The sequence below is a fragment of the Williamsia soli genome (assembly GCF_017377795.1).
Taxonomy (GTDB): domain Bacteria; phylum Actinomycetota; class Actinomycetes; order Mycobacteriales; family Mycobacteriaceae; genus Williamsia; species Williamsia soli.
Map to the genome: position 1 here is coordinate 56850 of NZ_JAFRDR010000005.1, position 387557 is coordinate 444406.

The window sequence follows — 387557 nt, forward strand, 5'->3', positions numbered from 1 at the left end:
CTTCGTTGCTCGGGCCGGAACAGGTCGCCGCGTACACCGAGGCCTATCGGCGACTTGCCGGGGAGCATGCCGAAGACGGAACCGACCTGACCGAACTCGACGACCGGGAGCGCACGCCATGACCGAGATCCTCGAGACCCCGGTACGAGCCGGCAAGCGGACCATGAACATCGGCCAGTTCCGCTTGACCCGAATCCAATTGGTCAACTGGGGCACGTTCGACGGTTACAAGGACTATCCGATCGACGAGCGCGGCGTGATGCTCACCGGACCGTCGGGGTCGGGCAAGTCATCGATGATGGACGGTCACTCGGTGGTCTTGCTGCCCACCTACGACCAGGTGTTCAACGCCTCCGCCGATCTGTCCGCGAAGGGCGCCAAGAAGGCCGCTCGTTCCATGGCTGATTACGTCCGTGGGGCGTGGGCCGAGAACGATGACCGCTACAACCAGTCGCAGGTGCAGTACCTGCGGGCCGACGGAGCGACGTGGTCGGCGATCGCCGCAACGTACGACAACGGTGCCGGATCGTCCACCACGGCGGTGGCCATCAAGTGGTTCCCGGGTTCGGGTACGGACGGCAGTTCGCTGCGCTCGTGGTATCAGCTGCACACCGGACATTTCGACCTGCTGTCGTTGAACGTCTGGGCGCAGAGCGGTTTCGACATCCGCCGGTACCGCGCGGCGAATCCTGCGGTGGAGTGCTTCGACGTGCAGAGTGCGTATCAGGAGGCCCTGCGCCGCCGGGTCGGTATCGGGCAGTCATCGGCCGCGCTGTCGTTGATGGGCAAGGCGAAGGCGATGAAGAACGTCGGCGACCTCAACCTGTTCATCCGCACCTACATGCTCGACCGGCCGGAGACGTACGCGAAAGCAGAACGGCTGGTGGAGAACTTCACCCAGCTCGACGAGGCCTACCAGGCGGCGGCCCGCGCCAACGCGCAGGAGCAGGTGCTGCGCCCGATCCCTGATGCGTGGGACACCTATTGCAGCGCAGAGGAATCGACGACCCGCGCCGGGACCCTGCTGGGTCCCCCGATGCGGGCGTTCATGCGCGAGCACCGGATGACGCTGCTGCAAGCGCGCCTGGACCAGATCGACACCGACCGTGAGCGTCTCGACAACGAGGTGGCCAAGTGGGAGAATCTCGCCGACGAGCGCGAGGAGCGCCACACGTCGTTGCGTGACCAACTGACCTCGGAGAAGGGCGAACTGACCACCCTCGAATCCGAGCTGAAGTCGTTCGAGCAGCAGGTCACCGCGCGAAACCGGGCGTACGAGCGGTACGCGACTCTGGTCGGTGGTCTCGGGGAACAGACCCCGGAGACGCAGGACGAGTTCGCGGCGCTGCGGTTGCGTGCCCCGGAAATCGCCCGTGCGGCAAGGGAATCTGCAGACAAGCTGGCCACCACGGCGCACAGCTTCTTCGCCGCGGAGACCGATGCCCGCCGTGAGTTCGAGGCCGCGGTCGAGGAACTCGCCAGCCTCAACACCCGACGATCCCTGTTGCCCCGCGAGGTGTTGGGCCAGCGGGATGGGATCGCCCAGGCCACGGGTGTGCCTGCCGATGAGCTGCCGTTCGCCGCGGAGCTGATCGACGTCGATCCGGCCGAAAAGGATCGGTGGGCGGGCGCCGCCGAGCGTGTGCTGCGGGGGTTGGGCATGACAATGCTCGTACCCGAGGCGCACCGGAAGACAATTGGTGATTTCGTGAACCGGACCAATCTGGGTGGGGTGCTCGAATACCGTGTCTATCAAGAATATTCATCCAGCGCCGCCGATCCGGTTCCGGGTTCGCTGGCGGAGAAGCTGCTGGTGGACGAACGCCATCCGGCAGGCGGCTGGCTTGCGGGTGTGGTGGCACGCAGCGCAGAACACATCTGTGTCGATCTTCCGGCGCAGCTCGACCAGCATCCGCTCGCCGTCACACCGCAGGGCCTGGTGAAGTCGGGTCGAGACCGATTCCGCAAGGACGATCGACGCTCGGTCTCCGATCGCACGCAATGGATTCTCGGGTCGAACACCGACGGCAAGCGGACCGCACTCGAGGAACTGCGCGATCACCGGGAAGCACTGTTCGCCGAGGCTCGTCAGGCGGCCCAGGACAAGCGAGATCTGTTGGAGGCCAATCGCGAACGCGCAAAGAACGCGGACGCGCTCGCGGCGTACGCCTCGTGGGCCGAGCTCAACTGGTGGTCCTCCCGTCGCGACGCCGACGAACTCAACGCTCGGATCGACCGCGTGCGGGAGAATCGTGTCGATCTCGCGGAACTCGAAGAGCAGGTCGAGATCGCCCGCGCCGACTGGAGAGAGGCCGTCGCCCGGGTCGGTGCGCTCGGTGACCAACTGGGCCACGTCGGTTCGGACTGGGACCGGTGGTTTGCCGAAGCCGAGCAGGTGAAGGCCGAGAGCACGAAACTCGACGATGCCGACCGGGAGTATCTCGCGGGTGTGCTGGCGGAAACCCTGTCGGCAGGCGGCAAGACCCTGACCCTCGACAACTACGGCGAGGTGCGGTCGGATCTGCGAAATGCCTTGGAAGCTGTGGTCGGAAAGGCCAACGCCGAACGTGACGGCGCGGAGAACCGGATCGTGCGAGCGGGCGAGGCGTTCCTGCGGGAGTGGCCGGAGGCGTCGGCGAACCTCAGTGCAAGTGTCGAATACGCGGCCGATCTGGTGTCCATCCACCAGAGTCTGGTCGAGCACGGACTGGCCTCGACGCAACAGCGGTTCCGGCAGCTGATCACCACCGACATCAGCCATTCGGTGTCCAACCTGTACAAGGAGATCGCGGACACCAACAAGCGGATCACCCGCGGTATCGCCGAGGTCAACATCGGCTTGCAGCGGGTCGACTTCAACGAGGACACCTACCTGCAGATCGCCCAACTGCACAATCCGACGGACGAGTCCCGGGAGTTCGCCAAGATCGTCGACTCGATGATCCGGGATGCTCCGGCGGCCAAGTCCGGTGACGGTGCCGTGCTGGCGCGGCAGTTCTACCGCATCCGCGGTCTCGTCGCCCGGCTCACCGGAACCGATGCGGAGAATCGCCGGTGGTGCGACAACGTGCTGGACGTTCGCAACAGCTACACCTTCTACGGTAAAGAACTCAGCTCCGGAGCCCCCGCCGATGACCCTCCGGTACACACCTACCGCAACACCGCCTCCAACTCCGGTGGTGAGCAGGAGAAGCTCGTCGCGTTCTGTCTTGCTGCGGCACTGAGCTTTTCTCTCTCGCACGGAGAAGACCACCGACCGGGCTTCGCTCCGTTGATGCTGGACGAGGCATTCAGCAAATCGGATGAGACCTTCAGCTCGCAGTCGCTGCGGGCATTCGAGCAGTTCGGTTTCCAGTTGATCATCGCGGCCCCGATCCGCATGGTCGGCATCGTCGAACCGTTCATCGGTCAGGTGATCCTGGTGGACAAGCAGACCGGAGAAGGTGGCGCTCGTTCGGATGCTCGCGCAGCGACCTTCGGTGAGCTCGCAGCAGCCCGGGCGACCGGCGGAAGAAAGTAGATCGTGGCCCGGCAGATCACGCTGCGACAGTGGAATCGGACGCTGCTGCAGCGCCAGCATCTACTCGAACGCGTCGACGAGGACATCCTGGAGGTGCTCGATCGCTGCGTCGGACTGCAGTCCCAGGATCCTCGCGCCGCGTTCTACGGACTGTGGTCCCGTATCACTGATTTCGATCCGCTCGACCTCGACGAACTGATGACGGACCGCGAAGTGATCCGGATGGCACTGCTGCGGAGCACCGTCTTCCTGATGGATGCCGAGGACGCCCGCTGGGTCCGTCCGCTCGCCCAGGCGAGTCTGATTGGTGAGTTGCGGTCCAACCACGCGAAAAGGATTGCCGGTGCCGATCTTGCCGAGGTCGCCGAGTATGGCCGACAATTGCTCTCGGGCACACAGCTTCCCGTCAAGTCGCTGAAGGACTCGTTGGGGGCTCGCTGGCCCGATGCCGACAGTTCATCCCTGGTCACCGTGGTCCGATGCCTGGTGCCACTGGTGCAGGTGCCGCCGCGGGGGACCTGGACGGGGTCGGCGACCACCACATACAGCCTCTACGACGAGTGGTGCGGCCCTGGGGAATCGTCTGTCACGGGCGAGGATGCGATCAAGGATCTGATCAGGCTGTACCTGCGCGGGTTCGGGCCGGCCAGCATCAAAGGTATCCAGACCTGGGCCGGCATGACCAGGCTGCGGCCGATCGTGGAGGCCATGGAAGCCGACTGGGAGCTGGGGAAGCTCGAAGGTCCGGACGGCGAAGAGCTGTTCGACATCGAGGGTGTTCCACTCGCCGACGAGGACGCCGCGGCGCCGGCCAGGCTGGTGGCCCCTTTCGACAACATCGTGCTGGCCCAGGGACCTGATCGCGGGCGGGTCGTCGACGACGACGTCTTCACGAAGCTCGCCACCCCGAACGGTCGCTCGCCTGGTTTCGTGCTGATCGATGGCCGCGTCGCAGGCATGTGGCACCCGAGAAAGAACGGCAAGGCCACCGCGATCGAGGTGGACGTCTTCTCGAAGATCTCCGCCGCCGATCGGCGGGCCGTTGAGGACGAGCGCGAGCAGCTCGTCGATTTCTGCAACACCTGAGGCGAAATTGGGCTGCCGGGCAACTCAGTCGTCGGGCAGATTGCCCGAGCGCGGGTTCCGGTGGGTGATGCAGTACCGGCGACCGATGGGATCTGCCATCACGGTCCAAAAGCGTTGCTGCTCGAGCACGGTCGCACCCCAGCCCTCGTGCCGGGCCACCTCTTCCTCCGGGTGTGTGCTCGCCAGGTCGAGATGACCCCCCACCTCGGGTGAGCCCACCCGTTGCAACAAGATGCGCAACGGCATGTCCTTAGGTCGCTGCAGGTTGCGGAACTCCGGCATCACCCCCTGGCGCCATGCCCAGTTCGTCAGGGTCGCCCAGAACGCGCATTCGGCGTCGAACGCGGCCGCGGGTACATCGATGCACAACTGGTCGATGATGCTGATGGTGTCCCCGGGCCAGCGAATGGGCCGCGAGCGTTCGTGCTCGCCCTGCCAGGGCACCAGGCAGAACGGGAAGCCGGCAGGTGAGCTCAGGACCACCACGCTCTTGCTCTCAGTGACCACTTTCGCGCCGAGTGCTTTCGCGTGGGCGGTGGACTCGCGTAGATCGTCGACGTGGATGTCGAGGTGAACGCCGCCGGGTCCTTCTTTGACGCGCTGCACCCTCAGGTGTGGATCGCCGTTGAAGGGTTCGAGCGATGCGAACTCCCGGTCCGCGCCACGGGCCGGTGAGACGGTGCTCCCGGCAATGGCGCGCCAGAACGTGACCTCGGGCCCGAAGCTGTCGGCAGGGAGGTCGAGGAAGGCGGTGAGCCATTTGATCGCCACGGGCGTCACCGGGCCTCGGTCTGCGCGTCGTGACTGCCCCTGACGCGCGATGCGGGGTGAGTGCGGCCGAGCGGCGGAACGATGACCATGACGGTCAGTCTTGCAGTATCGGTATTCCGCGCGGTCGGTACGGCGGCATCGGCAACGGCGATCCTGATCGGAGACCCGCATAGGCTGGCAGACATGGGTCCATTCAAGAAGATCGCAGAGAAGTTGGCGAAGGCACACGCCGACAAGGTCGCGGTGGTGCGTCTCGATGGCATCATCGGCGTGGGCGGTGCGGGTCGTGGCGGACTCACCGCCGACAATCTGGAATCCAACCTGAAGAAAGCGTTCGACACGGAGCGGCTCAAAGCGGTTGTCCTGGTGATCAACTCGCCGGGCGGATCGCCGGCCCAGTCGGAATACATCGCCGAGCGGATTCGGCAGCTGTCGTCGGAAAAGGGTGTTCGGGTCCTCGCATTCTGTGAAGATGTGGCTGCCTCCGGTGGCTACTGGATCGCGTGCGCCGCTGACGAGATCTATGCGGCACACACCTCGATCGTCGGTTCCATCGGTGTGGTGTCGTCTGGCTTCGGCCTCAAAGACCTGATCGGCAAGGCGGGTGTCGAACGGCGGGTCTACACCGCGGGGGCCAACAAAGCTCGACTCGACCCGTTCCTGGACGAGAAGCCCGAGGACGTGGAATGGCTTCGAGGGCTCCAGATGGATCTGCACGCAGCGTTCATCACCTGGGTGCGCCAGCGACGCGGCGCCAAACTCGTCGGCTCCGACGCGGAACTGTTCAGCGGCGACGTCTGGATCGGGCGCGGCGCCCTCGACGTCGGTCTCGTCGACGGGGTCGGGGTGTTGCGGTCCGTGCTGGCCGAGCGCTATCCCGATGCCGAGCTGGAGGTGATCGCGTCCCCCAAGCCTCTGTTGGCCCGCCTGACCGGAAGCGTCGCGTCTCCGGACGCAGCCCTGTCGTCGGTCGCCACCGACGCGGTCGACGGGATCGTCACGGGCGTCGTGGCCGCTCTGGAGCGTCGCGCCCACTGGACCCGCTACGGCCTGTAGTGGTTCGGCGCGTCGGCGCGGCGAGTCGGAGCTGTGGCGGCACTCGATGTCGGCGTCCACCCGCCGGCCACCTGTGAGTAGTCGCCAGGCCAAGTTCGGAAGTTATCCACAGGCTGCTCCTAACGTGCTGGTTCAGCGCGTGTTGACCAACACTCAACCTGTGGATGAGGCTGTGGAAACTGTGGAGAACTCGGCAACTTTCCAGCGGCTTTAGTGAAACGGGTCACAATTTGAGTTCACTCTGATCTAAAAGAATGTCAGATGATTAATTACCGCAGTTATGGTGTAAGAAAATTGAGCAGAACAAAGGCCTGTGGATAACCTGTTGAAAACTGCGGGGTGACGGCGCATTCTCCTGCTGCATGCCACCATGGTCAGGTGAATATGTCGGAGATTCCGTCGGTGCCCGTTTCCGAATTGCCGGACGATTTCACCGGAGAGACAAGCCGCCTCCTGCTCGATGTCCGAGAGCACGACGAGTGGGAGTCCGGCCACGTGGCCGGGGCGCTGCACATCCCGCTGGGCGACGTGCCCGCACGCATAGACGAGATCGACCCCGATTCCGAGCTGTTCGTGATCTGTCACGCGGGCGGTCGCTCGGAGCGAGTGCTCGGTTATCTGATCCAGCGCGGTTACGAGGGAACCAACGTCAGCGGAGGCATGGCCGCATGGGCAGGCGCAGGCCGGCCGATGCAGACCGGTCCGGGAGGGTCCCGGGGCGCTGCCCCGGATTCTGGGGCCTCCCTGTGAGTGGACCCCGGGACGGCACGCCCAGCGGGCCACCCGCCAGGGACTACTGCCCGCGGTGCCGGATCGCCGGCCCTCACGACATCGGCAGGCCGCAGTGCCCTCGGTGTGGTGGGCCGCTGACTCCGCTCGACGCCTACGGCAGGGTGGCCCAGCCGCTCGGGATGCAGGCCACTCCGATACCGCGGGCTCAGGCGAACAACATGTACGTTCCGGCGCGCACCTCGCCTGCACGGCCTGCGCCTCCGCGGCCTGCAGCCGCCCCTGCGCGTGGCGGCCGGGCGCGAGTGCGTTGGGTGGCGCTGCGACCGCAGTCTGCGCGGCCCCGGCCCCGCGTCGACGCTGACGCCACGACGAGCCCCACGCCGCGATACGAGCACAACCCGGGGTGGGGACTGCGCGACCTGCCACCGGTCGAGCCCGGGGAACCCCAGCGCAGTCCGATCGAACGGCTCCGGGACGGGTTGCCGAACCTCTTACGTGCAGCCGCGGTCGTTCTGGTGCTGGCCGCGGCGGCGGAGGCGTTGATCTACGCATTGCTCGTGGTGAACTTGGAAGACCCGATCAGCAGGCCGATGCAGATCGCCGCCGAGACCGCGGTCTGGATCACCGGTCTGGCCGCGGTCGCCCTCATGGTGGCATGCCTGGGCGGGGTCGCCGGCTGGCTGATCGACGAACGCAAGAACGCGTACGCCGATCACGGACAGGCCGACCCGAGGTCGCGCAGGCAGTTGATGCTCGGCCTGTGGGTACCTGTCCTCAATCTCTTCTGGCCGGTCGCGTTCTTCCGTGAACTGCTGGGCCGCCGCGACGATCTCCTGCCAGTCCACACCCGGAAGCGACTGTGGTGGCTGTGGTTCGGATGGCTGGGTGTCAACGGGCTGGTGGTCGTCGGGGTCTTGGTGCGGATATTTTCGCAATCGCTGGTCTGGCAGGCCAATGCCGTCGTCCTGGTCATCATCTCGAATCTCGTGAGCGCCGCGTTCGCAGGCGCTCTCTGGTGGACGATCACCCGGTTGTTCGCCCGCGAAGCCCCCGCGACTGCGCCGACGCGATGGCTGGCCGCGGTATGAGCGATACCCACCGGGTACTGCGACAGGACATGCCGGCTGTGGTCGCGCACCGCGGCGCGTCCGGGCACAAGCCCGAACACACCCTGGCGGCCTATGAGCTGGCGCTCGAGCAGGGCGCCGACGGCCTGGAGTGCGACGTGCGCCTGACTGCCGATCACGAACTGGTCTGTATCCACGACCGCACCATCGACCGGACGTCCGACGGATCGGGGGCCGTGAGCGAGTTGACCCTCGCACAGCTGCGTGAGTTCAACTTCGGTGGCTGGCACACCTCCGGTCTCGACGCCCGGGTGCTCACGCTGCGGGAGCTGCTCGAGCTGACGCTCGACTGGAAACGTCCGGTGCGGCTGTTCATCGAGACCAAGCACCCGGTTCGCTTCGGTGGGCTGGTCGAACAACTCCTGCTGGCCGAGTTGCAGCGGTTCGGGGTCGCGACCCCGGCATCGGCTGATCACAGCCGGGCAGTGGTCATCTCGTTCTCGACGGCAGGGGTCTGGCGCATTCGCCGCAACGCCCCGATGCTTCCGACGGTGTTGCTCGGCGACACCGCACGATTCCTTGGGGGCAGCGCAGCGACGGCAGTCGGCGCCACCGCGATCGGGCCGTCGATCACCACCCTGCGCGAGCATCCGGACGCTGTTGATCGAGCTGCTGCCGCCGGACGGGCAACGTACTGCTGGACCGTCGACGAGCGTCGGGACGCGACCTACTGCGCAGATCTGGGCGTGGGGTGGATCGCCACGAACTACCCCGACCGGGTGTTGGGCTGGCTCGCTGCCTGACGCAGTGACTCTTCACCCCGGGAGTCCGGGACTTCGGAACGCTGCGTACCGTTCTACCGTGGCCAAAAAGAGCAAACGCGGCAGTGGTCCGCGCCCCGGAAGTAACCGCGCCGAGCGGGTCGCCGCACGTAAAGAGCGTCAAGCACAAGAGATCGCGCCCGTCGAGCGCCCGTTCGCCGGTGTCGCCGCGGAATGCGATCTGGTGGCGCTGCGCTCGTTCGTCGCCTCGGCAACCGCAGATCTGACGCTGGTCGGCTCGTCCGCGAACACCGTTCGACTGGTCACGGTGCTCCCCGGCGCCGGCCCCGCACTCGTTCGTGAAGAGAACGGCACATCCGTGGCGCTGGTCGCCCTGCAGACCGAACCCGAGCCCGCAGACCCCGGTGACGCGTTGTCCGTCGCGATCGAGTGGGCGGCAGGCGCCGAGGCGGGCGAGACGCTCACCGAGGTCGACGCGTCCCAGGCCAAGGCGCTCCCCGACATCCTCGATCCGACGGCATCGCTGGACGTCACCGTGCAGAAGGACTTCAACTGGTGGATCGAAGGCCAGTCGGATCCGGCCCCGCAGATCGTCCAGATGATCGAGCAGGCCAACGCCGCCATCCGTCCGACGGCGCGGCTCGTCGGCGATTTCGTCGGTGCACCGTGGTGGGTCGACGCGGGCGAACGTGCACACGTGCGCTGGGTCCGTCCCGAAGACGAAGACGACGTGATGGCGGCACTTGCGCGAGTCCATGCCGCCGGCGGTCTGACGCTGGGCGAGGGTTCGCGGTTTGCGGGATCATTCCGCACCCATGGCCTGCTGGTGCCCGTGTTCGACCTGGACCGCGAAATGCACCATCAAGAGTGGACAGAGGGCGCAGAAAAGTTCAACGCCGCGCTCAACGAGGCGCTGGCCTCGGACGCCGAACTGACAAGTGCCGAGCGGAGGTCTCGCGACGGCATCCGTGGCCGTCAGGTCACTCTGCGTTAGCTACAAGCGCCGGACACAACAACGGGCGCCCCCGAGAAGGGGCGCCCGTTGTGGGCTGCAGAGTTGGTCTAGATCGAGCCACCGGCGGCGGCCGGTGCGGTGGCGTCGGTCGTGGTGGCGACACCGATCTCCCGCGAGACGAAGTTCTCGAGGTCGAACAGGTTCCCGTCGCACCGGTTTGCGACGGTCTGGAGAGTGCGCATCACGGCGACCTCCTCGACCTGCTCCTTCAGGAACCACTGCATGAACTGCTCGCCGAGGTAATCACCCTCGTCGCGGGCGACCTTGGCCAGCTGCACGATCTGGTCGGTGACCCGCTGCTCCTGCTCGAGCGCGAGTTTGATGGGCGCGCGGTAGTCCGCGAACGAGTTCTCTGGCTGCTCGATGCCGGGCAGCTCCACGGTGATGTCGCGATCGAGGAAGTACTGCACGATCATCATCGCGTGGTTGCGCTCTTCGACCGACTGACCGTAGAAGTGCTTGGCGAGCTGCGGGAGGTCCTCGTTGTCGTAGAAGGCGGCCACGGCGATGTACTGCTGTGACGACGAGAACTCGTGGCGGATCTGCTCCTGCAGCAGCGAGTGGAATTTGGTCATCTTGTTGCTCATGGAAACCACGGTAGTAGCAGGTCAAACCCATTGTCACCCAAGTTCATCCTTACTTAGGATGGCTTATCCAAAGGGTTCTGAGGGAAGGTTTACCTTGGAATGCAAAGGGTTTCGCCGGCGACCATGGCATCCGGACTCAGATGCAGAGCCTGGGGTTCACGCGGGACCGTCCAATCGACGCCGTGCGATACGGTCCGCCGCGATGCCATGCAGGATTGATTCCCGATCGGCAGTATCGAGTATGAAAGACATTGTGTCAAAGACCTTTTCGACACGCGAACGAACCTCTTCGGTACTCCGCCCACGTAGCTCACCCTCCACCTGGATCAGCCCGCCGGAGTTGGCCACATAGTCCGGGACCCACACGATTCCGCGGTCGCCGAGGGCCCTTTCGATGGATGGATCCAACAGTTGATTGTTTGCTGCGCCACAGACGATCGATGTGTCGAGCATCTCAATGGAGGTGGCGTTCAGGGTGGCCCCGAGTGCGCAAGGTGCATAGACATCGAGTCGTTCGGCCCGTACGTCTGCGGCGACCCGCACCTGAGGGAAAGCGGCCAGCGCACGGTCCAGTGACGGCTGATACGGGTCGGCCACGACGATGTTCGCGCCTGCGTCGGAGAGCAGCGCCATCAGCTCGAAGCCGACCTTGCCTGCGCCCTCGACGCCTACTGTCCTGCCCTGGAGTTCGCGATCGCCCCAGGCGCGCACCGCTGCTGCTCGCATGGCCTGGAAGACCCCGAGCGCGGTGTTGGGGCCGCTGTCCCCGGAGCCGCCGGCGATGACGTTGCGCCCGACCACGTGAGCGGTGGACTGGCCGATCAGGTCGAGATCGTCACTGTTGGTGCCGACGTCGCCCGCGGTGACATAACGGCCGCCGAGACGCTCGACGAAATCACCATAGGCGCGCAAGAGTTCCGGTGTCTTGATGGCGTGGGGGTCACCGATGATCACGGCCTTCCCGCCGCCCAGCTCCAGGCCTGCGGCCGCAGCCTTGTAGGTCATCCCGCGGGACAGTCGCAGAACATCTGTGAGAGCGGAACCTTCGTCTCGATAGGCGCGAAAGCGGGTGCCGCCCAGAGCCGGCCCGAGCGTGGTCGAGTGCAGCGCGATGATGGCGCGGAGTCCGGTGACACTGTCCTGACAGAACACCACCTGCTCGTGGGCACGTTCGTCGACAGGAAAGTCGATGCGGTCGAAGACGTGGCCCGTGGCCGAGCCGGCGCTCGGCGGGGTGGCAGTGACTGGCATGGAAACCTCCGGGTGGGTAGTCGGCGCCGTTCGGCGAGGATGTGCAAACAGCTGAGCGAATGCTGTCCCGACATACCAATATGTGCAACAGCAAGATCAAGAATTGCGCATTTTACCCAAATGATGCCTCTCGAATGGCGCACAATTGGTCATAATGGCCGACTCGGCGTCTGAGTTCAACGACTCCGGGCCAGTCGCTCGAGCAGCGGACGCGTGCGGTACGGGATCGCATCGCGCATCGCCACCGACATCGTCGTCCGTTCGATTCCGGGCACCGCCAGGACCAGGCCGGCGACCCGGTAGAGGTCGTCCGCGTCGACGGCGGCAACAGCGACGAGAAGATCGGCGTCACCGGAGATCCCGATGACCTCGATCACCTCGGGGATGTCGCCGAGGAGCGCGATGATGGGTTCCAGGCGGTGTTGGTCGACGACGGCGCTGATGTATGCGCGCAACGTGTATCCGAGGTCGCGGGTGGAGATCAGTCGATCCATCGGGGAGAGGACCCGCCGCTCCTCCCAGCGGGCAAGACGTGATTGAACGGTGTTGCGCGCCATCTGCAACGCTGCGGCCAACTGCACGCCAGTCGCCCGCGGGGTGTCGCACAGGGCGAGGAGCAAGCGGGCGTCGGATCGGTCGAACTGTGTCATAACGACAAGTGTTGCACGTCTCAGCAGGACAGAAGTGCGCATATTGCTCGAATTCTGGATCTACTCTTGTGCACTTTGGTGTCTGTTGATTGCCTTGCGCAAGCAATAGAACCCGTTGGCGGCACACGTCCGCCGAAAGCCTACTGAGTGGAGCTCCCCGGTGACCGACGACGATGACCTCGTCCAACTGATTACCCCGAACGGCAGGCGAGTCGAGCACCCCGAGTACTCCGGCCTGGTCGAAGACATCGACATCGCAGCGTTGGGTCGCCTGTATGAGGACCTGGTCGTGGTGCGGCGCATCGACACCGAGGCCACCGCTCTGCAGCGTCAGGGCGAACTCGGGCTCTGGGCGCCGCTCTTGGGACAGGAAGCCGCGCAGGTTGGTTCGGCGCGTGCCCTCGACCCGCAGGATTTCGTCTTCGCCAGCTACCGAGAGCACGCGGTCGCTTACTGCCGAGGTGTCGATCCCACGCAGATGCTCCGATTCTGGCGTGGGTCCACGCATTCGGGATGGAATCCGTTCGAGTACCGGATGACGACGCCGGCGATCATCGTCGGCGCGCAGGCGTTGCACGCCACCGGCTATGCGCTCGGCATGCAGTTCGACGGCGTCGACGGCGCGGCCATCACCTATTTCGGTGACGGCGCGACCAGTCAGGGCGACATTTCCGAGGCCTTCGGCTTCGCTGCGAGTTTCCACGCGCCGGTGGTGTTCTTCTGCCAGAACAATCAGTGGGCGATCTCCGAACCGGTGTCGTTGCAGACCCGGGTGACCATCGCCGAGCGGGGTCGTGGGTTCGGGGTACCGAGCGTTCGGGTCGACGGCAACGATGTGCTCGCGGTCATCGCGGTGACGAGAGCGGCGCTCGCTCGGGCCCGCGAAGGCAGTGGTCCGACGCTGATCGAGGCCGTCACCTACCGGATGGGGCCGCATACGACCTCCGACGATCCCACCCGCTACCGCCCGGCCGCACTGGACGACGAGTGGCGCGCCAAGGATCCACTCGACCGAATCAGACTGCTGCTCGAGGAGGCGGGCGCCCTCGGTGATGACGTGCGCGTTGCCATCGGGACGCAGGCCGATACGACCGCGGCTGCGCTGCGTCGCGGTTGTCTTGACACCGTCGAACCCGCGCCGTTGTCGATGTTCGACGAGGTATACGCCGAACCCCATCCCCTGATCGACGAGGAGCGACGCGAGTTCGCCTCGTACCTGCAAGGATTCGAAGGAGATGCCTCATGAGCACGGCAATCACCCCCGAGATCCTCCCGATCGGCAAAGCGATCAACTCAGGTCTGCGGGCAGCGATGGAGGATGACCCGAAAGTCGTACTGCTGGGCGAGGACATCGGCAAACTCGGAGGCGTCTTCCGTGTCACCGACGGTCTGCAGAAGGACTTCGGGCCGCAGCGTGTCATCGACACCCCGCTGGCCGAATCCGGGATCATCGGTACCGCAGTCGGTCTGGCGATGCGCGGTTACCGCCCGGTCTGCGAGATCCAATTCGACGGCTTCATCTACCCGGCCTTCGACCAGATCGTCTCCCAGGTCGCGAAGCTTCACTATCGCACCGGTGGCAACGTCAAGATGCCCATCACCATCCGGGTGCCCTACGGCGGCGGCATCGGGGCCATCGAGCACCACTCCGAGTCCCCCGAGGGCTATTTCGCCGCCACCGCCGGACTACGCGTCGTCACCTGCGGGACATCCGCCGATGCGTATCAGATGATCCAGCAGGCCATCGCCTCCGATGATCCGGTGATGTTCTTCGAGCCCAAACGGCGGTACTGGGAGAAGGGGCCCCTGGGTGACGGTGACCCATATCCGCTGCACAAGGCCCGAGTTGTCACTCCCGGCACCGACGTCACCTTGGTTGCGTACGGCCCGTTGGTGGCGACCGCAGCGCAGGCCGCGAAGATCGCCGCAGAGGAGGGCCGTTCCATCGAGGTCATCGATCTGCGGTCGATCTCGCCGCTCGACGTCGACACCGTCTCAGAGTCGGTCCGCCGTACCGGACGGCTTGTGATCACCCATGAGGCACCGGTCTTCCTGGGCATCGGGGCCGAGCTCGCCGCGCGGATCGGGGAGCGCTGCTTCTTTCATCTCGAGGCCCCGGTGGGGCGAGTCGGTGGATTCACGCTGCCGTATCCGCCGTCCAAGCTCGAAGAACACTTTCTCCCCGACGTCGACCGCATCCTCGATGCCGTCGACCGAACGTTCGCACTCTAGGAGCCGACCGAACCAATGCCGACCATTCACACGTTCCTCCTGCCCGATCTCGGTGAGGGCCTCACCGACGCCGAACTGCTGACCTGGCTCGTGGCGGTCGGGGACACAGTCGAACTGAATCAGAACATCGCCGATGTGGAGACGGCCAAGGCATCGGTCGAGTTGCCTTCCCCCTACGCCGGGACAGTGGTGGCTCTTCATGCCGAAGAAGGCACGACCGTCGAGGTCGGTAGTCCCTTCATCGACATCGAGGTGGCCGGTGCGCACGCACCTGACGCTCCTGAACCGACAGTCTCGGAACCGGCGCAGGAACGGACGCCGGTTCTGGTCGGGTACGGCGTGGCCGCTGAGAACACCGGTCGCAGACGCCGTCGCCCGGCACCCGCTGTCGCGGTGGCCCCTGCCCCACAACAGGAACGACCGCTGGCGGCGCCACCGGTGCGATTCGCGGCTCGGCGCGGCGGCGTCGACCTGAACGACGTGCAACCGTCCGGCCCCCGCGGTGAGGTGACCCGCGACGATCTCGAGCAGTACGTGTCGCGGACGGTGGCTGACAGGCCTACTGCCGGGCCCGAGCCGGACATCGCGGCCGCGAGCCCGTCTGGCGTCGTCGGTCTCGACGAAGAACGCACTCCGATCAAGGGGGTGCGTAAGCACACCGCGGCAGCGATGGTCCAGAGTGCATTCACCGCACCACATGTCACAGAGTTCATCACCGTCGACGTGACACCCATGATGGATCTCCTCGGAAAACTGAAGCAGTCCAAGCATTTCGAGGCGGTGCGGATCACCCCGCTGGCTCTCGTCGCGAAGGCGTTGCTCGTTGCGCTGCGCACGAACCCGTCCCTGAACTCGTCCTGGGACGAGGTGAATCAGGAGATCGTCACGAAGCGGTACGTGAACCTCGGTATCGCCGCCGCGACCCCGCGCGGCCTGATGGTTCCCAACATCAAGAACGCCCACACTCTCGGTCTGCGCGACCTGGCGGGCGCGCTGGTCGCGCTGACGACCACCGCGAAAGACGGACGGACCGGGCCAGAAGATCTCGCTGCCGGAACCATCACCATCACCAATGTCGGTGTCTTCGGTGTTGATTCGGGAACGCCGATCCTCAACCCCGGCGAGGCGGCGATCCTGTGCTTCGGGGCAGTTCGCCGGCAACCGTGGGAGTACGAAGGCGAGATCGTCCTGCGATCGATCACGACATTGAGCTTGTCGTTCGATCACCGACTCGTCGACGGCGAACAGGGCTCGCGGTTCCTCGCGACGATCGCCGACATCCTGTCCGACCCCATCAGCCTGATAGCGCTGAGCTAGCAACACCGAAATCACCACGAGGAGAACTGATGTCCGAGACCCCCGACGTGCTCATTCTGGGCGGTGGTTCGGGTGGCTACGCTGCTGCGTTCCGAGCCGCCCAACTCGGTAAGAGCGTGACCCTCATCGAAGAGGACAAGGTGGGCGGCACCTGCTTGCACCGCGGGTGCATCCCGACCAAAGCGCTGCTGCACGCCGCCGAGGTGGCCGACACCGTGAGGGCGGCGGCGAAGGTGGGTATCGGGGCAGAGCTGACCAAGGTCGACGTCCCTGGGATCCACGCCTACAAGAACTCGGTGGTGGACAGACTCCACCGCGGTCTGCAAGGGCTCGTCAAGGCGCACCGGGTCAAGATCGTTCACGGCACCGGGCGATACGTCGGCGGTTGCTCCGTACGGGTCGGCGAGGACACCTTCTCCGGCCGATCGCTGGTGCTGGCCACCGGCTCGTACGCGCGCCGTCTCCCGGGGGTCGACCGGGGTGGACGCATCCTGACCAGCGACGACGCGCTGGAACTGCCGAGTGTGCCCGAAAGGGTACTGGTGCTCGGGGGAGGTGTGATCGGCGTCGAATTCGCCAGTGTCTGGGCGTCGCTGGGGGCCGAGGTCACCGTGGTCGAGGCGCTGCCGCGGCTCATCGCGGGGGAAGACGAGTGGTCGTCGAAGCAGCTCGCCAGGGCGTTCAAGAAGCGCGGTATCACGGTCAAGACGGGTGTCCGCTGTGTGAGCGTCATCGAACACTCCGACGGTGTGACGACGACACTCGACGACGGCGACACGCTGGAAGCAGATGTTGTCCTGGTCGCCGTGGGTCGTGGACCTCGTACTGCCGACCTCGGTCTGCCGGAGGGTGGAATAGACCTCGACGAAAGGGGCTTCGTCACCGTCGACGCCACCTTGCAGACATCACGAGCAGGTGTGTATGCCGTCGGCGACATCGTTTCCGGTCCACAGCTGGCCCATCGCGGATTTGCGCAAGGAATCCGGGTGGCGGAGACGATCGCCGGGCAGGCCCCGGTGCCGCTCGACGACCATCTGATTCCTCGGGTCGCATACTGCAATCCCGAGGTCGCCTCTGTCGGACTCACCGAGGCGCGCGCACGCGAGCAGTTCGGTGACGTCTCGGTGCTGGTCTACGATCTCGCGGGCAATGGCAAGAGTCAGATCCTCGGCACCGCCGGTGGCGTGAAACTCATTCGCGCCGGGGTGGATTCAGGACCTGTAGTCGGCATCCACATGGTCGGGGAGCGCGTCGGTGAATTGATCGGTGAAGCTCAGCTGACTGTGGGCTGGGGCGCTTATCCGCAGGATGTCGCCGGGTTGATCCATGCTCACCCCACCCAGTCCGAAGCGTTGGGCGAAGCCCATCTGGCGATGGCCGGAATCCCGTTGCACGCCCACGCTTGATCTGCTCACACACGAAAACGCCCGCTCTCATCGATGCACCGATGAGAGCGGGCGTTTGTTCTTGTACGAACTCAGGTCAGCGGGCTGCGTCGACGGCGAATCTCTCATTTCGCGACCGCAGCTCCGATTCGGTGGCGGGCACCAGGAAGTCGCGCGCCTCCGACACGCCCTCCTGTGCGGTCACGACGCGGGGCCGCATCAGCTGCTCGTAGCGACCGAACGCCTCTGCGTGCTCGGACGGTGTCGCGGCCAGTTCGGTTGCCAGATGATGGGCGCCGATCATGGCCAGGGACGTACCGCGGCCGGAGAAGAGGGACGCGGCATGGGCGGCGTCACCGATCAGGACGACGCGGCCTTGCGACCATTGCGGCATGTGCACCTGACTCACCGAGTCGAAGTAGAGCCGGTCGGTTTCGGCGATCGAGCGCATCAGGAAGTCTGAACGCCAGCCACCCTCGCCGTCCAGGAGTGCGGCCAGCACGAGCTTCTGGTCGGCGAGGTCGCGATTGTCGTAGTCGACCTCGGGCGTTCTGACGGCCATGAACCCGATGGTGCGGTGCACGTAGTCGTTGATGCAGAACATCTTTCCGGGTGTGCTGAAGGTGATGCTCTCGCCGGATGTTCCCGAACCGAGAGGAAGGTCCACGAGCGCGGTGTAGGTGTCGAGGTGCCTGCGGAACTGGTGTTCGGGCCCGAAGACGGCTTCGCGCACAGTCGAATGGATTCCGTCCGCACCGACGACGTGGTCGTATCGATCCGATCGTCCGGAGGACAGCGCCACCTCGACCTCCCCGCCTGTGTCGACCACCGTGTCGATGGAGTCGTTGTAGACGAACTCGACGCCGGGGCCGATCGCTTCGTGCAGGATGGCTATCAGGTTGTCCCGGGCGATCTCGATGTCGTCCGGTGAATCGGCCGCGTACTCGTTGGGCAGCACTGCGATCGGTCCACCATGGGCGTCGACCCAGGTGGTGAAGGCATTGCGTCCCGAGGTTGCGACCCGCTGATCGTGCACTTTCTCCGCGATACCCATCGCGGATGCGACCTGCAGCGCGTCGCCGCGGATGTCGATCGGCGACCCGGAGACGCGAAGTGCCGGCGCGCGCTCGACCACGGTGACGTCGAATCCGAAGCGATCGAGCCAATACGCGACGGACAGGCCGGCGATGCTCGCTCCTGAAACCAGCACTGCCATGGGTTGCCTCCTGATGAGTTGTTGAGCCGGCATTCGATCGTATTCAATCGTATGGGATAGGATCCAATCTAGCAGGCCGGGGTGCTCGACGCACGGTGTGCGTTGAATCAACATGACGACGTTTCCCGGGGCGGCCGTCTGGCGAACGGTACGAGAGAGAAGCTGTGACATGCAGGACAAAGCAATCACCCTCGACGACGGTCGAACGGTGCAGTGCATATCGGAGGGCTCCGGCCAACCGTTGCTGCTCATCCACGGGATCGGCAGCGACCGTAGACAATTCGTCGATCTCGCCGGACGTCTTGCGCCGGGCATCGAAGCGGTCGCCTACGATCAGCGCGACACCGGCGAGCAGATCAGTGATCGCCAACGGTATTCGATGGAGGACTTGGCCGACGACGCGGCAGATCTGATGACCGCCCTTGGCTGGTCCTCTGCGCATGTACTGGGGACCTCGTTCGGCGGCGCGATCGCGCAGCACCTGGCCGTTCGGTACCCGGAGCGTGTGCGCACCCTGGTGTTGGTCTCGACGACGGCAACGCACGCCTCGACACGCACGTTCGCCGATGGCTCGACCGCGATGACAGCAGACGAGCGTGCCCTGGCGATGCTGGACGCAGCGGTGAGTCCGGCGGCCAGAGCATCTGATCCCTCGATCGTCGAGACGGTGCGCGCGGCGCTGGTGCGCAGGCCCGACGAACTCCATGCCCGGCGGCTCGCAGCGCTCGCAGGCCACGACACCACCGATGTGCTGGGCTCGATCCAGATGCCCACCCTGGTGGTGCACGGCACCGACGACACAGTGATCCCCTACGAGGCCGGATGCACTCTGGCCGAACAGATTCCGGACGCAGTGTTCTGGAGCATCAAAGGTGCCCGGCACGCCACCGCCTTCGAATGCGCGGACGAACTCGCGCGGCGGGTGTCGCAGCGTGTTCTTCAATTTTGAGCGACCCGTACATACCGCGGTGGGGGCGCCCAGGTCAGGGCGCCCCCACCTTCTTCTACTGTTCGCGCTCAGTCGGCGAGATGCTTCTCGAGATCATGGCCTCGCCCCCGCCGGTAGATGACCGCGCCGTAGATCGCTCCGATGACGGGGATCGCAGGCATGGCGGCGACAACCCACGACGAGCTGCCGGTGACGTCCTGGTAGTTGATGATCACGATGACGCCGATGGCGGCAAGGAGCAGACCTGCCACTGCCGGGGCGATCCTGGACGACCACATCGACTCGCCCTCGAGAAGTCCCCGGTACGACGCGACGACAACGCTGAGGCTGCAACCGATCATGAGACCGAGGATCGAGAGGGACGTGATGCCGGAGACTGCCGGGAACAGGTTGATGATCGGGTCCGACTTGGCGATCACGAACGGGATCAGCACGATGAGTGAGATGGCGATCTGGATCGCCCCGGACACCTGAGGGGTCCCGAACCGAGGATTGACGTCCGCACAACGATGGGGGAGAAGTCCGGAACGGCCGAGGGCGAACATGTACCGGGACGCCATGTTGTGGAACGCGACAGCGGCCGCAAGGAAGCTGAAGGCCACCAGCAGGCTCAGCATCTGTTCAGACCAGCCACCGAGATAGAGGTCGGCAGTTGCGAAGATCAACCCGCCCGGGTCCTGCGCGGCGACTGCTTGGACATCGGAGAACGCGGCGACGATGGACCAGGTCGATCCCATGAAGATCAGCACGAGAAGGGCCAGTGCGCAATACGTGGCGACCTTGATGCTGCGCCGCGCCGCCCGCGCCTCCTCGCCGTAGATCGCGGTGGCCTCGAAGCCCGCGAATGACAGCACGCAGAACACCAGCGACAGTGCGAGATTGCCCTCGAACATCCGATCCGGTGCGAAGACGTCGAGCGAGAACCCCTCGGGCCGTTGGACGAGGATGGCGACACCGAGCCAGATGATGATGACGAACTGGGCGATCGACACAAGGGACGTGACCCGTTTGGTGATCTCCACGCCGATGAAGCCGAGCGCGGCCGTCACCAGCAGGGCCAGAGCGCCGTATACATACCAGGGAAGATCGATGTCTGTCATCGAGCTGACCGCGATATCAGTGAAATAGCCTGTGGCGGCGATCATTCCCGCCGCAGCGAGGTTGTAGGCGATAGTGGCGACGAATGCCGATGCCGAACCCGACGCCTTACCGAGGCCGTAGCCGATGAAGGCATAGTAGGCGCCGGCGTTGATGACACGTCGACTCAGGACCACATAGCCTGCGGTGAACACTGCAAGGAGGATCCCGACGAGGAGCAGCAATCCGACAAGGCCTTCGCCGACCCCGAAGGCAAGTCCGATGGATAGGTTCGAGGCCATGGCGGTCAGGGGTGCGGTCGCCGCGACGACCATGAACACCATGCCGGCCACTCCGATCGTGTTCCGTTTGAGGTGGTCTGTTTCGGTGGTGCTGACGAGCTCGTCGTTCGGGACGGCCATTGCTATCTCCTGTGATGTGGGTGAATCAGGTGTGAGGGCATGGGGTAACCACGCAGGGGCCGCGTGATCTCTGGTCTTCAGGCGACCGGCGAGGAGGTGGGGCACCGACGGTGGTCGGCGTGGGAGCGCTGGGCCTAGGTGATGTCAGCGACCGTCGGAAGCGCTGAACGACCCGCGATCGTTGTGCTGCCAAGGCAGTTCGTCAGCGCTGGGTGAGGTCTCGAGCAGTTCGATCACGAAGTGAGTGACCTTTTCTGTGCCGAGGTTGCGAACACGGTGTGGGTGCAACGGCTGTGCGGATCCGACCGTCTTGTAGAGAACGAAGCCCGGTTCGGCGTGCTGCGAGATGCCCCACTCTGCGTCGCCGAGCTCTTGGCCCTGTACGTCGCCGGCGTCCGGCCAGAGGACCACGTGGTCGTGATGGTGCTGGTGGAAGTCGAAGATCCCGCCGGGTTCGAGGGTCATCGACCAGACCCGTACTCGATCGTTCTCGAAGAGAAGTGTGTCACCGGGCGTGGGAGGGATTGCCTCACCGGAAGGCGCAGGGATGTCTGTCATGAGTCGCTCCTTGGGTCTGAGTGCTGGGATCAGTCTCGCTGATGTAGTCGATTTGTGTAGTTGGATCCGAAAAAAATGATCGGGATTCAATCGAGACCTTGCCACCAGGTGACAGCCTCGTCAACCCGAGTAAGTAAAGAATGCGCAGCTAGAGGATGTTTCTGCAGTGTTAACGGAGGCTGATCGTGCAGTTTCGCCAACGCCCCCCGGCAAGCGCGAACGGGTGTTGCTCCCGCCAACTGTCAAGATTTCCGGTAGCTTTTGGACATAATCGGATCCAATAGTGAGTCTTCAACGAGGAGAACCATGTCGTTCGCTGCCCCGGCCGAGTTCCAGACGAGGCCCGACCTCACCGGCACGTTCGGTATGACCGCATCGACCCACTGGCTGGCGTCCGGAACGGCTCAATCAGTCCTCGAACGGGGTGGCAACGCATTTGACGCTGCGGTTGCTGCCGCCTTCGTCCTGCACGTCGTGGAACCGCACCTGAACGGCCCGGGTGGCGACCTGGTGGCGCTGGCGTCACCGGTGGGAAAGCCGCCGGTCGTGCTGATGGGCCAGGGCCCGGCGCCCGCGGCGGCCTCCATCACCCACATGAGGAGACTGGGACTGGACCTGGTGCCGGCCGCCGGGGCCCTGGCGGCGGCGGTGCCGGGAGCGGTGGATGCCTGGTTGTTGATGCTGCGCGACCACGGAACGTGGGAGCCCGCAGATGTTCTCGAGTATGCGATCGGCTATGCGGACAACGGCCACGTGCTCGCGGATCGGGTGGTCGCGGTGATCGACACCGTCGCAGATCTGTTCTTCGAGCATTGGCCGACATCGGCGGAGCTGTGGATGCCCGATGGTCGTGTCCCCAGATCCGGCAGCCTGTTCCGGAACCACGCGTATGCCGCAACGCTGCGGCGCCTGGTGAGCGCCGGACGCGGTCGTCGATCGCGCTACGAGCGCATCGATGCCGCCCGAGCGGAGTGGTGCGCGGGGTCGGTCGCCGAGCAGATCGATGCGTTCGTGCGCCGGCCACACAGACATTCGGACGGGCGGGACCACCGCGGGGTGCTCCGCGCGTCCGACATGGCCGCGTTCGAGGCATCCTGGGAGCAGCCGGTCCAGTTCGACTTTCGCGGGGTCACCATCCTCAAGTCCGGCCCCTGGGGGCAGGGACCGGTGTTGTTGCAGGCCCTCGCCATTCTCGACGAGTTTCCGGATTCCGAGATCGACCCATCGACAGCGGTCGGTGCCCACAATGTCCTGGAGGCACTCAAGCTCGCCCTGGCCGACCGGGACGCCTACTACGGCGACGGACAGGATCGCACGCATCTCGACGTGCTCCTGTCGCGGGAGTATGCGGCGGTCCGCCGGAAGGAGATCGGCGAACGTGCGTCCGCCGAGTTCCGGCCGGGTGTGTGCGCCGTCAACCCCTTCCTCCCACCCCTCATCGAGGCGGCATCCGGCGAAGCATCAGGTGCCACAGGCGAACCGACAGTCACGGTGACCGGTGAGACACGGGGCGACACCTGCCACATCGATGTCATCGACCGGTGGGGAAACGCGGTGTCCGCGACACCTTCTGGTGGCTGGCTGCAGTCGTCGCCGACAATTCCCGAACTGGGGTTCGCGCTCGGGACCCGGCTGCAGATGACCTGGCTCGACCCGGCCTCGCCGTCTGCACTGCGTCCGGGCATGAGGCCGCGGACCACACTGACGCCGACGATGCTCATGCGCGACGGGTGGGCTGTGGGCGCTCTGGGCACCCCAGGCGGTGATCAGCAGGACCAATGGCAGCTGAGCTATCTGCTGCGGACTCTGATCGGCGGCTACACGCCTCAGCAGGCGATCGACGCCCCGACGTTGCACACCACCTCGATGCCGGGTTCGTTCTGGCCGCGCGCCTGGGAACCGGCTGGAGCCGTGGTCGAGGACCGGCTGGGAGACAGGGTGATCGACGAGCTCGTCGCTCGCGGACACAAGGTGACCAGGGCGGGCGACTGGGCGCTCGGACGCTTGAGCGCAGTCACGCGCGATCCGGTGACCGGGGTCCTGGGCGCTGCGGCCAACCCGCGTGGCTCGCAGGGTTATGCGGTCGGCAGGTGACGGCGACGGCGCGGCGGTCAGGGCGCGAACGAGTCCTGCGATCGGCTGGTGATCAACTCCCGTGCCCGGCGGGAATGCTCGATCATCTCGGCCCGCGCAGTGTCGCCGTCCCGGCTGTCGATGGCCTTGGCGATGGCCTCGTGCGCGTCGGCGTTCTCGGCGAGCAGGCGGGGATCGGCGTCGAGGGCCGTCCACGTGAGGTTCCGTGGGATCCGGTGGTGGAGCGAGGAGACGGTGGCTCGCAGCTGGGTGTTGCCGCCTGCCTCGAGAATGGTGTCGTGGAACGTCGAATTGGCTTGTACCCACCGTCGCCGCAGTTCGGCGGTGTCGAGGTCCCCGGTGAGCGCGTCCGCGACGATCCCCCGGAAATCCTCGACCGCCGCGTAGAGCACCTGCATCTGCGCATGGGTGATCAGGCGGGCGGCCTCGTGCGCCGCGTGACCTTCGAGCAGGGCCCGCACCTCGAAGACCTCTGTCAGCTCTCGCAGCGATGGCTGCCGCGGACGCGCGCCGCGGTTCGGTACCATCTCGACGATCCCGAGCGCCTGCAGTTGACCGAGGGCCTCGCGGATGGGCATTCTGCTGACGCCGAGTTCTTTGGCGAGCGTCTCCTGTCGGATCCACGTGCCGAAGTTGTAATCACCGCGGCTGATCCGCTCCGCAATGGTGTCGGCGAGCTGCTGCACCAGCGGCGATGTGGTCCCGACCGGGTTGTTACCGCCCGTACCGCCGGCGCGGCGCCCATCGGGGCTGTCTGCCATCGAGTTCCTCCCACGGTACTGACAAAGATTGGATCCAGATGAATACTACTGAGAACGCCGCCGCCGTGTGGGGGATGGTCCCGACACCGTTCACCGAAGACGGGAGCGAAGTATGTCAGCGCTCGCTGCAGGCACTGACTAGGGAGATGCTCGCCAGGGGCTGCACGGGCACGATAGCGCTGGGTGTGATCGGCGAACCGGCGTCGCTGTCCTACGAGGAGAAGGTCTCAGTTCTCGAGGCGGTCCTCGACGCGTCGGGAGACGCGCCCGTCGTGGCGACGGTCATGGCAGTCGATGAGCAGGTTGCCCTCGCGGAGATCAATTCGCTCGCAGACGAGTTCGCGGGCTCGCTGACCGCGGTGATGATTCCTGTTTCCTCACCGCACCCGGCGGCGCTCCGCCGATCGATCATCGGGGCCCACGACAGCAGCGGGCTTCCCGTGCTGATTCAGGACTTGCCATCGGCAACCGGGGTCACCATCGGTATCGATGATCTGCTCTGCGCCCTGGAAGGTCTGGAGCATCTGGTGTGGGCAGTGAAATGCGAAGCAGCGCCGACTTTCTCGAGGATCCGACGGCTCCGCCGTGAGACACCGGTGACGCTCATGGCAGGCAATGGAGGCATCGGACTCGTCGATGATGACCTGGCCGGTGCCCAGTGGGCTGCCGCCGGGATCTCCCGTCCGGAGGCGATAGTCGAGGCCATGCGCTGGTTGAGGTCCGGGAATCCGGACCGTGCGCAGGAGATCATCGCCGCGGTCTCTGCGCTGATCGCGTTCGAGACCCAGGCCGGGACCAGCATCGGCATCCGGAAAGAACACTGGCGTAGACAGGGTGTGATCTACAGTTCCGCTGTCAGACCGCCGGCCGTGCCCTACGCGCCGCACCTCATCGCACACAGTGACCGCCTGGGATTCGAGGCAGCATGACGAAGCCGACCGACGAAACTGCCCTCGGCCGGCGTGTGGAAACACGGGGTCTGGTTCTGATGCTCGCGTTGACCTTCGTCACCGGAGTGGTCGATGCAGTCGGCTTCCTCGGGTTGGATCGGGTCTTCGTGGGGAACATGACCGGTAACATCGTCATCCTCGGAATGGGTGTTGCGGGTGCTGACGAACTGCCGGTCCTCGGGCCGGCGGTCGCACTGGGGACCTTTGTCGCGGGGGCCTTAATAGCGGGAATGGTGTTGCGCAGCAAAGTCAAAGGGTGGACGACCGCGGTGACGGGGTGTCTTGCCGCGGGGTCGGTCATTCTGGTCGGCGCAGCCCTCGCCGCCACGCTGACGGATGTGAAGGACGATCTCGGCGCACAGATCGCGGTTGCGGCGGCCACCGCCGCCGCGATGGGCGTGCAGGCCTGCGTCGCACGAAAGGTTGCGATCGCCGACATGACCACGGTGGTGGTCACCTCGACGCTGACTTCGCTGGCCGCCGAGACCTGGATCCGTGGTGGACGAGAGGCGTTGTGGAATCGGAGACTCGGAGCGATCGCCCTGATCTTTCTCGGCGCTGTGATCGGTGCGCTGATCCTCGCAGCCGCAGGGGTTGCCGTGGCGTTGACCCTTGCCGCGGTGCTGTCACTGGTCGTGACTTTCGCCGGCCACCGGTACGTGCGGACCGCAGCGACCGAGGCGTAGCCGGTCAACCGCCGGTCTGAATGAGCTCCGGCGGTACCTCGTCGCCGTCGGCAATGGCTTTGAAGAACTGAGTTGTGTTGTCTCCCCACGCAAGTGAGTCTCCGTCGTCGGTGAAGACCGGTCCTCCGTTGGGGGTGGTGACGGTGACGGGATCGCTGCGCAGCGCCCACGCGAGTCTGGCGAGGTGCCAGATGTGGTCGCCGTTGTCGACAGTGAGCGACCCCACAGTGCCACTGACCAACGGCCAGAAGCGAAAAGGGTTCAGGATGGTGGAGAAGCTGGTGGCCTTTTGCATGAGCGCGGCCATGAACTTGCGCTGATTCACCACGCGATCGAGGTCGGCATTTGCGAAGGCCCGGGTCCTGACGAAGCCAAGGGCCTCCTTGCCGTTGAGTGTTTGGCATCCGGCCTGCAGGTCGATGCCGGCGAGGGGGTCGTTGATGGGTGCGTCGAGGCACATCTCGATGCCGCCGACGGCGTCGACGAGTTTGTCGAAACCGCCGAAGCCGATCTCGGCATAGTGATCGATGTGCACCCCGGTGTTCGTCTCGATCGTCTGCACCAACAGCTCCGGGCCGCCGATGCTGAAGGCGGCGTTGATCTTGTGCGCGCCGTTGCCGGGGATGTCGACGAAGAGATCGCGGGGGATCGAGATGATCATCGGCTTGCCGCCCGACCCGAAATGAACCAGCATGATGGTGTCGGTCCGGGACCCCTCGCTGTCACCGGTGGCCAGCGCTGCTCGTTCTTCCTCGCTGAGGTCGGCCCGTGAATCGGAACCGACGAGGAGCCAGTTCGTCCCGGCCGTGCCTGCGACCCTGCCCTCGTAGTTGGACAGCGCGTCGACCCGGTTCAGTTTGGTGTCGAAGTACGCGAGCAGGCCGACGGTGCCCAGCACCATCACCAGCAGCAGGATGAGAATCGTGCGCAGGATCGGGATACGACGCTTGCGGCGCGTTCGGGACGGCGGCGGCGGCGCAAAACGATCTGCCGGTCGCGGTGGCCGATCCCGCGGTGGTTCGGGTGGGCGCGGCCGGTTGTAGGCGACGATCGGCGGTGGCGGACTCTGCCGCGGCGGCTGCCCCGGCGGTCGGCCGGTGCGGGTCTCCGGAGCCTCGGACTGTGACCAGGCCCGCGGGGACTGGTAGCCGGGTGGAGCCGGGGGTGGGCCCTTGCGGGTCATGGGCGGGGGAACGGGAGGAGCGCCCCGTGGGTTCGGATTGGGCCGCGGACGCTGCTGCGGGTTCGGCTGGGGTGGACGACCGTGTCGCGGCGGTCCCTGCTGGGGCGGCCCCTGCTGGGGCGGTCCCTGGCGGGGCCGGCGGATGAACGGCTCTTCCCGGTCGCTCATCGCATCTGGCCAGCTGTCATTGCACAGACTTTAGCGAAGCCAGCTGAGATGGTCCCTCAGGAGCGCGAAGCCGACGAAGGCGACGGTGTCGATGAGGGCGTGTCCGATGACCAGCGGCCATATCCGATCGGTGCGCTGGAACACCCTGCCGTAGACCAGGCCCATGACGATGTTGCCGAGGGCCGCGCCGAACCCCTGATACAGGTGGTAGCTGCCGCGCAGCACCGCCGAGAACAGCACGCTGCGATTCTCGTTCCACCCGAGCTGCCGCAATCGGGTGATGAGGTAGGCGACCACCACGAACTCCTCGGCCGCGGAGTTGGCGATCGCAGAGAACACGAGCATGGGAAGGCGCCAAAAAGTTTCGTCGAGGTTCGACGGCAACACCTGGACGTTGAGGTCGAGGGCTCGGGCCACCAGATAGAAGCCCAGTCCGGGGATGCCGATCAGCGCGGCGAGACCGGCACCCAGGCCCACGTCGAACCTGGCTTTGAGCTTTGGGAAACCGATGCGGGCCAGGGGAACCCCGGCGCGCCAGATCAGGTAGATCCCCAATGCCGCGACGGCGAAGAGTTTCGTGGCAGAGAGCAGCTGCCGGAAGAAGTCGATGAGACCGAGGTCGGACGAGCTGGAGTTCAGTGCGACGCTGGCGCCGCCGAGACCTTCCGTGGACAGCAGGTCCTCGATGATCGAGAGCAGCGAGGACGCGGCCGAGAGGCCGAACGTCAGGGTCAGGACGATCGCGATCTCGATGCCGATACCGCGGCGCGCAGTGGGATCGGTGACGACCTCGATCTGCGCCGGACGAGTCGGCTGTAACCAGGGGCGCAGGTTCACCCGGTAGAGATTACTGACGGAGTGTGTGAGGCGTTCTCAGCTGTGGCCGGGGAGGCTGTTGAGAAACGGGCAGCCGGCCAGCGTGCGCAGCGCCTTGGACAGCTCCATGACGTCGCCGACCGGGCGCGGGAACGGCAGCCGCACGTCGGAGTCGCCTTCCGCACCTTCGATGCGGAACCGGATACCGAAACGATCGATGCCCAGCGGCCGGACCCGGCCGTCACGGAGTTCGGTGGGGAGTCGGTTGCTGAGTGCGGTGATCAGGTCTTCGTGATCGGAATCCATGTGCGCGACCCAGTCGGCCTCGAACTCCCAGAAGGGATCGGGCACGGCCTGCGCGAGTTCGTCCGAACTGACCGAGGCGGCGCCACCGCTGTTCGCGAGGACCGCTGACGTCAGGCCGAGTCGGAGCAGTGAGTGGCCGTGGCCGATGTCGAGCAGGCCGGGGCAGGGGTGGTCTGTGGCGATCTCGCAGGCGAGGTCGCGCTCGAGGTCCGACGGGACCGAGTGCAGGGTGCCGTTGAGCCAGATCAGGGAGCGGACCTGCTCACGCAGGTCGATGGGCGCCACATCGGTGACCTCGACCATCGCGGGCAACCCGCTCGACCCGGCCTGCCACGCCAGCGCGCTGGCCGCGCTGTCGGTGGGCACGAGAACAAACGCCTGCGAGTCATACAGATGCACCATCGTGACCGGTGAGGGTTCGCTGCCTTCGATGGCGAGCATCGCATCGGTCACCCGCATGCAGGCGGTACGAACCGACTCGGCGTCGGACGGTCGATCGATCGCGGTTTTCTGCATCTCGGTCCTCGCGGGGTGTAGGTGAGCCGGTGTAGGTAACCCTAACCTAAACCCGCGGGCGGTGGGTTGGCAACCCTGGAGTCGACTCCAGACCTCTGCCGTAATCTCGGATGGTGCCTGCCATCGCCTTCTTCGGACCATCCGGGACGTTCACCGAGATGGCGCTCGACCAATTGCTCGCGCAGAATGCGTGGCTCACCGACCAGGGCCCCGCCGAGCGGATCAGTGCCGGCAGTCCCGCCGGAACCGTCACCCTTGTTCGCGAGGGGCGCGCCGACTTCGGCTGCGTACCGATCGAGAGCTCCATCGAAGGGTCGGTATCTGCGACTCTGGACGCCCTGATCAAGGGGTCGCGAGTACAGATCTTCGCCGAGACCGTGCTGGACATCGCGTTCACCCTCGCTGCCCGCGAACAGATCGACGCGGCAGACATCCGGACCATCGCGGCGTACCCGGTGGCGTCGGCGCAGGTCCGTGAGACGCTCGAACAGCGCTTCCCGGCCGCGCAAGTGGTGACCAGCGCCTCCAATGCTGCGGCCGCTCAGGATGTCGCGGCCGGCCGGGCCGATGCTGCCCTCACCACGGCGCTGGCGGCCCGTTTGAACCACCTGCTCGAGCTGGCAACGGGACTCGCCGATTCACCCGACGCCAACACCCGTTTCGTACTGGTCGGGAGACCGGGACCGGTGCCACCCCGTACGGGCCAGGACCGCACGTCGGTCACGCTCGACCTCCCGAACGTTCCGGGGTCGTTGATGTCGGCGATGTACGAATTCGCCTCGCGCAACATCGATCTGACGAGAATCGAATCCCGGCCCCGACGTACCGGCGGGTTCTTCTTCAACCTCGACGTCGTCGGGCACCTGGACGATCCGCCCATCGCGGAGGCGCTCGGTGCGCTGCACCGCCGCGCCACCGCGATGCACTTCCTGGGGTCATGGCCGTCGGCCCGATCGAACGGGACACCGCCGCCCCGTCACGACGAATCCGACAGATGGCTCGAATCGATCAGGCTGGGGAAGGACCGATGAGCACGCTGCACCTGGTCCGACATGGTGAGACCACGTCGAACGTGTTGCAACGTCTGGACACGGCGTTACCGGGGGCCGGACTCACCGACTTCGGCGCCCGCCAGGCCGCCCGTTACGCCCTCGAGCGTGCCGATGCCGGGGCGCCGATCCTGATCTCGTCGGAGGCCCGGCGTGCCCAGCAGACCGCCGAATTGATCGGATCGGTGTGGGGCGTCACGAACGAAGTCCGCGACGGACTGTTCGAGGTGCAGGTGGGCGATCTGGAGGACCAGACCTCCGAGGATGCGCACAAGGTGTTCGGGGCCACGGTCCGCAGCTGGTTCTCCGGCGACACCGCGACGCGGATCCCGGGCGGCGAGTCGCTCGACGACGTCTACGCCCGCTACCTACCGGTGATAGACGCGATCGCGGAAGAGTATCTGTCCGGGCCGGACTCTCGTGAGGTGCACCTCGTGAGTCACGGCGCCGCGATCAGGCTCATCGCGGCGCATCTGGTCGGCATGCCTGCCGAGTTCGCGCTGGCGCATCACCTGAAGAACACCGGGTCCATCGAGCTCACCCGCACGCCTGACGGCTGGACCTGCGAGCGCTGGGGCCAGGAACTGCCCCCATTCCACACCGACGACGAACCGGAGTTGGCCCCCGACCCGATGGGTTAGCGGGTCGTCGAGGTTCAGCCCCAGCCGTTGGCGTGCAGCCAGTCGTCGGAGATGCCGAAATGGTGCGCGATCTCGTGCACCACGGTGATCGCCACCTCTGAGACCACCTGTTCGTCGTCGTCGCACATGTCGAGAATCGGCTCGCGATAGATCGTGATGGTGTCGGGCAACGTGCCGCCGTAGTGGCTGTCGCGTTCGGTGAGAGCGATGCCGAAGTAGAGCCCGAGCAGATCGGGCTCTTCCTCGTTGTGCGGTTCCACCAGGATCACGACGTTGTTCATCGCCGCGGCGAGTTCTTCGGGGATGGTGTCGAGCGCGTCGGAGACCAGCTCGTCGAACGCTTTGTCCGACATGACAACCGGCATCGCTCAGCCTCCGCCGCCACCGGCGGGTGCCGGCGTCTCCACAGGGTTGGCCTCGACGCCGGGAGGCAGCGGAACCGGGGTCGGATTGAGTCGGCCCGGCGGCTCGGCCGGTGGTGGGGTGGGCACCGCTCCGTTGATCAGCAGGTTGCCCTTTGCATCTCCGACGAGCGTGGCGAATCCGCCCTGATCGGGTAGGCCGATGTAACACACGACTTTTCGGCTACCGGCCAACCAGCTGGTCTCGGTCAGGGTGGACCACTGCAGGTTGAGCGTGGTCTGGTCGAGTTTGTCGTTGCCGCCGAGGAATTGATCGGTGACCCCGGGGCAGGTCGACTGCAGGTAGGTGTTCTGCTCGTCGACGTTCGGCCAGGGTGAACCGGCCGGTCCGTATTTGAGGCCGAGGTCGATCACTGCGGTCACCTGGAACGAATGGGGTTCGGTGCAATCGACGGGATCGGTCGGCTTGCGAGTCTCCAGATCGATCCCGATACAGGTCCCCGACGGCCACTGCTGAGACTGATCCTGGTCGCGGACGTGACCGAGGAACGGCTTCAGCGTGCCGGTGGTGCCCGACAGCTGCAGACCGCATCGCAGGGTGCGTTCGCCCTCCGCCCACTGTTCGGCGGGCGGGTACATCAGCCCGATCGAGAAGCGTCCCGCCGGGTCGAGCTTGCCGCCGAGGTAGGTGTTGACCACCGTGGGGCAGTGTTCGTCGCGGATGGTGGTGAACTGCTCCGGGCCCGGCCATGGGGCGTCCTCGCCGAACTGGATACCCGGGTAAGCGGCGGTGTCGACGGCGCCGGCGACCTCGAACATGTGCTCCTGGGTGCAATCGACCAGCGACTGACTCGTCGGGAGTTCTTCGGGCCAGGTCAGGCAGTCGCCCGCCGTGGACTCTGTGAAAGGCGTGGATTTCGTCGACGCCTTGGCGTCGCCGATCTCGTCTCCTTTGACCGTGCCGGCGTCGTTGAACCCGCCTATCAGTGCGACCACGCCGGCGCAGATCACCGCGCCTGCCAGCACGGCGGCGAGCAGCACACGCACCGGATGCCGCGCTGCCGCCAGGGCCAGGCGTTGTCGCTGTCCTCCACTGTCAACCATCGGCATCCATAATGCCCTGGCGGCGCTCCCCGGCGGCGAAATGGGCCCTAGTGTCGGTCGGCGCTCGGCATTATCGTCTGACGCATGGCAGTCGACGGCACAGGCGAGGCACCAGGAAACGAGTCCCCCAGCGAGGACGTGGCAGAGCTCGCGGGCCGGATGTTCGAGATGGCCCGCGCGGGGGACGCGGCGCTCATCGACTACGTGAAGGCCGGTGTGCCGGTGAACCTGACCAACCAGGCGGGCGACACCATCTTGATGCTGTCGGCCTATCACGGTCACGCGCAGGTGGTGTCGGGGCTGATCGAGCTCGGTGCGGACGTCAACCGGCCCAACGACAAAGAACAGACCCCACTCGCCGGTGCGGTGTTCAAGTCGCACGACGAGGTGGTGGCAGCGCTTGTCGCGGGGGGCGCGGATCCCGACGCCGGCCACCCGACGGCGCGTGATGCGGCGTCGATGTTCGGGCGCGAGGACTACCTGGGTTTGCTCGACAAGTAGGGTTTCTTTCGTGATCGACCTGAAGATTTTGCGCGATAACCCTGATCTGGTCCGCGCGTCCCAGCGGACCCGCGGTGAAGACCCCGCGTTGGTGGATGTGCTGCTCGAAGCAGACGCCGCGCGGCGTGCCGCAATCGTCGAGGCCGATCAGTTGAGGTCCCAGCAGAAGGATCTCGGGAAACTGATCGGAAAGGCCCCCGCAGACGAGAAGCAGGCGCTGCTGGCGAAGGGCAAGGAGTTCTCCGAGCAGGTCAAGGCCGCGAACGCACGCGAGTCGGCAGCCGACGAGCAGATGAACGCCGCGCACCGGGCCATCAACAACATCGTCGCGCCGCAGGCGCCCGCCGGCGGCGAGCAGGACTTCAACCTGCTCGAGACGATCGGCGAACCGACCGTCATCGAGAATCCGAAGGATCATCTCGAGCTCGGCGAGAGCCTGGGACTGCTCGACATGGAGCGCGGCGCAAAGGTGTCGGGTTCGCGGTTCTACTTCCTCACCGGAGCCGGAGCCATGCTGCAACTCGGGCTCCTTCAGCTCGCGGCGCAGAAAGCCACCGCCAACGGATTCACGGTGATGATCCCGCCGGTGCTGGTGCGGCGAGAAGTGATGGAGGGCACCGGATTTCTGGGTGCGCATGCGGCAGAGGTCTATCACCTGCCGGACGACGACCTGTTCCTCGTGGGGACGTCCGAGGTGCCGATGGCCGGCTACCACATGAACGAGATCCTGGACCTGTCTGCGGGCCCCAAACGTTACGCGGGCTGGTCGAGCTGCTTCCGTCGAGAAGCCGGTAGCTATGGCAAGGACACCCGGGGGATCATCCGGGTCCACCAGTTCGACAAGGTCGAGGGGTTCATCTACTGCCGCCCGGAAGACGCCGAGGCCGAACACGACAAATTGCTCGGCTGGCAGAAAGAGATGCTGGCCGCGATCGACGTGCCCTACCGCGTGATCGATGTCGCCGGAGGCGATCTCGGCTCGTCGGCCGCGCGCAAGTTCGACTGCGAGGCCTGGGTTCCCACCCAGAACACCTACCGGGAGCTGACGTCCACGTCGAACTGCACCACTTACCAGGCTCGCCGTCTGCAGGTCCGGTACCGGGGTGAGAACGGAAAGCCACAGGTCGCGGCCACTCTCAACGGCACGCTGGCCACCACGCGGTGGATTGTGGCCATCCTGGAGAACCATCAGCAGCCCGACGGCAGTGTCCGGGTTCCGGCGGCGTTGGTGCCGTTCGTCGGCACAGATGTTCTGACACCGACATAATCCCCTCATGATCATCGGTATCCTCGCCGCGCTCTTTGCGTGTGTGGCGTACGGCGTCTCGTCAGTGATGCAGGCCTACGGCGCACGGAAGTCACGACAGGCCGCGGCCGACCGCGGCGAGGCCGGTTTCGAGACCGAGACCGGCGCGCCGACGATGAAGTCCACGATCGCTGCGGCGCTGACGGCCGCATTCATCATCGGCACGATCCTCGACGTGGTGGGATTCGCTGGGAGTGCTGTCTCGGCGCGGCTCATCCCGCTCTTCCTGTCGCAGACGATAGTCAGTGCGAACCTCATCATCACCGCGATCCTGGGGATCTTCGTCCTGGGCATCAACCTGCACCGCCGCGACTGGATCGCGATCGCAGTGGTGGTGATCGCGTTGTTCGCGCTGGGGATCTCGGCAGATTCGGAAGGCACCGGTCACGACGCCGAATGGTTCCACTGGGCACTGCTGCTGGTCACCCTGGGTTTGCTGGCCCTGTCGATCGGGCTCATCCAGTGGCTGGGCTCCCGGGCCGCGATCGCGGCCGGTCTGTGCGCCGGCGCGATGTTCGGCGCGGTCGCGATCTCGGTCCGGGTCATGCACGGGATCACCGATTTCGACATCGCCGAGATCCTCGCCGACCCGGCCGCGTACGCGCTGGTCGTCTCGGGAATCGGTGGGTTCTACCTCCATACCGTTGCGCTGCAACTGGGTTCGGTGAACGGCGCGACCGCCGCCCTGGTGGTCGGAGAGACGGTGGTGCCAGGTTTGGTCGGCATCATCTGGCTCGGTGACAACGCGTTGCCGGGTCGCACGTGGCTGGCCGTACTCGGCTTCGTCTTCGCGGTTGCAGGTGCGATCGCGGTGGCGTGGTCGGGCGCGGTCGAGGCCAGTGCGCAGGCAGAAGCAGGCGGTTCCGACGGGGCTGCCGCAGGCGGGGAGAAGCAGAAAGCATGAACACGCCGTTGTACGACCGGTCCACCAGGATGGTCCGCTTCAAGGAATTGTCGATGCCCATGACACAGGCGCTGGCCGAGCACGCCGAGAGCAGACAGTTGGTGCTCTCCGACGAGATGCCGGCCTGGTTGACGCACAGCGTTAACCTGCCGTCACAGTCGATACTGGGAAAACTGCTCGGGCACAAGGCCAATCGCACCGACCGTGACAAGGAGCACGACGTGCTCGTGGTGCTGCACACCACACACGTGATCATCGTGACCTCGGGAGCCAAACGTGGTACGTCGGCTCTCTCGCTGCCGATCGAACACGCGACGATCCGGGTGGGAAGTGCACTCGAGACGACCTTCTCGTCGGTCGAAGACGCCGGGTTCACCTTGGGCGGTTTCCCTGGTGATCACGGAAAGCCCGGCACCTTCTACATCGGGCTCGGCCCCGAGCCGGCGGGCGCCGAGTGCGCGGAAGCGATCAGAGCTGCGATCACCGATGCGAAGAACCCCTGATCCCTCTCGACGACACTGATCGATCAGCCGGTCAAGGACGCCCGCAAGTCCTCGTCCAACGAGGCACGCAGAAGGGCGGCAGCGAACTTCGCATTGGACGAGGGCGCGAGGTCGGCCAGTTTTCCCGCGTCCGCAGGGAGGTTCAGGTCCTGCGCCGCACCAAGGGACTTGGGGTCGTAGAACGGCGCGACCCACGGCCACACGTCCTGCACCTCGCGCAGGAAGATGTCGGCCCCCACCGGTCCGATGCCCCTGAACTCTTGCAGGAGCTCCTGCGCTTTCGTCACGTCGCCGTTGCATGCCGACGCGAGTTTTCGCAGATCACCGTCGTACGTGTCGATCAAAAGGTGTGAGCCCTCCGTGAGCCGGGTCGCCGTGCTCTCGTCGTAGCGGGCGTAGTGTCCGCGTCCGAGCGCTGCGATGATCGCCGAGCGGTCGGCGTCGATCACGGCTTTCGGGTTACGCAACCCTGCGTCGAAGAGTTCTCGCGCGGCGCTGACCGCGATCTCTGCGGAGATCCTGGCGCTCAGCAACATCGTCAACACGAGTAGTTCGAAGAGCGGTATCGGCGTGTCCTGCAACCTGATACCGGCCTCTTCGGCGTACGTCTGCCCCGCCCGCTTGTCGAGTTCGGCGGCTACCGATCTCTGTTCCTTCGTGCTCACGGGACTTCCTTTCGCCGACGATCTGCAGTGCGGGTTCGGTGCCCGGTGTACTCAACCGGGTAGGGTCTCACCGCCGATGGGCGCGAGGACTTCTCCGCTGTAGTACGACGACATGACGTCGGAAGCGAAGAACACGAACGACGGGGCGATCTCGTCGGGCTGTGCCGCTCGGCCGTAGGGCACCTGCTCGCCGAAGTCCTCGACCTTGTCCGCGGGCATGGTGGCAGGAATCAGAGGCGTCCAGACCGGCCCCGGCGCAACGCAGTTGACGCGGATCCCGCGATCGAGGAGGTTCTGGGCCAGCGAGTAGGTCAACGCGGTGACGGCGCCCTTCGTGGCCGAGTAGTCGATCAATGACTTGTTCCCGCGGAGTCCGTTGATGGAACCGGTGTTGATGATCGCCGCACCGCGTCCGAGGTACTTCAGCGCCGCATGGGTGACGTAGTAGAAACTGTCGATGTTCACACTGAACGTGCGCCGCCACTGCTCCGGGGTGATCTCGGCGAAGTCATCGACCGGTTGTTGGTAGGCAACATTGTTGACCAGCAACTCCAGACCGCCCAGGTCGGCCGCCGCCCGGTCGACGACATCCAGACAGTGTGCCGGATCTGCGAGATCGCCTTCGTAGGTGAAGCAGGTACGTCCCTGCTCCTGCACCAGCTTTTTGGTGTGCTCGGCATCATCGGATTCCGAGAGGTAGGCGATCGCCACATCCGCACCTTCTTTGGCGAACGCGACAGCCACCGCCCGGCCGATGCCCGAATCGCCACCGGTGATCAGGGCGCGCTTGCCGACGAGTAACTCACGCCCCTTGTACGACCGCATCTCGTCGTTCGGTTTCTCGGCCATATCGCCTGTGCGGCCTGGATACTCGATGTTCTCCGCGCGGTGTTCGCCCATGTGGATACCTCCATGTCGTTGTCACCGCAGGTACCCGCGGCGAGCCGACCACGAAACATCCGATTGCCACCGGAGGATTCGGGGTACCCAAGTGCGGTTGATGTGTCACCGAGCAGGAGGGAACACCATGCCCAAGACCAGCAAGTCAGGCGCACCGAAGAAGAGCGAGCTGCCGAGCACCCTGCTGAAGTCGAAGAAGAAGGCCCAACGCACCTTCACGAAGACCTACGACTCGGCGATGGACCAGTACAACGACACCAAGCGCGCCCATCGGGTGGCGTTCGACGCACTGAAGCACAGCTACGAGAAAGTCGGTGACCACTGGGAGGCCAAGAAAAAGCGCGGCCCGTCCGACGATCGAGCGAAGAGCGGTGGTCCCCACCCCAAGGGTAAGAGCGCCGAGGGTGTCGACGCCAATGCGAGTAAGAAGCACCTGCTCGAGATTGCCCGCCGCCTCGATGTCAAAGGCCGGTCGGACATGAAGAAGAAGGAACTGGTGTCCGCCATCAAGAAGGCGAATAGAAAGAAGACCGCCCGCAACCGGTGAAGGTACGGGCGGCCCGACGGCAGGTGATCCTCAGGGGTTCAAGAGAATCTTGACGGCGCCGTCCTGCTTCTTCTGAAAGATCTCGTAGGCGTGCGGAGCCTCTTCCAACGACAGTTCGTGGGTCGCGAAGCTGTCGACGCCGAGCGGATCGGCATCGGTCAGCAGCGGCATGATGTCGTCGGCCCAGCGCTTCACATTCGCCTGCCCCATCTTGAGGGTGACCTGCCTGTCGAACATCGAACCGAGCGGCAGCGGGTCCATGTCGCCTGCATACACCCCGATCAGGGATACGGTGCCGCCGCGACGGACCGTGTCGAGGGCGGTGTACACGGCGCTGAGGCGGTCGACGCCCGCAGATTTGAAGACCGGCTGAGCGACAGCGTCCGGCAGCAGTCCGGCCATGGTCTGGACGATCTTCGCGCCGGTGGATCCGTGCGCTTCGGTGCCGACTGCGTCGATGACCGAATCGGGCCCGCGGCCGTCGGTGCGGTCGCGCATGATCGCACCGATGTCGTCGTTCTCGGACAGGTCGATGGTGTCGATCCCGCGAGCGCGGGCGCGCTCCAGTCGTTCCGGGACCAGGTCGACTGCCGTGACGTGGTAACCCTTGTGCGCCGCGATCCGTGCCGCCATGTCGCCGATCGGACCGAGGCCGAGGACCGTCACCGAGCCGCCGTCCGGGATGTTGGCGTACTCCACGGATTGCCACGCGGTGGGAAGTACATCCGACAGGTAGACGAAGCGTGAATCCGGCGGTCCCTCGGGCACTTTGATGTGGGTGAAGTCGGCGTGCGGGACGCGTAAGAACTGGGCCTGCCCGCCGGGTACCGAACCATAGAGCTGCGAGAAGCCGAACAGGGCGGCGCCGCGTCCCTCTGAGGTGACCTGGGTGGTCTCGCACTGGGTGGGTAGCGCGTGATCACACATATAACAACTGCCGCAGGCGATCTGGAACGGGATGACAACCCGGTCCCCGACTGCCAGGTTCTTGATGGCCGAGCCGACCTCGACGACCCTGCCCATGGGCTCGTGGCCGAGGATGTCGCCAGGACTCATGAACGGGCCGAAGACCTCGTAGAGGTGTAGATCCGAACCACAGATGTTGGTGGTGGTGATCTCGATGATGGCATCGGTCGGGTTTTCGATCTTTGGATCGGGTACGGTCTCGACCCGTACGTCACGCTTTCCCTGCCAGGTCACTGCTCGCATGTTGCGCCCCTTTCACGTGGGTGAATGCTGCTGACCACATACCCACGGGCCCGCGGTGACAACCATCTGCGCATACGTGCATGAGACCGTGGCAAGCTGGTGTTTGAGATACACCCAGATCGGGGTACCCCATGCAGGCCACATTCACTACGCGCAGATAGGACCGTGTTGGAGCGAGCCAAACCCAGGTCACGGGTGTCTGACGACTACTCCGATGTGGTCGCGACGATCGGACGCCTGCGGGAGTTGCCGGCCGACAGCACGCAGAGCGAACGCTTGCGCGAACAGGTCATCACCAGGTGTCTGCCGCTGGCGGAGAACATCGCACGACGTTTCAGTGGCCGCGGAGAGAATCACGACGACCTCGTCCAGGTGGCTCGGCTAGGACTCGTCAATGCCGTCGATCGGTTCGATCCGGCGCACGGTTCCGAGTTCGTGTCGTTCGCCGTCCCGACGATCATGGGTGAGGTCCGGCGCCACTTCAGGGACGCCGCCTGGGCGACTCGGGTTCCGCGTCGCCTGAAAGAACTCCACAAGTCCATCAGCGATGCGTCCGAGAATCTATCGCAGAGGCTGGGCCGTTCACCATCGGCCAGCGAGATCGCCGCGGAGCTGGATCTCGATGTCGCCGAGGTGACCGAGGGTTTGCTGGCCCGTGGTGCGTACCAGGCGCTGTCGACCGACTCCGGCGCTGCCGACGACGAGATCGGCGCTCCGCTGCTCGAGACGCTGGGCGCGGAGGATCCCGAGTACGACCATGTCGAGAGCTACGTGGCGATCAGGCCGGCGTTGGCGAAGCTTGGTGAGCGGGAGCGACGAATCCTGGTGTTGCGCTTCTTCGGATCGCAGACGCAGACCGAGATCGCCAAGCAGATGGGCATCTCTCAGATGCACGTCTCTCGCATCCTCTCGAGCACCCTTGCGAAGCTTCGGGAGGAGTTGGGAAGCGATGTGGCGGGTGATGCCAATGTATTTCTGCAATGAGGCACCCGGGCTCGAGCGACTCCGCGTGCGGTGCTTAGAGCTCGGGGCAGCGGGGTACACGTCCGAAGACCGCACGACGAGAGGGTCGAGTGTATGTCGATCATGACCGATGAGCGGTGGATGCGGCAAGGTATTCTGCCCGCTGAAGGGGGACCGAAGTGGTGATGGGTGGTGTGATGCATATCGACGAGGCCGCAGAGGCACCGGTGAACATTCGTGTCCCGGCCGACAGGTCGCAGGTACCGATGATCCGGGCCATCGCCGAGACTCTCGCAGTCCTCGCGGACTTCTCCCTCGACGAGGTCGCCGACATCAAACTGGCGGTGGACGAGGCCGCGATGACGGTCATCGGAGGCGCATCTGCGGACGCTGAGCTGAAGGTTGCCTTGACCGCGGCGGATCAGAAGTTCCACGCGATCATCCAGTCCTGGTTTCCGGCGGACAACACGTTGGTGCAACAGGGTTTTGGCTGGCACGTCCTGCAAACGCTGACCTCTTCGGTCGCGGTGCACGAGGGCGAGACACAGCAGAACGGGCGACCGGTCGCCATCGAACTGTCGAAGTGAGAAGTGAACGCAGCTGAGATGGGCTGCGCGTCAGCCTGATCGGCCGGTCTCGCGAATCATTCAGGCCGGTGTAGCGATCGGGTGGTCGGGCCCTCGAGAAGGGCTCCGTCATAGTCGAAGCGGGAGCCGTGCAGCGGGCAATCCCAGCTCCTCTCGGCGTCGTTCCATTCCAGGATTCCGAAGAGGTGGGGGCAGATCGCCGAAACGCTGTGCTGCTCACCGTCGACCGTACAAACCCCCACCGGACGAGCGCCCTGCCGGCGGACCACCCCCTGTCCTTCTGCCGGTGCGTCGTTGCTGGGCAGCAGCGACTTGAGCGCAGTGCCCGCCCACCCCTTGGCCAGTTCGAATCCCACCTCGCTGTTGATGACCGCTGCAGTCGGCAGCCCGAGCAGCTGTTTCGGTCGCGAGGGGTCGAAGACCGGGGCCCACTGCGGCGCGCTTCCCAGGATGCGTCCGGACATCGACAGGGCCGCAGCGACACCATTGGTCATGCCCCATTTCGCAAAGCCGGTCGCCACCTGGATGTCGCCGTAACCGGGCGCGAGCTGACCCACGAAGGGGAGCTCGTCGATGGGCATGTAGTCCTGGGCGGACCAGCGAGCCCGCAACTGCGCCGTAGGGAAATGCGTTGTGGTCCAGTCGATGAGGTCGTCGACCAGCGCGCGTTCTGAACTCGCCCGGCCTACCGTGTGGCCCGCTCCGCCGGTGAGCAGGAGGGGACCGTTCTCGCCGGGTGCCGTCCGAATCGATCGCGACGGTTCGTCCACCGCCAGATACATGCCGTCCGCGAGGGGTTCCGAGACGTCGAAGGCCGCCGCATAGGAACGCTGAGGATGGAGTCTGGCGAAAAATGCGCCGCGATCGAGAATCGGCGTTCCTGTCGCCAGGACAACCGACTGTGCGCGCACATCACCCTGCGCGGTGTGGAGGATCTGGTCGCCGTGCTTACGCCGCACGGTGACCACCCGGGTGTTCTCGTAGATGTCGGCGCCATGGGCGGTGGCGTCAGCGATCAACGCGGCGAGCACGTCCATCGGATCGAACTGGGCTTGATCGTCCAGCGCCACCGCCGAACGTGCGGGGAACGGGACATCGAGCTGGGCGATGTGGCGTACGGGCAGGTCCACGCGGCGGGCCGCCCGAAGTTCCTCCTCGACGGTCTTGTCGCCGTCGTCGGACTGTGCGTACGTGTATGCCGTCTGGACCTGGTGCGCGACCCCCTGGTCGCGAAGAAAAGCGAGCAACCAGCGCTGCCCGTCGAGGTTGGCATCGACGTAGGCCCGAACGGTGTCCGTCGACTGCTTTCGGGAGATGGTCGACAGTCGGGTCCCCTGCAGCACACTGAGCTTTGCGGTCGTGTTGCCGGTTGCGGCGGCGCCGATATGGCGTGCTTCGAGCAGCGCGACCCGAAGTCCGGCCCGGGCCAGCAGCACCGCCGTTGTCGCTCCGGTGATGCCGCCCCCGACCACGACGCACTCGTAGCGGGACTCCTCCGCCGGTCGTGACGGCGCTTCAACAGGGACCCGGGCAGACCAGAGTGCAGACACGACCGGGCAATACCCTCGCGGACGGGCGCTCAAACGCGCAGCTCACCGAGGACGGTTCGATGGCTCCTCTACCCGCGGCCGATGATCCGGGACAGCAGTGGCTTCAGGACCAATCCGCCGAGGCGTTCATAAGCACCCCCGGTGAGCCGCCAGGTGAGGTCTATGAGCCGGCCGTCGAGACCGACCACGATCCGGCGGCGATCCTCGGCAACCCCGGAGAGAATGGCTCGCGCTGCGCCCTCCGGACTGGACGCAGGCAGGATGTCATCGAATGCCTTTGTCACCCAACGCTGTACCTGCGCGTCAGGGAAGACCGCGTCCCGGGCGACGGCGGTGTTGACCGCACCCGGGTACACCAGATGCGCGTGGACCCCGGAGCCGGAGATCGCGAGTTCGTGCTGCAAGGCCTCGGTGAATCCGCGCACCGCGAACTTCGACGCCGAATAAGAACTCTGCATCGGTGACGCTACGAGTCCGAAGGCGCTCGAGGTGTTGACGATGTGGCCGCGGTCGCTGCGACGCAGATAGGGCAGGAACGCCTTGGTGCCGTTCAGTACCCCGCCGAAGTTCACGTCGAAAACACGCTTGCCGACGTCGTGGGGTTCGGACGCGACATCGATCACCGCTGTCTGCCCCGCATTGTTGAAAACGGCGAAAGGAACACCCATTGTGGCCACCACATCGTCGGCGAAGGACGCGACCGCGTACCGATCGGCGACGTCGACGATCGTGGTGCTGACCCGTCGTGCTCGGGAACGGCAGGTGGCCGCGGTCTCCTCGAGGTCGCCCGAGTCGATGTCACAGAGAGCGAGCGCCGCACCGGACGAGGCCAACTGCTGCGCGAGGGATCGGCCCATCCCTGAACCCGCGCCGGTGACCACGACCGTCTGATCGTAGAACAGGGCGCGGGCGGAGTTCGGGGTGCGGCGAAGGAACATGGTGTGGAGGTACCCAGCGCTCGGTGTTTAAATGCCGCTCACCCGGCTACCCACGCAGGTATGACAACCTCTGACGCCGTGGTGATCGGTGCCGGGCACAACGGCCTGGTCGCCGCCACCAACCTGGCCGACGCAGGCTGGGACGTGACCGTCCTCGAAGCGCAGCCGCACGTCGGAGGAGCCGTTCGCAGCGCAGAGCTCTTTCCTGGATACACGAGCGATCTGTTCAGCGCGTTTCATCCCCTCGCTGTGACCTCGCCCGCATTTGGCGAACTCGACCTCGGGTCTCATGGTCTGCGGTGGAGTCACGCGCCCATTCCGTTCGGTCACCCGGCCGGTCCCGACGACAGGGACGCGGTGGTGGTCCACCACGACGCAACAACCACGGCAGCGCATTTCGCACAGTACGACAAGCGCGACGGCGAGACCTGGTTGCAGCTGGTGGAGCAGTGGGAGTCGGTCCGTTCGGCCGTCATCAACACGCTCTTCGGTCCGTTCCCGCCGGTGCGCGGCCCGGCGTCGCTGCTGCGTGCCCTCGGCGTCGGCGGTTCTCTGCGCTTCGCGCGTTTTCTGCTGCTGCCGGCGAACCGGATGGTCACGGAACTGTTCCACAGCGAACCGGCTCGCCTGGCGATCCTCGGCAACGCGATGCACGCGGACATCCCACTGGATGCGCCCGGCAGCGGCGTGATGGGTTACCTGCTCACGATGCTGGCTCAGGACACCGGTTTCCCGGTGCCCGTGGGTGGCGCCGGAGCCCTGACCGACGCGCTGGTCCGCAGATGTGAGGCCGGTGGCGTCCGGATCGTCACCGATTGCCGGGCTACCGGAATCGAAGTCCGTTCCGGGAAGGCAATCGGCGTCCGGACGGCAGACGGCCGACGATGGGGTGCGCGACACGCGGTGATCGCCGACGTGGCGGCGCCCACGCTGTACCGGGACCTGCTACCGGCCGACGCGGTGCCCGCTCAGGTGCTGACCGACCTCGAGAACTTCGAATGGGACGCTCCGGTCGTGAAGGTCAACTACGCCCTGGATGGCAAGATCCCCTGGAACTGCGCCGATCTCGGACGAACCGGCACGGTGCACCTCGGTGCCGACCGACGCGGGATGATCCAGTGGATGGCCGACCTCAACACCGGTGTCGTACCGCGGACGCCGTTTCTGCTCTTCGGTCAGATGACCACCTCCGATCCGAGCCGGTCCCCTGCCGGAACCGAAAGTGCCTGGGCCTACACGCATCTGCCTCGCGACGTCGCCGATCGGGAGTCTGCGGAAGTTCTCGCAGGTCGTGTCGATGCGGTACTGGAGGCTCATGCGCCTGGTTTCGGAGAACTGATCGTCGGACGGCATCTACAAACTCCGGCGGAGCTGCACGCTGCAGACCAGAACCTCTTCGCAGGTGCGGTCAACGGTGGTACCTCGCAGCTCTATCAACAGCTGGTCTTCCGTCCGTCACCCGGACTCGGGCGCGCCGAAACGCCTGTGGGCCAGCTTTTCCTGGGTGGGGCATCCGCGCATCCGGGCGGGGGTGTGCACGGGACCTGTGGCCGCAACGCGGCGCGGGCAGCGCTCGCCTCTACGGGCGTGCGCGGGATACCGCGCCGCTTCATCACCGGCAAGACAATCGATCTACTCAACAATTGACGAAGGGACACCTCATGATCGGCGTGACTCACGAGACCTCTGCGACCCCCGCCCAGGTGTGGTCGATTCTGTCCAACGGATGGCTGTACTCGTCCTGGGTGGTCGGCGCGTCACGCATCCGTGCCGTCGACAGCAATTGGCCGCAGGAAGGCTCGAAGATCCACCATTCGGTCGGGGTCTGGCCCGTGCTGCTCAACGACGAGACGGTCTCGCTCCAGTCCTCGGCGGGGCACCTCGAACTGTCCGCCCACGGCTGGCCCGCAGGTACTGCGCGAGTGAAAGTGCACGTGGAGAAGTCCGGCCAGGGTTCGCTGCTGACGATGGACGAGTTCGCCGAAACCGCGCCGGTGAAGTGGATCCCGACCAACGCGCAACGCGCGGCCACGTCCCCGCGTCTCAAGGAGTGCCTCCACCGACTGGCCCTGCTCGCCGAGAACGGCGCCGCCAGCTCGTAAACCCATGCGTTGCAGGCAAACCCATGTGCTGCAACACCTGGGTCTGCCTGGAGCCAGTGGGTTTGTCTCCGAGCTATTCGATCTTGGCGCTGCGGAGTTCATGACCCTTCGAGGTCAGACACCGGCCGCTGCTCAGATCCCATGACCAGCCATGCAGGTTGCACGTGAGCTTGTCGGCCTCGATGACCCCGAACTTGCTCAGATCGGCTTTGAGGTGCGGACACCGGCGCTGAATCTTCCAGCCATCCTTCTCGATCGACGACGAATCGTCGTGCGCTTCACTGAACCAACCGTCCGCGTACGCAATTCGTTCGTCGGTCAGGCACTTGAAGAAGGTGTAAAGGAACTCGTTGTACCCGCCGATGCGCCAGGTGGTGAAACGGGTCGAGAGGAAGATCGTGTTGACCCAGTCGGGCTCGTTGTCCCGCAACACGGTCCGCACCAGTTCGGGTGCGATCCGGAAGCCGTAGCGGTACTTGCCTTCCTTCTCCTTGGGCTCGCGGACGGTGCGGTTCGGGAAGTCGAGGACCACGGTCTCGTCGCCCATCACCAACCCGACGGGATATCCGATGCCGTCACAGATCAGATCGCTCTGGGCCATGATCGGCTCGAACAGCTCCTTCAGGGGCGCCAGCAGCGGGTCACCCTGCGCGGATGCCCAGGTCGCCTTCTGCGCGGCGATGACCGGCGCGAACTTCTGCGCCATCCTCTCCAAGTATGCGGCTTTGTTCTTCCCGAACACCTGCTCTGGCGGGTAGGGGTGTGAGATCTCGTTCAGCTGGGATCCGGTGAGGTCGACCGTCGACCCGGAGACCATCATCAGTCCGCGATGCTTCACGCCGTCGTCGGTGCCGTGTTCCTTCATCTGATCCAGGAACGTCTCCTGGTCGGGGAAGATGCAGGTGGGATCGTTCTCGATGTCGTTGAGGTAGCGCAATTCGTCGTCGAGGAACATCGGCGGGCCCGCCGATGGCACGACCCAGGTGGCGCCGACCTGCTCGATGTACGAGCGCGCGCGGTCCATGCCGCGCTGCCGCTTCTGCGCCGCGAAGTTGGCCTTCGACCGTTTCGGGATGTCGTAGACCATCGGATACCAGATGGCGCCCGAATACTGCAGCAGATGGATGTCGATATGGCCGAACTGGTCGGCGATGACGTCGAGGTCGACCGGTCGGGCATCGTTCATGTTGAAGACGGTGGTCTCGCCGTCGCTGACCACCAGACCGCTGTCACCGATCGGACCGTCGGCGGGCGCCCGGAGGGCGACGATCATGATCTCGAGACTGCCCTTGTCGTTCGTGACCGTCGTCTTGACCGAATCCTCCGTCTCGACGAACTTGTGGAACCCGAGCTCTTCCAGCGCGCGCTTGAGGTCGGGCACCGGGTAATCCGGCAGCAGGACGGTCGTGTCCTTGTTCACGTGATCGCGCAGGTTCTGCTCGTCGAAGTGGTCGCGGTGCAGGTGACTGACGTAGAGGTAGTCGCAGTTGCCCAGCGACGTCCAGTCGAGTTCGGTGTTGTCGGGAAATGGCACCCACGACGCGAAGTACGCAGGGTTCACCCACGGGTCGCACAGAATCGACCCTGCGGCTGTCTGGATGTGGAATCCCGCGTGCCCAACGCTCGTGACCTGCACGTGTTGCCTCCAAATTTGTGGTGCCTGGAACGTCCACCAGAGTATCGACCAGTTGATGGGAGTCGGGTGTCAGCCAACGCTAAGCTCGCTGCATGGAACCGGTCTACGACACTGTCATCGCCGTCGCACGTTCGCTGTGGGCGGCCGAAGGACTGAAATTCACGGTGTCCGGCGTCGAGAACGTACCGAAGACCGGAGGCGCGGTGATCGCGGTGAACCACACCGGATACCTCGACTTCACCTATGCCGGATTACCCGCGTTTCTGCAGGGCAAACGCAAGGTCCGGTTCATGGCGAAGAAAGAGGTCTTCGACAACAAGATCAGCGGTCCGATCATGCGCAGCCTCAAACACATCCCCGTCGATCGTGGCGCCGGGGCAGACAGCTACCGCGCCGCTGTCGAGTACCTGCAGCGCGGCGAGCTGGTGGGTGTTTATCCCGAGGCGACCATCAGTCGGAGCTTCGAGATCAAGGACTTCAAGTCCGGAGCCGCGAGGATGGCGCAGGAGGCGGGGGTCCCGATCATCCCGACCGTGATCTGGGGTGCGCAGCGGGTGTGGACGAAGGGCCACCCGAAGCGGCTGGGACGGACGAACACCCCGATCTCGATCGGGGTCGCGGCGCCGGTCGAGTCGACCGGTGATCCGGCCGAGGTGACGATGCGCTTACACCAGGTGATGAGTGAGCAATTGCGCACTTTGCAAGAAACGTACGGGCCCTATCCCCCTGGAGAATATTGGGTGCCCGCGCGCCTGGGCGGCGGAGCGCCGACCCTCGAAGAGGCCAATAAAATGGATGCGGACGAGCAAGCAGAAAAGGCAGCGAAGCGTGCTGCGGCAAAGAAGGACGAGCAGGCCGGCTGATTGCCCCGGCGAACCTGTCCTCAGTCCTCGACAGGCTGGGCGAGGTTCCATTCGAGGTTGACGATGGTGCCGTCCGGACCGGGCTTGATCCGGGGGTGGTCGGACAGTGCCTGCATCAACGGGATCCCGCGTCCGCGCAGTCTGCTGGTGGTCGGGGCCGGCTCCTGCCAGTGACCCTGGTCTTGCACAGTGACATGAAGTTGCTGATCAGCGGGATGATAAGTGGCGCGAAGCGTCATCGTTCCCGGCGAATCACGATCTGCGTACGCGTGCTCGACTGCGTTCGCCAAGGCTTCATAGGCGGCAAGCGTGATGGCATCGGCGCGGTCTCCGGCGCTGGGAACGTGTTGCGCGAGCCACTCCGCGAGAAGCTGGCGCAATTGTGTGGCCGCCATCGGGTCCGCACTCACGTCGGAATACGTGAGTTGCAGGCCCTCGGTCGGCGAGTTGGTCATGATTAGATCGGCACCCACGCACCACTGGTACCCATGAGCGGCTCCTTTTATGCGGAATACGGATCGTCACGTTCTTCGGCGAACTGAGCAGCAGCTTCGTCCACGGTCGAATACATGGTGATCGTTTCATCCAAACCGACCAGGCGCATGGGGCGCGCGGTGGCCGGGCCGTCGGCGACGACGCCGAACCGGCTCGTCGGCGCAATGTTCTCGTGCGCCGTGACCAGAGCGGCCATGCCGGCCGACGACAGGAAGTCGACCGCGGTGATGTCGATGATCAAACCCGCAGGAACCCCGCTCATGGCCTCTCGAACCGCGTCCGCCAACTGCGGAACGGTGAGTATGTCGATACTGCCGCGGACGGTCAGCACGACCACACCGCCGGTGCGGTCGGCGGCGATGGTCAAGCCATTGCCCGGAACGTCGTCGCTGTCGCGGACGAGTGGTGAGAGCCCGTCTATCGAATCCATCGAATCCCCCTGCTCGGCTGACGTAAGGCACACAGCACATCCACCGACGAGTCGGCGACGTATGCGGCTGCTAGTTGAACCGATGGACACCATATTTGCATACTTTGCGTCCCCGTCGACCAGATGGTGATGTTTGCCGTCGGAGGGAGCGGTGAGGGGCGGTTGTCGCGGGACCTCGCACACGTGGTGGTCCGTCGAACCTACTGTGCGAGTGAAGAACTGGTCAGAAAAAAGTTTGCCGAAGCTGTTGGCACTCGACGGCGTCGAGTGCTAAAAAAGTAATCGCACAGTGATTGGTCGCCCGCCACGGTGGCGGGCCCGAGTGAGGAGATGGAGGTGGGTTGCTGTGCTGCGTTTCGACCCGTTCAGTGATGTGGATTCCCTCGCCCGAGGTCTGCTGGCCGGTCAGCAGGTCGGTTCGACGAGGACGCCCCGTTTCATGCCGATGGATTTGTACAAGGTCGACGACCATTACGTCTTGACCGCTGATCTGCCCGGAGTCGACCCGGGTTCGGTCGACGTGAGCGTGGAGAACGGGACCATGACCCTGACCGCCCATCGGTCGTCGAGGTCGGAGGATTCGGTCGAGTGGCTCTCCAGCGAGCGTTTCTACGGCTCGTACCGTCGCCAACTCACCCTCGGCGACAACATCGACACCGCAGGCATCAGCGCCGGTTACGAGAACGGAGTGCTGACTGTGACCATCCCGGTCGCCGAACGGGCCAAGCCGCGACGGATCGAGATCGAACACGCGGACACGATGAGGTCCATCGATCAAGTATCGACCTCACCTGACTGATCTGAGCCCGAAATCTGTTAGTCCGCAGATGCATTGGAGCAGGGTAGGAGGTGAACGATTGGAAGAGAACTCAGCTGTGGTCTGGCCTGATCCGAGTCCCCTGCACGACTGGTGGACCGAGGTCATGTCCACCCGCTCGAAGTGAGAACGCGCGAAGACGGGTTCCGTGCTGCTGAACTAGGCTCGTCGGCATGGAACCCGTCTTCCGGGCATTGGAGATCACCGCCCACGCGCTGACCAGGGCGCAGGGCCTGAAGATCACCTTCATCGACGTCGAGAAGTTGCCGGCGACCGGCGGCGTCGTGCTGGCGATCAACCACACCGGATATCTGGACTTTCTCCCCGCAGCGCTCGGCGTGCAGCGACGGGGCCGGCGCGTGCGGTTCATGATCAAGGCCGAGATGCAGAAGATCGCGATCATGCGGTTCCTGATCAAACACACCCGCACCGTGCCGGTCGACCGCGCGGCCGGAGCGCAGGCCTACGTGCTCGCGGTCGAGACCCTCCGCAGTGGCGAAGTGGTCGGTGTCTATCCCGAAGCCACGATCAGCCGCAGCTTCGAGATCAAGGACTTCAAGACCGGTGCCGCACGGATGGCACTCGATGCCGAGGTCCCCATCGTCCCGGTCATCGTCTGGGGTGCCCAACGTATCGCCACCAAGGGCCAGCCCCGTCACCTGGGCCGCACCAAGACCCCGATCATCGTCCGGTTCGGCGATCCCATCCGGCCCCATGCCGGGGCAGGCGATGACGCCGTAGAGCTCACGAACCGCCTGCGAACCACGATGCAGCAGGTGCTGCTGGAGGTGCAGCAGCAGTATGGCGATCACCCGGCGGACGCCTTCTGGGTGCCGTCGCGTCTCGGTGGCGGGGCTCCGACCCTGGCCGAGGCCGACGCCCTCGACGTGGCCGATGCGGCCGCCCGGCGGGACAAACGGCAAGATGGTTGAAATGCCGCACCCAGAACTCGTCGGGCCACCAACGCTGATCGCCAGCGACGTGGACGGCACACTGATCGACGACAACAACGTCGTGCCCGAGTTGGTACGCACCATGATCAGCAGAGCAACTGACGCCGGCGCGACGTTCGTGATCGCAACCGGCCGCCCACCGCGGTGGATTGCGGAGATCACCGACCAGATCGACATCCAGCCGCTGGCGGTGTGTGCCAACGGGGCCATCGTCTACGACACGGCGAACGACACCATCCTGCATTCTGCGACCCTGGGGCCGCAGGTGCTGACCAAGCTCGCCGAGCTCGCGTACGAACAGATTCCCGGTTGCGGGCTGGCCGTCGAACGCGTGGGGCGCAGTGCCCACGACGCCGCGACCCCGCCGTTCGTCGCGACCGCGGGCTACCAACACGCCTGGCTCAATCCCGACCACATCGAGATGAACGAAGCTGATGTGTTGTCGGAGAACGCGGTGAAGATGCTGGTGCGTCGGCCGGACATGAGCAGTGACGAGATGGCGAGGCGACTGACCGCAGTGGTCGGCGACATAGCCGACGTCACGTTCTCGACCGACAACGGCCTGATCGAACTCTCGGCCCCCGGGGTCAGCAAAGCCCACGGCCTGACCACTCTTGCCGAACTGCGAGGCCTGCCCGTCGACGCGTCAGTCGCCTTCGGTGACATGCCCAACGACGTCGAGATGTTGCGTTGGGCGACCCGAGGTTTCGCGATGGCACACGGTCACCCCGCGGCGCTCGCCGCCGCCGACGAGGTCGCGCCCGGCAACAACGAGGGCGGCGTCGGTCAGGTCCTCTCCCGCTGGTTCTGAGCTCCCGGCAGTGCCACCGAGCGGTCAGCCGGCGGGTGCTGTGGTGGGTGCCGGCGCCGGGGTGCCGCGCTGTTCGTTGTAGCTGTTGGTGAACTCGTCGACGTAGGTCCGCAGCACCTGGACGATCCCGGTGATGAGGTTGAACAGCAGCGTCCCTCCCTGGAACGTCTGACTCACGCCTTCGGGACCCGTGGTCTCGGGCGAGGTCGGCAACCCTAGTGAGGAGTTCTCGAATCCCATTGCGCCCCAAGCTTTCGCGATGGCACCCTGGATGACCTGGGCGCCGGTCGCCTCGGACCAGTAGATCTTGCCGTTTTCGAAGTCGGCGTACTTCGCGGTGCCGTCGGGCGTGGTCTGCTCGACGGTCGTCGCGTTGCCCAGGGTGCCGGTGGGTCCACCGGTGGCGACCCACTGTTGTGCGATGGCACCCTGATCGGTGGTCGAGAGGACTTCCGGAGCGGGCGCCGGAGCGACAGGCAGAGCGCCGGCACCGGCTGCGATCGCACGGATCTGGGGCAGCGCCTCATATCCGTACTGCCCCGGGCAGGCCGTGCTGTAGAAGTCGCGGTGACCGCTGATGATCGGCAGGGTCGCGGTTTCACCCGCGGCATACAGACCGCCGTCGAAGCCGCGAGAGACCACCGAGCCCGTCCCGTTCGGGTCTTTGCCGGCCAGGCGCAGCCGCCAGCCCAGATAGGTGCCGGCCGAGTTGATCATCTCCGGCGTCGGAGCGATCTCGTCGAGGTTACCCATGAGCGACAGGCCCATCGTGTCGTCGTTGAATCCGCCGGTGTGGGTGCCCTGGACGTTCTTGTCCAGACCGCCAAAGGTGCCTTCGAAGATCTGGCCGTACTTGTCGACGAGCACGTTGTAGCCGATGTCGCACCAGCCCAACGTTTGTGCGTGGTACGCGTAGATGCCGCGCACGATCTCTGCGGACTGCTCGCGGGTGTAATCGTTGGTGCCCGCGGTGTGGTGCACCACGGTCTCCTTGAGCTCTGGGTCGTACGTCGGCTCGGAGCAGCGCATCGATTCGTCGGCACCCCACTGGGCGCGGGTGATGACCTGAGGTTCACCCGTCGGTGCCGGGATTCCCGGGAGTACCGGGGCCGCCGGTGCTTCGGGGGCAAGCGGTGCTGCCGGGTCCACGGGCGCAGCCGGGTCGGCAGGCGCCTGCGCGCCCTCGGCCGAACCTGTTCCGGGCGAGATCAGGGCTGCGCTGAGCGTCGACACCACCTGTTGCAGTGGGTCGGCGCCAGGAGCGCCGGTCGTGGTCAGCATCGGTTCCTGTTTGGGTGTGAAGGCCTGCGGCACAACTTCACCGGAGGTGACGGTTGAGGTGGGTACCGAGGTGTCGGTTCGCTTGGGTACCGGTGGCGTCGTGAAGGTCGTGGATGTCGACGATGTGAGGCCGGTCGACCCTGTCGGGCTCGAGGACTGCGCCGGGCCGGCGCTCGTCCCGCCCGGTATTGCGACACCGTTGTCGGTGACAGCGATCTGCACGAGATTGGTGCGACCGACCCATACGGGCTCGGTGCCCTGCTTGTTCGGATCCTTTTCGCTGACTCCGTCGGCCTTGTCGGCGGAGATCCACGGTCCCCAGGTGCCATCGGGCTTCTTCGCCCGGACATAGGCGGTGGTGTTCGCCACGCCCTCCCACGTCAGGCCCACCATGGAGAACGGATTGTCCTGGCTCACCTCTTTGACGATCGCGCCCTCCGGGGTACCTGCGGGTGCGTCGGTGCTCGGTGACGTTCCCGGCCCGGTGATGGCGGGGGGTGTGGTCGTGCCGCCGGGCGCGCCCGGGGCAGTGGTCGACGGGAGTGCGGGCAGGAACTCAGTCGGGATCAGGCCCGGCGGGATCTGCAGCGGGATGTCAGGGAGGTCGATGCCGGAGACATCGATCGGAGGAAGGGTGACCCCGGCGTCGGCGAGACCTGACTTCACCAGATTCAGGACGATTGTCGGTACGTCGTCCAGGCTGACCTGGCTGATCGTGGTCGGCGTCAGCGCCGCCGCGGCCGGTGGCTCGCTCGGGTCGACGGCGATTGTCGGCGCGCTGCCGCCGATCAGGACCGCGAGCGGGCTCGCGACCACAACGGCGGCAACCGTGCCAAGGATGATCGATGGCTTCGGTCGGCGGTAGCGCACGTGGTTCTCCTTGATATGTCGCACCTGGTGGTTCGTGGTCTTCACCGACATCGGCCGGGCACGCCGAAGGAGGCGTCCGGGCAGATGTCGACTTCCCCATCGACTTGTCAGACTTCGAAAGGGTGTCCGTTACGCGCCGTGAAGTCCACGACCCCGCCCGGCGTGGCGTGAAACTTGTGATGCTGTTGTTATCGGGTGGGACTTCTGTGACTCAATTCGAGCCACTACTGTCACTTGAGTCCCACTAGTCACATATCGCGGCTGTCGCGTGCGTCGACCGGGGCGAACTGAGAAGGGACACCCATGCCGCGTATTCCAGGGCTGTACACAACTCGACCCATCGGGGGCCGAGCTGCGTACGGTGCCCGGCTGCGCAGACCGGCTGCCGCCGGGGTGGCCCTGATCCTCGCCGCGGGAGCTGCAGTCTGGGCCGTACCCCAGGCAGTCGATTCGGATGTGTCTCTCACCGTTGGCGGTGAGGTCACCCTGATCGGGCATGGCAACGGGCATGGTCGCGGGATGGGCCAGTGGGGCGCGTTCGGCTATGCAAAACAGGGCTGGACCTCGACTCAGATATTGAGTCACTACTACGGCGGCACCACCGCGGGGAAGGTGGACAACGTCGACGTCTCGGTCATTCTCACAGGTGAGACGTCGGTCAATGTCTTCGCGGACGCCGGGTTGAAAGTTGGTGATGTGGTGGTGGCACCCGGGCAGGCCGTGAGTCTGTCGGGTTCCACCGCCACCATCACCACCGGATGCGGCGGCGGCGCCGTGCAGTCCGTGGAGGTACCGAGGCCCCTGGTCTCGCCGATCACCCCGGGGCCCGGACGGCCCGACCCCGAACTGATCAAGATGTGCGGTACCAACGCGACGTTCCGCGGCTCACTTGGTCTCGACGGAGGCCGCGTGATCAACGTGCTGCCCCTCGACGACTACGTCAAAGGCGTGCTGCCCAAGGAGATCTATCTGAATTGGGCAGACGAAGGGGGTGCCGAGGCGCTCAAGGCACAAGCCGTCGCTGCCCGCACCTACGCACTCGCCTCGATCGACATCAGCAAACCGATAGATGACACCCAGAACTCCCAGGTCTACGGCGGTTTCGGCGGTGAGGACCCACGCTCCAACGCGGCAGTCGATGCGACCGCGGGCATCGTCCTGAACAAGGCGGACGGTAAACCGGCCTTCACCGAGTTCTCCTCATCCACCGGCGGTGCCACCGACGGCCGCGACTTCCCGGCGGTCATCGACGACGGTGATGCGATCTCTCCGTTCCACGACTGGACGGCAGCGGTCTCCTCCGACAGCATTGCGTCCACCTTCGGTGTCGGCTCCCTCACGGGCTTCGAGGTGATCGAGGCCTATGGGATGGGCGCCGAGAACGGCCGCGCGGCCAAGGTCCGCATCAGTGGCACCGGCGGGACCGTCGAGGTCCCTGCGCAGGAGGTGCGCACGAAACTTCAACTGCGATCGTCGTTCTTCTCCGTGCAGGGCCAGGAATCCAAGCCGGCCATCGTCGCGCCGCCGTCCGGCGTCGGGGGCAACGCCCCCGCTGTGCCGGTTCCTGGCGTCGTGCCGGGAGTCCCTCCGGTGACCCCGTCGGCGCCGGGCGCCACCGGCGACACCCTGAGTCAGTTGCTCGCACTCGCGGAGGCGGCGATCGGCGGCAAGTTCTCTGAGTTGGGCGGTAGCTCGGGCCTGCTGGGGGCGGTCCTCGGACCGGTCGAGGTGACGCCGTCGGGAACGGGTGCGGTACAGCAGTTCCAGAACGGATCGGTCTTCTTCAGTCCCGAGAGCGGAGCGCATGCGCTCGGTGGATTGTCGTTGCTCAACTTCGCGTTGCAGGGCGGGGAAAGTGTGCTCGGCCTTCCGCTCGAGGACTCGCTGAGCACGCTCGCCGGACCTCTCACCCAGATCTTCCAGAGTCGTTTCGAGAACGGCATCCTCGAGGTCGATCCGACCACCGGACTCGCTACTCGACGGTAGTCCGCACCACATTCAGCCCCCTGTGCAGGCATCGAGGGCAATGTTCCCTCGGCGGCAGTGTGAGGGGATGAATGTGGTGGTCGAATCCATCGTGGCGAACCACCGCTCAGGACGCATCAGCAGAGGCAGAGACCGGCTGACTTGAGCCACTCGGCGAAGGCCGCCTGGTCGATGCTGTCGGTCATCCACCAGGTGACGGTGCCGTTGCCCGGCGAGTACACGATGTACGCGACCGTGCCGTCGTCGAACGTGTCGAAGTACGCGTACGTCGTATCGCCGTCGATCACCCGCGAGTACAGCTCAGAGGTGTTGCTCGCGGCATGCTCCTCTTCCGCGAGGGCTTTGATGTCGGTGTCGGCGACGACCTCGATCAGCCCGATCGCGCTGGCGGGATCGCCGACCGTGCCCTGACCGACAACCGCCGGAGTCGGTTCACAGAAGATGCTCGCAAGTGCGTAATCGATGCTGTCGATGGACACGCACGTGTCGGTGTCGACGAGGTCGACGTTGGCGTCCGCCAGCGCTTGTTCATCAGAGTTCAACGACGCGTTGGCAGTTGAGGTGTCGGTGGTCGGCTCGACCCGTTCGGTGGTCGTAGCGGATGTCGACGTCGACGGCGCAGACGACTCGGTGGGGGAGGCCTTCGGGTCATCTCCGCCAGAACTCGCGAGAGCCACTCCCAGGATGCCGGCCACGATCAACACCACGACCGCGCCGATCGCAATGATCGCGATGTTGCGATTGCGGTTCGGGTTGCGCTGGTTCTGGGGCCCGCCGGCGGCGTACTGGGGCTGTGGTCCCGATGCGTACGACGGCTGCTGGCCGTACCCGCCAGGCGGAGGCATCGGGGGCGGGGTGTTCGGAGTGTTCGGCCCGCCGCCCCATGCCGGTGCACTCGGTGTGGGCGTCGGCGGTGGTGTCGGCGCCCCCCAGGGGGCCGGTGGCGGCGCTGCAGGCTTCGACAGCGGCACCGGGACGACGGGTGGTGCCGAAGGCGTCGGTGCACCTGCGGCGCCGTCTTCGGTGACGATTGCCTCGAGCGCGCCGAGTGCAACAACGGTTTTCGGATTGTCGAGGGTGGCAACGGTGCCGAGTTCCCCGAGTCTGCGGTGCACCAGTGGCACCCGTGACGAACCGCCGGTCAGGTAGAGCTGCACGTCTTTGCCTGCACCCGCCCGCGCCAGGGTGCGGGTGGTCAGATCGACCACGGAGTCGACGTTGTGCGCGATCAGTTCTTCGAACTCACCGCGAGTGAGCTCGAGGATCGCCTCGTGGCCACCGGCGCTGATGTTGATCACCGCGCGTGGCGACTCCGACAGCAGCTCCTTGGCCCGCCGGATGTTGTCGTCGACGGCGCGCTTGGTGGTCAGGTTGGCGCCGGTGCGCAGGTATTCGAGGAGTTCCGGTGCCCGCGAGGTGAGTTGCTTGTCGACCCACCGCCGGATCATGGCGTCGAGATTCTTTCCGCCGAGTCCGTTGTTGCCGTCGTGGGCGATCAGATCGATGGGACCGCCGTCGCCGGAAGCGGCGCTGCCGGAACCGATCTTGACGACAGCGACGTCGCACGTGCCGCCGCCGTAGTCGACCACGGCGACCGTTTGCCCGGGCTTTGACTCGATGGTCGAGCCTGAGTCCGCGGTCATGCGCGTGTAGTGGGCGATGGCGGCACGTGGTTCGGAGATCAACGTGACCGCACTGCGATCGAAACCGATCAGTTCGGCGGCGCGGGTCAGGACGTCGATCTCCTCCGGTGACCAGGCGACCGGATGGGTCAGGATCAGCCGCGCAGGCCGCGTGCCACCGCGCCGCTCGGCGGCCCGGTTCAGGGCCGAATTCAGCACGGCAGCAACGAGATTCTCGAGCGGCAGGTCGAGGTTCCCGACGGGCACCGTGCCGGCGGCGATATGGCGTTTGGGGTGGGTGATGAAGGCAGCCGGGTTGTTGGTCGCCTGGTTCACCGCCGCCTCCCCGACCACGATGTTGCGGTAGGAATCGGCATACACCGAGGAGGACATGATGTCGCTGGTGTGGGACAGCGGCACCACCTGCGGGGCGCCCGAGCCCGGCTCGTAGGAGGCGGCGGCAGTGTTGGACGTGCCGAAGTCGATCGCCAGCCACCAGTGCATCGACATCGGTGTAGGTCCTTTCGTCTTGTGTGGAGTCGTTCGAATCGAGTTGATCACGAGATGGGACTCGGCCCCCGTCAACGTAGTTCATGCCCGGTGCTGACGGCAGCCGACGTGTCCTGCGACCGGACGACGTCCGGCCGGACGGTTTCTAGAGCATCTGGAACCCGTCAGGGATGCCGTTCTGGTCGATGTCGGAGATCGCGAAGTCGTGGGACCCGTCCTGGTCGATGTCTGCGAAGACCGTGTCTGCGGTGCCGTCCTGGTCGAGGTCGGACATGCTCGTCTCGCTGAAACCGTCGCTGTCGGCGTCGTAGGCGATGGTCTCGACCTCGCCGTCCTCGGTGAAGTCCTGGACGATCGTGTCGCCGAGGCCGTCACCGTCGGTGTCGAGCAGCACGGACTCGTTGTAGCCGTTGCCGTCGTAGTCTGCGTACTCGACGACTGTCGGGCCTGCGGTCTCGGTCGGCCCCGACGTGTCGGTGGTGTCGGACGTCTCGGTGGTGTCCGGCGTCTCGGTCGTCGAGGGGTCGGACTTGATGGAATCGGACATGGTCGGTGCTCCTCGGTTGCTCTGCTGCGATGGATTCTGCGTGTCGTCAGTAGGAGAGCCGCCGGGCCCGAAATGTTCCGGATGCGTATGACGTCGGTCGGTCAGACGACGCTGGTGTCGCCGGAGCCGGGATCGACCTCGGTCCACTCGCCCGTGCCCGGATCGTTGACGTAGGCATTGTCGATGTCGCCGTCCTGGTCGACGTCCACGAATGCGACATCGGCGTTGCCGTCGGCGTCCTCGTCCACCAAGACGGTGTCGGCGTTTCCGTCGCCGTCGGTGTCCACGGCTGCCGTCTCGAAGTAGTTGTCACCGTCGGTGTCGTAGGAGAGGGTGTCGATGGCGCCGTCCTGGTCGGCATCGGAGGCCACGACGTCGCCGACGCCGTCACCGTCGACATCAACCAGGGCCGAGTCGACGACCCCGTCACCGTCGTTGTCGAACACCTCGAGTATCGCGGCGTCGGTGGGCTCGGGATTGTTGGGATCTGTCATTCCAGGCTCCTTGAACTCGGGTGCCACCACCGTCGTGGCGCAGCTTGCTGACAGCACACTCCGGTTTCGCGGCCTGTGCGAGGGAATCGGAGAAAAGTTTTGCAGAAGTTCTCCCGGCGCGCGTCGACCCCAGCTGCAGGTATTGCGCGCACCAGCGGCCGACGACGACAACCAGACCGCGCCGGCACCCGGGGGTGTCGACACGGTCTGGGTCTGGGAGCGGGGCTCTTACAGGGCGCTGGTATCGGGGGTCTCGACGCTGGCAGGGTCGATCTCGGTCCATTCGCCGGTGCCGTCGTTGACGTAGGCGCTGTCGATCTCGCCGTCTTCGTTGTCATCGACGAAAGCGATGTCGTGGGTGCCGTCTGCGTTCTCGTCGAAGTAGACGGTGTCCGCCTCGCCATTCTGGTCGGTGTCGGAGATTGCGGTCTCGTAATGGTTGTCGCCGTCGGTGTCGAAGGCGATGGATTCGGCTTCGCCGTCCTGGTCGTAGTCCTGAACCATGACGTCACCTTTGCCGTCGGCGTCGATGTCGACGAGTGCGGACTCTTCGGTGCCGTCGCCGTCCACGTCGAGGATGTCGAGGACGGTGGCGTCTTCAGAGATCTCGGGCATCGTGTTGTCGGACATGGTTTCTCCTTGTTTGTTGTGGATTGGCCGCAAGCTGTTGTGGCCGGGTTGTTGTTGATAGGAGGGGCGCCGACCACGCAAAGTTCCCGGGGGTCGAAAAATCTTTGAAAAAGTTTTGACGAATAGCATGAGTGCCGGGGCAAGCAGGAAGCGGACTGAGATGACATCGAACGACATCACCGACCCAGTGGCGGGCGAGTTCACGTTTGCTCCGCTGTCGCCTGCGGTCTTCCTCGCCCGGGCAGCCCAGGCCTTTGCCGACCGCATCGCGATAGTCGACGGCGAGCACTTCTTCACCTACGCAGAGCACCACCGGCGCGTACTGGCGCTGACCGGAGCGCTGGGCGCGGCAGGCGTTCGGGCCGGCGATCGGGTGGCGGCGTTGTGTGCGAACAGCCACGTGATGCTCGAGTTGCACGGCGCGATCCCGTTGCACGGGTCGGTCCTGGTGCCGTTGAACATCCGGCTCTCGGTCCCGGAGATCAGCTACATCCTGGAGCACAGCGGTGCGACGATCTTGTTCGCGACCGAAGAGTTCGCCGAGACCGCGGCCTGAGGTGGCGGATGCTGCCGGTATCGATGTGGTGCTCGACGGAGCCGGGGGTGGCTACGAGAAACTGCTCGCGGACTCGCCAGGGCCGGTGCTGCGGGATCCTCATGAGCGCGGGCTCCTCGCGATCAACTACACGTCAGGAACCACCGGGCGGCCCAAAGGGGTGATGTATCACCACCGTGGGGCCTACCTGTAGGCCGTGGCGATGGCTTACCACTCCCGGCTGGAGCCTGGGTCGAAGTATCTGTGGACGTTGCCGATGTTCCATTGCGACGGCTGGTGTTTCACCTGGGCGGTCACCGCCGCCGGCGGCACCCATGTGTGTCTACGGTCCATCGACACCGCCGAGATCTGGCGGCTGCTGCGCGAAAGCGGTGTCACTCACTTCAGTGCGGCGCCGACAGTGCTGACGATGATCGCCGAACATCTGGCTGCGACGCCACTCGAGCGCGCGGTGGCTGTGGGTACCGGGGGAGCTCCACCTTCACCCGCGCTGCTGTCCCGGATGTCTCGACTGGGCATGGAGGTCACCCACCTGTACGGGATGACCGAGACGTTCGGGCCGATCATGGTCAATCAGTGGCAGCCGGAATGGGATGAGTTGGACCGGGACGAGGTCTCGGAACTCAAGGCCCGCAAGGGATCGGCAACATCGTCGCCAGACCCGCACGGGTGGTGACGCCCGAAGGCATCGACGTCCCTGATGACGGAAACACCATGGGAGAGTTGGTGATCAGCGGAAATGACGTGATGCTCGGCTACTACCGGGACCCGGATGCCACCGCTGCGGCCACCATCGACGGGCATCTGCGGACCGGTGATCTCGCCGTGATGCACCCCGACGGATACGTCGAACTCAGGGACCGCAGCAAGGACGTCATCATTTCCGGCGGTGAGAACATAGCGTCCGTCGAGGTCGAGCGGGTCCTCGATGCCCATCCCGATGTCGTCGAATCGGCGGTCATCGGACGCCCCGACGATCGCTGGGGTGAGGTGCCGGTCGGCTACATCACGATCGGGGCGGGCCGGGATCTGAGTGCGGAGGAGCTGATCGACTTCGCGAGAACACGTCTCGCGCGTTTCAAGGTCCCGAAGGAGATCGTGTTCACCGAACTCCCGAAGACATCGACCGGGAAGATCCAGAAGAACGTCCTGCGCTCGGGACTGCGCTGAGTCGTTGCGCTCCTCCGGGCAGTCGGACCGGAGCAATTCTGGCCTGAAACCTCACGGCGGGGCCGCAGGTCACGTAGATTTACTCCCGCCACGAACTCCGCCTTCCAGCTCTTCGACAGCTTCGTAGAAGTGCCGCCAGACATCGGGTTCGGCAAGACGCCGGCCCGTCCGTGCCGTGGCACCTGCTGCCGAGGGAGGCAACTCCATGGACATCAACACGATCACGGAAGTGGTCCGGCATCCGTCCGACCGGCCGGGGCAAGACTGGCGCGACGGTGACGCGTGGCTGGCCGGGGGAACCTGGCTGTTCTCCGACGAGCAACCGCATCTGCGCCGGTTGGTCGATCTCACCGCGCTCGGATGGGACTCGCTGACCGCTGGTCCCGACGGACTCCAGATCGGAGCCACCTGTACCGTCCGTGAGCTCTACGCGTTTGCGGCCCCAGATGATTGGACCGTCGGGCCGCTACTGCGCACCAGCTGCGAGGCGTTTCTGGCCTCGTTCAAGGTCTGGAACGCGGCAACGGTCGGTGGCAACATCGTGATGTCTCTGCCCGCGGGCCCGATGATCACGATGACGGTCGCGCTGGAGGCGACCTACACCTTGTGGTCTGCCGATGGCAGCGAACGGACAGTCGACGCAGTCGATTTCGTGACGGCGAACAACAGAAATGTGCTAGCGCCGGGGGAGATCCTGCGCCGCATCGACATCCCGTCCTCCGCGCTCCGCAAGCGCTACACCCATCGCCGGTTCACCCTCACCAAGATGGGACGGTCGACGCTGTTCATGATCGCGACGCAGACGCCGGGCAGCGACGATCTGCTGCTGACCATCACCGCAGGCACGACGCATCCGATCCGGTTGGCCTTCAGCACCATGCCGGACGCCGACACCTTGACCGGCGCCGTCGATGCGATACCCGCCGACGCCTGGTTCGACGATCCCAACGGAAAACCGGCTCACCGGCACCACCTGGCGAGGCACTTCGCCGAAGAAATTCGCAGCGAACTGGCAGGCGGTGTGTCATGACGTACACGGTGAACGGCAAGACCTTCTCCGCCGAACCCGACCCCGGACAGTGCCTGCGGACCTTCGTGCGCTCACTCGGCCACCACGGGGTCAAGAAAGGTTGTGACGGTGGCGATTGCGGTGCCTGCACGGTCTGGCTCGACGGTGATCCCGTCCACAGCTGCATCACTCCGGCCTTCCGTGCGGACGGACGCGAGGTCACCACCATCGAGGGGCTCGGTACACCTGACGATCTGCATCCGATGCAGAAGAACTTCTGTGCCGCACCCGGATTCCAGTGCGGATTCTGTACGGCAGGCATGATCATGACCGCCGCGACATTAACCGACGAGCAGAAGCAAGATCTGCCGCGCGCCCTCAAAGGCAACCTGTGCCGTTGCACCGGCTACCGCGCCGTCGAAGACGCGGTGAACGGGGTCGCAGAGATCGAGGAGGCGAAACCCGGGCAGGCCGTCGGCACGAGTGTCGGTGCGCCGGCAGCCCTCGACGTCGTCACCGGCCGGGCCGAATACACGATGGATGTCGAGATGGACGGAATGCTCCATCTGAAACTGCTGCATTCCCCGCACGCGCATGCGCGCATCGTGTCGATCGACACGACCGCAGCGCTCGCGGTACCCGGGGTGCAGCGCGTGTACACCTGGGAAGACGTGCCCCGGAAGCTCTACACCACGGCCATTCACACCGACCACCTCGTCGACCCCGACGACACCTACATGCTCGACAACGTCGTCAGATTTGTCGGCCAACGGGTGGTCGCCGTGCTCGCCGACACGATCGGGGCGGCCGAGGAAGGCTGCAGGCGCGTTGTCGTGGAGTACGAGCCACTGCCTGCTGTGTTCGACCCCGTCGAGGCGATGAAAGACGGTGCCCCAGCGCTGCACGGCTCGGACGATCCCTTCGTCCAGGACCCCGAACACAACATCTTGCTCGAGATCCACGGACACGTCGGCGACGTCGACGCGGGTTTCGCCGAGGCCGACGTCATCCACGAGGGCACGTATTCTTCACCGCGCGTGCAGCATGCGCATCTGGAGACCCATGGGGCGGTCGCGTGGATGGAGAACGGCAGGCTCAATGTCCGGACCAGTTCGCAATCGCCGTCCATCGCCAAGATCAAGCTCGCGCACCTGTTCGATCTGCGTCCGGATCAGCTCCGCGTCTTCTGCAAGCGGGTCGGCGGCGGATTCGGTGGCAAGCAGGAGGTGATCGTCGAGGACCTGGTGTCGTTGGCGACCCTCGACACCGGCAGACCGGTCAGTCTCGAATTCACCCGCACCGAGGAGTTCACCACCGCCTCACCGCGGCATCCCATGACGTTGACCATCAAGCTCGGCGCCAAGGCAGATGGCACCCTCACGGCGTTCGCGGTGCACAACATCTCCAACACCGGTGCCTACGGTAACCACGGCGGCGAGACACTGTTCGCGGGCGGTGCGGCGGTGGCGATCTACCGATGTGCCAACAAGAAGTACGACGCGTACTCGGTGTACACGAACACCGTGCCGAGTGGCGCTCTACGCGGTTACGGCATGACCCAGCCGTCGTTCGCGGTCGAATCCGCCATGCACGAGCTGGCGGTCGCACTGGACATGGATCCGCTCGAGTTGCGTCGTCGCAACATCGTGCGCCCCGGTGACCCGCTGGTCGCGCTCGAAGACGGGCCCGACGACGTGATGTTCAGTGAAGACGGACTCGGGCATTGTCTCGATCTGGCGGACGCGGCGTTGGCGCGCAACACCATCGAAGGGCCCGACGGGGACGAATGGTCGGTCGGCGTGGGAACCGCCAGCTCGGTGCACGAGACCGCGCCCCCGACAGAACACATCTCCGAGGCCTGGGCGACACTCGGTGACGATCTCGTGTACGAACTAGCCGTCGGAACCGTGGAGTTCGGTGAGGGAACCTCGACCGCACATGTGCAGATCTGCGCGAATCAGCTCGGCACCACACCGTCCCGAGTGCGCTTGATCCAATCAGACACCGACAAGACAGGTTTCGACACCGGTGCCTTCGCCAGCGCCGGGCTCTTCGTGGCGGGCAACGCTGTTCTCAATGCGTCGAACGCTCTTCGGAACCGCATCCTGGCGTTTGCGGCGTCGCATGCGAAGGTGCCTTTGGCCGACTGCTCGATGGACGATGACGGGGTCCTGTGCGGCGACACCAGACTGACGCTGGCCGAGGTGGTCGCGGCGGGCAAGGCCCGTGGGATCAGGTTCACCGAGGCCCGCAAAGCCTATGGGTCGCCGCGCAGCGTCACATCGAATACGCACGGGTTCCGGATCGCGGTCAACCGGATGACCGGCGAGATCCGCGTCCTCTACAGCGTCCAGGCCGCCGATCCGGGGGTTGTCATCAACCCGGCACAGGTACGCGGACAGATCGAAGGTGGTGTCGCACAGGGCCTCGGCTTCGTTCTCACCGAGGATCACCACGTCGATCACACCGGGACGATGATCAATCCGAACCTGCGGAACTATCGGATCCCCACCTATGCGGACGTGCCGCGGACCGAGGTGATCCTGGTGGAGTCCGAGGATTCGGTGGGCCCGATGCGTTCCAAGGGTATGGCGGAGTGCTGCATCAATCCGGTCGCCGGGGCGATGGCCAACGCCCTCTTCGACGCGACGGGAGTCCGCATTCGTGAGCTACCGCTCACCCCGGACCGTATATTCAACACGCTGCTCGAGCACCAGAAAACGGTTGTCTCAGCGGTAGGAACCGCCTGAGAACACACGTTTCGCAACCAGTAGGAGATGGCGATGAGCGCCGACACGACGACCACCAACAACGCCGCGACGGTGATCATCGGGCAGAAGGTCAGGCCTGGGGCAGAGGCCGCATTCGCCATCTGGCAGGACAACATGAATGCCGCCGCCGCGGAGTACCCCGGATTCATCGCTGCCGAGACGGCACAGCCCACCAACGTCCAGCCCGACTGGGTGGTCGTCTACCGCTTCGATTCGATCTCCAATGTGCAGGCCTGGATCAACAGTTCGACCCGCCAGGAGCATCTCGACCTCGGCCGCGACTACTTCGACGGCCCCGCCACCCAGCAGGTGATCAGCGGTGGGTCGAGGCCCACCGACCCGCTGGTGACGGTGGTCGTGACCCATCGGGTCAATCCTGAACACGTCGATGACTTCCTCGCCTGGCAGGGGCGCCTGCGGGAGGCCGAGACCTCGTTTCCGGGTTTCCGGGGGACCGAGTTGTTCCGCCCGATCGAGGGCTTGCAGGACGAGTGGACGGCGCTGTACCGGTACGACACCGCCGCCGATCTCGATGCCTGGCTGACGTCGCCGAAGCGCACCGCGCTGCTCGAAGAGGGAAAAAAGTTCGACGACTTCGAACTGCGCACCATCGACAACTCGTTCGGCAGTTGGTTCGCCTTCGACGACAAGGGACACGAGGCCACACCGCCGTCGGACTTCAAGACCTCGGTCGCGGTCTGGGTGGGTCTGTACCCGACCGTCGTGCTGCTGACGCTTGCGCTGTCGCCGCTGGAGATGCCGCTGTGGCTGGGCCTGCTGATCGGCAACTTGATCTCGAGCTTCGTGATGAGCTATTTCACGATGCCCTACTACGTCAACAAGCTCCTCAAGATCTGGCTGTGGCCGCGGCACGACCGCACGGTGTCGTGGACCAACGGCTGGGGCTGGGCGATCATCGTCGGCGTCAACGTCTTCTGGGTCGCGGTGTTCTTCCTCTGCACGACAGTGTTCTGGAGCCTGCCGTAAAGGTCAGAAGCCGGTGCGGTCGAGCCAGGTGTCCCAGACCGAACGGTCTCCGATGATCTCGACTCCGGCGTCATCGGTCGGACGTCTCCGGGTCAACGCGAGCAACAGATCGACCGCCCGCCCGCGTACTGCCGTCGTGGCCTTGGCGTGACTGTGCTCGACAACGAGTCCGTCGCCGTCGCGACGGATGAACCATTCGCCTGCTGAGCCGAGATCCTTCTCGGCCGCGTGCAGGTGCAAGGTGTAGCCGTCGTCGAGTGGGGGAGTTCGTCGCCCGGCGGGCTCTGCTGCGAATATCTCGAACCATTCGGAGATGCAGTCAGCGGACAACTCAGGCGACAGCGTGTACTCGCCTCCCGCCGCGAGCTCTGCGTCTGCGCGATGGACCGTGGTCTCATGCAGACGACGGCGGATCCACCAGGCGGCGGGACGTGGACCGACGAAGGTCCATACCGGGGTGTCGGGACCGGTCGCCGCGACTGCGTCGAGCAGCGTGCGGACACCACCGTGGTACCACTCGATCGCACCATCGATGTCCGACGGCGGCTTACCGTCGGGGACCTGCCGAGGGTCTCGGGGACCGTCGGCCTTCTCGGCGACGATCTGAGCGGCCCAGCGATCACCTCGGCCGATGTGGCGGAACAGCTGCTGGATCGTCCACTCCGGACAGGTCGGTACAGGCGCGCCGTGGTCCGCGCCCCGGAAGATCTCACCGAGCAATCGGTTCTGTTCGACGAGCGCTGCTGTGTAATCCATGGCCGAACGATACCGCCCGAGCAATCCCCGACCGTGCCGGAACCGACGGGTGCTGCGGCTTCAGATCGAGCGGCGCATCATCGAATAGGTGTGGAGCAGGACCGCGACGGCTTGTTCTTCGGCAGCGGACCCACCGAGTAGTCCCGCCTCGTGGACGCGGCGCAACCGGTTGTCGAGTTCTGCGGCCATCGCGCCACGATCGGCGCCCACGGGCAGACCGATCCGGCCGGCTATCCCGGACCCGACGAGCACCTGCCTGAGTTCGCCGACCCAGGGCGACTCCGGGTCGGTGCGGGTCAGCGAATGCATCGCCTTGAACTCCTCCATCGTGTGTGCCTGGGGAGTCTGCCGAACCTGCCGCAGTATCGATCTGATCCGGCCGCCGGCGGGATGCGTCAGCGCCAGATGTTCGATCTGCGTGCAGGTCGCGACTGCCCTGGTGATCAACACCGATCGGGTCAGGTTGACGTCGATGTTCTCCCGCAGTTCATCTACGCCGGAACGTCGTTGGAGCCAGGCGTTCACCGCGTGGGCGCCCTGCGGCGCCACCGCGCGAGCGTGCCGGAGTCCGTATTCGCCCAGCAGATCGAGCAGTCGATCACGCCCCGCCTGCGTACCTGGTGCGGGCGTTTCCGACTCGAGCCAGAGTTCCAGTTGCATGTCGGACAGCCCGGCCAGGGCGGAGAGGGCATCGGCGTCGGCTTCGGTGAATTGTCCGGTCTGGGCAGTCTGCGCCAACAAACCGGCGACCGGCTGAACGGTCAGGAGTGCCGCCGACATCGACCGGGCGATCTTCTCGGACTGTGTACGCGCCGCAATGATCGGGTCGTCGTCGCCAAATGCGCCCTCTCCGAGGGTGTCGGCCTTCGCCAAGGCGCCGATGGTGTTCACCGCGGAGAATCCGAGGTCATGGAGGAACTCCACCTCGTCGGCTCTGGGGGTGGCATCGAACAGGAAGATCGCGGCGTCGGCGCCCACCGACGCGTCGCGGGTCTGGCCGTACCCGTCGATGAGAGCGCGTCTCGTCGCCTGTTCGTTGCCCGTGGTGATGGTCGCGAGGCCGGGGGTGTCGATGAGCACCATGCTTCGGAGGAGCCGACTGGGCAGGAAGCGGTCGAGGTAGGCGACTTCGTCTGTGGGGCAGTTGAGCTCGGTGGGGCGGCCGTCGGTCAGCCGGACACTGTGCCTGGCGCCGCCGACCTTGACGACCTCTGCCCGTGACGGGGCGCCGTCCTGGTACACGGCAACGACTTTCGTGCACTCGGTGGCAGCCGTGTCGGCTACCCGATCCCCGATGAGGGCATTGACCAGCGTCGATTTCCCAGCTTTGACGCGGCCGACCACCACGACGCGGGGCGGGGCCCACAGGGCGTCGCGGATCTGGGCGGTGGAGCGGGCGAGTGAGCGGTCGATCCGGGCGATCTCGGCGAGCGCGGCGGTGAGCTGATCTCGTAAGGCGTGGGGTCGGGTGCGCCGGATGGGTTGATCTGGGGTGGGTTGTCTCACTGAGCGGTCTCCGCGACGTCGGCGTCCAGGACAGGGTCCTTGCCCAGCGCGACGGGGCCCTTCGTCCGGGCCTCCGCCTTGAGACCATCGATCGCCGCGTCGAGTTGCTCGATGAGAGAGACGATCTCGGTCAGTCGCCGACTCAGACCCCGAACCCTTTTGTCGCGGGTCGCCTTGTCTTCCTTCGCAGCCTCGGCGCCGGCGTTGATCTGATCGGTGATCACGTCGGTCTGGGCCCGAAGGTGACGGCGATACGCCACGACGATCTCGGGTCGCGCCGTGGCGACGGTGCGATCGATGACACGCAAGGTCGATTTGTTGGCCAGCGTCAAGGTCTCACGCAACCAGGTGATCAGGTGCTGCCTGCCGTTGCGCATCGCTCGATACCCGAGGTTCACCGAGAGCCAGACCCCGCCGGCGACGAGCCCGATCGGTAGTACGGCCGCCATCGCGAGGCTCCCGAAGATGGCCCCGCCGACCATGCCCCCAGTCAGCAGATTCGCGCCCATGAACCCCATCATCAAAGCGCTGGGATCCACGACGTCCTTCCATTTGCGTTGGACCTCAGGGGAATTGATGTCCTCGGCGACCATCGCGCCTGCCACCTCATCCATGATGTCCTCCCAGTGCTCGTCGTCACCGAAGAGCGTGGAGACGATCTGGTGCAAGGACTCGGAAAAGTTCTCGAAGGCGCGTGCCGTCGCCGCCTGGAGATCGGACATGATCGCCGCGGTGAACACCTGCGGCTGCTTGCGCAGGATCCGCCAGCCCTCCCCGTTGATCCGCTCGCTCCAGCCCTCCTTGATCTTGTTCAGGTCGGAGTCGAGCAACCCGACGGCGCGCTGGCGGGCCAGGGTGATGTCCCGGGAGAGGTGTTGATCCCATTCGGTGCCGTGCTCACGCAGCGCTTTGAGGGCCGCCTTCTTCTCGGCCAGATCATCGAGAGCCGACGAGTCGCCTTGCACGACCGCGATTTCGGTGTCCAGACGGACCTTCATGCGGTGCATACCGCTACGGCACACCTGCAGGCCGTCGAGCATCGGGGCGATCTCTGCGTCCTCCAGGAGTGCGTCGATGGCGGCGCGAAGGGCGGGGATTCCGGAGGCGGTGAGGATTTCCTCGCGCATGTCCGCGGGTTGCTCGAGCGCGGTCAACGCCCGGACGCCGGACACCCCGATCACCTCGACCGAGCGGCCCAGCCGACTTCGCACGATCGACCGGTTCTCCTCGGCGATCGTGCGCCAGTTCCGCCTGTTCTTGTCGATCTTCGTCATGGCCACCACCACCGACCCCGACGTCTCGGTGGCGGTCCGCAGGAACTCGATCTCGGGTGCTGTGAGCGGGGCGGCGCTGTCGCACACCATCACGATCGCGCCCGCCCGGCGTGCCGCGGTCAAGGCGAGCCGGGCATGGCGCGGATCGAGCCCGCCGGCGCCGGGGGTGTCCACCAGCGTGAGACCAGGTAGATGGAGGGCATCGACAGCGACGACCGCCTCGGTCGGTAGGGCCTCGACCGTCTGATCCTGCACGTGTCGACCGTCCATCGTGACCCAGTCGGGTAGCTCGCCTGCGTCGATCACCTGCGTCGAGTCCGCGAACACCAGGCGGGCGGACCCCGCGGGCAGGGTGTCGTCCGGTGGTGCGAACCAGACGCTCGCGCTGGTGGTGATGTCGACACCCACCGGTGCCAGATCCGGGTGCCCGATGAGTGCATTGACCAACGTGCTCTTGCCCCGCTTCACCTCTCCGACGAAAACGATGGCACCGGCGGTGTCGGCGGCATGGAAGCGCGCGTGCGCGAGCTCGGCCGCCTTTGCCTGTCCGAACTTGCGGAGGGTTGCGGACGCGGTGGCGAGCGCATCGGCCGCCTCAGCCGTGGCACCTGCGGTCACAGTGACTCCCGGGTCAGTCGTTGGAACGGTTTCGCTGCCGATTACTCTGCCGCATCCCCAGCTATCTGCGACATTTATCAAGTGACTGACATGAGCGAGCGGGAACTCGTGCTGCGGAGCCAGGACGGCGACCAAGCGGCATTCGGGGAGCTCGTCACCCGCAACCGCGATCAGATCTGGGCCATCTGTCTGCGGATCACGGCCAACAAGTACGACGCAGAGGACGCGTTGCAGGACGCGCTGATCGCCGGCTGGCAGAACATCGGCAAGTTCCGCGGTGATTCGAAGTTCACCAGTTGGATGTACCGCATTGCCTCCAACGCCGCGCTCGCCGTCATCCGCAAGCGGCTGGACACCTCGGCCGACGGACCGCCCGAGTTCGAGTCGAACGCGCCGCGGATCGATTCCCAGGTCACCGATGTGGCCCGGGTCCGGGCCGCGCTGAGCGCATTGCCCATCGAGTTCCGGGAAGCAATCGTGTTGCGAGAGTTCGGCGATCTCTCGTATCAGGAAATCGCAGACCAGCAGGGGGTGGGCGTGCAGACTGTGAAGAGCCGGATCAACCGGGCCCGCGCCAAACTGCTGGAGATTCTGCACGATGCCTGACGCAATCCCCGTCCCGCTCGATGTCATCCCCGCCTCCACCGACCCCGCCGATGCACTGATCCGCTTCGCCTTCGGCCTCGACGCCGGCGACAAGGAGATCCTCGAATCGGCGTTCACCGAGGACGTCTTGTTCGACGTCAGTCAGGTGGGGGACGAGCGCAGTGGCTTCCCGGCGATCGAAGGCCGCGACTCCGTCGTCGGAATGCTGCTGATGTCGATGGGCCCGCTCGACACGATGCACGCCCTGTCCAACTTTCGCGTCCACGTCGACGGCGATACCGCCCGGCTGAATTGTTACGCGATGGCGCAGCACTACCGGCCCGGTGAAGGGCGTCCCAGAGACAAGACCGATCAGGTGATGATGGGTAACAAGTACGACGCCGAGCTCGTCCGCGACGGCGCGAGCTGGCGGATCAGACGCCTGACCATCGTCACCGTCTGGTCCCAGGGCAACCCCGACGTCCTGATCGACCACCTCCGCTGACCCACCCGGGCGCCCCCGACCCCCGGAAATGGGTCGTTTTGGCGAACAAAACCCCTGGTGGGCTCCGCCAAAACAACCCATTATCGGAAGTCCCGGGGGTCAGATGTCGAGGTCGTCGGCGGGTGCGTAGTCGTCGCCGGTGTGGTCGGTGAAGTCCGTGGTGTCCGACTCGCCGGTCTCGGTGTCCCCGCCGTCGGTGTCTCCGGAGGTGTCGAAGGCGTCCTCGAAATCGCCGCCGAGAAGGTCATCTCCGTCACCATCGGAGTCGGTGGCGTTGTCGGTGTCGTCCGGGATCAACTCGTCGAGGCCGCTGCCTGCGTGGTCGAATGCGGCTTCGAGGGTCTGTTCGAAGACCGCCGGATCGACCTGGTCCTCGGCGCCGATCTGCGAAAAGATCGAGTCGAGCTGGTCATCTGGGCTGGTCACGGTGCTTCTCCTCCGGTCGGGGTACGTCGGCACACCGGGTGCGACGAGGGTTTGTCAGTCATTGGAGTCTCCGGCACCCCAGAATGTTCCCTCGTGGCCCGGCTTTGTTCGCTGGTGGGTCGGGCCCGGCTTCCGGGTCCGTTACCCTGAACACCCGTGACCCCCGACATCTCCGCCCCCGGTGCTTCTCGGTACGACCTCATCGTCGTCGGCTCCGGCTTCTATGGCCTCACGATCGCAGAACGAGCAGCCAATGAGCTCGGCAAGCGGGTCCTGGTCATCGACCGGCGCAGCCATCTCGGCGGCAACGCGTACTCCGAAGCCGAGCCCACCACGGGGATCGAGATCCACAAGTACGGGGCGCACCTCTTCCACACGTCCAACAAGAAGGTGTGGGACTACGTCAACAAGTTCACCGAGTTCACCGGGTACCAGCACCGGGTGTTCGCGATGTACCAGGGCCAGGCCTACCAGTTCCCGATGGGCCTCGGACTGGTCTCGCAGTTCTTCGGACGCTACTTCACCCCGGACGAGGCCCGCGCCCTCATCGCCGAGCAGGCCAGTGAGATCGACACCGACGCCGCGTCGAATCTGGAAGAGAAGGCGATCAGCCTGATCGGGCGCCCGTTGTATGAGGCGTTCGTCAAGCATTACACCGCCAAGCAGTGGCAGACCGATCCCACCGAGCTGCCTGCCGCGAACATCGCGCGACTGCCGGTGCGCTACAACTTCGACAACCGCTATTTCAACGACACCTACGAGGGTCTGCCGAAAGACGGTTACACCGCGTGGCTCGAGAACATGGCGAAGAGTGACCTGATCGAGGTACGCCTCGACACCGACTGGTTCGACGTCCGTGACGACCTGCGTGCGCAGAGCCCGGACGCCCCGGTGGTCTACACCGGCCCCCTCGATCGCTACTTCGGCTACGTCGACGGTGAACTCGGTTGGCGCACGCTCGATTTCGAGACGGAGGTGCTCGAGACCGGCGACTTCCAGGGTACCCCGGTGATGAACTACAACGACGCCGATGTGCCGTACACCCGGATCCACGAGTTCCGGCACTTTCACCCCGAGCGCACGTACCCGGCCGACAAGACCGTCATCATGCGGGAGTTCAGCCGGTTCGCGGAGAGTGGCGACGAGCCGTACTACCCGATCAACACCCCGGAGGATAGGGCGAAGCTGAGCGCCTACCGGGCACGTGCGAAGGCCGAGACTGCCTCGCAGAAGGTGATATTCGGTGGCCGGCTGGGTACATACCAGTATCTCGACATGCACATGGCGATCGCCAGCGCGCTCACCACCTACGAGAACACGCTTGCGCCGCACCTGCAGTCCGGTGTGCCGCTGGCGACAGAGAGTGAACAGTGACGGTATCGACGGCGGCGGAGCAGTCGCAGAACCCCCAAACCTACGATGCGGCGAAGACCTTGCTGCAGCGGGTGATCCTGCCGCGGCAGGGTGAGCCGCTCGATGTGCGTTCGCTCTACCTGGTGGAGTCCGAGTCCAATTCGCGACGTGCCCACGCCCCGTCGCGGACCTCGGTGCTCCTCGGCGCCGAGTCCGAAGTCAGCTTCCTGACCTACTTCAACGCGTTCGCTGCGTCCTATTGGCGGCGCTGGTCGATCCTGAAGTCTGTTGTGCTTCGTATCGAAGTGATCGGCGCGTGCCGTGTCGACGTGTATCGGTCGAAGATCGACGGGTCCCGTATCGCGGTGGACGGCAACCTCGTCCCGACCGACGAAAGTGGTAGGGGTGTCATCGAATTCGAGGTGGGCCTGGAGCCGTTCGAGGACGGTGGCTGGATCTGGTTCGACATCACGACCGACACCGACGTCGAGGTCGTCTCCGCCGGTTGGTTCGCCCCCATCGATGCGCCGAGCGGTCCCGACACCAAGCGTGTGACGGTCGGGATCCCGACCTTCAACCGTCCCACCGACGCGGTGAATGCTCTGCACGCGTTGACGTCCGATCCGCTGGTCGACGAGGTCATCGACGCCGTGATGATGCCAGACCAGGGCACCCGGCTGGTCACCGACGAGCCCGGCTTCACCGAAGCCGCTGCGGCACTGGGTGATCGCCTCCACATGTTCAAGCAGGGCAACCTCGGCGGATCCGGTGGCTATTCACGGATCATGTACGAGGCGCTGAAGCAGACCGACAGTCCATACGTCCTCTACATGGACGACGACATCAGCATCGAGCCGGACTCGATCCTGCGTGCGCTCGCGATGTCGCGATTTGCCAAGTCTCCCATGCTCGTCGGCGGGCAGATGCTCAACCTGCAAGACCGCAGTCACCTGCACTGCATGGGTGAGGTGATCGACCACCGCAACTTCATGTGGACGGCCGCGCCGTTCGTGGAATACGACCACGACTTCGCCGAGTACCCGCTGCGCGACCGCGAGAACTCGAAGAACCTGCACCGGCGGATCGATGTCGAGGGCAACGGCTGGTGGATGTGCATGATCCCGCGCGTGGCCGCGGAACAGATCGGCCTGCCGCTGCCACTGTTCATCAAGTGGGACGACTGGGAGTACGCGCTGCGGGCGGCCAAGGCCGGCTACCCGACAGCCACCATCCCAGGCATAGCGATCTGGCACATGGCCTGGAGTGACAAGGACGACGCGATCGATTGGCAGGCCTACTTCCACCTGCGCAACCGGTTGGTGGTCGCCTCGCTTCATCACGACGGCCCGCTCGGCCCGATCCTGCAGTCGATAGCCAAGGCGACAGCGAAACACCTACTCTGCCTTGAATACTCGACTGTGGCCATCCAGAACGAGGCCATCAGGGACTTCCTGGCCGGACCCGACCACATTCGCGACCTCCTGCCGACGGCACTGCCCAAGATCGCGGCGATGCGCAAGCAGTACCCGGACGCGGTCGTGCTGCCGTCCGCGACCGAACTGCCCCGGACATCCGGAGAGGCAACCCATCTCGGGGTGAACGTGCCGACGAACCCCGTGAAGAAGGTCCGAGCACTCGGGGCGGCAGTCGTGAACAATCTGCGGCCCGCCGATCCGCGCCACCACGAGGTGCCGCAGGCGAACTACCCGCCCATCGAGGCCCGCTGGTTCAGTCTCGGCCGCGTCGACGGGGTGACCGTGACGACCGCCGACGGCAGGGGTGTGGTGTACCGGCAGCGCGACCGTGACAAGATGATCGCCCTGGCGAAGGAATCTGCCGCGCTCGTGAAAGAACTGCGGACTCGTTTTCCCGAACTCCGTGAAACGTATCGGTCCGCACATGCTGAGCTGACCAGTAAAGAAAGCTGGGAGCGTGTCTTCGGAATCGATTGAGGTCCCCCAGAGTTTCATCGGACCGCTCAGCGGTGAAGTCAAGATCCTGGTCGGCGTGCAGAAGTCGTTGTCCGACCGTCCCGGCGTCCTGGCGACGGCCCGCGGACTGTCGCACTTCGGTGAGCACTCCCTGGGCTGGCTCGGGTTGGCGGCCACCGGTGCTGCCGCAGCACAGGCCCGCGGGGACAAGGCAAACCGCAATCAGTGGGTCGCCGCCGGTGTCGGTGCGTTCGGGGCGCACGCCGCGTCAGTGGTCATCAAGCGGATCGTGCGCCGACGCCGACCACACGATCCCCGGATCGCGATCGGTGTGGGCACGCCCAGCAAGCTGAGCTTCCCGTCGAGCCATGCAACCTCCACCACCGCTGCAGCGATTCTCATCGGTCGCGCTGCGGGATTACCGCCCGGTGCGCTGCCCGCGGCACTGGTGCCGCCGATGTTGCTGTCCCGGCTCGTGCTGGGTGTGCACTACCCGTCCGACGTGATCGGTGGGGCCCTGATCGGAGCCACCTGTGCAGTCGCGGTCGCTGCGGGTGAAAGACTGACGAGAACTGAGAACCGAGGAGTGCAGTGAGCGAGGAGCCGATCGAGCACGAGGTCGTGCGCGGCCCGCCCAAGAACCTGGCAACGGGTTTGGTGAAGGCGGTCAGGCCCCGGCAGTGGGTCAAGAACCTGTTGGTGCTGGCGGCACCCCTGGCGGCGGGCGCCGTCGACGAGCCGGATGTGCTCTGGCGCACAGGCGTCGCCTTCGTCGCGTTCTGTCTCATCGCGTCCTGTATCTATCTGGTCAACGATGCGCTCGACGTCGAGGCCGACCGTAATCACCCCACCAAACGGTTCCGCCCGATCGCTGCAGGCGTGGTGCCGGTCCCGCTGGCCTTCGCTCTCGCCGCGGTGCTCGGTGTCGCCTCGCTGGGCATCTCGTTCCTCGCGAACTGGCAGCTCGCCGTCGTCATCGCGGTCTACCTGGCCATCCAGCTCGGCTACTGTTTCGGTCTCAAGCACGAACCGGTCATCGACATCTGCATCGTCTCGTCCGGGTTCCTGCTGCGCGCGATCGCCGGTGGCGTAGCAGCTGAACTGCCCGACGGACTCTCGAAGTGGTTCCTGCTCGTGATGACCTTCGGGTCCCTGTTCATGGCAGCGGGCAAGCGTTACGCGGAGCTACAACTCGCCGAACGCACCGGCGCCAAGATCCGCAAGAGCCTCGAGTACTACACGACGACCTACCTGCGTTTCGTCTGGACGCTGTCCGCGACAGCCGTCGTGCTCTGTTACGGGATGTGGGCGTTCGACACAGACGGTGGACACAACGAGAACGTCTGGTACGCCCTGTCGATGGTGCCGTTCACCATCGCAATCCTTCGCTACGCCGTCGACGTCGACGGTGGTCAGGCCGGCGAACCCGAAGAAATCGCGCTCGGTGACCGTGTTCTCCAACTGCTCGCCATCGCCTGGTTAGTATGCGTTGGTGTCGCGGTCTATGCCATCAACTGACAAGGGCCGGCCATCAGCTGACAAGGGCGGGCCACCAGCTGACAAGGGCGGGCCACCAGCACAACCACGGCTACTCGGCCGCACGATCAACTCGGCCACCATCTCCCTGTGGATCAGCGCGGTCGTCGTCGGTGCCATCTTCGGGTACGGCGCCTGGCAGCGTCGCTGGATCGCCGACGACGGTCTGATCGTGCTCCGCACGGTCCGAAACCTGCTGGCAGGCAACGGTCCGGTGTTCAACAAGGGCGAGCGCGTCGAGGCGAACACCTCGACGCTCTGGACCTATCTGATCTGGTTCTGGAGTTGGGTGACCGATGCCCAGACCGAATACGTGGTGCTCTGGATCGCCCTGGTGTTGTCGATAGCGGCTGTCCCCCTGGCGATGTATGGCACGGGCCGGCTCTACCGCATCGGCAGGGGACAGGGCCCGATCAATCCCGGTTGGATGCTGCTGCTCCCGCTCGGTGCACTCGTCTACATCGCGCTGCCGCCGGCGCGGGACTTCGCGACCAGCGGTCTCGAGACGTCACTTTGTATCTTCTGGGCCGCACTGCTGTGGTGTCAGCTGATCGCGTGGAGTCAGCGCTCGACCGACCCGGCCGCCTGGGGACGCAAGCAGGTTGTGACGACGTTGTTGCTGGGCTTCACCGCCGGACTGTCGCCGTTGATTCGTCCCGAGTTGACCCTGGTCGGCGGCCTGGCCCTGCTCCTTGTCTTCTGCAGCCCGATGAGCTGGAAGATGCGCTGTGCCTTCGCGGCCGTCGCAGCGTTCGTGCCCGTGGCCTACCAGATCTTCCGCATGGGTTACTACGCCCTGCTGGTGCCCAATACGGCTGTCGCGAAAGACGCATCGGGGTCGAAGTTCGATCAAGGTCTGACGTACCTCGGCAACATGTTCAGCCCCTACTTCCTGATCCTCCCGCTGATCATCGCCGTGCTCGCCGCCGGGCTCACCTGGTACTTGCGCAGCCGTGCGGTGGATTCGTCCACCGATCGCCCCGTGGATCTCGTGAAACACGACGACGCTCCGACGACCTGGCGCACGCGCGGGGGCTCGATCAGTCGCAGGTTGCAGAGTCCCGCCGCGGTGGTGACGTTGATGTTCGTCTGCGGCTTCCTCGAGTCGTTCTATTGGGTGCGCCAGGGCGGCGACTTCATGCACGCCCGTGTCCTTCTGGTCCCGCTGTTCCTGCTGATGCTGCCGGTGATGGTGATCCCTGTCGCTCTTCCCGCCGGGTTCGGGCAGCGCCGGCGCGAGGCCGACGGCGCGCGGAATGTGCGACCACAGGTGGTCGGCTGGGCGGGAACCGTGGTCATGGCCGGGTTGTGGATCACGACCGTCGTATGGGCCATCTCGACCTCACACGTGGCCGGCATGAAGAACGGCACGGAGATCGGCCGCGGTGGCATCGTCGACGAGCGCCGCTATTACATCCAGAACATCGGCATCGAGCACCCGATCACCGCCGAGGACTACCTCAACTACCCGCGGATCCGGGCGATGGTCGCCTCGATCAACAAACATCAGAACACCGGTGGGGTGTTGTTGCCCTCCCCGAACTATGACGAGTGGTACTTCGATCCGCTGCCGGTACCGCCTCCGCCGGGCGTGGACAAACAGATCACCGTCTTCTATCTGAACCTCGGGATGACGAGCATGAATGCATCACTCGATGTGCGGGTCATCGATCAGATGGGATTGGCGTACCCGATCGCGGCCCATTCGGATCGGCTCCCTGACGGACGGATCGGGCACGACAAAGACCTCGACGCCGAATGGGTGGTGGCGGAGTCGGGTGCCTACGCGCGGTACCCGGTGCTTCCGCCCTTCGTCAGTGCCGACGGGGTGCGCCAGGCGCAGGTGGCGCTGACCTGCAAGCCGACCGAGGACTTGATCGCGTCGTATTCGGCCCCCTGGACGTTCGCGCGCTTCAAGCACAACCTGCGGCAGGCGGCGGGGTTCACGTCATATCGCATCAACCGGGTGCCCGAGTACGAGTTGGAGCGATGCAAGTTGCCCATTCCTGCTCCGGTCTATCCGAACTAGGCACCTGCGGCTGCGACGTCAGGATGTGACGTGAGCGTCACGCTCAGTCACCTGAGCACACGCGCATGGTTTCCTGAGAAAAACCTGATAACTTCAGGCTGTAGTGCAGGTCCGCTCGACCCGGAATGGGGTCGGCAACACGCAAGGTCTCAAATGTGTAACGCGGCGTTTTGCAGGCGCGATACGTATGGGGAAGAACGATTTGGGCAGGTCACGAGGGCGTCGTGGAGCGCAGTGTGACCGATCACAGGGTTTGTCAGACCGGTGCCTATCTAATAGGCTCCGAGCGTTGCCAACGGGCGGCACCCTGCGTCCGTGAGGCTGTGTGACACCTGAGCATCGGTGTCCTCGTGGCCAGAGTTGTTTGCAGAACTGCAGTCCGGGCCGTTGCCGCTGGATAGAGAGAGAGTTGTATTCGATGCGCGTACGCACACCGTTTGGGCGAGTGGGGTTCGGAAAGCGGTTAGTCGCTTCCGTCGCCGCACTGGCGACCATTGCCGGTATCGGCGTTGTTGCCGGTACAGGTACCGCCAGCGCCTGGGGCACCGGAAACGGGTTCCAGCAGTTCCGCGTGGACGGCTGCGGGATGCCGGGCGGGGTCAAGGTCCGGTCGTGGAGCAAGCCCGGCAACTACAAGACCGTCGTGATGCTCGACGGCCTGCGTGCGACGAACGACGTCAGCGGCTGGGAGCACGAGACCAACGTGCAGAACATGGTCGACCGCGGCGTCAACGTCGTGATGCCTGTCGGTGGAGCCGCGAGCTTCTACAGCGACTGGAATGCGCCGAGCAACTTCAACGGCCAGACCTACACCTACAAGTGGAACTGCGTCATCGCGAACACGCTTCCACAGGCGCTGTACGCCCGGAACATGGTTCCGAGCGGCAAGCTGGCGATCGCCGGTATCTCGATGGGCGGCAACGCCGCGCTCGTGGTGGCCGCGAACAACAAGCGCTACTACTCCCACGCCTTCTCGATGTCGGGCTACCTGAACCTCTCGGCCCCGGGCATGAAGTCGGCCATCCGTGTCGCTCTGCTCGACGCCGACGGCGGCCCGTGGAACTCCGACAGCATGTGGGGCCCGCCGTGGAGCACCCGCTGGTACGACAATGATCCGTTCGTGCAGATCACCAAGATGCACGATCTGAAGGTTCGGGTGGCATCGGGCAGCGGTATCCCCGGCGGCTACAACCAGAACGACAACGCCGTCAGCATCGTCCAGGGCGTGCCGCTCGAGATGCTGTCGCTGGCACAGACCCGCGCCTTCGAGGTGCAGGCCTTCGTCAACCGCGTCCAGCTGACCACCGACTACCCGTTCGCGGGTACTCACAAGTGGGGCTACTGGCAGGACATGATGTGGCGCGCACTCCAGCAGGGCTGGTTCCGCTGATCTGTCCCCCGTGACCCTCTAGTCACAAAATTCACACCTGTCACAGGTGTGGCAACCTCAAAACAGAACGCTCTACGTGTAGACAACACGTAGAGCGTTCTGTTTTTGGTTCGGTCCCCAGAGAGTCTGCTGGGTGTGACTTGGAGGAGTAGATCTACATGCGGAAGCAATTTGTGCGCGGTGCGCTCGGACTGATGGCCGGCGCGGTATCGGTGTGCACGGTGCTCGGCGTGACGACGCCCGCCATGGCCGCGCCGGTGGTACCCGCCCCGCAGGCCCCCGCGGTCAGCGCCCCGGTCGCCGTGCCGGGGGTCAAGATCACCAACACCTTCTGGTATTCCGACCGTCGGGTCGCGATGTGGGTCTACTCGCCCGCGATGGGCACCAACATCCAGGTGCAGGTGTTGCTGGCCCGCGATTGGAACTACCGTCCGGCGAACAAGTTCCCGCAGATGTACATGCTCGACGGTCTGCGCGCCCAGGATGATCAGAACGGCTGGATCCTCAACACCAACGTCGAGGACTTCTACAAGGACAAGAACGTCAACGTCGTCCTCCCCGTCGGCGGCGAGTCGAGTTTCTACACGGACTGGGCCGAACCCGACAACGGTAAGAACTATCAGTGGGAGACGTTCCTGACCAAGGAACTTCCGCCCCTGATGGAGAGCCAGTGGCGATCGACCGACGTGCGCGGTGTCGAGGGATTGTCGATGGGCGGCAGCGCAGCGATGATGCTCGCGGCCCGCAATCCCGGTTTCTTCAAGTTCGCCGCGTCGTTCTCGGGCATTCTGCAGCTGAGCTCGTTCGGGATGCCGCAGGCGATCCAGTTCGCGCAGAACGACGCGGGCGGATATGACTCGGCGAAGATGTTCGGTCCGCCGACCGCACCGGCGTGGAAAGAACATGATCCCTACGTACTCGCTGACAAGCTGCGCGGGACGAGCCTCTACGTGTCCTCGGGCAACGGTCTGGTCGGTCAGTACGACACCCCGTCCACCATTCCGGGTCTCGCCACCAACTACGCGGGCGTCGGCCTCGAGGTTCTCTCACGGGTGACCTCGCAGCAGTTCGCGAGCAGGCTGAACCAACTCGGGGTGCGGGCGCAGGCCGTCTATCGCGCCTCCGGCACGCACACGTGGCCGTACTGGCAGTTCGAGATGGAGCAGGCGTGGCCGCAGGCGGCCGGGGCCCTCGGGCTCGCGACAGACAAGCCGGCCTGTGCCACGAGCGGCGCGATCGCGCCCGTGTACAAGGCGAACAAGTCGCTCGGCGAGTGCCTCACCCCGGAGTACGACGTGCCGGGTGGTCGCGCGCAGGACTTCCGTAACGGACGCATCATCTGGTCGGCCAAGACCGGCGCACAGGTTGTCGGTGGCGGCATCGGCGGCGCGTACGTCGCCGCAGGTGGCCCCGGCGGTTGGCTCGGATTCCCGACCAGCGGTGAGCTCGCGACCCCTGACAAGGTCGGCCGCTTCAACAGGTTCCAGAACGGCAACATCTATTGGACCCGGACGACGGGTGCGCACCCGGTCGGTGGCGCGATCTTCGCTGATTGGGGCAAGAGCGGTTACGAGCGTGGCCCGCTGAAGTACCCGACCGGCGACGAGCACAACACCCCAGGCGACAAGGGGCGCGTGCAGGACTTCCAGGTCGGCTCGTACTACTGGAATCCCGCGAATGGCGCACATTCGGTGCAGGGCAAGATTTTCGAGAAGTACGCGACCCTCGGATACGAGGGTGGCTGGCTCGGATTCCCGAAGACCAACGAGATCGGTCTGGCCCGGGGTGGCAAGCTCACGGCCTTCGACGGCGGAAACATCTACTGGACTGCGGCGAAGGGTGCTTACGCCATCGCACCCGGTCCGATCTTCGACGCCTGGGGCAAGGCCGGGTACGAGAACGGCAAGCTGGGCTACCCGATCAGTGACGCACAGGAGATCACCGGCGGGACGCGGGTCCTCTTCGAACGCGGTGTGATCGAGGTCGTGAACGGCGTCGCCGTCGTCAAGTAAATCCTCAGGTCGCTTCGGTAGCCTTGCTGGCATTCGAGAACTACGGGTTCGGGGCCGGGCGGCTCCACCCTGCCAACCTTCTCCTGACGACGTGAGAAAAGGACGTGACATGACAGGCTCGACCATCCGGATTCTCACCGCCGGAGCGGCGCTGCTGATGACGGCGGCGCTGGCCACCGGCTGCGGTGACGACTCGACGGCATCCGCGCCCACCGATGCGGTCAGTTCCACGACGAGCGCGCCGAGCCGCACCAGCGCCACGAGCAGCGAAGCCGCCCCGTCGAGCAGCGCCGCGACCTCGACCGAGGCCAGCAGCGACGGCCAGCCCGACGACACCGAAGGCCTGCCCGCGACCGGGCCTGCTCCGGCCGACGTTCCCGAAGGTGTCGAGGCGGACAACAAGACCGAGGCGTACCTCGCAGAGCTGAAGAAGCAGGGCGTGAGCGTTCCCAACGACCCCGACAACGCGATCGCACTGAGCGCAGCCCAGGCCGTCTGCAACGGCAAGGAGCAGGGCGCGAGCACCGACGACATCAAGATCTTCGTGGTGCCGCTGGTGGGGTCGGGAACCACCGATGAGGCCAAAGCCAATGCCGACGCCGACAAGGTGATCAAGGCCGCCGAGTCGAAGTTCTGCTGATACCCCCGAGATGAGCGCCAAGAAAAGAAGTAAGGGCCGGTTGCTGCTGCTGGCGATCCTCGGTCTGGGGATCCTGAGCATCATCGCGATCATCCTCGTGGTGATCTTGATCATCAATCTGTTCAAGCCGGAACCGGCCGGTCCCACCGGGCCGAGCGATTCTTCTACAAGCTCGGCTCCGCGGCCGACCGCCCAGCCGGCGGACTGCCCCGACGTGCAGGTGATCGTGGTACCCGGTACGTGGGAGTCGGCGAGCGACGACGACCCCTACAACCCGACGTCGAATCCGAACTCGTTGATGCTCAAGGTGTCCGCGCCGCTGGCGAACGAATTCGATACCTCCCGCGCCGACGTCTACACGGTCCCGTATGTGGCGCAGTTCAAGAACCCGACGAACTTGGCCGATCGACAGGTCGACTACAACACCTCGCGCGCCGAGGGGACCAACGCGACGCGAGCGAAGATCGCCGAGGTCAACCAACGGTGCCCGCTGACCAGTTTCGTACTGACAGGGTTCTCGCAGGGTGCGGTCATCGCCGGCGACATCGCAGGTGAGATCGGTAACGGTCGGGGCCCGGTGTCGCAGGATCTGGTCATCGGGGTGGGGCTGATCGCCGACGGTCGCCGGCAGCCGAACCAGGTCGGCAACGCCGGACCGAACCCGCCGGGGGTCGGGGCGGAGATCGCCCTCGACATCCTGCCGATACCGGGGATCGATCTCACGGGGCCGCGGCCGGGTGGTTTCGGAGAACTCACCGACCGGACCTATTCACTGTGCGCGCCAGGCGATCTGATCTGCGATGCGCCGACGATCGCGAATCCGGTCGAGGGTCTGACGAAGCTCATGGGCGCGATCAACAATCCGGTGCACGCGATGTACAACACCACGCGTTACTGGAGTGACAACGGAGAGCCCGCCACCGTCTGGATGACCGACTGGGCCCGAGGCGTCATCGACAAGGCACCGTTCCCGAAGCACGAATGATCGCATTTTGCCGGGCCCGGGTCCGGAAGTAACGTTGTCCCGGCCAACCCCTGGCTGACCGGGACATCGGGCGGACCGGGCCCCGATCCGGCCCGCGATGATGCCGGGTGATTTTGTGAAACAGGAGACCTGAGATGACGTCAGCGAATGCCGAGTCGGGCCTGCGTAAGTTCCGGTTCGGGGCGGGTGGCGAAGGCAACCGCGACGAAGGTGGTGCCCGCAAGTTCGTCAAACTCGCGCAGACCGCCGAAGAGTACGGTTTCGACACCTTCGCGGTGCCCGACCACCTCGGCAATCAGGTCGGCCCACTCGCCGCGCTCGGCGCGCTGAGCCAGGCCACGGACAAGATCCGGCTGGCCACCTCCGTCCTCGCGAACGGATACCGCCACCCGGCCCTGCTGGCCAAAGAGGCCACGACCATCGATGTGCTGTCCAAGGGCCGCCTCGAGCTCGGCATCGGCGCGGGCTGGATGAAAGAAGAGTTCGACAAGGCCGGGATCGAGTTCGAGTCCCCGGGTGCGCGGATCCGGCGGCTCGACGAATCGCTGACCATTCTCGATGGTCTGCTGCGCGGCGAAGAGGTCAACTTCGACGGTGAGTTCTACACCATCAAGGGCCTCGTCGGCAGTCCACGACCGCGGCAGGGACCTCGGCCGCCGATCGCGGTGGGCGGCGGCGGACCCAAGATGCTGGCGCTGGCCGCAAAGCATGCCGACATCATCTCTGTGGCCACGGGCACCACGGCCGAGGGCAAGCTGCGCTTGTCGGACATGACCATGGAGAAGACCATCGAGCGGGTCGATCGCATCCGGCAGGCCGCCGGTGACCGGTTCGACGAGATCGAGCTGAACTGGACGATCGCGACCATCGTCGTCACCGACGACCGGGAGGCGACCGCCGAGATGGCGCTGGCCGCTCTCGACCAGGGCTACCCCCCGAACATCGCGATGGACGTCAAGCTCTCCGTCGAGGACATCCTGCAGTCGCCGTACCTGGCGTTCGGATCGTTCGAGCAGATCGCCGAGCAGATCCGCGAGGTCCGGCGCAGGACCACGATGTCGTACGTGGGAATTTTCCCGACTCAGATGGATGCGTTCGCACCGGTCATCCCGCTGCTCAAGGGTGAGTAGCCATGATCTTCGCCATGGTGGCGTAGGTTGACCCTCGGCGTTGGTCCCCCTCAGGGTGACCACCTGGCAAAAAGAGAGTTACTGACCGGTAGTATGTTGGCGATTTGGCTCGGGCCTGGACGCGGCTGCGAGTCTTGTTTGGCTTGACAAGAAGAATAAGGAACGCTGAGAGGTCGAGGCGTCTACAGAACCGGTGACCACACGTATTTCGGCAGGTGTCGGAGTCGCTATCAGGAGTGCGAATGAACAACGAGTTTGACCAGTTTTTGGATGAGGACGGCAATCTGTTCTTCACCGAAGACGCAACCCTGGTCGACTACGTCGAGCGCAACGTCGCGGAGCAGGCCGACACCCTGGCGTACCGGTTCATGGACTACAGCCGCGAACGTGACGGCGAGGCCATCGACCTGACGTGGTCCCAGTTCGGCAAGCGGCTGCGTGCGATCGCCGCCCGTCTGCAGCAGGTCACCGAACCGGGCGACCGGGTGGCGATCTTGGCCCCGCAGTCGCTCGAGTACGTCATCGGCTTCTTCGCCTCGCTGTACGCGGGCAACATCGCCGTGCCGCTGTTCTCCCCGGACGAACCCGGCCACACCGACCGGCTGACCGCGGTGCTCGCCGACTGCAAACCGAGCGCGATCCTGACGTCGACCAAGTCGGCAGAGGCCGTACGCGACTTCTTCAAGCCGCTGCCCGCCAAGGAACGCCCTCGTGTCATCGCGGTCGACGCGGTCCCGGATTCGGTCGGTGAGTCCTGGGTCCGTCCGACGCCGAAGCTCCACGACACCGCGTACCTGCAGTACACCTCGGGTTCGACCCGCGTCCCCGCCGGTGTGATCATCACGTTCGAGTCGGTGGCGGCCAACGCGCTGCAGATGATCGACGCGATCGAGTTCGACCACAACTCGCGCGGGGTGACCTGGCTGCCGATGTTCCACGACATGGGACTGCTGACCGTCATCCTGCCCGCACTCGGTGGCAAATACATCACCATCATGAGCCCGCAGGCGTTCGTACGTCGGCCCGGTCGATGGATCAAGGAACTCGCGGCCCAGGCCGACGGGACCGAAACGTTCGCCGCAGCACCGAACTTCGCGTTCGAGCACGCGGCCGTACGCGGCCTCCCGAAGGAAGGTGAAGACCTCGACCTGAGCAACGTCATCGGTCTGATCAACGGCAGCGAGCCGGTCACGGTCAGTTCGATGAAGAAGTTCAACGACGCGTTCGGTCCCTACGGTCTGCCGAAGACGTCGATCAAACCGTCGTACGGCATGGCAGAGGCGACGCTGTTCGTCTCGTCGACCAAACGCGACAACGAGGCGAAGATCGTCTACGTCGACCGCGAAGAACTGAACGCAGGCAAGTTCAAGATCGTCGACCAGGATGCTCCCGGTGCGGTCGCGCAGGTCTCGTGCGGTCAGGTCTCGGTGAGCCAGTGGGCGGTCATCGCGGACTCCGAGACCGGTGCCGAGCGTCCCGACGGTCACGTCGGCGAGATCTGGCTGAACGGCATGAACATCGGCCACGGCTACTGGGGACGTCCGGAAGAGACGGAGGAGACGTTCAACAACAAGCTCGTCACCCCGCTCGAGGAGGGCAGCCACAGTCTCGGCGCTCCGAAGAACAGCAAGTGGATGAAGACCGGCGACTACGGCGTCTGGCTCGACGGTGAGCTCTACATCACCGGCCGCGTCAAGGACCTGGTGATCGTCGACGGCCGTAACCACTACCCACAAGATCTCGAGTTCTCCGCGCAGGAGGCGAGCGCCGCGCTGCGGCCGGGCTTCGTCGCCGCGTTCGCGGTCCCGTCGAACGAGCTCCCCGAGGTCGTGTTCGAGAACTCGGCCAGCGGTCTGAAGTTCGATGCCGACGACGCGTCGGAACAATTGGTGATCGTGGCCGAACGCGGACCCGGCAAGAAGGTCGATCCGCAGGAGGTCGCTGACACGGTGCGCGCGTCGGTGGCGCAGCGACACGGCGTGATGGCACGGGATGTGTTGATGGTCCCGGCCGGGTCCATCCCCCGTACCTCCAGCGGCAAGATCGCCCGACGTGCGTGCAAGGCGGCGTACATCGACGGAACCCTGCGTGGTGGATACCAGCAGACCGCGTTCCCCGATGCGCCGAACGACAATCAATAGTCTGGACTGGCGATGCCTGAACTGAACAGCTCGAGCGAGACGAATCTGACCTCGGACGACAAGTTGCCGGGCTCGACGTTCGGTCCCGGGACTGACGACGATGGCGTCGAGGTGACCCCCGTCGGTGAACCGGCTGCCTCGGACAGCGGTTCCGACGGTGAGACCGCCGGGGACATGACCGTCACCGAGCTACGTGAGTGGCTGCGGCAGTGGGTCTCCGACACCACGGGGCTTCCGGTCGACCAGGTCTCCGATGACCGCCCCCTCGAAGAATTCGGATTGTCTTCGCGCGACGCCGTGGCGATGTCCGGTGACATTGAGGAGAAGACCGGGGTGATCCTCACCGCCACCGTCGCCTATCAGCATCCGACCATCGCGTCGCTGGCCAAGCGCATCATCGAAGGTGATCCCGACGAAGGTCGCGATGACGACGAGGACTCCGGCCGCTATCAGCGTGTGCGCGGCGACGACGACGACATCGCGATCGTCGGTGTGGCAACCCGGTTCCCGAAGGCGGGCCACACCCCGGAGTCGACCTGGGACCTGCTGATCAACGGCCGTGAGGGTGTCAGCGATCTGCCGGACGACCGCTGGACAGAGTTCAAGGCGGAACCGCGCATCGCCAAGGTGCTGGCCGATGCCAATCTGCACGGCGGCTACCTCGACGATGTCAAGGGATTCGACGCCGACTTCTTCCAGATGTCGCCGCGCGAGGTCGAGATGGTCGACCCGCAGCAGCGTCTTGCGCTCGAACTGACCTGGGAAGCGCTCGAACACGCGCACATCCCCGCCAGCGATCTCAAGGGCGGGCAGGTCGGTGTCTTCATCGGCAGCTCCACCAACGACTACCAGATGCTGGCGGTCTCTGATCCCGAAGGGGCGGGCGAAACCGCGGCGTACGCCCTCACCGGTACCTCCACGTCCATCGTCGCAGGCCGGGTTTCGTACTACTTCGATTTCCGTGGTCCCTCGGTCGCCCTCGACACCGCGTGCTCGTCATCACTGGTCGCGGTGCATCAGGCCGTGCGCAGCCTGCGTTCCGGGGAATCCGATGTCGCCCTGGCCGGCGGCGTCAACATGCTCATCACGCCGGCGGCGACATTGGGCTTCGACTCGGTGGGCGTGCAGTCCAAAGACGGCCGCATCAAAGCCTTCTCGTCCGACGCGGACGGCATGATCCGTGCCGAAGGCGGCGGACTCGTCGTGCTCAAGCGCCTGTCCGACGCACGACGCGACGGCGACAAGGTGCTCGCGGTGGTGGCGGGTTCGGCCGTCAACTCCGACGGCCGGTCCAACGGCCTGCCTGCACCCAATCCCGAAGCGCAGGTGCAGGTGCTGCAGTCGGCGTACACCGACGCCGCGATTGATCCGCGGGACGTCGACTACATCGAGGCGCACGGCACCGGCACCATCCTGGGTGACCCGATCGAAGCCGACGCCCTGGGGCGCGTACTGGGCAAGGGCCGCGACGCCGACAAGCCGATCCTGCTCGGATCGGTCAAGACCAACTTCGGTCACCTCGAGGCCGCCGCCGGCGCTGCGGGTCTCATCAAAGTGGTGCTGGCACTGGGAGAGAACAAGCTCCCGCCGTCACTGAACTATGCCGGACCCAACCCGTACATCCAGTTCGACGCCCTGCGACTGCAGGTCATCGGAGAGGCCTCCGACTGGCCGCGTTACTCCGGTCATGCCGTCGCCGGCGTCTCGGGCTTCGGCTTCGGTGGCACCAACGCGCACGTGGTGGTGCGCGAGGTCACGCCCGAAGACCTCACCGAACCGGTCGCCCAGAACGCGGCCCCGGCCGCCCAGGCCACGGTCCAGGCATTCGTCGACGACGAAGACGACGAGGAGTACCTGACCGACGCCGAGCGTGCCGCGCTCGGGCAGCTCGCCACCGTGGCCGACGAGCCCGCGGCCGAGGTCGATCCGACCGAAGGCTTCGCACCGTGCAAGGCCGAGGGTTCGGTTGTCCCGCTGGTGGTCTCGGGGTTCCTGCCCTCGCGACGCCGAAAGTCGGCCGCCGACCTCGCCGACTGGTTCGAGACCGACGAGGCGAAAGCAACCCCACTCGTCGACATCGGCCGCACCCTGGCGCACCGCAACCACGGCCGGACCCGCTCGGTCGTGATGGCCCGTACGCACGAAGAGGCGCTCAAGGGCCTGCGTGCGGTGGCGGACAACAAGAACAACCCGCACGTCTACACCTGTGACTCACCGGATTCCGCGTCCGCGGTGTGGTTGCTGTCGGGCTTCGGGTCGCAGCACCGCAAGATGGCGAAACAGCTCTACACCGAGAACCCGGTGTTCGCCGCTGCGGTCGACAAGGTCGACGCGCTCGTCGAGAACGAACTCGGCTACTCCATGGTGGAGAAGATCCTCGACGATGCGATCACCTATGAGATCGAGACCTCGCAGGTCGGTATCTTCACCATCCAGATCGGACTCGCCGAGCTGCTACGCCACCATGGCGCGGATGCCGGTGTCGTGGTCGGGCATTCGATGGGCGAAGCCGCCGGCGCATACATCACCGGCGGGCTCTCGCTCGAGGATGCAGTGCGGGTCATCTGCCAGCGGTCCCGCCTGATGGGCGAAGCCGAGGCGACGCTGACCGGTGACGACATCCGACTAATGGCGCTGGTCGAGTACAGCGCGGACGACATCACCGACGTGCTCGTGGACTATCCCGACCTCGAGATCTGCGTCTATGCGGCGCCGACCCACACGGTCATCGGTGGACCCGAGCCGCAGGTCGACGCGATCGTGGCGCGCGCAGAGAGCGAAGGCAAGCTCGGTCGCAAGCTCGCGACCAAGGGTGCCAGCCACACGTCGCAGACCGATCCGCTGCTCGGTGAACTCGCCTACGAGCTCACCGGGATCGAGCCGCTGCCGCCGAAGATCGGTTTCTACAGCTCGGTGGACCGCGAGGCGTTCTACCGTCCGGGGCACGCACCCGTGCACGCGGTGGAGTACTGGACCAAGGGGCTGCGGCACAGTGTCTGGTTCTCCCAGGCGGTGTCGAAGTCCGTAGAGAACGGGCACACCACATTCCTGGAACTCTCACCGAACCCAGCCGTGCTGATCTCCGTTGCCGCGGTGACGTTCTCGGCCGGCATCCATGACGCCGAACTCATCGAGACGCTGCGCCGTAAGGAAGACGAGAGCTACGGCGTGATCAACGCGCTGATGAAGCTCTATGTCCATGGGCACGCCGTCGACGTCGGATCGTTGTTCGGGCAGGGCGATTTCGCCCACGTTCCGCGGACCCGCTTCGAGCGCAAACCATACTGGCTCACCGCGTCGATCTCGGGTGGTTCCGGCGAGGGCCGAATTCCCGGGTCACACGTGTCGCTGCCCGACGGCCGCCACGTGTGGCAGGTGGCGGCGTCCGCAGCCACCGACCTGACCGAGCTGGTGAAAGCCGCTGCCGAGCAGGTGCTGTCCGACGTGCGGGTCACCGCGGTCCAGCCGCATGGTGAGGCGCTCGGCGCCACGACATTGACGACCACGCTCGCTCCCCACCCAGGCGGAGGTGCCCTCCAGGTGCATGCCGCCCTCGGTGATTCGTTCCGGCTGTTGCTCGATGCCGTGGTCACCTCCGGTGCGGCCCTGACGGCTCCGGCTGTCCCCGCCTCCGCTGCAACCCAGGTCAGTGCGGAGAAGTCCGGTTTCGTCGACAACTCCGTCACCACCGACCCTGAGGTGTCCGAGGAGATCGGTGCCCGCTGGGACCCGGAATCAGGTGAGAGCGTCGATGATCGGCTGGCAAACATCGTCGCGGAGTCGATGGGTTATGAACCCGAGGACCTGCCCCGCGAGATCCCGTTGATCGAGCTGGGCCTCGATTCGCTGATGGCGATGCGCATCAAGAACCGTGCCGAGTGGGAGTTCGACATCCCGCAGCTGCAACTGCAGGCCATGCGCGATGCGAACCTGCAGGACGTCGTCAAGTTCGTCACCTACGCCGTGGAACATCGTGATGAGGTGCAGGCACTCGCTGCCGAGGCCGAGGGCAAGGGTGAGCTCGATACCGCTGCTCTGGCGCAGTTGATCGAGGCCGGTGACTCCAACGACGCGGGCGAGCCCGAGGCGCAGGCACAGGCGATCGTCGAAACCGAAGCGCACTCGGAACCCGCGGTAGTGGCCGAACCCGTGGTCGAGCCCGAACCAGTGGTCAAGCCCGAAGTGACTGCGGCACCAGCGAATCTGCAGAATCAGGCCGCGGTGGCGGCCGCAGCAGGCGCCGACGTCCCGCCCCGTGATGCCGCCGAGCGTCTGACCTTCGGCGTGTGGGCGGTGGTGACAGGTAAGTCTGCGGGTGGAATCTTCAACCCGCTTCCGGTACTCGACGACGAGATGGCCGAGAAGCTGACCGCCAGGCTCTCCGAGCGTGCCGGCGGCGAACTGGACATCGAGGACGTCATCGACGCCGACAACATCGAGACGATGTCGAACTACGTGCGCGAGCATCTCGAGGGCGGGCTCGTGGACGGATTCGTCCGCTACCTCCGGACACCGGAGAACTCGGATCGGACACCGGTACTGGTGTTCCACCCGGCCGGTGGTTCGACCGCCGCGTACGAGGCTCTGCTCAAACGACTTCCGGCCGACGTGCCCGTCATCGGGTTCGACCGAGTCGAAGGCACCATCGAAGAACGCGTCAAGCAGTACTACCCGAAACTCAAAGAGGTGCAGCCGGAAGGCCCGTACATCTTGGTCGGATGGTCACTCGGTGGCGCTCTCGCGTACGGCGCTGCGCAGTTGCTGACCGAGGCGGGCGACGAGGTGTCGTTCGTCGGTCTGATCGATGTGGTCCGCCCCCGCGAGCCCATCGTCGACACCCCGGAGGCCAAGCGGGCCCGGCTCGAGCGTTACTACGAGTTCGCCAAGCGCACCTACGGTCTCGACGATGCGCCGCTGCCGATGGAACGGCTGGTGCAGGCCGATGACGAGGGCCAGTTCCGGATCATCATGGAGATGCTCGCGATGAGCGATGCCAAGATCCCCGGCGGGATCATCGAGCACCAACGCACCAGCTTCCTCGACAACCGGGCCCTGACCACCGTCGAGCCGTCCAGGTACGACGGCAAGGTCATCCTCTATCGGGCCGAGAAGATGCACGAGGGTGCCATCGAATTGGAGCCGGCGTGGGCCGAGATCGACGAGGACGGCCGATGGGGTGAGGTCGTGGAGGATCTCGAGATCGTCCACGTCGGAGGCGATCACCTCGGCATCGTCGACGAGCCATACATCGGAATCATCGGTGCCGATCTGACCGCCCGGCTCGACGAACTCGCAGGGAAAGTGACCAAAGATTGACTGACACGACCGCCGGGAAGCTCAAAGAGCTCCTTGAAAAGCTCGAGTCCGCAAAAGAACCCGGTGGCGACAAAGCCATCGCGAAGCGCGCTGCAAAGGGCATCGGGTCGCCGCGTGATCGCCTGAACATGCTGTTCGATCCCGGTACCTTCGTCGAGATCGGGCAGCTGGCCAAGATGCCCGGCGCCGCCGACACCGGGTATGGCGACGGCGTTGTCACCGGCCACGGTTTGGTGAACGGCCGTCCCGTGGCGGCGTTTTCGCACGATCAAGCGGTCTTCGGCGGCACGGTCGGTGAGATGTTCGGGCGCAAGGTCGCGGCCATCATGGAGTGGGCGGGCAAGGTGGGTTGCCCGGTCGTCGGTATCAACGACTCGGCGGGCGCGCGCATCCAGGATGCCGTCACCTCGTTGGCCTGGTACGCCGAGATGGGTCGCCGTAGCGACCTGATCTCCGGGCTCGCCCCGCAGGTGTCGGTGATCCTCGGAAAGTGTGCGGGCGGAGCGGTGTACGGCCCGGCCAACACTGATGTCCTGGTCGGCGTCAAAGACCAGAGCTTCATGTTCGTGACCGGACCCGACGTGCTCAAGCAGGTGACCGGCGAGGACGTCACCCCCGAAGAGCTGGGTGGGTCGTTCAACCAGGCGCGCTGGGGCAACCTGCATCACCTGGCCGATGACGAGCAGGCCGCGTTCGACTGGGTTCGCGACTACCTCGAATACATGCCGTCGACCGTTCACGAGCGGCCACCGATCATCAACCCCGGGCTCGAACCGGAGATCACCGAGACCGATCTCTCCCTCAACACCTTCATGCCCGACAACGACAACGCCGGCTACGACATGCGCGACATCATCGTCCGGATCTTCGACGACGGTTCGTTTCACGAGATCGGTGAGCTCTATGCGTCCAACATCCTGACCGGGTTCTCGCGGATCGACGGGGCGTCGGTCGGGATCGTGGCGAACCAGCCGAACGTCATGTCCGGTGTGCTGGACACGGATTCGTCGGAGAAGGCCAGCCGGTTCGTCCGGCTGTGCAACGCCTACAACATCCCGCTCATCTTCCTGGTCGACACCCCGGGCATCCTGCCCGGACTGGAGGAGGAGCGGAAGGGCACGATCAGGCGCTCCGGACGTTTCCTCTACGCCTACGTCGAGGCCGACGTCCCGAAGATCACGGTGGTGCTGCGCAAGGCGTACGGCGGCGCGTATGCGGTGATGGGCAGCAAGCAACTCGGCGCTGACCTGAACTTCGCGTGGCCGACGGCCAAGATCGCGGTGATGGGAGCCGAGTCCGCTGCGGCCGTGCTCACCCGGCGGCAGACCGAGAACGCGACGCCGGAAGAAGCCGACAAGATCCGGCAGGATTTCATCGACTTCTACAACACGGCGATGGCCACCCCGTACCTCGCGGCCGAACGCGGCTACATCGATGCGGTGATCGAACCGTCGGAGACCCGCCTCGCGCTCCGGAAAGCACTGGCGCAGTTGAAGGACAAGCACGTCATCCGGTCGCCGCGTAAGCACCTGTTGATGCCGATCTGACAGCGCTCCTCCACAAACCCACCCGTTGCAGGCAAATCCAGGGGTTCGAGAGAACTGGGTTTGACCAGAACGGGTGGGTTTGTTGTCACCAGGCTCAGCTCGACTCGAGTTCTGCGTCCTCGTCGGGATGACGGATGTTGCCTGCGAACATCACGCCGATCGCGAACCCCATGATCGGGAACAGGTAGGCCCAGGTGAAGCCGATGTCGGGGAGGTAGCCGTCGTCACCGTCGACGAGTTCGGCGTTGTGCGGAACCAGCCAGACGGTGGCCAACACCGCGGTGCCGCCCAGTGTGCACCCGGCGACGGTCATGATGCTGAGGAACTCGCTGCGGGTGGCAGGACTCAGGTGTGAGGTGAACCGAATGGTCGCCCACCCGAACACACCGCCGCACAGGGCGAAGATCGGCGGCGTCAGCCAGATCAGCAGGGGCACCTTGAGGTTGAGGTCCTGGCCTCGCGGCACGTGGATCGTCGATTCCAGTCCGTCGACGTCCGGTGCGATGAAGTACCAGGCGACGACGGCGATGATGCCGATACCGAAACCCACCAGCGCTGCCTGAAGCCAGACGGCCCTCCACAACCGCTCGGCCATCACCCACACCCTCCCGCATCTTTCGATCCCGACTCAGTGTGGCATGCCCGCCGGAGACGAACGGCCGGGTTCAGTAACCCACAGCCCGCATCGGCGCCGGTGACCACAATCCCGAATGCGTGCTCGAACCCAGCTCGATCTGTGCAGGCTTCGCGGACGCGATCTCGGTGAACTGTTGCAGAGATCCCCAGTCGCGTCCCCAGTCGTTCCGCAGGTAGGACGGAATGATGGTGGGCCGCAGCATGGCCTGGGTGATGCCGAGTGGACCACCCGCATCACCCGACATCCAGGTCTGGCTGTTCTGTCTGGTGGCCTGGGCGTCGGGCAGGATGCGCCACTTGGGCACCTCCGTGACGCCGTACTTGACCGCCATGGGCTGCTGACATGGGAAGACCATGGCCGGCAACCAGTCGACCAGCACCGGATCATTGGTGCCGACAAGGTCATTGAGGGTGCGCAAGGTGGTGATGCGTGGAGGCGTGACCGCCAGCCACTGATCGGGAGCAAGCGAGGTGTCCTTGGCGATGATCCGCACGACCGATGCGCCCGGGGGAGCGTCGGAGAGCGGGAATCGCAGGTTACGCCAGATCGGCGGGTCACCGATGTCGATCGGCGTCATCTGGCCCATCGGTATCACGGTGTTCCCTGGTCCTGGACGACCGAACTCGGCGATCAGTTCCTGTCCGGACTGCACCACGCCCTCGCCGTCGACCGCGGTGACCCGGCCGGCCGCTGACAGGGTCATCAGAGGAGCTCCAGGCGCTGACGCCGGCATCTGATACCAGGCCGTCGTCAGGTCGCCTCCGGTGGATCCGAAGCTGCCGAGAACCGGTGTGACGGCGGGATTCAGACCGAACGGCAACCGTACGGTCGAACCGTTGACGCCCAGCGAGCCCTGCCCGCCGCCGGTACCGGCCTCGTCGGCATCGGTCGAGTCGTCATCGGAACCAGCGCCGGTCTGGGCGGTGTTCTGGGCCGCGGCGGTGTCGCTGGACTCCGTCGCGTCGACGGAGAGATCGTTCGGCACGCCATTGGGGGTGAACCCGGTCATGTCGGTACCTGCCAGCGCCTCGCCCGGCGTCAGGTCGGTCTGCCCCGCGACCGTTGCCGGCTGCAGCAGGCCCGTGTTCGGGTCCGGTTCCACGAGAACGTCATTGGCGAGCGCGCAGATGTCACCGCGCAGGGCATCGACGTTGGAGTTCAGCCACGACCAGCTATCCCTCTGTACGTACGCAGCCTTCGCGAACGACGCCATCATGAACAGCACCATCAGGCCCGCGAGCACGGGCATCGGGGAGAACGCCAAGCGGTGCAGGCGCTTTGATCCCTCGGTACGTTGATCGGCGTCGACGTAGTCGTCGCGGAAGTGCTGCCACAGACCGACCAGGGTGGTGGCCACGGCGATCACCAACACGATCCAGGTGACGCGGATGCCTGCGATCTGCGGCGGTTGGTCCCACCACGGGATGCCGTAGCTGGCCACGAACCACCAGCCGTTGGTGCCTGCGAAGGACAGAGCCACGACATAGAGGACAGCGGCGGCGAAGAACGTGCGATTGCGCCTGCGCCGCAGCAGGGCCGGCGCCATCATGGCACCGGCCGCCGCGGCCAGGGCTGCGCCGATCCCGGCGTAGACACCGAGGTGGTGTGTCCACTTCGTGGGGGTGAACGCGAGGAAGAACATGAAGCCGAACACGCCGGCGACCAGACGCCAGGTGGGCCCCTTGGCTATGCCCATGGGCTTGCGGCGGCGCAGCAGCATGAGCAGCACGACCATCAGGCACAGGAACGCCATGAGGATGCCGAAGCGCCGGGACAGCGTGCCGTCGGCGGTCGGCAGCATCAGGTAGTAGTAGCGGACCGGTTCCTGCCACCACTCGAGCGTTGGCCCGACCTCGGAGGCGACCTGCGACGAGGTGAGAATCGTCGAGAGCGTCTGGTCGGCGAAGATGTTGTACAACACGGCGGTTCCGGCGGCCAAGATCGGCATCAGCAAGGGCAGCAGGCCATCTCGATGCCTGCGGGCCATGATCCGGCGAAGCAGGGGACGGATACCGGCGAGGAGCAGGGCCACAGCCATCAGTCCACCGGGTGCCAGCGCCAGGGTGAATGCCGCGATGGTCGTCGCGAGGGCCAGTGGTAACAGTCGTCCGGTGGCGATCGACCGGTCCACCGACACCCAGGTCAGCAGGGCACCGACAGCCAGGGCCGGCTCGGGCCGCAGACCGTTGTTGTAGGGCATCCAGATGGCGAGGAAGACAAAGGCCGCCGACCACAGCGCCGGGGTCGAATGCCGCACTGTCCTGCCGAGACGTGGGATGACCTCGCGAGAGATGAGCCACCACCCGAGCAGGCCGAGCAAGAACGCAGGCAATCGCATCCAGGGGGCCGACAGGCTGACGTCGGCCATGGCCGAGATCACCTGATAGTGCCAGCCGAACGGATCCTGTGGCACACCGAAGTAGCGGTAGTAATTGTCGACGTATCCGGCCTCACCCGCAATGCGGCCGACCGTGAAGTTGTAGCCGTCGTCGGAGGTGTTGGACCCCATCAACCACCAGAACGCGAGCACGCCGAACACCACGACGTCCGAGATGCGGATGGTCCACCAACGAGCGGGCAGGAAGCGGTGATGGCCACGTCCGTCGCGTGCGTCGAGCAACGCCAGTGCCACCAGCGACAGCACGGTCATCGCGATCCCGATGACCATGGACAAGAATTTCAGGGTCGTCGGGGTGGTCACGAAGCGGGTGTCGATGGTGGCGTTGAACTCGAGTCCCGCCGGCGAGGTGCCTTCGGGTAGTTCGGTGAAGACACCCACGATCTGCGGCCGCAGATTGGGGTCGGGTACGTCGAACGAGAGCTGACCTTCGGAGCCGCCGTCGACTATCTCGCCGGAGGCGCCTTTGCCATCGGCGTTGAAGATGATGCGGCAGTTCGGATTCGACTGAGCGCTCGCGCGGTCGGCGGTCAGCAGTACGACGTCACGACCGGTGACGGTGATGCTGTCGGCGGTGGCCCGGATGAACAACCCGCGTGAGGTGGCCTCGGCGCCGCCGGTGGGCAGGGTCGAGAGCAGCACGCCCCCTGAGGCGGGTAGGTCGGCCGCGGTTGCACACGGCACGGACACCCGCAGGTCGGTGGGTACGAACGACACCAGCGGCGCGGCGACGTTGGTGACCGAATTGTCCTGCGGCCAATTGAGTTCTGCTGTGGTCTGTTTCACCGGCATCAACGGGCTCAGACAGGCCAGGAGAAATCCGATCAGACCCGCGACGACCGCGACGATCTTCACGTTTCGGTAGCCGGGACCGGCGAATCCGCGCACGGATCGGTTTTTACTGATGGTGCTTGCCTTTTCACTCATTGCTCTGCGGCACCACTCTCAGGGAGCCGGTACGGGCCCATCCCCACTTGCTCTGGGTGCCGGTGGTGATCGTCGCGGACGGTGCATCGGGCACCAGCGGGGTCAGTCGTTCCAGTGAGCCCCAGTCCCTGAACCAGTCGTCCTTCAGGTAGGTGGCGACGGTGTTCGCGCTGGTCATCGACTCACTCACCGCGAGCACGCCGCCGTCCTCGGCTGCCTGCCAGGTCTTGGACTGCGATGCCGCGGTGACGCGGTCCGGCAGGATCCGCCACTGCGGGATCTCGGCGACGCCGTCGGTGATCGCGAACGGGCGCTGGCACGGGAACTGGCTTCCGACGCTGAAATCGATGAGGGTCGGTGCCTGCGATCCGACCACGTCCTGCAGCGTCTGCAGTTGCGGAGCGCGCGGCGGGGTGATCGCCAGCCACTGCTTCGGGTTGACGTTGTTGTCTTTGGCGATGATCCGCATCGCGGTCGCGCCGGCGGGTACCTGATCCATCGGGACCCGCAGGTTGCGCCATGGCCGGTTCGGCTTGTCCGGACCCGGATCGATCGGCCGGATCAACGGCCCGAGTTCGGTGAAGGAACCGTCGGGTCCGCTCGCACCGAACTGCACCTGGAGCTGTTGCCCGAACGTCGACACACCTTCGTCGTTGAGGGTGAACACCGGTCCGGCGACACTGAACACCAGAAGCGGTGACGCGTCGCGGGCCGGCAACTCGTACCAGCCGGTCTCGAGGTTCGCCTCACCGCTGTCGTAGCCGTAACTGCCCAGCACCGGGGTGGTCGCCGGATCCAGACCGAACGGTAATGCGACCGTGGACCCGTTGACGGTTTCGGGGCCGATGCCTCCGGTGATGCCGGCGCCCGCACCGGAAACCACGAACGGCTTGTTGAAGCTGGCCGAGACGTTCATCTGACCTGGTCGGGCCGATCCGGCCTCGGGAGTCAGATCAGGCGCGACGCCGTCGGGGGTGAACCCGATCGGGTCGTCGCCTGCGAGGGCCTGCGACGCCGTGGCCCCACCCGCCGGGGTCAGCGTGCCCTGGTTCGGATCCGGTTCCACGAGAACGGCATCGGCCATTGCACAGCTGTTGCCGCGCAGGGTGTCGAGATTGGCGCCCAGCACGGTGTACGCCGGGTAGCGGGCCAGGGCGGCCTTGGCGAAGACCGCGAGCATGCAGATCACCATGAATCCGGCGATCAACGCGATCGGAGAGGAGGCAATGAACAGGCGCCGCCGATCGGAGCGGGCGGCGCGATCGGAACCGCTGTCGGCGCCGGAGTCGGTACTCGGTCCGGAGTCGTTGCGGCTGTGCGCAAGTCCCTTGTTCTCCACATAGTCCAGACGAAGGTGCTGCCACACCGCGACAGCCCCGGCGATCACAGCGAGGACGAGGAAGAGCGTCGACACCTCACGCCCCGCGATCACTGGAGCCTTGTCGAACCACGAGATCCCGAAGTCGAATGCCCAGGGCCAGGCGTTCTCTCCGGCCATGGCGGCGGCGAGGGCGAACATCAGACCCGCCACGAACACCGAGAGATTTCGCGTCGAGCGGGCCGCTGACTGGGCGACTGCGATGGTGGCCGTCGCAGCGAGCGCGGCGGCGAATCCGGCGAAGATGCCGAAGTGGATCGTCCATTTGGTCGGGGTGAACATCATCAGCAGCAGCGTGACCAGGGTGGCGCCGAGCACCCGCCACACCGGACCCGGATCGATCGCGCGGATCTTGCTGCGCCGCAACATGACCGCGAGAGTCACGAACACCGAGGCGAGGAGCAGCAGGACCGGGACGCGACGGGTCAGGGCGCCGTCATCGGTGGTGACGGTGAGGAAGTAGTACCGCAGGTACTCCTGCCACCACGAGATGGTCGGTCCGACGATGTAGCGGGTCCGCACGGCGTCGAACACGGTGGACAGGGTCTGGTCGCGGAAGACGACCAACACCACGAGGGACGCGGCGGCCATCGAGGGGGCCATCAGGGAGGCGAGCCGGAAGTAGCGGACGCGAGGTTCGGTGGTCGGGGACCGGTCACCGTGGTGATCCTCGCGGCTGCGTTCGAGAAGGATTCTGAGCATCGGCCGGGCGCCGACGATCAGGACCGCGAGGGCGATGACGCCCTGTGGGGCGAGAGCGAGCGTGAATCCGGCCACCAGCGCGGCCAGTGCCGCGGGCAGCAGTCGTCGCGTCGCGATGGCGTGCTCGACCGCCCACCAGGTCAGGAGCGATCCCAGGATGATGATCGATTCACTGCGCAGCCCGCTCGCGAACGGGATCCAGAAGGCTGTGAACACGGCGGCGGCCGCCCAGACGGCCCATGGGCTGCGCCGGACACCGGCACCGAGTCGCGGAAGCAGCACCCGCGACAGGATGAACCACGACGCGAGCCCCGCCAGCAGGGACGGGATGTGCATCCACAGTCCCGATGCGGACACCTGCGACCACATGGCCAGGAAGGAGTAGTACCAGTCGAACGGGGCCTCGGCGATGCCGTAGAAGCGGTAGTAGTTCGCCAGATATCCCGCACCGTCGGATGCGCGGCCCATGTTGAGGATGTAACCGTCGTCGGGCGATGCGGCACCGAGGAAGTGCCAGATCAGTAGGACCGCGGTGACGGCGAGGTCGCTGACCCGCGGCCGCAGGATCCGCTTCCAGGAGCGTTCGCCGACGAGCCGGTGGTATCCACCGATCCTGTCGAGAAGGGCCAGGCACACCAGTGAGGTGATCACGGCGATGACGCCGACGATCATGGCGAGCAGCTTGATGATCGACGGCGAGTTGGCAAAGCGGGTGTCGACAACGGTGGTCACCGAGAGGCCCTGCTGCGCAGCTGCATTGACCTCGGCGGTCGACAGCGATGTGAAGATGCCGTCGAACTGCGGGCGCTGGTCGATGCCGAGCGTGGTCGCCGGTCCCAGTCCGACGAACTCGGCGCCGACACCGCCGGGGCCCGACCAGATGTGGAGTTCGCGGCACTGCGGCGATCCCACCTCGGTACGTGGGGCACTGGCGGCTAGTTCGTTGCGGAAGATCACCGAGACCGCGGTCGGGGAGGCACCCACGACCAGAGCGTTCTGGTTGAAGCTCTGAGCTGCCTGCGGCATGGTCGCCAGGACCAGCCCACCTTCGGCGCCGAGAGTGTCGATCAGCGTGCAGGGAATCCTCGCATCGAACGTCTTGGGGGTCTGGGCGATGAGCGGAGCGGTGACCGATGCGGTCTCACCCGACAGGGCTTGCCCCTGTGGCCAGTTGATCGTGGAGGTCGACTGATTGACGGGCAACAACGGGGTGATCGCACACAAGACGATTCCCACCAGACCCGCGACAATTGCGGCCCAACGGACAGTCCCCGCACGGGGGATGTGAGAGGACACAGGCACGAGCAACGATGGTATTGCACAGACCTGAGAGTTCTAACCTGCCCCGAGCGTGCGAGGAGATCGCACGCTCTGCTCACCGCCGCAGGCCAGGTGAGCGGCGCGCGGACTCAGTATCGGATCGGTGCCGGACTCCACAGACCGGAGCGGGTGGCCTTGCCGAGGTCGAGCTCCGCCACCTCTGCGGGCTCGCCGTAGGGCTCGTAGCTGACCAGTGAGCCCCAATCCCGACCGATGTCACCCTCTAGATAGGAGGGCACCGTGGTCTTGTCCAGGGCGACCTCGATCCAGCCGAGTGGCCCACCACCGAACGCGTCCTGCCAGGCACCGACGGCGGCGGACAGGTCGGCACCGGGCGCGATCCGCCATTGCGGAATCTCCGCGACGCCGTTGAGGTGGTCGAACGGTCGCTGACACGGGAATGCCAGGCCGCTGGTCCAGTCGATCTGGACAGGATCGGTGCTGCCGACCATGGACTGCAGGGTCTGCAGTCGTGGCGATCGGGGCGGGGTGAGGCCGATGAAACTGTCCTGGGCGAGGTTCTCGTCCTTGGCGACGATGCGGATCGCCGTGGTGTCGGCGGGGAACGAGCTGCGGTAGGTCCGCAGATCGCGCCATGACGGACGCGGGCCCGGGTCGATCATGTCGACCTCACCCGCCACCGCGAAGTCCTCGTTGGCGGAACCCGAACCGGTCGAGTACTCCATCTTGACGTTCTCGATGTCGAACTGACCGGCGACGGCCATCGTCACCAACGGGGTGTCTGCGGCCTTCGGCGGCAGGCGGTACCAGGACGAGGTCAGGTAGGCGGGGAACTGGTTGTCCTGCGAGTAACTACCGAGTACGGGGGTCAGTGCGGGGTCGAGGCCGAAGGGCAGCTTCGCGGTGCTGCCGTTGATCCCGGCCTGGTCGGTCTCGCCGCCACCGGTGCCACCGGCGTTGGAGTTGAGGACGTCGGGGGAGATCGCGACGTTGCCGCCGAGCACGCCGAGACTGCCGGCGCTGGCCGTCGAGTCGAGGGTCAGGGGCAGACCGTTCGGTGTGAAACCGGAGGTGGCCGTGGCGTCGGCGCCCGGGTCGGCCGGTCCGATGAGGCCGCCGGCGATGTTGCCGTCGACGGGCGTGAGGATGTCGGCGGAGGGGGTCGGCTCGACGAGGACCTTTTCGGCCATGCCGCAGGTGTCGCCCTGCAGAGCGGCCACGTTGGAGGTGGGGATCGAGAACGATCCACTCTGTTTCACGCCGGCACCGACAGCGGTGCCGATCTGGAACAGGACGAGGAACGCGCCCGCGACAGCCAGCGGTGCGGTGGCGAGAGTGCTGAACCAACGACGCCGCGGAGGGGTACCGGCTTTGGCGGGGGTGTCGGGCGTGAAGGGTTCTCGGAAGTGGAACCAGAACGCCACGAGCAGCGCGGCCACGCAGAGGTACAGCAGGGCGCTGCCCAACGCGACCCCGAAGCGAACCGGAAGGGCACCCCACGGCATGCCCCAGTTGGAGTAGTAGAAGAAGGCGTTGGGCGCGGTGAACGCGAGTCCGGTGATGAACAGGACCAGTGCGATGAACAGCATCCGGTTGCGCCGGGCGTGCATCGCCTCGGCGCTCACCGCGATCGCCGCGATCGCCGCCAGTGCCGCGGCGAGGCCCGCGAAGACACCGAACTGGTGGGTCCACTTGGTCGGGGTGAACATCATGAAGATCAGCGACGCGAACGTGATGCCGACGATGCGCCTGGACGGGCCGAGAGCGGTTCCGGGGATGCGACTCTTGCGGATCAGCATCGCGCCCGAGACCACCAGGCCCACCAGCATCGCGAGGACGGCGAATCGCCGGGACACCGACCCGTTGGCTGAGAACTCGAAAAGTGCTGAGTAGCGGTCGATCTCGTTGTACCAGTGCAGCGAGGGTCCGAGTGCGGACTTCATCCGCGTCGACTGGATGAATGCGGCCAGGGTCAGATCGGAGAACACGACGAAGATCACGAAGGTGCCGGCAGCCAGTACCGGCGCGAGCATCGCGAGGTAACTCTTTGCGTCTGCGCCGATGGCTCTGGCGCGCTTGATCAGCGCCATCACCATCGGTCGGGCACCGGCGATGAGTGCTGCGACGGCCATCAGTCCGGTGGGTCCGGCTGCCAGGCTGAAAGCGCCGATGGTGCAGGCCACCGCGGCGGGCAGGGTTCTGCCGGTGGCGATCGCCCGCTCCACCGAGCACCACGTCAGCAGCGCGCCGAGGCAGATGATCGGCTCTGGACGCAGACCGTTGTTGAACGGGAACCAGGAGGCCAGGAACACGAACGCGGCCGTCCACGGCACGATGCGGTTGACGGTGGCCGCGCGACCGAGCCGGGGGAGCACCTCGTGAGAGATGATGAGCCACACCAGGATCCCGCAGGCCAGGGCGGGCAGGCGCATCCACGGACTTGCCGTGGTGACGTGTGCCAACCAGCCGAACACCTGGTAGTACCAGCCGAAAGGTGCCTCCGGGGCGCCGTACCAGCGGTAGTAGTTGGCTGTGTAGTCGGCGTGCTCGGCCACCCGCGACATCGTCAGGATGTAGCCGTCGTCGGAGGTGTTGGGGCCGACGATGTGCCAGATCAGCAGGGCTCCGATGACCACGGCGTCGCGAGCGTTGAACTTCCACCAGCGCGCGGGCAGGAAACGGCGGTGCTTGCGTCCGTCCGTGCCGTCGAGGACCGCGAGCGCACCGAGCGAGATGATGGTGCACAGCACTCCGACGGCGATGGCGAGCCACTTCAGCACGGTCGGGGCGGTGCTGTAGCGGTCGTCGATCGTGGCGTGGGCCTCCAAGCCCGGTACGGATGCGGCATCCCCGGTCAGATCCGTGTAGATCCCGGTGAGCTGGGGGCGTTGGTCACCGTCGGTGATCTCGCCGACCACGGGTTCGCCCTCGGCGTTGGTCAGGCCCACGAACTCGGCGCGCACCGACGTCGCGGTGGCCGTGACGACGATCTCCCGGCAGTCCTGGTCGTCCATCTGGGCGAGGGTGGCCATGGCGACCGGGGTGTTGCGGACCACGACCTCCACGGACTGCCGGTCGAGCGCATCGGTCGCCTGACCGGATTTACGGACGAACAGACCTCGGGCAACCGCCTTGTCGGCTTCCTTCGGCAAGGTCGAGACCAGCACTGTCTGTCCCGGAGCCGTCAACTGCCGGACTGCCGAACAGGGCACGGAGATCTCGAGATCCACGGGCACGTAGGAGACGAGTGGCGAGAGGACCGACTGAAGCTTGTCCTGCTGCGGCCAGTTCAGCTCGGCGGTGGTCTGGTTGACAGGTAGCAGCGGTGTCGCCAGGGCGAGGACGAGGCCGATCAGGCCGGTGACGATCGCGGCGATCTTCGCAAATCGGACCCGGTCACCCCCGGATGGCGACCGGGTCGTTCCAGTCGCGTTGTCAACGGCGTCAGCAGGCACAAGGCAAGATGCTATCGCTCGCCGCGTGTGGCGATGGTCCGCGGTCACGCGCGGCGCCATACAGTTGCACGATGACCTCGAAGCCGCCCATCCTGCTGCTGAACGGACCGAACCTGAACACGCTCGGCGTCCGTCAGCCGGAGGTGTACGGGACAGCCACGCTCGAGGATGTCGTCACGCTGGCCACCGAGGTCGCCGAGGAGCTCGGGTGGACGATCGACGCGAGGCAGACCAATCACGAGGGCGAGATGCTCGAGTGGATCCACGCAGCGCGCGGAACCGTCGCCGGCATCGTCATCAATCCGGGGGCGTGGACGCACACCTCGATCGCCCTCCGCGACGCACTGTCGGTTCCGGAGGTCCCCATCATCGAGGTGCACATCAGCAACGTGCATGCCCGTGAGGAGTTCCGTCGTCACTCGTATGTCTCCGGCATCGCGGCCGGGGTGATCGCCGGTGTGGGCATCCGGGGGTACGAGTTCGCGATCCGCCATCTTGCCGATCTGATCGCGTGAAGGCCCGGCGATTAGATCATTCGACGTAACATGTGATCAGCGTCACACCTGGTGTCTCCGGCGCAAGTCATACCGGACCAAACGCCCACAGTCGACCTGACGTCGGCCCAGTTCACCGGCCCGCTGAGGGAAATGCGGGAAGGGAATGGCGCCGCCCTCGGTTATGCTCCTGCAGAACCAATGCGTCCACTCGGACGTCAGTTGGTGAACGCGATGTGTCGGGGCCGTTATCTGCGCGCGGTAGTTTCGCATTCGATCCCCAAGGCGGATCGGGGCGTGAGAGTCGGTCGGCAGTTGGAGGGTATATGCGGGAGGTCTTGTATGGCGCCCCGTGATAGTCGCCGCACCTATGACCCGCCCCAGAGCGCCGCGACGCCGCAGGGCCGGGCCGATTCGGGCGAGATCGACCTGGTCGCGCCGGACCTCGACCCCCGGGAGCTCGAAGCCTTCGAGTCCGAGCTCAAACAAACCGGATTTCGTGCAGTGGTCACCCGGGTCAACCGGTATCTGGCCCGCCCGCGCTGGTGGGTGGAGGTGCTACTCCTCGGAGCTCTCTACGCTGTCTATTCGGTCATCCGTAACAGTGTGGGTGAGGTCGCAGACCAGGCCTACCGCAATGCCTACGAGATCCTCCGCATCGAAGACGCCTGGCACTTCGCTCTCGAGCGACCGCTGAACGAGCTGGTCCACACGACGTCGTGGCTCGCCAACATCGTCGCCCTGCAGTATGCAACGCTGCACTTCCTCGTCACGCCGGCCGTACTGATCTGGCTGCTCTTCCGACGCAAAGACCATTACCGCAAGGTCAGTGGGACCTTGGTGCTGTGCACCGGACTCGCTTTGTTCGGCTTCTACTTCATGCCCACCGCGCCCCCACGGTTGCTGCCGGGCGAGGGCTTCGTCGACGTGATGGCGCAGACCTCGTCGTGGGGCTGGTGGCCGGAGTCCGGCGCACCGGGTAGCGATGCGATCTCCAACCAGTTCGCGGCGATGCCGTCTCTGCACTGCGCCTGGGCGACCTGGTGCGGACTGGTGCTGTTCTTCCTCGCCAAATGGCAGTGGCTGCGAATCCTGGGCCTGATCTACCCCTTCACCACGTACTTCGTGGTCATGGGTTCGGGCAACCATTTCATCCTCGATGTCATTGCCGGGGTGGCGCTGCTCGCCGTCGCCGCCGCGATCGTCTACGCCCCCACCCTCCTGCGGTGGTGGCGCGGCAGATCCGCGGATGCGCCGGCCGGGGCGGGAGTCCCGATCGGATGAGCCTCTCGGTGGCCCTGCCTGCGATCCGCTGGCGGGGCCTGCTTCCGCTTGGGGTCGCGCTGATCGCCATCGTGGCGCTGTTTCTCGCTCATCCCACCGTCGGGGACCTGCAGGCGGCGATCGCGCGGGAGGAAGCCGCTCGGTCGGGCGTCGGCCTCGGCTACTGGTTCGGCTGGTACGGCGGCGTCTCGCCGGGCAGTTACTCCCTGATCGTTCCGGCTCTCTCGACCGTCACCGGGTCGCTGTTGTTGCTGTGCCTGGCGACCGCCGCGATCGCATTGCTGGCTTTCCCCCTGTCCAAGGGTGCGGCGCACCCCACCGTGCTCGTCTGGGCGATCACGGTGGCCGCGGTGCTGAACATGCTCTCCGGCCGGGTGGCCTTCGCGGTCGGCGGGGCCATAGCACTGGCAGCAATCGTCGCCTTCAAGAAGGGCTACCGATCGCTGACGGTGATCGGACTGCTCGTCGCCGGGTTGGCGAGCCCACTCGCGCCCGCGTTCGTCGGGTTGGCGGTGCTCCCGTTCGCGGCCGGGCGTGACGCCGCGGCACGGCGGGCGTGGTGGGTCCTCGGGGGTGCGGCGCTGGGTGTTGGTGTTCCGTTCCTGATGTTCGGCAATCCGGGTTCGCAGGGATTTCCGGCGACGACCCTGTTCTGGGTGGCGGCCATCGCCGTCGGCACCGGCGTGGCGCTGACGGTTCCACCTGCGCGCTGGATCGTGCCACTCGCCGGCGCGGTCGCGATCATCATGTTCCTGGTCCCCACCGGGATCGGGTCGAACCTGAGCCGGTTCTTCGCGCTGGTGCTGCCGTGCCTGTGCCTGTACTACTCGCCGAAGTCGCTCAAGTTCTTGGCGATCGCGCTGGCGCCCGCGCTCATCTATGCCACGTTCGTGGCCACCGCGGATCAGGTGGTCGGTGCCGACTCCGGCGAGAGCGATACCTCGTACATCCCGCTGCGCTCCCAGTTGGTGGCGCAGTCGAACATCGCGAACCATCGCGTGGAACTCGTGGACGCCCAAACGCATGCCGGCTCACACAAACTGGGCATGACCATCAATCTGGCGCGCGGCTGGGAAAATCAGTCGGACTCACGATTCAACCCGATCTTCTACGACGAGAATGCGCTGACACCCGAGTCGTACCGTCTCTGGCTGTCGGAGAACGCGGTGGCCTTCGTTGCCGTGTCGGCCGATCCGCTTCGCCAGATGAAGGCCGAAGCAGCGCTGGTCGAGTCGGGTCTGCCTTACCTGCAACGGATCTGGGGCAACGACAAGTGGGAGCTCTACAAGGTCGACGATCCGCAGCCGATCGTGCCCGCGCCCCTCACCGTCGTTGAGTCGTCGCCCGCGAAGATGGTCCTCGACGTCCCCGACACCACCATCCATCCGGTTCAACTGCGCCACAACAAATACCTGGTCGCCCGCAGCACCATCGACGAGAACCTCTACGCCTGCATCCAGACCACGCCCGACGACTGGATCACCTTGCAGGCCCCACTACCCGGCCAATACGTCCTCGAAGGCCTGCTCTCCGTCCGTGGTGTGGTCGGAGCTCAGCCCCCGGACTGCGCGCCCAGGTAGGACAAAAGCACACGCTTGAGTCATAAACACACGTTGCAACGTGTGCCTATGACTCAACGATGTGCATCTGTGGGGTGGCGGGCTACTTCCTCACGACGAGGACGAAGGGGCCGATGGTGGTGACCGTGAAACGCGGATCGTCGAAGACGTTCTGGTTGAACGTCACCGTGTACCGGCGGACGTTGGGGTCGTTCGGGTACACGTCCTCGGCCAGCCTCAGGTCGTAACCCTGCGGGCTGTACCGGAACAGGAACACCGTCGGCGGCCGCCAGGGTGTTGCGTCGAGCTGTTCGATGAGGCTGTCGGCGGTTTGTGCCTGCGACCACGTCTCGATGGTCGCCGCCCGTTTGTCGAACTCCGCCAAGGGATTCGCGTAGTGCGACGTGAGTCCCTGGAAGCCGAGGTACGGGTAGATCGAGAGGAAACCGTAGTCTGCGGTGAGTACCACGACATCGTCCTGGGGCCGGCCACCGGTCTGCTCGCCGATGGCGGCGCTGATCTCCGGGAAGTACGCCTGCGCGCCGGGGGGACGCTGATCGGCGCGTACGCCGTAACCGTCGGTGTCGGTGTAGGCAACGGTGATCTCGGAGGCGAGATGACCAGGGATGCTCTGCGCCACCGCGATTGCCGCACCGGCGGCCAGTACGCCGACGACCGTCCGGACATCGCCGAATCGGCGGACGGCGAGGGTAGCGAGTTCAGCGAAGCCGTACACGCCCGCGACCCCGAGGACCACCACCAGCACCGGTTCCATCCGAAACGAGAGCAGCGTGGTGCCCACCGCGGTCAGTGCCATCGACAGCAGGCAGAACAGATAAATCGAGACGACGGTGATGCCGAAGGTCAGTGCGACTGTGCGGGTCCGGAATCGCAACACGATCCAGGCCAGCCCGACCATCGTCAGTGCACCGACCAGGGACCAGTGCAGCATCGGTGTCGGGAGCACGGCCCCCGAGCTCGGTAGATAGTGTTCGGCAGTGCCGCCCGAGGCCGGTTTGTTCTGCAGTCGTGCCCACAGGTAGGGGGCCCACACGATCAAGGCCACGAGTCCGGCGACCACCGCCATGGCCGCCAGTCGGGCGCCGTGGATCAGGACTGCTCGCCATCGCCGCGATCTGACGGTGGACCGATGGGTTGTCTTGTTGGACAGCCCGAACCAGGCCGATGCGGCCAGGTACACCGCCATCAACACCGCGGTCAGTGCATACAGTCCGGTGTAGAGCGTGTAGAAGGTGGCGCTCACGCCGAGGAACAGGCCCCCGGCAACTATCGCGGGCCTACTTCCCGAGCGCAGTCCGTGCAGGATGGTGATCAGCATCGGTGCACCGAGGATGACCAGGACAGCCGCGTATGGCTCGGGGCTGACGTACATCAGCGTCAGGATCGTGGACGCGAGGGTGACTGCGATCGCCCGATCGGTGCGGATCATGCGCTGCCACAGTGCCATCGCGATGGCGGCGGCGACGGCGATCGAGATGATCGCCCACGGTTTGAACGCTTCCCACCCGGGTTGTCCGGTGAGGCTTGCGTAGCGGCCGCCCAGCCAGAACCAGCCGGCCGGGTAATACGGCGGTAGGTCGGCGTACGTCATGTCGGCCAGCCGCGGACTGTTGGTGAGCCGGGTCAGGTACTCGGTCCGGAACTGCTGATCGACGGAGATGCCGAACAGGTACAGCTTGGTCGCGCCGAGCGGCATCGCCAGCGTCACCGCGGCGAACGCCGAGATGCCCACCCACGACAGCGGTTTGATCGCCCACACGGCCTTACCGACCCGGGAGAGCACCACTGCGACGAGAAGCAACGCGATGGCCACCACTTGTCCGGTGGTGGTCAGCGCCGTCTCGACGTTGGACGAGTTGAACGCCGGCCACTCGACCCTGGCGATCACTGCCAGGCCGGCTCCCGCCACGACGAGCGCAACTATGGCCGCGCCGATCAGGTTTCCGATCGCTGACAGATGTTTCGGCATGGGTCAGATGGGCAGTTTGCGGAAGATCGGCCGCGGGATGTGGCGGAGGATGATCATCACGAAGCGGAAGGGGCCCGGAGCCCAGACGAGCTCTTTGCCCTTGTCGGCCGACGCCACGGCGAGCTTGGCCACGTCTTCTTTGTTGACGGTCAGCGGCGCTTCCTTCACATGCGCCGACAGCCGGGTGCGCACCATGCCCGGTCGGATGACGAGGACGCGGATGTTGTACTCGCGCAGCGCCTCTCCGAGTCCGAGGTAGAAGCCGTCGAGGCCGGCCTTGGACGACCCGTATACGAAGTTGCTGCGTCGCACACGCTCGCCGGCGACCGAGCTCATCGCGATGATCTGGCCGTGGCCCTGCTCGCGCATCTTCTCGCCGAGGAGCACTCCGACGGAGACCGCCGCGGTGTAATTGATGTTGGCGGTGAACACGGCCTTGCGCTGGTCTTGCCACACCTCTTCGTCGACGCCTTGGACACCGAAGGCCACGATCGCGACGTCGATGTCGCCGCCGGCGAACGCCTGGGCGATCACCGCGGGGTGGGTGTCGGGTGCGAGGGCATCGAAGTCGATGCGCTCGACGGAAGAAGCGCCCGCCGCCTTGATCGTCTCGACCGCGGCGTCCCCGGCAGGGTCGCCGGGCACGGTGGCCAGGACCACCCGCATCGGGCCCTTCTTGAGGTACTCGGATGTGATCGCGAGTCCGATCTCCGAGCTACCGCCGAGAACGAGGATCGACTTGGGTACGCCTACGGCGTTGATCATGAATGTTCCTGTCGTTGAGAAGAATCGTGGGTGGCTGCCGGAGGGGCTCAGTCGAGTTCGAGCCGGCGCGCCATGTCGGAGATGAAGACTCCGGTGGGGTCGATCTTGCGACGGGTGGCGATCCACGAGTCGATCTGCGGGTACATGGCGTGAAAGTTCTGCGCAGACGTGCGCGAATCTTTCGCGGTGTAGAGGCGTCCACCCATCGCCATCACCCTGCGGTCGAGCTCGTTGAGGTACTCGCCGAGGCCGCGCTTGACGGGGAAGTCGAGACACACGTTCCAGCCCCGGAACGGAAAGCTCAGTGGCGCTTGGTTTCCCTCGCCGAAGAGCTTGATGACGTTGAGGAAGCTCACGTGGCCCGACGCCTGGACATCGGCGATGATCTTCTTGAACTCATCCTCGTTGCCGGTGGGCACGATGAACTGGTACTGGGTGAAGCCACCGGTCCGTCCGTACGCTCGATTCCACTCTCCGAAGATGTCCAGGATGTGGTAGAACTGCGCCAGATTCTTGACCTGGCCGGTCTTGTTCGACCCCATCCGGTAGTAGGCCTCACCGACGATCGAGAAGTCGAACTTGTTGGCCAGGCCATTGGGGAAGATGTCCGGGAACGTCACCAGCGGTTTGCCGTTGAACTTGAGCGGATCCTTCTGAAGCTTGGCCGGTAGTTCGTCGAGGCGGGCCAGATTGCCGCGGCTGAACGAACCACGGCCGAGCTTCGGTGGCTTGCTGATCGAGTCGAACCAGCCCGAGGCGTACTCATAGCCGTCCTCGAAGCCGTCTTCGAGGTGCAGTGCGATGGTCTCGTCGAGGCTGTTCGTGGTGGCGGTGTCGGCGATGAAGTAGGCGCTCTCGGTCCGCTTCATCTGCACTTTGGCGCGCAGGATGATGCCGGTCAGGCCGATCCCGGCGACCGTCGCCCAGAAGAGCTCGCCGGCGGGGTCGTCCGAGCTGCCCCCTGGGGTCAGGGTGAGGATGCGTCCGTCGGCCACCAGCAGCGTGATCTCGAGCACGTGCTGTCCGAACGTGCCTGCGCTGTGATGATTCTTGCCGTGGATGTCGTGGGCGATGGCTCCGCCGATCGTGACCTGCCGGGTGCCCGGGAGTACCGGCACCCATAGCCCGAAGGGGAGAGCGACGGCCATGAGCTCGTCGAGGGAGACGCCGGCGTCCAGATCGACGACCCCTGTGGCGTCGTCGATCGAGTGGATCCGCTTGAGCATCGTCATGTCGATGGTCAGACCACCGATGTTCTGCGCGGACTCGTTGTAAGAGCGTCCCAGCCCGCGGGCGATGACGCCACGGCGAAGGTAGGACGGCTTGTCGGCGTTTGCGTCCGCGACCTGCGCGAGCGCCTTGGCGATCACCTCGACATCGGGTGTCGCCAGCACGTGACCCTCGATCGGCGTCGTGCGGCTCCAGCCGACGAGCTTGCGGGTTTCAATGGGCAATTCAGCGGTAGACATCGCAGCAGAGCCTACCGCTCCGGAGACGAAGCGAAGCGGAGCTCGACCCTTAGAGGGAGACGAAGCGAAGCGGAGCTCGACCCTTAGAGGGAGACGAAGCGAAGCGGAGCTCGACCTGGCTGCTCGCAATATGACAACGAGCGGTGTAAGAATCCCACTATGACCTCACGATCTGTGTTCATCACCGGAGCGGCCGCCGGGATCGGCCGCCACACCGCCCTGACCTTCGCGCGCAAGGGCTACTCCATCGGCGCGTACGACATCGACGAGGCGGGACTCGCCACCCTGGCCGATGAGGTGAAGGGTCTGGGTACCCAGATCGTCACCGGCCACCTCGACGTCACCGATGCCGAAGAGTTCACCGCACGTCTCGACGAGTTCGCCGCGGCCAACGGCGGCCGGCTCGACGTGTTGATCAACAACGCGGGGATCCTGCTGGCCGGCCCCTTCGAAGAGATCCCGCTGGCCACCCAGCACAAACAGATCGACATCAACATCAAAGGCGTCACAAACGGCTGCCACAGCGCATATCGCCATCTCAAGGCGACACCGGGCTCGGTGGTCGTCAACATCGCGTCCGCCTCGGCGATCTACGGCCAGGCAGAACTGGCCAGTTACAGCGCCACCAAGTTCTACGTACGCGGGCTGACCGAGGCCCTCGACATCGAGTGGGGCCCGCAGGGGATCCGGGTCGTGGCGATGTGGCCGCTGTTCGTCCAGACCGCGATGACGGCGAACGTCTCCACCGGCACCACCAACTCACTCGGCATCAAGCTCGGGCCGCAGGATGTCGCGGACGCGATCGTGGCTGCGGTCGAGGAGAGCAAGGTCGACAAACTCATCCACCGCGTCCACTACGCCGTCGGGAATCAGACGCGGGCGATGTCGCTGGGATCGCGGTTCTCGCCGGCCTGGCTGACCAGGGTGGTCAACAAGAAGCTCGCGCAGCCGCACTGACAGGCGATCAGACCTCGAGCACGGCTGATGCGGCGTTGTGGCCGGGAATGCCGCTGACCCCGCCGCCTCGCCGTGCTCCGGCGCCTGCGATCAGCAGCCTCCGATGCCGGGTCTCGACACCCCAGGTGCCGACCTCGGCTGCGGTTTCGGCCCAGGGCCACTGGAGTGGCCGGTGGAAGATGTTCCCACCGGGTAGTGCCACGGCGTCCTGGAGTTCGAGCGGCGACTTCGCCTCGATGCAGGGGGCGCCCGTCGAATCGGTCGCGATGACATCCGAGATGGGTTCGGCAAGGACGGAATCGAGCGCCGCGAGGGTCGCCGCGACTGCTTCGTCCTTGGCCGCTGGCCGGCTGAAGACGCCGGGTGGCATGTGCAGGCCGAAGAGGGTGAGCGTGTGCATGCCGGTGAGTCCTGGGCCGAGAATGCTGGGGTCGGAGAGGGTGTGGCAGTAGATCTCGCTGGGTGGCAGCGACGGGATCTGCCCGCGTGCAGCTTCCTGGTACGCCTGCGCGAGTGCGGCGAAGCCCTCGTGGATGTGGAACGTACCCGAGAATGCGACATCTGGGGGAGTCGCGGTGTCGCGTAGTCGGGGGAGCCTGCGCAGCAGCACGTTGATCTTGAGCTGTGCTCCTTCCGGCGCAGCGCTCGCGCTGAGCGGCTCGTCGAGGAGCCCATCGAGAACGGCTGGGGCGCAAGCACCCAGGATGTAGTCGGCGGAAGCGGCGCCGTCCCGCCACCCGACGCGGCCGGTATCGGGGTCGATGTCCGTGACCTCGACCCCGGTGCGGATTTCGGCGCCTGCTGCCACTGCCGCGGCCGCGAGCGCTTCGGACACCGCGCCCATCCCGCCGACCGGCACGTCCCAGTCCCCGGTGCCTCCACCGATCAGGTGGTAGAGCAGACAGATGTTCTGACGCAGCGACTTCTCGTCCATGTCCGCGAACGTTCCGATCAGGCCGTCGGTGGCCACGATTCCGCGCACGATGTCGTCGGCGAAGGTGTCGGCGATGATCTCTCCCGCTGGTTGCGTCGTCAGCCGCTCCCACAGATCCCTCGCGTCGCGATCACCTCCGGCGATGGACGCCATCTCGTCGGCACCGACCAGTGGCTTCAGCATGGTCGGGAAGACGCCTTCGGCGATCGTCGTCATCGAACCGTAAAACCTCTGCCAGGCAGTGAAGTCCGAATCAGAGCCGGTCGCGGCGCGAAAGGACGCCGCGGTCACGGACTCATCGGCGGTGTCGACGAGCAGCCCGCGGGTGGGATCTCCCGGGAGTGGGGTGTACGACGAATACCGCCGCCGGATCAGCGTGATGTCGAGGCCGAGATCGGTGATGATCTGACGTGGCATCAGGGACACCAGGTACGAGTACCTCGACAGCCGGGCGTCCATCCCGGGGAACGGCCTCGCCGACACCGTCGCGCCCCCGAGGTGATCGGACCGCTCCAGCACCAGCACCCTGCGTCCAGCCCGTGCCAGATAGGCCGCGGCGGTCAGCCCGTTGTGGCCCGCGCCGATCACGATGTCGTCATAGGACTGCATGGTGACCATGATGCCGTCAACGGTGGCTCGATGGACCGGGTCCTGGCAGTGGCTATGTGTGGCTACCGATCCCGCGAGGTTCATTCTTGTTTTATTCGCGTTTGTTTACGAACGTCACGCTCATTGATTGCCGTGGCGTATTGTATTTCTTGAATGCATTGTGCCGAATTGGAGGATTGCCGAATGAGTACCTGGGGAATCGGGGCGTTCGACAACGATGATGCGGCCCAGTGGGTGGCGAAGTTCGACGCAGCTCCCTCTTCCGAACGCGTGAACGTGGTGCGGAACGCACTGCGAGGCGTTCTGGAGCATGATCACACCGACCAGGAGTTCGCAGCTGTCGCGGCTGCCACGGCGGTGGCGTCGAGCCTGCCGGGTGGGCCCTTGCTGGCCCCCGACTATGGTCCGAACCGGCACCTGATCGAGCAGTTTCGCGCGCCCGACGACCTACCTGAGCTGGCGATTCGCGCACTGGAGAGGGTCAAGGGTCCACAGTCGCAGTGGTCGGGTCTGTGGTACCGGGCAGGTTCACTCGACGACGCGGTAGCGGTGATCGACGCCATCATCGACGAACTCGAGCTGCGGACGGCGCTGCCGGACTATGTTGCGCTCAGCGCCTGACTGATCAGGCCCGGAGTTCGACCTACCGCATCGCGAAGTTCGGCACCTGAGATAGTTCCGTGATACGCGCTGTGAGGGCGCCGAATGTGTGTATTTCGGTCACAGACCGCGCAGTTTTTCGAGGAGAGTCTCGGCGGCCTTGGCCAAGAATTCATCCTGACTGTCGCCACCGATTTGGACCAGCGCAACATCGGTGAAGCCCGCATCCAGAAAAGGTCTCACGCTCTCGGCCAGTTCGTCGAGGTCCGGTCCACAGGCGATCGACGACTCCACATCCTCCGGGCGGACGAACTGCGTTGCCCCGGCGAATGATGCGGTCGTCGGCAGGTCGGCGTTCACCGACCAGCCCCCGGCGAACCAGCGGAACTGATCGTGCGCGCGGGCGACGGCAGTCTTCTTGTCGGTGTCCCAGCAGATGGGGATCTGGCCGATCTTTCGCGACGGACCCTCGTGATGGTCGTCCCACTGCGAGACCAGCGAAGCCTTCGGATCAGTGGCGATCAGATGATCGGCCAATGGTGCGAGCTGTTCGACGGACTTTTCGCCCGACACAGCGATGCCGATCGGGATCCCTCCGTCTGGTAGGTCCCAGATGCGTGATGAGTCGACGCGAAAGTGGTTTCCGTTGTACGTCACCAGATCCCCGGAGTGCAGAGCCCGGATGATCTCGACAGCCTCGACGAACATGTCGTGACGCTCATCCACCGAGGGCCACCCCTGGCCCACGGTGTGCTCGTTCAGATTCTCTCCCGACCCGAGACCCAGAATGAAGCGACCGTCCGCGAGGAGTTGTATCGTCGCGGCCTTCTGGGCGACCACGGCGGGGTGGTACCGGAGGGTCGGTGCGGTCACGTATGTCGCGAGTTCGACGCGCTCGGTGGCGTGGGCCACCGCGCCCAGCACACTCCAGGCGTACGGGGCATGGCCCTGGGAGACCAACCACGGCGAGTAGTGATCGCTCATGACCTCGAAGTCGAAGCCGGACTTCTCGGCGGCCGTGGCATAACGGACCAGATCCTTGGGTCCGCTCTGTTCCGTCATCAATGTGTATCCGAAGCGCATATCGAACGGAGTTCCCCGTCGGTGTCCGCCCAAACCATGCGAATTCGATGCCACCCGGCCACCGTGGAGCAAAGCTTGTAACGTGTGTCACATTGCTTCGAGACCGGGCATCCCTGCACCGACGAAAACCCCACAGGAGTGCGCATGCCGTATATGCCGATCACCGAATCGATGTTCTTGCTGGCCGAATCGCGAGAGCATCCGATGCACGTCGGGGGGCTGCAGCTGTTCGAGCCGGCGGAGGGTTCGGATGACCTCGGCGAGCGGATGTTCGAGGCATTCCAGGCCCAGACCGAGGTGCACAAGCTCTTCCGCAAACGACCCGCCTCGCCCGTGGGGCTGATGGGCACCGTGCGGTGGAGCTACGACTCCGACGTCGACTTCGAGTACCACGTGCGCCGCACGGTGCTGCCGCGTCCGGGCAGGGTCAGGGAACTACTCCGGTACGTCTCCGCGAACCACGGCGCGATGCTGGATCGGCATCGGCCGATGTGGGAGCTCCATCTGATCGAAGGTCTGGCCGACGGGCGTATCGCGCTGTACACCAAGATCCACCACTCGCTGGTCGACGGGGTGTCCGCGCTGAAGCTGTTGGAGAAAACCCTGTCTCCGGACGCTTCGGCTCGATCCGGCCGCGCCCCTTGGGATCCGGAGCTGTTCCTCAAGCGACCCAGGCTGGAGTCCGCATCTGACGAGGCGTCGCGGAGCATCCTCTCCGAGGGTTGGAAGGTTGCCGGCGAGCTTGCCGGTTTTGCTCCCGCCACAGCCCGCGTCGGGATCCGAGCCGTGCGTGATCACAATCTGAAGTTGCCGCTGCAGGCGCCGCGCACCATGTTCAACGTGCCGATCGGCGGGGCGCGTCGGTTTGCTGCCGAGCAGTGGTCGGTGACGCGGCTGAAGGCGGTCGCCGCGGGCCTCGACATCACGATGAACGACGTGGTGATGGCGATGTGTGGGGGTGCGCTGCGCTCCTATCTCATCGATCAGAATGCCCTGCCGGAGCAGCCGCTGATCGCGATGATGCCGGTGTCGATGCACGCCAAGGACAGTGATTCGTCAGAGGGCAACGCCGTCACCGCGATCCTTGCGAATCTGGCCACAGATCAGCCCGACCCCGAACGCAGACTCGCAACCCTGGTCGATTCGACGCGATCGAGCAAACAGGTCATCCGTGAACTCAGCCCGTTGCAGGCGCTCGGCTTCGGCGCCGTGGTCGCCGCACCACTGGCACTGTCGACGGTGCCCGGTTTCGTCCGCTACACCCCACCCCCGTTCAACGTCATCATCTCGAATGTTCCTGGTCCGCAGAAGGACATGTACTGGAACGGCGCCAAACTCGACGGCGTGTACCCCGCGTCGATCGCGCTGGACGGTCAGGCGCTGAACATCACAGTGGCCACGAACGGCGACAAGGTGAACTTCGGGCTGACCGGTGCTCGTGCCGAGGTGCCGAGCCTGCAGCGACTGCTGACCCACCTCGACACGGCTCTGGAGGAGCTCGAGAAGCTCTGTGACACCGGCGCTCAGTAGATGACCGGTCCCCGGCTGTTCGTCGAGTACCCGGCTCGACCCGATCCGGATTGTCCGAAACGGATGGTGTTCGGGCCATGCGGTGGGATCCGCGATGACCGCTCCTGCGAGATCGATTCGCGGCCGTGTCCGTTCGGGCACACCGCGCAACCGGTGCGGTGGGAAGGCGAGGAACCTGCCCCGAATCCCGCCGGTGAGCTGCTGCGCGCCGCCGAGTCCGGTCCGGTGATCCTCACCGATCTCTCGGTGGCCGCGTTCGACCGCAGCAACCTCGAAGAGGTCGCGAAGATCGTCGGCGCATCCAGCGATTCCGTGCTGGTCGGTGAGCATCAGAATCGACCCGACTTCCCGCCGACGGTCATGGCCCAGATGATCGCAGGCGTCGGGGGCCGCCCGTGGATCACCCTGACCTGTCGTGACCGCAACAGGGTGGTCCTCGAGCAAGAGCTGATGGGTCTGCGACAGGCCGGTGCCGATGGTGTCTTCTGCGTGACCGGCGACGGACGCGCGCAGGGTGTGCGGCCTGATGTCACGCAGGTGTTCGATCTGGACGGCACCAGGCTGACGGCCCTTGCCGCGCAAGCGGGCCTGTCCGTCGGGGTGCCGGAGGCCCCCCAGGCGGAGCCGACCGCGATCCGGCCGGGACGCCTGCTGCAGAAGCAGCGCGCCGGGGCCGGCCTCGCGGTGCTCAATCACGTGGGAACGGTTGGCGCACTGACGGAGTTCGTGTCGACTGCACGGGCGGCGGGCGTCACGATCCCCATCATCGCGGGCGTTGCGGTGTACACGGACGAACGGTCTGCCCGGGTGCTGGCGGCGTTTCCGGGTCTGCATCTGGACCCCGCCGAAATCGCGCGCGTGGTCACTTCCGACGATCCACGCGCCGTGGGCATCGAGACCGCGGTACAGGAGGCGGCGGACCTGCTCTCGGTTCCGGGCGTGGCCGGGGTCAACCTCTCCGGACTTGCCTCGGGTAGCGGGGAGATACCGGCGGCGCATGTCAAAGCGGAAGTCGCGGAGCGGATTCGAGAGAGGATGGACGCGCGATGAGCGGTTCGGGTGCCGAGGGTTCCGACGCGATGGACGACGAGTTCGACACCATGCCGCGGTGGACGGTCGAGGCCATCGAATCACTCGGTGCCGCGCACGCGATACCGGCGGCCTGCCGGGGCAGTGGCAATCCGGCGGCGCTGACCTGGCTGGCCGACATGATGAACCTCGGCGAGACGACAACGCTGGTCGACGTGGGCGCGGGAACGGGTGGCGCCGCCGAATACGCCGCGCTCACCCGCGGAACGAGTGTGCTGCTCGTCGAACCGATGCTCGGGGCCTGCCGCGCGGCGACGCGACTGTTCGGCCGGGCGACGGTTGCCGCGTCGGGCACCGATCTGCCGTTGGCGGACGGCGGGGCCGACGCGGTGTGGTCGCTGGGAGTGCTGTGCTCGAGTGCAGATCAACTCCGGATGCTCGAGGAGATGCGGCGGGTGACGCGGCCCGGTGGGGCGGTCGGTCTGTTGGTCTACATCAAGACGGTGGCCGATCTACCGGAACAGCCCGACGGCAACGACTTCCCGACTCGCGACGAACTCCTCGACCTCGTCCACCGCGCGGGCCTGCGGGTCGGGGCGGTCGCCGATCTACCCGACTTCGACGGTCCGCCGCAGATCTGGCAGCAGCAGGTACAGGCGGTCGACGACCTGGTCGCCCGGGAGCACCGCGACGACCGGCGGTGGCAGACTGCCGACACCCAGCAATCGACGATGGGTCACCTGATCGGCGACGGACTGGTTCTCGGGATGTTGTTGTCGCTCACACCCTGAGATCGCCGACGATCGATTCGACGATGTCGGCAGATCGAATTGCCAGGTTCGACAGCAGCGTCGCGGTGAGTCCGTGCGTGTGTTCCACACCGCCGTTCAAGTAGACGTTGCCCTCGTGGTCGGTAGGCCGCCGGATGCGATAGTCCCGCGTGACCTGGGGTAGGCCAGATTCGTCGAAGCAGTATTCCCTGTCGGGTTCGGCGAGCAGTCCACGCAGGTCGATCGATCGAAATCCCGTGGCGTACACCACCGCATCCGCGGTGATGGTCTGGGTCGTGGTGGTTGGCAGATGGTTGATCGTGACCCGGACGCCGTCGCTGTTCTCCTCGGTCTTCTCCCAATCCAGACGCGAGGCACCGTGGATGAACAATCGGCGGCTGCCCTGCACCTTCTCCTGGTATTCGCGGGCATACAACTCGGCGATGACCTCGGAGTCGACGGCGGAGTAGTTGGTGCTCCGGTGATAATCCAGCAACCGCTCGCGGACCTCGATGGGGGCCTCGTGGAAGTCGTCCACCGCCTCGGGGTCGAACACCCGGTTCGCGTAGGGGCTGTCGTCGGCGGGTGTGTACCCGTATTTGCCGAAGACCGCGTGCACGTCTGCCTCGGAATAGGCGTCATGCAGGTACGAGGTGATCTCCGCGGCGCTCTGCCCCGCGCCCACGACCACGAATCGTTGATGGGTCAGTTCGGGGAGCTGTTCGAGGTTTCCCAGCAGACCATGGCTGTGCCACTGCCGAACCGTCGGTGAGACCTGTTCGGGCAGGGCGGCACTGATCCCCCCGCCTACCACCACGTTGCGCGTGCGGACGGTGCGCTCGGATCCTGAGTCGTCTCTGATGTAGACGAGGAACTCGTCGCCGACGGCTTCGACCTGAGTCACCGAGGTGCGGTAGGTGACCTTGTCCTCGACCTGTCCGGCCGCCCAGCCCAGGTAGTCGGAGAACTCGGCGCGCGATGGGAAGAACGTCTGGTGGTTGATGAAGTCGACCAGCCGGCCCCGCGTGCACAGGTAGTTGATGAAGGTGAAGTGACTTCGCGGGTTTCTCAGGGTGACAAGGTCTTTGAGAAAAGAGACTTGCATCTGCGCACCAGGGAGCAGCATGTCGGGGTGCCAGGCAAATGAGTCCTTGTTGTCGTAGAACTGTGCGCGAAGGGGTTTCGCGGGGTGAGTCTCGTTGTGCTCGGCGACAGTGATGGCCAAGGCCAGATTGCTGGGGCCGAAACCGATCCCGACGAGGTCTACGGGTGAAGTGTCGATCGACATGCTGTTCAGCCCCTTTGGTGAAGAACGCGGGTGGGTGTGCGATACTTGTAGGTCAGTGGGCCAGTGCTGCCTCGGTCATTCGTTGCAGATAACGGTGGTTGAGTCTCGACCGGGTGATCAGGATGACGAAGTCGGCCATGTCGAAGTCGGAGTCGTAGGACGGTGGACCACACACGGCGGCACCGATGCGCATGCATCCCTGCACCATCGGCGGGATCTTGACCCGGCCCGGATCGGCGATGTCATCGAGGCCGCGGCCATCGACGTTGACCGGGTTCTTCGGTGTCACACGCAGTTCAGGATCGGAGAGGTTCATGCCATAGGCGAAGTCCCGGACCTTGCGCACCAGTGACCCACGGGGCCCGCCGTCTTCCATCCTGACCGAGGCACACCCGATGGCGTACTCGTAGCCGTTCAACTCTTGATATTTCAGTACGCCGGCCCAGAGCAGACCCATGACGGCTCCGCTGCGGTGCTCGGAATGCACAGCTGCGCGACCCAATTCGAACAGGTTCGGGCGGGCCGCCTCGAGGCCCTCGCTCAATTCGAAGATGGTGTCGGTGAAATAGCCGCCCGCTGCCTTGGCGCCGTGAGGGGGCAGGAGCCGGAAACAACCGACCACCTCGCCCGTCGACTCCGATCGGGCCACCATGTGGTCGCAATGTGCATCGAATTGGTCTATGTCGATCATCTCGCCGGTGTGCTCACCGCGCACCGCGTTGGGCAGGGTGGCACCCATCTCGTCGGCAAACAGCTGATAGCGCAACCGTTCTGCGTGCTCGATGTCGACGGGGTCGGTTGTCAGGCTGATGGAATACCCGTTGTCACTGGCTGCGGGAATGAGCGGGGTGATGCTCACGGACTTCCTCTCGTTGTGGGGCTGCTGGGGATTCGGAACGTTGGCGATCGGCACGGATGAGGCCATAGACGACGAGCGTGAACACCGTCGCCGCGGTCGCTGCCGCGAGCACTGCGGCCTGTAGTCCTGCCGCGGACGAGTCGCGGACCAGTCGGGTGATCTCGGGCAATGCCGCGTTGTACTGGTCCGGGATGAACGAGAGGATCTGTAGACCGGCGCCGGAACCCAGACCGTCGGTGATGGCGGCCGACTCTGAGGGCGGGACGTCGACCGGGACGCCCCCGACCGCCAGCGAGCCCAGATCGTCCTTGGCGCTTGCGGTGGCGAAGTGGGTGAACAGGGCTCCCATCCCTGCAATACCGATGACGGTGCCGATCTGCCTCGCCGTGCTGACGACACCGGTCGCCATTCCGGCATCGGCTTCGCGGACGAACGTCAGAGCCGCGTCCGAGGCGATGGCGCTCATCATCCCGACACCCAGGCCGGCGACGACCATTCCCGTGATGAAGTGCGTCCACCCGGTATCGGCGGAGATGCCCGTCATGGCCCAGAGTCCCGCCGCGATAAGCGCGGTCGAGAGCGGCACCACCTGATGCATCGGTAGCTTGCGCGTGACGATCATTCCCACCGGCGCCCCGATCACACACGCGATCGTCAGCGGCAAGGCCCGGACCCCGGCCTCGAACGGGGTGTATCCCAACGTGTTCATGAAATACAGGGCCAGGTAGTTCGTGGCGGCGATCAGGGTGCCGGACGTGATGAACGCCGCGAGTGAGACCCCCGCAAATCCCGGCCTGCGCACCACTGACAGGTCCATCAGCGGATCGCTGACCCGTAGTTCCCACAGGACGAATGCGACGGCAAAAATCGCGGCGAGGGCAAACAATCCGAGGATCAGCGGTGAGGTCCAGCCCTTGGCGTTCCCTTCGATGATCGCGTACACCGCGGTCACCAAGGTGATGCTCAGGGTGATGGTGCCCAGGATGTCCACCCGGCGGGTCGTGTCGCCCAGTGATTCCTCCACGCGCACAAGCGCAACCGTGAGCGCGATCGCACCGATCGGGATGTTGACGAAGAAGATCGACGGCCAGCCGAACGCGTCCACGAGTGCGCCGCCCAGCAGTGGCCCGGCGGCACTGCCTGCGCCCATCACCGCCCCGTAGATGGCGATCGCGGTGGAGCGTCCCTTGCCTGCGGGGTAGACGGCCGCGATCATCGGCAGCGAGACACCCAGCATGATCGCACCACCGAGTCCCTGCACCACGCGAACCGCGTCGAGGGTGGTGATGTCGCCGGCCAGCGCGCAACCGGCGGAGGCGGCCACGAAGAGTGTGAGACCACAGACGTACATCCGCTTGCGGCCCAGGCGATCTCCGAGAGTTGCTGCGGTGAGCAGGAACGCGGCCATGGGTAGGGCGTAGCCGTCGACCACCCACTGCAGACCACTGAGGTCAGCCGACAGGTCGGACTGGATGTCGGCGAGCGCCGCCGAGACAATCGTCATGTCGAGCAGCAACATGAAGACGCCGAGGCACACCACGATCAAGGTGGTGCGGGCGTGTGGAGCCTTGGCGCCCAGCGCGGTGGTGGCTGGTGTGGTGGGTTCTGGGGCGCGGTGACTCACCGGCCGCCCGTTCCTGCGGTGTTCACCGCTCGGTCATCGAGCGTACGGTCGCAGATGTTGATGATTTCGGTCAATTCGGCCACCCCCCACCTGATTTGGCAACGTCTCGCACGGTGCGTGCTCTGTGGTTCCAGAAACATCCGGTCCCGAGGCATTCGAAACCCTGGTGATTTCAGATGGGTCGCCTGAAGAAGTCGGCGTGAATTACCTGCCGGTCATTTGTGCGATTTCATTGTCCAGGCGCGTGAACTGGGAAGATGGCGAACACCTTCCGGTGCGGAAGGATCATGAGTCGCATAATTTGGTGTTGATCACTGTGGATTTCCAGAAATCAACGCATGATCGCGTCCATGAAACGGGTGGCGTCGCCGACAGACGTCGCCATCGTCGTGAAGTGGTCGTCTTCCGGGTAGACGTGGACCTCCACCGGTTCGCGATTGACTGTCATCTCGGCTATCAACGAGGCGGGGAACGGGATCGGGACGTCGATGTCGAGCAGCCCGTGACCCAGGAAGACCGGCCGGTCGTACCCGGTCGCGGGCGTCTGCATGTGCCGGCGGAGTACGCCGTAGGCATCGGGTAGCGACGACACCGGCTTCACGAACACCGTGCGCAGATCGCGGCCGTCCATGACGCTCTTGAACTCCGTCAGGCACATCGTCTCTGCGGTATCGACGAGTTGGCGGCCGAGCGGGGTGAGCAGACCGTCCACGTCGAGGTCTCGCCGCGCGTCGCGCAGGCCGGCCACGATGTACATCGCGTAGGTGGTCAGACCGGCCGGGAGTATCACCGGCGGAAACCCGGGTCCGCCGAACTGCACCAGCCATTCGATGTTCGCAGGGGTCCCCGTTCCTACGACGCCGCGGTAGTCGAGTCCCGATCCGGCATCGAGTTCGGTGGCGCGCCTGCCGGCGTTCAGCGCCGCTCCGGCACCTTGGGACTGACCGGTGATCGCGTACTTCGGCGACAGTGGCAGCCCCATCTGATGGGCGGCCTTGACCGAGTCGATCACCGAACTCGCCTGCACCTGTGAGTTCAGGTAGCTCATCAGCCCGGGTGTGCCCTGGCCGGCGTAGTCGGTGCCCACGATCGCATAACCCTGGGCGAGCCAGTGCTCGATCAACGTCAACACGCGCGATCCGAGTCGGTTCGCCGACGGTGTGCAGTCGTCGCCGAGTCCGACGGTCCCGTGGGCCCAGGCGATGACCGGCCAGCCCCCTGGCGGAGCCTGGCCCCGGGGGACATAGACGAATGCGGTGCTGGTCGCGCGAGCGGAGTGCTGATTCGGCGTCGAGTACAGGATCCGGAAAGCGTCCTCTACAGAGGCCTGCACCAACTCGGGGTCCAGCGGCACCGATCGGATCAAGGTGCCGGGCGCATCGGGGATCGGTCCGTTGTACTGCCGGGCGTCGAGTCCCGACCATCGCGGCTGAGCGCCGACGTCGGGTGCGGGCGCAGCCACGGCGGTGACAGGCACCGCCAGCAGCAACAGCGCCAGTGCGAGAACGAGAAGCCGGGCACCCACATCTCGACGGTAGGCGATCGAAGCACCGTACGTGAGGCTTTGCGGGCGCAGAAGCTAGGGTGTCGGGGTGTCCGATGAGCCGGTGGAGCAACGCCGAACGCATGAGCAGTTCGGATCGGCCCATGCGCCGATGCCGATCGAATTGCCGATCGACGATCAAGAGGCCTCCACCGACGTCGATTTGAAGACCCAGCTCATCCGGTTCGTCATCACCGGCGCCGGTTCGGGCATTCTCGACTTCGGTCTCACGCTGCTGTTGCAGTACGTTTTCGGCGCTCCTGAGTGGGCCGCCAAGGCGGTCGGTTTCGTCTGCGGCACCACGATGGCCTACCTCATCAATCGGCGCTGGACGTTCCGCGCGGAGCCGAGCGCTGCCCGTTTCTTTGCTGTCGCAGTGCTCTATCTGGTGACGTTTGCGGTGCAGGTCGGTATCTACACGGGCCTGTCGCGGCTCTGGGACGAACAGATTCACTGGAGCCTGCTCGCCTTTGTGATCGCTCAGGGAACCGCGACGGTCATCAACTTCGTGGTCCAGCGGGCGGTCATCTTCAAGATCCGGTAGCCGATTTTGGTGGGTTCTGGCGAGGGCGACCTGGCGGAGACGAAGCCGGAGGCAAGCTCGACCAGTGTGTCGGGTCGCCAGGACCCACCATTTTCGGGCTGTCAGAGGGTGTTGACCCAGGCGAGGCGGTCGGACGACAGGGAGAACGTGTCCTCGAACAGGACCACGTAGGTGCCCGCCGGTGAGCCCTGCCGCGAGTCGAAGCAGACATCACCTGCGGTCTTCCCGCCGGGTGCGATCTCGCCGGAGTTCAGCGGCTCCCGTTCCGGGGCGAACGTCGCATCGCGGATGGTCCCCGTTGCGTCCTGCAGGCTCCAGTCGATGTAACTGTTGAAGTCGTTCTGCTTGTCACCGACGTTCTTGATGGTGACTGTGCTGCAGAGATAGTTCCCGAACGTGGTGTTGACGGGAGTCAGTGGCGCGACGGTGTATTCGAGGTCGTCGCGGGTGATGGTGTCACCGCCGAGTGCGACGGTGTCGTCGTCGAGCTTGCCGGGGAAGTCGGGTCCGGTGGCCTCGGGGGCAGCGCTTCCGGCCTGCGAGGTCTGCGATGCCTTGGTGACACTGGTGTCGCTGTCGCCACCCACGCTGGTGGCGACGATCGCGGTGCAGGCTCCGATGAGAAGTATGGGGACTCCGATGACGAGCCACGGCCACACCTTTCGCTTCTTCTTCGGGGGCGGCGGGTAGGGGCCGGCGCCGTAGGGCTGGTTGTAGGGCTGATGGTCTCCGGGCTGTCCTGGGTTGGTCATGGCGGATCCTCCTGTTCGTGAGGTGTTCGGGGTCGAGGAACAGCACATCGCAGACCGATACCCGGGCGCCTCGGCCGAACGGTCGGGCCGGGTCATCCTTTGGGCCGGAAGTTGCAGCGGGTCGGACCTTTCGGCCGATGACGGACCGTCGGAGTCACCCCGTAGCCTCCTAACGTGACCGCAACTTCCGGGGACATCGTCCGCCGCCGCCTCTGGACCACCGGAGCGGTGAGCTTGAGCGTGTTCGGGTCGTTGCTCGCGGTCTCGCTCACCCAGGCATCGGAAACGATTCCGGACTGGAATTCCTGGGTCGGATTCCTGCTCAACCTCGGTGCGGCCGCCACGCTCGTCTGGCGGCACCGGGCTCCGACCGCGGTACTGGCGGCATGTGTGTTCGCGCCACTGTTCTTCGCGACCGACGCGACGGCGGCGCTGATCGCGCTGTACGCACTCGCCCAGTCAGAACGCGGTGTGCGTCTGGCGGCCGGAACGGTCGCGGTCTACATCGCTTCCGCGGTCTCGTTGACCTATGACGCTCACCGGACGCGTGACAACTCGCTGCTCACGATCGGATCGCCCAGGGCCGACGACGGGATGCCCAAGCCGAGCTGGGATGTTCCGCTGTGGATCCCTTGGATCGTCGCCGCGGTGGTGGTCGGCATCGTGGTGACGGTTGCGCTTTTGCGGCACACCCAGTTTCAGCTCGCCCGAGCGGAACAGAGCCGCGATCGGGCGACCAAGCAGACCGACGTGATGCGCGACGAGATGATCAGGACCGAAGAGCGGACCCGCATCGCCCGGGACATGCACGACACGCTGGCAGCGAGCCTGAGCCGGATCTCGTTGCTGGCGGGCGCGGTACAGGTGGGCGGCACCGACGATCCGGAGAAAATAGTGACCAACGCGTCGATGATCCGGTCGACGGCTCATGAGGCGCTCGACGAACTCAAGAGCATCGTCGGGGTGCTCCGCGGCTCGGTGCCCGCTCAGCAAGGCGGTCCCCAAGGGATCGAGGGAATTGCAGAACTGGTCCAATCAGCTCGCGCGGCCGGCCTCCACGCAACGCTGTACACCGACTTGCGGCCCGGCACGGTGGGAACGGTCTCCGGGCACGTCACCTACCGCGTGGTCCAGGAATCTCTCACCAACGCACAGAAATACGCGGCAGACCAGACGATCCGCATCGCCATCACCGGCGCGGACATCCACGGGATCAAGATCAACACACGCAGCAAACTCAGCTCTCGTCCACCGGCGGTTCCGGTCGGCTCGCGATCCGGGCTGCAAGGACTGGCCGAGCAGGCACACAACATCGGTGGGTCCTTTCAGGCCGGCGCGCTCGGAGATGAGTTCGTCCTGGATTGCTGGCTGCCCTGGTACGCCTGAACCCGCACAGTCGGTGTCGCAGGGGCGGACTATTCTGTTCCCACCATGACCCGAGCCAGCGTGATCACCGTGCTGATCGCCGACGACGATCCCTTTGTCCGGCGCGGGGTCTCGGACATCTTCGCCGCCACCGATGACATCACCGTCGTCGCTGACGTCGACGACGGTGATCAAGTCGTCGGCGCCGTCCACGTCCATCGGCCGCACGTGGTGCTGATGGATCTGAAGATGAAACGAATCGGCGGCCTCGAGGCGACCCGTCAGCTGATGACCGTTCCGGTGCCGCCCAGAGTGATCGCGATGACGGCCATGGATGTCGATGACCTGGTGGTGCAGGCAGTCTCGGCCGGCGCGCACAGCTTCCTCAGCAAGGACGAGCCGCCGGAGACCTTTCAGCAGTCGGTGCGGGCCGTGGCCGCCGGCAACACACTGTTCAGCCAGGAATCGCTGCGCCGGATCGTCGCGGCCGGGTCGCCGCACTTGCCTGCCCCGCGGGCGGATCTGTCCATGCTCAGTCCGCGCGAACTCGACGTCCTACGGGCCGTGGCCTGCGGGACGTCCAATGCGAACATCGCCACCGAGCTCTTTCTCAGCGAGACCACCGTGAAAACCCACATCTCGGCGGTCTTCACCAAGCTCGGCACCCAGAATCGGGTACAGGCGGCGCTTATCGCGTTCCGCGCCGGACTCGTCCACTGACCGATGTTGGTGGGTTCTGGCGAGGCTCACCTGCGGAAATGCTCACCAGAACCCACCAAGATCGGGTGTCAGCCGTTGACCTTGCTGATCACCGAATCGGCAAACATGTTGAGGTTGTCGATCTTCTTCTGCAACGGCTCGGTGTCGTTGCCGATGATGTAAGGGATCCGGAAACCGACGATGACATCGGTGATGCCTTTGTCTTCCAGTCGCTTACAACCGTCGGGCGTGTAGGCGTCGTAGGAGATGACGTGGATCTCGAAGGGGTCGTTGAGCTTTCCCTCGCCCTTGCGGATGTCCTGGATCTTGTCGAGCAGCGCGTCGAGCTCCTCGGGCTGCCCACCACCGTGCATCCAGCCGTCGCCGCGGATCACGGCTCGCTTCAGTGCGAGATCGGCGTGCCCGCCGACGAGCAGGGGGATCGGCTTGGTCGGTGCAGGTGTCATCTTGATCTTCGGGATGTCGTAGAACTCCCCGTGGAACTCGAAGTACTCGCCGGTGCTCAATCCGCGGATGATGTCCATGCACTCGTTCATCCGCTTGCCGCGCCGTTTGTAATCGACGCCCATGATGTCGTAGTCCTCGGCCCACGGACTGGTGCCGACCCCGAGGGCGAAACGGTTGTTTGTCAACGTGGCCACGGACATCGCCTGTTTGGCTACGAGGGCCGGAGGACGGATCGGTAATTTGAGGACGAACGGGTTGAACCGGATCTTCTCGGTGACCGCACCCATGGCGGCTGCCATCACGAACGTCTCGATGAACGCCTTGTCCTCGAGGAACTCTCGATTGCCGTCCTCGGTGTACGGATACGTCGAGTCGGATTCCTCGGGATACGCGATGGAGTCGGGGATCGTGAATCCCTCGTAGCCGGCCGCTTCTGCCGCCTTGGCCAGCGGCAGGTAGTAACTCGGATCGGTCATCGCCTCGGCGAAGGTGAACCGCATGCAGATCCTCCTAGATTCGTCCCGCGCGCGTCCATGGTCGAGCTCCGCTGCGCTTCGTCTCCATCCAGTAGAACACGTTCTAGTTTCGGGAGGGGAGCATATCGTTCACTTGCCCACCGAGAAGGTCATCACGTCGTAGGTCAGGGGCATCTCGCCTTTACGCTCCGGATTGGACACCGGTGCTCCGTAGGCGGGCGGGTTGCCGGTCGTGATCAGCGCTTCGATCGCGTCATCGCCCGCGATCACGTTGTCGAGGGTGAAGGTGTCGATGACGAAAGGTAAGCCGTTGGACGCCAGGGGGTCCGGGCCGTCCATCACATGGAGATGGAGATGCGGCGCGTCGGTGTTGCCGGTGTTGCCCAGCAGGCCGATCTTGTCACCGGACTCGAGTTCCTGACCTACTTTGATCGCCGACATACTGCCCGGTTGCATGTGCGCGTACAGCACGTAGTGACCATTGCCGATGTCTTGGACGATGTGATTGCCGGCGTACTGGTCGACGGGCAGTTTGCTCGGCGTGATGCTCGGGATCTGTTCTTGGAGGCCGTCGACGACCGCCACCACCTTGCCGTCGGCCACGGCGTGGATGTCGGTTCCGAAATAGGCGTAACTCGAGGTCTGGGTGATGTCGCCGGTGAAGAGCCGGCCCTCGGCATCGAGCTTCACGAAATCGATCGCAAATCGTTCCGGTGCATGATATTCCCCGTTCAGGGGGCTGACGGCCGTTCGGTGGGCGGTCATACCGCAGCATCCGTTGCCGTCCAGCCAGCCCGCTCCGTCCAGAGGGGGTGCGATCGTGACCGGCGTCTTGTCCTGGACCTGGGTGAGCGAGGACACGGTCATCGTCTTGGTCACCAGCGGAAGATCTTCCTGAGCGACCTCGACGCTGATCTCATTCTCGATCTGGGTCGGGGTTTCCGCCTCGGCGGGGACGGAGGCGTCGATCCAGATGCGAGAGGCCTGGCCCGGCGTGAGTGTGGTGGTCAGCTCGGTCGCGCCGAACGGGCGCATCCATTGCCCGACCTCATCGCCCTGGAGCTCGACCAGTACCTCATCCCCGGCCGATGCGGTCACTCCGGTGATCGTCGTCGGTTGGGACAGGGTGTTGGTCACCGTGAGCTCGTACGCCATATGTACTCGGTCATCGGTACCGAGTACCGGGATCGGGTCCGCGAGGGTCGACACGACCACCGCTGTGATCTTCGCGGGTGTCGACTCGGTCGTCGGCGCGGAGGCGGTGGACGACGACGCAGACGTGCTGTCGGACTCGGATTCAGAACAAGAAACAAGCGCCAAAGTGGCAACACATGCGATACCCACGAGTTTGACGGAAAGTCTCATCGGCCGAATCTAACGCGCCGCTGCAGGTCATGGCCTTGTTTCGGTCAAGGTTTCCCGAAGCGTTCACGTCGGCCGAGGGACTGCAGACGCAGCCATTCACGGAAGCCCGGGACGTCGCGTTGCTGTACGAGGAAATACCAGCCGAACCGGGCATACTCCTGGGGCAGCAACTTTCGCATGCCGGGACGACTCATCAGATACCCGCGATTGCGGTACGTGAAGAATCGTTTGGTCTCGTTGTCCGGGTACTGGGTGTGCATCCGACCACCCAGGATGGGCCGGAACTCGTCGGTGCCGTCGGGGTGCAGGTAGGCCGTTGTCAGGCAGGTGCCGAAGTTCAGCCCCGAGCGGACCAGTCGGCGATGCATCTCGACCTCGTCGCCACGGACGAACAGGCGAAGATCCGGGACCCCGACCGCGTCGATGGCAGCGGCAGAGAACAGTGCACCGTTCATCAGTGAAGCGATCCCGGGGAGCAGCTCGGAGGTCTCGCCGTTCTCGAACAACTCGGAGCGCTTGCGGCGCCAGACCAGGCCTCGCCGCAACGGGAAGGCGAGGGTGTCGGGATCGTTGATGTTGCAGACGACCGGCGACACCTCGGAAAGCCCATGGGCGACGGCGCAATCCAGCAGTGTGGTCAGGACCTCGGGCCCTTCGGGCCTGCCGTCGTCGTCGGCACACCAGACCCAGTCGGCGCCGAGTGCGAGCGCGTGCAGCATGCCGAGCGCAAAACCTCCCGCGCCGCCGAGGTTGTGCTCGGAACCGATGTAGGTGACGGGAATCGACTGCGCAGCAACGAGCTCGGCGACCGCGGTGTCGTTGTCGTTGTCGACGACCACCAGATGATCGACGGGCCGGCTCTGTGAGGTGAGTATGGCCAGGGATTGGCGAAGGAGTTCGAGTCGTTTGTGGGTCACGACCACGGCGACGACCCGAGCGTCAGCGACGCCATTCGCCCCGGCGTCAGTCATCCCGTTCGACCTCGGCCATGACCTCGCGCACGTGACGTGCGGCGTCAGGACCCTCGTATGCGTTCACGACTTCCTCGATGCCGCCGTCCATCCGGATCGTGCCGTGGTCGATCCAGAGGGCACGGTCGCACAGCTGCGCGAGGAACTCGTTCGAGTGGCTGGCGAACACCAGGATTCCCGACCGCTTCACCAACTCCTGCAACCGGATCCGGGCCTTCTTCATGAACTCGGCGTCGACGGCACCGATGCCCTCATCGAGAATCAAGATCTCCGGGTCGATCGAGGTCACCACGCCCAGGGCGACGCGGACCCGCATGCCGGTGGAGTAGGTGCGCAGCGGCATCGCCAGGTAGTCGCCGAGTTCGGTGAACTCAGCGATGTCGTCCATCTTCTTGAGCATCTCGCGCCGGCTCATCCCGAGGAACATGCCGCGGATGACGATGTTCTCGTAGCCGGAGATCTCGGGGTCCATACCGACCCCGAGATCGAAGACAGGGGCCACGCGGCCACGGATCGAACAGGAACCCCGAGTCGGTTCGTAGATGCCCGAGAGCAGACGCAGCAGCGTCGACTTGCCGGCGCCGTTGTGCCCGACCAATCCGATCCGGTCGCCGTGTTCGAGATGCAGGTTGATCTGCTTGAGCGCCTCGACCACCACGACGTTGGACTCGTTGGCGCCGATCACACCTCCGGCGCGACCGAGGACCGACTTCTTGATGGACCTGGTCTTGGCGTCGAAAATAGGGAAATCAACACAGGCATCCCAGGTATCGACTCGTACTTGACTCATGACCTCACACCCAATACGCAACGCGAGCACGGTAATTACGCAAAATCATCAGCGCCAGGACCCAGCCGGCGATGGTGCACGCGATGACGATCAACCAGTGATAGAGCGCCACCGATTCGCCGAGCAACGGACCACGGGTGATCTCGAGGTAGTGGTACATCGGGTTGATCTGCACCAGTTTGACGCGGCTGGAGTCCGCTCCGACGTTCTTCTCGAGATCGGTTGCACTCCAGATGATCGGCGTCATGAAGAAGACCAGTTGTACTGCAGTGGCCAGCAATTGGCCGATGTCGCGAAACCTGGTGGACAGGATGCCGAACACGATCGAGACCCACACCGCGTTCAGGACGAGAAGTGCGATACCGGGTAGCACCAGAACAACGGTCCAGTTCACCGGCTGCGGGAAGATGATCAGCAGTACTGCGTAGAGCGGGATGTTGTGGGCAAAGATGATCAGCTGCCGCCAGGTGAGGCGGTACACGTGCACGCTCAGCGGGGCGGGGATCTGCTTGATCAGTCCCTCGTTGGTGGTGAACAGCTCGGCACCTTCGAGGATCGACCCGGAGATGAAACCCCAGAAGATGAAGCCGAGCATGACGTACGGCAGGAAGCTGCTGATCTCGTTGCCGAACAGCTGGGAGTAGAGCAAGCCCATGGCGACGGCGGTGACCGCGGTGGCGATGGTGATCCACAGCGGTCCGAGCAGCGACCGGCGGTAGCGCTGCTTGATGTCTTGCCAGCCGAGCAGCAGCCACAGTTCCGACTGTCGGAAACCCGACGACAGATCGCCGAAGGCCCTGCGAAAAGTCCGTGAATCGGACTCGGCCGGCGGCGGACGCACCGGCTCGGGATCGACAGCTGTTGACACGAGAGACGACCCTACCGCGACGACCGAGGTGTCAGAGATACTGCCCGGTGCCGGGGACCCCGTGCTGCCCGGGCTGACTGCCGCCGAGTTGACCCGTCGGGAGCTGTCCCTGACGCATCTGCTCGAGCTGCGCGCGGGCCGCCATCTGCTGGGCGAACAGTGCGGTCTGGATGCCGTGGAACAGACCTTCGAGCCAGCCGACGAGCTGGGCCTGGGCGATCCGGAGTTCGGCGTCGGTGGGCGTGACGTCGTCGGTGAACGGCAGCGCGAGCCGTTCGAGTTCTTCGCGCAGCTCGGGGGCGAGACCGTCCTCGAGCTCGTGGATCGAGGAGCGGTGGATCTCTTTGAGTCGGACGCGGCTCGCCTCGTCGAGCGGAGCGGCCCGCACCTCTTCCAGCAGCTGCTTGATCATGGTCCCGATCCGCATGACCTTGGCGGGCTGCTCGACCATGTCGGCGACTCCCTGTTGTTCGTCGCTGCGGGCCTGCTCGGCCTCTGCGGACGGGACGACAACGATGCCCTCGTCGCGGTCGGAGGGGGAACCTTGGCTGAAAATATCGTCGACCATGCCTCCATTGTCCAGATGCGGTGGTTTCCGATCTGCGGCAGCCCTGCCTTCCCTGAAAGCCAAGATCCGTTGCTGGGTGCGCGGGCGCGGGGACGGTCTAAGGTGGCTGCCATGGCTTATGACGTCGCACGGGTTCGGGGTCTGTTCCCGTCCCTCGGCGATGGTTGGATCCACCTCGATCCGCAGGCGGGCATGCAGATCCCGGATTCGGTGGCCACCACCGTGTCCAAGGCCTTTCGTGGGCTGGTCTCGGAGCCCGGCGGCATCTACCCGGCGGCGAAGCAGTCGGCGGGCATCATCGATGCGGCCCGGCAGGCTGTCGCGGATCTGGTGAACGGGGACCCCCGCGGCGTGGTGCTCGGACCATCGCGTGGACATCTGCTGAACGTGCTCGCGGAGTGTTTGAACACCCGCGTGTGGCTGGGGTCCGAGGTGGTGGTCAGTCGACTCGACGACGAGGCGAACGTGCTGCCGTGGCTGCGTGCCGCCGATCGGTTCGGCGCGAAGGTCCGGTGGGCTGAGGTCGACATCGAGAACGGTGAACTCCCGGTCTGGCAGTACGAGGGGTTGGTGAGCCGCTCGACCAGCGTCGTGGCGATGCCGCTGGCGTCGTCGACCATCGGCACCGTCGTCGACGTGGCGACCGCGGCAGCGACGGTGCACGCCGTCGACGGTCTCTTGGTGGTGGACGCGACGAGCGCAGCCGCCTACCTGCCGCTGGACATCGAGGAACTTGGCGCCGATGTGCTGGTGGTGAGCGCGTCACGGTGGGGCGGACCGTCGACCGCGGCATTGGTGTTCCGGAACCCCGAACTGCTGACGCGGGTGCGATCGATGTCACTCAAACCCGACGCAGAGGGACCGGAAAAGCTCGAGGTCGACGGACACCAGCATGCATTGCTGGCCGGGTTGGTGGCCTCGATCGAGCATCTGGCTGGTCTGGACGAATCCGCCGCCGGCACCCGGCGCGAGCGCCTGGTCCAGTCGATGACGGGTCTGGCCGATTATTCGCAGCGCTTGTTGCAGTACCTGCTGCACTCACTACGTCAGCTGAATCTGGTATCCATCGTCGGTGAAGCGGAGAGCCGCATCCCGGCGGTCAGCTTCACGGTGTCGGGTGTGACAGCCGACAAGGTGGTGCGACGTCTGGCCGACAACGGGATCTGTGCACTCGCCGACGTCAACAGTCGGGTCCTCACCGGCATCGGGGTCGGCGACGTCGGTGGCGCCGTCACGATCGGACTCGGGCCGTACACGACGCCCTACGAGGTGGATCAGCTCGTGCGGACGCTGGGTTCACTCGGCTAGACCATTTCTTCACCACATTCGTCCCCCTCCGGTACCGCCGAGGGCATGACGCCCTCGGCGACCGCGTACGGGGATGATTCTGGTGGTCAGAGGGTCAGCAGGATTTTCCCGGTCACCTTGCCGGAGTCCAGCAGCGTGTGGGCCTTGGCGGCGTCCTCGACCGGGAACCGTGCTCCGACAACAGGTTTCACCTTGCCCGCTGCGATCATCGGCCACGTGGTCGCGACGGTGTCTGCGACGATGGCGGCCTTGTCTTCCGAGTCGCGCCCCCGCAGCGCCGTCGCATGAATCGTTCCCCGCTTCGCGAGGAGTGCACCGAGGTTCACCTCGGCCTTCACCCCGCCCTGCATACCGATCACGACGAGCCGTCCGTCCTTCGCCAGTGCAGATACGTTGCTGCTCAGGTACTTTGCGCCGATGATGTCGAGGATGACGTCGGCGCCTCCATGCGACTTCGTCACCTCGAGGAAGTCCTCGTCGTGATAGTTGATGGTGATGTCGGCACCGAGGTCGCTGCACAGTTCGAGCTTGTCGGCCGAGCCCGCGGTGACGGCCACGGTCGCGCCCAGTTCTTTCGCCCACTGGATCGCATGGGTACCGATCCCGCTGGCACCGCCGTGCAACAACACCAACTCACCTGGCTGCAGATGAGCGGTTCGCTTGAGGTTCGAGAGCACCGTGCAGGCCACTTCGGGTAGCGCCGCGGCGTCCACCACGTCGACCCCATCCGGGACCGGCATCACGTGGCCCGCGGGCACCGTGACGTATTCGGCATAGCCGCCGCCGGCGAGCAAGGCGCACACTTGCTCTCCCGCAGACCAGGAGTCGACGTCGGGCCCGAGCTCGTCGACGGTTCCCGAGGCTTCCATACCGATGATGTCGCTGGCGCCCGGCGGGGGCGGATAGTTGCCCTGCCGCTGGAGCAGGTCGGCACGGTTCACGCCGGCGGCCGCAACCTTGATCAGAACTTCGCCGGGGCCGGGACGCGGCTTGTCCACTTCGGTGACCACCAGGTTCTCTGGTGGACCGAACTCTGTCACCGTGATCGCTCGCATTCTGCCCATGCTCCACTGATACCCCAGTTGTGACACTCTGTGTCGAATAGTGGCTTCAACCGGCAAGGTTGCGGGGAGTAACCTCAAAGTTTGTAAAACTTGATCGCCGACTGATGAGGACTATGACAGAGGACTCTGCTGTGCCGTGGCTCGACGACGCCGAACAGATCGCGTGGCGGTCTTTCATGAACGGCACTCAGCGCCTGTTCGACGCCATCAACGACTCACTCGTCGAAACGTCCGGACTGACGTTCGCCGATTACCGGATCCTGGTGCTGCTATCCGAGAACGACCAGTTGCGCATGAGTGCTCTCGCCGACGGCGCATTGAGCACGAAGAGCACCATCTCGCGGCGGGTCGCTCGGCTGGCCGAGGCCGGATTCGTCGAACGCCTGGCCAAAGACCACGACAAAGACGCCCGAAACAGGGTCTGCCGCATCACCCCCGCCGGCCGTGACAAGCTGCACGAAGCGGCAAAAGAGCATGTCGTCGCGGTGCGGACCTACCTGCTCGACCACCTCGACGACCACGAGCGTGAAGCCATGGGCACCACCTTCTCAAAGGTCGACAAGTGGCTGCGTGACAACCCGCAGACCCGCGTCAAGTAGTCTGCCTTTCGAAGGAAGCGTGGCAGAGCGGCCGAATGCACTCGCCTTGAAAGCGAGCGTGGGTGAAACCACCGGGGGTTCAAATCCCTCCGCTTCCGCCAACCCCCGATGATGGGTCGTTGTGGCGGCCCCCACCTGGCGTTTTGTTCGCCAGAAGGGCACATCATCGGGCAAGATGCGTGACATGTCATCTGACTTCGAGGTCCCGCCGGAGTCGCCGTTCGCGCTGCTCTCTGCTCAGGAGAAGCGTGCCTGGTTCGCGTACATGAAGCTCCAGCTCAGACTGCGCTATGAGATGAACCGACAACTCCAGGCCGACAATGCGATCTCGTTGGCCGACTTCGACGTCCTCGTCGCGCTGACCAGCGAGGCCGGTGGCCAGATGAGCGTCTCCGCCTTGTCGACACGGATTGGCTGGGAGCGCAGCAGGACGTCTCATCATGCGAAGCGGATGGCCGCCCGCGAACTCGTCGAGATGAGCAGATCGGAGCAAGATCGACGTGTCACCGAGGTCTCGCTGACCGAACACGGTTGGTCGACACTGCGGGACGCCTCGCCCGGCCACATCGGGCTGGTCCGTTCGTTGTTCTTCGAGGACTTGGACACCGATGAACTCGACACCCTGAGCAACACGATCGAAAAGATCTACGACACAGTGATCAAGAACGGCACCCTTCCGAGGCCCGTCGACCGTCCGTGATCGTTCCGCTTGACAACAGCGATCAGCCGTCGCACATTTAGGTGACTTATCACGTAATGCGAAGAGGAGACCTCGTGCCGTACACGATCGCCGAACTGATGGAAGCCAACCTGCTCGGGGTGTTCGGAGAACGAGATGACAGCAAACGCGAGGCGAAAGCTGCCGAAATCTACTCTTTTGAGGTCACTTTCGCCGATCCCGAGGGCGTGGCGACGGGCCGCGAGGCGTTGACCGCGAAAGCGAAAGAATTACTCGACGGCGCACCCGGTTTCGTCTTCTCCGCGGATGGACCGGTGCTCCAGACGCAGGATCTCGGTCACCTGGCATGGACATTCGGCCCGGCGGACGGGCCTCCGGTCGCGAGAGGCATCGACATCGCGATCGTCAAAGACGGTCAGATCGTCTCGCTCCACACGCTGCTCAAGTAACCCGCACCCCGGAGTTGGTGGGTCCTGGCGACGCTGACCTGGGCAAATGCTCGCCACAACCCACCAAGATCGGGGCTGGTCACCGTTTCGGCTTGCGTGGGCCTTTGCCGGGGATCTTCCCGGCGGCCTCTCTGGAAGCGCGCTTGGCAGCGGCCTTCTCTTTGGCCGACCGTTTCGGGGCAGGTTCGGACTGACCCCGCGACGACGTGGCCTTACGTCCGCGCACGATGCCGATGAACTCCTCGGCGAGCTCAGATGTCGGGGCCGGCCACAGCAGGCCCACCGATCCGGTCGGTGCGTCGGTCACCGGGCGATAGGCGAGATCCTTGCGATGGTGCAGCCGGGCCAGCGACTGCGGGACGAGTAGGAGGCCGGTGCCGGCTGCAACGAGTTCGATTGCGTCGCTGGTGGTTTCCGGTCGATGGTCCACCGCCGTTCCTGGGCGCTGCCCGACCACCAACGGTACGTCGAGTGGCCACAGGAGTTGCTCATCCGCCAGATCGCCGACGCCGATCTCATCGACCGCGGTGAAGACGTGGTCTTTCGGCACGACCACGACCGTCGTTTCCTGATAGAGCTCGATGGTGTGGTGCGGCCCCGGGTCGCGGTGACCAAGGGCATCGGGCAGCCGGGTGATCGCCATCTGTATCCGCCCGTCGCGAATGGCATCGGCGCATGCGGCGACGTCGATCGGCACCACTTCGAGGCGCACCCGCGGCAGGCGTTCACTCCAGATCCGGACCCATTTGCCGGGCGTCACGCCGGGCACGAATGCCAGCTGAAACGAGGTGGCATTGTCAGGCGCGGTCACGCCCACAGGCTACCGGCCGATAGTCTCGGCGTATGAGTTCGCAGTCGATGAAGCCGGCCACCGCCGCCAAGAAGCTGGACGTGTACCTGCCGGCGACGCCCGCCGAGTTCCAGGAGGGCGTCATCACCCGTGCCGAACTCGAAGCACTGCAGGCGGACCCGCCGGATTGGCTGCGTGATCTGCGCATCAACGGACCTCACCCGAAGAATCTGGTGGCGATGAAACTCGGGATCTCGAAGGGCGCGCTGGTGCGCCACGAGATCACCGAGGCGCTGACCACCGAGCAGATCAACAAACTTCTGTCCGAGATGCCCGAGTGGCTCGAAGCCGAGCGCGCCACCGCGGTCGAGGTCCGCGCCGAAGCGGCCGCCGAGAAGGCGGCACCTCCTGCCGACAGGCCACGGTCGCGCAAGCGACGATAGGTGTCCGAAATGGTGGGTTTTGGTGAGCCTGACCTGGGGGAACGCTCGTCAGAACCCACCACGATCGGGTCTAGAAGCTGGCCTCGACAGGGGCAGGCGGAAGGGTGACGACCTGGCCGGCGTAGCTCAGGCCCGCGCCGAAGCCGAGGAGCAGCGCGGTCTGGCCGCCTTTGGCCTTACCCGACACCAGCATCTCCTCGATGGCCAAGGGGATCGACGCCGCCGAGGTGTTTCCGGTGGTCTCGATGTCGTTGGCGACCGGAACATCGTCGGCCAGACCGAGGTTGGCTTTCATCAAGGTGTTGATGCGGGCGTTGGCCTGGTGGGGGATGAAGACCTCGATGTCGTCTTTCGACACCCCGGAGCGTTCGATCACACTCGACAGCGCCTTGGGCAGAGTGATTGCGGCCCAGCGGAATACGCGAGTTCCCTGCATCTCCACCACCATGCGTCCGACCGGCTCGGTCTCGGGATCCTTGGTCTGGAAGGCCTGGGCCCGGTCCATGTATTCGGGGATGTCGTAGTTCTGGGAGATCGCGTCGCTGTTCTCGCCGTCGCTGCCCCAGACGGTCGGTGAGATGCCGTTCTCCTCGCTCGGTCCGACGACCACGGCGCCGGCACCGTCGCCGAAGATGAAGGCGGTGTTGCGGTCGGTCGGTTCCATGACCACCGACATCGTCTCGACGCCGACGACGAGGACGTACTCGGCCGAGCCCGCGCGGATCATGTCGGTCGCCAATCCGAGCCCGTATCCGAATCCGCCGCAGCCCGACGCAACGTCGAACGCCGGGATGCCATTGATCCCGAGATCCAATGCGACCACCGGTCCGCCGTGCGGGATCTTCGTCTTCCAGCTGCCGGTGGCCAGGATGATCGCGCCGATCTGCTCGCGATCGATGCCGCTGTTCTTGATGGCCCGGTCGCCGGCGGCCACCGCCATCGATCGCGCGGTCTCGTCGCCGCTGATCCAGCGTCGGCTGCGGATGCCGCTGCGCTCGAAGATCCATTCATCGGAGGAGTCGAGCACTTCGCACACCTCGGCATTGGTGACGACCCGTTGCGGTCGGTAGGCGCCGATGCCGAGCATGGAGACGTTGTGGTGTCCCTTGGTTGTCGCAATGTTCATCGTTGTAGCCGACCCTTCGATCTGATCATCAGGTAATTCATCAGCCCAGCACGTTACGCCTGTGACGTTGTCGGACCCAGCAAGCGGTCGGCGCGGGGCACGACCACATCTGACTCGCGACGAGACAGTGCACTCTTGCCCACACATGCCACGTCGGTGGGCATCCCTGGCCGATATGGCGGGGCACCATTCGTTTTTCATGCGATTCACCGCACATGAACAGCGGCGGAGTGATTAAGTTATTGCGTGAAACACGTCTATCGCGGTCAAATTTTCCATATCTCCGGATCACCGAAAGTGACCGCGGCCCACGAGGCGCTCGTCTTCGTCGAGGACGGCGCACTCGTGGTCGACGAGAACGGCATCGTCGCCTGGTGTGGTGAGTTCTCCCAACTCCCAAGCGAACACGAGCACTCGTCTGTGGTGGACTACCGCCCGGGATTCATCCTTCCGGGCTTTGTCGACACCCATATCCACTTTCCGCAGACCTACGCAGGTGACTCCTACGGCGGCGGTCAGCTGCTGGAGTGGTTGGAGCGCTGCATCTTCCCGTCCGAATCGAAATTCAGCGATCCCGATTTCGGGTCGATGGCCGCGGTCGAGTTCACCAACCAGCGGGTGCGGGCCGGGACGACGGCCGCGATGGTCTTCGGTTCGGCGTTCCCGCACGCCCAAGACGCGCTGTTCGAAGAAACGAAGCGTCGCGGCTTGCGGCTCGTCAGCGGTCGCGGGATCCAAACCCGCGGACCGGGTTCGGCCGACCCTCTGATCACAAGTGAAGAGAAGGCCATCGAGCTGACTGCCGCCGAGGTCGACAAATGGCATGCCGCCGACACCGGTGACGTCGACACCGCCCTGCTGCATGTCGCGCTGGTGCCGCGGTTCTCCCTCTCGGTCACCCCGACAACGTTCGTGGCATTGGGGGAGCTGTACAAGGACCTGCGGTCCAAGGGCGTGTACGTGCACACCCACCTCAACGAGAACAACCGCCCCGGGACCGGCGAGGTCGACGCGACCAAGGACGATTACCAGGTCAATTCGTACCTCGACACCTACGACGGCAAGTTCCTGCCCGGCTCCAAGGTCGGCGGCGAGTCCCTGCTCGGGCCGCGCACGATCATGGCGCATTCCGTGCACTGCCAGGACGGCGAGCTGGCCCGCATGGCCGAGACGGGCACCTCGATCTCGCACTGCCCCGTCTCCCAGCTGTTTCTCGGTTCGGGCACCATGCCATGGCTGCGCACGGTGGCGTCGGGCGTCAACATCTCGCTCGGTACCGATCACGGCGGCGGCGACGAATGGCTCATCTCGCGGGTCGCGAATGATGCGTTCAAGCAGCACATCACCGAGCCCGGCGACGCGGGGGTGTCGATGCATCCAGCGGAGATGCTGTTCGTGTCCACCCTCGCCGGCGCGCGGGCACTCGACCAGGAGAACCGCTTCGGCAACTTCGACACCGGTAAGGAAGCCGATTTCATCGTCATCGACCCCGAGCAGTGGCCCGCGCTGAACAACGCCGTCAGGCATGGCGCCCGCGCCGACGATGCCGACATGGCCCGGGATCAGATCCTGTTCGCGCTTCTCATGCAGTTGCGGGAGGACGCCATCACCTCGGTGTATGTCCAGGGTCGCAAGATCGAGGACTGACATTCTCGATGCCCGATGAGCCGAGCGAGGCAACAGTTCTGGTCGCTTTTCATCCGGCACCCCGCGCTGACTTCGTGGCGTGGGTCGAGGAGGTCAGAACCGCGGTCGCGGAGGTGCGGGGTTTCCTGCACCTCGCGGCCGCCGAACACCTGCAGCAGGCGGTCTCGCTCTCGTTCACCGATGAAGAGGCGCTGCAGACCTGGCTGGATTCACCTGGCTGGTCCGCACTCCTCGCGTCGGGAGTTCGTAGGGGCATCCGTCGCGAGTTCAGCGACCTCGTCACCGTCGACGGCGAGGAGCCACCGATGGGCGTCGGCGTTTTCGTGCATCGGGTGGAACCGGCGAATCTCGCCGGGTTCACCGAGGCCCAGCGCAAGTTGATGAATCTCAGCGCGGTTGCACCGGGTTTCGAGTACTCCGTTCTCATCGGGCCGAGGCTTGCCGAACCGGGTATCGAGGAGTGGACTGCGGTGGTCAAGTTCCGCAACGACAGTCTGCTGGCGGGCTGGCGCGAATCACCGGCACGCGCCGAAGTGCTCGGCGAACTGCGTTCCAACCTCGAGCAGGAGTTCTCGGAGTCGTTCGAGACCAACTCGTTCGGCTCGATCGTCCGGGTCACCGATGGAAAGTCCGCGTCCACTCCCGAATGGAAGGTCGGGATGATGGTGCTGCTGGTGCTCTACCCGACGGTGATGATCCTGTCCCGCTTCATCGGACCGTCGTTCGACGAGTGGGGCGCCGAACCGTGGCTGTCGATGTGGATGAGTCAGATCCTGTCGGTGTCGTTGCTGACGTATCTGTTGATGCCGGCGGCCACCTGGGTGTTCGCGTTCTGGCTCGATCCCGAACGGGGCTCCTCGGTGAAGGTGTCGATTGCCGGCGCCGTGGTCGTCGCGGCCCTCTACGCCGCAACGCTGGCGATCTTTGCGTCTGTGCGGTGGCTGCAGTTCTGGGACTACGTCTGAGGCGGATGCCACCGGGTCGTTGCTCCCGGGGCGCGCCGGCAGCGGAGGTCAGTCGACCTCGGGGCCGGGTTCGTCGATGATCCGGTCCACGAGGTCTTCGGACAGCTTGTCATCGGGCGCGACTGCGACGGGGAACTCGGGCTGCTCTTCGAGCGGTACGTCGGGCTCTTCCTCGGCGATCTTCGCGTCGAGTGATTCGCCTTCGAGTTCCTCTCGGGGCGTGGTCCCGAAGCTGTCGGCCTCGCTCCAGTCCTCCGGTGGATCGACCACGTCGTCGTCCGCGCCGGTGCGCTGTTCGTCGGGGTCGAGGCTTTCGCTCGGGTTCAGGGTGTCGCCGGGGCCGTCTTCGATACTCATTGCCGCAGCGTGCCCGAATGGAATGCGCCCGAAACAACCCTCACGTGACGACCGCCTGTCGTGATGATCCGCCTGGGCGGCACGGCTTGTCTTTCGCCGGTGTCGGCAGTCACAGCCGGTGTGACAGTATGGGGGAGTCGGTTTAGACGAAGCCGCGCCCGCGCGCTGGCACATCTGGATGCTGAAGTGCTTTTGCACCGACGAAGTTAGGGGTCTTCCATGGCGCCGAATAAAAGAAAACCGAGTTCTGTCACCGATGTCACCGATGCCGCCGATCTCACCGGCGATGGCCTGACCATAGCCACAGTGGGGCATGGCGACATCTCGGTCCTCACGGTGTGGGGAAGCATTGACCTGCTGACCGTTCCTCAGCTGACGAAGTCTGTGGAGGACGCCGTATCCGCGCAGCCTGCAGGCCTCATCATCGATCTCACGTACACCGATTTCCTGTCCTCCGTCGGAATGTCCGCACTGGTACAGGCGCAGGAAACAATCGGAACAGACCGGCGGTTCGCCGTCGTTGCCGATGGCCCATCGACGGCGCGTCCGATCAAGTTGGTGGGATTGGACCGAACTCTGGCGTTGTACGCGACGATGGACTCGGCCCTGGCCGACATGACCGCCGCGGAACGGCCCGAGCATGAGGGTCGCGCCACCGCGTAGGCATGCAGTTGAAACGGTGAAAGGCGATGACGTGATCGAAGGCAGCAATGAAGGCATTCATCTGATCATCGCGAATCTTGTTCGAGACATGCATGATTCGTTGAGGAACAGCGATCTCGACGCAATTCTCGCCTCGATCACCGCCGGGGCCGTCGACTACGTCGACGGTGCCCAATATGCGGGGATCATCCTGGTCGACAAACGAAAGATGACGACTGAATCGGTGGCCGTCACCGATCCGATCGTCGAACTCCTCGATGCCATACAGACGCGCGTCGGCGAGGGCCCATGCCTCGAGGCGGCGTGGGAACATCAGACCGTGCGTCTCAACGACTTCGCCGAGGAGCCGCGCTGGCCCGCCTTTGTTGCGGAGACCCTTGCGCGGACGTCGGTGCTCTCGAGCTTGAGCTTCGAGCTCCACAGCAACGACAACACCCTCGGGGCGCTCAATCTCTTCTCCGAACACGCGAACGCGTTCTCGGCCGAGGCTGAAGAAGTGGGTCGGGTCTACGCCACGCACGCCGCGCTGGTCATGCAACGCGCACGCGAAAAAGAGCACTTCAACAGCGCTCTCGCCAGCCGAGATGTGATCGGGCAGGCCAAGGGCATCATCATGGAACGATTCGACATCGACAGCATCGCCGCGTTCGAACTGATGCGGAGGCTGTCGCAGGACACCAACACCCCGGTGGTGGAGTTGTCGAGGCAACTGGTGCGACGCGAGGATCAACCCGACAAGAAGTGAGTTGGGGAGTCCACGGTGCGGTCTGGCGGGTGACCGGTCGCCTGGAACACGACGCGGTGGCCGATGAGCACCGCATGATCAGCGAAGCGTTCGTAGTAACGGCCCAGCAAGGTCACATCGACTCCTGCGCCGATCCCGTGGTGCCAGGTCCGGTCGGTCAGCACGGTGAACAGGTGCTCGTGTAGCTCATCCATCGCGTCGTCGTCCACTTGCAGGCGGCGGGCATCGTCTACGTTCTGACTGGTCAGGACCGCGCTGGCGCTACCGGCCATGGCGACCGCGAGCGCACCCATGTCGGCGAAGTAGCCTTCGACCTCTGGTGGCAGGGCGTGCATCGGATGCCGGCGGCGTGCGACTTGGGCAACGTGCAGGGCAAGGGCGCCCATGCGATCGATATCGGCGACCACTTGAAACGTCGTGACGATGGAGCGGAGGTCACCAGCGACGGGCGCCTGGCGCGCGAGCAGATTGAACGCGCGCTCCTCCACCACCCCTGACATTCGTTGGATGTGGTCGTGATCGCTGATGACTTGTTCCGCCACAGCAAGATTCGCGGTCAGAAGTGCGTCTGTCGACCGTTCCATCGCGGTCCCGGAGCGTTCACACAGGCCGGCGAGCAGCGTGTTCAGCTCTGCCATCTGCGTGTAGTAAGCAGTCCGCATCGCTCAGCCGCGCCGCGTCGAGACAGTAATGGCGGTGGTCAAGACTGCTCCCTGGGTGGTGTGTACGTCTGCCGGTCAACGCGGGTTTACCCAGGACAGGGACCTTCTACACCTGGGGTGGGTATCGTCGAACGATGGCACTCGACGACGCGACCACGGCGCTGCTGGCCGAGTTGGCCAAGGAAGCCGGCCCTCCCATCCATGAACTCTCCCCTGAGGAAGCCCGCGCTGTCGGTGGCGCGCTGGCAGCTCTGAGCGGTCCCGGGCCCGATCTGCACGCTGTGCGCGAGGACACCGTCGCCGCTGACGACGGGTATTCGATTCCGGTGCGGGTCTTCATCCCGTCCGAGAACTTCAGCGGAGTCATGGTCTACTTCCACGGCGGCGGGTGGGTGATCGGCTCGGTGGCCCACTACGACACGCTGGCGCGAAAGCTCGCTGCCGAGACCAATTGCGTTGTGGTGCTGCCTGATTACCGGCTCGCTCCGGAGCATGCGTACCCGACGGCCGCCCGTGATGCCTGGGATGTGACGAACTGGACCGCGGCGAGTTGGCCGACCGAGCCGTTGATCGTCGCGGGCGACAGCGCGGGCGGCAATCTCGCCGCCGTGGTCGCCCAGCAGGCGGTGGCCCGGGGTGGACCTGCCATGGTCCTGCAGATCCTCTGTTACCCGGTGACCGATCACCGCCTCGACACCGTCAGCTACCTCGACCCCGCAAACCAACTACTGCTGGACCGCGACCTGATGATCTGGTTCTGGGACCAATACGCACCAGATCCGGCCACCAGAGCGAATCCGGATGCGTCTCCGCTGCACGGTGTCCTGGCGGGAACGCCGCGGGCTCTGGTGCTCCTCGCCGAGCATGATGTCCTGCGCGACGAGGGGGAGGCCTACGCCAGGGCGCTCGCCGACTCGGGAGTTCCGGTGACAATGACCATCTTTGACGGTCAGATGCACGGGTTCTTCCAATTGGTCAACGTGCTCCCGGGCGCGGAACTTGCGGTGCGCGCGGTCGGGAACGAGGTGCGTTCGGTGATCGGTGGGCCCGTGGTCGACATGCAGCCACCTCCCGGGTGATTTAAAGTAGGCCTGCAGCGAAACGCGTCCACAACTGACTCGATGTCGACACGCGTGTCGCGAGGAGTCACCCATGTCAACCTCATCCTTTGCTGTTCCCATCGTGGACATCTCGCCCTACGTCGGAGACGGTGGTGATGCGGCCCGCGCCGATGTCGCGGCACACATCGACACCGCCTGCTCGGAGGTCGGATTCATCCAGATCCTGGGCCACGGCATCGGTGAGAACGTTCTGGACGATTTCACCGTAGCCATGGACGATTTCTTCGCGCTACCGCTGGAGACGAAGAAGAACTACCGCACGCCGCCCCGGATCAACCGCGGATACGCTCCGCCGAAGACGGAGTCGTTGTCGCTGAGCCTGGGCATCGAATCAGCGAACCGGATGAACGACTTCTTCGAGGCATTCAACGTCGGTGTGCGCGCGGAGGACTATCCCGACCACGCCCTGCCGGCTGACGACTACGCCGAAAACCTCTGGCCTGCAGAGGTATCAGGCTTCCAGCCGGCAGTGGCGGGGTATTTCGCCGAGGCCGCCAGGGTGGCTCGCACGCTGACGCGCATCTTTGCAGACGCACTGGACCTCGGCCCACGGTACTTCGACGATTTCACCGACCACTCACTCGATGTGCTCAGGATGAACAACTACGCCTTGCCACCTGGCGAGATCGAGATCGACGGTGAGTTGACCGGGATGGGTGCGCACACCGACTACGGCATCGTCACGGTGCTCTGGGCCGATCAGGTCGCGGGTCTACAGGTCCTCGGACATGACGGCAGCTGGAACGATGTGTCGCCGGTCGATGGTGCCCTCCTGGTCAATCTCGGTGATCTGATGGCACGGTGGACGAATGAGCGGTGGATGTCGACCGTGCACCGGGTGAAGCCGCCCATCGTCGATGGCAGCATCAAACGGCGTAGGTCGGCAGCCTACTTTCACGACGGCAACATCGACGCGACGATCGCGACCCTGCCGTCGTGTGTGGGAGCGGGCAGCAAGTATCCACCTGTGACCGTCGCCGATCACATCGCCGGCAAACTGGCGGGATCCCGTGCAGGGGTGGCCAATTCCTCCGCGCAGCGCGAGGCTGAGCGGGTCAGGACCGCTGCCGCCGGCGCCTGAACGGTCAGAGCCATTCGCGGCGTTTGAAAACGAGGTACAGCGTCGTCACGGTCAGCACGATGATGATGGAACTGGTGATGAATCCACCGCTGTGGTCGAATCCCGGAAACGGGACATTCTGGCCATAGAAGCCGGTGACGGCGGTTGGCACCGCGATGATCGCCGCCCAACCGGTGAGTTTCTTCATCACCGTGTTGAGCCGGGCGTCCTGGAGGGACAGGTTCGTCTCGAACAGCGAGGTGATCATGTCTCGTAGCGATTCGGTCCACTCGGTCGCTCGCAGCACGTGGTCGTAGAGGTCGGTGAAGTTGGGGTCGAGTTCGCTGGGTGCCTTGTTCTCGAGACGACTGCGCTGAATCATCGACACCACTTCGCGCATGGGCATCACCACGCGGCGCAGCGCCACCAGATCCTTGCGGAGTTGGTAGGTGCGCTGCTGGAGTTCATTGCCCCTGCGTCTCTCGTCGAACAGCAGGCTTTCCAGATCCTCGATGCTGTCGTCAAGCTCTTGTACGGCGTCGAAGTGTCCGTCGACCACCACATCGAGCAGGCCGTGGGTCAGAGCGCCGACGCCGTGTTGCTGTCCGCCCATCTGATCCCAGCGCTCGATCACCTGGTTCATGTCGAACTCATCGGACAGACGGACGGTGATCAGCGCATTGTGCTTGATGAACATGGAGATCCGGTGCGTGTGGATTGCCTCGCCGCGCTGCAGCGAGTCGGCGTCGGTTTTCATCTCGACTGCGTACACGGTGACGAACTTGTGCGTCGGATACGACGTCGCCTTCACCCTTTCGGCGGCTGCCAGAGCGTCTTCTACGGCAAAGGTGTTCAAGTCGAGTTCAGAGGCGAGCTCGGTCAGTGCGTCGTGACTGGGATTGACCAGGTCAGCCCATACCAGGAGGTCGTTGTCGCCGATACAGTCGGAGACCATTCCGAGGTCGAACTCGTCCTGCAGTTCACCATGTCGCCAGATGCGGCCCTGCACGTTGTCGATCACCGTCCCATCGTGCCATCGGATGGGTTGGTGGGCCCTACCTCCTCGGGGAAGCGCACCGAAAGAATGATCCATAACATCGTGAGTTCACGGAACATTTGAGATGCAATCTGGAGAGATCCCCTCCATCGGAGTGGATTCGACGTTGATGGGACTCGAACTCGATCAGACCGGTGCCATGCAGGTGCCGCCCGCTGGATTTCCCGCCGGTTGGTACACCGGTGCCCCGTCCCCCGGTGAAGACGGCCCGGCTGTCATTGCCGGACACGTGGATTGGGACGGCGAGCCGGGTGTCTTCTTCTGATCGGAAGCGACTGAGGTTCGGACGTTCTCCGTCGACTGTCAGTGGTCGACGGAGAAGCCTGACCGGATGGCGTGTCGCTCGGAGGCCAGTTCGACGAGGCGATCGATCAGTGCGGGGTAGCTCAGTCCGGAGGCTTCCCACAGTTTGGGGTACATCGATGCCGGGGTGAAACCGGGAATCGTATTGACCTCGTTGAGGAGCCAACCCCGGCCGCCTTCTTCGTAGAAGAAGTCGACCCGGGCCATGCCCGAGCACCGCAGCGTGCTGAAGATGGTGGCCGCGAGCTCTCGGACCCGATCGGACTCCGCGGGAGGCAGGTCGGCCGGGATGACCAGCGCCGCAGCACCGTTGACGTACTTGTCTGCGTAATCGTAGAACTCTGATCCCGGTCGGATCTCGCCGGCGACGGACGCTTCCGGGACGAGGTTGCCGAGCACCGCGACCTCGACCTCGCGGGCGGTCACGGCTTCCTCGATCACCACCACCTCGTCGTACCGCAGTGCCAGCTCGATGGCTTCGGCGAGTTCGGCAGCGTCGTGTGCCTTCGAGATACCAACGGAAGAACCGAGGTTGGCCGGCTTGACGAAGACGGGCAGTCCGAGTTCGGCAATGGTGCGCTCGACGAGCGGGGCGGTCTCGCCGGTACCGGCGCGGAACTCGATCCATCGGCATTGGGGAATACCCGCTTGGGCGGCAACGATTTTGGCCATCGCCTTGTCCATACACAGCGCCGACGAGAGCACGCCACTGCCCACATAGGGGACACCGGCCAGCTCCAGCATTCCCTGGACGGTGCCGTCCTCGCCGTGCGGGCCGTGCAGCAGCGGCAGCACGACCGTCGGCCGATCGCCATCCCCGGCGATTTCGACCAACGGCTCCACCTCGGTCCCCTCGGGTTCGAGGGAGTCGGGCAACGCGGGTGTCGCCTCGGCGAGCGCGGCGATCGCCTTGTCGTTGCGGATCCACGTGCCGTCGCGGGTGATGCCGACCGGGATCAGCTCGTATTTGGTCCGGTCCGCGGCGGCGAGCACGTGAGCTGCGGTGACGCACGACACATCGTGTTCGGCAGACACCCCGCCGAAGAGGACGAGGAGCCGCAGACGGCCATCATGCGCGGGTTCTGACATGGGCGACACGATACCCACCCGGTGTGAGCGGTAGCGTCGACGCGTGCGATTCAAGGCGAGCGACGTGGCAGCGGCAACCGGTGGTTCTCTGGTCGGCCCGGATCGGGACATCGACGGCGCGAGTATCGACTCGCGCAGCGTCCGGCCGGGGCAGTTGTTCGTGCCGATCGTCGCCGAGCGCGACGGCCACGACTTCATCCCCAAGGCCCTGGAGCAGGGCGCGACGGCCTTCTTGACCGATCGCAGCGGTATCGATCGCGGCGGCGACGTGGCGGCGATCGAGGTCCCCGACACCGCGCTCGCCCTCGCCGACCTGGGGCGCGCTGCACGCAACCGCCTGAACGGACCCGTCGTCGGGGTCACCGGATCGGTCGGGAAGACCTCCACCAAGGATCTGCTGGCCGGTGTCCTGGCCACCACCCTGACGACGACGGCGAACGAACGATCCTTCAACAACGAGCTGGGGTTGCCGCTGACCCTGCTGGGCGCCGCAGACGACACCGAGGCGGTCGTCGTCGAGATGGGCGCGCGAGGAGTGGGTCACATCGCGCTGCTGTGCGACATCGCCCGTCCGACGGTCGGCATCGTGACCAGGGTGGAAGGTGTCCACCTCGAGCTGTTCGGTGATCTCGAGTCGGTGGCGCGAGCCAAGGGTGAGTTGATCGAGGCCTTGCCGGACGACGGGATTGCGGTGCTCAACGCCGACCATCCGGTGGTCGCCGCGATGGCATCCCGGACGAGCGCCCGGGTGCTGCGGTTCGGGTTGGCTGCCGATGCCGACGTTCGTGCCGAGAACATCAGCATGGACGACGAGCTGCGAGCCAGTTTCGCGTTGCGTACCCCCTGGGGTTCGGCGGAGGTGAACCTCGCCGCCCGTGGGGAACACCAGGTGGCCAATGCGCTCGCCGCGGCCGCAGCGGCCGGCGGCATCGGAGTCGGTGTCGAGGCGATAGCGGTAGGCCTGGCCGGCGCCGCCATTTCCGGACTGCGCATGGAACTGACCCGCACCGCCGGGGGTGTGCTCGTCCTCAACGACGCATACAACGCCAATCCGACGTCCATGGCGGCCGCACTGGACTCGCTCGCGGCCCTTGCGGCAGGTCGCCGGATCGCGGTGTTGGGTGTGATGGCCGAACTCGGCGCATCCGCGCCGGCTGAGCACCTCGCCATCACCGCCCGGGCCCGGGAGCTCGGGATCGACGTGATCGCGGTCGGCACGGACGACTACGGCCCCGACGCGGTACACGTCGCGGATGTCGACGAGGCCGTTGCGGCCCTGTCCGATCTGCAGACCGGAGATGCGGTGCTGGTCAAGGGTTCTCGTGTCGCCGCTCTGGAGCGGGTCGCCGCTGCGCTCGCAGGGGCCTGACCCGACGATGACGCCCGGTCCAGCCGCTAATGCTCCCGGGCGCCGCACCGACTCCCTGACCGGGATACGCGCGCTGGCGATGCTGCTGGTGTGCGCGACACACGCCGGCTTCTGGACCGGCAAGTACACCGACGACTTCGAGGGCTGGTTCTTTGCGCGACTCGAGGTCGGGGTTGCGATCTTCTTCGTGCTGTCGGGCTACCTGCTGTTCTCACCCTGGGTGCGGGCCCTGCGCGAGGGTGGGGCGAAACCCGATGTACAGCGGTACTTCTGGCATCGCGCCCGACGAATCCTGCCGGCCTACTGGCTGACCGTTCTCGGGGTGTATCTGATCTTCCTCTGGCGCGAGGACACCTCGACCCTGGGGCACGGCGCCGGCGGGTTGCTGCGCAATCTCACGCTCACCCAGATCTATGGGTTCGGTCACCTGCATTCCGGGCTGACCCAGATGTGGTCGTTGGCGACCGAGGTCGTCTTCTATCTGCTGTTGCCGGTGTTCGGGTGGTTGATCTGCAGGGTGATCTGCCGCGGGCGGTGGCGACCGGGACGGATGATCGCCGCGGTGTCGGTGCTGATGTCGATCACCCCAGCCTGGGCGGTCCTCACGCACGAGTTCGACGGCATCGACATCACGGCGCGGCTCTGGGCACCGGCGTTCTTGGCCTGGTTCGCCGGTGGGATGTTGCTGGCGATCCTCGCGACACTCGTGCGCACGTGGCATCCGACGCTGTCCATCCTGGTGGCAATCCTCGCGTTCCAGATCTCGTGCACGTCGCTGGCGGGAGAGCCGACGATCACGCCGAACTCGATGTCGGCGACCATCATCAAATCCGTGCTCTACCTCGTCATCGGTTTCTGCCTGATCGCACCCCTTGCCATCGGTCCGGCGGGCAACTGGTGGGACAGGGCGATGTCGCGGCCGGTCGTGGTGTGGTTCGGCGAGATCTCGTATGAATTCTTCCTGGTGCACGTCATCGTGATGGAGCTCGTCATGGACCTGCTCGACTATCCGATCTTCACCGGCTCGGTCGTCGGGGTGTTCATCGTCACGGTCGTGCTGTCGACGCCGGTCGCGTGGGGGCTGCACCGGGTCACGGCACCGCTCTGGCACCGCACGACGGCATCGGTCGCCGCTGTCCGGTAATACTGGATGAAAGCCCCATTTTCGGAGGACCCCATGGCTCAGCACTCTGCATCCACCGCCGGTGGCGGCGCCGCGCAGATCCGCGGATGGTGTGATCGAGCGAAGATGCCGGGCAAGCACCCCGATCTGTCGGACCCGGCGGCCATCCTGATCGCCTCGGGATTCCTCTCAGACCAGGCCCGTGCGGTTCTGGTCCGGCGCAGCACTGCGGGTCTTCCCGTGCCCGCGATCGGTGGCTTCGGTGAGCTTCGCAGGTTGCAGCGCGAGATCGGTCAGCTCGAGGACCAGTTGCGCAACCCGCGGCTGCCCAAGGTCGCGGCCATCATCGTGAAGTCGCGGGCCGTGGCGCTCGGGCGCCGGCGCGACAGTGCGCGCAACCTGGTGACCGCGTCCAAGCCGGTGTTCGCCGGATCGGTTCGGGGCATCCGGCGGGAACGTCGCGAAGGCCTGCATCTCGATATCAGCGAACGTGAGCGGTTGTTCAACGGTTTGCTGTTCACACCCGCGCCGAACAGTCTCGACGGCAACTACCTGCGCAGGGCCGGTGCGATGGCGGCGAGCACGGCGGCAGGGGTGATCGGGCAGTTGTCGGATGGGCGTTCGCGCGCCGGGCAGTGGGTCGCGGACAAGGCGGCGGTCATCGACGGCTCTGACGTCGAGGGCACGTCGACCGCGAAGTTCGTCGACGGCTACGAGACCATGCTCTACATCGCCGGCAACGCCTATGACCGGATCGTCCGCTCAGCGGCCTGGCGCAGCGATCATTTCGCGGTCCAGCGGTCGCAGATCAACGTGCACGCCGAATTGGCCGAGATCGCGGCCGACGTGATCAACCTGCGCACCGTCCGGATCGAGCTGGACCGGGTCCGCATCGTCGCGGATTCCGATGCCCGTCTGGCCGAGCAGTTGCGGTCGCGGGAGGCCGAACTGCGACCGGTGTGGTCGCAGCTGATCGATCGGGTCGGCGCGCTGTGGGACGTCGCCGACGCCGTTGCCGCCGCTGCGCAGGAACTGCAGATACTCGACCAGGTGAACTACGCCGGGACGATCGATCTCCGAATCGACCAGCTGATCGCGAGGTCGGGGGAGCGGGAGATGTCCGCCGAGAACACGCGTCGGTTGAGTGAGCAGCTGGGCGCGGGGCGATCTCACCTCCGCGACTACCGGAATATCTTGCAGGGCAATGTCACCGGCATTCTCGGAGAGCCCGCGGAGAACCCTGTCCCTCCGGCTCCTGCTCGGAGTAGGCCGCAGCTGAGCAAAGAGACGGAAGGCTGACGGGTTCAGTCCCGGCGCCACTGCTGTAGATAACCTTTTTCCAGATCGGTCAAGCGCCGCAGGCTCTGCTTCTCGATGTCGACCACCGCCATCTGGGTGCTGGCCACGCATGCGGGTTTGGAATGCGGTGCCGCGCCCGCGCCCCGGATCTCGTAACCGATCGTGAAGTCCACAGATCGAAAGCCTTTGATCCACATGGCGATAGCCAGAGGGCTGTCTGTGTGGCGGAGTTGAGCCTGATACCTGACCTCCACGGTCACGATCATGGCGCTCTTGATCAACGGTGCGTACTGCTCGCCGGCGCTGATGAGCCAGGCCACCCGAGCTTCTTCCATCAGGGTGATCATGCGGGCGTGGTTGATGTGCCCGAAGGCGTCCATATCCGACCATCGCACCGGTACTTGGGCGACAAACGCGAAAGCATCCCCGGAAGCGTCTGTCTCGTTTTGCATATGCTGGATTCTCCGTGTTCGTTGGCGGATGTCGGGGTGTGTAGGCTCGAGATCAGCCCGCTGGCCTGGGCGTTTTCACAGTCCGGCGACGTACTCACAATGGGGGCGAATCGGACGTCATCTGTGAGTTGGGTAAGAAGACTTTCCCTCCGATCATTACCGTCGGTACCCTTCGCGCTCGTACTCATCTAATAATCCAGGAGACCCTTTGATGCCGCGTTCCTCAGGCGTGTTCCGAGCGCTCGGCACGTTCGTCGCATGTGGCGCAATGCTCGTGTCAGGCGCCGGTGTCGCTCTCGCTGAACCCACGCCCCGGGCGGCGCAGATCGAGAAGACCACCGAGGTGTCGCCGCAGCGACACGATCTGATCGTCTCCTCACCCGCGATGGGCGGCAAGGTCCAGATCAGTGTGCTCACCCCCGCCGACCTGAGCTATTCGCGGGGCACGCTCTATCTGCTCGATGGAGCCGGAGCCGAGGACAGGGTCAGCGATTGGCTCACCAAGGGCGGCGCCGAGGACTACTTCGCCGACAAGGACGTCACCGTGGTCCTGCCGTCGGGCAAGGGCGCGTTCTACACCAACTGGCAGCAGCGTGACGCGGCGGTTGGCAAACCGCAGTGGGAAACCTTCCTCACCAAAGAACTGCCGCCCCTGATCAACTCCACGTTCAACGGCAACGGCAACAACGCGGTCGCGGGGCTGTCCATGGGCGGACAGGCCGCGTACGCGTTGGCCTCGCGGCATCCTGGGCTCTACACGGGGGCGGGATCGCTCAGTGGGTGCCCTCCGGTGACGGGGTTGGCGAACGAAGGCTACGTGCGGACCACCATGGCCAAGGATGGCGGCGACGCGACCAACATGTGGGGTCCTTTCGGATCGTCGGGCTGGGCGGCCCACGATCCCTCGAAGCGTCTCGACGCACTCCGGGGCAAGAACCTCTACATCTCGGCGGGGTCGGGACTTCCCGGACCGCTGGACCAGACGACCGAACTCGACGACGGTATGAGCCGGGAGCAGACGATCGCCGCCGGCGCCGCACTCGAGATCGGTGCCTACCGCTGCTCGGTGGAGTTCGCTGTGGTGATGCGGGCCCACGGGGTCGACGCGACGGAGAACTTCCACCTCATCGGCACCCACGCCTGGCCGTACTGGGCCGAGGACCTCAAGGCCATGTACCCCGTGCTCGCCAGAGGTTTGTAGGTCTTGAGACGAGGACTGCGCGCCGCGCGTCGGCTGGGCGTCGCCGCGTTTGCGGCAGTGGTGATGATCTCGGGCTCGGTCGCAGTGGAGGCGGCGGCACACCCGGTGGCCGCATCCGTCGACCGTGTCGACGTCGTCGGTCCGCAGCGTCACGACCTGCTGATCAATTCACCGGCGATGGGCCACCCGGTCCGGATCACCGTGCTGTTTCCGCGGACGTCGCAGGCGCGTGGCAGTCTCTACCTCCTCGATGGCGGCGGTAGGAAATCTGGCGTCAGCGACTGGATCAACGAGGCAGACGCCGAGACGTTCTTTGCCGACAAGAACGTCAACGTGGTGCTGCCCGCCGGCCAGGGTGCGTTCTACACCGATTGGGAGCGCACCGATCCGGCCCTCGGACGCCCGAAATGGGAGACCTTCCTCACCGACGAACTGCCACCGCTGATCGACGAGCTCTACAACGGCAACGGCAACAACGCGATCGCCGGGCTGTCGATGGGCGGGCAGGCCGCCTACACCCTCGCCACGCGCAACCCGGACCGCTACACCGGTGTGGGTTCGGTGAGCGGCTGCCCGCCGACGACAGGCCCGGACAACGAGGCGCAGATCCGCGCAGTCGTCGCGAGGGACGGTGGCGACGCGTCCAACATGTGGGGTGGCTGGGGCGGCCAGGGATGGGTGGACCACGACCCGGTGCGCCGACTCGACGCACTGCGAGACATGAACATCTTCATCGCCGCCGGATCCGGCGTCCCCGGACCGCTGGACCAGAAGACGCGCCTGGACCCCGGACGCAACCGCCTCGAGAAGATCGCAACGGGGTCGGTGCTCGAAATCGGGGCGCGTGAGTGCTCGGAGAAGTTCGCCGAACTCATGCGTGCCGACGGTCTGCAACCCACCGAGTACTTCCGGCCGATCGGCACCCACGCGTGGCCGTACTGGGCGGAGGACCTGAAGGTGATGTACCCGGTGCTCGCCAGAGGTTTGTAGGCGTCCCAAAGACCCTCACCCACCCGTTTTCGCGCGATCCACCCGCAATAACCGCGGGGCGGCGCGAAAACGGATGGGTGGACGCGGGTCTAGCGGGCGGCGCGGGCTTCAGCGAAGTCGAGGAATGTGTTGTTCTCGTGCGCCTCGGTCACCGTCACCCGGGCGCCCTCGCCCACGAACGGCCGGATTATCACCCCGGCCTCGGTGGCCTCCTGCGCGAACGCGAGCGCATCCTCGCCGAGATCGAGCCAGACGAAGTTGGCCTGACTCGGCGGGACCGAGTACCCAGCCTGCCGCAGTCGTCCGGTGACGCGCTCCCGTTCGATCGCGATCGCGTCGGTGCGGGCGAGTAGTTCGGGCGCGGCATGCAGGCTTGCGATTGCCGCGGCCTGGGCCAATGAGTTGACGCTGAACGGGACGTGGACCTTCAGCAGCGCGTTGGTGACCGCCGGATCTGCGACCGCGTAACCCACCCGCAGCCCGGCGAGTCCGTAAGCCTTGGAGAACGTCCTCAGGACAACCAGGTTGGGGTAGCGGCGGGTGAGCTCGATCGCGTCGAATCGCTGCGCCTGTGAGGGCCTCAGATACTCGACGTAGGCCTCGTCCAACGCGACCAGCACGTCGGCGGGAACTCTTGCGAGAAAGGCTTCCAGGGCGTCCGCATCGACCACTGTGCCCGTGGGGTTGTTCGGGTTGCACACGAAGATCAGCCGGGTGCGATCGGTGATCGCGTCGGCCATCGCGGGCAGGTCGTGGACGCGACCGTCGGTCAGCGGCACCTGAACCGGGGTGGCGCCCGCCACCCGGGTCGCCAGCGGGTACGTCTCGAACGAGCGCCACGCGAAGAGGACCTCATCGCCGGGCCGCGTCGCGATGGTGATCAGGTTCTGACACAACGTGACCGACCCGCACCCGGTTTGCACGTTCTCCGGCGCGACGTCGAGGTGCTTGGCGAGCTCACCCGTCAGCTCGACGGCGCCGTTGTCGGGGTAGCGATTGATCGCGGCGGCCGCCTCGGCGATCGCCGTCGCGACGCTGGGCAACGGACCGAAGGTCGTCTCGTTGCTGGCCAGCTTCAGCGCGCCGGGGATGTTCCTGCCGGGCACGTAGGCCGGGACGTCGGCGAGGTCGGGGCGGATGTGCGGTGTCACCTGACCCAATCTAGGCCACGCCAAAAGGCCCGCGACAAGCCGGTTTGCTCCGGCCGCTATCTGCTGTGTACTGTTTTGCTTCGGCAGTTCGAAAGGACTCCACCAGGAGGCGTGCCAGAGCGGCCGAATGGGACTCACTGCTAATGAGTTGTCTCGCTAAAACGAGACCGGAGGTTCAAATCCTCTCGCCTCCGCCAGAGCACCAGCCTGACGAAAATTTAAAAGCACGCGCCCGTAGCTCAACGGATAGAGCACTTGACTACGGATCAAGAGGTTAGGGGTTCGAATCCCTTCGGGCGCACAAAAGTACGGTCCGGATCTGCACTCACGTGCGGTCCGGGCCGTATTTCTTTGGCCGGTCACGACACCGGTGAGGTATTTTCAGTGTGTGAGGCATACGCAGTGCACCCAAGGTATGGCGTTCGCGCCGACGCTGTGGGTCCTGCCGCATCCGGGCACCAATGGCTACCTGTCGACGTGGGGTGCTGTTCTTGCGGGTTATCCGCCGCGAGAGCGCTGACTTCTTCCGCCAGTCCAATCGAGACCGCGCCTCTGAGCTATTTCTAGCGCAGCCGTCAACACGATCGAGTCCTCAACGCGCTACCGTCACTCGATCGCGGATCGCACTGAGCATCCTGGTCACGGTTCTCGTCAACATGGAACGATCCGAGGAGAATTCCCATGCGTGACAACAGCAATCGACCCGGGCGCCTCGCACTCTTCGCGCGTGGCTCCTGGGCCGAGACATCCCGTGTATCGAGCATCCTGCGCAAAGAAACCGTCGGTGGCGCGTTGCTGCTGGTGGCGACCGTGATCGCCCTGGTGTGGGCCAACTCTCCCTGGTCGGAGGCATACACGAGTCTGGGCGAGTTGAAGGTCGGTACCGACGCCCTGGGCGTGCACCTCGACCTCTCGCTCGAGACGTGGGCCGCCGATGGCCTGTTGGCGATCTTCTTCTTCGTTGTCGGTCTCGAACTCAAACGTGAGTTCGTCGCCGGTGATCTGCGCGACCCTGCCCGTGCGGCGCTACCGATCGCCGCTGCGGTCGGCGGCATGATCGTGCCGGCGGTGATCTTCGTAGCGTTCACCGCCCACGTCGGGGACGGCGCCATCAAGGGCTGGGCGATCCCCACGGCCACTGATATCGCTTTCGCCGTCGCTGTTCTCGCTGTCATCTCCACCCACCTGCCTGCTGCGTTGCGCACGTTCCTGCTCACGCTGGCGGTGGTCGACGATCTGTTGGCGATCACCGTGATCGCCGTGTTCTATACCGAGGACATCAATCTGACCGCGCTCGCGGTAGCAGCCCTGCCACTGGCATTGTTCGCGTTCTGCGCGCAACGTCGGATCCGGTCCTGGTGGTTGTTGATTCCACTGGCTGTCCTGACGTGGGTGTTTGTCCACGAGTCCGGCGTGCACGCGACGGTCGCCGGAGTTCTCCTCGGCTTCACCGTTCCGGTGCTGCGCAGTAAAGCCGCCGGCGGCCCTGATGCCGGACCTGGTCTGGCCGAGCACTTCGAACACCGCATCCGACCCATCTCCGCGGGGTTCGCAGTCCCTGTTTTCGCGTTCTTCGCCGCCGGGGTCACCGTCGGTGGGTACAAGGGGCTGACCGACGCACTGACCGACCCCATCGCTGTGGGCATCGTCTGTGGATTGGTCATCGGAAAGGCCGTGGGCATCTTCGGCACCACGCGACTGTTGTCGGCGGTGACGCGAGCATCGCTCGATTCCAGTGTCCGGTGGATCGACGTCGTCGGTATATCGATGCTCGCCGGCATCGGGTTCACCGTGTCCCTGCTGATCGGAGATCTCGCCTACGGGATGGGTTCAGAGCGAGACGACCACGTCAAGATCGGTGTGCTGACCGGATCATTGCTGGCCGCTCTGCTTGCCTCGATTCTGCTGCGCGCTCGAAATCGGCACTACCGCAACATCTGTGAGGATGAAGAACGCGACGATGACCACGACGGGATCCCTGACGTCTACCAAGAGAAAGATTGACGGCACGGCGGGTTGCGCGGGGGCGTCGGCCGTCAGCCCTTCGTTCCAGCCGAACTCAGGGTCGAGCAGTCTGCGCTGAATCCAATTAGCGCAGCACGCACGCGCTGTGCCTGCGACACCGCGTCGCTGAAGCACACGCACCGCACCGCCTGGTGGTGGGACACAGTTGAGCACCCCATACGTCGGCGCAGCAAGTGGAAAGAACACGCGGACGGAACTGTTGGAAGTCGGATAAGCCTTCAAGGCGTCAGCTGCTTGCGACGCCGCCAGGTACATGAACGGCGAGGTTCCGGCCATGTCGGGCCAGCTCAGCGGATGGAGGATCCGATTCCGAGTCCGCCGTCGACGTCGAGGACGATTCCGCTGACGTAACCTGCAGCGGGGGAACACAGGTAAGCGGCGGCTTCGGCGATATCGTCTGGAATGCCGGTCTTTCGTTGTGGCACTTTTGAGGTGAGTTTGTCGCGTGCAGCTGCGTTCATCGAGGCGAGCATCGGTGTCTCTATGAGTCCGGGTGCAATGGCATTGGCGGTGATGCCGTGACGGGCGGTCTCGAGGGCTATGGTGCGGGTCAGTCCCACGATGCCGGCTTTGGCAGCGACGTAATTGGCTTGGCCGTAGTTGCCGCGCCAGCTCATAGATGAGAACGAGACGATTCGGCCGTATTGGCGAGAGCGCATGTGCGGCAGTACGGCTCGGGTGCAGTAGAATGACCCGCTGAGCGATGCGTCGAGGACGGAATGCCAGTCGTCGTTGTCGATGTCGTCGATCTTGTTGTCGCGGATGATGCCTGCATTGTTGACGAGGACATCGATGCGCCCGCGGTCTGCAACCACCTCATTCACCCAGTCGTTTACCATGTCCGAGTCTGTGACGTCGACAGCGTGGGCGGAGCAGGCTTGGCCGTGGCGTTGACTCAGGTTGTCTGCAAGGGTGGTGGCCGCGGCGTCGATGTTGAGGTCACCGATCGCGACGGAGGCGCCTTCAGACGCGAAGCGGGTGGCCATTGCAGCACCCAGGCCTTGTGCGCCTCCGGTGATGAGGACAACCTGTTCGTGGTATCGGTTCATCGTGCTCTTCCGTTGTCGGTGATGTTGGTAGACGGCGCTTTCCGGTTGAGAAAAGCGCCGAGGTCGGTGGGGACATCATTGGCCGCCCAGTGCTCTTCGAAGGCGTCGAGTTCGCGGGCGAGTCCGTCGATTGAGTTCATAGTGGTGAGGTCGGACAGTAGTGTTTTGAAATTGGACTGTGCGGGTCCGCTGCGCTCTGCGAGCTGTTGTGCGATGTGCAAGGCCGTCTCGTATAGCTCGGTTGCAGGGACAACAGTGTGTATCCACCCGGTAGCGGCGAGGCGGTCGGGTGTGACCAGGTCGCCGGTGAGGGAGAGCCACCGCGCCATCGCGTCACCGACCTTGCGCGGCAGGCGAACGCTGGACCCTCCTGCGGGCAGGAGGTTGTTGCGTACATGGCCGTCCCCGATGAGGGTGTCGTCGGCTGCGACGACGACGTCACAGCCGAGCGCAAGCTCGAGCCCTCCCGCGACGGCGTGCCCGTGGAGGGCGGCGACGACCGGCAGAGGGCTGGTCTCGAACCTGGTGATCAGCGCGGAAACTCGGCGCAAGAACTCGATGGGCGTACCGTGCTCCTCGCGAAGTTCGAGGAAGTATTGCAGGTCGGCTCCGGCGCAGAAGCTGCGTCCGCTGCCGGCGAGAATCACCACGCGAGTGTTGTCGTCGTTCTCTGCGGCGGAGAGCTCTATCTCCAATGCGTCGATGAGGTTCGCGTTGAGGGCGTTGCGTCGGTGGGGTCGGTTGAGGGTAAGGGTTCGGACGGCGCCGGTGCGGGTGACGACTACCGCAGGTTCGGCGCTCACCGGTTACCTGCGTCGTGCGAGCGTCGGCGACGCCTGAGTTCGGCGCGTTGGATTTTGCCGCTCGGCGTCTTTGGAAGTGACTCGACGAGGTGTATGCGTCGGGGGTAGGCGTGTGCGGCGTAGTGGGACTTGACCCACGTCTGCAAGTCGCTCACGAGCGCGTCAGTGCCGATGACTCCGGCGGCGAGTACAACGTAGGCCTCGATGACTTCACCGCGGACGGCGTCGGGTGCGGCGATGACCGCGCACTCGATGACGTCGGGGTGGCGGAGCAACGTCGATTCCACGTCGAACGGCCCGATGCGATAGCCGGCCATGATGATGACGTCGTCGTCGCGTGCGGAGAATCGGATGATGCCCTCGGAATTGATGCTGGCCGTGTCGCCGGTGGTGAAATATGCTCCCTCGCCACAGAATCGATCACTCGGCGTTGCAGCACCGGTATATCCGGTGAAGGTCATGAACGGGCTGTGGTCGATGACGACCGCGAGGCGCCCCATGGTGTCGTGGTCGGCGGGCTCGTCGGCGTCGGGGCGCAGGACAGTCATCGTCCATCCGGGAAGCGACGGCCCCATCGCACCCTCGGTGATGTCGCGGCGCACCTGCGGGTGGTGTGGGTAGCCGATGGGCATCCCCAACTCCGTCTGCCCGAAGTGGTCGTGCACATGCAGGCCCAGCGCGGTGGAGGTCCACTCGTTCACTTCGGGGGTCAGTGGCTCGCCGGCGCTGGACAGTCGTTGCAGGACCAGTCCGTCTGGGGGTGTGATGCCGGATGCGCGGAGTCCCCGGTACACGGTGGGTGCGGCGGCGAAATCGGTGATGGCCAGGTCGGCAAGTGTCGACCAGGTGGTGGCCGGCGAGAAGCCGCCTCGCAGCAGGACGGTCGGTACGCCGGCTGCGAGTGGGGCTATGAGTGCGGTGTAGAGACCGTAGGCCCAGCCGGGGTCTGCGCCGCACCAGAACGAACTGTCGGCATCGACGCCGAGACCGAACTCGAGATAGCTGACCCAGCCGGCGATATAGCGGACAGGGTGCACCACACCTTTGGGGGTGCCGGTGGTTCCGGATGTGAACATGTGGACCAGCGGCGCGTCGCCACCGACCGGCGTGGTCTCGGCGGGCGCGGCGGGGAGCGCGGCTAGATCGGACGCGATTCCGTCGGGCCCGTCGTCCAGGACCTCTGTCGTCCAGGCGCCATCGGGGACCTTGTGTCGCTGATCGCGGTCGGTGAGGACCAGCACCGCGTTCGCTTCTGCGAGGCGTGATCCGATGGCTTCCTCGGCGAACGCTGTGAACAGGGGAACGTACACGGCACCGACACGCCAGATACCGAGCAGCACTGCGACCAGATCGGCGCTCTTGCCCATCACGGTGGCGACCCGGTCACCTCGACCGATCCCGCGATCACGCAGATGGTGGGCGACACGCATTGACGATGCGGCCAGATCCCCGTACGTGAGGGCGATGCGAATGTTCCCGTCGGCCACGATCGTCACCGCGGTCCGATCGGCGGGATGTCGGTCGCAGAGCAGATGCGCGACATCCGCACGGGCATCAGAATAAAGGTCGCGAATCTCGCGAACGCGGTGATCGACCTCGATGGGCATGCGGCTACCTCCTGGGTACGTATGATGACTGTAACGTACCCACAAAAGTACCAACGGGGAAACCCGTTGGTCGCTGACTCCCCGGTGCGACGTAGAAGCTATGGAAGACTGCTGTCATGACAGCCACGCCAACATCGAGGGGAACCGGGACTGTCCGGACACCGCGGCGCCGGCGTGTGGACGTCTCGCGACGAGACGACCTGCTGCGCCAGATCGAAGACATCTTCCTGGCGGAGGGGTTCATGTCCGTCACGATGGCCGAGCTCACCGAACGGTTGCATTGTTCCAAGGCAACGCTCTACAGCGTGGCCTCCACCAAGGAGCAGCTGGTCGTTCTGGCGACCAAGAAGTTCTTCGGATCTTCTGCCGAAGTCATAGAAATAAACGTTGCGGCAGAGGCGGATCCGAGGAGGAGGATAACGACCTACCTCGGGGGAGTCGCGGAGGCGATGCGCCGGAACTCCCGTGCCTTTTACGCCGACATGGTGGCCTTCGAGCCCACGGCTCAGATTTATCGTCGCAATACCGAAACCGCTGCGAACCGTGTCCGCGAACTCATCGACGAGGGCATCGACACTGGAGTGTTCTCTGCGCGTGACGGTGTGTTTGCTTCGCAGCTCGTCGCCCTCGCGATCGAAGGAGTCCAATCGGGTGTACTCCTCGACAGGACGGGAATGTCGGCCGCCGACACGTTTGCCGAACTCGGGCACCTTCTCCTCAACGGGTTGCTGGCTGACCGCCGCCGCTGAGTAAGAGTCACCAAATTTGCGAATCGGTGTCATGGTCCGCCCGGTTGCGGTACGTTTACCATCGGAAACGTACCCCTTTAAGTTCCCTCCCAATTGGTTCGGGGACGACCCTGGTAGACGAGGACATCGATGATTTTCGCGACGACAGAGTTTGACGTAGCTGTGCCGATGCGTGATGGGACCGTGCTTCGTGCGGACATCTACCGCCCGGCCGGCGACGGACCGTGGCCGGTGCTGCTTCAGCGCACCCCGTATGGCAAACAAACAGCCACCGGCAATGTGAATGTTTTGGATTTCTACAAGGCCGTTCGGCGCGGCTACATCATCGTCAACCAGGACACCCGTGGCCGTTTCATGTCCGACGGCGAGTGGCTCCCGTGGGCGTTCGAAGAGAACGACGGTTACGACACCGTGGAGTGGGCGGCCACGATCGACGGGAGCAATGGCAAGGTTGGGATGTTCGGCGGCAGCTACACCGGCAATACCCAGTGGCTCGCCGCCATTGCCGACCCGCCGCACCTTACCTCGATTGCACCGCAGATCACCTGGGCTACGCCCGAGGACGGCCTCTTCTACCGCGGCGGCGCGCTCGAACTCGGACTGAACGTTTGGTGGTCGCTGGGCCAAGCGATGGGGCAGTACTCGAAGGTCGCGGCCACCGCCGATGAGCTGTACGCGAAACTCGGCGCCACCCTCGACGATATAGATCACCTCGCCGAAAGGACCTACTGGGAGCTGCCGTCGGGCGCAGTGCCGGCCATCGCGCGAACCTTTCAGCCTGATATTGGTACCGAGCGAGGTTTGCGCGATCCCGCGAGTATCGATCAGGCACGGGTGTCAGGACGATATGTCGACGTCCGCGTGCCGTCTCTCAATGTCGCCGGATGGTTCGACGTCTTCTCCCAGGGAACGATCGACAACTACGTCGGAGCCCGCGAAGCCGGACTCACCAGCCGGTTGATAGTCGGGCCGTGGGCGCACATGAGTGGGGTCAGTGCGACCCCTGGCCACCTCTGCGGGGTCAATTACGGTCTGTCCTCGCTTGCTCCCGGCGCGGACGGAACCATGACCGGCGTGCAGCTGGATTGGAACGATCACTTCCTGGCCGGTAAACCTGCGGGTACCGAGCACGAGTCGGGTGTCGACATCTTCGTGATGGGTATCAACCAGTGGCGGCACGAGGAAAAATGGCCGCTCGACCGCGCCGTCGTCACACCGTTCTACCTCCACGCCGACGGAACACTCTCAACCACAGCGCCTTTGAGTGAAGACTCGACCACCCACTACTCCTACGACCCGATGAACCCCGTGCCGACCACCGGTGGCGCGATGATCCTTGCCAGCTCGTTCCCCGCCGGACAGCTCGATCAAGCAGCGGTGGAAGCGCGCGACGACGTCCTCGTCTTCACCTCCGAACCCCTCACCGAACCGCTCGAGATCACCGGACGGGTGGCGGCAGCCGTCTTCGCGGCCACCGACGGTCCGTCTACCGACTGGGTGGTGAGGTTGTGCGACGTCGACCCGAACGGGCGATCGCTCAACCTGGTCGACGGCATCACTCGCGCTCACACGGAAGCGGGACGCGTCGACGAGACTGAGGTCGACATGTGGTCGACGAGCATCGTCATCGCCGCTGGCCATCGACTGCGAGTTCATCTGACCTCCAGCAATTTCCCACGGTGGGACCGCAACCTGAACACCGGTGAGAACCCGCAGACCGCCACGCAGATGCGGGTGGCCCGCCAAACGGTGCACCACAGCGCATCGTGGCCCACCCACATCACGTTGCCGGTGATCCCGGCCTGACACCACAGAACCGTGCGAGGGCGGTACCACACAGTCGGGGAGCCGCCGAAACATCCTGCGAGAGGCTCTGTCGAGTTCGTCATGTTTCGGGTGGTGGTAAGTGACGACGCTGAGCGGGCGGTAGCGCCGTGTGTGGCGACTTCACCTTTTGCCGTGGTGTTGCCGGGATGGGGCATTCATTGTTCAGACGTGATTTCTCGAAAGTCTCGCATGCATCTGTCAGGGTGGTCGCTGAGGAGCCGCAGGTGAACTGCTGGTGTCGCACTGTTTCGCGAATGGCTTTCTGTCGCAAGCCAAGTCCGTTGCTGTGCTCCTGCTGACACGTAGGTGCGGCGGGCGGGTCGGCCCCCGTGCGCCGTTACCCGCCCGAGCTACTGGAGCTGGTGAACGGTCGGATCGAACCGGGGAGAGTCTGCGAGGCGACGCTGCCCCTCGCCGCCCCGGGTGGCAGACGGCTACCGCATGATGGATGAGCGAACGGCGACCAAGGTATTGATCGAACCGTGACGACGGTCCGGCGCAGCGGCGCTCGATTCTCGTGGTCAATGGGGCGGCCGCTGCGGTGACGCTGCTGTTCGCTTCAAGGTTCGTTCCCGACTCTCTCGACCCGGCGACTCCTCCGCTGGACTACGTCGGGCTGGTGTTGTCGACCGTTGCGCTCGGGACGCTGGTCTATTCGATCATCGAAGCGCCCGATCGTGGGTAGGCGTCGGTCCCGACCCTCGTCGGACTTGCGATCGCGGCAGTCATTCTGGTCATCTGCGTCCTGCAGGAGATCCGCGTGGAACGTCCGATGCTGGACGTGCGACTGTTCACGAACCTGCGTCTCACCGCCGGCGAGCGGCGCCGTCACGTGGTCGCAGGTGTGGTGACGGCTGTCGCGGCAGTGCTCACCCAGATCTACCTCCCTGCCCATCCCGCTGCGCCGGCCGGTGGCGACCCCGACGTCGAGAACAAGGCGAAGGTGCCAGAGAAACTCCAGTAGTAGACAGATAGCCCATGCCTCTCGGCCAGATCGCTGACCGCGCAGGAGTGGCTCGATGACTCCCGGACACCTTCGGAGTCCCTCTCAGCCTTCTATTGCACGGCGGATGCCCACCGCCAAGGCATGGGCGGACGCGCGACATGGTCTATGTGGTCTGATGCCGCTGGTAAACCACTGGAATGCTCGCACTCGCGCAATATGCCTGACCAGGGACCCAACACTAAGCGGGAGTCAGCCTCCGTGATCCAGATGACCCACGGGGAGCCACCGGTCCGCCGACGGAACGCGGAATGGAACTGTACGATCGCAAACTGCGACGCTTATCGTGCGATTCAGGTATGGTCCGTACGGAACGTTAGTTAAACCGAATCCGTAGGAGGGGAAGCAGTTGAGCAATGTAGGCGGAATTGCTGAGGCTGCATCGTCAACAGTCGAGGACTGGCGGAGGTTCGACGAGTTGCCGCTCCATCCCATCCTGGTCGCAGCATTGTCTGAGTTTCAACAACTCGGCTACCACGGAACAACAGTCCGCGGCATTGCCTCCCGAGCGGGGCTCACAGTGCCGTCTCTCTATTATCACTACAACAACAAAGAAGGCGTCCTCTCCGCGCTGCTGATCATCGCAACCGACGACGCGAATGAACGCCTGCGGCTATGCCTCGCCGACGCCGGTGATGATCTGCTCGCCCAGTTCGAGAACTTCATCACGTCTGTTGCGTTGCACTACACCTGTCGCCGCGACCTCGCGATGCTTCACAATGAGTCTCGCTTCCTAGGACCCGAGCTTCGCGAGAAGTACATCGAGAAGCGGGAACTCGTGCAGCAGGTCTTGGAGAAGTTGCTGCGGGAGGGAATCGACAGTGGTGTCTTTCGGGCCGACCCGGATCCGCATTTCACCGCGCGTTCCATATTGGGGATGCTTGGCGGCATCTTGGATTGGTACACCCCGCGGGGACCGCTGTATCCGGAGGAAATCGCTGCGCGCTATCGACGGTACGCCGTACGACTGGTCACCGAAGGCGCTTGACAGCACCGCCGTCGCCCTTTTTGACGTCGAGAAATCCCACGCATGATCGCTTAGACCGAGCCCGTGCCGCAGCAGATCCTCGGTCGTTGGTTGCATCAGCCTCTTGAGGAGGCCGTGCTCACCCTCTCGCGATTCGTGGTCCCAATCACCAACCGCCACATGGTCATACAAAGCAACTCCGAAGTCGGCAAAGGCGGTCTCATGGCTGGCAATCCCAATGACCCTTGCGCGGCCAAAGATCAAGCCGGTCTTGCGCGTGGCGAACGCTGACGCCCCGCGGCAAACCTTGCAATTCTATCGTACGATAACTAGGCTCACAGGAGCGATCCCCGCGTCTATTGAGCTCGACGATGCATATATTGCGCAGTTGCCGTGCCGGGGTCGCGTCTAGTCATCACGGTCGAACGCAACAGAGGTGGCCCAATGAACGCCAGCGAAACTACCGGTTCCGGCGCAGAGTCTACTGCGTTACACGACGGTAGAGCGGCCTGTCCCTTCGACCATCACTCGCCCGAGTACGCAACCGGGTATCGCAAGAAGTTCCAAGAACTGCGAGAAGCCGGCCCCGTGGTGTGGAGTGAGGCGTACGGCGGATTCTGGGTCGCCAACGACTTCGAACACGCCGGCGCGGTGCTGCAGGACTCGGAATCCTTCACCATCGAAGCAGTCGACAGCGAGACGGAGGGTGGTTCACTCATCCCGACCCCTCCGAAAGCCGCTTGGTTGTCGCCAGGGAACACATTGTTCAACTTCTTCGACGGTGAACGCCATGAGACGGTGCGTGCCGCACTGAACCCTCACTTTTCGAGGCGGCAGGTCAAGAAAATGGAAGGCGCGATCAAGTCGAAGGTGAATCAGGTCCTCGATCAGGTCTCGTCGATGCCCGAGTTCGACATTATTTACGACTTGGCTTCCCCGATCGTGGCCGGAGTTGTCAACGACCACATGGGATTTGGACTGGAAGACCCGGCTCCAATCTTCCGCGCGATGTCCGATCAGTCGCACGACAAGAAGGCTGAGGTTGATGACCAGGCCATCGTGACGTTCAAGGATGGCTGGATCTACATCGGGGAAGTGGTGCGCGCTCGTCGTGCCGAGCCGCGTGATGATGTCATTTCTGCGCTGACTCTTGCGAATGACGGGCAGTTCACGGATCTCGAGATCCAGGGCATGTGTATCAACATCATCTTTGGGGCTGCGGATACGGCTGCGGCACTCACTGCCCACTCCTTGACGTTCCTGGCCGATCGGCCCGATCTCCGTGCCCAGCTGCGAGATGATCCGAGGCAGATTCCAAACTTCGTCCGAGAGGGCTTGCGGTACTTCAACGTAGCGATGGGAGTCGCGAGGAGCGCAAAGCGCGACGTCGAGCTCGGCGGGGCGAAGATACACAAGGGTGATCGCGTCTTTGCACTGCTTCCCTCGGCAAATCTTGATCCGGCCAGATATGACCATCCTGACGAGTTCGACATATCGCGCGGCGCACTTCCACATCTGGGTTTTGGGTCCGGTGTACATACCTGCCTCGGCGCGGGCTTGGCACAGGCCATCGTAGTGGCCGTCATACAGGCTCTGCTGGAACGCGTAGAGACATACTCGATTGACACCGCCAAGGTGGTCGGCAATCCAGACAAGTCATTCATCAATCTGTTCCACCGCGCTCCTATGAGGATTGAATCCTTCCGCGAGCCGGTCTCGCATTGAGCGAGGCTGCATCGTGCTCGCAGCTCAGGTTCAACCCGTGGAGGACCAGGCTTGCTGAGACAAGTTATCGCGACAAGGAACTGCGCATGCTGCGGGAAACTTCTTACACGACGGTGTTCTCGGCGCGGATCGTCAGGCGCACCGCGTCGCGAACCCTCTCGCCGCGCTTCTGACCACCCTGGCGGTCAGGTGAGTTCGCGTAGGAGGCGCGGCCTTGAATCTCAACGATTCAGTTCTTACAGTCGTCACGAAAACTCGAGGAAGTACAAATGTGCGATAAGTCGAGAGTCGTCTTCGTCTAGGACGAGCACCGGACAGAAGTAGTTGCGCTCGTGGGCACTTCGATGCTTCACGCCGCCACCGACAACTTGGTGAGTGGCGTCATCGGAGAGTGCGGCGGCGACGTATCATGCGCCACATGTCATGTTTTCGTCGATCCGGATTGGTTTGACCGCCTGCCTCCGGCCGAAGCCGACGAGCTGGAGATGCTCGAAGCGACGGTCGAGGAGCCCACCGAATTCAGCCGCCTGAGCTGCCAGCTGTCCTGTACCTCTGAGACGGACGGCATCGTGCTGAACATCCCCGAAAGCCAATAGGTATGGCTATCGACGGCGACAACGAGCGACCGGCGGGTCGATTCAGCGCCCAAGCTGGTTCAGTTGCCGATGAGTGGTCGCGTTCTTCACTTTTGTGTCCGGGTGGCGGGTGGAATGTCTACGACGAAGCGTTCTGGCGGAGGACCTGTTTCGGTCACTGTTGAGTTCGATGAGCTAGTGAATGCGTAGAAGACTCGGATGGATCGGCGGTACCTGGAACTGCAACGGGCGAGGCCGGCGGGTGACGCGCACCGGGGGGTATGTGGTGTTCCATAAATCACGAGGTGCGCAGTCGATCCGAGTGGCTCACCGCGCCGACGTGAGGCAGTTCTTGCATTGCAGACCGTGTGCGATGGGTGCGGTTGTCACGAAATCGGCAGATTCCAAATCTACGAACATTCTTGCCTGACCGGCGCGGATCGGCCTTGTCGAGGCGATGGAGAATGCCGGGCTTGAACGTCCCAATCGGGTCGTGCCGCTGCTGACGCGTGAGATCTCAGGACATGTATGACGCTTGTGTCCTATAGACCTCTACCCGCGTCTGAGCATTCGGCGCTGCACGCTCGAGGTCCTGATGCCGACGGCTGCGGTGTCGACTGATCGGTGTCGACACCGCTCGAACGCCGTGAGCTGAGTCTCCCTGAATCTAGTGGGTTCGGCATGAGATTGAGAAGGTGGTAGCTATGCAACGCCTCCGACGGTATTGGACTTAGCCGCGGCCGAGGAAGTACCGATCAAGTGTGCGCCTGTCGGGCATGAGGGAGTCATCCGACATTCCCCACCTGACGCGGGCGACCAGGACCTACGTGGAACATGCTCGGCGCGGCCGTGTTTACCCGCCCGCAGCTCGACCAGCCCGCGAGAGTCTTTGCGGTGGCGAGAAGACCTGCATTCGCTGGGGCTCGGCGCATCAGCAGCCCTACGAGACTCCAGTGGTTGCGCGCGCCCGACGCCAACGTGTGTGGCGTCTCCTTCCCCCGGGGGGTTCGGGCTCTCCGCATTCACGTTCTCCGTCAGACGCTCGCCGGGACGTGCCACGGTCAACCGATGCTGGTTCAGCTTGCAGACGATTCCTGTTGACTTCGTGACATTGGTTACATTAGCGTAGACCCCGCAGGATGTTATCTAGCGCACGTTAAGGAGAGTTCTCATGGTCAATGTTGGTTGTTTCAACCCTGAAGACAGAGCTATGCCCGACTCGGCCGCACTACATAGCGTGGTGGGCTAGATGTCTACATCGTCGCTGTCGCCCGTCACATTGGACCACCGCCTCCGAAGCTTGCAGCCCACCGATATGGAGGACCTCGACCATCTCCTGGAAGTGACGTGGAGCACGGTCGATCCCGTTCGATTGGAATTGTGTCGAATTCGGTTGGCGATGCTCATGGGCAATCGCGATGCAGCAGAGTATCGCCATCCCCGCGCCGTCGATGCAGGTCTCGACGAAGGCAAGATTGCCTCGTTGGACCGTTGGTTCACGTCTGCCGCCTTCGACGATGTGGATCGTGCCGTCCTAGCATTTACCGAGCAGTTCAATCTCGCGGTCTCGCAAATGCAAACCGAGGACATCGAGGGTCTACGAGCGCACTTCTCAGACGCCGACGTAATGAACTTCAGCGCCGCGATCTATGTAATTGAGCTCGACATGCGTATGCGAATGGTTGCACAAGGACTACTTCACCCCGAGGAGACTAAATGATAATTACACGCATCGATCCAACGCTGGTACAGCAGTCGCCTATCACCACCGCTTACGACGTGTTCTCTGCGACGGTGGTGCGATCGCGACTGGCACGGTCGGACAAACTCGATCCGCGGATCACTGAGATCGTTCGGTTGCGCTGCGCTCGGACCCACGACTGCCGTGTCTGTCAATCGCTGCGTGAAATGACAGCAAGAGAGGCAGGTCTCGACGACGAACTCACCGACCAAATTGACCGATTTGAAGAGTCCGACTTCCCTGACTCATGGAAGGTTGCACTTCGGCTGACCGACGCCACGATACTTTCCCCGAACCTCGTCGACGATGCGCTGCGAGTACAAGCACGCCAACACTTCACGGACGTCCAGATCACAGAGATTCTGTTCGATATCATGAAGTGGAGTTGGCAGAAGACCCTCGTTGCCCTGCGGGTCGAAGCCGAGATAGAAGGGGTAAAGGACGTCCGGTTTGGGGCGGACGGTCACGCGATTCACGCCTAGTCGCATTGCAGCGTAGGTCGTGATGGATCCCTCTTCGACGGCTCTGCGCCATTCAATGTGCTCCGGTCGCGAGGTGCCGCAACAGACGTCCTTAGAAGGGACAGCACGTCTCCTGCGATAGTCGCATTATCGAATCAGAATGGAGCCTTCTATGGCTGACTTGAAAGTAGTTACCGACAGCAACTTCTCGGGAGAGGTTCTGCAGTCTGACAAGCTTGTGCTTGTTGATTTTTGGGCCGAGTGGTGCGGGCCGTGTCGTCAGGTCGCGCCGATTCTTGTGGAGATCCAAGAAGAACTTGGCGACAAGATTGAGGTTGTCAAAATGAACGTGGACGAAAATCCCGTTGTCACCGCAGAGTACCACGTCAGTGGTATACCAACGATGAACGTGTATCAGAACGGAAAAGTCGTCAAACAGATAAACGGGGCCCGCCCCAAGTCAGCGATCTTGAAGGAACTGGCAAGCTTTATCGGCTGAGTTTTTCTCTGCCTTAGAGCGGAATCGCCTGGTCTGGAGAGGGTCTACTGAGCAACCTGCTGAGCGCAGTTCTGTAGAGGCACTGCCCGGTCATACGATGCCGCCGATAGATGTAACTCGAGCAGCTTATATTTGCCGCGACTACGGCAGCGAGCCCCGCTCATGAATCTTCGTTGCTGAGGGCACCCAGTCGAAGCCCGTTTGTCTGGTCACCGGCGCCCGGCAACGAATAGCTGAGTTATCAATAACAATTCAGTTCCGCGATGAGCCATCCGGGCGATCTTTTTACCCGATGCCAACGATTCCATACTTAAACGTCGCAACATCAATGTGTAAATGTATCGAACAATGCATATGGCGTTGCCGGATCATATTGCGGCGAATGTTAGTAGGTTCGAGCTATAGAGCATTCGGTGGATCCATCATTGCGCGACTGGTCGAGGCATCTGGGTTCTGACCTCTGCTGTGCAAGTAGATGCATAACCGGTGAAATAGTCATTCGGCATGCCCGCAAGTGGGGTACCGACTGATTGCGCAAATCTCTCTATTCCCCTACGCGAAAGGATTCAGATGACCATCACTACCGAGATCCCGGGAATACCGGATCTCGCTGACCCCGAGACATTCAGAGCGGGCGTTCCGCACGACGTTTACGACACGTTGCGCTCTCGTCCAGGACTTGTGTGGCAGCCGGCAGACACGGGCACTCTCACGGGGGGGTTTTGGCTACTAACCCGGTATGACGAAATAGCCGACGTGTTGCAGGATGCTGAGACATATAGCTCGCGGCTGGGTGCTGTCTACCCGTTGCTCAACCCAACAGGCGACAATCTGATGAGTAAGCACGTCCTTTTCATGGACCCGCCGGAGCATAGTCGCGTACGTCGAGCGGCGGCCAAATCGTTCGGACCACGGGTTGTTGCGAACTTCGAGACCTGGATTCGTGAAGTGGTGGTCGAAACGCTCGATGACGCGTTGAAGTCTGACGAATTCGACTGGGTCGAAGCGGTCGCTCGTTATATCCCCGCGCGTGTTATCGCCCGAATTCTTGGTGTGCCGGTAGATCAGCGCAGTTACATAGTGAACACCACAAATGACATTTTTGAGGCCCAGGCCTTGAACGACGGCGGTGCGAAGTTTACAGAAGAAATGATGAACGTCGGTGAGTACATGACTCGCCTGGGGCATGAGAAGCTCGTGAACCCAGGCGATGATATGACGACGGTGCTGGCCAAATCGCTCGATGAGGGCGATATTGATTCACTCGAATATCAACTCTACACAGCTTCTTTGCTCACGGCTGGATTCGAAACAACGCATACAACGATCGCGCATATAGGTCATCTTCTGGCCACCAGGCCAGAGATCCGAGAAGCATCGAACCGAGCCCTCAATGAGGGAAGGTCTGCAGAACTGGTCGACGAGTTTCTGAGGTACATTACGCCAGCGATGAGGTTTGTACGCGTCGCTAAAAGAGACACCGAGATCGGTGGGCAGGCGATCAAAGAGAACGACATGTTGATGGTTGTTTTTTCGGCCGCGAACCGAGATCCGTCCGCGTTTCCCCGACCTAACGAGTTTGATCCTTTCCGTAGCGAGCCCAAGCCGGCAGCAGGAACCGGTGGCGCCGGCCTCAGCTTTGGTGCAGGCCCACATCGGTGCGTTGGCCACATGCTGGCGAAGCTAGAGCTTCGTATCCTGCTCGAGGAAATGCATTCTCGCCGGATTGCTCTCCAAATGAATGGCAAGGCAGAACGCGGGTTGAGCGGCGTGGTGAATACCTTGGTCAAGGTCCCGGTCTCGGTCGAAATTGGGCTTTGAAGATGTCGCACTACAGGCTCAGTAGGTACACGTTGTCGCAGCCATCGGGCAGGTCAACGCTGGCCAGTTCTAATAATTTTGATCGTAGGTCCGATCGCAAGGGAAAGAGAATTCATGGGTAATCGGCTAGAGGGAAAAGTGGCACTCATCACCGGTGCGGCCCGAGGGAGTGGCGAGGCGACCGCACGCCTTTTCGTCAACGAAGGCGCTAAAGTCGTTATGACAGACGTCTTGGACGATCTTGGAAAGGCTGCGAGCGAAGAATTGGGTGAAGCGGCCATCTATGCGCATCTCGACGTTACCCAGGCGGAGGATTGGGACAACGCTGTCAACGTCGCGACAAAAGCGTTCGGTAGGTTCGATATCTTGGTTAATAACGCGGGGTTCGCGCGTTATGTGCCGGTCGACAAGATTACCGAAGAAGAATTCATGACCCATCTTTACGTCAATACACTTGGACCCTTCCTTGGAATAAGGGCGGTGATCGACCCGATGCGCCGTTCTGGCGGAGGAGGGTCCATCGTCAATATTGGATCTACGAACGGGCTCCGCGGGTCTGCGGGAGGAGCCGGCTACTGCGCTTCAAAGCATGGCCTGACCGGATTGAGCCGGAGTGCTGCAGTCGAGCTTGGGCCGCTCGGCATCCGCGTGAACTTAGTCGCTCCGGGCGGGGTTGCAACTCAAATGGCGACCGAAGCGCAGGCGGCTTGGTACGGAACCGGCATTCTCGAGCCCGGGCCGGGTGACTGGTCACTTCCGTTGAAGAGAATGGGTGAGCCAGCCGACGTCGCAACAATGGTGCTGTTTTTGGCTTCGGATGAGTCCAGCTATTGTTCTGGCGCCGAATTCGTTGTCGATGGAGGGATGAGTGCGGACCACCCAACAAAACCGGCAGAGGCCTGGGTCGAGCATCTCAGTGCCCTTCAGCAGCAGTCGGTGCGGCATTAGCAACGGACGAGGTGGGTTGGACGCGAACTGAAGACCGGTCCGGCGGTCGATCCTCCCGGCGGCCGAGTGTGTCGGGAGGATCGGCTCCAGGTTGTTCGACGATTGACGATTTACATTTACTAATGTGATCAATTCGGGGTTCTGAGCGACGCATCGATATTGGTGACCGACACGTACCGGTCCCGAGCGGAAGAAGGCGCGTCGAGTCAAAGACGATGATCGCCAGCATCCGACACTGGGCACACCCCGCCGGCGAGTAACCGATCGCAGAGTTGTCGACGAACGTCGATCGAGTCGGTGCGGATCGTGCCCCCCCCCAGATCGCTGTGCTCGACACGTGAGACACCATTGTCGACGGCGCGGGTACACATCATCTGGCCCGCCAACCGGGACCTGCCACCTGAAACAGTCAGGTCGACGGGACTTCGCCTATCGTCCACGCCTGGAAGAGATAGTGACGGTTTGCATTGGGCTAATCGAGCACAGCGGTGATAGCCTTCGCAGCAAGCGAAGCGTGCTTGAGGGCGGCGAGATAACGCTCCGCGTCGAGGGCGGCGGAACATCCTGAGCCGGCGGCGGTAATGGCTTGCCTGTATGAGTGGTCGACGAGGTCACCGCAAGCGAAAACTCCGGGCAGGTTGGTTCGAGTACTGCGACCCTCGACCAAAACGTACCCCGCGTCATCGAGATCTACCTGGCCTAGAACCAATTCTGAACGCGGATCATGCCCGATTGCTATGAACAGACCAGTTGCGGCCAGTTCGCGAGCTTCACCCGTCGTAGTGTCGCGCAGGGTCAGACCCGTCAGCTGATCGTCACCGTGCAGCTGGGCGACCTCAGAGTTCCACGCGAACTCGATCTTAGGATCTGCAATTGCGCGGTCCTGCATGATCTTCGAGGCTCGGAGTGTGTCGCGACGGTGGATCAGTGTGACCTTCGAAGCGAAGCGCGCCAGGAAGGTTGCTTCTTCCAGCGCGGAGTCTCCTCCACCTATTACAGCAATATGCTGCCCCCGGAAAAAGAATCCGTCGCACGTGGCGCACCAACTGACGCCGCGACCGGACAAGCGGTCCTCGTCCGGAATGTCGAGTTTGCGGTAACCAGAACCCATTGCGAGAATCACGGCATTCGCCGTGAATGTGCCCTGTGCCGTGATGACAACCTTTACCTCGCCGGATAGATCAACCTCGGTGACGTCATCCTTGATCATTTCGGTACCGAACCGTGCTGCCTGCGCACGAATCTCGTCCATCAAGTCAGGGCCCTGAATTCCGTTACGAAAGCCGGGAAAGTTTTCCACTTCCGTTGTGTTCATCAGCGCGCCGCCTGCAGTGACGGACCCCTCGAACATTAACGGGGAAAGATTAGCGCGCGCGGCGTACACAGCCGCTGTGTAGCCGGCCGGGCCGGAACCGATGATGATCACGTCGCGGTGGTTGTTGCTGCTCATTTATGCCTCACTGTATTCACGCTGGAACGCCGAGACGTGACTTAGAGTCATCGCGACTCGGTCCCGTCCGGTCTTGTGGATCGGGCACTGCTAAGAGACGCTCGAATCTGAACGACTCGACGAACTACGATCTGATTACGGGATCTGTCGTTGTGGTAGACGTTTTGTAGTCGAGAAGCCTTCAGCTGCAGTCGATCGGCGCGAACCGACTTCATCGGCCGTCCTTTCAGAAATGCGGACTGTATCACCGGTACTCGGCTTGGAGAGCGGGCTGCGGGAGCTCGGCCTCGAATGTCGCACCGGTTGTTGCCGTTATGTCGGGCATGGGGGCTCGCCATGCCCGACATATCGAAACTGACGACAGGGGACCCTTGCCTTGTGGGCGCCCTCCGTCGTGCGCGCATGGGTCACAGAGTGGAACGAGCCATTGTGCCGCCCTGTCATCGATGCCGTGATCACGTGGCCGTCGACTGCAGAGGCGGCGTATGAAAGGATCACCTGCATTCTGTCTACCGATCGCTATAATGTCAACATTTGCTGAGCGGGCCTCGCGATCTCTCCGGCGACCATACTGCAGTCCAGGAGTTGTTTCGGGCATAGATTTGGTTCGCGCTAGATTCCGAAGCAGATCAGGAACTGAGCTAGCGCTAGGCCTTGACAGTGGTACCGATCACATTCAAACTGGTTCGAAGCCCGCTGTAGAAGCCTGAGGGAGTTTCATGAGCGTCATGAGTGACGTCTGTGCTCGTCGTGTAGAGCCCCAGACGCCGGCCGGGGTGTACGGACCGATCTTCAGAGTGAACGCGCTTGAGCGTCAAAGGGGAGATCGGTCCCCTGACGCATCCGAGAGGTCGAGTAGGCGACAGGTTGCGCTCAGTTCTGGCGGCCCAGCGAAACCCGGAACTTCTATCGGCAATTCCTAGTAGTTCGCACGCTATGACGACGTAGCGCAGTTGCTACTGGACCACCGCAGGGCTCGGTTCGACGAGGTAGTGCGATCTAGCCAGCGCCAATGTTGTTGACTACGAGGGTTTCTGCAGTTCATAAAACTATCTACGATCACATGAGGAACAGCACATGAGCGATAAATCGAAAGTCGTCTTCGTCAAGGACGGGCACCGAACGGAAGTAGAGGTGCTCATGGGTACGTCCATGCTTCACGCCGCGACCGACAACTTGGTCAATGGCATCATCGGAGAATGTGGCGGTGATCTGTCGTGCGCCACGTGTCACGTGTTCGTCGAGCCGGAATGGTTCGACCGCCTGCCTTCGGCCGAATCCGAAGAGCTGGAGATGCTTGAGGCAACGGCCGAGGAGCCCACCGAGTTCAGTCGGCTCAGCTGCCAGCTTTCGTGTGTCAGTGAGACCGATGGGATCGTGCTGCACATCCCGGACAGCCAGTAAGGATGGTTGTCGACGACGGATACGAGCTGGCAATGGATGCAGACCGTGTCGATCATGTCGTGATAGTGGGTGCGGGGCAGGCCGGCGGCGATCTGGCCGCGAGTTTGCGTGAGCAGGACTTCGCAGGCCGAATCACGGTTATCGGTGCAGAGAACTCCTATCCATACTCTCGCCATCCGCTATCCAAGTCATATCTCACTGAACAGAAGACCCGGCTGGAGCTTCTGATCAGGCCTGAGGACTCATATCGGCGTTTCGGCATCGACGTCAAGCTCGGCCAGCGGGCGGTGTCCATCGAGCGCGAGCACAAGCGCGTGATCCTCGAAGATGGCCAGAACATCGCCTACGACGCCCTTGTCCTCGCAACCGGCGGTTCGCCGCGGGCCTACCCGGACGAGTTTTTGGCGAGGGCGACGAACGTCTTCTACTTGCGCGACGCTGAGCACGCAGACTCGATACGGAAGCACTTGACTCCCGGTGCTCGATTGACCGTGATCGGGGGAGGCTATATCGGACTCGAGGTGGCGGCTGTGGCCAGAGGACTCGGTGTAGAAGTGGCAGTCGTCGAACGCGAGGAACGCGTGCTGGCGCGTGTGACCTCGCCCGCTACCTCAGCCTTCTTTGCCGATGTCCACGAGCAGGAAGGAGTGAGGGTTCACACAAGTAAATCCGTCGATCACTTTGAGGTCGGTTCGAACGACGAACTGACAGCAGTCTTGCTCGACGATGGCACCACAATCTCGACCGACGTGTGCCTGATCGGCATCGGCCTTCAACCGCGCACGGACCTGGCACTCTCGGCCGGACTGAACGTCGGCGACGGCATCCTGGTCGATTCTTCGTTACGCACCAACGACCCCGCAATCTACGCGATCGGCGATGCTGCGCGTTATCCATGCTCCGAGTCCGCGGAGACCAGACGGCTCGAATCCATCCCGAACTGTACCGAGCAGGCGCGTGCCCTGGCCCGGACCCTTACGGGTAAATCGGAACCGTTCGACGCTGTGCCGTGGTTCTGGTCCGACCAGTACGACATGAAGCTTCAAGTCGTAGGTTTGGCAAGCCCGAGTGACACGGTTGTCGTGCGACGCGACCCCGACAAGGCCCGGCATATCGCCGTCTTCTACTTGCGGGACAACCGGGTTCGAGCGGCGGAGGTCGTGTCCAGTCCGCGCGACTTTGCCGTCGCGCGGAAAATGGTCAGCGTACGAGCAGTCGTCGACCCATTGGCGTTGGCAGATACCAATATTCCGCTCAAGAACTTACTTCTGGCCGCGGCGCCGACGCGCGGGTGATTCCACTCGTGCGAGGGGTTGCCCGGGCACGAGCAACAAGCTAGTGAGATCTGATACACACCCGAGGAGAATGCAACATGGCAAGTGAAGTAGCCGAGAAGTTGGACGCGGAACTACGTGCGTTCACCGCCAGCATGGTGGGAGCTGAGAACCCGTCGCTCAAGAGCCTGCGAGAGGGTTCCGAGGCCATGGGGACGTTCGGAGCAGCACGTTCCGATGTGGACGTCAGCGAAGTCGACATGGGCGGGCGCCGGGCGCTCAAGCACGTCCCGCAGGACGCCGGCGACGGCGTCATCCTGAATCTGCACGGCGGCGGACTCACCATGGGTTCGCCCGAGTCACACAGCCGGCTGGCCGCCCATTTGGCAGCGCGCAGCAAGATGACCGTATACAACCTGGATTTCCGGCTGGCGCCGGAACATCCGTTTCCAGCTGGGATCGATGACAGTGCTGCGGCCTACCGGTGGCTGATCGAGCAGCGTGTGTCACCTGATCGAATCTTCCTCAGTGGTGACAGTGGTGGGGCGGCCTTGGCGCTCGCGACGCTGATCGATCTGACTCGTGAGGGCACGCGTCTGGCGGGTGGCATCTTCATGTCACCGTGGGCTGACTTCAGGCTCGAATCGGGATCATACGAGACCAACGACGAGTCTGATGTCATGTGCTCGCGGCCGATGATGATTCCGCTGCGGGAGAACTACTGTCCGAGTGGAGATTTTGAGAACCCTCGCGTCTCTCCTGCATTGGCAGATCTCGCGGGGCTACCCCCGCTGATGATCCAGGCCAGCTCGATCGAGGTTCTCCTCGACGACGCAAAGCTCATCGCCGAGCGCGCTGGCTACGCGGGTGTTGAGGTTGCCTTCAAGGAGTACGACGGCGTTCCGCACGTGTTCCAACTGTTCGCCGGGAATCTTCCGGAGGCAGACGATGCATTGCAGTCCGTCGCTGACTGGGCGACGAACGTGCTGACGCGAGTCGCCTGACTCGGGTGCCCTGACGGGGCGAGCGCAAAAAGGCGCCTCCCCCGCGATGTCCGTTCTACGGATTCGTGGGGGAGGCGCTTTTGTTTCTCGGTTACCGGCCCTGCCAATTGGGTTCGCGCTTTTCAGCGAAGGCACGCGGACCCTCGATGTAGTCGGCTGTCTTGCGAAGCTCCGCGAACTCCTTTTTCGAGCGCTCCCAATGTTCTTTGTCCGACTCGATCTCGTCCCCATCGATGCGTAGGGCCATGCGTTTGGTCGCTTGGACCGCAAGCGGGGCGTTGGCGCAGATGCGGTCGGCGAGCTCGAGCGCGGACTCGATCAGCTGTTCGCGCGGCACGACGCGGTTGACCAGGCCGAGTTCGCGAGCTTGCTCGGCGCTCAGACGATCGCCGGTCAACAGGAGCTCCATGGCGATCTTTATCGGAATCTGCTGCGGCAGTCTGAAGGTTCCACCGGCGCCCGCTATCATCCCGCGCTTGACCTCGGGCAGACCGAAGGTGGCGGTGTCGGCAGCGACGACGAGGTCGCTCGCGAGTGCGATCTCGGTGCCTCCTCCGAGTGCGAATCCGTTGACGGCCGCGATGATGGGCTTGCTGATCACGTGCTTGACGAATCCTCCGAAGTGCCACTTGTCGAAGGCCTCTTGCGATGCGTGGGTCGACTCGCCGCGGGCCGCCGCCTTCAAGTCCACACCGGCGCAGAAGGCGCGGTCGCCGGCGCCGGTGAGTATGACGACCCGAACCGAGGGGTCGTGAGCCGCGTCCTCCAAGGCGTCGCCCAGCGCGCCGGACAGGGCAGCATTCATGGCGTTCATCGCAGCGGGGCGATTGAGCGTGAGCACGAGCTTGTGATCGTGCCTCTCTTGCAGCAGTACTGGCTCGTTCGTCGACTGTGTCTGGCGCTCCACGTCTGGTCCTCTCACTGCGGTGACTACGCTTGTCGTGCTTTATTGTTTATCTATCGTACGCTATTGACCACTTGGCGGTTGCCGCATACCGTCAAGGTATGACCTGCTGGCTATTTCGCCACAGGGCTCGATATTCGAAAGGTCTACATGGGTGCCAAAGGAGCGGTTGCCGGTCTGGGCATGACTCAGATGGGCAAGGTCTACGGCCGGTCGGCCGAGGACTTCGCCGACGAAGCCGTGACGAAGGCGTGTCTCGATGCGGGTCTGCGGCTGTCAGACGTTGACGGGTTGTTGGTCAACGCGGGTGCCATGCGTGGGGTCAACCTCCGTCTGTCCAAACGACTCGGCCTTGGTGATCTTCGGCTGGCGGCAGACGTCCAGGCGTTCGGCTCGTCAGCCGGCGTCATGGTGCAGACGGCATGCCTGGCAATCGCCGCCGGAGCAGCAGAGACCGTCGCCTGCGTATTCGCAGACAATCCGCTGAGTGAGGGAGTGTCTACGGGCGCGAAGTACGCGGGCAAGGCCGACGAGCTGACCGGGCTGGGTGACATGCCGGTTGCGGTCGGGCTGCGCGGCGCGCTCGCGGGGTATGCCATGGCGGCGCGGCGCCATATGGCGACCTACGGCACGACGAGCCTCGACCTGGCAGAGGTGGCCGTCAGTGCCCGGTCGTGGGCCGAGCTGAGCCCACACGCGCAGATGCGTAAACCCATGTCCGTCGACGATCATCAGAGCTCTCGGATGATCTCCGATCCCTTTCACCTGTTCGACTGCTGCCTTGTCTCCAACGGTGCAATCGCGGTCATCGTCACGTCGGTGGAACGGGCGCGAGATCTGGCGCAGCCGCTGGTGACGATCGAGGGTATGGGGCAATCGCATCCCGACTATCCAATGGATCGTCGCAGTCGATTCGGCCTGACGACCGGAGCGCTCGAATCCGGGCGGCAGGCTTATCAAATGGCCGGCGTGACCCCGGAGGACATCGACCTGGCCGAGCTCTACGACTGCTTCACCTTCACGACGCTGGTGAGCGCCGAGGACTACGGTTTTTGCGAGAAGGGTGCCGGGGGAGACTTCTTCCGTTCGGGTGCAACAGGTCCGGGCGGGCGACTGCCGATCAACACTGGTGGTGGGCATCTGTCGGGCTACTACATGTGGGGCATGACCCCCTTGTCCGAAGCTGTCATGCAGGTCCGCGGTCAGGCGGGCGACCGCCAGGTTGAGCGCCACGACCTCGCTCTCGTCAGCGGCAACGGCGGCACTTTCGACGACCACTCCACCTTGATCCTCGGCGATGCGGCGTGACGAGATGATTCTTCTTCCACTTCAGCGCGACGCATGGTCGACCGAGTTCTTCGACGCTGCTGGTCGGGGCCAGCTCGTGATGCTGCGTTGCGGGAATTGCCACGAGTGGTCCGCACCCCAATCGCGACGCTGCGCCTACTGTTCGTCCGACGATGTCACCTGGACCGAGGTGGCGGGCTGGGGCGAAATCGTTTCCTGGACTGCTCCCCACATCCGCGACGGCGAGACCACTAAGCCCGCCTACGTTATTGCTTTGATTCAGCTCGATGAGGGCCCGTGGATCTACGCCCAGGCCGGAGCGGATAGCGAGTTGAGCGTGGGGCAGACGGTGAAAATCGGATTCAACTCGGTCGACGGCGGAGAGCCCCTACCTGTCGTGGCGATACCGAGGTGATCGAAGCCCGGGTAACGCATCTCTTGCCCGAATGTTCTGAACGTCAGCAGAGAGGATGAGCGCAATGAAGCTGGATCGCCTCGAATTCATCGGTGTGGTTGTCGAGGACCTCGAAGAGGGAGTACGCCGGTTCTCGGAAGTGTTCGGGATGGATTTCGACATCGTGGACACCACGCAGCTCAACATCCAAGCGGCCGACGGGGTCGTGCCAGACGAGAGGGCGCCGCAGTCGGGCATGCGAGTCGCCCTCGATGCGACCGGCACCTTCGAGCTTGTCGAGGTCGAGGGTATGGAAGAGGGTTTTCGTAATGTCCACTTCCGGGTCGACGACATCGAAGCGGCCATCAAGGAATTGTCAACGCGTGGAATGCGGCTCGTTCGTCAGTTCGTCGTAGGGGGCATGAAGGAGGCAATCTTCGCCGCCGAGGATTTGTATGGCATCCGGGTGTGCCTCCTCGAGTACGAAGGCGACAGCCTCGGGGACGCGATGAGGCGTTCAGCGTAGAAGTCCCGGTTCAGCGCACGACTATTTGTTCGGAGGAGCACCAGTGCAGCAATTTGCGATGCATGTTGATGGAAAGGACCGGCTGTCCAGCTCGGGCGAATGGTTTGAGACCGAAGATCCATTCCGCGGCGAACCTTGGGCGAAAATTGCTCGCGGTACGGCCGACGACGTCGATGCCGCGGTCACGGCTGCGGACCACGCGTTCACCGAAGGTGAATGGAGTACCTTGACCCCGACCGCGCGGGGCCTGGTGCTGAACCGGGTTGCCGACGGTATTGCCGCGAACGTGGATCTGCTGGCGGAGCTCGAGGTCCGTGACAACGGCAAGCTGCTCGCCGAGATGCGCGGTCAAGTCGCCTATCTGCCCGAATGGCTGCGGTACTACGGGGGGCTGGCCGACAAGATCGAAGGTACCGTCATTCCGCTCGACAAACCCGGCTACTTCACCTACACACGTCGCGAACCGCTCGGTGTCGTGGCCATCATCACCCCGTGGAACTCTCCGCTCATGCTCTTGATGTGGAAGCTGGCCCCGGCGCTGGCGGCCGGGTGCACCGTGGTGATCAAGCCATCCGAGTTCACCTCCGCATCGACAATTCAGTTGGCGAAAGTGATGGAGGAGGCGGGACTTCCTCCGGGCGTCGTCAATGTGGTTACGGGTTTCGGGGCTGAGGTTGGCTCTCCGTTGATCGACCACCCCTTGGTGCGGAAGGTTGGCTTCACCGGCTCGGACAGCACAGGACGTCACATCGGCGCTCAGGCGGCACGCCAGCTGAAACGCTCGACCCTCGAACTGGGCGGTAAGTCGCCCAACATAGTGTTTGACGACGCGGATTTGAATGCTGCTGTCAACGGGGTCGTTTCGGGTATTTTCGCTGCCACAGGCCAGACTTGCATCGCGGGGTCGCGCCTGCTGGTGCAATCATCCGTGCATGATGAGGTAGTCGAGCGCATCGTTGCCATGAGCCGAACTGCTCGCATGGGCAATCCGATGGACTCGGGTACCCAGGTGGGGCCGATCACGACACGTCCCCAGTATCAAAAGGTGCTGGACTACATCGATGTGGCGCGTGAGGAAGGTGCGAACATCGCGATCGGGGGTAGACCTGCCGACCGACCCGAGTGCGGTGACGGGTGGTTTGTCGAGCCCACCATCTTTACCGGTGTCGACAACAGCATGCGGATCGCGCAGGAGGAGGTCTTCGGGCCGGTGCTTGCCGTGATCCCCTTCGAGGATGAGCAGGAAGCGATTCGTATCGCCAATGATTCACGTTTTGGACTCGGTGCCGGCGTGTGGACCAGTGACATCTCCCGGGCCTTTCGAATGAGCGAAAACATCCAGGCCGGCACTGTGTGGGTCAATGTCTACCGTGCGGTCAGCTTCATGGCGCCGTTCGGCGGCGTCAAGGATTCGGGGATCGGCAGGGAGAACGGGATCTCGGCAGTCGACGAATATCTCGAGACGAAGACGGTCTGGATCAACACCGGCGCCCCGACGGCCGATCCGTTCGTGATGCGCTGACCTTCCATGGCTCGCGTTGGTCGAACCACGCGCTGTGCTTTCTTGACGCACTACGTGAGCTACGGCATACTCAACTTAGCGAGCGCTAGTACGTTCTTATCCGTGGTCCAGTGGTTGAGCAAAGTGATCTGTTTGCCGCCAATGACGTTCTAAGAGAAGGGACTCCGCAGTGGGTTTCCGACAGTCGGCCGAGAGCATCGACCGTATCAACGCCACCTTGGCCAACAAGCGGCTTACTGGTGAGCGCATTGAGGTGGCGTTCCGCAGCGACCCCGATGTGATCGCATCTGTCCTGCCGGAGCCGCTGAAGCCCGCCGGCAACGACCGTGTCACCGTGCGCGTCACGCGCTGGGTGACCAACTACTGCGGCGCCTTCACGATGGCCGGCCTGTACGTCGACGCAGTCCACAACGGCATTCAGGGTGAGTACATCCTGGCGATGTTCATCGACTCGCAGGACGCAGCTCTCCTCATCGGACGCGAAGGGTTCGGCGAGCCGAAGAAGATGGCCGCGATTGACCTGGTCCGCACGCAGAACTCTTTCCTTGGCACCGTGGAGCGCCAGGGTGTACGTCTGATGACGTTGCGCGTCGAGGCCGGCGACGACGTGGGTCCGGTCAGCGGCGACGGCGCGCTTTACTCGATCAAGGCGACACTTGCCCTCGGCGGCGGACTCCTGGGCGATGCGTTGTTGATGGGACAGGAGGTCCACGTGGACAGCCCCGTCGTGCGACCAGGCGCCGGATCAGTCGTACTCGGCGGTTCGGCCCACGACCCGCTCGACGAGTTCCCGGTGCTGGAGGTCCTCAGCGCATCGTATGCGACCTCGGAGATGGGGCAGCCGAAGCCTCTCGGTGAGCACTACCTGCAGGCCGTGATCCCCGCGGACGTGTTCCTGCCTTATCACTATGGGCGTCTGGACGACTGGAGCGCTCACAACGCGCTCGACGAGGTCGAGAACGGACTGACCGGGGCGGTGTAGTTGCGCCACCGACGTTCAACACCGAAGCACTACTCGGCGGCCGACCAGATCTCGGGGTCGGCCGCTGTTTGATCTTGTACGGAACTACTAACCAGGAGTTGTTGGTCATCATGGACCCGATGCAGCCGACCAGCCCGAAGCCGGGATCCCCGCAGCCGGGTCTGATGATGGACTTCCCGCTCACCGTTCAGCACGTTCTTCGCCGGATGGAAGGCATCTGGGGCGGTAAGAAGGTCGTCACCCTCATCGACCCCGATACCGGCGGGTGCGCTGAGCGAAGTTTTGGTGAGGTCGTCGCCAGGGCTGGACAGTTGGCACACGCCTTGCAGCGCCTTGGCGTACGACCGGGAGATCGCGTCGGCAGCTTGGCCTGGAACAACGTGCAGCATCTCGAGGTGTACCTGGCCGTCATGAGCATGGGTGCGGTGCTCCACACCATGAATCTGCGTCTGCACGGTGATCAACTTGCATACACGATCGACCACGCCGAGGATGTCGTCGTCTTGGTCGAGAGCTCGCTGGCGGGCCAGTTCGCCGCGGTCCTGCCCGATGTGGAGTCGGTCAGGGAGGTCATTGTGATCGATGACCTCAGCCGTTCCGCGCCGGAGCTGCCGAGTGCGCTCGACTATGAGACCTTGCTGAAGCGCGAGGATGCGAACTTTGATTGGCCACTCTTCGACGAGCGGTCTGCAGCTGCGCTCTGCTACACGTCGGGAACGACCGGCGACCCCAAAGGGGTGCTGTACTCCCACCGATCGATCATCCTGCACGCTTTGGCGATGTCGGGTGCTGATGTCTACGGAATCACCAGTCGAGATCGGGTGCTTGCGCTCGTGCCACTGTTTCACGCGATGGGTTGGGGCCTGCCGTTCGTCTGCGGCCTCGTCGGTAGCGACATCGTCATGCCGGGGAGGCACCTCAAGCCAGGCCCGCTGGCTCGAGTGATCGAAGGCCAGCGCACGACGTGGTCAGCGGGGGTCCCGACGCTGTGGCTTGATCTGCTGCAGTACATGGATGCAGCCGCTGATGAAGGCCGCAGCCACGATCTGTCGTCGCTCAAAACCATTCTGTGTGGCGGGACGGCGGTGGCCGAGAGTCTGATCACGGAGTACAAGACCCGCTTTGATGCTGACGTGATCGAAGGCTGGGGAATGACAGAGATATTTCCGGGCGCGACGGTGGATCGCGAGTCCATGAATTCCGCGCAGACCGGCGAGAGTATGCGTCGCAAAACGGCGGGCCGAATGTCTCCGTTGTACGAGCTTCGATTGGTGGACGTCGACGGCGCGGTCCTGCCGAACGACGGTGTGGCCGTAGGCGACGTCGAAGTGCGTGGCCCATCGGTCGCGAGTGGCTACTTCAAGTCCGACGCCGCGACCGCGGCAGCAATTCATGACGGTTGGCTCCGCACGGGCGATGTGGGCACTGTCGATTCGACGGGGCATCTGAGGATCACCGATCGCGCCAAGGACGTCATCAAGTCCGGTGGTGAATGGATCTCTTCTCAGGATCTCGAAGTCGAACTGCTGGCGCATCCGGCAGTTCGCGAGGCCGCCGTGATCGGTGTGGCTGATCAGCGCTGGGGCGAGCGGCCATTGGCCTTCGTGGTGCTGGGAGCTCCAGCCACGGAGCCCGAACTGAGAGAGTTCTTGGTCGATCGCGTTGCACGCTGGTGGGTGCCAGAACGCTTCGAAATCGTCGACCAGATTCCTCGGACCACGACAGGCAAGTTCGACAAGAAGATCCTGCGCAGGCAATTCGAAGCCCGGCCGTGACTGCCTCTTGGCTAATTATGAGAGGTGTGGCGGCAATTACCCCGCCTGATTAGCGAACGTTATATAATAATTCAAGTGTTGGCCCGGCGGCCGACCTTTCTGTTGGGGCGACCGCCCGGCGGTGGACATTGGGAAGAAGGTCGTCTGCATGGACAGCTTTGTAAAGACCGCGGTAGATGGACATATTGGCTGGATCACGCTCAATGACCCTGATCGGCTGAATCCGGTTACCTTCGAGCGCATCACCGCGATCAACGCGGCAGCTGCGGAGATGTCGGCGCGTAACGACGTCCATGTGGTTGTCGTGACGGGCGCGGGTCGCGCGTTCTGCGCCGGCGCCGACTTGTCAGGCGACGACAATTTTCTGGGGCGGAATGCCCCTCCCGCGAGCGGTTCTTTCGCCGACGCAGAGGGTCTCTGGACCTTGACTGCCGTGCGACAACCTGTTATCGCCATGATCAACGGGCCAGCGGTCGGGTACGGGTTCGAGTTGGCCCTGCAGGCAGACATCCGCGTCGCTGCTGCAAGTGCTCGCCTGGGTCATCCCGCAGTCAAGTTCGGCACCATCACGGACACCGCTGCTGCTACGTGGTTGCTGCCGCGCCTTGTTGGTTGGGGAATTGCCGCGGAGATCCTGTACGCGGGCTCGCTCTACAGCGCCGAGCAGGCGCTCTCCATGCGGCTGGTCAACCACGTCGTTCCAGATAGAGAGCTGCGCGATTTCACCGCCAACCTCGCAAGCACCATCGCGGCGAATTCGTCGTGGGCTGTACAGACTACGAAGACGCTCATGATCCAAGCCCTGCAAGAGAACGCCCATGCGAGCGTCATGCGGCAATTCATCAAGGTCAACCAAGGCGACCCGACGTATGACCCCTCTCCGCATTTGGAGCCGTTTCAAAAAGTGCCTCGACCTATCTAACGTCCGCTATTGACCGAAGTGGTCTGCATCACTAAGATTTCTCAAGGGCTCGAGTTGTGTCGTGGGTCACGCGACACGGGTCACAAGACGAAGACAAGTGAGCTGTCCAGCTGCTTGCGATGGGTCCTGGCGCTGAGGAGAACATGAAATGAAGACTGGTGTTATGACGATGAACACCGACGAGTACGGCATCAGTCCCTTGGACATGGCCCGGCTTGTCGAAGACAGTGGTCTCGAGTCGCTGTGGATGCCTGACCACTCGCACGTGCCGGTGGGAGGGGCGATCGCTGAAGAGGATAAGGCCTTGTACGGCGGTGGCGAGGAACGCGAAGAACGGTTCAAAGTATCGCCCGGCCATCTGCCTCGCGAGTACTACCGAAACTACGATCAGCTGACCACCATCGCAGCCATGGGCGCTGTGACGTCCACCCTGAAGCTGGGGACGGGGATCTGCCTTGTCGTTCAACGGGAGCCGTTGTTCCTCGCCAAGCAGGTGGCAACAATCGACCAATTCACGAACGGCCGGCTGATCTTCGGCGTGGGTGCTGGTGCGCCATGGAATCGCGGTGAGCTGGAGAACCACGGGGTGGCGCTGAAAACGCGAACCGACATGATGCTCGAGCGGATCGACGCCATGAAGCAGATCTGGTCCGAAGATCGAGCGGAGTTCCACGGTGAGCACGTCGACTTCGACCCGATTTTCAGCTGGCCCAAGCCAATCACCACACCGCATCCACAGATCATGATGGGCGGTATGGGACCCAGCGTGCTCGACCGTGTGCTCAGCCATGCAGACGGGTGGTTCCCGGGCCACATCGACGGCGGTCTCGACGAGTTGGGCGACCGGATCACCGAGCTCCGCGAACGTGCGGCAAGCCTGGGACGAACTGTGGATGTCTCGATCAACTTCTGCCGCCTTGAGTTCATCGAGCAGTACGCCGCGATGAAGCCTGACCGGGTTGTCTTCATGATCCCGGCTCTGATCAGTGGGGACGAAAAGCGCAAGTTCATCCAGGAGCTGGGCGCATTGGCTCCGCAGCTGGCGGACTCTGCGTCTGCGGTCGCGTGAGGTCGCGGATGCGCATCGGTATCTTGGGCGCCGGCTCAATCGGGTCAACAGTGGCGCGGAGGCTCAGCCAGGCCGGGCACGACGTGAAGGTGGCGAACTCTCGCGAGCCCGAGACCATCGACGCGTCGGTGTGTGAGTTCGGTGCGCGACGAGTCGAGGCGCACGAGGTAGCGGCCGACGTCGACGTCCTGGTCACATCGATCCCGTTCAACAAGATGCCGGGAATTGTTTCGTTGGTTGCGGCACTGCCGCCTGAGGTGGTGATCGTCGATACGTCGAATTACTATCCGCACCGCGATGGCAACTTCCCTGCAGTAGATGCCGGACAGGCTGAGAGCGTATGGATGTCCGAAACTCTCGGACGTCCGGTCGTGAAGGCATGGAACGCAATCACTTCCCAGTCGTTCGCAACGAAGGCAATGCCGCCGGGAACGGAAGGCCGGATCGCCATACCGGTTGCGGGCGACGACGCGGACGGACGCGATATCGCTATGCGTCTGGTCGAGGAAAGCGGATTTGACGCCTTCGATTCAGGGTTCCTCGCGGACTCGTGGCGCCTGCAGCCGGCGTCACCGGCGTATTGCACCGACCTGACGTGCAAGGAGATGCCTGCCGCGCTTGCCGCCGCCGACAAGACGAGTATCCCGAGAATTCGTGATCTCAGCATGGCACTGCTCATCGAGAAGACGCAGCGCTACACCGAGATCGGGGATCGGTTTGGGGAATGGCTCGTCGAGTTCAACCGGCTCATCTACATGCCGACTGCCAACGAGGCAGGGCACACCAGCTGAGAACACTGCCTCGACCAGCCTGGCTGGGCCCACCTTCGATCCGAAGGTGGGCCCAGCCATTTGTCGTTGCTAGGCGTCTGAAGCAGGTGGCTGCAACACACTCTGGCCAACCAAACGCTCGACCTCGGCAGCGTCCAGTTCCAGTAGCTCCGAGCAGATGGCGAGAGTGTCGCGACCCATGGCGGGGGATTCGCGTATGGCAGGAATCTCGATGCGCCGTGACAGGAACGGGCGGCGGACTGTGTTGAGCGGGTCGTCGAAACCAGGCTGAACTTGTTGTCCGAGATAGTCCCGGGCAAGAAGCTGCGGATTGTTCAGCAGCTCGGGTGGACGGTTCATGACGCCGGCTGGGACGCGATGGGACTGAAGTAGCTCCATGATCGCGATCGCCGAATGGTCTGTGGCCCATTGGCTGATGTGCGCGTTTAACTCGTCGCGGTTCGCGATGCGCGCTTCGGCGTCGGAGAACATCGGATCGGCGGACCATGTGGGATGGCCGAGGGCTGAGCAAAAGCTGGCCCAATCTGCGTCGTCGCGAACGCAGATCACGCACCAGTCGTCCTCCCCGGCGCTCTGGTAGGCACCCCAAGGAGCGCCCGGAACGTAGGCCGGGTCGAGTCCGACCCCCTCCCGGGCGAACTCGTGGGCCAGCTGATTGATGACAACCTCCGCCTGGGAAACGCGGATATTTGCACCCATGCCACGGTTCCGGCGCCGGATGAGGGACGAAAGGATGGCCACGCCTGCGATGCGTGCTGCTGCATGGTCGGGATAGACCGTCGTGGCGTCGCCGAAGCCGCCGGGATCGTCTGGGTACCGCCATAGGGAAGTCAGACCGGCCGCGCTTCTCACGCTGGGGCCGTAGGCCAGCCACGATGCCCAGTCGCCGGTGTCGCCGAAGCCGCTCGCTGACATCCATACGATCTGGGGGTTGACCGCCGAGAGCTCCGCGTAGCCGAGACCCAGGCGCTCGAGGGTGCCGGGCTTGAAGTTGGAGACGACCACGTCTGCCGAAACGACGAGCTGCTTGACCAAGTCGCGTCCTTCCGGCGCCCGGGTGTCGACGCCGAAGCTCCTGCGGCCCCGGTTGCCGAGAGCGAAGTTCTTTGCGATGAGGGATCCTGGTTCGCTGCCGCCGCGATACTTGTCCGGGAAGGCGGAGTTTTCGATCTTGATGACGTCGGCACCTAGGTCAGCAAAAAGCCTGCCTATTTCGGCGCCGAAAACGATGCTTCCGAAGTCGATGACCCTGACACCCGTCAGTGGAAGCGGATTTGGTTCGGAAGCGATTGATCCTGAGGTCTTCCCAGTATGGGGCGCAGTCTTGACGCTGAGGTTGTCGACGGCGCCCAGCGACCCATTGTGTTCGCCCGGGCGGGGCGCGCGGTGGCGGAATCCGACCCGTTCACCGTCGATCTCCACGAATCCTGATGGAATCACGGCGTTGATGTCATCGTCGAGTTCGGCCTTGATGAATGCACCCCGCTGCGCAAAATGATGTTGAGCGGCGACCTCTGCGAGGGTGAGCACGGGAGCAATAGGGATGCCGCGAGCCTGACCCTCTACTGCAAGATCGGCCTTCGTCCAGTGTCGGAACAGCTCGATGTACGCCCGCTCCAGGGCGTCCTTCTCCTGATCGCGGCCGAGGATGGTCTGGTACTTCGGATCGCTGAACTCCGCAGGTTCGCCCAGCCAGCCATACATGGCCTTCCATTGACCGGGCGCAAGGACCAGGCACCTGACGAATCCGTCGGCGCAGGGATACGTGGGGTAGGGCTTGGACTTGGGCCGGCCCCATTCAGAGCTGTACGGGTCAGTGGGCGCCCCTGCAGTCTTCGTTCCAGCGGATGCCGTTCCTGCGGTTCCGAAGGGAGGGTCGATGACCTCGATCGCGGCCTCGAACACCGAGAAATCTATGTGGTCGCCGTGACCACGCACCAACCGCTGGTAGTAAGCCGACACGACTGCCCACGCAGCTTGGGCGGCGCTCGACTGGTACGCCAGGTCAAAAGGGATGGTGGCGGGCTCCCGGGGCCAGACACCGGATCGGCTGAGCTGGCTGCCCATAGCGAGGTGGACATCGTCGGTGGCCACGAAGTCGCTATACGGGCCGGTACTGCCGAAGTCGCTGACCGAAAGTACAACCAGATGAGGAAAGCGTGCCAGTAGTTCCTCGGCTTCGACGGGATGGTCGGCGTACCTGTGTCCTGCCTGGATGAAGATGTCTGCTGATGCAAGCAAAGAATAAAAGCGCTCGTCGGCGAGATCACGAGACTCGAGCGCGACACTGGACTTGTTGAAGTTCTCGACCAAGAACTGGAGGTTGGGCTCCGATGTGCGTCCCTCCACCGAGAAGCGAGTTGTGTGACATGCCTCGACTTTGATGACATCTGCACCGAAGTCGCCGAGTATGCGACCGGTCATGTCGAGCAGGCCATCGGTGAGCTCGACGACACGAACACCGGCTAGGGGCAGATCTTCTAACTTGCTAGTCATGCGGGGGCTCCGTTGTGAGAATGAGCGAGAGGTGCTGCGTGAGTACGGTCACTTTGATGCTATAACATTGTGGAGCGAGCGCTAAGTAAATCAGTCGCCGATTTCTGGTTTACCTCAACGAAAACGGTATCCGCCGTCGGAGTGGAGCGCGGTTGACCGGCCTATACGGCGCCTCAGGAGGAAAAATGGTTACAGTTTTCAGCGAAGAACACGCGAGCCTGCGAGCGTCGTTGAAGAGTCTCTTGGCTCAGCGCTCCTCTGAGTCGGAAGTTCGCCGGCTGATGGCGACAGACGAAGGATACGATTCCGGCCTGTGGCAGCAGCTCGCCGCTGAACAGGAGCTCCAAGGCCTCATTGTGCCCGAGGAGTACGGCGGATCCGGTTACACGTGGGTCGAGCTGGGCGTGGTCCTCGAGGAGATGGGCAGGTCTCTGTTTTGCGGGCCGTACTTCTCCACGGTCGTGCTGGCCGCGACGTGTCTGATGGAAAGCGCCGATGAGTCGGCCCAGAAGGAGTTCCTTCCTCGAGTCGCATCGGGCGAGGCCATCGGATCGCTGGCCTTCGTCGAGGCGTCGGGACGCTGGGACGACGCTGGCGTCACCATGGAGGCGAAGAAGGGCGCAGACGGATACGAGCTGACCGGGCAGAAGCTGTACGTGCTCGACGGCCACATAGCTGACTTTCTCGTGGTCGCGGCCCGGACGGCAGGCGACGTCTCGCTGTTCATCGTCGAGCGCGAGTCAGATGGCGTGTCCACGCATCTCGAGGAGACCCTCGACCAGACGCGAAAGCTCGCTACGGTCACGTTCCACAATGCACCGGCGAGGCTGCTCGGAGTCGAGGGCTCCGGATGGTCGATCCTGAGCCGTGTTCTCAAGCTCGCCGGGATCGGGCTCGCAGCCGAGCAGGTAGGCGGTGCTCAGGCATCGCTGGACATGGCCGTTGATTACGCGAAGACACGCGTCCAGTTCGGCCAGCCGATCGGAGCGTTCCAAGCGATCAAGCACATGCTGGCCGACGTCATGCTGGAGGTCGAGTCGGCGCGGTCGGCCATGCAGGTCGGTCTGGCCGCAGCGAGCGCCTACGAGGGGCTGGACCTCGACGAGATCGCCCCCTTGGTACAGGCGTACTGCTCGGACGTGTTCGAGCTGGCGTCCCATCAGAACATCCAAGTCCATGGCGGGATGGGCTTCACGTGGGAGATGGCCCCGCATCTGTACTTCAAGCGAGCCAAATCGATGGCTCTGTTCCTCGGGAACTCTGAGTCTCATCGAGAGCAGGTTGCGAAGGCTCTCGGAGTCTGACGCGAACCGCGCTCGACCGACCAGACAATCACCATTACACAGGAGTCTCCAGCATGAAGAAAGATGTAGCACCCGACCAGCTTCGCCATGAAGTCCGTGATTGGCTCTCCGAGCATTGGAAGGGCGTCGACGATCGCCAGTGGCGCGTTGACGTCGTGCTGGCCGGATGGGCGGTGCCCACCTTCCCCGAGGACGGCTACGGGCGCGGACTGGACACGGCACTCGCTGAAGTCGTCAATGCAGAATTCGAGGCGGTCGGAGCTCCGCGGGCTTGCCAAGACCTGGGCATCAGCGCGTTCCACGGCTGGGTCCGGATGGTCGGTATGGCCGTGGCCCGACACGGCAATGCCCAGCTGCGAGAGACATTCCTGCGCGATCTGCTGGTAGGCGACGCGGACAATGGCGTGGCGCTCTACAGCGAGCCCAGCGCCGGATCGGATCTCGCGAGTCTGCAAACGAAGGCCACCCTCGTCGGGGATCATTGGATCGTCAACGGACAAAAGGTGTGGTCGTCATCGGCAGCCGAATCCACCTGGGGTGTGCTGCTGGCTCGTACCGACGACAGCGTTCCGAAACACCAGGGCATCAGCTTCTTCATCCTCCCGATGCAGCAACCGGGCATTGACATCCGCCCGATCAAACAAATCACCGGTGATTCCGAGTTCAGTGAAGTCTTCTTGACAGATGCCCGCGTGCCCGTGGAGAACCTAGTCGGAGAGCTCAACGGCGGTTGGTCCGTTCTGCAGGAAGTTCTTGCGGCAGAACGCGAGTGGTTGGGAGCATACCTCGAGGCCGGCAACCGCCCGGGCGTCAGGGCTGAAGAGCTGGATCGCTCCGACACGGTCAGTCCCGAGGGCGGCGCAGATCTCATCGACGCGGCCCGAAAGGCGGGACGGGCCGATGATTCGGCTGTCCGTCAAACCATCGTCCAGCTGCACACCTGGCGACTCGTTCATCGCTGGAACAACGAAAGGTTGTTGTCGAGCGACGGGGGCGACGGTGGCAGCAGCCCCGTTGCCGCGGCTGCGCTGGGCAAACTGGCCTCCTCTCGGATCCTGCACTCCACGGGCCGGTTCAAGGCGCAGATGCTCGGACCTGAAGCCATGATGTACGGAGCGGATCACCGGGCGGGCGAGAGCGTGAACCGAGAGATCATGAACGCGTTCATCAACTCGGTTGGTGGCGGTTCGGATCAGATCCAACGCAACATCATCAGTGAGAGGCTGCTGGGCCTGCCGCGGGGACATGCGCCTGACCGCGGCGTCGCGTTCAAAGACATCAAGAAGTCATCGGCCAATTGATCCACCCCACGGTCGTGAAGACTCGTGGTTGACGAGCGTTGATGTGACCGGCATCATGTACCTATCGATCGCTAGAGGAAGTGAGCGGCTCAGTGAAGTACGGAGACCAGCTTGAGACGATGCACATCGCTCGAGACGGCGCAGTGGCAACGGTTACCCTCACGCGGCCGAATGAGATGAATCGCTTCGACGTCCCGCAAGAAGCGGAGTTCATCGAGGTGCTCAAGTACTTGCGTCGGGCTGAAGAAGGCGTCCGCGTCGTGATTTTGGCCGCAGAGGGCAAGGCATTCTCCGCCGGCGGTGACGTCAATACGGTGCGCAAGTTCGCCGACGATTTCGGTGCCCGGGCCAATGCAGTGTCCAAAGGCCTCGAGCTGATGAACGAGCTGCTGTCCTTTCCTCTTCCCATCGTCACCGCTATCCAGGGTGCTGCCATGGGGCTCGGCGCGAACGTCGCTTTCGCGACCGACATCGTGGTCGCCTGGCGCCAGGCGAAGCTGGCTGATCCGCACGTCAAGATCGGCCTCGTTGCCGGTGATGGCGGTGCCGTCGTCTGGCCGATCTCCGCGGGCATTCTGCGTGCGAAGAGGCACTTGCTGACGGGTGACCCGATCACCGCGGAAGACGGGTATGCATTCGGCCTGGTGACCGATCTGGTCGACAGCCCTGAGGACGTCCTTCCGCGAGCCCAAGAGCTCGCAGCGAAGATCGCTTCCCTTCCGCCCCTGGCCGTCCAGGGCACTAAAGCGGCGCTGAACAGACTTCTCGGCCAGCGCGCCGGAGAGGTCCTCGAGCTGAGCCTGCAGCTCGAGGGCATGACGATGGCGTCACGCGACGCCGTCGAGGCCACAACGGCCTTCATCGAGAAGCGCCCCGGCGTTTACACAGGCACCTGAAGTCCACCGTTCCCGCAACTTCAATACTCCCCACAGACCATGGAGGTCGCAAGCATGACGATTCAAATTGACGCACCGGTTGCGGTCGAACGAGGACTCACCGATCCTGAGATCGTTGACAAATGGGTATCGGTCGCCCGATCCCTCGCCCCGCTTGTCGAGTCCGAAGTCGCTCAGGGCAGCGAAGACAAGCTCGTCACGCGCAAGGTCGTACAAGCTTGGAAGGACGCTGGCCTGTACAGGCTGCTCGTCCCCACACAGCTCGGTGGTGAGGGGCTCGACAGTGCGTCGTATCTCAGAGTTGCCGAGGAGATCTCGCGGCAAGACGCTTCGGCCGGCTGGACCTTCGCCATCCACACGGTGGGAACGATGTTCCCAGGCCTCCTGCTTCCCGAAAGTTCGTACCGCATGATCGTCGGTGAGAATGCCGATCGGATTGCGTGCGGCTTCGCGTTCGGCAAGGTTCCCGGGACTGCGCGACCAGTAGATGGCGGCTACCTCGTCGAATCCGAACCAATGCCTTTCGGATCCGGCACCCAGCACGTCGATCGCGTCGCCAGCATGCTGCATCTCCTCGACAGCGATGGAGAAAAGGTCATCGGGGAAGATGGCAACCCGGTCGTGATCAACTCTTACATCGACCCCAGCAACATCGAGTGGCTTCACAACTGGGACCCGGCGGGCCTGCAGGGAACCGGATCGGGTCACTACCGTGTGAAAGAGCACGTGCTGGAAGAGAAGTGGCTGTCGTTGGCAAAAGGTGACCGGATCTCCGACCCGGTGTTCGGCCAGGGCTTCCTGCCGCTGGTACATCTGCACCACTCATCCGTCGTTCTCGGCGTTGCCAAGCGGGCCATCGAAGAAGTGGCCAAATCGGCGAAAGGTCGTCGGCGCGGCGACGTCGCAGCCTTGGACGAGAACGGGGTGTTCCAAAGCGATTTCGTACGGATCGACTCGTTGTATCAAAGTGCTCGCGCGTTCTTGATGAGTGCATACCAGCAGATCTGGGAGGCTGCCCGTAACGGGCGGGTGACCGAACTGGACACGGCGCGAGTGGTGCAGGCTGATCACTACGCTCATCGCGTGCTCCGGGACATCGTGTCGACCGCTTCGGTTTGGGCGGGTTCGGATGCAATCCCGCGGGACAACGTTTTCGCCCGGCTTACCAGGGACACAGCGGTCGCGTTGAACCACCTCATGCTCAGCCCTCATCAGACCGCGAGCCTGGCTCCGGCGCTGCTCGCGGAGGCGCAGACCGGGTCATTCCGCGCGTCATGAGCTACCTGAATCAGTAGTTGTTCGGCGAGGGCAGCCTGCTTGGCTCCCCTCGCCGAACTGCTGTATCGGGAGGCGGGCGGCCTGATCAAGGTTCCCTTGACTATCTATCTCTGGAATGCGGAATGCCCGTACAGGCGGCCGGCTCGGCCGCGCTCGAAGGTTTGGAGGCTGATCGATGAGCAGTGAAAAGAAGGACTGGCGAAGCGTGCCGGGCGTTACGCTCGGCGGTCGGACCCGTGTACTCAGACGCTCGCAGCGTCTGACGGGGTCGGTGCACTCATGACGCGTTCGTTTACGTCGGAGCAATTCCGGCAAGTGCTCGGGCAGTATCCCACGGGCGTTGTCGTCGTCACGGCAGTCATCCCCGACGGGCAGCCGATTGCGCTGACCATCGGATCGTTCTCGTCCGTGTCGCTGGAACCGCCACTCGTAGCGTTCTATCCGAGCATCGGGTCCAGCACATGGCCCAAGATCCAGGCGCACGGGCGCTTTTGCATCAACGTGCTCGGTGCCGGCCAGGAGGCACTCTGCCGCGCTTTCGCATCCAAAGCCTCGGACAAATTCGACGGAGTCACCTGGCGCCCGTCGCCGGGCGGCTCTCCTATCATCGAGGGAGCAGTGGCATGGATCGACTGCGATCTGGACGATGTGCAGACGCTGGGTGATCACTTTCTTGTCGTCGGACGCGTGAATGCTTTGGAAACGGCCTCCAGGGACTTGCCGCTGCTGTTCTTCCGTGGCGGTTACGGTCGTTTCCTTCACTCGTCGTTGGCCGCGTCTGAGTCGGCGCTCGCCGGATACCTCCCGGTCGTGGAGGCGGTGAGGTCTGAGCTCGAGAGTGTTGCCGATGACTGTGGAACCGAGTGCAATTTGGCGGCGCACACGCGCGACGAGTTCATTGTGCTGGCCGGGGCGGGATCCCAGGCGTCACCACAATCGAGCGCCCCGACGCGCGTAGGTCGACGTCTGCCTTACCTGGCGCCCATCGGCACGACACTGGCGGCCTGGGGTGACGAGAGCGACATCAAGCGGTGGGCAGCGTCAATCGATCGCGAGGCCGGAGATGGGCTGACACAGTGGCTCGACGTGCTGAGCCTGGTGCGCCGCCGCGGGTACGTGATCGGCCGTGGCGAGACACCCTATGCCGCAATGGAAGAGGCAATCGACAAACGGCGAGATGAGCTCGCGGATCCCACGTTGCTCGGTGCGCTCAGCGAAGTTCGTAAAACGATGCTGGATCAGCCATCTCTCGACAGCGCGGAGGAGACCTACGATATCCGTTCGCTGAGCGTCCCGATTTTCCTTGCGGACGGTCGTGTCGTACAGATGGGTTTGTACGGACTGCAAGCCGATATGTCTGGCGAGGCCGTACGATTCTGCGCACAGCGCCTCCTCCAGGCGGCACGTCGGTGCACAGCCCTCCTCGGGGGAACGCTGCCGGAAGACTTTCCCCGACCCACGGACTCGGACGGCATCGATCGGTGACCACCGGCGATGCGTCCGTGCGTAGCAGCTACGAGTCGGCCTGATCATCGGTGTGGGCAGGTCGGCTATCGCCACACACATCGCACGGCGCAGCCGTGCAACACTGCTGGTGTTTTTGGCGAGCGCCCTTCGCCGATCACCGTTCGCCGTTGGCGGCGACCGTCCAACAAAACGCTAACGGGCTTCTGCCAATGCTTGCCGAAATGCCAGCCCGCTGAACATGATTCACATACCTCGGGCATCCGATCCAATGTGACGCTACTCTCGGTGCCGGTGCCGGTGCCGGTGCCGGTGCCGGTGCCGGTGCCGGTGCCGGTGACGCCTCGTCGAGTTGTTCACACCCGATTGCGTCGTCGACTACGGCCCCCCGATGGGAGGCGCAGTGGTGGGGCGCAGGGCTCTCAAAGAGACGATCACAGCCGGGCTGGGCACTCTTCGTGCATCGAGCCATCACCTTTCCAATGCGTGCTTCGCGGTCGGCAACGACGGAACGGCCAAATCTGTCAGCTATGTCTACGCATGGCATCGTTGGGTCGAATCCAAGCCAGACTCAATCGTCATGGGTCAGTACCACGATGAGTTTCAGCTCTATCAGGAAAGCTGGCGGATCTCGAAGCGTGTGTTCGGATTGCTGGACAAGTCGATCAGGACTCTGACTGGTACCCGATCGACCGGCGGACGGACTTCGCCTGGAGGTGACCGAAATCGCTTCCGGAGCAGTATGATTCGACCGGCTTGCGCAGTCCGATTCGATCGAATATCGCAAGAAGTCTCAAGTTCTGATATCTCGTTACATCAAGGGTATTGATGAAGTGGACTCAAGCCGCTGATGGGTCTGCGGGTGACCGACGAGCCGGTTTCCGACGAGTCCGCTGGGCTGAGGGAACTTCGGCCCGCCAAAGGTTCCGCTCTAGAAGAAGGGAGCATGCCTTCGTCCAGTCGCGCCAACGGCCGCGAACTGAGGTTCGGCTTGGCGTACGCCTACCTCGATAGTGATCGGACGACGACGACCAACCCTGCCCGTCGCGGGTACGAACCGCATTGGGCGGATATTCTCGACCACGTGGCCTGGGCTGACTCCATCGGCTTCGACAGAGTGTGGTTCTCCGAGCACCACTTCGACGTCGCCTGCCGCTGCCGCCGCTCATGGCGGCAGCGGCAGCAATGCGCACCAACCGCGTACGTATCAGCAGCCTTGTGGCCCTGGGCCCCTGTATCACCCCCTCCTCTTGGCGGAAGAGGCCGCGATGGCCTCGGTCCTGTCGAGCGGGCGCTACGACTTCGGCGTCGGCTCGGGGTACAACAAGCTCGAGTACGACGCTTTCGGCGTGAACTTCGGCCATCGACCCAGCCTGATGGACGAGATGATCGAGATCTGTCGTCGTTCGTGGACCGGTGAGCCCTTCACGTTCGAGGGCAAGCGCTTCAGTCTGCCTGAAATCGCGGTGACGCCGGTACCGGCGAGCCCGCCATCAAGCGGGCTGCGCAGATCGGCGACGGCTTTCTCTCGAGCGACAACGCACACCTGAGTATGTACATCGACGCGCTCGCCGAGACAGGCCGCGACGGCATGGCGATAGCGCAGATTGTCGACGCAGTCAACGTCAGTCCAATCGTCGAAGAGGTCTCTTTTCTGGTGAGCGCGGGTCCGGGCGAGCCCGTTGGCAGCACCTATCCCAGGACGCAGTATTTGATGGACTACGTGATCCCCGAGGTCCGAAAGCGGTTGCAGAGCAGCGCATCCGAACCCGGTGAGGTCGTCGCCGTGGAGCGGTGAGCACCTGGCGCGGTTGTGCTGTTTGCCGGTGTTCGACTTGGGCAGTGTCCTTACCCGGGTCGATGACTTCAACCGCCACAGCCCTCACACGTGCATCGACGGCAGGCAGCTGCTCACACGACGGAGTATCCGCCATCGATGACCAGGGAGCCGCCTGTCATGTAGGAAGAGGCGTCTGTGGCCAGGAAGATCAGGCCGGAGTCCATCTCTTCCTGGTGGCCCAAACGGCCGAGAATGCTGTGCTGCTCGACCATCTGCGATAGGGGAGCGATTGCAGCGCCGGTCATCTCGGTCTCGACGTAACCTGGGCACAATGCGTTGACACGGATTCCGCGCCGCTTGGACCACTGACTGGCCAGGTCGCGTGTCAGACCGAGCACGCCGGCCTTGCTCGCGGAGTACGCAGCTTGTGGGAACTGGGAAGCCGTCAGGCTGTGCAAGCTCGCGATGTTGACGATGGTCGATCCTGGCTCCATCACCGACACCGCTGCCTGGGCCATCCAATAGGTTCCCATGAGGTTGACGTCGACGACAGTTCGAAAATGCTCCGGCGATTCCTTGTGGCTGGGAACGGAGCCCCCCAGACCCGCATTGTTGATCAAGATGTCGAGGCGCCCGAATCGGTCGATGGCAGCGCCCACGACCTCTTTACATTGATCGGGATTCGTGACGTCCATGACGAAGGGATGAGCAGTGATCCCCTCGGACGCAAGCGAATCGCATAACTCGTCAAGGCGTGGCCCACGTCGTGCAGCCACGACCACCGACGCGCCCACCGACCCGATTGCGCGAGCGAAACCCAGGCCGAGACCCGAACTGGCACCAGTCACGATGGCCACTTTGCCATCGGCACGGAAACGGTCGAGACATTGATTCATCGGGTCCTCCGGGTGTGTTCTGGACCGTCACACGGCCTGGGCGCCTTGATCGTGACACCACGTTCAAGGGGTTTCAGAAGCGGGGTTGTCGTCGATCAGTCATTCTAGCGATCGATTGATACGTATTGCCAAGAATGTGTTTGAACGCGTGCGAGCACCGCTGGCGCGAAGATCGATCAACTCGAACAGTGGTCGTCGCCGGACGGCCATCATTCCTGGATACGGCATTTTCAGGGCTGCGTGCGAGGAGCCTCTGCACGATTTTAAGCCGAGGCGTTGCGCGCATCACTAGCGAGCGTTAGAGTGACCTCTGTCATGTGACACACTTCACCCTCGATTCCCCTTTGGAGAACTATGTCGATGTCGCCCGTCGGGACAGACATGCCCCAGCCGGTCTTGTGTGTGAGCGGGCTGTCCAAGACTTTCCAGGGCCAGCAGGCCCTGAGACAGGTCTCCCTGGAACTTCAACCCGGTGAAATCCACTGTCTCCTGGGGCAAAACGGCTCGGGCAAGTCGACGCTCATCAAGATCCTGGCGGGGTATCACGCACCTGATCCGGGTTCGCACGCAATAGTTTTCGGCTCGGACGTCCAGCTGGGGAGCCATTCGCCCGCCGAGGCCGGACTCAGGTTCATCCATCAGGACCTCGGTTTGATCGACAGTCTCTCGGTGGCCGACAACATGTCGTTGGTTGGCACCTACCCGGGCCGGTTCTGGCTTTCGGACCGCGCACACGTCCGTAGTTCACAGCAAATCCTCGATTCGTACGACGTTGACGTTGATGCTTCCGCCATGGTCGGGTCACTCGGCGTTGCTGCTCGGACGCTGGTCGCGATCGTCCGCGCTTTGCATTTCGGTCCGTCACAGGATTCGATTCTCGTCCTGGACGAGCCGACGGCCGCGCTGGCCGAGGCCGACAAGCGTCATCTGTTCGACCTGCTGCGCGCCGTGCGAGCTCGCGGGCAGAGCGTCTTGTACGTCACCCACCTGCTTCAGGAGGTCTTCGAGCTGGGGGACCGGGTGACGATCCTGCGAAACGGCGCCATGGTGGCGACGCGGCCCGTTGCCGGCCTGGATCACGAGTCGCTCATCGAGCTGATCTTGGGTCGGAAGCTCGAAGCCTTATACCCCGAACACGAGGAGTCGCACGGTTCACCTGTGCTCGAAGTCGAGGACCTGAGCGGGGGAGGCATCCGAAACCTATCGCTGTCCGTGCGTGCCGGCGAGATAGTCGGTGTCGTCGGACTGATGGGAAGTGGAGCGGAGGACGTCGCCCATGTGCTCTTCGGGTCGCGTCCGCGCGACACCGGCACCGTCAAGGTGGACGGCATCGAGATCCCAGCGAACTCACCGGCGCGGGCGATCAAGGGGGGCATGGCGTTCAGCCCGGGTGAGCGCAAGCGTCTGGCAATCGTCGGGGACTGGTCGACCCGCGAGAACATGACGTTGCCGCGGCTCGCGGGGCGTGGACCACTCAAGTGGTTGTCCCGTCGTGCGGAGGCGCGCGACGTCATGCCCTTCGTCACGGAATACGGTGTGCAGCCGCCTGATTGCGAGCTCCGGTTGGCCTCGCTCAGTGGAGGCAACCAGCAGAAGGTGGTCATCGCGCGCTGGATGCGCAGTGGAGCCCGTGTATTTCTGCTGGAAGAGCCAACGGCCGGAGTGGATGTCGGGGCGCGACGAGCGATCTACGACGCCGTCATCAAGGCCGCGGCCGACGGTTCGGCAGTGTTGCTCGTGACGTCGGATTTCGACGAAGCGGCCTCCATGTGTGATCGAGTGCTCGTCCTGCGAGACGGGGAACTCGGCGCAGTCGTCCCACGGGCTGAGGCGTCGTCCGACCGCCTCCTCGGAGAATCCATTGCCAGGCCCCGAACGAAGGAATCGATCAATGTCTGAAATCACGACGGATGCTGCCCGGACTGGCAGCCACCCGGCGAGCGGGGGCGATACGCCCCAGCGCCTTAAGCCACCGAAAAAGAAGGTGGCGTTGACGTCGCAGCTGAGCAAGCTCAGCGGACCACTCTTACTGCTCCTTTTGATTGCGGTCTTCGGCGTCCTGACTCCTGACACATTCCTGACCTTGGCGAATGCGCGGTCGATCCTGACCTCGCAGGCGGTCGTCGGAATCGTGGCGCTCGGATTGCTCTTCCCGCTGGCGGCGGGTGCCTTTGACCTGTCGGCAGCTCAGAACCTGGGGTTCAGCGCAGTTGTGGTCGGATACCTGATCGTCGAAGCGGGACTCCCGGTCCCGTTGGCGATTGTTGTCACACTGGCGGTGGGTGCGATCGTCGGCGCCGTCAACGGCACCTTGGTCGCCGTGATCGGGATCGATAGCTTCATCGCGACTCTTGGCACCACGTCCCTGCTTCTTGCGGGCTCACAGGTGGTCGCGAACGGTGCGTACATCGGACCGATTGGCGATTCGTTCACCAAGCTGAGCTCCGGGACGATTCTGGGAGTACCCATCACGGTCCTGTACGTCATCGTGCTGGCAGTGGTGGCGTGGTATGTGCTGGAGCATTCGCCGCTGGGTCGCCGAATCTATGCGACCGGTGCCAACCGCGATGCTGCATCGTTGTCCGGAGTTGCCACGTCACGCATCGTGTTTGGGACGTTTGTGGTGTCGGGCGTTTTCGCGTCGGCGGCGGGGATCTTGCTGGCGTCGACCCTCGGCGCGGTCAGCGAGACGATGGGACCGGAGTACCTGCTGCCGGCCTTCGCGGCGGTTTTCTTGGGCACGACATTGCTCAAGCGGGGCCGGTTCAACGTCGGCGGCACCTTGCTCGCGATCCTGCTTCTGGGGACAGGTGTGCAAGGCCTGCAGCTGCTCGGCGGCCCCGTGTGGGTCATCGCGTTGTTCAACGGCCTGGCTCTCATCGCGTCGGTCGGCGCGGGGCTGACCGTGCAGCGGGCCCAGGCGCGCCGCGCGGTCCGCAGAGCCGCTCAGACGGCCCGCCGATCCGGCGACGTAGCCACCACGTAGGCGGATCAGCGGCAGCCTACGAGGCCGACGGGTAACTGCAGTCCGTCGCCGACCGGGCTGCACACGCGCGGAGTGTCGACGCGAGTGACCTGACGAACGACCGGGCTTCAGCGAAGACCGGCCCGTCGAACGACGCCCGAAAAAGGTGCCGAGCAGACCTGCAGCGTGCCAAACCGGCGATCAAAAAATAGCTACAAACTGCGTAATTCAAGTCTTGCCAAGCAATTTAGCGAGCGCTAGTGTAAGTCCCGATGTGACCCAACTCACTTACGACACGGAGCAAAATTATGATGAAGACCTATCCCCGGATTCTGGCGGCCAGTGCCTGTGCCACTGCGCTGGTGGTGCTCAGTGCCTGCAGCTCGTCGGACGACACGTCGTCCTCTCAAGAGTCGACAGGTGGCAGCTCATCGACCATCAGTGAGGCCAGCGCGGAAGTTGAGAAGTTGCGAAACCCGGCTCCGTTCGTGGTGGAGCCGTTGTCGGGAAAGGTCCCTGCGGGCAAAGTCGTGGCAGATGTCAACTGCACTGCTCCCGTGTGTAATCCCGGCGTTCTGGTCGAGGCAATCGAGGAGTTGGGGTGGACAGACAAGCCTTTCGTTTTTGATATCACCAAGGGTGCTCAGGATTACGTCCGTGCAGTTGACGCAGCGGTCAAATCGAAGCCGGACTACCTGGCGATCAACATCAACTTTGGTACCGAGGTGATCGATAAGCAGCTCAAGCAGGCCAAGGCCGACAACATTCCGGTCATCGGTGCCGGCGGGACCGATGCGACCAATGTCACGATGATGGCGCAGAACCCGGCAGCGCTGGAGACCGCGGGCAAATACATGGCCGACGTCGCACTCGACGACAAGAAGGGCCCGGTGAACGTCGCCGTGCCAACCGATATATCTCTGCCGTCTCTGGAGTCCATGACCAACGGTGTCCAGCAGCGCATTGCCGAGGTCCCAGGTGCGAAGGCTGATTTGATCGAGCTGAGCTTTTCTCAGCCGCAAGCGACCAATGTGTCGGGCATCGTCAACTACCTGAAGAGCCACCCCGACACCGAATACCTGCTATTCCCGGGGACAGGCTTTTACTCGGGGCTCAACCAGGCACTCAAGGGCGCTGGTCTGTCAGACAAGGTCAAGTTGGTCCTGACGTTCCCGTACGAGTCGGACGTCCAGGCCATCAAGGACGGGGAGTTCATCGCCGTGGTCGGGGCCGAGAGCAACTACCAGTGGCGGATGGCTGACGCCATGGCGCGACTGGCGGTCGGTGAAGAGCTGGCCACCAAAACGCCCGTGAACGATTTCCGCCTCTTAACGGCTGACAACGTCGACGTGGCGGGGCTCAATCCTGCTAACTACCAGCAGGTCTACCGAGCTGCCTGGGGCCTGTAGGTCCGAGCCTCGTCGCTGTCTATCCGCCGACCTCTGGGGCCCGTCTGGGCCTCAGAGGTCGGGTGTGTTCGGAACGCCCATACGGGAGCGACTGCGCACCGGCCGCAACACAACCGGTCATTACCACGGAGCTTCCGTCGCCGGAGTCGATTGTCGCGTAGGCCGACTTCGTTGCAAGAACACCGAAATGATGTTCACGCCGATCATCCGATAGCAACTGGCGGGAATCGCGCGAGTCGTTTATAGAGCGTCGGCGGTAGGTATGGTGCTAGAGAGCGGGAAGGCGACAGCGTCGGGATCGTCGGAGCTGCTCATCAAAGCCATGCCGGGGCTCACAGTCGGCGTTGTAGGTGGCGTCGAGCGGCTTGATCGCGCCTCTGTTGATGCCGGGCGGGATCTTGAACAAGTCCTACGCCGGCCCGACTGGAAGCTCACGCCTTAGCCGCCCCATCACTTCCAGACCAGCCCCGTTGAGCCACAAAGATCTCCCTCGCATTCAAGCCAACGAATATCGACAACCACCACCCCTGCCAACTCGTTACAAGGAGACTCCGCCATCTCCAGAATCTTGACGCCAGAGCAAAACGAACTTCGGGAGGAGACCCGTGCCTTCGCGCGCGACGTTGTCGGGCCTCGCCGGCTCGAGGCCGAGGATCCGGAGTTCCACAAAGAGATGGCTCGGCTGATGGGCGAGGAGGGTTTGCTGCGGACTGTCGCGCCCGAGGAGGCCGGTGGCGCAGGCATGGGGACGATGCTGTTTCCCCTGAACATGCTGATGAACACGCAGGCGACCGAGCACTAGTTCGCCCGCGCGCCGGCCGGACAGACCTTTGTGTCGGTCGGTTTCACCGATCCGGTCGTTATCGCCAACTACACCGAGCATCCAGACATCGCGAAGCGTGACGGGGACGACTACATCGTTAGCGGCGTCCGGTACTACGTGGGAATGGCCCCTTTGCCGACATTATCGGGGTCGGCGGTCTGTTCGAGGGCGACATGCGCCTGTTCTGGTTAGATGCCGATCAGGCTGGCATTTCCGTCTCGGACATGCCGAGGTTGGGTCTGGGTTCGCCGTGGGGTCGTGTCGAATTGAAGGACGTGCGGGTTCCCGCTGAGCTCGTCAACGACCTGAGCATGCTGGTCAAGCATAGGGAGCTCGAACGCTAAGCGTCACATGCCGATCTGGCGCGGTCTTGCCGCGAGAGCAAGCGGTGGCGGGCGGTAGTCAGAAGTCTCTCGGTTGTTCCGGCATAGGGTTGCGTGGTTTGTCTCCGCGGAGGCACTAGCGCTGAAAGTGGTTCGCACTGAGCAACATCAAGATTGCTACTTGGGAACCACCGAGTGTCCGCCAAATTGGTTGCGGAGGGGTGACACCGCTTTGCGTTGGTCTGGGCCCGCAGGGTGCCGGTGACGTCTTCGATGAGTGGTTCGGCGTCGAGGATCTCGTACCCCTCGCCGTAGGCGTGTATCAGGCCGTATCCGTTTTCCAATCCTCAGATACCGCCGGACACTCCGCAATCGACATAGCGGATTTCTCTGGTGCTCAGCAGATCTGCGTTGATCGCGCCGTCGGTGTACTTGGAGTTGCCGCCATAGATCACAAGATCGCCGGGTGACAGGATATCCGAGAACGTCTGGACGGTGGACCGAGTCGGTTCACCCGAGGGCACCATCACCCAGACGATCCTCAGGCGTCGAGCGCGGAGGCGAGTTCGGCAAACGATCCGACATCGGTGACTTCAGGACGAGGGGCATATCCGATGACCTCGATTCCGGCGTCCTTGACCCGGGTCCGCATGAACCGCCCATCTTTCCCAATCCCACCAAACCCAGTTGCATGGTGTCACCAACCCTTTGCCGGTTACGGTCCTCGCGGTCAGATGGCCGGAATCGGTTGAATCGAAACAGTGCTCGGGCATCGGCCAGCAGTTCTCCGTAGCCAAATCAAGTTGGGACGTAGGAGATCTCGATCATCCGATCGATGTATATTGACGTTTCGCACCTTGACCGCGCCTTCCGGCATACCGCCGTGAAGTTGGTTGGACAAAGAGATCGACAGCTCGGTTTTGCATGTCGGAGGCTCACCATTTCGCATGCGCTGCATCAGAGCGGATACCCGAACAGCGACGGCGTTGCCGTCGCTGTTCGCCTCAGCCACAACAGGCCCTACCAGTCGGTGTCGTAAGTGGCGTCGCGCGGCTCGATCGCGCCTCGGTTGATGCCGGGCGGGATCTTGAAGAAGTCCCACGCCGGCTCGTAAGCGCTGGCCAGGGCGTAGTCGTAGACCGTGAGGCGCTTTAACACCCGCCAGCTGCCGTCGCGCTTCTCGAACAGGTCGCGGTAGCGACCTGAGTTGAACCCGATCGTGTCGTGCTCGACCGTCCCGAGGTTGTCGTTGGGACCGGCTCCGTAGACGCCGACGAAGATGAAGTACGTCTCCACTTTTGCCTGATCACCCTCGCGGGACAGGATTCGCGGCGCTCCGATGAGGTGGTGTCGTGCACGACCTGCATCGTCCCGTGCGTTGAGCGCGCGCTCAAAGAAACCGGCGGCGTCCCCGTCGTACATGCCGTGGTTGTCGACCCCCTCGGGCCAGAAGATCGTAGCCATCAAGTCCGCGTCCGCACGGTCAACGGCGCGTCCGTATCTCAGCATGACTTCTTGAATTGCGCGCAGCTCGAGGAGCTCACGAACCTCGGCCAGCTCTGCATCAGATAGTTCCATATTCTGCATCGTATCCAAGAGTCTGAGCGTGCGCTAGATACACGAACACGCCGCTGCCATGCACGATCGAAGTTTCTGAACGCTGTCACTCGAGCATGCCGTCGCCGCGCCCTTTGCCACCCGACAACTCGCTGATCTCGGTGCGCGGGTCATTAAGATCGAGCGACCGCGTCCGGCGGTGACTTCGCGCGCCAGTATGACGAGTCAGTGAACGGTCTCTCGAGCTACTTCGTGTGGCTCGATCGATCCAAAGAATCAGTAGCCGTCGACGCCAAATCCTATGAGGGCAAGGCGATTCTAGGCGACCTGGTCGATACCGCGGATGTCGTCGTACGGAATTTGGGGCCGGGTGCAGCCGCGCGACTCGGCCTGTCGGCAGCAGACCTGCATGCGAAGGGTCCGGGCAAAATTGTTCTCAATATGACGGGTTGGGGTAGCACTGGCCCGTGAAAGACCGCAAGTCCTACGACTTGCTGCGTTGATCTGTAGGTATCCGTCGAGGTGGGCCGGCAGTTCGTAATCGACATGGATCGCCTCGACCGGGCACACGTCGGCGCACGCCCCGCAGTCGACGCACGTCGCCGGATCGATGTAGAGCTGCTCGGTGGTCGTGAGGTCCGGATCGCCCGGACGGGGCCGGATGCACTGCACCGGACACACCGCGACGCATACGGCATCGTTGCAGCAACCTTGGGTGATCACGAATGTCACGGCGCTCACAGTAATGGCAAGATCTCGACGATACCTGCAGAACTCTAGCGCTCGTTAGTTTTGAAGGATTTGCGCAGCAAAAGCGCCACGCGCCGAGCTGTGCCGTCCCATCGACTCTGGTAGACCGCGGAGGTGCTGACTCTTGCGACCTGTGTCACACCGAGATACTCTATCGATCGTTAGACCGGTACAGGGTCAGTTGTTCTTAATACGGATGCTGACAGAGGGATGGGATACCCATGGTCGAGACGGTGCGGTTCAACTGCGAACTCTGCATGTCCATGTGCGGCATGATCGCCACCGTCGAAGACGGTCGTCTCGTGAACGTCATCGGCGATCGCGAGCACCCTGCGTCGGCCGGGTATACCTGCTCCAAGGGTCGGGCACTCCCCGAACGTCACTACGGCGACCAGCGACTCGACTTCCCGCGACTGCACGGTGAACGAGTCACCTGGGACGCCCTACTTGACGACGCGGCTGGGAGGATTCAGCAGCTCATCGCCCAGGGCGGGCCGAACAGCGTCGCCGGCTACTACGCGACCGGTCAGGCCTTCAGCGGCGGCGCCTATCCAATGCTGGACCTCCTGGAGCAGCTGGGATCGAACCAGGTGTATTCACCCATGACCCTGGACGTCGCCCCCAGGTTGCGCGCTGCCGAACTCGTCACCGGCATTCCCTTCCTGCATCCGAGCTGGTTCCCAGAGGAGGGGCCCACACTGTGCGTGATGCTCGGTACCAACCCGTCGACCTCGGGCGGATGGATCGGGTCGGCGCGTAGCAACTTGCCGCAGCGACTGCGTGGCTTCCAGGCACGTGGCGGTGAGGTGTGGGTGGTGGATCCGCGACGGACGACCTCCGCTGAACGGGCCGACCGGCACGTCGCGCCACGTCCTGGTACCGACATCTTCCTGTTGGCCTGGTTGCTGCGCGAACTTCTCGACGAAGGATACGACGCACATGAGGTCGCGTCGGCCTGTGACCCCGCCGATGTGGAGCGGCTGCGCGCCACCGTGGCGCCCTTTACCCTGGACGTGGTCGCGGCACGAACCGACCTCGCGGCCGACGACCTGATCGAGCTCCTGGCGGCGATCCGGCGCCACGGCAAGGTGGTGGTCCTGGGCGGAACCTGCCTCGGGTTCCAGCCCGAGGGCGTCGTGGCCGAGTGGCTCGCTCTGGCCATCATGATCGTCACTGGTTCGCTCGATGTCGAAGGCGGCCTCAAGTACCTCGCCGCCGACAATGGGATGCTCGACGGGCCGGCATGGGCCTTTCATGCACCTGAGGACGGCAGTGTCTCTCCGGGGCCGGCCAGCCGTCCTGATCTCGACGGTATGCTGGGTCAGTTTCCCAGTGTCACGCTGCCGGACGAGATCGAGTCCGGCCAGGTACGGGCACTGATTGTCTTCGGTGGCAGCCCGTTGACCTCGGTTCCCGATCCGGACAGGATGCGCGCTGCTCTGGCGAAGCTGGACGTGCTCGTGGTCATCGACCCCTTCGACGTCGAGATGACGAAGATGGCCACCCATGCCATGCCGTGCGCCTGGGTGACAGAACGGACCAGCTTCATCCATGAGCCCTTGCAGGGCATCGATCGCTCGTACCTGAGTCCCGCTGTCGTGCCTCCCGGCGGAGAGCGGCAGCAGTCCTGGTGGATCATTGCGCAGCTGGCACGCCGGCTCGGCAAAGACGTGCTGGACGGGCTGGACCCGGACACCTCTGACGACGACACGGTGGTCCGGCATCTCGCCCGCGCGCGGGCCGACTTCGCCGAAGAGGTGTTCGCAGGTGGGTCCCACGGTGCCCCTGTCCCGACCGGGATCGGGTGGGTGCACGAGAAGATGCTGCCAGGCGGACGTTGGCGCTTGGCGCCGCGCGTCCTGCTCGACCGACTGACGGCGGCGCTGCCGCAGGAGAGCGGCGGCTTGCGGCTCGTCGCTGGGCGGCGGATGAAGAGCCTCAACAGCAGGGTCTACGCACAAGGGTCGGACGAGGCGCCGCCCATCGGGATCAGCGCCGCGGCTGCGCGCGATCACGCGATCACCAGCGGGGATCTGGTACGGGTCAGCAGCGCCTCGGGTGCCGTCGAGGGCCGCGCCGAGGTCGACGCCGCCCTGGGTGATGCGGCCGTCTACATCAATCACGGATGGTTGGAGCAGAACGTGAACCGGATCATCGACCGGATGCCGGACACTTTGACCCTGCAGCCCGTCTTCACCGGCATTCCCGTGACATTGGAACGTGTCGAGGCCTAGGCCCAGACGCCCCTCTGCCTGAGGCAGGGCTGTTTGCCCGGGCCGGCGACAATAGACGGAGCCGAGTGGACCAAATGCCGTGCGACCCCCGAGCAAACGGGCCGTACACGGTTCCCGGTCTGTCCCAGTTCACCGACCGACCGGCATCAACCCTGTCGGATGTTGGTGAGCCATGCACCGCTGGGGACGCGATGGTGACCATCCTCAAGACGCTCGGGGACCGCTCGGACGTGGGCGCCGTCCGTCGGGAATTGGATGATGACCACATGCACATGGTGCTCATCGTCGATGGAGGACGGCGACTGCTGACCACCATTACCCGTTCGGACCTACGGACATCGATCCCCGACTCCACCGAGGCGATCAGTGTCGGGCGGCTGGCGGGACGCACAACCCGGCCATCCACCCCGATCATCGACATCACTGCGCGGCTGAACCGCAGCGGAGAACGACGTCTGGCAGTCACAGACGACCAGGGGCGAATGCTTGGTCTGCTCTGCCTGAAACGGGACCGGACCGGTACTGCTGCGACGACGGTGTCGCCGCACGGGCGTATGAGCATGGACGGTTACGCGGCCGATGAGCTCACCGTCGCCATTGCTGTGGGCCAGGAACAGCGTCCGCGCGCTCATTTAGCTCGGCGATCGCATGGCTCAGACTGTCGTGGGCGCTCGGCCGATCCGACGCCAGCCGATTACCGCACGGCAGCGGACAGCTTTCGGCTTCGGGCGGCTTCCTCCTCTTATCTGGTCGGCGAGTGGGTGACAGAAGCGGCGACGGTCGGCGCAGGGTCGTCCTGGCAGCGTCTGTCCAACCCGTACCGTCTCGCTACCGGCTGCATGTCACGACAGAATGAGTATTGGAAGCTGTTTCTCGATTGCTCGGCGCGCTTCGCGCTCGACTTTAGGACGGCACGCTCCGGCCAGCTGATCAGCTCTATCTCGAAACGGCCCGCCGATCCAGCGTGTTCGCTGCCACTGATCTACCGCTACGCCGATAATCGGTACCCCAAGCCCTCTCTCGGGTAGCGGAAATGCGTTGAGCGACAGAGAGAGTCGAGATCCGCGTCTACTGCCGCCGTTCGAGAGTGCCTAAGCGGATGGCGGAGATGAGGAACAAGATCCCGCCGAGTGCGGCGTAGCCGCCTACGCCCGTGATGGTGTCTGTGTCTCGGAATGATTCCACTAGAAAGGCGATCCCGGCCGCGATCGACAACGAGCCGCTGATGATTTGTGGTGTCTGCCCGCCGATATGGCGTCGTTGTAGGGCGGTCGCGAGTTGCGTCGCTCCAGAGGCCGCAGCCCAGGCGCCCCAGACACCGAGGGCGGCGGCGACGGACGCGGTTGACGCCCAGGCAAGCGTCGCGGCGACCACCAGGCTGACGCCGACGTTGATCATCTCCGTCAGGCGTGGGGCAGTGTGGCGGCCCTCGGTCTGCAGTTGCCACAAGACTGCTGCGGCGTCGACGAGCGGGTAGAGGACCAGCAGGACACTCAAGAGTGGTCCGACGGGAGGTGAGGTCGAGATCAGAATGGCGGCCCATGCAGCAGCGAATGCAAAGCGGACAAGGTAAATACGGCGCAGTGAACGAGTCTGCGGGGTTGTTGAGCTCGAGAGTGTAGTGGTCATTGCTTTCCTTTAGCCCGGTCGATTCAGCATGTAGGGGTACTAGTTCGTCTACATAGGCGACTATAGGGTGTGCTCAGCGATCGAGCAACTGACCGACAGGAGAGCAAGCCGTGAGTGCCCAAGTCCCGGATGCGACGGTGCGCACCACGTCAGGTGCGGCCACGCGAGCGCGCATCCTGACCGCTGCGAGTGAGCTGTTCTATGCCCATGGGATTCGCGCGACGAGCGCTGACCGCATCATCGCAGCGGCAGGCATCACCAAGGTCACCTTCTACCGTCACTTCCGTACGAAGAGCGATCTCGTGGTCGCATACCTCGAGCAGCAGGCAGCGGGGGAGCGGGGTTGGATGGAAGGGGTGCGTCTTCCGAATCAGCCGGTGGAATCGTTACGCGCGCTCGCCGTGGACATCGGGGCTGCAAGCTGTAGCCCCGGATTCCGGGGTTGCGCCTTCATCAATGCGGCAGCGGAGTTCCTTGACGCCTCGGACCCGGTTCGGGAAGCCGTAGCTGTCCATCGTCAGTGGACACTCAACTATTTCGCTGACATCGCAGCAGAGGCCGGAGTTCCTGAGCCCGATTCTGTTGCAAAGCAATTGATGCTCTTGCGAGATGGGGCAATGGTGAACGGCTATCTCGGTCAGGCGGCATCGGTGGCCGGCACTCTCGGAACTGCGTTCACCTCGATAATCGCAACAGCACAGGATCGGTCGCAGCCCAGCTAGTGATCAGACATCCTGTCGCAGATGTCGCTGGTTCGTTGAGCGGCGCCGAGGACCCGCTATCGGGTCAAAGGGCGAGGGCGGTGCGCCCAAGAACGGCTTCGGGATTCATCTTGCAGCGCGACTCGTCACCGGCGCTGCATTGACGCACCCGGCGGTGTGCAGGGTGATTCTTCTGTGCCGCGTCACTGACTCCCGAGGGTGGTCGCGGTGGTTCTGTTGCGGTCCGCGAGTTGTGCGAATGCTTCGGTGAGTTCGGGTGGCTCGATGACCTCGATGTCGGTGTCGAATTGGTTGAGGGATGCGGCGAGGCCGATCCATGACCAGGCGCCGGTGTGGAGGCTGCATCGGGTGGGTCCGAGGGCTTCGACGATCCCATCGCCGGCGAAGGGGCGTACGTAGCTCGCGGGCCGGTCGAGAATGACTTTTCCGGTGCACGGCCAACGGTTTTCGCCGTGCGAGCCTTTGAAGCGCGCTGCCACAAACGTGGCGACGTCACCGCCGGGCACCGCTCGTGGGGTGAACTTGGGGCCGGTGGGGGTGCGGGGATTGATGCGGTCGGCGCGAAAGATCCGCCAGTCGCTGCGATCGCAATCCCAGGCCACGAGGTACCAGTAGCCACCTGCGGTGGTGAGGTGGTGTGGCTCCACTCGCCTCGGGGGCAGGGCGACGGATGCCGCAGCGGTGCTGGAGGGTTCGTAGTCGAAGCGCAGTATCTCGTGGGCGCGGGTTGCTGTCGAGAGGGCGATGAGGACCTCGGGTGAGACCGTCGCGTGCACTGCGGCGCCGGGCCTGATGTCGATGGTGGTGAACTGCACCGCGTTCAAGCGGTGCTGAAGCCGGGAAGGCATGACCTGCCGGACGGTGGTCAACGCCCGCATGGCGGCCTCGGCGATGCCGACGCCGGTGGCGGTGGCTGATTGCAGAGCAACGGCGAGAGCGATGACCTGGTCGTCGTCGAACAGCAGGGGTGGCAGTTCGGTACCGGCGTCGAGGCGGTACCCGCCGTCGGGTCCTTGTGTGGCGTGGATGCGGTACCCCATCTCGCGGAGGCGGTCGATGTCGCGGCGCACCGTGCGGGCGCTGATGGAGAGCCTGTCGGCGAGCAGTGAGCCAGGCCAGTCGCGCCGGGTCTGCAGCAGCGAGAGCAGATTCAGCAGCCGTGACGTGGTGGTGGTCATGGGTCCGAGGTTATGTCCCTTCTAGGACAAAAGCTGACCTATACGGCTGCGAATGTGGTTGTCGTCGGGAGACCCCGGCGACGAATCGTAGGAGCACAGATGAGCATTTCGGCCACTACCCACCTCAATTTCAACGGCGACGCCCGGCCGGCGCTGGAGTTCTATCAATCCGTGTTCGGAGGACAGACCGTGATCACCACCTATAAAGACTTCGGGATGCCGGCGGATGCGCCTGGGGTCTCGAACGTCGTCTTCGGGCAGGTGACCACCGCCGATGGTTTCCGTGTGATGGCGTACGACATTCCGGGACGGTCCGGCGGATCGATTGCGGGCGCAGGGTCGACGCATCGGGAGAATGGCACCACGATCACCGATCAGCCGTTCTTCGTCTCCGTGGAAGGTGAGACTCTCGACGAGGTGCAGGGCTACTGGGAGAAGTTGACGGTCGGCGCCAGCATCGTCGAGCCACTCGCGGCATCATCGTTCAGCGCCGGATTCGGAATGGTCACTGACAGTTTCGGGGTGACCTGGATCCTCGGCGTCGCGGCCGCCGACACCGAGGCGTAACTCTCAGCCGCGGCGCAAGCGGTTACGTTCGCGCCGCGGCGGTGCTCCCTGTCAGCTGTCGGGTGACGCCTCTTCTTCTGCGCGAAGTAGCGAGCCCCCACTACGTGGCGTGGGATGCGGATGGTCCATCCCCAGCTTTTCTGTGCAGTAGTCCCGCCAGGGCCGCGGCGAAGTGGCCGGTGGTGGGCTGGTCGAGGCTGGCGGTGGTGACGCGCAGGGCGTTGGGCCGGGGAGCGTCGCCGGCGGTGAAGATGTGTCCGGGTTGGGTCGCCCAGCCCGCGTGGGCGAGTTCGGTGTGGAGCGTGCCCGCGTCCAGATCGGTGGGTAGGTCGATCCAGAGGTTCAGCCCGTCTGGAGCACCAAACGGAGTGATGTTGTGCTGCAGCAGTTCCGCGGTGAGATCGGCGAGTCGGCGTTGGTAGGTCAGGCGGGCGGAATTCACGAGGGCCATGCAGTCGGGATCGGTGAACATGTGGGCGGCCGCGCCTTGCAGCAGGTGGCTGACCCAGGTTTTCCCGGCGCGCAAGCGTGCCCCCAGGGCGTCGGCGGTGACCGGGTCGGTGTAGGTGAGCGCGACTCGCAGGTCGGGTCCTAGGAACTTGGCCATCGATCGGATCAGCGCCCAGCGGTGGGTCGTGGCGGGCGTGACCCGGTGATAGGAGGCAGCGGCGACCATCGACAGGTGGTCGTCCTCGATGACGAGGACTTCGGGATAACCCTCTAGAAGGCCCGAGAGTTCCTGTGCGCGTCCGGTGTTCAGGCTTGCCCCGGTGGGGTTGTGGGCGCGCGGGGTGATGATGACAGCGCGCGCGCCTTCGCGGAGTGCTCGATCCAGGCCGTCAGGGGTCATTCCGTGTTCGTCGACCGCAACTGCGGCTGTGCGGTATCCATTGAGGCGGATGGTGCCGATGCTGGCCAGAAAGCACGGCGATTCCAGCGCGACGAGGTCTCCGCGGATCAGGTGGGCGGCCAGCAGTCGTTCGACCGCATCGACCGCTCCGTGGGTGATCACCAGCTCGCCCGCGGGGGCGTCGTCGAAGAGGTCGTGCGCCACGCTGCGTAGTCCGGGGTGTACCGCCGGGGCGCCGTACACAGACGGCTCACTGCGCGAGGCGTTCACCGCTGCGTAGAGGTCAGGTAGCAGCGCCGGATCGGGGTTGCCGCTGGCCAAATCCACGGCCCCCGGGGCGGGATCCAGTTCGGCGTCCGGCTGGGGAAGTGCGGTGATCACCGTGCCGGCGCGGCTGCGGGTCACCGCCAGACCCATGGAGACCAGCTGGCGGTAGGCGGCGGCGACGGTATTGCGGTTGAGGTTGAGATCGCCGGCGAGCGTACGGATCGGCGGTAGGGAGTCACCGGGTTGGAAATGTCCCACCGCGACAAGGTCGCGAACGGATTCGGCGATCGCTGCCGCCGTGGAACCGCTGATCCGACGCTGCACCTCAACCGCCTTTCTATTGTCCTAGGACAAATGTTAGCCTGGCTGCGCAGCGCACCTGGCACCGCCCGTCCACTGTCAACGAATGGAGACTCGAGCCATGTACATCCCTCGCAAATTCGAGTTGACCGATGAGCAGATCGCAGCAGCGCTGCGTACCGCCGGGATGGCACATCTGATCACCCCCAGCACTGACGGGCTCCAGATCACCCCACTGCCCATGATGTACGACCCCGACAGAAACGCGTTGGTTGCCCACATGGCACGTGCGAATCCCCACTGGCATGCAGCAGAGGAAGGGAGCGAGTCGGTGGCGATCTTCACCGGCCTGGACGGATACATCTCGCCGTCGCTCTATGCCACGAAGGCCGAGGGCGGCAAGGTGGTTCCGACGTGGAACTACGAGACCATCAACGTGTACGGCACGCTCGCGGTGCACGACGACGCGGACTGGCTCCTCGAGCACGTGAGCGCGCTCAGTGATCGCCACGAGCACGTCCGCGAGAGGCCGTGGGCCGTCACCGACGCCCCCGAACATTTCATCGCCGGCCAGCTCAAGGCCATCGTGGGCATCGAGATTGCGATCACCCGGTGGGAGGGCAAGGCGAAGATGTCCCAAAACCAGCCGGAACGCAACCAGAGCAGCGTCGTCGAGGGTCTGACGAACTCCGCCGACGCCTCTGAACGTGAACTGGCCGGTGCAGTCACCACGTACACCGCACTACCCACGGCCTGAGCGACAGCCCGCCAAGCGCACCATCACCGACCTACCGCGAAGGATTCAAAGATGTCCAGCAACAACAAGTCCCAGGCTCAACCCTCGGAGAACGGCACCGGAACCGCGCGTGTCAAGCGTGGGATGGCCGAGATGCTCAAGGGTGGCGTGATCATGGACGTCGTCACCGCGGAGCAGGCGAAGATCGCCGAGGATGCGGGTGCTGTGGCTGTCATGGCTCTTGAGCGTGTTCCGGCTGACATTCGTGCTCAGGGCGGGGTGTCGCGGATGAGTGATCCGGACATGATCGATTCGATCATTTCTGCGGTGTCGATTCCGGTGATGGCCAAGGCGAGGATCGGGCATTTCGTCGAGGCGCAGATTTTGCAGAGCTTGGGTGTGGATTACATCGACGAGTCCGAGGTGTTGACGCCGGCCGATTATGCCAATCACATCGACAAGTGGCAGTTCACGGTTCCTTTTGTGTGTGGTGCGACCAACCTTGGTGAGGCGTTGCGTCGTTTGACCGAGGGTGCGGGCATGATTCGCTCGAAGGGTGAGGCGGGGACCGGTGATGTGTCGAACGCGACGACCCATATGCGCAAGATTCGCGATGAGATCCGTCGGTTGACGTCGTTGCCGAAGGATGAGTTGTTCGTGGCCGCGAAGGAATTGCAGGCGCCGTATGAGCTGGTGGTGGAGGTTGCCGAGAGCGGCAAGCTTCCGGTGACGTTGTTCACGGCGGGCGGTATCGCGACTCCGGCGGACGCGGCGATGATGATGCAGCTCGGTGCTGAGGGTGTGTTTGTCGGATCTGGGATTTTCAAGTCCGGTAATCCTGCCGAGCGGGCGGTTGCGATCGTGCAGGCGACCACGTTCTACGACGATCCCGATGTGCTGGCCAAGGTCTCGCGCGGGCTGGGTGAGGCCATGGTCGGCATCAATGTCGACGACATCCCACAACCGCACCGGCTCGCCGAAAGAGGTTGGTAGACATGCAAGATGTACTCGACCGGGCCCGCGTCGATGATGCGGTCTTCGCTCTGCGGCCGGACTACCGAGCCCTGCTCGTCGCGGTCGACGGCCTGGTCCCAGGCCCGAGCGACGAGACGAGTGACACCTTGTTACGGGCGGCAGAAGCGTCGGTCCGGCTGACTGATCGACCGGTAGAAGAGTTGCCGCACATCGCATCCTGGCGCGAAGCCTACCGGGCTTTTGGCGCCAAACCTCAACGCACGCGTAACAGTGCCGAAGCCCTGCTCCGTAGGGCCCAGGACGGACTACCGCGCGTGAACCGGCTGACCGACGTCTACAACGCCATCTCGGTGTCGCACCAGATCCCGATCGGGGGAGAAGATCTCAGTCGATACGTGGGTGCACCACGGTTGATCCAGGCCGAGGGCAGTGAAGAGTTCGACACCGTCGCCGGTGGAGAAGAAGTGATCGAACATCCCGCCGCCGGGGAAGTGGTGTGGTGTGACGACATCGGGGTGACCTGCCGGAGGTGGAACTGGCGCCAAGGCCGGCGAACCCAGCTGAACGAGGCCACGACCACGTCGCTGTTCATTCTCGACGCACTTGATCCGTTGACCAATGAACACCTGATGGCGGTCGCCGACGAGTTGGTCGAACATCTGCGGCGCCTCGGGTCCGACGTCCGGGTCGCCCAGCGACTGATCGCCGCTAGATCAACGGGCGCAGCGGCAGGGCCGGAGGACTGACTCCGGGGGCGACTCCTCTGTATTTAGCGGGGCGTCAACAGCATTCGCAGGTGCGGGATGCCCGCCTCTTGGTAGTTGTCCCCCTCGCGAACGAATCCGAATCGGCCGTACCACTGCTCGAGGTAGGCCTGCGCGGATATCTCGATTGCGCCGGGGTACGCCGCCAGAGCGGCTGTGAGAAGTTGGCCCGCGTAGCCGCGACCCCGTGCGGTGGTCGCTGTCGCCACCCGGCCGATATGAACCGGGTCGTGGTCGGCAAGGACGCGCAGGGTGGCCGTCACCTCGCCGCCGTCGTCCTGCATCCAGAACAGCTCCGTGGTGGGTAGCAGTTCCGTTTCTTCGGGGACGGGTGAGGGGAGTGGTCTGCTGCGGCGTGGAATCGGCGCCCGCGTAGCGACACGATGGAGCACATGGTGAGCCCGAGGAGAAGCAGGTAGAGCGGGAACGCGACGGCCGCGACGTCGAATGCGGACAGGCTCAACAGCGCGAGGGTTCCGTTGGCGGTGCCGAACAAGTAGACAAAACCTCGCTCGGTATCGGGTCGCCGCCACGCCTTGATCACGGTGGGAATACCGCCGATCGCGTCGGCCGCCACCGCGGTGAGAACGGCCAGGACGGGATCGTCGAGAACCAGCCACAGCAGCAGTGCCACCGCGGCGCCCACGCCGCACCACAGGTCGAATCTGCTGACCCGCCAATAACTCGAGGGATTGGCGAACGACGCGCAGAAGATGAGGAACGGTCCCAGGCCGACCGCAAGGGTGGTCACCGCAGGCAGTCCGACGCCGTCGCCGACCTGCGCGCCGAACGCGATGGCGGGCGCGGCCGCCCACAAGAACCACGAGACCCGGTTGGGGCGCACGACACCGCGCACGGTCAGCACCGCGTACCACGAGCTACCCACCATCGACAGGGCTGCACCGATCAGGACGAATCGAGGGTCGATCACGGCGCAGCACCTGCAATCCGATTGATCAGTTCCCGCAGGTCAGCATGGGCGATGGCGATGGAGGCCGCGGCGAACCCGGTCCAGATGCGGGCCTTCACGATGCGTTCATCGTCGAGCGGTCATGCTGTGCAGACGACGGCGGCAAGACACTCCGCCGCCGTAATCCCGCCGGCACTGTCGGCGCTGTCTGCACGTGCCGCCGTACGTTCGAAGAGGGTCTGGCGTGCGTGGACCAACATCTCAGACCGGGAGCCGAACCGGTGCATGATCAGGCCGGTGGTGCACTCCGCGCGGGCCGCAACCGCACGCACCGTCGTGGCTTCGATCCCCAACTCCGCGACCGTATCGCACACTGCAAGGTCACACGTAGCGCCCGACGGCCCATCCGCGAGCTGCGTCCGGGCGTACGGCGTCGACGACGATGCCGTCTTGGTAGAGGCCGGTCTGCACGACAGTTCCGCTGTCGATCGCCCACTGCCACGCACGAATGGGTCCCTCGCCCCACGGCTTGTGTGGCAGCAGGTCATCGAAGATGAGCACGGTCTTCTCGTGGGCCAGCCGCCTCATGTTGGTGATGTCGGCGCGGGCGATGTCGTATGTGTGTCCGCCGTCGATGAAGATCAGATCGAACCGGTGGTCGGGCTCTGAGTCGCCGAACCGCGGAACTGTCTCCAGCGAGTCACCGGCAATCAGCGTGTGTCGTCCGGGGAACTCTTCGTCGATGTGTTTCTTGGACGCCGATACGTACTGGTGTTCCGCCAGATCGAAGGACGTGACCCGAGCCCGGGGGTTCGCATCGAGGAACGCATGACTGGAAAACCCGGCGTTGAATCCGATCTCGGCGATCTGTTGAACCTCTGTCCCCGCTGCGGCGGCCCTGAGGAAGGCGAGCTGTTCGTCGTTGGCAGATCCTTCGACGAACCACCCTTGCGCGCGTGCGTCAGCGACGATCTCTTCCAAACGGTCAAAACCCATGTAACACTTCTCCGATCGTCGCCAGGCGCGTCGTCGCCTCGAACATTCGATCCTAGTAGTTGATCTACAACCGTCCCTTGAGGATCAGGTTCCAGTACGTCCTGGGCAGCCCGTATCGGTCGAAGGCCCATGCGGAACGCCGTGGCTTGAGCGGGTCGAGGAATGACGGCAGTGACGACGTCACCGTCCCGTCCCGGTCGAACTCGGCGGCGATCAGAGTGTGGCCTTCGATGACGATCGGGGCCACCGTGTAGCCGTCATAATCCTGCAGCGCTTCGCCGGATCGCGCCGCGAGCAGATTGTCGACGAGGGTCGAGATCTGCCGTCGCAGACCACCGCCGGACGGATCGGTGTCGATGGCGGCGCCGTCGCCGGCTGCCCAGACGTTCGGATGCGCGCGGTGCTGAAAGGTGCGCGAGTCGATGTCGACGAGACCGTGGGGAGTGCTTCCGGTCAGATTCGACTCCTCGAGCCATCGGGGGCCGCGGAACGGGGGTACGAGGTGCAGCATGTCGTACGGCAGCACCTCGGCTGTCCCGGGTTCGTCGGCGACGGTGATCTCCTGCGTACCCGGGCTCAGGGCGGTCACCGCGGTACCGAGCCGGAGGTGGACCCCGAGATCATCGAGATGGCCGAGGAGTCGCTCATCGAGCCCATCGACCCCGAGAAGGCTAGGCCGGTCGACGACCAGGGTGATGTCGATGCCGGACAGCCGGCCGGTGCGGCGCCAGTGTGCGGCAGCCAGGAACAGCGGCTTGATCGTCGTCCCGGTGCAACTCACCGGCTGTCGCGGAACGGTGAAGATGGCATGTCCACCGACCTGCATCGCCTGCACCAGCTGCCACGTCTGCTCGGCCCGGTCGACGTAGTTGCTCGCCACGGCAGGGGTGTCGAGGGCAGCATCGATCCCGGGCAGTGCCGCGGTGTCGGGCACCAGCCCGGGACCGAGTATCAGGTCGTCGTAGCGGTACCGGCGACCGGAAGCGCACTGCACGACGCGTTCGGCGGCATCGACCCTCACAGCGGAGTCCCGGATCCACGTGCAACCCTTCGGGGTCACCGAACGCTGGGTGCGCTCGGCGCTGCGCAAAGGTGCCTGCCCGCCACCGACGTAGGACAGCAGTGGCCGGTAGGTGTGCACCAGTTGGGGCTCGATGACGGCGACATCGCCGATGCCCTTGCGGCGCAGTCGGCCTGCCGCGCTGATCCCGGCGTTGCCGCCACCGATGATCAGGACATCGAAATGTGCATCACGCCCGGTGGCAGCGGGTCGTTTGGAGCCTGCAGGGGTCATCTCAGGGAACTACCCCGATCCGGACCCCACCAACCCGATGACCCCCGCGCGCGCTACAGCAGGGCGTCGAGTTCGGCGCTGATCTCCTCTGGCGTCACGGTCGGCTCGTACCGTTTGATGACAGCTCCATCGCGGCCGACGAGGAACTTGGTGAAGTTCCATTTGACGTCGTCGGTGCCGATCGCGTCGGGGCTCGTCTTCTTCACGTGGTCGTACAGGAAGCCGGACTCCGGGCCGAAATCCCCGGGAGCCTCGGACCGCAGGTAGGTGTACAGCGGGGCGGCATTCTCCCCGTTGACATCGATCTTGCCGAAGATCGGGAACGTGACGTTGAAGTTGGTGTCGCAGAAGTCGGCGATCTCCTCGGCGGTTCCGGGCTCCTGGCCCCCGAACTGATTACACGGGAATCCGAGGATGTTGAATCCGCTGTCCTTCTTGTCCCGGTACAGCTGTTCGAGGCCCTCGTACTGCGGTGTCAGGCCGCACTTGCTTGCGACATTGACGACCAGCAAGACCTGTCCGGCGTAGTCCTTGAGAGGTTGGGTTCCGCCGTCAGGCGTTGTTGCATCGAAATCGTGTGCGCTCATGGGATTGTTCCTATCAGATGCGAGATGTCGCGGGCGTTCGCCATCGGCGATCAACCCTCGGCGCCGATGGCGGTGCGAGGCACGAAGATCACCAACGGGTCACCGGGTGCGATGAGGATGCAGGCGTTGTCACTGAGGGTGAGGACAACTGCACGGGTCGACTCCGGGGACGACTCGAGCTGACGGGAAATGTCTGCCGCCAACGCCGCGGGCACCGTGAATCGACCATCGCTGAGATGGATGGCAGCGACCCCCTTGGCGGCCAGTGCGGCGTCTCGGTACGGCATCGAATACATCTCCTCGCTGATTCTGGGCCCCAGCGTAGGAGATGGTCGGGTCGTCCGCAGCACGCGGGTGATCTGCGCTTTTGTCGGTGGGGAGGCATATTTCGACGCATTTTTCTCGAGGCGGAATTGCCGGCGGGTGACCTCGGTCACGTTCGGTTCGGTCTGAGTTTCTGGCGATCGCGCCGAGGGTCGAATGCCTCGCTCACCGGTGGTCAATTGTTCGGGCATCGGTCGCTCCATTCCACTCAACTCATCACCAGCGCTTCCTGGACGGCGGCGTGAAATGCTTTGCCGGGGTCACCGAAAACCTGGGTCTCGGGAAAGTACATCGCTGCCAAACCGCTCAGTAGCGACCCGCATGCGCCGGGGCGAACCGCCACGGCGAACCACATCCCCATCGACACATTGCTGATGACCCGGGTCCAATCCGATTGCTCTTCAATCGCATTGGCTACGCGCAGCATGAGCTTCGGATCGTTGACGCCGGATCTCGGTGAGGACGCATCGGTCCGGTGCGGCGAGCGCGGGGCGCCGGTCTCGGTGTCGCCCGTGCCCCGTCTGTCGGAATGGGCTCGGGAATGGATTTCGACTGCATCTGCGACCGTCAATGGCAGGTTGTTACTGCTGTGCATCGTGGCTCTCCTCGGCGGGTGTTTGCTGGCCAAATGGCCAACAACTCGACGTTCGCACGAGTTGAGGGTTTTGTTGCAGGTCAGTCGACTTTTTGTTGGACAGTTGATACTCGTAAATGCAGAATTAATTTTTCGGGGAACATTTGGACGGCAAAGTATCAATGAAGCCAAACCTGAAGTTTTGATCCTTCGGCGCCGGGGGTGGCGATCAGTCAGCGGAGAGCGACGCCTCCTCGGGCGTCGCCAGCGTCAACACCGCCTCGGTCACCCTCGGATCGGTCTCGATCTCGGACTCGAGATGGCGCAGCGTTGTGGCCAGGTCGTTCTCTCTGGTGTTGCCGACGAACGCGACGGCGAGCCCGATGAGAGCGGCAGCATCCTCAGCGAATACGGCCCGAAAGGTGGGGTCAGAAGTTCGGAAGACCGGGCTCAGCAACCCGACCCGGCGCTGGACCGCACCCTTGTTCGCCTGCTGGTACGACCGCAGAAACGAAACCCCCTCTGCGAACATCGACCAGATGTAGGCCTCTTTGCCGTACCCCTGCCACCGTCAGGAAGCTGTCGCCCCCGGCCTGGGCGGTGTCGTGCTCGTCAGTTGCCATGTGACCTCACCGGGCCAGTATGCGCTCCGGATGACAGCAGATCAGATCAGACCTTCGCGCATCGCGTAGGCCACGGCATGGGTTCGGTTGCGTAGGTGCAGCCGGGTGGTGACACCGTGCAGGACACTCTTCACCGTGCGTTCGGAGTAGCAGAGTTCATCGGCGATCGCGGCGGTGTCGAAACCCTCGGACACCAGGCGCAACACTTCGATCTCCCGCTCGGACAGTGGCGCGCCGGCCGGCCTGCGAGGAAAACCGCCGCGGCGCTGGAGATATCCGACCTCTTCGAGAAGGGTGCCGACCAGGTCGGGGGGAACGGCCCCACCGCCGGCCGCGATCCGCTTGATCTGTGCAACGAGATTGTCGCGGGTCGCGTCGGTGCGACGGATCATTCCACTGACGCCGGCCTCGGCCGCCGCCACCACCGTGGTCTCGTCGAGCGACCCGAGCACGAGCATCGTCCGGGGGACGCCGCCGCGCTGGATCGCCCTGAGGTTGCGGTACACCGCGTCATCGAGGGCGTCGGCGACCACCACCGCCACCTCGGCGCTGTCGACGCTGCACCCGGCGACGAGCCGGACCTCCGCACACATGCGAAGCGTGCTCGTCACGCCTGCCTGCAGGATCGGATCGTTCGCGTAGACGTAGGTGCTGACTCGACTGCCGCCATGATTGCGCATGTGTCGATGGTCGACGACCCAGAGCCCGCTGCCGCGAGTAGCGCACTACCTGAAATCCGGTTCGAACACCGAAGGTCGGGGGAGTCCCGCGCGGGGTCAGTGGGCGAAGTGCTGCTTCTGCGGCAGGTTGCCGTCCGACTTGATGGTTCGCAGCTCCTTCATGACCTCGACGAGATGCTGGTGCAAGACGCGGGCCATGTCGCGGGAGAATCCTTCGCGGACAACAACTCGCAGGACCGCGAGGTCGGAGACGTTGTCAGGCATCGTGTACGCCGGAACCTGCCAGCCGTAGGAACGCAGGCCGTGTGAGACGTCGAATGCGGTGAACTCGCAGTCACTGTGGAGCTTGAAGGTGACCACCGGTATCGCCGAACCGTCCGTGACGATCTCGATCTCGTCCTCTTCCTCGATCTGCCCGGCGAACCACTGGGCGGTATCGGACAGGGACTTCATGATGTCGGTATAGCCCTGGCGGCCCAGACGCAGGAAGTTGTAGTACTGCCCGATCACCTGGTTGCCCGGTCGGGAGAAGTTCAGGGTGAAGGTAGGCATGTCGCCGCCGAGGTAGTTGACGCGGAAGACGAGGTCTTCGGGAAGCCAGGTCTTGTCGCGCCAGACGACGAATCCGACGCCCGGATACGTCAGGCCGTACTTGTGTCCACTGACGTTGATGGACACCACCCGCGGGATCCGGAAGTCCCATTCGAGGTCGGGGTGCAGGAAGGGGAGGACGAAGCCGCCGCTGGCCGCGTCGACGTGGATGGGCACGTCCACGCCACCGTCGGCGGCGAGCTTGTCGAGGGCCGTGGCGATCTCCTTGACCGGTTCGAGCTCACCGGTGTAGGTGGTACCGGCGATGACGACCACGCCGATCGTGTTCTCGTCGACCGCATCGAGAACCTGTTCCGGGGTGATGACGTAGCGGCCTTCCTCCATCGGGAGGTACCGCGGTTCGACTTCGAAGTAGCGGCAGAACTTCTCCCACACAACCTGCACATTGCTGCCCAAGATCAGGTTGGGAGTGCCGGTCGATGGTCGAGCTCCGCCTTCGGCTTCGTCTCCGCCGGTCTTCTTCGCCTTCCACAGCCACTTGAGGGCCAGGCCACCGAGCATGACTGCCTCGGAGGACCCGATCGTCGACGTGCCGGTCGCGCTGGACGCCACGGTGGGGTCGAGGTCCGGCGCATTGAACAGGTCCGCGACCATGGCGACACAGCGCTCTTCGATGGCGGCGGTCAGCGGGTACTCGTCCTTGTCGATCATGTTCTTGTCGAACGTCTCGGCCATCAGCTTCTCGGCCTGGGGGTCCATCCATGTGGTGACGAAGGTGGCGAGGTTCAGACGTGAGTTCCCGTCGAGCATCAACTCGTCGTGAATGAATCGGTAGGCCACCTCGGGATCCATCGAGTCGTCCGGGATCTGAAGGGCGGGAATGCCGGAGACCGCGAATCGGCCGGTGTACGCGGGGGTGATCATTCCCCGGTCGACGTCTGACATATGAACTCCATCGCTGCTTGATTAACGGGGATTGCCGAGGCCCGAGCGCTTAGATGGTACCGCCGAAGTGGTCACGCGCACTGCGGTTCTCCAACTGCTTGGTCATGTCGAGCTGCGAAAATGCGTCTCATGCCTAAGGTATGAGGGTGAATCGGCAATCGTCACCTAGGATGCGCAGAGTTCCTCGTGCGGTGACCGTCGGCTACGCGGCCGGCAGCGTCGGTACGGGTGGCTTCGGGGTGCTGCCCGGATTGGTGCTGTCGTACTACTTGACCGACACCCTCGGTGTCGCGGCGATTGTCGCGTCCGCGGTGGTGATCTTGCCGAAGATCATGGACGTGGTGCTGGACCCCTGGATCGGCGCGATCAGTGACCGCATGGTGGCGCGGCGCGGCGCCAGGACGCGGCTGATGTTGCTCGGCGCGGTGAGTCTGCCCGCGGTGTTCGTCCTGACGTTCGCTGCCCCACCGGCCATCGGTGCGGCCGCCGGCGCCGCGTGGGTGCTTGTCTTCTTCCTGCTGTCGGCGGTGGCGTACAGCCTCTTCCAGGTTCCGTACATCGCACTACCTGCCGAGCTGACCGCGGACTACGACGAACGAACTCGCCTGATCTCGATTCGAATTGCGGTGCTGGCGTTGACGATCCTGTTGGTCGGCGCCGGGGGGCCGGCCATCCGGGACGCGTTCGGCGGGGATGCCGCGGGTTATGTGGTGATGGCCATCGTGGTGGCAGCCGTCATCTGCGCCGGGATGCTGGCCGCAACGCTTCTCGCGTCCTCTCGCGCGCTGCCGGTCGCTTCGGGCCGCGAGCTCGGAAGCGGTGTCGCGGCGGCGTACCGCGACGGGCTCGATGCGCTGCGGACCGTACGACGATTCCGGATCCTGGTGACGGTGTTCGTGATTCAGGCACTCGCCAGTGCGGTGATGCTCGCCGGCGCGCAGTACGTCGCGACGTACGTGCTCGACAACGAGGGTGCGCTGACGGTGTTGTTTGCAGCGCTTGTCGCTCCCGCGCTGCTGGTCATGCCCCTGTGGTACCGCTTCGCCACCCGGCGGGGCAAGGTGCGTGGGCTGGTCGCGGCGTCATCGATTTTCGTATGTGCCACCACTGCTCTGGTGGTTGCGACCTGGCTGCCTGGCTGGTGGATCTATCTTGCCGTCGGGGTGGCGGGCGTCGGATACGCGGGTATGCAAGCATTTCCGCTCGCGATGTTGCCGGATGTGATCGACTCCGATGCTCGCCGCGGGGGCCGGGAGAGGGGAGGGTCGCTCGCCGGGGTGTGGACGGCCACCGAAACCGCGGGCCTGGCATTGGGTCCGGCCGTGTTCCTGCTCGCGCTCGCGATCGGGGGATTCGTATCGTCATCCGGGGATGAGATTGTGAACCAACCTGATTCCGCGGTCACGGCGATAGCGCTCGCGTTCTCCGCTGTGCCCGCCGTTCTCGTCACGATCAGCATCTGGCTGCTGCGCGGTTACCGTGAGAACGACAACGACAGTCACATCGAGGGAGGGGTGATCGATGCCTGAACCAGACAGGTTGTCTGCATCGGACGGAGGGCAGATCGCGTCTCGCGGGGTGCAGGTGCTCGAGACCCTGCGACGACTCCGGGAACAGGACGCACCCACCCACGGTGGCCGGGTCCTGTCGTACGTCTACGACAGTGGGCTGGCAGAACTCGATCGGATCGCCGGTGAGGCGGCCCGCCTCGTGCAGTCCGTGAACGGCCTGGACCCCACGGTCTTCCCGTCCGTCGCCGTCATGGAGCGTGAGCTGGTGGCATTCGGACGCAACATCTTTCATGGTGACGCCTCGATGGTCGGCAACGTCACCACCGGAGGCACGGAGAGTTGTCTGCTGGCGGTGAAGGCGGCGCGCGATCTGGTGGCGGCCCCCCGTGGAACCGGTTCGCTGGTGATCCCGACCACCGCGCACGCAGCATTCATCAAGGCGGCTGCGCTGCTGGGCCTCGAGCTCATCCGGGTTCCGGTGGACCCGGCCACGGGGGTCGTCGATGCCGATCGGATCGGTGCGGCGATCCGCCCCGACACCGTACTCGTGGTGGTGTCTGCGCCGAACTACCCGACGGGTTCGATCGACCCGGTCGAGCAGGTCGCAGCGGTGACCTGCGCGCGAGGGGTCGCCTTACATGTGGACGCATGCCTCGGCGGTTTCGCGCTGCCCTGGTGGGACACTGCTGAGAAACCGCTGTCACCATGGGATTTCCGGGTCGAAGGTGTCACCAGTCTGTCGGCCGACCTGCACAAGTACGGGTACGCCCCGAAAGGCGCGTCGCTGCTACTGCATCGGGACCGGGACCGGCACCGCGCTCAATACTTCGGGATCACCGATTGGCCGGGCTACCCCGTGGTGAATCCGACATTGTTGGGGTCGAAGTCGGCGGCAGGTCTCGCGAGCGCGTGGGCCGTGGCCACGACACTCGGGTCGCAGGGATATGCCGGCCTGGTGGCGGGTGTCCGGGACTCGACCGATGCGCTGGTCGCTGCCGCTCGCGGCATCGGAGGCCTGCGGGTGGTGGGCGAGCCGGTGGGGCCGGTCTTCGCGATCGCTGCCGATGCCGGCGCAGAGGATGTGGTCGACCCACATCGGTGGGCTAGTGCGGTGGCAGACCGCGGTTTCACCCTGCAGATGCAACCCTCTCTGACGCAGCCCGACGGAACCGTGCTGGCACCAACCACGCATGTGACCGTCACCGGTGTCACCGCATCGATCCTCGATGAGCTGATCGGGGCGTTCGGGAGCGCCGACGGCATTGTCCGTGGGGAGCCGCCGGCTGCGCCACCGCCGGCGCTCGCCGAGCTCGCCGCCGCGTTCGGCAGGGGCGAGGTAGCGCTCGCCGATGTCCTCGGGCTGCCGAGTGAGTCCGTCGGAGCCGCGCTGGTGGCGGCGGGCCTCGACCCACGCGGAGACGGCGACCTCGACATGGCGACAGTGCTCGCGGCCGTCGAAGCGCTGCCCCGGCCGGTCACCGCGAAGTTGCTCGTCGAGTTCCTCGCGGGGCTAATCGCCCCGGACTGACGAACGGAAGACAACTACTTTACCGCCGCCGGCTCGCCGGTAGGGTGTGAGACCTAGCTGCCGACGACGAGGAGTGGTGTCCATGGGACCCGGATACGGCAACGATCCGAACAACCCTGATCAGCCGTATTACGGTGGCCAGCAACCACCGCAGCAGCCCTACTACGGCGATCAGCAGCCGTATTACGGCAATCAGCCGCCGGATCAGGGTGGTTACGGTCCCAGCGGTACCAGTCAGATGCCCGCCGGCGGGCAGCCCGACTACGGACAACCCGACTACGGGCAACCCCAGTACAACCAACCCCAGTACAACCAATCCGGATATGGGCAGCAGCCCGACTACAGCCAGCAGGCGTACGGCCAGCAACCCTACGGCGAGCAGCCGTACGGCAACTCACCGTATGGCGGGCAGCCGCCCTACGGTGGCCCCCCCTATGACGGCGGCTACGGGCAGCCCCCGCAGGGCCCGAACGGCGGTGGCAGCAAGAAAACCCTGCTGATCATCTTCGCCGTCGTGATCGCTCTGCTCGTGGTGGTCGGCGGTGCCACCGCCGCCCTCGTCCTCGGCAGCGACGGTGACGGCGATTCGCCGACCGCCAACTCGACGACGTCGAGCGCCACGACGACCACCGGCAGCACCAGCACCGGGGACACCACCACCACGGAGACGACCACGACGACATCCGGGAGTTCGGGTGGCACAGTCGTTTACGAGGTGACCGGCAATGCGTCGATGATTCTCTACAGTGACGCCGGTGGCGAGCAGAAGACAGAGACATCGCCGAGCACGCCATGGACGAAGTCGTTCGACAATCTGGAGCCGCCGTTCCAGCTCAGTGCCTTCACCGCCAACGGGGAGGACGTGTCCTGCAGCATCAAGGTGAACGGCAAGACCGTGGCGAGCGACAAATCGGCCCTCGCGATCTGCGTGGACATCGGGGCGTAGACAGGCCGATCTGACCATGTCCGAACAAGACTCACGCAAAGAACGGGCGACGTCATTCGGTGCGCAGGCGTCGGCGTACAGCGCCGGACGGCCCGGCTATCCGGCGCGGGCCGTGGCGCGGCTGCTGGCACCCGACGCGATGGTGGTCGCCGACGTCGGTGCGGGGACAGGCAAACTGACGGCCTCACTGCTCCAACCGGGGCGCACGCTCTATGCCGTGGAACCCGACGCCGCGATGCTGGACACCCTCAGCGTCCAGCTGCCATCCGTCCACGGACTGATCGGCACGGCCGAACAGATCCCACTCGCGGACAAGGTCTGTGATGCCCTCACCTTCGGCCAGTCGTGGCACTGGGTCGACCCTCTCGTCGCCGTCGCCGAGGCGGCCCGGGTGCTTCGTCCCGGCGGCACGCTCGGCCTGATCTGGAACATCCGGGACGAGACGGTTCCGTGGGTCGCTCGGTTGACCGAGATCATCGCTGCGAGCGAGGCCGAGGTGTTCGTCGCACAGGGGGGACCCACATTGGGCCTGCCGTTCGGTGTACCTCGCCATGAGACCTTCGACTGGGATCGCCGGCTCGACGTCGAGCAACTCCTCGCGATGGTGAACTCGCGGAGTCAGATCATCACGGCCACAGAGTCCGAGCGCGCAGACATCCTCGATCGCGTGCGCCGACTCGCCGCCGAGGTCGCCGATTCCGACGGAACGATCGTGTTGCCCTATCGAACCCACGTGTTCCAGGCCATCAACTCGGACGGGTAACCAAACCCTCCCGGAGGCAAACCTTTCGGCGCACGCTGATCGAAAATCGGGAAATCTCGGCGCAAACACCCGTAGGTCGTGACGCAAACGTGCTCAGTCGTGTTCTATTGACTGGGTGCATACGCTCATCCGCAGGGATGCGTGGCTCCGTTTCACGCTGCTGCCCGCCATCCTCCTGCTCACCGCGGCCATGGTTGCCGGATGCTTCGACCCCCTCAGCCGAGCCGGATCACGCGATCCCGATCCGAACCACATCGTCGTGGGTTCCGGCGGTGTCCTGGAAAGCCAGATCATCGGGCAGATCTACATCGACGCGCTCGAGGCGAACGGCTTCACCGTCGAGAACCAGCTGAACTCCGGAACACGTGAGCGGTACCTGCCTGCGCTGCGTTCAGGCGACATCGACCTCGTCCCCGACTACATCGGCAACCTGATGCAGTACCTCGCATCGACTGCTCCGGGTCTCACCGAGGACCAGGTCGCCGAATACTCGGCGCTCACCTCGCTCGAAGACATCGAACAGAAACTGCCGACGGTCGAGGGCGACGATCTGCTCACCTACACTCCCGCGCCCGGTTCCAACTCCGATTCGGTGACCGTGACGCAGAAGTCTGCGGACAAGTGGAACCTGAAGTCGATAGAGGACCTGGCCCGGGTATCGCAAACGGAGAAGGTCAGTTTCATGGCCAACAGCGAGTTCGCGACGCGTGAGGTCGGCGTACCGGGACTCGAACGGAACTACGGGCTCAAGGTCGATTTCCGACCCAACAATGACAGCGGCGGTCAGGCCACGATCAATGAGCTCACCAGCGGGCGGGTCACGGCCGCGGACATCTACACCACGACCCCGGCGATCACCACCGAGAACCTGGTGGTCCTCGAAGACCCCAAACACAACTTCCCGGCCAACAACATCGTGCCCGTCCTCGCGAAGACCAAGGACTCCCCGAAACTCCGCGCGGTACTCGACGCGGTGTCGTCGAAGCTGACGGTCGAGGAGCTGCGCAACTTGAACGAGTTGGTGTCGGGCAAAGAGAAACTCGAGGTCGAGGACGCGGCGAAGCGCTGGGTCGAAGCACAGAATCTGAACAAGGCTCTCGGGTCGTGAACAGCATCTCGACCACGATCTTGGCAACGGCTCACCGGAAGGAACGAAACCCATGATCACCTTTGAATCGGTGACCAAGACCTACCCGGACGGCACCACCGCCGTCGACAATCTGACCCTCGACATCGAGGAAGGCAGCTTCACCGCCTTCGTCGGCCCATCGGGCTGCGGAAAGACGACGTCCATGCGGATGATCAACCGCATGATCGAGCCGACGTCGGGCACGATCAAGGTCGACGGCAAGGACGTCGGATCGGCCAATGCCGTTTCCCTGCGACGAGGCATCGGTTACGTGATCCAGAGCGCAGGCCTCATGCCACACCAGCGGGTGGTGGACAACATCGCGACAGTGCCTGTGCTGCAAGGTGAATCGCGCAAAACGGCGCGGCACGCCGCGCTGGAGTTGCTGGAGCGCGTCGGACTGGACCGGGCCGTCGCGACCCGATATCCGGGTCAGCTCTCGGGCGGGCAGCAGCAGCGCGTCGGCGTGGCCAGGGCGCTCGCCGCCGACCCCGCGATCCTGCTGATGGACGAGCCGTTCAGCGCCGTCGACCCCGTTGTGCGGGAAGACCTGCAGAACGAGATGTTGCGCCTACAGGGCGAACTGCGCAAGACCATCGTCTTCGTCACCCACGACATCGACGAGGCCGTCAAACTCGCCGACCGCATCGCGATCTTCGGTGTCGGCGGCAAGCTCCGACAGTTCGACACCCCGGCCAGATTGCTCGCGGCTCCCGCGGACGAGTTCGTGTCATCGTTCGTCGGGCGCGACCGCGGTTACCGCCTGCTGCAGTTCAATTCGGGTGCCGGGGTGCAGATCGAGCCGCTCACCCCCATCACAGAGGCCGACATCGACGGGCAGGTCCTCGGCGTCGACGAGTGGCGCCTGGTGACCATCGACGGCAACCCGTTCGGATGGGTCGACGCCGCCGGAGTGAAGGTGCACTCCGGCGGGGGCTCGCTGTACGAAAGTTGCTCTGCCGGCGGATCGCTGTTCACCGAGGGCGGCACGTTGCGCCAAGCACTCGACTCGGCGCTGTCGTCGCCGTCGGGCATCGGTGTCGTGGTCGACGGGAAGGGCACGATCAGCGGCGGGGTCCGCGCCGCAGACGTGCTCGCCGCCCTCGAGCAGCAGCGGAAGTCGGCCTCATGAACTACCTGCTCAACCATTTCCCGAAGGTCTGGGAGCTCACGCTCGAGCACATCAAGCTGTCGATGGTGCCACTGCTGGTGTCGCTGATCATCGCAATTCCACTGGGGCTCCTGGTGTATCGTTCGCGACCCGCTCGCAGACTCACGATCGTCATCGGCTCGATCATCTTCACGATCCCGTCGATCGCCCTGTTCATCGTCCTTCCGTCGGTGATCAACACGCGAATCCTCTCGGACGTCAACGTGATGGTCGCGCTGGCGTTGTACTCCACGGCCCTGCTCGTGCGGTCGGTTCCCGAAGCGCTGGATGCGGTGCCGCCGATGGCGGTGGACTCCGCGACCGCCATCGGTTACAAGCCCTGGCAGCGAGTGCTGAAAATCGAACTCCCCCTGGCAATCCCGGTGTTGATCGCCACCGTCCGCGTTGTGGCGGTCACCAACATCTCGATGGTGTCGGTGGGTGCGGTGATCGGGTTCGGCGGCCTCGGCCGGCTGTTCACCGAGGGCTACAGCCGCAACTACACCAATGAGATCGTCGCGGGCATCATCGCCGTGGTGGTGCTGGCGCTGGTCATCGACCTACTGCTCGTGGTGCTCGGTCGGCTGCTCACACCGTGGGCGCGGGTCGGCAAGGCTCCGGGTCGGTTGTCGCGAGCCCGGTTGAATCTGAGCAAAGAGGCGGCGCCGGCATGAGCAACATCTTCAGTGACACGGTCAGCTATCTCACCACCGCCACGAACTGGACCGGAACCGAGGACACCGACGGTCTGCTCATCGAGATCGCCCAGCACCTCGAATACACCTTCTACGCGGTGGGCCTCGCCGCCCTGATCGCCGTGCCGATCGGCCTGTTCGTCGGCCACACCGGCAAGGGTGAGGTGATCGTCGTCGGGCTCGTCAACATGCTGCGGTCGTTGCCGACCCTGGGCCTGCTGCTGCTCTTCACGCTGTGGATGGGTCTGGGGTTGACCCCGACCATCATCGCGCTGATCCTGCTCGGCGTGCCGCCGTTGCTCGCCGGTACCTATGCGGGAGTGGCGAACGTCGACAAGTCGGTGGTCGACGCGTCCCGGGCGATGGGTTTCAACGGTCTGCAGGTGCTGTTGAAGGTCGAGTTGCCGAACGCGCTCCCGCTGATCCTCGGTGGTCTGCGCAACTCGACACTGCAGGTCGTCGCGACCGCTGCGATCGCCGCGTACGTGGGACTCGGCGGTCTGGGTCGGCCGATCTTCGATGGACTGGCCACGTACGACTACCCGCCGATGATCGCCGGTTCGATCCTGGTGACGCTGCTGGCCCTGATCCTGGACAGCATCATCGCCGGGGTGGCCTGGGCATCGGCACCTGGTAAGGGCCGGATGCGCCGAGCACCGGATCTGGCGATCGCGTAGCCGATATCGCCGGTTGGTTCGGTAACAGGTGGCTCAGTCGCCTACCTTGTAGGGGTGAGTTCACCAGACTTGTCCCAAGAATCCGTCGCGCCCCAGCCCGGTGCGTCCGAGAGCGGTGGCTTCAAGACGGTGATGACCTGGCGTGGCATCGGTGAAGAACGCCTCGAGCAGGTGCGGGTCACCGTCACCGGTAAACGGATCAAGGCGTACGGCCGGATCATCGGTGCCGCGACCGACAAACACGAGGCGTTCAGCGCCTCGTACGACCTGATCACGAACGATGCCGGCGCCACGAAGCGACTGTCCCTGCATCTCGTGCGCGCTGGTGGGGACACCCAGATCTCCATCACCCGTGACGGGCAGGACGCGTGGCTGGTGCAGAGCGCCCGCGGCATGGAACGCAGCGATTTCGGCGGCGCCCAGGACGTCGACCTCGCGTTGAGCCCCTTCTTCAACACCCTGCCGATTCGCCGCCTCGGGCTCGGCACGCCGGATTCCGGCCCCACAGAGGTCCCCGTCGCTTACCTCTACCTGCCCTCGGGCGAGGTCAATCCGGCCACGTTGAGCTACACGCCGGCGGCGGAGGGTATCGACATCGTGTCGCCGGTGGCGCAGACGACGATCACCGTCGACGAGAATGGTTTCGTCGTCAACTACCCGGGGCTCGCCGAACGGGTGTGAGCCCGGTTGGTCTCAGCCCGCCCAGACCGCGCCTTGCCTGGCGGCGTTGCGGAACGCGGCTTCCCAGCCGTCGCTACCCAGCTCGACGGTGATCGCCGGATCGTCGGTGGCAGCGTGGATCTGTTCGTAACGCTTGCGGGCACGGAAACCGTCGGCGACCAGCGTCTCCACCGTGCCGAGGTCGCGTAGCTGATCGCGGGCAAACGTCAGCCGGTCGATGGTCTCGCTCAGCGCGGCGAGCAGTGCGGTGGAGTTCGCCTCGAGCATCGCCTGCTGCAGGTGCGGGGCGGTTCCGGCCACGCGGGTGCCGTCGCGGAAGGAGCCTGCCGCCAGTCGCAGTGCGAGTTCGCCCTCGCCGGCTCCCACCACCGCGGTCACCGACGCGGTGAGGTGGGGCAGATGCGAGATGCCGGCGACGGCACGGTCGTGCTCGTCCGATGCGGCCGGGATCACGCGGGCACCGGTGTCGATCGCGAGTTGCGCGACGGACCGCCACACCAGCGGATCTGCCCCGTCGTCGGTCGCGACCACCCAGACGGCACCGGAGAACAGACCCGGATCGGTGGCCTGCCATCCGGACTCTGCACTGCCGGCCATGGGGTGTCCGCCGACGAAGTTCCGGCTCAGCCCGCGCGCGTGCACCTGATCGGCGACCTGCTGTTTCACACTCACCACGTCGGTGAGGGGGCACTGCGGCGCGTACGTCGCGACGTCGGCGAGTATGGCGTCGATCGTCGGCGCGGGGGTGGCGAGCACGATCAGTGCCGACTCCTGGGCAGCGCGGGTCAGCGTCGCGACCAGATCGGCGGAGGCGTCATACCCATCCGCATTCGCGGCGCTCACGGTCTCCTCGGAGCGGTTGTAGCCGAAGACCCGGCGTCCGCTGTCGTGCAGTGCCCGCATCAGCGAGCCTCCGATGAGCCCGAGGCCGAGTACGCAGACGGGTGGTGGCGGTGAAGAGTGGGTCACGAGGTCCAGATTCGCACATCGGCCGGAATCGGAGCTCGACAGCACAGCGGGAGTTGGGTTTACCCCCGCTGACCGCTACCGTTACCCGCTATGGCCGGTGCGAGCGCGGATGAGGTAGAAGGTTTCGCCATTGCGGTCGTCCGTGAGGACGGCAAATGGACCCTCACCACCATGGACACCAGCGCGCTGGGCGAACTCGGCGAGGCCGAGAACCTGCTCCGGGGGCTGCGTAGTGCGGGTGCCGTCTTCGGCCTGCTCGACGTCGACGACGAGTTCTTCATCATCGTCAGGCCGTCACCTTCCGGGACCAAACTGTTGATCTCCGACGCCACTGCCGCCATCGACTACGACATCGCCGCGGACGTCCTGGAAGCGCTCAACGTCGACATCCCCGACATCGACCCCGACGAACTCGACGATGTCGAACCGTGGGCCGAGGGCGATTTCAGCGTGCTCTCCGATCTGGGATTGCAGGAAGCAGTGATGAGCGTGATCGTCGGCGACACCGATCTCTACGCAGACGAACAGATCGGAATGATCGCAGCTCGCTTGGGATTTGCCGATGAGCTGTCGAAGACCCTCGAGAAGCTCAATCACTGAGTTGTGAGCTCGACCCATGTCCGATGAGGAACTGATCGAGGTGGCGCTGGAAGCAGCGCGTGGTGCCGATCCGAGGGATGTTCCGGTGGGAGCGGTGATCGTCGACGCCGGCGGTCGGGTCATCGCATCTGCGGCGAATGCCAGGGAAGCGACGTCCGACCCGACGGCTCATGCCGAGGTGCTGGCGATCCGTGCCGCGGTCGCGGTGGTGGGCGACAGCTGGCGGCTCAGTGGTTGCACCATCGCAGTGACCCTGGAGCCGTGCACGATGTGTGCGGGCGCCATCACCCTCGCCCGGCTGGATCGGCTGGTGTTCGGAGCCTGGGAGCCGAAGACGGGTGCGGTGGGGTCGCTATGGGACGTGGTACGGGATCGTCGGAACGTCCATCGTCCGCAGGTGCGAGGCGGGGTCTTGGAAGAGCGCTGCGGTGAGATGTTGCGGGAGTTCTTCGCCCGTCATCGATGACAGCCCGGAATACCCCCCGTCTCGGCGTCGTAAACACTTCAGCAGGCATTGTCACAATCGCCATGTCGAGTGAGTAGAAGTTGGTGGCAGCGACACGCACCTTGTGGCACGTTGGAGGGTAGTGCTCGGGGTAGACGGAGCCTATCGGCCCGGCGTGCGCCTCGCGCGCTGAAAAAGTAGCCGAGTGATCTACCGATAAACGGAGGTTATGCCATGGGTCTCGCAGACGACGCAAAGAACAAGGCCGAAGAGCTCAAGGGCCGCGGAAAAGAAGCCGCGGGCAGCGCCACCGACAACCAGGACCTCAAGGCCGAGGGCCAGGGCGACCAGGCCAGTGCCAACATCAAGCAGAAGGTCACCGACGCTGCCGACGCCGTCAAGAACAAGACGAATGACGTCAAGGACAAGCTCACCGGCCACTGAGACTTTCGCCGGAACTGACCGAAAACCGGTGCTGACCAGCTGATTGCTGACTCAGCCCGGTGCTGCGGTACAGTTTTCGGCGGTGGCGTGTCCGAGCGGCCGAAGGTGCAGCACTCGAAATGCTGTGTACGGTAACCCCGTACCGAGGGTTCAAATCCCTCCGCCACCGCCACAGAACAGCCCCTCACCTGACCCAGGTGAGGGGCTGTTTTTGTTTTTCTCGACAAACCCACCCGTTCCAGGCAAAACCAGGTGTTGCAACACCTGGTTTTGCCTGGAACACCTGGGTTTGCGGTCAGGGAGCGTCGCAGAGGGAGGTCTCGGCCTGGATCTGACCTGCGATGTGGAGCGGATCGAGTTGTTTGACACCGATCGTGGCCGCGGTGGATCCGGCGAGACCAGGCAGGCAGAAGCCGCCGGACAGGATCGTTTCCTGAGCCGCCAGCTGATCGACGATCACGACGTTGAGCGCATTGATGGCTGTCCGCACCGGCCCCAGGTCGGGTGAGCCCGACGGGGGCATGCCGCCCGGCGATGACCACACCTCGAACAGGCCGCGCTGGACGGTCTTGCTGGCCTCGATCTGGTCTCGGAACACCATTCGGACGTAGGCGGGATCGAGTTCGCGTTCGACGGCGAGCAGCGATACCGAGTCCAGCACCACCTGTTCGCGGACGGGATCGTCGATTGCTGCACCGGACGCCCACTTGGACGCCGCAACGGTGTCGGCGAGGGCGAGCCGGTCGGCGATCGCCGACGTCAGGCCAGTCAGATCAACGGCCCCGACCGAACCGCCGGGCGCTGCCTGAGCCACGGTCGGGGCGAGCAACGCCGTTGCCGACACCGCAATGCCGATGAGCAAGGATCGAATCCGCATGGCGCGATGATATTCCCAAAATGGTGCGTTCGGGTGAGGTCGACCTGGGCGAACGCTCGCCAGAACCCACCATTTCCGGGCTACTGGAAGAAGACCGCCGCGTGGTCGGCGAGGTCGAGGAGGGGTTGGGGAAAGATGCCGAGCAGCACTGTGACCACGACACACAACGCGATGGAGACGGTGGTGCCGATGCCCGGGATCACGACGGTGGGTGCGTCCGAATCGGGCTCGGAGAAGAACATCAACACGATCACGCGGACGTAGAACACGACCGCGATGGCGCTGCTGATCACGCCGACGATCACCAGCGGCACAGCGCCACCCGAGGCCGCGGCCTGGAAGACCGCGAACTTACTGACGAAGCCGCTGGTCAGGGGAATGCCGGCGAACGCCAGTAGGAACAGGGCAAAAACGCCTGCCACCAGCGGCGATCGACGACCCAGCCCGGCCCACCGCGACATGTCGGTGACCTCACCGGACTTGTCGCGGACCAGCGTCACGATGGCGAATGCCCCAACAGTGCTGAACCCGTACGCGGCGAGATAGAACATGGTCGACGACAGGCCGGCCCGATTGATGGCCACCACTCCGGTGAGGATGAACCCGGCATGCGCGACAGAGGAATACGCCAGCATCCGCTTCATGTCCGTCTGGGTGATGGCGGCGATCGAGGCGATCACCATGGTCAGGATGGCGATCACGATCAGGATCGGGCGCCAGTCGTCCTTGAGTCCGGGCAATGCGACATAGAACAGACGCAGCATGGCACCGAAGGCGGCGATTTTGGTGGCTGCGGCCATGAATGCGGTGACAGGCGTCGGCGCGCCCTGGTAGACGTCGGGCACCCAGTAATGAAAGGGCACGGCCCCGACCTTGAACAGCAAGCCGACGGAGAGCAATCCCGCGCCGATCAGCGCCAGGGTGCGGTCGCTTGTTTCGGCGTCGATGGCTGTCGCGATCTCACTCAGCTGTACCGACCCCGCGTACCCGTACAGGAAAGCCGCACCGAACAGGAAGAACGCCGACGAGAATGCGCCGAGCAGAAAGTATTTGAGCGCTGCCTCTTGCGAGAGCAGGCGACGCCGCCGCGCGAGTCCGCACAGCATGTAGAGCGGAAGTGAGAGGACCTCCAGCGCGATGAACATCGTCAACAGGTCATCGGAGGCGGGGAAGAGCAGCATGCCCCCGACCGCGAACATCACCAGCGGGAAGACTTCGGTCTGCGTGATTCCCGCCCGCGAGGCGTGCTGCTCCGCCGGACTCCCGGGCACGGTGGAGGCCGCAGAGGCGAACGCGTCGAGCACCTTCCGGTTGCTGACCGACCCTGCGCCGGAGCTCGCGCCGGCAACCGCACCGGCCATGACCCCGGCCGTGGCGCGTTGGGCCATCAGTGGAATCGCCAGCGCGGAGACGACGAGGATCGTTCCCTGTAGCAGCAACGTGGGACCGTCGACGGCCACCGACCCCACCGCCGCCGACGAGCTGGTCCCGGCCAGCGCGACCACCGCGACAAACGCGGCCGCCAGACCTCCGAGACTGAGCACCAGCTGCCCGCGGTAGCGATACCGTGCGGGACCGAAGGCCTCGACCAAGACCCCGACCACCGCGACGCTGAACACGATCAGCATCGGGGACAGTTGTGCGTACTCGATCGATGGCGCGGGCAGGACCTCCACCGCCATTGCCGGAGACGTCATCGCCCTCCTCCATCCGGTTCGGCCACGGCAGGCGCCGGGTCATGCTGATCGATCACCGTGAGGGTGTGCCCGACAGCAGGATCGATCACGTCCATCACGGGTTTTGGGTATATGCCCAACACCAGGAGCAGTGCGATGAGTGGGGCGACCACCGCGAGTTCTCGCCGTTTGAGGTCGGGTATCTTTTCGTTCCCCGCCGTGACCGGGCCGGTCATGACTCGTTGGTACATCCACAGCACGTAGATCGCCGCGAGGACGAGGGCAATGGTGGCGCACACCGCCGCGACCGGGTACCGGGTGAATGTGCCGATGAGTACGAGGAACTCGCTCACGAACGGTCCGAGACCAGGTAGAGAGAGTGTCGCAAGGCCGGCGACGAGGAAGGTGCCCGCCATGATCGGTGCGACCTTCTGTACCCCACCGTAGTCCGCGATGTTGCGGGTGCCGCGGCGGGTGATCAGGAAGCCCGCGATGAGCATCAGTGCGGCGGTGGCTATCCCGTGGTTGACCATGTAGAGCGTCGACCCTGCCTGCCCCTGACTGGTGAGGGCGAAGATCCCCAGGATGATGAAACCGAAATGGGAGATCGAGGTGTACGCGATCAGGCGCATCATATCGGTCTGCCCGATCGCCAGTATGGCGCCGTACACGATGCCGATCACGGCGAGCGTGATGACCAGTGGTGTGAAATACCTTGTGGCGTCAGGGAAGAGCTGAACGCAGTAGCGGAGCATCGCGAACGTTCCAACTTTGTCGACTACCGCCATCATGAGTACCGCACTGGCCGGGGTGGCCTGGACTGCGGCGTCCGGGAGCCAGGTGTGCAGCGGCCACAGCGGGGCTTTGACCGCGAACGCGAACATGAAGCCGAGGAACAGTGCCTTGGCGACGGTCGGGTCGATGTCGAGCGATCCCGAGGAGATGGCCGCGACGATCTCCCGGAAATCGAATGTCCCGCTGCCCATGTCGGTGGTGGCGACGTAGAGACCGATGACTGCGGCCAACATGATCAGCCCGCCGGCGAGGTTGTACAGCAGGAACTTCACGGCGGCGCGAGAGCGAAGGCCTGCCTCGGCGGGGCCGCCGAACCCTGCGATGAGGAAATACATCGGGATGAGCATGGCTTCGAAGAAGATGTAGAACAGCAGGATGTCGAGGGCGGTGAACGAGATCATCACCATCGCCTCGACGAGCAGCATCAGTGCGACGTAGCGGTGGGTGGCCCGACGGCGGTCCTCACCGGCGTCGTTCCAGCCGGCGATCAACAGCAGCGGCAGCAGGACCGCGGTGAGGACCACCAGAGCCAGTGCGATCCCGTCGACGCCCAGCGCGTACTTCGTTCCGAACGCCGGGATCCAGGAGCGGGTTTCGGTGAACTGGTATTGGGCGCCACCGGGATCGAAATCGACGGCCAGTCCGACGGCGATCGCGAGTACCACCAGCGAAGCTCCCAAGGCCAGCCATTTGACGTGCGGTCTCAGCCGCGGCGGCAGGGTCAGGATGAGGACGGCGCCACCGGCCGGTACCGCCCACAGCAGGGTCAGCCAGGGAAAGTCGCTCACCACACCCTCACCACCATCATCATCGCCACGAGCAGTGCGGCTCCGGCGAACATCGACAGCGCGTAGGAACGGACGAGTCCGGTCTGTAGTCGCCGCACGTGTGTCGACAGCCCGGACACCGCGGCGGCGACACCGCCGACCAGTCCGTCGACGCCCTTGGTGTCGGCCAGTCCGAGTGCGGTGGTGAGCTTTTGGCCCGGTCTCATGAAAGCTGCCTCGTTGAAGGCGTCACCGTAGAGGTCGGCGCGGGCGGCCTCGGTCAGCGACGACACGTCGTCGGGGGCCGAGGTCGGGACAGTCCTGCCGGCGTACTGCCGATACGCGATACCGACACCGATGAGAACGACTGCGAGGGTGCTGACCGTGATGACCCAGACCGGGACCGACAGATGACCGTGGTGTTCGCCGACCACGGGCTCGAGCCAATGTTGCAGGGAGCCGCCGAGTACCAGCAAACCGCCGGCGAACACCGAACCCAGCGCCAGCACGACCATCGGCATCGTCATGACGCCAGGAGATTCGTGGGGATGGGTGTCGGGCTTCCAGCGCTTCTCGCCGAAGAACGTCAGCAGCATCACGCGGGTCATGTAAAACGCCGTGATCCCGGCCCCGAGGACCGCGACCGTGCCGAGGATGATGCCTTTGGCTCCGCCTGCTGCCCAGGCGGTCTCGATGATCTTGTCTTTCGAGAAGAAGCCCGAGAACGGTGGTATCCCGATGATGGCGAGGTAGCCGAGACCGAAGGTCACAAACGTCACCGGCATCAGGGCGCGAAGCCCGCCGAAGCGGCGCATGTCTGTCTCGTCGTTCATGCCGTGCATCACCGAGCCCGCACCGAGGAACAGGCCGGCCTTGAAGAATCCATGGGTGATCAGGTGCAGGATGGCGAAGGCGTACCCGGCGGGTCCGAGTCCGGCGGCGAGCACCATGTAGCCGATCTGGCTCATCGTGGACGCGGCCAGCGCCTTCTTGATGTCGTCCTTGGCGCAGCCGATGATCGCGCCGAACAGCAAGGTCACCGCGCCGACGATCACCACCCCCAGTTGGGCATCGGGCGCGAGGTTGAAGATGGGACCGGAGCGGGTGATGAGGTAGACACCCGCGGTGACCATCGTGGCCGCGTGGATGAGTGCCGACACCGGCGTGGGGCCTTCCATGGCATCGCCGAGCCAGGATTGCAGCGGCACCTGGGCCGATTTGCCGCACGCTGCGAGCAACAGCATCAGCCCAAGCGCGGTCAACGTGCCCTCGCCCGCCTCACCGGCGCCGCCGAAGACGTCGGCGAAGCCGACCGATCCGAAGGTCGCAAACATGATCATCATGCCGATCGCGAGGCCCATGTCGCCGACGCGGTTGACGATGAAGGCCTTCTTCGCGGCAGCTGCGGCGCTGGGTCGCTCGTGCCAGAAACCGATCAGCAGATAGGACGCCAGACCGACACCTTCCCAGCCGAGATAGAGGCCGAGGTAGTTGTCGGCCAGGACCAGCAGCAGCATCGCCGCGAGAAAGAGGTTGAGGTACGCGAAGAATCGGCGACGATCGGGATCGTCGGCCATGTAGCTGATGGAGTAGATGTGGATGAGTGTGCCGACACCGGTGATCAGCAGGACGAAACACATCGACAGCTGATCGAGCTGAAGGCCGAAGTCGACCTGCAGTTCCCCGACCGGAACCCACGTGAACAACGTCTCGGTCATCGCCCGCTCGTCTGTGGCCCGACCGAGCATGTCGAAGAACAGCACCAGGCCGAAAGCGAAGGATGCCAACGCCATCAGTACGCCCAGCAGGTGACCCCACGCGTCACTGCGACGTCCGGCGAGCAACAGCACCACGGCCCCGGCGAGGGGGAGTGCGGGGAGAACCCAGATCGAAGAGTCCATGGCCGGCTCAGAGTTTCAGCAGGTCTGCGTCATCGACCGAGGCCGAGTGGCGGGTGCGGAAGATGGTCATGATGATGGCGAGGCCGACAACGACCTCTGCCGCCGCGACGACCATCGTGAAGAAGGCGATCACCTGTCCGTCGAGGTTGCCGTTCAGACGAGCGAAGGTGACGAAAGCGAGGTTGCAGGCGTTGAGCATGAGCTCGACACACATGAAGACCACCACGGCGTTGCGGCGCACCAGGACCCCGCCTGCGCCGATGGTGAACAGCAGTGCGGAGATGTACAGGTAATTCTCGGGATTCATGAGCGACCCTGCGAATTCGTGGCCCCGAGGTTGGGGCCTGCGGGATCGCGCGGCTCCAGTACATCGCTGACCGACAGCTCGGAGTACGAGCCGTCGGGGAGCAGCGCCGGCATGTCGACAGCGTTGTGACGGGCATACACGCCAGGGTTGGGCAGTGGGGTGCGCCGGCCACCCTGGGCGAACCTGCGGATCGACATTTCACGCTGGCTCTCTTTGTCGCCGAGTCGCTCTCGGTGCGCGAGGACCATGGCGCCGAGGGTGGCCGTGATCAGCAGAGCCCCGGTGAGTTCGAAGGCCCAGAGATACCGGATGAAGATGAGCTCGGCCAGGCCCTCGACGTTTCCTCCGGCATTGGCTTCTTCGACACCCACAAAGGCGGTGACGGAGGCGCTTCCGATGCCGGCGACCAGGAGTATCCCGAACCCGAGACCGACGACGATCGCACCGAGTCGTTGTCCGCGCAGGGTTTCGACGAGGGAGTCCGACGAATCGACGCCCACGAGCATGAGGACGAAGAGGAACAGCATCATCACCGCGCCGGTGTACACCACGACCTGCGCGACCCCGAGGAATAAGGCGCCCTGGGCGATGTAGAAGACCGCCAGGATAATCATCGTCATCGCCAGGAAGACCGCCGAGTACACGGCTTTCGTCGAACACACGACGCCGAGCGCCCCGAGTACCGCGATGGTCCCGAGAATCCAGAATTGCACGGCCTCGGCGGTGGATGTCTGGGTCAGTGGTTCCGCGGCCAGAATCGGCGCGGCGAGCACGGTGTTCACGACGCCTTCGGGGTGGGACGTGGTCGAGACTCCGCCGGGCCTTCGGGCATGATCTCACCGAGGACATTGCCGCGGTAGTAATCCTCGTCAGTGCTGCCGGGCATCATCGCGTGCGGCGGCGCGGTCATCCCCTCGGCGAGCGGGGCGAGCAGTTTGTCCTTGCCGTAGATCAGGTCGGCGCGGTTGTCGTCGGCCATCTCGTAGTCGTTGGTCATCGTCAGCGCCCGCGTCGGACACGCCTCGATGCACAGGCCGCACCCGATGCACCGCAAGTAGTTGATCTGATACACCTGGCCGTATCTCTCTCCAGGGGAGTATCTTTCGTCGTCGGTGTTGTCGGCGCCCTCGACGAAGATCGCATCGGCTGGGCACGCCCAGGCGCACAGTTCGCACCCGATGCACTTCTCGAGGCCGTCGGGATACCGGTTCAGCTGGTGCCTGCCGTGGTAGCGCGCTGCCGTCGGCGTCTTGACCTCGGGATAGAACTCGGTGTTGTTCTTCTTGAACATCGACGAGAACGTGACGCCGAAGCCGGCGAGTGGTTCCAGGGGGTTACGCATCGGTGCTCTCCCTTTCTGTGACACCTTCCGGGGTGCCCTCGACGACCTTCGGATCGATGCTGTGAACCCGGCGCAGTCGCGGCGGGACCGGAGGTGCCATCGGGGGAATGGGGAACCCACCCGCCATGGCGTCGAATGGTCGCGCTGCCTCGACGGCGTCCGAGTCCGCCTGCGCACGATGACGTTTGTTACGCACTGTCGTCCAGAGCACCGCGAGGAGCCCGAGGGCCACCACGACGCCGGCGACTCCGAGCACCGCGGTGCTGATTCCGTAGCCCTCGTTGTGGAGAGCGCGCACCGTGGCGACGATCATGACCCAGGCCAGCGAGACCGGGATGAGCACCTTCCAGCCGAGGTTCATGAACTGGTCGTAGCGCAGTCGGGGCAGGGTGGCCCGGAGCCAGATGAAGAAGAACAGGAAACCCCAGACCTTGGCGACGAACCAGATCAGCGGGAACCAGCCGGAGTTGGCGCCGTCCCAGAGCGAGATGGGCCAGGGTGCATGCCATCCCCCGAGGAACAGGGTTGCGGCGAGCGCGGACACCGTCGCCATGTTGATGTACTCGGCGAGCATGAACATCGCGAACCGCAACGAGGAGTACTCGGTGTGGAATCCGCCGACCAGCTCACCCTCGGCCTCGGGAAGGTCGAACGGCGCACGGTTGGTCTCACCGACCATGGAGAACACGTAGACGACAAAGGATGGGAGCAGCAGGAATACGTACCAGGTGCCGTCCTGTGCGCCGACGATTCCCGACGTCGACATCGTGCCGGCATCGAGGAATACCGCGGCGAACGTCAAACCCATGGCTATCTCGTACGAGATGACTTGCGCGCTCGAGCGCAACCCGCCGAGAAGTGGATAGGTCGAACCCGATGCCCAACCCGCGAGCACGATGCCGTACACCCCGACCGAGGTCACGGCGAGGATGTACAGGACAGCGACGGACAGGTCCGTCAGTTGCAGCGGTGTCTGGTGACCGAAGATCGAGACCACCGGCCCGAACGGGATGACGGCGTAGGCCATGATGGCCGGTACCACCGCGATGATCGGGGCGAGAAGGTAGATGGGTTTGTCGACCCCGCTCGGGATGATGCCCTCCTTGAGCGCCAACTTGGCACCGTCGGCGAGGCTCTGCAGCAGACCTTTCGGCCCGACCCGGTTCGGCCCGACCCGGGTCTGCATCCAGGCCATCACCTTGCGTTCGGCGAGGATCGCGATGAGAGGGGTCAGGAGCAGGAAGACGAAAATACCCAGGGCTTTGGCGAGGATCAGCCACCAGGGGTCGTGGCCGAACGCGGAGAGGTCGGTCATGCGTTCTCCGTCCGATCCGCTCGGCTGATCCGGACCGGTTGTCCGACAGCGGGTCCCAGGTCTCGATACACAGCGCTCCCGGGAGAGTTGAGAGGTACCCACACCACTCGATCGGGTAAGTGGGTCACCTCGAGAGGCAGCGTGATCGAACCCCGGTCCGTGCTGACCGTCACCAGGTCATCGTCTGTCACCCCGTTTTCGGCGGCAGTGCCGGGTGAGAGCCTGATCACCGGTCGGTGGGCGGTGCCGGCCAGATGCGGTTCACCGTCCTGCAGGCGCCCCGCGTCGAGCAACATGCGCCACCCCGTCAGGATGGCTTCGCCTGCACGCGCCACCGGCGCGGTGGCGGACGGTGTCGCCGTGGTCCCGGCCAAGGTGTCTCGCAGCGAAGGTCCGCCGGGGACGTCGCCGTCCCACGGGCCGAGACGCGCGAGTTCGTCGCGGGAATCCTCTGCGGTGGGCAACCCGAGGTCGCGGCCCATCTGATGGGCGAGGGCGTCGAGGACTCGCTGGTCGGGCAGGGCGCCGTCGCTGGGCAGCGCGGCATCGAACGAGCGTGGCCGCCCCTCCCAGTCGACGAAGGTGCCGCTCTTGCGTACCACCGCCGACACCGGCAGCACGACGTCGGCGTGGTCGGTCACCGCGCTCTCCCGCATTTCCAGGCTGATCACGAACGGCGCCGCGACGACGGCCGCGAGAGCGGCCACCGGGTCGGGGAGGTCCGAGATGTCCACGCCACCGATGACAAGCGCTCCGAGCTCGCCTGAAGTGGTGTGCGCCAAGATCTCGTCGGTACCCAGTCCGGCCTCGGCAGGCGGTTCGGTTCCCCAGATCCGGGCCACCTGCCTGCGGGCTTCCGGGTCGACGACGGGACGGCCACCGGGCAGCAGGTTGCCCAGAGCTCCGACCTCGAGCGCTCCACGCTCTCCGGCGCGCCGCGGGACCCAGCCGATGCGCGCACCCGTCGAGATGGCCAACGCCGCAGCCGCACTCAGCGCCCCGGGCGAGGTGGCGAGTCGTTCCCCCACCAGGATGACTGCGCCCGGTTGCCGGAGCAGCTCGGAGTCGCGGAGTTGTTCGAGCACGGTGCGTTCCGATCCGGGAACTGCCTGGATGAGACCACCGGACAGCTTCTGCAGACCCTTGCTCGCGTGCGTCGCGATGGACACCACGGTCAGCCCGCTCTTGCGGACCGCCTTGCGCAAACGCAGGAAGATGATCGGTGATTCCTCTTCGGGCTCGAATCCGGCCAGCAGCACCGCCGGTGCCTTCTCGAGGTCGCCATAGGTCAGGTTCATCGGACGGCCCGCGATGTGGGCGGCCAAGAAGTCGGCTTCCTCCGCCGAGTGCGCGCGACTACGGAAGTCGATGTTGTTGGTGCCGAGTACGGTTCGGGTGAACTTCGCGTAGGCGTAGGCATCCTCGGCAGTGGCCCTGCCGCCCACCAGGACTCCGGCCCGGCCGTGTGCCGCCGTCAGGCCGGTGGCCGCGATGGCCAGCGCGGCGGACCACGACGCCGCCTCCAGGTTGCCGTCGGCGCCCCGGATCAGCGGGGTGGTGATCCGGTCACGCGCTGTCTCGTAGGTGAACGCCCATCGGCCCTTGTCGCAGTTCCATTCCTCGTTGACCTCCGGGTCGTCCCCGGCCAGGCGCCGCAGCACTTTTCCTCGCCGATGATCGGTGCGCTGCGCGCATCCGCTTGCACAGTGCTCGCACACACTCGGGGTGGAGACCAGGTCGAACGGCCGGGCCCGGAAACGGTAAGCCGCGCCGGTCAGTGCACCGACCGGACAGATCTGCACGGTGTTTCCGGAGAAGTACGACTCGAACGGTTCGTCCTCGGCGATCCCGACCTGCTGCTGGGCGCCGCGCTCGAGGAGGTCGATGAACGGATCTCCGGCGACCTGCTCGGAGAACCGAGTGCATCGCGCACACAGGACGCAGCGCTCGCGGTCGAGCAGGACCTCCGATGACAGCGGGATCGGTTTGGGGAAAGTACGTTTCACGCCTTCGAAGCGGGATTCGGTGCGGCCGGTGGACATCGCCTGATTCTGGAGGGGACACTCGCCGCCCTTGTCGCAGACCGGACAGTCCAGCGGGTGGTTGATCAACAACAGTTCCATCACCCCGCGCTGGGCCTTCTCGGCGCTCTCGGAGGTGAGCTGGGTCTTGACCACCATCCCTTCGCTCACCGTGGTGGTGCAGGAGGCGAGCGGTTTGCGCTGGCCTTCGACCTCGACCAGGCACTGCCGGCAAGCGCCCACCGGTTCGAGTAGGGGGTGGTCGCAGAATCGTGGGATCTGCACCCCGATGAGTTCGGCGGCGCGGATCACCAAGGTGCCTTTGGGTACCTGGAGCCGGGCCCCGTCGATGGTGATGGACACGAGCTCGGCAGGGGCCGTGGTATCGGGGGTCGAGTTGCTGGTCACCGTCATGGCGCGCCCACTTTCTCGAACAGGGTTGATCGGGCGGGGTCGAAGGGACAGCCCCGGCCGTCCGCGTGCTCGACGTACTCATCGCGAAAGTACTTGAGAGACGACATGATCGGGCTCGCCGCACCATCGCCCAACGCGCAGAACGATTTGCCGAGGATGCTGTCTGCGATGTCGAGTAGTTTCTGCAGATCGTCGGCGGTTCCGGTGCCCTTCTCCAGCCCCTGCAGGATCTGCACCAGCCAGTAGGTGCCCTCCCGGCACGGCGTGCATTTGCCGCAGGATTCGTGCGCGTAGAACTCGGTCCAGCGCAGGACGGCCCGGACCACGCAGGTGGTCTCGTCGAAGATCTGTAATGCCTTGGTGCCCAGCATGGATCCGGCAGCACCGACGCCTTCGTAGTCGAGGGTGACGTCGAGGTGCTCCGCGGTGAAGATCGGCGTCGACGAGCCGCCCGGAGTCCAGAACTTGAGCTCATGACCGCCCCGCACACCGCCCGCGTAGTCGAGGAGTTCACGCAGGGTGATGCCGAGCGGTGCCTCGTATTGTCCCGGTGTGGTGACGTGCCCGGAGAGCGAGTAGAGGGTGAAGCCGGGTGACTTCTCGGTCCCCATGCTCTGGAACCAGTCGTTGCCGTGCAGGATGATCGGCGGCACGCTCGCGATCGACTCGACGTTGTTGACCACGGTGGGGCTGGCGTACAGGCCGGCGACCGCGGGGAACGGGGGCCGCAGGCGAGGCTGCCCGCGTCTGCCTTCCAGCGAATCGAGCAGCGCCGTCTCCTCGCCGCAGATGTAGGCTCCGGCGCCCGCGTGTACGACGATGTCGAGGTCGAAACCCGAACCGAGGATGTCGGTGCCGAGCAGGCCCGCCTCATGGGCTTCTGCCACGGCGGTCTGCAGCCTGCGCAGAACCGGAACCACCTCTCCTCGTACGTAGATGAACGCCTTGGCCGCCCGGATCGCATACGCGGCGATGATGATTCCCTCGATCAGTACGTGTGGGGTCGCCAGCAGCAACGGCATGTCCTTGCATGTGCCGGGTTCTGATTCGTCGGCGTTGACCACCAGATAGTGCGGTTTACCGTCACCTTGTGGGATGAATGACCACTTCATTCCCGTGGGGAAGCCCGCGCCGCCGCGGCCACGCAGGCCGGATGCCTTGACACTCGCGATGAGGGCGTCGGGATCCATGTCGAGGGCCAGGCGCAGGGCGGCATAGCCGTCGTGGCGGCGATAGTTGTCGAGGGTCCACGACTCGGCTTCGTCCCAGTGGCGCGACAGCACAGGCGACAGGGGCATGTCAGACCCCCTTGCCGTGCGGTGTGGTCTCCGACGATCCGGATCGCGGAGGCGCGGTCGCATCCGGTGCCGGCGCGGGTTTGTCGGCTGACGTCTCCGCAGCGGCCTGGTGGTCGTCCGGGCCCGTGGCATCGCCGGACGTCTCTGAAGGTGGAGCCTCCATGTCGAGCTCACGTGCGATCCGCAGACCCGCCAAGGTTGCGTCGCCGGGCTGGGCCGCGTCCGAAGCGCCCGGGCGGGTATCCGGGAAACCGGCCAGGATTCTTGCGGTCTCGCGGAACGTGCACAACGGTGCACCCCGGGTCGGTGTCACCTGGTCGCCGTTGCGTAGTGCGTCGACCAGATCCCGACCGGAGCCGGGCGTCTGATTGTCGAAGAATTCCCAGTTGACCATCACCACCGGGGCGTAGTCGCACGCGGCATTGCATTCGATGTGCTCGAGTGTGATGGTGCCGTCAGCGGTCGTGCCGCCGGGCCCGACGTCGAGGTACTCGCTGAGGTCGGCGAGGATCTCGTCACCACCCATCACCGCGCAGAGCGTGTTGGTGCAGACCCCGACCAGGTAGTCGCCGGTCTCGCGGCGTCGGTACATCGAGTAGAACGTCGACACCGCGGTCACCTCGGCCGGGGTGAGGCCGAGTTGGTCTGCGCAGAAACCGATTCCGCTCGGACTGATGTACCCCTCTTCGCTCTGGACCAAATGCAGCAGTGGCAGCAGCGCCGACCGCGGACTCGGATAGCGCGCGATGATCACCGCTGCGTCGGTCTCGAGGCGGGCAAGGACATCGTCCGGGTAGGGATCGAGCGCGGTGGCATGGTGCACCGCGAAATCGATGAACACCGGCTCGGCCGTCATCGGTCGACACCTCCCATCACGGGGTCGATGCCTGCGACCGCAGCGATGACGTCCGAGATCATCCCGCCCTCGCACATCGCCGCCACCGCTTGCAGATTCGTGAACGACGGGTCCCGAAAGTGGACCCGGTACGGCCTGGTGCCGCCGTCGCTGACCATGTGCACTCCGAGCTCGCCGCGCGGTGATTCGACCGAGACGTAGACCTGTCCCGGCGGGACGCGCATGCCTTCGGTGACGAGCTTGAAGTGATGGATCAGACCCTCCATGGACGAGCCCATGATGTTGGAGATGTGTTCGGGTGAGTTGCCGAGGCCGTCGTCACCGACGGTGAGGTCGGCGGGCCACGCGATCTTCTGGTCCTCCACCATGATCGGGCCGGGCCGTAGCCGATCGAGGCACTGCTCGACGATCTTGAGCGACTCCTTCATCTCCTTGATGCGGATCTGGTACCGGCCGTACGAGTCACACGCGGTGTCGGTGATGACATCGAACTCGTAGTTCTCGTAGCCGCAGTACGGGGATGACCGGCGTAGATCGTGGGGCAGTCCGGTGGCCCGCAGAACGGGGCCGGTGATTCCGAGCGCCATACAACCGGTGAGGTCGAGATATCCGATTCCCTGGGTGCGGGCCTTCCAGATGTAGTTCTCGCTCAACAGGTCTTCAACGTCACGCAGTCGGCCCGGCATGACCTTGAGCAGGTCGCGGATCTTCTCCACCGCGCCGTCGGGAAGATCCTGGGCCAGGCCACCGGGGCGTATGAATGCATGGTTCATCCGTAGTCCGGTGATCATCTCGAAGACGTCGAGGATCAGTTCCCGCTCCCGGAACCCGAACAGCATCGCGGTCACCGCGCCGAGTTCCATACCGCCGGTGGCCAAGGCGACCAGGTGTGAGGAGACCCGGTTGAGTTCCATCAACATCACCCGGATGACGTTGACCCGCTCGGGGATGGCGTCGGTGATGTCGAGCAGCTTTTCCACACCCAGGCAGTACGCGGTCTCGTTGAAGAACGGGGACAGGTAGTCCATGCGGGTCACGAACGTGACGCCCTGGGTCCAGTTCCGGAACTCCAGGTTCTTTTCTATTCCCGTGTGCAGGTAGCCGATTCCACATCTGGCCTCGGTCACTGTCTCGCCGTCGAGGACCAGGATCAGCCGGAGCACCCCGTGTGTAGACGGGTGCTGCGGCCCCATGTTGACCACGATGCGTTCTTCGCCGGCCTCGGCGGCGGCGCTCGCCACCTCGTCCCAGTCCTGTCCGGACGCACTGTAGAGGCTCCCGTCAGGTTCGGTGTAGCTGTCCTGTTCGACGTGCTCGCTCATCAGTTGTACGACCTCCGCTGATCGGGTGGTGCGATACGAGCGCCCTTGAACTCGACCGGGATACCGCCGAGGGGGTAGTCCTTGCGTTGGGGATGACCCTCCCAGTCGTCGGGCATCTCGATCCTGGTCAGCGACGGATGGCCGTCGAAGATGATCCCGAAGAAGTCGTATGTCTCCCGTTCGTGCCAGTCGCAGGTGGGATAGATGTCGTACAGCGAGGGGATGTGAGGATCGCTGTCGGCCACGGCGACTTCCAGCCGGACCCGCCGGTTGTGGGTGATCGACAACAGGGGGTACGTTGCGTGGAGCTCACGGCCGGTCTCGTCCGGGTAGTGCACACCACTGACGCCCAGGCTCAGTTCGAATCTCAAGGCGGGGTCGTCTCGCAGAATCGAGGCGACCACCGGAAGGTGCTGTGCGCGCACGTGCACCGTGAGTTCGTCGCGAAAGACCACCACCTTCTCCAGTGCTTCCTGGGCGCCCGGATTTCCCTCGGACGACAGCGCCTCGGTCAGCAGATCGACGATCTCGTCGAAGTACCCCCCGTAGGGCCGTGGTGTGCTGCCGGGGAGCGAGACGGGGCGGATCAGGCGGCCGTAACCCGAGGTGTCGCCGCTGCCGCGGACACCGAACAGTCCGCGCCGGATCCCGATGACCTCGCGGTCCTCGCGGTCTGCGCGGCCCTTGTCATTGTCTGTGTTGCCGGACGTCATCGCAGCAGACCTTTCATCTCGATGGTCGGCGTCGCCGCCATCGCGGCCTGTTCAGCGGCTGCGATCGCTGCTTCGCGGTCGACCCCGAGCGGCATCTCCCCGATCTTTTCGTGCAGCTTGAGAATGGCGTGCAGCAACATTTCCGGCCGGGGCGGGCAGCCCGGGAGATAGATGTCTACCGGCACGACGTGATCGACGCCCTGGACGATGGCGTAGTTGTTGAACATCCCACCCGAGGATGCGCAGACACCCATGGCCAGAACCCATTTGGGCTCGGCCATCTGGTCATAGATCTGGCGTAGCACCGGGGCCATCTTCTGGCTGACCCGGCCCGCGACGATCATCAGATCGGCCTGCCTGGGGGAAGCTCGGAAGGCCTCCATCCCGAAGCGGGCGATGTCGAAACGACCGCCACTGGTGGCCATCATCTCGATGGCGCAGCAGGCCAACCCAAACGTCGCCGGCCACAGTGAGCCTTTCCGCATGTACCCGGCCAGTCCCTCGACGGTGCTCAGGAGGAATCCGCTCGGTAGCTTTTCTTCCAGACCCATGATGGCCACTCTTTCCGAAACTGCTTGGTGTGCGGTCAATCCCAGCTGAGGCCGCCACGCCTCCACTCGTAGGCGTACGCGACGGAAACGTTGAAGATGAACAGCGCCATGGCGAGGAGCCCGAAGAGTCCGAGTGAGTCGAAGTACACGGCCCAGGGGTAGAGGAACACGATCTCGATGTCGAAGATGATGAACAGCATCGCGGTCAGGTAGTACTTGACCGGGATGCGCTGTCCGGTGCCGCTGGCTGCGAGATTGCCGGAGCCCAAGCCGCCCAGCGGGTTTGGAACCGGTTCGATGCCGCACTCGTACGCTTCGAGCTTGGCTCGGTTGTACCTGCGCGGGCCGACCAGGTTCGCGAGCATGGCCGAGACCACTGCGAAAGCGACCGCGATGGCGCCGAGAACGAGGATCGGGACGTAGAGATTCATCGGCGTGCGTTCCTCCTTTCGCGCAAATGGCGGGCGGAGAGGTGGTCGGGCGATCGGGCGGACGATTCGAGGGCGTCCGGTCGCGGTGACCGCTCAGGGCTGTGTGTGATCTGAAACACACACTACCGGCGGTCGCGACGCCGCTGTGAGTGTTACGGGGCCTGTGCGCCGTGTCGATTTGTCATCGCAGTTATCTATATAGCTCATAAATAGCGATCAAGGGCATGACTTGATGCAACTGAAAACAGCGTCTGACAGAGGATTTACACGGTGGACGAGAAGATCCCGACGACGGCTGCGGTGAGCCGGAAGGGGTCGATCGGTCGCGGCACCACGGCCTCGGCCTGCGACCATGTCGCCAGCCAACGGTCCTCGGGACGTCCGGTCAAGATCAGGACGGGCGGACACCGATCGATCTCGTCCTTGAGCTGTTTCGCGATGCCCATCCCCCCGGCGGGTGCTGCCTCGCCGTCGAGGATCACCAGATCGATGGCGCCCGCATCCATCTCGCGGAGCACCCCTGGTGCGGTGGCGACCTCGACGTAGACGAAGGGCGCCAGACCGGACGGCGGATGGTCACCGAGCGCGGCGATGACCTGCCGACGGACGCTCGCGTCGTCGCTGTACACGAGGACGCGGGTGGCATCGAGACGATTGGTGGCGCGTACCGGGGCGTCGGTCACGTCGCCGATGCTACTCGCCTGACCGAACCCGTCGACGTTCGTTCAGGATTTGACCAACGACGAGTCGTCCGGGTTCGTGGGTCCGTCCGGCCCCAAGTTCTCGTCCGGCCCCAAAGTCTCGTCTGACCCTGTGGGTTTGGTTTTGTTCGCGGGCCACCAGAATGCGCCGCGTTGTAGCACCGACAACCCGGGCACCAGCATGGGCGCCATCACCAATGAGGCCAGGAGGACTCCGATCGCCACGCCTGCACCGAGTTCCCTGAGATTGTCCAGACCGGTGAGGACGAGCGACGCGAAGGTCAACGCGAGGATCGTGCCGGACGCCGCGACTGTGGGGCCGTCGTTGGCGATGGCGATCTCCGCAGCCTTCTGCGGCGAGTGCCCGTTCTGGAACTCCTCACGAAGGCGCTCGGCGAGCAGGATGTTGTAGTCCGTCCCGATCGCGATGACGAAGAGATACAGCACGATCGGCGTGGAGAAGTCGATGCCCACCAACCCGGCGCCGTGCAGAAAGACGATCACGACCGCGCCGAGCGTCGCAGCGAATGTGAGTCCCACGCCGAGCAGCAGATTGAGTGGGGCGAGGACCGACAAGAGCAACAATCCCAGGATCACGCCGACGATCACGAAGGCCACCGGCATGACGAGCTTGGTGTCGGCGGTGAGTTGAGCTCGGACGTCGACGAGCGTCGAGGTCTGACCACCGACCTCGACCTCGGCATCGGGCACTGAACTGCGTGCGGTGTCGCGCACCGGTCCCTCGACCGTGTCGATCGCACCCGTGGTGTACGGCCCCTCGGTCAGGATCACGTTTACGAGCGCCGCGGTGCCGTCAGCGCTCAGCTTAGGTGGCTCCACGGCTGATACACCGGGCACTTTGCTGAGATTTGTTGCCAGTGTCGCCAATTCGTCCTGCGGAACGGGCCCGGGTGTTTTCACATACACCTGGGTCGGACTCAGTGCCCCTGGCGGAAGGGAATCGGCGAGCGTGTCGAAAGCCTCCTGCGACGGCGTATCCGCCGGCATCTCGGCGAGCGTGTCGTACGTGGCCTTGTAGCCAGAACTGAAGACGGCCAACACGATGAGCCCGCCGACGACGGCCGCGACCACGATCGCGGGGCGGCGTCCGACGAAACGTCCGAGTGCTCCGTAGGGGGACCGCTTGGGTTCGCGGCCAGGCCCGAGTGGCCAGAAGAGATGACTGCCGATGATGGTGAACACGGCGGGGATCAGGGTCAGGGCCGTGATCAGCATCAGCGCCACCGCGATGATGAGCCCGGGTGCCATAGAACTCAATGATCCGAGTTTCGCGAGAAACAGAGCTGCGAAGGCGCCGATCACCGTCAGGGCGGACGATGCGATGACCCGGCCGACGACCCTGGTCGACAGGGCAATGGCATGTGGCGGGTTGTCGCCCTGTCGTAGTTCTTCGCGGTAGCGGAAGAGCAAGAAGACGATGTAGTCGGTGCCGACGCCGAACAGTACGACCACCAGGATCGCACTGAGCGAGGTACTCACCTCGAAGTCGAAGATGCTCGCGGCCATGGCCGTGACGCCCTGTACGGCGGTGAAGACCAGGCCGATGACGACGATCGGCAGGACCGCGATGATGGGACTGCGGAACACCAGGCCCAGGGTGAGCAGGATGAGGACGATGGTGGCGATGGTGATGACCTTCGTGGCGTCGCCGTATGCGGTGACGGTGTCGACCTCGATGGCCGCGTTCCCCGTCAGGCCCGCTTCGAGGTCGGTGCCCTGCAGGGCCTTGTCGGCGCTTGTGCGAACGAGTGGTACCGCGTCGTCGACCACGTCCTCGCCGGGTTGCCCGGCGAAGACAACCTGCAGCGCCGCGACCTTCCCGTTGGGGGAGAACGATTCCGGGCTGCCGACGACATCGGTCACCCCGGGGATCTTCTCGTTCTGCAGCGTGGTGGCCAGGCTCAGGGCCGTCTGCTGGTCCTGCGGCGACATCGGCGTGCCATCGCTCCGGGAGACCACCAGCGAACCGGTGGCTCCGGCGGTTTCGGGAAAGTACTCGTTGCCCAGGTCTTGGGCCTTGATCGACTCGAACGAACTCGGCAGGAAGTCCTGCTCGTTGCCACTCGTGTGATCGTCGAGACTGGGGGAGAAGATCACGATTGCCAAAGCCACGAGGACCCAGCCGGCGATCACCCGCCACGGATGGGCGACCACGACGCGCGCGATGAAAGCGAACATGGGCTGATCCTATTAGGCGCCACGCGAAGTTGGCCTCACTTGTTCACCGGCTGCGCCCGCGTCCGGAGTTCAGCCTTCATCACCTTCCCGCCCGCATTCCGCGGGAGTTCGGGTGCCAGCGTGATGTGTCGTGGGCACTTGTATCCGGCGAGGCGATCCCGGCACCACTGCTCGACCTCGGCGTCGGACGGGGGTGTGGCACTGGGTCGCGTGACGATCACAGCGTGCGGGACCTCGCCCCACCTACGATCTGGCAGCCCTATCACCGCGACCTCGGCGACCGCCGGGTGCGCTGCGATCGTGTTCTCGACCTCTGCGCAGTAGATGTTCTCTCCCCCGGAGATGATCATGTCCTTGAGGCGGTCGACCAGGTAGAGGTAGCCGTCCTCGTCTTCACGCACCAGGTCGCCCGAGTGGAACCAGCCACCCCGAAATGCTGCGGCGTTCTCCTCGGGCTTGTTCCAGTAACCGCTCATCACCGACGGTCCGCGATAGACGATCTCGCCCACCTCTCCGTGTGCGACGTCGTTCATCTCGGCGTCGACGAGACGAACCTCCACATTGAGAAGCGGGGTGCCGATCGATCCGATCTTGCGGGTCGCGTCTGAGCCACGGAGCACTGTGGTGACGGGACTGCACTCGGTCTGTCCGAAGGACGTGCTCAGCTCCGCCCCTGGGAAGGTGTCGATCAGGGTGCGCAACAGGGTCGTCGAAGCGGGTGCGCCGCCCCATGCGATGGCTGTCAGCGCGGACAGGTCGCGCTCGGCGATGCCGGGTACGGCGCAGACCGCCTGCCACTGCTGAGGGACCAGAAAACACGACGACACCCGCTCGCTTTCGAACAGTTCCACGATGGCGGCGGGATCGAACGTGCGTGACCCGGCGATCACCAGGGTGCCACCGAGATACACCGAATGCAGCAGTGCGCTGATACCACCGATGTGGAAGAGCGGGGTCGCGACAAGCCAGACCCGGCACGTGGTCGGGGTACCTGAATGAGCGATTCGACTTGTCACCTGAACGAAGAGATTGTGGTGGGTGAGCACCGCGCCTTTCGGCCGTCCGGTGGTGCCGGAGGTGTACATGATCAGCGCCGGCGTCCTTTCGTCCACCACCGACTCGACCGCTGGGCCGGACGCCGCAGCCAGCGAGTCGGCGTAGTCGTCAAACGGCAATTCGGCACTCGTACCCGGGCTCCCGACCATCAGGCCGCCGCGGACGGCGTCGACCGCCGGGAGGGCTGCGGAGGCCACCGCGGCGCAGTGGGTGTCTACGACGAGGAACACCGCGCCGCAATCGGCGAGCATGTATTCGATCTCCGCGGCCACACACCGGAAGTTCAGTGGCACCGCGATCGCGCCGATCCGGGTACACGCCAGTATCGCGACGACGATCACGGGATGGTTGTGCGCCAGCACCGCGACCCGATCGCCGGGCCCGATCCCGCGGTCGCCGAGGACCCGGGCCAGGCGGTTGACCTCATGGTCCAGCTCGCGGTAGGTGGTCCCGGCGCCGTCGTGGCGGATGGCGACCGCGTCCGGTGTGCGGCGCGCGTGCCGGGCCATCTGATCGCTGAGCGTCATGCCGCCGCCCGCGGATGACGAGTCTGGAAACTGCATCCTCCACTTGTATCGCGGTGCGGTGGTTAGGCTGAGTCGTTGCGCTGAATTGGTGGTACGCCGGCCCTGCAGCGGGTCGATCCGCGCCGTACTACCCCGACCCGAACGGATCGAATGATGTCTGAATCGACCGATGTCGTCCTCGCTCACACCGAGGGGCACGTCACCACCTGGACACTGAATCTCCCGGATTCCCGGAACCCGATTTCGGGGGACGATGTGGTGGAGCGGCTGGTGGAGTTGGTCGAGGCAGCGAACACCGATCCGCAGGCGCGGGTGGTGATCCTGACCGGTGCGGGCAGCGCTTTTTCGGCGGGCGGCAACGTCAAGGACATGGTCGACGGCAACGGGATGTTCGGGGGGAAGCCGCACCAGATCTATCAGGGGTACCGGCGGGGCATCCAGAAGCTGGCCCGCGCGGTGTACTCGTGCGAGCTTCCGTTGATTGCTGCGGTGAACGGGCCCGCGGTCGGCGCGGGGTGCGACCTGACGCTGATGTGCGACATGCGAATCGCTTCCACCAAGGCATTCTTCGCCGAGAGTTTCGTCAAACTCGGCATCATCCCCGGCGACGGCGGTGCCTGGCTGCTGCCACGCGCCGTGGGCGCTGCTCGCGCCGCGGAGATGGCCTTCACGGGAGATCGGGTCGACGCGGCCACCGCGCTCGAGTGGGGGTTGGTGTCCAGGGTGGTCGAACCCGATGACCTCCTGGCCGCCGCGCAGGACTTGGCTGCGAGGGTCGCCGTCAACCCGCCACATGCCCTGCGGGCGACAAAGCGGCTGCTCCGCGAATCCGGTAGGCAGGACTTCGACGGATTCCTCGAGCTGTCCGCTGCGATGCAGGCACTGTCACATCCCACCGACGATCACCGCGAAGCGCTGGCTGCTTTCGGCGAACGACGGACCGGAGAGTTCACTGGTGAGTGAGCTGCCGTCGCAGGAACAACTCGATGAGTTGCGCGGCGAGGTACGCGAGTTCCTGAACCGCTGTGTGGCCGAAGGCGTTTTTGTTCCGGCCGTCGATTGTTGGCTGACCGGCTGGGATCCGGATTTCAGTCGGATGTTGGCTGAGCAGGGGTGGCTGGGTATGACGATCCCGGTCGAGCTCGGTGGTCACGGTCGTGGATTTCTCGAACGTTTCGTGGTGACCGAAGAACTGCTCGCCGTGGGTGCCCCGGTGGCTGCGCACTGGATCGCCGATCGTCAGGCGGCGCCGACGCTGGTTCGGTTCGGAACCGATGCTCAAAAGGCTCGTTTTCTGCCGGCGATCACCGCGGGGGAGCTCTTCTGGGCCATCGGGATGAGCGAATCGGAGTCCGGATCGGATCTCGCCAGCGTGCGCACCAGGGCGATACGGGTCGAGAACGGCTGGCAGATAAGCGGAACCAAGCTCTGGACGTCGGGGGCACATCTCGCACACGGGTTCTTCGCTCTGGCGAGGACTGAACCTCTCGATCGCGAGAACCGGCATGCCGGTCTCAGTCAGTTCATCGTGATGCTCGATTCACCTGGCGTCGAGATCAGTCCGATCATCACGATGGGCGGGGACCACCATTTCAACGAGGTGCGTCTCGACGAAGTGTTCGTACCGGACGATCTGGTGCTGGGAAAGATCGGCGACGGCTGGCATCAGGTGACGTCGGAGTTGGGGTTCGAGCGCAGCGGACCCGAGCGGTTCATGTCGACATTCGGGGTGCTGGCGTCGGCGTGCGACGAGATGTCCGCGGGACGCCTGCCGGTGGACCCGTCGGTCGGCCAACTGACCGCCCGGATGTTCGGTCTGCATCAGCTCTCTCGCACTGTGGCCACTACGCTGTCGCGTGGTGAGGATGCCGATGTCGAAGCCTCCGTCGTGAAGATGCTCGGCACCAGAACAGAAGGCGACATCGTGGATCTGTTCGACCTCATGGTCGACGACAGCGGAACGGCGAGCGTCGATTTCCGGCGCAAGGTGGACGTGGGCGTGACGCAGAGGCCGGGATTCACCTTGCGCGGCGGTACCACAGAGGTACTGCGCGGCGTGATCGCACGCGGATTGGGGATGCGCTGATGAGCTCGCCCAATCACGAACTCGCCGAGCTGCTCTCGTCGCTCTTCGAACGTCATGTGGACTCCGCGCCAGAGTCCGCCGAGATCGACCGGAACCTGTGGGCAAACTTGCGCGAGACCGGTCTCGACCGGCTCACCGGTGGTCCTGACAGAGAGGGCGGTGAGGCCGGATGGGCCGAGTCCGCTCTGCTGCTGCGCGCCGTGGGGGCGAAAGCTGCCAGGGTGCCGGTCGCGGAGAACGACGTGCTGGCCGGGTGGCTCCTCGACGCGGCAGGTATCGCGGCCCACGACACCGACATTCGTGTTGCGGCGCAACTGGACTCCGTCGGTCGGTCCGGTGGCGTGCCGTGGGCGAGTGAGTCCGACAGGTTGGTTCTGTTGTGGCGCAACGGAGATGACTGGCAGGTCTCGGACGTCGTGCGGTCGGAGATTGGTGTCGAGCCCGGCCGAAGCAGGGCGGGTGAATCGCGCGATGCGGTGGTCGTAGACACCTCAGGCCTTGACGCAACCCCGGTGCCCGCCACGGTGGCAGCCGAGTATCGCTTGCGTGGTGCTTTGACGAGAAGTCACCTGATGGTCGGCGCCATGAGCCGTGTTCAGCAGGTTGTCGTCGAACACGCCGGGGCCCGCGTGCAATTCGGCCGCCCACTGGCGAAGTTCCAGGCGGTGCAGCACATGGTCGCCGACCTCGCTGCCGAGACGTCACTCGCAGATGCCACCACTTCGGCTGCCGCAGACCTGGCCGGGAGACACGGTTTCGGTGATCCGCGAACAGCTCTGGCGGTCGCGGCGTCGAGGTCGGTGACCGGTCACGCCGCCTCGGTGGTGGTACGCAACGCCCACCAGGTGCTGGGCGCCATCGGCTTCACCCGCGAGCACGAGCTGCATCGCTACACCAATAGGTTGCTCTCGTGGCGAGCCGAATACGGATCTGTCAGGTCGTGGGACGACGAACTCACCCGAGCAGCAGTCAAAGCGGGCTCAGCCAACTTGTGGACGATGGTGACGGGCGGCTGAGAACCCGGGTGGCACTTCTCTGCGTGTGAGCGGAGGGCTGGGCCGCGCGTGATGCAGTGAGGAGCGCGGGCGCGTAGCGACCACGCGACGAGCGAAGAGCGCGCAACAAGGCCCAGCCTGTAGCGAGCAATCTAGCAGAGCTCCAGGATGGTCGCGTTCGCCATGCCACCACCCTCGCACATCGACTGCAGCCCGTACTGAATGCCGTCGGCACGCATGCGATGGATCATCGTTGTCATCAGCCGTGCCCCGGAACCGCCGAGGGGGTGACCGAGCGCCATTGCTCCGCCGTCGGGGTTGAGCCGGCTGTAGTCCGCGCCGGTGCTGCGCTGCCATCCCAGGGACACCGACGCGAATGCCTCGTTGATCTCGAAGGTGCCGATGTCGTCGATCGACATCCCGGCTCGTGAGAGCACTTTGGCGGTGGCGGGGATGGGGCCTTTCAGCATGGTGATGGGATCGGCGCCGACGACCGATACCGAATGCACTCGTGCGATCGGGGTCCAGCCGTGAACCGATGCCAGTTCGCTGGTGGTGATCAGCAGTGCCGCCGCGCCGTCGGAGATCTGCGAGGCATTGCCGGCGGAGATGACGCCGTCCTCTTTGAACGGGGTCTTGAGACCTGCCAATTTGTCGATGGTGCCGCCGCGTCGAATTCCTTCGTCGGTGCTCACCACCGTGGTGGTGCCGTCCTCCGCGGTGACGGTGATCGGCGCGATCTGGTCGACAAAGCGGCCTTCATCGATCGCGGCGGCGGCTCTTTCGTGTGAATCGAGCGCGTGCTGGTCCAGATCGGTTCGGCTCAAACCGAATTCATCGGCGATCATCTCGGCACCGATGCCCTGGTTGAACGCGAAGTTGTCGTATCGCTCGCGAACCATGGGCCCGAATGGCTTTCCGTGTGCACCCTCGGCTTTCGCCGCGCCCATCGGCACCCGCGACATCGATTCGACACCGCCTGCGATCGCGACGTCGTAGTGGCCGGCGATGACCCCGGCGGCAGCGAGATGCACGGCCTGCTGCGACGACCCGCACTGGCGGTCGACGGTGAAGCCCGGTACTTCCTCGGGCCAGCCGGCCGCGAGTACGGAGTACCGGCCGATGCAGCCGGCCTGTTCACCGACCTGCGATACGCAACCCCAGATGACGTCGTCGACCCGCGCCGGGTCCAGATTGTTGCGGGCGGCCAGCGCCTGGAGAACCTGGGCTGACAGGTCCACCGGATGAAGGCCGGACAGTCCGCCTCCACGCTTGCCGACGGGGCTCCGGACGGCGTCGACAATTACAGCGTCACGCATGTGAAGTTCACTCCTGAAGGGTTGTGACGGCGAGATCGACTAGATGCCGAGGGATTTTGCGATGATGGTCTTCATGACCTCGCTGGTGCCGCCGTAGATCCTGGAGACGCGCGCATCGGCGTAGAGCCTGGCGATCGGGTATTCGGTGACGTACCCGTAGCCGCCGTGTAGCTGTAGGCACTTGTCGATGACGCGGCCTGCGCCCTCGGTGCAGAACAGCTTCGCTTTTGCGGCATCGGCCACCGACAGGTCGCCGGCGTCGTGCAGTTCCAGCGCGCGATCGGCCATCAGGACGATGGCGTCGACGTCCGTCGCGCATTCGGCCAGTACGAACTTCGTGTTCTGGAACGCCGCGAGCGGTTTGCCGAAAATCGTGCGTTCTCTGACGTAGTTGATGCCGTGCTGCAGCGCCGCCTGCGCGGACGCGGATGCCTGCAGGGCGATAGTGAGGCGTTCCTGCGCGAGGTTGTGGGTCAGATAGTTGAAGCCCTCGCCTTCGTCGCCCAGGCGGTCCGTCACCGGTACCCGGACGTTGTCGAAGTTCAATTCGGCGGTGTCGGAGGCCTTCAACCCGATCTTGTCGATCTTTCGGCCGACAGTGAAGCCTTCGGATGTCGTGTCGACACACAGGATCGTCAGCCCGGACCGGCGGTTGTCTTCGGTGCTGGCGGCGGTGCGGCAGACCACGAGGATGAGATCGGCGAGTGCGCCGCCGGTGATGAAGGTCTTGCCGCCGTTCAGGATGTAGTGGTCACCCTCCTCGGACAGCTTGGCCGTCGTGGAGATGTTGGCCAGATCGGAGCCGGTTCCGGGCTCGGTCATCGCGATCGCCGTCATGATGTCGCCCGAGACGAATCCGGGTAGCCAGCGCTGTTTCTGTTCCTCGGTCGCGTATTCGACGAGATACGGGAGGATCAGGTTCGAGTGCACCGAGTACGAGCCAAAGGTGACCCCGGCGCGGGCCGCTTCCTCGGTGACGACTGCGGTGAATTTGAACGTCTTGGCGCCGCCGCCACCGAACTCCTCGGGGGCTTCGATGCCGAGGATGCCCAGCTCGCCCAGTCTGTTGTAGAACTCGCGCGGCGGGTGGCCCTGCAGCTCCCAGTCGTGGTGCACGGGAGCGACTTCTCGACTGATGAAGTCGCGCACGACCTTGCGAAAAGCTTCATGTTCCTCGTCGAACACTGTCCGAAGCACTGCCCCTCCATCCACAGGTGCCCAGGCCGCAGGCAGTGCGACACGGTGCGAATTCGAACTTAGAGCACCTGTGGATGAAGTAAGGGCAGTATCGGTTTTCTCAGCCGAGAGGGATCTGCACGGTGCCGTTGTTGAGGCAGCCCTTGCCGGTCTGGAAATCGCCTGCGAAGCCGAGGCCGCCCACGCAGGTCGGAGCGGTTTGGCCGTTCACGGTCACCTCGCCGCCGGGGCCGGCGATGCCGATCGAGAGACCGGGGTTGACGCCGGTCATGTTAACAGTGGCTCCTTCGCCGATGGCGATGGCAGCGGGACCTGAGAAGTTGTCGCCTGCCACGCTCGCTTCGCCACCGTCGATGGTGATGGCCAGCGTGAGTCCGGTGGGACCGGAGCTGACGATGCACTGGTCGGTGGACGTCGCCTGGCCGGGAAGACCGGGACAGATGGACACCTGCGGCGGTGCAGCCGAGGCTGCGGGTGCGGCGGCGAACGCCAGCGCGGCGGTTCCGGCCGTGGCAGCAAGAACACCCAAGGTTGTACGCGCGATTCGAATCATCTGAACTCTCCTCATCATGTGCGATGTAGCGGGCTTCTCTTATTCGAAGCCGCACCTGATATGGATGGTTCCTAAACTATTGATTTTCTAAACTACCGCTGACGTTCAATCCGGCCTGCAGCGCCAGTGAGTCGAGCATCTGCTGAGCCACCCACCCGAGCGAACTCACGTCGTGCGGCAGTGCGGCCTGCTCGTAACCGATGAGGATGTAGATGGCCCAGCTGGCGAACCCTTGCGCCGTCTCGACGTCGCCGAGCAGGTCGAACGCCGATTCGTAGACGATGGCATAACGGTTCTTGTCCACCTCTTCCTGGATCGGCCGCACATCGGGGCTCACACTGCTCCAGGTGCGGATCGCCGCCTCGGCGCCGTGCGGAAGTGCCAGGCCCACCTGGATGAGCAGTCTGACCCGCTCGAAGGGGTCGGGGATGGCCCGGGCGGCCTCCATCTGCCTCACCGTCCGGGTTTTGAGCCAGTATTGGAGCAGTGCCTCGGTGTAGGCGCCCCAGTTCTTGAAGAAGTGGTAGAAGGATCCGGTGGTGACACCGAGACGGTTACACACCTCTGAGAGTTTCAGGGCCCCGTAACCCTCGTTGGCCAGGATGTCGAGCCCGGTTTCGAAGTACGCGTCGCGCGACGCCGGTGTTCCCATTGCTATTCGATCGAGAATCCGAAGGCGTCGCTGCCCTTGGTGCAGCGTGAGAGCACTCCGCGGGTCTGCGACGGGCCACAATCCCAACCGCTCACCTTCTGGGGACTCCCGGTAGCGATCTTCGGGCCGTACTCCTTGGCGATCGGCATCACCACTGCGCAGTCCACAGAACCTCCAGGAAAAATGATGACGTGCAATGCACCGTCGGGGCCGTTCACAGTGTCGCACCGGGTGCCCTCGACATCGGGCAGTTTCTTCGAATCGGGTATCGACGTCGCCGGAGGGAGCGAGGGTCCGGGCACCGCCGGGGCGTTGGAATTCTGGGCGGACGCGGTGCGGCTCGGGCTGGGGTCCGCCGGCGCGGACGACGCGGGGCCCGTCGTAGCGGATGGTGTTTCCGACGCGGTCGACTCGTCGCCACCACAGGCGGCCAGTACGGCCACCAGACCGCCGACCATCACAGCACTTCCGATGAACCGAGGTAGGCGTGTGCGCATGGCGACAACCGTATCGAACGAAACACCCCTTAGTGACCCCTGGTGACCGTGGCAGTCATGTGTGACGCCGGTCATTATCGGGATGACGAGTGACAGATTCGACAAAGTTGCACAAGCAGGAAAATTTGCAGCGATCTGCAAGTTCCGTACGCTGGCAGTCATGCAGCAGATGGGTCTACGGGAATCGAAGAAGGCAGCCACCCGGCTCGCCTTGGCGACCGCGGTGCTTCGTCACGCGGCGGACCGCGGCCTCGAGTCGGTCTCGGTGGACACAGTTGCCGCAGAGGTCGGCGTCTCGACCCGGACCTTCCACAACTATTTCTCGGGTAAAGAAGACGCACTGATCTACTTCGTCGGTGTGATGCTCGAGCGACTGGCCGAGCTCATCGAATCCCGGCCTGCGTCAGAAGTGCTCTGGGACTCGGTCGAGTACGCGCTGACCGAAATCGCCTGCAGCCCCGACGCCGAGCCCGGACAGTTCATGACCCTGATCCGCTTGCTCGAGAGCGAGCCGGCCTTGGCCGACCATCACACGCACGACGGTGTGGTCTCCGCGCAGAAGGCCCGGTTCGAAGGGGTCATCAGTGCTCGCGGGCAGCAGACGGAACTGGGTCTGATCGAACGACTCGTTTTCACGAACGCGGTCGGCACCATGCGGGTCGCGCTGGAGATGTGGACCGAGGGCCTGGTGCCGGCGGACACAGATCTACGCACGTTCCTCGGTGAAGCCTTCCGACTCACCAAAAGCGGCCTGGCCGGATCTGTTCCGGCGACGCCCCACCAAACCTGAGTTCGCACACGCGACCTCGCCGACAAACCTCCCTGTACGACCAAGAACGGAAGGACCAGCACGTGGCCACTCATCTCTATCGGATAGGCAGATGGGCTTATCTGAACAAATTCAAGATGATCGCGATCTGGTTGTTGGTGCTCGTCGGGATGGGGGTCGCCGCCGCGACGTTGTCGAAGCCCACGTCCGAGAGCTTTTCGATCCCTGGTATCCCGTCGGAAAAGGCGCAGAACCAGATGATCGAGGCCTTCCCCGAGAAGCCCAAGTTCGACGAGAACGTCAGCGTCAAGTACGTCATCAAGGCTCCAGACGGGTCGAACCTGACCGAGCCGCAGTATCAGTCCGCGATCAACACCATGGTCGAGCAGATGAAGCAGTTCGATGGGGTCAAGGCTCCTGAGGAGTCGATTGCCAATCCGTTCGATACCTTCGGAACGCAGCAGAATCCGGGTCCCGGTCGGGACGCGATCGTGCAGTACCAGGAGCAGACTTTCGGAAAGACGCCGCAGCAGGCACAGGCGGATGCGCAGGCGAGTTCACCGATCAACTCCGATGCCACGATCGCTCAGCTCGGCGCGGCCTTCGACGTCGAGGCAGCAGCGGACGTTTCCTCCACGGCTCACACCCAGATGGAGGACGTCGCGAACTCGGCGCGGGCCAGTGGTCTGACAGTCGAGATGTCGGGTACTGCGTTGCCGCAGCCGGCAATCGGGTTCACCTCCGAGCTGATCGGTATGGGCGTCGGGGCCATCGTGATGATCCTGACCTTTGCCTCGCTCGTGGCCTGGGGCATGCCACTCATCACCGCGCTCGTCGGCGTCATCATCGGCATGCTCGGTGTCACCGCGGCGACGTTCTTCTTCGACTTGAGCTCGGAGACCCCGATCCTCGCGACGATGATCGGTCTCGCGGTCGGTATCGACTACGCACTGTTCATCGTCTCGCGGTATCGACATGAGGTGCACACGTCGAAGTCCCGGGCCGAGGCGGCCGGTAAGGCCGTGGGCACAGCGGGTTCGGCAGTTGTCTTCGCCGGCGCCACCGTGTTCATCGCCCTCGCGGCCCTGTTCATCGTGAACATCCCCTTCTTGACCGCCATGGGTCTGGCTGCTGCCGGCACAGTGTTGGTGGCCGTGCTGGTCGCCCTGACTCTGCTGCCCGCGATCCTCGGGATCTTCGGCAACAAGGTGTTCGCCGGACGGCTCAAGTTCCTCAACCCACCGGACGTCACGCCACACGACCCGGCCCGTCGCCACAACGGTCAGCGCTGGGTCAACCAGGTCGTCAAGCGTCCCGCGATCTTCGTGATCGGGTCGATCGTGATCCTCGGCCTGCTCGCCATCCCGATCGGTGGGCTCAAGCTCGGCCTGCCGAACGACGGCAACGGAGACCCCAGCACCACCCAGCGCAAGGCCTACGACCTGGTCGCCGAGGGCTTCGGCCCGGGCCAGAACAACCCGTTCGTGGTGGTGGCCGACGGCAGCGGTATCGCCGACGAGGGCCAGCGGATCGAGGCCTTCAACGGCCTGGTGAACCAGATCAAGGGTGTCGACGATGTCGCCACCGCGGTCATCAGCCCGGGTGATCTGAATGAATCCAAGGACACCGCGATCATCTCGGTGCTCCCGGCCAGTGCGTCCGGCGACGATGCCACCCAGCAGTTGGTCAAGGATCTGCGTGGCCTCGAATCGAGCGTCACCGACAGGACCGGCCTGACCTATGGCGTGACCGGTCAGACCGCCATCGAGATCGACGTCTCGGATCAGTTGTCCTCGGCGCTCATCCCGTACTTGATCGTCGTCGTCGGCCTGGCATTCATCCTGCTGATGATCGTCTTCCGGTCGATCCTGGTCCCGCTCACCGCCGCACTGGGCTTCCTGCTCAGCATCGGCGCGACCTTCGGCGCCACGGTGGCCATCTTCACCAACGGCGACCTCGGCCTGGTGGGCAATCCGCAACCTTTGGTCAGCTTCCTGCCCATCATCCTGATCGGCATCGTGTTCGGTCTCGCAATGGACTACCAGGTGTTCCTGGTGAGTCGCATGCGTGAGGCGTATGTACACGGAACGCCGGCCAAGGAGGCCGTGGTCAGCGGGTTCAGTCAAAGCGCTCGCGTGGTGGCGGCCGCTGCCGCCATCATGGTCTCGGTGTTCGCCGCGTTCATGCTGCAGGACATGGTGTTCATCAAGGCGATCGGATTCGCCCTTGCCGCGGCGGTGATTTTCGACGCCTTCATCGTCCGGATGACACTGATCCCGGCGGTGCTCGCGATGCTCGGCGACAAAGCCTGGTGGCTGCCGAAGTGGTTGGACAAGATCCTGCCCAACGTCGACATCGAGGGTGAGAAACTTAACAAGACCCTCGCAGCCGAACAGGCGGAGTCCGACGAGCGCGTGGCATCGAAGGTCTGATCGTCCGCCGAGCGTTTTGCCGGGCAGGGCTGCTGACTGGGAAGATGCATCGGTGAGTGATATCGATCAAGGTCCCGACCGTACATTTACGGTCGGGACCTCTTTGTCCGGCACCCTCGGCCGTACCGGGGTGATCAGCACCCCGCACGGGCAGATCAACACGCCTGCGTTCGTGCCGGTCGGAACCAAGGCGACCGTGAAAACGGTTGTACCCGAGGCCGTCAGCGACCTGGGCGCGCAGGCGGTGCTCGCCAACGCGTATCACCTGTACCTGCAGCCTGGCCCCGACATCATCGACGAGGCCGGCGGTCTCGGTGAGTTCATGAACTGGCCTGGCCCGACCTTCACCGACAGCGGCGGGTTCCAGGTGATGTCGCTCGGCGCGGGGTTCAAGAAGGTCATCGCCATGGATGTGACCGGCATGCAGAACGACGAGGTGATCGCCGAGGGCAAGGAGCGCCTGGCCAGGGTCGACGATGACGGCGTCACCTTCAAATCGCATCTGGACGGGTCCACCCACCGGTTCACCCCGGAGGTCTCGATGCAGATCCAGCACCAGCTCGGAGCCGACATCATCTTCGGGTTCGACGAGCTGACCACGCTGATGAATACCCGTGATTACCAAGAGACCTCGCTCGAGCGCACCCGTTTGTGGGCAATCCGCTGTCTGGCCGAGCACAATCGCCTCACCGCGGCCCGTGCTCATCGGCCGATGCAGTCCCTGTGGGGCGTGATCCAGGGTGCGCAATACGAGGACCTGCGGCGCAAGGCGGCTCGCGACCTCGTGGCGATGAGCGACATCGACGTCGCCGAGGGTGGCCGGGGATTCGGTGGCTATGGCATCGGGGGCGCGCTCGAAAAGCAGAACCTGGGGACGATCGTCCGGTGGGTCAACGAGGAACTGCCGCAAGACAAGGCGCGGCATCTGCTGGGGATCAGTGAGCCCGACGACATCTTCACCGCGATCGAGAGCGGCATCGACACCTTCGACTGCGTGTCTCCGTCGCGGGTTGCGCGCAACGGGGCCATCTATTCACGCGATGGCCGCTACAACGTGACCAACAGCCGCTTCCGCCGAGACTTCCGTCCGCTGGACCCCGAGATGGACAATTACACAACGCAGTACACCCGCGCGTACATCCATCACCTGTTCAAAGCCAAAGAAGGCCTGGCAGCAACCCTCTGCACCATTCACAACGAACATTTCATCGTGACGTTGGTGGAGCGGGCGCGCCAGGCCATCATCGATGGCACCTACTACGAATACCGGGACGACTTTCTTCGTCGGTACTACGCGGGCACCAAGAAGGCGTGAACTAGCCGGTTCGGACGACGGTGGTTCCGCCGGCGAACTTGTCGTGTAGACCTCGGTTCCTTGGGTCGCTGTTGATGGTGACGGCGATGGCGATCACCAGACCAATCCAGGCGAGGATGGCGATAATCCCCAGAATGGGAAACCAGGTGAGGACAAAGAGGAGCATCCAGCTGTTTCGCTTGGCCGATTCGTCCGTCGTGGTCCCGTCGGACGACTGCTCGGTACGATTTGAAGCGGCAGGGCAACTAAAGTTCGTACGTTCATACTACGGTCTTACCCATATCCAGTACGTAATTCGCTGTTAGGCTGACTATCTCGTTCAAGCTCCCTGATCTGTGAGATGGGTCCGCCCGCGAGATGCTCTAAACCGGGTCAACCGTCGCTGAATGATGGTGGACTGTCCTCTCAGTCGTAAGGAAGTCGGCATGGCGAAGAAATCTATCGAGTCGCTAATGACCGCGGGCACTCGTGGAGAATTGCTTTCAAGTTGGCCGATTGTGCAATCGGCACGCAAGAACGACGCCGGCATAGTCATCGGGGTGTACGCAGCAGCGACTCTCATCTCACTCGTGATCAGCGTATTCGTCTACTCGGCGAACGATGCGCTCCTTCTCGACTTATTCATGTACGCGGCCTGGGCAGGACTTGCCTATTTCTTCATTGCGATAGGGACGAAGCTTTCGCACAACATGGCGGTTTGGGGAATCGCACTTGTAGGCGGCGTACTAGCCGTAATTAAGGTTATTGGCGCGATCATTGGCGCCGCCACGATCAATACGGCGAATAGGATTCTGGATGGCACAGACATCGACGTGCCAGGCACGGGCACATACGTCTTCCGCATGTTTGTCTTCGCTGCTATTGCTGCAGGTTGCATCTACGCCGTCGTCAAAATGAACCGCGGGATTCAAGCTTCAACGCGGATGCCTCGGGCTACCATGCAGCAGGACGAACGGCCACAATAGGCGCGTCTCCCATAAACCGCCGCGCTGGGTATTGCTCGGTCGAGAGCAACCTCGGCCGTTTGGTCCCAAAATATCTTCAAGTTAAGTGGTCACGCTTTCGAATGGAGGTCGTGAACGCGGTGACCCCGGAGTTCGTGCGCGTTACTCGCGAAATGGCAAAGAAAATGATGAGGAGTGCGACCTCGCTGAAACTGTTTCTGAATGCAGCCCTCATATTGACCTCCCGGTCGGGTCTGGGTTGGGGCATTCGTGGCGGTCCTCTGCCTTCGGTCCGACGGCGAGACCGATTTGTGGGTCGCAAACTCGCTTGTAAGAGTTCGCTAAGCGGTCCGGTAGGCGAAGTCTTGAGCAAGTGCTCACCCTCAGTTCGGCATCAGGTGTAACTCCGATAGGTCCTGACCGCCGTGCCGTCTAGGCGTCAGGTTATCTCGAACGTCCAGTCATACTACTTTCAGGATTGGTTAATTATGCAAGACAGATTCCGGTTCCGGTGGGTCACTTTCGTAGCGCTGTTTCTAGCCGTGACGGTGTCCGGGTGCTCGTCCGCTCCGGAGGAGGCTCCGGCAGCGCAATCGAGCACAACGGCCGCGCCATCTTCCCTGCCTGCGGGCAAGTCTGTGTTGCCCTCGACTACACAGACCTCGCAGAAACCTCCTGAAGTCGTCGACCTAGACATCACCGGAATGGCGCAGGCCATGGGGACTATCTATAAACCCTGCAAGGAGGGCCAGTCATCGTTCAGTCCCCCCGCGGTGTTTGACACTAAGACCGGGAGATTATATAGCCCACCTGTGCCAACAGTCCCCACGGGTTCGCAACTGACCGCTAACAAATGCGTCCTGGCCGGCACTCCTGACAATATTGTCGTCCTCTATTTCTGGACCTTCCACACGCCGTCATCTGGTTTGCAGCCAGAGAGTTCGACAACAGCAATTACGGCAATAGGGGTAACGGACAAAAACTTTCGAAAAGAAGCCATCATATCGCCAGAAATTTACGGACTGCCGACACAGATTTTCCCAACGGAGGGTGCAACAGTCGCTCGTTATTCCGGTGGTGCCGGCGCAATCGTTGCCTTCAGTCCAGCAAGTCTTGCTGTCGTCTGGCGCACGCAGGACGACGGCGTGAACTTCGACTACGACCGAAGCACATTCTTGGTACAGCAGTCCCTACCTGAAACGCGGGTAATAATTCGAGATGCAGCGAGCGGTCGAGTTTTGCTAGATAATATCGATGAATCGTATATAACTAACACAACTTCAGATCCCCACTCGATGTCAACCGGATACTTTATTGAAAGGTATCGGCCTAAGAACAATTCTGTCTACTACTTCAACCCCGAGAATGGGAGTACTATAGAACTGGGTGTAGATCAACCTGCGGTTACAGAGCAGGTTGATGAGACTCTCCTTGTAAACATGCCGGGGCGCGAGGGTCCTGAGTCGCTCAAGCTGTACGATATTGGGTCGGGGTTGACGTTATTCGGTGTCGAAGGCGCCGACTTCGCTGGGATAGCTGACTATCGTTTCGCAAACTACAGAAACTATCTATACATAGCGAATGATTCGGATTCTCCTGTCATCGACGTCACTACCCGCAAGAAGTTGAGCGATGGTTGGAGAATTCGTCCTGTGCAGGACGTCGGAGATGAATGGGTATTGGTCCAAAAGGGTCGAATGGATACGGAACAGTGCTTCTTTGCGAGTGTTCCAACTTCGTGTACTGACCAGGACGGTTATACGCTTCAACGCGTCGGCAGCAATGGTTACCAAGGGCCCTTCTATTAGGCGGTTGCAGATAATCAAGCTTGGCATGGACCCAGTCCTGCTAGGAGGCGGCGCGGGCATCGTCGAAGAGATAGGTCTGGGCGGAGGCCAATGCATTGTTAAACGTACGGTTGAACCGTTCGGCTCTGCCGCTTGGTCTGCGGCCGGTACGGCCGAGTCCGTTTATGTATGATGCCGCCACCGGATGTTTCGGTGAATAGCAGTGAGCGGTAACAAGATCTGTAGTCAGTGAGGACCCGTTGGACGACGATGTCCATGAGGTTGAAGTAGGTGTTGGCGCGGATCCAAAACGCCAAGGCAGTCTCCTTCTTCTTCTCATCGCAAAGGTTCTCAGAAAACCCCAGCCGGGAGTGGTCGTCGACGGTGCGGTGAATCAACGCGTAACCCTTCCGAGTGTGGTAGCGGTTGGCCCCCCGGCGTCCGACCTTGCGGTGGCCGCCGCAGTCGGGGATCCTCCCGAGCTTTTGATGTCGATGGACCAGATCGCTCGGCAGCGCATCATGTTCGTAGAGAACCGGCTTGGGCGTTCGCATCGGCAGGCTGGTGCTCCGGTCCAGATACCGCAACGAGGGCATTTTGAAACGTCGTGGGGCCGCTCCGACGGTGCTACGGGGTAGAGGTGCAGGTGGGAGGCGATGCGGTGTGGTCCCCAACGGCGTGTGAACCGCAGGTTGATAATTCGCCGTTCGGTCTTGGTCGGAGTGCGGCACGGTAGCGATCGGCCCACTTATTGGCGGTGGTCGGTGAGCACTGGAACCGTTCGGCGGCCCGCCGGATCGTCCAACCGTCAACGACGATGGTCATCGCGAGTTTCATTCTGCACTTAGGGGCGAGCAAGGCATTAGCGTGGGACACGAGGACCTGTTGCTAGTCGCTGTAGTTGTGGTGACCACACCGACCGGCGGTCCTGACCTATCTACCGCAGCCACACCGTGCACAACCTTCCTGGCCGTCGCAACTAGGCGGGCTTAACGACCTTGGTGCCGCCTGCAAACTTGTCGTGCCAACCCTGATTGAGCGGATCGCTGCTGACGGTGATCACGATAGCGATCACCAGGCCGAGCCAGATGAGACCGAAGACTAGAAAAACAAAGATGATTGGTAACGCAGTGAGAGCGCCAGCCAGCATGAAAATGTTCCTCTTCGCCGATTCATCGACGGTCGGGATGCCGCCCTGTGCTCCGAGCACTGTGAGGCTCAGTACTTTCTTGCCAGGGGTGGCACCGCCCTGTTGCGTCTCAAAGTAAATGAAGTAGTAGTAGCCAGCGAACGCGAGCAGAACCGCCACAGCTAGTGCAAGAAGAAGCGGTGTGAAAAGCAAAAATATGAAGGTGACTACGTGTACCGGTACATACACGATGATGGCGTCGATGACTCGCGCACCGAAACGTATACCGATTTCGGCGTTGCCACCGGCACTGACAGCTGCCTCCTGGCCGTACGGCGAGGTAGCCGGGGGTGGGGGCGGAAAGCTCCCAGGGGAGGACGGGTAGCTGCTCTGGGGCGGCGGATAAGCGCCTGGGGGTGGGCCTTCAGGACTGTTCTTCCCCAGATTCGGGCCTGGAAGGGGATTGCTGCCTGGATCAGAGGGGTCGGGGCCTGGGTACTGCGGTCCACTCATGTCGCTAGATCCTCTCACGCGAAGTCGTGCTCTGCGGTTCGTCGATGTGGGGTGAGTGTAAGCCCGGCATACCCGCGAACAGCCGGAGTCAGAGTCGAGCGGTGGGCCCGGCTGACGTACGACTGACGATCCATCGCAGACGGAGACGCTCGCACTGGTGAGAGGCGCCGTCATGGGTGCGGCCGTCGTTGTGCAATAGCGGTTGGGTCTTTCTCGCGCCGTGAACCGAATGTTTGGTGACGTTCAGCTGTCCGAATGACTTTGAAAGTTCCTAAACCCGCTCGCCAGGGGGTAGGAGGGCACTCCGGGCGTCGGCCTGCCGTCTGGCGAACCGAGCCGGAGCTCTGACAAACGTCGTTGTCAGTCTGAGTTCTTTGGTTGGCGGGTATGACGTCGGGTGAAGAATGACAGCCTCAATGAAGTTTTCGCGGCTAATTGTTGCCTTCTGACCGATATGGTTGCCTCGAGCGCGGGGCACACCGATTGTCCGGGCCGCTCGTTGCACCGCCTCGACAACGACACAGGGAGTTTAGATGACCAGCAATTATCCCCCGAATGATGACGGACCGAATCTGAACAAGCCGGATGGCGCGAATCCGCCTCCGCCCCCTCCGGGTGGCTATCCGCCACAGGAGGGCAATTACCCGCCGCCGCAAGGCAGTTACCCGCCGCCGCAAGGCGGTTACCCGCCGCCGCCCGGTGGCTACCCTCCGCCAGGGCAGGGCCCGGGTGGATTCCCGCCCCCACCGCCTTCGTACGGCGATCCGAGTCAGCAAGGTTTCGGTGGCCAGCCCGGATACGGCGGCCAGCCTGCCACGGTGAGCGTCGGTGACGCACTCGGTTACGGTTGGGCCCGCTTCAAGGGCAATGCCGGCGTCTGGATCGGCATGTGCCTCATCGCTGTCGTGGTGTCCGGCGTGATCAATGCGGCATTCAGCTGGGACAGGTACACCAATTCGGATGATCTGACCGTGGCCGCCAGCTTCTCGATCCTCAGCATCATCGGCTCGCTGGTCTCGGTCATCGTGTCGATCATCTTCCAGGCTGCGTTCACGCGCGGCGCGCTCAGCGAAACCGACGGTGTGAAGCCCGGTTTCGGTGATTTCTTCCGATTCAAGAGCTTGGCCCCGGTCTTTGCCGTGGCCATCCTGGTCGGTTTGATCAACGCGGTCGCGTTCATCCTCTGCTTCCTGCCGGTCCTGATCACCGGTTACCTGCTGTGGTATTCGCTGACTTTTGTGATCGATCGGGATCTGGATCCGATTGCTGCGATCAAGGCGAGCTTCAAGTTGACGACAGACAACGTGGGCCAACTGCTCCCGCTGGCCCTGGTGTGTGTCCTGTTGAACATCGGCGGTGCGATCCTGTGCCTCATCGGTCTGCTCGTCACCATCCCGGTGACCTTGCTCGCCGGTGTCTACGCGTATCGCGTGCTCACCGGTGGGCCGGTGGCTCCCGTCGCCGCCTGATCGTCTCCACCAGTTCGGCCGGCTCGATTCGCCACGGATGCTCTGGCAGCGTCCGCGGATCGAACCGGCCGAGCATCTCTTGTGCGGAGACCTCCTCACCCGGCGCACCCAGTCCCAGTGACTCCGCGATGAGTGACAAGACCTGGTGCGCGTCGACGCCTTTCGTCGCCAGATCATCGAGTGTCACGGCGCCGTCTCGCTTTGCCAGCCGTTGTCCCTGGGTGTTCAACACCAGCGGCACGTGGGCGTAGGTCACGGCCGGCAGTCCCAACAGGTCCGCGAGATAGCTCTGTCGAGGAGCCGAACTCAACAGATCGTCGCCGCGTACCACTTGGTCGACACCTTGGGCGTGGTCGTCGATGACGACGGCGAGGTTGTACGCTGCGATTCCGTCTCCCCGCCGGAGAACGAAGTCGTCGACGTCGCCTGTGTGCACCCCCTTGACCACGTCCGTCACCGTGAACTCGTCACGCTCGCAGCGGAGTCTGATCGCGGGGGGCCGGCCGGCGTCGATCTTCGCCCGGCGAGCGGAGGTGCTGAGGTCGCGGCAGGTTCCCGGATATGCGCCTGCTGCGGCGTGCGGCGCCGTCGGCGCTTCCAGGATCTCGCGTCGGGTGCAGAAGCATTCGTACGTCAGTCCGCGCTCGCGGAGGTCGTCGATGACGGCGTTGTAGTGGGGTAGTCGCTGCGACTGCCGCATCACGGGCTGATCCCAGTCGATCCCGAGCGACGCGAGACTGTCGAGCTGGCGTTGCTCCGATCCTGGGCGGACCCGGTCGAGATCTTCCACCCGCATCACGAAGGCGCGATCAGTGGTGCGCGCAAACATCCAGGCCAGCAACGCCGTCCGTAGGTTTCCGAGGTGCAGGTCTCCCGACGGTGACGGCGCGTAGCGTCCGGCGGGGCGTTTTTCCACGGCACCGAGCCTACAAGTGGAAGTATGGAACATCATGGACCTACCAGTGATGCCCCCGGCGACGCCGATGCTGGCCAAGGCCGCTGCCAAGATTCCGGATGAGGCGGGCGCAGCGGTGTGGTCGCACGAACCGAAATGGGACGGGTTCAGGGCAATCATCTTTCGTGACGGCGACGAGGTGGTCATCGGCTCCCGCGGTGGCAAAGACCTGGGCAGGTATTTTCCGGAACTGGTCGAGGCGGCGCGAGATGAGCTGCCCGACAAGGTCGTCGTCGACGGTGAGATCGGGGTGCAGGCGGTGTTCGACGGGGTCCGCCGACTCAGCTGGGACGCCCTCTCGGTCCGGATCCACCCGGCGAAGTCACGGGTGACCATGCTCGCCGAACAGACGCCTGCGATGTTCATCGGCTTCGACGCACTGGCAGCCGGCGGGAACGACTTGACCAGGGAGCCGTTCTCCACGCGCCGCGAAGCGCTGCTCGAATCCATCCCGGGCACCGGACGGTGCCGCGTGAGCCGCGTGACCACCGATGCTGACCTGGCCCAGAACTGGTTCTCTGAGTTCGAAGGAGCCGGCCTCGACGGTGTGGTCAGCAAGCGGTTGGACGGACTCTATGTGCCCGGCAAACGGGAGATGATCAAGGTCAAACACAAACGCAGCGCCGACTGCGTGGTGATCGGCTACCGCGTGCACAAGAGCGGCACCGGACTGGGTTCGATGCTCCTGGGTCTGTATGCCGACGGAGACCTACGCATGATCGGTGGTGCGGGTGCGTTCTCGGACGCCAAGCGGATCGAACTGCAGAAGCTGCTCGAACCGATGCGACTCGACCCCGACAATGTCGCAGAGGGCGAGCCGAGCCGCTGGAAGGAAAAGGGCTCTGCGCAATGGATTCCGATCAGGCCGGAGCTCGTGGTCGAGGTCGGCTACGACCAGATGGAAGGGCCGCGCTTTCGGCACACCGTCCAGTTCGTGCGGTGGCGTCCCGACCGGGACCCCGAGAGTTGCGGCTATGAGCAGCTGGAAGTGCCGTTGACCTATGATCTGTTCGACGTGCTGGAGGGACAGGACTGATGGCCAGATCACCCGCTGAGGAACTCGACGTCGACGGCACCGCCGTCCGGCTGTCCAACCCCGACAAGATCTACTTCCCGCAGCTCGGCGAAAAGGGCGGTCGCAAAAGAGATCTGGTGGAGTACTATCGCGCCGTCGCGCTACAGGGTGCGTTGCTGACGGCGCTGCGGGATCGGCCGACGTTTTTGCAGCGCTTCCCTGATGGCATCGAGGGCGAGGAGATCTACCAGAAGCGGGTTGCGGCAAAACGTCCCGAGCATGTGCAGTCGACCTCCATCACCTTCCCGTCAGGGCGTAAGGCCGACGCCATCCGCACCACCAGCGCCCAGGACATCGTCTGGGCAGCCAACCTGGGTACGGTGACGTTCCATCCTTGGCCGACCATCGCACCCGACAACGATCACCCGGACCAGTTGCGCATCGACCTCGATCCCCAACCGGGGACCGACTTCTCCGATGCCCGCCGCGTCGCGATCGACGTGTTGCGGCCACTGCTCGACGAACTCGGACTGCACGGCTACCCCAAGACCTCGGGCGGCCGTGGTCTGCACGTTTATGTGCCGATCGAACCCAGGTGGGACTTCATCGTGGGTCGTCGCGCGGTGATCGCGCTGGCCCGTGAACTCGAGCGACGCGACAGTTCCGCGATCACGACGTCGTGGTGGAAGGAGGAGCGCGGTGAGCGGATCTTCATCGACTTCAACCAGAACGCCCGCGACCGCACGATTGCCGCCGGCTACTCCGCCCGGCGCACCCCGACTGCGACCGTCTCGACCCCGGTGAGCTGGGACGAGCTGGTCGACGTCGACCCGTTGGACTGCACCATCGCCACCGTTCCCGCCCTACTCGATCGCCGCGGCGATCCGATGGCCGACATCGATTCTCGGCGCGGCAGTCTCGACTCATTGATCGAACTCATCGAGAGAGACGAGGCCGACGGCCTGGGGGACATGCCGTATCCGCCGAGCTATCCGAAGATGCCGGGGGAGCCCAAGCGGGTGCAACCGTCCCGGGCGCGGCCTGAAGAGCCGGGTGGCGACGACTGACGGTCACGCCGTAGCGGCGGACCGACACCCAGCGAAAACACACCCCAGCTGACACAATCCGCCCATGGAACTGCTCCTTCTGGTGCTGGTGGGCGCCGTTATCGTCACCGCGTTCGCGGATCGCCGCGGCATGCAGCCGGCCTTGATCATCCTGGTGGTCGGACTGCTCATCTCCTTCATCCCGGGGTTGCCCCGGGTCGAGCTGGAATCGCACATCCTGCTCACGGTGGTGTTACCGCCGCTGTTGTATTCGGCTGCGCTGAACTTCTCATTCCCCAGCTTCCTGCGGAACATCAAACCGATTCTGGGCCTCGGTGTGGCGATGGTGGTGGTCACCGCCTTCTCCGTGGGTTTGGTGGCAACCCTCTTCATCCCCGAGTTCACGTTCCTCCTGGCCTTGCTGCTCGGCGCGATCGTGGCACCCCCGGACGCGGTGACGGCGGTGGCGATCGGTCGAAAGCTGGGCCTGCCCAAGCGGGTCATGGCGATCCTCACCGGTGAGTCGCTGGTGAACGACGCGGCGGCGTTGTCCCTGTTCGCCATCGCGGTGTCGCAGATCGCGGGTACCCATTCGTTCATCGGTAATCCGTTGCTGCTCTTCGGATACAACGCCGTACTCGGGCCCATCGTAGGTGTGGTCATGGGATTCGGGACGCTGTGGATCCGTCGTCACCTCAAGAACCCGGCACTGGAAACGGTTCTCGGGTTCGTGGTGCCGTTCGCGGCCTTCGTTGCCGCCGAGCACCTGCACGCCTCGGGCGTGCTGGCGGTCGTGATCGCAGGCTTCGTGGTGGGGTCGGGGTCCGTGCACGCCGGGTACCAGACGAGGTTGCAGGAGCGGTACGTGTGGAATTCAGTAGACGTCCTGCTCGAAGCATTTGTGTTCGCCTACATCGGGTTACAGCTCCGGTTCATCATCGACGACCTGCGGGAGGCGCGGGAATCGCTGGTGGGGGTCGCCGTCGCATCGGTGGTCGTACTGTTCGTGGTTCTCGTGATCCGGCCGCTCTGTGTGTTCCTCATGTTCGGTCGCGGGTTGCTGAGCAGTCATATGTCCACCACTGCGGCGGAAATGGAGATCTCTGCGGGTCCGCGGGCACCTCGTCCGCGAAAGAAGGTTGCCGACAAACCCGACAGACCTCCGCGACGCTCCGGTGCGAAGTTGCGGTCGTGGCGGGACAAGATAGATCGCAGAAAGCTGACTTTCCAGGAAAGCCTGGTGGTTTCGTGGACCGGCATGCGCGGGGTGGTGACGTTGGCGGCCGCGTCAGGCATACCGGCGACGCTCGAATCGGGTGAACCGTTCCCGGAGCGATCGGCGATTCAGGCGATCGCGTTCGTGGTGGCGGTCGGGACGATCCTGATCCAGGGCACCACACTGCCGTGGATGATCGCCAGACTCCATCTGCACTCCGAAGAAGAAGAACGGTACGTCCAGCGGGAGACATCGAAAGCCGAGAGCATCGTGCACTTCGCATCGGACGGCGTCATCGAGGACTTCGTCGCCGCGCCGCCAGACGGTCTCGACTCCTCCACCGTGGACTACATCCGCACCACGGTTGCGAGGCAGTCCCGAGACGCCGAAGAGATGCCGGATCCCGAAGCGCACACAGAACGGGCCGAAACCTTCGCGACGCTGTATCGCCGTGTGCTGCAGGCGCAACGGGAGGCCCTGATCGACAGTCGCGACGCGGGTGACATCGACGATGAAGCCGTCCGTGCGATGCTCGAGCGGCTCGATCTCCAGGAGGCGGGCCTGTCGGCGCGCCTGGAGAGCCGGCTGTGATGGGCCGCCCCTGGTGCCCGCGAGTCAGTGCGCGGCGTCGAACGCTTCGATGATCGAGGCCGGCACGCGGCCACGAGCATTGACCTCGTAACCGTTCTCGCGGGCCCATTCCCGGATCACGGACACGTCGCGGGAGGGCTGGGCGGCGCGAGAGGTGTTGCGGCTCTGCCGGACCGACTCCGCTCGACGCGATATCGCGACATACTTCTCGAGCGACTCATAGAACTCGTCGGCATGCTCCGGGGAGGTGTCGAACTCGTACTGCTTGTCGCCCAGTGCCCACCGGACTGTGACGAAATCGTCGAGGACGCTCCCGTCGAGGTCGTCGATGAATTGAACGATCTGTTTCCTGGCCATTGAGCCCCCACTATTCGCGCCACATGTTGGACGTATTCGTCTCAGACGCCAGAACTATAGCAAAAGGCTCCGTAGGATCGCTTATTTCGATGCATGGGTGAAATTCTTTTCCCCGGAACCAGGAGGCGAGTATGCCGTCGAAGACCGCAGGTAAAGGGGATATTTGCGAAAGGAAAGAGAAAACCGGCGCACACTGCTCGTGTGCGCCGGCTCGGTCGTGCCCGTGGCGGAGGATAGGGGATTCGAACCCCTGAGGGCTATTAACCCAACCCGCGTTCCAGGCGAGCGCCATAGGCCACTAGGCGAATCCTCCGTCCGGCAGCCTACCGGTAATTACGTGACCTCCCAAAACCTGCCTGCTCGGAGCTCGACCTGTTGGTGGGTTTTCGCCTGTGGATCGGGCCCGCTACACTCGACAACGGATCCCGCGCGGCGTGCATCCTGTGAACTCCCCCAGGGCCGGAAGGCAGCAAGGGTCAGCGGGCTCTGTCGGGTGCGCGGGGTCCCCTACTTTGTTCGGAGCAATAACGCCGTCGAGGGTGCTCGCGCCCACAACTACAGTTCCGGGGCGAGTGATGTTCCGGGCGAAAGGCCGTCGTGAACTTTCACTCGATGAGTGCCAGCCAGCTGACCGCCACCCAAGCGGACCTGCGCGAGCAGTACCAGAAGCTCATCGAAGCCGGTCTGAAGCTCGACCTCACCCGCGGCAAGCCTTCGCCGGAGCAGCTCGATCTGTCGGCCGACCTGTTGTCGCTGCCGGGGGCCGATGTCTACCGGGATGCGAATGGGACCGATTGCCGCAACTATGGCGGTCTGACCGGCCTGCCCGAACTTCGCGAGATCTTCGGTGAGCTGCTGGGCATCCCCGCCGACAATCTGCTCGCCGGCGGTAACGCCAGCCTGGAATACATGCACGACCTGGTGATCTTCGGGCTCCTGCACGGAACCCCGGACTCGGTGGCTCCCTGGGTGCACGGCCCGATCAAGTTCCTGTGCCCGTCGCCGGGCTACGACCGGCACTTCTCCATCGCCGAGTCGTACGGAATCGAGATGATCGCGGTCCCGATGAATCCGGACGGCCCCGACGTCGCCGTGTGCGCTGAACTCGTGGCGGCCGACCCCCAGATCAAAGGCATCTGGTGTGTCCCCACATACTCCAACCCGACCGGCGCCACCTACAGCGACGAGGTTGCCCGCGCGCTGGTCTCGCTGCCCGCGGCGGCCCCCGACTTCCGGATCTTCTGGGACAACGCCTACGCCGTCCACACCCTGCTCGAGGTGCCGCCCGAACCGATCGACATCCTCGGTCTCGCGGCCGAGGCAGGCCACCCCAACCGCGTCTACCTATTCGCCTCGACCTCGAAGATCACCTTCGCAGGCGCCGGCGTCGCCTTCTTCGGGTCATCGGCGGAGAACCTGGCCTGGTATCAGCGTCATGCCGGGGTGAAGACGATCGGCCCGGACAAGCTCAATCAGCTGCGGCATCTGCGCTTCTTCGGCGACGCCGACGGCGTCCGGGAGCACATGGCCAAGCATCGCGCACTGCTGCTGCCGAAGTTCGCGTTGGTCTTGGAGATCTTGTCCGACCGGTTGGGGGATGCGAAGGTCGCGTCCTGGACCGAACCCGACGGCGGCTACTTCATCAGCCTCGACGTGGTCGACGGCACCGCCCGCCGGGTGATCGAACTCGCCAAGGAGGCGGGGATTTCGCTGACCGGTGCCGGTTCGGCATTTCCCTACAAGAGCGACCCCGACGACCGCAACATCCGCTTGGCGCCCACATTCCCCGGTATCGAAGAACTCCGTTCGGCGATGAACGGGGTGGCAACGTGTGTGTTGCTGGCTGCAGCGGACAAGTTGCTTGCAGAACAAATCTGACCCGACCCTGCCGCGACCGGCCCTGATCATCGCGGGAGCGGTGGTCCTCGGCCTGCTGGCCGTGTACCTACAGCATCTCGCGGTCCCGCTCGACACCCCTTATTGGGGTCTGTTCGGCAACCAACTCGATCTCGAGGTGTACCGGCAAGGTGCGCAGGCCGTCCTGGACGGTGACCGGCTCTACGAGGCGAAGTTCGTCGGAGTCATGGACTACACCTACGCCCCGGCGTCGGTGGTCGTGTTCATCCCGTTCGCGTTGATGACGGTCGAGATGGCGCGGGTGGTCTGGATGGCGGGCATCTTCATCGCGCTTTATTTCGTGATCGTCATGTGCTTCAAGTACCTCGGCTACCGGATCGACTGGCCGATCCGCACGTTGTCGATCGCGTTGGTCCTGGTGAGCACGCTCATGGAACCGGTTCGCACCACCATGTGGTACGGCCAGATCAACGTCTTCCTGATGTTGCTGATCATGTGGGATCTGTTGCAGGGCAAACACAGTCGTATCCGCGGGCTGGGTGTCGGTATCGCAGCCGGGATCAAGCTGACGCCGTTGATCTTCGTGCTGTATCTGGTGATCAATCGGAACTGGCGGGCGGTGTGGCTGGCCTGCGCCGGATTCGTCGGAACCATCGTGCTGGGCTTCGCGATCCTGCCGCGCGATTCGTGGCAGTACTGGACCGGCACGTTCATCGACTCCAAACGTGTCGGTGCGCCCAACACCGTGGGGAACCAGTCGATCCGAGGCGCGCTGGCCAATCTCTGGCAGACCGAGCACCCCAACGCGCTGGTCTGGATCACCCTGGCGGTCGCCGCGCTCGCACTGGGGATGGTGGCCGCGTCCATGGCCCATCGCCGGGGGCACGAGTTGCTGGCGGTGACCATGGTCGGTATGACCGGCACCGTCGTGTCCCCGATGTCGTGGGGTCACCACTGGGTCTGGGTGGTCCCGCTGCTGGTCATCGGGGTGCACATGGTCATGCAGGCGCGGCAGTGGATGACGCTGGTGTTGTCCGGTTCGGCCGTCCTGGGCCTGTTGCTGGCGACGTTCGTCTGGCGGACCTATCGCGGGTTTCCGGTCACCCAGATCGACCGCATGGTCCCCGATGCCTACTACACGGGCCTGTTCCACAAGTTCGGGATCCCCTGGCTGCGGTGGTTCACCTACGACCCCTACAACTGGGTTTTCGTGGTGGCGGCGATTGCCGCCGTCATCTGGCTGAAATCTCAGTCGCCGGTGGTGCGGCCCGTGGAGGTCCGGGCGCGCTAGCATCACCGGCAACGGGGTGAGGAGTTCAGGCGTGGTTACAGACCAGGTGGGGACCGGCGGTAGGCGGACGGTGGATCGCGCGCGATTCCCGAGTAGCCCACTGGTGTTGGCGGCGTTCGTGGTCGGTGCGCTGATCGCGCTGTACGTGCAGGTGAAGTTCATTCCTCTCGACACCCGACATTTCGGACTCTTCAAGAACCAGGTCGATCTCGACGTCTACCGCGCGGGTGCCGAACATCTCGCCGACGGCAGGCCGCTCTACGACGTCCCGATGCTCAGGAACGGTCTCCTCTACACCTACACGCCGTTCTCGACGATCGTGTTCCAGCCCACCACCTGGGTGAGCGTCGGCATGGCCGTGAAGTTGTGGAGCGCAGCGATCTTCGTGACGCTCTATTGGGTGGTCGTCGCCTCGTTCCGGAGCCTGGGTTACCGCGTCGACTGGCGACTGCTGGCGGTGGCCGGGGCGATCGTGTGCATCTCGACGCTGATGGAGCCGGTGCGAACGACGATCTGGTACGGCCAGATCAACGTGTTCCTGATGGCCATCGTGCTCGCCGATCTGCTACGTCCAGATGGCAGTCGGCTCAAGGGAATCGGGGTCGGGCTCGCGGCCGGTATCAAACTGACCCCCGGCTTCTTCGTCCTCTACCTCGCCATCACGCGCCGCTGGCGGGCGGTGGTGGTGGCGATCGCCACCTTTGCGGTGACCGTGGTGATCGGCGCATTGGTGACCCCGCGGCAGTCGTGGAACTACTGGACCGACCGGGTGATCAACTCGGGCCGGGTGGGTCCGACCGACGCCCCGAGCAACCAGTCCATCAAAGGTGCGTTGGCCACCGTGTTCCATACGACGACGCCGAGTGACGCGCTGTGGCTGTTGCTGTCCGCGGTCGCTGTCGTGCTGGGTCTGTCTGCGGCCTACCTGGCGTACCGGCACGGCCAGGAACTGCTGGCCCTGTGCCTGACCGGGATGACGACCACCGCGGTGTCACCCTTCACCTGGGGGCACCACTGGGTGTGGTTCGTCCCCCTGCTGGTGATCGCGGTGCACCTGCCCATCGCGGCCTGGCGCAGGGGGAGCCGGACTGCGGCCGGATGGGCGCTGCTCGCGGCGCCTGCTCTGTTCGCCACCGTGTTCGTATGGCGCAACCATCTACCTGGGGGAGCGTTGGGCATGAAGCCGTTCTATGGCACCGGTATGTTCATGACGCCGTTCCCGGATTGGCTGCGCTGGTTCTCGGCCGAGCCGTATCTCTGGGTGTTCGGCGTGAGCGCCGTCAGCGCGTTGATCGTGTGGGGACCCGGCGAAGTGAGGCAATGGCGCAGGCGTGCCGCGGGCGATCACGTCCCGGCTTCTGCCTGACGCCGCGGACGTCACAGCCCGCCGGTAGTCTCGCAGCGTGGCTCTTTACCGGACTTATCGCCCTGCGACGTTTGCCGAGGTCGTCGGACAGGAGCATGTCACCGAGCCGCTGGGACGTGCGCTGGATTCGGGACGCATCAATCACGCGTACCTGTTTTCCGGACCGCGTGGTTGCGGCAAGACATCGTCGGCCCGCATCCTTGCGCGTTCACTCAACTGCGAGCAGGGCCCGACCTCGACGCCCTGCGGGGTGTGCTCGTCCTGCATCGCGCTGGCACCGGGCGGCCCGGGCAACATGGACGTGATCGAGCTCGACGCCGCGAGCCACGGTGGTGTCGACGACACTCGCGAACTACGGGACCAGGCCTTCTACGCGCCGGCAGAGTCTCGGTACCGGGTCTTCATCATCGATGAGGCCCACATGGTCAGCCCCGCCGGATTCAACGCGCTCCTCAAGATCGTCGAAGAGCCGCCCGAGCATCTCATCTTCGTGTTCGCGACCACAGAACCGGAGAAGGTGCTCGCGACAATCCGCTCGCGGACCCACCACTATCCCTTCCGGCTGCTCGCACCGACGGTGATGCGGGGTCTCCTCGAAAACATCTGTGCCAGCGAACAGGTCAAGGTCGAGCCGACGGTCTTCCCGTTGGTCATCAGGGCGGGCGGCGGTTCGCCCCGTGACTCGCTCAGCGTGCTCGATCAGCTGCTCGCCGGAGCAGGACCGGAGGGTGTCACCTACCAGCGCGCCCTCATGCTCCTGGGTGTCACCGATGTCGCGCTGATCGACAATGCGGTCAATGCGCTCGCCGACCACGACGGTGCCGTGCTGTTCGGCACGGTCGAATCGGTGGTCGACGCAGGCCACGATCCCCGACGCTTCGCAGTCGACCTTCTCGAGCGACTGCGCGATCTGATCTTGATGGAGGCAGTCCCCGATGCCGCAGAGCGCGGGCTGGTGGAGGCTCCTGACGACCAGGTCGAGAGAATGACCGCTCAGGTCGCCAAACTTGCCCCCGGCACGCTGGCCCGGTTCGCCGAGACCGTGCACGCAGCGCTCGGAGAGATGCGGGGCACCACCTCACCGAGACTGTTGCTCGAGGTGATGTGCGCCCGCATGCTGCTGCCCGCGGCGTCCGACTCGGAATCTGCGGTGCTGCAACGTATTGAGCGCATCGAGGCGCAGTTGGCCGGTGGCGCGCCGATACCGTCGGCAGGGGTGGCGAAGGCGGGAGCTCCCGCTCCCCTCCGGACATCGGCTCCTGCACCTGCGCCCGCGGACGATCCAGCCGCAAAGTTCGTCCGCCCCTCCCAGCGCAAGCCCCAAGAGGACAAGCCGCACGAGGACAAGGCTCAGGCATCCGAGACCGAACCGGTCCCGTCGCCTGCGCCTACCCCTGAACCGGTGTCGACCCCTGCGCCGGCGCCCACCCCGAAACCGGTACCGACGCCTGAACCGGAACCTGCTCCAGAACCCGAGACCACCCCAGAACCCGAGCCAACCCCCGAACCCGAGCCAACCCCCGAACCCACCCCGGAGCCCGTCCCGGCATCGGAACCCGATATCCCGCTGCCGCCGGAACCGGATGACGAACCGGAGCCGGCACTCGAACCCGATCGGGAGCCTGTCGCCGCGGCTCCGGCGCCCCCTGCCGCAGCCGGCCCGGATCTGGCCGCGGTGCAGGCGAAGTGGCAGGAGGTCCGCACTGCGGTCCGGACCGCCAACAAGGTCACCGAGGTGATGTTGTCGGGAGCGTCGGTCCGCGGTGTCGACGGCAACACTCTGATCCTGAGTCATGAATCAGCGCCACTGGTCGAGCGTTTGAGTTCGAAGCACGCGGTCGACGTCATCACCTCGGCGCTCCACTATGTGTTCGGTGGAACGTGGCAGGTGTCGGTGCATTCCGCGTCGTCGCTGCCCGCCGAACCCAAGCCGGCTGCTGCGACTCCCACCAAGGCCCGCAAACCCGAGGCGAAGCAGCCCTACGTTCGTCCCAGCCGGGGTGGTGGCGGTGCCGCCTCGAATGCCGGAGACAGCGAGCCGCCCGAACCGGAGCCTGAACCGGAACCTCTTCCGCCGGAACCCGAACCCGTCAGCGATGAAGACCTCACCGACGACGAGCGAGACGAGATGATCGCCACCGCACGCGATTCCAAGCCGGACCCGCGGCAGGACCCCGAACAGATCGCCATCGCGCTGCTGGCGACCGAGTTGGGCGCGAAGCCGCTGCTCTAGCCCTTCCGACAAAAGCACACGGTGCAGTCATAGGCACACGTTGCAGCGTGTGCCTATGACTGGACGATGTGTTTGTGTAGTCCTACTGCCCGCCGGTGAAAGAGATGCGCACCGAGACCGGATCGCTCTGCAGGGCCCGGAACGAGGCTGCGGTCAGTGAGGCGAACACCGGATTGGGCGCGAAGGTCCGTACCCGCTTGGCGACGTCATCGTCGTGAACGAATTCGGCTGTGCCGCTTCGCCATTGTCGTCCCTGCTTGATGCGCACCGCCTGATTGGCGTTGATGTTGTTCGCCCAGCCCGACCGCGTGCCGTGCTGGCTGATCACCCAGGCGCCGGTCTCGTCGAACGCCGCCGAGACGGGCACGGTTCGCCGCCGGCCTGTCCGGCGTCCGATTGTCTCGAGTTCGGTTGCGAAGCTGGTGGTGATGCCGATCCGCGTCAGTGAGGCCACCATCGGGTTCGCGACGTACCTGCCGACGGCGCGTTCGATCCGGAACTTGCGAACGGCCTTTTTGTCTGAGGCGCCGAGGTGCCCTCGCTGGCTACGAAACGCGTCGATCCCGTTGCGTCGGACGGTGGTGATCGCTGTGCGCCACAGTGGTCGATGGGGATCAGGGTCGCCACCGGCCCCCATCGTATGCAACTGATCGGTGTGCCACTGCAGATCCAGGGCGCCGTTAAGGGCCTTGACCTGCGCGGTGCCGGTGAGGCGACGCGGCAGCGGGACGGATCGGTGCGTGGTCGGCAGCGTCGCCGAGGTATCCGCCAGAACGCACTGTGCCGCGTTGGGGGCCAAGGCTGTCGGGCGTCCGAGACCGACTATGTCGCAGGAACCCGAGGCGATGGCTTCGGCCATGCCGGTGTGCGTGCGGAAGCCTCCGGTCACGGCCAGGGGTACGTCTGCCGCGACTTCGCGAATCGTCTCGGCGTAGTCGAGAAAGTAGGCCTCGCGGGCACGGGTTCGCGCCGACACCGCCGGACGGCCCATCATCGCCGGTGATTCGTAGCTGCCACCGCTGATCTCGATGAGGTCGATTCTCTCCGCGGCGATCATCTCGACCACCGTGCGTGACTCCTCTTCCGAGAATCCGCCCCGTTGGAAATCGGCTGAGTTCAGTTTGATGCCGACGGCAAAGCCCGGGCCGACGGCTTCGCGGACCCGCCGGATGATCTCCAGCACGAACTGTGCGCGGTTCGCCGTTGATCCACCCCAGCGGTCGGATCGCGTGTTGGCCAGGGGTGAGAGGAACTGGGAGATGAGATAGCCGTGAGCGCCGTGGATCTGGACGCCATCGAACCCGGCGACCTCGGCGATACCGGCCGAGACGGCGAACCGCTCGATGATGTCGCGGATCTCGGTGTCGGTCAGCTCGCGGGGAGTGGGGATGCCTGGGATGTCCAGTTTGACGGCCGACGGGGCGACGGTCGGGCCGTCGGTGGTGATCGGATTGGCCTGCCGACCAGGGTGGTTGAGCTGCATCCAGATCGGGGAGCCGCCGTCCTGAGCGGTCTTGGCCCAGCGCTGGAATGCGTCGAGGTCGATGTCGTTCTCGAGGACGACGTTGCCCGGTTCACCGAGATACCGTCGATCGACCATCACGTTGCCGGTGACCATCAGCCCGTAGTCGCCGGCGCCCCAGCGTGCATACAAGCGTTCGAGGCGGACATCGGGCGCGTGGCGCGTTGTGCCGAGTCCCTCGCTCAGTGCCGACTTCATGATCCGGTTCGGAAGGGTCTGGCCGCACGGCAGAACCAGTGGCGTCGACAGCGACACGGTCTCGGTCATGTTCGGGGCTCCATCCGTGGGTATAGATCAATCGTTCTAATTGGGCTCACGGTAGTAGAACGAATGGTCCATGACAAGGTCCCTGGTCCACAAACCCACTCGAAACAGTCAAACCCACCTGTTGCATTGCAACAGGTGGGTTTGACTGGAACTGCTGTGTTTGTGGGGCTAAGCGTTCCACCATGGGCGCAACGGCAGGTCGCCGTTGCCACCCTTGTCGTCGAGCTTGACCGCGAGCACCTGATGCAGCTGGATGATGTTGCGGTCGAAGCCCAGACGGCATGCCGCCATGTACAGACCCCAGAGGCGGGCCGTACCCTCACCGACTTCATCGAGTGCCCCGTCCCAGTTCGCCACCAGATTTCTGTTCCAGTCGCGCAGGGTCATCGCGTAGTGCTCGCGAAGATTCTCCTCGTGCACCACCTCCATCGCCCCGATGTCTTGGATCGCGGTGATGATGGTGCCTGATCCCGTGAGCTCCCCGTCGGGGAACACATAGCGGTCGATGAACGGGCCGGCTTTGCCGCGGCTCCGGTTGTCTGGCCGAGTGATGCAGTGGTTCAACAAGATTCCGCCGTCGCGCAACTTCGCGCGGATGAACTTGAAGTACGAGCGGTAATTGTGGATGCCGATGTGCTCGGTCAGGCCGATCGACGACACGGCGTCGAACCCGGTTTCGGTGATGTCGCGGTAATCGCTGTGCCGCACTTCGGCGAACTCGCCCAGGCCCTGATCGATGATCGCCTGCTGCGCCCACTCGGCCTGCTCGGCAGACAAGGTCACACCGATCACGTGGACTCCGCGGCGAGCAGCGTAACGGACCATCGAACCCCATCCGCAACCGATGTCGAGCAGTCGGTCGCCGGGCTTGAGCTTCAGCTTCTCGAAGATGAGCCGGTACTTGTTCTCCTGCGCTTCTTCCAGCGTGGCCTCGCGATTCGGGTAGCACGCGCAGGTGTAGGTCATCGACGAACCGAGGACGTACTCGTAGAACGTGTTCGACACGTCGTAGTGGTAGTGGATGGCCTCGGCGTCACGGGTTTTGCTGTGCCGCAGTCCTTCTGCGATGCGGCGCCACCGGGGGAGCTGTTCCTGCGGCGGCGGTGCGATTGGCTTGAAGTGTTCGAGGCCGATCGACCGGGTGATCTGCGCCATCGTACGTGCCGAAGGCCGATGGAAGCTGATGTCCTCGGACAGGGCCTTCAGCGCGTCATACGGGTCGCCGCCGTGGGCGCCGTGCAACTTGAGGTCGCCCGAGATGTAGGCACGCGCCAGCCCGAGATCGCCGGGAGCTGTTGCCAGATAGGTCAATCCGCGTGGGGTCACCAGCTCGACGCCGTATTCGGCGTCGGCCGGGCCTGCGGAGCTACCGTCGTACGCCGTCACCCGCACCTTGAGATCCCCGCCGGCGACCGCCTCGACGACCTCGGCGAGGCTGAGCTTCGGGCCGACCACTGACGTGGGGGAGAGGTCGCCTTCTTTGAATGTGGTCACTGACGTTGCACCGCCTTTGCGTAGAGGTCGAGGAGCCGCGACCCGGGATCGTAGTGTTTCTTCAGTAGGCGGTAGGGCTCGCCGCCGTAGAGTTCGTCGAACTCCTCTTCGCTGTAGAACGATTCGGAGTAGAGAGATTTGTGACCGTCGAGTTCGGACACCTTGATCTCGATCTGCCGATTGGCGTACCCGTCGGGTTTGTCTGCCCGCTTGGGCACTGCTGACCAGAACCCGATGTTGACGTACGTGCGGTGCGGTTCCAGGGGATACAGCGGCCACGGCCGATTCGAGTCGGCGCCGGCCGGAGACGGATCGCGGAGCCGCAGCGGGCACAACCAGATCGGCTCGATGGGGATGTTCTCGAGGAACCAGGCCGTGAACTCCGCGGTCCGCTCGATGGGAACCTCTATGTCCTGGACCACCCGCTCGCCCGGCGGTTCACCCTTGCGGGCATTGAGCTTGTCGCCGATGTCGAATCGGTGGTCGAGCGCGATGAGCTTCCAGTAGAAACTGCTGCGCAGCAATTGTTTTGGCCAGAATCGGCGGATCCGGGGATTCTGGGCACCGAACGCACGTGAGCACCAGAACCAATCCGTGTCCCACCGCCACAGGTAGTCGGCGATGGTGAGCCGGTCACGCAGTGGAGTCGAATCGGCGCCGTGCTGAATGGAGCGGTAGAAGATCTGGTCGCCTGTGTAGTCGCTGACCGGACCTGCATCGGCGCTCTGCCGACCGAGGACGAGGTAACTCTCCGTTGCCGAGAAAACAACGCCGTCAAGGTAATCGACCCGTTCACCCTGAAAATGCCGGTCGTCGACGATCTGGTTCATGGTCTCTTGCAGAGTCTGTAGATCGGAGAACCGGACGTGGCGGAGCTCGACAAACGGTGCGACCTCCTCGAGTTCGATCTTGAGTCTCGTGGAGTAACCCAGGGTGCCGTACGAATTGGCGAAACCGAAGAAGAGGTCGGAGTTCTCGCTCGTCGCCGAGGTGGTGACGATCTCGCCGGCGCCGGTGAGGATGTCGATCTCGAGGACTGATTCGTGCGGCAGCCCGTTGCGGAATGAGGTGGACTCGATCCCGAGGCCGGTCACCGCGCCACCCAGGGTGATCGTCTTGAGCTGCGGCACCACTTTCGGGGCGAGCCCGTCCGTGAGGGTGGTCGCCACCAGTTCCTCGTAGGTGCACATGCCGGCGACGTCGGCCGTCCGGGCTTCGGTGTCGACCGAGATCACTCGATCGAGACCCGATACGTCGAGGCCGGGAAACGGGTTCTTGGCGCGTTTGCGGAACAGATTCGAGGTTTTCTTGGCCAGGCGAACCCGGCCTTCGGCAGGGATCGCCCGGTAGCTGGCCAGCAGTTTCGCCACACCCTGATCGAACACGTCGCGACCTGATTCGACCCCTCTTACCTTCGGCACAGGTAAGAGCCTAGGACTACTGTCCAGTACTTGCCACTTCGTTGCGGGACCGCGCCGCATATGTCCGTTTGTGGACCGCCCGGGAGCCGGTCGGGCGTGTTCTGGCAGGCTCTGGGGTGAATTGCTCGCAACCCGGAAGGTGATTTCTTCGTGGCACAGGTAACCGCATCCCAGTCGATCGACATCAATGCCGCACCCGAGCAGGTCCTCGTCGCCCTGTCCGACTACCAGACCGTGCGCCCGAACATCCTGCCCGGTCAGTACCTCGACTACGCGGTCCTCGAGGGCGGCGTCGGCGCAGGCACCGTCGCCACATGGACGCTGCAGGCAACGAAGAAGCGCTCCAGGAACGTGCAGGCTTCGGTGGATCTGGTCGGCTCGACCATCACCGAGACCGACGCCAACTCGTCGATGATCACCACCTACCAGGTGCAGCCGGCCGGGTCAGGCGCCAAGGTCACGACCGTCACCACCTGGCAGGGCGCAGGCGGGATCGGCGGCTTCTTCGAGAAGACGTTCGCGCCCAAGGGGCTTGCCAAGATCCAGGCCGAGCTGCTCGGCAACCTGAAGTCCCACGTCGAACGCGGCTGAGTCTGTCGCGAGGGACAGGCCGGTTCGGTGAGGAACCGCAGACCGGCGCCCTTGCCGCTGCGCGACGGGGTCGATGCGACCCGGGTCGTGCTGCGTAGCGATGAGGGCACTGTTTGTGATGCGATGCTCGCGGCACCGGCGTGCGTAGGACTGACGGCAGCTGAACTCACCGCCCGTGCCGAGCTCGGTCAGGTGCTGGACGTGAGCGGCGAACGAGTCGACCTGTCTGCGCCCGCGACACCGGGACGTCCGATCTATTTCTATCGCGACCTTCCGACCGAGACCGAGATCCCTTTCGAACTCGACATCCTCCACGCCGATGACGACCTCGTCGTCGTCGACAAGCCCCACTTCCTCGCGACGATGCCGCGTGGAGCGCACGTGGTGCAGACAGCGCTGGTGCGCCTGCGCAGGCTCTTGGACAACCCGGCGCTCAGCCCTGTGCACCGGCTGGACCGCCTCACGGCTGGGGTGCTGATGTTCAGCGCCCGACCCCAGGCCCGGGCCCCGTACCAACAGCTGTTCGCCGATCGCCTGGTCAGCAAGGAATATCGGGCCCGCGCACCCATCGCCGAAGGTCTCGACCTCCCGATCACCGTGCGCAACCGGATCATGAAAGACGCCGGTGACCTGCGCGCCCGGCTCGAGCCCGGTCCCGAGAACGCCATCTCGACGATCGACCTGGTCGACACGTCCGGTGACCGCGGGATCTACCGTTTGCTGCCGCAGACCGGACGCACCCACCAACTGCGTCTGCACATGTCCGAACTCGGTGTTCCGATCGACGGAGACCCGCTGTACCCCCAGGTGCGACCCGACGTCGCGGCCGCGCCCGATCACGGCGACTTCTCAGAGCCACTGCAGCTGCTGGCCTACGCTGTGGAGTTCGACGATCCGTTGTCCGGCGCGCGCAGGCGGTTCGTCAGCGGCCGTTCACTCGGCTGAACTGCATCGACCCCGGGAGGTAGCCCCATGGCGATTGTCGTCTCCTACGACCACTACGAAGACCTGCGCTGCGAGGTGGTCGTCTTCCTGGACGACGAGACCGGGGACTGCTTCCAGATTCAGTGTGACCTGCCCGCGACCCCGGGCTCGTACCAGATCAGCGCGGGTGTCGGTCCACCCGTGGAGCAGGGTGTCCTCGCCTGGCAGCGCACCGGTGACGGGTTCGGGTTCGCCCTGTCGGCCAAGGCTGCGGCGATGTTCGGAGGCAACGCGCGACTGCACTTCGAGGTGGAGCCATCCGGCGGCGATACCATCGACAGCATTGCCGCTCATCTCGAGAGAATGATGCGCCTGCAACAACACGAACGCCGAGAGTGAAGAGGACGCAGTGGAACCAGACAACCCGATGGCCGGACTTCTGCAGCAAGCTCAGCAGATGCAGCAGCAGTTGCTGGCGGCGCAGGCTGAGATGGCAGCGGCAGAGGTCACGGGCACCGCAGGTGGCGGCCTTGTCAGCGTGACCGGCAACGGCACCGGCGAGGTGACCGCGGTCGCGATCGATCCCAAGGTGGTCGATGCAGATGACGTCGAGACCTTGCAGGACCTGATCGTCGGTGCGCTTGCTGATCTGAACACCAAACGCGATGCACTGACCCAGCAGAAGATGGGTCCACTCGCCGGCGGCCTGGGCGGCGGTTTCCCGGGCCTGGGCGGATGATTCTTCCGTGTACGAAGGACCGATCCAGGATCTGATCGACGAGATGGCCAAGTTGCCAGGGCTCGGTCCGAAGGGTGCGCAGCGGATTGCGTTCCATTTGCTGTCCGCGCCCGCCGCCGACATCAACCGGCTGACAGCGGCGTTGGTGCACGTGCGCGACGACGTCGTCTTCTGCGAGGTGTGCGGCAACGTCTCGGCTCAGGTGCGGTGCCGGATCTGTCGGGATGCCCGGCGCGATGCCAGCAAGATCTGCGTGGTCGAAGAACCCAAAGACGTGCAGGCAATCGAACGCACAAAAGAATTCACCGGTCGGTATCACGTACTCGGTGGCGCCCTCGACCCCCTCGGGGGCATCGGACCGGACCAGCTGCGGATCCGGGAGTTGTTGCGGCGCTTGGCAAATCAGGAAGACGGCGTCGACGTGAGCGAGATCATCGTCGCCACCGACCCGAACACCGAGGGTGAGGCGACGGCGACGTACCTGCAACGCATGCTCAAGGACTTTCCCGGATTGTCCGTGACCCGGTTGGCGTCGGGCCTGCCGATGGGCGGTGACCTGGAGTTCGCCGACGAGTTGACGCTCGGCCGGGCGCTGTCGGGCCGCCGGATACTCACCTGAGGCCGGTGTGACCGACGATTCGTGGATCGACATCTTTGCCCGGCAACTGAAGTCGGGAATCGTCGCCATCGACGGACCCTCGGGTGCCGGGAAGTCGACACTCGCGGACGCGCTCGTGCGGACGCTGAACGACCTCGGCACGCCGGTGGTGTTGATCCGCACCGACGACTTCGCCACGTGGGACGACCCGGTCGGGTGGTGGCCCGAACTCGACGAAGAGGTGCTCCGGTCGTACTGGCGTGGCCACGACTTCCGCTTTCACCCACGGGTCTGGCGGGACGGCACTGCCGAACCCGGCCCCCGCGTCTGGTTGCGCTGGGAACCCTTGCTCATCATCGAAGGAGTCTCCAGCGCGCGGGCGCCCGTACGTCCACAACTGCGTCACGCGCTGTGGCTGGACGGTGGGACCGAGGCCGAGCGACTCGAGCGAGGTGTCGCACGCGACGGCGAGGCCGAGCGTGCCAACCTGCGGCGCTGGCAAGACTTCGAGCGGGGATGGTTCGCGGTCGACAATACCCGCGCGCATTGCGACGTCGTCCCCGATTCCGTTCTACGGCAAGCGACTCTCTAGATGGACTCCGGCAAGGGCGCCGGCCCGCTGGACGGCCTGCGGATCGTGGAGGTGTCGAGTTTCGTCGCCTCACCACTGTGCGGTTTGACGTTGTCGCAACTCGGTGCCGAGGTCATTCGCGTTGATCCGATCGGCGGCGCTTCGGATTACCGCCGGTGGCCCGTGACCGCCGACGGTGAATCGATCTATTGGACCGGATTGAACCGAGGAAAACGATCGATTTCCTGCGATTTCCGTAATCCGGAGTCACACAAGCTCATTCAACAGTTGGCCACGGCGCCCGGGCCCGGTGGTGGCATCTTCGTCACCAATGCCGGAGGGCGCGACTGGATGAGCCATGAGGCGCTGTCTGCTCTGAGGAACGATGTCATCACGCTCGAGATACTCGGAAAGCGCGACGGCACAGCGGGAGTCGACTACACCGTCAACGCGGGGTTGGGTTTTCCGCAGGTCACCGGTTCGGGCGGCGGCGGGGTGGTCAACCATGTGCTGCCCGCCTGGGATATCGCTTGCGGGCTTCATGCCTCCACCGCGCTGCTGGCCGCGGTGCGCCATCGCGATCACACCGGCGCAGGGTCGCAGATCACGCTGCCACTCGAGGATGTCGCCCTCGCAACGGCTGGAACGCTCGGGTATCTGACCGAGGTGATGATCAACGGCAGGCAACGACAGGCGACCGGCAACGCAATCTACGGGACCTACGGAACCGACTTCGTGACAGCGGATCACGCACGTTTCATGATCGTGGCCCTGACCAGCCGGCACTTTCGGGATCTGGTGGAACTCACGGAGGCGGCGGCCGCGGTCGACGCCCTCGAGGCCGCGCTCGACACCGATTTCCGCAGCGAAGGCGAGCGGTATGAATACCGTGACGCGCTCACGGCGCTCTTCGCTCGGTGGTTCCGCACGCACACCGCTGCGGAAGTGCATGACGCGCTGCGAAAGACGTCTGTGCTCTTCGAGCAGTACCGATCGTTCACCGACGTGGTCGAATCCGATGCGCTGGAGGCGAATCCGCTGTTCTCTACTCTTGATCAACCGCGTATCGGGCAGTACCTCGCTGCGGGTCACCCGGCGCGATTCGACCGCAGGCATGTGGCGGCGACCCCTGCACCAGTCGTGGGTCAGGATTCTGCACAGGTGGTGGCCGAGGTGCTCGGTCTCGGCGCCGACGAGATCGCGGGGCTCTTCCAGCGCGGAGTGATCGGGTAGGTGTACGGAGGCGCTCCTCCACCCGAATTTGCGTCTACCACCTGAAATTTCGGGTGGGTGGTGCGAAAACGGGTGGGCGGAGGGCGGCTACTCCGTCGTGAGTAGGTTCTGAACCTCGGCATCGGTCACCTGGGCGAAGTCTCGGTACGACTGACCGACGGCCCAGAAGTCGGACGGGATAGTGGCGCAGACGATCTCGTCCGCTTCTCGGATATCGATCCCGGGCGGTCCCGTACCCACCGCGACGACGATCTGCTGAGGGTGGCGCCGGCGGATGCTCTCGACCGCCACCCGCATGCTCGATCCGGTCGCCAGCCCGTCGTCCACCAGAACCACGATCCGGTTATCAACCGGAGTCGGGGGTCTGCCCTGGCGGTAGACGGACTCGCGGCGGAGCAGTTCGGCGCGCTCCCTCGCGATGACCGCGTCCACGTCGTCCGCGGTCACCCCGAAGTCGCGAACAGTGCGATCGCTGATCAACGGCTCGCCACCCGATGCCACCGCACCGAAGGCGAGTTCTTCTCGCCGGGGGACTCCGAGCTTGCGGATGACGAAGGCGTCCAGAGGAGCGCGCAGGGCGGTCGCGATCTGCGCCGCGACGGGGACGCCGCCGCGTGCAAGACCCAACACGACGACATCAGGGTTCCGCACCAGTTCGGAATGCCGGCGCGTCAGCAATCGTGCCAGCTCGCGCCCTGCGTCATCGCGGTTCCGGAAGGTTCGTTCTCCATGATCCCGATGCAGTCTCACAGCGGGTCACCTCGGTACGTCGACTAGAGGAACTGCGCCCTGGTGACGCAGGTCTTACCATTCTGGACGATCACGTCGTAGACCACACGGGTTTTGTTGAGGGCGTCCCCCGACTGCCACGTGGACGCGACGATTGCCTGGACCACGGGTGCCTGCGGTGCATGCGGCACGACCGCGACGGACTGAAATGTCACTGCTGCACTGCGGTCTTGGCTCTTGAGTTCGTCAGTGAACGACACCAGGTTGGGCAGCCCGTCCTTCGCGAGATCACCGCAGGCGTTCGCCTTGAACGTGGCGATCTGGGCATCGGCGGTCGCTGGGGTGATCTCGAACATGCTGCGGGTGAGGGTGTTCGCGATATCGATCGCCTGCTGGTCGGTGATGACTGGGGTCGCGGCAGCAGCAGCCTGGTCGTTTCCGCCGTCATCATCAGGGACCGTGAGCGCGGCGATCATGGCGGTGAGCGCGATGACGACCGCGATCCCGACAAGCACGGACAGCAGCACGATGATTCGTCGCCGGGATGGACGTGGCCTGGTCGGCGGCGGAGACACGGCCATCTACAGAACCTTCATCGTGGTGATGCACGCCGGGACGGCGCTGCGGTCGACGGTGAACTCGATTGCGGTCGGTTCGGGCGGAGGCGGAGCCGTGTTGTCCTCACTGGCCGCGAGATCGAACACCGCGAGGACTGTGGTGCTCACCTCGTCCTCGCGCACCACCCCGTAGTGCGCGTTGCTGGTGGTGACGCTGCGGCCGGTGCCGTAGACGATGTCGGGCAGAGTCCGAGCGGTCTCGTTCCACTGCTCGAGGGCTTCGCCACACAGCGTTGCCTGCGCCGTCTTGATCGTCGCCTCGACGGTGTCCGGGGTGAAGTTGTACAGCGACTCCGCCGTGGCGCGGACGGTCTCGACTGCGACGTCCACTCCTGGAACCTGCTCGGCATCAGTCTGTTCGCCGGCAGCGGGTTGGGCGGAGGCGTCGTTCCCCGCGACGGACCAGGTGATCGCCCAGGTGGCAGTGACCACCACGGCCAGTACGATCAGGCCGAGCGCGAACACGACCGGCGCCGTGGGGGTGGCGCGGCGCCTGGTCGGTTGGGGGTTCGTCGGCGCAGGACTGGTCATGGTCGCTCAGCCACGCCTCCCGGCGGCCAATCGCTCACGCCGCAGCAGCTCGATTTCGGGAAGTGGCAGAGCATCCAGCTCGTCGACCCCCAGTGCACGCGACAGCAACAGGTCGGCCAGTTCGGGGTTGCGGGCCAGTGCGGGACCGTGCAGGTAGGTGCCGATCACCGAGCCCTGAATCGCGCCTTCGATCTTCTCGCCGGCACCGTTGCCGACGCCGTGCTTGACCCGCGCCAACGGTCGCGCGTCGGAACCCAGCGTGGTTCCGCCCCGGTGATTTTCGAAGCCGGTCAGCGGTTTGGTGAGACCGGAGTCCAATGCCGGTTCGGTGATCAGTTCGCCGATGCTGCGTTTGTCCTGGGGGACGGTGGTCAGGTCGAACATCGAGATCCCCGCGACCCGTTCGCCGGCAGACGTCTCGTACCAGTGGCCGAGTACCTGGATCGCGGCGCAGATCGCGAGTACGGGCCTGCCTGCCTCGGCAGCGCGCTGAAGTCCCGGGTAGCGGGTCAGGTGCCGGGTGGCCAGGCGCTGGGCGTAGTCCTCGGCCCCGCCGAGGGTGTAGACGTCGAGGGACTCCGGCACGGGGTCGGTCAGGTTGATCGAGATGATCTCGGCGTCGATACCGCGCATGCGTGCGCGCTGGCGCAGGACGAGCGCGTTGCCGCCGTCGCCGTAGGTTCCCATGACGTCGGGCAGGACGAGTCCGATGCGGAGCGTCGATTCGGCCATCGGTCAGACCCCTTTCTGCGCGCGGGCCAACGCGGTACCCAGGTCGCGGAAGGCCGTGTAGTTCGCCAGCACCTCGACGCGGCCCGGCGGACACGAGGCGATGGCAGCCATCGGGTCGGCGATGGTGGTGTGTTCGGCGCCCGCGTACAACAGGCGCACACCGAGGTCGGTGGCACGTTCCCCGGCTGCGACGACCTGCATGCTCTCGAAGGCCTCGAACCGGACGTCCCACAGCCACGAGAGATCCTCCCCGTCGGGGACCTGCCCGTTCACGGCGATCACCAGGCCGTCGGCGTCCTGGTCGATCATCGCCATGGCTTCTTGCCAGCCCGCGGGGTTCTTGGCGAGCAGCATGCGGACCCGGTGTTGGCCGACCTGCTGAACGCTGTAGCGACCGGCGACCTCGCCGACGGTGCCTACCGCGATGGTGGCCTTCGCCGGATCGGCACCCATTGCGACCGCGGCGGCTATCGCCTGGGTTGCGTTGCCGCGGTTGGCTTTACCTGGAACTGCGAGCTCCATCGGGTGACTGAACCCGTCGGGGCCGTAGACGTGGGTATCGTCGAACCACCACGCAGGCTTCGGCCGTTGGAAGTCGGCTCCGGTGGAGTACCAGTGGTCTCCGTCGCGCAGGATCGGTTCCCCCGACCTTGGGCAACTGACCGAGTCGCCCGCCCAGCCGGCGCCGGCGGCCACCCAGATCGCATTCGGGGCATCGTAGGCGGCGGAGGTGATGAGCACATCGTCGCAGTTGGCGATGACTGCGGCCTGTGGATGCTTGTTGATGCCTTCGCGCAGCCGACGTTCGATCATGTTGATCTCGCCGACCCGATCGAGCTGATCGCGCGAGAGATTCAGCAGCACGAACGCCTGCGGGTCGGTGGCGTCCGCGACGTGGGGAACGTGCAGTTCGTCGACCTCGAGCGCGGCGATCCGTGCCGGACGATTCAGCGAGAGCGCGGCGACGATCCCGGCGTCCATGTTGGCGCCGTCCGCCTGGCTCGCGACGTCGCCGAGTTGGGCGAGAGCGGCGGCCGTCATGCGGGTCGTCGTGGACTTGCCGTTGGTCCCGGTGATGATCACGGTCCGCTTGTCCCGCGCCAGCGTGCCGAGCAGTTGGGGGTCGATCTTCAGCGCGACAAGGCCACCGATCATCGACCCCTTGCCACGACCCGTCTTCTGCGACGCCCAGCGGGCGGTGGCGGCGGCCCGTAGCGCGAGTCGGGCCCGGATCGGGAGTCGGCTGGAGCTCTTGCGGTCGGGCATGGCAGCGAGTTTGTCATAAGTCGCGGTGTGAGCCATGTCGGCACCACTGCGGATCTGGTGCGGCACTACCCGGGCCTGCGCCCGAATCGCCAGGAACGAAGCAGAAAGGGCGGCAATCGGCGCAGCGGCACCGCCCGCGGCCAGTCGTCGGCCCGAAAATATGCGTCGGATCCACCGTCGACGAAGATGACACTTCCACACAGGAACCCGGCTGCGTCCGAGAGCATGAAGACCGCCCAGTCCGCGAGCTTGTCCGGATCGCCGAATCCGCCGATCGGCACGGGGAAACGCGTGACCGCACGGGATTCTGTCGGTGAGGCGAGTTGCTCTTCCAGCAGGGGCGTGAGGATCGCGCCCGGCGCCAGTGCGTTGAGCCGGATACCCGCACCAGCCCACGCCGGTGAGGTCGCCTGCCGGCGTACCCAGCGACTCACCGCGATCTTGGATGCCGCATACGCCATGACCGGCCCCACGCGGCCGTATCTGCGCAGTGATCGGACGGCTCGGTCGCCGTCCCCGGCAAGGAGAGCGTTGATGGCCCGGCGGGGCACAGCGGGCACGGTGGTCGTGGAATTGCTGGAGAACACGACGACCTTCGCGTCCTCTGCGGCAGCGAGGGCGTCGCGCCAGCCTTCCAGGAGCTCGACGACACCGAAGTAGTTGACCTCGGTGATGAGTCTGGGACGACCTGTGCCCTCGCCGGGGCCCAGTGCGGCTCCTGGTCCCAGACCGGCGGCGAGGACCGCGCCGGCAAGCGGGCCGCCGGCCGCGGCCAACACGGCTGTCACAGCGTTACGGCGGCCCTGCGCCGTCGACAGGTCAGCGACGATGTCGGCGTCACGTTGGTCCACGCCGATCACCCGATGCCCTGCCGCGGCCAGTTTCACCGCCACGGCATGTCCCATACCGGACGCCGATCCGGTCACGACGTACACGCCCGTTGAGTCACTGTCGCCGGTGGGGGAAGTCATGGTCGTGATCCAAGCACGACCGTCTACGACAGTGGCACCGGCGTCTTGGCGGCCGGCGACGCTGTGTCCTCAGACTCGGTGCCGGGATTCGTAGCACCTCGTTTGGCGCTGAGGCCGGCGAAGCATCCGAGGATCACCACGGCGCCGCCGAACAGTTCCCAGCCAGTCGGGGTCTCGCCGAGGAACGCCCACGCCGCGGTCAGTCCGACGATCGGCACCAGCAACGAGAACGGCGCAACCTTGGACGCCGGGTACCGCGACATCAGGTACGTCCACAGGCCCGATCCGACGATGGTGCCCAGCACCACGACGTAGGTGAGTCCACCCAGTGCGATCAGCCCGGAATGCGATCCGACGCCGGCCATCGCGTCCCAGCCTGCTCGTGGACCCTCCACGGCCAGGCTCAGGGCGTACAGCGGCAGCACCGGCACGACACACATCCACAGGGTCAGGTGCAGCGCGTTGTCGGGCTTGGCGAGCCGGGACCCGATGTTGCCGAAGGCCCATCCCAACCCCGCGATCAGGGTGAGGAGGACGGGCAGCACGGCTGCGGTGGCGCCGTGAGCGGCGCGATCGATACCGATGATCGCCATGCCTCCGACAGCCACGGTGATGCCGACGATCTGCCGCGCACTGAGCTTCTCGCGGAGCAGCACGACGCAGAGAATCACCGTGAACGGTGCCGACGATTGCAGAACCAGCGAAGCCAGCCCGGTGGGCATCCCGTTGTCCATGGCCAGGAACAGGAAAGCGAACTGGATGGTGCCGAAGCCGATTCCGTAGAGCAGGAACCATGTGAGCGGGACGTTGGGTCGTGGGACGAACAGGATGACCGGGATCGCCATGACCGCGAAACGCAGTGCTGCGAAGAACAGTGGCGGAAAGTGCTCGAGGCCGGCGTGGATGGCCAGGAAGTTCAGGCCCCACAACACCACAACGGTGAGGCCGAGCAGGCGGTCGCGAGTGGTCATGGTTCATATTTAGCTGCCTGAACAGTTCAGTTCAATCTAATTAAACTGCAATCACGATGTAGCTGAGCTACACTTTGGGCATCAGCGGCGCGCGGACTCGATGTTCCACACCTTGGTGACGCCGACCGTCGTCTTCTGACCGCCGGGCCCATACAAAGCGGTCCAGGTCGGAGTGCTGGTGTCGAGAGCCGAACGGCCGTTGGGCGCGAAGAGATAATTGTTCTGACTGCACACGTACACCACCCGCGTTCCGTCCGTCTCCGGCCCGCCGAAGCGGATCCCGTACCAACACACGGTGCCGTCGGCGATCTGCACAGCGAGCGGATGCGGTGCAGGTACGGGCGTATCGGACGACGACGCCGGGTTCTGCGTCGCGGGGTTGGACAGAAAGCGCAACGCGTCGGGAGATGTCTTCGAGTCGGGGCACAGCGACCGACCGCCCGCGAACGAGCACATGTAGATGATGTAGTCGGTCTGATACTGCCCGCAGGTGAAGAGTCCGGGGTCTCCGAAACTTGAAGCAGCCGACCTGCACCCCCACTGTTTCGGCCCGGTGATGGCGGTGGCGGCATACTCGGGAGTCAACGTGCCATCGGCTTGGTACGGCCGGATATCGATGACCTCGGTACCGACAGGCTTCGACGGCGTGGCAGGTAGGCACTCACACAACCCGATGGCGGTGATCGCGGCGCTGTCGTGGGTGATTCGCCACGCGGTTCTCGACGAGGCGTCGGCGGTGTAGAGACTGGTCGACCCGTCGGTCGATACGGCGTCGCCATACAGGTCGTCGGCTCTCGTGAGCGCATCACCGATTCGCAGTCCGTCGATGGTCTGAGCTCCCGGAACGATCGCAATCTCCGACAGTCGGCCGTCGGCATCGAACACGAATGTGCAACCGCCCCAGGTGATGGTGACAGTCCCGTCTGCCGCCGGCGTCGCCGACGACAGCGACGGGAAGTCGCTGTGCTGATCCCGGATCGCCTCAGCGGTGCTGCCGAGTTCGATCCCGTCGACGCCCTGTGGCGACAACCGGGTTCGCGCGATATCGGGATCTTGTGTCGCCAGCAGACGCGCGCTCAATTGCTCGGCGTTGTCGGCGGTCACGAAGAGGCCGCCGGTCGCAGCGGCAACGCATTCGAGTTGGTCGGAATCCGTTTTGAAGCCGATTGTCGAGATCGACAGCTCGGGATGCGTACCGGAGATCTCGGCGGCGACGTCGCACGGTGGCGGCCCGCAGGTGTCCTCGCCGTCGCTGACGAGCACGATCGCCGCCGGTTCTGTGGTCGGCAATGCGTCGGCTGCCGCCCGGAGGGCATTGCCGATAGGTGTGAAGCCTAGGGCCGCAATTGAACTCAGAGAGTCTTCGATCGCTGGCCGGTCCAGGGGGCCGAGTTCGCGCAGCACCGTGATGTCACGACAGCCGGGTGCCAGGTTCTCTGGAGTCACCGCGACAGTGCTCCCGTAGACCATGACGCCGAGTTGTGCGTCCGATGGCAGCTCCTCGAGCAATGATCCGACGGCTTCGCGAGCCGCATCCACGCGCGGACCCGGGGCGTCGGCGGTCCTCATCGATTCGGAGAAATCGACAACGAGCATCGTCGGAACAGACCGGGGCACAGGCGAAGTCACTGATCTCGGCGCACGCGCGTCTCCATCCGTCAGGGAGGTGCATGCCGTAGACAACACGACGAGTGCGAGGAGCATCACCAACGCCCCACCGGCTCGACGTCCACTCGAGGTGATGCCCGTCCTGCTCATCGTCGGAGCGTATGTGATCACGACTGCTCGTGGCGTCATACGAACGTGCTCTACATCGTTGCCTCTGCAGTCGTCACCGGCGTGCCCGTCGGAGTTCGGGGGATACGCCCGGTCGCGAACAGCGCCGCGATGGCCAGCAAACCGGCCAGCGTGAAAGCAGCCCTCAGTGCTTGCAGCCGGGCATCGGAGTTGACGTCGACCACCGCTGTCGCGGTGTCGGTGGGGACGCCCGCTTCGTCGAGGGCTTTCTGGAGCTGGGTGTCCGACAGGAACGGGACGCCAGAGGCGAGTTCGGTGGTCGCCCGGTCGGAGACTGCCGCGGGGACGCTCGGGTTGTCGGCCAGGCCGGCGACGGCCGAGGTGGTGAGCGTTGCGATGAGGATCGAGCCGATCAACGCCGTGCCCAGGGAGGCCCCCAGGTTGGTCGCGGTGTTCTGCAGGCCGCCGACTTCGGCGCTCTGCGAGTCCGGAACCGCGGACACCGTCACCGCACCCAGTTGCGAGGACAGTGCGCCGAGTCCGAATCCCAGGAACAGCATGGGGATCATGACGACACCGGCGTTGGCGCCGGGGTCCATACCGGCGACCAGGATCAGAATGCCGACGATCATCGATGTCAACCCGATACGGATGACCCGGCGTGGGTTTGCATGAGGCCTGAATCTCGGTATCCCGATCGCCGCCAGAATCAGCGCGATAGACAACGGCAGGATGCGGAGTCCGGTCTGCAGGGCGCTCAACTCGAGTACTACCGAGAGGAAGAGCGGCACCGCGAAGAAGACGCCTGCCTGAACCAGGAACTGCGCGAAGAACATCGACAGTCCTCCGGTCAGCTGCCGGTTGCGGAACATCGCCGGATCGATGAGTGGGTCGCCGCCGGTCTCGGCGAGGTGGGCCTCCCACCGCAGGAAGCCGTAGATGACCAGCAGACCTCCCATGAGCAGCCAGACCACCGGCGACACGCCGGCCAGTTCCGTTCCGCCCGGCTTCGCCTGCACCCAGCCCCATTCGCTCGACCGCAGAACCCCGTAGACGAACATCCCCAGACCGATGACGGACAGTGCCGAACCGACCACGTCGAGGCGGATGCTGACCGGTGGCACGTCGTTGATCTTGCGCAACACCAACAGGATCGCGCCGACGATCACCACCTCGCCGACGAACACGTAACGCCACGAGGCGAACGTCGTGACCGCCCCGCCGAGCAGCGGCCCGACCGCCACGGCCATCGCTCCGGCCGCGGCCACCAGCCCATACGCGCCGGCACGCCGGTCGGGCGGGAAGTTGGCGGCCACCAGCGCGACGATCGCGGGCATGATGAGCGCCGCGCCGATCCCCTCGAGCAGCGACCACCCGATCAGGAGGACCGTCAGGTTGGGTGCGATGGCGGTGACCGTCGAACCCACGCCGTAGATCACCAGGCCGATGGCGAAGGCGCGACGCCGGCCGAGCATGGTCCCGATCTTGCTGCCGGTGATCATCAGACTCGCCATCACGAGCGTGTACATCGTGATGGCGGTCTGGATTCCGGTGATCGTCGTACCGATGTCGTCGGCCACGGTCGCCATGGAGACGTTCATGACCGAACTGTCCAGGGTCATCAGGAATTGTCCCGACGCCAGCACTGCCAGGACTAGCCCCGAACCTGTTTTCGCCGCCACCGCAGGTGCCCCTTTTCGACCGGTTACGGCGACCTTAGCCTCGTTCGATCAGCGTCCTCTCACTCGATTCGGATGATCCTGTCCGCGTCAGGACAGCCGAACCGCCAGCAGCACCGTGTCGTGGGTGTGATGGGCACCCTCGGGCGGGGCCGTCGTGCGGGCCTGCGTCCGGTCGATGTCGATTCGCCAGTCGTCGCCGAGGAGTTGGCCGATGTCATGCGGCTCATAAAAGTCGTGCGGGTCGAGGTCATGCCAGTGCTCGCGGTCGTCAGGGATCTCGTGGAAGACCGAGAGCAGGGTGCCGCCCACGGCCACCGCATCGATGATCCCACGTACGCCGAGGTCACCAGGGGTCTTGAGCATGGTGAAGTACTGCAGTGATACGAGGTCGAAGGCACGGGACGGAGGCGGGGTGACGACCACATCGGCCTGTTGCCAAGTGATCGCCGGTTCGTCGCCAAGGGCGCGGGCCCGGTCGATCGCAACCGGCGAGATGTCGACGGCGGTCACCTGCCAACCGCGGCCTGCGAGCCAGCGCGCATCTGCGCCTTCGCCGCAACCGAGGTCGAGCGCTCGCCCCGGCGTCAGAGTGGTCGCGTGTTCGAGCAGCACCGGGTTCGGATTGTTGCTCCAGATCTGCTCGGTTTCGAGGTAACGCTCATCCCAGAATTTTTGGTCCATGTGCAGAGCATGGACGCAGTGATCGCTCCGTGGCAAGATTCCGTGCTGAAACGGCAAGAAGGTGGCTCAGCGCGGCAGAAGAAGGGCAATGTACGCGTCGACCATCGTCTCCGTAGTGTCGGACACGGGCTGGCCGTCTTCGACTGCAACAGCTGTCAATTCGCGGAGACCGCCTAGCATCAGCAGCGCCAGGGATCGCGAGATCGTCGAGATTCCCGCGGCGCGCATCCGGTCGGTGTCGGTCAACGCGATCAGGGTCTGGATGAAGTCTTCCATGGCCTGTCGCTGTACCGGCCGGGCCGTCGGCCCCAGCGCGGGGAGCTCGCGAATCCAGCTCAGGGTGAGCGCGGGCCGCGCCTCGATCGATCGGACGTAGGCCTCCACGGCCTGCCGGATCTGGGTTCGCCACGGGGCCTCGGGGTCGACAGCCGCGACGATGTCGTCGATCATGTCGGTGTTCGCGGTGTGGAGGAGCTCGATGAAGCACTCCTCTTTCGTCCCGAACTCCTGATAGAAGGTGCGGCGGGAGGTGCGGGCCTCTCGGACGATGTCGGACACGGTTGTCGCCCGGTATCCACGTTCTTCGATCGACACTCCCAGGGCGTTGAGCAAACGCGCGCGGTGAGACGGTTCGGCGTCCTGGTCGGGATGCGAACCTGCACGGGTCGTCGGCGCGGAAGTCATCGTGTTCCAGCCTACGGGCCCTTGTCCGCCGGTGGTACTTGGGCGTACCGTCTCGTGGTACGACGAAGTACCGGCCCGGGGCGAGGAGTTCATCGGTATGTGCGCAGTGCATCACGCAGGATCGGACGTTGCCGAGACGAGCGTGCCGCCGGGGCCGACATTGCCCCGTGCGGTCCAGGGCGTCGCGTTCGTCGCTGCCCGGCGGCAGACGATGGCCGCGCTCTCGCGTCGATATGGACCGGTCTTCTCGCTCGACGTCCCGGTGTTCGGCCGAACGGTCGCGGTCTCTGATCCGAAGCTGGCCAAGCAGGTGTTCACCACTCCCGCAGGAGTGCTGAGCAATGTGCAGCCCAACCTCGGCCGCATCCTCGGTGAGCGCTCGATGTTCTCGCTCGAAGGAAACGAGCACCGCAGGCGGCGCAAATTGCTGACTCCGCCTCTGCACGGCAAGAGCGTGAAGAGCTACGAGCGCATCATCGAAGAAGAAGTCATCCAGGAGGTCGCGTCGTGGCCAGAGGGGCGGGAGTTCGAAAGCCTCGACCCGATGATGCGCATCACGCTCAACGCGATCCTGCGTGCGGTGTTCGGTGCCGATGGGGCACAACTGGATTCGCTACGGCAGCTCATACCGCCGATGGTCGAGCTCGGCTCTCGGCTGGCCACGTTGCCGAATGTGCCTGCACGCCTGGGAAAGCTGAACCCCTGGGAGCGTTTCCTGGCGCGTCGCAGGGAGTACGACGCCGTCATCGCCGAACTCGTCTCCACCGCGAAGGCCGATCCGAACCTGGAGTCGCGCACCGACATCGTTGCCCTGATGCTCCGCAGTACATATGAGGACGGCACGTCGATGACCACCGGCGAGATCGCCGACGAGCTGCTGACCCTGCTGGCTGCCGGCCACGAGACGACGGCGACCACGCTCGCGTGGGCCTTCGAACGGCTGCGCCGTCATCCCCAGGTCCTGGCCGACCTCACCCGGGAAGTCGATGAGGGTGGAGATGAGTTGCGGCAGGCCACGATTCTAGAAGTGCAACGCAGTCGCCCGGTGATCGATCTGGCGGGTCGAACTGTGCAAGCGCCCGTGTTCGAGCTCGGACGGTGGCGGATTCCCCAGGGCTACACCGTCCTCGTGAGTATTTCGTTGCTGCACGATGACAGTGCAGAGTTCCGCGATCCCGAACGCTTCGACCCGACGCGTTTTCTTGGTTCGAAACCGTCCGGATCCTGGGTCCCGTTCGGCGGCGGGACGCGCCGCTGCATCGGCGCGGCGTTCGCGAACATGGAGATGGACGTGGCACTGCGCACGATCCTGCAGATGTTCGAGGTGATCCCGACCGACGCGCCCAGCGAACGATGGCACAGCCGCGGGGTTGCCTATTCGCCGAGGCGTAAGGGGCGACTCGTCGTTCGCCGGCGGTGACTGTCGCTCGACCCAGGTGAGCCAAGAGGGTCTGAACGTTCGAGGCTGAACTCTGTAGCCTTACTTCAATGGATCTCCAGCGACTTCGCATTCTTCGGGAGTTCGCGGACCGCGGGACGGTGGGCGGCGTCGCGGAGGCGATGAACATGACGCCGTCTGCGGTGTCGCAGCAGTTGAAGGTGCTCAGCCGTGAGGCAGGGATCGCATTGTTGGAGCAGGATGGTCGTCGGGTCCGGCTCACCGACGCAGGTCGGGCGCTCGTGCTGCGCGCCGACGAGGTGATCGCCGCCGTCGCGCGGGCGGACTCGGAGATGGCGTCCTATCGCGACGAGGCGGTGGGGTCGGTGCGGCTCGCCATGTTCCCGTCGGGTGCCGCCGTCCTGCTGCCTGGCGTGCTGAATCGCATGAGCAGCTTGGGGATTCGATTGGTGGTGTCCGACGAGGACGTCAAGTACTCGGACGCCCCGGCGCTGCTGGCAGACTTCGATGTGGTGCTCACCCATCGCGACGAGCGGGCTCCGCAGGTGGTCGATGCCCGGGTGTCGGTGACCACGGTGATGCGCGAACCGATCGACCTGGTGGTCGGGACCTCACATCGGCTGGCCGGCCGCACCGAGGTCACGCTCGGCGAGCTGGAGGACGAGGACTGGATCAGCGTGCGCGGCGGGTTTCCGGTGGACGACGTCCTGCTGTCGCTGGCCGCGGTGACCGGTGTGCAGCCCCGGGTCGCGCACCGCATCAATGATTTTCGTGCGATAGAGGCGATGGTGGCCCGCAACCACGGGATTGCTCTGATGCCGCGGTTCTCCGTGCGCGACCCCGACGTCCACCGCCTGGTACTCACAGGGGTCCGTGCCGCTCGGGTGTATGAAGGGCTGAGTCGGCCGGGGGCCACCGAGCGGGCTTCGGTTCGACAATTGCTCAGCGAGTTGATCACTGAATCGTCGGTGGTCGACGCGGCTGCCGAGTGAACGCCGACCGACTACCCGGGGGATGACTACCGGGTCTGTCGGGCGCTCTTCCCGAACACCGACGGGTAGCGAGCATGCAACGCGTCGATCTGACGGCGCACCTCATAGAGCTCGCGGCGCTGCGCGTGACTGATGGTGTCAGAGGGTCTGCGAGCAGCGATGTCCTGCTCGATCCTGGTCGCCCACGCCTCGAGTTGGTCGACGAAATACTTGGCCTGGATGGCGTTGGAGTCCGGACGCATTCCTGTCGGGGCCCCGGCCGACAGGGTGTTGGTCAGTTGACGCTTCACGTGATGATTGTAGTTCAGCTCACCCGAAGTCATGGCCTGCGGGAGTCGGCAGGAGTGGACTGAATGAACACATAGCGCCGTGCGATGTGACCTCAGACTCAACGAGTGTCGTTGTCCGGCAGTAGAACTTGTCTTATGGCGTCCGGTATCGGTTGTGGCGAGCCGGCGTCATCGGCGTACACGTAGACCGTGTCGACGGTGCAGCACAACTGCTGGCCCACCCTCAACTCGAACTGAACGGTGACGCTCGTGCGACCCAGCCCGGCGACCGATACGAAGACGTCGATCTTCTCGCCCCAGCGCGCCGGAGCATGCCAGGTGAGGGTAGAGGTCTTGAGTCGGATGAGTTGGGCGAACCCGAGGATGCCGTGCTGCGCGCAGAATGCGCCCATCGCCTCATCGCAGTAGAGCAGATAGTGGGCGTTGAAGACCACACCCTGCTGGTCGGCCTCGGCATAGCGAACTTCGGCCGACCAGCTCGGTTGTGTCACCCGAATCAGGGTGCCCAGGTGCGGGGTGCCTGCTCGCCGGAGTCGGGCACGACGCCGCCGGAGGCGACCTTCGTGGCGCGGTTCACGGCCGAGACGACCGCGCGCAACGAGGCCGTGGTGATGGAGGGTGCGATGCCGCAACCCCATACGGTTTCGCCGCCCACCTGAACCTCGACGTACGCCGCTGCGTTCGCGTCTCCGCCCGAGGTGAGTGCGTGTTCGGCGTAGTCGAGCACCTGGACCTCGTAGCCGACGGTGGACAGGGCATCGACGAACGCGGCCAACGGTCCGTTGCCCGACCCGTAGATCTCTTTCTCCACGCCGTTGACCTTGACGGTTGCGGTGATGCGATCTTCGCCGCCGTCCTCTTCCGCGGCATCGACCTTCTGCTTCATCCGCTCGAGCGGGATCAGCGGATGCAGGTACTCGTCGGCGAAGACATCCCACATCTCCTTCGGAGACACCTCGCCGCCTTCGCCGTCGGTGATCTTCTGGATCTCGCGGCTGAACTCGATCTGCAGTCGGCGGGGGAGTGCCAGGCCGTGGTCGGCCTTCATGATGTACGCGACGCCGCCCTTGCCGGACTGGCTGTTGACCCGGATCACCGCTTCGTAATTGCGGCCGACGTCCTTGGGGTCGATCGGCAGGTACGGAACCTGCCAGAGGATGTCGTCGATATCCGATTCGGCGTTGTCCGCGTCGATCTTCATCTGATCGAGGCCCTTGTTGATCGCATCCTGGTGGCTGCCGGAGAACGCGGTGTAGACCAGGTCGCCGCCATAGGGATGACGTTCGTGCACCCCGAGCTGGTTGCAGTACTCCACCGTTCGGCGGATCTCGTCGATGTCGGAGAACGTGATCTGCGGATCGACGCCCCGGCTGAAGAGGTTCATCCCCAGGGTCACCAGGCAGACATTGCCGGTGCGCTCGCCGTTGCCGAACAGACAACCCTCGATGCGATCGGCGCCTGCCTGATAGCCCAATTCGGCTGCGGCGACGGCCGTTCCGCGGTCGTTGTGGGGATGCAGACTCAGGATGACCGAGTCGCGGCGGGCGAGATTGCGATGCATCCATTCGATCGAATCGGCGTAGACGTTCGGCGTCGCCATCTCGACCGTGGCCGGCAGGTTCAGGATGATCGGACTCTGCGGTGTCGGCTCGATGATCTCGCTGACCGCGTCGCACACCTCTTTGGCGAAGCTCAGTTCCGTGCCGGTGTACGACTCGGGGGAGTACTCGTAGCGCCAGTTGGTGTCCGGGTACTTGGCCTCTTCGGACCGCATCTTGTGTGCGGCGTCGGTCGCGATCTTCTTGATCGCCGCCTTGTCTGCGCGGAACACCACACGCCGCTGCAGAACCGATGTCGAATTGTAGAAGTGCACAATCACATTGGCAGCGCCGCGGCACGATTCGAACGTGCGCTCGATGAGCTCGTCGCGGCACTGGGTCAGCACCTGGATCGTGACGTCGGACGGGATGGCGCCGTCTTCGATGATCTCGCGGACGAAGTCGTAGTCGGTCTGGCTCGCCGACGGGAATCCGACCTCGATCTCCTTGTAGCCCATCCTGACCAACAGGTCGAACATGCGGCGCTTGCGGGCCGGGCTCATCGGGTCGATCAGGGCCTGGTTGCCGTCACGAAGGTCGACGGCGCACCACATCGGCGCGCGATCGATGATCTTGTCGGGCCAGGTACGGTCCGGGACGGCGACGTTCTCGACCTCGTCGGCGAACTGACGGTAACGATGCGACGGCATCGCGGAATTGCGTTGTGGGTTCCACGACGGCTGGCCGTCCGGAATGGGTCCGGCCGGTTCATTGATTCGGCTGGCACTGGAGGTGAAGGCATCTGCGGCAGGCATGGGGTCAAACTCTCCGGTTGTGGGGCAAGAGACCGGCGCGTCACAAAACCCGCGACGGGAAGCCGGTCTGGATCAGACCCCGCCGCGGCAGAGGAGAAGGAGCACGCGCTGCATTTTTTGGACTCTACTCCGCAACCTCGGGAAGTCCAAAGGTGCCCCCAGAACTGAATGGGGCACCCCAGGTGTCGGCGTAGGTCACCTCGGCGAGCGGCAGCCGCGTCCGAGGGCGGCGGTCACGCTCGGCGATCTCGGGGTCGACGGAGAGTGCGTCGGCGATCAGCCCGATCGCCAGGATCAGCAGCGGTCGCATGCCCGCGGGGATGGCGAACCGCTGCGTCAGCGCGTCCGCCCGGAATCCGCCGAGGGGGTGCGCGTTCACGCCCTCGGCCTGGGCCTGGGTGATCATCTGCCCGGCAGCCAGGCCGACGTCGATGGCGCCGTAATCGTGCATCTTCGGCTCGTCGGGTTGATCTGTCGTGCACAGCACGATCAACGCCGCGGCAGCCGGTGCCCAGGACTGGTTACCTCGTTTGAGGCCGTCGACGATTCCGGTGAACGTCGCGTCTCCGCGAAGCCCGACGACGAAACGTACCGGTTGCACCCCGCCGCCGGTGGGAGCCCAGCGGCCCGCTTCCAGGATCGCTTCGAGTGCGGCCGGAGCGATCTCAGCGGACGAATCGTAGCCGCGGGCACTCCACCGGCCGGCGAGCAACGGGTGCAAGGTCATGGCAGGCACTCCTTGTGAGAGAGCCGATCTGGCTCCTAGACGGTGGCCGGCGACTTACGGCGCAGAACCACTGCGACCGTGAATGCGACCGCCACCAAGAGTGCCACGCTGACTGCGGACGTGACGTGTAAGCCGTCGACGAATGCGGAACGTGCCGCCTCCGCCATGGCGCTCTGAGCGCTCGGGTCCAGGGACTCGGCGTGGGTGAGTGTCTCGGACAGGGTGTCGCTGACCCCGGCGTCAGCGCCGGTCTGCCGAAACACCATCGTCGCCACGGAGCCGAGCACCGCCAGACCGAAAGCGGTCCCCAGCTCGAAGCTGGTCTCGGAGATACCTGCCGCTGCGCCACTGCGCTCCACCGGAACGGATGAGACCGCGACGTCGGAGACGAGCGAGAAGATCACGCCGTAACCGATGCCGGCCACCGTGGAGCTGATCAGGTAGACCAGCACACCATTCGAGACACCGAGGCCGAGCATGCCCGCGTTGCCTGCGGCGGCCGCCAAGATCGCCAGGACGAAGGCCCACCGGACCGAGACGAACCGGGCGATGCGCGAAGCGCTCATCGAGAAGATCGCCACCGCGATGGCCATGGGGATACCGAGAACCGCGGCGGTCAATACGTCACGACCGAGCACCGACTGGAGATAGATGCCTGCGAGGTAGCTCAGGGAGGCCAGAGTCATCATGCCGGTCAGGGCACTGCCGATCGCGACCGAGAAGCCGGCGTTCTTGAAGAGTTTCAACTCCAGCAACGGGTGCGCGGTCCTGCGTTCGTGCCGGATGAACAGCCACATGCCGACCACGCCGATCGCCGCGAAGACTGCCGTGGTGGTGTCCAGGCCCTCTGTCGCGCCGTGTTTGATCGCGTACACCAGCGGCAGGATGCCGACCAGCGACAAGACGATCCCGAGGATGTCGAACGGATCGGACGTGCCGGAGCGATACTCCGGAACCAGCCGGGGAGCGAACACCAGGAGGATGAGCAGTACCGGGACGTTGATCAGGAACACCGAGCCCCACCAGAAGTGATGCAGCAGAACGCCGCCGATGACCGGGCCCAGGGCCGAACCGCCGGCGAACGCGGCAGTCCACACACCGATGGCCTTTGCGCGGGCGGCCGGTTCGGTGAACATGTTGCTGATGAGCGACAAGCTCGATGGCAACAAGGTCGCCCCACCTATACCCATGATCGCGCGAGCGGCGATGAGCGAGGTGGCATCGGGCGCGAACGCGGCGATCGCCGAAGCGATGCCGAAGAGGGTGGCGCCGACGAGCAGCAGCTTGCGCCTGCCGAAGCGGTCACCGAGGTTTCCCATGGTGATCAGCAGGCCGGCGATCAGGAAGCCGTAGATGTCGACGATCCAGAGCTGCTGGGTTGCCGATGGCAACAGCTCGGCACTCAGTGTCGGGATTGCGAGATAGAGAACAGAGAAGTCCATCGAGACCAGGAACACCGGGAGGGTGAGAACGGCCAATCCCATCCACACCCGGCGGTCCGGGCGGCTGATCTTCGCCTCGGCTCGCGGGTTGGTCGGGCGGTCCATGATGCTCACTTCTGATCTCCTGCTTCTGTCCTTGTTGGGTACAACGTACGCATATGAGTACGTTGTACGCAAAGGCTTTATTCCGCGACAATCGACCGTCGGCAGGACAATGGGCGAGCGAAGGAGGTTCACATGAGTGTCGCCGATGCCGTCTCAGGCGCGGACGGTCCCAAACTCACGCGTGCCGCCGTGGTCAGTGCAGCGATCGAATTGGCCGATGCGGACGGGTTCGGCGCGGTCACCATGCGCAAGATCGCCGACCGCCTCGGGGTGGGGACGATGTCGCTGTATCGGCACGTTTCCGACAAGGACGCCCTGCTCAGGGCCATGTCCAACGAGATCGGACTGCGATTTCCTTACCCTCCGGCCGAGGGCGCCAACTGGCGGCAGCGGGCTCTGATCGCGGCCGAGGTCGACTGGGGTCTGTACCAACGACACCCCTGGGTACTGCTCGCCTTCGCATCCCCGCGCACCAGCATGGGCCCGCAAAGTCTCAACTGTCTCGACTGGCTCGTCGAGGCGTTCCTGGAGTTGAAGGTCACCACGGCCGAAGCGACCGAGATGGCGCTCACCCTGTGGAACCACATCGCAGGTTGCGTGCTGACGACGGTCGCCGAGCGACTGCTGCTCGACCGCGCCGACGATGACGACGAAGGACAGAGTGGGCTGACGCATCTGCTGGCCGGACATCCCGAGGCAACTCCTCCGCCCCACTTGGCCGAGCTCGTCGGCACGGGCAACCAACAACTGCACGATCCGCGCTACCTACTTGATCAAGGCGTCGAGGCCTTGTGCGACGGCTTCGAGGCGAGGGCCGAGCGCCTGCGCTGAGTTTTTGGCTCGCTTCGCTCGCGGGCAGGCGGCCGCCATCGCGTGCTCTTCCTCCGTCGACTCAGTCGCTGCGCTCCCTCGTCGTCTGTCCAGACGACGCGGGCCGCCTGCCGGGCGGGGCGAGTTCGCCTTGCTCACCGCCCTGAGTCGGGTTCGTCGAGCGTGCCGTTACCGCCGCCGAGCGTGCCCTTACCGCCGTCGAGCGTGCCGTTACCGCCGTCGAGCGTGCCGTTACCGCCGCCGAGCGTGCCGAAGCCATGCACGTTCGCCGACAAGAAGGGGCACGTTCGGCGTGGTGGGGGCCTCGATCACATGGCGTGCGGATAGACCGTCAGCATGTGGGCGCCGAACCACGAGCTGAACGTGATGACGACGAGAGAGGCGATCACCTGTGTCGACATCGAGCGCTTGGCCAACCCGATCGCGATCGGGATGAGCAGGACAAAGGCGGGTAGCAACAGCCGTGGCCGGCTCATCATCAGGCCGCTCGAGGCGACGATCGACACCACCACCAATGCGCCGTACACCGATACCGGCCACGGCACCCGTTCGGCGAAACTGAACAACGCCAGACCGATGGTCAGCACGATGATCCATGCCGTCGCCACGGGCGCGATCTCTGACGAGTTGACCAGCGCGTAGTTGACGAAGTCCCAAGCGGCTTTGCCGTAGTCGACCCCGGTGTTCCAGCCTTCGGTCTGGATCCGGAACCAGCCCAGGGGCTCGCCGGTCTTGTGCCAGACAACCGCCAGATAACCCAGATAGCCGAGCGGGCTGAGGACGATTGCCGTCCACGCCCGCCAACCGTCGCGACGATGTAGCAGCGCCGCGAGTATCACCACGGCGATCAGCACGCCGGCCGTCGGGCGAGACAGTCCGGACAACAATGCGCACACGCCGGCCAGTAGCCATCGGTGCTCGAGCACCCCGACCAGTGCCCACGCCGCCAGCGCGCAGAACAGGGCCTCGGTGTACGCCATGGACAGCACGATGCCCATGGGCGCCGCGGCGAACAGCACCGCGAGCAGCAGGCCGGCCCGCCGCGGGTCGGCACCCACGGCCGGCGGTTTCGGTTCGGATCGGTCCGAGTCCTCAGCGAACCAGCCGCTGATGCGGGCAGGCATCCATTGCGACCGCGTGGCGCGGTTCTGCATCTGCGTACAACAGAGCGCACCTAGTCGGGCCACGCCCACGGCTGCCAGTGAGCCGAGCACCACGTTGACGGTCAGCGCCGCTCCGAATGGGCTGAAACCGGGGAGCTTGTCGACGGCGCCGGCGAGCAACGGGTAGCCGGGAAAGAATGCGTACGGAGTGTCGGAGTCGCGCATGCCCTGGGCATCGGTCTGGGTCAGCGGAACCCCGCCGTAACCGTGCTCGGCGATGGCCAGCATCCACTTGCCATCCCACGCCGACAGAGCGGACCCGAGACTGCCGCCGCGCAACTGGGTGAACCGCTCCAGAGCGAGCATCCCGATCAATCGGATCACGAGGAACACCGCGATCGGTTCGATCCAGTCGCGCCGTTGGTACAGCCGATCGCTGATGGTGTCGATCGTCGCTCGGCGCAGCACGTGAGCGATCCTAATGCCACCGCACACCGGACCGCGGACACCTCAGTGCACGAGAAAATGCAGGTCGCTATCCTTGCACGGGGCGGATGACGGTACGTACCGTTACCCGCTCCTTGATTTAAAAGAAGCTCGACACAAGCGAGAGAAGGGAAACTGCGTGGCTCTGGTCGTGCAGAAGTACGGTGGTTCGTCCGTAGGCGACGCCGAACGCATCCGCAGGGTGGCCGAGCGCATTGTCGCGACGCGCAAGGCGGGCAACGACGTGGTCGTTGTCGTCTCCGCGATGGGCGACACCACCGATGAACTCCTCGATTTGGCAGAGCAAGTGTGCCCCTCACCGCCTCCGCGAGAGATGGACATGCTCCTCACCTCTGGTGAGCGCATCTCCAACGCGCTGGTCGCGATGGCCATCAGTTCCCTCGGGGCTCAGGCCCAATCCTTCACCGGGTCGCAGGCGGGGGTGATCACCACCAGCAGCCACGGCAAGGCGAAGATCATCGACGTCACGCCCGGGCGCGTGCGGTCCGCTCTCGACGAGGGCAAGATCGTGCTGGTTGCCGGGTTCCAAGGCGTCTCGCAGGACACGAAGGACGTCACAACCCTGGGTCGCGGTGGTTCCGATACGACCGCCGTCGCCCTGGCTGCGGCGCTGAAGGCCGACGTCTGCGAGATCTACACCGACGTCGACGGCATCTACACCGCCGATCCGCGCATCGTGCCGAACGCCAAGCATCTTGCGACGGTGTCGTTCGAGGAGATGCTCGAGATGGCCGCGTGTGGCGCCAAGGTGCTGATGCTCCGCTGCGTCGAGTACGCCCGCCGCTACAACGTTCCTGTTCATGTGCGCTCGTCGTACTCAAACAAGCCGGGCACCATGGTGTCCGGATCGATGGAGGACATTCCCGTGGAAGAAGCCATCCTCACCGGAGTTGCCCACGACCGCAGCGAGGCCAAGGTCACGGTTGTCGGCCTCGACGACAAGCCAGGCTTCGCCGGCCGGGTGTTCCGCGCCGTTGCCGACGCCGAGATCAACATCGACATGGTGCTGCAGAACGTCTCCAAGGTCGAGACCGGCAAGACCGACATCACCTTCACCTGCCCGAAGGAGGTCGGCCCGCTGGCGGTCGAGAAGCTGACCTCGATCAAGGATGAACTCGGTTTCAGCTCGATCCTCTACGACGACCACATCGGCAAGGTCTCGCTCGTGGGTGCCGGGATGAAGTCGCACCCGGGGGTCACCGCGACCTTCTGTGAGGCGCTGTCGAATGCCGGGGTCAACATCGAACTGATCTCCACCTCCGAGATCCGGATCTCGGTCCTGTGCCGAGACACCGAACTGGATGACGCCGTGCGCGCGTTGCACGAGGCGTTCGACCTCGGTAGCGATGAAGAGGCCACTGTCTACGGCGGAACGGGGCGATAGCGATGGGTGTCAAAGTAGGCGTTGTCGGCGCGACCGGTCAGGTCGGCGCCGTCATGCGACAACTGTTGGAGGAGCGGAACTTTCCCGCCGACGAGGTCAGGTTTTTCGCGTCGTCGCGCTCGGCGGGCAAGAAGTTGCCGTGGCGTGGTGGAGAGATCGTGGTCGAGGATGCCTCGACCGCTGATCCCACCGGTCTCGACATCGCATTGTTCTCGGCCGGCGCCACGATGTCCCGGGAACAGGCTCCGCGGTTCGCGGCGGCCGGTGTCACGGTGATCGACAACTCGTCGGCATGGCGTAAGGATCCCGATGTGCCGCTGGTGGTCTCGGAGGTCAACGGCGATGAGGCGAAGAGCCCCAAGAAGGGCATCATCGCGAACCCCAACTGCACCACCATGGCTGCGATGCCGGTCCTCAAGCCACTGCATGATGCTGCCGGTCTGCAGCGTCTGATCATCTCGTCGTACCAGGCGGTGTCGGGCAGTGGACTGGCCGGCGTCGAGGAGCTGGTTACTCAGTTGCGCGCCGGTATCGACGACGCGGAGAAGCTGGTGCACGACGGCTCGGCCGTCACCCTGCCTGAGCCCGTGAAATACGTTGCGCCCATTGCGTTCAACGTGCTTCCGCTGGCCGGTTCGATCGTCGACGACGGCTCGGGTGAGACCGACGAGGACCAGAAGTTGCGCAACGAGTCACGCAAGATCCTCGGACTGCCCGATCTCCTGGTGAGCGGGACCTGCGTGCGGGTGCCGGTGTTCACCGGTCACTCGCTCTCGATCAACGCCGAGTTCGACCGGCCGTTGTCGGTCGAGGAGGCCACGAAGATCCTGGGCGACGCCCCGGGCGTCACCGTCACCGACGTCCCCACACCGCTCGAAGCGGCCGGCAAAGACAACTCCCTGGTCGGACGCATCCGGCAGGACCCGGGCGCGCCAGAGGGCCGCGGACTGGCGCTGTTCGTCTCCGGAGACAACCTCCGAAAGGGCGCAGCACTCAACACCATTCAGATCGCCGAGCTGCTGGTTTAGCCCGGTCGCGAGTTGCCTTCCATCTCGGTCGACGAGATCGTCGCCGCACGGGGCCGGATCAGTTCGCTGATTCGGCCCACGCCGGTCCTGCACGCCGAGGTCCCGACGCCGTCCGGACCGGTCCCCGTCGCCCTCAAGCTCGAGTACCTCCAGCTCGGTGGATCGTTCAAGATCCGCGGCAGTCTGAACGCGATCCTGCACGCTCAGGAAGGTGGCAGGCTCACCGACTCCGGTGTCGTCATCGCGTCGGGCGGCAACGCCGCCATCGGTGCCGCGATGGCCTGCAGGATGCTCGATCTGCGGTGCAGCGTCGTGGTGCCGACCACCGCTCCGGCGGTCAAGGTTGCACGCCTGAACGCTCTCGGCGCCGACGTCCACCAGATAGGTGACCGATACGCGCTCAGTGCCGAAGCAGCCGCGCTGATGGCGGAACAGACCGGGGCACTACAGCTTCACGCCTACGACCTCCCCGACATCGTCGCGGGAGCCGGCACCATCGGCCTCGAACTGCGCGAACAACTCGACGTCCCGCTGGATGTCTTCGTGGCCGTCGGGGGCGGAGGTCTGGTCGGCGGTCTGGTCGCTGCGCTGGCACCGGAACATGCGGTCACCGGAGTGGAGCCCGTCGGCGCCTCCGCGTTGCATCAGGCCTTGGCCGCCGGCAGGCCGGTGCCCGTCGAACTCGACAGCGTCGCCTCGGACTCTCTCGGGGCCACCCAACTGGGTGCACTCTGCTGGGACACCATCTCTGCCTTGCCGATCGGCAGTATCACCGTCACCGACGACGAATTGACCGCAGCACGGAACCTGCTGTGGGACGAGTTCCGCATCGTCGTCGAACACGGGACAGCAGCGGCGTTGGCACCGCTTCTGTCCGGTGCGGTGGAGCCGGAGCCCGGCCGGCTACCGTGCGTCATTCTCTGTGGCGCCAACACCTCTGTCACTCCCTGAAAACCGGCACATAGCAGCCCGCCGAGGGTAAATAGCCCTCGGTGGCACGATATTTGCCGGTTTTCAGGGTGCCTCGTGCTTTCATGTCTGGGTGAAATGGGTCCGGGGGATTGCGGCAGGTCTGGCACTGGTGGCGTTGGTGGCGCCGGCGAATCCGGCTTCGGCCGCACCTGTCGGCCCCGATGTGGGCCCGGCCGGGACCTCGCTGATCCACGGTGACCTGGCGTCCACCGATTCGACGCCGCACCCCGGACCGGGGCCGGCGGGGAAGCTCACCGCGTCGTCGTTTCCCGCAGGTGCCTGTGCGGCGACGTTCATAGGCAGCGACTCGCTGCCGGTCGCGTTGTGTACCGGCTACGTCGGCGTCAACCCGGTCAATGTCGCGGTCCCCACCGTCCAACTCTTCGACCCGGCGACCGCCCAGCCGATCGCGTCGCTCCAGCTGGCCAAAGGCGGACTGCTCGGTGGGGTGTACGGCTACCTCGACAATCGCAACCGCGTGGTGGTCGCCGATGGGTCGGGCTCGATCCTGAAGGTTGCTCACCGTAAGAATCCCGACGGCCGCTGGCAGCTTCACGTCGACCAGCGCATCGACGTCCGTGGGCACATCCCGACCGGTGATGCGATCACCGGTCTCGCTCCGGACTACCAGGGCCGCATCTGGTTCGCGACGACGAACGGTGTGATCGGCACCGTCGACCCGGCCGGTGTCATCGGCTCGACGCCGCTACCGGCAGGCGAGAAACTGACCAATGGCCTGAGCATCAGGCCGGGTGGCGCCTCGATTCTGACGAGCCGCGCACTGTACGAGATGACAGCCGACGCGACCGGTACGCCCACGACCGTGTGGCGGCACGTGTACGACGCGGGCGATTCCCGGCGGCCGGGCCAGCTGGCTCCCGGATCTGGCACGACGCCAACCTATTTCGGTCCCGGGGGAGACGACTGGGTCGCCATCGTGGACAACGCGGACCGGCCGAACCTCATCGTCTACCGCAGCAGCGATGGCTCGCGGGTCTGCTCGACCCCGGCTTTCGGCACCTCCGGGCAGGGCACCGAGAATTCACCGATGGCGTGGGGCAATTCGATCGTCATCCCGAGCACCTACGGGTTCGGATACCCGCCGTTCGCGACGTCGGGCCCGAGTGATCCGCCGGCTGCGGCCTTTACCGGCGGGATGACCCGCATCGACGTCTCGGAGGCCGGGTGCCACCGGGTCTGGGAGAGCAACGATCGGGTGGCGACCCTGCCCAAGCTGTCCCGCGCCGACGGCTTGATCTACGCCCTCGCCTACGGTCCGCTGCCCGCCGGCGGAGGTATTCAGCAGGTCGGACCGGTCTACTTCACGGCCGTCGACTTCGAGACCGGTCACCGCAAGGCGTTCACGCAGGTCGGTACCGCGCCGCTGGACGAGCCACTGCAGCTCACCGGCACCATTGGTGCCAGTGGAGCGCTCTGGCAGGCCACCGTCGGGCGGATGCTGAAAATATCTCCGTGAGGATGCCGCTACCGTGCAGTCATGGCCATGGCACCGAGAAGAATGCAGACATCGGACAGTATCGACATCGCCGCCTCCGCGCAGGCGCTGTACTCGATGATCAGTGATCCGACCCGGATGGGGGAATGGAGTCCCGAGAACCTCGGCGCAACCGTCGTCAATCCAAAGCCCGACGGTGAGGCCTTCGTCGGGATGGTGTTCGAGGGCACGAACCGCCGAGGGCGGGCACGGTGGGTTACCCGGTGCACGGTGACCGCCGCCGACAGCGCGGAGAGGTTTGCCTTCCGCGTCCACGCGATCGGACGCAAGGCGCCGAAGCTCAAAGGAGCCAACGCTTCCTGGGAGTACCGGTTCGAGGCAAATGATTCCGGCGGCACCACGGTGACGGAAACCTGGTTCGATGACCGACGCCGGTGGCCTCGCGCGGTCGTCGAGATCTTCGATCGCGTCGTCACATCGGGGACAACCTTCCCCGAGTTCCAGGAAAAGAACATCGCGCGGACCTTGCAGGCCCTGAAGTCGGCTGCCGAAGCGTCCTGACGGCGGTGCGCACCGGCTGGGTGGGGTCCGAACGGACCTAGTGCAACAATCGGGGTGTGACGCAGGACCCAGAAGAGCAGCCGACCGATCCGCAGTCCGACCGCCCGAACCTCGAGAAGCCGAGCGCCAGGTCCCCGGACTCGTTCCATGTGCCGCCGGATCTGTCTGGAATGCCGACACTCGCCGAGCTCGACGCCCTGGACATGGCCGAGCTGGCCGCCGGGCGGAAGTCGAAGGACAAAGACCACGCCAACTTCGACGAGCCGGCCCCGCCACCTGCGTCCCTGCATCACGCGTGGCTGCTATGGATCGGTGCCGCCGTCGCGGCGCTGGTCAGCGTCGTCTACGGGTTCGCCAATCTGGGCGCGATCAGCGATCTGCTGAACGAGCGTCTGCAGGTCGGTGTCGCACAGGATCCCAACAATGCGGCTCCCGCCAATCGTATCGATTCCCTGTCCGGACTCTTCCCGCCGGCCTTGTTGATCACGACGCTCGTCATGCTCGCGATCCAGTACCCGCTGCTCGTCGCGACGTCGCGGCGCCGTAGCCGCGGCGCGCGCAACTTCTACGTCACGATGGTCGTCGTGACGCTGCTGTGCATCCCGATGGGGATGGACCTGCTCTTCGACTACCCATCGGTCCCTGGTGCCCTGCGGATCGTCGGGTGGATCCAGTTCGCATTGCTCTTGTTGTCGGCACTGTTCACGCTGCGTCGCAGTGTCGACCGTTGGCTGCCGCCGTCTGAACGGATGAAACCCAGTCACCTGATCAGGCCGGGTAACCGCTTCAAGTAGTGGTTCTCAGCCGGAGTGGGTCGGATCCTGTACGGCGGCAGCGGCTTCGACGATGATTTCCCGCATCGCGAGTTCGGCTGCTTCGGCATCTCGGAGTCTGATCGCCCGTGCCACATCGTCGTGCAGCGCGATCGCTGCCGGGTTGGGACGCGTCGGCATCATGCCGTGATGGGTCCGTCCGGTGAGCACCTCGCCCACCACCTCACTGAGTGCGCGGAACATCTCGTTGCCGCTCGCCTCGAGCAAGGTGCGGTGGAATATCTTGTCGGCCAACAGGTACTGGGTGAGGTCGCCGGAACGTCCATGTACGACCATGTCCGAGACCGCCGCCGCGAGAATGCGGCACTGATGTTCGTCGGCACGCTCCGCCGCCAAGGCGGCTGCAACGGGTTCGAATCCGCGACGTAGTTCCGAGAGGGTCAGCAAGAAGTCGGTACGTTCGCCGGCGTCGAGTCGCCAGCGGATGAGCCGTGGATCGAAGACGTTCCAGCGGTCTCGTGGTTGAACGGTGATGCCCACGCGTCGACGTGAGGCGACCAGCCCCATGGATTCGAGAACGCGGATGGCCTCTCGGGCGACCGTGCGCGAGACCCCGTACTCGACGCCGACGCTGTCGAGGGTCAACACCGCACCGGCCGCGTGATCACCGGACACGATCCTGGTCCCGATTCCGGTCAGAACACTGCCGTGGAGTTCGCCGACAGTCACATCTGAAGCCACGACATTTATCTTCTCATTCTGATGCGCTACGAGTAAACAACTGCCTTATCGAAGTCAGGGGTTGCAAAAGTATGATCTTTGAAGCAGTATGTGTGACCGGTAGCACAGATGGGCAAGGAGAAGCTATGGGATCGCCACTGGTCGTGATGGGTGTGTCCGGTTCGGGTAAGTCGACGGTCGGTGCGGCAATCGCCCAGCGCCTTCGGGTCCCGTTCGCGGATGCGGACGACTTTCACCCAGCCGAGAACATCGCCAAGATGTCATCTGGTCAGGCGCTCGACGACACCGATCGATATCCCTGGCTGGACACGATCGGTGAATGGCTCGCCACTCACTCCCGGGGCGGCGTCATGAGCTGCTCTGCCCTCAAGCGCAAATATCGAGATCAACTGCGGGCCCACTGTCCCGAAGTCCGCTTCGTGCACCTGGATGGCACCCATGACGTCATCACCAGGCGGCAGGCCAGCAGGCCCGGGCACTTCATGCCACCGTCGCTGCTCGCGTCGCAGTTCGAGACCCTCGAAGCGCTCGGCGAGGACGAGCGCGGCGTGGTCATCGACATCGATCAATCCATCGACGACATCGTCGAGAGTTTCGTCGCCACAACCACAACCGAGGAGAACTGATGTCCGCACAATCGGTGGTCTTGCTGGCCGCCGACACCGAACTACCGGAGCCCGTCGCGGCCGGCTGGCAGCTGATCGTCGCCGCCCTTGCGGGTATCGCGGTGATCGTCGTCCTCATCACGATCGCAAAAGTCCACCCCTTCCTGGCGCTGGTCTTCGGCGGTCTGACGGTGGGTGTGGTTGCCGGGGAGGCAATCCCGACTGTCCTCGAATCGTTCACCGACGGCTTCGGATCCACGGCAGCGGGTGTCGGAATCCTGATCGCCTTGGGCGCGATGTTCGCCAAATTGCTCGCTGACTCCGGCGGCGCTGACGAGATCGTCGACACCATCGTCGGCCACGCCTCACCACGTATGTTGCCGTGGGCGATGGCCCTGGTCGGCGCCATCATCGGTTTGCCGATGTTCTTCGAGATCGGCCTCGTTCTGCTGATGCCGGTCATCTACCTGGTGGCCCGCCGCTCGGGTCTGTCGCTGATCACGGTCGGCATCCCTGCCCTTGCCGGCCTTTCTGCCATGCATGGCTTCGTGCCACCACATCCGGGGCCGCTGGTGGCGATCGACGCGCTCGGTGCTGACCTGGGCACCACACTCGCACTCGGTGTCGTGGTGGCGGTCCCGACGATCATCGTCGCCGGACCCCTCTTCGGGAAACTCGCAGGCAAATGGGTCGTACTTCCGGTGCCGACCACTTTCGATGCCGACCCCGCCGATGGCGAGACCACCAAGCGGCCGTCCTTCGCGATCACGCTCTTCAGCGTTCTGCTCCCGGTCGTGCTGATGCTGGGCAAGGCCATTGCCGAGATCTTCATCGAGAACGACGACCAGATCGTGCGCCAGATCCTCGACGTCTTGGGTACGCCTGTCATCGCCCTCCTGATCGCGGTGGTGGTTGCAATGTTCACGCTTGGCCGTGGGTCAGGGATGGACCGCGACACCATCGCGAAGTGCACCGGTGCGGCCCTCCCGGCCATCGCCGGGATCTTGCTCATCGTTGCTGCCGGTGGTGGCTTCAAGCAGGTGCTGGTCGACAGCGGGATCGGGACGCTCCTGGCCGACTGGGCGAGTGACGCGAACGTGTCGGTACTGCTACTCGGCTGGGTTCTCGCGGCACTCATCCGGCTCGCGACAGGCTCGGCGACGATTGCGACGATCACCGCCTCCTCGCTGATGCTCGGTTTGATCGACGGTCTCAGCAGCGGTGAGATCTCTCTGCTGGTGCTGGCGATCGGAGCCGGCTCGGTGTTCTTCTCCCACGTTAACGACGCCGGCTTCTGGCTGGTGAAGGAGTACTTCGGTATGAGCGTCGGACAGACGATCAAGACCTGGTCGATCATGGAGACGGTGTTGTCCGTGAGCGGTCTGATCGTGGTGCTGCTGCTCGGGTTGGTGATCTAGCCGGGGATGTGGCGCCCGGTGTCAGGGCGCCGCGGTCCGGGCATTCGGGTCGAAACCGCCGGGGATCTCGTAGATGTCTCCGTCGAACCCGGCGCGGAACAACCGGCCGTCCGAGAACCCTGTGCCGCCGCGGCCGTAGGTGACCACACTCGAACCCTGGAGACCGGACGCCAAGGCGCAGAACTGATTCGGTCCGGTGACCCGCAGGATCTCGCCGCTGATGTCGGTGGGCACGATCGGACGGTTGCGGGAATCGAGCGTCAAACCGTCGGCGGCAGCTATGACGTCGCCGCCACCGAAGGTCACCAGCGACTGGGGCGCTCCGGGATTTCGCAACGGGATGCGACTCACGCCGGGATTGACGAAGGTGCGGGATACGTAGAGGTAGGAATCGTCATTGCCGAGGACTGCACCGTTGGCACTGGGTAGCCTCGCCCAATCCGCCTGCACTGCGCCGTTCGGGAACACGCGGCCTATGAGGGATCCGAAATCGTTGGTGGCGTAGGTGACCCCGTTCGCAGCCACCGCCAGACCGTTCGCGGCGCTGAGCCCGCCGACGAACGGGGTGAGACGGCCGGTGGTCGGATTGAACTTGGCGATCGATGCCGCGCGTATCGCATCGCCGACCAGGACGCGAGGATCCGCGCCGTAACCGACCAACAGCGTGCCGTCCGGAGTCCAGGCCAGGGCGCCGCCTCCGTTGCCGCCGGGGACGGTCGCGACCGGTATCGCCCTGGCTCCCGGGCGGTCGACCCGGTAGAGACGGCCGGTGACGATGTCGGTCGTGTAGAGCCTGCCGGCCGGATCGACGGTCACACCTTCGAGGGCGGCCCCGGGGATGCGCGCGACGAGAACGGGGGCCTGCCCGGCACCGGGGCAGATGCCCGCGGCACTCGCCGCCGGGATGCTGACCAAGGACACGGTGACCGCGACCAGCGCACTGACCATCGCGAGACGGAGAACCGATCGCACGGATGACTTCGACATGGTTGCCTCCAGGCTGAGCTGAGAGTCCAAGACTATGTGAGGGCGGTCACCGACGACCTGCCTGTCGGTTTTGTCGCGATTTCCCCGGGTCTCTTTTCTGGACTGATTCCAGAAAAGAGGGTATGTTCGTGTCATGGCTTCGGAACCTGAACATCACGACGTGCGGCAACAGCTGCGCGCGGTGGGACTTCGGGTGACAGCACCGAGGCTGGCCGTGCTCGATGTGCTGGAACTCCACCCGCACTCGACGGCTGACTTCGTGGCTGCCCGGGTTCGTGGTCAGCTGGGTGGCGTGTCCACCCAGACCGTCTACGACGTTCTGCGGGTGTGCTCAGAGCATGGCCTGCTGCGACGGATCGAACCCGCCGGTTCGCCGGTCCGGTACGAGAACCGAACTGGCGACAATCACCACCACCTGGTGTGTCGCAACTGTGGCGACATCAGGGATGTCGACTGCGCGAAGGGGGCGGCTCCCTGCCTCGCGCCCGACACCGACCACGGTTTCATCATCGACGAGGCGGAAGTGACCTACTGGGGACTGTGCTCGGTCTGCCACGCGGCTGCCCCGCACTGACAACAGTTTTCACGCTTTTCCGGTCGAAGTATCTTCTCGTCCGACGAACACCCTTCGTCGCACTCGAAACAGGAGGCAAGCAATGACCCCGAAAACCACCACCAACTCCGGGATCCCCGTTGTGAGCGACAACGAGTCGCTGACCGCCGGTACCCAGGGTCCGATTCTGCTGCACGATCACTACCTGATCGAGAAGCTCGCGCAATTCAACCGCGAGCGGGTGCCGGAGCGAGTCGTCCACGCCAAAGGCGGTGGCGCGTACGGCGAACTGACGATCACCGGCGACGTGTCGAAGTACACGAAGGCCAAATTCCTCCAGCCAGGAAAGACCACGGAGTCGCTGGTGCGGTTCTCGACGGTCGCCGGCGAGCAGGGCAGCCCCGACACCTGGCGCGATCCCCGCGGCTTCTCGATGAAGTTCTACACCGAGGACGGCAACTACGACCTCGTCGGGAACAACACACCGATCTTCTTCATCAAGGACCCGATCAAGTTTCCCGACTTCATTCGGAGCCAAAAGCGGCTTCCCGGTCCAGGTTTGCGTGACCACAACATGCAGTGGGACTTCTGGACCCTGCGTCCGGAGACGGCGCATCAGGTGACCTGGCTGATGGGGGATCGCGGTATCCCCAGGAGCTGGCGACACATGGACGGGTTCGGCTCGCACACGTACCAGTGGGTGAACGAATCGGGAGAACGATTCTGGGTGAAGTACCACTTCAAGACAGACCAGGGCATCGAGTTCCTCACCCAGGCCAAGGCCGACGAACTGGCAGGCACCGATCCGGACTACCACCGGCAAGATCTCTACGAGGCAATCGAGCGGGGTGAGTTCCCCACCTGGACCCTGAAGATCCAGGTCATGCCCGTCGACGAGGCAGAAGGGTACCGGTTCAATCCCTTTGATCTGACCAAGGTCTGGTCGCAGCAGGACTATCCGCTGATCGAGGTCGGCAAGTGGACGCTGAACCGCAATCCGGCGAACTTCTTCTCCGACATCGAGCTCGCCGCCTTCGAGCCATCGAACGTGGTACCCGGCATCGGGTTCTCCCCGGACAAGATGCTGCTCGGTCGTGTCTTCAGTTACGCGGATGCGCATCGCTACCGGATCGGCGCCAACTACTCGCACCTGCCGGTGAACTCGGCCAAAGCGGCGGTCGTCAACACCTATTCCAAGGAAGGTGCGATGGCGTACAACTTCAGCGCACCTGACGTGCCGGTGTATGCGCCGAACTCCTTCGGCGGACCGCATGCGGACCCGACCGCAGCGGGCGACGAAGGTCTGTGGGAGTTCGACGGGCAGGCGGTGCGCGCCGGTTACATCTATCATCCTGAAGACGGCGATTTCACTCAGGCCGGCACCCTGTATCGCGAGGTACTCGACGATGATGCGCGAGAACGGCTGGTGGGCAACATAGTCGGACACGTGCTGGGTGGCGTCACCGAGCCGGTCCTTTCCCGGGTCTTCCAGTACTGGAGCAATGTCGACCCGGAACTGGGCAAGAAGGTCGAAGAAGGTGTACGCGCCGGGGCATGAATCGTGCCGTCGCAGCGTTGAAAACACCAGCAGCACAGCAAGGAGAGGATTTCTCATGACAAACCCCATCACCAGCACATTGAACAAGGACCAGCAGGGTGTCGCCGGAAAGGCATTGCAGGACACCGTTGTCGACTTGATCGACCTGTCTCTCATCGCCAAACAGGCGCATTGGAACGTGGTCGGCCAGCAGTTCCGGTCGGTCCACCTCGAGCTCGACGAGCTCGTCACCGCGGCGCGTGACTTCACCGACGCCGCAGCCGAGCGGGCCACCGCGATCGGTGTGAGCCCCGACGGCCGCTCCGAAACTGTCGCAAAGACCGCAGGCACCAAGGGTTTCGGTGCAGGCTGGACAAAAGACGTCGACGTGGTGACGGCTATTGTCGCCAACATCAAGACCGTGGTCGACGGACTGCGCCAGCGCATCGAGGCGACGGAGAAGGCCGACCCTGTCACACAGGATCTGTTGATCTCGATCGCGGCGCGTCTGGAGCAGCTGCACTGGATGTGGCAGGCACAGGTCGCATGACCTGACCTCGAAAGACCGACAGGCGTCATCCCCCCGTGACGCCTGTTGTCGAGAGCCCCCGGCGGCCCAGCCCAAAGGCCGCCGGGGGCTCTCGTGTATCCGCGTGTGGTTTGCGGAGTCGCATGCACGGTGAGGCTCGTCGACGTACATTCTTGTCGTGGTAAATCCGCAGGACTCACACCCCGAGTTGCCCTTGGACCCCGACATCGGGTCCACGCGGCCCCTGCATCTGCGCCCGGGTGCACTGGCGTGGATCTTCGCCGGAGGCGTCATCGGTACCGGCGCTCGGTACCTGCTGGAGAAGGCCTACCCCTTTCACGCTCCCGAGTGGCCGTGGGCGACTTTCGTGATCAACCTGATCGGGGCATTCATCCTGGGAGTCGGTCTGGAGGGACTGGCCCGACTCGGAGACGACACCGGATGGCGCCGGCGAGCCCGCTTGCTGTTCGGGACCGGGTTCTGCGGCACGTTCACGACCTACAGTGCGTTTGCGCTGGAGACGTCGTTGATCCTGCGTGAAGGAGATGCGGCGACTGCGGCGGGCTACACCATCGCAACAGTGGTCGCAGGCGCGCTGCTGGCCTGGGCGGGCATCGCGGTGGCCGCCGCGGTCCATTCGCGAGCGACGGTACAGCGGTGATCGTCTGGGTGGCGCTGGCGGGCGCGTTCGGTGCAGTCGTGCGGTTCGTCATCGATTCCGAGTGCAAGCGGCGCCTGCCCTCGCCGTTCCCGTGGGGCACCGCGCTCATCAATGTCACCGGATCCCTGCTCATCGGCCTCATCGCGGGGATCGTCATCTTCCACGCAGGCGCATCAGAGTTACAGGCCATCATCGGGACCGGATTCTGCGGCGGTTACACCACTTTCAGCACGGCCAGCGTCGAGACGGTACGTCTGATCCAGCAGGGTCGCCGAGGCATGGCCGTGGGTTATGCCGCCGGATCCCTGGTGATCTCTGTGGCCGCCTGCGCCGCAGGCCTGGCGCTCGTCTACGCCGTGTGAGCGACGACTGCGTCAGTACGCCTGTTGCTGACCGAGCTGTTGCTGAATCCGTTGGTTGAGACGCTGCAGGCCCATCGTCGACAACCCTGGGATCTGACTCTCCAACGTGCGCACCAGGTTGTGGTCGTTGATGACCTTCTCGCTCGATTGAATCAAGACCGTGCCCGAGCCGGTGAAGTCGAATTGTTGTTCCTCACCACTCGCGGCCCCCATCATCGCGGCGCCGGCCGCCATGAAGCCGGTGATCCAGCTCTGGTCGAAGTGGTGGCTGGGTGAGGGGCAATCTGCCCATCCGACAAGGGCTTCGGGATCGACGCGCAGCGGGGGTTCGGCGAACATGACCGGTCCGTTGGACGAGGCGAGGAACTTGCCGGTGCCGATGAGCGTCAGGTAGCCGGGCACGATCGACTGATTGAGCTGCAGCCCTGGTTCGAAGGCGAGGAGATTGGCGGCCCGCACCGTCAGGTTGCCGTCCTCGAGGTCGTAAGAGTTGATGTCGTAGCCACGGTCGCCGATGATCAGAGTGCCCTGACCCTGGGCGATGATGTAGTCGCCCATGTACAACGGGGCGCTGATCGTGCCGGCCAGCTGCTGCATCATTGCTGTCTGCATACCCTGGATCAGCGCCTGGAACTGCATCTGCCCGTAGTACGCGATCATCGCGCCCTTCGACATGATCCAGGGCTTGGTCAGCTGCATGTAGTAGGCGTAGGTGTTGCCGGGGATGTTGTCGTCGCCCTGCAACATGGACGGATTCAAGATGTCGCTCATGGCTTTTCCCTACAGCTTCTCTTCGGAGGCTTGCACGAATACGGTTCCCTGGCCTTGGCATTGCAGCTGCATCGCCTCGCCGGCGCCGCGGCCGACTGCGTCACGCCAGCCTGCCGTCGACTTCAACTGGGTTTGCACATTGCCGAACGTGCCGACGAATGCCTGCGGATCGACGATCACCGGGTATTGGCCACCGACCTGGATCTCGAGTACTTCTCCGTGCGCGAGGAGCACCACCGAACCCGTGCCCTGCAGTTGGGTGGTGAACATGCCGTCACCGGTCAAGGCGCCGGTGGCCGCGCCCCGCAAGGCTCCCATCAGACCGCCACCGCGCCCTCCGCCGCCTCCACCGCCCTGGGACGTCATTGAGACGATCGATGCTTGCAACCCTGCGGTGTACCCGAGTGTGCGTGAGGCGTCGGCGGTGACCGTGCCACCCTGGGGCATGTCGATGACATGTACTGCGAGACCGGCGAATCCGTAATGGACCTCGCCGTTGCCCTGCGCCATCATGGTGGCCTCGTGCTCGCCGCGCATCATGCGCCCGGCCATGCCGGCAATCGCGCCCATGCCGCCCATCCCCGGCATACCGCCGCCCCCGGCGCCCGGGATCTGATGGGGTGAGAAATGGACCTGTCCGGTGTAGAAGAGCATCGCGCCCTTGCGTGCCACCACACCACCGGCATGTCCGACGTTGACCTTCACGACCTTCGAGTTGATCTTCTGGAATACCATGCCACTCACCGTTCCGCGGGTTGGATCGACACGACGCCCTGGCCCTGCCAGCGCAGGGAGAATGCCTCGCCACCGTCCTGGCCGATCATCGAACGCCAGCTGACGTCGGTCACGAATGATTGCTGCAGTTGGCCTTTGGCGGAAACGAACGCGTCCGGATCCACGACGAGGGGCAGATTGGGATTGACCTCGAGGTGGATCAGCGGTCCACCGGCCGACAGGAGGGCGACCTGTCCGGTTCCGGTCACGGTGGTGGTGAAAAGGCCTTGCCCGCTGGACATCCCGCCCAGTCCGGCAAACTGGACATTTGTCTGTAGATTGCCTGCCATCGCGAGCAGCTGCCGCGATTCGACCTGGATAGTCTCGTTGTTCAGCTGCAACACGGTGGTGTACTGCGCCTGGATGGCCAGGTGCACGATCCCGTTTCCGGTGCACTCCATCAGTTTCAGTGACTCGCCGGTGGCCTTCTGTTTCAGGCCGGCCACCAGGCCTGATCCGCCACCGAATCCGGCCGACTTGAACTCGACCTGCCCCTGGTAGGAGACCATCGAACCGCTGACCGCCTTGATCGAGGAGTTGTTGAGCCGCGCCTCCACGATGCGCTTGGTCAATCCTAGTAACTCGGCCATCTCACCGATTTCCCTCCAGAGGTCATCCCTGCATCTGCGATACCGGAGTTATCGTAGGCACCCCGGCCCCCGGTGAACAGCGCAATAGACAGTTCAAATGACCGTGCGAGACGCAGGTCGGAGCGGAGCTCGACCATTTCTGGGGAGACGAAGCGGAGCGGAGCTCGACCAATTCTGGGGAGACGAAGCGGAGCGGAGCTCGACCAATTCTGGGGAGACGAAGCGGAGCGGAGCTCGACCAATTCTGTAACGTGTGTCAGGTGGATGACGTTGCGTGGGGTGCGACCGGTGTAGGGATCTTCGTCGTGGCATCGGTGATCGGCGTCGGATTGTACGTCTGGTACCGCCAGCAGGAGACGGTCCGGCTCGACCGCGACATCGATCTGGCAGGAAAGTTGCGGGCGGTTGCGGCTGACGATCCGGTGCGCGGTGCGGCTGTCGACGAGTTCGAGACCGCCATCTACGAGCGCCTGTTCTACGTCTCTACGGTCGGGCCCCGGGCCAGGGGTGCGGCGTGGGCCCTGCTGGGGGCCGTTCTCGGTGCGTTCGGATCGCTCTGGGTGGCTGACGGTTCCGCGATTGTCCAGAAGTCCGTCCACTACGGTTTCGCCGCGCTGGCAATCGGTTTCGCCCTGACGTTCCTGGTGTTCCTGGCGCTGACGATCTACGCGGCCACCAGCTTGCCGAGGATCTCGTTCGAGGACTCCTACCAGGCCGGAGCTGACGCCGACTGATCTGGCCTCAACTGGCCGCGGTACCGAACCGGGTGCGGAAGGCGGTCGGTGTGATGCCGACGATGGCCGCGAAGTGGTGGCGCAGTAGTGTCGCCGAACTGAAGCCGACCTGGCGGGCGACCTCTTCGATCCCGAGATCGGTGGTCTCGAGCAGACTTTGGGCGGCGAGTACTCGTTGCTCAGTGAGCCAGCGGAGGGGACTGGTGCCCACCTCGTCCGCGAACCGGCGGGCAAACGTTCTGGAGGACATGTGGGCTCGGGTCGCCAGGTCGGCGATGGCGATGTCTGCGCTCAGGTTCTGCAGCATCCAGCCGAGCACCTCGCCGAAGCCGTCGGTGTCACACACGGGGACGGGCGCTTTGACGAATTGTCGTTGGCCGCCCTCGCGCTGCGGGGGTACCACCATCCGGCGGGCGATCTTGTTCGCGATGGTGGGTCCGTGTTCTTTCCGGACCAGGTGCAGGCTGGCATCGATACCTGCGGCAGTGCCTGCGCTGGTGATGATGTTGTCCTCTTCCACATAGAGGACGTCGGTGTTGACCTGCACATGCGGGAACAGCTCGGACATCTCCTTGCCGTACCGCCAGTGGGTGCTGGCCGATAGGCCGTCGAGCAGGCCGGCCGCGGCGACCACGAACGACCCCGTGCACACCGACAGGATGTACGCGCCTCGCGCATCCGCGGCCCGCAGGACGTCGAGGACCTGTTCGTTGAAGTCGGCGCGCACCTGGCCGGCGGGGATGGCAATGAGGTCGGCGTCAGCGCACGCGTCGAGTCCGTACTGGGGGATCACCTGGGCCCCGGTGGTGAAGTTCAGCGGCGTGCCCGGATTGACGGCGCAGACCCGGAGATCGAAGCGTGGTACTCCTTCGTCGGTCCTGTCGACGCCGAACACTTCGCAGATGACGCCGTACTCGAAGGCGGCGACCGGTTCTTGCAGGATGACGGCGACGGAGCGGAGCATGCAGCCAGTATGGCGGAAAATTTGTGAAGACTGTCAAAATGGCCAGTGGTGGCGAGAAATGTTCGGACGCATAGTTTCGGACATGGAATTTTTATACATCTTGGTCCCAGCATTCATCGGCGTCTTCATGGTGTTCAAGGAGAACGCAAAGAAAACCGCCCACCTGCCGCGAGCTCCCTTCGGCGCCGACGCGGAGTACGGGCTCGAGGAGTGGCGGAGGTGGGCGGAAATCGAAGAACTGGACCGTCAGTGGAAGGCCGGAGTGCAGGTCAGACGACCCGGAAATCCGTGACGCCGTGCCGCTTCATGTCGTCGAGGATCGGCTTGATGTTCGTGCCGGTCTCCGGTCCGATGCAGCCGATGAAGTAGTAGGCGTTGACCATCCCGATGAGCTTGTCGCCGACCACGACCGGACTGCCCGAGTCGCCTTCGACGACGCAGATCTGGCTGTAGTGTGCGAAACCGTCGGAGAACCAGGTGATGCCGCAGGTGTTGGCGGTGGTGCGCCCTTCTTTGCAGCTGATCTCGGGGAACTGCGGTGCCTGCGTACGGAGGCTGCGGATCGTGACCCCGCCGATCTTCTGGACCGGGTTAACCTTGTTCGCGTCGAATCGGATGATCGCGTAGTCGAGGTCGCTGTTCTTGTAGGTGACCTCACCGACGGGGCCTGCATTCTGGGCAGACTCTGCGAAGACCTTGGTGCCGGCGTTGCCGCAGTGCCCGGCGGTCAATCCGACGAGGGCGTTGTTCTGGTCGCGACCGATCGCCGTGAGGGTGCACGCGGAGGCTTCTCCGTTGCGGTCCGGTAGGAGAATTCCGGATCCACCGCCGAGGTTGACCTTCGCGGGCGCGGCCGATGCGGTGGACACCCCCAGGGCTGTCAGTGCCAGTACAGCGCACAGAACTGCAAAGAAGGTGCCGGTCTTTTTGATCATCAATTCCTCACGGTGGAACTCGGGTGTCGACATGAGGAACCTACCAGGCAGAGGGCGCGCATCAGTCATCGTCGGAGCCGCACGCAGCAGCTCCGACGATGACCTCCCGACCTAGTGGTCGGTCGGTTTTTTGTGTGCTGGGAACACTTTTCAGTTCAGGACGGCGGACGACTCACGCACTGGGCGAGGTACAGGTTTTCACCCAGGGTCGTCATCAGCTGGAGCTGCGTTTGCAGGTAGTCGACGTGCTCTTCCTCGTCGGCCAAGATCTTCTCGAGCAAGTTGGCGCTCGTGGTGTCCTGCTTCTCACGACACATGACGATGCCGGGTTTGAGGCGGGCGACCACATCGATCTCGATCTGCAGATCACTTTCGAACTGCTCGCCGAGAGTTTGCCCGACCTTCAGCGAGAACAACCGCTGATAGTTGGGCAGTCCGTCGAGGAGCAGTATCCGATCGGTGATCGCCTCCGCGTGGTTCATCTCCTCGAAAGACTCCGCGCGGGTGTGCGCCGCGACTTCGGTGAAGCCCCAGCTGTCCTGCATCTTGGAGTGCAGGAAGTACTGGTTGATCGCCGTCAATTCACTGGTCAACTGCTCATTGAGCAATTTGAGAACTTCCGGATCGCCTTGCATGGTTTCTCCTCACGTCAACGACACCTGACGTCTCTCATCGGGAGGGCTGTTCCTGATGGGGCTGTGGACATCACGTGTGAAATCAATTTATCTCGGTACGATGCAGTTCGGGTGACATCCATCGCCACCGACGAGCAGGGATTGAAAATTGTCCGAGCATTCGCGCATCCTGGCCTCTGACTTCTCGCTGCCCAGCGGCGAGGGAATCGTCGAGCGGCTGTCCGAGAACAACGACTCGCTGGCTCGCCTCGGCGCGCGTCATCTGGTGGTCTACCGCGGCCTGGACGATCCTCGGCGGGTGTTCGCGACCCTCGGGTTGCATGATCGCGGCTCGATAGAGAAGCTGGTTCGTAATCCGGCGGTGTTCGATTGGTTCGACGCGGCGGGTGTGGACGAGATTCCCCCGCTGTTCGCCGGTGAGGTGGTGGAGAAGATCGACCTGGCCTCGGCAGAGTCCGATCACTCGGGCATCCTCGTCGCCGCGATCGCTCCGGTGGAGAGCGTGCCCGCCCTACTCGGCGCGGTGCGGAAGAGTCTGCGGAGGTTCATCTCCGCCGGCGTTCGCAGGGTCTGGATCTACCAGGCTCTCGACGACCGCCAGGAAGTGATGATCTTGCAAGAACTCGACACCGAAGAAAGTGCGGTTGCGTGGGTGGAGCATCCCGACGCCGCCGCCGAGTGGATGTCGGGGGCTGGTGTCGGGGTGTATCCGCCGTTGTTCGTAGGAAAGCTACAGCGGATCATGGACCTGCAGCCGCAGACCTAGTCCGGGACCGCCTCATGTACGTCTGCCTGTGTCAAGGAGTCACCAGCCACGTGGTCGAACAGTCGGTGGCCGATGGCGCACGGACCTCCAAAGAGGTGGCCATCGCGTGTGGTGCCGGCGCGGATTGCGGTCGCTGCCGCAAGACGGTTCGGGCGATCATCGAGGCCCACTTCGCGAACAGTCCGGCCGGGTGACGGCGACCAGGGATGACGTGGCGGCCGCGCCACACTAGTGTCAGCGGGTATGGCATATTTTGTGACGGGGGCCACAGGTTTCATCGGCAGAAATCTGCTCGGCGAACTGCTGAACAATCGCGACGGCGAGATCTTCGTACTGGTGCGCAGAGGCTCGCGCCGCAAGATCGAACGACTCATCCGGCAGTGGGATACCGACAGGGTCACCCCGGTCGTCGGAGACCTGCAGGCCGACAACCTCGGAGTCGACACGGCGTGGATCGCCGACCATCGCGGCGACATCGACCACTTCTTCCACCTCGCGGCGATCTACGACATGACCGCGTCCGACGAGGCCAACGAGATGCTGAACGTCGGGGGCACGCGGGCGGCGCTCTCTCTCGCCGAGGCACTCGACGCCGGGTGCTTCCATCAGGTCTCCTCCGTCGCCGCAGCAGGTGAGTTCCGCGGCCGGTTCGACGAGTCGATGTTCGACGAGGGCCAGGAACTGCTGTCGGCGTACCACCGAACCAAGTTCGAATCCGAACGCATCGTCCGTGACGAGGCCACTGTCCCCTGGCGCGTCTACCGGCCGGCGATCGTCCTCGGACACTCGGAAACCGGTGCGATGGACAAGATCGACGGGCCGTACTACTTCTTCCCGTTGTTCAAGCGGATGCGTGACGCGCTGCCGGGCGCCCTACCGCTACTGGGTGTCGACCTCGGAAACACCAACGTGGTCCCGGTCGATTATGTCGCGCGGGCGATGGACCACCTGGCACATCTGCCGGGCCGAGACGGTGAAGCCTTCCACCTGGTGAACCCGAAGCCGCAGAACACCGTCGGGATGGTCAACACATTTGCCGCAGCCGCAGGCGCACCCAAATTCGCGGTACCCGTCGACCGGTCCGTGACCGACCTGGTGCCGACGTATCTCCTGCCCCGCGCGCTGCAACCGAGCTCCTTGCTCGGCACCGTCGTGCGGTCGGGCCCGGCGCAGTTCGCGCTCCGGCAGACTGTCGGGCGGCTTGGGATTCCACCCGAAGTCCTTGCCCACGTGTCGTTCCCGGGAACCTTCTCCTCCTATGCGACGGAAGAGGCGTTGGCGGGCTCGGGCATCTCTGTGCCTGAACTGGACACGTATGCGGCCAACCTGTGGACCTACTGGGAACAGTTCCTCGACGACTCGATCAAATCCGATCGCAGTGTCGTGAAGGAGCTGTCGGGCAAAACGGTGGTGATCACCGGTGCCTCGTCCGGAATCGGCCTGGTGACGGCCGTCAAGGTCGCGAAAGCCGGTGGTATCCCGATCCTGGTGGCACGCGGACTCGACAAACTCGAGGCGACCAAGGATCTGATCGAGGGTCAGGGCGGCACCGCCTACGCATACGGCTGCGACCTGTCGGACCTCGACGCGATCGACGCGCTGACCAAGCAACTCGGCGACGACTTCGACCACATCGACTTCATCGTCAACAATGCCGGCCGCTCGATTCGCCGGTCGCTGAAGCTGTCGGAAGACCGGTTCCACGATTTCGAACGGACCATGCAGCTCAACTACTTCGGCGCGATCCGGCTCGTGATCGGTCTACTGCCGACGATGCGTGCACAGGGCGGTGGCCACATCGTCAACGTCTCATCCATCGGGGTGCAGACCAATCCGCCACGGTTCAGTGCTTACGTGGCGTCGAAGGCGGCGCTGGACTCGTGGTCGAACGTGGTGTCGTCGGAGTTGGTCGGCGACGGGATCTCCTTCACCGGGATCCACATGCCACTGGTGCGGACACCGATGATCGCCCCCACCAAGCTCTACGACAGATTCCCGACCATCAGTCCGGGCCAGGCCGCCGACAAGGTGATCACGGCGCTGGTCGACCGACCGCACGAGATCAACACGGCCCTGGGTAATCTCGGGTCCGTAGCGCATACAGTGACGCCCAAGCTGGCGTTTCGGATCCTGCATTTGGCCTATCAGGTGTTCCCGGACTCCGCCGCTGCGCGCGGCGATCAGGGCCGCAGCGAGTCCGAGCAGATCCTGCTCGCTCGCGTCCTCAAGGGCGTGCACTGGTAGGTCGGAGCCGGTCGCGGGCCACTCAGCGATCGGCGGGACGGTAGGCGGTCACCACCACGGCACCGCCGAGCCCGATGTTGTGTTGTAGCGCGACTTTCGCGCCGTCGACTTGACGTTTGTCGGCGGTGCCGCGGAGTTGCCACGTCAATTCGCTCGCCTGTGCCAGGCCGGTGGCTCCGAGGGGATGGCCTTTCGAGATCAGACCACCGGACGGGTTCACGACCCAGCTGCCCCCGTAGGTCGTCTCCCCGCCGTCGATCAGCTTTCCACCGTCGCCCTCACCGCACAGGCCCAGCGCCTCGTAGGTGAGCAGCTCGTTCACGGAGAAACAGTCGTGCAGCTCGATGACGTCGACATCGGTCGGCTCGATCTCCGCCTGCTCATACACCTTTCGGGCTGCATGACGGGTCATGTCGGCGCCGACAATGGTGATCGCGCTCTTGTCGGTGAAGGTGGTCTCGAGGTCGGTGACCATGGCCTGTCCGACGATCTCGACGGCCTGCGCAGCCAGACCGTGCTCGTCGACAAAACGCTCGCTCGCGAGGACCACCGCGCCGGAGCCGTCGGAGGTCGGTGAGCACTGGAGCCTGGTCAGCTCGATCGGCTCGTAGATCATCTTCGCGGCCTTGATCTCGTCGAGCGAGTACTCGTCCTGGAACTGGGCGTACGGGTTGTTGATCGAGTGCCGATGGTTCTTCTCTCCGATCTTGGCGAAGTGCTCCGCGGTGGTCCCGTAACGCCGCATGTGTTCGAGGCCTGCAGCACCGAACATCCACGGTGCAGCCGGGAATGCGAACTCGAACAATTCCGACTCCGCGGCGATGTGGCGCATCAGTGGCTGTTCCCGGTCTTGCGCGCCGCCGGCCAACGAGCCCGGTTGCATCTTCTCGAATCCCAACGCCAGCACACAATCTGCCAGTCCGCCGCGAATCGATCGGGCCGCGAGGTACAGCGCCGTCGAACCGGTGGAACAGTTGTTGTTGACGTTCGTGATCGGGATACCCGTCATGCCCAGCTCGTAGACGGCACGTTGACCACAGGTCGAATCGCCGTAGACGTACCCGACGTGCGCCTCGTCGATCTGGTCGAAGGTGATCCCGGCATCCTCCAGCGCTCGGGTGCCCGATTCCTTGGCCATGGCCGGATAGTCCCAGCCCTCCCTGCGACCAGGCTTCTCGAACTTGGTCATCCCGACACCGATCACAAAGACACGATTTCCGCTCATCGTGTCAGCGTCCCACATACGGAACGGCGGGACGTGCGGATCAGCGGTAGGGGCGAAAGAACTCCCTCAGTTCCTGTGCGTACAGCTCGGGCTCTTCGAACGGCGCGAAATGCCCGCCCCGCGCCGGTTCGCTGACGCGCGCGACGTTCGCGGTGCGATCGAGCCAGTCCCGCGGCGGCAGGACAACGTCTCCGGGGAAGAGCGAGAAGCCGGACGGCACCTGCACCCGCCGAGCGTGTTGCTCGGACGGGATCGCGCCGTTGGCCCGGTACATCCGCATCGATGACCCGATCGTCTCGGTGAGCCAGTAGATCGTGATGTTCGTGAGGATTTCGTCTTTGGTGAAGGCGCGTTCGACGTCACCGGCGCAGTCACTCCAGGACCGCATCTTCTCGACGATCCAGGCCGCCAGGCCCGCAGGGGAGTCGGTGAGCCCGACGGCCGCGGTCTGCGGTTTGGTGCGGTGGATGGCGGCGTAGGCGCCCTCGGATTGTCCCCACGCCACCGCGCCGTCGACCCAGTTCTGTTCGGAGGGGGTGAGGTCCGTTGGTGCACCCGGATACAGGGGGAGCCCGGCGTCGGTGCGGTGGACCGCGACAACCCGTTCTGGATTGTCGAGAGCGAGATAGCGACTCACGTGGCTGCCGATGTCGCCTCCTGCGGCACCGAACCGTTCGTAGCCGAGGACCCCCATGAGTTCGGCGAAAAGTCCGGCGACAGCGACGGAGTCGATCGGAGCCCCCGGGCGATCGGAGTAACCAAAGCCTGGGACGTCGGGCACCACGACATCGAAGGCATCGGCGGGGTCAGCGCCGTGGGCGCCCGGATCGGTGAGCAGTGGAACGACTTTCGAGTACCGCCAGAAGGAGTCCGGCCAGCCGTGGCTCAGTATCAGCGGCAGAGCGGCTGTGTCGGACTTCGCCCGCGCATGGACGAAGTGGATCCCGAGTCCGCGGATCGGCACACGAAAACGGGGGAGCGCGTTCAGCGCAGCTTCCTGGGTCGGCCAGTCGAATTCCTCGATCCAATAATCGACCAGTTCCCGGAGGTAGTCGACGTCGGTGCCGAGCGCCCATCCCGCGTCCTCGGGAGCATCGGGCCACCGCGTTGCTCGCAGGCGCCCCCGGAGATCCTCGAGCGCGGCGGGGGTGGCCTGCGGTCGGAACGGTTCGGGCTGGGTCGATGTGTCCGCCATGGTGTTTGATCTTACGCAAAACCCACAAACCCACCCGTTTCAGTCAAACGCTCCAGCTGAAAACCGGAGCGTTTGACTGAAACGAGTTTATCTGCAATGACTTTCGGTCCATGCGGCCATATTGTCGGATGCCCATGGCATAGTCGACAACATGTTCGAAGAGCGGGTGGAAGCAGCGTTCCGGGGTCTGGGGGTGTCGACCCCGAGTCTGCTACGCCCGCGCGAACTCACCACGTCGATGCAACAGCTCGCCCAGGTGAAAGGTCTTGCCGCGTGGTCTGAATACGCAACTGCTGCCGAGATACATCGCCAGTTGGCCGAACCCACGGCCGAGGTCGACGTGCGCCAACTCGACGGGTGGGCGCAATGCTCAGCACGGGTCGGAGCCGCGCTAGGAGTCACAACAGGATTGGCAGACAGTATCATTCGACGTGGCCTGGCATTGCGCGAACGACTGCCGCAGGTGAACGACGCACTCCGCGCCGGCCGGGTCGCGCCCCACCACATCGGTGATATCGTCTCGCGCACCGAACTGGTCGACGGCATGCCGTGGTCGGCGTCGGTGGACGCAGAGATCGCCGAGATGTTGTGGCGCGATGGCGCCTGGTCCACAGACCGGATGCGCAACATGGTCGATCAAATCGTCTTCCGCCACGACCCCGAAGGCGTCCGCGAGCGACGGGCCCGGGCCAAGGACGGCCGGAACTTCAAACGCTACGCGACCGCCGACGGGATGGCTGATGTGGTGGCGTCGATGACCGCCGAGAACGCCCTGCTTTTGGAGAAGAGGGTGCAGCAGTTGGCCTCTCAGGTCTGCGGGAACGATCCTCGCACGACGCCGCAGCGCTTGTCGGATGCGATGTTCTGCGCCACCATGGACGTCGACTTCCTCTGCCAATGCGGAGACTGCGAGGGCTGCGAGTTCGCGCGCACCGACGACAGCGACAGCGGCACCGGTGACAATGGCGGCGCCCAGTTCGTGGTTCACGTCGTGATGGATCAGGCGACAGTGGAAGGGCGCGCCAACAACGCGGCGCTGATGGACGGTCATGGAGTCATCTCCGGGGACCACGCCCGTGAGATCGCCCGCCGACCCGACGCACGTTTGGCTCCCCTCGGTGGCGAGCTGGCGAAGGACGTCCTCGATCAACCGTCATCGGTGCCCGACTCCGCCGCCGATGACCTGCATACCCCTGCGGCGAAAGAACTGAGCCCGGAGGAGATGCTCGACGAGATCAAGCGCCTGGTCAAAGCCAAAGAAGACGCGAAACGTCCGGCAGGGGAGGTCGACGAGAAGACGTCGCCGAACACTGAACGAACAGTTGGCCTCGCACGCCCCGATGACGCGGATTCGCGGGCAGAGGCAGCGGAACGCTCAGAGCCAGAGCCAGAGCCAGAGCCAGAGCCAGAGCCAGAGCCGGAATCGGTCGGTGCAGGCGAGCGTCTGAACCGGGCCGAACGACGCCGGCTGCGGAAGCGGAAGACAGCTCTCCCGAGGTCCCAGCCGAGCAACGCCTACCGGTTGTCCGCTGCCCTCAACAGGTTTGTCCGGATCCGTGATGCCTACTGCACCTTCCCCGGCTGCCGGCGGCCTGCCTGGAGATCAGAAGCCGACCACACCGACGAATACGACCACGACAACCCGGCAGCCGGGGGACAAACCTGCGCCGAAGACACCAAGTGCCTGTGCAAGTTTCATCATCTGCTGAAGACATTCGGCAGCTGGATTGATCTTCAGGACACGGACGCGAACGGACGTACACGGATCGTCTTCATCAGTCCCGAAGGAGTTCGATTCCACGGACCGGCATGGTCCGGAGAAGACCTCTTCCCTGCGCTACTGGACATGACCTGGCGCGACCCCGGACCTCCCCGGGGTGCGCCACCTGACATGCCATCGCGTCGGCGAACCCGCCTCGCGGACAAATACGCCCGCCGCCGCGCAGAACGGAACCGCAACCGCCGACTCATCGAAACGCCCGAACCGCCGCCGCCTCCACCGGAACCGTCATCTGACCTCGACGGGCCGCCGCCTCCGTTCTAGCTCATCCGTGCCACTGGACGAGTACCTCGTCGCGAAATCGTTTGAGGTCGAGAATCTTCTGCTCCGTGGAGACGTCGCTCCCGCTGTAGAGGAGCCAAGGCATCGTCAGGATGTGGGTGACGCCTGCGGCCTCGGCGTGCCGGTAATGGTCGGCAGTGAAGGCATCGGTGAGGGGCGCGATGATGGAGAAGTCGGTGCCCGTTTGCCCGTACTCTTCACGCAGCTCGTGAAGGCGGCTGGTGGTGGCGATGGCTTCGTCCGTGGTCATGAGATCGCCGATCCAGCCGTCGTGGTGGGCGGCCCGGCGTAAGGCGCGTTCGGAGAGTCCTCCGATCAGGATCGGGATCCGCGGCGGCGTGGGTGACATCTCGACACGGGGCACGGTATAGCTCTCGCCGTCGAACTCGGTCCATCCGGGTGTCCACAGCGACCTCATCAGTTCGACGATCTCGTCGGTCCGCCTGCCGCGACCCTCGAACCGAGCCCCCATCAGCTCGAACTCGTCTCTACTCCAGCCCACCCCGAGGCCGAGTTCCACCCGGCCACCGCTGAGTACCGACGCCGTCCCGATGGCCTTCGCTGCGGTGAAGGGATCGCGCAACGCGGCGACGTACACCGTGTTCACGAATCGGAGCCGCCGGGTGCACTGGGCGAGGCTACCGATCAGGACCCACGGGTCAGGCCAATCCGTGAACCGATCCCAGCGCCGCGTTCCGTCGTCGGTGTATGGGTACGGCGTCGACATCTCCTCGAAATCGACGACATGGTCAGGTATTCCCAGCCCGTGATAGCCGAGTTCATCTGCTGCACGAGCAATTTGGAGGATCTCGGCAGTGGGGAGAAAGGCGGTGCTGATATAGAACTTCACAAAGTGGACAGTAGTCTATTTTTCGGCCCGGGCGGAATGTCCCCACTGGCTTACTGCCGTGGCGTCAGAATCCGAGGTCGCGTCCGATGAGGTCTTTCATGATCTCCGTGGTGCCACCGAAGATCGTCTGGATACGTACGTCCACATAGGCTCTGGCCACAGCGTATTCGTTCATGTACCCGTATCCGCCGTGCAGCTGCAAGCAGTTGTCGATGACCTTCTTACCCAGCTCGGTGCACCACCACTTCGCCTTGGCTGCGTCGACCGCGGTCAGCTCGCCGGCGACCACCCCCGCGAGGCAGCGGTCCACGAACTGCTCGGCGATGTCGAGTTCGGTGGACATCTCGGCGATGGTGAAACGGTTGGCCTGAAAAGAACCGATCGGCTGACCGAATGCCTTGCGGTCCTTGGCGTACCGGAGTGTCTCTTCATAGATCGCCCGGGCGCCGGCAATTGCCCCGATGGCGATCGACAGGCGTTCGGACGGAAGGTTCTGCATCAGATGGTAGAAACCCCGGTTCTCGGTTCCCAGTAGATTCGTCGCGGGAACGCGTACGTCGGTGAAGTGCAGTTCGGCGGTGTCCTGCGCCTTCTGTCCCATCTTGTCGAGCTTGCGGCCACGCTCGAAGCCAGGCATGTCCCGTTCGACCACCAGCAACGAGAAAGCCTTGTGCTTGGCGGCCGGGTCGGGGTCGGTGCGACAGACCACGATGACGAGGTCGGAGTTGATACCGGCGGAGATGAAGGTCTTGGATCCGTTGAGAACCCAGTCGTCGCCGTCCCGCTTCGCCGAGGTCTTGATCCCGGAGAGGTCGCTGCCCGCCCCGGGCTCACTCATGGCGATCGCTCCGATGATCTCGCCGGAGGCGAATCCCGGGAGCCACCGCTGTTTCTGTTCATCGGTGCCCAGTGACACCAGGTATGGCGCGACGATGTCGTTCTGGAGGCTGAAAGACGGTGACGCGGAACCGAATTTGGTCAGCTCCTCGACGATGACGGCGTTGAAGCGGAAGTCGTCGACCCCGCCGCCGCCGTACTCCTCGGGGATGTTGAAACCGATCAGCCCGACCTCGCCTCCCTTCTTGTACACCTCGCGGTCAACCTGTCCGTCGCGTTCCCAGGCGTCGGCGTAGGGCTTGATCTCGCGCTCGATGAAGTCTCGCGCCGTGGAGCGGAGCTGTTCGTGCTCGGTCTCGAAAACAAGTCTCTTCATCGAAGCTCTCCCGTGCCGGTGCGGTTGCGGCCACGGTCCGGCCAAAACCTGAGATCGGATTCATTTTACAGGTAGACTGCCGTCTTGGAATGAAAAGTAGAGTTTGTTCCATTGTGGGTAGAGTCCTGATGTGGCCGCTCGACTGGTCGGCCCGTAACGATGGGGATGGTCACGCAATGCAGACAGAAACGAAGATGAAGCTGCAGGCAGCTGCGGCAGCAGTCGTGGAGAAGTATCCGAGCTCGCCGCATGCGTTGGCGGAGCCACCCGCCGGGTCTGACCTCAAGCCGGTGATGGGCGACTTCGGTGCCCCTGGGATCGGCCACACGCTGGCCGGTCTCGCCGACCCACTGCGGGTCGCGAGGGACCGATACTCCGAGTTCGGGCCGGTGTCCTGGTCCGGTTCGCTCGGGATGAGGATAGTGAATCTGGTGGGCCCCGAAGCCCTCCAGCAGGTCTGGTCCAACCGCGACAAGGCGTTCTCCAGTGAAGAGGGCTGGGAACCGATGATCGGACCGTTCTTCCGCCGCGGAGTGATGCTGATGGATTTCGACGAGCACCTGCACCACCGGCGGATCCTGCAACAGGCCTTCACCCGGCCGCGGCTCGTCGCGTATCTCGACATGATGACGTCGCGGATCGTGGCGACCATGGATGCCTGGGAGCCGGCACCTGACTTCCCGGTCTACACCCGGAGCAAGGAGATGCTCCTGGCGATCGCGACCGAGGTCTTCGTCGGCGCCCAACTGGGGCCGGAGGCGTCCAAGCTCGAGCATGCCTTCGAAGATGCCGTCAAAGGTGGGCAGGCGATCGTCCGGGCCAACATGCCCGGTGGCACCTGGTCGAAGGGTCTGAAAGGGCGGCGAGTTCTGCAGGAGTACTTCCGTTCCGAGCTGCCCGCACGTCGTGCCGGCGACGGTGATGACCTCTTCAGCGTGCTGTGTCACAGCGAGAGCGACGATGGGCACACCTTTTCCGACGAGGACATCGTCAACCACATGATCTTCGCGATGATGGCGGCGCACGACACCAGCACGCTCGCGGTGTCGATGCTCACGTACTACCTGGGGTTGAATCCGGAGTGGCAGGAACGGCTCCGCGCCGAGTCGTTGGCGCTGGGCAAACCGACCCTCGAGTACGGCGACCTCGATTCGCTGCCGAGTCTCGACCTGGCCTTCAAAGAAGCCCTGCGATTGAATGCCCCGGTCGGCATGCTGTTCCGAAAGACGGTGAAAGACACCGATGTGATGGGTCACTTCATCCCTGAGGGGACGTTGGTCTCGATCAACCCCTACGCCACCATGCGGATCGACGACTTCTGGCACGACCCCGACGTGTTCGATCCCGAGCGATTCACCCCCGAGCGGGCCGAGGACAAATCTCATCGGTTCGCATGGGCGCCGTTCGGCGGTGGCGCACACAAGTGCATCGGCCTGTACTTCGGTGGCATGACGGTGAAGGCCACCATGCACCAGCTCCTCCAGCGATTCGAGTGGAGTGTGCCCGACGACTATGTGATGCCGCTGGTCTGGGGCACCGGGCCGACGCCTGCGGACGGCCTGCCGATCACCCTGCGCCGCAGGACCACCGATCGGGTGACGTCATGAGGAGGCACCGATGAGGGCGATCGCGAACCGGGAAGTCTGTGAGGGCCACGGGATCTGCGAGTCGATCGCGCCCGAGGTGTTCCAGGTCGACGACGACGGGGAGGTGTCGGTCTTGGCCGACCACCCGCCCGAATCGGAAGCAAACGCCGTCCGTCTTGCCGTGGACAGCTGCCCCGTTGCCGCATTGCTCGTCGAGGAGTGAACCCGAGGACTGTTCAGCCCATGTGCTGTAACAGCGCTCGCGCGGCAGCGACGACCGTCGAGCGATCATGGGTGATCGCATAGGAGAACTCGCGACCCGGCTCGCCATCGTCGCCCAGATCGTATGCGATCAGCGCCGCGAAGAAATGCCTACCCAAGACGATCACCGTCCACTCGCGTGCCAGCGGATGGTCGTCCGGGATGGCGGTGCCACGCACACCGGGTGATGGTTCGGATGGCATGTCTACGGCGACGACCGCGACAAGTGAGTTCGACGCGGCCAGGTCGCCGTATCGCTGCTCGTCTGCGCCGGAGAAGTGTTCCGACCGTTGAAAACTCGCCAGAATCGTCAACGGTTCCCCGGAGGCGAGTGCCTGCACCTCGAAGTAGCGCGAGTAGCGCACCAGGACGGGGCGGGTCGCGACACGGGGCTGGGCGGTATCGAGCAAGTCGGATGGTTTCGCCGGGATGCGCAGAGGATCTCCACTGAGATGCACCCGCCGCGTCGCGGGCACCGGTGGCCAACGCGTCGGTGGCAGTTCCGCGGGCCTACCCAGAAGCCATCCCTGCCCGAGAGTCGCGCCGATGTCGACGGCGCGCTGCCGGTGGATCTCGGTCTCGATTCCTTCGGCGAGGATCACCGCGCCGGTCGCCTCGGCATAGGCGGCCACAGCCATGATGATGTGCAGTTGCTCGTGGCTGGGTGAATCCGCGATGAGGGACCTGTCGAGTTTGACCACGTCCGGAGCGATCAGCGACAGCAGTGTCAGGGAATCGGCGTTGCGCCCGACGTCGTCGAGAGCAATGCCGAGTCCACGCCGTCGGGCATCGGCGACCACGTTCAGCAACTGCGCCGGGTCGGAGAGAAGTGCCCGCTCTGTCAACTCCAGTACCACCCGGAGACCGGTGGTCGAAGTGTCGAAAATGTTCCCCGACTCCGGCGGCCGCTCGATGAGTGCGTCGGGTTCGACGTTGACGAAGATCGTCATCCCGTCGTCGAGGTAGCCCAGAGCGGTCACGGTGTCGAGCGAGGCATTGCGGCATGCCCGGTCGACCTCGGAGACGCGACCGAGTGCCCGGGACCGTTCGATGACAAAGGACGGATCGACCCCCGGCGCGTGCGGCCACCGGGCCAGTGCCTCGGCTCCGACCACCGAATCGGTCCGCAGGTCGACGATCGGCTGGTACAGCGGGCGAACCTGCTGTACCGAGGCCGTGGACCGCAGAACGCGTTCGACCAGGACCTCTTGCATGAGATCCGAGCGCAGCGGGCCAGAGGGCTGCACGGGGTCGTCCCCTGGATTTCCCACGGACACCGGCTTTCCGGTTGGTCGCCCTCGAACGAAATGATTGACAAATCATCGACGCGCTGGTCTCACGATAGTCCGCGCACGCCGGGAGGGAGCGTAAACGGTGCGCTGGACGCGGCTGCCACCGGGGCGAGAGGTGCACACTGGAGAGCAACCCGTCGACAGGAGACACCCATGAGCAACAACGGACCGTTCGGATTCGACCCCGACGATCTCGACCGCATCGCCCGCGAGGCCAGTGAGGGCTTCCGCGACATGTTGGGTCAGGTGGCCAAGGGGATGGGCCAATCGGGAGGCGGGGGAAACCCGCTCGCGGCGATGTTCGGCGAGTCGATGTTCCGGGGCGCCACCCAGCAGACCAGGCAACCGGCGCCGACGCGCGAGACGACCGGGGAGACCGGTGACGGCGTGTGGACCATCTACACCGTCGATGACGATGGGACTGCCCGCATCGACCAGGTCTTCTCCACCGAACTCGACGCCTTGCGCGCGCACAAGGACAACGTCGACGTGCGCCGCCGCGTTCGCTTCTTGCCCTATGGTGTCTCGGTCGGAGTGCTCGACGACGGCGAGTCGTGAGCTAGCCGTCGGCTCGACCCGGCGACCTTCCAGCTTTCCGGAAGGCCGTGGCGACACCCACGGCGCCGACGATCAGCAGGACGATACCTAGCGGTTGGCCACGGAACGAGAAGAACTCTGTGTCCCGGAAGAACAGCAGTAGCACGATGCCCGCGCCCTAGATCCAACCGTGATTGCGGGCTTTGAGCGCCGCCTCGTAACGGTTGGACGCGCCCAGCTTGGCCATCGCCGAGGACAGGTAATTGCGGGCTGTTCCGGGGGACAGGTGCGCACGTTTCGCGATCTCGTCTACCGAGGCGCCGTCGATGGCGAACTCCAGGACGTCGGCCTCGCGGGCGGTGAGGATGGTGTCGCCCGCACTGATGGCCTCGGCGGCCAACTGTGGGTCGACGTGGCGGCCACCGTTGTGGACGGTGCGGATCACCTCGGCCAGGGTCGCCGCTGATGCCGTCTTCGGAAGGAACCCGCGGACGCCCGCGGTCAATGCCCTCTTCAGATAGCCCGGTCGGCCGTGGCTGGTGACGATCAGGATCCCTGCGCCCGGGGTGAGTGACAGGATCTCGATGGCGGTGTCGATGCCGTCCAGACCCGGCATCTGAAGGTCGATCACCGCGACCGCCACGGCCTCGTCGTCGGCGATGCGGGCGCGCCAAGCGGTGAGAAGCTCCTCGCCGGAATCGACGTGAGTGACGACCTCGAGGTCGTCCTCGAGGTCGAGCAGCGCGGCCATCGCAGAGCGGATGAGGGTTTCGTCATCGGCCAGGAGTACTGGAATCATCTTTCTCCCATAGTATTTCGAGCTTGAAACCGTCGCCGGTGACAGTGGTGTCGAGACGTGCACCGACGGCGGCGAGTCGCTCGGCGAGCCCGACGAGCCCGGAACGTTCATCGGTGGCAGGCGATGCATCGGGGGCACCGTTGTTGCGCAACGACATTCCGCCGTCGCCGAGGGTGAGTGTCGCGGACGTCGCGGCCGAGTGTTTGACGATGTTCGTGGTGCCCTCACGAACCACCCACGCGGCGACCTCGTGGAACGCCGTGGGCACTTTCGCCGGGTCGCCCTCGACGACGAGGTCGCAGCCGGCCGCCGCCAACAGCGAACGGGCGCCCGCGACCTCGGACTCGAGGTCTATGCCGCGATAGCCCCGCACGAGTTCCCGCATCTGGTCCATCGATTCGACGGCGAGCGCTTTGACCTCGTCGATCTCCGCGGTCGCGCGCTCGGCTGCTCCCGCTCGGGAAAGCGTCGCCGCCAGTTCACTTTTCACCGCAATCGACGAGAAGCTACGCCCGACCACGTCGTGGAGGTCGCGGGCGAAACGCAGCCGTTCCTCGGCCACTTGCAGCCTGGCCTCGACGGTCTTGGTGCGTTCCAGCTCATCGACCACCTTCAGTCCCCACAGTGTGAGCAGTGTGGTCAAGACGATGAAGCCGCCGGTGGCGAAGATGACCGCGGTCAGTTGCACCCCCGCGGTCACCGTCGATCCGAATCCGAAGCCGGTCGCGATGCTGATGGCCGCCAGGACCCACCATGTGTGGCGCGTGAACGACACCACCGACAATGTCGCCAGCAGTGTGACGTAGGTGCCGGTCGTCCGTGCCGCATCGAGCGTGGCGTCGTCGGTTGCGCGATTCGCGACGGTCGCACAGATCGTCCACGCGATGATCGGCGCCCCGATGCCGATCGGTAATGCCCAGCGCCGCAATATTTTCGGCGACCAGGAGGACAGCTCAGGCTGAGCCTGGATGGCCACGATGGCGGCGATGCCGACCACGGCGATCATTGCCGCCGACCAGCGAACGTCGATGGCGGCGATCGCCGCAACGACCGCCACCACGGCAGTGGCCCCCTGGAGCGTGAGGAGCGTGTACAACCGGAACTTGTCCGGCGCAGACAGCTCACGCCACCAGGAAGTCACCGACACGACTGGGTTCACCTGCGGTCGTCCCACCGGAAGCTTGTCGCGATCACGGCGAGCGTCAGCACGGTCCATAGACCCAGTGTCGCAAGAGGCTGGCCCATCTCCGTGAAGGTACCCGCGAAGTCCGTCGGCGCGGTGGCCTCATCGGCCGTGGCGAGCTTGCCTGAGGCGCCGAGCGAGATGAGGTCTGACAAGGCGGCGAACGGGGTCCAGTCGACTATTCCTGCCATCCGGTCTGGTAACACGTCGCGAATGGAGGTGAGACCGACGAACGCGAGGATCATGACCGGCATCGACGTGATCTGCGCTGCCTCGGCGTTCTTGGTGAAGGCACTGGTGGCCAGACCCAGTAGCGAGAAGACGATGATGCCTGCGACCAGCGCGATCACCAGGGCTGCCGCGTTGATCGGTGCCGGAGAACCCGCACCATAGATCACGCCGACGACAACGCCGCCGCCGATGACGGTGAGCAGCGCGCTGGGTACCGCCGGGGCGGCCTGGATCTGCCAGTCCGAGGCCTCACCTGTGCGTAGGCGTTTGAGCACCCCCTCGCCGCGGCGGGTGGTGATCAGCGACAGGACCGAGTAGTACTGCACGAACAGAAATGCCATCAGCGCGAACATCTCCAGCCCGTTGGTCGCGACCTCGGCAGCGCTGGTTCCGGATGTGTTGCGGGTCAGGAAGAACGTGATCAGCGGCAACGCGACCGGAAACACCGTGCCCATGATCACGAGCGTCTTGTTGCGACGGAACTGGCGGTACTCGGCCTTGGACAGGGCGGTCAGGGGACGTCGGCCGAATCCGACGCCCGCGGTGGTGGGTGGGCTCATGGTGGTCATCGTGATGCTCCGATCATGTCGGGGGTGGGTGCCGATGGGTCGGCAGGGTCGTCGGCGATGTCGAGGAACACCGACTCGAGTGAGGCTGCGCGTGCTTCGAGACCGTTCAGCTGCAGTCGGTGCGCGCCGGCCCAGGCCAGCAGCTCGGACAGATGTGCCTGGAGGTCGTGGGTGTAGATCGTCACTCGCGACTGCGCGTCGATGCCCGCGTCTTGAAGCGGTGGCAAGGGCAATCCCGGGTGATCGAACACGATGCGTGCCGGGTGCTGGTCGACGATCTCGCGCAGCGATCCGCGGCGGGCGATCTGCCCCTTGTGCATGATCGCGATGGTGTCGGCGAGGGCCTCGGCCTCGTCGAGATAGTGGGTGGTCAGGACCATCGTGACGCCGGCGGCTTTGAGGCCGGCGAGCAGACGCCACGTGGCGCGGCGACTCTCCGGGTCGAGCCCGGTGGTGGGTTCATCGAGGAAGAGCAGCCGCGGCTGCCCGAGCAGGGCGCAGGCCAGGTCGACCCGTCGCCTCTCGCCGCCGGACAACGATCCGACCCGGACGTTCGCACGGTCGGTGAGATTGACCTGTTCGAGTACCGCTTCGGCGGTCGTGGGGTTGCTACAGGTGCCGCGCCACATCTCCAGGGTCTCGGTGATGGTCAGCTCCGCGGGCAGGCCGCCGGACTGCAGCATGATGCCGACCTGCGGGCGGACCAGCTTGCGGTCCTTGCGAGGGTCCAGGCCGAAGACGGCCACATCACCCTCCGTGGGGGCTTCGAGGCCTTCCAGGAGGTCGAATGTCGAGGTCTTGCCCGCGCCGTTCGTGCCGAGGAGGGCGAACACCTCGCCTTCCGCAACGTCGAGATCGATGCCCTTGACCGCCTCGAATGCGGAGTCGCCCTGGCCGTAAACCCGGCGTAGGCCGCGTGCGGAGATCACGTTGCTCATCGCGAACCCCACTTCCGGCTGCCGACGGCCCAGCGGATCGCAAAGTTCGTGGCGATCGCTGCTGCGGCGATCGCCACGAAGACGATCGGCGCTGCCGCGACCGCTGCGATGATCCCGAACAACACGAAGGTGCTGATGATGACAGCTACTTCGCGGGGTCGGGTCGGGGCCGGACCGAAGCGCATCGAATCCGACAGGAGATTGCCCAGTGGTGAGTCGTTCTGTGTTGTGGTCATGGCAATAACCCTGGTCGAGTTCAGCCGCGGACAGTAGTGCCCGCGATCATCGATAAAGCCTGGTTGTTGCACTACTGAGCCATGACAAAAGTCATCGGATGCACGGCGTCTCGGTGCCGCGACGCCTGACTTGTGTTCACCACCTGTCGCGGCGGGAAGCTTGGGGCTACTATGGGGAGAGGAACGCTCTCATTTTCGAGAATATCGATTTCTTGAGGGCGCCGGAGACAGTCGGCGACCACGCCTCGCATGAGGGGTGGCGCATCGCAACAGAGCGTCAAGAGAGGCTGAAGATGTCATCCAACGAACAACAGCACGAAGCCGAGTCGAAAGAGGCTGTCGATGCTGCACTCGCGCCGGCGACGCCGGGAGCGGAGAACCTGGGCTCGCAGGATGGCCCGACCGCAACCGCCGGTTCGGGATCACGAGATGAAGAGGTGCTGGCTCCTGCCACCCCCGGGGCGGAAGGCTTGGGGACGCCGGAGGGCGAATCGGGAGAAGGCCGTTGACCAAGAGTTCTCCTCGCCCGCGCCGGTCCACCTTGGCGGTACCCGGCTCGAGTCTGAAGATGATCGACAAAGCCCGAGCGCTGAGGTCTGACGCGCTCTTTCTCGATCTCGAGGATGCGTGTGCCCCGGCGGCGAAACCGGCCGGCCGCGAGAACATCGTGAGGTCTCTCAACGAAGGCGGATTCGGAGACCGGGTTCGCACGGTGCGAATCAACGACTGGACCACCGAGTGGACGTACCGCGACGTCGTCGATGTCGTGGGTGGGGCCGGTGCCAACCTCGACTGCCTCATGCTGCCGAAAACTCAAGACGCAGCTCAGGTTCAGGCGTTGGACCTACTCGTCACCCAGATCGAGAAGGCGGAGGGTCTCGAGGTCGGCCGGATCGGGTTCGAGATCCAGATCGAGAACGCCAAAGGGCTTCTGGCCCTTGACGCCATCGCTGGGGCCAGCCCCCGCATCGAGACCTTGATCTTCGGGCCCGCCGACTTCATGGCGTCGATTCAGATGAAGTCACTCGTCGTCGGCGAGCAACCGCCCGGATACGACGTCGGGGACGCCTACCACCACATCCTGATGAGCATCCTGATGGCCGCGCGCGCGCACGATCTGCAGGCCATCGACGGCCCGTACCTCGCGATCAAAGACCTCGATGGCTTCAGGCGTGTGGCCGGGCGGGCGGCCGCGCTCGGATATGACGGCAAATGGGCCCTCCATCCGACGCAGATCGACGATCTCAACGAGATCTTCAGTCCGCGCCAAGAAGACTTCGATCACGCCGAGAACATCCTCGACGCGTACGCGTGGTGCACATCCGAATCGGGTGGTGCGCGTGGGGCAGCGATGCTCGGCGACGAGATGATCGACGAAGCATCCCGAAAGATGGCATTGGTGATCTCGGCCAAGGGTCGGGTAGCGGGGATGGAGCGGCTGGACCGGTGGGTGGCTCCGGCATGAGGGTCTTGTCTGATATATCAATTAAAGCATAATATATCGATATGACTACCGCAGAGCACTTCAAAGCAGCGTTTCGCGCTCACCCGGGCGGGGTGTCGGTGATCACCGCCGACGCCGGCCGGGGACCGGTCGCTCTGACCGCCACCTCGGTGTCGTCGGTCAGCGTCGATCCGCCGCTGCTGATGTTCTCGGTGTCGCATCAGTCGTCGAGCACTCCTACGATCCGGGCGGCCGAGACCGTCGTGGTTCACCTTCTGGGAGTCGATGAGCTGCCGATAGCCAAGCTGGGCGCGACTAGCGGAGTCGATCGGTTCGCCGACAAGTCCATCTGGTCGCGGCTGCCCACCGGTGAACCCCACTTTCCGTCGGCGCGGACCTGGATTCGGGGGAAGGTCATCGGGCAGATGGATGCTGGTAGTTCGGCCGTGATCGCTGTGGAAGCGCTCGAGATCAAGGATATGAAGGACGAATGCTCAAGTGCCCCATTGGTTTATCATGATCGAACGTGGCACGTGCTCGGCGCTGCGTCCCGGGTCGAGTAGAGCCGGGAGTGTCGATGGCGCCCGGACCACTTTCATTGCGTAGGCGTGGGGCCCTGGCGGTGGATGTGGGCGCTGAGCAGCTCGGCGGGCCCGCGGAAGTGGTCTTCGCTGACCCGGCGCGCTGTGGAGCCGTCGCGCGCGGCGAGGGCGGCGACAAGGGCGTCGTGATCGTCCAGCGAGCACGGAACCTGTTCGGGGAACAGCTCGAAGAACCGCCGGGGAATCATGCGCCCGGCGTCGCCGAGCATCGCCTGCAGTCGGGGCGAGCCGCAGGCTTTGTTGATCTCGCGATGAAAAAGCCAGTTCAAGGTGGCGATATCGTCGCCGGCTTGGACCGCGACGTGTATCTCTCGGTTCAGTTCTCGGACACGGAGCAGATCGCGAGGCCCGATCTTCTCTGCCGCCCATTGGGCCGCGACGCCGGACAGTGCCGCCATGATCGTGAAGTTTTCCATCGTGGTCTCGGCAGAGACCCCGATGACCGTGACCCCACTGCGTTGGGCGACCCGCACGAGCCCCTCTTGCGCCAGGGTCAGGCACGCTTCCCGTACCGGGGTCCGGCTGGTACCGAATTCCGTGGCGTACGAATCGAGGTCGATTCGGTCGCCGGCGGAGAGCAATCCGGAAAGGATGCGGTCGCGCAGAACGTCGCCGACGCGTTCGCGTTCGGTTCGTCGGCCGGCACCGCCGTCGCGAACTTCGCCGACTACCCAGGGGCCATTGTCGCCTCGACTCACCACGCACTTCCTTTTCTAACCGGTCCGTCGCCTTTTCTTGCCTGCCCGTCGCGCAGACCGTGGCCTTTGGTGCCGCCGACCCAGGATATTGACCGCCGCGTCCCCCGGCGCGGGCGCGTCTGGTCCGAACGCCCGTCGGAACGTCAATGTGATCTCCGACTTGACGTCCAGCGGAAACACCATTCAATATATCAACAGTCAGTTGATATGTCAGATGCGCTCGCCACGTCGAGCGTGACCCAGGGAGAAGTGAAATGACGACACGTAGAACCGACCAGATGACCTTGGTGGCCTTCATGCAGGCGTCGAACGTGTCCGTGTACGCGGGCTCGTGGAGGTACTCCAACTCCGCCCGCGACTACCTCGACCTGAAGTACTACCAGCGCATCGCACGTGTCCTCGAAGAGGGACGCTTCGACCTGATGTTCTTCGACGACCGCCTCGCGATGCCGTCGATCTACGGTGACTCGGCCGATGACGCGGTTCGGTATGGCGCCCGTCCTATCAAGCTCGACCTGACGGCCATCCTGGGTGCGGCCGCCGCGGCCACCGACAACCTCGGGCTCGGCGCCACCTACTCGACCACCTATTACGAGCCATTCCACGTGGCGCGAACCTTTGCCACTCTCGATCACCTCAGTGGCGGACGAGCCGCGTGGAACGTCGTGACGTCCGTCAACGACGCCGAAGCCCGCAACTTCAGTGTGAACTCGCATTCCGAGCACGATCGCCGTTACGACCGTGCCGAGGAGTTCATCGACGTCGTCAGCCGGTTGTGGGACTCGTGGGAAGAAGACGCCATCGTGGGCGACCAGGAAAGCGGCCAGTTCGCGGATCCCGAGAAGGTTCACGAACTCAACCACAAGGGTGAGTTCTTCAGTGTCCGTGGGCCGCTGACGGTTCCGCGGACACCGCAAGGTCGCCCGGTGATCATCCAGGCCGGCAGCTCGGGACGCGGTCGGGAGTTCGCTGCCAAGTGGGCTGATCTGATCTTCACCGGCGCGCCGAGTCAGGCGGTCGCCACCGATCAGTACACCCAGCAGAAGGCGTTGGCCACCGAGATCGGTCGCGATGCCGACAAGGTCCGTCTGCTGCCGATGGTCTACGTGATCGTCGGGGAGACCGAAGAGATCGCCCGCAGCAAGGAAGCCATCTTCCTCAACGAGCTCGTGCACCCGATGGCCTCGCTCACGCTGCTGTCCGAGGTCACGAACTTCGACTTCTCCGGATATTCTCTCGACGACGTCGTGACCGACGAATTGATCAATTCGATCTCCGGCATCCGCGGTCTGGTCCAAGGGGTCAAGAAGCACGTCGGTGCCGACGTCGAGCTCACGCTGCGTGTGCTGGCGAACCATCGCGCCACGCTGCTGCAGGGACCACGGTTCGTCGGTACCGCAACGCAGATCGCCGATCAGATGGACGACTGGTTCCAGGCGCGCTCGTGCGACGGATTCGTCATCGCTGCAACCCATTTCCCGGGCGCTTTCGAGGACTTCGTCCGCATGGTGGTCCCCGAGTTGCAGAAGCGTGGTCTGACCCGTACCGAGTATGCCGGTCCGACACTGCGTGAGAATCTCGGCCTCGAGCAGCCCGCCAACTCCTTCGCAGCCGTCCAGGAGAATGCGAGTGTCTGAGGAGCGGCCCACGCCTGCACCTGGCCCACGAAGTCAGATGCTCTCGGGTCTGCGGGTGCTCGACATGGCGTCCCTCGCGGCCGCTCCGTTGGCCGCCACCTACCTGGGCGAGTTCGGTGCCGATGTGATCAAGGTGGAGCAACCGCAGGGTGGAGACTCGATACGCGGCTGGGGGGTTCAGAAAGACGGCGTCGGATTGATGTGGAAGAGCGTCGGCCGCAACAAACGTTCGGTGACGGTCGATCTCCGCAAGGAGGACGGTCAGGCACTCGTCCGGGCATTGGCGAAAGAGTGTGACGTCGTCATCGCCAACACCCGTCCCCACACGCTCACTAAGTGGGGACTCGACTATGCAGCGCTCTCGGCGGAGAACCCGAAGCTGGTTATGCTGCACGTCACCGGTTTCGGGCTCAGTGGGCCGAAGTCGACCCGACCCGGTTTCGGGACCCTCGGAGAAGCGATGAGCGGGTTCGCCCACACCACAGGTGAAGCAGACGGGCCGCCGACATTGCCCGCGTTCATGCTTGCCGATGGCGTGGCCTCGCTGAATGCGGCGTACGCGATCATGATGGCGCTCTACCACCGAGACGTCCACGGCAGCAACGGACAGCTCATCGACATCAATCTCGTCGATCCGCTGGCGCGGCTACTCGAACAATCGCTGCTGACCTACGACCAGACGGGCGTCGTTCCAGAGCGCGCCGGCAACCGTTGGAACATCTCTGCGCCCCGGAACACGTACAAGACCAAGGACGACAAGTGGCTCGCGATGTCGGGCAGCGCGCCGTCGATCGCACTGCGGGTGTTCAGGGCGATCGGTCGAGACGACCTGGCTGAACATGCGGACTTCTCCGACCCCCAGCGGCGGCTCACACGTGTTGTGGAGGTCGATGAGATTGTTGCGGAATGGGTTTCGCAGCAGACCCTCGCCGAGGCCATGCGCGTGTTCGAGGAGCGGGAGATCGCAGCAGCACCCGTATACGACATCTCGGACCTCGTCGACGACGAACAGATGAAAGCTCGGCGAGTATTCGTCCGTATCGACGACGCCGAGCTCGAGAGCATGCTGGTGCAGGCACCGGTACCGCGATTCTCTGACAACGCAGGGATCGTCGACACCCTCGGGCCGAAACTAGGCGAACACACCGACGAGGTACTCGCCGAGATTCTGGGGCTCGACGACTCTCGTATCAGCGACCTCCGCACCCGAAAGATCATCTGATGACCGCGAACTCGACGCCCGACAACTCCGCCAAACCACTTCTCCGCCGTTCCGAACTGGCGACGCCGGCAACCAACGACCGCATGTTCGCAAAGGCGGCAGCCTCGAATGCCGATCTGGTCTTCTTGGATCTCGAAGATGCGGTCGCACCGGCATTTCGAGAAGAAGCCCGCGGAAAAGCGGTGCACGCTCTGAACGATTACGACTGGGGATCAACCGTCCGGGCGGTCCGCGTCAACGACATCGGGACCAAGTGGGCCTACGGCGACATCATCGAGATCGTCACCGGGGCAAGAGAGAATCTCGACACGATCATCGTGCCCAAGGTGACCTCCGCGCGTGATGTCTGGTGGGTCGATGTATTGCTGACCCAGATCGAGGCCAACCTCGGTCTGTCCAAACAGGTTCGCCTCGAGGTGCTGATCGAGGACGTGGCCGGCGTCGCCCATGCCGAAGAGATTGCTCTGGCCAGCCCCCGGCTCGACGCGCTGATCTTCGGTGCCGGCGACCTGTCGGTGTCCCAGAATGCCCGCGTCGACACCAATTTCAAGCCGCGCGGCGGCTATCCCGGCGATTTCTGGCACTATGCGCGGATGCAGGTCCTCACCGCTGCGCGTATCGCCGGTGTCCTGGCCATCGACGCGCCCTATCCCGATTTCAAAGACACCGATGGTTACGCCGAGGATGCGAGCAACGCAGCGGCACTGGGGTTCAACGGCAAATGGGCCATCCATCCGGCTCAGATCGACATCGCGAACCGGGTCTACTCCCCGACCGAGGAAGAGATTGCCAGGGCACGCCGGAACATCGAGGCCTACCGCGAAGCGGAAGCCCGCGGCCTCGGCGCCACCAGCGTGGACGGACAACTCGTCGATGCTGCACACGTGAAGCTGGCTGAGGCCATTCTCTCGCAGATTCCGGCCGAGTAGTGTCATGAAAACTCTCGATCGGACAGGTCCGCTGGTGTGTCTCGCGCATCGGCAGGACCAGTCCGGTCCTGTGCCACCCTCGTCGTACAGATGGCTGGCCGGCAAGGTCGATGTACCGGTGCCCGCCGCCGAAAGTCGTATCCAAGCAGTTGATCTCAGGGATGCTCAGCTTCAATCGAATCGTCTGCGCGTTGGGCGGTCGGCCTCAGCGGGTCCGCTGTTCCTGGACATCGATGTGGTTGTCAGCACCTCTGCAGCCGCAGCCCGACGAATCTTCTCAGAACTGGCGATCCCGCGGCGGCAGCGGACGCTCTACGTCGGGACCGTTTGCGGTCTTTTCGGACTGATCAAAGACATTCACGCCCTTGAGATCGCCGATGGTGTGGTCCTGTTTCCGCTGTCTCCGCAGAGTTGTTCGGAGCTGGAAGTCAGTGCGTCGCTGATCGCCTGATCCGCTTGGAGATCGTCACTCTCTTAATGGAGAACGGGATTCTGCTATCGTAGTGGGATGGCGAACAACTCACTCGAATCCCTATCGGCAGATGCATTCGCGAACCGAACCGTGGTGATGTCCGGCGGCAGTCGCGGTATCGGATTGGCCATCTCGATCGCTCTCGCCGAGCGCGGGGCGAACATCGTACTGCTGGCGAAAACCGATACGCCACACCCGAAATTACCCGGGACAATTCACACCGCGGTGGAAGAAATTCAAAAGAGCGGCGGCAAAGCGGTCGGGGTCGTCGGCGACGTGCGGAATGTCGAAGACGTTCAGCGGGCAGTGGACACCGCGGTTTCGACGTACGGTGGTATCGACATCGTCGTGCACAACGCCAGCGTGATCAACGAGGCAAAGACGGCTGATCTACCTCTGAAACGCTATGACCTCATGCAGGGTGTCAACGTCCGGGGGATGTTCGCACTGACGCAAGCAGCGCTGCCTCACCTGATCGCATCCGCCGATGCGCAGATACTCTCGATTTCGCCACCGCTGAACATGTCGCCGCACTGGCTCGGCAAGTTCCCTGCCTACACGCTCTCGAAGTACGGGATGACGCTGCTGGCACTCGGATTCGCCGACGAGTTCGTGCAGCACGGCATCGCTGTCAACTGCCTGTGGCCCGAGACCACGATTGCAACCGCGGCGGTCAAAAACCTGCAGGCCGATCCCGATGCGGCTTCGCACGCCAGGGAGCCCGAGGTGATGGCACATGCTGCAGCCTTGGTGTTGGCCCGCAAGGCCACCGACACCGGCGAATGTCTGATCGATGCCGACGTACTCATCGGCCACGGTGTCTCCGATCTGTCGGCCTACGGTGGCGTTGAACCCCTCGACTACGACTTCTACGTCGATCGCTGAAGCATTGCCGGCCACGCTGGCCGCGTACCCGGACTTCAGGTGGGACGCTGTCTGCCGAAACGCCACATACAGAGTAAATCAGTATTACATTCTCGTGTATGAGGAAACTACGTTCTACTCTTCGTGAGAGTCATGTTGGTCCCGACGTGAGGTGCGGACGTCGGCGGGTGGAGTCGCTATGACCGTGACGGTGCCGGACACGCTCGACGAGGCGTTGTCGCCGCGGTGGCTCACCGGCGCACTGCAGCCTCGGTTCCCGGGGATCGAGGTGACAGAGGTGGCCCCGGGGCCCATTGTCGAACGTGTGTCGACGAACGCCCGGTTCACGATCAGATGCGCCGGCGGCGTACCCGATGGGCTGTCTGAGTCGCTCTGTGTGAAGGGCTATTTCAGCGAAGTCGGACGGGAGGCCCGCCATGTCGGGGAGCGTGAGGCGTACTTCTATCGGGACCTCGCACCCGAGAGCGGTGCCCGGACGCTGCGCAGCGTCTACGCCGACTACGATACGACTGCGCGCCATGGGGTGATCATCACCGAAGACATGGTGGCCGGTGGCGGCGAGTTCTTGGATGCGGCCAGTGCGTTCACGCCTGACCAGGTTGCCCAGAGTCTTGGTGAGTTCGCTCGGCTACATGCCTCCACGTGGGGCGGTTCACGGTGGGCTGACGCGCACTGGCTCGAGCCACGCCTTGATGGTGCACTGCGCGCGTGGGGTATCGACGCGATCACCGACAGGGTCGAGGCCAACTTCGACGGTCCCAATGGTCGTCGCGTACCTGCCGAGGTGCGGGATGCGCCCCGGCTGGTGGAGGCGTACGTGCTTCTGGCTCAGGCCTTGACGGCCGAACATGCATCCTCGGATTGGTGTGTGATCCACGGTGACGCTCATGTGGGAAATCTGTTCTTGGACCCGCAGGGAAACCCGAGTCTGGTTGATTGGCAGCTGATTCAACGAGGTATGTGGTACGTCGACATAGGAACGCATATCGCTACGGCGCTCACCGTCGCCGATCGTAGAAGCAATGAACGCGATCTGCTGGATCACTACCTGGATTGCCTCCGGGCCGCCGGCGTCAAGCCGCCGGCAAGAGACGTCGCTTGGCGGGCGCTGAGTCGCGGAATCGTGAGGGGCTTCTATCTCTGGGGGATCACATCACAGGTCGAACCGAGGCTGATCGAAATTCTGTTACATCGCCTGGGCTCTGCTGCCGCTGATCACGATGCTCTGACGTCGGATCTCTTCGCGAGACGTTGAACAAGAATGCAACTCTCTTGCAAGCGAGAACTACGTTCTACTAAGGTGGAGTTTGAGCACTACCGATCAGGGAGATGAACGTATGTCGATTGGGGAACTTGGCGAATGGGCGACGCAATGAAAGGCGCAGCGGGACTGTCCCGGTTCACATCTGCGAGACCCGAACCGGCAGGGAGTCCGACATGACTTCGGCCACAGTCGACCGCGCTCGGCTTCGGGAGCTGTTCGACCTCAGAAGCTCGTACAACGCATTGACCGGAGGGCTCTACGCCGGTGACCCGTATCCGATCTGGCACGACCTGCGGGCAACCGGGCCGGTACACGAGGGAACGGTTCACGAACTCACCGGACACCCGGGGACCCTGTATTTTCAGGGCTTGCCCTTCCCGGATCGACCGCACTACTCGGCATTCAGTTACGAGGCCTGTTTCGAGGCCTTTCGTAATCCGGAGGTTTTTGCGTCGTCTTCCGAACCGGTGGATCCGGTCTCCGGGGCGTACGGACATGACAACAGCATGCTGACAATGGGGGGCGAGCAGCATCACCGCTACCGCGGTCTGGTGCAACCGTCGTTTCTCCCGAACAACGCCAAGTGGTGGATCCGGAACTGGATCGAGGAGTGCGTACACGAGTTGATCGAGGCGTTCTCCAGCGATGGTCACGCGGAACTCAACGTGGACTTCTGCGCCGCGATACCGGTATTGACGATCACCGGCAGTTTCGGTGTCCCTGTCGAACAGGCGCTCGAGATCAGGGCCTGTCTCAACACCGATCAGGCGCGCGTCATCGAGATTCTGGCGCCGATCGTCGCGGCGCGGCGCAGCGAGCCCCGGGATGACTTGATCAGCGTGCTGGTGCAGGCAGAACTGACCGATGAGAACGGGGTGACCCAATGGCTCTCGGACAACGAGATCTACTCTTTCTCACTTCTGTTGCTGTCGGCGGGTTCCGGGACGACGTGGAAGCAGATGGGTATGACGATAACGGCGCTCTTACAGCGTCCCGACATTCTCGACGCGGTGCGGCAGGACCGGGCACTGGTCAAAGCCGCGATCGAAGAGACTCTGCGGTGGACGCCCACGGACCCGATGTTCTCGCGGTTCGTGACCGAAGACATCGAGTTCTTCGGCAAGGAGATCCCGAAGGGGGCGGTGATCCATCTGTGTGTCGGCGCCGCCAATCGCGACCCGGAACGGTGGGAGGATCCCGATGTCTTCGACATCTACCGCAAGAAGCGGCCAACTCTGGCATTCGGACAGGGAACGCACATGTGTCTGGGAATGCACGTGGCGCGTGCCGAGATGACGGTGGGCATAAACGCATTGCTGGATGCGCTACCGAATCTGCGGCTGGACCGTGCAGCGGAGCAACCCGAGTTCGTCGGGATGTACGAGCGCGGGGCAACTGCCATCCCGGTGTTGTTCGATGTGACCTGACGTCAGTCGTCTGAACCGAAGGGGCCGATGAGCATCGATGCTCATCGGCCCCTTCGGCATATCGGCTGTTCTCTTCAGAGTTGCTTGGACAAGACGGGCGTGTCCTTCAAGGCCACGTCGAGCGGAAAATGGCAGGCCACATACTGTCCGGGCGTAACCTCATGCATCTCGGGTTCTTCAGTAACGCAACGTTCTTCCGCCCTCGGGCAGCGGGTGCGGAATCGGCATCCGGCGGGAGGCGACAAGGGTGATGGCACATCGCCTTCGAGCGCGGGCCCGGCGAAACCCTTCTCCGGATCGGTCAGCGGGACCGAATCGAGCAGTGCCCGGGTGTAGGGGTGGGCCGGGTTTTCGTAAACCTGCACCGAGTCACCGAACTCACATACCTTACCGAGGTACATCACCATGACGTTGTCGCTGACGGTCCGCACGACGCCGAGGTCGTGGGCGATGAAGACGACGGTGAGATCGAACTCCTTCTTCAGATCCTCGATCAAGTTCAAGATCTGGGCCTGAACCGAGACATCGAGCGCTGATACGGGTTCGTCGCAGATCAGCAGACGGGGATTGAGAGCGAGCGCCCGGGCGATGGCCACGCGTTGGGCCTGACCACCGGACAGGGCGCGAGGCAACACATCCGAATACCGATCCGGGGGTAGACCGACCGAGTCCAGTACCTTGGTGGCCTTGGCGACTCGATCGGCTTTCGGCGAACCGGACACCGCCATGCCCTCGACCACGATGTCCTTCACGGCACGCCGCGGATTCAGGGAGCTGACGGGATCCTGAAAGATCATCTGCATGTCGCGACGCAGCTTCCGCATGTGTTTCTCGTCGACCTTGTCGATCCAGTCCTCGCCGAACCTGATGTGACCCGCGGTGACTCGGTCGAGTCGGAGGATGGCGCGTCCGGTGGTCGACTTTCCACAGCCGGATTCGCCGACTATTCCCAGGGTTTCCCCGGGCAGGACGTCGAAACTGATCCGCGAGACCGCTTGGACGGTGCCTGCGCGGGTCGGGTATTCGACGACGAGGTCTTGCACACTGAGGAGTGCCTCGTCGCCGCGAAGATGGGCGCTTCCGCTGCCGGCCATGGTGTTACCTTCCGGAGAGGGTCAGGGTCTTGATGGGCGTGGGGGTGACCGGGTGCAGGCAGGCCACGCTGTGATCGGTACCGACCGATGCCAACTCGGGCCCCGGCGTGAGGCAGTCGTCCTGGGCGTGAGTGCAGCGCGGCGCGAACCGGCAGCCGGTGGGAGGGGACGTGGGGTCGGGCAGTGACCCCGAGATGACACGCAGCGGGGCGTGGCGCGGGTGATCGATGGTGGGTGTGGCACCCAGCAACGCGTGGGTGTACCGATGTAGCGGTTCGTCGAAAACTTCACGGGTCGAACCGACTTCGGCAAGTCTTCCGGAATACATCACCGACACCCTGTCGGTGCGGCCGGCCACGACTGCCAAGTCGTGGCTGATCAGCATCATCGCCATGTCGCGCTCGCGCTGCACCTTGCGTAACAGGTCGAGGATCTGGCGCTGGATCGTGACGTCAAGCGCAGTCGTCGGCTCATCGGCGATCAACAGTTCCGGTTCGCAGGCCAGAGCGATGGCGATCATCACGCGCTGCCGCATACCACCGGACATCTCGTGCGGGTAGTTTCGCAGGCGCCGCTCCGGATCGGGCACACCGACCTCCTGTAGGAGACGGAGTGCCCGATCATGAGCTTCGGAACGACTGACACCGAGGTGGCGCCTCATGCCTTCGGTGAGCTGACGTTCCACGCGGACAACGGGGTTGAGCGAGCGGCCCGGGTCTTGGAAAACCATCGCTATCTGGTTGCCCCAGATCTCGAGTTTGTCCTTCTTGGTCAGTGAGAGCAGATCCCGGCCGCCGAACGTGACGACACCGGATCGCGCGGAACGGGGCGGCATCAGCCCCATGATGGCTCGGGCCATCACCGATTTGCCCGAGCCGGACTCACCGACTACTCCGAGTGCCTGCCCTTTGTCGAGAGTCAGTGAAACGTCGTCCACGGCGCGAACTGTGCCGCGTGCGGTGCCGATGTATGCACGTAGGTTCTGCACTTCGAGCAGTGGTTCAACGTTCATGTGATCCGGCCCTTCCTGTGGCTATCGGTCAGTTCATCCAGATGTTCTCGGGCAGAGGCGATCCGAGTGTGTAGAGATCGACGCCGCTGACGTTCTTCGCGTACACGACCGACGGGACCGCCCGGGTGTACCAGACGCCCGGGATGATCTCGGCAAGGCGTTCCTGAACCGTGTTGTACGAGTCCTTGCGGGCTTCGACATCCTGCTCGGTACGGCCGGCGTCGAGGGCTGCGTCGAGCTCGGGATCATTCGTTCCCACGAAGTTTCCCGGCGATTTGGAGTGGAATGCGGTCCACAGCGGGAAGTCCGGGTCCTGGACGATTGCTGACGAGATGATCATGTCGAAATCTCGCGCTCCGGCCCGTGCCGTGGCTGCGCCGAAGTCCACAACCTCGATCTTCATCTCGACATTGTCGTAGCCACTGAGCTGGGTCTGCAGGCCCTCGGCCAGGGTGCGGCTCTCCGTGGTCGGGTACGACAGGAATGTGAAGGACACCGGCTTTCCCTCGGCAGCGAGCTCGTCGAAGAGTTGCTGCGCCTCATCCTTGTTCGCCTGCTGCAGCGTGACATCGGTGAAGAACGGTGATTGTTCGTCGAACAGGGTCTCCGGAACCGTTCCTTCGCCGTTGTAGACGATGGTGTTCAGTCCGGCTAGGTCGGTGGCCAGCGCGACCGCCTTGCGTGCGCGCTGATCGTTGAAGGGCGCGCGGCGTTCGTTCATGCCCATGTACTGTCCGCCGCCGGTCGGGACGACCTCGGTCTTTAGGCCCGCCGCCTGTGCCTTGTTGACACTGGCCTGATTGGTCTCAGAGGACAGGTCCGCAGCCCCGGTGGCCATGGTGTTCGCACGGGTGTTGCTGTCTGCAACGGTCTGAACGGTGATCTTGTCGAGGTACGGCTTCGGGGCGTCGTAGTATTCGGGATTCTTTTCCATGTCGATAGATGCCTGACGCGTCCAATTGGTGAGCTTGAACGGTCCGGCGCCGACGGGATTCTGGTCGAACGATTCGCGGCCCTTTTGCAGAGCGGTAGGCGAGGCGATCCAGTTGAGCGCACCTGCCACGAGTGACTCGGCGAAGTGTGGGTTGGGCGCCGCCAGTGTGACTTTCAGATTCGCAGGGTCGATTACCTCACTGCTCGCGACTTGGATGGCCTGTCGGATGGACGTCGAACCGAGTGCCGGGTCCTTGAGGCGATCCCAGTTGAACTTGACCGCAGCAGCGTCGAGCGGGGTGCCATCGGTGAACTTGAGACCGGGCCGGAGAGCCAGGTTGAACGTCTGACCGTTGTCGGTCGTGGAGAAGTCGGTCGCCATCTTGTATTCGATGGTGAAGTTCTCGATGTTGTTGATCATGAGCGTGCCGTAGAGGCCGTTGCCGACGACGGGCTGATGCGCCCAGGTGTTGGAGAGTGCGGCGGGGTCGAGCGATCGTGGTTCGCCGGTTTGGATGACCCGTAGTGTTCCGCCCGGTACCGGGTCCCCTTCGTCTTCGGCGGATGTGCCGGTGGTGTTGCTTCCACCACCGCATGCGGCGAGGAAGACGAGCAGTGCAGCGGAGAAGATCACGGCGAAGTGGTGCGCAATTCGTCTGGGGCGGAGCATGTTGGGCCTCTCGGAGTGAATCTCGGGAATAGAGCTCGGGTGAAATCGTCTGAGCGGGTGTACGTTCAGCGCTGAAGTGTCTTGTCGAACTTGGTCCGCAGGTGATCACCCAGCTGGTTCAGGGCGAACACGGTGAAGAAGATGGCAAGTGCCGGGACGAAGACCAGGTGTGGGGAGGTCGAGAGGGCATCTTTACCTTCGCTGATCATTCCACCCCAGCTCGGGGTGGGTGGCGGGATACCGAGTCCCAGAAAACTCAGGGATCCTTCGGCCACGATCAGCGCGGCCATGACGATCGGCAGGTATGCCGCCAGGAGAGAGATGACGTTGGGCAGTATCTCCTTGAACAGGATCCGGGAGTGGCCGGCGCCCATGTTCCGTGCAGCGCGGACGAATTCGCGCGACGACCATGCCATCGCATTCGCCCGGGACAGTCGGATGAACGCGGGGATCACGACGAGTGTCAGTCCGAGCAGGATGGTCGATGCGCTGGGTTCGAGAATCGAGGCCAGCGCGAGCAGCAGGATCAAGGGCGGGAAGGCGAGCATCGCGTCGGCCAGCAGGGAGATACCGTTGTCGAGGTGGCGGCCGAAGTATCCACCGATCAGGCCCACCAGCGATCCGATGATGAATCCGAACAGTCCCGCGAGGGTGCCCACCACAAGGGAGACCCGTGCACCGTAGATGATCCGGGAGAGCTCCGAACGACCAAAGGTGTCCGTTCCCAGCAGGAGATCCAGTGAACCGAACGACGGGCCGAGTCGTGGCGCTCCGACGGGGGTGTCGTAGGGCGCGATCGGCAGCAGGTTCGCGAAGCACGCAGCAAGGATCAGGGCGGCCAGCCAGACGATGGAGAAGATGACCAGGATCGAGCGACGTTGGCGCACCACCGGCACCACCAGCGAGGGCGCGGCCAGTTTCTCACTGTCGGAAGGATCAATCGACTTTTTGGCGAGGATGTCGGTCATGCTGTTGCCGCCACCTTTCTGACGCGAGGATCGATCATGCCGTAACTGAGATCGACGATGGTGTTGATACCGACGTAGACGACGGCAATGAAGACCACGATTCCCTGGACCATGATCAGGTCGCGGTTGGTGATCGACGAGGCGATGAGCTGACCCAGACCGGGTAGACCGAACAGGGTCTCGACGATGACGGTTCCACCGATGAGGCGCCCGAGGTTCATACCGGCCAGGGTGATCAGGGAGAACGAGGACGGCCGGAACGCGTGGCGGAACATGACGTAGGTGCCGGACATGCCCTTCGCGCGGGCCGCCGCTATGTAGTCCTCACCGAGCGTGGAGATCAGATCGGTACGGAGCAGGCGGTGGAAGGAGGCAATCTCGGTGAGGGCGATGGCGATCGCAGGCAGGAATGCGCTCTGCAGGTTGGGGCCGATGCCTTCGCTGATATCCGACCAGCCGATGACCGGGAAGATCTGGAGCTGTATTGCGAAGAAGTAGATGAGGATCGGGCCCGCGATGAACGCGGGGACAGAGAGGAATACCGCGGACAGCGCGTTGGTACCGCGGTCGAGTGATGAGCCGGGGCGGGACGCCGAGATGACGCCCATGAGGACTGCGACGGCCAATGCGATGAACAGGCCGAGTGCGGCGAGTTCCAACGTCACGGGAAGCCGCTCGATGATCGCGTCGGTCACCGACTGATTGGTCAGCGGCGAGGATCCGAGATCACCCTGTACGGCGTTCTTCAGCCAATCGACGTACTGCATCCAGACGGATTGGTCGAGTCCGAGCTGCGCGTCCATTTCGGCCACTGCCTCGGGGGTGGCGTTCTCGCCGAGTATCACCTCGGATGCCGATCCTGGAGCCAGGCTCAAGAGAGCCACCACCGCGATGGTCACCAACAAGACCACGGCGATGCTTCGTCCTAGACGCGTAGCAACTGTGAGAAGCATTGATAGTCAACTTTCGTCCTGCACGGTGGGCTGAATACGCTTCGGAGCCTCGCAGCTGCTACGAGGATCGAGCTGACGAGTGGAGGGGGCTGTGCTCCACACGTTGTGACGTGTGCCGCTACATCTGGCGGCTGTGAGTAACGCCGCATTGACAAGCGGCTGTGACACCACTGTAGGGAATAATGGACATCAAAGGCAAGGCCTGAACGACATTGATATCGGGCATCCGGAGAATCGGCCGAGTGACGACATGCTGCGACGCTTAGCCCAATCTGAAAGCCAAGTAGCGCAACTCGATACGAAGAATTGCGGGCGAAGAGGCACACGCTCTCGATGGCCGATCATCGGAGAACTAGACCCGAAAAATGATTATTGGCAACATGATTCATACGAGTATCGACGAAAAATGCTGTTGCAGAACTATTGCACTCTCAGCATCTAGTCATACTGCACCTTGATAGATGGGGTGTCGGGTACGGCCTGGCACGTCAGAATCATGCCGTCGGCGATCTCGTCGTCGTCGAGTGCATTGTTGGCACGCATGGTCGCGCTTCCCTCGAGCACTTCTCCGATGCAGGTTGCGCAGTTGCCGGACTCGCACGAAAAGGGGGGTGACAGGCCCGCTCGGCGGGCACTCTCGAGTATCGTCTCGCCCTCCTTGCGGGCGATCTCAACCTTCTTACGGCCGAGCTGGATCTTGACGGTGCCCAGCTCTACGGCGGCTGTGGCGCCGGTCGCGGGCTTGATGGAGTCGGGAGTGGGTTGGTCCTCCGCGCCTGGAATGGATTGCGCTGCCGCGCCGAACTTTTCGGCGAAAACCCGGCCGGGCCCTGGCAGGTTGTCTTCCACGATGGCCATGAAAGGTTCGGGGCCGCAGAGGTAGTGGTCGCCGTCGGTGTCATCGCCGATGAAGTCCAGCACCCTGGTTGCGTCGAGGAAACCGTCCTCGACGTCATAGCTGTGTGTGACGGACAGTCGGCCAGGGTACTGGGCCACGAGTTCGTCGAGAGCAGTGTCGAATATTGCCGATGCCCGGTCCCGATCGGCACACAGCAGACGCACGCGGCGATCGGTGGTCGCCAGTGCGCTCTTGGCCAGGGAGAGGATCGGGGTGATGCCGCTGCCGCCACTGAAGCCGAGCAGGGGCACCGTTGTCTCGTTCAAGCAGAACAGGCCGGCAGGTCGCGTCAGCTCGACCGTGTCACCCTCGCTGATGTTGTCGTGCATCCAATTCGACACCTTGCCGCCGGGCACGCGCTTGACGGTGGTCATCAGTTCCGTATCGGTATCTGGCGAACTCGACATGGAGTAGGAGCGGAACAGTTCCTCCCCGTCCACGCTCACCTTGAAAGTGCAGAACTGACCGGCCCGGTAAGAGAACGCACCCTCCTCCGGAGCGAGCACGTATGTGCGGGCGTCAGCGGTCTCTTTGACGATCCTCGTCACGGTCGCGCGCTGGAACAACGGGGGCCTCGCCATGAGCCACCTCCTTCTAGATCGCCGACCCTGCGGCTGTGGTATCCGTATTCTACTGGATGAGAATATCATTCTTCTAGATGAGCTAGGATCTTCTCAACTTAGACGGAACGACGCTTTTCGCCGCGGGTGCCCCAGCAAGCGCCCGGTGAGGATGACTACATGCACACCCCGACTGCCCTGGTGTTCGAGCAGCAGGAGTTCACACTCCCGCAGCTCGATCGCCTGACCGCGGGACTTGCCGCGACACTGCGCAGCCGCGGTGTGACGCGGGGTGGCCGGGTGGCTCTCATGTCGTCGAATCGGCCGGAGTTCGCCATCGCCGTTCGCGCGATCTGGCATGTCGGCGCTGCTGTCGTGCTCCTCAGTCCCGCCTACAAACGAGGCGAGATCGAGCACGCCGTGGAGGTCACGAGCGTGTCCCACGCTGCGGGTGACAACCCGATCCTCGCGGGATTGATGCCGATGATCGACCTGGACGAACCGATCAGCCCGGTCGACCCGACTGAACAGGACGACGAGTCAACCGAGCACGACCCGAATGCCGACGCCGTACTGGTCTTCAGCTCCGGGACGACCGGAATGCCCAAGGCGGTCCGCCACACCCATGCTTCGTTGCGCGCCGCCGTTCGGCATTGGCGGGACGCCCTCAAACTAACCAGCGATGACCGCATCCAGATAGTCACGCCACCTTCGCACATACTGGGACTGCTCAATCTTGTGACCGCATTCGAAGTCGGCGCCAGGGTGCGTCTGCATCGGCGGTTCGATCTGGACTCGATGTTGCGCCACATCCAAAGTGACCGGATCACCCTCGAGATGGTGGTCGCGCCGATTGCGCTGGCGATCGCGGATCACCCCGATCTGGAGTCGTACGACCTGTCGTCGTTGCGATACATGATGTGGGGAGCCACTCCGGTCACCCCGAGCGTCGCCGAGATCATCACCCGGCGGACCGGTGTCGCCTGGGTACCCGCGTACGGTGCCAGTGAATTGCCGGTGATCACCTGCAATCCGGTCGACGGCGGAGCGCGACTGGACAGCGTCGGGCGTGCGGTCTCTGGGGTGCGACTACGAGTGGCGGGCATCGAGAGCGGGAAGCCTCTCGGCGTCGGGGAAACCGGCGAGATCCAGGCGCGCTCGTCGTCGGTGATGGCCGGCTACCTCCCGGGCGAGGCCACGGCGGCCGCCTTCGCTGACAACTGGTACCGCACCGGGGACGTCGGGTCCATCGACGCAGACGGCTGGGTGACACTCACCGACCGATCCAAGGAAATGATCAAGGTCAGGGGTTTTCAGGTCGCCCCGGCTGAGGTCGAGGCGGTGTTACACGGTCATCCGGCGGTCTCGGATTGTGCCGTGTTCGGTGTCCCCGACGCCATGAGCGGAGAGGCAATCGTCGCGGCGGTCGCCCTCACGAGCCCTGTCGAAGCGCTCGAGCTCGCCGACAGCGTCGGCGAGAGACTCGCCGCGTACAAGCGGCCACACGACATCGTGTTCGTGTCCGAGATTCCGCGCCTGCCATCCGGCAAGGTGCTGCGCCGAGTGCTGAAGGAGCGCTATGGACGTACGTCTGACCAGTGAACAGCGGCAATTACGGGACGCCGCATCCAAGCTTGCCGACGATTTGGGACCGTCATCGGTTTCGGACCTCGACGACGAGACCCGCATCATCCGGCTGGAGAAGGTGGTCGAGAGTACGGGTTGGCGCGATCTTCGCTCCGACGGTGCTTCGGCCGTCGAGGTCGCCATCGTCGTGGAGGAGTTCGCTCGCGGTTTGGTCGACGTCCCCTTCGTCGGACCGGTGCTCGCGGACGACGCACTCCGGCACCTGGCCGAAGGCCCGCACCGCTATTCCTTCGTCGTGGATGGCGAAGCTTTCGACGCCCGCGGACTCGAACGAGGGGTGGTTCTCGGCGAGAACAGCGTCAGCGCCGTGGATCTCGGACCCGGGATCGAGGGTGTGGACCTGACCAAACTGAGCGCGCCGGTGGTGGGCGCCGCTGAGTCGCTCGGGGAGCTATCGACCGAGCAAGCCCAGCGTGGCCACGCGCTCGCGCTCGTGGCCACCTGCGCTGAATTGCTCGGAGCGGCGAGAGGCGCACACGCCACGGCTGTGGAATACGCCAAGATTCGAGAGCAGTACGGCAACGCCATCGGTTCCTACCAGGCTGTTGCGCACCTGCTGGCGGAAGGGCTTGCGCTCATCGAGGGATCGATCAGCGTGCTACGACACGCGGCATGGGCCGTCGACGAACTCGAGCCCGCAGAGGCCATCCATGCGGCCACGGTCGCGAAGCTGTACTGCGCCCGTACCGCGCGGACGGTGTGCGAAGCAGCAATTCAGGTGCATGGCGGCATCGGCAACACCTGGGAATGTCTTGTCCACGTCTTTTTACGGCGGGCGCTGACAGCTACCGAACTATTCCCGGTGACCTTGGAGGAGATCCACAGTGGACTTTCGTGATACAGCCGACGAGGCCGCGTTCCGCGACCGCCTGCGTACCTGGCTCGGAGAGCGCACAGGTACCTTCGCCACCTCAGGTGATGAGTACTTCACCCGTATGGGCGAATGGCACCGGGCACTGTACGAGGCAGGATTCTTCGGACTGAGCTGGCCGAAAGAGTATGGCGGACAGGGGCTGGAGCCGGTCTACGACGTGATACTCGACGAAGAACTGGCCCGGGCGGCATTCCCGCCACGGCCGAGCCTGGGATACCTGGTCGTCGGTCTCGGCCATCACGGCAGCGATGAGATCCGGCGGCGTTTCGTACCGGGCATGATCAACGGTACCGAGCGCTGGTGCCAGGGGTTCTCGGAACCGGGTGCCGGATCGGATCTCGCATCGCTGACGACCACGGCCACCCGCGACGGCGACGACTACGTCATCCACGGGCACAAGGTGTGGACCAGCTACTCCGACAACGCCGATTGGTGCCTGCTGCTGGCCCGTACCGACAAGGACGTCCCTCGGCACAAAGGTATCTCGGGTTTCATAGTCCCGATGAAACAGGTCGGCATCGAGCAACGGCCGCTGAAGATGATCAGCGGTGTGACCACAGAGTTCGGGCAGGTGTTGTTCGACGGGGCACGCGTTCCGGCCGCGAACATGGTCGGCGCACCCGGCGACGGCTGGAAGCTCGCCATGACCGTGGTCGGACACGAGCGTGAGCCGTCGACCCTTGGTTTCGCGGCCCGCTACAGCAAACTGGTCAACCAGATCGCGGCAAAGTCCAAGGGCAAGCCGTCTGATGATCTGGCCTGGGCTGCAGTCGAAACCGAGATGTTGCGTCTGCATGTGCGTCGTAGATTGTCCGAGCAGCTCGACGGTGTGCAGCACACCTCGGACGGTTCGTTGGACAAGCTGCTGATGACCTGGGTGGAGCAGGCTGTCGGCCACGCGGCGCTCGACGTGGTCGGTACGAAGGATCCGGAACTGCTCGGTGCGTACTTGTACAGCCGTGCCCAGAGTGTCATGGGCGGCACCTCACAGATTCAGAAGAACATCATCGCCTCGCGAATTCTAGGATTGGGAGTTTGACCATGTACGACATGCCTGAAGAGATCGACGTCCAGGCTGACGGCTCGCTGCGGATCATCACGTTGAATCGGCCGGATGCGCTCAACGCCGTCAACGACGGGCTGCACACCGGATTGGCCCGACTGTGGCCGCAATTGAGTGAGGATCGCGGTGCCCGGGCGGCCGTACTGACGGGAGCGGGCAAGGCGTTCTCCGCGGGCGGCGACTTCACATACCTCGCGGAGTTGGCCAAAGACGATGAGCTGCGGGCGAAAACAATTGCACATGGCCGCGAGATCGTGCTCGGGATGGCTCGCTGCCGGGTCCCGGTGGTGACCGCGGTCAACGGACCCGCGGTGGGCCTGGGGTGCAGCCTGGTATCTCTGAGCGACATGGTCTACATGGCCGAGACCGCTTACCTTGCCGATCCGCACGTGCAGGTCGGTCTGGTCGCGGCCGATGGAGGCCCGGTGACCTGGCCCCTGCACACCAGCCTTCTGCTGGCCAAGGAATACGCCCTGACCGGTGCGCGCATCTCCGCTGAACGGGCACGCGAGATCGGTCTGGCGAATCATGTCGTCGCGGATCCCCTCGCGGAGGCAATGGCTTGTGCCAAGCGGATTTCCGAGCAGCCGCAGCAGGCCGTCGAGGCCACGAAACGCCTGCTGAATCTTCATCTCGAGCGTGCGGTGCTGGCCACCCTCGACTTCGCGATGAGCGCCGAGCACCAGTCGTTCAGCACCGACGACTTCCAGGACAACATCGCCAAACTCACCGCAAAGAAGAGCTGACAGAGCAGCACAATGGCTGACGATCTGGGTGCGGGCGGCTTGCGGTTCGAGCGCGAGGGGGCCATCGGATGGTGCACCATCGACCGGCCGGCCGCGCGGAACGCGTTCACGCCCGCGATGTATTTCGGTCTGAAGAGGGCTGTGCGCCTGGTCAATTCAGATCCCGATCTTGCCGCACTCATCATCACGGGATCCGGCGACGTGTTCGCGCCGGGTGGTGATCTCGGCGGGCGGGCAGAACCGGGTGACAGTCTTCCGGAGGGACTCGGAAACGATGTCTTGCCGTTTCTGGCGATCCGAGACAGTCGGGCGCCGGTCATCTCGGCCGTCAACGGCATCTGCCAAGGCGGTGGGCTGCTCGTGGCGATGATGTCCGACATCGCGATTGCCAGCGACCGCGCAGTCTTCCGGGTACCCGAGTTGCTCCGTGGGATCCCGGACGCCTTCTATGCGGCAGCATTGCCGGCCCACGTCGGGGTGGCGGTCGCGCGGGATCTGATGTTGTCTGCTCGCAGGTTCGATGCCGCGGAGGCGTTGCGGCTCGGGGTGATCAGTCGGGTCTCGCCCCACGAGCACCTGCGAGACGCGGCGCTGACCGCGGCTCGTGAGGTGCTTCGAACTGCTCCCGAGGCACGTGCTCAGGTGAAGCGGATGCTCAACGAACGCTATGGACTGATCGACACGCAGACCATGTTCGGCTCACTGGCCACCTCGCAGGAACTGCGGGAGGGGATGCGCGCCTTCATGGAGAAGCGGGAGCCGAGCTGGGTTCCCGTCGACGTGCCGTCCTGACCGATCTCAGCGACGAGGTCCGTCGGGTTCTATGGGCACCGAGATCATCAGCGGTGCAACGCCGACGATGGCGGCGGTCGTCAGCAATAGGAACGAATGGCGTTCGACCAGTCGGCTGGGAGTGGAGTTCTTGGCGATCGGTGCGGGCGACATGATTCTCCTCAGCAGGTCACGTACTCGACTCACGACTCGTCATGTGGCGTGAATCACTCTGGCAGATACAAACAGAGAACCATGATGCTGTCAAACCGAAATGACATTCTCATGCTGCGGGTGCTTTGTCCTGCCGACAGAAAGCCGCCCGGTGTCGGATGATGCTCCGATCCCGGGCGACGTCGTACGAACCGACCCTCGACTACTTCGGCGGGAACCGTAGCGCGCCGTCGAGGCGGATGACCTCGCCATTGAGGTAATCGTTCTCGATGATGGCAGCGACCAGCGAGGCGTACTCGACCGAGTTGCCCATTCGTTTCGGGTGGGGGACCTGTGGACCCCAATACGCTTCGAGCTGCTCGGCGGCCTTGCCGTAGGCCGGTGTGTTGATGGTGCCGGGGGCGATGGCCATGACGCGGATGCCCAGGGGCGAGAGGTCGCGGGCGGCGACAAGGTTCATGCCGACGACTCCGCCTTTGGCTGCGGCATAGGGGAGTTGGCCGATCTGGCCCTCGTAGGCGGCGATGGAAGCGGTGTTGATGATGACGCCGCGGGTGTTCTCCTCCAGCGGTTCTTGGCGGGCGAGCGCGGCTGCAGCGAGGCGGGTGACGTTGAAGGTCCAGGTCAGATAGGACGTGATCGTCTTGGTGAAGGCTTCGAGCTTCATGGGGCTGCCGTCTTTGCCGACCAGCCGGCCGCCGCCGGCGGGACCGCCGTGGCAGTCGATGCTGGCGCGGAAGGGGCCGAGCGCTTCGGCTTCGGCGATGGCGGCGTTGACCGACTCCTCATCGCTGGCGTCGGTGTGGACGTAACGGATACCGAGCTCGTCCTGGAGTGCTTCGCCTTTGTCGTCGGCTACGTCGGCCACGACGACGTGCGCGCCGGCAGCGTGCAGGCGCCGAACGGTGGCCTCGCCGAGTCCTCCGGTGCCTCCCACGATGAGGACGGAACTACCCTTGATCTCCATGCTGTTTCCCTTCTTGCAATTGATGATCTCAATCTGAGAGAATCATATTCTCATGAATATCACGATGATCTTGGAAATGGCAGCGTCGGCCGACGATCGGGCCGTCGTGACTGCCGGTGGCACGTCGCACAGCGCCGCCGACATCTTGGACCTTGCCCGCCGTGCGGCCTCGGAGTTCACCGCATACCCGGCTGTGCTCTACACGGGCGTCAATGATCTCGCATATCCCGTCGCGCTGTTCGGGGCGGCGATGGCCGGTGTGCCCTTCGTGCCCCTCAACTACCGGCTCGGCGATGCCCAGCTGACCGCACTGCGGGAGCGTCACCCCGGGGCCCGCATCCTCGGCCAGGATGCCCTGGATTCGTGGCTGAAGTCCCTCGCCGATCAGGAACCCCTGGAGGACGCAGACCGCCCCGCGGCTCACTACGACGGCGACGCCGTTGCGGTGATCATCTACACCAGCGGCACGACGGCGGCACCCAAGGCCGCGATCCTGCGGCATCGCCATCTCCTCGCGTACGTCCTGAACACGATCGAGTTCTCCTCTGCCGCAGCCGAGGACGCGACCGTGGTGGCGGTGCCGCCGTATCACATCGCCGGACTGACGAACCTCCTGTCCAACCTGTACAGCGGTCGCCGGGTGGTTTACCTCGACTCCTTTGAGCCGCGACAGTGGATCGAGACGGTGCGCCGAGAAAAGGTCACCCACGCGATGGTGGTTCCCACGATGCTGGCCCGGATCGTCGAAGCCACCACCGATGCCGATGTAGGTCAACCGTTCGTCAAGAGCCTCGCCTACGGTGGCGCACGCACCCCGCGGCCGGTCATCGAGCGGGCGCTGAAGTTGTTCCCGCACACCAATTTCGTGAACGCATACGGGTTGACGGAGACCGCCTCGTCGATTGCGGTACTCGGGCCTGAGGATCATCGTGACGCGATTGCCTCCGACGACCCGGCCGTGCGCGATCGTCTCGGATCGGTGGGAAGGCCGTTGCCGGGTATCGAGATCGCGATCCGCGATGACGAGGGCACTCCCACCCCGGACGGCGACACCGGACTGGTGTTCGTGCGCGGCGAGCAGATCTCGGGCGAGTACGGCGGCCGCAGCGTGCTCGACGCGGACGGCTGGTTCGCCACTCGTGACCTGGGTCGGCTTGACGCCGACGGGTTCTTGTTCATCGAAGGTCGTTCCGACGACACCATCATCCGGGGTGGAGAGAACATCGCACCCGCCGAGATCGAGGACGTCCTGCACGCTCATCCGACCATCACCGAGGCCGCGGTCATCGGCGTGCCCGATCCGGAGTGGGGTCAGCGGATCGTGGCCGTGGTCGTGGGAACGGGTGATGCCGACGAGATCAAGCAATTCGTCCGAGATCGGCTCCGGTCGTCGAAGACCCCTGACACCGTGGTGTTCCACAGCGATCTCCCCAGGACCGAAACCGGGAAGCTGCTGCGCCGCAATCTCGTGTCCGCATTGGAGAAGAACCCGGCTTAGCCGAGGGCGGCGATGATCTGGGGAAGATCGGTTGCGGTCCGGATCCCGGCGGGCGCCGCGCAGACAAAGGACACGGCGTTGACGGCGCGGTTGGCGGTATAACCCGGTGTGGTCGCTGCCATGTCCTCGAGCCTGATCGGGAACTTGATGTCGACTTCGAGTGGCGCATCGCCATCGACCGTGACCCGCCACCCGGTCGGTAGCAGGTCCCAGTCCTGGTCGAAGTCCTGGGTGCAGTACCAGGTGGCCCGGAATCGCAGCACTTCCTTGCCATTGCGCATCCCCATTGCGCTGATACGTTGAGCTGCCACGGTTCCCGCTTCGACAACACCGGCGGCGATGGTGGTGTCGACTCGGGCGAGGGCGATCTCGCCGGCGGCCTCGACGGAATCGAGGGGGAGGCCGATCCCGTCGGCCACCAAGCGCAGAGAAGGACCGAAGCTGTTGCGTGCGTGACTGAGTCGCGCTTCACTGAACTCCCCGGGCGCCTGCCCGAAACCCATTGTGTCGAACAACAGTTCTGGTGAGTTGCGGCTGGACAGGTCGGCGTATTCGTCGATCGTGATCAGATCGAGGCGTCGTTGGATCGAGGTCAACACCAGCGGGATCGCCTCGGTGATGAAGCCCGGACTGCTGCCGGTGCTGTGGATCGAGGTGTTGCCGCGGCGGCAGGCTTCCTCCACTGCAGCTCGCAGCTCGGGGGCCATGCTCGCAGGATGGTGGAACTCTCCGCGGGTGGTCACGACGTTGATCCCGGCCCCCAGAAGGCGGCAGATCTCGTCGGCGTCCAGCTTGCCTGCCATGTAGAGCACGCAATCAGGAGCGAGTGCCACGATGTCGTCGAGGCTGTTCGTGGCGATCACCCCGGTCTGACCTACGCCGCACAGATCGCCTGCGTCCAGTCCCGCCTTCTCTGCGCTGTGCACGTAGACCCCGGCCAGCGTGAACGACGGGTGTTCGATCACGCCGCGAAGAGACTTGGTGCCGATGTTTCCCGTCGCCCATTGCGCCACGCGGTACGGGCGGGTGGTGAGGGTGTCGGCGTGAGCAGAAGCGTCGGTGGTGGAAGTCATGTGAACCTCAGATCGGTTGTCGTGCAATGTATTGAGGGTTGATCAGGCCTTGATGCGGACCAGCGCCTCTTGGGCGAAGGACGCCACGAGCCGGTTGTCTTCGGTCAGGACATCGCCACGGCCGAACGATCGACTGCCGGCGAGCAGAGGGCTGTGCTGGCGAACCAGCAGCCATTCGTCTGTGCGGAACGGCTGGTGGAACCAGACGGTGTGTGTGGTGACCGCAGAGTTGAACGCGGTGCCGTTACCCGTCTGGCTGTATCCCTCGAGAGGCAAGAGGGCGGTCCCGATGACGTTGAGGTCCGTGGCGTACGCGGTCAGGGCCGGGGCCAGTTGCGCGTCCACCGGCGGCGTGCGCATCCAGAATTCGAAATGAGGCGCTGATGCGGCGGTGCGATTGAGGTCTCCGACAGATCGGACCTCCCACGGGATCAGGCTGAAGTCGACCCTGCTGTCGTCTGGGAGGAGGGGGCCGGAGTCAGTGATGTCCTGGAGCTCAGGGCCCCCTTCGGGGAGGTGCATCGAGACGGCAGCCGATGCGATGACGCCGTGCGGTTGGCGGGCTGTGATCAGCAGACTGGCGAAGGAGCGGCCCTCATGCTGTCGCGTGACCTCATAGTGGACGGGACCGTCGGCCCTGCCCTCCTTGCTGAACACGGAGTGCATCGACTTGACCGACTTCTCGGGGCACACGGACCTTGCGGCCTCGACGAATTGTCCGAGGAGTTGGCCGCCGAAGAGGCGGTGGTATTCGAGATCGAGGTTGCGACCTTCGAGGCGGGTGGTGGGGCTCGCGTCCTGCCCGTCGGCGCCGGACGGGCGCAGTTCGAGGCTATTGAGAAGATCGCTCCATGAATCGGCCATACACGTATGTAAGCACGATTCTTTCTTGAGAGAACAAGATTCTTCTATTTGCGAACGGCGAAACCCTCGACGCAGAAGCGCCAGACTTCCTCGGAACTGATCGGTTGCACGGTGGCATCTGAGGCGCCGCCGCTGGACTGTGCGATGAACATCACAGTCTGCATGATCATGGATGCGGTCCGTTTCGGATGGGCATCAGGACGCAGCTCGCCGGCCTCGCCGGCGAGCTCCATGAGCTCGGTGAACAGGGCGAGCAGTGGGGCGTGTGCGATCTTCACCTCTGCGGGGTGGGTGAGGAGAAGTTGCGGCGCAAAGTCGTTGAACAGCGGCCTTTTGGCGTCTGGATCGGGCCGGCACAGCTCGAACAGCAGTTGGACGGCCACCTCGAGGCGATCGACGGGGTCACTTTGTCCCGCTGTGGCAGCGCGGATCTGATCAGCCGACCTGCCGAGTGCATCCTCGAAGAGGGCCAGCAGGAGCTCGTGCTTCCCGTCGAACTGCAGATAGAAGCTGCGCAATGACTGACGCGATCGATCAACAACCTCCTGCACCGTGAACTCTGTGGTGCCCTTTTCGGTGATGATGGCCTGCGCGGCGTCGAGGAACTTCTGAACCCGTTGTTCGGCTCGAACCTTCGCCGTCTTGATCGACCGTTCAACCGCCCGCTGCTTCCAGGCCGGCTCTTCGCTGGGACTGGTCACGAGGTGATCGGTCCGGCGGAGTTTTCGGACGCGTGAACGCGGCCATCTGTAAAGAACATGGCTGGCACTCTACCGGACCGAGACCCCGAAAAGGCGGTACGTTCCACTGTTCGATACAAAATCCGAGACTAACACTTACGTTTGTGGAGAATGATATTCTCGTGACATCGCGTCCACACGCGGTGGAAGGAAGAAACTTGTCATGCTGATGGAGTTCGACTCGGATCAGCGCCTGTGGCGCGACACGGTCCGTGATGTGGTTGCAAAGGAATGTTCGCCCGCGTTCGCACGGTCCGTCGTGGACGACGGAGTCGATCCGAACGCCTTGTGGAAGCTGTACAACAAGCAGGGTTGGACGGAGTTCACCGATCGTGCCGACATGGTCGAATTGGGCATCGTCCTCGAGGAACTCGGCCGTGGCACCGATCCGACTCCCTACCTGGCGACCATGACGCAGTTCACTCCGCTGGCCCCCGGGTTCTCGCTCGATGGGGCCGCAGGCACCGGCGTGTTCTCAGGGGTCGCCGCCCGCCCGGACGGAGGTGGATGGATTCTCCAGGGCACCGCCTCGCACGTTCTCGACGGAGATCGCGCCCACAGAATCGCAGTGGTGACGGCAGCCGGGATATTCGTCGTCAGGGGCGCCGACGTCGCGGCCACACGGACTCCGGTTTTCGATCCTCTCCTCCATGTCGCGGAGATTGCGTTCTCCGGGGTTCGCGTGTCTCGTGAGGATCGCGTCGACGTAGATCCCGCGCTGGCCTTGCCTGTGGCTCTGACCGGCCTCGCGCTGACGATGGTCGGCGCCTGCCAGCGGACTCTTGACATGGTCCTCGACCACGTCAAGAACCGGCAGCAGTTCGGCGCGCCCATCGGCTCCTTTCAGGCCGTCAAGCACAAGGCCGCCGATATGCACGTGGCCATCGAACGCGCACGCGCGCTTGCCTACTACTCGGCGCTGACCATTGCGGCCGGCGATGACGAGCACTGCGTCGTGGCGGCATCCATGGCGAAGGCCTCGGCCGGGGAATGCCAGTCGCTCGTGTTCCGTCACGGGCTGCAGTTGTTCGGAGCGATGGGCTTCACGTGGGAAAACGACCTGCAGTTCGCGCTGAAGCGTGCCAAAGCAGGAGAACTACTGCTCGGTGGTGCCGCAGAGCATCGGGCGAAGATCTTCGAGGAGCGACATGCAGTTGACATTTGATGCTGAACTCGAGGCGTTCCGGCAGGAATTCGCCGCGTTTCTCGACGAGCACGTACCGCCGGAAGCCGAAACGGTGGAGAGGGCCCGGTCGAGTTCGGACATGCCCGAATGGGCACGCCGGTGGCAGCGCGTGCAGTTCGACCACGGTTGGCTGTTGCCGGGTAACCCGCCTGAGTTCGGCGGCCGGAACGCGTCGATTCTGCAGCAGTACGTTCACCTGCGTGAGCTGTCTCGCCGCCGGATCTACCACAGCTTCAACCCGCAGGGCCTCGGCATCATCGCGGCCTCGATCCTGTCTTTCGGAACCGAAGAGCAGAAGCAGGAATGGGCAGCCAAGATCCTTCGCGGGGAGATCACAGCATCTCTCGGCATGAGTGAACCAGGTGCGGGCTCGGACCTGGCCTCACTTCGCACACGTGCCGTCCCCGAAGGTGACGACTTCGTCGTGAACGGTCAAAAGATTTGGACGTCCGGAGCGCACGATGCCGACGTTCTGCTCACCTTCGTGCGTACCGACCCGGACGTACCCAAACACAAAGGCATCAGCGTGCTGCTGATACCGACGGATCTGCCGGGCGTCACGCGCCGGCCCTTCGGGTCCATATGCGGCAAGGACGATCTGGACTTCAACGAGGTGTTCTTCGATGACGTTCGCGTGCCCGCCGCCAACTTGGTGGGCCCGCTGAACGGCGGGTGGGGTGTTGCGTCGGGATCTCTGGGTCACGAACGAAACCTGTTGTGGCTGGGGTTCGCCGACCGGCTGCAGGACCTGATCGCCGACTTCCACCCGACCGGTCCGCTGGATCGCGACCGGTACGCCACGATGCTGATGGACGCGAAAGCCCTCAACTTGATGGGCAGCTCTGCTCTGGCGCGTGCGGCAGCGGGTAAGAACGACGTCGCGGCGCTGTCGGTGCTCAAGGTGCTCGGTTCCGAAGCGGTGCAGACCGCCAGCGAGGTCGCCCTGGACACTGCCGGTGTTGGTGGTCTGGGTCATCCAGCCCAAACCGCTCCTGCACTGCCTCTGGACAACGACAACTTCAGCACCAGCTGGTTCGAGCGCTACGCGCGCAGCTTCGCCGGGACCATCGCCGGCGGGACGTCCGAGGTGCAGCGCAACATCATCGCCGAACGTGTGCTCGGCCTACCGAGAAGCTGAGCTGAGATGAACATCCTCTATGAGGTCGCGGACAAGATCGCGACCATCACGCTGAACCGCCCCGAAGCGGCCAACGCCCAAAACCATGCTCTACTCGACGAACTCGACGAGGCCTGGATGAAAGCGGCAGCGGACCCCGAGGTGGTCGTGATCGTCCTGCGTGCCGAGGGCAAACATTTCTCCGCCGGGCATGACATCAGAGGAACGGGTCCGGTGCCCGAAAAGATCACCCTCGAGATGCTGTATGAGGTGGAGAGTCGACGGTATCTGGAGTACTCGCTTCGTTGGCGGAACGTACCCAAGCCGTCGATCGCTGCCGTCCAGGGGCGCTGTATCTCCGGCGGGCTGTTGCTGTGCTGGCCCTGCGATCTGATCGTTGCTGCGGAGGACGCCCTGTTCTCCGACCCGGTGGTGATGATGGGAATCGGCGGGGTCGAATACCACGGGCACACTTGGGAACTCGGTCCGCGAAAGGCGAAAGAGATTCTCTTCACCGGTCGCCCGGTGACCGCCCACGAGGCCGAGCGGGTCGGCATGGTGAACAGCGTGGTGCCTCGCGATCAACTGGATGCCGAGGTCACGAAACTCGCCACTCACATCGCTGGGATGCCGCCGTTCGGTCTCCGCCAAGCCAAGCGGGCAGTCAATCAGACCCTTGATGTCCAAGGGTTCTATGCCGCGATCCAGTCGGTGTTCGACATCCACCAGACAGGACACGGCAACGCCTTGAGCGTTAGCGGCTACCCGGTGCTGGCCCGGTTCGACGAGATGAAGTCGAAGATCAAATAGTTCCCTGCCGACGGCGTCGTCGGCTCGCAGTCGACCGTGTGTCCGAAGGTCGATATCCACTCGAAAATGCTGGTCGGTGCATTTTTGCGAATCGTATAGTGCTTTGGCGAGAGTGTCGTACGATCCAATTGAGAATGCAATTATCAGTCTCGATCGCCGCAGTCCGGATGTCGACGGGCGATGCAGCTTTGACACGAGTGGTCGGATCTTCTGTCCACGAGAAAGGACTCACGTCATGCGTAATCAAATTGTCCATAGGGCTTTGACGGCGGGCGCATGCGCAGCCGTGCTGGTCGGCCTGGTTGCCGGTTGTGGTGATGACAGCAGCGACAGTTCGTCGTCGTCGACCGCCGCTGCGACATCATCGGCTGCTGCGGCCTCCAGCACCGCGGCCGCCGCCGATCCTGCGATCACGGAAGCGGTCACCACCGCGTATGAGACATTCTTCGACGGTACCGCCCCCATCGAAGAGCGCTCCAAATACGTCGAGAACTCAGCGGTATTCGGACCGGTGTTGCAGGGCATGACTGCGAATCCCCAGGCAGCCGGCACGTCGGCGGTCGTGAAGGAAGTTACTCTCGAAAGTCCCGACAAAGCGCTTGTCACATGGGATCTCAAGGTTGGCGACAGCCCCGGTCTGCCTGATCAGAGCGGCGAAGCGGTGCTCGTCGACGGCACCTGGGTCGTCGCCGGCGTGACCTTCTGCACCATCCTGGCCGTCCAGGGCTCCGGCGCTGCGGTTCCGGGCTGCTGATTCACTAGCCCCGTCGCACGCGAACAGGGTCGGCACTTCCCTCGGAAGTGTCGGCCCTGAAGTGCGTCTGGCGCCCGCCAAGACTCTAGAACATACGTTCGACAAGATCGAACATCTGCGGTAAGGTCGGTGGTAGAGAAACTTCCTGACGACGATTCATTGTTTGTGGTTGTTGTTGTCTGCGTGTGTTTCTGGGCTGGGGGGCCTGCATGTCTGATGGTGTCGTCATCGATTCGCCGGTGGTGGGTGCGGTTGCGGGGTTGGATGCTGCGATCGCTCTGGTGGCTGGGTTGGATCTGACGGCGTTGTCTGATTCTGAGTGTGTGCGGTTGACTGAGCGGTTGGAGGTCGCGGCGCGGCGGTTGCAGTCGGCTAGTTTGCCTGTGTTGCGGGATGTGGCTGTGCGGCGGGCGTATTCGACGGTGGGGTGTTCGTCTCCGGCGGCGGTGTTGACGTCGATGACGCGGATGCGTCCGGGTGCGGCCAGGGCCCGGGTGGAGGCGATGGATGCGTTGACGCCGTCGGTGACTCCGAGTGGTGAGGTGATCGGTCCACGGTTCCCGGAAACAGCGCAGGCGTTGGCGGCGGGGGTGATCGATCTCGATCATGTCGGGGTGGTGCTGGAGGTGATGGCGTCGATCCCGCACAA

Annotated in this window: 364 protein-coding genes, 5 tRNA genes, 1 other RNA gene and 7 pseudogenes (1 of these 377 only partly in view); 212 read left to right on the forward strand and 165 right to left on the reverse strand. The window is 64.4% G+C overall.

Annotation, left to right across the window (positions count from 1 at the left end; all coding sequences use genetic code 11):
* The 3 genes in view from J3S28_RS14640 to J3S28_RS14650 are tightly spaced (at most 3 nt apart) and all read left to right on the forward strand, a layout consistent with a single transcriptional unit that may run on beyond the window.
* Positions 1-122, forward strand: the 3' portion of a protein-coding gene (locus J3S28_RS14640) for a DUF4194 domain-containing protein (RefSeq protein ID WP_207841486.1). The gene continues 664 nt to the left of window position 1, outside the view; only the last 122 of its 786 coding nucleotides appear in the window; the start codon falls outside the window, past its left edge; its stop codon occupies positions 120-122.
* Positions 119-3520 carry an ATP-binding protein gene (locus tag J3S28_RS14645; RefSeq protein ID WP_207841487.1) on the forward strand — a complete coding sequence of 1134 codons (3402 nt, stop codon included), beginning with the start codon at positions 119-121 and terminating at the stop codon, positions 3518-3520. The genes J3S28_RS14640 and J3S28_RS14645 overlap by 4 nt, the downstream gene beginning before the upstream one ends.
* 3 nt (positions 3521-3523) lie before the next feature.
* A complete protein-coding gene (locus J3S28_RS14650; protein WP_207841488.1) occupies positions 3524-4606 on the forward strand; it encodes a winged helix DNA-binding domain-containing protein in 1083 nt (360 codons plus the stop codon).
* Positions 4607-4630: 24 nt separating this feature from the next.
* On the opposite strand, the gene J3S28_RS14655 is transcribed toward J3S28_RS14650, so the two are convergent.
* A complete protein-coding gene (locus tag J3S28_RS14655) occupies positions 4631-5377 on the reverse strand; it encodes a VOC family protein (RefSeq protein ID WP_207841489.1) in 747 nt (248 codons plus the stop codon).
* 5 nt (positions 5378-5382) lie between these two features.
* On the reverse strand, positions 5383-5562 hold the full coding sequence (locus tag J3S28_RS14660) for a hypothetical protein (protein ID WP_207841490.1): 180 nt from the start codon (positions 5560-5562) through the stop codon (positions 5383-5385).
* Here J3S28_RS14660 and J3S28_RS14665 point away from each other — a divergent pair.
* The 5 genes from J3S28_RS14665 to J3S28_RS14685 all read left to right on the forward strand — a co-directional run bounded on the left by J3S28_RS14665 (position 5561) and on the right by J3S28_RS14685 (position 10008).
* Complete coding sequence (locus J3S28_RS14665) at positions 5561-6433, forward strand: S49 family peptidase (protein ID WP_207841491.1); 873 nt, start codon at positions 5561-5563, stop codon at positions 6431-6433. The two genes, J3S28_RS14660 and J3S28_RS14665, sit on opposite strands and share 2 nt — an antisense overlap.
* A gap of 384 nt (positions 6434-6817) precedes the next feature.
* The gene (locus J3S28_RS14670) at positions 6818-7183 is read left to right on the forward strand and encodes a rhodanese-like domain-containing protein (RefSeq protein WP_207841795.1); all 366 of its coding nucleotides are present in this window, start codon (positions 6818-6820) and stop codon (positions 7181-7183) included.
* Positions 7180-8253 (forward strand): DUF4328 domain-containing protein, encoded by a 1074-nt coding sequence (locus J3S28_RS28755; protein ID WP_207841492.1) that lies wholly within the window; start codon positions 7180-7182, stop codon positions 8251-8253. The genes J3S28_RS14670 and J3S28_RS28755 overlap by 4 nt, the downstream gene beginning before the upstream one ends.
* On the forward strand, positions 8250-9035 hold the full coding sequence (locus J3S28_RS14680; protein ID WP_207841493.1) for a glycerophosphodiester phosphodiesterase: 786 nt from the start codon (positions 8250-8252) through the stop codon (positions 9033-9035). The genes J3S28_RS28755 and J3S28_RS14680 overlap by 4 nt, the downstream gene beginning before the upstream one ends.
* Positions 9036-9093: 58 nt before the next feature.
* The gene (locus J3S28_RS14685; protein WP_207841494.1) at positions 9094-10008 is read left to right on the forward strand and encodes a DUF5926 family protein; all 915 of its coding nucleotides are present in this window, start codon (positions 9094-9096) and stop codon (positions 10006-10008) included.
* 68 nt (positions 10009-10076) lie between these two features.
* On the opposite strand, the gene J3S28_RS14690 is transcribed toward J3S28_RS14685, so the two are convergent.
* The 3 genes from J3S28_RS14690 to J3S28_RS14700 form a co-directional block, all read right to left on the reverse strand.
* Complete coding sequence (locus tag J3S28_RS14690; RefSeq protein ID WP_207841495.1) at positions 10077-10616, reverse strand: ferritin; 540 nt, start codon at positions 10614-10616, stop codon at positions 10077-10079.
* Between the two features lie 156 nt (positions 10617-10772).
* The gene (locus tag J3S28_RS14695; protein ID WP_207841496.1) at positions 10773-11867 is read right to left on the reverse strand and encodes a Glu/Leu/Phe/Val family dehydrogenase; all 1095 of its coding nucleotides are present in this window, start codon (positions 11865-11867) and stop codon (positions 10773-10775) included.
* Between the two features lie 176 nt (positions 11868-12043).
* Positions 12044-12517: an Lrp/AsnC family transcriptional regulator gene (locus J3S28_RS14700; protein WP_207841497.1), complete on the reverse strand. Its 474-nt coding sequence runs from the start codon at positions 12515-12517 to the stop codon at positions 12044-12046.
* A gap of 160 nt (positions 12518-12677) precedes the next feature.
* Between J3S28_RS14700 and pdhA the strand changes: the two genes are divergently transcribed.
* The 4 genes from pdhA to lpdA are packed head-to-tail and all read left to right on the forward strand — an operon-like array spanning position 12678 to position 17472.
* The gene (pdhA, locus tag J3S28_RS14705; protein ID WP_207841498.1) at positions 12678-13763 is read left to right on the forward strand and encodes a pyruvate dehydrogenase (acetyl-transferring) E1 component subunit alpha; all 1086 of its coding nucleotides are present in this window, start codon (positions 12678-12680) and stop codon (positions 13761-13763) included.
* Positions 13760-14749: an alpha-ketoacid dehydrogenase subunit beta gene (locus tag J3S28_RS14710; protein WP_207841499.1), complete on the forward strand. Its 990-nt coding sequence runs from the start codon at positions 13760-13762 to the stop codon at positions 14747-14749. Before pdhA ends, J3S28_RS14710 begins: the two co-directional genes overlap by 4 nt.
* A 15-nt stretch (positions 14750-14764) precedes the next feature.
* Entirely contained in the window at positions 14765-16066 is a 1302-nt protein-coding gene (locus J3S28_RS14715; RefSeq protein WP_207841500.1) for a dihydrolipoamide acetyltransferase family protein, read from the forward strand.
* A gap of 29 nt (positions 16067-16095) precedes the next feature.
* On the forward strand, positions 16096-17472 hold the full coding sequence (lpdA, locus tag J3S28_RS14720; RefSeq protein ID WP_207841501.1) for a dihydrolipoyl dehydrogenase: 1377 nt from the start codon (positions 16096-16098) through the stop codon (positions 17470-17472).
* Between the two features lie 76 nt (positions 17473-17548).
* Here lpdA and J3S28_RS14725 read toward each other — a convergent pair whose 3' ends face one another.
* Entirely contained in the window at positions 17549-18667 is a 1119-nt protein-coding gene (locus J3S28_RS14725) for an FAD-dependent monooxygenase (protein ID WP_207841502.1), read from the reverse strand.
* A gap of 169 nt (positions 18668-18836) precedes the next feature.
* On the opposite strand from J3S28_RS14725, the gene J3S28_RS14730 reads away from it, so the two are divergent.
* Complete coding sequence (locus tag J3S28_RS14730; RefSeq protein WP_207841503.1) at positions 18837-19616, forward strand: alpha/beta fold hydrolase; 780 nt, start codon at positions 18837-18839, stop codon at positions 19614-19616.
* A gap of 68 nt (positions 19617-19684) precedes the next feature.
* Here J3S28_RS14730 and J3S28_RS14735 read toward each other — a convergent pair whose 3' ends face one another.
* Both J3S28_RS14735 and J3S28_RS14740 read right to left on the reverse strand, forming a co-directional pair.
* Positions 19685-21115, reverse strand: a complete 1431-nt coding sequence (locus J3S28_RS14735; RefSeq protein WP_207841504.1) for an APC family permease — start codon at positions 21113-21115, stop codon at positions 19685-19687.
* A gap of 144 nt (positions 21116-21259) precedes the next feature.
* Entirely contained in the window at positions 21260-21673 is a 414-nt protein-coding gene (locus J3S28_RS14740) for a hypothetical protein (RefSeq protein WP_207841505.1), read from the reverse strand.
* Positions 21674-21979: 306 nt separating this feature from the next.
* Between J3S28_RS14740 and J3S28_RS14745 the strand changes: the two genes are divergently transcribed.
* Complete coding sequence (locus tag J3S28_RS14745) at positions 21980-23767, forward strand: gamma-glutamyltransferase family protein (RefSeq protein WP_237341609.1); 1788 nt, start codon at positions 21980-21982, stop codon at positions 23765-23767.
* A 17-nt stretch (positions 23768-23784) separates the two neighbouring features.
* Here the strand turns inward: J3S28_RS14745 and J3S28_RS14750 are convergent, their stop codons facing one another.
* The gene (locus tag J3S28_RS14750) at positions 23785-24528 is read right to left on the reverse strand and encodes a GntR family transcriptional regulator (protein ID WP_207841506.1); all 744 of its coding nucleotides are present in this window, start codon (positions 24526-24528) and stop codon (positions 23785-23787) included.
* 38 nt (positions 24529-24566) lie between these two features.
* On the opposite strand from J3S28_RS14750, the gene J3S28_RS14755 reads away from it, so the two are divergent.
* A complete protein-coding gene (locus tag J3S28_RS14755; protein ID WP_207841507.1) occupies positions 24567-25457 on the forward strand; it encodes a dihydrodipicolinate synthase family protein in 891 nt (296 codons plus the stop codon).
* A complete protein-coding gene (locus J3S28_RS14760) occupies positions 25454-26164 on the forward strand; it encodes a YoaK family protein (RefSeq protein WP_207841508.1) in 711 nt (236 codons plus the stop codon). Before J3S28_RS14755 ends, J3S28_RS14760 begins: the two co-directional genes overlap by 4 nt.
* 4 nt (positions 26165-26168) lie before the next feature.
* On the opposite strand, the gene J3S28_RS14765 is transcribed toward J3S28_RS14760, so the two are convergent.
* From J3S28_RS14765 to J3S28_RS14775, 3 genes are read right to left on the reverse strand one after another with little or no spacing between them, the layout of a single operon-like run.
* The gene (locus tag J3S28_RS14765; protein ID WP_237341610.1) at positions 26169-27515 is read right to left on the reverse strand and encodes an LCP family protein; all 1347 of its coding nucleotides are present in this window, start codon (positions 27513-27515) and stop codon (positions 26169-26171) included.
* Between the two features lie 30 nt (positions 27516-27545).
* Positions 27546-28352: a CPBP family intramembrane glutamic endopeptidase gene (locus J3S28_RS14770; RefSeq protein WP_207841509.1), complete on the reverse strand. Its 807-nt coding sequence runs from the start codon at positions 28350-28352 to the stop codon at positions 27546-27548.
* A 36-nt stretch (positions 28353-28388) separates the two neighbouring features.
* Positions 28389-29153: a DUF2470 domain-containing protein gene (locus J3S28_RS14775; protein ID WP_207841510.1), complete on the reverse strand. Its 765-nt coding sequence runs from the start codon at positions 29151-29153 to the stop codon at positions 28389-28391.
* A 110-nt stretch (positions 29154-29263) separates the two neighbouring features.
* Here J3S28_RS14775 and pheA point away from each other — a divergent pair, with 110 nt between their 5' ends.
* Both pheA and J3S28_RS14785 read left to right on the forward strand, forming a co-directional pair.
* The gene (gene pheA, locus J3S28_RS14780) at positions 29264-30184 is read left to right on the forward strand and encodes a prephenate dehydratase (RefSeq protein ID WP_207841511.1); all 921 of its coding nucleotides are present in this window, start codon (positions 29264-29266) and stop codon (positions 30182-30184) included.
* Positions 30181-30843, forward strand: a complete 663-nt coding sequence (locus J3S28_RS14785; RefSeq protein ID WP_207841512.1) for a histidine phosphatase family protein — start codon at positions 30181-30183, stop codon at positions 30841-30843. Before pheA ends, J3S28_RS14785 begins: the two co-directional genes overlap by 4 nt.
* 14 nt (positions 30844-30857) lie before the next feature.
* Here J3S28_RS14785 and J3S28_RS14790 read toward each other — a convergent pair whose 3' ends face one another.
* Entirely contained in the window at positions 30858-31208 is a 351-nt protein-coding gene (locus J3S28_RS14790; protein ID WP_084892510.1) for a metallopeptidase family protein, read from the reverse strand.
* Positions 31209-31211: 3 nt separating this feature from the next.
* Complete coding sequence (locus tag J3S28_RS14795; protein ID WP_237341611.1) at positions 31212-32309, reverse strand: septum formation family protein; 1098 nt, start codon at positions 32307-32309, stop codon at positions 31212-31214.
* Between the two features lie 84 nt (positions 32310-32393).
* On the opposite strand from J3S28_RS14795, the gene J3S28_RS14800 reads away from it, so the two are divergent.
* The 4 genes from J3S28_RS14800 to J3S28_RS14815 are packed head-to-tail and all read left to right on the forward strand — an operon-like array spanning position 32394 to position 35523.
* On the forward strand, positions 32394-32810 hold the full coding sequence (locus tag J3S28_RS14800) for an ankyrin repeat domain-containing protein (RefSeq protein WP_207841514.1): 417 nt from the start codon (positions 32394-32396) through the stop codon (positions 32808-32810).
* 10 nt (positions 32811-32820) lie between these two features.
* Positions 32821-34077: a serine--tRNA ligase gene (serS, locus tag J3S28_RS14805; RefSeq protein ID WP_207841515.1), complete on the forward strand. Its 1257-nt coding sequence runs from the start codon at positions 32821-32823 to the stop codon at positions 34075-34077.
* A gap of 7 nt (positions 34078-34084) precedes the next feature.
* Positions 34085-35020 (forward strand): DMT family protein, encoded by a 936-nt coding sequence (locus tag J3S28_RS14810; RefSeq protein ID WP_207841516.1) that lies wholly within the window; start codon positions 34085-34087, stop codon positions 35018-35020.
* Complete coding sequence (locus J3S28_RS14815; RefSeq protein ID WP_237341612.1) at positions 35017-35523, forward strand: hypothetical protein; 507 nt, start codon at positions 35017-35019, stop codon at positions 35521-35523. The genes J3S28_RS14810 and J3S28_RS14815 overlap by 4 nt, the downstream gene beginning before the upstream one ends.
* A 23-nt stretch (positions 35524-35546) precedes the next feature.
* Here J3S28_RS14815 and J3S28_RS14820 read toward each other — a convergent pair whose 3' ends face one another.
* Complete coding sequence (locus J3S28_RS14820; protein ID WP_207841517.1) at positions 35547-36188, reverse strand: HhH-GDP family DNA glycosylase; 642 nt, start codon at positions 36186-36188, stop codon at positions 35547-35549.
* Between the two features lie 51 nt (positions 36189-36239).
* The gene (locus tag J3S28_RS14825; RefSeq protein WP_207841518.1) at positions 36240-37088 is read right to left on the reverse strand and encodes an SDR family oxidoreductase; all 849 of its coding nucleotides are present in this window, start codon (positions 37086-37088) and stop codon (positions 36240-36242) included.
* A 127-nt stretch (positions 37089-37215) separates the two neighbouring features.
* Between J3S28_RS14825 and J3S28_RS14830 the strand changes: the two genes are divergently transcribed.
* Positions 37216-37635, forward strand: a complete 420-nt coding sequence (locus J3S28_RS14830; RefSeq protein WP_207841519.1) for a ChaB family protein — start codon at positions 37216-37218, stop codon at positions 37633-37635.
* A 30-nt stretch (positions 37636-37665) separates the two neighbouring features.
* Here J3S28_RS14830 and J3S28_RS14835 read toward each other — a convergent pair whose 3' ends face one another.
* On the reverse strand, positions 37666-38844 hold the full coding sequence (locus J3S28_RS14835; RefSeq protein ID WP_207841520.1) for a zinc-dependent alcohol dehydrogenase: 1179 nt from the start codon (positions 38842-38844) through the stop codon (positions 37666-37668).
* 195 nt (positions 38845-39039) lie between these two features.
* On the opposite strand from J3S28_RS14835, the gene J3S28_RS14840 reads away from it, so the two are divergent.
* Together J3S28_RS14840 and J3S28_RS14845 are read left to right on the forward strand one after the other, a co-directional pair.
* Complete coding sequence (locus tag J3S28_RS14840) at positions 39040-39828, forward strand: SigB/SigF/SigG family RNA polymerase sigma factor (RefSeq protein ID WP_372436008.1); 789 nt, start codon at positions 39040-39042, stop codon at positions 39826-39828.
* 176 nt (positions 39829-40004) lie between these two features.
* The gene (locus J3S28_RS14845; RefSeq protein WP_207841522.1) at positions 40005-40394 is read left to right on the forward strand and encodes an ATP-binding protein; all 390 of its coding nucleotides are present in this window, start codon (positions 40005-40007) and stop codon (positions 40392-40394) included.
* Positions 40395-40450: 56 nt separating this feature from the next.
* Here the strand turns inward: J3S28_RS14845 and J3S28_RS14850 are convergent, their stop codons facing one another.
* Positions 40451-41944, reverse strand: coding sequence for an FAD-dependent oxidoreductase (locus J3S28_RS14850; protein WP_207841523.1), 1494 nt, complete (start codon positions 41942-41944; stop codon positions 40451-40453).
* 68 nt (positions 41945-42012) lie between these two features.
* The gene (locus J3S28_RS14855; protein ID WP_207841524.1) at positions 42013-42882 is read right to left on the reverse strand and encodes an SDR family NAD(P)-dependent oxidoreductase; all 870 of its coding nucleotides are present in this window, start codon (positions 42880-42882) and stop codon (positions 42013-42015) included.
* 60 nt (positions 42883-42942) lie between these two features.
* On the opposite strand from J3S28_RS14855, the gene J3S28_RS14860 reads away from it, so the two are divergent.
* Complete coding sequence (locus J3S28_RS14860) at positions 42943-44529, forward strand: phytoene desaturase family protein (protein ID WP_207841525.1); 1587 nt, start codon at positions 42943-42945, stop codon at positions 44527-44529.
* A gap of 14 nt (positions 44530-44543) precedes the next feature.
* Entirely contained in the window at positions 44544-44984 is a 441-nt protein-coding gene (locus J3S28_RS14865) for an SRPBCC family protein (RefSeq protein WP_207841526.1), read from the forward strand.
* Positions 44985-45057: 73 nt separating this feature from the next.
* Here J3S28_RS14865 and J3S28_RS14870 read toward each other — a convergent pair whose 3' ends face one another.
* The gene (locus J3S28_RS14870) at positions 45058-46620 is read right to left on the reverse strand and encodes an MBL fold metallo-hydrolase (RefSeq protein WP_207841527.1); all 1563 of its coding nucleotides are present in this window, start codon (positions 46618-46620) and stop codon (positions 45058-45060) included.
* 92 nt (positions 46621-46712) lie between these two features.
* On the opposite strand from J3S28_RS14870, the gene J3S28_RS14875 reads away from it, so the two are divergent.
* Entirely contained in the window at positions 46713-47483 is a 771-nt protein-coding gene (locus J3S28_RS14875; protein ID WP_207841528.1) for a lysophospholipid acyltransferase family protein, read from the forward strand.
* Between the two features lie 20 nt (positions 47484-47503).
* On the opposite strand, the gene J3S28_RS14880 is transcribed toward J3S28_RS14875, so the two are convergent.
* Positions 47504-47938, reverse strand: coding sequence for an ATP-binding protein (locus J3S28_RS14880; RefSeq protein WP_207841529.1), 435 nt, complete (start codon positions 47936-47938; stop codon positions 47504-47506).
* 47 nt (positions 47939-47985) lie between these two features.
* Complete coding sequence (locus J3S28_RS14885; protein WP_207841530.1) at positions 47986-48408, reverse strand: STAS domain-containing protein; 423 nt, start codon at positions 48406-48408, stop codon at positions 47986-47988.
* A gap of 346 nt (positions 48409-48754) precedes the next feature.
* Here J3S28_RS14885 and J3S28_RS14890 point away from each other — a divergent pair, with 346 nt between their 5' ends.
* The 3 genes from J3S28_RS14890 to J3S28_RS14900 all read left to right on the forward strand — a co-directional run bounded on the left by J3S28_RS14890 (position 48755) and on the right by J3S28_RS14900 (position 50989).
* A complete protein-coding gene (locus J3S28_RS14890; RefSeq protein WP_207841531.1) occupies positions 48755-49207 on the forward strand; it encodes an Hsp20/alpha crystallin family protein in 453 nt (150 codons plus the stop codon).
* Between the two features lie 191 nt (positions 49208-49398).
* On the forward strand, positions 49399-50157 hold the full coding sequence (locus tag J3S28_RS14895; protein ID WP_207841532.1) for a lysophospholipid acyltransferase family protein: 759 nt from the start codon (positions 49399-49401) through the stop codon (positions 50155-50157).
* A 1-nt stretch (position 50158) separates the two neighbouring features.
* Positions 50159-50989: an HAD family hydrolase gene (locus J3S28_RS14900; protein ID WP_207841533.1), complete on the forward strand. Its 831-nt coding sequence runs from the start codon at positions 50159-50161 to the stop codon at positions 50987-50989.
* 24 nt (positions 50990-51013) lie between these two features.
* Here J3S28_RS14900 and J3S28_RS28760 read toward each other — a convergent pair whose 3' ends face one another.
* A complete protein-coding gene (locus J3S28_RS28760; protein ID WP_207841534.1) occupies positions 51014-53140 on the reverse strand; it encodes an N-acetylmuramoyl-L-alanine amidase in 2127 nt (708 codons plus the stop codon).
* Between the two features lie 303 nt (positions 53141-53443).
* Between J3S28_RS28760 and J3S28_RS14910 the strand changes: the two genes are divergently transcribed.
* A complete protein-coding gene (locus J3S28_RS14910; RefSeq protein WP_207841535.1) occupies positions 53444-55126 on the forward strand; it encodes a SpoIID/LytB domain-containing protein in 1683 nt (560 codons plus the stop codon).
* Between the two features lie 116 nt (positions 55127-55242).
* On the opposite strand, the gene J3S28_RS14915 is transcribed toward J3S28_RS14910, so the two are convergent.
* The 4 genes from J3S28_RS14915 to J3S28_RS14930 form a co-directional block, all read right to left on the reverse strand.
* Positions 55243-57258 (reverse strand): Hsp70 family protein, encoded by a 2016-nt coding sequence (locus J3S28_RS14915; RefSeq protein WP_207841536.1) that lies wholly within the window; start codon positions 57256-57258, stop codon positions 55243-55245.
* A 145-nt stretch (positions 57259-57403) separates the two neighbouring features.
* Positions 57404-57805: a hypothetical protein gene (locus J3S28_RS14920; protein WP_207841537.1), complete on the reverse strand. Its 402-nt coding sequence runs from the start codon at positions 57803-57805 to the stop codon at positions 57404-57406.
* A gap of 101 nt (positions 57806-57906) precedes the next feature.
* Positions 57907-58299, reverse strand: a complete 393-nt coding sequence (locus J3S28_RS14925; RefSeq protein WP_207841538.1) for a hypothetical protein — start codon at positions 58297-58299, stop codon at positions 57907-57909.
* 228 nt (positions 58300-58527) lie between these two features.
* On the reverse strand, positions 58528-58929 hold the full coding sequence (locus J3S28_RS14930) for a hypothetical protein (RefSeq protein ID WP_084892591.1): 402 nt from the start codon (positions 58927-58929) through the stop codon (positions 58528-58530).
* A 160-nt stretch (positions 58930-59089) separates the two neighbouring features.
* Here J3S28_RS14930 and J3S28_RS14935 point away from each other — a divergent pair.
* From J3S28_RS14935 to J3S28_RS14950, 4 genes and pseudogenes are all read left to right on the forward strand, one after another.
* A pseudogene (locus tag J3S28_RS14935) lies at positions 59090-60655 on the forward strand (AMP-binding protein).
* Between the two features lie 205 nt (positions 60656-60860).
* Positions 60861-61685, forward strand: a complete 825-nt coding sequence (locus J3S28_RS14940; protein ID WP_207841539.1) for an FAD binding domain-containing protein — start codon at positions 60861-60863, stop codon at positions 61683-61685.
* Complete coding sequence (locus J3S28_RS14945; protein ID WP_207841540.1) at positions 61682-64414, forward strand: molybdopterin-dependent oxidoreductase; 2733 nt, start codon at positions 61682-61684, stop codon at positions 64412-64414. The genes J3S28_RS14940 and J3S28_RS14945 overlap by 4 nt, the downstream gene beginning before the upstream one ends.
* Before the next feature lie 33 nt (positions 64415-64447).
* Positions 64448-65422, forward strand: coding sequence for an antibiotic biosynthesis monooxygenase (locus tag J3S28_RS14950; protein ID WP_207841541.1), 975 nt, complete (start codon positions 64448-64450; stop codon positions 65420-65422).
* Positions 65423-65425: 3 nt separating this feature from the next.
* Here J3S28_RS14950 and J3S28_RS14955 read toward each other — a convergent pair whose 3' ends face one another.
* The 3 genes from J3S28_RS14955 to J3S28_RS14965 are packed head-to-tail and all read right to left on the reverse strand — an operon-like array spanning position 65426 to position 69576.
* Positions 65426-66178 carry a maleylpyruvate isomerase family mycothiol-dependent enzyme gene (locus J3S28_RS14955; RefSeq protein WP_207841542.1) on the reverse strand — a complete coding sequence of 251 codons (753 nt, stop codon included), beginning with the start codon at positions 66176-66178 and terminating at the stop codon, positions 65426-65428.
* 60 nt (positions 66179-66238) lie between these two features.
* Positions 66239-67684: a dynamin family protein gene (locus tag J3S28_RS14960; RefSeq protein ID WP_207841543.1), complete on the reverse strand. Its 1446-nt coding sequence runs from the start codon at positions 67682-67684 to the stop codon at positions 66239-66241.
* The gene (locus J3S28_RS14965) at positions 67681-69576 is read right to left on the reverse strand and encodes a dynamin family protein (RefSeq protein ID WP_207841544.1); all 1896 of its coding nucleotides are present in this window, start codon (positions 69574-69576) and stop codon (positions 67681-67683) included. The genes J3S28_RS14960 and J3S28_RS14965 overlap by 4 nt, the downstream gene beginning before the upstream one ends.
* A 90-nt stretch (positions 69577-69666) precedes the next feature.
* Here J3S28_RS14965 and J3S28_RS14970 point away from each other — a divergent pair, with 90 nt between their 5' ends.
* Positions 69667-70182, forward strand: coding sequence for an RNA polymerase sigma factor (locus J3S28_RS14970; protein ID WP_143696047.1), 516 nt, complete (start codon positions 69667-69669; stop codon positions 70180-70182).
* A complete protein-coding gene (locus J3S28_RS14975; protein ID WP_207841545.1) occupies positions 70175-70666 on the forward strand; it encodes a nuclear transport factor 2 family protein in 492 nt (163 codons plus the stop codon). Before J3S28_RS14970 ends, J3S28_RS14975 begins: the two co-directional genes overlap by 8 nt.
* Before the next feature lie 99 nt (positions 70667-70765).
* Here the strand turns inward: J3S28_RS14975 and J3S28_RS14980 are convergent, their stop codons facing one another.
* The gene (locus J3S28_RS14980; protein WP_207841546.1) at positions 70766-71092 is read right to left on the reverse strand and encodes a hypothetical protein; all 327 of its coding nucleotides are present in this window, start codon (positions 71090-71092) and stop codon (positions 70766-70768) included.
* A gap of 156 nt (positions 71093-71248) precedes the next feature.
* On the opposite strand from J3S28_RS14980, the gene glf reads away from it, so the two are divergent.
* From glf to J3S28_RS15045, 13 genes are all read left to right on the forward strand, one after another.
* Positions 71249-72466, forward strand: a complete 1218-nt coding sequence (gene glf, locus J3S28_RS14985) for a UDP-galactopyranose mutase (protein ID WP_207841547.1) — start codon at positions 71249-71251, stop codon at positions 72464-72466.
* Positions 72463-74397, forward strand: coding sequence for a glycosyltransferase (locus tag J3S28_RS14990; protein ID WP_207841548.1), 1935 nt, complete (start codon positions 72463-72465; stop codon positions 74395-74397). The genes glf and J3S28_RS14990 overlap by 4 nt, the downstream gene beginning before the upstream one ends.
* Positions 74378-74971, forward strand: a complete 594-nt coding sequence (locus J3S28_RS14995) for a phosphatase PAP2 family protein (RefSeq protein WP_207841549.1) — start codon at positions 74378-74380, stop codon at positions 74969-74971. Before J3S28_RS14990 ends, J3S28_RS14995 begins: the two co-directional genes overlap by 20 nt.
* The gene (locus tag J3S28_RS15000) at positions 74968-75894 is read left to right on the forward strand and encodes a decaprenyl-phosphate phosphoribosyltransferase (RefSeq protein ID WP_207841550.1); all 927 of its coding nucleotides are present in this window, start codon (positions 74968-74970) and stop codon (positions 75892-75894) included. The genes J3S28_RS14995 and J3S28_RS15000 overlap by 4 nt, the downstream gene beginning before the upstream one ends.
* A complete protein-coding gene (locus J3S28_RS15005; protein ID WP_237341615.1) occupies positions 75881-77941 on the forward strand; it encodes an arabinofuranosyltransferase AftB family protein in 2061 nt (686 codons plus the stop codon). Before J3S28_RS15000 ends, J3S28_RS15005 begins: the two co-directional genes overlap by 14 nt.
* 418 nt (positions 77942-78359) lie before the next feature.
* Entirely contained in the window at positions 78360-79331 is a 972-nt protein-coding gene (locus J3S28_RS15010) for an alpha/beta hydrolase (protein WP_207841551.1), read from the forward strand.
* A gap of 158 nt (positions 79332-79489) precedes the next feature.
* Positions 79490-81343 (forward strand): alpha/beta hydrolase-fold protein, encoded by a 1854-nt coding sequence (locus tag J3S28_RS15015; protein ID WP_207841552.1) that lies wholly within the window; start codon positions 79490-79492, stop codon positions 81341-81343.
* Between the two features lie 109 nt (positions 81344-81452).
* Positions 81453-81983 carry a DUF732 domain-containing protein gene (locus J3S28_RS15020; protein WP_207841553.1) on the forward strand — a complete coding sequence of 177 codons (531 nt, stop codon included), beginning with the start codon at positions 81453-81455 and terminating at the stop codon, positions 81981-81983.
* Between the two features lie 10 nt (positions 81984-81993).
* Complete coding sequence (locus tag J3S28_RS15025; RefSeq protein ID WP_207841554.1) at positions 81994-82968, forward strand: cutinase family protein; 975 nt, start codon at positions 81994-81996, stop codon at positions 82966-82968.
* A gap of 134 nt (positions 82969-83102) precedes the next feature.
* Positions 83103-84098 carry an LLM class F420-dependent oxidoreductase gene (locus tag J3S28_RS15030; RefSeq protein ID WP_207841555.1) on the forward strand — a complete coding sequence of 332 codons (996 nt, stop codon included), beginning with the start codon at positions 83103-83105 and terminating at the stop codon, positions 84096-84098.
* Positions 84099-84340: 242 nt separating this feature from the next.
* Positions 84341-86239 carry a long-chain-fatty-acid--AMP ligase FadD32 gene (gene fadD32 / locus J3S28_RS15035; RefSeq protein WP_237341616.1) on the forward strand — a complete coding sequence of 633 codons (1899 nt, stop codon included), beginning with the start codon at positions 84341-84343 and terminating at the stop codon, positions 86237-86239.
* Positions 86240-86251: 12 nt separating this feature from the next.
* Positions 86252-91555, forward strand: coding sequence for a polyketide synthase Pks13 (gene pks13 / locus J3S28_RS15040; RefSeq protein WP_207841556.1), 5304 nt, complete (start codon positions 86252-86254; stop codon positions 91553-91555).
* Complete coding sequence (locus tag J3S28_RS15045; RefSeq protein WP_207841557.1) at positions 91552-93102, forward strand: acyl-CoA carboxylase subunit beta; 1551 nt, start codon at positions 91552-91554, stop codon at positions 93100-93102. The genes pks13 and J3S28_RS15045 overlap by 4 nt, the downstream gene beginning before the upstream one ends.
* 94 nt (positions 93103-93196) lie before the next feature.
* On the opposite strand, the gene J3S28_RS15050 is transcribed toward J3S28_RS15045, so the two are convergent.
* From J3S28_RS15050 to J3S28_RS15065, 4 genes are all read right to left on the reverse strand, one after another.
* A complete protein-coding gene (locus J3S28_RS15050) occupies positions 93197-93697 on the reverse strand; it encodes a hypothetical protein (RefSeq protein WP_207841558.1) in 501 nt (166 codons plus the stop codon).
* Positions 93698-93767: 70 nt separating this feature from the next.
* Positions 93768-97064, reverse strand: coding sequence for an arabinosyltransferase domain-containing protein (locus tag J3S28_RS15055; RefSeq protein WP_207841559.1), 3297 nt, complete (start codon positions 97062-97064; stop codon positions 93768-93770).
* Complete coding sequence (locus tag J3S28_RS15060) at positions 97057-100446, reverse strand: arabinosyltransferase domain-containing protein (RefSeq protein ID WP_207841560.1); 3390 nt, start codon at positions 100444-100446, stop codon at positions 97057-97059. The genes J3S28_RS15055 and J3S28_RS15060 overlap by 8 nt, the downstream gene beginning before the upstream one ends.
* Positions 100447-100553: 107 nt before the next feature.
* Positions 100554-103880, reverse strand: coding sequence for an arabinosyltransferase domain-containing protein (locus tag J3S28_RS15065; protein WP_372436010.1), 3327 nt, complete (start codon positions 103878-103880; stop codon positions 100554-100556).
* Between the two features lie 71 nt (positions 103881-103951).
* On the opposite strand from J3S28_RS15065, the gene aroQ (J3S28_RS15070) reads away from it, so the two are divergent.
* The 3 genes from aroQ (J3S28_RS15070) (at position 103952) to J3S28_RS15080 (ending at position 107238) form a co-directional block, all read left to right on the forward strand.
* The gene (aroQ, locus tag J3S28_RS15070; RefSeq protein WP_207841562.1) at positions 103952-104395 is read left to right on the forward strand and encodes a type II 3-dehydroquinate dehydratase; all 444 of its coding nucleotides are present in this window, start codon (positions 103952-103954) and stop codon (positions 104393-104395) included.
* A gap of 321 nt (positions 104396-104716) precedes the next feature.
* Positions 104717-105658 (forward strand): phosphatase PAP2 family protein, encoded by a 942-nt coding sequence (locus tag J3S28_RS15075; RefSeq protein WP_207841563.1) that lies wholly within the window; start codon positions 104717-104719, stop codon positions 105656-105658.
* Entirely contained in the window at positions 105655-107238 is a 1584-nt protein-coding gene (locus J3S28_RS15080; RefSeq protein ID WP_207841564.1) for a hypothetical protein, read from the forward strand. Before J3S28_RS15075 ends, J3S28_RS15080 begins: the two co-directional genes overlap by 4 nt.
* An 82-nt stretch (positions 107239-107320) precedes the next feature.
* Here J3S28_RS15080 and J3S28_RS15085 read toward each other — a convergent pair whose 3' ends face one another.
* From J3S28_RS15085 to dprE1, 3 genes are read right to left on the reverse strand one after another with little or no spacing between them, the layout of a single operon-like run.
* Positions 107321-109207, reverse strand: coding sequence for a galactan 5-O-arabinofuranosyltransferase (locus J3S28_RS15085; RefSeq protein ID WP_207841565.1), 1887 nt, complete (start codon positions 109205-109207; stop codon positions 107321-107323).
* Between the two features lie 3 nt (positions 109208-109210).
* Entirely contained in the window at positions 109211-109972 is a 762-nt protein-coding gene (gene dprE2 / locus J3S28_RS15090) for a decaprenylphospho-beta-D-erythro-pentofuranosid-2-ulose 2-reductase (protein ID WP_084836400.1), read from the reverse strand.
* Between the two features lie 47 nt (positions 109973-110019).
* Positions 110020-111441 carry a decaprenylphosphoryl-beta-D-ribose oxidase gene (gene dprE1 / locus J3S28_RS15095; RefSeq protein WP_207841566.1) on the reverse strand — a complete coding sequence of 474 codons (1422 nt, stop codon included), beginning with the start codon at positions 111439-111441 and terminating at the stop codon, positions 110020-110022.
* Positions 111442-111600: 159 nt separating this feature from the next.
* On the opposite strand from dprE1, the gene J3S28_RS15100 reads away from it, so the two are divergent.
* Positions 111601-112398, forward strand: a complete 798-nt coding sequence (locus J3S28_RS15100) for an SDR family oxidoreductase (RefSeq protein ID WP_207841567.1) — start codon at positions 111601-111603, stop codon at positions 112396-112398.
* 7 nt (positions 112399-112405) lie between these two features.
* Here the strand turns inward: J3S28_RS15100 and J3S28_RS15105 are convergent, their stop codons facing one another.
* The gene (locus J3S28_RS15105) at positions 112406-113941 is read right to left on the reverse strand and encodes a phytoene desaturase family protein (protein ID WP_207841568.1); all 1536 of its coding nucleotides are present in this window, start codon (positions 113939-113941) and stop codon (positions 112406-112408) included.
* A gap of 183 nt (positions 113942-114124) precedes the next feature.
* Here J3S28_RS15105 and J3S28_RS15110 point away from each other — a divergent pair, with 183 nt between their 5' ends.
* Positions 114125-114562: a DUF4259 domain-containing protein gene (locus J3S28_RS15110; RefSeq protein WP_207841569.1), complete on the forward strand. Its 438-nt coding sequence runs from the start codon at positions 114125-114127 to the stop codon at positions 114560-114562.
* 99 nt (positions 114563-114661) lie between these two features.
* Here J3S28_RS15110 and J3S28_RS15115 read toward each other — a convergent pair whose 3' ends face one another.
* A complete protein-coding gene (locus J3S28_RS15115) occupies positions 114662-115603 on the reverse strand; it encodes a TIGR03557 family F420-dependent LLM class oxidoreductase (protein WP_372436012.1) in 942 nt (313 codons plus the stop codon).
* A 165-nt stretch (positions 115604-115768) separates the two neighbouring features.
* Here J3S28_RS15115 and J3S28_RS15120 point away from each other — a divergent pair, with 165 nt between their 5' ends.
* From J3S28_RS15120 to J3S28_RS15130, 3 genes are read left to right on the forward strand one after another with little or no spacing between them, the layout of a single operon-like run.
* Positions 115769-117154 carry a WS/DGAT/MGAT family O-acyltransferase gene (locus tag J3S28_RS15120; protein ID WP_207841570.1) on the forward strand — a complete coding sequence of 462 codons (1386 nt, stop codon included), beginning with the start codon at positions 115769-115771 and terminating at the stop codon, positions 117152-117154.
* Entirely contained in the window at positions 117155-118204 is a 1050-nt protein-coding gene (locus J3S28_RS15125; RefSeq protein ID WP_272874195.1) for a methylenetetrahydrofolate reductase, read from the forward strand.
* Positions 118201-118974, forward strand: coding sequence for a class I SAM-dependent methyltransferase (locus J3S28_RS15130; RefSeq protein WP_207841571.1), 774 nt, complete (start codon positions 118201-118203; stop codon positions 118972-118974). The genes J3S28_RS15125 and J3S28_RS15130 overlap by 4 nt, the downstream gene beginning before the upstream one ends.
* On the opposite strand, the gene J3S28_RS15135 is transcribed toward J3S28_RS15130, so the two are convergent.
* From J3S28_RS15135 to J3S28_RS15150, 4 genes are all read right to left on the reverse strand, one after another.
* Positions 118964-120241, reverse strand: a complete 1278-nt coding sequence (locus J3S28_RS15135; protein WP_207841572.1) for a lysine N(6)-hydroxylase/L-ornithine N(5)-oxygenase family protein — start codon at positions 120239-120241, stop codon at positions 118964-118966. The genes J3S28_RS15130 and J3S28_RS15135 overlap by 11 nt on opposite strands.
* 52 nt (positions 120242-120293) lie before the next feature.
* Entirely contained in the window at positions 120294-121100 is an 807-nt protein-coding gene (locus tag J3S28_RS15140; protein WP_307797156.1) for a GNAT family N-acetyltransferase, read from the reverse strand.
* A complete protein-coding gene (locus tag J3S28_RS15145) occupies positions 121066-122724 on the reverse strand; it encodes an MFS transporter (RefSeq protein WP_372436014.1) in 1659 nt (552 codons plus the stop codon). The genes J3S28_RS15140 and J3S28_RS15145 overlap by 35 nt, the downstream gene beginning before the upstream one ends.
* Positions 122725-123055: 331 nt before the next feature.
* Positions 123056-124249, reverse strand: coding sequence for a lipase family protein (locus J3S28_RS15150; RefSeq protein WP_207841574.1), 1194 nt, complete (start codon positions 124247-124249; stop codon positions 123056-123058).
* A 130-nt stretch (positions 124250-124379) separates the two neighbouring features.
* On the opposite strand from J3S28_RS15150, the gene J3S28_RS15155 reads away from it, so the two are divergent.
* Positions 124380-124811, forward strand: coding sequence for a GtrA family protein (locus J3S28_RS15155; protein WP_237341667.1), 432 nt, complete (start codon positions 124380-124382; stop codon positions 124809-124811).
* A gap of 101 nt (positions 124812-124912) precedes the next feature.
* On the opposite strand, the gene J3S28_RS15160 is transcribed toward J3S28_RS15155, so the two are convergent.
* Positions 124913-125563: a DUF4352 domain-containing protein gene (locus J3S28_RS15160; RefSeq protein WP_207841575.1), complete on the reverse strand. Its 651-nt coding sequence runs from the start codon at positions 125561-125563 to the stop codon at positions 124913-124915.
* 174 nt (positions 125564-125737) lie between these two features.
* Between J3S28_RS15160 and J3S28_RS15165 the strand changes: the two genes are divergently transcribed.
* Positions 125738-126949, forward strand: a complete 1212-nt coding sequence (locus J3S28_RS15165; RefSeq protein WP_307797157.1) for a sensor histidine kinase — start codon at positions 125738-125740, stop codon at positions 126947-126949.
* 45 nt (positions 126950-126994) lie between these two features.
* A complete protein-coding gene (locus J3S28_RS15170; RefSeq protein WP_207841576.1) occupies positions 126995-127648 on the forward strand; it encodes a response regulator in 654 nt (217 codons plus the stop codon).
* A 68-nt stretch (positions 127649-127716) separates the two neighbouring features.
* Here the strand turns inward: J3S28_RS15170 and J3S28_RS15175 are convergent, their stop codons facing one another.
* From J3S28_RS15175 to J3S28_RS15200, 6 genes are all read right to left on the reverse strand, one after another.
* Positions 127717-128595 (reverse strand): LLM class flavin-dependent oxidoreductase, encoded by an 879-nt coding sequence (locus tag J3S28_RS15175; RefSeq protein ID WP_084892551.1) that lies wholly within the window; start codon positions 128593-128595, stop codon positions 127717-127719.
* 105 nt (positions 128596-128700) lie between these two features.
* Positions 128701-129936 carry a M23 family metallopeptidase gene (locus J3S28_RS15180; RefSeq protein WP_207841577.1) on the reverse strand — a complete coding sequence of 412 codons (1236 nt, stop codon included), beginning with the start codon at positions 129934-129936 and terminating at the stop codon, positions 128701-128703.
* Between the two features lie 44 nt (positions 129937-129980).
* Positions 129981-130907, reverse strand: coding sequence for a galactofuranosyltransferase GlfT1 (gene glfT1 / locus J3S28_RS15185; RefSeq protein ID WP_207841578.1), 927 nt, complete (start codon positions 130905-130907; stop codon positions 129981-129983).
* Positions 130900-131697, reverse strand: coding sequence for a galactan export ABC transporter ATP-binding subunit Wzt/RfbE (wzt, locus tag J3S28_RS15190; RefSeq protein ID WP_207841579.1), 798 nt, complete (start codon positions 131695-131697; stop codon positions 130900-130902). Before wzt ends, glfT1 begins: the two co-directional genes overlap by 8 nt.
* Positions 131698-131701: 4 nt before the next feature.
* Positions 131702-132565, reverse strand: coding sequence for a galactan export ABC transporter permease subunit Wzm/RfbD (gene wzm / locus J3S28_RS15195; protein WP_207841580.1), 864 nt, complete (start codon positions 132563-132565; stop codon positions 131702-131704).
* Between the two features lie 31 nt (positions 132566-132596).
* Complete coding sequence (locus tag J3S28_RS15200) at positions 132597-133133, reverse strand: bacterial proteasome activator family protein (RefSeq protein WP_207841581.1); 537 nt, start codon at positions 133131-133133, stop codon at positions 132597-132599.
* Positions 133134-133244: 111 nt separating this feature from the next.
* On the opposite strand from J3S28_RS15200, the gene J3S28_RS15205 reads away from it, so the two are divergent.
* Positions 133245-134441, forward strand: a complete 1197-nt coding sequence (locus J3S28_RS15205; protein ID WP_207841582.1) for a cysteine desulfurase-like protein — start codon at positions 133245-133247, stop codon at positions 134439-134441.
* Positions 134442-134527: 86 nt separating this feature from the next.
* Here the strand turns inward: J3S28_RS15205 and J3S28_RS15210 are convergent, their stop codons facing one another.
* Positions 134528-135496, reverse strand: a complete 969-nt coding sequence (locus tag J3S28_RS15210) for an NAD(P)H-quinone oxidoreductase (protein WP_207841583.1) — start codon at positions 135494-135496, stop codon at positions 134528-134530.
* Between the two features lie 122 nt (positions 135497-135618).
* On the opposite strand from J3S28_RS15210, the gene J3S28_RS15215 reads away from it, so the two are divergent.
* The 4 genes from J3S28_RS15215 (at position 135619) to J3S28_RS15230 (ending at position 137232) form a co-directional block, all read left to right on the forward strand.
* Positions 135619-136104 (forward strand): MarR family winged helix-turn-helix transcriptional regulator, encoded by a 486-nt coding sequence (locus J3S28_RS15215; protein WP_207841584.1) that lies wholly within the window; start codon positions 135619-135621, stop codon positions 136102-136104.
* A 13-nt stretch (positions 136105-136117) separates the two neighbouring features.
* Positions 136118-136205, forward strand: a tRNA-Ser gene (locus tag J3S28_RS15220).
* A gap of 83 nt (positions 136206-136288) precedes the next feature.
* Positions 136289-136804, forward strand: a complete 516-nt coding sequence (locus J3S28_RS15225; protein WP_207841585.1) for a MarR family winged helix-turn-helix transcriptional regulator — start codon at positions 136289-136291, stop codon at positions 136802-136804.
* Positions 136805-136878: 74 nt separating this feature from the next.
* The gene (locus tag J3S28_RS15230) at positions 136879-137232 is read left to right on the forward strand and encodes a nuclear transport factor 2 family protein (protein WP_307797158.1); all 354 of its coding nucleotides are present in this window, start codon (positions 136879-136881) and stop codon (positions 137230-137232) included.
* Between the two features lie 79 nt (positions 137233-137311).
* Here the strand turns inward: J3S28_RS15230 and J3S28_RS15235 are convergent, their stop codons facing one another.
* Complete coding sequence (locus J3S28_RS15235) at positions 137312-138049, reverse strand: LysR family transcriptional regulator substrate-binding protein (RefSeq protein ID WP_307797160.1); 738 nt, start codon at positions 138047-138049, stop codon at positions 137312-137314.
* Between the two features lie 41 nt (positions 138050-138090).
* Between J3S28_RS15235 and J3S28_RS15240 the strand changes: the two genes are divergently transcribed.
* The gene (locus tag J3S28_RS15240) at positions 138091-138465 is read left to right on the forward strand and encodes a DUF5997 family protein (protein ID WP_207841807.1); all 375 of its coding nucleotides are present in this window, start codon (positions 138091-138093) and stop codon (positions 138463-138465) included.
* Positions 138466-138535: 70 nt separating this feature from the next.
* On the opposite strand, the gene J3S28_RS15245 is transcribed toward J3S28_RS15240, so the two are convergent.
* Entirely contained in the window at positions 138536-139591 is a 1056-nt protein-coding gene (locus J3S28_RS15245) for a beta-ketoacyl-ACP synthase 3 (protein WP_207841586.1), read from the reverse strand.
* A gap of 246 nt (positions 139592-139837) precedes the next feature.
* Between J3S28_RS15245 and J3S28_RS15250 the strand changes: the two genes are divergently transcribed.
* Both J3S28_RS15250 and J3S28_RS15255 read left to right on the forward strand, forming a co-directional pair.
* Positions 139838-141238 carry a guanine deaminase gene (locus tag J3S28_RS15250; RefSeq protein ID WP_207841587.1) on the forward strand — a complete coding sequence of 467 codons (1401 nt, stop codon included), beginning with the start codon at positions 139838-139840 and terminating at the stop codon, positions 141236-141238.
* 8 nt (positions 141239-141246) lie between these two features.
* A complete protein-coding gene (locus tag J3S28_RS15255) occupies positions 141247-142203 on the forward strand; it encodes a putative antibiotic biosynthesis monooxygenase (protein ID WP_207841588.1) in 957 nt (318 codons plus the stop codon).
* A 69-nt stretch (positions 142204-142272) separates the two neighbouring features.
* Here J3S28_RS15255 and J3S28_RS15260 read toward each other — a convergent pair.
* Positions 142273-142560 (reverse strand): annotated as a pseudogene (locus J3S28_RS15260) (hypothetical protein); the annotation flags it as partial.
* A gap of 219 nt (positions 142561-142779) precedes the next feature.
* On the opposite strand from J3S28_RS15260, the gene J3S28_RS15265 reads away from it, so the two are divergent.
* Positions 142780-143223, forward strand: coding sequence for an STAS domain-containing protein (locus tag J3S28_RS15265; protein WP_207841590.1), 444 nt, complete (start codon positions 142780-142782; stop codon positions 143221-143223).
* Positions 143224-143239: 16 nt separating this feature from the next.
* Positions 143240-143968, forward strand: a complete 729-nt coding sequence (locus J3S28_RS15270; RefSeq protein WP_307797162.1) for a GAF and ANTAR domain-containing protein — start codon at positions 143240-143242, stop codon at positions 143966-143968.
* Here J3S28_RS15270 and phoU read toward each other — a convergent pair.
* Positions 143950-144630, reverse strand: a complete 681-nt coding sequence (gene phoU, locus J3S28_RS15275) for a phosphate signaling complex protein PhoU (RefSeq protein WP_207841592.1) — start codon at positions 144628-144630, stop codon at positions 143950-143952. The two genes, J3S28_RS15270 and phoU, sit on opposite strands and share 19 nt — an antisense overlap.
* A gap of 134 nt (positions 144631-144764) precedes the next feature.
* Between phoU and J3S28_RS15280 the strand changes: the two genes are divergently transcribed.
* Both J3S28_RS15280 and J3S28_RS15285 read left to right on the forward strand, forming a co-directional pair.
* On the forward strand, positions 144765-145709 hold the full coding sequence (locus J3S28_RS15280; RefSeq protein WP_207841593.1) for an alpha/beta hydrolase: 945 nt from the start codon (positions 144765-144767) through the stop codon (positions 145707-145709).
* A gap of 73 nt (positions 145710-145782) precedes the next feature.
* Positions 145783-146832 (forward strand): isopenicillin N synthase family dioxygenase, encoded by a 1050-nt coding sequence (locus J3S28_RS15285; protein WP_207841594.1) that lies wholly within the window; start codon positions 145783-145785, stop codon positions 146830-146832.
* A 4-nt stretch (positions 146833-146836) separates the two neighbouring features.
* Here J3S28_RS15285 and J3S28_RS15290 read toward each other — a convergent pair whose 3' ends face one another.
* A complete protein-coding gene (locus J3S28_RS15290; RefSeq protein ID WP_307797164.1) occupies positions 146837-147832 on the reverse strand; it encodes a magnesium transporter CorA family protein in 996 nt (331 codons plus the stop codon).
* A gap of 100 nt (positions 147833-147932) precedes the next feature.
* On the opposite strand from J3S28_RS15290, the gene J3S28_RS15295 reads away from it, so the two are divergent.
* The gene (locus J3S28_RS15295) at positions 147933-148133 is read left to right on the forward strand and encodes a sortase domain-containing protein (protein ID WP_207841596.1); all 201 of its coding nucleotides are present in this window, start codon (positions 147933-147935) and stop codon (positions 148131-148133) included.
* A gap of 38 nt (positions 148134-148171) precedes the next feature.
* Here J3S28_RS15295 and J3S28_RS15300 read toward each other — a convergent pair whose 3' ends face one another.
* Positions 148172-149260, reverse strand: a complete 1089-nt coding sequence (locus J3S28_RS15300) for a D-alanine--D-alanine ligase family protein (protein ID WP_207841597.1) — start codon at positions 149258-149260, stop codon at positions 148172-148174.
* A 43-nt stretch (positions 149261-149303) separates the two neighbouring features.
* Here J3S28_RS15300 and J3S28_RS15305 point away from each other — a divergent pair, with 43 nt between their 5' ends.
* Genes J3S28_RS15305 through J3S28_RS15315 form a run of 3 tightly spaced genes read left to right on the forward strand, consistent with a single transcriptional unit; the run spans position 149304 to position 153051 of the window.
* Positions 149304-150629: a UDP-N-acetylmuramoyl-tripeptide--D-alanyl-D-alanine ligase gene (locus J3S28_RS15305; protein ID WP_207841598.1), complete on the forward strand. Its 1326-nt coding sequence runs from the start codon at positions 149304-149306 to the stop codon at positions 150627-150629.
* 7 nt (positions 150630-150636) lie between these two features.
* Complete coding sequence (locus J3S28_RS15310) at positions 150637-151773, forward strand: acyltransferase family protein (RefSeq protein ID WP_207841599.1); 1137 nt, start codon at positions 150637-150639, stop codon at positions 151771-151773.
* 33 nt (positions 151774-151806) lie between these two features.
* A complete protein-coding gene (locus J3S28_RS15315; RefSeq protein WP_237341617.1) occupies positions 151807-153051 on the forward strand; it encodes a hypothetical protein in 1245 nt (414 codons plus the stop codon).
* Positions 153052-153056: 5 nt separating this feature from the next.
* Here the strand turns inward: J3S28_RS15315 and J3S28_RS15320 are convergent, their stop codons facing one another.
* Positions 153057-153503: an acyl-CoA thioesterase gene (locus J3S28_RS15320; protein ID WP_207841600.1), complete on the reverse strand. Its 447-nt coding sequence runs from the start codon at positions 153501-153503 to the stop codon at positions 153057-153059.
* Positions 153504-153714: 211 nt separating this feature from the next.
* On the opposite strand from J3S28_RS15320, the gene J3S28_RS15325 reads away from it, so the two are divergent.
* Positions 153715-154704 (forward strand): alpha/beta hydrolase, encoded by a 990-nt coding sequence (locus J3S28_RS15325; protein WP_207841601.1) that lies wholly within the window; start codon positions 153715-153717, stop codon positions 154702-154704.
* A 63-nt stretch (positions 154705-154767) separates the two neighbouring features.
* Positions 154768-155694: an alpha/beta hydrolase gene (locus J3S28_RS15330; RefSeq protein ID WP_207841808.1), complete on the forward strand. Its 927-nt coding sequence runs from the start codon at positions 154768-154770 to the stop codon at positions 155692-155694.
* A gap of 89 nt (positions 155695-155783) precedes the next feature.
* On the opposite strand, the gene hisC is transcribed toward J3S28_RS15330, so the two are convergent.
* Positions 155784-156845, reverse strand: coding sequence for a histidinol-phosphate transaminase (hisC, locus tag J3S28_RS15335; RefSeq protein ID WP_207841602.1), 1062 nt, complete (start codon positions 156843-156845; stop codon positions 155784-155786).
* 105 nt (positions 156846-156950) lie between these two features.
* On the opposite strand from hisC, the gene J3S28_RS15340 reads away from it, so the two are divergent.
* The 4 genes from J3S28_RS15340 to nhaA all read left to right on the forward strand — a co-directional run bounded on the left by J3S28_RS15340 (position 156951) and on the right by nhaA (position 158849).
* Positions 156951-157042, forward strand: a tRNA-Ser gene (locus J3S28_RS15340).
* A gap of 31 nt (positions 157043-157073) precedes the next feature.
* Positions 157074-157146: transfer RNA gene (locus J3S28_RS15345), tRNA-Arg, on the forward strand.
* Positions 157147-157233: 87 nt separating this feature from the next.
* Positions 157234-157365, forward strand: coding sequence for a hypothetical protein (locus J3S28_RS28590; protein WP_272874196.1), 132 nt, complete (start codon positions 157234-157236; stop codon positions 157363-157365).
* A 161-nt stretch (positions 157366-157526) separates the two neighbouring features.
* A complete protein-coding gene (gene nhaA, locus J3S28_RS15350) occupies positions 157527-158849 on the forward strand; it encodes a Na+/H+ antiporter NhaA (RefSeq protein ID WP_207841603.1) in 1323 nt (440 codons plus the stop codon).
* 308 nt (positions 158850-159157) lie between these two features.
* Here the strand turns inward: nhaA and J3S28_RS15355 are convergent, their stop codons facing one another.
* From J3S28_RS15355 to J3S28_RS15365, 3 genes are read right to left on the reverse strand one after another with little or no spacing between them, the layout of a single operon-like run.
* Positions 159158-159919 (reverse strand): SDR family NAD(P)-dependent oxidoreductase, encoded by a 762-nt coding sequence (locus tag J3S28_RS15355; RefSeq protein ID WP_207841604.1) that lies wholly within the window; start codon positions 159917-159919, stop codon positions 159158-159160.
* Positions 159916-160722: an enoyl-CoA hydratase/isomerase family protein gene (locus tag J3S28_RS15360; protein ID WP_207841605.1), complete on the reverse strand. Its 807-nt coding sequence runs from the start codon at positions 160720-160722 to the stop codon at positions 159916-159918. Before J3S28_RS15360 ends, J3S28_RS15355 begins: the two co-directional genes overlap by 4 nt.
* Positions 160719-162329 carry an AMP-binding protein gene (locus J3S28_RS15365; protein ID WP_207841606.1) on the reverse strand — a complete coding sequence of 537 codons (1611 nt, stop codon included), beginning with the start codon at positions 162327-162329 and terminating at the stop codon, positions 160719-160721. Before J3S28_RS15365 ends, J3S28_RS15360 begins: the two co-directional genes overlap by 4 nt.
* Positions 162330-162445: 116 nt before the next feature.
* Between J3S28_RS15365 and J3S28_RS15370 the strand changes: the two genes are divergently transcribed.
* From J3S28_RS15370 to J3S28_RS15430, 13 genes and pseudogenes are all read left to right on the forward strand, one after another.
* Positions 162446-163078, forward strand: coding sequence for a TetR/AcrR family transcriptional regulator (locus J3S28_RS15370; RefSeq protein WP_237341620.1), 633 nt, complete (start codon positions 162446-162448; stop codon positions 163076-163078).
* Between the two features lie 168 nt (positions 163079-163246).
* Positions 163247-164884, forward strand: a complete 1638-nt coding sequence (locus J3S28_RS15375) for a CocE/NonD family hydrolase (protein WP_207841607.1) — start codon at positions 163247-163249, stop codon at positions 164882-164884.
* Positions 164885-165422: 538 nt separating this feature from the next.
* Positions 165423-165590 (forward strand): hypothetical protein, encoded by a 168-nt coding sequence (locus J3S28_RS15380; RefSeq protein WP_207841608.1) that lies wholly within the window; start codon positions 165423-165425, stop codon positions 165588-165590.
* A gap of 75 nt (positions 165591-165665) precedes the next feature.
* The gene (locus J3S28_RS15385; RefSeq protein WP_207841609.1) at positions 165666-165869 is read left to right on the forward strand and encodes a hypothetical protein; all 204 of its coding nucleotides are present in this window, start codon (positions 165666-165668) and stop codon (positions 165867-165869) included.
* 388 nt (positions 165870-166257) lie between these two features.
* Positions 166258-166896, forward strand: coding sequence for a TetR/AcrR family transcriptional regulator (locus J3S28_RS15390; RefSeq protein ID WP_207841610.1), 639 nt, complete (start codon positions 166258-166260; stop codon positions 166894-166896).
* Between the two features lie 63 nt (positions 166897-166959).
* Positions 166960-167166, forward strand: coding sequence for a hypothetical protein (locus tag J3S28_RS15395; protein WP_207841611.1), 207 nt, complete (start codon positions 166960-166962; stop codon positions 167164-167166).
* A gap of 360 nt (positions 167167-167526) precedes the next feature.
* Complete coding sequence (locus tag J3S28_RS15400; RefSeq protein ID WP_207841612.1) at positions 167527-168600, forward strand: cytochrome P450; 1074 nt, start codon at positions 167527-167529, stop codon at positions 168598-168600.
* Positions 168601-168926: 326 nt separating this feature from the next.
* A pseudogene (locus J3S28_RS15405) lies at positions 168927-169196 on the forward strand (2Fe-2S iron-sulfur cluster-binding protein); the annotation flags it as partial.
* 1228 nt (positions 169197-170424) lie between these two features.
* Positions 170425-170895 carry a carboxymuconolactone decarboxylase family protein gene (locus J3S28_RS15410; RefSeq protein ID WP_207841613.1) on the forward strand — a complete coding sequence of 157 codons (471 nt, stop codon included), beginning with the start codon at positions 170425-170427 and terminating at the stop codon, positions 170893-170895.
* Between the two features lie 188 nt (positions 170896-171083).
* Complete coding sequence (locus tag J3S28_RS15415; protein WP_207841614.1) at positions 171084-171398, forward strand: carboxymuconolactone decarboxylase family protein; 315 nt, start codon at positions 171084-171086, stop codon at positions 171396-171398.
* 151 nt (positions 171399-171549) lie between these two features.
* The gene (gene trxA, locus J3S28_RS15420) at positions 171550-171876 is read left to right on the forward strand and encodes a thioredoxin (RefSeq protein ID WP_207841615.1); all 327 of its coding nucleotides are present in this window, start codon (positions 171550-171552) and stop codon (positions 171874-171876) included.
* A 570-nt stretch (positions 171877-172446) separates the two neighbouring features.
* Positions 172447-173697 carry a cytochrome P450 gene (locus tag J3S28_RS15425; RefSeq protein ID WP_207841616.1) on the forward strand — a complete coding sequence of 417 codons (1251 nt, stop codon included), beginning with the start codon at positions 172447-172449 and terminating at the stop codon, positions 173695-173697.
* Between the two features lie 114 nt (positions 173698-173811).
* Positions 173812-174645, forward strand: coding sequence for a glucose 1-dehydrogenase (locus tag J3S28_RS15430; RefSeq protein ID WP_207841617.1), 834 nt, complete (start codon positions 173812-173814; stop codon positions 174643-174645).
* Between the two features lie 472 nt (positions 174646-175117).
* Here the strand turns inward: J3S28_RS15430 and trxB are convergent, their stop codons facing one another.
* Positions 175118-176095, reverse strand: a complete 978-nt coding sequence (gene trxB, locus J3S28_RS15435) for a thioredoxin-disulfide reductase (protein ID WP_207841618.1) — start codon at positions 176093-176095, stop codon at positions 175118-175120.
* Positions 176096-177172: 1077 nt separating this feature from the next.
* Here trxB and J3S28_RS15440 point away from each other — a divergent pair.
* From J3S28_RS15440 to J3S28_RS15450, 3 genes are all read left to right on the forward strand, one after another.
* A complete protein-coding gene (locus tag J3S28_RS15440) occupies positions 177173-177499 on the forward strand; it encodes a 2Fe-2S iron-sulfur cluster-binding protein (protein WP_207841619.1) in 327 nt (108 codons plus the stop codon).
* A gap of 2 nt (positions 177500-177501) precedes the next feature.
* The gene (locus tag J3S28_RS15445) at positions 177502-178794 is read left to right on the forward strand and encodes an NAD(P)/FAD-dependent oxidoreductase (RefSeq protein WP_237341621.1); all 1293 of its coding nucleotides are present in this window, start codon (positions 177502-177504) and stop codon (positions 178792-178794) included.
* Positions 178795-178871: 77 nt separating this feature from the next.
* On the forward strand, positions 178872-179777 hold the full coding sequence (locus tag J3S28_RS15450; protein WP_207841620.1) for an alpha/beta hydrolase: 906 nt from the start codon (positions 178872-178874) through the stop codon (positions 179775-179777).
* A 91-nt stretch (positions 179778-179868) separates the two neighbouring features.
* Here the strand turns inward: J3S28_RS15450 and J3S28_RS15455 are convergent, their stop codons facing one another.
* Positions 179869-180684: a crotonase/enoyl-CoA hydratase family protein gene (locus tag J3S28_RS15455; RefSeq protein WP_207841621.1), complete on the reverse strand. Its 816-nt coding sequence runs from the start codon at positions 180682-180684 to the stop codon at positions 179869-179871.
* 147 nt (positions 180685-180831) lie between these two features.
* Here J3S28_RS15455 and J3S28_RS15460 point away from each other — a divergent pair, with 147 nt between their 5' ends.
* The 9 genes from J3S28_RS15460 to J3S28_RS15500 all read left to right on the forward strand — a co-directional run bounded on the left by J3S28_RS15460 (position 180832) and on the right by J3S28_RS15500 (position 189949).
* A complete protein-coding gene (locus tag J3S28_RS15460; RefSeq protein WP_207841622.1) occupies positions 180832-181989 on the forward strand; it encodes a thiolase family protein in 1158 nt (385 codons plus the stop codon).
* On the forward strand, positions 181979-182383 hold the full coding sequence (locus J3S28_RS15465; protein ID WP_207841623.1) for a Zn-ribbon domain-containing OB-fold protein: 405 nt from the start codon (positions 181979-181981) through the stop codon (positions 182381-182383). Before J3S28_RS15460 ends, J3S28_RS15465 begins: the two co-directional genes overlap by 11 nt.
* Positions 182384-182447: 64 nt before the next feature.
* Entirely contained in the window at positions 182448-182888 is a 441-nt protein-coding gene (locus J3S28_RS15470; RefSeq protein WP_207841624.1) for a VOC family protein, read from the forward strand.
* 58 nt (positions 182889-182946) lie between these two features.
* Positions 182947-184410, forward strand: coding sequence for an aldehyde dehydrogenase (locus tag J3S28_RS15475; RefSeq protein WP_207841625.1), 1464 nt, complete (start codon positions 182947-182949; stop codon positions 184408-184410).
* Between the two features lie 169 nt (positions 184411-184579).
* Positions 184580-185392 (forward strand): acetoacetate decarboxylase family protein, encoded by an 813-nt coding sequence (locus J3S28_RS15480; RefSeq protein ID WP_207841626.1) that lies wholly within the window; start codon positions 184580-184582, stop codon positions 185390-185392.
* Positions 185393-185511: 119 nt separating this feature from the next.
* Positions 185512-187167, forward strand: a complete 1656-nt coding sequence (locus tag J3S28_RS15485) for a long-chain-fatty-acid--CoA ligase (RefSeq protein ID WP_237341622.1) — start codon at positions 185512-185514, stop codon at positions 187165-187167.
* Between the two features lie 148 nt (positions 187168-187315).
* The gene (locus J3S28_RS15490; RefSeq protein WP_207841627.1) at positions 187316-188089 is read left to right on the forward strand and encodes an enoyl-CoA hydratase/isomerase family protein; all 774 of its coding nucleotides are present in this window, start codon (positions 187316-187318) and stop codon (positions 188087-188089) included.
* A 148-nt stretch (positions 188090-188237) separates the two neighbouring features.
* Entirely contained in the window at positions 188238-189158 is a 921-nt protein-coding gene (locus J3S28_RS15495; protein WP_207841628.1) for an LLM class F420-dependent oxidoreductase, read from the forward strand.
* A gap of 8 nt (positions 189159-189166) precedes the next feature.
* Positions 189167-189949, forward strand: a complete 783-nt coding sequence (locus tag J3S28_RS15500; RefSeq protein ID WP_207841629.1) for an NADPH-dependent F420 reductase — start codon at positions 189167-189169, stop codon at positions 189947-189949.
* Positions 189950-190018: 69 nt separating this feature from the next.
* Here the strand turns inward: J3S28_RS15500 and J3S28_RS15505 are convergent, their stop codons facing one another.
* Positions 190019-192445 carry a CaiB/BaiF CoA-transferase family protein gene (locus J3S28_RS15505; RefSeq protein ID WP_207841630.1) on the reverse strand — a complete coding sequence of 809 codons (2427 nt, stop codon included), beginning with the start codon at positions 192443-192445 and terminating at the stop codon, positions 190019-190021.
* 185 nt (positions 192446-192630) lie between these two features.
* Between J3S28_RS15505 and J3S28_RS15510 the strand changes: the two genes are divergently transcribed.
* From J3S28_RS15510 to J3S28_RS15545, 8 genes are all read left to right on the forward strand, one after another.
* Entirely contained in the window at positions 192631-193749 is a 1119-nt protein-coding gene (locus J3S28_RS15510; RefSeq protein WP_207841631.1) for an acyl-CoA dehydrogenase family protein, read from the forward strand.
* Positions 193750-193802: 53 nt separating this feature from the next.
* The gene (locus J3S28_RS15515) at positions 193803-195050 is read left to right on the forward strand and encodes an acyl-CoA dehydrogenase family protein (protein ID WP_207841632.1); all 1248 of its coding nucleotides are present in this window, start codon (positions 193803-193805) and stop codon (positions 195048-195050) included.
* Between the two features lie 119 nt (positions 195051-195169).
* Positions 195170-195946: an enoyl-CoA hydratase/isomerase family protein gene (locus J3S28_RS15520; RefSeq protein WP_207841633.1), complete on the forward strand. Its 777-nt coding sequence runs from the start codon at positions 195170-195172 to the stop codon at positions 195944-195946.
* A 54-nt stretch (positions 195947-196000) separates the two neighbouring features.
* Positions 196001-197224, forward strand: coding sequence for an acyl-CoA dehydrogenase family protein (locus tag J3S28_RS15525; RefSeq protein WP_207841634.1), 1224 nt, complete (start codon positions 196001-196003; stop codon positions 197222-197224).
* 279 nt (positions 197225-197503) lie between these two features.
* Positions 197504-198709 carry a flavin reductase gene (locus J3S28_RS15530; protein WP_207841635.1) on the forward strand — a complete coding sequence of 402 codons (1206 nt, stop codon included), beginning with the start codon at positions 197504-197506 and terminating at the stop codon, positions 198707-198709.
* Positions 198710-199040: 331 nt separating this feature from the next.
* Positions 199041-199517, forward strand: coding sequence for a nuclear transport factor 2 family protein (locus J3S28_RS28885; RefSeq protein WP_207841636.1), 477 nt, complete (start codon positions 199041-199043; stop codon positions 199515-199517).
* A 184-nt stretch (positions 199518-199701) separates the two neighbouring features.
* A complete protein-coding gene (locus J3S28_RS28765; protein WP_307797168.1) occupies positions 199702-200238 on the forward strand; it encodes an LLM class flavin-dependent oxidoreductase in 537 nt (178 codons plus the stop codon).
* A gap of 2 nt (positions 200239-200240) precedes the next feature.
* A complete protein-coding gene (locus tag J3S28_RS15545; RefSeq protein WP_207841638.1) occupies positions 200241-200486 on the forward strand; it encodes a hypothetical protein in 246 nt (81 codons plus the stop codon).
* A gap of 113 nt (positions 200487-200599) precedes the next feature.
* Here J3S28_RS15545 and J3S28_RS15550 read toward each other — a convergent pair whose 3' ends face one another.
* Complete coding sequence (locus tag J3S28_RS15550; protein WP_307797169.1) at positions 200600-201316, reverse strand: SDR family NAD(P)-dependent oxidoreductase; 717 nt, start codon at positions 201314-201316, stop codon at positions 200600-200602.
* Positions 201317-201718: 402 nt separating this feature from the next.
* On the opposite strand from J3S28_RS15550, the gene J3S28_RS15555 reads away from it, so the two are divergent.
* The 4 genes from J3S28_RS15555 to J3S28_RS15570 all read left to right on the forward strand — a co-directional run bounded on the left by J3S28_RS15555 (position 201719) and on the right by J3S28_RS15570 (position 206540).
* Positions 201719-203263, forward strand: coding sequence for a sugar ABC transporter ATP-binding protein (locus J3S28_RS15555; protein ID WP_207841640.1), 1545 nt, complete (start codon positions 201719-201721; stop codon positions 203261-203263).
* Positions 203256-204350: an ABC transporter permease gene (locus J3S28_RS15560; RefSeq protein WP_207841641.1), complete on the forward strand. Its 1095-nt coding sequence runs from the start codon at positions 203256-203258 to the stop codon at positions 204348-204350. The genes J3S28_RS15555 and J3S28_RS15560 overlap by 8 nt, the downstream gene beginning before the upstream one ends.
* A 509-nt stretch (positions 204351-204859) precedes the next feature.
* Positions 204860-205738, forward strand: a complete 879-nt coding sequence (locus J3S28_RS15565) for a sugar ABC transporter substrate-binding protein (RefSeq protein ID WP_207841642.1) — start codon at positions 204860-204862, stop codon at positions 205736-205738.
* Between the two features lie 568 nt (positions 205739-206306).
* Entirely contained in the window at positions 206307-206540 is a 234-nt protein-coding gene (locus tag J3S28_RS15570; protein ID WP_207841643.1) for an acyl-CoA dehydrogenase family protein, read from the forward strand.
* Positions 206541-207120: 580 nt separating this feature from the next.
* On the opposite strand, the pseudogene J3S28_RS15575 reads toward J3S28_RS15570, so the two are convergent.
* Positions 207121-207577, reverse strand: a pseudogene (locus J3S28_RS15575) (NAD(P)-binding domain-containing protein); the annotation flags it as partial.
* Between the two features lie 327 nt (positions 207578-207904).
* A complete protein-coding gene (locus J3S28_RS15580) occupies positions 207905-208462 on the reverse strand; it encodes a nuclear transport factor 2 family protein (RefSeq protein ID WP_207841644.1) in 558 nt (185 codons plus the stop codon).
* 82 nt (positions 208463-208544) lie between these two features.
* On the opposite strand from J3S28_RS15580, the pseudogene J3S28_RS15585 reads away from it, so the two are divergent.
* Positions 208545-208938: pseudogene (locus J3S28_RS15585) on the forward strand (CoA transferase); the annotation flags it as partial.
* A 1-nt stretch (position 208939) separates the two neighbouring features.
* Here the strand turns inward: J3S28_RS15585 and J3S28_RS15590 are convergent.
* Positions 208940-209173, reverse strand: a pseudogene (locus J3S28_RS15590) (4Fe-4S dicluster domain-containing protein); the annotation flags it as partial.
* Positions 209174-209412: 239 nt separating this feature from the next.
* Here J3S28_RS15590 and J3S28_RS15595 point away from each other — a divergent pair.
* On the forward strand, positions 209413-211425 hold the full coding sequence (locus J3S28_RS15595) for a molybdopterin-containing oxidoreductase family protein (RefSeq protein WP_207841645.1): 2013 nt from the start codon (positions 209413-209415) through the stop codon (positions 211423-211425).
* Positions 211426-211616: 191 nt separating this feature from the next.
* A complete protein-coding gene (locus J3S28_RS15600; protein ID WP_207841646.1) occupies positions 211617-212453 on the forward strand; it encodes a CBS domain-containing protein in 837 nt (278 codons plus the stop codon).
* Positions 212454-212493: 40 nt separating this feature from the next.
* Here the strand turns inward: J3S28_RS15600 and J3S28_RS15605 are convergent, their stop codons facing one another.
* Positions 212494-213054, reverse strand: a complete 561-nt coding sequence (locus J3S28_RS15605; protein ID WP_207841647.1) for a hypothetical protein — start codon at positions 213052-213054, stop codon at positions 212494-212496.
* Positions 213055-213164: 110 nt separating this feature from the next.
* On the opposite strand from J3S28_RS15605, the gene J3S28_RS15610 reads away from it, so the two are divergent.
* A complete protein-coding gene (locus J3S28_RS15610; RefSeq protein ID WP_207841648.1) occupies positions 213165-213776 on the forward strand; it encodes a TetR/AcrR family transcriptional regulator in 612 nt (203 codons plus the stop codon).
* A gap of 182 nt (positions 213777-213958) precedes the next feature.
* Here the strand turns inward: J3S28_RS15610 and J3S28_RS15615 are convergent, their stop codons facing one another.
* A complete protein-coding gene (locus tag J3S28_RS15615; RefSeq protein ID WP_207841649.1) occupies positions 213959-214954 on the reverse strand; it encodes a helix-turn-helix transcriptional regulator in 996 nt (331 codons plus the stop codon).
* Between the two features lie 99 nt (positions 214955-215053).
* Between J3S28_RS15615 and J3S28_RS15620 the strand changes: the two genes are divergently transcribed.
* Positions 215054-215521, forward strand: a complete 468-nt coding sequence (locus J3S28_RS15620) for a VOC family protein (protein WP_207841650.1) — start codon at positions 215054-215056, stop codon at positions 215519-215521.
* Positions 215522-215621: 100 nt separating this feature from the next.
* Here J3S28_RS15620 and J3S28_RS15625 read toward each other — a convergent pair whose 3' ends face one another.
* The gene (locus J3S28_RS15625) at positions 215622-216962 is read right to left on the reverse strand and encodes an aminotransferase class I/II-fold pyridoxal phosphate-dependent enzyme (protein WP_207841651.1); all 1341 of its coding nucleotides are present in this window, start codon (positions 216960-216962) and stop codon (positions 215622-215624) included.
* A 97-nt stretch (positions 216963-217059) separates the two neighbouring features.
* Here J3S28_RS15625 and J3S28_RS15630 point away from each other — a divergent pair, with 97 nt between their 5' ends.
* The 3 genes from J3S28_RS15630 to J3S28_RS15640 are packed head-to-tail and all read left to right on the forward strand — an operon-like array spanning position 217060 to position 219395.
* Positions 217060-217695, forward strand: coding sequence for an FMN-binding negative transcriptional regulator (locus tag J3S28_RS15630; protein WP_207841813.1), 636 nt, complete (start codon positions 217060-217062; stop codon positions 217693-217695).
* Positions 217696-217746: 51 nt separating this feature from the next.
* Entirely contained in the window at positions 217747-218667 is a 921-nt protein-coding gene (gene pdxS, locus J3S28_RS15635) for a pyridoxal 5'-phosphate synthase lyase subunit PdxS (RefSeq protein WP_207841652.1), read from the forward strand.
* A 2-nt stretch (positions 218668-218669) separates the two neighbouring features.
* Positions 218670-219395 (forward strand): B3/B4 domain-containing protein, encoded by a 726-nt coding sequence (locus tag J3S28_RS15640; protein WP_207841653.1) that lies wholly within the window; start codon positions 218670-218672, stop codon positions 219393-219395.
* 23 nt (positions 219396-219418) lie between these two features.
* On the opposite strand, the gene J3S28_RS15645 is transcribed toward J3S28_RS15640, so the two are convergent.
* The 11 genes from J3S28_RS15645 to gad all read right to left on the reverse strand — a co-directional run bounded on the left by J3S28_RS15645 (position 219419) and on the right by gad (position 226898).
* Positions 219419-219697, reverse strand: a complete 279-nt coding sequence (locus tag J3S28_RS15645; RefSeq protein ID WP_207841654.1) for a GNAT family N-acetyltransferase — start codon at positions 219695-219697, stop codon at positions 219419-219421.
* Entirely contained in the window at positions 219673-220344 is a 672-nt protein-coding gene (locus J3S28_RS15650; RefSeq protein ID WP_207841655.1) for a hypothetical protein, read from the reverse strand. Before J3S28_RS15650 ends, J3S28_RS15645 begins: the two co-directional genes overlap by 25 nt.
* Positions 220345-220463: 119 nt before the next feature.
* Positions 220464-220676 carry a TetR family transcriptional regulator gene (locus J3S28_RS28365; protein WP_237341625.1) on the reverse strand — a complete coding sequence of 71 codons (213 nt, stop codon included), beginning with the start codon at positions 220674-220676 and terminating at the stop codon, positions 220464-220466.
* Positions 220677-220704: 28 nt separating this feature from the next.
* Complete coding sequence (locus J3S28_RS28370) at positions 220705-221319, reverse strand: class I SAM-dependent methyltransferase (RefSeq protein ID WP_237341626.1); 615 nt, start codon at positions 221317-221319, stop codon at positions 220705-220707.
* A 64-nt stretch (positions 221320-221383) separates the two neighbouring features.
* A complete protein-coding gene (locus tag J3S28_RS15660) occupies positions 221384-222613 on the reverse strand; it encodes an NAD(P)/FAD-dependent oxidoreductase (protein WP_207841657.1) in 1230 nt (409 codons plus the stop codon).
* A 53-nt stretch (positions 222614-222666) separates the two neighbouring features.
* Positions 222667-223200 carry a glutathione peroxidase gene (locus J3S28_RS15665; RefSeq protein WP_207841658.1) on the reverse strand — a complete coding sequence of 178 codons (534 nt, stop codon included), beginning with the start codon at positions 223198-223200 and terminating at the stop codon, positions 222667-222669.
* Between the two features lie 50 nt (positions 223201-223250).
* Positions 223251-223715: a hypothetical protein gene (locus J3S28_RS15670; protein ID WP_207841659.1), complete on the reverse strand. Its 465-nt coding sequence runs from the start codon at positions 223713-223715 to the stop codon at positions 223251-223253.
* A gap of 17 nt (positions 223716-223732) precedes the next feature.
* Complete coding sequence (locus J3S28_RS15675) at positions 223733-224119, reverse strand: hypothetical protein (RefSeq protein ID WP_207841660.1); 387 nt, start codon at positions 224117-224119, stop codon at positions 223733-223735.
* A gap of 208 nt (positions 224120-224327) precedes the next feature.
* Positions 224328-224630: a hypothetical protein gene (locus J3S28_RS15680; RefSeq protein ID WP_237341627.1), complete on the reverse strand. Its 303-nt coding sequence runs from the start codon at positions 224628-224630 to the stop codon at positions 224328-224330.
* Between the two features lie 132 nt (positions 224631-224762).
* The gene (locus J3S28_RS15685; protein WP_207841661.1) at positions 224763-225401 is read right to left on the reverse strand and encodes a helix-turn-helix transcriptional regulator; all 639 of its coding nucleotides are present in this window, start codon (positions 225399-225401) and stop codon (positions 224763-224765) included.
* 96 nt (positions 225402-225497) lie between these two features.
* Positions 225498-226898, reverse strand: coding sequence for a glutamate decarboxylase (gad, locus tag J3S28_RS15690; RefSeq protein WP_207841662.1), 1401 nt, complete (start codon positions 226896-226898; stop codon positions 225498-225500).
* Between the two features lie 170 nt (positions 226899-227068).
* On the opposite strand from gad, the gene J3S28_RS15695 reads away from it, so the two are divergent.
* From J3S28_RS15695 to J3S28_RS15735, 9 genes are all read left to right on the forward strand, one after another.
* The gene (locus J3S28_RS15695) at positions 227069-228427 is read left to right on the forward strand and encodes an MFS transporter (protein ID WP_207841663.1); all 1359 of its coding nucleotides are present in this window, start codon (positions 227069-227071) and stop codon (positions 228425-228427) included.
* A complete protein-coding gene (locus J3S28_RS15700) occupies positions 228420-229937 on the forward strand; it encodes a pyridoxal phosphate-dependent decarboxylase family protein (RefSeq protein ID WP_207841664.1) in 1518 nt (505 codons plus the stop codon). The genes J3S28_RS15695 and J3S28_RS15700 overlap by 8 nt, the downstream gene beginning before the upstream one ends.
* An 82-nt stretch (positions 229938-230019) precedes the next feature.
* Positions 230020-230883, forward strand: coding sequence for a hypothetical protein (locus tag J3S28_RS15705; RefSeq protein ID WP_207841665.1), 864 nt, complete (start codon positions 230020-230022; stop codon positions 230881-230883).
* Between the two features lie 16 nt (positions 230884-230899).
* Positions 230900-231646: a class I SAM-dependent methyltransferase gene (locus tag J3S28_RS15710; RefSeq protein ID WP_207841666.1), complete on the forward strand. Its 747-nt coding sequence runs from the start codon at positions 230900-230902 to the stop codon at positions 231644-231646.
* Positions 231647-231761: 115 nt separating this feature from the next.
* A complete protein-coding gene (locus tag J3S28_RS15715; protein WP_207841667.1) occupies positions 231762-232754 on the forward strand; it encodes an ABC transporter substrate-binding protein in 993 nt (330 codons plus the stop codon).
* A gap of 52 nt (positions 232755-232806) precedes the next feature.
* The gene (locus J3S28_RS15720; RefSeq protein ID WP_207841668.1) at positions 232807-233907 is read left to right on the forward strand and encodes an ABC transporter ATP-binding protein; all 1101 of its coding nucleotides are present in this window, start codon (positions 232807-232809) and stop codon (positions 233905-233907) included.
* Positions 233904-234599: an ABC transporter permease gene (locus J3S28_RS15725; RefSeq protein WP_207841669.1), complete on the forward strand. Its 696-nt coding sequence runs from the start codon at positions 233904-233906 to the stop codon at positions 234597-234599. Before J3S28_RS15720 ends, J3S28_RS15725 begins: the two co-directional genes overlap by 4 nt.
* Positions 234596-235297 (forward strand): ABC transporter permease, encoded by a 702-nt coding sequence (locus tag J3S28_RS15730; protein WP_207841670.1) that lies wholly within the window; start codon positions 234596-234598, stop codon positions 235295-235297. The genes J3S28_RS15725 and J3S28_RS15730 overlap by 4 nt, the downstream gene beginning before the upstream one ends.
* A 54-nt stretch (positions 235298-235351) precedes the next feature.
* The gene (locus tag J3S28_RS15735; protein ID WP_372436015.1) at positions 235352-235978 is read left to right on the forward strand and encodes a putative glycolipid-binding domain-containing protein; all 627 of its coding nucleotides are present in this window, start codon (positions 235352-235354) and stop codon (positions 235976-235978) included.
* Positions 235979-235990: 12 nt separating this feature from the next.
* Here J3S28_RS15735 and J3S28_RS15740 read toward each other — a convergent pair whose 3' ends face one another.
* Complete coding sequence (locus tag J3S28_RS15740) at positions 235991-236956, reverse strand: prephenate dehydrogenase (protein ID WP_207841815.1); 966 nt, start codon at positions 236954-236956, stop codon at positions 235991-235993.
* Between the two features lie 81 nt (positions 236957-237037).
* On the opposite strand from J3S28_RS15740, the gene J3S28_RS15745 reads away from it, so the two are divergent.
* The 4 genes from J3S28_RS15745 (at position 237038) to J3S28_RS15760 (ending at position 238608) form a co-directional block, all read left to right on the forward strand.
* Positions 237038-237547, forward strand: a complete 510-nt coding sequence (locus J3S28_RS15745; protein WP_207841671.1) for a tRNA adenosine deaminase-associated protein — start codon at positions 237038-237040, stop codon at positions 237545-237547.
* Between the two features lie 16 nt (positions 237548-237563).
* Positions 237564-238013 (forward strand): nucleoside deaminase, encoded by a 450-nt coding sequence (locus J3S28_RS15750; RefSeq protein WP_207841672.1) that lies wholly within the window; start codon positions 237564-237566, stop codon positions 238011-238013.
* Between the two features lie 213 nt (positions 238014-238226).
* Complete coding sequence (locus tag J3S28_RS15755; RefSeq protein ID WP_084836018.1) at positions 238227-238436, forward strand: CsbD family protein; 210 nt, start codon at positions 238227-238229, stop codon at positions 238434-238436.
* A gap of 81 nt (positions 238437-238517) precedes the next feature.
* Positions 238518-238608: transfer RNA gene (locus tag J3S28_RS15760), tRNA-Ser, on the forward strand.
* A gap of 123 nt (positions 238609-238731) precedes the next feature.
* Here the strand turns inward: J3S28_RS15760 and aroQ (J3S28_RS15765) are convergent.
* The 18 genes from aroQ (J3S28_RS15765) to J3S28_RS15850 form a co-directional block, all read right to left on the reverse strand.
* Complete coding sequence (gene aroQ / locus J3S28_RS15765; protein ID WP_207841673.1) at positions 238732-239313, reverse strand: gamma subclass chorismate mutase AroQ; 582 nt, start codon at positions 239311-239313, stop codon at positions 238732-238734.
* 80 nt (positions 239314-239393) lie between these two features.
* A complete protein-coding gene (nuoN, locus tag J3S28_RS15770; protein ID WP_237341628.1) occupies positions 239394-241010 on the reverse strand; it encodes an NADH-quinone oxidoreductase subunit NuoN in 1617 nt (538 codons plus the stop codon).
* Entirely contained in the window at positions 241007-242572 is a 1566-nt protein-coding gene (locus J3S28_RS15775) for an NADH-quinone oxidoreductase subunit M (RefSeq protein WP_207841674.1), read from the reverse strand. Before J3S28_RS15775 ends, nuoN begins: the two co-directional genes overlap by 4 nt.
* Entirely contained in the window at positions 242569-244452 is a 1884-nt protein-coding gene (gene nuoL, locus J3S28_RS15780; protein WP_207841675.1) for an NADH-quinone oxidoreductase subunit L, read from the reverse strand. Before nuoL ends, J3S28_RS15775 begins: the two co-directional genes overlap by 4 nt.
* A 7-nt stretch (positions 244453-244459) precedes the next feature.
* Positions 244460-244759 carry an NADH-quinone oxidoreductase subunit NuoK gene (nuoK, locus tag J3S28_RS15785; RefSeq protein ID WP_207841676.1) on the reverse strand — a complete coding sequence of 100 codons (300 nt, stop codon included), beginning with the start codon at positions 244757-244759 and terminating at the stop codon, positions 244460-244462.
* The gene (locus tag J3S28_RS15790; RefSeq protein ID WP_207841817.1) at positions 244756-245517 is read right to left on the reverse strand and encodes an NADH-quinone oxidoreductase subunit J; all 762 of its coding nucleotides are present in this window, start codon (positions 245515-245517) and stop codon (positions 244756-244758) included. The genes nuoK and J3S28_RS15790 overlap by 4 nt, the downstream gene beginning before the upstream one ends.
* Before the next feature lie 20 nt (positions 245518-245537).
* On the reverse strand, positions 245538-246101 hold the full coding sequence (gene nuoI / locus J3S28_RS15795) for an NADH-quinone oxidoreductase subunit NuoI (RefSeq protein ID WP_207841677.1): 564 nt from the start codon (positions 246099-246101) through the stop codon (positions 245538-245540).
* The gene (gene nuoH / locus J3S28_RS15800; protein WP_207841678.1) at positions 246094-247416 is read right to left on the reverse strand and encodes an NADH-quinone oxidoreductase subunit NuoH; all 1323 of its coding nucleotides are present in this window, start codon (positions 247414-247416) and stop codon (positions 246094-246096) included. Before nuoH ends, nuoI begins: the two co-directional genes overlap by 8 nt.
* Positions 247413-249851, reverse strand: coding sequence for an NADH-quinone oxidoreductase subunit G (locus J3S28_RS15805; RefSeq protein ID WP_207841679.1), 2439 nt, complete (start codon positions 249849-249851; stop codon positions 247413-247415). The genes nuoH and J3S28_RS15805 overlap by 4 nt, the downstream gene beginning before the upstream one ends.
* Positions 249848-251149: an NADH-quinone oxidoreductase subunit NuoF gene (nuoF, locus tag J3S28_RS15810; RefSeq protein ID WP_207841680.1), complete on the reverse strand. Its 1302-nt coding sequence runs from the start codon at positions 251147-251149 to the stop codon at positions 249848-249850. The genes J3S28_RS15805 and nuoF overlap by 4 nt, the downstream gene beginning before the upstream one ends.
* A gap of 1 nt (position 251150) precedes the next feature.
* Positions 251151-252005, reverse strand: coding sequence for an NADH-quinone oxidoreductase subunit NuoE (gene nuoE, locus J3S28_RS15815; protein WP_207841681.1), 855 nt, complete (start codon positions 252003-252005; stop codon positions 251151-251153).
* On the reverse strand, positions 252002-253327 hold the full coding sequence (gene nuoD / locus J3S28_RS15820; protein ID WP_207841682.1) for an NADH dehydrogenase (quinone) subunit D: 1326 nt from the start codon (positions 253325-253327) through the stop codon (positions 252002-252004). Before nuoD ends, nuoE begins: the two co-directional genes overlap by 4 nt.
* Entirely contained in the window at positions 253327-254040 is a 714-nt protein-coding gene (locus J3S28_RS15825; protein ID WP_207841683.1) for an NADH-quinone oxidoreductase subunit C, read from the reverse strand. The genes nuoD and J3S28_RS15825 overlap by 1 nt, the downstream gene beginning before the upstream one ends.
* Entirely contained in the window at positions 254037-254591 is a 555-nt protein-coding gene (locus J3S28_RS15830) for a NuoB/complex I 20 kDa subunit family protein (RefSeq protein WP_110470441.1), read from the reverse strand. The genes J3S28_RS15825 and J3S28_RS15830 overlap by 4 nt, the downstream gene beginning before the upstream one ends.
* Positions 254592-254626: 35 nt before the next feature.
* Entirely contained in the window at positions 254627-255022 is a 396-nt protein-coding gene (locus tag J3S28_RS15835) for an NADH-quinone oxidoreductase subunit A (RefSeq protein WP_207841684.1), read from the reverse strand.
* Between the two features lie 263 nt (positions 255023-255285).
* Positions 255286-255705, reverse strand: a complete 420-nt coding sequence (locus J3S28_RS15840) for a DNA-binding transcriptional response regulator (RefSeq protein WP_207841685.1) — start codon at positions 255703-255705, stop codon at positions 255286-255288.
* A 42-nt stretch (positions 255706-255747) separates the two neighbouring features.
* Complete coding sequence (locus J3S28_RS15845; RefSeq protein WP_207841686.1) at positions 255748-257922, reverse strand: MMPL family transporter; 2175 nt, start codon at positions 257920-257922, stop codon at positions 255748-255750.
* A 35-nt stretch (positions 257923-257957) separates the two neighbouring features.
* Positions 257958-259541: a long-chain-fatty-acid--CoA ligase gene (locus J3S28_RS15850; RefSeq protein WP_207841687.1), complete on the reverse strand. Its 1584-nt coding sequence runs from the start codon at positions 259539-259541 to the stop codon at positions 257958-257960.
* Between the two features lie 117 nt (positions 259542-259658).
* Between J3S28_RS15850 and J3S28_RS15855 the strand changes: the two genes are divergently transcribed.
* The 3 genes from J3S28_RS15855 to J3S28_RS15865 are packed head-to-tail and all read left to right on the forward strand — an operon-like array spanning position 259659 to position 262607.
* Positions 259659-260468, forward strand: coding sequence for a crotonase/enoyl-CoA hydratase family protein (locus J3S28_RS15855; protein WP_207841688.1), 810 nt, complete (start codon positions 259659-259661; stop codon positions 260466-260468).
* The gene (locus J3S28_RS15860; protein ID WP_307797174.1) at positions 260461-261591 is read left to right on the forward strand and encodes an acyl-CoA dehydrogenase family protein; all 1131 of its coding nucleotides are present in this window, start codon (positions 260461-260463) and stop codon (positions 261589-261591) included. The genes J3S28_RS15855 and J3S28_RS15860 overlap by 8 nt, the downstream gene beginning before the upstream one ends.
* Positions 261591-262607: an acyl-CoA dehydrogenase family protein gene (locus J3S28_RS15865; RefSeq protein ID WP_207841689.1), complete on the forward strand. Its 1017-nt coding sequence runs from the start codon at positions 261591-261593 to the stop codon at positions 262605-262607. Before J3S28_RS15860 ends, J3S28_RS15865 begins: the two co-directional genes overlap by 1 nt.
* A gap of 131 nt (positions 262608-262738) precedes the next feature.
* Here the strand turns inward: J3S28_RS15865 and J3S28_RS15870 are convergent, their stop codons facing one another.
* The 5 genes from J3S28_RS15870 to J3S28_RS15890 all read right to left on the reverse strand — a co-directional run bounded on the left by J3S28_RS15870 (position 262739) and on the right by J3S28_RS15890 (position 266804).
* Positions 262739-263905, reverse strand: a complete 1167-nt coding sequence (locus J3S28_RS15870) for a thiolase family protein (RefSeq protein ID WP_207841690.1) — start codon at positions 263903-263905, stop codon at positions 262739-262741.
* Positions 263906-263944: 39 nt separating this feature from the next.
* On the reverse strand, positions 263945-265102 hold the full coding sequence (locus tag J3S28_RS15875) for an acyl-CoA dehydrogenase family protein (RefSeq protein ID WP_207841691.1): 1158 nt from the start codon (positions 265100-265102) through the stop codon (positions 263945-263947).
* A 100-nt stretch (positions 265103-265202) separates the two neighbouring features.
* Entirely contained in the window at positions 265203-265655 is a 453-nt protein-coding gene (locus J3S28_RS15880) for a DUF6764 family protein (protein ID WP_207841692.1), read from the reverse strand.
* Positions 265656-265731: 76 nt separating this feature from the next.
* Positions 265732-266307 (reverse strand): TetR/AcrR family transcriptional regulator, encoded by a 576-nt coding sequence (locus J3S28_RS15885; protein ID WP_207841693.1) that lies wholly within the window; start codon positions 266305-266307, stop codon positions 265732-265734.
* Between the two features lie 2 nt (positions 266308-266309).
* On the reverse strand, positions 266310-266804 hold the full coding sequence (locus J3S28_RS15890) for a hypothetical protein (RefSeq protein ID WP_207841694.1): 495 nt from the start codon (positions 266802-266804) through the stop codon (positions 266310-266312).
* A gap of 160 nt (positions 266805-266964) precedes the next feature.
* On the opposite strand from J3S28_RS15890, the gene J3S28_RS15895 reads away from it, so the two are divergent.
* The 3 genes from J3S28_RS15895 (at position 266965) to tgt (ending at position 271320) form a co-directional block, all read left to right on the forward strand.
* Positions 266965-267594 (forward strand): TetR/AcrR family transcriptional regulator, encoded by a 630-nt coding sequence (locus tag J3S28_RS15895; RefSeq protein WP_207841695.1) that lies wholly within the window; start codon positions 266965-266967, stop codon positions 267592-267594.
* A 62-nt stretch (positions 267595-267656) separates the two neighbouring features.
* Positions 267657-270005 carry an MMPL family transporter gene (locus tag J3S28_RS15900; protein ID WP_207841696.1) on the forward strand — a complete coding sequence of 783 codons (2349 nt, stop codon included), beginning with the start codon at positions 267657-267659 and terminating at the stop codon, positions 270003-270005.
* 52 nt (positions 270006-270057) lie between these two features.
* Positions 270058-271320, forward strand: a complete 1263-nt coding sequence (gene tgt / locus J3S28_RS15905; RefSeq protein WP_207841697.1) for a tRNA guanosine(34) transglycosylase Tgt — start codon at positions 270058-270060, stop codon at positions 271318-271320.
* A gap of 1 nt (position 271321) precedes the next feature.
* Here tgt and J3S28_RS15910 read toward each other — a convergent pair whose 3' ends face one another.
* Positions 271322-271486: a hypothetical protein gene (locus J3S28_RS15910; protein ID WP_207841698.1), complete on the reverse strand. Its 165-nt coding sequence runs from the start codon at positions 271484-271486 to the stop codon at positions 271322-271324.
* A gap of 259 nt (positions 271487-271745) precedes the next feature.
* Here J3S28_RS15910 and J3S28_RS15915 point away from each other — a divergent pair, with 259 nt between their 5' ends.
* Both J3S28_RS15915 and J3S28_RS15920 read left to right on the forward strand, forming a co-directional pair.
* Positions 271746-272285: a hypothetical protein gene (locus J3S28_RS15915; protein WP_207841699.1), complete on the forward strand. Its 540-nt coding sequence runs from the start codon at positions 271746-271748 to the stop codon at positions 272283-272285.
* Between the two features lie 791 nt (positions 272286-273076).
* A complete protein-coding gene (locus J3S28_RS15920) occupies positions 273077-274072 on the forward strand; it encodes a hypothetical protein (RefSeq protein WP_207841700.1) in 996 nt (331 codons plus the stop codon).
* A gap of 43 nt (positions 274073-274115) precedes the next feature.
* Here the strand turns inward: J3S28_RS15920 and J3S28_RS28375 are convergent.
* Positions 274116-274927: pseudogene (locus tag J3S28_RS28375) on the reverse strand (transposase family protein); the annotation flags it as partial.
* A 103-nt stretch (positions 274928-275030) separates the two neighbouring features.
* Positions 275031-275693, reverse strand: coding sequence for an RDD family protein (locus J3S28_RS15935; protein WP_207841703.1), 663 nt, complete (start codon positions 275691-275693; stop codon positions 275031-275033).
* A 533-nt stretch (positions 275694-276226) separates the two neighbouring features.
* Here J3S28_RS15935 and J3S28_RS15940 point away from each other — a divergent pair.
* Entirely contained in the window at positions 276227-277162 is a 936-nt protein-coding gene (locus tag J3S28_RS15940) for a DUF2189 domain-containing protein (protein ID WP_207841704.1), read from the forward strand.
* Here the strand turns inward: J3S28_RS15940 and gluQRS are convergent.
* Positions 277128-278078 (reverse strand): tRNA glutamyl-Q(34) synthetase GluQRS, encoded by a 951-nt coding sequence (gluQRS, locus tag J3S28_RS15945; protein ID WP_307797176.1) that lies wholly within the window; start codon positions 278076-278078, stop codon positions 277128-277130. The two genes, J3S28_RS15940 and gluQRS, sit on opposite strands and share 35 nt — an antisense overlap.
* A gap of 34 nt (positions 278079-278112) precedes the next feature.
* Here gluQRS and J3S28_RS15950 point away from each other — a divergent pair, with 34 nt between their 5' ends.
* The 3 genes from J3S28_RS15950 (at position 278113) to J3S28_RS15960 (ending at position 281985) form a co-directional block, all read left to right on the forward strand.
* Positions 278113-279153 (forward strand): ATP-dependent DNA ligase, encoded by a 1041-nt coding sequence (locus tag J3S28_RS15950; RefSeq protein WP_207841705.1) that lies wholly within the window; start codon positions 278113-278115, stop codon positions 279151-279153.
* Positions 279153-280199, forward strand: coding sequence for a DNA polymerase domain-containing protein (locus J3S28_RS15955; RefSeq protein WP_207841706.1), 1047 nt, complete (start codon positions 279153-279155; stop codon positions 280197-280199). The genes J3S28_RS15950 and J3S28_RS15955 overlap by 1 nt, the downstream gene beginning before the upstream one ends.
* Before the next feature lie 64 nt (positions 280200-280263).
* Positions 280264-281985, forward strand: a complete 1722-nt coding sequence (locus J3S28_RS15960) for a cation:proton antiporter (protein WP_207841707.1) — start codon at positions 280264-280266, stop codon at positions 281983-281985.
* 24 nt (positions 281986-282009) lie between these two features.
* Here J3S28_RS15960 and J3S28_RS15965 read toward each other — a convergent pair whose 3' ends face one another.
* A complete protein-coding gene (locus J3S28_RS15965) occupies positions 282010-282342 on the reverse strand; it encodes a histone-like nucleoid-structuring protein Lsr2 (RefSeq protein WP_207841708.1) in 333 nt (110 codons plus the stop codon).
* Between the two features lie 224 nt (positions 282343-282566).
* Positions 282567-282655: transfer RNA gene (locus J3S28_RS15970), tRNA-Ser, on the reverse strand.
* Between the two features lie 104 nt (positions 282656-282759).
* Between J3S28_RS15970 and ffs the strand changes: the two genes are divergently transcribed.
* From ffs to J3S28_RS15995, 5 genes are all read left to right on the forward strand, one after another.
* Positions 282760-282854, forward strand: an RNA gene (gene ffs / locus J3S28_RS15975) — signal recognition particle sRNA small type.
* Between the two features lie 85 nt (positions 282855-282939).
* Positions 282940-284220, forward strand: a complete 1281-nt coding sequence (locus J3S28_RS15980; protein ID WP_207841709.1) for an aspartate aminotransferase type Ic — start codon at positions 282940-282942, stop codon at positions 284218-284220.
* Positions 284204-285490, forward strand: coding sequence for a glycosyltransferase 87 family protein (locus tag J3S28_RS15985; RefSeq protein WP_237341630.1), 1287 nt, complete (start codon positions 284204-284206; stop codon positions 285488-285490). Before J3S28_RS15980 ends, J3S28_RS15985 begins: the two co-directional genes overlap by 17 nt.
* A 31-nt stretch (positions 285491-285521) precedes the next feature.
* Positions 285522-286856 (forward strand): glycosyltransferase 87 family protein, encoded by a 1335-nt coding sequence (locus J3S28_RS15990; protein WP_307797178.1) that lies wholly within the window; start codon positions 285522-285524, stop codon positions 286854-286856.
* 37 nt (positions 286857-286893) lie between these two features.
* Positions 286894-289089 carry a DNA polymerase III subunit gamma and tau gene (locus J3S28_RS15995; RefSeq protein WP_207841710.1) on the forward strand — a complete coding sequence of 732 codons (2196 nt, stop codon included), beginning with the start codon at positions 286894-286896 and terminating at the stop codon, positions 289087-289089.
* 82 nt (positions 289090-289171) lie between these two features.
* Here J3S28_RS15995 and J3S28_RS16000 read toward each other — a convergent pair whose 3' ends face one another.
* The 3 genes from J3S28_RS16000 to J3S28_RS16010 all read right to left on the reverse strand — a co-directional run bounded on the left by J3S28_RS16000 (position 289172) and on the right by J3S28_RS16010 (position 293793).
* Positions 289172-290878, reverse strand: a complete 1707-nt coding sequence (locus J3S28_RS16000; RefSeq protein WP_207841711.1) for a nitroreductase family deazaflavin-dependent oxidoreductase — start codon at positions 290876-290878, stop codon at positions 289172-289174.
* A 168-nt stretch (positions 290879-291046) separates the two neighbouring features.
* Positions 291047-292372 (reverse strand): class I SAM-dependent methyltransferase, encoded by a 1326-nt coding sequence (locus tag J3S28_RS16005; protein WP_207841712.1) that lies wholly within the window; start codon positions 292370-292372, stop codon positions 291047-291049.
* Entirely contained in the window at positions 292369-293793 is a 1425-nt protein-coding gene (locus tag J3S28_RS16010; RefSeq protein WP_307797180.1) for an FAD-binding protein, read from the reverse strand. The genes J3S28_RS16005 and J3S28_RS16010 overlap by 4 nt, the downstream gene beginning before the upstream one ends.
* Positions 293794-293943: 150 nt before the next feature.
* On the opposite strand from J3S28_RS16010, the gene J3S28_RS16015 reads away from it, so the two are divergent.
* The 7 genes from J3S28_RS16015 to J3S28_RS16045 are packed head-to-tail and all read left to right on the forward strand — an operon-like array spanning position 293944 to position 298449.
* Positions 293944-294384 carry an SRPBCC family protein gene (locus J3S28_RS16015; RefSeq protein WP_207841714.1) on the forward strand — a complete coding sequence of 147 codons (441 nt, stop codon included), beginning with the start codon at positions 293944-293946 and terminating at the stop codon, positions 294382-294384.
* 27 nt (positions 294385-294411) lie between these two features.
* Positions 294412-295329 carry a pseudouridine synthase gene (locus J3S28_RS16020; protein WP_307797181.1) on the forward strand — a complete coding sequence of 306 codons (918 nt, stop codon included), beginning with the start codon at positions 294412-294414 and terminating at the stop codon, positions 295327-295329.
* Positions 295330-295356: 27 nt separating this feature from the next.
* Entirely contained in the window at positions 295357-295707 is a 351-nt protein-coding gene (locus tag J3S28_RS16025; protein WP_207841715.1) for a hypothetical protein, read from the forward strand.
* A 28-nt stretch (positions 295708-295735) separates the two neighbouring features.
* The gene (locus J3S28_RS16030) at positions 295736-296047 is read left to right on the forward strand and encodes a YbaB/EbfC family nucleoid-associated protein (RefSeq protein ID WP_084836058.1); all 312 of its coding nucleotides are present in this window, start codon (positions 295736-295738) and stop codon (positions 296045-296047) included.
* Positions 296048-296054: 7 nt separating this feature from the next.
* Entirely contained in the window at positions 296055-296666 is a 612-nt protein-coding gene (recR, locus tag J3S28_RS16035; protein WP_084835981.1) for a recombination mediator RecR, read from the forward strand.
* A gap of 7 nt (positions 296667-296673) precedes the next feature.
* The gene (locus J3S28_RS16040) at positions 296674-297237 is read left to right on the forward strand and encodes a uridine kinase family protein (protein WP_307797182.1); all 564 of its coding nucleotides are present in this window, start codon (positions 296674-296676) and stop codon (positions 297235-297237) included.
* Positions 297238-298449: a CoA transferase gene (locus J3S28_RS16045; protein ID WP_207841716.1), complete on the forward strand. Its 1212-nt coding sequence runs from the start codon at positions 297238-297240 to the stop codon at positions 298447-298449.
* An 87-nt stretch (positions 298450-298536) separates the two neighbouring features.
* On the opposite strand, the gene J3S28_RS16050 is transcribed toward J3S28_RS16045, so the two are convergent.
* The 11 genes from J3S28_RS16050 to J3S28_RS16100 form a co-directional block, all read right to left on the reverse strand.
* Positions 298537-299199: a phosphoribosyltransferase gene (locus tag J3S28_RS16050; RefSeq protein WP_207841717.1), complete on the reverse strand. Its 663-nt coding sequence runs from the start codon at positions 299197-299199 to the stop codon at positions 298537-298539.
* Between the two features lie 23 nt (positions 299200-299222).
* A complete protein-coding gene (locus J3S28_RS16055) occupies positions 299223-299759 on the reverse strand; it encodes a hypothetical protein (protein ID WP_207841718.1) in 537 nt (178 codons plus the stop codon).
* Complete coding sequence (locus J3S28_RS16060) at positions 299760-300326, reverse strand: hypothetical protein (protein ID WP_207841719.1); 567 nt, start codon at positions 300324-300326, stop codon at positions 299760-299762.
* 6 nt (positions 300327-300332) lie between these two features.
* Positions 300333-301058: a type 1 glutamine amidotransferase gene (locus tag J3S28_RS16065; protein WP_207841720.1), complete on the reverse strand. Its 726-nt coding sequence runs from the start codon at positions 301056-301058 to the stop codon at positions 300333-300335.
* Between the two features lie 3 nt (positions 301059-301061).
* Positions 301062-302324, reverse strand: coding sequence for a Mur ligase family protein (locus J3S28_RS16070; RefSeq protein WP_207841824.1), 1263 nt, complete (start codon positions 302322-302324; stop codon positions 301062-301064).
* A 65-nt stretch (positions 302325-302389) separates the two neighbouring features.
* Entirely contained in the window at positions 302390-303295 is a 906-nt protein-coding gene (locus tag J3S28_RS16075; protein WP_237341631.1) for an SDR family oxidoreductase, read from the reverse strand.
* A 23-nt stretch (positions 303296-303318) separates the two neighbouring features.
* Positions 303319-304266, reverse strand: a complete 948-nt coding sequence (locus J3S28_RS16080) for an EamA family transporter (protein WP_207841721.1) — start codon at positions 304264-304266, stop codon at positions 303319-303321.
* An 81-nt stretch (positions 304267-304347) separates the two neighbouring features.
* On the reverse strand, positions 304348-306024 hold the full coding sequence (locus J3S28_RS16085) for a vWA domain-containing protein (RefSeq protein ID WP_207841722.1): 1677 nt from the start codon (positions 306022-306024) through the stop codon (positions 304348-304350).
* 50 nt (positions 306025-306074) lie between these two features.
* Positions 306075-307685: an MFS transporter gene (locus J3S28_RS16090; protein WP_307797184.1), complete on the reverse strand. Its 1611-nt coding sequence runs from the start codon at positions 307683-307685 to the stop codon at positions 306075-306077.
* A gap of 87 nt (positions 307686-307772) precedes the next feature.
* Positions 307773-308366 (reverse strand): class I SAM-dependent methyltransferase, encoded by a 594-nt coding sequence (locus J3S28_RS16095; RefSeq protein WP_237341632.1) that lies wholly within the window; start codon positions 308364-308366, stop codon positions 307773-307775.
* Positions 308367-308432: 66 nt separating this feature from the next.
* Positions 308433-309050, reverse strand: coding sequence for a TetR/AcrR family transcriptional regulator (locus tag J3S28_RS16100; RefSeq protein ID WP_207841723.1), 618 nt, complete (start codon positions 309048-309050; stop codon positions 308433-308435).
* Positions 309051-309147: 97 nt separating this feature from the next.
* Between J3S28_RS16100 and J3S28_RS16105 the strand changes: the two genes are divergently transcribed.
* Together J3S28_RS16105 and J3S28_RS16110 are read left to right on the forward strand one after the other, a co-directional pair.
* A complete protein-coding gene (locus tag J3S28_RS16105; RefSeq protein ID WP_207841724.1) occupies positions 309148-310470 on the forward strand; it encodes a cytochrome P450 in 1323 nt (440 codons plus the stop codon).
* Positions 310471-310538: 68 nt separating this feature from the next.
* Positions 310539-311441, forward strand: a complete 903-nt coding sequence (locus tag J3S28_RS16110) for a LysR family transcriptional regulator (RefSeq protein WP_207841725.1) — start codon at positions 310539-310541, stop codon at positions 311439-311441.
* A 26-nt stretch (positions 311442-311467) separates the two neighbouring features.
* Here the strand turns inward: J3S28_RS16110 and J3S28_RS16115 are convergent, their stop codons facing one another.
* From J3S28_RS16115 to J3S28_RS16135, 5 genes are all read right to left on the reverse strand, one after another.
* Positions 311468-311731 (reverse strand): hypothetical protein, encoded by a 264-nt coding sequence (locus tag J3S28_RS16115; protein WP_207841726.1) that lies wholly within the window; start codon positions 311729-311731, stop codon positions 311468-311470.
* A 98-nt stretch (positions 311732-311829) separates the two neighbouring features.
* A complete protein-coding gene (locus tag J3S28_RS16120) occupies positions 311830-312222 on the reverse strand; it encodes an acyl-CoA thioesterase (protein ID WP_207841727.1) in 393 nt (130 codons plus the stop codon).
* 5 nt (positions 312223-312227) lie between these two features.
* On the reverse strand, positions 312228-314084 hold the full coding sequence (leuA, locus tag J3S28_RS16125) for a 2-isopropylmalate synthase (protein ID WP_207841728.1): 1857 nt from the start codon (positions 314082-314084) through the stop codon (positions 312228-312230).
* Between the two features lie 124 nt (positions 314085-314208).
* Positions 314209-314805 (reverse strand): nitroreductase family protein, encoded by a 597-nt coding sequence (locus tag J3S28_RS16130; RefSeq protein ID WP_207841828.1) that lies wholly within the window; start codon positions 314803-314805, stop codon positions 314209-314211.
* A gap of 41 nt (positions 314806-314846) precedes the next feature.
* A complete protein-coding gene (locus tag J3S28_RS16135) occupies positions 314847-316358 on the reverse strand; it encodes an MFS transporter (RefSeq protein WP_207841829.1) in 1512 nt (503 codons plus the stop codon).
* A gap of 132 nt (positions 316359-316490) precedes the next feature.
* Here J3S28_RS16135 and J3S28_RS16140 point away from each other — a divergent pair, with 132 nt between their 5' ends.
* Positions 316491-317189: a TetR/AcrR family transcriptional regulator gene (locus J3S28_RS16140; protein ID WP_207841729.1), complete on the forward strand. Its 699-nt coding sequence runs from the start codon at positions 316491-316493 to the stop codon at positions 317187-317189.
* Between the two features lie 134 nt (positions 317190-317323).
* On the opposite strand, the gene J3S28_RS16145 is transcribed toward J3S28_RS16140, so the two are convergent.
* Positions 317324-317464, reverse strand: a complete 141-nt coding sequence (locus J3S28_RS16145) for a hypothetical protein (protein WP_207841730.1) — start codon at positions 317462-317464, stop codon at positions 317324-317326.
* 33 nt (positions 317465-317497) lie between these two features.
* Positions 317498-318760, reverse strand: a complete 1263-nt coding sequence (locus J3S28_RS16150) for a putative hexosyltransferase (RefSeq protein WP_207841731.1) — start codon at positions 318758-318760, stop codon at positions 317498-317500.
* Between the two features lie 157 nt (positions 318761-318917).
* Here J3S28_RS16150 and J3S28_RS16155 point away from each other — a divergent pair, with 157 nt between their 5' ends.
* From J3S28_RS16155 to J3S28_RS16180, 6 genes are all read left to right on the forward strand, one after another.
* A complete protein-coding gene (locus J3S28_RS16155) occupies positions 318918-320183 on the forward strand; it encodes an aspartate kinase (RefSeq protein ID WP_084891012.1) in 1266 nt (421 codons plus the stop codon).
* A 2-nt stretch (positions 320184-320185) separates the two neighbouring features.
* Positions 320186-321211, forward strand: a complete 1026-nt coding sequence (locus J3S28_RS16160) for an aspartate-semialdehyde dehydrogenase (protein ID WP_207841732.1) — start codon at positions 320186-320188, stop codon at positions 321209-321211.
* A 12-nt stretch (positions 321212-321223) separates the two neighbouring features.
* The gene (locus tag J3S28_RS16165) at positions 321224-322162 is read left to right on the forward strand and encodes a serine/threonine dehydratase (RefSeq protein ID WP_207841733.1); all 939 of its coding nucleotides are present in this window, start codon (positions 321224-321226) and stop codon (positions 322160-322162) included.
* Between the two features lie 91 nt (positions 322163-322253).
* Positions 322254-323660 (forward strand): hypothetical protein, encoded by a 1407-nt coding sequence (locus J3S28_RS16170; RefSeq protein WP_307797185.1) that lies wholly within the window; start codon positions 322254-322256, stop codon positions 323658-323660.
* 21 nt (positions 323661-323681) lie between these two features.
* A complete protein-coding gene (locus J3S28_RS16175; protein WP_237341633.1) occupies positions 323682-324200 on the forward strand; it encodes an SRPBCC family protein in 519 nt (172 codons plus the stop codon).
* A 56-nt stretch (positions 324201-324256) separates the two neighbouring features.
* Complete coding sequence (locus tag J3S28_RS16180) at positions 324257-324994, forward strand: hypothetical protein (protein WP_307797188.1); 738 nt, start codon at positions 324257-324259, stop codon at positions 324992-324994.
* Between the two features lie 6 nt (positions 324995-325000).
* On the opposite strand, the gene J3S28_RS16185 is transcribed toward J3S28_RS16180, so the two are convergent.
* Positions 325001-325714 carry a FadR/GntR family transcriptional regulator gene (locus J3S28_RS16185; RefSeq protein ID WP_207841734.1) on the reverse strand — a complete coding sequence of 238 codons (714 nt, stop codon included), beginning with the start codon at positions 325712-325714 and terminating at the stop codon, positions 325001-325003.
* A gap of 125 nt (positions 325715-325839) precedes the next feature.
* Between J3S28_RS16185 and J3S28_RS16190 the strand changes: the two genes are divergently transcribed.
* Positions 325840-326340 (forward strand): gluconokinase, encoded by a 501-nt coding sequence (locus tag J3S28_RS16190; RefSeq protein WP_207841735.1) that lies wholly within the window; start codon positions 325840-325842, stop codon positions 326338-326340.
* A complete protein-coding gene (locus J3S28_RS16195) occupies positions 326340-327737 on the forward strand; it encodes a GntP family permease (RefSeq protein ID WP_084891026.1) in 1398 nt (465 codons plus the stop codon). Before J3S28_RS16190 ends, J3S28_RS16195 begins: the two co-directional genes overlap by 1 nt.
* Before the next feature lie 21 nt (positions 327738-327758).
* Here J3S28_RS16195 and J3S28_RS16200 read toward each other — a convergent pair whose 3' ends face one another.
* Entirely contained in the window at positions 327759-328724 is a 966-nt protein-coding gene (locus tag J3S28_RS16200) for an SMP-30/gluconolactonase/LRE family protein (RefSeq protein WP_237341634.1), read from the reverse strand.
* A gap of 133 nt (positions 328725-328857) precedes the next feature.
* Here J3S28_RS16200 and J3S28_RS16205 point away from each other — a divergent pair, with 133 nt between their 5' ends.
* The 5 genes from J3S28_RS16205 (at position 328858) to crcB (ending at position 332366) form a co-directional block, all read left to right on the forward strand.
* Positions 328858-329298 carry a Fur family transcriptional regulator gene (locus J3S28_RS16205; protein WP_207841736.1) on the forward strand — a complete coding sequence of 147 codons (441 nt, stop codon included), beginning with the start codon at positions 328858-328860 and terminating at the stop codon, positions 329296-329298.
* Positions 329299-329380: 82 nt separating this feature from the next.
* On the forward strand, positions 329381-330835 hold the full coding sequence (locus J3S28_RS16210; protein ID WP_207841737.1) for a catalase: 1455 nt from the start codon (positions 329381-329383) through the stop codon (positions 330833-330835).
* 55 nt (positions 330836-330890) lie between these two features.
* Positions 330891-331364, forward strand: a complete 474-nt coding sequence (locus tag J3S28_RS16215) for a Dps family protein (RefSeq protein ID WP_084891037.1) — start codon at positions 330891-330893, stop codon at positions 331362-331364.
* Positions 331365-331521: 157 nt separating this feature from the next.
* Entirely contained in the window at positions 331522-332004 is a 483-nt protein-coding gene (locus J3S28_RS16220) for a fluoride efflux transporter FluC (RefSeq protein ID WP_207841738.1), read from the forward strand.
* Positions 332001-332366 carry a fluoride efflux transporter CrcB gene (gene crcB, locus J3S28_RS16225; RefSeq protein ID WP_207841739.1) on the forward strand — a complete coding sequence of 122 codons (366 nt, stop codon included), beginning with the start codon at positions 332001-332003 and terminating at the stop codon, positions 332364-332366. Before J3S28_RS16220 ends, crcB begins: the two co-directional genes overlap by 4 nt.
* Before the next feature lie 12 nt (positions 332367-332378).
* On the opposite strand, the gene J3S28_RS16230 is transcribed toward crcB, so the two are convergent.
* Genes J3S28_RS16230 through J3S28_RS16240 form a run of 3 tightly spaced genes read right to left on the reverse strand, consistent with a single transcriptional unit; the run spans position 332379 to position 334501 of the window.
* Positions 332379-333137 carry an AIM24 family protein gene (locus tag J3S28_RS16230; RefSeq protein WP_207841740.1) on the reverse strand — a complete coding sequence of 253 codons (759 nt, stop codon included), beginning with the start codon at positions 333135-333137 and terminating at the stop codon, positions 332379-332381.
* Between the two features lie 9 nt (positions 333138-333146).
* Positions 333147-333872 (reverse strand): AIM24 family protein, encoded by a 726-nt coding sequence (locus J3S28_RS16235; protein WP_207841834.1) that lies wholly within the window; start codon positions 333870-333872, stop codon positions 333147-333149.
* Positions 333873-333877: 5 nt separating this feature from the next.
* A complete protein-coding gene (locus J3S28_RS16240) occupies positions 333878-334501 on the reverse strand; it encodes an AIM24 family protein (protein ID WP_207841741.1) in 624 nt (207 codons plus the stop codon).
* A gap of 260 nt (positions 334502-334761) precedes the next feature.
* On the opposite strand from J3S28_RS16240, the gene J3S28_RS16245 reads away from it, so the two are divergent.
* Positions 334762-335235, forward strand: coding sequence for a hypothetical protein (locus J3S28_RS16245; RefSeq protein ID WP_307797190.1), 474 nt, complete (start codon positions 334762-334764; stop codon positions 335233-335235).
* Positions 335236-335242: 7 nt separating this feature from the next.
* Here J3S28_RS16245 and J3S28_RS16250 read toward each other — a convergent pair whose 3' ends face one another.
* Positions 335243-336199 (reverse strand): GlxA family transcriptional regulator, encoded by a 957-nt coding sequence (locus J3S28_RS16250; protein ID WP_207841742.1) that lies wholly within the window; start codon positions 336197-336199, stop codon positions 335243-335245.
* Between the two features lie 82 nt (positions 336200-336281).
* On the opposite strand from J3S28_RS16250, the gene J3S28_RS16255 reads away from it, so the two are divergent.
* Complete coding sequence (locus J3S28_RS16255) at positions 336282-336491, forward strand: hypothetical protein (RefSeq protein WP_207841743.1); 210 nt, start codon at positions 336282-336284, stop codon at positions 336489-336491.
* Here the strand turns inward: J3S28_RS16255 and J3S28_RS16260 are convergent.
* Both J3S28_RS16260 and bfr read right to left on the reverse strand, forming a co-directional pair.
* On the reverse strand, positions 336469-337134 hold the full coding sequence (locus tag J3S28_RS16260; protein WP_207841836.1) for a chymotrypsin family serine protease: 666 nt from the start codon (positions 337132-337134) through the stop codon (positions 336469-336471). The genes J3S28_RS16255 and J3S28_RS16260 overlap by 23 nt on opposite strands.
* A gap of 155 nt (positions 337135-337289) precedes the next feature.
* A complete protein-coding gene (gene bfr, locus J3S28_RS16265) occupies positions 337290-337769 on the reverse strand; it encodes a bacterioferritin (RefSeq protein ID WP_207841744.1) in 480 nt (159 codons plus the stop codon).
* Positions 337770-337917: 148 nt separating this feature from the next.
* Between bfr and J3S28_RS16270 the strand changes: the two genes are divergently transcribed.
* The 3 genes from J3S28_RS16270 to J3S28_RS16280 are packed head-to-tail and all read left to right on the forward strand — an operon-like array spanning position 337918 to position 340779.
* Positions 337918-338535 carry a fatty-acid--CoA ligase gene (locus J3S28_RS16270; RefSeq protein WP_207841745.1) on the forward strand — a complete coding sequence of 206 codons (618 nt, stop codon included), beginning with the start codon at positions 337918-337920 and terminating at the stop codon, positions 338533-338535.
* Positions 338536-338549: 14 nt separating this feature from the next.
* Positions 338550-338729 (forward strand): (2Fe-2S)-binding protein, encoded by a 180-nt coding sequence (locus J3S28_RS16275; protein WP_084891053.1) that lies wholly within the window; start codon positions 338550-338552, stop codon positions 338727-338729.
* Positions 338730-338778: 49 nt separating this feature from the next.
* Complete coding sequence (locus tag J3S28_RS16280) at positions 338779-340779, forward strand: SDR family oxidoreductase (RefSeq protein WP_207841746.1); 2001 nt, start codon at positions 338779-338781, stop codon at positions 340777-340779.
* 22 nt (positions 340780-340801) lie between these two features.
* Here the strand turns inward: J3S28_RS16280 and J3S28_RS16285 are convergent, their stop codons facing one another.
* On the reverse strand, positions 340802-342004 hold the full coding sequence (locus J3S28_RS16285; protein WP_207841747.1) for a lipid-transfer protein: 1203 nt from the start codon (positions 342002-342004) through the stop codon (positions 340802-340804).
* Positions 342005-342044: 40 nt separating this feature from the next.
* Complete coding sequence (locus J3S28_RS16290) at positions 342045-343199, reverse strand: epoxide hydrolase family protein (protein WP_207841748.1); 1155 nt, start codon at positions 343197-343199, stop codon at positions 342045-342047.
* A 151-nt stretch (positions 343200-343350) separates the two neighbouring features.
* Between J3S28_RS16290 and J3S28_RS16295 the strand changes: the two genes are divergently transcribed.
* Complete coding sequence (locus J3S28_RS16295; RefSeq protein WP_207841749.1) at positions 343351-345243, forward strand: HNH endonuclease signature motif containing protein; 1893 nt, start codon at positions 343351-343353, stop codon at positions 345241-345243.
* A 1-nt stretch (position 345244) separates the two neighbouring features.
* On the opposite strand, the gene J3S28_RS16300 is transcribed toward J3S28_RS16295, so the two are convergent.
* Positions 345245-346111: a TIGR03619 family F420-dependent LLM class oxidoreductase gene (locus J3S28_RS16300; RefSeq protein ID WP_207841750.1), complete on the reverse strand. Its 867-nt coding sequence runs from the start codon at positions 346109-346111 to the stop codon at positions 345245-345247.
* A gap of 64 nt (positions 346112-346175) precedes the next feature.
* Complete coding sequence (locus J3S28_RS16305; RefSeq protein WP_207841751.1) at positions 346176-347324, reverse strand: acyl-CoA dehydrogenase family protein; 1149 nt, start codon at positions 347322-347324, stop codon at positions 346176-346178.
* A gap of 176 nt (positions 347325-347500) precedes the next feature.
* Between J3S28_RS16305 and J3S28_RS16310 the strand changes: the two genes are divergently transcribed.
* Positions 347501-348931 (forward strand): cytochrome P450, encoded by a 1431-nt coding sequence (locus tag J3S28_RS16310; RefSeq protein WP_207841752.1) that lies wholly within the window; start codon positions 347501-347503, stop codon positions 348929-348931.
* Between the two features lie 10 nt (positions 348932-348941).
* Positions 348942-349133, forward strand: coding sequence for a ferredoxin (locus tag J3S28_RS16315; RefSeq protein ID WP_207841753.1), 192 nt, complete (start codon positions 348942-348944; stop codon positions 349131-349133).
* Between the two features lie 13 nt (positions 349134-349146).
* On the opposite strand, the gene J3S28_RS16320 is transcribed toward J3S28_RS16315, so the two are convergent.
* A complete protein-coding gene (locus J3S28_RS16320) occupies positions 349147-350418 on the reverse strand; it encodes a sensor domain-containing phosphodiesterase (RefSeq protein ID WP_207841754.1) in 1272 nt (423 codons plus the stop codon).
* Between the two features lie 198 nt (positions 350419-350616).
* On the opposite strand from J3S28_RS16320, the gene J3S28_RS16325 reads away from it, so the two are divergent.
* Positions 350617-351021: an Rv0313 family protein gene (locus J3S28_RS16325; protein ID WP_207841755.1), complete on the forward strand. Its 405-nt coding sequence runs from the start codon at positions 350617-350619 to the stop codon at positions 351019-351021.
* 157 nt (positions 351022-351178) lie between these two features.
* Here the strand turns inward: J3S28_RS16325 and J3S28_RS16330 are convergent, their stop codons facing one another.
* Genes J3S28_RS16330 through J3S28_RS16350 form a run of 5 tightly spaced genes read right to left on the reverse strand, consistent with a single transcriptional unit; the run spans position 351179 to position 354956 of the window.
* Positions 351179-351799, reverse strand: coding sequence for a response regulator transcription factor (locus tag J3S28_RS16330; protein WP_207841756.1), 621 nt, complete (start codon positions 351797-351799; stop codon positions 351179-351181).
* The gene (locus tag J3S28_RS16335; protein WP_207841757.1) at positions 351774-353015 is read right to left on the reverse strand and encodes a sensor histidine kinase; all 1242 of its coding nucleotides are present in this window, start codon (positions 353013-353015) and stop codon (positions 351774-351776) included. Before J3S28_RS16335 ends, J3S28_RS16330 begins: the two co-directional genes overlap by 26 nt.
* The gene (locus tag J3S28_RS16340; RefSeq protein ID WP_307797193.1) at positions 352955-353773 is read right to left on the reverse strand and encodes an ABC transporter permease; all 819 of its coding nucleotides are present in this window, start codon (positions 353771-353773) and stop codon (positions 352955-352957) included. Before J3S28_RS16340 ends, J3S28_RS16335 begins: the two co-directional genes overlap by 61 nt.
* Positions 353774-353778: 5 nt before the next feature.
* Positions 353779-354720 (reverse strand): ABC transporter ATP-binding protein, encoded by a 942-nt coding sequence (locus J3S28_RS16345; protein ID WP_207841759.1) that lies wholly within the window; start codon positions 354718-354720, stop codon positions 353779-353781.
* Positions 354717-354956: a hypothetical protein gene (locus J3S28_RS16350; protein WP_207841760.1), complete on the reverse strand. Its 240-nt coding sequence runs from the start codon at positions 354954-354956 to the stop codon at positions 354717-354719. Before J3S28_RS16350 ends, J3S28_RS16345 begins: the two co-directional genes overlap by 4 nt.
* A gap of 293 nt (positions 354957-355249) precedes the next feature.
* On the opposite strand from J3S28_RS16350, the gene J3S28_RS16355 reads away from it, so the two are divergent.
* The 3 genes from J3S28_RS16355 to J3S28_RS16365 are packed head-to-tail and all read left to right on the forward strand — an operon-like array spanning position 355250 to position 356963.
* Positions 355250-355465, forward strand: a complete 216-nt coding sequence (locus J3S28_RS16355) for a hypothetical protein (RefSeq protein ID WP_207841761.1) — start codon at positions 355250-355252, stop codon at positions 355463-355465.
* Positions 355462-356421 carry an HpcH/HpaI aldolase/citrate lyase family protein gene (locus tag J3S28_RS16360; protein WP_272874197.1) on the forward strand — a complete coding sequence of 320 codons (960 nt, stop codon included), beginning with the start codon at positions 355462-355464 and terminating at the stop codon, positions 356419-356421. Before J3S28_RS16355 ends, J3S28_RS16360 begins: the two co-directional genes overlap by 4 nt.
* A gap of 41 nt (positions 356422-356462) precedes the next feature.
* A complete protein-coding gene (locus J3S28_RS16365) occupies positions 356463-356963 on the forward strand; it encodes a flavin reductase family protein (RefSeq protein WP_207841762.1) in 501 nt (166 codons plus the stop codon).
* Positions 356964-356995: 32 nt separating this feature from the next.
* On the opposite strand, the gene J3S28_RS28770 is transcribed toward J3S28_RS16365, so the two are convergent.
* A complete protein-coding gene (locus J3S28_RS28770) occupies positions 356996-357700 on the reverse strand; it encodes a GntR family transcriptional regulator (protein ID WP_207841763.1) in 705 nt (234 codons plus the stop codon).
* A gap of 254 nt (positions 357701-357954) precedes the next feature.
* Between J3S28_RS28770 and J3S28_RS16375 the strand changes: the two genes are divergently transcribed.
* From J3S28_RS16375 to J3S28_RS16405, 7 genes are all read left to right on the forward strand, one after another.
* The gene (locus J3S28_RS16375) at positions 357955-359337 is read left to right on the forward strand and encodes an LLM class flavin-dependent oxidoreductase (RefSeq protein ID WP_207841764.1); all 1383 of its coding nucleotides are present in this window, start codon (positions 357955-357957) and stop codon (positions 359335-359337) included.
* 37 nt (positions 359338-359374) lie between these two features.
* Positions 359375-360559, forward strand: coding sequence for a CaiB/BaiF CoA transferase family protein (locus tag J3S28_RS16380; protein WP_207841838.1), 1185 nt, complete (start codon positions 359375-359377; stop codon positions 360557-360559).
* On the forward strand, positions 360559-361488 hold the full coding sequence (locus J3S28_RS16385; RefSeq protein WP_207841765.1) for an HpcH/HpaI aldolase/citrate lyase family protein: 930 nt from the start codon (positions 360559-360561) through the stop codon (positions 361486-361488). The genes J3S28_RS16380 and J3S28_RS16385 overlap by 1 nt, the downstream gene beginning before the upstream one ends.
* A gap of 4 nt (positions 361489-361492) precedes the next feature.
* On the forward strand, positions 361493-361939 hold the full coding sequence (locus J3S28_RS16390) for a hypothetical protein (RefSeq protein WP_207841766.1): 447 nt from the start codon (positions 361493-361495) through the stop codon (positions 361937-361939).
* Between the two features lie 57 nt (positions 361940-361996).
* Positions 361997-362845, forward strand: a complete 849-nt coding sequence (locus tag J3S28_RS16395) for an SDR family oxidoreductase (protein WP_207841767.1) — start codon at positions 361997-361999, stop codon at positions 362843-362845.
* Between the two features lie 178 nt (positions 362846-363023).
* Positions 363024-364100, forward strand: coding sequence for a phosphotransferase (locus J3S28_RS16400; protein ID WP_207841768.1), 1077 nt, complete (start codon positions 363024-363026; stop codon positions 364098-364100).
* 182 nt (positions 364101-364282) lie between these two features.
* The gene (locus tag J3S28_RS16405) at positions 364283-365536 is read left to right on the forward strand and encodes a cytochrome P450 (RefSeq protein WP_207841769.1); all 1254 of its coding nucleotides are present in this window, start codon (positions 364283-364285) and stop codon (positions 365534-365536) included.
* 74 nt (positions 365537-365610) lie between these two features.
* Here J3S28_RS16405 and J3S28_RS16410 read toward each other — a convergent pair whose 3' ends face one another.
* From J3S28_RS16410 to J3S28_RS16435, 6 genes are all read right to left on the reverse strand, one after another.
* Positions 365611-366630, reverse strand: a complete 1020-nt coding sequence (locus tag J3S28_RS16410) for an ABC transporter ATP-binding protein (RefSeq protein WP_207841770.1) — start codon at positions 366628-366630, stop codon at positions 365611-365613.
* Positions 366631-366634: 4 nt separating this feature from the next.
* Positions 366635-367642: an ABC transporter ATP-binding protein gene (locus J3S28_RS16415; protein WP_207841771.1), complete on the reverse strand. Its 1008-nt coding sequence runs from the start codon at positions 367640-367642 to the stop codon at positions 366635-366637.
* Between the two features lie 28 nt (positions 367643-367670).
* Positions 367671-369245: an ABC transporter substrate-binding protein gene (locus J3S28_RS16420; protein ID WP_207841772.1), complete on the reverse strand. Its 1575-nt coding sequence runs from the start codon at positions 369243-369245 to the stop codon at positions 367671-367673.
* A 65-nt stretch (positions 369246-369310) separates the two neighbouring features.
* The gene (locus J3S28_RS16425) at positions 369311-370213 is read right to left on the reverse strand and encodes an ABC transporter permease (protein WP_207841773.1); all 903 of its coding nucleotides are present in this window, start codon (positions 370211-370213) and stop codon (positions 369311-369313) included.
* Positions 370210-371166, reverse strand: coding sequence for an ABC transporter permease (locus J3S28_RS16430; protein ID WP_207841774.1), 957 nt, complete (start codon positions 371164-371166; stop codon positions 370210-370212). The genes J3S28_RS16425 and J3S28_RS16430 overlap by 4 nt, the downstream gene beginning before the upstream one ends.
* Positions 371167-371604: 438 nt before the next feature.
* Positions 371605-372645 carry a ferredoxin--NADP reductase gene (locus tag J3S28_RS16435; protein WP_207841775.1) on the reverse strand — a complete coding sequence of 347 codons (1041 nt, stop codon included), beginning with the start codon at positions 372643-372645 and terminating at the stop codon, positions 371605-371607.
* Positions 372646-372804: 159 nt separating this feature from the next.
* Between J3S28_RS16435 and J3S28_RS16440 the strand changes: the two genes are divergently transcribed.
* The 5 genes from J3S28_RS16440 to J3S28_RS16460 are packed head-to-tail and all read left to right on the forward strand — an operon-like array spanning position 372805 to position 377746.
* Complete coding sequence (locus J3S28_RS16440; protein ID WP_207841776.1) at positions 372805-374226, forward strand: class I adenylate-forming enzyme family protein; 1422 nt, start codon at positions 372805-372807, stop codon at positions 374224-374226.
* A complete protein-coding gene (locus J3S28_RS16445) occupies positions 374204-375109 on the forward strand; it encodes an acyl-CoA dehydrogenase family protein (RefSeq protein WP_207841777.1) in 906 nt (301 codons plus the stop codon). Before J3S28_RS16440 ends, J3S28_RS16445 begins: the two co-directional genes overlap by 23 nt.
* Positions 375096-376184 carry an acyl-CoA dehydrogenase family protein gene (locus J3S28_RS16450; RefSeq protein WP_207841778.1) on the forward strand — a complete coding sequence of 363 codons (1089 nt, stop codon included), beginning with the start codon at positions 375096-375098 and terminating at the stop codon, positions 376182-376184. The genes J3S28_RS16445 and J3S28_RS16450 overlap by 14 nt, the downstream gene beginning before the upstream one ends.
* A gap of 2 nt (positions 376185-376186) precedes the next feature.
* Positions 376187-376954, forward strand: a complete 768-nt coding sequence (locus tag J3S28_RS16455) for an enoyl-CoA hydratase/isomerase family protein (protein ID WP_207841779.1) — start codon at positions 376187-376189, stop codon at positions 376952-376954.
* Between the two features lie 12 nt (positions 376955-376966).
* Entirely contained in the window at positions 376967-377746 is a 780-nt protein-coding gene (locus J3S28_RS16460; protein WP_207841780.1) for an enoyl-CoA hydratase/isomerase family protein, read from the forward strand.
* Between the two features lie 6 nt (positions 377747-377752).
* Here the strand turns inward: J3S28_RS16460 and J3S28_RS16465 are convergent, their stop codons facing one another.
* Together J3S28_RS16465 and J3S28_RS16470 are read right to left on the reverse strand one after the other, a co-directional pair.
* Positions 377753-377899, reverse strand: a complete 147-nt coding sequence (locus J3S28_RS16465) for a hypothetical protein (RefSeq protein ID WP_207841781.1) — start codon at positions 377897-377899, stop codon at positions 377753-377755.
* Positions 377900-378101: 202 nt separating this feature from the next.
* On the reverse strand, positions 378102-378866 hold the full coding sequence (locus J3S28_RS16470; protein WP_207841782.1) for an SDR family NAD(P)-dependent oxidoreductase: 765 nt from the start codon (positions 378864-378866) through the stop codon (positions 378102-378104).
* Positions 378867-378918: 52 nt separating this feature from the next.
* Here J3S28_RS16470 and J3S28_RS16475 point away from each other — a divergent pair, with 52 nt between their 5' ends.
* A complete protein-coding gene (locus J3S28_RS16475) occupies positions 378919-380364 on the forward strand; it encodes a class I adenylate-forming enzyme family protein (protein ID WP_207841783.1) in 1446 nt (481 codons plus the stop codon).
* Here the strand turns inward: J3S28_RS16475 and J3S28_RS16480 are convergent.
* The 3 genes from J3S28_RS16480 to J3S28_RS16490 are packed head-to-tail and all read right to left on the reverse strand — an operon-like array spanning position 380361 to position 383002.
* Positions 380361-381437 carry an NAD(P)H-dependent amine dehydrogenase family protein gene (locus J3S28_RS16480; RefSeq protein ID WP_207841784.1) on the reverse strand — a complete coding sequence of 359 codons (1077 nt, stop codon included), beginning with the start codon at positions 381435-381437 and terminating at the stop codon, positions 380361-380363. The genes J3S28_RS16475 and J3S28_RS16480 overlap by 4 nt on opposite strands.
* Before the next feature lie 42 nt (positions 381438-381479).
* On the reverse strand, positions 381480-382301 hold the full coding sequence (locus J3S28_RS16485) for an acyl-CoA thioesterase (RefSeq protein ID WP_207841785.1): 822 nt from the start codon (positions 382299-382301) through the stop codon (positions 381480-381482).
* 44 nt (positions 382302-382345) lie between these two features.
* Entirely contained in the window at positions 382346-383002 is a 657-nt protein-coding gene (locus J3S28_RS16490; RefSeq protein WP_207841786.1) for a TetR/AcrR family transcriptional regulator, read from the reverse strand.
* 202 nt (positions 383003-383204) lie between these two features.
* Between J3S28_RS16490 and J3S28_RS16495 the strand changes: the two genes are divergently transcribed.
* The 5 genes from J3S28_RS16495 to J3S28_RS16515 all read left to right on the forward strand — a co-directional run.
* Positions 383205-384206, forward strand: coding sequence for an acyl-CoA dehydrogenase family protein (locus J3S28_RS16495; RefSeq protein WP_207841787.1), 1002 nt, complete (start codon positions 383205-383207; stop codon positions 384204-384206).
* Positions 384190-385365, forward strand: a complete 1176-nt coding sequence (locus tag J3S28_RS16500; RefSeq protein WP_207841788.1) for an acyl-CoA dehydrogenase family protein — start codon at positions 384190-384192, stop codon at positions 385363-385365. The genes J3S28_RS16495 and J3S28_RS16500 overlap by 17 nt, the downstream gene beginning before the upstream one ends.
* A gap of 6 nt (positions 385366-385371) precedes the next feature.
* A complete protein-coding gene (locus tag J3S28_RS16505; RefSeq protein ID WP_207841789.1) occupies positions 385372-386154 on the forward strand; it encodes an enoyl-CoA hydratase in 783 nt (260 codons plus the stop codon).
* 235 nt (positions 386155-386389) lie between these two features.
* The gene (locus J3S28_RS16510; RefSeq protein WP_207841790.1) at positions 386390-386908 is read left to right on the forward strand and encodes an MTB12 C-terminal domain-containing protein; all 519 of its coding nucleotides are present in this window, start codon (positions 386390-386392) and stop codon (positions 386906-386908) included.
* Between the two features lie 209 nt (positions 386909-387117).
* On the forward strand, positions 387118-387557 hold a 440-nt coding region (locus tag J3S28_RS16515), incomplete at its 3' end, for a DUF222 domain-containing protein (protein WP_207841791.1).

What these genes read in the sequence shown, in the direction of transcription:
- J3S28_RS14645 (WP_207841487.1), top strand. Translation starts at nt 119, where the DNA reads ATGACCGAGATCCTCGAGACCCCGGTACGAGCCGGCAAGCGGACCATG.
- J3S28_RS14665 (WP_207841491.1), top strand. Translation starts at nt 5,561, where the DNA reads ATGGGTCCATTCAAGAAGATCGCAGAGAAGTTGGCGAAGGCACACGCC.
- J3S28_RS14660 (WP_207841490.1), bottom strand. Translation starts at nt 5,562, where the DNA reads ATGTCTGCCAGCCTATGCGGGTCTCCGATCAGGATCGCCGTTGCCGAT.
- J3S28_RS14670 (WP_207841795.1), top strand. Translation starts at nt 6,818, where the DNA reads ATGTCGGAGATTCCGTCGGTGCCCGTTTCCGAATTGCCGGACGATTTC.
- J3S28_RS14680 (WP_207841493.1), top strand. Translation starts at nt 8,250, where the DNA reads ATGAGCGATACCCACCGGGTACTGCGACAGGACATGCCGGCTGTGGTC.
- J3S28_RS14690 (WP_207841495.1), bottom strand. Translation starts at nt 10,616, where the DNA reads ATGAGCAACAAGATGACCAAATTCCACTCGCTGCTGCAGGAGCAGATC.
- J3S28_RS14695 (WP_207841496.1), bottom strand. Translation starts at nt 11,867, where the DNA reads ATGCCAGTCACTGCCACCCCGCCGAGCGCCGGCTCGGCCACGGGCCAC.
- J3S28_RS14700 (WP_207841497.1), bottom strand. Translation starts at nt 12,517, where the DNA reads ATGACACAGTTCGACCGATCCGACGCCCGCTTGCTCCTCGCCCTGTGC.
- J3S28_RS14710 (WP_207841499.1), top strand. Translation starts at nt 13,760, where the DNA reads ATGAGCACGGCAATCACCCCCGAGATCCTCCCGATCGGCAAAGCGATC.
- J3S28_RS14715 (WP_207841500.1), top strand. Translation starts at nt 14,765, where the DNA reads ATGCCGACCATTCACACGTTCCTCCTGCCCGATCTCGGTGAGGGCCTC.
- lpdA (WP_207841501.1), top strand. Translation starts at nt 16,096, where the DNA reads ATGTCCGAGACCCCCGACGTGCTCATTCTGGGCGGTGGTTCGGGTGGC.
- J3S28_RS14725 (WP_207841502.1), bottom strand. Translation starts at nt 18,667, where the DNA reads ATGGCAGTGCTGGTTTCAGGAGCGAGCATCGCCGGCCTGTCCGTCGCG.
- J3S28_RS14730 (WP_207841503.1), top strand. Translation starts at nt 18,837, where the DNA reads ATGCAGGACAAAGCAATCACCCTCGACGACGGTCGAACGGTGCAGTGC.
- J3S28_RS14735 (WP_207841504.1), bottom strand. Translation starts at nt 21,115, where the DNA reads ATGGCCGTCCCGAACGACGAGCTCGTCAGCACCACCGAAACAGACCAC.
- J3S28_RS14740 (WP_207841505.1), bottom strand. Translation starts at nt 21,673, where the DNA reads ATGACAGACATCCCTGCGCCTTCCGGTGAGGCAATCCCTCCCACGCCC.
- J3S28_RS14745 (WP_237341609.1), top strand. Translation starts at nt 21,980, where the DNA reads ATGTCGTTCGCTGCCCCGGCCGAGTTCCAGACGAGGCCCGACCTCACC.
- J3S28_RS14750 (WP_207841506.1), bottom strand. Translation starts at nt 24,528, where the DNA reads ATGGCAGACAGCCCCGATGGGCGCCGCGCCGGCGGTACGGGCGGTAAC.
- J3S28_RS14755 (WP_207841507.1), top strand. Translation starts at nt 24,567, where the DNA reads ATGAATACTACTGAGAACGCCGCCGCCGTGTGGGGGATGGTCCCGACA.
- J3S28_RS14760 (WP_207841508.1), top strand. Translation starts at nt 25,454, where the DNA reads ATGACGAAGCCGACCGACGAAACTGCCCTCGGCCGGCGTGTGGAAACA.
- J3S28_RS14765 (WP_237341610.1), bottom strand. Translation starts at nt 27,515, where the DNA reads ATGAGCGACCGGGAAGAGCCGTTCATCCGCCGGCCCCGCCAGGGACCG.
- J3S28_RS14775 (WP_207841510.1), bottom strand. Translation starts at nt 29,153, where the DNA reads ATGCAGAAAACCGCGATCGATCGACCGTCCGACGCCGAGTCGGTTCGT.
- pheA (WP_207841511.1), top strand. Translation starts at nt 29,264, where the DNA reads ATGGTGCCTGCCATCGCCTTCTTCGGACCATCCGGGACGTTCACCGAG.
- J3S28_RS14785 (WP_207841512.1), top strand. Translation starts at nt 30,181, where the DNA reads ATGAGCACGCTGCACCTGGTCCGACATGGTGAGACCACGTCGAACGTG.
- J3S28_RS14790 (WP_084892510.1), bottom strand. Translation starts at nt 31,208, where the DNA reads ATGCCGGTTGTCATGTCGGACAAAGCGTTCGACGAGCTGGTCTCCGAC.
- J3S28_RS14795 (WP_237341611.1), bottom strand. Translation starts at nt 32,309, where the DNA reads ATGGTTGACAGTGGAGGACAGCGACAACGCCTGGCCCTGGCGGCAGCG.
- J3S28_RS14800 (WP_207841514.1), top strand. Translation starts at nt 32,394, where the DNA reads ATGGCAGTCGACGGCACAGGCGAGGCACCAGGAAACGAGTCCCCCAGC.
- J3S28_RS14810 (WP_207841516.1), top strand. Translation starts at nt 34,085, where the DNA reads ATGATCATCGGTATCCTCGCCGCGCTCTTTGCGTGTGTGGCGTACGGC.
- J3S28_RS14815 (WP_237341612.1), top strand. Translation starts at nt 35,017, where the DNA reads ATGAACACGCCGTTGTACGACCGGTCCACCAGGATGGTCCGCTTCAAG.
- J3S28_RS14825 (WP_207841518.1), bottom strand. Translation starts at nt 37,088, where the DNA reads ATGGGCGAACACCGCGCGGAGAACATCGAGTATCCAGGCCGCACAGGC.
- J3S28_RS14830 (WP_207841519.1), top strand. Translation starts at nt 37,216, where the DNA reads ATGCCCAAGACCAGCAAGTCAGGCGCACCGAAGAAGAGCGAGCTGCCG.
- J3S28_RS14835 (WP_207841520.1), bottom strand. Translation starts at nt 38,844, where the DNA reads ATGCGAGCAGTGACCTGGCAGGGAAAGCGTGACGTACGGGTCGAGACC.
- J3S28_RS14845 (WP_207841522.1), top strand. Translation starts at nt 40,005, where the DNA reads ATGCATATCGACGAGGCCGCAGAGGCACCGGTGAACATTCGTGTCCCG.
- J3S28_RS14855 (WP_207841524.1), bottom strand. Translation starts at nt 42,882, where the DNA reads ATGTTCCTTCGCCGCACCCCGAACTCCGCCCGCGCCCTGTTCTACGAT.
- J3S28_RS14860 (WP_207841525.1), top strand. Translation starts at nt 42,943, where the DNA reads ATGACAACCTCTGACGCCGTGGTGATCGGTGCCGGGCACAACGGCCTG.
- J3S28_RS14865 (WP_207841526.1), top strand. Translation starts at nt 44,544, where the DNA reads ATGATCGGCGTGACTCACGAGACCTCTGCGACCCCCGCCCAGGTGTGG.
- J3S28_RS14875 (WP_207841528.1), top strand. Translation starts at nt 46,713, where the DNA reads ATGGAACCGGTCTACGACACTGTCATCGCCGTCGCACGTTCGCTGTGG.
- J3S28_RS14880 (WP_207841529.1), bottom strand. Translation starts at nt 47,938, where the DNA reads ATGACCAACTCGCCGACCGAGGGCCTGCAACTCACGTATTCCGACGTG.
- J3S28_RS14885 (WP_207841530.1), bottom strand. Translation starts at nt 48,408, where the DNA reads ATGGATTCGATAGACGGGCTCTCACCACTCGTCCGCGACAGCGACGAC.
- J3S28_RS14895 (WP_207841532.1), top strand. Translation starts at nt 49,399, where the DNA reads ATGGAACCCGTCTTCCGGGCATTGGAGATCACCGCCCACGCGCTGACC.
- J3S28_RS14900 (WP_207841533.1), top strand. Translation starts at nt 50,159, where the DNA reads ATGCCGCACCCAGAACTCGTCGGGCCACCAACGCTGATCGCCAGCGAC.
- J3S28_RS14910 (WP_207841535.1), top strand. Translation starts at nt 53,444, where the DNA reads ATGCCGCGTATTCCAGGGCTGTACACAACTCGACCCATCGGGGGCCGA.
- J3S28_RS14915 (WP_207841536.1), bottom strand. Translation starts at nt 57,258, where the DNA reads ATGTCGATGCACTGGTGGCTGGCGATCGACTTCGGCACGTCCAACACT.
- J3S28_RS14920 (WP_207841537.1), bottom strand. Translation starts at nt 57,805, where the DNA reads ATGTCCGATTCCATCAAGTCCGACCCCTCGACGACCGAGACGCCGGAC.
- J3S28_RS14925 (WP_207841538.1), bottom strand. Translation starts at nt 58,299, where the DNA reads ATGACAGATCCCAACAATCCCGAGCCCACCGACGCCGCGATACTCGAG.
- J3S28_RS14930 (WP_084892591.1), bottom strand. Translation starts at nt 58,929, where the DNA reads ATGTCCGACAACACGATGCCCGAGATCTCTGAAGACGCCACCGTCCTC.
- J3S28_RS14940 (WP_207841539.1), top strand. Translation starts at nt 60,861, where the DNA reads ATGGACATCAACACGATCACGGAAGTGGTCCGGCATCCGTCCGACCGG.
- J3S28_RS14945 (WP_207841540.1), top strand. Translation starts at nt 61,682, where the DNA reads ATGACGTACACGGTGAACGGCAAGACCTTCTCCGCCGAACCCGACCCC.
- J3S28_RS14950 (WP_207841541.1), top strand. Translation starts at nt 64,448, where the DNA reads ATGAGCGCCGACACGACGACCACCAACAACGCCGCGACGGTGATCATC.
- J3S28_RS14955 (WP_207841542.1), bottom strand. Translation starts at nt 66,178, where the DNA reads ATGGATTACACAGCAGCGCTCGTCGAACAGAACCGATTGCTCGGTGAG.
- J3S28_RS14970 (WP_143696047.1), top strand. Translation starts at nt 69,667, where the DNA reads ATGAGCGAGCGGGAACTCGTGCTGCGGAGCCAGGACGGCGACCAAGCG.
- J3S28_RS14975 (WP_207841545.1), top strand. Translation starts at nt 70,175, where the DNA reads ATGCCTGACGCAATCCCCGTCCCGCTCGATGTCATCCCCGCCTCCACC.
- J3S28_RS15005 (WP_237341615.1), top strand. Translation starts at nt 75,881, where the DNA reads ATGCCATCAACTGACAAGGGCCGGCCATCAGCTGACAAGGGCGGGCCA.
- J3S28_RS15010 (WP_207841551.1), top strand. Translation starts at nt 78,360, where the DNA reads ATGCGCGTACGCACACCGTTTGGGCGAGTGGGGTTCGGAAAGCGGTTA.
- J3S28_RS15015 (WP_207841552.1), top strand. Translation starts at nt 79,490, where the DNA reads ATGCGGAAGCAATTTGTGCGCGGTGCGCTCGGACTGATGGCCGGCGCG.
- J3S28_RS15020 (WP_207841553.1), top strand. Translation starts at nt 81,453, where the DNA reads ATGACAGGCTCGACCATCCGGATTCTCACCGCCGGAGCGGCGCTGCTG.
- J3S28_RS15025 (WP_207841554.1), top strand. Translation starts at nt 81,994, where the DNA reads ATGAGCGCCAAGAAAAGAAGTAAGGGCCGGTTGCTGCTGCTGGCGATC.
- J3S28_RS15030 (WP_207841555.1), top strand. Translation starts at nt 83,103, where the DNA reads ATGACGTCAGCGAATGCCGAGTCGGGCCTGCGTAAGTTCCGGTTCGGG.
- fadD32 (WP_237341616.1), top strand. Translation starts at nt 84,341, where the DNA reads ATGAACAACGAGTTTGACCAGTTTTTGGATGAGGACGGCAATCTGTTC.
- pks13 (WP_207841556.1), top strand. Translation starts at nt 86,252, where the DNA reads ATGCCTGAACTGAACAGCTCGAGCGAGACGAATCTGACCTCGGACGAC.
- J3S28_RS15050 (WP_207841558.1), bottom strand. Translation starts at nt 93,697, where the DNA reads ATGGCCGAGCGGTTGTGGAGGGCCGTCTGGCTTCAGGCAGCGCTGGTG.
- J3S28_RS15055 (WP_207841559.1), bottom strand. Translation starts at nt 97,064, where the DNA reads ATGAGTGAAAAGGCAAGCACCATCAGTAAAAACCGATCCGTGCGCGGA.
- aroQ (WP_207841562.1), top strand. Translation starts at nt 103,952, where the DNA reads ATGACCTCGAAGCCGCCCATCCTGCTGCTGAACGGACCGAACCTGAAC.
- J3S28_RS15075 (WP_207841563.1), top strand. Translation starts at nt 104,717, where the DNA reads ATGGCGCCCCGTGATAGTCGCCGCACCTATGACCCGCCCCAGAGCGCC.
- J3S28_RS15080 (WP_207841564.1), top strand. Translation starts at nt 105,655, where the DNA reads ATGAGCCTCTCGGTGGCCCTGCCTGCGATCCGCTGGCGGGGCCTGCTT.
- J3S28_RS15085 (WP_207841565.1), bottom strand. Translation starts at nt 109,207, where the DNA reads ATGCCGAAACATCTGTCAGCGATCGGAAACCTGATCGGCGCGGCCATA.
- dprE2 (WP_084836400.1), bottom strand. Translation starts at nt 109,972, where the DNA reads ATGATCAACGCCGTAGGCGTACCCAAGTCGATCCTCGTTCTCGGCGGT.
- dprE1 (WP_207841566.1), bottom strand. Translation starts at nt 111,441, where the DNA reads ATGTCTACCGCTGAATTGCCCATTGAAACCCGCAAGCTCGTCGGCTGG.
- J3S28_RS15100 (WP_207841567.1), top strand. Translation starts at nt 111,601, where the DNA reads ATGACCTCACGATCTGTGTTCATCACCGGAGCGGCCGCCGGGATCGGC.
- J3S28_RS15105 (WP_207841568.1), bottom strand. Translation starts at nt 113,941, where the DNA reads ATGCAGTCCTATGACGACATCGTGATCGGCGCGGGCCACAACGGGCTG.
- J3S28_RS15110 (WP_207841569.1), top strand. Translation starts at nt 114,125, where the DNA reads ATGAGTACCTGGGGAATCGGGGCGTTCGACAACGATGATGCGGCCCAG.
- J3S28_RS15115 (WP_372436012.1), bottom strand. Translation starts at nt 115,603, where the DNA reads ATGACGGAACAGAGCGGACCCAAGGATCTGGTCCGTTATGCCACGGCC.
- J3S28_RS15120 (WP_207841570.1), top strand. Translation starts at nt 115,769, where the DNA reads ATGCCGTATATGCCGATCACCGAATCGATGTTCTTGCTGGCCGAATCG.
- J3S28_RS15125 (WP_272874195.1), top strand. Translation starts at nt 117,155, where the DNA reads ATGACCGGTCCCCGGCTGTTCGTCGAGTACCCGGCTCGACCCGATCCG.
- J3S28_RS15130 (WP_207841571.1), top strand. Translation starts at nt 118,201, where the DNA reads ATGAGCGGTTCGGGTGCCGAGGGTTCCGACGCGATGGACGACGAGTTC.
- J3S28_RS15135 (WP_207841572.1), bottom strand. Translation starts at nt 120,241, where the DNA reads ATGTCGATCGACACTTCACCCGTAGACCTCGTCGGGATCGGTTTCGGC.
- J3S28_RS15155 (WP_237341667.1), top strand. Translation starts at nt 124,380, where the DNA reads ATGCCGATCGAATTGCCGATCGACGATCAAGAGGCCTCCACCGACGTC.
- J3S28_RS15160 (WP_207841575.1), bottom strand. Translation starts at nt 125,563, where the DNA reads ATGACCAACCCAGGACAGCCCGGAGACCATCAGCCCTACAACCAGCCC.
- J3S28_RS15170 (WP_207841576.1), top strand. Translation starts at nt 126,995, where the DNA reads ATGACCCGAGCCAGCGTGATCACCGTGCTGATCGCCGACGACGATCCC.
- J3S28_RS15175 (WP_084892551.1), bottom strand. Translation starts at nt 128,595, where the DNA reads ATGCGGTTCACCTTCGCCGAGGCGATGACCGATCCGAGTTACTACCTG.
- J3S28_RS15180 (WP_207841577.1), bottom strand. Translation starts at nt 129,936, where the DNA reads ATGAGACTTTCCGTCAAACTCGTGGGTATCGCATGTGTTGCCACTTTG.
- glfT1 (WP_207841578.1), bottom strand. Translation starts at nt 130,907, where the DNA reads ATGACTGACGCCGGGGCGAATGGCGTCGCTGACGCTCGGGTCGTCGCC.
- wzt (WP_207841579.1), bottom strand. Translation starts at nt 131,697, where the DNA reads ATGAGTCAAGTACGAGTCGATACCTGGGATGCCTGTGTTGATTTCCCT.
- J3S28_RS15200 (WP_207841581.1), bottom strand. Translation starts at nt 133,133, where the DNA reads ATGGTCGACGATATTTTCAGCCAAGGTTCCCCCTCCGACCGCGACGAG.
- J3S28_RS15205 (WP_207841582.1), top strand. Translation starts at nt 133,245, where the DNA reads ATGGCTTATGACGTCGCACGGGTTCGGGGTCTGTTCCCGTCCCTCGGC.
- J3S28_RS15210 (WP_207841583.1), bottom strand. Translation starts at nt 135,496, where the DNA reads ATGCGAGCGATCACGGTGACAGAGTTCGGTCCACCAGAGAACCTGGTG.
- J3S28_RS15215 (WP_207841584.1), top strand. Translation starts at nt 135,619, where the DNA reads ATGACAGAGGACTCTGCTGTGCCGTGGCTCGACGACGCCGAACAGATC.
- J3S28_RS15225 (WP_207841585.1), top strand. Translation starts at nt 136,289, where the DNA reads ATGTCATCTGACTTCGAGGTCCCGCCGGAGTCGCCGTTCGCGCTGCTC.
- J3S28_RS15240 (WP_207841807.1), top strand. Translation starts at nt 138,091, where the DNA reads ATGAAGCCGGCCACCGCCGCCAAGAAGCTGGACGTGTACCTGCCGGCG.
- J3S28_RS15245 (WP_207841586.1), bottom strand. Translation starts at nt 139,591, where the DNA reads ATGAACATTGCGACAACCAAGGGACACCACAACGTCTCCATGCTCGGC.
- J3S28_RS15255 (WP_207841588.1), top strand. Translation starts at nt 141,247, where the DNA reads ATGCCCGATGAGCCGAGCGAGGCAACAGTTCTGGTCGCTTTTCATCCG.
- J3S28_RS15265 (WP_207841590.1), top strand. Translation starts at nt 142,780, where the DNA reads ATGGCGCCGAATAAAAGAAAACCGAGTTCTGTCACCGATGTCACCGAT.
- phoU (WP_207841592.1), bottom strand. Translation starts at nt 144,630, where the DNA reads ATGCGGACTGCTTACTACACGCAGATGGCAGAGCTGAACACGCTGCTC.
- J3S28_RS15280 (WP_207841593.1), top strand. Translation starts at nt 144,765, where the DNA reads ATGGCACTCGACGACGCGACCACGGCGCTGCTGGCCGAGTTGGCCAAG.
- J3S28_RS15285 (WP_207841594.1), top strand. Translation starts at nt 145,783, where the DNA reads ATGTCAACCTCATCCTTTGCTGTTCCCATCGTGGACATCTCGCCCTAC.
- J3S28_RS15295 (WP_207841596.1), top strand. Translation starts at nt 147,933, where the DNA reads ATGCAATCTGGAGAGATCCCCTCCATCGGAGTGGATTCGACGTTGATG.
- J3S28_RS15300 (WP_207841597.1), bottom strand. Translation starts at nt 149,260, where the DNA reads ATGTCAGAACCCGCGCATGATGGCCGTCTGCGGCTCCTCGTCCTCTTC.
- J3S28_RS15310 (WP_207841599.1), top strand. Translation starts at nt 150,637, where the DNA reads ATGACGCCCGGTCCAGCCGCTAATGCTCCCGGGCGCCGCACCGACTCC.
- J3S28_RS15315 (WP_237341617.1), top strand. Translation starts at nt 151,807, where the DNA reads ATGGCTCAGCACTCTGCATCCACCGCCGGTGGCGGCGCCGCGCAGATC.
- J3S28_RS15320 (WP_207841600.1), bottom strand. Translation starts at nt 153,503, where the DNA reads ATGCAAAACGAGACAGACGCTTCCGGGGATGCTTTCGCGTTTGTCGCC.
- J3S28_RS15325 (WP_207841601.1), top strand. Translation starts at nt 153,715, where the DNA reads ATGCCGCGTTCCTCAGGCGTGTTCCGAGCGCTCGGCACGTTCGTCGCA.
- J3S28_RS15330 (WP_207841808.1), top strand. Translation starts at nt 154,768, where the DNA reads ATGATCTCGGGCTCGGTCGCAGTGGAGGCGGCGGCACACCCGGTGGCC.
- nhaA (WP_207841603.1), top strand. Translation starts at nt 157,527, where the DNA reads ATGCGTGACAACAGCAATCGACCCGGGCGCCTCGCACTCTTCGCGCGT.
- J3S28_RS15355 (WP_207841604.1), bottom strand. Translation starts at nt 159,919, where the DNA reads ATGAACCGATACCACGAACAGGTTGTCCTCATCACCGGAGGCGCACAA.
- J3S28_RS15365 (WP_207841606.1), bottom strand. Translation starts at nt 162,329, where the DNA reads ATGCCCATCGAGGTCGATCACCGCGTTCGCGAGATTCGCGACCTTTAT.
- J3S28_RS15370 (WP_237341620.1), top strand. Translation starts at nt 162,446, where the DNA reads ATGACAGCCACGCCAACATCGAGGGGAACCGGGACTGTCCGGACACCG.
- J3S28_RS15375 (WP_207841607.1), top strand. Translation starts at nt 163,247, where the DNA reads ATGCGTGATGGGACCGTGCTTCGTGCGGACATCTACCGCCCGGCCGGC.
- J3S28_RS15410 (WP_207841613.1), top strand. Translation starts at nt 170,425, where the DNA reads ATGTCTACATCGTCGCTGTCGCCCGTCACATTGGACCACCGCCTCCGA.
- J3S28_RS15415 (WP_207841614.1), top strand. Translation starts at nt 171,084, where the DNA reads ATGACAGCAAGAGAGGCAGGTCTCGACGACGAACTCACCGACCAAATT.
- trxA (WP_207841615.1), top strand. Translation starts at nt 171,550, where the DNA reads ATGGCTGACTTGAAAGTAGTTACCGACAGCAACTTCTCGGGAGAGGTT.
- J3S28_RS15425 (WP_207841616.1), top strand. Translation starts at nt 172,447, where the DNA reads ATGACCATCACTACCGAGATCCCGGGAATACCGGATCTCGCTGACCCC.
- J3S28_RS15430 (WP_207841617.1), top strand. Translation starts at nt 173,812, where the DNA reads ATGGGTAATCGGCTAGAGGGAAAAGTGGCACTCATCACCGGTGCGGCC.
- trxB (WP_207841618.1), bottom strand. Translation starts at nt 176,095, where the DNA reads ATGAGCAGCAACAACCACCGCGACGTGATCATCATCGGTTCCGGCCCG.
- J3S28_RS15440 (WP_207841619.1), top strand. Translation starts at nt 177,173, where the DNA reads ATGAGCGATAAATCGAAAGTCGTCTTCGTCAAGGACGGGCACCGAACG.
- J3S28_RS15445 (WP_237341621.1), top strand. Translation starts at nt 177,502, where the DNA reads ATGGTTGTCGACGACGGATACGAGCTGGCAATGGATGCAGACCGTGTC.
- J3S28_RS15450 (WP_207841620.1), top strand. Translation starts at nt 178,872, where the DNA reads ATGGCAAGTGAAGTAGCCGAGAAGTTGGACGCGGAACTACGTGCGTTC.
- J3S28_RS15460 (WP_207841622.1), top strand. Translation starts at nt 180,832, where the DNA reads ATGGGTGCCAAAGGAGCGGTTGCCGGTCTGGGCATGACTCAGATGGGC.
- J3S28_RS15465 (WP_207841623.1), top strand. Translation starts at nt 181,979, where the DNA reads ATGCGGCGTGACGAGATGATTCTTCTTCCACTTCAGCGCGACGCATGG.
- J3S28_RS15470 (WP_207841624.1), top strand. Translation starts at nt 182,448, where the DNA reads ATGAAGCTGGATCGCCTCGAATTCATCGGTGTGGTTGTCGAGGACCTC.
- J3S28_RS15475 (WP_207841625.1), top strand. Translation starts at nt 182,947, where the DNA reads ATGCATGTTGATGGAAAGGACCGGCTGTCCAGCTCGGGCGAATGGTTT.
- J3S28_RS15485 (WP_237341622.1), top strand. Translation starts at nt 185,512, where the DNA reads ATGCAGCCGACCAGCCCGAAGCCGGGATCCCCGCAGCCGGGTCTGATG.
- J3S28_RS15490 (WP_207841627.1), top strand. Translation starts at nt 187,316, where the DNA reads ATGGACAGCTTTGTAAAGACCGCGGTAGATGGACATATTGGCTGGATC.
- J3S28_RS15495 (WP_207841628.1), top strand. Translation starts at nt 188,238, where the DNA reads ATGAAGACTGGTGTTATGACGATGAACACCGACGAGTACGGCATCAGT.
- J3S28_RS15500 (WP_207841629.1), top strand. Translation starts at nt 189,167, where the DNA reads ATGCGCATCGGTATCTTGGGCGCCGGCTCAATCGGGTCAACAGTGGCG.
- J3S28_RS15505 (WP_207841630.1), bottom strand. Translation starts at nt 192,445, where the DNA reads ATGACTAGCAAGTTAGAAGATCTGCCCCTAGCCGGTGTTCGTGTCGTC.
- J3S28_RS15510 (WP_207841631.1), top strand. Translation starts at nt 192,631, where the DNA reads ATGGTTACAGTTTTCAGCGAAGAACACGCGAGCCTGCGAGCGTCGTTG.
- J3S28_RS15515 (WP_207841632.1), top strand. Translation starts at nt 193,803, where the DNA reads ATGAAGAAAGATGTAGCACCCGACCAGCTTCGCCATGAAGTCCGTGAT.
- J3S28_RS15520 (WP_207841633.1), top strand. Translation starts at nt 195,170, where the DNA reads ATGCACATCGCTCGAGACGGCGCAGTGGCAACGGTTACCCTCACGCGG.
- J3S28_RS15525 (WP_207841634.1), top strand. Translation starts at nt 196,001, where the DNA reads ATGACGATTCAAATTGACGCACCGGTTGCGGTCGAACGAGGACTCACC.
- J3S28_RS15530 (WP_207841635.1), top strand. Translation starts at nt 197,504, where the DNA reads ATGACGCGTTCGTTTACGTCGGAGCAATTCCGGCAAGTGCTCGGGCAG.
- J3S28_RS15545 (WP_207841638.1), top strand. Translation starts at nt 200,241, where the DNA reads ATGTACATCGACGCGCTCGCCGAGACAGGCCGCGACGGCATGGCGATA.
- J3S28_RS15555 (WP_207841640.1), top strand. Translation starts at nt 201,719, where the DNA reads ATGTCGATGTCGCCCGTCGGGACAGACATGCCCCAGCCGGTCTTGTGT.
- J3S28_RS15560 (WP_207841641.1), top strand. Translation starts at nt 203,256, where the DNA reads ATGTCTGAAATCACGACGGATGCTGCCCGGACTGGCAGCCACCCGGCG.
- J3S28_RS15580 (WP_207841644.1), bottom strand. Translation starts at nt 208,462, where the DNA reads ATGGAACTATCTGATGCAGAGCTGGCCGAGGTTCGTGAGCTCCTCGAG.
- J3S28_RS15595 (WP_207841645.1), top strand. Translation starts at nt 209,413, where the DNA reads ATGGTCGAGACGGTGCGGTTCAACTGCGAACTCTGCATGTCCATGTGC.
- J3S28_RS15600 (WP_207841646.1), top strand. Translation starts at nt 211,617, where the DNA reads ATGGTGACCATCCTCAAGACGCTCGGGGACCGCTCGGACGTGGGCGCC.
- J3S28_RS15605 (WP_207841647.1), bottom strand. Translation starts at nt 213,054, where the DNA reads ATGACCACTACACTCTCGAGCTCAACAACCCCGCAGACTCGTTCACTG.
- J3S28_RS15615 (WP_207841649.1), bottom strand. Translation starts at nt 214,954, where the DNA reads ATGACCACCACCACGTCACGGCTGCTGAATCTGCTCTCGCTGCTGCAG.
- J3S28_RS15620 (WP_207841650.1), top strand. Translation starts at nt 215,054, where the DNA reads ATGAGCATTTCGGCCACTACCCACCTCAATTTCAACGGCGACGCCCGG.
- J3S28_RS15630 (WP_207841813.1), top strand. Translation starts at nt 217,060, where the DNA reads ATGTACATCCCTCGCAAATTCGAGTTGACCGATGAGCAGATCGCAGCA.
- pdxS (WP_207841652.1), top strand. Translation starts at nt 217,747, where the DNA reads ATGTCCAGCAACAACAAGTCCCAGGCTCAACCCTCGGAGAACGGCACC.
- J3S28_RS15640 (WP_207841653.1), top strand. Translation starts at nt 218,670, where the DNA reads ATGCAAGATGTACTCGACCGGGCCCGCGTCGATGATGCGGTCTTCGCT.
- J3S28_RS15645 (WP_207841654.1), bottom strand. Translation starts at nt 219,697, where the DNA reads ATGCAGGACGACGGCGGCGAGGTGACGGCCACCCTGCGCGTCCTTGCC.
- J3S28_RS28370 (WP_237341626.1), bottom strand. Translation starts at nt 221,319, where the DNA reads ATGGGTTTTGACCGTTTGGAAGAGATCGTCGCTGACGCACGCGCGCAA.
- J3S28_RS15660 (WP_207841657.1), bottom strand. Translation starts at nt 222,613, where the DNA reads ATGACCCCTGCAGGCTCCAAACGACCCGCTGCCACCGGGCGTGATGCA.
- J3S28_RS15665 (WP_207841658.1), bottom strand. Translation starts at nt 223,200, where the DNA reads ATGAGCGCACACGATTTCGATGCAACAACGCCTGACGGCGGAACCCAA.
- J3S28_RS15670 (WP_207841659.1), bottom strand. Translation starts at nt 223,715, where the DNA reads ATGCCCGAACAATTGACCACCGGTGAGCGAGGCATTCGACCCTCGGCG.
- J3S28_RS15675 (WP_207841660.1), bottom strand. Translation starts at nt 224,119, where the DNA reads ATGCACAGCAGTAACAACCTGCCATTGACGGTCGCAGATGCAGTCGAA.
- J3S28_RS15680 (WP_237341627.1), bottom strand. Translation starts at nt 224,630, where the DNA reads ATGTTCGCAGAGGGGGTTTCGTTTCTGCGGTCGTACCAGCAGGCGAAC.
- J3S28_RS15685 (WP_207841661.1), bottom strand. Translation starts at nt 225,401, where the DNA reads ATGCGCAATCATGGCGGCAGTCGAGTCAGCACCTACGTCTACGCGAAC.
- gad (WP_207841662.1), bottom strand. Translation starts at nt 226,898, where the DNA reads ATGTCAGACGTCGACCGGGGAATGATCACCCCCGCGTACACCGGCCGA.
- J3S28_RS15695 (WP_207841663.1), top strand. Translation starts at nt 227,069, where the DNA reads ATGCGCAGAGTTCCTCGTGCGGTGACCGTCGGCTACGCGGCCGGCAGC.
- J3S28_RS15700 (WP_207841664.1), top strand. Translation starts at nt 228,420, where the DNA reads ATGCCTGAACCAGACAGGTTGTCTGCATCGGACGGAGGGCAGATCGCG.
- J3S28_RS15705 (WP_207841665.1), top strand. Translation starts at nt 230,020, where the DNA reads ATGGGACCCGGATACGGCAACGATCCGAACAACCCTGATCAGCCGTAT.
- J3S28_RS15710 (WP_207841666.1), top strand. Translation starts at nt 230,900, where the DNA reads ATGTCCGAACAAGACTCACGCAAAGAACGGGCGACGTCATTCGGTGCG.
- J3S28_RS15720 (WP_207841668.1), top strand. Translation starts at nt 232,807, where the DNA reads ATGATCACCTTTGAATCGGTGACCAAGACCTACCCGGACGGCACCACC.
- J3S28_RS15725 (WP_207841669.1), top strand. Translation starts at nt 233,904, where the DNA reads ATGAACTACCTGCTCAACCATTTCCCGAAGGTCTGGGAGCTCACGCTC.
- J3S28_RS15730 (WP_207841670.1), top strand. Translation starts at nt 234,596, where the DNA reads ATGAGCAACATCTTCAGTGACACGGTCAGCTATCTCACCACCGCCACG.
- J3S28_RS15745 (WP_207841671.1), top strand. Translation starts at nt 237,038, where the DNA reads ATGGCCGGTGCGAGCGCGGATGAGGTAGAAGGTTTCGCCATTGCGGTC.
- J3S28_RS15750 (WP_207841672.1), top strand. Translation starts at nt 237,564, where the DNA reads ATGTCCGATGAGGAACTGATCGAGGTGGCGCTGGAAGCAGCGCGTGGT.
- J3S28_RS15755 (WP_084836018.1), top strand. Translation starts at nt 238,227, where the DNA reads ATGGGTCTCGCAGACGACGCAAAGAACAAGGCCGAAGAGCTCAAGGGC.
- aroQ (WP_207841673.1), bottom strand. Translation starts at nt 239,313, where the DNA reads ATGCGGATTCGATCCTTGCTCATCGGCATTGCGGTGTCGGCAACGGCG.
- nuoN (WP_237341628.1), bottom strand. Translation starts at nt 241,010, where the DNA reads ATGACGTCTCCGGCAATGGCGGTGGAGGTCCTGCCCGCGCCATCGATC.
- nuoL (WP_207841675.1), bottom strand. Translation starts at nt 244,452, where the DNA reads ATGGACTCTTCGATCTGGGTTCTCCCCGCACTCCCCCTCGCCGGGGCC.
- nuoK (WP_207841676.1), bottom strand. Translation starts at nt 244,759, where the DNA reads ATGAATCCCGAGAATTACCTGTACATCTCCGCACTGCTGTTCACCATC.
- nuoI (WP_207841677.1), bottom strand. Translation starts at nt 246,101, where the DNA reads ATGCGTAACCCCCTGGAACCACTCGCCGGCTTCGGCGTCACGTTCTCG.
- nuoH (WP_207841678.1), bottom strand. Translation starts at nt 247,416, where the DNA reads ATGACCGACCTCTCCGCGTTCGGCCACGACCCCTGGTGGCTGATCCTC.
- J3S28_RS15805 (WP_207841679.1), bottom strand. Translation starts at nt 249,851, where the DNA reads ATGACGGTGACCAGCAACTCGACCCCCGATACCACGGCCCCTGCCGAG.
- nuoF (WP_207841680.1), bottom strand. Translation starts at nt 251,149, where the DNA reads ATGCCCCTGTCGCCTGTGCTGTCGCGCCACTGGGACGAAGCCGAGTCG.
- nuoE (WP_207841681.1), bottom strand. Translation starts at nt 252,005, where the DNA reads ATGACGGCCGAGCCGGTGTTCATCGATTTCGCGGTGCACCATGCCACC.
- nuoD (WP_207841682.1), bottom strand. Translation starts at nt 253,327, where the DNA reads ATGAGCGAGCACGTCGAACAGGACAGCTACACCGAACCTGACGGGAGC.
- J3S28_RS15825 (WP_207841683.1), bottom strand. Translation starts at nt 254,040, where the DNA reads ATGACGTCCGGCAACACAGACAATGACAAGGGCCGCGCAGACCGCGAG.
- J3S28_RS15830 (WP_110470441.1), bottom strand. Translation starts at nt 254,591, where the DNA reads ATGGGTCTGGAAGAAAAGCTACCGAGCGGATTCCTCCTGAGCACCGTC.
- J3S28_RS15835 (WP_207841684.1), bottom strand. Translation starts at nt 255,022, where the DNA reads ATGAATCTCTACGTCCCGATCCTCGTTCTCGGCGCCATCGCGGTCGCT.
- J3S28_RS15845 (WP_207841686.1), bottom strand. Translation starts at nt 257,922, where the DNA reads ATGTTCGCTTTCATCGCGCGCGTCGTGGTCGCCCATCCGTGGCGGGTG.
- J3S28_RS15850 (WP_207841687.1), bottom strand. Translation starts at nt 259,541, where the DNA reads ATGCAGTTTCCAGACTCGTCATCCGCGGGCGGCGGCATGACGCTCAGC.
- J3S28_RS15855 (WP_207841688.1), top strand. Translation starts at nt 259,659, where the DNA reads ATGTCTGAATCGACCGATGTCGTCCTCGCTCACACCGAGGGGCACGTC.
- J3S28_RS15865 (WP_207841689.1), top strand. Translation starts at nt 261,591, where the DNA reads ATGAGCTCGCCCAATCACGAACTCGCCGAGCTGCTCTCGTCGCTCTTC.
- J3S28_RS15870 (WP_207841690.1), bottom strand. Translation starts at nt 263,905, where the DNA reads ATGCGTGACGCTGTAATTGTCGACGCCGTCCGGAGCCCCGTCGGCAAG.
- J3S28_RS15880 (WP_207841692.1), bottom strand. Translation starts at nt 265,655, where the DNA reads ATGATTCGAATCGCGCGTACAACCTTGGGTGTTCTTGCTGCCACGGCC.
- J3S28_RS15885 (WP_207841693.1), bottom strand. Translation starts at nt 266,307, where the DNA reads ATGGGAACACCGGCGTCGCGCGACGCGTACTTCGAAACCGGGCTCGAC.
- J3S28_RS15890 (WP_207841694.1), bottom strand. Translation starts at nt 266,804, where the DNA reads ATGCGCACACGCCTACCTCGGTTCATCGGAAGTGCTGTGATGGTCGGC.
- J3S28_RS15895 (WP_207841695.1), top strand. Translation starts at nt 266,965, where the DNA reads ATGCAGCAGATGGGTCTACGGGAATCGAAGAAGGCAGCCACCCGGCTC.
- J3S28_RS15910 (WP_207841698.1), bottom strand. Translation starts at nt 271,486, where the DNA reads ATGCTCCTCTTTGTCCTCACCTGGTTTCCCATTCTGGGGATTATCGCC.
- J3S28_RS15915 (WP_207841699.1), top strand. Translation starts at nt 271,746, where the DNA reads ATGGCGAAGAAATCTATCGAGTCGCTAATGACCGCGGGCACTCGTGGA.
- J3S28_RS15935 (WP_207841703.1), bottom strand. Translation starts at nt 275,693, where the DNA reads ATGAGTGGACCGCAGTACCCAGGCCCCGACCCCTCTGATCCAGGCAGC.
- J3S28_RS15940 (WP_207841704.1), top strand. Translation starts at nt 276,227, where the DNA reads ATGACCAGCAATTATCCCCCGAATGATGACGGACCGAATCTGAACAAG.
- J3S28_RS15950 (WP_207841705.1), top strand. Translation starts at nt 278,113, where the DNA reads ATGGACCTACCAGTGATGCCCCCGGCGACGCCGATGCTGGCCAAGGCC.
- J3S28_RS15955 (WP_207841706.1), top strand. Translation starts at nt 279,153, where the DNA reads ATGGCCAGATCACCCGCTGAGGAACTCGACGTCGACGGCACCGCCGTC.
- J3S28_RS15960 (WP_207841707.1), top strand. Translation starts at nt 280,264, where the DNA reads ATGGAACTGCTCCTTCTGGTGCTGGTGGGCGCCGTTATCGTCACCGCG.
- J3S28_RS15965 (WP_207841708.1), bottom strand. Translation starts at nt 282,342, where the DNA reads ATGGCCAGGAAACAGATCGTTCAATTCATCGACGACCTCGACGGGAGC.
- J3S28_RS16000 (WP_207841711.1), bottom strand. Translation starts at nt 290,878, where the DNA reads ATGACCGAGACCGTGTCGCTGTCGACGCCACTGGTTCTGCCGTGCGGC.
- J3S28_RS16025 (WP_207841715.1), top strand. Translation starts at nt 295,357, where the DNA reads ATGGCGATTGTCGTCTCCTACGACCACTACGAAGACCTGCGCTGCGAG.
- J3S28_RS16030 (WP_084836058.1), top strand. Translation starts at nt 295,736, where the DNA reads ATGGCCGGACTTCTGCAGCAAGCTCAGCAGATGCAGCAGCAGTTGCTG.
- J3S28_RS16045 (WP_207841716.1), top strand. Translation starts at nt 297,238, where the DNA reads ATGGACTCCGGCAAGGGCGCCGGCCCGCTGGACGGCCTGCGGATCGTG.
- J3S28_RS16055 (WP_207841718.1), bottom strand. Translation starts at nt 299,759, where the DNA reads ATGGCCGTGTCTCCGCCGCCGACCAGGCCACGTCCATCCCGGCGACGA.
- J3S28_RS16060 (WP_207841719.1), bottom strand. Translation starts at nt 300,326, where the DNA reads ATGACCAGTCCTGCGCCGACGAACCCCCAACCGACCAGGCGCCGCGCC.
- J3S28_RS16065 (WP_207841720.1), bottom strand. Translation starts at nt 301,058, where the DNA reads ATGGCCGAATCGACGCTCCGCATCGGACTCGTCCTGCCCGACGTCATG.
- J3S28_RS16070 (WP_207841824.1), bottom strand. Translation starts at nt 302,324, where the DNA reads ATGCCCGACCGCAAGAGCTCCAGCCGACTCCCGATCCGGGCCCGACTC.
- J3S28_RS16075 (WP_237341631.1), bottom strand. Translation starts at nt 303,295, where the DNA reads ATGACTTCCCCCACCGGCGACAGTGACTCAACGGGCGTGTACGTCGTG.
- J3S28_RS16080 (WP_207841721.1), bottom strand. Translation starts at nt 304,266, where the DNA reads ATGACCACTCGCGACCGCCTGCTCGGCCTCACCGTTGTGGTGTTGTGG.
- J3S28_RS16085 (WP_207841722.1), bottom strand. Translation starts at nt 306,024, where the DNA reads ATGAGCAGGACGGGCATCACCTCGAGTGGACGTCGAGCCGGTGGGGCG.
- J3S28_RS16095 (WP_237341632.1), bottom strand. Translation starts at nt 308,366, where the DNA reads ATGGACCAAAAATTCTGGGATGAGCGTTACCTCGAAACCGAGCAGATC.
- J3S28_RS16100 (WP_207841723.1), bottom strand. Translation starts at nt 309,050, where the DNA reads ATGACTTCCGCGCCGACGACCCGTGCAGGTTCGCATCCCGACCAGGAC.
- J3S28_RS16105 (WP_207841724.1), top strand. Translation starts at nt 309,148, where the DNA reads ATGTGCGCAGTGCATCACGCAGGATCGGACGTTGCCGAGACGAGCGTG.
- J3S28_RS16110 (WP_207841725.1), top strand. Translation starts at nt 310,539, where the DNA reads ATGGATCTCCAGCGACTTCGCATTCTTCGGGAGTTCGCGGACCGCGGG.
- leuA (WP_207841728.1), bottom strand. Translation starts at nt 314,084, where the DNA reads ATGCCTGCCGCAGATGCCTTCACCTCCAGTGCCAGCCGAATCAATGAA.
- J3S28_RS16135 (WP_207841829.1), bottom strand. Translation starts at nt 316,358, where the DNA reads ATGGACCGCCCGACCAACCCGCGAGCCGAGGCGAAGATCAGCCGCCCG.
- J3S28_RS16140 (WP_207841729.1), top strand. Translation starts at nt 316,491, where the DNA reads ATGAGTGTCGCCGATGCCGTCTCAGGCGCGGACGGTCCCAAACTCACG.
- J3S28_RS16160 (WP_207841732.1), top strand. Translation starts at nt 320,186, where the DNA reads ATGGGTGTCAAAGTAGGCGTTGTCGGCGCGACCGGTCAGGTCGGCGCC.
- J3S28_RS16175 (WP_237341633.1), top strand. Translation starts at nt 323,682, where the DNA reads ATGGCCATGGCACCGAGAAGAATGCAGACATCGGACAGTATCGACATC.
- J3S28_RS16190 (WP_207841735.1), top strand. Translation starts at nt 325,840, where the DNA reads ATGGGATCGCCACTGGTCGTGATGGGTGTGTCCGGTTCGGGTAAGTCG.
- J3S28_RS16195 (WP_084891026.1), top strand. Translation starts at nt 326,340, where the DNA reads ATGTCCGCACAATCGGTGGTCTTGCTGGCCGCCGACACCGAACTACCG.
- J3S28_RS16200 (WP_237341634.1), bottom strand. Translation starts at nt 328,724, where the DNA reads ATGTCGAAGTCATCCGTGCGATCGGTTCTCCGTCTCGCGATGGTCAGT.
- J3S28_RS16205 (WP_207841736.1), top strand. Translation starts at nt 328,858, where the DNA reads ATGGCTTCGGAACCTGAACATCACGACGTGCGGCAACAGCTGCGCGCG.
- J3S28_RS16210 (WP_207841737.1), top strand. Translation starts at nt 329,381, where the DNA reads ATGACCCCGAAAACCACCACCAACTCCGGGATCCCCGTTGTGAGCGAC.
- J3S28_RS16215 (WP_084891037.1), top strand. Translation starts at nt 330,891, where the DNA reads ATGACAAACCCCATCACCAGCACATTGAACAAGGACCAGCAGGGTGTC.
- J3S28_RS16230 (WP_207841740.1), bottom strand. Translation starts at nt 333,137, where the DNA reads ATGAGCGACATCTTGAATCCGTCCATGTTGCAGGGCGACGACAACATC.
- J3S28_RS16235 (WP_207841834.1), bottom strand. Translation starts at nt 333,872, where the DNA reads ATGGTATTCCAGAAGATCAACTCGAAGGTCGTGAAGGTCAACGTCGGA.
- J3S28_RS16240 (WP_207841741.1), bottom strand. Translation starts at nt 334,501, where the DNA reads ATGGCCGAGTTACTAGGATTGACCAAGCGCATCGTGGAGGCGCGGCTC.
- J3S28_RS16250 (WP_207841742.1), bottom strand. Translation starts at nt 336,199, where the DNA reads ATGCTCCGCTCCGTCGCCGTCATCCTGCAAGAACCGGTCGCCGCCTTC.
- J3S28_RS16255 (WP_207841743.1), top strand. Translation starts at nt 336,282, where the DNA reads ATGGAATTTTTATACATCTTGGTCCCAGCATTCATCGGCGTCTTCATG.
- J3S28_RS16260 (WP_207841836.1), bottom strand. Translation starts at nt 337,134, where the DNA reads ATGATCAAAAAGACCGGCACCTTCTTTGCAGTTCTGTGCGCTGTACTG.
- bfr (WP_207841744.1), bottom strand. Translation starts at nt 337,769, where the DNA reads ATGCAAGGCGATCCGGAAGTTCTCAAATTGCTCAATGAGCAGTTGACC.
- J3S28_RS16275 (WP_084891053.1), top strand. Translation starts at nt 338,550, where the DNA reads ATGTACGTCTGCCTGTGTCAAGGAGTCACCAGCCACGTGGTCGAACAG.
- J3S28_RS16280 (WP_207841746.1), top strand. Translation starts at nt 338,779, where the DNA reads ATGGCATATTTTGTGACGGGGGCCACAGGTTTCATCGGCAGAAATCTG.
- J3S28_RS16285 (WP_207841747.1), bottom strand. Translation starts at nt 342,004, where the DNA reads ATGAGCGGAAATCGTGTCTTTGTGATCGGTGTCGGGATGACCAAGTTC.
- J3S28_RS16290 (WP_207841748.1), bottom strand. Translation starts at nt 343,199, where the DNA reads ATGGCGGACACATCGACCCAGCCCGAACCGTTCCGACCGCAGGCCACC.
- J3S28_RS16295 (WP_207841749.1), top strand. Translation starts at nt 343,351, where the DNA reads ATGTTCGAAGAGCGGGTGGAAGCAGCGTTCCGGGGTCTGGGGGTGTCG.
- J3S28_RS16305 (WP_207841751.1), bottom strand. Translation starts at nt 347,324, where the DNA reads ATGAAGAGACTTGTTTTCGAGACCGAGCACGAACAGCTCCGCTCCACG.
- J3S28_RS16310 (WP_207841752.1), top strand. Translation starts at nt 347,501, where the DNA reads ATGCAGACAGAAACGAAGATGAAGCTGCAGGCAGCTGCGGCAGCAGTC.
- J3S28_RS16315 (WP_207841753.1), top strand. Translation starts at nt 348,942, where the DNA reads ATGAGGGCGATCGCGAACCGGGAAGTCTGTGAGGGCCACGGGATCTGC.
- J3S28_RS16325 (WP_207841755.1), top strand. Translation starts at nt 350,617, where the DNA reads ATGAGCAACAACGGACCGTTCGGATTCGACCCCGACGATCTCGACCGC.
- J3S28_RS16330 (WP_207841756.1), bottom strand. Translation starts at nt 351,799, where the DNA reads ATGATTCCAGTACTCCTGGCCGATGACGAAACCCTCATCCGCTCTGCG.
- J3S28_RS16335 (WP_207841757.1), bottom strand. Translation starts at nt 353,015, where the DNA reads ATGGACCGTGCTGACGCTCGCCGTGATCGCGACAAGCTTCCGGTGGGA.
- J3S28_RS16340 (WP_307797193.1), bottom strand. Translation starts at nt 353,773, where the DNA reads ATGAGCCCACCCACCACCGCGGGCGTCGGATTCGGCCGACGTCCCCTG.
- J3S28_RS16345 (WP_207841759.1), bottom strand. Translation starts at nt 354,720, where the DNA reads ATGAGCAACGTGATCTCCGCACGCGGCCTACGCCGGGTTTACGGCCAG.
- J3S28_RS16350 (WP_207841760.1), bottom strand. Translation starts at nt 354,956, where the DNA reads ATGACCACAACACAGAACGACTCACCACTGGGCAATCTCCTGTCGGAT.
- J3S28_RS16355 (WP_207841761.1), top strand. Translation starts at nt 355,250, where the DNA reads ATGTCATCCAACGAACAACAGCACGAAGCCGAGTCGAAAGAGGCTGTC.
- J3S28_RS16365 (WP_207841762.1), top strand. Translation starts at nt 356,463, where the DNA reads ATGACTACCGCAGAGCACTTCAAAGCAGCGTTTCGCGCTCACCCGGGC.
- J3S28_RS16375 (WP_207841764.1), top strand. Translation starts at nt 357,955, where the DNA reads ATGACGACACGTAGAACCGACCAGATGACCTTGGTGGCCTTCATGCAG.
- J3S28_RS16380 (WP_207841838.1), top strand. Translation starts at nt 359,375, where the DNA reads ATGCTCTCGGGTCTGCGGGTGCTCGACATGGCGTCCCTCGCGGCCGCT.
- J3S28_RS16385 (WP_207841765.1), top strand. Translation starts at nt 360,559, where the DNA reads ATGACCGCGAACTCGACGCCCGACAACTCCGCCAAACCACTTCTCCGC.
- J3S28_RS16390 (WP_207841766.1), top strand. Translation starts at nt 361,493, where the DNA reads ATGAAAACTCTCGATCGGACAGGTCCGCTGGTGTGTCTCGCGCATCGG.
- J3S28_RS16395 (WP_207841767.1), top strand. Translation starts at nt 361,997, where the DNA reads ATGGCGAACAACTCACTCGAATCCCTATCGGCAGATGCATTCGCGAAC.
- J3S28_RS16400 (WP_207841768.1), top strand. Translation starts at nt 363,024, where the DNA reads ATGACCGTGACGGTGCCGGACACGCTCGACGAGGCGTTGTCGCCGCGG.
- J3S28_RS16405 (WP_207841769.1), top strand. Translation starts at nt 364,283, where the DNA reads ATGACTTCGGCCACAGTCGACCGCGCTCGGCTTCGGGAGCTGTTCGAC.
- J3S28_RS16410 (WP_207841770.1), bottom strand. Translation starts at nt 366,630, where the DNA reads ATGGCCGGCAGCGGAAGCGCCCATCTTCGCGGCGACGAGGCACTCCTC.
- J3S28_RS16415 (WP_207841771.1), bottom strand. Translation starts at nt 367,642, where the DNA reads ATGAACGTTGAACCACTGCTCGAAGTGCAGAACCTACGTGCATACATC.
- J3S28_RS16420 (WP_207841772.1), bottom strand. Translation starts at nt 369,245, where the DNA reads ATGCTCCGCCCCAGACGAATTGCGCACCACTTCGCCGTGATCTTCTCC.
- J3S28_RS16425 (WP_207841773.1), bottom strand. Translation starts at nt 370,213, where the DNA reads ATGACCGACATCCTCGCCAAAAAGTCGATTGATCCTTCCGACAGTGAG.
- J3S28_RS16430 (WP_207841774.1), bottom strand. Translation starts at nt 371,166, where the DNA reads ATGCTTCTCACAGTTGCTACGCGTCTAGGACGAAGCATCGCCGTGGTC.
- J3S28_RS16435 (WP_207841775.1), bottom strand. Translation starts at nt 372,645, where the DNA reads ATGGCGAGGCCCCCGTTGTTCCAGCGCGCGACCGTGACGAGGATCGTC.
- J3S28_RS16440 (WP_207841776.1), top strand. Translation starts at nt 372,805, where the DNA reads ATGCACACCCCGACTGCCCTGGTGTTCGAGCAGCAGGAGTTCACACTC.
- J3S28_RS16445 (WP_207841777.1), top strand. Translation starts at nt 374,204, where the DNA reads ATGGACGTACGTCTGACCAGTGAACAGCGGCAATTACGGGACGCCGCA.
- J3S28_RS16455 (WP_207841779.1), top strand. Translation starts at nt 376,187, where the DNA reads ATGTACGACATGCCTGAAGAGATCGACGTCCAGGCTGACGGCTCGCTG.
- J3S28_RS16460 (WP_207841780.1), top strand. Translation starts at nt 376,967, where the DNA reads ATGGCTGACGATCTGGGTGCGGGCGGCTTGCGGTTCGAGCGCGAGGGG.
- J3S28_RS16465 (WP_207841781.1), bottom strand. Translation starts at nt 377,899, where the DNA reads ATGTCGCCCGCACCGATCGCCAAGAACTCCACTCCCAGCCGACTGGTC.
- J3S28_RS16470 (WP_207841782.1), bottom strand. Translation starts at nt 378,866, where the DNA reads ATGGAGATCAAGGGTAGTTCCGTCCTCATCGTGGGAGGCACCGGAGGA.
- J3S28_RS16475 (WP_207841783.1), top strand. Translation starts at nt 378,919, where the DNA reads ATGAATATCACGATGATCTTGGAAATGGCAGCGTCGGCCGACGATCGG.
- J3S28_RS16480 (WP_207841784.1), bottom strand. Translation starts at nt 381,437, where the DNA reads ATGACTTCCACCACCGACGCTTCTGCTCACGCCGACACCCTCACCACC.
- J3S28_RS16485 (WP_207841785.1), bottom strand. Translation starts at nt 382,301, where the DNA reads ATGGCCGATTCATGGAGCGATCTTCTCAATAGCCTCGAACTGCGCCCG.
- J3S28_RS16495 (WP_207841787.1), top strand. Translation starts at nt 383,205, where the DNA reads ATGCTGATGGAGTTCGACTCGGATCAGCGCCTGTGGCGCGACACGGTC.
- J3S28_RS16500 (WP_207841788.1), top strand. Translation starts at nt 384,190, where the DNA reads ATGCAGTTGACATTTGATGCTGAACTCGAGGCGTTCCGGCAGGAATTC.
- J3S28_RS16505 (WP_207841789.1), top strand. Translation starts at nt 385,372, where the DNA reads ATGAACATCCTCTATGAGGTCGCGGACAAGATCGCGACCATCACGCTG.
- J3S28_RS16510 (WP_207841790.1), top strand. Translation starts at nt 386,390, where the DNA reads ATGCGTAATCAAATTGTCCATAGGGCTTTGACGGCGGGCGCATGCGCA.